This window comes from Streptomyces sp. NPDC104309 (assembly GCF_055584025.1).
Window position 1 is genome coordinate 55799 of sequence record NZ_JBVJMV010000006.1, and the last position, 334334, is coordinate 390132.

At 70.9% G+C, this 334334-nt stretch carries 285 protein-coding genes, 4 pseudogenes and 1 riboswitch (1 of these 290 cut by a window edge); of the genes and pseudogenes, 129 read left to right on the forward strand and 160 right to left on the reverse strand.

Annotated elements, in window-relative coordinates; translation table 11 throughout:
* A protein-coding gene (locus ACZ68L_RS10770; RefSeq protein WP_469575985.1) for a chitosanase crosses the window boundary here: on the forward strand, positions 1 to 816 show its 3' portion. Its footprint begins 63 nt before the window's first position; 816 of the gene's 879 nt are visible here — the last part of the coding sequence; the start codon falls outside the window, past its left edge; it ends in the stop codon at positions 814 to 816.
* Positions 817 to 906: 90 nt separating this feature from the next.
* Here the strand turns inward: ACZ68L_RS10770 and ACZ68L_RS10775 are convergent, their stop codons facing one another.
* The 9 genes from ACZ68L_RS10775 to ACZ68L_RS10815 form a co-directional block, all read right to left on the reverse strand.
* Positions 907 to 2361 (reverse strand): nucleobase:cation symporter-2 family protein, encoded by a 1455-nt coding sequence (locus ACZ68L_RS10775; protein WP_469575988.1) that lies wholly within the window; start codon positions 2359 to 2361, stop codon positions 907 to 909.
* A gap of 247 nt (positions 2362 to 2608) precedes the next feature.
* A complete protein-coding gene (locus ACZ68L_RS10780; protein WP_469575990.1) occupies positions 2609 to 4006 on the reverse strand; it encodes an 8-oxoguanine deaminase in 1398 nt (465 codons plus the stop codon).
* A 42-nt stretch (positions 4007 to 4048) separates the two neighbouring features.
* Positions 4049 to 5446, reverse strand: coding sequence for a nucleobase:cation symporter-2 family protein (locus ACZ68L_RS10785; RefSeq protein WP_469575992.1), 1398 nt, complete (start codon positions 5444 to 5446; stop codon positions 4049 to 4051).
* A 68-nt stretch (positions 5447 to 5514) separates the two neighbouring features.
* Complete coding sequence (gene pucL, locus ACZ68L_RS10790) at positions 5515 to 6438, reverse strand: factor-independent urate hydroxylase (RefSeq protein ID WP_469575993.1); 924 nt, start codon at positions 6436 to 6438, stop codon at positions 5515 to 5517.
* Positions 6439 to 6443: 5 nt separating this feature from the next.
* Positions 6444 to 6833, reverse strand: coding sequence for a hydroxyisourate hydrolase (gene uraH / locus ACZ68L_RS10795; RefSeq protein ID WP_361452178.1), 390 nt, complete (start codon positions 6831 to 6833; stop codon positions 6444 to 6446).
* Positions 6833 to 7345 carry a 2-oxo-4-hydroxy-4-carboxy-5-ureidoimidazoline decarboxylase gene (uraD, locus tag ACZ68L_RS10800; protein WP_469575995.1) on the reverse strand — a complete coding sequence of 171 codons (513 nt, stop codon included), beginning with the start codon at positions 7343 to 7345 and terminating at the stop codon, positions 6833 to 6835. Before uraD ends, uraH begins: the two co-directional genes overlap by 1 nt.
* Before the next feature lie 189 nt (positions 7346 to 7534).
* Entirely contained in the window at positions 7535 to 7912 is a 378-nt protein-coding gene (locus tag ACZ68L_RS10805) for a helix-turn-helix domain-containing protein (RefSeq protein ID WP_469575997.1), read from the reverse strand.
* Entirely contained in the window at positions 7909 to 8148 is a 240-nt protein-coding gene (locus ACZ68L_RS10810; RefSeq protein ID WP_469576408.1) for a YkoF family thiamine-binding protein, read from the reverse strand. The genes ACZ68L_RS10805 and ACZ68L_RS10810 overlap by 4 nt, the downstream gene beginning before the upstream one ends.
* A 119-nt stretch (positions 8149 to 8267) precedes the next feature.
* Positions 8268 to 9473: a lactonase family protein gene (locus tag ACZ68L_RS10815; protein ID WP_469575998.1), complete on the reverse strand. Its 1206-nt coding sequence runs from the start codon at positions 9471 to 9473 to the stop codon at positions 8268 to 8270.
* A 228-nt stretch (positions 9474 to 9701) separates the two neighbouring features.
* Here ACZ68L_RS10815 and ACZ68L_RS10820 point away from each other — a divergent pair, with 228 nt between their 5' ends.
* The 3 genes from ACZ68L_RS10820 (at position 9702) to ACZ68L_RS10830 (ending at position 13167) form a co-directional block, all read left to right on the forward strand.
* Positions 9702 to 10541, forward strand: coding sequence for a TIM barrel protein (locus ACZ68L_RS10820; RefSeq protein ID WP_469576000.1), 840 nt, complete (start codon positions 9702 to 9704; stop codon positions 10539 to 10541).
* Between the two features lie 47 nt (positions 10542 to 10588).
* Positions 10589 to 11488 carry a 2-hydroxy-3-oxopropionate reductase gene (locus tag ACZ68L_RS10825; RefSeq protein WP_469576001.1) on the forward strand — a complete coding sequence of 300 codons (900 nt, stop codon included), beginning with the start codon at positions 10589 to 10591 and terminating at the stop codon, positions 11486 to 11488.
* Positions 11489 to 11709: 221 nt separating this feature from the next.
* Positions 11710 to 13167: a catalase gene (locus ACZ68L_RS10830; RefSeq protein WP_469576003.1), complete on the forward strand. Its 1458-nt coding sequence runs from the start codon at positions 11710 to 11712 to the stop codon at positions 13165 to 13167.
* A 421-nt stretch (positions 13168 to 13588) separates the two neighbouring features.
* Here ACZ68L_RS10830 and gcl read toward each other — a convergent pair whose 3' ends face one another.
* Entirely contained in the window at positions 13589 to 15373 is a 1785-nt protein-coding gene (gene gcl / locus ACZ68L_RS10835; RefSeq protein WP_469576005.1) for a glyoxylate carboligase, read from the reverse strand.
* Between the two features lie 317 nt (positions 15374 to 15690).
* Between gcl and ACZ68L_RS10840 the strand changes: the two genes are divergently transcribed.
* The 3 genes from ACZ68L_RS10840 (at position 15691) to ACZ68L_RS10850 (ending at position 17343) form a co-directional block, all read left to right on the forward strand.
* Complete coding sequence (locus ACZ68L_RS10840; RefSeq protein WP_469576410.1) at positions 15691 to 16416, forward strand: hypothetical protein; 726 nt, start codon at positions 15691 to 15693, stop codon at positions 16414 to 16416.
* A 74-nt stretch (positions 16417 to 16490) separates the two neighbouring features.
* The gene (locus ACZ68L_RS10845) at positions 16491 to 17045 is read left to right on the forward strand and encodes a GNAT family N-acetyltransferase (protein WP_469576006.1); all 555 of its coding nucleotides are present in this window, start codon (positions 16491 to 16493) and stop codon (positions 17043 to 17045) included.
* A 76-nt stretch (positions 17046 to 17121) separates the two neighbouring features.
* Complete coding sequence (locus ACZ68L_RS10850; protein ID WP_469576008.1) at positions 17122 to 17343, forward strand: hypothetical protein; 222 nt, start codon at positions 17122 to 17124, stop codon at positions 17341 to 17343.
* A 56-nt stretch (positions 17344 to 17399) separates the two neighbouring features.
* On the opposite strand, the gene ACZ68L_RS10855 is transcribed toward ACZ68L_RS10850, so the two are convergent.
* Entirely contained in the window at positions 17400 to 19061 is a 1662-nt protein-coding gene (locus ACZ68L_RS10855; protein WP_469576009.1) for an AMP-binding protein, read from the reverse strand.
* Positions 19058 to 20734, reverse strand: a complete 1677-nt coding sequence (locus tag ACZ68L_RS10860; RefSeq protein WP_469576011.1) for an AMP-binding protein — start codon at positions 20732 to 20734, stop codon at positions 19058 to 19060. Before ACZ68L_RS10860 ends, ACZ68L_RS10855 begins: the two co-directional genes overlap by 4 nt.
* A 180-nt stretch (positions 20735 to 20914) precedes the next feature.
* On the opposite strand from ACZ68L_RS10860, the gene ACZ68L_RS10865 reads away from it, so the two are divergent.
* Positions 20915 to 21757 carry a helix-turn-helix transcriptional regulator gene (locus ACZ68L_RS10865; RefSeq protein WP_469576012.1) on the forward strand — a complete coding sequence of 281 codons (843 nt, stop codon included), beginning with the start codon at positions 20915 to 20917 and terminating at the stop codon, positions 21755 to 21757.
* Between the two features lie 61 nt (positions 21758 to 21818).
* On the opposite strand, the gene ACZ68L_RS10870 is transcribed toward ACZ68L_RS10865, so the two are convergent.
* The gene (locus ACZ68L_RS10870) at positions 21819 to 22994 is read right to left on the reverse strand and encodes a winged helix DNA-binding domain-containing protein (RefSeq protein ID WP_469576014.1); all 1176 of its coding nucleotides are present in this window, start codon (positions 22992 to 22994) and stop codon (positions 21819 to 21821) included.
* A gap of 130 nt (positions 22995 to 23124) precedes the next feature.
* Between ACZ68L_RS10870 and ACZ68L_RS10875 the strand changes: the two genes are divergently transcribed.
* Complete coding sequence (locus ACZ68L_RS10875; RefSeq protein WP_469576016.1) at positions 23125 to 24000, forward strand: DMT family transporter; 876 nt, start codon at positions 23125 to 23127, stop codon at positions 23998 to 24000.
* A 112-nt stretch (positions 24001 to 24112) separates the two neighbouring features.
* Positions 24113 to 24538 (forward strand): cold-shock protein, encoded by a 426-nt coding sequence (locus tag ACZ68L_RS10880; RefSeq protein ID WP_469576017.1) that lies wholly within the window; start codon positions 24113 to 24115, stop codon positions 24536 to 24538.
* Between the two features lie 21 nt (positions 24539 to 24559).
* Here ACZ68L_RS10880 and ACZ68L_RS10885 read toward each other — a convergent pair whose 3' ends face one another.
* Complete coding sequence (locus ACZ68L_RS10885; protein ID WP_404249755.1) at positions 24560 to 24790, reverse strand: DUF6296 family protein; 231 nt, start codon at positions 24788 to 24790, stop codon at positions 24560 to 24562.
* Positions 24791 to 25051: 261 nt separating this feature from the next.
* On the opposite strand from ACZ68L_RS10885, the gene ACZ68L_RS10890 reads away from it, so the two are divergent.
* Entirely contained in the window at positions 25052 to 25504 is a 453-nt protein-coding gene (locus ACZ68L_RS10890) for a DUF5709 domain-containing protein (protein ID WP_469576018.1), read from the forward strand.
* A 323-nt stretch (positions 25505 to 25827) separates the two neighbouring features.
* Positions 25828 to 26196: a nuclear transport factor 2 family protein gene (locus tag ACZ68L_RS10895; RefSeq protein ID WP_361452235.1), complete on the forward strand. Its 369-nt coding sequence runs from the start codon at positions 25828 to 25830 to the stop codon at positions 26194 to 26196.
* 264 nt (positions 26197 to 26460) lie between these two features.
* On the opposite strand, the gene ACZ68L_RS10900 is transcribed toward ACZ68L_RS10895, so the two are convergent.
* On the reverse strand, positions 26461 to 27267 hold the full coding sequence (locus ACZ68L_RS10900) for an ArsR/SmtB family transcription factor (protein ID WP_469576411.1): 807 nt from the start codon (positions 27265 to 27267) through the stop codon (positions 26461 to 26463).
* Between the two features lie 305 nt (positions 27268 to 27572).
* Between ACZ68L_RS10900 and ACZ68L_RS10905 the strand changes: the two genes are divergently transcribed.
* Positions 27573 to 29990, forward strand: a complete 2418-nt coding sequence (locus ACZ68L_RS10905; RefSeq protein ID WP_469576019.1) for an endonuclease/exonuclease/phosphatase family protein — start codon at positions 27573 to 27575, stop codon at positions 29988 to 29990.
* Between the two features lie 169 nt (positions 29991 to 30159).
* Here the strand turns inward: ACZ68L_RS10905 and ACZ68L_RS10910 are convergent, their stop codons facing one another.
* From ACZ68L_RS10910 to ACZ68L_RS10920, 3 genes are read right to left on the reverse strand one after another with little or no spacing between them, the layout of a single operon-like run.
* Positions 30160 to 31059 (reverse strand): alpha/beta fold hydrolase, encoded by a 900-nt coding sequence (locus tag ACZ68L_RS10910; RefSeq protein WP_469576021.1) that lies wholly within the window; start codon positions 31057 to 31059, stop codon positions 30160 to 30162.
* Between the two features lie 19 nt (positions 31060 to 31078).
* Positions 31079 to 32329 carry a beta-ketoacyl-[acyl-carrier-protein] synthase family protein gene (locus ACZ68L_RS10915; protein WP_469576022.1) on the reverse strand — a complete coding sequence of 417 codons (1251 nt, stop codon included), beginning with the start codon at positions 32327 to 32329 and terminating at the stop codon, positions 31079 to 31081.
* Positions 32326 to 32559: an acyl carrier protein gene (locus tag ACZ68L_RS10920; protein WP_469576024.1), complete on the reverse strand. Its 234-nt coding sequence runs from the start codon at positions 32557 to 32559 to the stop codon at positions 32326 to 32328. Before ACZ68L_RS10920 ends, ACZ68L_RS10915 begins: the two co-directional genes overlap by 4 nt.
* Positions 32560 to 32837: 278 nt before the next feature.
* On the opposite strand from ACZ68L_RS10920, the gene ACZ68L_RS10925 reads away from it, so the two are divergent.
* The 11 genes from ACZ68L_RS10925 to ACZ68L_RS10975 all read left to right on the forward strand — a co-directional run bounded on the left by ACZ68L_RS10925 (position 32838) and on the right by ACZ68L_RS10975 (position 45051).
* Positions 32838 to 33566 (forward strand): nitroreductase family protein, encoded by a 729-nt coding sequence (locus ACZ68L_RS10925; protein ID WP_469576026.1) that lies wholly within the window; start codon positions 32838 to 32840, stop codon positions 33564 to 33566.
* Between the two features lie 93 nt (positions 33567 to 33659).
* On the forward strand, positions 33660 to 34187 hold the full coding sequence (locus tag ACZ68L_RS10930; protein ID WP_469576027.1) for a hypothetical protein: 528 nt from the start codon (positions 33660 to 33662) through the stop codon (positions 34185 to 34187).
* Complete coding sequence (locus ACZ68L_RS10935; protein WP_469576413.1) at positions 34085 to 34648, forward strand: hypothetical protein; 564 nt, start codon at positions 34085 to 34087, stop codon at positions 34646 to 34648. Before ACZ68L_RS10930 ends, ACZ68L_RS10935 begins: the two co-directional genes overlap by 103 nt.
* Positions 34548 to 36029, forward strand: coding sequence for a peptidoglycan recognition protein family protein (locus ACZ68L_RS10940; protein ID WP_469576415.1), 1482 nt, complete (start codon positions 34548 to 34550; stop codon positions 36027 to 36029). The genes ACZ68L_RS10935 and ACZ68L_RS10940 overlap by 101 nt, the downstream gene beginning before the upstream one ends.
* A 467-nt stretch (positions 36030 to 36496) precedes the next feature.
* Entirely contained in the window at positions 36497 to 37936 is a 1440-nt protein-coding gene (locus tag ACZ68L_RS10945) for an MFS transporter (protein WP_469576029.1), read from the forward strand.
* Positions 37937 to 38028: 92 nt separating this feature from the next.
* Positions 38029 to 39600 (forward strand): FGGY family carbohydrate kinase, encoded by a 1572-nt coding sequence (locus ACZ68L_RS10950; protein ID WP_469576031.1) that lies wholly within the window; start codon positions 38029 to 38031, stop codon positions 39598 to 39600.
* Positions 39601 to 39676: 76 nt separating this feature from the next.
* Positions 39677 to 41350 (forward strand): glycerol-3-phosphate dehydrogenase/oxidase, encoded by a 1674-nt coding sequence (locus ACZ68L_RS10955; RefSeq protein ID WP_469576033.1) that lies wholly within the window; start codon positions 39677 to 39679, stop codon positions 41348 to 41350.
* The gene (locus tag ACZ68L_RS10960) at positions 41347 to 42900 is read left to right on the forward strand and encodes an FAD-binding oxidoreductase (protein WP_469576034.1); all 1554 of its coding nucleotides are present in this window, start codon (positions 41347 to 41349) and stop codon (positions 42898 to 42900) included. The genes ACZ68L_RS10955 and ACZ68L_RS10960 overlap by 4 nt, the downstream gene beginning before the upstream one ends.
* 43 nt (positions 42901 to 42943) lie before the next feature.
* Positions 42944 to 43606 (forward strand): glycerol-3-phosphate responsive antiterminator, encoded by a 663-nt coding sequence (locus tag ACZ68L_RS10965; protein WP_469576036.1) that lies wholly within the window; start codon positions 42944 to 42946, stop codon positions 43604 to 43606.
* Between the two features lie 6 nt (positions 43607 to 43612).
* Entirely contained in the window at positions 43613 to 43915 is a 303-nt protein-coding gene (locus tag ACZ68L_RS10970; protein WP_469576037.1) for a putative quinol monooxygenase, read from the forward strand.
* Positions 43912 to 45051: a zinc-binding dehydrogenase gene (locus ACZ68L_RS10975; RefSeq protein WP_469576039.1), complete on the forward strand. Its 1140-nt coding sequence runs from the start codon at positions 43912 to 43914 to the stop codon at positions 45049 to 45051. The genes ACZ68L_RS10970 and ACZ68L_RS10975 overlap by 4 nt, the downstream gene beginning before the upstream one ends.
* 156 nt (positions 45052 to 45207) lie before the next feature.
* On the opposite strand, the gene ACZ68L_RS10980 is transcribed toward ACZ68L_RS10975, so the two are convergent.
* From ACZ68L_RS10980 to ACZ68L_RS10990, 3 genes are all read right to left on the reverse strand, one after another.
* Positions 45208 to 45624: a nuclear transport factor 2 family protein gene (locus ACZ68L_RS10980; RefSeq protein WP_469576040.1), complete on the reverse strand. Its 417-nt coding sequence runs from the start codon at positions 45622 to 45624 to the stop codon at positions 45208 to 45210.
* A gap of 128 nt (positions 45625 to 45752) precedes the next feature.
* On the reverse strand, positions 45753 to 46331 hold the full coding sequence (locus ACZ68L_RS10985) for a dihydrofolate reductase family protein (RefSeq protein ID WP_469576042.1): 579 nt from the start codon (positions 46329 to 46331) through the stop codon (positions 45753 to 45755).
* 57 nt (positions 46332 to 46388) lie between these two features.
* Entirely contained in the window at positions 46389 to 47057 is a 669-nt protein-coding gene (locus ACZ68L_RS10990; protein ID WP_469576044.1) for a class I SAM-dependent methyltransferase, read from the reverse strand.
* A 394-nt stretch (positions 47058 to 47451) separates the two neighbouring features.
* Between ACZ68L_RS10990 and ACZ68L_RS10995 the strand changes: the two genes are divergently transcribed.
* On the forward strand, positions 47452 to 48699 hold the full coding sequence (locus ACZ68L_RS10995; RefSeq protein ID WP_469576045.1) for an MFS transporter: 1248 nt from the start codon (positions 47452 to 47454) through the stop codon (positions 48697 to 48699).
* On the opposite strand, the gene ACZ68L_RS11000 is transcribed toward ACZ68L_RS10995, so the two are convergent.
* From ACZ68L_RS11000 to ACZ68L_RS11060, 13 genes are all read right to left on the reverse strand, one after another.
* Positions 48686 to 49414 carry a DUF4097 family beta strand repeat-containing protein gene (locus ACZ68L_RS11000; protein ID WP_469576047.1) on the reverse strand — a complete coding sequence of 243 codons (729 nt, stop codon included), beginning with the start codon at positions 49412 to 49414 and terminating at the stop codon, positions 48686 to 48688. The genes ACZ68L_RS10995 and ACZ68L_RS11000 overlap by 14 nt on opposite strands.
* A gap of 154 nt (positions 49415 to 49568) precedes the next feature.
* A complete protein-coding gene (locus tag ACZ68L_RS11005; protein ID WP_469576049.1) occupies positions 49569 to 50336 on the reverse strand; it encodes an urease accessory protein UreD in 768 nt (255 codons plus the stop codon).
* Positions 50333 to 51064 (reverse strand): urease accessory protein UreG, encoded by a 732-nt coding sequence (gene ureG / locus ACZ68L_RS11010; protein ID WP_469576051.1) that lies wholly within the window; start codon positions 51062 to 51064, stop codon positions 50333 to 50335. Before ureG ends, ACZ68L_RS11005 begins: the two co-directional genes overlap by 4 nt.
* Positions 51057 to 51722 (reverse strand): urease accessory protein UreF, encoded by a 666-nt coding sequence (locus ACZ68L_RS11015; protein WP_469576053.1) that lies wholly within the window; start codon positions 51720 to 51722, stop codon positions 51057 to 51059. Before ACZ68L_RS11015 ends, ureG begins: the two co-directional genes overlap by 8 nt.
* Complete coding sequence (locus tag ACZ68L_RS11020) at positions 51722 to 53425, reverse strand: urease subunit alpha (RefSeq protein ID WP_469576055.1); 1704 nt, start codon at positions 53423 to 53425, stop codon at positions 51722 to 51724. The genes ACZ68L_RS11015 and ACZ68L_RS11020 overlap by 1 nt, the downstream gene beginning before the upstream one ends.
* A gap of 1 nt (position 53426) precedes the next feature.
* Positions 53427 to 53747, reverse strand: coding sequence for an urease subunit beta (gene ureB, locus ACZ68L_RS11025; protein WP_469576057.1), 321 nt, complete (start codon positions 53745 to 53747; stop codon positions 53427 to 53429).
* Positions 53744 to 54046, reverse strand: a complete 303-nt coding sequence (locus ACZ68L_RS11030) for an urease subunit gamma (protein WP_469576058.1) — start codon at positions 54044 to 54046, stop codon at positions 53744 to 53746. The genes ureB and ACZ68L_RS11030 overlap by 4 nt, the downstream gene beginning before the upstream one ends.
* Positions 54047 to 54288: 242 nt before the next feature.
* A complete protein-coding gene (locus ACZ68L_RS11035) occupies positions 54289 to 58071 on the reverse strand; it encodes a S8 family peptidase (RefSeq protein WP_469576060.1) in 3783 nt (1260 codons plus the stop codon).
* 105 nt (positions 58072 to 58176) lie between these two features.
* Positions 58177 to 59328, reverse strand: a complete 1152-nt coding sequence (locus ACZ68L_RS11040; protein WP_469576062.1) for an XdhC family protein — start codon at positions 59326 to 59328, stop codon at positions 58177 to 58179.
* A gap of 44 nt (positions 59329 to 59372) precedes the next feature.
* Entirely contained in the window at positions 59373 to 60830 is a 1458-nt protein-coding gene (locus ACZ68L_RS11045; protein ID WP_469576063.1) for an NCS2 family permease, read from the reverse strand.
* A 267-nt stretch (positions 60831 to 61097) separates the two neighbouring features.
* Positions 61098 to 63482, reverse strand: a complete 2385-nt coding sequence (pucD, locus tag ACZ68L_RS11050; RefSeq protein WP_469576065.1) for a xanthine dehydrogenase subunit D — start codon at positions 63480 to 63482, stop codon at positions 61098 to 61100.
* A gap of 2 nt (positions 63483 to 63484) precedes the next feature.
* Entirely contained in the window at positions 63485 to 64078 is a 594-nt protein-coding gene (locus tag ACZ68L_RS11055; protein ID WP_469576066.1) for a (2Fe-2S)-binding protein, read from the reverse strand.
* A 2-nt stretch (positions 64079 to 64080) separates the two neighbouring features.
* Positions 64081 to 64971, reverse strand: coding sequence for an FAD binding domain-containing protein (locus ACZ68L_RS11060; RefSeq protein ID WP_469576068.1), 891 nt, complete (start codon positions 64969 to 64971; stop codon positions 64081 to 64083).
* Positions 64972 to 65229: 258 nt separating this feature from the next.
* Here ACZ68L_RS11060 and ACZ68L_RS11065 point away from each other — a divergent pair, with 258 nt between their 5' ends.
* Together ACZ68L_RS11065 and ACZ68L_RS11070 are read left to right on the forward strand one after the other, a co-directional pair.
* Entirely contained in the window at positions 65230 to 66981 is a 1752-nt protein-coding gene (locus tag ACZ68L_RS11065) for a PucR family transcriptional regulator (protein WP_469576070.1), read from the forward strand.
* 163 nt (positions 66982 to 67144) lie between these two features.
* A complete protein-coding gene (locus ACZ68L_RS11070) occupies positions 67145 to 67930 on the forward strand; it encodes a hypothetical protein (RefSeq protein ID WP_469576072.1) in 786 nt (261 codons plus the stop codon).
* A gap of 72 nt (positions 67931 to 68002) precedes the next feature.
* Here the strand turns inward: ACZ68L_RS11070 and ACZ68L_RS11075 are convergent, their stop codons facing one another.
* Both ACZ68L_RS11075 and ACZ68L_RS11080 read right to left on the reverse strand, forming a co-directional pair.
* Complete coding sequence (locus tag ACZ68L_RS11075) at positions 68003 to 68467, reverse strand: hypothetical protein (protein WP_469576073.1); 465 nt, start codon at positions 68465 to 68467, stop codon at positions 68003 to 68005.
* Between the two features lie 88 nt (positions 68468 to 68555).
* Complete coding sequence (locus ACZ68L_RS11080; protein ID WP_469576074.1) at positions 68556 to 69332, reverse strand: GntR family transcriptional regulator; 777 nt, start codon at positions 69330 to 69332, stop codon at positions 68556 to 68558.
* A gap of 146 nt (positions 69333 to 69478) precedes the next feature.
* Here ACZ68L_RS11080 and ACZ68L_RS11085 point away from each other — a divergent pair, with 146 nt between their 5' ends.
* Together ACZ68L_RS11085 and ACZ68L_RS11090 are read left to right on the forward strand one after the other, a co-directional pair.
* Positions 69479 to 70327 (forward strand): (2Fe-2S)-binding protein, encoded by an 849-nt coding sequence (locus ACZ68L_RS11085; protein WP_469576075.1) that lies wholly within the window; start codon positions 69479 to 69481, stop codon positions 70325 to 70327.
* Positions 70328 to 70519: 192 nt separating this feature from the next.
* The gene (locus ACZ68L_RS11090) at positions 70520 to 71596 is read left to right on the forward strand and encodes a DUF2637 domain-containing protein (protein ID WP_469576078.1); all 1077 of its coding nucleotides are present in this window, start codon (positions 70520 to 70522) and stop codon (positions 71594 to 71596) included.
* A gap of 45 nt (positions 71597 to 71641) precedes the next feature.
* Here ACZ68L_RS11090 and ACZ68L_RS11095 read toward each other — a convergent pair whose 3' ends face one another.
* The gene (locus ACZ68L_RS11095; protein ID WP_469576416.1) at positions 71642 to 72082 is read right to left on the reverse strand and encodes an ATP-binding protein; all 441 of its coding nucleotides are present in this window, start codon (positions 72080 to 72082) and stop codon (positions 71642 to 71644) included.
* A 402-nt stretch (positions 72083 to 72484) separates the two neighbouring features.
* Here ACZ68L_RS11095 and ACZ68L_RS11100 point away from each other — a divergent pair, with 402 nt between their 5' ends.
* Positions 72485 to 72877 carry a guanyl-specific ribonuclease gene (locus ACZ68L_RS11100; protein WP_469576080.1) on the forward strand — a complete coding sequence of 131 codons (393 nt, stop codon included), beginning with the start codon at positions 72485 to 72487 and terminating at the stop codon, positions 72875 to 72877.
* 94 nt (positions 72878 to 72971) lie between these two features.
* Positions 72972 to 73361: a barstar family protein gene (locus ACZ68L_RS11105; RefSeq protein ID WP_469576082.1), complete on the forward strand. Its 390-nt coding sequence runs from the start codon at positions 72972 to 72974 to the stop codon at positions 73359 to 73361.
* 96 nt (positions 73362 to 73457) lie between these two features.
* On the opposite strand, the gene ACZ68L_RS11110 is transcribed toward ACZ68L_RS11105, so the two are convergent.
* Complete coding sequence (locus ACZ68L_RS11110) at positions 73458 to 75845, reverse strand: M9 family metallopeptidase (RefSeq protein ID WP_469576084.1); 2388 nt, start codon at positions 75843 to 75845, stop codon at positions 73458 to 73460.
* A gap of 358 nt (positions 75846 to 76203) precedes the next feature.
* On the opposite strand from ACZ68L_RS11110, the gene ACZ68L_RS11115 reads away from it, so the two are divergent.
* Positions 76204 to 77670, forward strand: a complete 1467-nt coding sequence (locus ACZ68L_RS11115; protein WP_469576085.1) for an aminopeptidase P family protein — start codon at positions 76204 to 76206, stop codon at positions 77668 to 77670.
* Between the two features lie 89 nt (positions 77671 to 77759).
* Here ACZ68L_RS11115 and ACZ68L_RS11120 read toward each other — a convergent pair whose 3' ends face one another.
* The 7 genes from ACZ68L_RS11120 to ACZ68L_RS11150 all read right to left on the reverse strand — a co-directional run bounded on the left by ACZ68L_RS11120 (position 77760) and on the right by ACZ68L_RS11150 (position 84850).
* The gene (locus ACZ68L_RS11120) at positions 77760 to 78488 is read right to left on the reverse strand and encodes a GntR family transcriptional regulator (protein WP_469576086.1); all 729 of its coding nucleotides are present in this window, start codon (positions 78486 to 78488) and stop codon (positions 77760 to 77762) included.
* Positions 78489 to 78576: 88 nt separating this feature from the next.
* Positions 78577 to 79521 carry an ornithine cyclodeaminase family protein gene (locus ACZ68L_RS11125; protein ID WP_469576087.1) on the reverse strand — a complete coding sequence of 315 codons (945 nt, stop codon included), beginning with the start codon at positions 79519 to 79521 and terminating at the stop codon, positions 78577 to 78579.
* The gene (locus ACZ68L_RS11130) at positions 79518 to 80519 is read right to left on the reverse strand and encodes a proline racemase family protein (protein ID WP_469576089.1); all 1002 of its coding nucleotides are present in this window, start codon (positions 80517 to 80519) and stop codon (positions 79518 to 79520) included. Before ACZ68L_RS11130 ends, ACZ68L_RS11125 begins: the two co-directional genes overlap by 4 nt.
* Before the next feature lie 158 nt (positions 80520 to 80677).
* Positions 80678 to 81586, reverse strand: coding sequence for a dihydrodipicolinate synthase family protein (locus tag ACZ68L_RS11135; RefSeq protein WP_469576090.1), 909 nt, complete (start codon positions 81584 to 81586; stop codon positions 80678 to 80680).
* A 127-nt stretch (positions 81587 to 81713) separates the two neighbouring features.
* Positions 81714 to 83192 carry an FAD/NAD(P)-dependent oxidoreductase gene (locus ACZ68L_RS11140; protein WP_469576092.1) on the reverse strand — a complete coding sequence of 493 codons (1479 nt, stop codon included), beginning with the start codon at positions 83190 to 83192 and terminating at the stop codon, positions 81714 to 81716.
* The gene (locus ACZ68L_RS11145) at positions 83173 to 83499 is read right to left on the reverse strand and encodes a (2Fe-2S)-binding protein (protein ID WP_469576094.1); all 327 of its coding nucleotides are present in this window, start codon (positions 83497 to 83499) and stop codon (positions 83173 to 83175) included. Before ACZ68L_RS11145 ends, ACZ68L_RS11140 begins: the two co-directional genes overlap by 20 nt.
* A gap of 190 nt (positions 83500 to 83689) precedes the next feature.
* On the reverse strand, positions 83690 to 84850 hold the full coding sequence (locus ACZ68L_RS11150) for an NAD(P)/FAD-dependent oxidoreductase (RefSeq protein WP_469576095.1): 1161 nt from the start codon (positions 84848 to 84850) through the stop codon (positions 83690 to 83692).
* 162 nt (positions 84851 to 85012) lie between these two features.
* On the opposite strand from ACZ68L_RS11150, the gene ACZ68L_RS11155 reads away from it, so the two are divergent.
* The gene (locus ACZ68L_RS11155; RefSeq protein ID WP_469576097.1) at positions 85013 to 88273 is read left to right on the forward strand and encodes an alpha-mannosidase; all 3261 of its coding nucleotides are present in this window, start codon (positions 85013 to 85015) and stop codon (positions 88271 to 88273) included.
* 48 nt (positions 88274 to 88321) lie between these two features.
* Here the strand turns inward: ACZ68L_RS11155 and ACZ68L_RS11160 are convergent, their stop codons facing one another.
* From ACZ68L_RS11160 to ACZ68L_RS11170, 3 genes are all read right to left on the reverse strand, one after another.
* Positions 88322 to 90064 (reverse strand): pyruvate dehydrogenase, encoded by a 1743-nt coding sequence (locus ACZ68L_RS11160; RefSeq protein WP_469576098.1) that lies wholly within the window; start codon positions 90062 to 90064, stop codon positions 88322 to 88324.
* Positions 90065 to 90129: 65 nt separating this feature from the next.
* The gene (locus tag ACZ68L_RS11165) at positions 90130 to 91896 is read right to left on the reverse strand and encodes a protein phosphatase 2C domain-containing protein (protein WP_469576099.1); all 1767 of its coding nucleotides are present in this window, start codon (positions 91894 to 91896) and stop codon (positions 90130 to 90132) included.
* 126 nt (positions 91897 to 92022) lie between these two features.
* Positions 92023 to 95787 carry a S8 family peptidase gene (locus tag ACZ68L_RS11170; RefSeq protein ID WP_469576100.1) on the reverse strand — a complete coding sequence of 1255 codons (3765 nt, stop codon included), beginning with the start codon at positions 95785 to 95787 and terminating at the stop codon, positions 92023 to 92025.
* A 209-nt stretch (positions 95788 to 95996) separates the two neighbouring features.
* Here ACZ68L_RS11170 and ACZ68L_RS11175 point away from each other — a divergent pair, with 209 nt between their 5' ends.
* The 3 genes from ACZ68L_RS11175 to ACZ68L_RS11185 all read left to right on the forward strand — a co-directional run bounded on the left by ACZ68L_RS11175 (position 95997) and on the right by ACZ68L_RS11185 (position 100152).
* A complete protein-coding gene (locus ACZ68L_RS11175; protein ID WP_469576101.1) occupies positions 95997 to 96986 on the forward strand; it encodes a helix-turn-helix domain-containing protein in 990 nt (329 codons plus the stop codon).
* 130 nt (positions 96987 to 97116) lie between these two features.
* Complete coding sequence (locus ACZ68L_RS11180) at positions 97117 to 97599, forward strand: DUF456 domain-containing protein (protein ID WP_469576103.1); 483 nt, start codon at positions 97117 to 97119, stop codon at positions 97597 to 97599.
* A 165-nt stretch (positions 97600 to 97764) separates the two neighbouring features.
* Positions 97765 to 100152 (forward strand): glycosyl hydrolase family 95 catalytic domain-containing protein, encoded by a 2388-nt coding sequence (locus ACZ68L_RS11185; protein ID WP_469576105.1) that lies wholly within the window; start codon positions 97765 to 97767, stop codon positions 100150 to 100152.
* A 117-nt stretch (positions 100153 to 100269) separates the two neighbouring features.
* Here ACZ68L_RS11185 and ACZ68L_RS11190 read toward each other — a convergent pair whose 3' ends face one another.
* Complete coding sequence (locus ACZ68L_RS11190; protein WP_469576417.1) at positions 100270 to 101616, reverse strand: DNA-3-methyladenine glycosylase 2 family protein; 1347 nt, start codon at positions 101614 to 101616, stop codon at positions 100270 to 100272.
* A 72-nt stretch (positions 101617 to 101688) separates the two neighbouring features.
* Positions 101689 to 102873 carry a ribosome small subunit-dependent GTPase A gene (gene rsgA / locus ACZ68L_RS11195; protein WP_469576107.1) on the reverse strand — a complete coding sequence of 395 codons (1185 nt, stop codon included), beginning with the start codon at positions 102871 to 102873 and terminating at the stop codon, positions 101689 to 101691.
* A 378-nt stretch (positions 102874 to 103251) separates the two neighbouring features.
* Here rsgA and ACZ68L_RS11200 point away from each other — a divergent pair, with 378 nt between their 5' ends.
* Positions 103252 to 103752, forward strand: a complete 501-nt coding sequence (locus ACZ68L_RS11200; RefSeq protein ID WP_469576108.1) for a DUF5949 family protein — start codon at positions 103252 to 103254, stop codon at positions 103750 to 103752.
* A gap of 166 nt (positions 103753 to 103918) precedes the next feature.
* Here the strand turns inward: ACZ68L_RS11200 and ACZ68L_RS11205 are convergent, their stop codons facing one another.
* The 6 genes from ACZ68L_RS11205 to ACZ68L_RS11230 form a co-directional block, all read right to left on the reverse strand.
* Positions 103919 to 104329, reverse strand: a complete 411-nt coding sequence (locus ACZ68L_RS11205; protein ID WP_469576110.1) for a rodlin — start codon at positions 104327 to 104329, stop codon at positions 103919 to 103921.
* Between the two features lie 118 nt (positions 104330 to 104447).
* Positions 104448 to 104648 carry a hypothetical protein gene (locus ACZ68L_RS11210; RefSeq protein WP_469576112.1) on the reverse strand — a complete coding sequence of 67 codons (201 nt, stop codon included), beginning with the start codon at positions 104646 to 104648 and terminating at the stop codon, positions 104448 to 104450.
* Positions 104649 to 104913: 265 nt separating this feature from the next.
* Positions 104914 to 105324, reverse strand: a complete 411-nt coding sequence (locus ACZ68L_RS11215; RefSeq protein WP_469576113.1) for a rodlin — start codon at positions 105322 to 105324, stop codon at positions 104914 to 104916.
* A gap of 185 nt (positions 105325 to 105509) precedes the next feature.
* A complete protein-coding gene (locus ACZ68L_RS11220) occupies positions 105510 to 105800 on the reverse strand; it encodes a hypothetical protein (RefSeq protein ID WP_469576115.1) in 291 nt (96 codons plus the stop codon).
* A 244-nt stretch (positions 105801 to 106044) separates the two neighbouring features.
* Positions 106045 to 106278: a chaplin gene (locus tag ACZ68L_RS11225; protein WP_469576117.1), complete on the reverse strand. Its 234-nt coding sequence runs from the start codon at positions 106276 to 106278 to the stop codon at positions 106045 to 106047.
* 294 nt (positions 106279 to 106572) lie between these two features.
* On the reverse strand, positions 106573 to 106974 hold the full coding sequence (locus tag ACZ68L_RS11230) for a rodlin (RefSeq protein ID WP_469576118.1): 402 nt from the start codon (positions 106972 to 106974) through the stop codon (positions 106573 to 106575).
* Between the two features lie 419 nt (positions 106975 to 107393).
* On the opposite strand from ACZ68L_RS11230, the gene ACZ68L_RS11235 reads away from it, so the two are divergent.
* Complete coding sequence (locus ACZ68L_RS11235) at positions 107394 to 108230, forward strand: chaplin (protein WP_469576120.1); 837 nt, start codon at positions 107394 to 107396, stop codon at positions 108228 to 108230.
* Positions 108231 to 108377: 147 nt separating this feature from the next.
* Here the strand turns inward: ACZ68L_RS11235 and ACZ68L_RS11240 are convergent, their stop codons facing one another.
* From ACZ68L_RS11240 to ACZ68L_RS11260, 5 genes are all read right to left on the reverse strand, one after another.
* Positions 108378 to 109313 (reverse strand): dihydrodipicolinate synthase family protein, encoded by a 936-nt coding sequence (locus ACZ68L_RS11240; RefSeq protein WP_469576122.1) that lies wholly within the window; start codon positions 109311 to 109313, stop codon positions 108378 to 108380.
* Complete coding sequence (locus tag ACZ68L_RS11245; protein ID WP_469576123.1) at positions 109310 to 110317, reverse strand: oligopeptide/dipeptide ABC transporter ATP-binding protein; 1008 nt, start codon at positions 110315 to 110317, stop codon at positions 109310 to 109312. Before ACZ68L_RS11245 ends, ACZ68L_RS11240 begins: the two co-directional genes overlap by 4 nt.
* The gene (locus ACZ68L_RS11250; protein ID WP_469576124.1) at positions 110314 to 112281 is read right to left on the reverse strand and encodes a dipeptide/oligopeptide/nickel ABC transporter permease/ATP-binding protein; all 1968 of its coding nucleotides are present in this window, start codon (positions 112279 to 112281) and stop codon (positions 110314 to 110316) included. Before ACZ68L_RS11250 ends, ACZ68L_RS11245 begins: the two co-directional genes overlap by 4 nt.
* Position 112282: 1 nt before the next feature.
* A complete protein-coding gene (locus ACZ68L_RS11255; protein WP_469576125.1) occupies positions 112283 to 113233 on the reverse strand; it encodes an ABC transporter permease in 951 nt (316 codons plus the stop codon).
* Positions 113234 to 113344: 111 nt separating this feature from the next.
* Entirely contained in the window at positions 113345 to 114940 is a 1596-nt protein-coding gene (locus tag ACZ68L_RS11260) for an ABC transporter substrate-binding protein (RefSeq protein ID WP_469576127.1), read from the reverse strand.
* 163 nt (positions 114941 to 115103) lie between these two features.
* Between ACZ68L_RS11260 and ACZ68L_RS11265 the strand changes: the two genes are divergently transcribed.
* The 4 genes from ACZ68L_RS11265 to ACZ68L_RS11280 all read left to right on the forward strand — a co-directional run bounded on the left by ACZ68L_RS11265 (position 115104) and on the right by ACZ68L_RS11280 (position 120015).
* The gene (locus tag ACZ68L_RS11265; protein WP_469576129.1) at positions 115104 to 115835 is read left to right on the forward strand and encodes a FadR/GntR family transcriptional regulator; all 732 of its coding nucleotides are present in this window, start codon (positions 115104 to 115106) and stop codon (positions 115833 to 115835) included.
* A 186-nt stretch (positions 115836 to 116021) separates the two neighbouring features.
* A complete protein-coding gene (locus ACZ68L_RS11270) occupies positions 116022 to 117038 on the forward strand; it encodes an acetylxylan esterase (RefSeq protein WP_469576130.1) in 1017 nt (338 codons plus the stop codon).
* A gap of 234 nt (positions 117039 to 117272) precedes the next feature.
* Entirely contained in the window at positions 117273 to 118715 is a 1443-nt protein-coding gene (locus ACZ68L_RS11275) for a sialidase family protein (protein ID WP_469576131.1), read from the forward strand.
* A 115-nt stretch (positions 118716 to 118830) separates the two neighbouring features.
* Positions 118831 to 120015: an FAD-dependent monooxygenase gene (locus ACZ68L_RS11280; RefSeq protein ID WP_469576132.1), complete on the forward strand. Its 1185-nt coding sequence runs from the start codon at positions 118831 to 118833 to the stop codon at positions 120013 to 120015.
* Between the two features lie 114 nt (positions 120016 to 120129).
* Here the strand turns inward: ACZ68L_RS11280 and ACZ68L_RS11285 are convergent, their stop codons facing one another.
* Complete coding sequence (locus tag ACZ68L_RS11285; RefSeq protein WP_469576134.1) at positions 120130 to 120822, reverse strand: ABC transporter ATP-binding protein; 693 nt, start codon at positions 120820 to 120822, stop codon at positions 120130 to 120132.
* Positions 120819 to 121940, reverse strand: a complete 1122-nt coding sequence (locus ACZ68L_RS11290; RefSeq protein ID WP_469576135.1) for an ABC transporter permease — start codon at positions 121938 to 121940, stop codon at positions 120819 to 120821. The genes ACZ68L_RS11285 and ACZ68L_RS11290 overlap by 4 nt, the downstream gene beginning before the upstream one ends.
* A 115-nt stretch (positions 121941 to 122055) precedes the next feature.
* On the opposite strand from ACZ68L_RS11290, the gene ACZ68L_RS11295 reads away from it, so the two are divergent.
* Entirely contained in the window at positions 122056 to 122646 is a 591-nt protein-coding gene (locus ACZ68L_RS11295) for a TetR/AcrR family transcriptional regulator (RefSeq protein ID WP_469576137.1), read from the forward strand.
* A 104-nt stretch (positions 122647 to 122750) separates the two neighbouring features.
* Here the strand turns inward: ACZ68L_RS11295 and ACZ68L_RS11300 are convergent, their stop codons facing one another.
* The gene (locus ACZ68L_RS11300; RefSeq protein WP_469576138.1) at positions 122751 to 123449 is read right to left on the reverse strand and encodes a FadR/GntR family transcriptional regulator; all 699 of its coding nucleotides are present in this window, start codon (positions 123447 to 123449) and stop codon (positions 122751 to 122753) included.
* A 154-nt stretch (positions 123450 to 123603) separates the two neighbouring features.
* Between ACZ68L_RS11300 and ACZ68L_RS11305 the strand changes: the two genes are divergently transcribed.
* The 4 genes from ACZ68L_RS11305 to ACZ68L_RS11320 all read left to right on the forward strand — a co-directional run bounded on the left by ACZ68L_RS11305 (position 123604) and on the right by ACZ68L_RS11320 (position 127912).
* Positions 123604 to 124563: a dihydrodipicolinate synthase family protein gene (locus ACZ68L_RS11305; RefSeq protein WP_469576140.1), complete on the forward strand. Its 960-nt coding sequence runs from the start codon at positions 123604 to 123606 to the stop codon at positions 124561 to 124563.
* The gene (locus tag ACZ68L_RS11310) at positions 124560 to 125705 is read left to right on the forward strand and encodes an ROK family protein (RefSeq protein WP_469576141.1); all 1146 of its coding nucleotides are present in this window, start codon (positions 124560 to 124562) and stop codon (positions 125703 to 125705) included. Before ACZ68L_RS11305 ends, ACZ68L_RS11310 begins: the two co-directional genes overlap by 4 nt.
* The gene (locus ACZ68L_RS11315) at positions 125702 to 126382 is read left to right on the forward strand and encodes an N-acetylmannosamine-6-phosphate 2-epimerase (RefSeq protein WP_469576143.1); all 681 of its coding nucleotides are present in this window, start codon (positions 125702 to 125704) and stop codon (positions 126380 to 126382) included. Before ACZ68L_RS11310 ends, ACZ68L_RS11315 begins: the two co-directional genes overlap by 4 nt.
* Before the next feature lie 63 nt (positions 126383 to 126445).
* Complete coding sequence (locus ACZ68L_RS11320; RefSeq protein ID WP_469576144.1) at positions 126446 to 127912, forward strand: sialate:H+ symport family MFS transporter; 1467 nt, start codon at positions 126446 to 126448, stop codon at positions 127910 to 127912.
* 51 nt (positions 127913 to 127963) lie between these two features.
* Here ACZ68L_RS11320 and ACZ68L_RS11325 read toward each other — a convergent pair.
* From ACZ68L_RS11325 to ACZ68L_RS11335, 3 genes and pseudogenes are all read right to left on the reverse strand, one after another.
* Positions 127964 to 128178, reverse strand: a pseudogene (locus ACZ68L_RS11325) (hotdog family protein); the annotation flags it as partial.
* Between the two features lie 169 nt (positions 128179 to 128347).
* A complete protein-coding gene (locus ACZ68L_RS11330) occupies positions 128348 to 129577 on the reverse strand; it encodes an acetyl-CoA C-acetyltransferase (RefSeq protein ID WP_469576145.1) in 1230 nt (409 codons plus the stop codon).
* A gap of 132 nt (positions 129578 to 129709) precedes the next feature.
* Positions 129710 to 130675: a LysR family transcriptional regulator gene (locus tag ACZ68L_RS11335; protein WP_469576146.1), complete on the reverse strand. Its 966-nt coding sequence runs from the start codon at positions 130673 to 130675 to the stop codon at positions 129710 to 129712.
* Between the two features lie 250 nt (positions 130676 to 130925).
* On the opposite strand from ACZ68L_RS11335, the gene ACZ68L_RS11340 reads away from it, so the two are divergent.
* The 4 genes from ACZ68L_RS11340 to ACZ68L_RS11355 all read left to right on the forward strand — a co-directional run bounded on the left by ACZ68L_RS11340 (position 130926) and on the right by ACZ68L_RS11355 (position 134907).
* Entirely contained in the window at positions 130926 to 131843 is a 918-nt protein-coding gene (locus tag ACZ68L_RS11340; protein ID WP_469576418.1) for a CoA transferase subunit A, read from the forward strand.
* Between the two features lie 50 nt (positions 131844 to 131893).
* Complete coding sequence (locus tag ACZ68L_RS11345; protein WP_469576147.1) at positions 131894 to 132670, forward strand: CoA-transferase subunit beta; 777 nt, start codon at positions 131894 to 131896, stop codon at positions 132668 to 132670.
* Between the two features lie 40 nt (positions 132671 to 132710).
* Positions 132711 to 134270: a 3-hydroxyacyl-CoA dehydrogenase gene (locus ACZ68L_RS11350; RefSeq protein WP_469576150.1), complete on the forward strand. Its 1560-nt coding sequence runs from the start codon at positions 132711 to 132713 to the stop codon at positions 134268 to 134270.
* Positions 134271 to 134514: 244 nt separating this feature from the next.
* Complete coding sequence (locus ACZ68L_RS11355) at positions 134515 to 134907, forward strand: VOC family protein (protein WP_469576152.1); 393 nt, start codon at positions 134515 to 134517, stop codon at positions 134905 to 134907.
* Between the two features lie 22 nt (positions 134908 to 134929).
* On the opposite strand, the gene ACZ68L_RS11360 is transcribed toward ACZ68L_RS11355, so the two are convergent.
* Positions 134930 to 135628: a DUF6597 domain-containing transcriptional factor gene (locus ACZ68L_RS11360; RefSeq protein ID WP_469576153.1), complete on the reverse strand. Its 699-nt coding sequence runs from the start codon at positions 135626 to 135628 to the stop codon at positions 134930 to 134932.
* Positions 135629 to 135678: 50 nt separating this feature from the next.
* Here ACZ68L_RS11360 and ACZ68L_RS11365 point away from each other — a divergent pair, with 50 nt between their 5' ends.
* Both ACZ68L_RS11365 and ACZ68L_RS11370 read left to right on the forward strand, forming a co-directional pair.
* Positions 135679 to 136134 carry a CU044_2847 family protein gene (locus ACZ68L_RS11365; protein ID WP_469576155.1) on the forward strand — a complete coding sequence of 152 codons (456 nt, stop codon included), beginning with the start codon at positions 135679 to 135681 and terminating at the stop codon, positions 136132 to 136134.
* A gap of 110 nt (positions 136135 to 136244) precedes the next feature.
* Positions 136245 to 136559 carry a hypothetical protein gene (locus ACZ68L_RS11370; protein ID WP_469576156.1) on the forward strand — a complete coding sequence of 105 codons (315 nt, stop codon included), beginning with the start codon at positions 136245 to 136247 and terminating at the stop codon, positions 136557 to 136559.
* A gap of 47 nt (positions 136560 to 136606) precedes the next feature.
* Here the strand turns inward: ACZ68L_RS11370 and ACZ68L_RS11375 are convergent, their stop codons facing one another.
* Positions 136607 to 137698, reverse strand: coding sequence for a YihY/virulence factor BrkB family protein (locus ACZ68L_RS11375; protein WP_469576419.1), 1092 nt, complete (start codon positions 137696 to 137698; stop codon positions 136607 to 136609).
* 104 nt (positions 137699 to 137802) lie between these two features.
* On the opposite strand from ACZ68L_RS11375, the gene ACZ68L_RS11380 reads away from it, so the two are divergent.
* The 14 genes from ACZ68L_RS11380 to ACZ68L_RS11445 all read left to right on the forward strand — a co-directional run bounded on the left by ACZ68L_RS11380 (position 137803) and on the right by ACZ68L_RS11445 (position 151373).
* Positions 137803 to 139440 (forward strand): acyl-CoA dehydrogenase family protein, encoded by a 1638-nt coding sequence (locus ACZ68L_RS11380; protein WP_469576158.1) that lies wholly within the window; start codon positions 137803 to 137805, stop codon positions 139438 to 139440.
* Positions 139441 to 139774: 334 nt separating this feature from the next.
* Positions 139775 to 141061 (forward strand): helix-turn-helix domain-containing protein, encoded by a 1287-nt coding sequence (locus ACZ68L_RS11385; protein WP_469576159.1) that lies wholly within the window; start codon positions 139775 to 139777, stop codon positions 141059 to 141061.
* Between the two features lie 82 nt (positions 141062 to 141143).
* On the forward strand, positions 141144 to 141737 hold the full coding sequence (locus ACZ68L_RS11390; protein WP_469576160.1) for a GNAT family N-acetyltransferase: 594 nt from the start codon (positions 141144 to 141146) through the stop codon (positions 141735 to 141737).
* Positions 141738 to 141905: 168 nt separating this feature from the next.
* A complete protein-coding gene (locus tag ACZ68L_RS11395; protein ID WP_388671963.1) occupies positions 141906 to 141989 on the forward strand; it encodes a putative leader peptide in 84 nt (27 codons plus the stop codon).
* Between the two features lie 114 nt (positions 141990 to 142103).
* Entirely contained in the window at positions 142104 to 143801 is a 1698-nt protein-coding gene (locus tag ACZ68L_RS11400) for a nitrite/sulfite reductase (RefSeq protein ID WP_469576162.1), read from the forward strand.
* Positions 143798 to 143977: a hypothetical protein gene (locus ACZ68L_RS11405; protein WP_469576163.1), complete on the forward strand. Its 180-nt coding sequence runs from the start codon at positions 143798 to 143800 to the stop codon at positions 143975 to 143977. Before ACZ68L_RS11400 ends, ACZ68L_RS11405 begins: the two co-directional genes overlap by 4 nt.
* On the forward strand, positions 143974 to 144687 hold the full coding sequence (locus tag ACZ68L_RS11410) for a phosphoadenylyl-sulfate reductase (protein ID WP_469576164.1): 714 nt from the start codon (positions 143974 to 143976) through the stop codon (positions 144685 to 144687). Before ACZ68L_RS11405 ends, ACZ68L_RS11410 begins: the two co-directional genes overlap by 4 nt.
* Before the next feature lie 23 nt (positions 144688 to 144710).
* A complete protein-coding gene (cysC, locus tag ACZ68L_RS11415) occupies positions 144711 to 145256 on the forward strand; it encodes an adenylyl-sulfate kinase (protein ID WP_229845811.1) in 546 nt (181 codons plus the stop codon).
* Positions 145253 to 146188: a sulfate adenylyltransferase subunit CysD gene (cysD, locus tag ACZ68L_RS11420; RefSeq protein ID WP_469576165.1), complete on the forward strand. Its 936-nt coding sequence runs from the start codon at positions 145253 to 145255 to the stop codon at positions 146186 to 146188. Before cysC ends, cysD begins: the two co-directional genes overlap by 4 nt.
* Positions 146189 to 147562 carry a sulfate adenylyltransferase subunit 1 gene (locus ACZ68L_RS11425; RefSeq protein WP_469576167.1) on the forward strand — a complete coding sequence of 458 codons (1374 nt, stop codon included), beginning with the start codon at positions 146189 to 146191 and terminating at the stop codon, positions 147560 to 147562. It begins immediately after the preceding gene.
* A gap of 244 nt (positions 147563 to 147806) precedes the next feature.
* Positions 147807 to 148922, forward strand: a complete 1116-nt coding sequence (locus tag ACZ68L_RS11430; protein ID WP_469576168.1) for an aliphatic sulfonate ABC transporter substrate-binding protein — start codon at positions 147807 to 147809, stop codon at positions 148920 to 148922.
* 36 nt (positions 148923 to 148958) lie between these two features.
* Positions 148959 to 149747 carry an ABC transporter ATP-binding protein gene (locus tag ACZ68L_RS11435; RefSeq protein WP_469576170.1) on the forward strand — a complete coding sequence of 263 codons (789 nt, stop codon included), beginning with the start codon at positions 148959 to 148961 and terminating at the stop codon, positions 149745 to 149747.
* Positions 149734 to 150612, forward strand: a complete 879-nt coding sequence (locus ACZ68L_RS11440; protein WP_469576172.1) for an ABC transporter permease — start codon at positions 149734 to 149736, stop codon at positions 150610 to 150612. Before ACZ68L_RS11435 ends, ACZ68L_RS11440 begins: the two co-directional genes overlap by 14 nt.
* A gap of 8 nt (positions 150613 to 150620) precedes the next feature.
* On the forward strand, positions 150621 to 151373 hold the full coding sequence (locus ACZ68L_RS11445) for a sirohydrochlorin chelatase (RefSeq protein ID WP_469576174.1): 753 nt from the start codon (positions 150621 to 150623) through the stop codon (positions 151371 to 151373).
* Between the two features lie 38 nt (positions 151374 to 151411).
* Here the strand turns inward: ACZ68L_RS11445 and ACZ68L_RS11450 are convergent, their stop codons facing one another.
* From ACZ68L_RS11450 to ACZ68L_RS11460, 3 genes and pseudogenes are all read right to left on the reverse strand, one after another.
* Entirely contained in the window at positions 151412 to 152044 is a 633-nt protein-coding gene (locus ACZ68L_RS11450) for a DsbA family protein (RefSeq protein ID WP_469576175.1), read from the reverse strand.
* Between the two features lie 68 nt (positions 152045 to 152112).
* Positions 152113 to 152697: a TIGR03086 family metal-binding protein gene (locus ACZ68L_RS11455; RefSeq protein ID WP_469576176.1), complete on the reverse strand. Its 585-nt coding sequence runs from the start codon at positions 152695 to 152697 to the stop codon at positions 152113 to 152115.
* Positions 152698 to 152768: 71 nt separating this feature from the next.
* Positions 152769 to 153048: pseudogene (locus ACZ68L_RS11460) on the reverse strand (ketopantoate reductase family protein); the annotation flags it as partial.
* Between the two features lie 94 nt (positions 153049 to 153142).
* Here ACZ68L_RS11460 and ACZ68L_RS11465 point away from each other — a divergent pair.
* Both ACZ68L_RS11465 and ACZ68L_RS11470 read left to right on the forward strand, forming a co-directional pair.
* Positions 153143 to 154012 carry an aldo/keto reductase gene (locus ACZ68L_RS11465; protein ID WP_469576177.1) on the forward strand — a complete coding sequence of 290 codons (870 nt, stop codon included), beginning with the start codon at positions 153143 to 153145 and terminating at the stop codon, positions 154010 to 154012.
* A gap of 14 nt (positions 154013 to 154026) precedes the next feature.
* A complete protein-coding gene (locus ACZ68L_RS11470) occupies positions 154027 to 154881 on the forward strand; it encodes an ABC transporter ATP-binding protein (protein ID WP_469576179.1) in 855 nt (284 codons plus the stop codon).
* A 410-nt stretch (positions 154882 to 155291) separates the two neighbouring features.
* On the opposite strand, the gene ACZ68L_RS11475 is transcribed toward ACZ68L_RS11470, so the two are convergent.
* The 6 genes from ACZ68L_RS11475 to ACZ68L_RS11500 all read right to left on the reverse strand — a co-directional run bounded on the left by ACZ68L_RS11475 (position 155292) and on the right by ACZ68L_RS11500 (position 161120).
* Positions 155292 to 155678, reverse strand: a complete 387-nt coding sequence (locus ACZ68L_RS11475) for a nuclear transport factor 2 family protein (protein ID WP_469576180.1) — start codon at positions 155676 to 155678, stop codon at positions 155292 to 155294.
* Positions 155675 to 156250, reverse strand: a complete 576-nt coding sequence (locus ACZ68L_RS11480) for a DUF1697 domain-containing protein (protein ID WP_469576182.1) — start codon at positions 156248 to 156250, stop codon at positions 155675 to 155677. Before ACZ68L_RS11480 ends, ACZ68L_RS11475 begins: the two co-directional genes overlap by 4 nt.
* Before the next feature lie 122 nt (positions 156251 to 156372).
* Complete coding sequence (locus ACZ68L_RS11485) at positions 156373 to 157575, reverse strand: S8 family peptidase (RefSeq protein ID WP_469576184.1); 1203 nt, start codon at positions 157573 to 157575, stop codon at positions 156373 to 156375.
* A 442-nt stretch (positions 157576 to 158017) separates the two neighbouring features.
* Complete coding sequence (locus ACZ68L_RS11490; RefSeq protein WP_469576186.1) at positions 158018 to 159313, reverse strand: ABC transporter substrate-binding protein; 1296 nt, start codon at positions 159311 to 159313, stop codon at positions 158018 to 158020.
* Positions 159313 to 160152 (reverse strand): carbohydrate ABC transporter permease, encoded by an 840-nt coding sequence (locus ACZ68L_RS11495; protein WP_469576187.1) that lies wholly within the window; start codon positions 160150 to 160152, stop codon positions 159313 to 159315. Before ACZ68L_RS11495 ends, ACZ68L_RS11490 begins: the two co-directional genes overlap by 1 nt.
* Entirely contained in the window at positions 160149 to 161120 is a 972-nt protein-coding gene (locus tag ACZ68L_RS11500) for a carbohydrate ABC transporter permease (protein ID WP_469576190.1), read from the reverse strand. Before ACZ68L_RS11500 ends, ACZ68L_RS11495 begins: the two co-directional genes overlap by 4 nt.
* Positions 161121 to 161224: 104 nt before the next feature.
* Between ACZ68L_RS11500 and ACZ68L_RS11505 the strand changes: the two genes are divergently transcribed.
* Positions 161225 to 162091 (forward strand): phosphotransferase enzyme family protein, encoded by an 867-nt coding sequence (locus ACZ68L_RS11505; RefSeq protein WP_469576192.1) that lies wholly within the window; start codon positions 161225 to 161227, stop codon positions 162089 to 162091.
* An 88-nt stretch (positions 162092 to 162179) separates the two neighbouring features.
* On the opposite strand, the gene ACZ68L_RS11510 is transcribed toward ACZ68L_RS11505, so the two are convergent.
* Positions 162180 to 162908 (reverse strand): exonuclease domain-containing protein, encoded by a 729-nt coding sequence (locus tag ACZ68L_RS11510; RefSeq protein WP_469576193.1) that lies wholly within the window; start codon positions 162906 to 162908, stop codon positions 162180 to 162182.
* A 78-nt stretch (positions 162909 to 162986) separates the two neighbouring features.
* Positions 162987 to 164219, reverse strand: a complete 1233-nt coding sequence (locus tag ACZ68L_RS11515; RefSeq protein ID WP_469576194.1) for an SAV2148 family HEPN domain-containing protein — start codon at positions 164217 to 164219, stop codon at positions 162987 to 162989.
* A 427-nt stretch (positions 164220 to 164646) separates the two neighbouring features.
* Here ACZ68L_RS11515 and glgX point away from each other — a divergent pair, with 427 nt between their 5' ends.
* Together glgX and treY are read left to right on the forward strand one after the other, a co-directional pair.
* Complete coding sequence (gene glgX / locus ACZ68L_RS11520; protein ID WP_469576197.1) at positions 164647 to 166812, forward strand: glycogen debranching protein GlgX; 2166 nt, start codon at positions 164647 to 164649, stop codon at positions 166810 to 166812.
* A 157-nt stretch (positions 166813 to 166969) separates the two neighbouring features.
* The gene (gene treY, locus ACZ68L_RS11525; RefSeq protein WP_469576198.1) at positions 166970 to 169366 is read left to right on the forward strand and encodes a malto-oligosyltrehalose synthase; all 2397 of its coding nucleotides are present in this window, start codon (positions 166970 to 166972) and stop codon (positions 169364 to 169366) included.
* Here the strand turns inward: treY and ACZ68L_RS11530 are convergent.
* A complete protein-coding gene (locus ACZ68L_RS11530) occupies positions 169326 to 170471 on the reverse strand; it encodes a cytochrome P450 (protein WP_469576200.1) in 1146 nt (381 codons plus the stop codon). The genes treY and ACZ68L_RS11530 overlap by 41 nt on opposite strands.
* A gap of 127 nt (positions 170472 to 170598) precedes the next feature.
* Positions 170599 to 171501, reverse strand: a complete 903-nt coding sequence (locus tag ACZ68L_RS11535) for a LysR family transcriptional regulator (protein WP_469576201.1) — start codon at positions 171499 to 171501, stop codon at positions 170599 to 170601.
* 147 nt (positions 171502 to 171648) lie between these two features.
* Here ACZ68L_RS11535 and lpdA point away from each other — a divergent pair, with 147 nt between their 5' ends.
* Positions 171649 to 173052 carry a dihydrolipoyl dehydrogenase gene (lpdA, locus tag ACZ68L_RS11540; RefSeq protein ID WP_469576422.1) on the forward strand — a complete coding sequence of 468 codons (1404 nt, stop codon included), beginning with the start codon at positions 171649 to 171651 and terminating at the stop codon, positions 173050 to 173052.
* 28 nt (positions 173053 to 173080) lie between these two features.
* Here the strand turns inward: lpdA and ACZ68L_RS11545 are convergent, their stop codons facing one another.
* Positions 173081 to 173647 (reverse strand): FHA domain-containing protein, encoded by a 567-nt coding sequence (locus ACZ68L_RS11545; protein WP_469576203.1) that lies wholly within the window; start codon positions 173645 to 173647, stop codon positions 173081 to 173083.
* 180 nt (positions 173648 to 173827) lie between these two features.
* Here ACZ68L_RS11545 and ACZ68L_RS11550 point away from each other — a divergent pair, with 180 nt between their 5' ends.
* A complete protein-coding gene (locus tag ACZ68L_RS11550; RefSeq protein ID WP_469576205.1) occupies positions 173828 to 174781 on the forward strand; it encodes a GNAT family N-acetyltransferase in 954 nt (317 codons plus the stop codon).
* Between the two features lie 50 nt (positions 174782 to 174831).
* On the opposite strand, the gene ACZ68L_RS11555 is transcribed toward ACZ68L_RS11550, so the two are convergent.
* Positions 174832 to 175962 (reverse strand): alpha-L-fucosidase, encoded by a 1131-nt coding sequence (locus ACZ68L_RS11555; RefSeq protein WP_469576206.1) that lies wholly within the window; start codon positions 175960 to 175962, stop codon positions 174832 to 174834.
* Positions 175963 to 176058: 96 nt separating this feature from the next.
* Between ACZ68L_RS11555 and ACZ68L_RS11560 the strand changes: the two genes are divergently transcribed.
* The gene (locus tag ACZ68L_RS11560) at positions 176059 to 177288 is read left to right on the forward strand and encodes an MFS transporter (protein ID WP_469576207.1); all 1230 of its coding nucleotides are present in this window, start codon (positions 176059 to 176061) and stop codon (positions 177286 to 177288) included.
* Here the strand turns inward: ACZ68L_RS11560 and ACZ68L_RS11565 are convergent.
* A complete protein-coding gene (locus ACZ68L_RS11565; RefSeq protein WP_469576209.1) occupies positions 177277 to 178674 on the reverse strand; it encodes a GH1 family beta-glucosidase in 1398 nt (465 codons plus the stop codon). The genes ACZ68L_RS11560 and ACZ68L_RS11565 overlap by 12 nt on opposite strands.
* Positions 178675 to 178843: 169 nt before the next feature.
* Here ACZ68L_RS11565 and treZ point away from each other — a divergent pair, with 169 nt between their 5' ends.
* A complete protein-coding gene (gene treZ / locus ACZ68L_RS11570) occupies positions 178844 to 180625 on the forward strand; it encodes a malto-oligosyltrehalose trehalohydrolase (RefSeq protein WP_469576211.1) in 1782 nt (593 codons plus the stop codon).
* Between the two features lie 72 nt (positions 180626 to 180697).
* Here the strand turns inward: treZ and ACZ68L_RS11575 are convergent, their stop codons facing one another.
* Positions 180698 to 181825 carry a M24 family metallopeptidase gene (locus ACZ68L_RS11575; RefSeq protein WP_469576212.1) on the reverse strand — a complete coding sequence of 376 codons (1128 nt, stop codon included), beginning with the start codon at positions 181823 to 181825 and terminating at the stop codon, positions 180698 to 180700.
* A 71-nt stretch (positions 181826 to 181896) separates the two neighbouring features.
* Positions 181897 to 182532: a nucleoside/nucleotide kinase family protein gene (locus ACZ68L_RS11580; protein WP_469576213.1), complete on the reverse strand. Its 636-nt coding sequence runs from the start codon at positions 182530 to 182532 to the stop codon at positions 181897 to 181899.
* A 165-nt stretch (positions 182533 to 182697) separates the two neighbouring features.
* On the opposite strand from ACZ68L_RS11580, the gene ACZ68L_RS11585 reads away from it, so the two are divergent.
* Positions 182698 to 183084: a VOC family protein gene (locus tag ACZ68L_RS11585; protein WP_361447874.1), complete on the forward strand. Its 387-nt coding sequence runs from the start codon at positions 182698 to 182700 to the stop codon at positions 183082 to 183084.
* Between the two features lie 19 nt (positions 183085 to 183103).
* Here ACZ68L_RS11585 and ACZ68L_RS11590 read toward each other — a convergent pair whose 3' ends face one another.
* The gene (locus ACZ68L_RS11590; RefSeq protein WP_469576216.1) at positions 183104 to 183760 is read right to left on the reverse strand and encodes a LuxR C-terminal-related transcriptional regulator; all 657 of its coding nucleotides are present in this window, start codon (positions 183758 to 183760) and stop codon (positions 183104 to 183106) included.
* Positions 183748 to 184977: a sensor histidine kinase gene (locus ACZ68L_RS11595; protein WP_469576217.1), complete on the reverse strand. Its 1230-nt coding sequence runs from the start codon at positions 184975 to 184977 to the stop codon at positions 183748 to 183750. Before ACZ68L_RS11595 ends, ACZ68L_RS11590 begins: the two co-directional genes overlap by 13 nt.
* Before the next feature lie 164 nt (positions 184978 to 185141).
* Here ACZ68L_RS11595 and ACZ68L_RS11600 point away from each other — a divergent pair, with 164 nt between their 5' ends.
* Both ACZ68L_RS11600 and ACZ68L_RS11605 read left to right on the forward strand, forming a co-directional pair.
* Positions 185142 to 185864: an ABC transporter ATP-binding protein gene (locus ACZ68L_RS11600; RefSeq protein WP_469576218.1), complete on the forward strand. Its 723-nt coding sequence runs from the start codon at positions 185142 to 185144 to the stop codon at positions 185862 to 185864.
* Complete coding sequence (locus ACZ68L_RS11605; RefSeq protein ID WP_469576219.1) at positions 185861 to 188521, forward strand: ABC transporter permease; 2661 nt, start codon at positions 185861 to 185863, stop codon at positions 188519 to 188521. Before ACZ68L_RS11600 ends, ACZ68L_RS11605 begins: the two co-directional genes overlap by 4 nt.
* Before the next feature lie 180 nt (positions 188522 to 188701).
* On the opposite strand, the gene ACZ68L_RS11610 is transcribed toward ACZ68L_RS11605, so the two are convergent.
* From ACZ68L_RS11610 to tdh, 3 genes are all read right to left on the reverse strand, one after another.
* The gene (locus ACZ68L_RS11610) at positions 188702 to 189634 is read right to left on the reverse strand and encodes a LysR family transcriptional regulator (protein WP_469576221.1); all 933 of its coding nucleotides are present in this window, start codon (positions 189632 to 189634) and stop codon (positions 188702 to 188704) included.
* A gap of 146 nt (positions 189635 to 189780) precedes the next feature.
* Positions 189781 to 190974, reverse strand: coding sequence for a glycine C-acetyltransferase (locus ACZ68L_RS11615; RefSeq protein ID WP_469576223.1), 1194 nt, complete (start codon positions 190972 to 190974; stop codon positions 189781 to 189783).
* 38 nt (positions 190975 to 191012) lie between these two features.
* Positions 191013 to 192041: an L-threonine 3-dehydrogenase gene (tdh, locus tag ACZ68L_RS11620; protein WP_469576224.1), complete on the reverse strand. Its 1029-nt coding sequence runs from the start codon at positions 192039 to 192041 to the stop codon at positions 191013 to 191015.
* Between the two features lie 417 nt (positions 192042 to 192458).
* Here tdh and ACZ68L_RS11625 point away from each other — a divergent pair, with 417 nt between their 5' ends.
* Together ACZ68L_RS11625 and ACZ68L_RS11630 are read left to right on the forward strand one after the other, a co-directional pair.
* Entirely contained in the window at positions 192459 to 193451 is a 993-nt protein-coding gene (locus ACZ68L_RS11625; protein ID WP_469576226.1) for a GlxA family transcriptional regulator, read from the forward strand.
* A 264-nt stretch (positions 193452 to 193715) separates the two neighbouring features.
* Entirely contained in the window at positions 193716 to 193889 is a 174-nt protein-coding gene (locus ACZ68L_RS11630) for a hypothetical protein (RefSeq protein ID WP_469576228.1), read from the forward strand.
* 332 nt (positions 193890 to 194221) lie between these two features.
* Here ACZ68L_RS11630 and ACZ68L_RS11635 read toward each other — a convergent pair whose 3' ends face one another.
* The 3 genes from ACZ68L_RS11635 to ACZ68L_RS11645 form a co-directional block, all read right to left on the reverse strand.
* A complete protein-coding gene (locus tag ACZ68L_RS11635; protein ID WP_469576230.1) occupies positions 194222 to 194650 on the reverse strand; it encodes a TIGR03668 family PPOX class F420-dependent oxidoreductase in 429 nt (142 codons plus the stop codon).
* 141 nt (positions 194651 to 194791) lie between these two features.
* Positions 194792 to 195616 (reverse strand): LLM class F420-dependent oxidoreductase, encoded by an 825-nt coding sequence (locus ACZ68L_RS11640; RefSeq protein ID WP_469576231.1) that lies wholly within the window; start codon positions 195614 to 195616, stop codon positions 194792 to 194794.
* A gap of 336 nt (positions 195617 to 195952) precedes the next feature.
* The gene (locus tag ACZ68L_RS11645; RefSeq protein WP_469576232.1) at positions 195953 to 196612 is read right to left on the reverse strand and encodes a double zinc ribbon domain-containing protein; all 660 of its coding nucleotides are present in this window, start codon (positions 196610 to 196612) and stop codon (positions 195953 to 195955) included.
* A gap of 245 nt (positions 196613 to 196857) precedes the next feature.
* Between ACZ68L_RS11645 and ACZ68L_RS11650 the strand changes: the two genes are divergently transcribed.
* The gene (locus ACZ68L_RS11650) at positions 196858 to 197064 is read left to right on the forward strand and encodes a DUF5988 family protein (RefSeq protein ID WP_361447922.1); all 207 of its coding nucleotides are present in this window, start codon (positions 196858 to 196860) and stop codon (positions 197062 to 197064) included.
* A 341-nt stretch (positions 197065 to 197405) separates the two neighbouring features.
* On the opposite strand, the gene ACZ68L_RS11655 is transcribed toward ACZ68L_RS11650, so the two are convergent.
* Positions 197406 to 198290 (reverse strand): peptidase S1, encoded by an 885-nt coding sequence (locus ACZ68L_RS11655; protein WP_469576233.1) that lies wholly within the window; start codon positions 198288 to 198290, stop codon positions 197406 to 197408.
* A 594-nt stretch (positions 198291 to 198884) separates the two neighbouring features.
* On the opposite strand from ACZ68L_RS11655, the gene ACZ68L_RS11660 reads away from it, so the two are divergent.
* Together ACZ68L_RS11660 and ACZ68L_RS11665 are read left to right on the forward strand one after the other, a co-directional pair.
* Positions 198885 to 201323: a GTPase-associated protein 1-related protein gene (locus tag ACZ68L_RS11660; protein ID WP_469576236.1), complete on the forward strand. Its 2439-nt coding sequence runs from the start codon at positions 198885 to 198887 to the stop codon at positions 201321 to 201323.
* A gap of 126 nt (positions 201324 to 201449) precedes the next feature.
* A complete protein-coding gene (locus tag ACZ68L_RS11665; protein ID WP_469576238.1) occupies positions 201450 to 201926 on the forward strand; it encodes a hypothetical protein in 477 nt (158 codons plus the stop codon).
* A gap of 186 nt (positions 201927 to 202112) precedes the next feature.
* Here ACZ68L_RS11665 and msrB read toward each other — a convergent pair whose 3' ends face one another.
* From msrB to ACZ68L_RS11685, 4 genes are all read right to left on the reverse strand, one after another.
* On the reverse strand, positions 202113 to 202520 hold the full coding sequence (msrB, locus tag ACZ68L_RS11670) for a peptide-methionine (R)-S-oxide reductase MsrB (RefSeq protein ID WP_391740499.1): 408 nt from the start codon (positions 202518 to 202520) through the stop codon (positions 202113 to 202115).
* A 9-nt stretch (positions 202521 to 202529) separates the two neighbouring features.
* Positions 202530 to 203924, reverse strand: a complete 1395-nt coding sequence (gene murC / locus ACZ68L_RS11675; RefSeq protein ID WP_469576240.1) for a UDP-N-acetylmuramate--L-alanine ligase — start codon at positions 203922 to 203924, stop codon at positions 202530 to 202532.
* Between the two features lie 40 nt (positions 203925 to 203964).
* On the reverse strand, positions 203965 to 204417 hold the full coding sequence (locus ACZ68L_RS11680; RefSeq protein ID WP_093899314.1) for an indole-3-glycerol phosphate synthase: 453 nt from the start codon (positions 204415 to 204417) through the stop codon (positions 203965 to 203967).
* Positions 204418 to 204566: 149 nt separating this feature from the next.
* Complete coding sequence (locus ACZ68L_RS11685; protein ID WP_469576242.1) at positions 204567 to 205331, reverse strand: pyrimidine reductase family protein; 765 nt, start codon at positions 205329 to 205331, stop codon at positions 204567 to 204569.
* Between the two features lie 37 nt (positions 205332 to 205368).
* Here ACZ68L_RS11685 and zapE point away from each other — a divergent pair, with 37 nt between their 5' ends.
* From zapE to ACZ68L_RS11700, 3 genes are all read left to right on the forward strand, one after another.
* On the forward strand, positions 205369 to 206508 hold the full coding sequence (zapE, locus tag ACZ68L_RS11690) for a cell division protein ZapE (RefSeq protein WP_469576243.1): 1140 nt from the start codon (positions 205369 to 205371) through the stop codon (positions 206506 to 206508).
* Between the two features lie 101 nt (positions 206509 to 206609).
* Complete coding sequence (locus tag ACZ68L_RS11695) at positions 206610 to 207035, forward strand: OsmC family protein (protein ID WP_469576245.1); 426 nt, start codon at positions 206610 to 206612, stop codon at positions 207033 to 207035.
* A 124-nt stretch (positions 207036 to 207159) separates the two neighbouring features.
* Positions 207160 to 208539 carry an alkaline phosphatase PhoX gene (locus ACZ68L_RS11700; RefSeq protein ID WP_469576246.1) on the forward strand — a complete coding sequence of 460 codons (1380 nt, stop codon included), beginning with the start codon at positions 207160 to 207162 and terminating at the stop codon, positions 208537 to 208539.
* A 233-nt stretch (positions 208540 to 208772) separates the two neighbouring features.
* Here ACZ68L_RS11700 and ACZ68L_RS11705 read toward each other — a convergent pair whose 3' ends face one another.
* The gene (locus ACZ68L_RS11705; protein ID WP_469576248.1) at positions 208773 to 209915 is read right to left on the reverse strand and encodes a mandelate racemase/muconate lactonizing enzyme family protein; all 1143 of its coding nucleotides are present in this window, start codon (positions 209913 to 209915) and stop codon (positions 208773 to 208775) included.
* A 190-nt stretch (positions 209916 to 210105) separates the two neighbouring features.
* On the opposite strand from ACZ68L_RS11705, the gene ACZ68L_RS11710 reads away from it, so the two are divergent.
* The 8 genes from ACZ68L_RS11710 to ACZ68L_RS11745 all read left to right on the forward strand — a co-directional run bounded on the left by ACZ68L_RS11710 (position 210106) and on the right by ACZ68L_RS11745 (position 220783).
* Positions 210106 to 211089 (forward strand): LacI family DNA-binding transcriptional regulator, encoded by a 984-nt coding sequence (locus ACZ68L_RS11710; RefSeq protein WP_469576249.1) that lies wholly within the window; start codon positions 210106 to 210108, stop codon positions 211087 to 211089.
* A gap of 81 nt (positions 211090 to 211170) precedes the next feature.
* On the forward strand, positions 211171 to 212550 hold the full coding sequence (locus ACZ68L_RS11715) for an ABC transporter substrate-binding protein (RefSeq protein ID WP_469576251.1): 1380 nt from the start codon (positions 211171 to 211173) through the stop codon (positions 212548 to 212550).
* Between the two features lie 6 nt (positions 212551 to 212556).
* Positions 212557 to 213513, forward strand: coding sequence for a carbohydrate ABC transporter permease (locus ACZ68L_RS11720; RefSeq protein WP_469576253.1), 957 nt, complete (start codon positions 212557 to 212559; stop codon positions 213511 to 213513).
* Positions 213510 to 214388, forward strand: a complete 879-nt coding sequence (locus ACZ68L_RS11725; protein WP_469576254.1) for a carbohydrate ABC transporter permease — start codon at positions 213510 to 213512, stop codon at positions 214386 to 214388. Before ACZ68L_RS11720 ends, ACZ68L_RS11725 begins: the two co-directional genes overlap by 4 nt.
* 53 nt (positions 214389 to 214441) lie before the next feature.
* Positions 214442 to 216733: a hypothetical protein gene (locus ACZ68L_RS11730; protein ID WP_469576255.1), complete on the forward strand. Its 2292-nt coding sequence runs from the start codon at positions 214442 to 214444 to the stop codon at positions 216731 to 216733.
* A 3-nt stretch (positions 216734 to 216736) separates the two neighbouring features.
* On the forward strand, positions 216737 to 218959 hold the full coding sequence (locus ACZ68L_RS11735; protein ID WP_469576257.1) for an FAD-dependent oxidoreductase: 2223 nt from the start codon (positions 216737 to 216739) through the stop codon (positions 218957 to 218959).
* A 10-nt stretch (positions 218960 to 218969) separates the two neighbouring features.
* Positions 218970 to 219878: an NAD-dependent epimerase/dehydratase family protein gene (locus tag ACZ68L_RS11740; protein ID WP_469576259.1), complete on the forward strand. Its 909-nt coding sequence runs from the start codon at positions 218970 to 218972 to the stop codon at positions 219876 to 219878.
* 17 nt (positions 219879 to 219895) lie between these two features.
* Positions 219896 to 220783, forward strand: a complete 888-nt coding sequence (locus ACZ68L_RS11745; RefSeq protein WP_469576260.1) for a polysaccharide deacetylase family protein — start codon at positions 219896 to 219898, stop codon at positions 220781 to 220783.
* A gap of 10 nt (positions 220784 to 220793) precedes the next feature.
* Here ACZ68L_RS11745 and ACZ68L_RS11750 read toward each other — a convergent pair whose 3' ends face one another.
* The 3 genes and pseudogenes from ACZ68L_RS11750 to ACZ68L_RS11760 all read right to left on the reverse strand — a co-directional run bounded on the left by ACZ68L_RS11750 (position 220794) and on the right by ACZ68L_RS11760 (position 221723).
* On the reverse strand, positions 220794 to 220997 hold the full coding sequence (locus ACZ68L_RS11750) for a hypothetical protein (RefSeq protein ID WP_469576262.1): 204 nt from the start codon (positions 220995 to 220997) through the stop codon (positions 220794 to 220796).
* Between the two features lie 14 nt (positions 220998 to 221011).
* Positions 221012 to 221194, reverse strand: a complete 183-nt coding sequence (locus tag ACZ68L_RS11755; RefSeq protein WP_469576264.1) for a hypothetical protein — start codon at positions 221192 to 221194, stop codon at positions 221012 to 221014.
* Between the two features lie 44 nt (positions 221195 to 221238).
* Positions 221239 to 221723, reverse strand: a pseudogene (locus ACZ68L_RS11760) (AIM24 family protein).
* Positions 221724 to 221795: 72 nt separating this feature from the next.
* On the opposite strand from ACZ68L_RS11760, the gene ACZ68L_RS11765 reads away from it, so the two are divergent.
* The 4 genes from ACZ68L_RS11765 (at position 221796) to ACZ68L_RS11780 (ending at position 226196) form a co-directional block, all read left to right on the forward strand.
* The gene (locus tag ACZ68L_RS11765; protein WP_469576265.1) at positions 221796 to 222566 is read left to right on the forward strand and encodes a peptidyl-tRNA hydrolase; all 771 of its coding nucleotides are present in this window, start codon (positions 221796 to 221798) and stop codon (positions 222564 to 222566) included.
* A gap of 168 nt (positions 222567 to 222734) precedes the next feature.
* Positions 222735 to 224222 (forward strand): MbnB/TglH/ChrH family RiPP precursor modification enzyme, encoded by a 1488-nt coding sequence (locus ACZ68L_RS11770; RefSeq protein WP_469576267.1) that lies wholly within the window; start codon positions 222735 to 222737, stop codon positions 224220 to 224222.
* Between the two features lie 7 nt (positions 224223 to 224229).
* Positions 224230 to 225303 (forward strand): TIGR04222 domain-containing membrane protein, encoded by a 1074-nt coding sequence (locus tag ACZ68L_RS11775; RefSeq protein WP_469576269.1) that lies wholly within the window; start codon positions 224230 to 224232, stop codon positions 225301 to 225303.
* Between the two features lie 98 nt (positions 225304 to 225401).
* Positions 225402 to 226196: a TIGR04222 domain-containing membrane protein gene (locus tag ACZ68L_RS11780; protein ID WP_469576271.1), complete on the forward strand. Its 795-nt coding sequence runs from the start codon at positions 225402 to 225404 to the stop codon at positions 226194 to 226196.
* 249 nt (positions 226197 to 226445) lie between these two features.
* Here the strand turns inward: ACZ68L_RS11780 and hemQ are convergent, their stop codons facing one another.
* The gene (hemQ, locus tag ACZ68L_RS11785; protein WP_469576272.1) at positions 226446 to 227159 is read right to left on the reverse strand and encodes a hydrogen peroxide-dependent heme synthase; all 714 of its coding nucleotides are present in this window, start codon (positions 227157 to 227159) and stop codon (positions 226446 to 226448) included.
* Positions 227160 to 227163: 4 nt separating this feature from the next.
* Positions 227164 to 228651 carry a protoporphyrinogen oxidase gene (hemG, locus tag ACZ68L_RS11790; protein WP_469576273.1) on the reverse strand — a complete coding sequence of 496 codons (1488 nt, stop codon included), beginning with the start codon at positions 228649 to 228651 and terminating at the stop codon, positions 227164 to 227166.
* A gap of 127 nt (positions 228652 to 228778) precedes the next feature.
* Here hemG and ACZ68L_RS11795 point away from each other — a divergent pair, with 127 nt between their 5' ends.
* Positions 228779 to 229750, forward strand: a complete 972-nt coding sequence (locus ACZ68L_RS11795; RefSeq protein ID WP_469576275.1) for a DUF4349 domain-containing protein — start codon at positions 228779 to 228781, stop codon at positions 229748 to 229750.
* 80 nt (positions 229751 to 229830) lie between these two features.
* The gene (locus tag ACZ68L_RS11800; protein WP_469576276.1) at positions 229831 to 231216 is read left to right on the forward strand and encodes an FAD-dependent oxidoreductase; all 1386 of its coding nucleotides are present in this window, start codon (positions 229831 to 229833) and stop codon (positions 231214 to 231216) included.
* Positions 231217 to 231243: 27 nt separating this feature from the next.
* Here ACZ68L_RS11800 and hemE read toward each other — a convergent pair whose 3' ends face one another.
* Positions 231244 to 232317, reverse strand: a complete 1074-nt coding sequence (hemE, locus tag ACZ68L_RS11805; RefSeq protein WP_469576278.1) for a uroporphyrinogen decarboxylase — start codon at positions 232315 to 232317, stop codon at positions 231244 to 231246.
* A gap of 91 nt (positions 232318 to 232408) precedes the next feature.
* On the opposite strand from hemE, the gene ACZ68L_RS11810 reads away from it, so the two are divergent.
* From ACZ68L_RS11810 to ACZ68L_RS11850, 9 genes are all read left to right on the forward strand, one after another.
* Positions 232409 to 233068, forward strand: coding sequence for a DUF3000 domain-containing protein (locus tag ACZ68L_RS11810; protein WP_469576279.1), 660 nt, complete (start codon positions 232409 to 232411; stop codon positions 233066 to 233068).
* A gap of 229 nt (positions 233069 to 233297) precedes the next feature.
* Positions 233298 to 233960 carry a helix-turn-helix transcriptional regulator gene (locus tag ACZ68L_RS11815; RefSeq protein WP_024488613.1) on the forward strand — a complete coding sequence of 221 codons (663 nt, stop codon included), beginning with the start codon at positions 233298 to 233300 and terminating at the stop codon, positions 233958 to 233960.
* A 117-nt stretch (positions 233961 to 234077) separates the two neighbouring features.
* Complete coding sequence (locus ACZ68L_RS11820) at positions 234078 to 235352, forward strand: ribonuclease D (RefSeq protein ID WP_469576280.1); 1275 nt, start codon at positions 234078 to 234080, stop codon at positions 235350 to 235352.
* A 350-nt stretch (positions 235353 to 235702) separates the two neighbouring features.
* The gene (locus ACZ68L_RS11825) at positions 235703 to 236932 is read left to right on the forward strand and encodes a thiolase family protein (protein ID WP_469576281.1); all 1230 of its coding nucleotides are present in this window, start codon (positions 235703 to 235705) and stop codon (positions 236930 to 236932) included.
* A complete protein-coding gene (locus ACZ68L_RS11830; protein WP_469576283.1) occupies positions 236929 to 239058 on the forward strand; it encodes a 3-hydroxyacyl-CoA dehydrogenase NAD-binding domain-containing protein in 2130 nt (709 codons plus the stop codon). Before ACZ68L_RS11825 ends, ACZ68L_RS11830 begins: the two co-directional genes overlap by 4 nt.
* A 166-nt stretch (positions 239059 to 239224) precedes the next feature.
* Complete coding sequence (locus tag ACZ68L_RS11835) at positions 239225 to 240259, forward strand: phage baseplate protein (RefSeq protein WP_469576285.1); 1035 nt, start codon at positions 239225 to 239227, stop codon at positions 240257 to 240259.
* Positions 240260 to 240583: 324 nt separating this feature from the next.
* On the forward strand, positions 240584 to 242599 hold the full coding sequence (locus ACZ68L_RS11840; protein ID WP_469576286.1) for a hypothetical protein: 2016 nt from the start codon (positions 240584 to 240586) through the stop codon (positions 242597 to 242599).
* Positions 242600 to 242655: 56 nt separating this feature from the next.
* A complete protein-coding gene (locus ACZ68L_RS11845; protein ID WP_469576424.1) occupies positions 242656 to 244191 on the forward strand; it encodes an SDR family oxidoreductase in 1536 nt (511 codons plus the stop codon).
* Positions 244192 to 244224: 33 nt separating this feature from the next.
* Positions 244225 to 246231, forward strand: a complete 2007-nt coding sequence (locus ACZ68L_RS11850) for a glycosyltransferase (protein ID WP_469576287.1) — start codon at positions 244225 to 244227, stop codon at positions 246229 to 246231.
* 75 nt (positions 246232 to 246306) lie between these two features.
* Here ACZ68L_RS11850 and ACZ68L_RS11855 read toward each other — a convergent pair whose 3' ends face one another.
* Positions 246307 to 247428, reverse strand: a complete 1122-nt coding sequence (locus ACZ68L_RS11855; RefSeq protein WP_469576288.1) for a DUF8189 domain-containing protein — start codon at positions 247426 to 247428, stop codon at positions 246307 to 246309.
* A 337-nt stretch (positions 247429 to 247765) separates the two neighbouring features.
* Between ACZ68L_RS11855 and ACZ68L_RS11860 the strand changes: the two genes are divergently transcribed.
* Positions 247766 to 248878, forward strand: a complete 1113-nt coding sequence (locus tag ACZ68L_RS11860; protein WP_469576289.1) for an LCP family protein — start codon at positions 247766 to 247768, stop codon at positions 248876 to 248878.
* Positions 248879 to 248915: 37 nt separating this feature from the next.
* Positions 248916 to 249314: an NTP pyrophosphohydrolase gene (locus ACZ68L_RS11865; protein WP_469576290.1), complete on the forward strand. Its 399-nt coding sequence runs from the start codon at positions 248916 to 248918 to the stop codon at positions 249312 to 249314.
* Here the strand turns inward: ACZ68L_RS11865 and ACZ68L_RS11870 are convergent.
* From ACZ68L_RS11870 to ngcE, 9 genes are all read right to left on the reverse strand, one after another.
* Positions 249311 to 250822, reverse strand: a complete 1512-nt coding sequence (locus tag ACZ68L_RS11870) for an amino acid permease (RefSeq protein ID WP_469576292.1) — start codon at positions 250820 to 250822, stop codon at positions 249311 to 249313. The genes ACZ68L_RS11865 and ACZ68L_RS11870 overlap by 4 nt on opposite strands.
* 173 nt (positions 250823 to 250995) lie before the next feature.
* Positions 250996 to 252924, reverse strand: coding sequence for a 1-deoxy-D-xylulose-5-phosphate synthase (gene dxs / locus ACZ68L_RS11875; RefSeq protein WP_469576293.1), 1929 nt, complete (start codon positions 252922 to 252924; stop codon positions 250996 to 250998).
* Positions 252925 to 253115: 191 nt separating this feature from the next.
* The gene (locus ACZ68L_RS11880) at positions 253116 to 254429 is read right to left on the reverse strand and encodes a sugar ABC transporter permease (RefSeq protein ID WP_469576295.1); all 1314 of its coding nucleotides are present in this window, start codon (positions 254427 to 254429) and stop codon (positions 253116 to 253118) included.
* Entirely contained in the window at positions 254426 to 255220 is a 795-nt protein-coding gene (locus tag ACZ68L_RS11885) for an ATP-binding cassette domain-containing protein (protein ID WP_361448045.1), read from the reverse strand. The genes ACZ68L_RS11880 and ACZ68L_RS11885 overlap by 4 nt, the downstream gene beginning before the upstream one ends.
* A 144-nt stretch (positions 255221 to 255364) precedes the next feature.
* Positions 255365 to 256462: a sugar ABC transporter substrate-binding protein gene (locus ACZ68L_RS11890; protein WP_469576297.1), complete on the reverse strand. Its 1098-nt coding sequence runs from the start codon at positions 256460 to 256462 to the stop codon at positions 255365 to 255367.
* Positions 256463 to 256583: 121 nt separating this feature from the next.
* A complete protein-coding gene (locus ACZ68L_RS11895; protein ID WP_469576299.1) occupies positions 256584 to 257783 on the reverse strand; it encodes an ROK family transcriptional regulator in 1200 nt (399 codons plus the stop codon).
* A gap of 198 nt (positions 257784 to 257981) precedes the next feature.
* Complete coding sequence (locus ACZ68L_RS11900; protein ID WP_469576301.1) at positions 257982 to 258899, reverse strand: carbohydrate ABC transporter permease; 918 nt, start codon at positions 258897 to 258899, stop codon at positions 257982 to 257984.
* Between the two features lie 100 nt (positions 258900 to 258999).
* On the reverse strand, positions 259000 to 259923 hold the full coding sequence (locus tag ACZ68L_RS11905) for a carbohydrate ABC transporter permease (RefSeq protein ID WP_351074964.1): 924 nt from the start codon (positions 259921 to 259923) through the stop codon (positions 259000 to 259002).
* 50 nt (positions 259924 to 259973) lie between these two features.
* Positions 259974 to 261422 carry an N-acetylglucosamine/diacetylchitobiose ABC transporter substrate-binding protein gene (gene ngcE / locus ACZ68L_RS11910; RefSeq protein WP_469576304.1) on the reverse strand — a complete coding sequence of 483 codons (1449 nt, stop codon included), beginning with the start codon at positions 261420 to 261422 and terminating at the stop codon, positions 259974 to 259976.
* 501 nt (positions 261423 to 261923) lie between these two features.
* On the opposite strand from ngcE, the gene ACZ68L_RS11915 reads away from it, so the two are divergent.
* Positions 261924 to 265769, forward strand: a complete 3846-nt coding sequence (locus ACZ68L_RS11915; RefSeq protein WP_469576306.1) for a GH92 family glycosyl hydrolase — start codon at positions 261924 to 261926, stop codon at positions 265767 to 265769.
* A 111-nt stretch (positions 265770 to 265880) separates the two neighbouring features.
* Here the strand turns inward: ACZ68L_RS11915 and ACZ68L_RS11920 are convergent, their stop codons facing one another.
* Positions 265881 to 266525: a histidine phosphatase family protein gene (locus tag ACZ68L_RS11920; protein ID WP_469576308.1), complete on the reverse strand. Its 645-nt coding sequence runs from the start codon at positions 266523 to 266525 to the stop codon at positions 265881 to 265883.
* 158 nt (positions 266526 to 266683) lie between these two features.
* Here ACZ68L_RS11920 and ACZ68L_RS11925 point away from each other — a divergent pair, with 158 nt between their 5' ends.
* A complete protein-coding gene (locus tag ACZ68L_RS11925; RefSeq protein ID WP_469576310.1) occupies positions 266684 to 266854 on the forward strand; it encodes a hypothetical protein in 171 nt (56 codons plus the stop codon).
* A 3-nt stretch (positions 266855 to 266857) separates the two neighbouring features.
* Here ACZ68L_RS11925 and acnA read toward each other — a convergent pair whose 3' ends face one another.
* A complete protein-coding gene (gene acnA, locus ACZ68L_RS11930; protein ID WP_469576312.1) occupies positions 266858 to 269572 on the reverse strand; it encodes an aconitate hydratase AcnA in 2715 nt (904 codons plus the stop codon).
* A 421-nt stretch (positions 269573 to 269993) separates the two neighbouring features.
* Here acnA and ACZ68L_RS11935 point away from each other — a divergent pair, with 421 nt between their 5' ends.
* Complete coding sequence (locus tag ACZ68L_RS11935) at positions 269994 to 270149, forward strand: nuclear transport factor 2-like protein (protein WP_469576314.1); 156 nt, start codon at positions 269994 to 269996, stop codon at positions 270147 to 270149.
* A gap of 343 nt (positions 270150 to 270492) precedes the next feature.
* On the opposite strand, the gene ACZ68L_RS11940 is transcribed toward ACZ68L_RS11935, so the two are convergent.
* On the reverse strand, positions 270493 to 271215 hold the full coding sequence (locus tag ACZ68L_RS11940; protein ID WP_469576316.1) for a dienelactone hydrolase family protein: 723 nt from the start codon (positions 271213 to 271215) through the stop codon (positions 270493 to 270495).
* A gap of 478 nt (positions 271216 to 271693) precedes the next feature.
* Here ACZ68L_RS11940 and ACZ68L_RS11945 point away from each other — a divergent pair, with 478 nt between their 5' ends.
* Both ACZ68L_RS11945 and ACZ68L_RS11950 read left to right on the forward strand, forming a co-directional pair.
* Positions 271694 to 272317: an RraA family protein gene (locus ACZ68L_RS11945; protein WP_469576318.1), complete on the forward strand. Its 624-nt coding sequence runs from the start codon at positions 271694 to 271696 to the stop codon at positions 272315 to 272317.
* 203 nt (positions 272318 to 272520) lie between these two features.
* Positions 272521 to 274050, forward strand: coding sequence for a helix-turn-helix domain-containing protein (locus ACZ68L_RS11950; RefSeq protein ID WP_469576320.1), 1530 nt, complete (start codon positions 272521 to 272523; stop codon positions 274048 to 274050).
* Between the two features lie 147 nt (positions 274051 to 274197).
* On the opposite strand, the gene ACZ68L_RS11955 is transcribed toward ACZ68L_RS11950, so the two are convergent.
* The 4 genes from ACZ68L_RS11955 to ACZ68L_RS11970 form a co-directional block, all read right to left on the reverse strand.
* Complete coding sequence (locus tag ACZ68L_RS11955) at positions 274198 to 274644, reverse strand: hypothetical protein (protein ID WP_469576322.1); 447 nt, start codon at positions 274642 to 274644, stop codon at positions 274198 to 274200.
* Positions 274645 to 274833: 189 nt separating this feature from the next.
* Positions 274834 to 275622, reverse strand: a complete 789-nt coding sequence (locus tag ACZ68L_RS11960; RefSeq protein ID WP_469576324.1) for an ABC transporter ATP-binding protein — start codon at positions 275620 to 275622, stop codon at positions 274834 to 274836.
* A complete protein-coding gene (locus tag ACZ68L_RS11965; protein ID WP_469576326.1) occupies positions 275619 to 276674 on the reverse strand; it encodes a FecCD family ABC transporter permease in 1056 nt (351 codons plus the stop codon). Before ACZ68L_RS11965 ends, ACZ68L_RS11960 begins: the two co-directional genes overlap by 4 nt.
* Positions 276671 to 277657, reverse strand: a complete 987-nt coding sequence (locus ACZ68L_RS11970; protein ID WP_469576329.1) for an ABC transporter substrate-binding protein — start codon at positions 277655 to 277657, stop codon at positions 276671 to 276673. Before ACZ68L_RS11970 ends, ACZ68L_RS11965 begins: the two co-directional genes overlap by 4 nt.
* A 39-nt stretch (positions 277658 to 277696) precedes the next feature.
* Positions 277697 to 277848: riboswitch (cobalamin riboswitch) on the reverse strand.
* 162 nt (positions 277849 to 278010) lie between these two features.
* Between ACZ68L_RS11970 and ACZ68L_RS11975 the strand changes: the two genes are divergently transcribed.
* Both ACZ68L_RS11975 and ACZ68L_RS11980 read left to right on the forward strand, forming a co-directional pair.
* Complete coding sequence (locus ACZ68L_RS11975) at positions 278011 to 278544, forward strand: hypothetical protein (protein ID WP_469576331.1); 534 nt, start codon at positions 278011 to 278013, stop codon at positions 278542 to 278544.
* A 118-nt stretch (positions 278545 to 278662) separates the two neighbouring features.
* Entirely contained in the window at positions 278663 to 283306 is a 4644-nt protein-coding gene (locus tag ACZ68L_RS11980; protein WP_469576332.1) for an HAD-IC family P-type ATPase, read from the forward strand.
* Between the two features lie 192 nt (positions 283307 to 283498).
* Here the strand turns inward: ACZ68L_RS11980 and ACZ68L_RS11985 are convergent, their stop codons facing one another.
* The 9 genes from ACZ68L_RS11985 to ACZ68L_RS12025 form a co-directional block, all read right to left on the reverse strand.
* Complete coding sequence (locus ACZ68L_RS11985) at positions 283499 to 284215, reverse strand: hypothetical protein (protein ID WP_469576333.1); 717 nt, start codon at positions 284213 to 284215, stop codon at positions 283499 to 283501.
* A 361-nt stretch (positions 284216 to 284576) separates the two neighbouring features.
* Complete coding sequence (locus ACZ68L_RS11990; protein ID WP_469576335.1) at positions 284577 to 285449, reverse strand: hypothetical protein; 873 nt, start codon at positions 285447 to 285449, stop codon at positions 284577 to 284579.
* 228 nt (positions 285450 to 285677) lie between these two features.
* On the reverse strand, positions 285678 to 286031 hold the full coding sequence (gene mnhG / locus ACZ68L_RS11995) for a monovalent cation/H(+) antiporter subunit G (RefSeq protein WP_361457737.1): 354 nt from the start codon (positions 286029 to 286031) through the stop codon (positions 285678 to 285680).
* A complete protein-coding gene (locus ACZ68L_RS12000) occupies positions 286028 to 286381 on the reverse strand; it encodes an MrpF/PhaF family protein (RefSeq protein WP_469576338.1) in 354 nt (117 codons plus the stop codon). Before ACZ68L_RS12000 ends, mnhG begins: the two co-directional genes overlap by 4 nt.
* Positions 286378 to 287001 (reverse strand): Na+/H+ antiporter subunit E, encoded by a 624-nt coding sequence (locus tag ACZ68L_RS12005; RefSeq protein WP_469576341.1) that lies wholly within the window; start codon positions 286999 to 287001, stop codon positions 286378 to 286380. The genes ACZ68L_RS12000 and ACZ68L_RS12005 overlap by 4 nt, the downstream gene beginning before the upstream one ends.
* Entirely contained in the window at positions 286998 to 288650 is a 1653-nt protein-coding gene (locus ACZ68L_RS12010) for a Na+/H+ antiporter subunit D (protein ID WP_469576343.1), read from the reverse strand. Before ACZ68L_RS12010 ends, ACZ68L_RS12005 begins: the two co-directional genes overlap by 4 nt.
* On the reverse strand, positions 288647 to 289249 hold the full coding sequence (locus ACZ68L_RS12015) for a Na(+)/H(+) antiporter subunit C (protein WP_469576345.1): 603 nt from the start codon (positions 289247 to 289249) through the stop codon (positions 288647 to 288649). The genes ACZ68L_RS12010 and ACZ68L_RS12015 overlap by 4 nt, the downstream gene beginning before the upstream one ends.
* The gene (locus ACZ68L_RS12020) at positions 289246 to 292161 is read right to left on the reverse strand and encodes a Na+/H+ antiporter subunit A (protein ID WP_469576347.1); all 2916 of its coding nucleotides are present in this window, start codon (positions 292159 to 292161) and stop codon (positions 289246 to 289248) included. Before ACZ68L_RS12020 ends, ACZ68L_RS12015 begins: the two co-directional genes overlap by 4 nt.
* A 248-nt stretch (positions 292162 to 292409) precedes the next feature.
* Positions 292410 to 292583, reverse strand: coding sequence for a hypothetical protein (locus ACZ68L_RS12025; RefSeq protein ID WP_469576349.1), 174 nt, complete (start codon positions 292581 to 292583; stop codon positions 292410 to 292412).
* A 191-nt stretch (positions 292584 to 292774) separates the two neighbouring features.
* On the opposite strand from ACZ68L_RS12025, the gene ACZ68L_RS12030 reads away from it, so the two are divergent.
* Genes ACZ68L_RS12030 through ACZ68L_RS12050 form a run of 5 tightly spaced genes read left to right on the forward strand, consistent with a single transcriptional unit; the run spans position 292775 to position 298251 of the window.
* A complete protein-coding gene (locus ACZ68L_RS12030; protein WP_469576351.1) occupies positions 292775 to 295663 on the forward strand; it encodes a sensor histidine kinase in 2889 nt (962 codons plus the stop codon).
* Positions 295660 to 296097, forward strand: coding sequence for a roadblock/LC7 domain-containing protein (locus ACZ68L_RS12035; RefSeq protein ID WP_469576353.1), 438 nt, complete (start codon positions 295660 to 295662; stop codon positions 296095 to 296097). The genes ACZ68L_RS12030 and ACZ68L_RS12035 overlap by 4 nt, the downstream gene beginning before the upstream one ends.
* Positions 296094 to 296498 (forward strand): DUF742 domain-containing protein, encoded by a 405-nt coding sequence (locus ACZ68L_RS12040; RefSeq protein WP_469576356.1) that lies wholly within the window; start codon positions 296094 to 296096, stop codon positions 296496 to 296498. The genes ACZ68L_RS12035 and ACZ68L_RS12040 overlap by 4 nt, the downstream gene beginning before the upstream one ends.
* 6 nt (positions 296499 to 296504) lie before the next feature.
* Positions 296505 to 297074 carry a GTP-binding protein gene (locus ACZ68L_RS12045; protein WP_469576358.1) on the forward strand — a complete coding sequence of 190 codons (570 nt, stop codon included), beginning with the start codon at positions 296505 to 296507 and terminating at the stop codon, positions 297072 to 297074.
* 43 nt (positions 297075 to 297117) lie between these two features.
* Positions 297118 to 298251, forward strand: a complete 1134-nt coding sequence (locus ACZ68L_RS12050; RefSeq protein WP_469576360.1) for an FAD-dependent monooxygenase — start codon at positions 297118 to 297120, stop codon at positions 298249 to 298251.
* A 49-nt stretch (positions 298252 to 298300) separates the two neighbouring features.
* On the opposite strand, the gene ACZ68L_RS12055 is transcribed toward ACZ68L_RS12050, so the two are convergent.
* Both ACZ68L_RS12055 and ACZ68L_RS12060 read right to left on the reverse strand, forming a co-directional pair.
* Positions 298301 to 298702, reverse strand: coding sequence for a RidA family protein (locus tag ACZ68L_RS12055; RefSeq protein WP_469576362.1), 402 nt, complete (start codon positions 298700 to 298702; stop codon positions 298301 to 298303).
* Positions 298699 to 299826, reverse strand: a complete 1128-nt coding sequence (locus ACZ68L_RS12060) for an acyl-CoA dehydrogenase family protein (protein WP_469576363.1) — start codon at positions 299824 to 299826, stop codon at positions 298699 to 298701. The genes ACZ68L_RS12055 and ACZ68L_RS12060 overlap by 4 nt, the downstream gene beginning before the upstream one ends.
* A gap of 127 nt (positions 299827 to 299953) precedes the next feature.
* On the opposite strand from ACZ68L_RS12060, the gene ACZ68L_RS12065 reads away from it, so the two are divergent.
* Together ACZ68L_RS12065 and ACZ68L_RS12070 are read left to right on the forward strand one after the other, a co-directional pair.
* Positions 299954 to 301555, forward strand: coding sequence for an AMP-binding protein (locus tag ACZ68L_RS12065; protein WP_469576365.1), 1602 nt, complete (start codon positions 299954 to 299956; stop codon positions 301553 to 301555).
* A 47-nt stretch (positions 301556 to 301602) separates the two neighbouring features.
* Entirely contained in the window at positions 301603 to 302427 is an 825-nt protein-coding gene (locus ACZ68L_RS12070; RefSeq protein ID WP_469576366.1) for a GNAT family N-acetyltransferase, read from the forward strand.
* A 123-nt stretch (positions 302428 to 302550) separates the two neighbouring features.
* On the opposite strand, the gene ACZ68L_RS12075 is transcribed toward ACZ68L_RS12070, so the two are convergent.
* Together ACZ68L_RS12075 and ACZ68L_RS12080 are read right to left on the reverse strand one after the other, a co-directional pair.
* Positions 302551 to 304899 carry a bifunctional salicylyl-CoA 5-hydroxylase/oxidoreductase gene (locus ACZ68L_RS12075; RefSeq protein WP_469576426.1) on the reverse strand — a complete coding sequence of 783 codons (2349 nt, stop codon included), beginning with the start codon at positions 304897 to 304899 and terminating at the stop codon, positions 302551 to 302553.
* 166 nt (positions 304900 to 305065) lie between these two features.
* Positions 305066 to 305893, reverse strand: coding sequence for an enoyl-CoA hydratase family protein (locus ACZ68L_RS12080; protein WP_361453428.1), 828 nt, complete (start codon positions 305891 to 305893; stop codon positions 305066 to 305068).
* A 226-nt stretch (positions 305894 to 306119) separates the two neighbouring features.
* Between ACZ68L_RS12080 and ACZ68L_RS12085 the strand changes: the two genes are divergently transcribed.
* On the forward strand, positions 306120 to 306551 hold the full coding sequence (locus tag ACZ68L_RS12085; protein WP_469576367.1) for an ATP-binding protein: 432 nt from the start codon (positions 306120 to 306122) through the stop codon (positions 306549 to 306551).
* On the opposite strand, the gene ACZ68L_RS12090 is transcribed toward ACZ68L_RS12085, so the two are convergent.
* The 19 genes from ACZ68L_RS12090 to ACZ68L_RS12180 form a co-directional block, all read right to left on the reverse strand.
* On the reverse strand, positions 306542 to 308002 hold the full coding sequence (locus ACZ68L_RS12090) for an amino acid permease (protein ID WP_469576369.1): 1461 nt from the start codon (positions 308000 to 308002) through the stop codon (positions 306542 to 306544). The two genes, ACZ68L_RS12085 and ACZ68L_RS12090, sit on opposite strands and share 10 nt — an antisense overlap.
* 377 nt (positions 308003 to 308379) lie before the next feature.
* A complete protein-coding gene (gene argF / locus ACZ68L_RS12095; RefSeq protein ID WP_469576371.1) occupies positions 308380 to 309396 on the reverse strand; it encodes an ornithine carbamoyltransferase in 1017 nt (338 codons plus the stop codon).
* A gap of 111 nt (positions 309397 to 309507) precedes the next feature.
* Positions 309508 to 310743: an arginine deiminase gene (locus ACZ68L_RS12100; RefSeq protein ID WP_469576373.1), complete on the reverse strand. Its 1236-nt coding sequence runs from the start codon at positions 310741 to 310743 to the stop codon at positions 309508 to 309510.
* 93 nt (positions 310744 to 310836) lie between these two features.
* A complete protein-coding gene (locus ACZ68L_RS12105; protein ID WP_469576375.1) occupies positions 310837 to 313410 on the reverse strand; it encodes a polynucleotide kinase-phosphatase in 2574 nt (857 codons plus the stop codon).
* Positions 313407 to 314954 (reverse strand): 3' terminal RNA ribose 2'-O-methyltransferase Hen1, encoded by a 1548-nt coding sequence (locus tag ACZ68L_RS12110; RefSeq protein WP_469576377.1) that lies wholly within the window; start codon positions 314952 to 314954, stop codon positions 313407 to 313409. The genes ACZ68L_RS12105 and ACZ68L_RS12110 overlap by 4 nt, the downstream gene beginning before the upstream one ends.
* 52 nt (positions 314955 to 315006) lie before the next feature.
* Entirely contained in the window at positions 315007 to 315957 is a 951-nt protein-coding gene (gene mmuM, locus ACZ68L_RS12115) for a homocysteine S-methyltransferase (protein WP_469576427.1), read from the reverse strand.
* Between the two features lie 424 nt (positions 315958 to 316381).
* A complete protein-coding gene (locus ACZ68L_RS12120) occupies positions 316382 to 317305 on the reverse strand; it encodes an LLM class F420-dependent oxidoreductase (protein ID WP_469576379.1) in 924 nt (307 codons plus the stop codon).
* Between the two features lie 166 nt (positions 317306 to 317471).
* Positions 317472 to 318017 (reverse strand): DUF6099 family protein, encoded by a 546-nt coding sequence (locus ACZ68L_RS12125; RefSeq protein ID WP_469576380.1) that lies wholly within the window; start codon positions 318015 to 318017, stop codon positions 317472 to 317474.
* 124 nt (positions 318018 to 318141) lie between these two features.
* Entirely contained in the window at positions 318142 to 318510 is a 369-nt protein-coding gene (locus ACZ68L_RS12130) for a nucleotide pyrophosphohydrolase (protein WP_469576382.1), read from the reverse strand.
* Positions 318507 to 319877, reverse strand: a complete 1371-nt coding sequence (locus ACZ68L_RS12135) for an AAA family ATPase (protein ID WP_469576384.1) — start codon at positions 319875 to 319877, stop codon at positions 318507 to 318509. The genes ACZ68L_RS12130 and ACZ68L_RS12135 overlap by 4 nt, the downstream gene beginning before the upstream one ends.
* A gap of 194 nt (positions 319878 to 320071) precedes the next feature.
* Entirely contained in the window at positions 320072 to 320470 is a 399-nt protein-coding gene (locus ACZ68L_RS12140) for a cell division protein SepF (protein WP_469576386.1), read from the reverse strand.
* 104 nt (positions 320471 to 320574) lie between these two features.
* Positions 320575 to 321849: a cytochrome P450 family protein gene (locus ACZ68L_RS12145; protein ID WP_469576387.1), complete on the reverse strand. Its 1275-nt coding sequence runs from the start codon at positions 321847 to 321849 to the stop codon at positions 320575 to 320577.
* Complete coding sequence (locus ACZ68L_RS12150; protein ID WP_469576388.1) at positions 321846 to 322460, reverse strand: GTP-binding protein; 615 nt, start codon at positions 322458 to 322460, stop codon at positions 321846 to 321848. The genes ACZ68L_RS12145 and ACZ68L_RS12150 overlap by 4 nt, the downstream gene beginning before the upstream one ends.
* Positions 322438 to 322791 (reverse strand): DUF742 domain-containing protein, encoded by a 354-nt coding sequence (locus tag ACZ68L_RS12155; protein WP_469576389.1) that lies wholly within the window; start codon positions 322789 to 322791, stop codon positions 322438 to 322440. The genes ACZ68L_RS12150 and ACZ68L_RS12155 overlap by 23 nt, the downstream gene beginning before the upstream one ends.
* Complete coding sequence (locus ACZ68L_RS12160; protein WP_391743351.1) at positions 322788 to 323213, reverse strand: roadblock/LC7 domain-containing protein; 426 nt, start codon at positions 323211 to 323213, stop codon at positions 322788 to 322790. Before ACZ68L_RS12160 ends, ACZ68L_RS12155 begins: the two co-directional genes overlap by 4 nt.
* Entirely contained in the window at positions 323210 to 324565 is a 1356-nt protein-coding gene (locus ACZ68L_RS12165) for an ATP-binding protein (RefSeq protein WP_469576390.1), read from the reverse strand. Before ACZ68L_RS12165 ends, ACZ68L_RS12160 begins: the two co-directional genes overlap by 4 nt.
* 62 nt (positions 324566 to 324627) lie before the next feature.
* Positions 324628 to 325629 (reverse strand): MBL fold metallo-hydrolase, encoded by a 1002-nt coding sequence (locus ACZ68L_RS12170; protein WP_469576391.1) that lies wholly within the window; start codon positions 325627 to 325629, stop codon positions 324628 to 324630.
* A 337-nt stretch (positions 325630 to 325966) separates the two neighbouring features.
* A complete protein-coding gene (locus ACZ68L_RS12175; protein ID WP_469576393.1) occupies positions 325967 to 327139 on the reverse strand; it encodes a Gfo/Idh/MocA family protein in 1173 nt (390 codons plus the stop codon).
* A 799-nt stretch (positions 327140 to 327938) separates the two neighbouring features.
* Positions 327939 to 328739, reverse strand: a complete 801-nt coding sequence (locus tag ACZ68L_RS12180) for a DeoR/GlpR family DNA-binding transcription regulator (protein WP_469576395.1) — start codon at positions 328737 to 328739, stop codon at positions 327939 to 327941.
* 186 nt (positions 328740 to 328925) lie between these two features.
* On the opposite strand from ACZ68L_RS12180, the gene ACZ68L_RS12185 reads away from it, so the two are divergent.
* Together ACZ68L_RS12185 and ACZ68L_RS12190 are read left to right on the forward strand one after the other, a co-directional pair.
* Positions 328926 to 329810 carry an SIS domain-containing protein gene (locus tag ACZ68L_RS12185; RefSeq protein WP_469576396.1) on the forward strand — a complete coding sequence of 295 codons (885 nt, stop codon included), beginning with the start codon at positions 328926 to 328928 and terminating at the stop codon, positions 329808 to 329810.
* A 476-nt stretch (positions 329811 to 330286) separates the two neighbouring features.
* Positions 330287 to 330763 carry an acyl-CoA thioester hydrolase/BAAT C-terminal domain-containing protein gene (locus ACZ68L_RS12190; RefSeq protein WP_469576397.1) on the forward strand — a complete coding sequence of 159 codons (477 nt, stop codon included), beginning with the start codon at positions 330287 to 330289 and terminating at the stop codon, positions 330761 to 330763.
* A 115-nt stretch (positions 330764 to 330878) separates the two neighbouring features.
* Here the strand turns inward: ACZ68L_RS12190 and ACZ68L_RS12195 are convergent, their stop codons facing one another.
* From ACZ68L_RS12195 to ACZ68L_RS12210, 4 genes and pseudogenes are all read right to left on the reverse strand, one after another.
* Positions 330879 to 331448 (reverse strand): hypothetical protein, encoded by a 570-nt coding sequence (locus tag ACZ68L_RS12195; RefSeq protein WP_469576398.1) that lies wholly within the window; start codon positions 331446 to 331448, stop codon positions 330879 to 330881.
* 171 nt (positions 331449 to 331619) lie between these two features.
* Complete coding sequence (locus ACZ68L_RS12200; protein ID WP_469576430.1) at positions 331620 to 332741, reverse strand: DmpA family aminopeptidase; 1122 nt, start codon at positions 332739 to 332741, stop codon at positions 331620 to 331622.
* A 212-nt stretch (positions 332742 to 332953) separates the two neighbouring features.
* Positions 332954 to 333643: a 4'-phosphopantetheinyl transferase family protein gene (locus tag ACZ68L_RS12205; protein ID WP_469576399.1), complete on the reverse strand. Its 690-nt coding sequence runs from the start codon at positions 333641 to 333643 to the stop codon at positions 332954 to 332956.
* A gap of 197 nt (positions 333644 to 333840) precedes the next feature.
* A pseudogene (locus ACZ68L_RS12210) lies at positions 333841 to 334259 on the reverse strand (MFS transporter); the annotation flags it as partial.
* Between the last annotated feature and the right edge of the window lie 75 nt (positions 334260 to 334334).

The window sequence follows — 334334 nt, forward strand, 5'->3', positions numbered from 1 at the left end:
ACGGTCGGACTGGCCCTCACGGCGATACCCGTCAGCGCCCACGCCGGTGCCCCCTCGCACCAGGCGGTACCCCAGCGGACGGCGGTCGCCCGGCAGGCCGCCGCCGCGACCGGGCTCGACGATCCGGCGAAGAAGGAGATCGCCATGCAGTTGGTCTCCAGCGCCGAGAACTCCTCGCTCAACTGGAAGGCCCAGTACAAGTACATCGAGGACATCGACGACGGCCGCGGCTACACCGCGGGCATCATCGGCTTCTGCTCCGGCACCGGCGACATGCTCGACCTCGTCGAGCTGTACACCCAGCGCAAGCCGGGCAACGTCCTCGCGAAGTACCTCCCCGCGCTGCGGAAGGTCAACGGCACCGACTCGCACAGCGGTCTCGACCCGAACTTCAAGAAGGACTGGGCGACCGCCGCGTCCGACTCGGCGTTCAAGCAGGCCCAGAACGACGAGCGGGACCGGGTGTACTTCAACCCGGCCGTCAAGCAGGGCAAGGCGGACGGCATCGGCACGCTGGGCCAGTTCGCGTACTACGACGCCATCGTGATGCACGGTGACGGCGGCGACAGCACCAGCTTCGGCTCCATCCGCAAGCGGGCCCTCGCCAAGGCGAAGCCGCCGGCCCAGGGCGGCAACGAGGTGACGTACCTCAACGCCTTCCTGGACGCCAGGGTCTGGGCGATGCAGCAGGAGGAGGCCCACTCGGACACCAGCCGGGTGGACACCGCCCAGCGGGTCTTCCTGAAGAAGGGCAATCTCGCCCTGGACCCGCCGCTCGACTGGAAGGTGTACGGCGACAGCTACCACATCGGCTGACGCACCCCGGTCACGGCCGTGGCGCGTACGGCAGCACCCATGAGGGTCGCCGTACGCGCCACGGCGCCGTACCGGACAGGGCTCTTCTCGTCAGTGTGCGGCCACCGGGGCCGGGGCCGCCGGGCTCGTCTCCTGCTCCGACGGTTCCGGATCCGGCTTCCTGCCGAGGTGGTTGAAGGCCAGGTTGAGCACGATCGCCACGACGCAACCGGTGGAGATCCCGGAGTCCAGCACGACGAGCAGATCCTTCGGGAACGCGTGGTAGAAGTCCGGCGCGGCGATCGGGATCAGCCCGACGCCCACGGCCGCCCCCACGATCAGCGCGTTCTCGCCCTTCTCCAGCGCGGCGGCCGCCAGCGTCTGGATGCCGCTCGCGGCGACCGAACCGAAGAGCACGATGCCCGCGCCCCCGAGGACGGGCAGCGGGACGAGCGCGATGACGGACGCGGCGACGGGGACCAGCCCGAGCACGATCAGGATGCCACCGCCCGCGGCCACCACGAAGCGGCTGCGGACCTTGGTCATCGCGACCAGTCCGATGTTCTGGGCGAAGGCGCTGCACATGAAGCCGTTGAAGAGCGGGCTGATGGCACTGCCCAGAGTGTCGGCGCGCAGACCGCCCTCGATGGTCCGCTCGTCCGCCGGACGGCCCACGATCCGGCCGAGAGCCAGCATGTCCGCGGTGGACTCGGTCATGCAGACCAGCATCACGATGCACATGGAGACGATCGCGGCGGCCTCGAACTGCGGCGCCCCGAAGTGGAACGGTGTCGGGAAGCCGACCAGGTCGGCCTCCTTGATGGCACCGAAGTCGGTGATGCCCACCGGTATCGCGATCAGCGTGCCGGCGACCAGTCCGAGCAGGATGGCGATCTGCTGGAGGAAGCCGCGCAGCAGTTTGCGCAGGGCGAGCACGATCACCAGCGTGACCGCCGCCATGATGATGTTGGTCGTCGAACCGTAGTCGGCGGCCCTGGCGTTGCCGCCCTGCGACCAGTTGAAGGCGACCGGCAGCAGCGAGACGCCGATCAGGGTGATCACGGTGCCGGTGACGACGGGCGGGAAGAAGCGGACCAGCTTGCAGAAGTACGGGGCGAGCAGGAAGCCGAGCAGCCCGGCGACGATGATCGCGCCGAAGATGACGGCGATGCCGTCGTGTCCGCGATCCTTTCCGATCGCCACCATCGGGGTGACTCCGGCGAAGGAGACCCCGTTGACGAACGGCAGCCGGGCGCCGATGCGCCAGATGCCGAGCGTCTGGAGCAGGGTGGCCAGTCCGGCGGTGAAGAGGCTCGCCCCCATCAGGAAGGCGGTCTCCTTGGGGCTGAGTCCCACGGCGGGGCCCACGATCATCGGCGGGGCCACCACGCCCGCGTACATCGCGGCCACGTGCTGGAGACCGCTGGTGAACATCTTCAGAGGGGGGAGCGTTTCGTCGACCGGGTGTTTCCGGTCTGCCGATGCCGGTTCGGTGACGGGGTCCAGCGGGGGGTCGGCGTCGGGTCCTGCGACTGCGTCATTGCGAAACCTGGGCGTAGCTGCCACGGCGGTTCCTCCGGTCGGGTACACGTCTGCGGTGACGTGGGTGTCAGGGAGGTGGTGCAAGTGGTGCGTTGGTGCAGGTGGGGCAGGTCGTGCAGCTGGTGCGGGCAGCTTTCTTCACCGGTACGGGGGGCGCGTACATACGAGTACGCGCCCCCTGCACCGGCTGCCGTGGACCCCGCTCGGGTCCACGGCGGCCGGCCGAGGGCCGTCCCCCTCGGCCGACCGGTATCGGGGGTGCCCCGGAGGATCAGGCTCCGGCGGCGATCTGCGCGAGGCGGCGGGCCTCGTCGCGGGTGGCACGGGCGATGGCGTCCTCGTCCGCGGTGATGAGGTGGTTGTCCTCGACGACCGGCTTGCCGTTGACGAGGGACAGGGTGACGGGGGCCGCGGCGCCGAAGACGAGTGCGGTCACCGGGTCGGCGATGGAGGCGTGGGCGAGGGTGTCCAGCTTCCAGAGCACCAGGTCGGCGAGTTTGCCGGGCTCCAGGGAGCCGATCTGGTCGGCGCGGCCCAGCACCTGGGCGCCGCCGTACGTTCCCAGGCGCAGGGCCTGACGGGCGTTCAGTGCCTTTTCGCGGTGGGCGCCGAGGCGGTTGATGAGGAGGGCGTTGCGCAGTTCGGTGTGGAGTTCGCCGGACTCGTTGGAGGCGGTGCCGTCGACGCCCAGGCCGACCGGGACACCCGCGGCGAGCATGTCGGGCACCCGGGCGATGCCCGCGGCGAGCCGGGCGTTGGACGAGGGGCAGTGCGCGACGCCGGTTCCGGTGCGGGCGAAGGCGGCGATGTCGGAGTCGTTCATATGGACGCAGTGCGCCATCCAGACGTCCTCGCCGAGCCAGCCGGTCGACTCGAAGTAGTCGGTCGGGCCCATCCCGAACAGCTCGTGGCAGAACTTCTCCTCCTCCACGGTCTCCGAACCGTGGGTGTGCATGCGCACTCCCTTGCGGCGGGCCAACTCGGCTCCCTGCCGCAGGAGTTCGGTGGAGATGGAGAACGGTGAGCAGGGCGCGGCGGCGACCTGGGTCATCGAGTCGAAGGAGGCGTCGTGGTGTGCGTCGATGGTCGCCTCGGTGCCGGCGAGCGCACCGTCGAGCGTCTCGACGGCGAAGTCCGGCGGCAGCCCGCCGTCCTTCACGCTGCGGTCCATGGAGCCCCGGGCGAGGGTGAACCGTACGCCCATGTCGCGGGCGGCTCCGATGATGGCGCCGGACAGATCGCCGGAGCCCTGCGGGAAGACGTAGTGGTGGTCCATGGCGGTGGTGACACCGCCGCGGGCCATCATGGCGAGCGAGCCCTGCGCGGCGGCGCGGACCATCGGCTCGTCGATGCGCGCCCACGTCGGGTACAGCGCGACCAGCCAGTCGAACAGATTGTGGTCGGTGGCCAGACCGCGGGTGATCCACTGGTAGAAGTGGTGGTGGGTGTTGATCAGGCCCGGCGTGACCAGATGTCCGGTGCCGTCGATGCGGCGTACGACGTTCTCCAGGCCCTCGGGCGCCCGGCCCGCACCGATGGACTCGATGCGGTTGCCCGCGACGACGACATGGCCCGAGGCGTACTCGGTGTCGTCGGCGTCGACGGTCGCGATCGAACAGTTCTCGATGACGATGCGTTCCACGTACTCATGAGCTGCCGATGCTGCCATGGTGCTTCCTTCTCTTTCCGGCGATGTGGGCACGGCAGGACCCTAGGAGGATTTGAGTGCCACGGCCTGGCGGCCGTGGGTGCCGAGATGGTGGAAGAACAGGTTGAGCAGGACCGCGACGAGCGCTCCGGCGCTGATTCCGGAGCCCAGCACGGTCTGTGCCCAGGACGGGAATCCCGTGTAGAAGCCCGGTGCGGCGAGCGGGATGATGCCCGCGCCGAGCGCCACGGCGACCAGGATGATGTTGGAGCTGTCGTCGAGGCCGGCCTCGGAGAGCGTACGGATGCCGCTCACCGCGATCGAGCCGAACAGGACGATACCGGCGCCGCCGAGCACGGGCATCGGCACGAGGGAGACGACCGCGCCGAGCACCGGGAAGGCGCCCAGGACCAGCAGCGCTCCGCCCGCCGCCGCGACGACGTAGCGGCTGCGCACCTTCGTCAGGGACACCACGCCGACGTTCTGCGCGAAGGCGCTGGTCGGGAAGCCGCCGAAGACCGGGCCGAGCAGGGTGGCGATGCCGTCGGTGCGCAGTCCGCGGGTGATGGTCCGGCCGTCGGTGCGCCGGTCGCAGATCTCGCCGAGGGCCAGCATCCCGGCGGACGACTCGGTCATCAGGACGAGCATGACGATGCAGAGCGAGAGGATCGCGGCGGGCCGGAACTCCGGGGCACCGAACGCGAAGGGGGTGGGCAGCGCGGCGACCGGTGCGGACCTCAGCGCGGAGAAGTCGGCCAGTCCGAAGGGGATCGCGGCCAGGGTACCGATCAACAGGCCCATCAGCAGAGCGACTTGCTTGAGGAAGCCGCGTCCGAACCGCTGGATCAGCAGAATGACCACGAGAGTGAAGGCGGCCAGCGCGAGGTACTTCATCGCACCGAAGTCGGCGGCGTTCTTGTCGCCGCCCTGGGCCCAGGACACCGGGACGGGCATCAGGGTGACACCGATGAGGGTGATGACGACGCCGGTGACCAGCGGCGGGAAGAAGCGCAGCAGCCGGCCGAAGAACGGTCCGACGGCCAGGCAGAAGACTCCCGCGACGAGCACCGCCCCGTAGATCGCGGGGAGTTGATGGCCCGGCGCGCTGGTCTCGGCGATGGCGAGCATCGGGGCGATTCCGGCGGAGGACGCGGCGTTGACGAACGGCAGCCGGTTGCCGGCGAAGCCGCCGATGCCGAGGGTCTGCAGGATGGTGGCACATCCGGCGATCAGCAGGCTCGCCGCGATCAGCCGGGTCATGCCCGCCGTGTCGAGGCCGACGGCCTGGCCGATGATGAGCGGAGGGGTGACGACGCCCGCGTACATGGCGGCGATGTGCTGGAGCGCGGCGGGGACCAGCCGCGAGGGGCGGAGCTTTTCGTCCACCGGATGGACCGAGGTCTCCGGTGAGGTAAGACACGGGCCTTCTGCTTCTGCCGGCCCGAGTGCAGGCTGTGCCATGGAAGTTCCCTCCGGTCCGGCCGGTCCCCGCCCGGCTGTGTGCGGGCGGGGACCGGCTCAGCGCCGCGTCAGAGGTTGGTCATGTCGACCGGGATCTGCGGCTCGATGCCGTCTCGCAGCACGGTGGCCTCGATCAGGCCGTACGGGCGGTCCGCCGCGAAGTAGACCTCGTTGTCGTTCTTGAGCCCGAACGGCTCCAGATCCACGAGGAAGTGGTGGTTGTTCGGCAGTGAGAAACGGATCTCGTCGATCTCGCTGCGGCTGTTGATGACGCGCGAACCCATCTGGTAGAGGGTCTGCTGCAGCGAGAGGGAGTACGTCTCGGCGAAGGCCTGCAGGATGTGCTTCTTGGCCTGCTCGTACGACTTCTCCCAGTTGGGCATCCGGTCGGCGTCGCTGGTCCAGTTGTAGCGCCAGACGGTGGAGACGTCGGTGCACAGGATGCGGTCGTACGCCTCCTTGAGCGTCGTGTACTTGTCCTTGACGTAGCCCCAGAACTCCGAGTTGGTGGAGTTCATGACCGTGAGGTCCTTGAGCCCGGAGATGACCTGCCACTTCTCACCGTCGAAGGTGATCTGCGTGGTGCGCAGTTCCTGACCCTTGCGGGCGAAGGAGTGGTTGACCTCGTCCGAGCCGATGAACCTGGAGTTGTTGTCCGAGGTCGCGATGCGCTCCCAGGAGTACTCCTGGATCCGGATGCGCGCGACCTTGATCGGCTCCTGCGACGTCACGAAGTGACGGGCGAGGTGGATGCCGAACTGCTCGGCGGACTCGATGCCGTGCTCCTTGGCGAACGCGAACACCGTGTTCTTGGTGGTGTCCGTCGGCAGGACGTTGGCGTTGGAGCCGGAGTAGTGCACGTCCTCCATGTCGCCGGAGAGGGCGACCGAGACGTTCAGGTCCTTGATGTGGTGGGTGTCGCCGTCCCGCGTGATCCTGACGACGCGGTTCTCTGCTTTGCCGTACTGGTTCTGGCCGAGAATCGTGGGCATGTCTGCTAGCTCCCTCGGTAAACGGAGTAGCCGAACGGGTTGAGCAGCAGCGGTACGTGATAGTGCTCGCCCGGCTCGACGGCGAAAGTGATCGCCACCTCCGGGAAGAACGCACCGCTGTCCCTTACGCGGGGGGCGTCCTGCTGCGCCTCGGCTTGCTTCTTGGAGAAGTACGTCTCGACCTCGAAGTCGAGCCGTACGTGGGTAGTGCCTTCCGGCAGGGCCGGCAGGTCCTTGCAACGCCCGTCCGCATCGGTCGCGGAGCCACCGAGCGCCACCCACTCGGCTTCGCGGCCCGAGCGGGCCGCGAGCGTGATGGCGACGCCCTCGGCGGGGCGTCCGACGCTGGTGTCCAGGATGTGCGTGGACACCGATGCGGTGGTTTCGGTACTCATCAGTCCTTGTCCTCTTCCACAAGACGGGTCAGCCGGATTCGGTTGATCTTCCCGAGTTCGGTGCGCACGTGTCCGCGCTCCTGCTCGGGCGAGTTCCCGATCCGGGACTTCACCGCGTCGCGCATCTGCTCACCGGTGGCTCCGGTGGCACAGATCAGGAAGACGTGTCCGAACCGTTCCTGGTAGGCCAGGTTCAGTTCGAGCATCTCGGCCTTGAGTTCCTCGGTGGCGCCGGCCATCCCCCGCTGTTCACGGGAGGAGGTCGGGTCTCCGGGCTTCGGGCGGCCGATCGGCGGGTGGCCGGCCATCGCGTCGGACAGATCCTCCGGGGTCAGTGCGGCCGTGGCAGCGTCACTGGCCGAAAGAAGAGCTTCCGCGGTGGCGTACGGGCGCCGGGAGAGGATCACTCTCCCCCACGCCGCACTGGCACACACCTCGTGCAGAGCGGTGGTGGCCTCGTCGTCCGCCAGGGTATTGAACCGGGCGAGGCCCGGTGTGGAGCTCGAAGTCACGGGAACCTCCGTGGCTGTTTTCGCTGTGCGTACTTCGCGTCGCGTCGGTCGGGCTGCGGATAGCTAACGCCCTCCACAACACCACGTCAACACTTTGTTGAAATTACGCGAATGTAAAAAGCCGTCGTCCGGTGATCCGGACGACGGCTTCGGCGAGCCTCCACGGCCTTCGCTCAGCTACGGCCTCAACTACTCGCCTTTGGCCGCATTTTCCCTGTTGAGGTAGTTGTAGACGGTGAAGCGGCTGACCCCCAGCGCACCCGCCACGGTCTCCACACCGTGCCGTACGGAGAAGGCACCGCGTGCCTCCAGGGTCCGCACCACCGACTGTTTGGCCTTGCGGTCGAGCTCGGCGAGCGGCATGCCGAGGCGGCGTTCCATGGCGGCCAGGATGTGGTCGAGTGACTCCGAGAGCTGGGGCAGCCGGACGGCTATGACGTCCTCGCCCTCCCAAACCAGCACGATGTCGTCGGCCTGCGCCTGCTCGGGTCCCAGCAGCTCGGCGCCCATGGCGTCGACGAGCGGCTTGACCGCGGTGACGAGGGGGTGGTCCGCCGGTTCGGTCACTTCGAGTCCTCCCCGATGACGTTGACCTGGAGCGACACCCGGGTGGCACCCGATGCCAGGGCGCTGCGCAGCAGCGAGTCCACCGCGGTGAGCACCTGGTCCGCACCGCCCTCCGCCGTGTTGCCGAAGGGGCCGACGTCCACGGCGTCCAGATCGGCCGACTGAATGACCTCGCGGGCCACGACCGCGTGGGCGGGCGCCTCGTCGAGATCGAAGGGCTCGGTGGTGAACTCCACCCTCAAGCGCACTATGTCTCCCTCATGCTCTCGCCGCGCCTTCGTGAGGCCACGACTCGGCCCCCGACCCTAACGGACGGGGGCCGGGTGCGTCTGGTGACGATGCGCCCCGGAGCCTCTCAACCGCGGGACGAGCCGGTTCCCTGGTACGGCAGCACGCAGACGGCCACCGGGGCCGAGAAGGCACCACCGGTGCGGGTCAGCGTCCCGTCCTTCGCGCCGACCCGGAAGACCGTCACCGTGCTCGACTTCTGGTTGGCCGCGAAGAGCAGCGCTCCGTCCGGCGAGAAGGCGATCTGCCGGGGGAAGTCGCCGCCCACCGGCACGGTGTCGAGCAGTCTCAGCGCGGCCCCGTCGTCCTCGACGGCGTAGCGGGTCAGACTGTTGTGCCCCCGGTTGGCCAGGTAGGCGAACCGGCCGTCGCCGGTGACCAGGAACTGTGCCGGAAAGCTGGTACCGGCGCCGGTCCCGGTGGACTGCGGGGCGCCCGGGGACAGGGTGCCGGTGGCCGGGTCGTAGCCACAGACGACGGCGGTGTTGTCGACCTCGCAGGCCAGGTAGGCGTAGCGGCCACCCGGGTGAAACGTGAGGTGCCGCGGCCCGGCCCCGGGACGCAGGGCCGCGTACGAGACCTCGGCGAGGGTGCCGCGCTCCTCGTCCAGCCGGTACGTGTACACGGCGTCGTTGCCGAGGTCCACGGCGAGGATGTGGCCGCCGTCGGGGGTGGTGACGATCTGGTGGGCGTGCGGCCCGTCCTGGCCGGGGCCGGGCGGTGGCGCCGCGTGGGCGACCAGGTCCGTGCGCTCCCCCAGTGAGCCGTCGTCCCCGATGGGGTGCACCGCGACGCTGCCGGAGGTGTAGTTCGCGGTGAGCAGCCACCTTCCCGTGGGGTGGACGGAGAGATGGGTGGGGCCCGCGCCGCCCGTGCCGCGGGTTCCGAGCACCCGATGGGCGCCGTCCGGCGACAGGGCGACGGCCGTCACCCCGCCCCGGTTCTGCTCGTCGACCGCGTAGACGGTGGCTTCCGAGGGATGCATCGCCAGGAAGGAGGGGTTGTCGACGCCGGTGATCACGGGGCCGACGGAGATCGCCCCGGTGGTGGCGTCGTACGAGGCCGTGCCGATTCCCCTGCCCCCGCCCCCGGCCGAGGTGTACGTGCCGAGCAGCAGCTGCCGGGCGGGGCGTGAGCGCGAACCGACCGCGGGCGCGGGGTCCGGCGCGGCCCCCGGGGGCCGGGAGGAGCCGGGCGGGGCGGGGGCCACGGACAGGGCGGCACCGGCGATCAGGGCTCCGAGGACGGTGCGCCGGCTGGTGGCGTGGTTCATGCGAGGTACCTCGTGTGGGGGGAGTCGGCTGCATCGGATGCACCAGCCACCCTGGCCCGCCCCGGACCCCGTCGGCAACCGGCGCAATTCCGGCCTCACCTCGCACAACCCGCACGAAGTCACCCGGCCCGAATTCCGGGCACCCCCTTGACAGCTCCCCCAACGCCAGGCAATCTTCCGTTACGTAGAAACTAACTTCCGCAATACGGAAGGAGCGCCGAAACCCTCATGGGCTACCCGGACCAGCGCTTCGATGTGAACCTTTCGATCCTCTTCACGGAACTCCCGCTCCTGGAGCGCCCCGCGGCCGCCGCCGCGGCGGGCTTCACGGCGGTCGAGCTGTGGTGGCCCTGGATCGAGACCCCCACTCCGCCGCAGGCCGAGCTCGACGCCCTCAAGAAGGCGCTCGACGACGCGGGCACGCAGTTGGTGGGGCTGAACTTCTATGCCGGGCAGCTGCCCGGCCCCGACCGCGGCGCGCTCTCCGTGCCCGGCACGGAGTCGGACCGCTTCCGCGCCAACATCGAGGTGGCGGCCGACTTCGCCGCCTCGGTCGGCTGCAAGGCGCTCAACGCGCTCTACGGCAACCGCGTCGACGGCGTGGACCCGGCTGCGCAGGACGAACTCGCTCTGGAGAATCTGGTCGTCGCCGCCCGCGCGGCCGACCGGATCGGGGCGATCCTGCTGATCGAGACCCTCAACAAGCCGGAATCGCCGCGCTACCCCCTGGTCAGCGCGCCCGCCGGCATCGAGGTCGTCGACAAGGTCAACGCGGCGACAGGACTCGGGAACGCGAAGTTCCTGCTCGACCTGTACCACCTGTCGATGAACGGCGAGGACCTCGGCCAGGTCATCACGGCGTACGCCGACAAGACCGGCCACGTCCAGATCGCCGACAATCCGGGGCGCGGCGCGCCCGGCACCGGCTCGCTCCCGCTGGAGCAGCTCCTCGACGAGCTGACGAAGGCCGGATACGACGGCTGGGTCGGCCTGGAGTACAAGCCGGGCGACCGGCCGAGCGCCGAGGCCTTCGAGTGGCTCCCGGCCACCGCGCGGGCCGCCCGCTGAGGGCGGCGAACTCCCCCTCGTACACACGTTTATCGGAAGGCACCCTCATGAGCAACAACCTCCCCAAGGTTGCGTGGATCGGACTCGGCATCATGGGCTCCCCCATGTCCGAGAACCTGATCAAGGCCGGGTACGACGTCACCGGTCACACCCTGGAGCAGGACAAGATCGACCGGCTGGTCGCGGCCGGCGGCACGGGCGCGGGCTCGATCGCCGACGCGGTCCGGGACGCCGATGTCGTCATCACGATGGTGCCCGCCTCCCCGCAGGTCGAGGCCATCGCCTACGGCCCCGGCGGCATCCTGGAGAACGCGAAGCGCGGGGCGCTGCTGATCGACATGTCGTCGATCACGCCGCAGACCTCCGTGGACCTGGCGAAGAACGCGAAGGACAAGGGCATCCGAGTGCTGGACGCCCCGGTCTCCGGCGGTGAGGCCGGTGCGATCGAGGCCGTACTGTCGATCATGGTCGGCGGCGAGCAGGCCGACTTCGACGCGGCGCAGCCGATCCTCCAGGCGCTCGGCAAGACCATCGTGCTGTGCGGTCCGCACGGCTCCGGTCAGACGGTGAAGGCCGCCAACCAGCTGATCGTCGCGGTCAACATCCAGGCGTGCGCCGAGGCGGTCGTCTTCCTGGAGAAGTCCGGGGTCGACCTCGCCGCCGCGCTGGACGTCCTCAACGGCGGACTGGCCGGCTCGACGGTCCTGACCCGCAAGAAGGACAATTTCCTGAAGCGGGACTTCGCCCCGGGCTTCCGGATCGACCTGCACCACAAGGACATGGGCATCGTCACGGACGCCGCCCGCAACGTCGGCGCCGCGCTGCCCGTCGGCGCCGTCGTCGCCCAGCTCGTCGCCTCGCTGCGCGCCCAGGGCGACGGCGGCCTGGACCACTCGGCACTGCTGCGCTCGGTCGAGCGCCTGTCGGGTCAGCCGGTCCAGGCCTGACCGGCCGGGCCCGGCCGGGCCCGGCAACCAGAGACTTCCGGATGGCGTCGGCGCTGACACCTGTCCTGTCGCGCCCAGGCGTCGGCGCCATCCGGAACACCAGACTTCTATTTTCAACAAACTGTTGACGTCGGGTTCGGGGCGTATCTACGCTCCTGGAGCCCCGAACCGTCGCAGTTCAGCAGCTCAGCAGCTCCCGTACGGAAGGTCGCCCCGACACCATGACGCAGCGCGTGCTTACGACCGAGTCAGGCGCCCCGGTCGCCGACAACCAGAACTCCGCCACCGCCGGCGTCGGTGGCCCGATCCTCCTCCAGGACCAGCACCTCCTGGAGAAGCTGGCGCGCTTCAACCGGGAGCGCATTCCGGAGCGCGTGGTCCACGCCCGCGGTTCCGGCGCGTACGGCTACTTCGAAGTGACCGACGACATCACGGCCTTCACCCGCGCCGACTTCCTCTCCGAGGTCGGCAAGCGCACGGAGACGTTCATCCGCTTCTCGACCGTCGCCGACTCGCTGGGCGGCGCGGACGCGGTGCGCGACCCGCGCGGCTTCGCCCTCAAGTTCTACACGGACGAGGGCAATTACGACCTCGTCGGCAACAACACCCCGGTGTTCTTCATCAAGGACCCGATCAAGTTCCCCGACTTCATCCACTCGCAGAAGCGCGACCCGTTCACGGGCCGTCAGGAGCCGGACAACGTCTGGGACTTCTGGGCTCACGCTCCCGAGGCCACGCACCAGGTCACCTGGCTGATGGGTGACCGCGGCATCCCCGCCTCGTACCGTCACATGAACGGCTACGGCTCGCACACGTACCAGTGGACGAACGCCGAGGGCGAGGCCTTCTTCGTCAAGTACCACTTCAAGACGAACCAGGGGGTGCGCTCCCTCTCCAGCGAGCAGGCCGCCGAACTCGCGGGCAAGGACGGCAACTCGCACCAGACGGACCTGCTGCAGGCCATCGAGCGCGGGGTGAACCCGTCCTGGACCCTGTACGTGCAGGTCATGCCGGCTGCCGAGGCCGCGGACTACCGCTTCAACCCGTTCGACCTCACCAAGGTGTGGCCGCACGCGGACTACCCGCTGCAGCGGGTGGGCCGGCTGGTCCTCGACCGCAACCCGGACAACGTCTTCGCCGAGGTCGAGCAGGCCGCGTTCTCCCCGAACAACTTCGTGCCCGGCATCGGTCCGTCCCCGGACAAGATGCTCCAGGGCCGGCTGTTCGCCTACGCGGACGCGCACCGCTACCGGCTGGGCGTCAACCACACCCAGCTCCCGGTGAACGCGCCGCGCACCGCGGTCGTCGACAACTACGGCCGGGACGGGCTGCACGCCACGCGCAGCGGCTCGCGCCACGACAAGAACTACGAGCCCAACTCGTACGCGGGCCCCTCCCAGACCGACGCGGCGCTCTCCGCCCCGCTCGCGATCCACGGCTGGACCGGCACCCACGCGGCGCCCGCCCACACCAAGGACGACGACTTCTTCCAGGCCGGTGAGCTGTACCGGCTGATGTCCGAGGACGAGAAGGGCCGACTGGTCGCCAACATCGCCGGGGGACTGTCCCAGGTGACCCGCGACGACGTGATCGAGAAGAACCTCGCCCACTTCCACGCCGCCGACGCTGACTACGGCAAGCGCGTGGAGGAGGCCGTCCGCGCCCTGCGCGAGGACTGAGCCTCCCACTGAGCCCTGCCCGCGCCGCGTACCTGGATGAGGGGTCTCGTACGGCGCGGGCAGGACGAGGTCGCGGCGGCTGTGCGATGCCAGTGCGGTGGTGAGGGCACCCCTGTTCTTTCGCTTCACCACCCGTGCCAGGGCGCGGAGTACGGATACGGTCCCGTACTCCGCGCCCTTCTTCGTGTTCCGGTCCGCCGGCTCCGCGCCGCTCTCCACGTCCCGGTCCCGGACCGCGCACGCTCGTTCATGTCCCGGTCCCGAACTCCGCACGCCGGTTCATATCCCCGCTTCCCCGGCCCGCCGTTCCCCGCCCGCAGCGGGCTCCGTTCTCGCACGTCGGCCGGCGAGCCGGGTTTCATGCCTGTGGCCCCCGTCCCCGAGTCCCGGGGACGGGGGCCACAGGCGGACCGGCGTGCGGTCAGGAAGCCGCGAGCGGGCGGATCGCCGTCGGGGCGTGGGACGGCTCCGTCGCGATGTCCTCGAACTCGTTGACGGACGCGATGTCCGTACCGCTCATCGCGATGTTCGTCACGCGCTCCAGGATCGCCTCGACCACGACCGGCACCCGGAACTCCGCGGCCAGCTTCTTCGCCTCCTCGAAGGCCGGGAGCAGCTGGTCCGGCTCGGTGACGCGGATGGCCTTGCAGCCCAGCCCCTCGACGACCTTGACGTGGTCGACGCCGTAGACGCCGAGCTCCGGCGAATTGAGGTTCTCGAACTCCAGGTTGACCTGGAAGTCGATGTCGAAGTTGCGCTGCGCCTGGCGGATCAGCCCCAGGTAGGAGTTGTTCACCAGGACATGGACGTACGGGATCCGGTGCTGCGCGCCGACGGCCAGCTCCTCCAGCATGAACTGGAAGTCGTAGTCGCCGGAGAGCGCGACGACGGAACCGTCCGGGTCGGCGGTGGCGACGCCCAGCGCGGCCGGGATGGTCCAGCCGAGCGGGCCCGCCTGGCCGCAGTTGATCCAGTGGCGCGGCCGGTAGACGTGCAGCATCTGCGCACCGGCGATCTGGGAGAGGCCGATCGTGGTGACGTACCGGGTCTCGGGACCGAAGGCCCGGTTCATCTCCTCGTACACCCGCTGCGGCTTCAGCGGGACGTTGTCGAAGTGCGTGCGGCGCTGCAGCGCGGCCCGGCGCTCCTGGGTGGACGCGGCCCACTCCGAGCGGTCCTTGAGCTTTCCGGCCGCCTTCAGCTCACGCGCCACCTCGACGAACAGCTCCAGCGCGGCCTTGGCGTCGGAGGCGATGCCGAGGTCGGGGGCGAAGATCTTGCCGAGCTGGGTGGGCTCGATGTCCACGTGGACGAAGGTGCGGCCCCGGGTGTAGACGTCGAGCTTGCCGGTGTGGCGGTTGGCCCAGCGGTTGCCGATACCGAGGACGAAGTCGGACTCCAGGAAGTTCGCGTTGCCGTAGCGGTGCGAGGTCTGCAGGCCGACCATGCCCGCGTTCAGTTCGTGATCGTCGGCGATGATGCCCCAGCCCATCAGGGTCGGGACGACCGGGACTCCGGTCAACTCGGCGAATTCCACGAGGAGTTCGGACGCATCGGCGTTGATGATGCCGCCGCCCGCGACGAGCAGCGGACGCTCGGAGGCGTTCAGCATCTCCACGGCGCGCTCGATCTGCTTGCGGGTCGCGGCGGGCTTGTGCACCGGCAGCGGCTCGTACAGATCGGGGTCGAACTCGATCTCGGTGAGCTGGACGTCGATGGGCAGGTCGATGAGGACCGGGCCGGGACGGCCGGTGCGCATCAGGTGGAAGGCCTGCTGGAAGACGCCCGGGACCTGGGCGGCTTCGAGCACGGTCGTGGCGGCCTTGGTGACGGGCGCCGCGATCGAGGTGATGTCGACCGCCTGGAAGTCCTCCTTGTGGAGCACGGCGGTCGGGGCCTGGCCGGTGATGCAGAGGATCGGGATGGAGTCGGCGATGGCGGAGTAGAGGCCGGTGATCATGTCGGTGCCGGCCGGTCCCGACGTGCCGATGCAGACGCCGATGTTGCCCGCGCGTGCCCGGGTGTAGCCCTCCGCCATGTGGGAGGCGCCCTCGACGTGGCGGGCGAGCGTGTGATGAACCCCGCCGGAGGCCTTGAGGGCCGCGTAGAAGGGGTTGATCGCCGCGCCCGGCACACCGAACGCGTTGCTGACGCCTTCGCGCTTGAGGATCTCAACTGCCGCTCGGGCAGCGGTCATTCGAGGCATTGAGTGCTCCTGCTCGGACCTGGTGGATTCGGGCTCTGTCGCGCCACCTGAGAGCGCCAATTCCGCATTACGGAAACTTGATTCTGTTATACGGAAGTAAATCTAAAGCGCGGCCGGGCGACCGTCAAGAGAGTCCGGTCGGCGGGACCGATGCGCGCGGGTCCGCGAAGTCGGCCAAGTGGCTCCCCGGGACCTCGCTCTTGGTGGACCATGGGGGATACGGAGCGCAGTCGGCCCGTATCGGTCGCCGCCGGCGTGCTCCGGTGTGCCGAGCGAGGTGCCCCGACGCCGGACGCGCGGACCGGAGGGAGATCATGGTGGAGTCGGTGCCGGTACGCTGCCCGGCCTGCCGCCGCGACCACACGTACAGCCCGCAGGCCTACCCCTGCCCGTGCGGGGCGCCGACCTCCCCGCCCGTGCTGCGCGGCGCCCCGGTCGCACCGATCACGCACCGCACCTGGATCGACGACTGGGTGACGGTGCGCTGTCGCACCTGCGGGCGCCACGACCAGTGGCCGCAGCCGGAGCTGTGCTGCCCGTGCGGGGCGGTGCTGCGGATACCGGTGCGGCCGGCGGCCGAGGGCGACGGCGCCGCCCCTGCCGACCGGTCCCGGCCCGACCGTCCCGCACACATTCCGCTGCCGCGTACGGCACCGCCGCCCCGGCCGGCGTTCCGGTCCCTGCCGATCCGCACGGCGCACGACGCGATCGAAAGCGCTGCCCGGTATCTGGAGTGGCTGGGCTATGACGATGTGCTGCGGTCGGCGGGCCGTTCCCCGGTACGGATCGATCTGCGGGCCACCGGGCTGATCGTGCAGGTCGACACCAGCCCCCGCCCGACCGCCCTGCGCGACGTCGAGTGCCTCTGGCTGAACGCGCTCACCGCGTCCGTCACCAGCGTCTTCTTCTCACTCGCGGGCTACGCGCGGGACGTCGGGGCGCGCGCGGACGACCTCGGCATGCCGCTCTTCGTACTGGACCCCACGGGAACGCCGCGGCCGGTCAACAGCCCCGCGGACGAACTGATCAGCACCGGCGCCTGAGACCGGCCGACACCCGGGACACCGCCCCATGCGCCGGTCGGTCCGCGCCCCTTCCGGAGCGCCATACTGGCCGTATGCGTATCCGTACCGCCCGCCGCTCCGATCTTCCGCTGCTGCAGGACATCGAGCGCGCCGCCGGTGAACCGTTCCGCGCGCTCGGCATGTCCGCCATCGCGGACGACGACCCTCCGGCACTCGACCTGCTGGACGACTACCGCCGGGCCGGCCGCGCCTGGGTGGCCGTGGACGCCGGTGACCGCCCGGTCGGCTATCTGATCGCCGACCCGGTCGAGGGCGCGGCCCACATCGAGCAGGTGTCCGTCCATCCCTCCGCCGCACGACGCGGTCTGGGCAGCACACTCATCGACCACCTCGCCGGGTGGGCCGCCGCCCGGCGCATGGACGCGCTCACACTCACGACCTTCTCCCACGTCCCGTGGAACGCCCCGTACTACACCCGTCTCGGCTTCCGCGTGCTCGGGGAAGCCGAACTCACCGACGGTCTGCGGAAGATCAGGGCGGAGGAGGCCGAACACGGCCTGGACCGCTGGCCGAGGGTCTGCATGCGGCGCGATATCCCGCGCGCCGCGCACGGGCCGCTCCCCAGCGGAACCGACCGGCAACAGTGAGTGCAATCGGTCACGTTCGGGCCCGGGGCCACACATGTTCGGTCGGTTGTCAGTGGCGGGCCTTAAGGTAGGGAACATGGCTTTAACTCCACGGCACATGCCACCCACCGACCCGTCGCGCACCATCCGACCGGTGTCCCCGTCCGCCGCCCAGGCGAACGAGGCGATACGGGCGTTGGTCGACGCGCGAGCCGGCCAGGACTGGTCCTCCGTGGAGTCCGCCGCCTACGAGGTACTGCTGATCGAATGGGCGGCCGCGACCCGGGGTGTCGCCGGCGACATCATCGAGGCCGCCTGACGACGCCGCGAGGGATCGCCGTGCGAATCCCCCGGTCCCGGAGCTTCTCGTTCGGGTCAGGCCGGGCTCGCGTGCCCCTCGCCGACCCGCCCTGATCCGGACGGTGGACCCTGGCGGCCGTGGGCCTCCCGCAGTTCGATCTTCCGGACCTTCCCGCTGACCGTCATCGGGAAGGTCTCCAGGATCTGCAGCCGGCGCGGGATCTTGTAGTGCGCCAACTGTCCGCGGCAGTGGTCCCTCACCTCCTCCAGGGTCGGCGGGTCCGCCGGGTCCCTCGGGATGACGCAGGCCAGGACCTCCTCGCCGTACGTGTCGTCCGGTACGCCCACCACCTGCACATCCGCGACCTTCGGATGCCCGTGGAGGAACTCCTCGACCTCCCTCGGGTACACGTTCTCGCCACCGCGGATGATCATGTCCTTGATCCGGCCGACGATCTGTACGTAGCCGTCCTCCCGCATCACGGCGAGATCCCCGGTGTGCATCCAGCGGGCCGCGTCGATCGCCTCCGCGGTGCGCTCGGGCTGCTCCCAGTATCCGAGCATCACGCTGTAGCCGCGGGTGCAGAGTTCGCCCGCCGCGCCGCGCTCCACGGTCACGCCGGTCACCGGGTCGACGACCTTGACCTCAAGGTGCGGCATGACCCGGCCGACGGTGCCGGTGCGGCGCTCCAGGTCGTCGTCACGACGGGTCTGGGTGGAGACCGGCGAGGTCTCCGTCATGCCGTAACAGATGGAGACCTCGTCCATATGCATCTCGGCGACGACCCGCTTCATCACCTCGACCGGGCACGGCGATCCGGCCATGATGCCGGTGCGCAGCGAGGACAGGTCGTAGGAGGCGAAGTCGGGCAGGTTCAGCTCCGCGATGAACATAGTGGGGACGCCGTACAGCGAGGTGCAGCGCTCCTGCTGAACGGCTTCGAGCACGGCCGCGGCCTCGAACGCCGGAGCCGGGATCACGATGCAGGCACCGTGCGAAGTGACACCGAGGTTGCCCATGACCATGCCGAAGCAGTGATAGAAGGGGACGGGCAGGCAGACCCGGTCCTGTTCGGTGTAGGAGATCAGCTCCCCCACGAAGTAGCCGTTGTTGAGGATGTTGTGGTGGGAGAGGGTGGCGCCCTTCGGGAAGCCGGTGGTGCCGGAGGTGTACTGGATGTTGATCGGGTCGTCGCAGGACAACTCCGCTTCCCTGGCGGCGAGTTGCGCGCCCGTCACTGATCCGGCCGTGGCCAGCAGCTCGTCCCAGCTCGGGTCGCCGATGTAGTGCACGGCGCGCAGGGCGGGGCAGTCGGCACGCACCTGCCCGACCAGGGCGCGGTAGTCACTGGTGCGGTGCGAGAGCGAGGCGACCAGGATCGAGATCCCGGCCTGCTTCAGGACGTACCCCAGCTCGTGCGCCCGGTAGGCCGGGTTGACGTTGACCATGACGGCTCCGACGCGGGCGGTGGCGTACTGCACCAGCACCCACTCGGGGCAGTTGATCGCCCAGATGCCGACCCGGTCCCCCTTGGCCACCCCCGACGCCATCAGCGCACGGGCCAGCTCGTCGACCGCCGCGCCGAATTCGGCGTACGTCCAACGCCGGCCGGACGCGACGTCGACGAGCGCCTCACGCTCGCCGAACGCCGCGACGGCGCGATCGAGATTGCGTCCCACGGTGTCGTCGAGCAGCGCCGTGGTCCCGGTGCCGTGCGCGTAGGACAGCTCGCTCATCGCAGATCCCCCTCGTCGTACTCGGTGCCGGTGCCGCGGGCCGTGCGCTCGCGCAGCTCGATGCGGCGGATCTTGCCGGAGACGGTCTTGGGCAGCTCGGCGAACTCCAGCCGACGGATCCGCTTGTACGGGGCGAGGACCGCGCGGGAGTGCTCGAAGAGCACCTTCGCCGTGTCGGGTCCGGGCTCCCAGCCCTCCGCGAGCACGACGTACGCCTTCGGCACCGCGAGCCGTACCGGATCGGGGGCCGGGACCACCGCGGCCTCGGCCACCGCGTCGTGCTCCAGCAGGGCGCTCTCCAGCTCGAACGGCGAGATCTTGTAGTCGGAGGCCTTGAAGACGTCGTCGGCCCGGCCGACGTAGGTGATGTAGCCGTCCTCGTCGCGGGAGCCGATGTCACCGGTGCGGTAGTAGCCGCCCGCCATGGCCTCGGCGGTCCGGTCCGGGTCACCGTGGTACCCGGTCATCAGACCCACCGGACGCACGGACAGGTCGAGGGAGATCTCGCCCTCGACCGCGCCCGGCTCACCGGTGACCGGATCGAGGAGCTCGACCTTGAAACCAGGGCTGGGCCGTCCCATCGAACCGGCCTTCAGCAGCTGACCGGGGGTGTTGGCGACCTGGACCGCGGTCTCGGTCTGGCCGAAACCGTCCCGGATGGTAACGCCCCAGGTGCGCCGCACCGTCTCGATGACCTCCGGGTTCAGCGGCTCCCCTGCCGCGACGACCTCGCGCGGCGGGGTCTTCAGCTGGGAGAGGTCGGCCTGGATCAGCATCCGCCAGACGGTGGGCGGGGCGCAGAAACTGGTGACGCCCGAGCGGTCCATCTCGCCCATCAGCCGGCCCGCGTCGAAGCGGGTGTAGTTGAAGATGAAGACGGTCGCCTCGGCGCTCCAGGGCGCGAAGAGGTTGGACCAGGCGTGCTTGGCCCAGCCGGGCGAGGAGATGTTGAGGTGGACGTCCCCGGGCTTGAGGCCGATCCAGTACATCGTCGACAAGTGGCCCACGGGGTAGGAGACATGGGTGTGCTCGACGAGTTTGGGGCTGGCGGTCGTACCGGAGGTGAAGTACAGCATCAGCGGCTCGTCGGCGTCCGTCTCACGGTCCGCCTCGAAGGTCTCCGGCCGCTCGTCGGCACCGGTGTACGACAGCCAGCCGGGCACGTCCGCGCCGACGGCGATCCGGGTGTAGTCGCCGGGCACTTCCGTGAACTTGGCGGTGTCGGTGTCCCGTGCCAGAACGTGCCGGACCCGGCCGCGTTCGACCCGGTCGCGCAGATCGACCGGGCCGAGGAGGGGGGTGGCGGGGATGACGACGGCGCGCAGCTTCATCGCGGCGAGGGCGGTCTCCCACAGCTCGACCTGGTTGCCGAGCATGACGAGGATCCGGTCCCCGGCCCGTACTCCCTGGGCGCGCAGCCAGTTCGCGGCCTGGTTGGAGCGGGCGGACATCCGCGCGAAGGACACCTCGGTACGGCCGCCGTCCTCCTCCACGATGTGCAGGGCGGTGCGGTCGTTGTTCTCGGCGATGGCGTCGAACCAGTCGAGCGCCCAGTTGAAGTGGTCCGTCCGCGGCCAGCAAAAGCCCTCGTAGGCGGCGTGGTAGTCCTCGCGGTGCCGCAGCAGAAAGTCCCGGGCGGCCCGGAACGTCTCCGTCGCGCTGGTTGCCGACATGTGCCCTCCTCATTGCGGACCGGACCGGTCGCTTAACATCATGTAAACAGTGACCGAGGTCTCACCACCCCCGAACGGGGGTGCAGCCGAAAAGGTGCTGAGGATCCCGGCCCGGCCGAGGTCCTCAGGGCGTGCCCGGGAGGCTGCCGGGCCTCGGGAGCCGGGCAGAAAGGCGTCAGCGTGCCGGAATCCGTCGATGCGGTGGAGATGCAAGCGGCGCTGTTGCGGCTGCGCCGGACCAGCGGGGTGCCCGTGGCCTTCGGCGGGCTGCTCTCGGACGCCCGCCATGCCCGGATCGCCGAGCTGAACGGGGCGCAGACCGGCGCCCTGCGTGGACTCGTCATCTCGGCGGGCAGTGGGCTCGGCGGCAAGTCGATCGCCCTGTCCCGGCCGTGCGCGGTGACCGACTACCGCTCCTCGCGCCACATCAGCCACGAGTACGACATGGCGGTCGCGGCGGAGGGTCTGCGCTCGGTGGTGGCGGTGCCCGTCGTCGTGCGGCGCAGGGTGCGCGGCGTGCTGTACGGGGCGCTGCGCGAGCCGGTCACGCTCGGGGACCGGACGTTCGACGCGGCGGTCGCCGCCGCCCGTGATGTGGAGCAGGCCCTGGTCGTACGCGACGAGGTGCAGCAGCTTCTGGCCGTGACGCGGGAGCAGGTCACGGACCCGAGGGCCGCGCCGGGGGCCTGGGAGGACGTCCGCGAGGCCCATCGCGAACTGCGCGCGCTGGTCCCGAAGGTCGTCGACCCGGCCTTGCGCGACGAGTTGCTCGCGGTGTGCGGGCGGCTCGCCACAGCGGCCGGGGCCCGTGTGCCCAAACCCTGCGCCGTGCACCTGGCACCGCGCGAGGTGGACGTGCTGGCGTGCGTGGCGGCGGGGACGACGAACGCGGTGGCGGCGGAGCGGCTGGGGCTGCGGCCCGAGACCGTGAAGGGGTATCTGCGTTCGGCGATGCGCAAATTGGGGGCGCACACCCGTCTGGAAGCGGTGGTGGCGGCGCGACGCGCGGGGCTGCTGCCGTAGGGGGCGGGTACGCGGGACCGGACGGCGGCCGTCGCTCCACGGGTCGCGCACCGGACGCCGCTCACGGCCCGAAGTCGATGAACGTCGCGAACCGGATGTCGTATCCGGTCGCTTCGGTGACCGCGTCCGTCCCGGCCCTCGTCACGGTGGAGAGCATCCGTACGGCCTCCTCGGTGACGGCGTCGCGATCGGCCCGACTCAGCCTGCCGAGCGGCTGCACGGTGAGGGCCGCCGCCCGGCCGGAACCGGAACGGGACCCGGACCCGTCACCGAGCCGCCAGATCGCCGCGAGGAATCCGTCGACCAGCACCGTGCCGTACGCCTGGTTGCCGTTCCCGTTGCGCCCCCGGTACCGCGGCGGGATCACGCGTGAACGGTCCGCGTGGCCGAGCAGCACATTGTCGAACTCGGGCAGGAAGCGCGGCGGGGCGGGGATGTCCTCGTCGGGGCGCGGGGCGTCCGGCAGGTCGAAGAGCTCGACGCCGTTCTCGTCCCGGAAGGTGATGAGCCGCGACCGCAGCCGTTCGAAGACCTCGCGCATCCGGGTCAGTCCGGACCACGCCTGCATGTCCCGGACGGAGGCGGGCCCGAAGGCGCCGAGGTAGCGCAGCACGGTGGCATCGGGTGCGGGCACCGGCCCGGACGGGCTGCCGAGCCAGTGTTCGGCGGTGGTCAGCGCAACCCCTCCGCTCCTGCCCCACACCCCGCGCGGGGTGACCTGGACCAGCGGCAGCAGACAGCGGGCGGCCACGCCCAGGGACTGCGGGTCGGCGTCGGGCCACTCGGCGAGCAGTGCCTCGCGGATCTCCTGGGGGGTACGGGGCCGCTCCTCGACGAGCTTCCTGACGATCGTGCCGAGCCGGTCCGGGTCCACTCCGACGAGCCCCTTGCGGAACGCCCTGAGCTCCCGGTCGCGCGCCGCCTGGACGAGCGGGCGCAGGGTGAGCGCGTCGGCGGCGGTGTGCAGGTGGATGGTGGAGCGCAGGGTGACGATGCGCACCACCTCACGGGACTCCATCAGCCCGGCGAGCTCGGCCGGGTCGAATCCGTCGAGGCGGGCCAGGAGCTGATAATAGGGCGGCTTGGTGTTCTGCGCCTGGAGACCGACGAGCTGCTCGACGGCGCCCTTCGCGGACATCGTGGTCCGGCGCAGCAGCAGCTGGCGTTCCAGCGTGGCGCGGCCCAGCACGCGCGGGGAGAGCACGGTGGGCGCGGCGGGGTCCTTCTTCGCTGACATGAACGGCACGCTACGTGGAGTCGCGGACACCTTCGGTCCGCATGGCGGCCCGGACCCGAGCAGTGCGCCCCGCCATGCCGCCGGACGGCAGGACCCCGGATCGCGGGTCCACCGCCCGCATCATGGGTGGGTGATCAGTGTCCTGTTCGCCGTCCTGACCGCGTTCAGCAACGGCGCGGCCTCCGTCCTCCAGCGCCGCGCCGCCCGCACCGTCCCCGACAGCGAGGCGATGCGTCTGGCGCTGATCGGGCATCTGCTGCGGCGGCGGGTGTGGCTCGCCGGGATCGGCCTGGTGATCGTCGCGGCCGTCTGCCAGGCCGTGGCGCTGGCCACCGGTCCGATCGCCGTGGTCCAGCCGATCTTCGTGATCGAACTGCCGGCCACGCTGCTGATGGCCGGGTTCGTTATGCGGGTCCGGCTGCCCCGGTCGCTCTGGTACGCGGTGGTGGCGGTGACCCTGGGGCTGGCCCTGGGCATGGCCTCGGCGGCACCGGGCGGCGGCGCCACGTCCGTGCACGGCGCGGTCTGGGTGCCCGCACTCATCCTGACCGGCATCTTCGAGGCCGTGCTGATCGGAGCGGCCCTGAGCACGCGCGGCAACCCCCGGGGCGCACTGCTCGGCCTCGCGGCGGCATGCGGGTACGCGCTCACGGCCGCGCTCATGAAGGACGCCATGGCGCGGCTCGAAGGCGGCGGCGGAGCGGCGGCGCTCTTCACGTCCTGGCAGCTGTACGCCACCGCGGCGGCCGGAGTGGGCTCGCTGTTCCTCCTCCAGAACGCGCTCCAGGCCGGCATGCTGGTCGCCGTCCAGCCGCCGCTGACCCTCGGCGACGCGCTGATCAGCGTCGTGTACGGGGTGACGCTCTTCGGCGAGGAGCTGCGTACCGGGTGGTGGGTGCTGCCCGAACTGGTCGCGGTCGCCCTGATCACGGTGGGCTGCGTCGAGCTGGCCCGCTCCCCGCTGGCGTCCGGGACCGCGCCGCCGGCCGCCCGCAGGCTCAGGTGAACTCGCCGCGATTACCGGGATCCGGTCGCGCGGTCCGACCCCACGGGGCTATTCTCCGATCGAGCCATGTGTGGCGAGGGGCGAGGGGCCCGGTTCTTCCTTGGGGGTTGGTGTGGTTTCCGGTCGTGTGGTGCGGTTCGACGGCGCACGGGGATATGGCTTCATCGCACCCGATCACGGTGGTGAGGATGTGTTCCTCCATGTCAACGACATGCTGATCCCCGAGTCCTATGTGCACACGGGCACGGCGGTCGAGTTCGAGATCGAGGACGGTGACCGGGGGCTGAAGGCGTCGTCCGTCCGGCTCGCCGAGGGCCCCGACGGGAAGCCGCTGACTCCCCCGCGGCCCGCCGCGGTCGGCATCGCCGGATCCGCGGACGACGACACGCTGTGCGATGTGCTCAGCGCGGCCGAGTACACCAAGGAGGTCACCGACGTCCTGCTGGAGTCGGCACCCTCACTGACGGGCGCTCAGATCCTGCAGATCCGGGGCGGGTTGCTGCAGTTCGCCAAGAACCACGGCTGGACCGAGGGCTGACGGCACGCCCCGCACAAGCGTTCAGGCGGTCGGCTCCCGCACCACCAGCGGGGTGCCCAGCACCTGGTGTCCGCCGCTGGCGATCATGCGCACCTCGCCCCGGTCACTGATCTCCGCGCGCACGATTCCGGTCTCGTCCTCGTAGATCGGATACCCGCCCGCGCCCGACTGTTCCGTACGCCGGACGGTCACCGTGTCGTCCTCCACGGCCGACGCCTGAAATACCAATTGGTAGCTCTCCGGGTAATCCATGGCGGTTCTCCCGATACGGACGGCGCGGGACAAGGTCCGTCCGCGCCTTCCCTCGTTCTCCTGCTTCCATCGTCCCTCGGTCCGGCCCGTCGTGCCCGGCCGACGGGCCACGGCTGCGGGCTCGTGCCCGGTCCACTTATCCTGAAGCCATACGGGCGGTTCGCCAGCAATCGGGCACACAGCACAGATACGCCCCCTTTCCCCCGGTTTCGCGTGCGCGGCATGCGTGACCGGGACCCCGGAGCCGGGAAGGGACACACCATGAAGGATGCCGACATGGGAGACGATGTCTACCAGCCCCAACAGCCGGAAGCCTCCGACCCCGCCGAGCAGCTCGACATCGAGGACACCCTGGACAACCGGGGCCTGACCGATCTGCTCGACGAGGGCTACTCCCCGCCCGAGCGGCCGTGGGCGGTGGAGGACCAGGGCACCACGGCCGCCGAACAGCGCAGCGGCGAGCCGCTGGAGAGCCGCCTGGCCCGGGAGCTGCCCGAGATCACCGAGATCACCGGCGACGGCCTGGGTGATCTCTCCGGCGGTGACGGCGAACTGTGGGACGGGGAGGTCGGTACGGTACGCGCCGGCCGGCTCACCCGGCAGTTGGACATCAACGAGCCGGACACCCTGGCGGCCGAGGACGTCGGGATCGACGGAGCGGCGGCATCGGCCGAGGAAGCGGCCATGCACGTGGTTCCGGACAGCCAGGGCTGAGAAGGCACTCCCTGCGCCCGCCCCGCCTCCCCACACGACACGCCCTCGCGTCGACGGAGTTGCACACCGGCACTCCCTCGCACACCGCCACTCCTGCACACGCCGGCACTCCTCGCACACCGGCACTCCTGCACATCGGCACCCTTGCACACCACACCCGCGAGTCTTTACTTCCGCTTTACTGCGCTGTGACACCTCACCTCCGAGGTCCGGACCATGACCTCGGAGGTAATCGACGCTTTCCGCGCCATCGGACATCGTGTTCCTCACCAGCACACGGGAGCCCGGCCCCAGGGACCGGGACGCGAGGAGAGGACAGCACGATGACCGCATACGAGGACGCCGTTCAGCGCTACTTCGTCGCCTGGAACGCGGCCACCCCCGAGGACCTGGAGAAGGCCGTGGCGGCTGCCTTCACGGAGAGCGCCACCTACACCGACCCGCTGGCGGACGTGCGCGGTCACGAGGAGCTCACGGCCACGATCAACGGGGCCCACCAGCAGTTCCCCGGCTTCGAGTTCCGGCTGACCGGCACCCCTGACGGGCACCACGACATCGTGCGCTTCAGCTGGGAACTGGTCTCCTCCGCCGACGGCTCGGCACCCGTCGCCGGGTCGGACGTGCTGGCCCTCGCCGAGGACGGACGCATCGCCTCGGTCAGCGGCTTCCTCGACCGCGTGCCCGGAGCCTGATCCGCCGACAGGACAGACCGGTCGGCGCCGAGCGCACCGGCCGTCCGACGAGCCGCCCGTCCCATGGACGGCTCCTCAGCCGCCCGCGCACGGCGAGTTCCGCGACGCGGGCGCGGCGGCTGATCGCCCCCCTCGGTCCCGTCCTCGGCAGGGACGCCTTCGGGCGGTTCCCAGTCGAGGCCGGGCCCGTCGGGGGCGCTCCTCGTTTCCGGCGGCCCCGTGGCGGACTCGCCACGCCGGGGCCGACGCCGGACCGGCGCGACGTCAGGCCGGCTCATCGAGGAACTTCCCGCCCTCCAGAAGGGTTTTGAGCGAGGAGAGGATCGCGATCCAGCCGTCGCTGATGCCCTCCAGCATCCTGCTCTCCGGGCTGTCGAACCCGTCGTGGGTGACCGTCAGTTTGATGCCCAGCTCGGGCTCGTCGGCGGGCTCGATGGCGAAGGCGACCTTCGACCGCTCCCGGACGGCCTTCTCCCACTCCTCGTCCGAGGCGAAGTCGAACATCTGACGGTGCATGGGCTGCAGAGTGTGCCAGGTGTACGAGAGCCGCTCACCGGGCTCCGCCTCCAGGACACGCTGGCCGACCTCCTCGAACTCACCGTCCGGGTCCATCTTCCACCGCACCGGCGCGCCGACCTCCCAGGTCGACTCGGGGCCGTAACCACCCATGTAGATCTTGATGAACTCGGGGTCGGTCAGCGCCCGATACAGCTTCTCGGCGGTGGTCTGGATGTAGAGGGCGTAGACGAACTCGGGCTTGTCCATGACCGTTCCTTCCGCGGTCTGCTCAAGGTGGGACAGCGTGGCCGGGCGGCGCCCGTACCGGCCGATCCAGCGGTCGGCGAGCTCCTGGATGGGCACCGGGTCGAGGCAGTACAGCTTCTCCCGCCCCCGGCGCACGGCGGTGACCAGCAGCGCCGATTCCAGCACCGCCAGATGTTTGCTCACCGCCTGCCGGCTCATGCCCAGCCCCTCGCCCAACTCGCGCAGGGTCTGGCCGCCCCGCGCGTCGAGCCGGTCGAGGAGCTCCCGGCGGCTCGGATCGGCGAGCGCCTTGAATATCGGGTCCAACGCCGCCATCGGGACCACCCTCACCAGTTCGTTCCCCCGCCTCCCTCTCCACCATAGGCAACCCTTCGGTTGCACGGCGAGCCGGAGCCGCGGGGCCCACCACGAGCCGGGCCGCCGATGGGCGGCCTCCATCGGCCGAGGCTGCCGGAAGACACCCACCGCGCCTTCGCACCTCCCACCCCCACTGCTCGCCCGCACACCTCCCGGCCGCCTGAGCGATTTCTGGAATTAGCTTCTGATGTCTTGTCACAGCCGGTTCTACGCGCATAGCTTTTGCCCTCACCACACTTCGGGAGCAGCTCACCGTGCACATATCCAGACCCCGTACCGTCCTCCTGGCCGGCGCCGTCGCCGTCACGCTCTCGGCCACCGCGCTGCCCGCCGCATTCGCGACTCCGTCCTCGACCGCCGTGATCTCCGAGGTGTACGGCGGTGGGGGCAACTCGGGTGCCACACTCAGCCGCGACTTCATCGAACTGGCCAACGCCGGTTCCGCCGGTTACGACCTGTCCGGTTTCAGCGTCCAGTACCTGCCCGCCGCCCCGTCCGCCGGATCGCTGTGGCAGGTCTCCGCACTGAGCGGTTCCATCGCCCCCGGTGGCCGCTATCTCGTCGCCCAGGCCGCGGGCACCGGCGGCACCGTCGCGCTGCCGACGCCGGACACCACCGGCACGGTCGCGATGGCAGCCGGTGGCGGCACCGTCGCGCTCGTCTCCGGCACGACCCCGCTGACCTGCAAGACGGCTGCCGACTGCGCGGCCGACACCCGGATCGTGGACCGCGTGGGCTACGGCTCCGCGGTCGTACGGGAGGGCAGCGGCCCGGCCGCGGGAGCGTCGAACACCTTCTCGGTGGCGCGCGGTGCGTCCCTCGCCGACACCGATGACAACGCCGCCGACTTCACCGCCGGCGACCCGACACCGGTCAACTCGGCCGGTGAGACGTCCGGCGGCTCCGGCCCGGTGGACCCCGGCGGCCCGACCGAGCCCGGCACCGTCCGGATCCACGACATCCAGGGCACCACCCGGGTGTCGCCGCTCAAGGGCCGGTCGGTGACCGGGGTGCCCGGCATCGTCACCGGCGTACGTACCACCGGTTCGCGCGGCTTCTGGATCCAGGACCCCGCGCCGGACGCGGACCCCCGTACCAGCGAGGGCGTGTTCGTGTTCACCGGCTCCACCGCTCCGGAGGTCGCCGTGGGCGACTCGGTGCTGGTCAGCGGCAAGGTGGACGAGTACTACCCCTCGTCGACCACCCAGTCGATCACCGAGATCACCGCCCCGAAGACGACCGTGCTGTCCTCGGGCAACGCGCTGCCGGCCCCGGTCGTGCTCGACGCGGCCTCGGTACCGGACGCCTACGCCCCTTCGGCGGACGGCGGTTCGATCGATTCGCTGGCCCTCGCCCCCTCGGCGTACGCCCTCGACCTCTACGAGTCGCTCGAAGGCACCCGCGTCCGCATCTCCGACACACGGGTGACGGGTGCGACGACCGCGTACGACGAGGTGTGGGTGACCGTCAAGCCGGACGAGAACCGGACCCGGCGGGGCGGCACGCTGTACTCCTCCTACAACGACCAGAACACCGGCCGCATCAAGGTGATGTCCCTCGACCCGGCCGCCCCGGTCCCCGTCGCCGACGTGGGCGATGTGCTGTCCGGCGCCACCACCGGTGTCATGGACTACGCGTCGTTCGGCGGTTACAACCTCCAGGCCACCGAACTCGGCACGCTCACCGACAACCATCTCCGGCGGGAAGTCACCCGGAAGCAGAAGGGCAACGAGCTCGCCGTCGCCACGTACAACGTGGAGAACCTGGACGCCCTGGACGAGCAGGCCAAGTTCGACACCCTCGCCGAGGGCATCGCGACCAACCTCTCCTCCCCGGACATCGTGTCGCTGGAGGAGATCCAGGACGACAACGGCGCGGTGAACGACGGCACGGTCGGCGCCGAGGCGACGTTGAAGCGCTTCACCGACGCGATCGTCGCCGCGGGCGGTCCCCGGTACGCGTGGCGGTACATCTCCCCCGAGAACAACAAGGACGGCGGCGAACCGGGCGGCAACATCCGCAACGTCTTCCTCTTCAATCCCAAGAGGGTCGACTTCGTGGACCGCGCGGGCGGCGACGCGACCACCGCCGTGACCGCCGTGCGGACGAAGAAGGGGGTGACGCTCTCGGCGTCGCCCGGCCGGATCACCCCGACCAGCGACGCGTGGGCGGACAGCCGCAAGCCGCTCGTCGGAGAGTTCCGCTTCCACGGCAAGCCGGTCTTCGTCATCGGCAACCACTTCACGTCCAAGGGCGGCGACCAGCCCCTGCACGGCCGGTACCAGGCGCCGAAGCGCAGCTCCGAGACGAAGCGCGTGAAGCAGGCGACGGAGGTGAACACCTTCGTCAAGTCGCTGCTGGCCGCCGACGATTCGGCCCGGATCATCACGCTCGGCGACCTCAACGACTTCGCCTTCTCCCCGACGATGGACGCGCTGACCAACGGCAAGGTGCTCAAGCCGCTGATCACCACGCTGCCCGCGAGCGAGCAGTACAGCTATGTGTACGAGGGCAACTCGCAGACGCTGGACCACATCCTGACCAGCCCCGGCGTCCGTCGCTTCGACTACGACGTGGTCCACATCAACGCGGAGTTCGCCGACCAGGCGAGCGACCACGACCCGCAGGTCGTGCGGGTGGACGTCAACGCCCCGAGCCCCAACGGGCACTGACCTCCGGGCCCGCGCGAACGCCGCGGGCCACGAGGGTGGGGCCGACCGGCCACCGGTCGGCCCCACCCTCGCGTCGTTCCAAGTGCTGTCCCGTCATCCCACGCCCGCTCGGGATTACGGGACAGCCCTTGGGGCGGACCACCGCCCGCGCCGATGCCCGGTCCGGCTCTCAGGCCCTCGGCACCGGCCGCACGCCCGTCGACTGACGCGGCAGGGCGGCCAGGCCCGGCGCGGGCTCCAGCGGACGGTCGGTGAAGAAGCGGGCGACCAGGTCCGCGACATCGTCCGGGCGCTCCAGGACGACCCAGTGGTCGGACTCGTCGATCGTGACGAACCTGCTGCCCTCGATGGTGGCGGCGAAGGCACGCTGCCGTTCGGGCGAGGTCACGGTGTCGTGCTCCCCCGCGAAGAGGAGGGCCGGTACGCCGGTCAGTCCGCCGGAGAAGTCCGGCCGGTGTCCCAGCGCCCGGTGCAGCGACCGCGCGGCGTGCGGCGAATGGGTGAGGGCGTACAGGAACGAACGCCGGACGTAGCGTTGCGCCAACTCCCGCCGGTGGACCTTGCGTTCCGGGTCCAGGCACATCAGCGCCGCGGCGGCCAGGGTGGCGAGCCCCTCCATGTCGCCGGACTCCAGCCGGTCGACGGCCCGGCCCCACTGGGCCCGCTGGCCGTCACCGATATGGGCCGGCACACCACCGAGGACCAGTCGGGCGATGCGGCCGGGGTGCCGCTGCGCGCAGCCGAAGGCGATCGAGGTGCCGTAGGAGAAGCCGAACAGATTGACCTTCGGCACGTTCAGGTCCTCGATGATTCCGGCGACGGCGGCGTACAGCACGTCGTCGCCCGCACCGGGCGGGAGCGGGTCCGCGCCGCCCATACCGGGCAGGTCGGCGGTGACCACGGAGGCGAGCGGCCCCAGGTGGTCGTCCATCTGGGGCCAGCCGTACATTCCCTGGAGCGCCCCGCCGAGAACGACGACCGGCTCGGTCCGGGGCGAGAGCTGCGGGAGGACCCGGTAGCCGTAGCGCAGCCCGTGCACCGACAGGGTCCGGATGATCTCCTCGGCCATGGTGGTCCTCGCTTCCGGGTCAGGCCCTGGTGAGAACGAGTGCGGCGTTGTGGCCGCCGAAGCCGAGCGAGGTCTTCACGGCCGCGTCGAACACTCCTCGCCGGGCCTCCTTGCGCACCACTTCGAGGGGGATCCCGGGGTCGGGAGCGTCGAGATTCACGGTGGGCGGCACGAGTTGGTGTTCGAGCGCCAGCACGGTCAGGACGGTCTCGATGCCGCCCGCGGCGCCGAGGGTGTGCCCGGTCATCGCCTTCGTCGAGGTGACCAGGGGGTGCTCGCCGAGGACCCGGCGCAGCATCGTCGCCTCGATGAGGTCGTTGGAGACGGTCGAGGTGCCATGGGCGTTGACATGGCCGATGTCCGGGGCGCCGACTCCGGCGTCCGCGAGCGCGGTGCGCAGCGCCCGCTCGATGCCCAGTCCCTCGGGGTCCGGGGCGACTGCGGAGTGGGCGTCGCTGGAGGCCCCGTATCCGGCGAGGTGCGCGCGGACGGTGGCGCCCCGGGCTCGGGCGTGTTCCGGCCGTTCCAGTACGAGGAGTCCGGCGCCCTCGCCGACGACGAAGCCGTCCCGGTGGGTGTCGAAGGGGCGGCAGGCCGCCGCGGGGTCGTCACGCCGGGTGGAGACGGCCTTCAGCTGGCAGGCGCTGGCGATCAGCAGCCGGGAGCAGGTCGATTCGGCGCCGCCCGCGACGGCGATGTCGCAGGCTCCGGTCCGGAGCATCTGGTGGGCGGTGCCGATGGCGACGGTGCCGGAGGAGCAGGCGGTGGAGACGGCCTGGCTCGGGCCGTGGGCGCCGAGGTCGGTGGCGACGCTGCTGGCCGCGCCGTTGACGACGGTGAGCGGGGCGAGCTTGGGGGAGACACGGCGCGCGCCGCGCCCGGCGAGGACAGCGTGCTGTTCGTCGTAGAAGGGCAGTCCGCCGTGGGCGGAGCCGATGACGACGGCGACCCGCCCGCTGTCCCAGACCGAGGGGTCGAGTCCGGCGTCGGCGACGGCCTCGCGCGCGGCGAGGACGGCGAGTTGCGAGAAGCGGTCCATCAGCCGCGCGGCGGCCACCCCGAGCAGGGCCCTCGTGTCGAGGCCGGTGATGGTGTACATGAAGTCGCAGGGCAGGCCCTGGAGTTCGGTGCGCCGCAGCACCGAGGGGGCGGTGGCGGCCTCGGAGACCGTGCGCCAGGTGGCCTCGGCCCCCGTACCCGCCGCGGTGACCAGGCCGATCCCGGTGACGGCGGCGGCGAACGGCGCGAGGCGGTACGGGCGGGCCGTCATGCGGCGGCCTTGCCGTGCACGGCGGCCACGAGCCTTTCGACGGTGTCCCGCGAGGTCAGCTCGACATCGTCCAGATCGACGCCCATCCGGTCCTCGATGAGGAGTCGCAGTTCCTCCAGGGCCAGTGAGTCCAGCCTGAGTTGACGGAGTGACACCTCGGGCCGGATGGCGAGGGGGTCGGTTCCGAAGTTCGCCACCAGCAAGGTGTTGATCTCTTCTGCCGTGCTCATGCGGCACTCCTGCGCGCTTGTACGCGGTGACGCCCTGCCGCGTGAGGAGGTGAGTGCCATTCGGGGGACGCCGGCCGGTCCGGAGGAACCATATATACGCCTTCGCGAAGGTGGTTCCGGTCCGCGTTCCCCCGTGCGGAGGGGGGTCGTGCAGGTGTACGAATCCATCGGTCCGCACCGTGCCGACGCGGGCGGCGGGAGCAGGCCCGGCGAGCCCCGTCCGAGGGCCGGCCGGCACGGCTCCCCGTCGCGGGGCCTCGCCCGTAGACTCCGCGATCATGACGACAGATATGCCGATAGCCGGGGCCGGAACCACTGAACCCGCGCTCTTCGCGACGATGTCCACCATGCGGGCCATGCGCCGCCTCAAGCCGGAACCGGTGCCCGACGAGACGCTGGAGCAGCTCGTACAGGCCGCCGTCTGGGGTCCCAGTGGCGGCAACATGCAGTGCTACGAGTACGTGGTCGTGACCGACCGCGAGGTGATGGCGCGCCTCGCGCCGCTGTGGAAGCGGTGCGTGGACGCCTATCTGGCGACGACCGGGAAGTACGCGCCCAAGGGCATGGACGACACGGCGTACGGCCGGATGGTCGCCGCGATCGAGTACCAGCGGGACCACTTCGCCGATACGCCCGCGCTGATCGTGCCGTGCTACCGGTTCCCGGAGCCGCGTCTGGACGAGGAGGGGCTGCTGGCCTCCGCGCAGGCGCTCGGTCCGGCCGGGACCGAGCACATGGTGAACACCCAGACACGCTTCCAGGCTCTCGCCGAGGGCTCCTGCGTCTACCCGGGCGTGCAGAACATCCTGCTCGCCGCCCGCGCTCTGGGGCTCGCGGCGAACATCACCATCTGGCACCTGATGCTGGAGCAGGAATGGAAGGCGGCCCTCGGCATTCCCGAGGACATGCACACCTTCGCCGCCATTCCGGTCGGGTGGCCGAAGGGCAACTTCGGTCCGGTCAGCCGCCGTCCGGTGGCGGACGTCATCCACCGCGACCGCTGGTAGCACGGCGTACCGGCCCGGCCCCCGGCGGTTCGGCGGGAGCCGGGCCGTCGGGTGCCGGCGGCCCGGCGTTCGGCCGCGATCAGCAGGAGGTCGGTGGCGGGCGCCTCGGTCCGCCCGTTCGCGAGCGGGCCGGGGACCTCGACGACCGGCTGCGCACGCTCTCGCGGGCCGCCGCCGACGACCCGTCCGCCGAGCGGGTGCGGGCCCGGGGGCGACGACGCCGGGGTCGGCATCCATGCCCATCAGGACCTGGCGCTCGGGGTCGCCAACTCCCTGGCCGCGTACGAGGCGGGAGCCCGGCAGATCGAGGGCACCCTGTGCGCGCCGGGCGCGGGGGCGGGCAACTCGCCCACCGAGATCCTGGTGCCGGTGCTGGAGCAGATGGGCGTACCCACGGGGGTGGACACCCAGCAGGTGCCGGCCGCGGCCGAGGAGTTCGCCCGGCCGTTCATCCGGAGGCTGCCGACACCGACCGGGCCGCCATCACCCAGGGGAATGCGGGCGGGTACTCCAGCTCCCTGCGCCATGCGGAGCGGGCCGGTGAGCGGTACGGCGTCCCGGCGCACGAGATCCCGCGGAGGGTGGGCGAGGCGGGATACACCGGCGGTCAGGAGGACATGATCACCGATGTGGCGCTGCGGCTCGTCGCCGAGCGGGATCGGGGTGTGGTGCGCGTCTGGCGCCGGACACTCCCCGACCCCTGCCCGGTGTCCGCCGCAGCGGTCGTCGGGCGGCGCCCCGCCCGCCCTTCCGGCCTGCGGTCCAACCGCGTCCGGGTGAAAGGAAGTTCGACACACCGACAGGTGATTGTCATGCCCTGGACACGTAGATACCCTGTGCGGGCTTCGGCCCCTCGGCCCGTCCCGCACGGGCCCGGGGGCCGTTCTTCTCCCCCACAGAGCAGGAGCAGGTATGCCCAGACGAGCCGCCGTCCACACGAGGGCCCGCGCATCCGTCCTAGCGGCCCTCACCGTCACGGCGCTGGCCGCGGCCGGTACCCCGGCCTTCGCCGCTCAGTCCGACGACCACCCCATGAACCGGGCGTTCGCACGCGCGGCCGCGAAGTTCGACGTACCGCGTGATCTGCTCGCCGCCGTCGGATACGGCGAGACCCGTCTCGACGGCCACTCCGGGCGCCCCAGCCAGGCGAACGGCTACGGGGTGATGCATCTGGTGAGCAACCCCCTGAACCGGACGCTGGAGCGGGCCGCCGCTCTCACCGGCGAGCCCCTGGCCGACCTCCGCGGCGACACCGCGGCCAACATCCTGGGCGGCGCCGCGGTGCTGCGCGGCTACGCGGACACGTTGGGCCTCGACGCCGGGGAGCGCGACGACATCAACGCCTGGTACCCGGCCGTCGCCCGGTACAGCGGCACGCGGGGGCCGGCCGCGGCCCTCTACGCGGACACCGTCTACACCCTGCTGGCCGACGGGCTGAACGCCGTCGTCCCCGGCGGCGAGCGGATCTCGGTGACGGGCCGCCCCGTCTCGCCCCAGAAGGGTTCGCTCACCGCCACCGAGGTGCGCACCCAGAGCCCCGACTATCCGTCGGCGCTGTGGGTGCCGGCCAACGCGAACAACTTCGCCGTCGGCCGCTCGGCGAAGATCGACAAGGTGATCATCCATGTCACGCAGGGCTCGTACGCGGGCTCGATCAGCTGGTTCCAGGACCCGGTGGCGGAGGTCAGCGCGCACTACGTGGTGCGCTCCTCCGACGGTCAGATCACGCAGATGGTGCGTGACAGCGACACCGCGTACCACGCGCGGAGCGCGAACGCCTCGGCGCTCGGCATCGAGCACGAGGGGTTCATCGACGACCCGTCCTGGTTCACGGACACGATGTACCGCTCGTCGGCGGCCCTGACCACGTACCTGTGCGACCGGTACGGGATCCCGAAGGACCGGGCGCACATCATCGGGCACAGTGAAGCGCCGGGCAACGACCACACCGACCCCGGGCCTTACTGGGACTGGACGCGCTACATGGAACTGGTCGGCGGGAACACCGGCGGCGGCAGCAGGGACGGGCTGAGCTTCACCGCGTACGCGACCCAGCGCAGCGGCTCGACGGGCGCCCAGGTCAAGGCCGTTCAGCAGCTGCTGGGCGAGCAGGGACACCCGGCGGGCTCGGTGGACGGCAGCTTCGGCCCCGCCACGCAGAGCGCGGTGACCGCGTATCAGGCGGTCCACGGGCTGGACGCCGACGGCGTCGTCGGAGCCAGGACCTGGACCGCGCTGCTGTCGGCCGGCGCGGCGACGACACTCCAGCAGGGCGACTCGGGCGAGGCGGTGACACGGCTCCAGCGCTCACTGACCGCGGCGCTCGGCTCGACGGTGGACATCGACGGGAGCTTCGGACCGGCGACGGCGACGGCGCTGCGCGGCTACCAGACGAGCCGGGGACTCACGGCCGACGGCATCGCGGGGCCGGCCACCTGGGCGGCGCTGCAGGCGGGCCGCTGACGGACATCGTCGCGGCGGGGTGGTGCGGATCGCGCACCACCCCGCCTTTTCGCGTGCCGCCGTTCCCCTGAGCCATGGACGCTCTCCCGGGTGCCGGCCGCGGGGTCCGCCGTGCACCATCTGTGCCGCCCATCCCGCGGCGGCGCCGCCCCGACGGCGATGGAGCACGCACCGGCACATCGCCGGGGCCTCGCCGCGAGCTTCGCGAGCGTCGGCGGGCCCGCCGGGGCATCATCCGTAGCGCCGAGCCCCGCATCACGTTTAGGTAACCGGCCGGAAACCCTTGACGTTTCTCCTGACTCGTTCTTAACCTCACTGCGTAGTTCGCATTCTTTGCAGTTCACGTGCTGCGGCGCTTTCCGCAGTGTTTTGACAGGCACAGACATAGACCACCTGTCGGTGGTTTCGTCATGCCTGTTTTTTTGTGCTCCCCGTGCCGCCGATGGGTCTTCCTCGAAGGCGGATTCATGGCACAACGTCCGAGCGTCAAAGGCGTCTCCGACGTCGTTGCGCTCATCGATGGGCTGGGAAAGATCACCGGCCGGGCGCAAATCATCTGGTTTCTCGTGTTCGGCGGGCTGTTTCTCGACGCCTATTCGAATGCCGCGCTGAGCGCCGGTCTGGGGCCGATGACGTCCCAGATGGAGCTGACCAGCACTCAGGTCTCGATCCTCACGGCCACCGCTCCGGCCCTGGCGATCATCTTCAATCCGGTCGGCGGCTGGCTCGCCACCCGGATCGGCCGCGTTCCCCCGCTGCTCATCGCGAAGGTGTTCGCCATCGCGGGCGCCCTGCTCGCCGCCTTCGCCGGTGACTTCACCGTCGTCTGGCTCGGCCGGGTCCTGGTGGGTGTCGCGTACGGCATCGACTTCGCGGTCGCCATGGCGCTGCTCGCCGAGTACACGCCCGCGAGGCTGGGCGGCCGGCTGAACCTGTGGCAGGCCGTCTGGTACGTCGCCACCACCAGCAACCTCGCCCTCGCCCTGGTCTTCTTCAATCTGGACGTCGGCGCGGACATCTGGCGCTGGTCCGTCGGCTCCGCCGCGGTCGTGGCCGCCGCGCTGCTCCTGGGCCAGTGGCTGATGCTCCGGGAGAGCCCCACCTGGCTGGCCAGCAAGGGGCGGCTGGACGAGGCCGTCGTCAACCTGGACAAGATCTACCGGATCGAGGCCGTCGCCGGTAAGCCCGACGAGGCGACCCGCGCCGCCACCGAGGCACCCGCCATCGGCTTCCGCCAGGCCGGGCTGCTCTTCAAGGGCGAGTACCTGCCGCGCACGATCCTCTCCTCGGCGATCTCGCTCGGACAGTCGATGCAGTACTTCGCGGTCGGCTGGTACCTCCCGCTGATCAGCCTGACGATCTTCGGCGAGAGCTTCGAGAAGGCCACCATCGGCTCGATGGTCTTCAACGCCTTCGGTATCGCGGGCGGCCTGCTGTCCGCGTACTTCGGCCGCCGGCTCGGGCTGCGGCTCAGCTCCGCCGCCGGTTTCGCCGGGGTCTTCGTCGCGCTGCTCGCGATGGGGCTGACCTTCGAGAAGGTGCCCACGGCCGTGGCGTTCCTGCTGCCGGTCCTGTTCATCCTCTGCCACTCGGCGGGCCCCGGCGCCAACGGCAAGTCCATCGCCGCGCTCTCGTACAGCAGTGACGTCCGCGCGCTGGGCACCGGGATCACCGGGATGGTCGGCAGCTTCGGCAGTGTCGTCGGGCTTTATGTCTTCCCGCAGATCAAGGACTCGCTCGGACTCGCCGACACCTTCCTGGTGCTCTCCGTCGTACCACTGCTCGGACTGATCACCTGTCTGGCGATCAAGTGGGACCCGACGAAGGCCGCGTCCCCCGACGAGGCCGTCGGGCAGGACCGTGACGCCACCGCGACGCGATCCGACCGTTCCGCGACCGCGCGCTGACCCGCCGCCGGACCTGTCGCACCACACGATGGTCCCCTCCCCCTGTCGTATCCCTCCGCACAGCTCGCGATGCTCGCGATGAAAGGGCTGCAATGACGCAGACGTTCCCCGGCGCCGCCCCACGGCGCGGCGTGCTGGCCATCGACGAGGGCACCACGGGCACCAGGGCCGGAGTCGTTCTCGACTCGGGCGCCGCGCACGAGGTGTTCTACCGGTCGATCAAGGTCAGCCATCCGGACGACCTCTCGGTCGAGCAGGACCCGATGGAGATCTGGACCGCCACCGTCGAGGTGGCGCGCCGGGCCGTCGGCCGGGCTCGCGAGGAAGGCATCGAGATCACCGCGGTGGCGCTCTCCACCCAGCGGGCCACCGCGATGCTGTGGGACCGGGTCACCGGGCGGCCGCTGCTGCCCGCGGTGGTGTGGCAGGACCGGCGGTACGCGCACGAACTCACCTCGTACGAGGCGGAGTGGGACGCCGCGCTGTTGGCCCGCCAGGGCCGGCCGGTCGGCGCCCGCGCCCCGTTCCTCTGGGCCGCCCGGCAGATCGCCGGACACCCCGAGGTGGCCGCCGCGCACCGCGACGGCCGGCTGCTCTTCGGCACCGTCGACACCTGGCTGATCTGGCGTCTCACCGGCGGCGGCGTGCACGCCACCACCCCGACCAACGCCGCTTCCACCGGCGGCTATCTGCTGGAGCGGCACGCCTGGGACGAGGAGTGGATCGGCCATCTCGGCTTCCCCCTCGACCTGCTGCCGGAGCTCCGCTCCGACGACGCCGGATTCGGTACGACCGACCCGGCCGCCCTCGGCATCGCCGTCCCGCTGGCCGCCTCCATGGGCGACCAGCACGCCGCACTCGTCGCGCTCGGCGGCCTCGCCGCCGGGCAGGGCATGTGCGTGTACGGAACCGGCGCCTTCGTCGACGCGGCGACCGGCACCACACCCGCCCTGCCCCGGCCGGACATCTCCGGGGTGCTCGCCCAGCCCGGCCGGCGGCAGGGCGACATCAGCCACTACAGCCTGGAGGCCTATACCTCCACGGCGGGTTCGGCGCTGCGCTGGCTCTGTGACGACCTGGGGCTGTTCGCATCGCCGAAGGAGCTCGGTGAGGAAGCGGGCCGGGTCCCCACCCGGCCGGGCCGCACCCCGCGTTTCGTCCCGGCGCTCGCCGGGGTCCGTACGCCGGTCTGGCACCCGGAGGCCACCGCGTCCCTCACCGGGCTCACCCTCGCCACCACCCGCGCCGACCTCGCGCGCGCCGTACTGGAGGGCATCGCGCACTCGGTGTGCGACCTGATCGACGGGGTCGCCGACACCATGGGCACGCCGTACACCCGGCTCCGGGTCGGCGGCGGGGTCTCCGGCAGCGACCCCCTCATGCGGATCCAGGCCGATCTGACCGGTCTGCCGCTGGAGCGGGTCTCCGACTCCGCGACCGCCAGCCTGCGCGGCACCGCCTATCTGGCGGGCGTCGCCCAGGGGTTGTGGTCCTCGCTCGAAGAGGTGGTCGAGGCCCAGCCGCACGGCCGGATCTTCGAGCCCTCGATCACGGCGGCCGAGCGCGCCGGACAGCGCGCCGCCTGGCGCGACGTGCTGATCGCCCACCTGGACGACCCCGCGCTGCTCCCCCTGAACAACCCCGATCCCCACACCCCCCACTGACGGCCCCCCGACCGTCGCACCGGTGGCCCGTACCCGACCACGCGGCCACCGCACCGAAACACCAGGAGTTGATGTTGTGATCACCATGCCCGCCCGCAAACCGCGGCGCAGCGCCGCGGCGACCCGCCGAACGCCCCTGCTGCTCGACCGGGCGGCCCTCAAGCGCCGGCTGGCCGACGACACGTACGACGTGCTCGTCATCGGCGGCGGCATCACCGGGGCGTACGCCGTGCTCGACGCGGCCTCGCGCGGGCTGCGCGCGGCGCTGATCGAGAAGGACGACTTCGCCTCCGGCACGTCGTCGAAGTCCTCGAAGATGGTGCACGGCGGCCTGCGCTACATCGAGCAGGGCAACGTCAACCTGGTCCGCCACTCGCTCCTGGAGCGCCACCGCTTCCGCAAGAACGCCCCGCATCTGGTGCACCGGCTGCCGTTCCTCTTCCCGATCCTGGAGAAGGAGGGCATCTTCGACGCCCGCCTCGCCAAGGGTTTCGAGGGCCTGCTGTGGACGTACGACCTGGTCGGCGGCTGGCGGATCGGCAAGCTCCATCAGCGGCTCACCGTGCCCGAGGTCCTCGCGCAGGCGCCGACGCTGCGCGCGGAGAACCTCAAGGGCGGGCTGATGTACTTCGACGCCCGCACCGATGACGCCCGGCTCGTCCTCACCATCGTCCGGACCGCCGCCGCGCTCGGCGCGACGGTGCTCAACGGTGCCAGGGCCGAGGGCCTGCTGATGCAGACGGGCAAGGTGTCCGGCGCCCGGGTCACGGCGGACGGCGACACCCTCGACATCCGCGCGCGGGCCGTCGTCAACGCGACCGGGGTGTGGACCGACGAGCTCGACGCGAAGGCGGACGACGGTCACAAGCCGCAGGTCAGGCCCGCCAAGGGCGTCCACATCGTGGTGCCGTGGGACAAGGTCCGGATCAACTGCACGGTCACCGTGCCGATCCCCGGCCGGGCCCGCCGCGCGACCTGCACCCGCTGGGGCAACAGCGTCGTGCTGGGCACCACCGACGAGGACTACCAGGGCTCCCCCGACGATGTGCACTGCACCCGCGAGGAGATGGACTTCCTGCTGGAGGGAGCCAACACCGCCTTCGAGGGGAAGCTCACCCCGGACGACGTGGTCGGCTCCATCGGCGGCCTGCGTCCGCTGGTCGGCGGCAAGGAGGGCGCCACGCTCGACATGCGCCGCGACCACCACATCACCGTCGGCCGCACCGGCATGGTGACGGTGACCGGCGGCAAGCTCACCACCAGCCGGCACATGGGCGAGCTCGTCATCGACAAGGTGATGACGGTCCTCGGCTGCAAGGGGAAGAGCCGCACCGCCGACCTTCCGCTGCTCGGCGGCGCCGGTTACGACGCCGAGGCCGTCGCCGCGTCCGGTGGCATCGCCGCGCACCTCGGCGAGCGCTTCGGCACCGAGGCCCGCTTCGTCGGCGACCTCATCCAGGACGACCCGACGCTGGCCGAACCGGTCGTCGCGGGACTCCCGTACACCAGGGCCGAGGTCGTCTACGCGGCCCGCGCCGAACTGGCCCGCTCCGTCGACGACGTGCTCTCCCGCCGGACGCGGGCCCGGCTGTTCGCCCGGGACGCGTCCGTCGACGCCGCCGAGGCCGTCGGCGCGATCCTCGGCCGGGAACTGAACCTCACGGAGGCGGAGGTCGAGCGCTCGGTCGCCGAGTACCTCGCAGCCGTCCGTCACGAAAAGTCCGTACTCCTCGAAGGGGCAGCAGCATGATCAGCCGTCAGACCATCACCCACCCGTTCAACCGGGGCAACTACACGATCGGCGCTCCCAGCTTCGCCAAGTGGGCGCAGAACACCCCGATCGGGGACGGCGAGGCCGCCCTCCAGGTGAACCCGGTCGAGGTCCCCGAGACCGTGATCGAGGCGCTGCGCGAGGCCGCGCACGCCGTGCACACCTCCCGCGAAGAGGTCGTCACCCGGACCCGCGACTGGTGGGCCGGCTCGATGATCGGCGAGACCGAGGGCCGTCCGGCGACCCCGGACGCCGTGATCGTCGAGGCGGCCGACGCCGACCAGGTCGCGGCCGTGCTGCGGATCTGCCACGAGGCCGGCATCCCGGTCACCCCGTCCGCGGGACGTTCCAACGTCACGGGCGCGGCGCTCCCCGTCTTCGGCGGCGTTGTCCTGGACGTCTGCGGGCTGAACCGGATCACCGGCTTCGACGCCGAGTCGAACGTCGTGGACGTCCAGGCCGGCATGTTCGGTGACCTCTTCGAGAAGCAGCTCCAGGAGGAGTACGGCGTCACCACGGGCCACTGGCCGTCCGCCTTCGCCGTGTCCACGGTCGGCGGCTGGATCGCCTGCCGCGGTGCCGGTCAGCTCTCCACGCGCTACGGCAAGATCGAGGACATGGTCGTCGGCGTCGACGTCGTGCACGCGGACGGTACGCGCGCCACGTACGGCGACTACGCCCGAGCCGCGGTCGGTCCGGACCTGCGCCAGCTGTTCGTCGGCTCCGAGGGCACGCTCGGTGTGATCGTCTCGGCGCGGCTGCGCGTCCACCCGCTGCCCGAATACGCGAACGCCGTCGCGTTCGGCTTCAAGACCTTCGCCGAGGGCCTGGAAGCCTGCCGCAGGATCATGCAGCGCGGCGCCACCCCGGCCGTCCTTCGGCTGTACGACGCCCTGGAGTCGGGCACCCACTTCGGCCGCCCGGAGACCAACCTCCTCCTCATCGCCGACGAAGGCGACCCGGCCCTCGTCGACGCCTCGATCAAGGTCGCGAAGGAGGTCTGCGAGGCGTACGGCCCCGAGCTGGACAGCGAGGCCGTCTTCGAGCGCTGGCTGGACGAGCGGATGCTGGTCGGCAAGTCCGCCGACGGCTTCAAGCCCGGTCCGGGCTTCGTCGCCGACACCCTGGAGATGGCCGCGTCCTGGACCGATCTCCCGGTGATCTACGACGAGGTGGTCGCCGCGATCCAGTCGGTGCACGGCACCCTGGCCGCCTCGGCCCACCAGTCCCACGCGTACACCGACGGCGCCTGCGTCTACTTCTCGCTCCGTGGGAACGTCGCCCCCGAGTCGCGCCGCGACTGGTACCGCGCGGTGTGGGACGCGGCCAACGCCGTGCTCATCAAGCACGCGGCGGCGCTCAGCCACCACCACGGCTGCGGTCTGCTGCGCGGCCCCTACCTGGAGGAATCCCTCGGGGCGGGCTTCGCGACCTTCGTCGCGGTGAAGAACGCCCTGGACCCGGCGGGCATTCTCAACCCTGGCAAACTGGGCCTTCCCAGCCGATTCGGTACGTCCCCGCTGAACTGACCTCAGCAGCCGCGAACCCTCCTTCCCCAGGCAGGTCCTTGCCATGACCCCTTCCCCTTCCCGGTCCGGTGCCGTACTCGACCCCCGGCTCGCCTCGGCCTTCGCCGAGGTGCCGGTCGTCGCGTCGGTCGTCGGCACGCAGCCGCTGCGGCAGTTCCTGACCGCACCGGCGAAGGTGTGCATCGTCGCCTCGCTCGCGGTGGGGCAGCTGCCCCAGGTCGTGCCGGCGCTGGGCCGGGCGGGGAAGACCGTGTTCGTGAACGTGGACAGCAGCCCCGGTCTGGCTCAGGACCGGGGCGCGCTGGAGTTCATCAAGAACATGGGCGCGCACGGCGTGGTCAGCACCCGGCTCTCCCTCATAGAGAAGGGCCGCCCGCTCGGCCTGCTGACGATGATGAAGGTGTTCGTCACCGACCGGTCCAATCTGCGCCGCTCCACGGACGCGATCGCGCGCGGGGCGCCGGACCTGGTCGAGATCATGCCCGCCCCGATCATCGCCCGGATGAGCGCGCAGGCACAGCGCGCGATGTCCCCGTCGGTCGCCGCGGGTTTCGTGGAGACCCCCGCGGACGTGGCGCTCGCGCTGGCCCTCGGATCGGCCGCCGCCGCCACGTCCGACCCCCGCCTCTGGCATCTGCGCCGGGACCAGCTGCCGCCGGTCCCGCCCGCCGCCCTGAAGAGGCCCGCCGCACCACCCCAGGAGTAAGCCCCCATGACATACGTCGTCGTCGCCCGCTACCGCACCAAGGAGGGCGAGGAGAACACCGTCCTCCCCCTGCTCGACACGATGGCCGCCGCCTCCCGCCAGGAGCCGGGCAACCTCGCCTACCGGGTCCACCAGGGCACCGAGGACCCGCGGGCGATCGTGCTGTACGAGGAGTACTCCTCCGAGGCCGACTTCACCGCGCACTGCGCCACCCCGCACTTCCAGGAGATCGTGCTCGGCAAGGTCGTCCCGCTGCTGGAGAGCCGCGATGTGCTGCGCTGCGCCCCGCGTCCGCAGGTGCGGGCATGAAGACCCGAGCGGTGGTGCTGCGTGGGACATCGACGGCCCGCCCCTACTCCGAGACCCGCCCGGTCGAGGTGGAGGAGCTGGAGCTGGGCGCCCCGCGCGAGGGCGAGGTGCTGGTCCGTATCGCGGCCGCCTCGCTGTGCCACTCGGACCTGTCGGTGGTCAACGGCGACCGGGTACGCCCGCTGCCGATGGCCCTGGGCCACGAGGCGGTGGGTGTCGTCCAGGAGACCGGGCCGGGCGTCGGCCGGGTCTCCCCCGGTGACCATGTGGCCCTGGTCTTCGTGCCGAGCTGCGGCTTCTGCGCCGACTGCGCCGCGGGCCGGCCGGCCCTGTGCGCTCAGGCGGCGGCGGCGAACGGATCCGGTGCGCTGCTGCACGGCCCTTCGCTGCTGACCGACGCCTCCGGCGCCCCGGTCCACCACCAGCTGGGCGTCTCCGCGTTCTCCGAACACGCGGTGCTGGCCCAGGAGTCGGTGGTGGTGATCCCCAAGGACATGCCGTTCACGGTGGCGTCGATGTTCGGCTGCGCGGTCCTGACGGGCGCGGGTGCCGTCATCAACACGGCGGCCCTGCGTCCCGGCCAGTCGACGGTGGTCTACGGCCTGGGCGGCGTGGGCCTGTCCGCGGTCCTGGGCGCCCGTGCCGCGGGGGCGTATCCGATCATCGCGGTCGACCCGGTCCAGGAGAAGCGCGAGCTGGCCGTCCGGCTGGGTGCGACGCATGCGTACGCCCCCGGCGAGGCGATCGAGGCGATCCGCGAACTCACCTCCGGTGGCGCCGAGTTGGCGGTGGAGGCGGTTGGCAGCCCCAAGGTCATGGCCGAGTGCCTGACGGCCGTGGCCCGGGGCGGCAAGGTCGTCTCGGTGGGCCTGCCCGCCCCCGACCGGGTACTGGAGGTCCCGGCCCTGGCATTCGCGGGCGAAGGAAAGTCCCTGCTGGGCTCGTACATGGGTGACGCCGTCCCGCGCCGTGACATTCCCAGGTTCCTGGACCTGTGGCGGGCCGGTCTGATGCCGGTGGAGCGGATGCACACGGGCACGCTGCCGCTGACCGGCATCAACGCGGCGATGGAGGAACTGGCCTCCGGCCGGGCGATCCGTCAGGTCATCGACACGTCGGGGATGCTGAACGCCTGACGCGGCCCGACGCGCCGCCACCGGACCCGGTCGACGGCGCACCCTCCGGCCGACGGCGCCCCTTCCGATCAGGGGAGGGGCGCCGTCGGCGTCTGCGTCGGCCCGCGCTGTTCGGGCTCATGTCACATGTGCCCGGTGCCGGGCACATGTGACATGTCACGCGGGCCGCTGGTCCCCGTCGGACGGCGTACGGCGTACGGCGACCTTGCGACGGCTGATGCGCCACCCCTTCGCACCGCGCACGATCAGGTCCGCGTACGTCACGCTTCCGCAGATGCCGTCCGCCCTGATCCCGATCCCCTTGGACCGGGCGCGCACCTGATCGTCACTCACCTCGGTGAGGACGATGTTGGTGACGTGGTGACCCACGGGGCCGTGCTCCCCCATCGCCCGCGCCGCGTCCCGGACGGCCGCCGGGCCGTACAGGGCCCCGTGCCCCAGATCGGTGGCGTCGTAGACGACATCGTCGGTGAACAGCTCTTCCAGTCGGTCGAGTTCACCGTCATCGACCAGGTGCCCGTGCAGGCCGATCAGTTCTGTGATGGCCATGCGGTCCTCGACACCGAGTGTCATCGCCAGTCCTTTCGCCGCTTCTTCGGTTCTTCGGTTCGTCAGCTCTCCCGACGGTGCGGCAGTTATACGGCGAGAACTCCCCTCAAGACGTGGCGGAGCTACGAGGACGCCACCGGGAACCGTGGAGTTCATTCCGGTGGAGCAGCCGCGGGGCGCTCGTAGCGCAGGAGCACGACCCCGTTGCCGAAGGTCCGGCTCTCGGCCAGGCGGAGGTGGGTCCGGGCATCCGCTGCCGCGAAGAGAGGCTTGCCCCGTCCGATGAGGACGGGATGGACGTAGAGACGGTACTCGTCGATCAGGTCGTGCCGCATGAACGACGCGGCGAGACCGGCACCGCCGACGACCAGGTCTCCGCCGGGCTGCGCCTTGAGGGCCAGGATCTCGTCCACGTCGACGTTCCGCATGATGGTGGTGTTCCAGTCGGCCCGCTCCAGGGTCCGGGAGAACACGATCTTGGGCATGTCCCGCCAGATGCCGGCGAACTCCGCGACGGGTCCCGCATGTGCGGGATCGGCGTCGGCGGTCGGCCAGAACTCCGCCATGAGCTCATAGGTCACCCGGCCGTCCAGGAAGCCGCCCATGACCTTGAGCTGCTGATTGAAGTGGCGGTGCAATTCGTCGTCGACCAGGTGCCAGTCGATCTCACGGTCCGGTCCCTCGATGAAGCCGTCGAGGGACACCGACATCATCAGGACGATCTTCCTCATCGCAGTCCGATCCCTCTCCTCGTCACGATGCGGCCCGGCTTACGGCTGTCGTCGCGCTCAGCGCTCGCCGGAGCCTTCGCGCCATACGAGCGTGTAGCGCCAGAACAGCCTGCGCCTCAGCCGGGCACCGGGCAACACCTGACGCGCCTCGCGAACGATGTCGGCGAAGGTCATCTCCGCCGGCCGGGTCACGGCGGTCATCGAGTCGGGGCGGGACACCTTGCGCCCCTTGTTCTTGATCAGGGCCATGGCCGCGTTCAGCGGCAGGGAAGCGAGAGCCAGCAGGTGGTCACCGGGGGTCGACTCCCGGGAGAGGCCGACCACCACCAGGGTTCCGCCGGGTGCCAGATGCCCGCGGAAGCGGGTGAGCGCCTCGGTGAACGGCAGATGGTGGACCGTGGCGACGCAGGTGATGATGTCGTACGGGCCGGGTGGTATCCCGCCCGGCGCGTCCGCGACAATGAAGGCGACCGGGGCGTCCGGGGCGGTCAGTTCACGCGCCCGTGCCACGATGCCCGGGTCCGAGTCGATTCCGTGCACCGCCTTCGCGCGCTTCGCCAGGAGCCGGGCCAGTTCTCCGCTGCCTGAGCCGACGTCGAGGGCCCTGTCGCAGCCTCTGGGCAACTGCCGCAGAATCCACCGGTGGTAGTGCGCGTTGTGGTCCCAGGTGCGGGCGGCGTGGAAGCGATCCAGTGCCTGCAGGACTCGGTGCGGCGGCTTTGTCATGCCATGATTCCATCAGACCCGCATTCCGGACGGTCGGCCCTGCCGAGCGGCGCTGGGTGGATCGCTCGCGCCGGGGCGCGGAGCGCCGCTCCGGAGCCGCCTCGCCGCTTTCGATGCCTCGGTACCGTGCCAGGAACGGGTGACGGCCGGGCCGTTCTCTTCGGCGAGGACCTCACCGCCGGGGCGCGGCCGACCGCCATCGGCGGAATCCGGCAACCCTCCCCCAGAAACCCCTCGCCGGCGCCCAACTCGCCCTGGTACGTTGACCGGCATGTTCCTCTCCCGTGTGTAGGACTCCGCACTGACCGCACCTCGTTCCACCGGGTGCGGCCCTTCGGTGTCCCCATATGCCCGCAGCACCGTGCACCGCGCTGCCCTCCCGAGGAATGTCCCCATGCTTTCTCCCGCGCCCGCGCCCTCGCGCGCGCCTTCGTACGCCGCCGTCCTGCGTACCCGTCATGCCTCCCGTACCTTCGGTTCCGCACTGCTGGGGCGGCTCTCGTACGGGATGGTCTCCCTCTCCCTGATGCTGGCGGTGAACGACACCACCGGCTCCTACTCCGTCGCGGGCGCGGTCATGGCCCTGTTCGGGGCGACCAGCGTCTTCCTGTCCCCCGCCCGTGCCGCGCTGATCGACCGGTACGGGCCGCGCCGGGCCCTGCCGCCGATGGCCGGTGTCTACGCGGCACTGCTCGCCGCCCTGGCCTACGCCACCTGGCGGCCGGGGGCCTCCTCGCTCCTGCTGGGGGTGCTCGCCGTGACGGCGGGCGGCTGCACACCGCCGCTGGGACCGGTGATGCGGACCCTGTGGAGCGACCTCGTACCGGAACGGGAACTCTTGCAGCGCGCGTACAGCCTGGACGGCGTCGCGGAGGAACTGCTCTTCGTCACCGGGCCGTTGATGGTCGGCCTGGTGATGAGGTTCTCCGTTCCCGCTGCGGGTGTCGCGATCAGTGCAGCGCTCGTGCTGGTGGGCGCGCTGGCGCTGGTGTCCTCGCCCGCGGTGCGCGGTATCGGCGCGACACCGTCGACGGAGGAGCCCGCCGGGTCGCGGGAGACGCCCCGCAAGCAACGGCTGCTCGGCATCGTCGGGCTGCGGCACGCCGCGATGGTGGCGGCCGCCGTGGGGCTGTGTCTGGGGGCCCTGGATCTGCTGGTGGTGGCGTTCACCGAGCAGCACCGCCAGGGCGCGGCGGTGGCGTGGGTGCTGGCCGCGCTCTCCGCCGGGAGCGCGGTCGGCGGGCTCGCCTACGGTGCCGTCTCCTGGCGTGCGTCGAACCGGGTACGGCTGCCGGTACCGGCCGTCGGCCTCGGGCTGACGATGGCCGTGGCCGGGCTGTCGCCCGATGTGTACGTGCTGGTCGCAGTCGTCGCGGCCGCCGGCGCGTTCGTCGCACCGGCCCTGACCACGGCGTATCTCGTCGCGGACGAGTCCGTGGGCGAGGGCAGTCGCACTCAGGCGGGTGCGTGGGTCAACACCGCGGTCAACGCGGGGTCCTCGGTGGGCACCGCGGCGGTGGGTCTGCTGGTGGACCGCCTGCCGCCGGCCGTCTGTTTCGCGGTCGCGGCGGTCCCCGCGCTGTTGTGTGCGTCCGTGGTGGCCCGCGGCGTGTTCAACCGCCGCCGGATCAGCCGTTCCTGACCGTGATCGAACCGTTGGCCGTGGCCAGGTCGATCCTGTGTTCGCCCGCCGGGTCGTTGGCGATGCCGATGTCCTTGTGACCATGGTGCGTGCTGGCGGTGACCACGTACCGGCCCGTCGGCGCGGTGACGACGATGGCCCCGTTGGATGTCCTGGCCCGGACGTCCTGCGGGTTCACCGGGGTCAGTTCGATCCGGCCGTTGGAGGTCCTGGCCCGGACCGGACCGGCCAGGCCGCGGCCCTCGATCCGGCCGTTGGATGTGTGCACATCGGCCGGGCCGGTCACTCCGTCCAGCTCGATCCGTCCGGAGTGCGTGGTCACGTTCACCGGACCGACCCGGGCCAGGGCGACGGAGCCCGACGAGGTCCCGCCGGAGACCGGGAGCCCCTCGGGTACCTCGACGGTGTAGGAGACCGAGCACCGGCGCCCGCAGCCACTCAGCACCAGGACGCCGTTCTCGACCCGGTGCGACGCGCCTTCGGGCTTGTCCCCCCAGTAACGGACCGAGCGGTGCAGGGACACCTCGGCGGCTTTCGCCACGCCCCGCAGATTCACCCGGCCCGAGCCGAGATCCAGCCGGACGGAGGTGATCCGCTGCGACACATGGGCGTCGTCCTCGAAGGTGTTCCGGTCGATCAGGCCGCAGGCGCCGAGCCCGATCAGACCGCTCCCCACCATCGTTGTCGCCGTGAAAACCCTCAGCCGGTGGCGCATGAATCTCCCCCTGGATCCGAATCAGCCTGGTCTCCGGCCCGCTCGGGGCCGGAGACCAGCGCAGGCTATCCAGGCGCGCGACGGCGCGACCATGGGGCAGACCCCCGTCCCCGAAGGGGGAATACCCGCCGCCCCGAACATGGCTGACTGTCAGTCAGCTCTCCCGAGGGGCGCCTCGGGTCGCGAGCCAGCCCTCCCAGACCTCGGCCAGCTCCGCCTCGATCGCAGGCGCCACCGTGTCCAGGAGCCGCACCTGCGCTCCCGGGCCCGCCAGTTCCATGCGGTACGGGTGGGGCGGGCCCGCCGGCCCGGCGCCGAGCGCGGTCACCGAGCCGATGACGCGGTTCGGGCCCAGGATGCCGGGGAGTTCGCGCAGCTCCGGGTCCGTCAGGTCCAGGTCCTCGACCAGCAGGTCCTGGCCGTCGTACGTGGCACGGGTCGTCGCGCGTACGCTGCCTCCCCGCTCGCCGGAGCGCCCTAGGACCAGGGTGTCGCGCCACAGCATCCGCGCCCCGGCCGCCAGCGCGACGTCCATCGCGCGCTCGACCCCGGCACCCGCCGAGATCACGAACGGCCGTGCTTCCCACAGCAGTTGGCCATCTTCCGCGATCTCGACCCGGGCTCGCCACCGCGATCTGCCGCCGCGGTGGTCGTACGCGACCAGTCCGGACGGCTCGACCAGCTCCAGGCGGGCCCCGGGGCCGACCATGATGTGCAGCAGCAGATCGTCGCCCGCGAGCAGTCCGGCCCGGGTGCCGACCAAGGCGATCCGCAGCCGGTCGGGGGACGGGAGCAGGAGGCGGGGGGCGAGGAAGGCGCCGGGGCGCAGTTCGCGGGCGACATGGCGGCCCGTGCTGTCGCGCTCCACGGAGACGACCGTGGGGTCGGCCGGCTCGTCGGTGGCGACCGTCCGCCCGGTCACGACGCGTCGTGGCCGTGGGTGTGGGGTGCCATCGGGCCGGGGTCGGTGGGGATGTGGGTGCCGTTGCGGTGGCGTACGAGCACCGACCGCACCCAGTCGGCGAGGCGGGCGATCGATGCCGGGTCGTTCTTCGAGAGGGCGAGGACCGGCAGGCCGTCACGGGCGTTGCCGGCGTCCGCGACCATCGCGTCCACGTCCACCTCGACATACGGAGCCAGGTCGGTCTTGTTGATGATCAGGAGGTCGGCGCCGGTGATGCCCGGTCCGCCCTTGCGGGCGACGTCGCCGCCGCCCGCGACGTCGATGCAGAAGAGCTGGGCGTCGGCGAGGGCCGGGCTGAAGGTGGCGGTGAGGTTGTCGCCGCCGCTCTCGATGAGCACCAGGTCGAGCGGTCCGTACGCCTCTTCCAGGTCCTCGACGGCGTCGAGGTTGGCGCTGACGTCGTCGCGGATCGCGGTGTGCGGGCAGGCGCCGGTCTCGACGGCGCGGATGCGCTCGGTGGGCAGGACTCCGGCCGAGCGCAGGAAGTGGGCGTCCTCGTCGGTGTAGATGTCGTTGGTGACCACGGCCATGGCGAGCTCACCGGCCAGTTCGCGACAGAGGGTGGCGAGGATCGAGCTCTTGCCGGTCCCGACCGGGCCCGCGACGCCGAGGCGCAGGGCGCGCGGCCGGTGGTGGTGCTGGTGGGGGCCCAGGGCGGGGCGTGTGTCTCGCTGCTGGTCAGGCAAGGAAGAGTCTCCGTTCTCGTGGTGCGTGTTCGAGTGCCCACTGTTCGGTGAGCGGGGGCGTACGGGCGGGCAGTTCGGCCGGGGTCCGTACGGCGAGGGCCTCGGTCACCGCGGCGGTGGCGTCCGGTTCCGCGGCAAGGATCCAGGCGACGGTGTCGAGAGGGTCGCCGGGCAGCAGTTTGAGCGCGGCGGCGGCGATGGTCTGCAGTTCGTCGTAGACGACGCCGTACGCCAGTTCCTCCTCCGACACCTTCATGACGGCCCCGAGCGCGCCGAGCGTGACGGGTCGCAGCGGGCGCGGGCGGACGGCGGACAGCGCGGTGACCGCGGGATGGTCCGGGGCCAGCCGTCGCACCAGGCGGTGCACGCCGCGGCCGAGCGTCGCCGATGCCTCGCGCAGGGGTGCGGCCGGGGTGCGGGCGGCGAGGGCCTGTTGTACGGGGCCGTAGTCCACCGGATCCTGCCGGGCTGCCCGCAGGGCGAGCACCGCGGCCGCTGCCTCGGTGACGGCCGCGGTGTGCAGCCGGGCCCGCAGCAGTGCGGGGACACGGTCGCGGGTGAGGCCCGCCGCGACGGCCGGTTCGAGTCCGGCGCTGTAGGTGTACGCGCCGACCGGGAGCCGGCCGTCGCCGAGCAGGAGGGGTGCGAGGCCCGCCATCAGAACATGGAGTACCGCTGGGCCAGCGGCAGTTCGGTGGCGGGGGTGGGCTCGACGAGCTCGCCGTCGATACGGATGGCGAAGGTCTCCGGGTCGACGTCGATGTCCGGGAGCGCCGTGTTGTTCGGCAGATCCGCCTTGGTGAGATGGCGGGTGGGCCGGACGGCGACCAGCTCCCGTACGAGGCCGAGCCGTTCGGCGAGTCCGTCCTCCAGGGCCGCCGGGGCGACGAAGCTCACCGAGAGATGCGGGGCCGCGGCGGCCGCGGCGGTGGGGCGCAGCAGGACGGGCTGGGTGGTGGGGATCGCGGCGTTGGCGTCGCCGAGGGGCGCGTACACCACCATGCCTCCCTTGATCACGGCGGCGGGGCGGATGCCGAAGAAGGCGGGGTCCCACAGCACCAGGTCGGCGAGCTTGCCGGGTTCCACGGAGCCGACGACGTGGTCGATGCCATGGGCGACGGCGGGGCAGATGGTGTACTTGGCGACGTAGCGGCGGGCGCGTTCGTTGTCGGCGGGCAGTTCGCCGCCGCGGTCGCCGAAGCGCTGCTTCATGGTGTGGGCGACCTGCCAGGTGCGGCAGACGACCTCGCCGATGCGGCCCATGGCCTGGGCGTCGGAGGAGGTGATCGACAGGGCGCCGATGTCGTGCAGGACGTCTTCGGCGGCGATCGTGGTGGCGCGGATGCGGGACTCCGCGAAGGCGAGGTCCTCGGGGACGCGCGGGTTGAGGTGGTGGCAGACCATCAGCATGTCGAGGTGTTCGGCCACGGTGTTGACGGTGTGCGGGAGCGTCGGATTGGTGGACGCCGGAAGGATGTTGGGGTGGGAGGCGACGGTGATGATGTCGGGCGCGTGACCGCCGCCCGCGCCTTCCGCGTGGAAGACGTGGATGCCTCGTCCGGCGATGGCGTCGAGGGTTCCCTCGACGTAGCCGACCTCGTTGAGGCTGTCGGCGTGCAGGGCGACCTGGAGACCGTACGCGTCGGCCGCCTTCAGCGCGGCGTCGATGGCGGCGGGGGTGGCGCCCCAGTCCTCATGGACCTTGTAGCCGCCGGCGCCGCCGAGCGCCGCCTCGCGCAGGGCGTCCTCGCCGACGGTTGAACCCTTACCGAACAGCATGATGTTGAGTGGGACGCCGTCCAGGGACCGGTGCATCATCGCGAGGTTCCAGGCGCCGGGGGTGACCGTGGTGGCCTTGGATCCCTCGGTGGCGCCGGTGCCGCCGCCGATGACGGTGGTGGTGCCGGTGGCGAGGGCCTCGTGCAGGGTCTCCGGCATCAGGAAGTGGACGTGGGTGTCGATGGCTCCGGCGGTGAGAATGCGTCCCTCGCCGGAGACCACATCGGTGCCGGGGCCGATCACCAGGTCGGGGTGGACACCGTCGCCGATGTCGGGGTTGCCGGAGCGGCCGAGGGCGACGATCCTTCCGGCCCGGACGCCGACATCGGTCTTGACGATGCCCCAGTGGTCGAGGACGACGACATTGGTGATGACGAGGTCGAGGGCGCCGTCGGCGCGCGAGGTGGTGGCCTGGCCCATGGATTCACGGATGGACTTGCCGCCGCCGAACACGGATTCGTCACCGCCGAAGCAGCGGTCCTCCTCGACCTCGATCCAGAGATCGGTGTCGGCGAGGCGGACGCGGTCGCCGGTGGTGGGGCCGTAGAGCGACGCGTAGGCGGCGCGGGTCAGTTGTGCCATGTCACATGTCGTCCGTTCGTCCGGTCCGGGTGCCGGGCACGACGATGCCGGGCACCTTCCGACGGCCTCCCAGTTCGACGAGGGCGACCTCGATACCGACTCCGGGCTCGAAGCGCAGGGACGTACCGGAGGGAATATCGAGCCGGAATCCCTCGGTCAGGGTCCGGTCGAAAGAAAGCGCGGGATTCGCGTCGGAGAAATGCAGATGCGATCCGATCTGAATGGGGCGATCGCCATCATTCACCACGGTCACATTCAATTGAGTACGGGTGTCATTGATTTTCAGCACGCCGGATGCGGTCCGGACCTCACCGGGGATCACGGGATCGGCGAGGTGATCGTGACGAGCTTGCGCCCGTCCGGGAAGGTCGCCTCCACCTGCACGTCATGAAGCATCTCGGGGACGCCTTCCAGCACGTCGGCGCGGGTGAGGACCGTCCGCCCGGCAGCCATCAGGTCACTGACACGGGCACCCTCGCGGGCGCGTTCCACGGCCCAGCAGGCAAGCAGCGCGACGGCCTCGGGATAGTTGAGCCGTACCCCGCGTTCCCGTCGGTCACGAGCGACCATTCCGGCTACGCTCAGCAGCAATTTCTCCGTGTCGGACGGAGTAAGAAACATGGAAAACCTCCGTGGCGGCAGTCCCCGGAATTCCCGGAATCGCTTTAGCCACGCTCCTCTTATAAGCCTCTCGATGCCGCCGTGGCAACTTGCACCGCACCGCGATAAGTCCCTTTCTATCCTTATCGCCCGCCATATACGGGCAAAGCAGACAAATTTTGGTCATGAAGGGAGCATAAAAAGAGGCGGCCACGCACCCCGGTCAGGGGAGTGCGGCCGCCTCAAGAGCGAACCTCAGCAGATCACTTCAGGCCGAATGCCCGGATGATCTCCTGGTCGACGCCGAGCCCGTCGGCCGCCTCGGCGTGCGCCTTGAGCGAGACGAACGAGCTGCCCTTCTTCGGCGTCTTGAACCGGGCGGTCCAGGAACCGGCCGAGTCCTTCCGCAACTGCGCCGCGCTCCAGGTCTCCCCGTCGTCGTAGCTGACCGACAGCGAGGCCCTGGTGGCCTTCACCGCACCGTCCAGCCACTCCTGCGCACCGGAGGAGAGACCGATCTCGGTCCACTTGCCGGCCTCGACGTCACCGGCGAGGTCGGTGGCGACCTTGTAGTCCAGCTGGAGCAGCGGGATGTCGGCCTGGTACGGACCGTTCTCGTCCATGGCACCCGAGACGAAGTTCCACTCGGTGTGCGTGCGGGTGGACGTCTTCCACACGTCGCCGTCCCGGGCGGAGTCGAGCACGAAGCGGTACGGCAGCTTCTCGGGCGAGACGTCCCAGGCGAAGCCGGCCCGGCCCGCGACCTTCTTGATCAGGGTGTCGCCCTGGTAGAAGGCGGTGGAGGTGGTGTCGTACTCGTCCTCCGGCATGGCGCCCGAGTGGCCCGCGCCCGAGTCCGTCCACGGTGTGAAGTTGAACTGGATGTCGTTGTGGACGGACCGGAACGGACCCCAGTAGCCGGTGCCCAGACGCGGGCGGGTGACCGGCGCGAACCACTCGGCCGGGTAGGTGCGGCCCGCCGTGTAGTCCAGGTCGCCGCTGCGCATCTCCTGCGCGAAGCCCGTCTCGTCCGCGTTGAAGACCGAGTGGTTCTCGTACCAGAAGGAGGCGCCCGGAAGCGGGGTGACCCACTCCTCGCGGGTACCGGGGAACTTCTCGTACTCCTCGAAGCCGATACCCGGGCCGTAGTCCGGGATGTCGTAGCGGTATCCGCCACCGAGGACACCCTTGTGGCCGTAGAAGGTGTTCTCCACCTTCGCCAGCTGACGGGCGGACGGGGCGAACTCCAGCGAGCGGTCCGGGACGACGCCGTCGTGCCGGTCGACCAGGTCGTACATGTAGCGGGCGAACCTGTGCTGCTCGACCGTCAGCTTCTTGCCGCTCCGCGCGGCCTTTATCAGGTCCTCGCCCGCCAGGCGCTGGACCGAGGCGACCGGGATGGCGCCGGTGGTTCCGTACGGGGTGTAGCTCTCCATCAGGACGCCGTCGCCGTCATTGACGACGAAGAGCGCCTCGGCGCCCGCGGCCACGGCGTTGGCGAGCCGGTCGGCGGGAGCGACCGCGTCGCTGCGGCGGATCACAACGGCCTTGCCCTTGACGTCCAGGCCCTTGTAGTCGGCCGCGGCGCCGTTGCCCGCGAAGGTACCGGTCAGCTTCTTCCCGCTGTTCTCGGCGACGGGCGAGCCGCCCTGCACGGCGACCGGCACATCCCGGCCGTCGGCCGTGAGGTCGATGAGCTTCTCGCCCTGCCGCCAGCGGGTCAGGAAGGAGAAACTGCCCTGGGTGACCTTCTTGGTGGGGCTCGCCCACAGCTGGTCGTACGTCAGCGGGATCTGGTACGCGTCGCGCTGGACGGTGCCGTCCGGTGCGGTACGTGCCATGTCATATCGCAGCTGCCGGGTCTCGGTCTCCTTGGGCGTCCGCACGCTCACCTTGCGGGCCTTGGAGGCATCGAGGGTGACCGTGGTCGCCTTGTCGAGGATGGTCTCCGGGGCCGCGAGGAACGCCACGGCCTTCGAGTCGGCGCGGTCACCGGCGATGTCGGCGGACGTCCACGCGGTGTAGTTGCCCGGCGGCAGCCGCAGCGTGGTCTCTCCGGACACCTGGACGAGGCCCAGGTTCGGGTCGCCGAGCTCGGCGAGGACGACCAGCCCGTCCATCGGCTTGCCCGCGCGGTCACGGAGCCGGAGCGTCAGGTCGTACAGCTCCTGCTCCTTGTACAGGGCGAAACCGGTGTGCGCGACGGTGGTGCCCGCCTCGTCCGCGGCGATGACCTGACCGGAGAACCGGGTGTCGTTCGCGACCTTCGACGGGTCCAGCGAGAGCACGGCCTCTGCGGTGGAACCGGCCGGGACGGTCAGCCGCTTCGTCGACAGGGTGTAGGCCTCGGCGTCCGTGTCCGTGGCCAGGTCGAGCGTGACGTCCTTCGCCCCGGTGTTGCGGTAGGTGATGGTCCGCCGGGCGACCGGGTCGGACGCGGAGTGCGGCCACTGGTAAGAGGCGACCTCGACGGAGCCGGTGGCCTCGATCGTCGTGTCGACCGCCGCCTTCACGTCGAGCCGGCCGGTTCCCTGCTCGTAGGGGGTGTAGGCGTCGAGCCTCTTCGACGAGCTCATCAGCGCGTCCTTGATCCGCTCACCGGACCAGTCGGGGTGACGCTGCTTCAGAATGGCTGCGGCGCCCGCGACATGCGGGGTCGCCATCGACGTACCGGACATCGACTGGTACATCCCGTTCATGCCCGGGACCGACTGCGAGGCCGCGGCGTTGATGTCCACACCCGGTGCGGACAGGTCGGGCTTCAGACCGTAGGACCTGACGAGCGGGCCCATCGAGGAGAAGTCCGCGCGCTTGTCCTTCTTGTCGACGGCGGCGACGGTCAGGGCCTTCTGCGCCGAGCCGGGCGAGCCGATGGTGCCCGCGCCGTAGGAGTTGCCCGCGGCGATCACGAAGAGCGGCCCGCCGTCGCCGGAGAGTGCGTCGACGGCCTGGGACATCGGGTCGGAGCCGTCGTCCGGGATGCTGGAACCGAGGCTCATGGAAACGACGTCGGCGCCTTCGGCCTTCGCCCACTCCATCGCCTCGATGATGCCGGAGTCCTCGCCGGATCCGGCGTCGCTGAGCACCTTGCCGATGATCAGCCCGGCGCCCGGCGCCACGCCCTTGTTGACCCCCGCCGACGCGGCGCCCGAGCCCGCGATCGTGGAGGCGACATGCGTGCCGTGGCCGTTCTTGTCGACGACCTCCTCGCCCGGCACGAAGCTCTTGGTTTCGAGGATGCGGTCCTTGACATCCGGGTGGGTGGCGTCGATACCGGTGTCCAGGACGGCGACCTTGGAGCCCTTGCCGTCATAGCCCTCGGCCCATGCCTGGGGGGCGTTGACCTGCGGGACGGAGTCCTTGAGCGCGGCCTCCACCCGGCCGTCGAGCCAGAGCCTGTCGATGCCGTTGTCCAGCGAACGGGCCGTGGAGGTGCGGGCGATGTCGTTCCAGAAGGCCCGGACGGTGTCCTTCTGCGCCTTCAGCGCGGCACCGTGGACGCTGGCCAGGGTACGGATCCGCTTGGCGCCACGAGGGGTGGCGGGCAGCGCACGGCCCCGGCTCGCCGGATAGGTGGCGATCAGTGGGATGCCGCCCGACCTCTTGTCGTCGTACCCCATCTTGGCGAGGGCGGAGACGTTGAACAGCCGGCGGTCCAGCTTCCCCGCCGCGAGGAGGGAGCCGGCCTCGTCGGGCAGGACGTAGAGATCGTCACCGGCCTGCTGGACGTGCACGCCGCCGACCGCTCCGTCGGGGCGGTCCACGGTGACGGTGTCCTGCTTGCCGACGCCGTCCGTGTAGTGCACGACATCGCCCGTGAGCAGGGTGATGTCGTACTCCTTGACGGGGTCCTCGCGGGGTGCGGCGGCCTGGCGGCCGAGGGACCCGGGCCGGTCCGCGGGGGCGGGGACCGAGGCGGAGGCGGAACCCGCTGCGGGAAGCAGCGCGCCGCTCACCAGAGCGACCGAAGTCGCTATCAGCAGAGCCCGACGGCCCGCACGAGCGGGTCTCGCCCGGCCGGAAACGGAGGAGGGTGTGAATGTCATGCAGCTGATCTACCGGCAAAAGCACGGCTACGGATGAGTTCACACCTGGCGTGAAGCCGCCGTGGCGGCAACCCGCCCACGATCATTCGTGGTTCGTGGCACGGTTCAGGCCACGGACGTGATCACTCCGTGGGGCGGTCGGCCGCCTTCGTGGTGGATCGGGGTGTGCGCCCCCTTGAGCGGCACGCCGCTGCCGCCGCGCCGGTCGGCGACGATTTCGGCGGCGATCGACAGCGCGGTCTCCTCGGGAGTACGGGCGCCGAGGTCGAGGCCGATCGGCGAGCGCAGCCTGGCCAGTTCCAGCTCTGTGACGCCGATGTCGCGCAGCCGGTCGTTGCGCTCCAGGTGGGTACGGCGCGAGCCCATCGCGCCGACGTACGCCACCGGCAGTCTCAACGCCAGTTCCAGCAGCGGGACATCGAACTTGACGTCATGGGTGAGGACGCACAGGACAGTGCGCGCGTCGACGTCGGTGGCCGCGAGATAGCGGTGCGGCCAGTCGACGACCAGTTCGTCGGCCTCGGGGAAGCGGGCCTTCGTGGCGAAGACGGGGCGGGCGTCGCACAATGTGACGTGGTACCCGAGGAACTTTCCCGCCCGGACCAACGCCGAGGCGAAGTCGATGGCCCCGAAGACGATCATCCGGGGCGGTGGGACGCTCGATTCGACGAGCAGGGTGAGCGGTTCTCCGCAGCGCGAACCGTCGGCGCCGATGGTGACGGAACCGGTGCGGCCCGCGTCCAGCATCGCGTGGGCATCGGCCGCCGCGGTGCGGTCCAGCTCCGGATGCCCGCCGAGCCCTCCCTCGTACGACCCGTCGGGGCGGACGAGGAGAGGGCGGCCGAGGAGTTCCGCGGGCCCCTCGGTGATCCTGGCCACCGCCGCCGCCTCCCCCCGTGCGGCGGTGGCGAGGGCGGCGGCGAACACGGCCCGTGCGGGGTCGTCCGCACGGACCGGCGTCACCAGGATGTCGATGATGCCGCCGCAGGTCAGACCGACCGCGAAGGCGTCCTCGTCGCTGTAGCCGAACTGCTCCCGGACGGTGTTGCCGTCGTCGAGGGCCTGCTCGCACAGCTCGTACACCGCGCCCTCCACACACCCGCCGGATACCGATCCGATCGCCGTGCCGTCGCGGTCGACGGCGAGGGCGGCTCCAGGCTGCCGGGGCGCGCTCCCGCCGACCGCCACGACGGTGGCCACGGCGAAGTCTCGTCCCTGCTCGACCCACCGGTTGAGCTCTACGGCGATGTCCAGCATCTGTCGGTCTCCTCAGCGGTTGTGTGAAGGGCTGGTGGGGTGCGTCAGTGGACGCCCAGCCATGCCTCGATCGGATGCAGCGCGAAGTACACGACGAAGATCACCGTCAGGCCCCACATGAAGGCCCCGATCTCCCGGGCCTTGCCCTGGGCGATCTTGATGGCGACCCAGGAGATGACGCCCGCGGCGACACCGGTGGTGATGGTGTAGGTGAAGGGCATCAGGACCACGGTCAGGAAGACCGGGATCGCGGTGGCGCGGTCCGCCCAGTCGACGTGCCGGGCGTTCATCATCATCATCGCTCCGATGACGACGAGCGCGGCGGACGCGACCTCCTGCGGGACGATCGCGGTGACCGGCGTGAAGAACAGGCAGGCCGCGAAGAACAGCCCGGTGACGGACGAGGCGAGGCCGGTACGGGCGCCCTCGCCGACGCCGGTGGCCGACTCGACGAACACGGTCTGGCCGGAGCCGCCCGCGATGCCGCCGATGGCTCCGCCGGCGCCGTCGATGAACAGGGCCTTGGACAGGCCCGGCATGCGGCCCTTGTCGTCGGCGAGCTTCGCCTCGGTGCCGACGCCGATGATGGTGGCCATCGCGTCGAAGAACCCGGCGAGGACGAGCGTGAAGACGATCATGCCGACCGTCATCGCGCCGACCGAACCCCAGCCGCCGAACTCGACATGTCCGAAGAGCGAGAAGTCGGGCGTCGAGACCGCGCTGCCGTGCAGTGCGGGGGCGCCGTTGGCCCACTGCTTGGGGTCGATCACGTCGAGCGCGTTCAGGATCATCGCGACGATCGTGCCGCCGATGATGCCGATCAGGATCGCGCCGGGGGTGTTGCGCGCCTGCAGCATGAAGATGAGGAGCAGGGTGCCCGCGAAGAGCAGGACCGGCCAGCCGGCGAGTTCACCGGTGGGGCCCAGGGCGAGCGGCGTGGCCTTGCCGGTGTGCACGAAGCCGGACTTGTAGAGGCCGATCAGGGCGATGAAGAGACCGATGCCCATCGTGATGCCGTGCTTGAGTGCGAGCGGGATCGCGTTCATGATCATCTCACGGAGGCCCGTGACGACCAGGAGCATGATCACTACGCCGTACATCACACACATGCCCATGGCCTGCGGCCATGTCATCGCCGGGGCGACCTGCGAGGAGATCACACCGGAGACCGACAGGCCCGCGGCGAGGGCCAGTGGCACCTTGCCCACGAAGCCCATCAGGAGCGTGGTGAGCGCGGCGGCGAACGCGGTGGCGGTGATCAGGCCCTTCTGGCCGAGTGTGTCGCCCGCGACGTCCTTGCCGGACAGGATCAGCGGGTTGAGCAGAAGGATGTACGCCATGGCCATGAAGGTCGTGACGCCACCGCGCACTTCGCGCGCGACGGTGGATCCTCGTTCGGATATGTGAAAGTACCGGTCGAGCCAAGATCTTCCGGCGGGGACGCGCGAGCCGTGGCCCGCTTCCTCCGCGGTGGTCTCGGACTCCACTGACTGCTGGGTCATGATGCCTGACTCCCAAGGTTCACAGGGGCACCCGCGATGGAGAATCGAAATGCGGGATTTGGGATCACTGCGTTGGCGGCACGACCCGGGGGACGGCCCGAGACGAACTGTTCATGCAGAGTGGAATGTGCTGGTACTGCGGTACTGCTCGGTGGAACAACGGCCGCGAGCGGTGCGGCACTGGGGTTCTCCGGGCGATGCGGGCGACGGAAGTGTGACGTTCCTGGGAGGCACGCACCGCCCGGAGAGTTCAGGTGGAGCTGTGACTCAGGTGCCCGTGAGATGCTCGGGTCGTACCGGTGTCCTGTTGAGCTCCAGGCCCGTCGCGTTCCGGATCGCCGCGAGGACGGCCGGGGTGGACGACAGGGTGGGGGCCTCGCCGATGCCGCGGAGCCCGTACGGGGCGTGTTCGTCGGCGAGTTCGAGCACATCGACCGGGATGGTCGGGGTGTCGAGGATGGTGGGCAGCAGGTAGTCCGTGAAGGACGGGTTGCGTACCTTCGCGGTCTTCGGGTCGACGATGATCTCCTCCATGACAGCGACGCCCATGCCCTGGAGGGTGCCGCCCTGGATCTGGCCGAGGACCGACAGCGGGTTGAGCGCCTTGCCGACGTCCTGGGCGCAGGCCAGTTCGATGACCTTGACCAGGCCGAGCTCGGTGTCGACCTCGACGACCGCGCGGTGCGCGGCGAAGGAGTACTGGACGTGGCCGTTGCCCTGGCCGGTCCGCAGGTCGAAGGCCTCGGTGGGCCGGTGGCGCCACTCCAGCTCGATGTCGACCGACTCGTCCTCCAGCACATCGACGAGGTCGGCGAGTACCTCGCCGCCGTCGGTGACGACCTTGCCGCCCTCCAGGAGGAGTTCGGCGGTGGCCCAGGCGGGGTGGTACGTACCGAACTTGCGGCGGCCGATCTCCAGGACCTTCTCGCGGACAGCCTCGCAGGAGTTCTTCACGGCGCCGCCGGTGACGTACGTCTGCCGGGAGGCGGAGGTCGATCCGGCCGATCCGACCCGGGTGTCGGCCGGGTGGATGGTGACCTGGGCGACGCCGAGTTCGGTACGGGCGATCTGGGCGTGCACGGTGACGCCGCCCTGCCCGACCTCCGCCATGGCGGTGTGCACGGTCGCAACCGGTTCGCCGCCGATGACCTCCATGCGCACCCGGGCGGTGGAGTAGTCGTCGAAGCCCTCGGAGAAGCCGACGTTCTTCAGGCCGACCGCATAGCCGACGCCTCGCACGACGCCTTCGCCGTGGGTGGTGTTGGACAGTCCGCCGGGCAGTGCGCGGACGTCGGCGTGCTCGCCGGCACTCTCCCACTGACGCTCGGGCGGCAGCGGCCTGGCCTTGACCCGGCGCAGCAGTTCGGCGACCGGTGCGGGCGAGTCGACCTGCTGGCCGGTCGGCAGCAGGGTGCCCTGCTCCATGGCGTTGAGCTGCCGGAACTCGACCGGGTCCATGCCGAGTTCGGCGGCGACCTTGTCCATCTGCGCCTCGTAGGCGAAGCACGCCTGGACCGCGCCGAAGCCGCGCATCGCGCCGCACGGCGGGTTGTTGGTGTAGAGCGCGATCGCCTCGATGTCGACGTCGTCGATGACGTACGGGCCGACGGCGAGCGAGGAGGCGTTGCCGACGACGGCCGGGGAGGCCGAGGCGTAGGCGCCGCCGTCCAGCACGATGCGGCACTTCATGTGGGTGAGCTTGCCGTCACGGGTGGCGCCGTGCTCGTACCAGAGCTTGGCGGGGTGGCGGTGGACGTGCCCGAAGAAGGACTCGAAACGGTTGTAGACGATCTTCACCGGCTTGCCGGTGCGCAGCGCCAGCAGGCAGGCGTGGATCTGCATCGACAGGTCCTCGCGGCCGCCGAAGGCGCCGCCGACGCCGGAGAGCGTCATGCGAACCTTGTCCTCGGGCAGGCCGAGGACGGGGGCGATCTGGCGGAGGTCGGAGTGCAGCCACTGGGTGGCGACGTACAGGTCGACGCCACCGTCCTCGGCGGGTACGGCCAGGCCCGACTCGGGGCCGAGGAAGGCCTGGTCCTGCATGCCGAAGACGTACTCACCGCTGACCACGACATCGGCGCGGGCCTTGGCCGCCTCCGCGTCGCCGCGGACGATCGGCTGGCGGTGGACGATGTTGGGGTGCGGTACGTGCCCGATGTGGTGGTCGTCGCGGCCCTCGTGGATGAGGGGCGCGTCGGGCGCGGTCGCGGAGGCCTCGTCGGTGACGACCGGCAGCTCGCGATAGTCGATTCTGATCTTCGCGGCGGCGCGGCGGGCCGTCTCCGGGTGGTCGGCGGCGACGAGCGCCACCGGCTCGCCGTGGTGGCGGACCCTGCCGTGGGCGAGGACCGGGGTGTCCTGGATCTCCAGCCCGTAGTTCTTCACCGAGGTCGGCAGGTCGTCGTAGGTGAGCACGGCGTAGACGCCGGACATGGCGAGCGCTTCCGAGGTGTCGATGGAGACGATCTCGGCGTGCGCGACCGTGGAGCGCAGCGTGTGGCCCCAGAGCATGTCCTCGTGCCACATGTCGGAGGAGTACGCGAACTCTCCGGTGACCTTGAGGATGCCGTCGGGGCGCAGCGTGGACTCGCCGATGCCGCCCTTGGTGCGAGTGCCCTGGTTGATGCTGGTGGGGTTGCCGGTAACGCCCATCGTCAGACCGCTTCTTCCGCGCGGGCGGCCGCGAGGCGGACCGCGTCGAGGATCTTCTCGTAGCCGGTGCAGCGGCAGAGGTTGCCGGAGAGCGCCTCGCGGATGTCCGCGTCGGACGGCTCCGGGTTGCGTTCGAGCAGCTCGTCGGCGGCGACCAGCAGGCCGGGGGTGCAGAAGCCGCACTGGACGGCTCCGGCGTCGATGAACGCCTGCTGGATCGGCGAGAGTTCACCGGTGTCCCGGCTCTCCTCGCCGGCCGGCTTGGCCTCCCACCGCCGTGCCTTGTCGAGTGCGGTGCCACAGGCGCCGGAGGCGCAGCCACTGCCGGGGTGTTCCTGGGAACGGTGGGCTGCGAAGTCGGCGAGGCCCTCTACGGTGACGACCTCGCGGCCCTCCACCTGCCCCGCGGCGACCAGACAGGAGCAGACCGGGACACCGTCCAGACGGACCGTGCACGATCCGCACTCGCCCTGCTCGCAGGCGTTCTTCGAGCCGGGCAGGCCCATCCGCTCACGCAGCACGTAGAGGAGGGACTCGCCCTCCCAGACGTCGTCCGCCTCGTGCCTGCGGCCGTTGACCGTGAAATTGACGCGCATGATCAGGCAGCTCCTTCGGTGCTGCGGCCGTTGCCGCGGTACGACTCCCAGGTCCAGCCGAGGGTGCGGCGGGCCATGATCCCTACCGCGTGCCGGCGATAGCTCGCGGTGCCGCGCACATCGTCGATCGGGTTGCAGGCACCGGCGGCGAGCGCGGCGAACTGCGAGGCGATGGACGGGGTGATGATCGTGCGGCTGTCCCAGAAACCGCCCTCTTCGAGCGCGGCGTTCAGGAATTCCTCGGCCTCCTTCGCCCGTACGGGCGTGGGGGCGGCCGAGCCGATGCCGGTGCGCACCGTGCGGGTCTCGGGGTGCAGGGCCAGGCCGAAGGCGCAGACGGCGATGACCATCGCGTTGCGGGTGCCGACCTTGGAGTACTGCTGCGGCCCGTCGGCCTTCTTGATGTGCACGGCCCGGATCAGCTCGTCCGGGGCGAGGGCGTTGCGCTTGACGCCGGTGTAGAAGGCGTCGATCGGGATCATCCTCGTCCCGCGTACGGATTCGGCCTCGACCTCGGCGCCCGCGGCGAGCAGCGCCGGATGGGCGTCACCGGCGGGCGACGCGGTTCCCAGGTTGCCGCCGACGCCGCCGCGGTTGCGGATCTGGGGCGAGGCGACGGTGTGCGCGGCGAGCGCCAGTCCGGGCAGCTCGGCGCGCAGGTGCTCCATGATCTGGCTGTACGGTACGGAGGCGCCGAGCCGTACGCTCTCCTGGCCCACCTCCCATTCGGACAGCTCTCCGATGCGGTTCAGGTCCAGAAGGTACTCGGGCCGCCGGTGGTCGAAGTTGATCTCGACCATCACATCGGTGCCACCCGCAATGGGCACAGCCGTGGGGTGCTCGGCCTTGGCGGCGAGCGCCTCCTCCCAGCTGGCGGGGCGAAGGAAGTCCATGAGTGGCTCTCTTCTTCTCAATCGGTCGATCGCTGGGGCTGGGGACGGCCGGCCCTCGACTGGTCGTTCATGTGTTGTTAACGCGGTGTGGGGCCAAGTACACAAGCCGTGCTCCACCCGGTGCAGTCACCGAAACCATGAAGGAGTTGGCTGGCCGCTCTCTCCGTCTTGTAGATTCGAACGAATGGCGGGGATCAGTAACCTCACCGCAATACCCAGTTTTCACCCGCTCCAACGAAAGAGATCGGCGGCGACGAGATGCGGCTGCGCGCACTGCTGGAGACCGACGCGCTGGGCCTGCGGCTGCTCGGTGGCGAGGACGAGCTGGACCGGTCCGTCCGTGGCGTGATGACCACTGACCTGCGGGATCCCAGCCGCTACCTGTCGGGCGGCGAGCTGGTCCTGACGGGGCTGGCCTGGCGCCGGGACGCGACGGATTCGGAGCCGTTCGTACGCATCCTGGCGGGCGCCGGGGTCGCCGGGCTGGCGGCCGGCGAGGCGGAGCTCGGCGATATCCCCGGCGATCTGGTGGAGGCCTGTGAGCGGCACCGGCTGCCGCTCTTCGCCGTCCACGAGACCGTCGCGTTCGCAACGATCACCGAGCATGTGGTGCGCCAGGTGTCGGGCGAGCGTGCGGGCGATCTCGCCGCGGTCGTGGACCGTCACCGCAGGCTCATGACCTCGGGCCCGGCGGGCGGCGGCCCCGAGGTGGTGCTGGATCTGCTCGGCTCCGATCTCGACCTGCACGCCTGGGTGCTCTCCCCCACCGGGCGGCAGATCGCGGGCGCCGGGAACGCGCCGCTGGCCGGGCCGGTCGGCGCGGCGCTCGCCGGTCACCATCTGGCCGCCACCCGCAGCGGCCGCCGGGCCCCGCACCGCACCACGGTCGACGGCATCACGTATTCACTCTTCCCGATCCGGAACACCGGGCGGGGCGCGGTGCCGACCTCCCGGGATGTGCGCGCGTCGGTGCTCTCCGACTGGCTGCTCGCGGTCGAGGCGGACGCGAGCGACTGGCCACCCGCCCGGCTGGACCTGCTCCAGGGCGTCACCCAGCTGATCGCGGTCGAACGGGACCGGCGCGACGCGGCCCGGACGGTACGCCGCAGGCTGGCCCAGGAAGTCCTGGAGCTGGTCCAGACGGGCGCCCCGCCGGCCGAGATCGCCGCCAGGCTGCGGGTTGCCGCTCCGGTGCTGCTCCCCGGGCTCGGGGCGGCGCCGCACTGGCAGGTCGTGGTGGCGCGCGTCGAATGGGGTGACGCGGAGGGCTCCACCGCCACGGGCGGCCAGGCCGTCTCCGGCCCCGCCGTCGCGGGCGGCCCGGTGGCCCAGGCGTTGCTGGAGGAGATCCTGGTCGACCCCGCGGTCACCGGACCCGACTTCGCGGACCGGATCGCGGTCGCCCACACGGGCGACGAGGCCGTGGCACTCGTACCCCTGCCCGCCGTCACCGTGCCCGCGCCGGGCGGTGAGCCCGACGCGGCGCCGTCCGGGGCGGTCGCCGAGGCCGACCCCGCGCTGCACGCCGGCGTGCTGCTCGCCGCCGTCCGCGAACCGCTCTCCGCGGGCCTCGCCGACGACGGGCGGCTGACACTGGGTGTCAGCGCGGCCGTGCATTCACCCGAAGGACTGCGCGGCGCCCTGGAGGAGGCCCGGCACGCACGCCGCGTCGCGGCGGCACGCCCCGGCCGGGTCTGCGCGGCCGGGCACCACGAGCTGGCCTCGCACGTGCTGCTGCTGCCGTTCGTCCCCGACGACGTGCGCCGCGCGTTCACCGCACGGCTGCTCGACCCGCTGCGCGACTACGACCGGCGTCACCGCGCGGAGCTGATTCCGACGCTGGAGGCGTTCCTGGACTGCGACGGTTCCTGGACGCGCTGCGCCGCCCGGCTCCATCTGCACGTCAACACTTTGCGCTACCGGGTCGGGCGAATCGAGCAGTTGACGGGGCGTGACCTCTCACGCCTGGAGGACAAGCTCGATTTCTTCCTCGCGCTGCGTATGAGCTGACGTCCGGGCGCCACCACCCCGGCGGGCGGGACCATTCGTTTGTGAAATCTTTCACCTGACATTGACCCGACCCCTTGGCCCGGCGTGCCATTCCGTGCTGAGATGCGGCCAGACTCAACAGCTCAATGGCGCGCTCGGGGAGGGCAATGTGGCGCATACCGCCATGTCTGGTTCCGGAACGACAGCCGATGACGATCCGCCGCTCCAGACAGCGGTATGGCGGCTGCGGTCACGCGCCTGCTGGACGGACGCCGCCGCGTTGCTCGAACACGACGCCGCCACCGATCCGGCGGCGGCACTCCAGCGGACCGCCCTGCTCACCGAACGGTGCCTGTACGCCGGACAGGGATGGACCGACGCCGAGGACGCTCTGCGCACCGCCGAGGCACTGGCCCATGACGACGCCGAACGCGGCGCGGCGGCCTGCGAACGCGGCCATCTGGCGTACGCGTCCACACTTCTGGGCGTACGGGACCGGGCCGACGAAGCCAGTGTCGCCCTGAGCCGCGCCGCCGCGCTGCTCGCCCCGTCCGCGCCGGGCCGCCCGCTGCTGGACTTCCGCCGGGGTCTGATCGCGCAGAACATCGCCGACTCGCCGCAGGCCGCGCGGGCCGCCTACCGCAGGGCCCACGCCGGTGCCACCGCCCAGGGGGACGCGCTGCTGCTCTCCTCGACCTGGCGCCATCTCGCCCTGCTCGCCCTGCGCGAGGGCGAACTGGCGGAGGCGCGTCACGGCTTCGCGGAGTGCCTGCGGATAAGGGAGGAGCTGGGCTATCTGATCGGCACGGCTCCGGCCCTCATCGCCCTCGCGGACTCCGAACCCGAGCCCGAGGCGGCGGCCCGGCTGCGTGCCGAGGCGGGCCGGCTCTTCCGATTGCTCGGGGGCGTACCGACCTGGCTGGCTCCGCACCTGGACCCGCCGCCCCCGGAGACGGCCGAGGCGAACTGAACCCCGTGGCACCGTCCGGGAGAGGGGCGGGAGCGGTCCCGGACTGACCGCCGTACGTCACGTCAGGCCAGGTCAGGTCAGGTCCACGACCGGATCACCGGGCTTCCAGCCCGCGTCGCTCCACTCCGGAGTCGGCGACGGACGGTCCGGGGCGGGCGGCGGATGGGGACCCCGGTTGGGGTTCTGCGGTAGGGCGGGAAGCTTGTCCCGCGATCCGCCGCTGTCCCGTCGCGGAGGCGGGACGGGGGATTTGGGCGGCGCGGCCTTGTGCGGCGGCACCACGACGACGACGGTGTGCGAGGCGTCCGGGGCCGGCCCGGACGACTTCACGGCAGGCACGCGCGTCGGTGTCGCCGCGGGGCTGGCCGTGGGCATCCGCGACGGCGTCACGGACGGCTGTGCAGTCGTGGCCGCCGGGCTCTCGCCCGCCGGGACGGACGCACCGGGGCCGGCCTCCTGCGAACAGCCGGCCGCGCCCAGCGCCACCGCCGCCATCAGCAGCCCGGACACCGGTCTCGACGCCCGGCTTCCCGCCATTTTCGCCCCCAAGAATGATCATGTGATCAGAGGCGTAGCGTAACCCGTTCCGGGGGTGGCGCCGGCGGATCCCGCGGCACCGTCCGGTTCAGCTCTCGGCGCCGGTGAAGTGTTCGCGTACGAGCGACTGCACGACGGCCAGGTCCTGGGCGATGAGCGCGTCGAGCAGTGCGGTGTGCTCGGCGGCGTCGGCGAGCAGGTCGGCGCGACGGGCGGCGGGGTTGTTCCCCAGCGGCCACTGGGAGCGGCGGTGCAGATCGTCGGCGACCATCACCAACTGCTCGTTGCCGCACAGCGCGAGGACGGCGCCGTGGAAGGCCCGGTCGGACTCGGCGTAGCTCGCCCGGTCGCCCACGGCGGCGGCCGCCACGGTGGCGTCGGCCAGCGGGCGCAGGGCGCACCAGCGGGCCGGCGGCACGGTGCGGGCCAGCCGCAGCATGACGGGTACCTCGATCAGGGCCCGCACCTCCGCCAGCTCGGCCAGCTCGCGCGGGCCCCGCTGGGAGACGCGGAAACCGCGGTTCGGTACGACCTCGACGGCGCCCTCGATGGCCAGCTGCTGCATCGCCTCGCGCACCGGCGTCGCGGAGACCCCGAAGCGGGCGCCCAGAGCCGGGGCGGAGTAGACCTGTCCCGGGACCAGCTGACCATCCACCAGCGCGGCGCGCAGGGCGTCCAAGACCTGGCCGCGTACGGAGTGCCGCTGCACCACCGGCCGCGGGGCGGACGGCTCGCCGTGCGTGTGTTCGCCGCGTGCCTGCTCGGGCACCCGCACATCGGGCACCTGTACGGACGAAGGGGTGGTCGCGGGCGCGGCGGACGTGCACGACGGCCGTGCCTGCTCACGCGCTCTGCCCTGCTCCACTCGGACCTCCTCGGCCTGTCGTGGGCGCGGCTCGCGTGCGCCATGCCCCTTGTGCACGATAGGCGGAGCAGGCCGCAGTTCAAACATCGATCCGTTCGGGTAAGGTAAGGCTTACCTGCAAACGATCGCGATTCGGTGGTCCCTGCATGACACTCCCCGCCCTTCTTCCCGGCACCACCGCGTCCGCCGTGACGGGTGCGTACGCGCGCCTGACCGAGGTGTTCCCCGGCCTGCGCGCAGAGGTGCTGACGGACGACGAGGCCGCTCCCCGCGGGGCCGGCTGGGTGGGTGCGGACGAGCTCGCGGCGGGCGGCGCCGCGCTGGACGCCTTTCTCGCCCGGGACCACGCGCAGGTGCTGCGGGACTACGGGCAGCAGCCCCGCCCCGACGTGGTCGCCGGCTTCGGACTGCACCGGTACGCCTGGCCCGCCTGTCTGCTGGTGACGGTGCCGTGGTTCCTGCACCGGCGGGTTCCCCGCATCCCCGTCGAGGGTGTGGCGTTCCAGCGGGCGCTGGGCCATCTCACGGTGCGCCTGAGGGAGTTCGCCTGCCTTCCCGACGATCCGGCGGCCGGGCTGCCGGGCGCCCGGGTCGTTCCCGACGAGGCGGCGCTGCGGGCCGAGGTGCTGGCGTCGGTGGCCGAGCACATCGGTCCGGTACTGGACGGCTTCGGTCCGCGGATGCGGCGCGGCAGGAGGGCGCTGTGGGGGATGGCGACGGACGAGGTCGTCGAGGGCCTGTGGTACATCGCCCATCTGCTCGGGGAGGAGCGACAGGCGATGGCCGAGCTGGAGAAGCTCCTGCCCGGCACCACCAAGCCGTACGTCGGCTCGGCGGGCTTCCGTGAACTGAGCGGTCCGAACGGCGCATCGCTGCCCACCCGCGACCGGACGAGCTGTTGCCTCTTCTACACGCTGCGCCCCGAGGACACCTGCGTCACCTGCCCCCGCACCTGTGATGCGGACCGGGTAAGGAAACTGACGCCCGCTCACTGATCCACCCCCGCTCGTACGGGTAGTAGTATTCGAACGCAGATCACTGGCCGTGTACGGATATTCGATCAGATCCCGGCTATCCGTATGCCCTGCCAACCCAATGGCGTTCTCTTGCCCCGAAACCCCCTGAGCCTGACGGGGTTTCGGCAATCATGGCGCCCGAAATGCCCTACGCGACGCAAGGGACCGCGCATGAGACTGACCGACATATCGCTGAATTGGCTGCTTCCGGGCGCCGTGCTGCTCGTGGGGGTCCTGGCGGCGGTGGCGGTGGTCGCACGCGGCAAGCGCGCTGCTGACAACTCCGCTGCCGACGACAGCTGGGAACGCAGCGAGGAGCGTCGCAGACGCAAGGAGGCGCTGTACGCCACCGCCTCGTACGTCCTGCTGTTCTGCTGCGCGGCGGTCGCCGCCGCACTCTCCTTCCACGGGCTCGTCGGTTTCGGCGAGCAGAACCTCGGCCTCACCGGTGGCTGGGAATACCTTGTTCCGTTCGGCCTGGACGGGGCCGCCATGTTCTGTTCCGTGCTCGCGGTGCGCGAGGCCAGTCACGGTGACGCGGCGCTCGGTTCACGACTCCTGGTGTGGCTGTTCGCCGGTGCGGCAGCCTGGTTCAACTGGGTGCACGCGCCTCGCGGCATCGACCACGCCGGCGCACCGCAGTTCTTCGCTGGAATGTCGCTCTCGGCCGCCGTGCTCTTCGACCGGGCACTGAAGCAGACCCGCCGGGCCGCGCTGCGCGAGCAGGGCCTGGTGCCCCGTCCACTGCCGCAGATCCGGATCGTACGGTGGCTGCGTGCCCCCCGGGAGACCTTCGGCGCCTGGTCGCTGATGCTGCTGGAGGGCGTACGCACTCTGGACGAAGCGGTCGAAGAGGTACGTGAGGACCGGCGGGAGAAGGAGCAGAACCGTCTTCGCAGGAAGGACCAGGTGAAGCTGGACCGGGCCCACATCAAGGCACTGAACCGGCAGAACCGGGCCTGGCGCCGGGTCGGCCGGGGTGGGACCCAGGTGGACGTCCAGGCCATCGCCCCCGCGGCGGGCCCCACGCAGTCCGTCGTGGAGCCCGCCATATCCGAGCCGGGACAACTGCCGCTGCGCGCCCGGCCATCCCTGCAGGCCGTGACCGGTCCGAGCTCCAGCACCTCGGACCGCAACCCGAATGATCCGATCACCGTCGACCTCACCGCCGAGGACGACACCCAGGCACTGCCCCGGCTCGACTCGCTGGAGCGGAAACTGAAGGATCTGGAGCAGCAGTTCGGCTGACCCGTCCGTCGCACAAGGCCCTGACGGCCCGGTCCTCCCGGGCTCTCAGGGCCTTTCGTCGTCCAGCCTTTCGTCGTCCAGTTCGAACCAGACGACCTTGCCCAGCGCCTGTGCGCCCACCCCCCAGGCATCCGCGAGACCTCGCACCAGGACCAGTCCTCGGCCGTGCGTACCGTCGTCGGCGTTAGGTACATACGACGAGGACAGACCGGATACGAAGTCACGCACCTCCACCCGTAGCCTGGCGGGCGTCACGCTCACCGTGACGACCGCGCCATGACGCGTGTGGATCAGGGCATTGGTCACCAGCTCGCTCAGCAGCAGTTCCGCCACCTCGGCCGACTCCGACCGCCATCGGTAGCGCAGGAACTCCCGCAACGCGCCGCGCACTTCGCTCACGCCCGCCAGATCGGTGTGGGCCAGTCTGCGATGCAGCCGGACCGGCTGCCACCCCTGCTCCCCCGGCTCGCGCGCCGACCCGCCCATCACGGAATCGGCCTTGCCCCGACGCTCCATCGTTTCCCCCGCACGCACAGTGAATCCCCCTGCTCGCCGTCTCGTGTCCCCGAGCCCTTGTCGTGTCCTGTTGCCGTGTCCTGTCGTCGCGTCCTGTTGTCGTCTCGCGGCTTCCCGTGTTCCGCTCGCGCCTTCCCGCCCCCTCTCGATCCTTCTCGCCGAACGGCTGCGCGGAACACCTCCACGGGGATGCATGCCCCACAGACCGGCCGCCACGCTTGTCGACTCATCAATAAATGAACGCCGCACCCGAGTGCCCCGCGAGCAGTCGGACACATCGGCGTCACATTTCCTCCTCTCCGGTTAACTCCCAAAAAATTCACAACGGTTGGCGTTGACGCGACCATGTCTACGCGCGTCATCATGGTGGCTATGCGAATCCCCCCACGGATCACCACGCTCGGTGGCTCTGCCGCCCTTCTGTCCGTTCTCCTCGTCGGCGGCCCGGTCGCCTCCCCGGCCACGGCCGCCACCACCTCGGTCGGCAGCATCTGTTACTCGGCGCTGCCGGCCCAGGCCCACGACACCCTCGACCTGATCGACGTCGGCGGGCCCTTCCCGTACTCGCAGGACGGTGCCGTCTTCCAGAACCGTGAAGGTGTCCTGCCCAGTCGGAGCACCGGCTATTACCACGAGTACACGGTCATCACCCCCGGCTCCCCGACCCGCGGCGCCCGTCGGATCGTCACGGGCGAAATGGTGCGGGAGGACTACTACACCAGTGACCACTACGCCACATTCGACCTGATCAACCAGAGCTGCTGAAGGCTCAACCCTCCGGACCGATCCGCGCCGTAGCCCCCCACCTGCGGCGCGGATCACGGACCGGCCGAAGCAGCCGGGCTTGTACCCTCCACCCATGACCGTGACCTATGTGATCGACGGCTCCCGGGTCACCGGCCTGGAGCAGTTCTGGAAAGTGATCGGCGAGGCGGTGAACGGCCCCGGTGGTTACTTCGGCCGCAACTTCGACGCCCTCGCCGACTGCCTCGGTGGCGGGATGGGCACTCCGGACGACGGCGACTTCGTCTTCGAATGGCGGGACCACGCCCTCTCCGCACAGGCCCTGGCACACGAGGAGACAGCGCGCTATCTGCGAGACAGCCTGAGCAGCGTGCACCCCACCAACAGGCCCTCGGTCCAGAAGCGACTGGACGATGCCCTGGCCGGACGGGGGCCGACGCTGTTCGACCTGCTCGTGGAGATCCTGACGGACGAAACGGCACCCGGCACGCTGCGGCTGTCGTGAGCCCCGGGCCGGGGCCGGCGGACGCGCCCCGGGACGGTACCGGCCGGCCGAGCGGGAACATCACTCGGCCGGCCGGTACCGTGGGGGTCGTGGGGATCAGAACTCGGTGGTGACCTTGACGCCGTCGAACTTCTCGTTGCCGTAGAGGCTGATGAAGTGGTAGCCCGGCGCCGGGTTGTTGACGGTCAGGGTGTGCTCGTTGCCCGCCCCGACGGACTTGTCGGAGTTGACCTGGGTGGTCGCCCAGTCCACCGAGCTGTAGTAGAGGTCGGCGTCACCCGTGCCGCCGGACGCGGTGATCTTCAGCTGGGTGATGCCGGCCGGGATGACTACGGCCAGGTAGGCGTAGTCGCCCTTGACGGCCTTCAGCTCGCTGCGCATGCAGTTCCGGCCCAGCAGCCTGGTGTCGGCGTCCTTGCACTCAGTGATCTCACCGGGCGGGTTGGTGGACCCGCTGCCGCAGGCGCCGGCCGCGCAGGCGGTCAGCCAGGTGTTCCAGTCGGTGTCGTAACGGCTGCCGATGGTCGACGTGAGCAGGGTGCGGGCGCCGTCCCAGTCACCCTTGCGGTAGAGACCGAGCAGGGTGTCGACGTCCGAGCGGTGGGATTCGAGCATGTAACGGACGGCCAGGTAGCCCCAGTTGTACACGCGGGTCTGGTCGGCGTTGTCGTAGGTGGTGTCGAACAGGGTGCGCAGGGTGTAGGTGTGGTTCGCGGCCTGGGCGATGGCGGCCTCGTAGGCGAGCTTGCGGTACGAGTAGGAGACGAACTCCGCGAAGCCCTCGACCCACCAGACGGTCGGCGTGGTCATTCCGGCCTCGAAGTCGCCGTACATGTTGAAGCGGCCGTCGAGGTAGTGCGTGTACTCGTGGTTGAGGTTCCAGATCTGGAAGTCGGGGCGGGCCCACTCGGCCTCGTAGGCGATGAACCGGGGCTGGTTGCCCTCGGCCTTGGGGTCGCCCTCCAGGTACATGCCGCCGTTGTTGGTGTCGATGCCGAAGATCACTCCGGCGTAGGTCTGATAGTCGGCGCTGGAGTCGAAGACCACGACCTCGATGGTCTTGTTGTTGTCGTCGGCGACCGCACCGTTGTCCCGGGCCACCTCGTGGAAGTAGGCGTCCTGGTTGCGCAGGCTGGTGCAGCTGGCCTCGAGCTCCTCCGCGGCCATGTCCTGCGCCCGGATGGTGATGCTGTCGCTACAGGTGTGCTTCACCGGCAGGACGGCCTTCTCGAGACGCTCCGCGAGATTGCAGGCGCCGTATTCCGCGCAGTTGTCCTTGTCGTAGGCGTCGACCATCTTGGCCAGATTGACCCAGAGCGGGGCGGTGGGGCCGTCGATGGAGCTCTTGCTCATCAGGTCGGCCGCGAGCGGGCTCGCCTTGGCGCGCAGCGAGTCCTCCTTGAGGAAGCGGCCGAGCTCGAGTCCCGCGTTGGAGGCCAGGAACGACTGCTTGGTGCCCAGCAGGTCGAGGTGGTTCGCGGCGAAGTCGTGCAGGGAGTTCAGCACGCTGGAATCGGCCTCGATGGCGCTGATGAACTCGGGCACCTGGTGACCGCGGAACATGATCGTGTACACGCTGTTCACGGCGTTGAGCATGTACCAGGAGCTGTTGTACGACTCGTCGTAGTCGGCCAGCATCCGCTTGACGATGTTCAGGTAGCGGGCGTTCTCCCCGGCGCTGTCGACCAGGATGATCGCCTCGGACAGGCTCTCGCCGTTGGCGTCGGTGACGTCGAAGGCGTGCGAGGAGCCGAAGAAGCCGTCGAGCGCACCCTGGATGGCCGTGCGCAGGCGCGGCCCGTACTCTCCGACGGTGTCGGGGTCGTAGTACTGCACGTAGTAGCCGGCCCGGAGGAAGAGGATCAGCTGAGGCACGCCGGTGGTGCCGTCACCGGGGTAGGAGGCCGACGCGTCGCGCATGGCGTCGGCGATGGTGACCATCTGGTCCTCGCGGAAGGCGTGGTAGCCGTCCTGGCCCTGGAGACGGAACAGCGTGTTGACGCAGTCGGTGGTCGCCGCCTTGACCTTCTCGACCAGGGCGCCTCCGGTGTTGTTGGTGAAGTCGGTGACGTTGCACTCGGCCGCGGCCTTGCTTGACTTCTTGGCGCGGGCCTGCTTCTCGGCCTTCATCGAAGGTGCCAGGTGGCTCGGAAGCGCGGTGGCCGGGTCGTCGTAGTCCCGCTTGAGCGCGTCCTTGGACGCGGACAGCGGCGGCCGGTCGGCGGCCTTGAGCGACTTGCGTTCGACGTGAGCGGCATCGTCGGCGGGTGCCGTCAGCGCCTCGGCGGTGGGGCCGCCGGGGTCCTCGGTCTGGGGTTCCGCCCGTTTCTGAGCGGCGTCCGAGGAGTGGGAGGTCGCGGCCGATGCGACGGGGCGTTGCTCGACGGCTTGGCTCGGTGCCGTGAGCAGGCCCACGCTCAGGCACGCAGCCAGAACCGCAGTGGACAATCCAGTTATCTTCTGTCGAACCCTCAGGTTCTTCACTTGCCGCCTCCCAGCGGAGTGGTGACCGCGCAACATCGCGCGGCTGTGGGGGAATGCGCGGGGGCGGGTCCGGGTCGAGTCCTGGTGCGCGCTATGGCATGGACACGACCTCATCCCCTCTGCGCGCTGTACAATGGCACATGTCACATGTCCTTCGGAAGCCCTCTTGCGCAGATTCATCTCCGCGACAACTCACCGCCACAGCAATCGGGTTCAGCCCCGGCCCGCGTGCACGACGGCCGCCCCCGCCGGACCACTGAGCGCGCACCTGCTGTCCGGACCGGGACCGACGTCCCGAGCATGAGCCCGAGCCCGTTCCCGTGCCCGAGTCCCGACAGAGCCCTGAGGAGCAATGCCCGTGTCCCATTCGCTCTCCGCGCCCCACGCCGGCAGCCACGACCTGCCGGTGTCGCCCGCGCTGGACGCCTTCATGAGTACGGCGTGGGCGGACACCCCGCTGCCCGCCGACATCCGCGTCCCCTCGTACGACGTCACACCTGCCCGCCGCGCCCGGCTCGCCGCCCGCTTCCCCGGCGAACGCCTGGTCGTCCCGGCGGGCACGCTCGCGGTCCGCTCCAACGACACCGACCACCGCTTCCGTCCGCACACCGGCTACGCCTGGCTCACCGGTCTCACCGGCGATGACCAGGCCGGCCATGTCCTCGTCCTGGAACCCGACGGCGACGAGCGCCACGAAGCGGTGCTGTATCTGCGGCCGAGGTCACCGCGCACCGGGCAGGAGTTCTACCGTGACCGCAGGTACGGGGAGTTCTGGGTCGGACGCAGACCCGACCTGGCGGAGGCCACCCGGATGACCGGCATCCGCTGCGGGCACCTCGATGCCTGGGAGAAGCTGCTGACCGGCCCGCAGCCACCGGTAAGGGTGCTGGGCGGGGTGGACCGGTCCATCGACGAACTCCTGCGTTCTCGCGGCTCGTTCCCGGCGGGACGGACGGCTCCGGCTGGACTGGAGGCGGTACTCAGCGAGCTCCGCCTCGTCAAGGATCCATGGGAGATCGGCCAGTTGCAGCATGCCGTCGATGCGACATTGACCGGCTTCGAGGATGTGGTGCGGAGCCTTCCACAGGCGCTGCGACACCCGAGAGGGGAACGCTGGATCGAGGGCGTCTTCGATCTGCGGGCCCGGCTGGAGGGGAACGGTCCGGGCTACTCCACGATCGCCGCGGCCGGAGCGCACGCCTGCGTCCTGCACTGGATCCGCAATGACGGGCCGCTGCACCGCGACCGGTTGCTTCTCCTGGACGCCGGAGTGGAGACCGATTCGCTCTACACGGCCGACATCACCCGTACCCTGCCGCTGTCCGGCCGCTTCTCCCCCGTGCAGCGCAGCGTCTACGAACTGGTGCTGGCCGCTCAGGAAGCCGGCATCGCGGCCCTGCGCCCCGGGGCACGATTCCGTGACTTCCACCTGGCCGCCATGCGGGTCATCGCCGAAGGGCTGCACGAGTGGGGCGTGCTGCCGATGTCCGCCGACGAGGCACTCGACGCCGACAACGGCCTCTACCGCCGGTACACGCTCTGCAGCAGCGGCCACATGCTCGGCATGGACCTTCATGACTGCGCCCAGGCACGGGCCGGCAGCTATCTGGACGGACGCCTGGAAGCCGGCCAGGTACTGACCGTGGAGCCCGGGCTCTATCTCCAGCCCGACGACGAGACCCTGCCCCCGTCGCTTCGCGGAATCGGGGTGCGGATCGAGGACGACCTCGTGATGACGGCCGATGGCGCCCGGCTCATGTCGTCCGCGCTCCCGCGCACCGCCGACGGAATCGAGGAGTGGATGGGCGCCCTGCTCGACGGTTGAGCCGGACGCCTCCCTATCATCGGCCGCCCCTGCCATGGGGCGGCCGATGGAGGGCGGCGAGACCCGGGGCCCGGAGCCGGACCAGCGGTTCAGGCGTCGGCGACCGGCAGCGACACCCTAGTGATCCGGATACCGCCCGCGCCCGTATCGCCTTCCTCCTCCTCGGCCCAGAGCGATCTGACATGTGACATATGGGTCAGCATGCAGGTCTCGGCTCGCCGGGCGTCGCCGGCGATCATGAGGTCGAGCAGTTGGACGTGCTCCTCGGCCGATACGGTCAACTGCCCCGTCGCGGCAAGCCGGTTCAGCCCGAAGAGGCGCGATCGCTTGCGCAGGCTGCTGACTTCCTCCACCAGCCTGCGGTTACCGGCCAATCCGAGCAGTTCGAGATGGAAGCGACGGTCCGCCTCCAGGTAGCCGATGATGTCGTGGTCGGCGGCCGCGTCGACGATCGCCAGGGCAAGCGGCCGTAGCGCCTTCAGCTCCCTGGTCTTGCCCATCCTGGCGATGCGGCCGACGGTGGGTGGCTCGATCATGGCGCGGAGTTCGGTGAAATCGTCCAGGTCCTGTTCGGTCAACTCGGTGATCCGAAAGCCCTTGTTACGGACGGCTTCGACCAGGCCCTCACGTGCCAGGTCGAGCATGGCTTCGCGCACCGGGGTGGCGGACACTCCGAACTCGGCGGCGAGCGCGGGAGCGGAGTAGATCATGCCCGGACGGAGGTCCCCGGCGATCAGGGCCGCCCTGAGGGCGTTCGCCACTCTGTCGCGCAAGTGCTCTTGCGCCGAGATGGCGTTGAGCGTCGTCAGGCGGGCCATATGTGTTCCTCCAGCGCCGTACGGGCACTCAGAATACAATGTCACGTTTCCGCTCGGGCCCGTCGTTCCCCGCCTGTGGACAACTCGGTCAGGACGCCATCCTTCTGTGCACCGCAGCGGCGACCGCGAGGTCTTCCCAGCCCATGCCGACGCTCTTGAAGAACCGGGGGCCCGCGAACCCGGCCGGTCGTCCGCCGAGGCCGCCCCCGGTCACCAGCTCGGCGAGGTCGGCGGCGATGTCTTCGGCGCTGAAGGCTCCTTCCGCCATCGGGATCAGCAGGTCCCCCGCCTCCGACAGGGCTGCGGCCCTCGATTCGACGATCACGGCGGAGCGTGACACCAGAGCGGTGTCGACCTCCCTGGCATCCGGGGTGTGCGAGCCGACCGCGACGACCGTCGCCCCGTCCGGCACGAGGGTGCCGTCGAACAGCGGGGTTGCGGACGTGGTGCAGCAGAGCACCAGATCGGCCGTGGTCACCTCCTGAGCCCCCTGCGCCTCGCCCGCGCGGGCGTCCACGCCGAGTCGGCGGGCATGCTCGACCAGTGCGGCGACCCGTTGCGGGGTACGGCCGATCACGGAGACCCGTTCGACCTGCCGTTCGGCGAGCAAAGCGGCAAGGTGTCCGTACGCCTGGGGTCCGGTTCCGAAAAGCACCGCGTGACGCAGCACGGGCCCAGTGAGGTGCCGGATCGCGAGCGCGGAGACGGCCGGTGTGCGCAACGTGGTGAGCGCGGCCCCGTCGAGCAGGGCGATCGGCATCAGGGTGGGACCGTCGAGCAGCAGATAGCTTCCGGTGATCCGGGGCAGGTCGCGTGCCGGGTTGCCGGGAGCGACTCCGGCGATCTTCACCCCGGTCATCTGCTGGGTGGCGGCAGGCATGATCAGCAGTTCACCGCCTGGCACGGTGACATGGTGCCGGGCCGGGGACGTCTCCGGATCGAGTCCCCCGCTCAGCGCCGCCTCCAGGGCGTTCACGGCTCCGGTCGGTCCCAGGGCCTCGATGTCGTCGGCGCCGAGCAGGGGCAGTTTCACAGCAGGAATCCCTCAGGGAACGGATCGGACGGGTTCAGGAAGAATTGTGCGGTACCGGTGATCCAGGCGCGGCCCGTGACAGTCGGGACGACGGCCGGCAGACCGCCCACGGTGGTCTGCTCGACCAGACGCCCGGTGAACGAGGTTCCGATGAACGACTCGTTCACGAAGTCGCGGTCCAGGGGAAGTTCGCCGCGCGCGTGCAGCTGTGCCATGCGTGCCGATGTTCCCGTTCCGCAGGGCGACCGGTCGAACCAGCCGGGGTGGATCGCCATCGCATGCCGGGAGTGGCGTGCGCCGGAACCGGGTGCGATGAACTGCACGTGCTTGAGGCCGTGAATCCCGGGGTCCTCCGGGTGGACGGGCCGTTCAGCGGCGTTGACCGCGTCCATCAGGGCGAGTCCGGCCGACAGGATGTCGTCCTTGCGCGCCCGGTCGAAAGGCAACCCGAGGTCGGAGAGTTGCACCATCGCGTAGAAGTTGCCGCCGTAGGCGAGGTCGTACCGCACCGTTCCGTGGCCGGGTACGTCCACCGTCCGGTCGAGACCGACGCTGAACGCGGGGACGTTGGTCAGGGTGACAGCCGTCGCCGCGCCGTCCCGCACGTGCACGTCGACGCTGACGAGTCCGGCCGGGGTGTCCAGCCGCACGGTCGTGACGGGTTCGGTGACCTCGACCATGCCGGTCTCCACCAGAACGGTCGCGACCCCTATGGTTCCGTGCCCACACATCGGCAGAAAACCGGAGACCTCTATATACAGGACGCCGAAGTCCGCGTCGGGCCGGGTGGGCGGCTGAAGGATCGCGCCGCTCATGGCTGCGTGACCGCGCGGTTCGTACATGAGCAGGGTGCGCACGGCGTCCCGGTGCTCCTGGAAGTACCTGCGTCGTTCGGCCATCGTGGCGCCGGGAATGGTGCCGATGCCACCGGTGATGACGCGGGTGGGCATGCCCTCGGTGTGTGAGTCGACCGCATGGAAAATGTGACGTGTCTGCAAGGCTCCCCCTGGTTCGTCACGATGAACAAGAAGTACGCGGAGTACGCGGAGATCGGAGAGAACGGGGCCGGGTCGAGCCGCGGCCCGACGTAGGCATACGGAACGGGGCCGGGTCGAGCGCAGGCCCCACGTACGCGTACGGAGCGGCGGTCAGGCGGTCAGCCGAGGCCTGCGGCCAGCGCCTTCTCCGTCGCGGCACGTACGGCGGCCGCGTCGTCGTCGGGCAGGGGAAGACGCGGCGGACGGGTGCGCCCACCATGTCGTCCGGCGACATCCATGGATGCCTTGATGGCCTGGACGAATTCCGGCTTCGAATCCCACCGCAGCAGGGAGTGCAGTTCCCGGTACAGCGGCAGCGCGGTTGCCATGTCACCCGTCACAGCGGCTCGGTACAGCTCGACGCAGCAGGACGGCAGCATGTTCGGGCAGCCCGCGATCCAGCCGACGGCCCCGGCGAGTGCCAGTTCCAGCAGGACGTCGTCGGCACCCACGAGCAGATCGAGACCGGGCGCCTGTTCGGCGATCTCGTAGGCCCGCCGGACGTCACCGCTGAACTCCTTGACCGCCACGATGCTGCCGTCCTGGTGGAGCGCGGCGAGCAGGCCGGGGGTCAGATCCACCTTGGTGTCGTAGGGGTTGTTGTACGCCACGACCGGAACCCCGACTCGGGCGACCTCCGTGTAGTGGGCGCGGACCGCCGCGTCCTCGCAGCGGTAGCCGTTGGGCGGCAGGAGCAGCACGGAACCGGCGCCCGCCTCCGCGGCCTGTTCCGTCCAGCGCCGTGACTCCGCGCTGCCGTACGCGGAGACGCCCGGCATGACGCGGCTGCCGTCGCCTGCCGCTTCGACGGCTACCCGGACCACCTGCTCGCGCTCGCCGTCGGTCAGGGTCTGGTACTCCCCCAGTGACCCGTTGGGCACCACCCCGTCGCAACCCGCCGCGATGAGCTGTTGGACGTGCTCGGCATAGGCGTCGTAGTCGATCGTGCAGTCGTCGCGCAGGGTGAGCGGGGTGGCGACCATGACGCCGTGCCAGGGTCGGGTGCGCGGGTGGGCGTTCGTCTGCATCGTGGCTCCTTGAAAGGTGTGACATGTCACGGTGTGATGGATGAGTGGGCATCGGTCGGCGGCGCGCGGTGCCGAGGAGCGGCAGGGGCGTGTCGGCGGCGCCGGGGGAATCGGGGTGGCTGCGGGCCTATCCGGGGTCCGCCAGGTCGGCGAGTGCGGACAGCTTCACGGGGCAGGCCAGCGGGCGCCGGTCGGGGCCATCCGGCCCTGCTCCGGCGCCGGGTCCCGTGCCGTGCGCACCGGCGAGTTCTCGGACGGCGAATCCGCAGGTCCGGCCCTGACACCACCCCATCCCGGCACGGGTGAACAGCTTGACGGTCCTGGCGTCACCGGCCCCGAGCTCCTCGCACGCGGTACGGATCCGGCCCGCCGTGACCTCTTCGCAACGGCAGACTTCCGTGTCGTCGGCCAGCCACTCGCTCCACCCCTCCCCCGGCCGGTGCACGGCACCCATCAACGCGGCGAAGGCCCGCAGACGACTCCGGGACCGGCGCAGAGCGATCGCCCTGCGCGCCGCTTCCCTCCGCACCCCACCCCGTACTTCCCGAACGACCGACAGCGCCGCCAGCTCCCCTTCGCACAGGGCGAGTTCCACGCCGCCGACGCCGCCGGTCTCGCCGGCCGCCCAGACCCCCGGCACGGTGGTCCTGAGCTGTTCGTCGAGAGCGACCGCATGCGTACCGTCGGCACAGACGCGCGTACCACACCCTGCCGCCACGGCGAGTTCCAGCTGAGGAACGAGCCCGTGTCCCACGGCGAGCACGTCGCAGGGGATCTCGTGTCCGGTTCCCGGCACGGGACGCCAGCGGCGGTCCACCCGGCTGACGGTCACCGCCTCCACCCGTGTGTCGCCGTGCACTTCGGTGACCGCCCGGTGCGTCAGGACTCGGACTCCGGCACGGGCCAGCGCCGCGCCGTACCGGACCCCTTCCGCCGCCTTGCCTGGATTGGCGGCCAGTACGCGCGGAGCGCGTGCGTAGGCCCCGTAACCGGACGCCTCGATCAGTGCAGGAACACTCGCACCGGCACGCGTCAGCGACAGCGCGACGGCCTGCAGGAGCGGCCCGCTCCCCGCGACCACGATCCGGCGGCCCGGCAGCGCCAGGCCGGATTTGAGCATGGCCTGGGCGCCGGCCGCACTGACGACCCCCGGAAGTGTCCAGCGGGGTAAGGGGAGTTGGCGTTCATGGGCGCCCGTCGCGAGCAGCAGTCGACGTCCCCGGACGGCATTGCGGCGCTCCCCCTCGGCTCCGGTGACCGCGTGCAGGATCCAGTCGCCGTCACGCGCTCGTTCGACCGACCACACCTGGTGGCCGGCAAGATGCCTGATCGCGCCCGATTCGCTGTGCGCCGCGAGCCGCGCGGAGAGTCCGGCGAAGACGGACCAGCCGTGGTGCAGGGCTTCGGGTCGAGTGGCGCCGAGCCCGTCCGCCGGACTGCGGTAGTACTGACCGCCGGGCATGACGGCCGCGTCCAGCAGAACCACGTCCATGCCGTGGTCGGCCGCCGTGACGGCCGCGGCCAGGCCGGCCGGTCCCGCGCCCACCACGGCGAGTTCGGCTCGGTCCGCGTCCCGTGGCCGGCGTTCATCCGTCGATCGAGGCATGGCCGTCGCCCTCCTGCGTGGTGATGGCGTCGCCGGGGCGGGCGGGAAGCAGGCATGCGCGCTGGTTGGGTCTGCCGTTGACGGTGGCCAGACAGTCGTAGCAGGCGCCGATGCCGCAGAAGGCGCCCCTCGGCCGACCGTGGACCCGGGTGGTACGCCAGGCCAGGATGCCCGCCGACCACAGTGCGGCCGCGATGCTCTGACCCGGCAGTCCCCGGATCGGGCGCCCGTCGAAGGTCAGCTGGAATTCCGGTTCGGGCTCGGCCCCGACGAGTTCGGCCGGGGTACGCGCTCGGGTGCGTCTCACAGGGTCCTCTCCTGGGGCACAACGCCTCTTTTCCTTGGGCACACGAGAATTCCGGTTCTCCTTCGGCACACGGGGATTCCTGCGGCACACAACGGGCTTCCCCGTGCACCGGGGACCTTTCCTCGCGCCACACGGGTGCTCGCGCAGGACACGGGGCTCCCCTCCCGGAGCGCTCGCACCCGCTCCGTCGTCATGTGACCTTGCGTGCGGTGTCGAACCGGTCGGGCGCGAACGGACCAAGATCGAGTACGGGCTGCCGCCCGTGGATCGCGTCGGCGATCAGCCGACCGGTCGCGGGGGCCAGCCCGATCCCGGCTCCTTCGTGGCCGCAGGCGTGGAAGAGGCCGGGCACCCTGGGATCCGGGCCGATCGCGGGCAGGTGATCGGGCAGATAGGGGCGGAACCCGTGGTAGGCGCGCAACACCCGAACGTCCGCGAGTACCGGGAACAGGGCGGCGGCTTGCGCGGCCAGCCGGGCCACCACCGGCACGGACAGCGTCCGGTCGAAGCCGACCCGCTCGCGGCTGGCGCCGATCAGGACCGGCCCCGAGGGCGTCCCCTCCACCACGGGCGAGGTCTGCAGCGCAGCGGAGCCGCTCGACACATCGGCCACGTACTCCGCCGCATAGACCTTGTGCCGGATCAGCCGGGGCAACGGCTCGGTGACGAGCACGAACCCCCTGCGCGGCAGGACCGGCAGGTCCACCCCGGCCAGTGCGGCGAGCTCACCGCCCCAGGTGCCCGCCGCGTTGACGACGACGGGGGCGATCAGTTCGCTCTGTGCGGTGCGCACCCCCCGTACCGCCCCGTCCCGGCCCCTGAGTATCCCGACGACCTCCTGCCCCGGGCACGCGCGCGCCCCGGACCGGCTGGCCGCCCGCAACAACTCGGCTGTCGCCAGAGCGGGTTGGACCTGTGCGTCCTGCGGGTAGTGGCAGCCTCCGGCAAGTTGCGGTGTGAGGTGGGGTTCGACATCGCGGAGCCGATCGGATGTGACGTGGTACGCCTCGACCCCCGCCTCCCGTTGGCCGGCGGCCGTCGCGGACAGGGTGGTCAGGGACTCCTCGGAGGCCGCCACGACCAGGCCGCCCTTGAGTTCGTACTCGATGTGCGGCGGCAGGTCCTCTGCGAGTTGTCCCCACAACGCGGCGGAGAGCAGGGCAAGTTCGAGTTCGGGACCCGGCACTTTGTCGGAGACCAGGAGGTTGCCCTCCCCGGCTCCGGTGGTGCCTCCGGCGACCGGACCGCGGTCGACGACGGCTACGGACAGTCCGGACCGGGAGGCGTAGTAGGCGCAAGCAGCACCGACCACTCCGGCCCCGACGATGACGACATCCAGGGGCTGTCTCATGAACACGGCAGTAATATGTCACATTGCTTGTGAGGCGCCAAGGGTGTGTGCGGCAGCAGTTGATCAGCCGTCACCCCGTCGCGCTCCTCGCAGGGGTGCCGGCTCGGCCGCCGGGGAAGTGGAGCCATGGACACCCCAAGGCGCCGACCCCGAGGAGCCGTGATGCACGACGACCGCCCGCAGGTGGAGGACCGGCTCGAACGGGCCCTGCACCAGTTCATCCGCCCCGCCCAGTACCCGGCCCGGACGCAGCTCGCGCTCTCCGTTCGGCACATCCCCGGCGAGCCCGTACGGGTGGATCAGGCACTGGCGGGATCGTTCGAAGCGTTCAGCACGGGCACGGAGTGGGGAAAGCCGTGGTCCACCAGCTGGTTCCGGCTGGAGGGAACCGTGCCCCGGGAATGGGCGGGGCAGCGGGTCGAGGTGGTCGTCGACCCGGGCTTCTCCGGCCAGGGGCCCGGATTCCAGGCCGAGGGCATGCTCTACGACGCGGCGGGTGTCCCGCTCAAGGGCGTCCATCCGCGCAATCGGCATCTGACGGTCACCTCCCCGGCAGTGGGCGGTGAACCGGTCTCGCTGCTGCTGGAGGCCGCGGCCAACCCGTCGGTGCTGGAGCACGGCTTCGTGCCGACGCCGCTGGGGGACGTGACGACGGCGGGTGACCGACCCCTGTACCGGTTCGCCTCCGCGGACCTCGCCGTGCTGGACGAGGAGGTCTGGCATCTCGTGCTGGACATCGAGGTGCTCACCGAGCTGATGCGGGAACTTCCCGTGGACCGTTCCCGTCGGCACGAGATCCTGCGGGCCCTCGAACGCATGCTTGATGCGCTGGATCTGCACGACGTGACGGGCACGGCAGCGGCCGGCCGTGCGGAACTGGCCGAGACGCTGTCCCGTCCGGCGGCGGCGAGCGCGCACCGGATCTCGGCCATCGGTCATGCGCACATCGACTCGGCCTGGCTGTGGCCGCTGCGCGAGACGGTACGCAAGGCATCGCGCACCTTCGCCAATGTCACCGCGTTGGCCCAGGACTATCCGGAGCTCGTCTTCGCCGCGTCGCAGGCCCAGCAGTACGCATGGGTGAAGGACCATCAGCCGCACATCTGGGAGCGCATCAAGCAGGCCGTGGCGGACGGTCAGTGGGTGCCCGTGGGATCGATGTGGGTGGAATCCGACGCGAACATGCCGGGCGGCGAGGCACTGGCCCGGCAGCTCGTGCACGGCAAGCGGTTCTTCGAACAGGAGCTGGGGGTGGATACCGAGGGGATCTGGCTGCCGGACTCGTTCGGCTATACCGGCGCGTTCCCCCAGCTGGCACGACTGGCGGGGGTGAAGTGGTTCCTGACGCAGAAGCTGTCCTGGAACCAGAGCAATAAAATGCCACATCACACCTTCTGGTGGGAGGGCATCGACGGGACCAGGGTCTTCACCCACTTCCCGCCCGTGGACACCTACAACGCACAGCTCCACGGCCACGAACTCGCCCACGCCGAAAAGAACTTCAGGGAAAAGGGCCTCGCAACCCGCTCCCTCGTGCCGTTCGGCTGGGGCGACGGCGGGGGCGGTCCCACGCGCGAGATGCTGGAGAAGGCGCGCAGGCTCAGGGATCTGGAGGGTTCGCCCCGGGTCGGGATCGAGCGCCCGTCGGCATTCTTCGCGGCGGCCGAGGCCGAGTACGGAGCGCACGCGCCGGTCTGGTCGGGCGAGCTGTATCTGGAGCTGCACCGGGCCACGTACACCAGCCAGGCCAAGACCAAACAGGGCAATCGCCGCAGTGAACACCTCCTGCGCGAGGCCGAGTTGTGGGCCACAGCGGCGACGCTGCGTTCTGCGGGCCACGCCTATCCGTACGAGACGCTGGACCGGCTGTGGAAGACGGTACTGCTCCATCAGTTCCATGACATCCTGCCCGGCTCGTCGATCGCCTGGGTGCACCGCGAGGCGCGTGAGACCTATGAAATGGTGCGAAGGGAACTCGCCGATGTGGTGGCGGACGCGGTGGCGGCACTGGGCGGGGCAAGGGGCCTGGTAGCGCTCAACTCCTCTCCGTATCACCGAAGTCAGGTGATGGAGCTGGACGCGGAGGCGAGTGCGGTGCTCCCCTCGGGCGCGCATACGCAGCCACTGGGCGACGGACGCACAGCGGTGCTGGTGCAGGCCCCCGGCCTGGGCGCGGGCCTGCTGGACGGCTCGGCGGTCCCTGAACACACAGTCACCGCGACCCGGCACACGGGCGGGCCTGCGACGGAGCGGGCGGACGAGCCCGCGAAAACCGGGTCCGAGAACGAGCCGACGACCGAGACGGCGCAGAATCCGGCGAACAGGCCGGTGGATGGGGCTACGGACGGGCCGGCGGATGGGGCGACGGACAGGCCGACGGGCGGGGGCTTCGTGCTCGACAACGGACTGCTCCGTGTCGTCGTCGACGGCGACGGGCTGATCGCCGCCGTGCGCGATCTCGGCGCGGGGCGGGACGTACTCGCACCCGGCCATCGGGCCAACCTCCTCCAACTGCACCCGGATCACCCCAATCACTGGGACGCCTGGGACATCGACCGGCATTACCGCCGCACTCGCACCGATCTCACCGGGGCCGACTCCGTCGAACTGGTCGAGGAGGGGCCGCTGCGGGCCGCCGTCCGCGTGGTGCGGTCGTTCGGGGCGTCGCACCTCGTGCAGGAGATCCGGCTGACCGCGGGCAGCCGGCGGATCGACATCGACACGGAGGTGGACTGGCAGGAGTCGGAGAAGGTCCTCAAGGCGTCGTTCCCACTCGATGTGCACGCCGAACGGTCCACGGCCGAGATCCAGTTCGGGCACATCCACCGGCCCACACACGACAACACCAGCTGGGACGCGGCCCGTTTCGAGATCTGCGCCCATCGCTGGCTCCGGGTCGCCGAGCCCGGGTACGGCATCGCCCTGCTCAACAACTCGACATACGGGCACGAGGTGACCCGGACCCCGCACGCTTCGGGCCTCGGCACGACCGTGCGGCTGACGCTGCTCCGCGCCCCGCACAGTCCGGACCCGGAGACCGACCTCGGCAGGCACCGGTTCGGATACGCGCTGGCCCCGGGCAGCGAGGTCACGGATGCGGTACAGGAGGGGCTGGCGCTCAATCTGCCCCTGCGAGCGGCGGTGGCACCGGCCCTGCCGTCATTGATCAGCACCGGGCATCCGGCGGTCACGGTGGAGTCGGTGAAGCTCGCCGAGGACCGCAGCGGCGACGTCGTCGTGCGACTGTACGAGTCGGCGGGCGGGCGCGCCGACACGACGATGCGGGTCGGATTCCCCGTCGCACGGGCCCGGATCACCGACCTGCTGGAGCGGCCGCTGCACGAGGCGGTCACCGACGAGCACGGTCTCGTACTGTCGCTGCGGCCGTTCCAGATCCTGACGGTGCGGCTGACCCCTGCATGAGGTGTGAGATCCCGGACCGTCCCGCCCCCTCCCGGCCCGCGGGTTCACTCAGAGGCGGGGCACGTTCCGCAGGTTGGAGCGGGCCATCTGGACCATCCGGCCCACTCCCCCGTCCAGCACGATCTTGCTTGCGGAGAGCGCGAAGCCGGTCACCATCTCCGCGCTGATCTTCGGCGGGATGGAGAGCGCGTTGGGGTCGGTGACGACATCGACGAGTGCCGGCCCCCTGTGCTTGAAGGCGTCCTTGAGGGCGCCTTCGAGCTGCTTGGGCTTCTCCACCCGTACGCCGTACGCCCCGGCGGCTCGGGCGATCGCCGCGAAGTCCGGGTTCTTGTTGGTCGTACCGAACGAGGGCAGGCCGGCGACCAGCATCTCCAACTCGACCATGCTCAGCGAGGAGTTGTTGAACAGCACGACCTTCACCGGGAGGTCGTACTGCACCAGGGTGAGGAAGTCCCCCATCAGCATGGTGAATCCACCGTCGCCGGACATCGACACCACCTGCCGGTTCCGGTCGATGAACTGGGCGCCGATGGCCTGCGGCAGGGCGTTGGCCATCGAGCCATGACTGAACGAACCGATGACGCGGCGCTTGCCGTTGGGTGAGAGATAGCGCGCGGCCCACACGTTGCACATGCCGGTGTCGACGGTGAACACGGCGTCGTCGTCGGCCAGATCGTCCAGCACCGAGGCGACGTACTCCGGATGGATCGGGATGTGCTTCTCGACCTTGCGGGTGTACGCCTTGACGACGCCCTCCAGCGCGTCGGCGTGTTTCTTCAGCATCCGGTCGAGGAATTTGCGGTCGCTCTTGGCCTGTACCCGCGGGGTCAGACAGCGCAGGGTTTCGCGGACATCGCCCCAGACCGCCAGATCCAGCTTGGAACGGCGGCCGAGGTGCTCGGGGCGCACATCGACCTGGACGATCTTCACATCGGTGGGAAGGAAGGCGTTGTAAGGGAAGTCGGTGCCGAGCAGGATGAGGAGATCGCACTCGTTCGTCGCCTCGTAGGCGGCGCCGTAGCCGAGCAGTCCGCTCATTCCGACGTCGTACGGGTTGTCGTACTGGATCCACTCCTTGCCGCGCAGCGCGTGCCCGACCGGAGCCTTCACCCGCTCGGCGAATTCCATCACCTCGGCGTGGGCGCCCGCCGTGCCACTGCCGCAGAACAATGTCACACGTTTCGCCTCGTCGACCATCCGGCAGAGCTTCTCGATCTCTTCGTCGCCGGGCCGTACCGTCGGCCGCGAGGTGACCAGAGCGTGCTCGATCGACTTCTCCGGGGCCGGCTGCGATGCGATGTCACCCGGCATGGTGACGACGCTGACCCCGCCTCGTCCGATCGCGTGCTGAATGGCGGTCTGGAGCAGCCGGGGCATCTGCTGCGGGTTGGAGATCATCTCGTTGTAGTGACTGCACTCCCGGAAGAGCAGCTCCGGGTGGGTCTCCTGGAAGTAGCCGAGACCGATCTCGCTCGAAGGGATGTGCGAGGCGAGGGCGAGCACCGGTGCCATGGAGCGGTGGGCGTCGTAGAGGCCGTTGATGAGGTGCAGATTTCCGGGGCCGCAGGATCCGGCGCAGGCCGCCAGGGAGCCGGTGATCTGGGCCTCGGCCCCGGCGGCGAACGCGGCGGTCTCCTCGTGCCTGACCTGGATCCAGTCGATGGCCGAGTTGCGACGGATGGCGTCGACGACCGGGTTGAGGCTGTCGCCGACGACGCCGTACATACGCTTGACGCCCGCCCGGACGAGGATGTCGACGAACTGCTCCGACACGTTCTGCTTGGCCATGGGTGCATACCCTTTCCGCGCTTCGGCTTCCGGACTCCGCATCCATCAACCCATGACGCGGGCGGTTACGCCTCCCAGACGCCGACGCTCGTACGGTCGTCGGAGTACCCCTTCACCCTGAGCTGGGTGTCCGTGAGGAAGGTCGCGAGCCCGGGTACCCGGTCGTCGCTCCAGCGTTCAGCGAGCTCCCGGGCCAGTGCGGGCTCGCCGCGCAGCGGCTCGGCGAGCCCGGTGCTGCACAGCAACAGAGTGTCGCCCGGCCGGGCCACCGAGGCCCGGAACCGGAACGGCTCCACGGGCGACGGGAGCGGGCTCCCGTCGTACGAGGACGGGGGTGCGGTGATCCCCGGATCCATGGTGAAGCCGTCACCGCCGGAGTCACCACCGGAGTCACGGCCGGGGACGCCCCGGGGGCCGCTCTCGGGACGGCTCTCAGAACCGCTCCGAGGGCCGCTCACGGAGGGCGGGGATCCGAATCCGGCCGTGGCTTCGCCGACGACGCCTCCGGCACCACCGGTGTTCGGAACCTCCGGTTCGAGGTCCTGCCAGACGCCGTCACGCAGCCGGAAGAGCCCGCCGGGGCCGACTCCGAAGAAGATCCTGGTACGACAGTCGGGATCGGCCGAGAGCAGGAGGCAGCGCAGGTCCGCCGTGTACTCGCGCGGTTCGAGCCCGAGCTCGGCGGCGCGGGCGCGCAGCTTCCCGTAACCGCGGTCGGTGAGACGGTGCAGGCCGGACTTGAGGTCATCGCGGCGGCCCGCCCTTATGTCCTCGGAGAGCCTCGAATGGCTACGGCCCACCGCGCCGCCGATCCAGCGGCAGGCATCGGCCGCCGCCCGGTGCGCCCGCCCGGTGGCGCGGGCCCCGGTGGCGACGGCGACCAGGACAAGCGCGTTCCTGTCCGTGCCGAAGCGCACGGTGAGCAGTGCGTCGCGGCGGAGGTCGCCCCGGAACCGCGCGGAGTCCCCGCGCACGGAGGCGGCGCGCAGGGTGTACGTCCCGTACCGGGCGCCGTCGAGCACGGTGTCGGCGACGAGACCGTCCAGTTCCTGGGGGACGGTGGCCGGCAGCGCGGTGGGCTCGGCGTCGTAGGTCGGCGGCCGGTCACCCACATGGCCGACCACGGGGCGTGGGGCGGGCGCCGGTTCGCGGTCGGGCTCGGACTCGGGCCCGCGAGGCGGCAAAGGTGCCCGCACCTGTGGCGGTGCGGTGACGGTGGGAGCGATGCGGACCTGAGGGACGACGGAGGTTTGAGGGGCGACCGGGCCTTGAGGGACGACGGAGCCTTGAGGAACGTCAGTGGTTCGGGGAGTGACGGGGCTCTCGACGACCGGCCGCCTGGGCGGAGACGGCACCGTCGCGGAAGCCCCCTCGGCAGCGGAAGCCCGCTCGGAGGCGGACGTCCCGGGTGGTGTGTCCGAGGACGGCGGCAGGTCCGAGGACGGTGCCGGCTCGCGGGACGCGTCCCGCTCCGGGGGCACCGGCGGCTCCGACGACGACGGCGGCTCCGACGGCGACTGCCGCTCCGGAAGCAGGGGCAGATCCGGCGCCGGTGACCGATCGGCGTCGGTCGGGCCCGGAGGATCGACGAGAGCGGGCGGGGCGGCGGACGCACGCGGCTGCGGCAGTGCGGCCGGGGGCGCCTCCGGCTTCCCGGCCGCCGCGCCGTTCCCCCCGTGCCCGCCCGGACCCACCGCGTCCGACGCCGAGTCGAAGCGGTCGTCGAGGCTGTCGCCCGCGTCGCTCGCCCCTGCATCCCGGGCGGTCTCGTCGTACAACCTGCGCCACCAGTCGTCCTCATGGGCGGCGGGCGTCTCCCCCTGCTGACTCATGCCCTTATTGTCCACCGCACGGCCCGTACGAAAACGGGGCATCCGGAAAATCCGGCCATGCGAAAGGTCCGCCGGGCGGCCCCACCCCCCACGGGAAGGACGCCCGGCGGACCGGTCAGGACGTGATCAACGCACGGCGTAGGCGTCGTTCACGGTCTGGACGACGGAGTTGCCGTTGGCGTCCGTCAGTTCGGTCTTCAGGGTGACCGGCTTGCCGGCCGCGCCCGCGTGGTTCACGGTCGCGGTCCAGTGGCCGTTCCGCTCAGCGGTGGTGGCCTCGGTCCAGGTCCCGCCGCCGTCGTACGAGTACGAGACCTTGGCCGCCACCAGCTTGCCGGGCGTGTAGCCGGCGTGCCCGGTGACACTCAGGCCGATCGTCTGACCGTCCTTCGCCGCAAGGGTCTTGAGCCCGTCGGTCTCCAGGTCGTAGCCCGGGAAGAGCAGGGGAATGCCCTGGGAGTAGACGTTCTCGTCCCGCTTCGAGCGGAACTTCCAGGTGGTCTCGGTCTGGGTGGACCGCTTCCACACGGCAGCGGGCTGGCCGAACTTCGCGGTAGTCATGGTGAGTTCGTACGCGGCGTCCCCGGCCGGGACGGTGAACACCCCGGACGGCCAGCCGGAATCGCCCAACACTTCACCGCCGCTGGTCAGCCGCATGTTGCCGATGTCTCCGAAGGAGCCCTGGAGGCCCTCGTGCTCGGTGTCGCTCCAGAAGCCGGGGGCGACACCGATCAGGTTGTCCTGCCGTTCGCCGGCGAGCACGGCCTTGCCCTGGGCGTCACGCGGAGCGGTCGGGGCCGGGATGCCCCGGTACCAGTTCTCCGTACGCGTGGAGCCTGCCGTGTATGTACGGGGCTGGTCGACCATGTACTCGCCCCAGGGGAAGCTGGAGGAGAGGTACCGCTGCCAGGCGGTGTCGCCGGCCGAGTAGTACTCGGTGCGCTTGCCGGGGACGGCGACGGTGTCGAAGCCGCCGGAGTAGCTTCCGCCGTAGGGCCGGGTGAAGATCATCGTGTCGATGTAGTCGGCCGCGACGCCCATCGCCTCGTATTGGGCGGTGGACTTGCCGAGCTTGCTGTCACGGACCTTGTAGGTGCGGTCCGAGGTGACCGGGCCGGTCTCGGGGAAGGCGAGGTTGTAGACGAACGGGCTGGCGGCGGTGGCCTTCCAGCTCAGCTTCACCGTGCCCCGGGCCAGGGCGGCCTTCAGGGCGTCGGCCTCGCCCGCCTCGATGCCGAGCGTGGGCACCGGCGCGGAGCCGTAGCCGACGGACGGCTGCCACGGGCCCGCGGACGGACGGTGGGCGATGATCGCCTTTGCGCCCGCGGCCTTGGCGTTCCGTGCCGGGGTCAGCAGGGAGCCGTCGTCGGCGACCGCGACCAGGGCGATCTTGCCCTGGACATCGGCGGCCTTCAGCTCGTCGGGGGTGCCGGTACCCGCGTCGACGAGTGCGGCCTCACCCGTGCCGTCGAGACCGACGGAGCCGGTGCCGGCCACCACCGGGTGCAGTTCGGTGCCGCCGACGACCGACAGCTTCTCGATCTGGGGGGCGTACGCGCGCCAGAAGCTGGCGAACTCGAAGTCGCCGTCGCTCGCCCTGCCCTGCACGTCGGCCAGGTAGTTCTTGACGACGGGTCCGCCGGTGACGGAGCCGGAGTGCAGCCAGACGCCGTCCCAGCTGCGGCCGAAGGAGAGCGTCGTGGAGCGGTTCTCGGACGCGCGGTCCTCCGTCTTCACCTGCAGGCGATGGGCCTTGCGGGCGTCGAGCACCAGGGTGGTGTCCTTGGTGACGTTCAGCTGCGGCCTGGCGAGGTAGCCGACGGACTCGGCCATCCTGCCGGTGGCGTCCTCGGTGTCCGGCGAGATGACGAAGCTGGAGACGAAGTACGCGCCGGGGCGCACCTGGTAGACCTGATCGGTGGCGCCGTCGTTGAAGCGGCGCTCGCCGCCGGCGGTGTCGGTGCCGATGACGTCCAGCGAGGAGGAACCCGCGGCGGGCTTGCCGGTGCGGTCGATCAGCTTGACGCGCAGGGTGACCGTCTCGGCGCCGACGTACAGCGAGAACGGGGTGGATACCTTGACGCCGTCGGCGCCGGTGGCCAGTACACGCCCGGTGACGTCACCGTACTGGGCGGCCTTCAGCTTCGCGGTCGGGTCGATCTCCAGCGGGACCTCGACGGTGGCTCCGGCCGGAACGGTGACGGTGCTCGCGTCGAGCTTCGCGACCGGGGAGCGGACGGCCGAGCCGTCGTTGCCGGTGACGCCCTGGACCTTCAGCGACAACTTCACCGGCTTGGCACCGGAGTTGGTGTACGGGACCTCGACCGTGGTGCGGTCGCTCTTGTCCTGCGGCCAGTTGAACGTACCGCCCTGGACGGCGGGGGCGCCGACGACGGTGGTGTCGATGGCGGCCTTCACATCGAGGCGGCCACCACCGGTCTCGCGTACGTCGCCGGGGATGTCGCTCTTCGCGGACGACACGAGGGCCGCCTTGATCTGCTGGGCCGTCCAGTCGGGGTGACGCTGCTTCACGATGGCGGCGGCGCCCGCGACATGCGGGGTGGCCATCGACGTGCCGGACATCGTCCGGTAGGCGTAGACCCCGCGGCCGCCCGCCGCGGCGGCCGAGATGGCGACGCCGGGGGCGGCGATCTCCGGCTTGAGGGTGTGGGCTCCGATCGCGGGTCCGCGGCTGGAGAACTGGGCCGTGGTGTCGTCGCGGTCGACGGCGCCGACGGTCAGCACGCCGGGTGCGCAGCCGGGCGAGGAGACGGTGTTCAGCGCCGGGCCGGAGTTTCCGGCCGCGATCACGAACAAGGTGTCCTTGCTCCGGGCGAGTTCTTCGGCGGCCACGCTCATCGGGTCGGTGCAGTCGGTCGGAGTCTGGCTGCCGAGACTCATGGAGACGACGTCGGCCTTCTGGTCGACGGCCCACTGCATGCCCGCGATGATCCAGGACTCGGCGCCGGAGCCACTGTCGTTGAGGACCTTGCCCGCGAGCAGGTCGGCGCCGGGGGCGACGCCCTTCTTCTTGCCGTCACTGGCCGCGCCGGAGCCGCCCACGGTGGAGATGGTGTGGGTGCCGTGGCCCTGCCGGTCGTCGGTGGTGTCGGAGTCGGTGAAGTTCTCCGAGGCGGCGATCCGGCCCTTGAGGTCAGGGTGTTCGGCGTCGACGCCGGTGTCGAGGACGGCGACCTTGGTGCCCTTGCCGTCGTATCCGGCGGCCCAGGCGAGGTCGGCGCCGATCTGCTTGGTGGACCGGTCGAGGGTGGCCTGGACCTTGCGGTCGAGCCAGAGCTTCTTCAGTCCGGAGGCGGAGCGTGAACGGGTGTTGGTGACGTCCGACCAGAAGTCGGCGGCCTGCGCCTTGTCCGCCTTGAGCGCGACGCCGTCGATGGCGTCGAGTGCGAGTTGACGCTTGGCGCCGCGCGGGGTGGCGGGCGCGGAGCGGGCCAGGTCCTTGCCGTAGACGGCGATCAGCGGCAGCGACTTCGTGCTCGCGTCGTCGTAGCCCTGCCGGATGAGCCCGGTGACGTTGAAGAGTTCCTCGTCGACCGTGCCGGCGGCCAGCGCGTCTACGGCCGTGTCGGGGTAGACGTAGAGATCCTTGCCGGCCTGCCTGGTCTGTACGAGGGGGACGGTGCCGTCCTCGCGCGGCAGTGCGGTGACCGAAGCGGCTCCCGAACTGTCCTTGCTCACCAGGACCTTGTCGCCGGTGACGAGGGTGACGGTGACCGGCTTGCCCTCCCTGGCGCCGGCGGCCGCGCTGCCGGTCAGTGGTCTCTTCGCGGTCGTGTCGTCCTGCGGCGCTGCCGCGGACGGTGCGATCGCGGTGACGGCCAGGACGGCGGCGGTGGCCGCTCCCAGTGCCGTACGCGATATCGGACGCATCGCTCTCCCCAAGTGAATCCGGAACCAAGGTGCGCAAACCGCAATCTTCCGGAGGTTGTTGGTATTGCGGTGGCGCCACATTGGCAGAGCGACGGGCGGTAAAGGGATGATGTACACGGCGGGTTTACGCCGTGGCCGCTTTCCGCCACGACCGGGCGCCCGACAACGGCGACACGGTGCGGAATCAGCGCGTCCGGGAGGAGTTCGGGATGTTGGGAGCCATAGGTCTCGACGAGATACAGGAGTCGGCGTACCGCGCGCTCGTCGCGGTGGGAGCCGCGGAGGTCTCCGATCTCGCGCACCGGCTGGCCCTTCCCGAAGCGGACACCGAACGGGCTCTGCGCCGACTGGAACAGCACGGGCTGGCCGCCCAGTCCTCGTCCCGCACGGGCCGTTGGGTGGCGGCGCCGCCGGGGGTGGCGCTGGGGGCGCTGCTCACCCAGCAGCGTCACGAGCTGGAGCAGGCGGAGCTGGCGGCGGCGCTGCTCGCCGAGGAGTACCGGGCCGAGGCCACCGAGCCGGCGGTGCACGATCTGGTCGAGGTGGTCACGGGCGCGAGCGCGGTGGCGCACCGCTTCCACCAGTTGCAGCTGGGCGCGACGAGCGAGGTGTGCGCCCTGGTCACCGGGAAGCCGATCGCGGTGAGCGGGATGGAGAACGAGTCCGAGGAGCAGGCCGCCACGCGCGGGGTGTCGTTCCGGGTGGTGGTCGAGCGCGAAGTCCTCTCGCTCCCGTCCGGGATCCTGGAGCTGTCGGCCGCGCTGAGCCGCGACGAGCAGTGCCGGGTCGTCGACCGGGTTCCGACCAAGCTGGTGATCGCCGACGCCGCCCTGGCGATGGTGCCGCTGACCGGGCGGGGCGCCGAGCCCGCGGCCCTGGTGGTGCACGCCTCCGGGTTGCTGGAGTCGCTGATGGGGCTCTTCGAGGCGGTGTGGCGCGAGGCCATGCCGCTCAGGCTCGGCGAGGGCGGACGGCTGGAGGAGGAGTCCAACGGGCCCGATCCGACGGATCTGGAGATTCTGTCGCTGCTGCTGGCCGGGCTGACGGACGCGAGCGTGGCGAAGCAACTGGACCTGGGGCTGCGGACCGTACAGCGGCGGGTGAAGGGTCTGATGGAGCTGACCGGGGTGTCGACCCGGCTGCAGCTGGGCTGGCACGCGTACGAACGGGGCTGGGTGTCCCGGACGCCGCGCGCCTGAGCCGAGGTCCCGCCGGATGCCCCGGCGCGGTGCTCCTGTCGCGCTGGTACGGCTCTGAGCTGCGTCGACGTTTCCCGCCCGGAGCACGCGCTGACGGGCGGGACCGGCCGGACTCCGGCAGGCTGGTGAGATGGGTGTGTGGCAACTCCTCGCCGTCGGCCTCGTCATGTTTCTGGGCCTGGTCGGCGTGCTGGTGCCGGGGGTGCCGGGGCAGGCGATCGTCTGGGCCGCCGTGCTGTGGTGGGCGCTGACCGATGTGACTCCGGTGGCCTGGGGCGTGCTGATCGGCGCCACCGCCCTGCTGCTGCTGAACCAGGCACTGAAGCCCTTGCTGCCGCCGCGCCGCCCGCATGAGTCGGGGGCGCCGCGCAAGACGCTGATGCTCGGCGGGATAGGCGCGATCGTGGGCTTCTTCGTGGTGCCGGTGGTGGGCGGGATCGCCGGATACGTGGGGGTGATCTACGGGACGGAGCGGCTGCGGCTCGGCAGCCACGGGGCGGGATGGGCGTCGGTCCGCTCGGTGATGCGGACGACCGGCTGGTCCGTGCTCGTCGAGCTCTTCGCGTGCCTGCTGGTGACGGGGGCCTGGCTGGGCGCGGTGATCTGGGGCTGACCCTCCCCGCCCCTCATGGACATCCAGGTGGATGCTGTCCAGATAGAAGGAAACACATCGGATCTCTCACGTGCTATTGACGCATGGATGCCTCGTGCCTACTTTCCCTGAAAGGAATAGCTCGGATGAATTGATGCGCCTGCGTACGAGTCGCCAGGAGACGCCTTGCCCACAGCACCGGACCCTTCCCGCCCGTCCCGGAACGAAGCCCCCTCCCCCTCCCGAAGAAGTGTTCTCGCCACCGGCACCGCGATCGGCGGCGCGCTCGTGGTGGGCGGCGCGGCAGCCGTCCCCGCCCAGGCAGCCGCCCGGGCCACCCCGGCCGGCACCGCCCCGGCCCCTGCCACCGTGCACTCCCCCGACGACGCCTGGCGCACGGTCCTGGACGACGCCGACCTGCTCTGGCAGAAGCTGCCGAAGACCTGGTACGAGGGCCCGTACCTGGGCAACGGCCGTCTCGGCTCCGGCATCTACGCCGAGCCCGGCGCCACGACCACGGCCATCCGCTTCAACGTCCAGCACTCCGAGGTCCAGGACCACCGCCCCGAGTTCGGCTCCCTCTTCGGCCTCGCCCGCCTCCCGATCGGCCACTTCACGCTGGAACCGGCCGGCACCATCACGGGCGTCGAGTGGTGGATGCGGCTGCGCACCGCCGAACTCGAAGGCACGATCACCACGACCGCGGGCACCCTGAAGCTCCGGGCCTTCGTCCACTCCACCAGCGATCTGCTCGCCGTGGAGGTATCCCCGAGCGCGGGCGAGCGGGACTTCCGCTGGGTGTTCCACCCGGCCGACGCGATCAGCCCGCGTGCCGCTTTCAAGCCCCTCCCGGACGGTTACACCGGCAACCCGCCCGCGGCGACCGAGCAGCACGGCGCGATCACCGCGGCCGTCCAGCCGCTGCTCGCGGGCGGCCAGCACGTCACCGCGTGGCGGGAACGCACCCGGGGCACGAGCCGCACCCTCTACGTCACGGTCACGCACTCCCACCCGAGGGCGACGGCCCGAGACCGGGCGCTGCGTACCGTCAAGACCGCCGCGGCGCTCCCGTACGATCAGCTGGCCACGCCCCATCGCACCTGGTGGGACCGGTTCTACCGGAAGAGCTTCCTGTCCCTGCCCGATGCCCGGCTGCAACGCTTCTACTGGATCCAGCTGTACAAGACGGCGTCGGCGGCCCGCAGGGACGCGCCCGTGATGGCCACCTCCGGCCCCTGGCTGGAGCCCACGCCCTGGCCGAACACCTGGTGGAACCTCAACGTCCAGCTGGAGTACTGGCTGATCCACGGCTCCAACCACCTGGAGCTGGACGCCGTCACCCGCGCCCTCAGCGAGTTCCGGGACCAGCTCTCCCGAGAGGTCGCCGCCCCCTACCGGGCCGACTCGGCCGGCATCCCCCGGACCACCGACCCCCAGCTGGTCAACGGCGCGTCGGTCAGCGACGGCGGCTACGGCGTCGGCATTCCCGGCCAGGACCCGCCCACCCCCGAGGTCGGCAATCTGACCTGGGCGCTGCACAACGTGTGGCTCTCCTACCGCCACACCATGGACGAGTCGATCCTGCGCGACACGCTCTTCCCGCTGCTGCGCAAGGCCGTCAACTACTACCTGCACTTCCTGACGCCCGGCCCGGACGGCAGACTGCATCTCCCGGCGACGTTCTCCCCCGAGTACGGAGTCAACGCCCCCGACTGCAACTACGACCTGATGCTGCTGCGCTGGGGCTGCCGCACCCTGCTCGACTCGGCGGAGCGACTGGGCGTCCACGACCCGCTGACAGCCCGCTGGCAGGAGGTGCTGGCCAGGCTCGCGCCGTATCCCGTCGACGCCAACGGTTTCATGATCGGCGCGGGGGTTCCGTTCGCCAAGTCGCACCGCCACTACTCGCACATGCTCGCGGTGTACCCGCTGTACGAGCTGACGGGCGCGACGCCCGACGAACGCGCGCTGATCGAGAAGTCCCTCGCCCACTGGGTGGGCTTCGAAGGCGCCCTGCAGGGCTACACCTTCACCGGGGCCGCGTCGATGTCCGCACTGCTCGGCAAGGGCGAGGACGCGCTGAAGTATCTCGGTCAGCTGATGAGCCGCTTCATCCAGGCGAACACCATGTACAAGGAGTCCGGCCCGGTCATCGAGACCCCGCTCTCGGCGGCCCAGTCGCTGCACGACATGGTCTGCCAGTCATGGGGCGGCACGATCAGGGTCTTCCCGGCCCTGCCCGCCGCCTGGCGGAACATGACCGTCCATGACTTCCGTACCCAGGGCGCGTTCCTGCTCAGTGCGGTACGCGAGGAGGGCCGGACCCGCTGGGTGCGGCTGACCAGCGAGGCGGGCGCGCCCTGCGTCGTGCGTCATGGCATCGAGGGCCCGATCGAGATCCGGGACCGGCACGGACGCCCGCTGCGTCACGAGGAGCCGGCCGACGGAGCGGTACGCATCCACCTACGCAAGGGCGACTCCGCGCTGCTCACGGCCCGGGGCGACCGCCCGGACCTGACCATCCGCCCGGTCACGGCGAACGAGCCCGCGCCGCGCTGGGGCCTGCCGGCCTGAGCCCCGGCCCGGGAGCCCGGCGCTTCCCCGGGCTCCCAGCCTCACGCGCACGGAAACGACCCGTCCCCGCCGTATGTCATGCCCTTCGGGCGTACGGCGGGGTTTCGCGGGCAGATCTCAGAGGCTCAGGTGGCGTACGGCGTACGAGCGCCAGGGCCGCCACCGCTCCGACTCCGGCCTCCCGTCCGGATCCACGTCGGGGTCACCGAGCGCCCGCATCCTGATGAGCGCCGCGTCGACCGGGCCGATCCCCAGTCGCAGCAGCGCCTGCTCGGCCTCCTCGCGGTCCGCGCCGGCGTCGAGCCGTACCTCCCCGTCGGCGAGCGCGGCCGCCAGTGCCCGCAGCACCGGCTCGTCCACCGCGCCGGCCAGCGCCCCCGGCTCGGGGAACACATGCGTGAGCCCGCCGCAGGGGACGTCGAGGACCTTCCCGTACACCTCGACCAGCCGCTCCGCCCCGGCCCTGCCCACCAGCGTCCGTACCGCGAACTCCTCGGGGTCCGCGGCTCCCGGCGAGCGCAGCCCGGGGCGGGCGGCGACGCCCGGTGCGAGCGCCGGATCGGCGACGAGCCGCTCGTCGACGGCGTAGGGGTCGGCGTCCAGGTCGAAGAGTCGCCGCAGCCGCTGCACGGCCGTCGTCAGGTCGCGCAGGTCCGTGAGGTGGATCCGGGCGTCCAGCCAGGAACCGGCGGACCGCTCGTCCACGGCCACGATGCCGGTGCCGTACGGCAGCCGCAGGGTGCGCCGGTAGGTGCGGGCCCCGGGCTCCCCGCTGACCTCCTCGATCCGGGCGAGCGCCTCACCGGCCAGGAGATCGAAGGCCTCGCGGGCGGCGTACGGCCCCCGGTGGGCGAGCCGCAGCGGGATCCCGGTGGTACGCGCCTCCCGTACCCCGGCCCCCAGCCCCGTCCCGGCCTCGGTCCGCAGTGCGCTCGGCGTACGGGCGTAGATCTGCCGGATCGTGTCGTTGAACTGGCGCACACTGGCGAAGCCGGACGCGAAGGCGATCTCGGTCACGGGCAGCCCGGTCGTCTGGAGCAGCACCCGCGCGGTGTGGGCCCGCTGAGCGCGGGCGAGCGCGACGGGTCCGGCGCCCAGCTCCGCGTTGAGCTGCCGCTGCACCTGGCGTGAGCTGTAACCGAGCCGGTGGGCGAGACCGGGCACCCCCTCCCGGTCGACCACGCCGTCGCCGATCATCCGCATGGCGCGGCCGACGACATCGGCCCGGACGTTCCAGTCGGCCGAGCCGGGCACGGCGTCCGGTCGGCAGCGCCTGCACGCCCGGAAGCCGTTGCCCTGGGCGGCGGCCGCGGTCGGGTAGAAGCGGACGTTCTTCCGCTTGGGGGTGACGGCGGGGCAGCTCGGCCGGCAGTAGATGCCGGTCGTTTCGACGGCGAAGAAGAACTCCCCGTCGAAACGGGCGTCGCGGCTGCTCACCGCCTCGTACCTGGTCCGTTCGTCCATCACACCGTCCAGTGTGCGGCACCTCCGCAGGGCTCACTGGCGGTTTCCGGACATCGACCGCACGACTGCGCCCTACCGGATCCGGCCCCGCTTCGCCTCCATGGCCGCCCGGCCCTCGGCCCCCTTGCGCTTCCAGTCCCGCAGCATTTCGGACCGCACCCGGGCATCGGTCTTGGCGACGATGCGCCGGTTCTCGCGGAGCAGCTTGCGGAAGCTGTCGAGGCGCCGCTCGGTCAGCGAACCGTCCTCGATCGCGGCGAGCACCGCGCAGCCGGGCTCCGACACGTGGCCGCAGTCGTGGAACCGGCACCGCTCGGCCAGCTCCTCGATCTCGGAGAAGACCTGGCCGACGCCGGTCTCCGCGTCCCAGAGGCCGACCCCGCGCAGACCGGGGGTGTCGATCAGCACGCCTCCGGACGGCAGCACCAGCAGATTGCGGGTCGTGGTGGTGTGCCGGCCCTTGCCGTCGACGTCACGGGCGGCCTGCACCTCCATCACGTCGCGGCCGAGCAGGGTGTTGGCGAGGGTCGACTTGCCCGCGCCGGACACCCCGAGCAGCACACTCGTACCGCCCGAGACGAGGGCGGCGAACACATCGACCCCCTCCCCCGTGGCGGAGCTGACGGGCAGCACCTGCACCCCGGGGGCGATGGCCTCGACGTCCTGGACGAGGTACGACAGCGTGGCGGTGTCCGGCACCAGATCGGCTTTGGTCAGCACCACGATCGGCTGGGCGGCGCCGTCGGTGGCGGGCGTCCCGTCCCGCAGCAGCGCGTCGCCGCCGGCACTGGACATGGCGAGAGCGAGGAAGCGCTCCACCCGCCCCAGGTCCAGTTCCACGGCGAGTGAGACGCAGATGGCGATGTGGTCGACATTGGTGGCGAGCACCTGCCCCTCGGAGCGCTGCGACGAGGTCGAGCGGACGAAGGCCGTACGCCGCGGCAGCAGCGTCCGTACGAACTGCGGATCACCGTCGGGATCGACGGCGACCCAGTCGCCCGTGCACACGATCCGCATCGGATCACGCGGAACGACGAACGCGGTGTCGGCCCGGAGCGTGCCGTGCGGGGTGACGACATCGCACTGACCGCGGTCCACCCGCACCACGCGTCCGGGCAGCAGCCCCTGTTCGGCGTACGGAGCGAATGCGGCGGCCCAGTCGTCGTCCCAGCCGTACGGGGACAGCGGATGCGACGCGGAGAGGCCCTGAAGAGAGGAGGAGAGGGACGGAGAGGACCAGGAGGTCGGGAAAGACAAGGGAAACCCTTCGAAGGGTGGCCCCGGCAACGCGCGCTCGGGCGCGGAAAGTTGTGTGAAGGTCAGCCGGCGACCACAGGGGTGGGAACGATGCTCTTCTGGTTGTGGGCAGCGCCCATCGCAACGACAGTCATCAATGTCCTCACCTCCTGGTTCAAGCACGGGTCGACACCGGCCGACGGCTCCTGTCCGCCGTCCGGAACGCGTCACACCATAGCCTCCGGCCCTCGGATGACGTCAACACATTTGATTCACGGCGCCCTCGGACTCGGAAGGGAGGAGTGCCTCGACCGTATTTCTCCGAGATATCACCAGACCTCCCTCGATCAGGTGATACGCGTGCACAATGACCGATCGCAGGCCGTTAGGGTGCCTGGCATGACCTCACCCCAGACCGCCACCGGCACGTTCACACAAGCCCAGTTGGGCACGATCACACTGATCGGGTGGAGCGGCGGACACCCCGATGGCGGCCCCGATGTCGCCTTCCTTCTCGTCTACTCGCTGGGCGACGGGACGGACGGCCCGGCCGCCGGTGAGGCGGCCATGCGCGTCGCCCTGGACCGCAGCGGACTGCCGGTCGGCGCCGGACCGGTGTACGCGGCCGAGACCCCTGGCCTTCCGGTGAAGCTGCTCGTCCAGGCCGGCCAGGCGGTCCTGACGCTGCCCCACTTCACCGCCCAGTACCCCGCGCCGCCCGAGTGGCTGGCCGCTGCCGAGGAACGGGGCGAGGTGAACGCGATGTTCGCCACCCGTCCGTGGGCACAGGGCACGCCGGGCCAACCGGTCAGTGAGGAACTGCTGCGGTCGTTCGCGGCCGACGAAGAGGTCATCATGACCTCCGCGCACTGCGTTCTTCCGGTACGCGGCCTGGGCTGAGCCGCCGCCGCACATGACGATGCCCACCACCCCCCGTGGAGTGGTGGGCATCGTCATGTGCGGGCCCTGGGCGCTGTGCCCCGGACCCCGCTCGGCCGTGCCGTACACCGGAGCACGGGCGATCACGGAGGCCGGCCGCCCACGATCAGCCGCATTCGACCGGATGTCAGTTGTTGCCGATTCCGTTGCCCGAGAGCACCGGGATGCCGCTGACGAGGTGCGACAGCGCCTCGTCGCCCTTGGCCTGGGTGGAGTTGTCGGCGCACTGCTGGTTCTGCGGCGAGTGCAGGACGTTGAGGTCCTGCACCGCGACCGGCACGAGCAGACCGACGAGCGAACCGGCGTTGGCCTTGAGCGGAACACCGACGCAGGCCTTGTTCAGCGTGCCCTGGACGAGCTGGACCTGCGGGCTGCCGTCGCCCCGGGTCACACTGTTGCCGAACGAGTCCACGGCGCCGTTGCCGTTGACCGACGTGGTGCCCTCGTCATTACCGACCGCCATGGCCGCGGGGGCCGCGGCGGCGGACAGACCGACCAGTGACACGGCCACTGCTGCGCCGGCCGTCATCTTCTTCATCACGCTTCACCTTTCGGGGCGTCCCGTTGTGGAACGCGCTGATCAACCCGCCACCGAAGCGTGGGTTCCGCAGTACCACCCAAATGGGTACGGTCCTGCGTGAGTTCGACGCCCCCTCTCACCCGTCGACGGTTTCGTCGGAGGTACGGGCGGCGGGAACACGGCTCCCCGCACAGGGGAGGTCCGACCGTGCGGACGGGCCCTGCTCCGGGCCGCCGTGGGCCGCCTGCCATTCGGCGAGCAGCCGGTCGTAGATGGGTGTGACGTCCTGTGCGTGCCGTTGCCGGTCGCGGGGCCGCTGGCTGTCGTACTGGTCCATGCATGGCCCCTACCCGGTGCGACGGGTGACGCCCGCCGTCACTACGGCAACCGGCCCAGTCCGCCCGCCCCTTCGAGGGGCCGACGGCACCCCGGACGCACGACATGGGGCCGGCGCATCCGGGCCGCCGAACAACGGCTGCCTCGTAGATGTGCCGACCCCACGCATGTATCACTCGCTGCGGGCAGACGGGCTCGAAGTCGCGCGCCGCGCCGTCCTTTGCCAGGTCGAGCAATCGGCGTCGAGCGACCGGAACCTTACGGTCCTAGCTGTTGCCGGTGCCGTTGCCGGACAGGATCGGAATGCCGCTCAGGACGTGCGACAGGGCCTCGTCGCCCTTGGCCTGGGTGGAGTTCTCCGTGCACTGCTGGTTCTGCGGCGAGGCCAGGACGTTGATGTCCTGGACCGAGACCGGAACGACACCGAGGACCGAACCGACGTTGGCCTTGGCCGGCAGGGCGACGCAGGGCTTGTTGAGCGAGCCCTGGATGAGCGCGAACTGCGGGCTCCAGTCACCGTGGGTGGCGGAGTTGCCGTACGACTGGACGGTGTCGTTGCCGTTGAACGACGTCGTACCACCGTCGTTGCCGACGGCCATGGCCTGCGGGGCGATCGCGGCGGAGACACCGACGATCGAAACAGCGACGGCTGCCGAGGCCATAATCTTCTTGATCACGAAATAGCCCTTCTGGTTCTTCTTTTGCTCGTCTGTCCGGAGCGCACTGATCAACTCGCGGCGACGGGAATGGTTGTGCCGATTCACTCGAACGATTCTTCTGCCGACAGATGGTTCGCCGAATGTCCGGCGCCGGAGGAATGCGAATGCCTCGGATGAGCCGGGAACCGCTGGGACGCGACGGATCAACCGCCGAGCGGCAGGCCGCCCATCAGTGGAGCCGCGCCCTTGGCCGCACCGGTGGCCTGGCCGGCCAGCTTGGTGACGGTGCCGTTCTTCTGCATCGCGTCGGCGGCGCCGCCGACCGTGTCGACGACCGGGTCGACAGCCTGCGGCGTGCTCTCGACCACCTGGTTGATGCCGCCGTTGAGGCTGAAGCCGGGGGCCGTGGCGGCGGTAACGGCGAAGGCGGGAGCAGCCGTTCCGAGAGCGACCACGGAACCGGCAACGAACGCAGCGGACTTCGCGTACTTCACTTTCAGGTTCCCTTCTGCAGCGGCATCCGTTTCGGTCGTGCACCCACGCCGCACCAGCCTTCTTTAGCTGTGACTTCTGCCGCTTTCATCTTGCGTAACGACGCGGTTGCGACACGGCAACTGGACGGGATCGCATTTTCTCGGTGCCCACTTGAAACGATTACCGGAAACGGGGAAGGCCCCGGATCGCATCGGATGCGTTCCGGGGCCTTCCGGTGGAGCGTTCGGCGCGGCCGACCAGAGGTCAGCTGTTGGCGCAGGTGTTGCCGAAAGCGGGGTTGAGCAGGCCGATGACGTCGACCGTGTTGCCGCAGACGTTCACCGGAATGTGGATCGGGACCTGGACGCTGTTTCCGGACAGGACGCCCGGGGAGTAGGCGGCGCCGCCCTCGGCACCGGAGTCGGCGAACGCGGGCGCGGCGGCACCCATCGCCATCAGGGTTCCGGCGGCGATGGCGGCAACCTTGGTGTACTTCACTTTGATCCCTTTCTTTGACGGAGTCCGGAACGGCCACGTCTTTCGTGCCGCACGAGCGCGGTCCTGATCACTCGTAACTCCGCCGCTGCAATTCGTAACGATTTAAGACCGTAGGCGAAACTCTTCGAGAAGAAAATTCCCGGAAAATCGCCCGAATGACGCAGTGCCGATCGCTCGTCGTCATGGACGGGATCATCGGAGAATCCGATGCGTCGACAACAGGGAACGACAGCAGCGGGCCCGGGCCGCGCGGAGGAGGAACGCCGACGACCCGGGCCTGTCACTGCGGCTGGATCAGCTGTTGCCGGCACCGTTGCCGGAGAGCACCGGGATGCCGCTCAGGATGTGCGAGAGCGGCTCGTCACCCTTGGCCTGGGTGGAGTTCTCGGTGCACTGCTGGTTCTGCGGCGAGGACAGCACGTTGGCGTCCTGGACCGCTACCGGGACCAGGCCGACGAGCGAGCCGGCGTTGACCTTGGCCGGCAGGCCGACGCAGGGCTTGTTCAGGCTGCCCTGGACCAGGCCGAACTGCGGACTGCCGTCACCGTGGGTCTCGGCGTTGCCGAAGGACTGCGAGGCTCCGTTGCCGTTGACCGAGGTCGTGCCGCCGTCGTCGCCGATCGCCATGGCCTGCGTCGCGCCCAGCCCGAGGATGGAGGCGGCCACAGCACCCGTAGCCAGAACCTTCTTGATCACGATTAACCCTTCTCGTACTGGATGCCCCATACCGGAGCCCCCTGCCCAACTCATGGCCGGGCGTTTGGTTCTCTCCTTTCACTCGAATGCCGAGAGCGCGCGGACAACAGTACGAATGGGCTTCACGGTTGCCGCGCGAGCATGTGCGCGCGGAGAAATTGATGCGAGCATCAACAGCCCGCTCGACATGTCGAAATACGGCACCCGCGTCGGAGTGGACACACGTGCGTAATCCGTCCGAGTGATCACAAGACTTCCACGAATTACGCGTTTCTTCGACACCTTCGCCTCGTTATGGGTGACACCGGGCATATGGCTTCGGAGCCCTCCGGGGTGCCGTCCCCGGCAGAAGCCCCACCGCCCTGTGAATGAACCGCGAGCGATGCGCTCGCACGAGGTGTCCTAAGAAAGGGCAGTCAATGCGAAAAGCCTTGAGTAAGAGCGTGCTGGTGATGGCCGCGGCGTCAGGCATCCTGACCACGGCCGGCGGATACGCGTTCGCGGACGCCTCCGCCGATGGCGCCGCCGTCGGTTCGCCAGGCGTCGGCTCGGGCAACGCCGTGCAGGTGCCGGTGCACGTTCCGGTCAATCTCTGCGGCAACACGGTGAATGTGATCGGGCTGCTCAACCCCGCGTTCGGCAACGAGTGCGAGAACCAGTCCGGTCAGGGGAGCGGCGGCCAGAGCCAGGGGGCGAGCGCCGAGGGCGTCGCGACCGACTCTCCCGGTGTGCTGTCCGGCAACCTCGTCCAGGTTCCCGTGGATGTACCGGTCAATGCGTGCGGCAACTCCGTCGATGTCGTCGGGCTGCTGAACCCTGCCTTCGGCAACAAGTGCGGGAACGTGAGCGGGCCGGGCACCGAGCCGCCGGTGGTCGAGCCTCCCGTGGAGCCCCCGGTGGTCACGCCCCCGGTGGTCACGCCCCCGGTGGTCACGCCTCCGGTGACTCCCCCGGTCACGCCCCCCGTCGTCACGCCTCCGGTGACTCCCCCGGTGGTCACGCCTCCGGTCACGCCCCCGGTGGTCACGCCTCCGATCACTCCCCCCGTGGTGACGCCTCCGGTCACGCCCGTCACCGATGAAGTGCGGACCGGCAATGACCCCACGGCCACCTCCGGGGGCGCGGTCACCACCGCGCAGCTGGCGCACACGGGTGCCGACACCAACCTGGGCCTGGCCGGCGGGGCGAGCGCCGCGATGGTGCTCGGTGGAGCCCTGCTGATGCGCCGTACCCGCGCCCGCGCCAGGCAGAACTGAGCGACACGACCGCCGGGGTCTTTCGACCGGGGCACGTGAGCCCGGCGTGATCCACACAAGAGGCCCTGAGTAACGGGCTGAATAAGACAGGTGCGTGGGTACAGCCGGGGCTGTACCCACGCACCCTTGTGCGTTCTTCGGATCGCGTCAGGCCCGGGAGAGCCCCGCGCGGTCCAGGCAGGCAGCGATCGTGGCGGTCTCGGCCGCGTCCAGCCGGCGCATCGGCGGGCTCATCACCTGCGTGGCGATGATTCCGCGCAGCATGAGAGCCGTCTTGAACGCGCCGAGGCCCGCGGCGGTGGCGGAGACCGTGCCGGGACGGGCCGCGCGGACGATGTCGAAGAGCGCGACAAGGCGGTCCTGCTCCGCAGCGGCGGTGGTCCAGTCGCCCCGTACCGCCGCCTCGTGGAGACGTACGTATCCGTGCGGGTCCACATTGCCGAGCCCGGGGACGGAGCCGTCGGCCCCGGCGAGCATCATGGCGTCCACGACCAGTTCGTGCCCGGTGAGCACGGAGAACTCCGGCAGCTCGCGGGCGCCGATGGTCAGGCGGCGGAACGAGGCGTCGTCGCCGCTGGAGTCCTTCACCCCGGCCAGCACACCGTCCGCGGCGAGTGGCAGCAGCAGTTCCGGGTCGAGTTTGCTGTGGACGCAGACCGGCACGTCGTACGCGAGGAGCGGCACGTCGAGCGCGGCGGCGACGTCCCGGAAGTGACGGTCGACCTCGGTGTGGTGCGTGCGCGTGTAGAAAGGGGCGGTGACGACGACGGCGTCGGCACCGAGCGCCTCGGCGGCGCGGGCCCGCTCGATCGCCCGGTCGGTGGTGGTCTCGATCGCCCCGACGAGGACCGGAACCCGACCGGCGCAGGCGGCCGTGATGACCTCGATGACCTCGTCCTGCCGACCGGGCGTCAGATAAGCGGTCTCGCCGGAGCTGCCGAGGGCGAACAGACCGCTGACTCCTCCGTCGAGCAGATGCTCCACGACCCTCTCCAGGGAGGGCCGGTCGATCTCGCCGTCCGCGGTGAGCGGGGTCACGACGGGCGGGATCACTCCGGAGTAGCGGGGTGTGCGGGCGGTCATGCGGTGCTCCTTGCGGACGGTACGGGCGGCCTGTCCCCGGTGGGGCCGGCCTGGTTACGGGGGTGGACGCAGTGCCAGCGGTGTTCCCCCGGTCCGAAGGTCTCCGCGGGGAAGGCCGTGGCGCAGGCGTCGTCCGCCTTCCAGCAGCGGGTGCGGAACGGGCAGCCGGACGGCGGGTTGGTGGCCGAAGGGACCGGGCCGGTGAGCACGATCCGTTCGGTGGTCTCCAGCAGGCTGGGGGTGGCCGAGAGCAGTGCCTCGGTGTACGGGTGCACGGGGGCTCCCGCGACGTCGGACGCCCGCCCCTCCTCGACGATCCGGCCGAGGTAGAGCACGGCGAGGCGGTCGGCGAGGTATCGCACGGTCTGGATGTCGTGCGAGATGAACACCATGCCGAGGCCGAGGCGTTCACGGAGGTCGACGAGGAGGTTGAGGACCTGGGCACGGACGGAGACGTCGAGGGCGGACGTCGGTTCGTCGGCGACGATCAGTTCCGGTTCCAGGGCCAGCGCGCGGGCGATGGCGACGCGCTGGCGCTGGCCGCCGGAGAGCTGTCCGGGCAGTGCGGCGAGGGTGTGGCCGGGCAGGCCGACCAGATCGAGGAGTTCCTCGACGCGCGCCTCGCGGGCGTCCCGGCTGCCCCGTCCGTGCACGTCGAGGGGGTCGCGGAGGATCTGGCGGACCGTGAGCCGGGGGTTGAGGGCGGTGGACGGGTCCTGGAAGACGACACCGACGGCGGAGCCGAATTCGTCGCGGCGCTGTGCGGCGGACATCTCCCACAGGTCGCGGCCGTGAAAGCGGACCTCGCCCTCGGTGGGCTTCTGGAGGCCGGTCAGTACCCGGGCGAGAGTGGACTTGCCGCAGCCGGACTCGCCGACGAGGCCGACGATCTCGCCGCGCTTGACCTCCAGTGTGGCGTCGGTGAGGGCGTGCACCGCGTCACGGCGGAAGACTCCGCCGCTGCGTGCCTTGTGGCGTACGTGGACGCCGTCGAGCCTGATCACAGGGCGCTCCCTTCCAGCTGTGCGGCCTTCGCCGGGTGGTGGCAGGCGAAGCCGATGTCGTTCGCGGCGCCGCGTGCGGTGAGTTCGGGTGCGGTGGTGCGGCACAGTTCGGTGGCCGCGGCACAGCGCGAGGCGAACCGGCAGCCGGTACCGAAGCCCTGCGGTGCGGGGACGATGCCGCAGATCTGGTGCAGCCGTTCGGCGCCCGCCTCCAGGGAGACAACCGAGCCGAGCAGGCCCCGGCTGTAGTGGTGGGTGGGGTCGGTGAGTACGGCACGGGTGGCGCCGATCTCGGCGAGACGGCCGGCGTACATCACGGCGACGCGGTGCGAGAGGTCGCCGACGAGGGCGAGATCGTGCGAGACGAGGACCATGGCGAAGCCGAGTTCGTCGCGCAGTTCGACGAGGAGTTCCACGACCTGGGCCTGGACGGTGACGTCGAGGGCGGTGGTCGGTTCGTCCGCGATGAGCAGGCGGGGGTTGCGGGAGAGCGCCATGGCGATCAGAACGCGCTGGCGCTGCCCGCCGGAGAGCTCGTGCGGGTAGCTGCGCAGGGTGCGTTCGGGTGCCAGACCGACGAGTTCGAGGAGTTCGGCGGGGGTCTTCGTACCGCCGCGCGAGGTGAGCTGCCGCAGCTGGGCGCCGACGAGGACCGAAGGGTTGAGGGAGGAGAGCGCGTCCTGGTAGACCATCGCGATCTCCGGGCCCAGCAGGGCGCGGCGTTCCTTCGGGGAGAGTTTCAGCAGGTCCCGGCCCCGGTACAGGATCTCGCCGCTGACCTCGGCGTTGCGGGCGAGCAGGCCCATGACGGCGAGGCTGGTGATGGACTTGCCGCAGCCGGACTCGCCGACCAGGCCGAGGGTTTCGCCCTCGTGGACGGTGAAGTTCAGCGAGTCGACGACGGGGACCGGGCCGTAGCGGTCGGGGAAACGGATCGCCAGGTCCCGTACGACGAGCAGCTCGGCGGCGTCCTTCCGCACCGGGGTGATGGAGGGCTCGGTGGCGTTGACGCGGTCCGCGAGCCTGGTGAGGGCGGCGTCGATGTCCGCGGTGGAGGTGGCCTCGACCGGGCCGGGTGCGGTGTCCGTGGTGGGGTCGACGGCGGCCCTGGCGCTCCTGGGCGCCGCGGAGGCATCGGTGAGGCCCTCGGAGAGGATGTTGAGCGCCAGCACGGTGATCAGCAGAGCGAGACCGGGGAAGAAGGTGGCCCACCAGCCGCCGGCGAGGAGGATCTGCCGGCCGTAGGCGAGGACGCTGCCCCAGCTCGGGTCGGGGTCCTGCACTCCGGCACCGATGAAGGAGAGGCTGGCCTCGAAGATGATCGCCTCGGCGACCATGACGGTCGCGAACACCATGACCGGGGCCATGCAGTTGACGGCGACGTGGCGGAGCACGATGTAGCCGCGTCGGGCCCCGATGACCTTCTCGGCGGCGACGTAGTCCTCGCCGTACTGGGACAGCACATTGGCGCGGACCACGCGGGCCAGCGAGGGGGTGTAGACGAAGGCGATGGTGAAGATGATCACCGGGATGCTGGTGCCGAAGACCGCGACGAGGACGGCTGCCAGCGCGATCGGCGGGAACGACATCACCACGTCGAGCGTGCGCATCACGGACTCGTCGCCGAATCTGCGCGAGGTGGCGGCGATCGAGCCGAGCAGGGCACCGGCGACCAGGGCGCAGGCGGTCGCGCCGAGGCCGATGATCAGCGAGTAGCGCGAGCCGTGCACGACCCGGGCGAAGACGTCCCGGCCGGCCCGGTCGGTGCCGAACCAGTGGGCACCGCTGGGGGCCTGGACCGGGGTGCCGGTGGTCAGTGGGTTCTGGGTGAACAGCGGGGCGAGGACGGCGCCGAGGACGACGACGATCAGAACACCGAGGGCGATGCGGGAGGTGACCGGGAGGGCGCGGAACGCGATGCCCGGTCGGGACAGTTTGTTGGCCAGACGGCCGGTGGCGAACATGTCACACCGTCCTGATGCGCGGGTTGACCAGCAGATAGAGCAGGTCGACGATGACGTTGACCACCAGGAAGGCGATGGCGATGGTCAGTACGGTGCCCTGGACCAGGGCGACGTCGCCGCCGGTGACGCCTTCGAGGATGAGTTTGCCCATGCCGGGCAGGTCGAAGATCGCTTCGATGACGACCGCGCCGCTGAGCATGTATCCGACCTTGATGCCGAGCACGGTCAGCGGGGTGACGAGCGCGTTGCGCAGCACCGAGCGGATCACCAGCAGCGGCGGGAGGCCGTTGCCGCGGGCGGTACGGACGTAGTCGCGGTCGAGTTCGGCGACCATCGAGGTCCGTACGAGACGGGCGAGGGAGGCGGAGACCGGGAGCGCCAGCGAGATCGCGGGCAGCGCCATGGTGGTGAGCCAGCCGCTGACCGAGTCGGCGGGGTTGGTGTAGCCGCCGGTCGGGAAGATCCGGGTGTTCAGTGCGAACTGCTGGATGAGCAGCACGCCGAGCCAGAAGGACGGGATGGCGACCCCGGCCATGGAGAGCACCCGGAACAGCTGGTCGGGCCAGCGGTCCCGGTACATGGCGCCGACCACACCGAACAGGGCGGCCAGGACCACCGCGAGGATCAGCCCGAGGAAGGTCAGCTGGAGAGTGAGTGGAAAGGCGGCCGTGATCCGGTCGAGTACGGGCTGGCTCGGCGGGACGGTCGTCCCGAGGTCGAAGTGGAGCAGCTGACCGAGGAAGTGGAAGTAACGGACCGGGAGCGGGTCGTTGAGACCGTTGGCCTCGGCGAACGCCGCACGGGCCTGGGGGGTGGCGCTCTCCCCGAGCGCGTTGAAGGCCGGGTCGACCGGCGAGAACTGCAGCACCACGAAGACGAGCAGCGCGATGCCGAGGATCATCACCGGCATCATCGCGACGCGGCGCAGCGCGAGCCGGAGAAAAGCAACCATCGTCGGGTTCCTTGCGGTTGGGCGGGCTGACGGTCCGGGACACCTGGGTCGAGGAGGTGTCCCGGACCGGACGATCGGGCGCCGGAGGGCGGGGGCCGGGGCCGCGGCCGGTCAGGCTCGGCTGACGTCCAGGAAGGACAGACCCGTGGTGGGCAGCGGCTTGAAGCCCGGGAGTGCCTTGTCGTTCCAGGCCGTGGGCAGCTTGCGGTGCAGGATCGGGTAGAGGGCGGCCTCGTCGGCGACAAGGTCGGTGACCTCGCCCCACAGCTCCTTGCGCTTGGCGTCGTCGGCGGCCTGGGCTGCCTTGTCGAGGGTCTGCCTGACCTTCGTGTACGCGGCGGACTTGCCCCAGCCGTATCGGCTCTCGGGCCAGAAGCCGTAGTAGAACCAGCGCAGCAGGAGGTCGGCGTCGTTGCCGAAGACGGACGGGTCGCCGGGGGCGACCAACACGTCGAAGGCGCCCTTGTCGACCTTGGCGTACTGGGCCGGGGACTGCGCGATGTCGAGGGTGACCTCGACGCCGGCCGCCTCCCAGCTCTCCTTCAGCAGCGGGGCGATGTCCTTGACCCATCCGGTGTCGGTGGTGAGGACGGTGAAGGAGAGGTTCTTGGCGCCCGCGTCGGCGAGCAGTTGCTTCGCCTTAGCCACGTCGTGCGTGTAGACCGTGGCGGCCTTGTGGTAGTCGGGATGAGTGGCGGGGACGTATCCGGTGGCCGGGGCGGCGTTGCCGACCATGGCGGTGGAGATGATCTTCTCGGTGTCCAGGGCGTAGTGCAGCGCCTGGCGCACGCGCTTGTCGGCGAACCGCTTGTCGGCGGTGTTGAACATCAGGAAGAGCAGGCCGAAGGACTGCACGGACGCGGTCTTCGAGGAGCCGGCGAGGCGCTTGACGTCGATGTAGGGGACGTCCTCGATGGCCTGGACCCGGCCGGACTCCATCGCGCTGACCCGCGCCGACTGGTCCGACATCAGGCGCCAGATCATCTTCTTGGCCTTGGCCGGGTGGGCGCCGTTGTACTTGTCGTACGCCTCGAAGACGATCTTGTCCTCCCGGGTCGCCTCGACGAACCTGTACGGCCCCGAGCCGACCGGCTTGGCGTCGAAGGCCTTGGGGTCGGGCTCGACGATCTTCTTCGGCACGATCCGGGCCACGGCTATGCGGGACGGGAAGAGCGCGAAAGGGTACGTGAGCTTGAACTCGACCGTGCCGGCGTCGACGGCCTTCACCGTGTCGATGAAGGGCACGAACTGCGCCATCAGCGAGGCGTTCTTCGGGTCCAGGATGCGTTCGAAGCTGAACACCACGTCGTCGGCGGTGACGGCCGACCCGTCATGGAAGGTCGCGCCCTCGCGGAGCGTGGCCCGGTAGGTGGTGGCGTTGATCTTCTGCGGCATCCCGGTGGCGAGCGCGGGGCGGGCCACGAGCGTTGCGGGATCGAGATCCACGAGGCCTTCGAAGATGTGCATATTGGCGGCGTACGGAGTCGCGCCCGAGGTGATCATCGGGTCGAAGCCGGTCGACAGGGGGTACGAGAGACCGGCCTCGATGAGGCCGTTGCCACTGCCCTTGCCCGCCGCGCCGTCGGCGGTCGATGACGGTCCGCCACAGGCGGAAAGGCTCGCCGTGATGGCGGCCGCCGCACCGACGGCACTGGTGTAACGCAGGAAGGTGCGGCGCTCGACACCGGCTGGTCTCAGCTCGGGCACGGGTCCTCCAGGGACGTGGAACGTAGGGGTGGGAACAGGCGTGGGAACGCGGGGATCACGAGGATCAGGAAGCCAAGCCATCAGACGTCAGATGTCTGATGCCTTGATAGCGTGGGAACGTAGCTTGACAATCGAGAGGGGTCAAGAGGTGGGGAGTTCACATATGTCCGGTACGAGGCCCGGCCGGCAGCTGCTTCGGCAGGAAGTCGTCGAGGGCATCAAGCGCTACATCCTCGAGAAGCGGCTCCGCCCCGGAGATCCGCTGCCCACCGAGCCGGCCCTGTGCGAGGCCCTCGGCGCCAGCCGTTCCAGCGTCCGCGAGGCGGTCAAGATCCTCAACGCGCTGGACATCGTGGAGGTGCGGCACGGGCACGGCACCTACGTGGGCAGGTTGAGCCTGTCCGCACTGGTGGAGAGCCTGACCTTCCGCGGCCTGCTCTCACCCGACGACGACTTCCAGGTGATGGCCGATCTCGTCGACGTACGCGAGCTCTTCGAGCGCGGGATGGCCGACCGGATCGTCTCGCTGCTCAGCCCGGAGCAGCTCGACGCGCTGGACGGACTGGTCGCCACCATGCGCGAGACCGGCGCGCAGGACGGGCACGGGTTCGTGGCGGCGGACCGAGCCTTCCACGCCCTGCTCGTCGCCCCGCTCGGCAATGACCTCATCGGCCAGCTCTCGATGGCGTTCTGGGACGTGTACACGATCGTCGCGCCCCATCTCGACGGATTCACGCACGCCGACGAGATGGCGACGATCGCCGCGCATCAGAACATCGTGGACGCCGCGCGGGCCGGGGACACCGGCGGCTTCCTCAAGGCGCTGGGCGAGCACTACGCCCCGGTCAGGCGCCGGATCTCGGAAGCCCGCGCCCGCGACAACGCCTCCGGCTGACCCGCCTGCCACCCCTCCTGGAGCGATGCAGTCCCTGGGCCCCACCGGGGTGGATCCTGGCGGGGTGGGGCCCTTGACGGCCACCGCGAGGGCTGCCTAGGGTCCGTGTGCCGACAGGACGTCTGACGTCTTCTGTCTCGATGTCCAGTGTTCAGCACCGCGGTTCCACCCCAGGAGGGCACCTCCATGCCGTTGACGGACCTCTCACTCGCCGACTGCCTCGACTACCGGCCCGAACTGGCTGTTCCCGCCGGTTTCGACGCCTTCTGGTCGAGCACCCTGGGCGCGGCACCCGCTGCCGAGGGACCCGGTCCGGCGGAGAAGCCGCTGTTCACACCCGTCGATACCGGGCTCGCCCGGATCCGTACGTACGATGTGACATTGCCCGGTTTCGCCGGGCGACCGGTCCATGGCTGGCTGCACCTGCCCGCCGGGGCCACCGGACCGCTCGGCTGCGTCGTCGAGTTCCTCGGCTACGGCCGCGGACGCGGCTTCGCCCACGAGAACCTGCTCTGGGTGTCCGCCGGGTACGCGCATCTGATCATGGACACCCGCGGTCAGGGCTGGTCGGCCGCGTCCGGCTCGACCGCCGATACGGACGCCGGCGCGGCCGGCACCGTACCCGGCTTCGTCACCCGCGGCATCGAGAGCCCCGAAACGTACTACTACCGGCGGGTGTTCACCGACGCGGTGCGCTGCGTCGAGGCGATGCGCGCCCACCCCGAGGTCGATCCCGGCCGGATCGTCGTCACCGGGGTCAGCCAGGGCGGCGGCATCGCGCTGGCCGTGTCGGGTCTCGTGCCGGGGCTGGCCGGGGTGATGCCGGATGTGCCGTTCCTCTGCAACTTCCGGCGGGCCGCGGAGATTTCGAGCCGGCCGCCGTACACCGAGATCGCCGAGTATCTGAAGCTCCACCGCGACCGCGCCGGGACGGTGTTCACGACGCTGTCGCATTTCGATGCCGCACTGCTCGCCACCCGCGCCACCGCTCCCGCGCTGTTCTCGATCGCGATGATGGACGAGATCTGCCCGCCTTCCACCTGCTTCACCGCCTACCACCACTACGCGGGGCCGAAGGACGTCCGGGTCTACGAGTTCAACGGGCACGAGGGCGGCGCGGCACATCACCAGCGGGAGCAACTGACCTGGGTGCGCTCCCTGTTCGCGGGCCCGCCGTCGGGGCGGGAAGCCGGCCGTTCCTGACCGCAGGCACCTTCCGTGCGCGGACGATCCATGATCAAGGATCCGAGGCTCTCCGACGCCACCGGCCGAATCCGCTCGTTGCGCATCCCGTCACCGACCGCACGCGGATCCCCGCGGCCTCGCGTCCCGCTCACCAGGCCCCTCGCGGGAGCCCTGCCGGGTCCTCGCCGGGTCCTGTCCCACAGTCTCCACCCTTCCGAGAAGCGCTACCCCTTCCGAGAAGAGAGATCGTCCATGCAGCGAAAAGTCTCTGTCGCCCTGCTCAGCGCCGCCATGCTGGTGGTCACTGCGACCGGAACCGCCCACGCCGCCTCCCCCACCGCCGCCGGTCAGCTGACATCCCAGGACCTGACCGTCGACGGAGTGGGCTCGCCCCACTACCGCATCCCGGCGCTCACCACCTCGGTCAAGGGCACGGTGCTCGCGGCCTACGACGCCCGCCCCACCCTCGGCGACCTGCCCGGCAACATCTCCGTCGTGCTGCGCCGCAGCACCGACGGAGGTGTGACATGGAAGCCGCAGCAGGTGGTACGCGAGGACGCCGCTCCCCAGGGCTACGGCGACCCGAGCCTGCTCGTCGACCGCACCACCGGCCGGATCTTCCTGTTCTACGCGGCCTCGGTGAACCAGGGATTCTTCGGCTCCGGCACCGGCAACGACGAGACCGACCCGGACATCATCCAGGCCGACTACAGCTACTCCGACGACGACGGGCTGACATGGACCCATCGTCGTATCACCAAGCAGATCAAGAACCCCGCCTGGGCGGGCATGTTCGCGGCCTCCGGCGAGGGCATCCAGCTGCGCCGGGGCCCGTACAAGGGCCGGCTGATCCAGCAGTACGCCGTCCGCATCAACGGTGCCAACCATGCGGCCAGCGCCTACAGCGACGACCACGGCGAGACCTGGAAGATGGGCAATCCGGTCGGTCCCGGCGGTGACGAGAACAAGACCGTCGAGCTGTCCGACGGCAGGATCATGCTCAACAACCGTTCGAAGCCGTACCGGACCATCGCGTACTCCACCGACGGCGGCGTCAACTACAGCCCGTTCACCCAGGACACCCAGCTCACCGACCCGGCGAACAACGCCTCGGTGATGCGCTACAACGCCGATGCCCCGCCGTCCGACCCGCAGTCGTCGTGGCTGCTGTTCAGCAACACGGAGGACGCCTCGGCACGGCGCACCCTCACGGTGAAGATGTCCTGCGACAACGGGCGGACCTGGCCGATCAGGAAGGTCGTCGACCCGGGAGCCGCGGCGTACTCGACCCTGACCAGGCTGCCCGACGGCCGCCTCGGACTGCTCTACGAGCGGGCCGACTACCAGCACATCACCTACTCGTCCTTCGATCTGAAGTGGCTCGGCGGCACCTGCGCGGACATCACGATCACTCCGCCCCCGACCCTGAAAGCGGGCGCGGGCGCCGAGGTGACCGTGCGCGTGGTCAACCGGATGGACGTGCGGCGCCAGCAGGGCACGGTGGATCTGACCGTGCCCGCGGGCTGGACGGCGAAGCAGGTCCGGATCCCCACGCTGGACCCGGGCCAGGGCGCGAACGTCAAGGTTCCGGTCGCCGTCGCGGCCGGGGCGTCCGGTGACGCCGCGCTCACCGCCACGTACCGGACGGCCGGGCTGCAGGCGTCCGGCGGCCGGACGGTGACCGTGACCCCGTAGCGGACCGGACCTCCGGGAGGTGCCGCGCGTCCTCGTTCCGCCCTCGTGCGGGTGCGACGATGGAGGCGTTCGGCACCTCCCGGAGCATCCGAGCAGGAGAACAGGTGGTCGTGCGGTGACAGTGACAGGCTTACGCATCGGGGTGGTCGGCGGCAGCATCGCCGGCTGCGCCCTGGCGATCGCGGGGGCACGGGCCGGGGCGGACGTCACCGTCCACGAGCGCAGCGACGGTGCGTTGCAGGACCGGGGGTTCGGCATCGTCATCCCGCCGTCGCTGCATCAGGAGCTGGTCGCGAGCGGCTATCTGGGCGCGGACATGCCGACGACACCGGTCGCCACCCGCGTCTGGCTGGCGCGGACGCCGGGGCGGCGGTCGACGCGCGAGCTGGCACGGCAGGCGTCCCCGGTGACGCCCTGCAACTGGGGTCTGCTGTGGCGGGCGTTGCGTGCGAACACCGGACAGAGCCGGTACCACCGCGGGTCGCCCGTCGTCTCCGTCGGCCGGACCTCCTCCGGTCGCGCCCTGATCCGTACCGCGAGCGGGGAGCAGGAGTACGACATCGTCGTCGGGGCCGACGGGCACCGGTCGGTCACCCGCGGGCTGATCGCACCGGAGGTTCGGCCGGCTCCCGCCGGATATCTGGTGTGGCGGGGCACGATTCCCCTGAGCTCGCTCAACGATCATCCGAAGCTGCTCGAACTCCTGCGGACCTCCTGGATCACCCTGGGATTTCCGGGCGGGCACGGTGTCTTCTATGTGATTCCGGGGGCCGTTGCGGGCTCGCTGCTGCTGGCCTACGCGATCTACGGCTTTCCCCCGGAGACGGAGCAGGAGACGCCGGTCGGTGCCGCGTACGTGCGGAGCATCGCGGAGGAGCACTTCCCGGCGGAGTGGGCCGATGTCGTCGCCCGGACGGAGCACACCTCCCAGGCGCTCCATCCGGTCGCCGACTTCGTCGTGCCCCGGGCCGCGGAGCCCCCGTTCCTGCTGGCGGGCGACGCGGCGAGTGTCACCCGACCGCACACCGCCAGCGGTGCGGTCAAGGCACTCCAGGACGCGCTGTGTCTGGAGCGGGCGCTGCGCGAATCCCCGTCGGTGGCAGCGGCGTTGCAACGGTACGCGGACGAGCGCACCGCCGAGGGGGCCCGCCTGGTCGAGCTGGGCCGCAGGCTGGGGCGTGAACTGGTCGAGAACACGCCCGACTGGCCGGCGATGGGGCCCGCCGACGTGGACGCGTGGAGCCGCGCCGCGTTGAACGGCGCCAGAAGCTACCTGTACGGCAGTGTCCGGCGCCGGTGACGGAACCCCGCCACCGGGCGGGTCGGCTCGACGGGTCGGCTCGGCGGGTCGGTTCGGCGAGTCCACCCGGCGGACCCGTCCGGTGGGTGCACGGGACGGGTCCGGCCGGCGGGTTCAGCGAGCGGGCAGCGTGGCCGACGCCGCGGCGGCGGTCAGCTCGGCCATGTCCACGACCCGTTCGGCGGCGTCCGCCACGGCCGGGTCGTGCGTGGCCACGACCGTGACGCAGTGATCCTGCCGGGTGCGTTCGGCGAGCAGTTCGGCCAGTTCGCCGGCGTGCGAGCGGTCGACAGCCGCGGTCGGTTCGTCGACCAGCAGCAGTTTCGGGGAGAGGAAGAGCGCACGGGCCAGTGCGACGCGCTGGCGTTCGCCGCCGGAGAGCTGTTCGGGACGGTGGCGCAGTCGATGGCCGAGGCCCACCACGGTCAGTGCCTCTTCGGCGCGGGAACGGTGTGCCCGGGGCCGTTCGCCGCTGATGTACGCGGCGGCCAGGAGCTGTTCGACGGCGGCCAGACCGGAGAGCAGATTGCCGCTCTGGAACATGTAGCCGATGCGTTCCCTGCGCACCTTGGCCCGCTGGGCGTCGGAGAGCGGCGCGAGGTCCTCACCGTCCAGCAGGACCTGCCCTGCGGTGGGCCGCAGCAGGGCGCCCGCGACGGCGAGCAGCGTGGACTTGCCGGAGCCCGACGGCCCGACAAGGGCGGTCATCCGGCCCGGTTCGAAAGTGACATCGAGTCCGTCGAAGACGGTGGTACGGGCATCGGCGCGGCCGAACGCGACGGTGACGCTGCTCAGTTCGAGGCTCATCGGTTGGCTCCCAGCATGGTCAACGGGTCGGCTCTGGTGACCCGCCGCAGGGTCAGGGCGGTGCCCGCGAGGCCGACGGCCGCGACGGTGCACATGGTGACGGCGAGGGTGGCGGCGGGCAGGCTGAACGGCACCTGTTCACCGACCAGCAGCCCGACCGCTCCGGCCAGGACGGCGCCCGCGGCGGTGCCGAGGACGACGACGAGGGCGGCCTGGAGCACGGTGTGGGCGAGCAGCCGCCGGCGCGAGGCGCCCAGCGCACGCAGCAGGGCGAGTTCGGGCTGACGCTGCACGGTCCATACGGCGAAGAAGGCGCCGACCACCAGAGGGGCGATCAGGTAGAGGAAGACCTGGATCGAGTTCATGGTGACGCGTTCACCGGTGTAGCCGGGCGCAGCCTCGTACGCCTTCTCCTTGGTGAGGGTGGTGGTGGAGTGCCGCGCGTCGAGGTCGGAGGTCGAGGCCTTGGCCGGGGTGCGCAGGGCCAGGGCGCTGAACTGGTCGGGGATCGCGGCGGCGGACGAGGCCGGCGCGCCCGGAGTGCTGAAGCGGATGCGCTGCCAGGTCTTCAACGGCACGTAGGCGGCGGCCACATGGCCGTAGCTGGAGCGTTCGGTCGCTCCGACGACGTGCAACCTGATGCCGAGCCGGTCGATGACCAGGGTGTCTCCGACCCGTACGCCCTCGTCGGCGAGCTTGGCGGACATCACGACGCTGTCCGCCCCCGCGTGCGCGAGGCCGTGGCCCTGGGTGACGGAGGGGCTGAGGAAGGAGTCGGGCTCGACTCCGAAGGCGGCGAGATCGACCTCGGTGCCCCGGTTCGTCGTACCGCGAGTGATGGAGACGCCCAGCGGGGCCGTTTCGGTGTTCGCGTCCTTGCGCCAGGCGTCAGCCGTCTTTTCGTCGAGGAGGCTGCGGGCGAACTGGTCGGACCGCGCGTCGGAGGAGAACACCAGCTGCGAGGCCGGCAGCCGGCGCAGCGCGGAGATGGTGTCGTCGCCGAGGCCGGTGGTGAAGCCGGAGACGATGCCGACGAGTGCGGCGACCAGCACCACGACGGAACCCATGAGCAGGAAGCGCCCTCGGGCGGCGCGCAGCTCCAGCAGAGCGAGGAACACGGCGGTTCCCTTCGATGGATGAATGTTAGGGACGGTGTGTCGCCAACATAGACGATGGGGACGCGGCGTCGCCAAGTGGGGGTCGAAAGAGCGCCGGGGCTTCTAGACTGTGCGCGTGCCCAGGATCAGAGCCGCCACGGTCGTCGAGCACCACGCCCAGCAGCGGCTGGCCCTGGTGCGGGCGGCGCGCGAACTGCTGGAGGGCGGCGACGCCGAGGACGTGACCTTCACGGCGGTCGCCAGGGCCACCGGCCTGGCGCGCAACAGCCTGTACAAGTACTTCCCGGGCCGCCCCGAGCTGCTCGCCGCCGTCGTCGAGGACGCGATGCCGCGCTGGACGGACGCCATCCGGGCCGGCATGTCGGCGGCCGGTACGCCCGAGGAGAAGATTGCCGCGTATGTGTCGTCCCAGCTGGAGCTCGTGCGCAGCGGTGAACACCGGATCGCCCAGGCGCTGGCCGGGGTCCGGGACGCGACAGTGGTGCGGGAGAGCGCGGTGCGGGCCCACCGGGAGCTGCTCACCCCGTTGATCGACGCGCTCAACGAGCTGGGCGAGGAGGATCCACGGCGCACGGCACTGCTGTTGCAGGGGATCGTCAACGCCGCCACGACGGCGATCGAGTCGGGCGACGACCACACGGCGGTGGCGGAGCGGGCGGTACGGATGGCGGTCACCGCGATCACGGGGGTCACCGCGGGGCGGTGACGGCGGCGGACTCAGGCCGCCCTCTCCCCCGGCCCCGGGCCTTCGCCGGTCCTGGGCGCCCGGCAACCGGGACCAGCGACCGGCGACCGGCGACCGGTTGCCTGTTACCGGCCCGCCGCCGGTTCCAGACGGGAGCGGATGCCGTCGAAGTGGGTGCGCATGGCGCGCACCGCGCGTTCTCCGTCGGCCGCCGCGACCGCCGCGACGATCTCGCGGTGCTGGACACAGATGGCGGCGGGGTCCTGATGGCCGTCGTCGAGGTCTTCGCGGACCCGGTCCATGGCCGCCCAGAAGGCGTCCAGCACCTCACTGAGCAGATGGTTGTCGAGCGAGGCGTAGAGCGCGAGATGGAAGGCGCGGTCGGTGTCGCGCGCCACCCGGCCGCCGTCGCGGGCCTCCTCCTCCATCCGCGCGACCAGGCCACGCAGCACTTCGAGGTCCTCGTCGGGGATACCGGCCGAGACGGACCCGACCAGGCCCGCCTCCAGGGCTTCGCGCACCTTCATCAGCTCGTAGAGGCCCGGTTCGCCCTGCCGGTGACGCACGGCGGCACGGAAGGCGAGCCCCTCGGCGAAGGGTGACAGGGAGAGCGAGCCGACGAAGGTGCCGGAGCCCCGGCGGATCTCCACGACATTGACGGCCTGGAGCGCCTTGAGGGCTTCGCGCACCGACACCCGGCCGACACCGAAGAGCTCCATCAGCTCCGCCTCGGTGGGCAGGGCGTCGCCGGGGGCGAGCCTGCGCTCCAGGATCAGCTCCTTGAGCCGGCGCTCTATGTCCTGAGCCATGGTGGGGCGGACCACAACGTCCTCCTGAGATGCGATTGCCCCTTGACCGGTCACAGGAGCATCTGTTTAAGGTGAGGCCAGACATAGGACATCTTACGTCTCATGTCTCGATCCGTGTAGCCGCTCCGGGCCACGGATCGGCGTTCCGACCGAGCTGGAGAGCCCTCACATGTCCCTGACCGCACCGCTGCACGGCGTCGTCCCGCCGGTCTGCACCCCGCTCGACTCCCAGGGGGAGGTCGACGCCGCGTCCCTCGCGCGGCTCGTCGAGCACCTCGTCGCCGGTGGTGTGCACGGGCTGTTCGCGCTCGGCTCCACCAGCGAGGTCGCCTACCTCACCGACGAACAGCGCGCCACGGCGCTGGAGACCGTGGTCAACGTGGCCGACGGCAGGGTTCCGGTGCTCGCCGGTGTCATCGACACCACCACCGCGCGCGTCGTCGAGCACGCCAGGTCCGCCGCGGAACTGGGCGCGGACGCCCTGGTCGCGACCGCGCCGTTCTACACCCGTACCCATGGCAAGGAGATCGCCCAGCACTTCCGGCGGCTGCGCGCGGCGGTCGATCTGCCGCTGTTCGCGTACGACATCCCGGTCGCCGTGCACAGCAAGCTCTCCGCCGCACTCGTGCGCGAGCTCGCCGAGGACGGCACGCTGGCCGGTCTGAAGGACAGCAGCGGCGACGAGGGCGGACTGCGCCGGCTGCTCGTCGAACTGGGCGGACGGGACGGCCGCAAGGAGGGCCCGGCACCGCGATTCAGCGTGCTCACCGGCTCCGAACTCACCGTGGACGCCGCCCTGCTGGCCGGCGTCGACGGTGTCGTACCGGGCATCGGCAACGTCGATCCGGCCGGCTATGTGCGGCTGTACGACGCCGCGCGGGCCGGGAACTGGGCACTGGCCGCCAAGGAGCAGGAGCGGCTCGTCGAGCTGTTCGGCATGGTCGACGTCGGGCCGGAGGCGGACATGGGCCGCAGCTCCTCGGCGCTCGGCTCCTTCAAGGCGGCGCTCCACCTGCTCGGCATCATCGAGTGCGGCGACACCGCCTTCCCGCAGATCCGGCTGGGCGCCGAGTCGGTCGGACTGGTCGCCCAGCGCCTGCGCGCCGCCGGTCTGCCGCCGGTCCGATGAGTTCCGCCACCTTGTCCGGCGGCACCGGCGCCCTCGTGATCGGCCTCGATCTGGGCGGCACGAAGATCGCCGCCGCGCTCTTCGACGCGGACGGTGCGGTGCTGGCCCGGCACACCCGGCCCACCCCGGCCCTGGAGGGCGCGGCCGCCGTGCTGGACGCACTCGCCGGGGCCGCCGCCGCCGTCGACCCGGGGCGGCGGGCAACCGCGCTCGGGATCGCGGCGGCCGGGGTCGTCGATCCCCGTACCGGCGTGGTCACCAGCGCCACCGATTCCATCCGCGGCTGGGCGGGCACCGCATTGGGCGCCGGTCTCGCGGACCGTACCGGGCTCCCGGTGGCCTGCGACAACGACGTACGCGCCACGGCCGGACCGGAACTCGCGGCACTGCGGGCGCACCGGACGGGCCATGGGCCGTCGTCGGGCGCGGCCGGACCGGACGGGCCCGACCATGCGGCGTCGGACACGCCCGGAGCGGGCGGACCGGACCATGCGGAGCCCCTCGCGCCCGAAGCGGGCCGCAGGTCTCCCGGAGCGGGCGGACCGGACCGCCTGGCACCTGGCGCGCACGGTCCGGGCCGGGGGTCGCTGCTCTTCGTGGCGGTCGGTACGGGCGTGGGCGGTGCGATCGCCGTCGACGGGTGGATGCTGCACGGCGCCGCCGGGATCGCCGGGCACCTCGGCCATCTGCCCAGCCCCGAGGCGGCCGGGCTGCCCTGCACCTGCGGCGCCACCGGGCATCTGGAGGTCATCGCCTCCGGGCCCGGCATCGTCGCCCACTACGAGCGGCTGGCCGGTTCTCCGGTGGACCGGCTCGAAACCGTCGCCGCCCGTGCCGCGCGGTCGGACGCCGCCGCCGTCCGCGCCATCACCGTCGGCGCGGCCGCCACCGGTCATGTGCTCGGCGGACTCGCCAACGCGCTGGGGCCCGACCGGGTCGTCGTCGGCGGCGGTGTGCCGCGGATCGGCCCGCTGTACGGGGACGCCCTGACCGCCGCCTTCGCCGCGGAGCTGATGCCGCCGCTGCGCGGACTCGTACCCGAGGCGCCGCTGTTCGGCGCCGACGCGGCCGTGCTCGGCGCCGCCGCCCTGACCACCACTCTTCCCCTCCACCACCCAGGACACCCAGGAGCCGCTCGATGACAGCACAGGAACTGGCCACTTCCCTCCAGGGCAGGCTGATCGTGTCCTGTCAGGCGCCCCCCGGCGACCCGATGCGGGAGACCGGCACCCTCGTCCGACTCGCCCGGTCGGCCGTCGCGGGCGGCGGTGCGGCGATCCGCGCCAACGAACCGGCCGTCGTCGCCGCGATCGTCGAGGCCGTCGATCTGCCGGTCATCGGTCTGTGGAAGGACGGTGACGTGGGCGTCTACATCACCCCGACCGTCCGGCACGCCCTGGCGATCGTCGAGGCGGGCGCCGCCGTCGTCGCCGCGGACGCCACCGACCGGCCGCGCCCCGACGGCTCCTCCTTCGCCGAGCTGGTCGCGGCGGTCCACGGGGCCGGCGCCCTGGTCATGGCCGATGTCTCCACGCTCACCGAGGGCATCGCGGCAGCCGGGCAGGGCGCGGACTTCGTCTCCACCACGCTCTCCGGCTACGTCCCCGGCACACCGGAACAGACCGGCCCCGACCTCGAACTGGTCGCCGCGCTCTCCGCCGCGATCGACGTCCCCGTCGTCGCCGAAGGCCGTATCAACACGCCCGACGACGCCGCCGCAGCCCTGGCCCGCGGCGCCCACAGCGTCGTCGTCGGCACCGCCATCACCGCCCCCACCGCCCTGACCGCCCGCTTCGTCGCGGGCATCGCCCGGCGCTGACCTGTCCCCACCACGCGGGCCGGCCGCTCAACGGCGAGCGCCGTCCCGCATCCTGGAGTCACCGTGCAGACCACATCATCTCCATCGCTCCCCTGGTACCGCGAAGTGAGCGGCACCCAGTGGAAGTCGTTCTTCGCCGCCTGGATCGGCTACGTCCTCGACGGCTTCGACTTCGTGCTGATCACGCTCGTGCTCACCGAGATCAGTGACGACTTCGGCCTGAGCACGGTGCAGGCCGCGAGCCTGATCTCCGGTGCGTTCATCACCCGCTGGCTGGGCGGTGCGGTGCTCGGCGCCATCGGCGACCGGTACGGCCGCAAGCTCTCCATGGTCCTGAGCATCCTGCTGTACTCGCTCGGCACCTTCGCCTGCGGATTCGCCTGGAACTACCAGAGTCTGTTCGCGGCCCGGCTCGCCATCGGCATGGGCATGGCCGGTGAGTACAGTGCCAGCGCCACGTACGTCATGGAGAGCTGGCCCGCGCGGCTCCGCAGCCGGGCCAGCGGTTTTCTGATCTCCGGTTTCTCGGTCGGCTCGGTGCTCGCCGCACAGGTCTACACGTGGGTGGTGCCGTCGCTCGGCTGGCGGTGGATGTTCTATCTGGGCCTGATACCGATCGCCATCGCGCTGTGGATGCGGCGCGCGCTGCCGGAGGCCGAGGAGTGGACGGCGACCGTGGCGGAGAAGGGGGCCAGGCCCAACCCGTTCCGGCCGCTGTTCGTGACCCGTGTCCGGGCCGCCGTCAACACGGTTCTGATCGTCCTCGCCACCGTCTCGCTCTTTCTGGTCTTCACCCCGGGCGGTGCCGGAATGGTTCCGGTGCTCTCGGTGGTCGCCGGACTCGCGCTCGCCGCGTTCGCCGTACAGCTCGGCGGGAAGCGGAGCTGGGTGCTGTATCTGTCGATGATCGTGACGCTGTTCTTCGCGTTCCTGTACTCGTGGCCGATCCAGGCGCTGCTGCCCACGTATCTGAAGACCGAACTCGGCTACACCACCGGCCAGGTCACCGATGTCCTGTACTTCGCGGGCTTCGGCACCATGGCCGGCTGCTGGACCGCGGGCTTCCTCGGCGACCGGATCGGGGCGAAGAAGGCGTACGCGCTGACGCTGCTGGCCTCGCTGGCCTTCGTCTATCCGGTCTTCGCCGTGCACGACAATCTGCTGCTGCTCGGCATCCTGCTCTTCCTGCTCCAGGCGACCAGTTTCGGCATCTCCGGACTGCTTCCCCGGTACATCGGCGGGCACTTCCCGACCGAGAGCCGGGGCGCGGCGCTCGGCTTCACGTACAACGTGGGCGCGCTGGGCGGTGCCGTGGCCCCGGTCCTGGGCGCGCATCTGGCGTCCGGGATGGATCTGGGACAGGCGCTGGCCGTGCTCACGTTCGCCGGCACGGTGATCGTGGTGCTGCTGGTCGGGTTCGATGTGCCGGCCCGGCTCAACCGGCTGACCGACCCGGAGGCGGAGTGGGACCACCTCGCGGCACCGCCGGAAGCGGAGCGGGGCGCGAGCGCCCGGACCGTCGTCGGGTGAGGCGCGCCGTCCCCCTCGCCACCGGCGCCCGACGCGCCCTCGCCCCGCCCCTCAGGGACAGGAGTGCGTCAACGACTCCGCCACGCACGCCGGCTTCGCGGGCCCTTCGAGTTCGAAGGTGGACGACCGGGTCATCTCGACGCCGCCACGCGCGCGACCTCCCTCACCCCGGCGATCGAGGCGTGCAGCCGGACCCCGCTGCCGACCGGCACCGGCGCCGGGTGGCGGACCCGGTCGACCCCGTGGTCGAGGGCGCGCCCCACGCCCTGGCGGCTACGGTGCCGGCCGGGGCCTGGGGCCTCTCGTTCGGATCAGGCCGGGCCCGCGTGCCCGGCTCGCTGATCCGGCCCGATCCGAACGAAAGACCCTGGAACGGTCCCCTGGTGAACTGCGGCTGCGGTGGGAAGCCGTGCGTCTCACCGCCGACGGCCCACCTCAGGCGGTGACGCGTTCGAAGATCGCGGCAAGGCCCTGTCCGCCGCCGATGCACATGGTCTCCAGGCCGTACCGGGCCTCGCGGCGGTGCAGTTCGCGGGTGAGCGTGGCGAGGATGCGGGCGCCGGTGGCGCCGACCGGATGGCCGAGGGAGACGCCGGAGCCGTTGACGTTGATGCGTTGCTCGTGGTCGGCGCAGCCGAGGCCCAACTCGCGTGTACAGGCGATCACTTGGGCGGCGAATGCCTCGTTGAGCTCGATCAGGTCGAGGTCGGCGAGGGTGAGTCCGGCACGGTCGAGGGCGGTCCGGGTCGCGGGGACGGGGCCGATGCCCATGGTCGCGGCGGGCACCCCGGCGCGGGCGAAGGAGACCAGCCGGACCAGCGGGTCGAGGCCGAGCCGTTCGGCGGTGGCCGCGCTGGTCACCAGGCAGGCGGCGGCCGCGTCGTTCTGCCCGCTGGCGTTGCCCGCGGTGACGGTCGCCCCGGGGTCGGACTTCGCCATGACCGGGCGCAGCGCGGCGAGTTGTTCGGCGGTGGTGTCGGGGCGCGGGTGCTCGTCGGTGGTCACGACCGTCTCGCCCTTGCGGGTCCGTACGGTGACGGGAACGGTCTCCGCGTCGTACCGCCCCTCCGCGGCGGCCCGGCCGGCGCGCTGTTGCGAGCGCAGCGCGAGGGCGTCCTGGTCGGCGCGGCTGATGCCGTAGGCGCGGCGCAGGTTCTCGGCGGTCTCGATCATCCCGCCGGGCACCGGGTGGTTGACGCCGCCCGCGGTCACCCGGCCCCTGGCCAGCGCGTCGTGGAACTGGAGGCCGGGGCCCTTGATGCCCCAGCGTCCTTCGTGCGTGTAGTACGGGGCCGCGCTCATCACGTCGACGCCGCCCGCGATGACGACATCGCTGAAGCCCGCCCGGATCTGCATCGCCGCGTCGAGGACGGCCTGGAGGCCGGAGCCGCAACGACGGTCGATCTGGGAGCCGGTGACGGTCTCGGGCAGCCCGGCGTCGAGGGCGGCGACCCGGCCGATGGCGGGGGCCTCGGCGGACGGGTAGGCGTGCCCGAGGATGACCTCGTCCACCGCGGCCGGGTCGATCCCGGTGCGGGCGACGACCTCGGCGATGACGCGAGCCGCAAGCGCGGCCGGAGTCTGCTGGGCGAACACTCCGCCGAAACGGCCGATGGGGGTGCGCAGCGGTTCGCAGATGACGACATCGAGCTGCTGGTCGGGCACGGCGTGACCTTTCGGTGGCGAGGGGCGCTTCTCCGCCCTTTCGGCGACGAGGGGCGTGTGTCGCCGACCCTCGCACCCGACGACTGAGTCGGTCCAATATCCAGTTCACCCTGGTTCAAGACGTGACGCGTCTCAATGGCGGCTCGCGGCGGTTCGGTCCCCGGCCGGGCCCACTCGATCCACCGCGTCCGTCGCGTCCACCGGACCCGCCGGCGTGGGCAGTGCCTCCTGGGCCACCGCCAGCACCGCCCGCAGTGCGGCGGAGGGGTTGTCGGACCGCCAGGCCAGCGCCGCCTGGAGCCGGATGGGGGGTCCGGAGAGGGGGCGGTAGACGAGGCCGTTCTGCTGGATGTGCTGGACGGAGGTGACGGTGAGCGTCACGCCGACGCCTGCGGCGACCAGCGCCAGGATGGTGTACGAGTCGGGTGCCTCCTGCACCACGCGCGGGTTGAACCCGGCGGACTCGCAGGCCCCGACCATCGCATCGCGCACGGTGGAACCGGTGTTGGCGGGGAAGGAGACGAAGGGCTCCTCGGCCAGGACGGCGATCGGGACGCTCTCCAGCCGGGCGAGCCGATGGTCGAAGGGCAGCGCGCACACCAGCTCCTCCTCGGCGATCACCCGGTACGCCACCCCCGGCCGGGTCACCGGCAGCCGGACGAACCCCAGGTCGAGCGAGCCGTCCGCGACCCGGTCGAGCGCGACGTTGGCGTACGTCTGCCCCTTCATGACCAGCTCAAGGGCGGGGTGGGCGGCGCGTACGGCCCGGGTGAGGAGCGGCAGGGTCTCGTGACTGGAGGCGCCCGCGAAGCCGATGGTGACCCGCCCGTACTCGCCCCGGCCCGCCGCTTTCGCCGCCCGCACCGCGGTGTCGAGGTCGTCGAGGACGGTCCGCACCGGCTGGAGGAAGGACTCCCCCGCGCTCGTCAGCCGCACCGACCGGGTGTTGCGTTCGAAGAGCTGCACGCCCAGCTCCTTCTCCAGCTGCCTGATCTGCTGGCTCAGCGGCGGCTGGGCCATCTGCAGCCGTTTGGCGGCCCGCCCGAAGTGCAGCTCCTCCGCCACGGCGACGAACGCGGACAGGTGACGCAATTCCATGTCCGCTCCTCGGACCACCGGTCCCCACGGACCCGATTCATTAATCAGACGTCTTACTGGGACCTTAATTTGATATTGGACAGCAATCAATAGTCGCTGACACGGTGGGGCGACGCGCATACATCAGGACGCGCACGGCCGGAGGAGCACCGTGGCCACGACGGACCGGATAGACGCGACGGACGCGACGGACCGGGGAGACAGGACGGAAACGGACCGGAAGGACAGGGCGGGCCGGAAGGACAAGACGATGTCGATGAGGGCGGCGATCGCCGCCTTCGTCCACGACGGTGGCACCGTCTGCCTCGAAGGCTTCACCCACCTCGTCCCCACCGCCGCGGGCCACGAGATCATCCGGCAGGGCCGCCGCGACCTGACCGTCGTCCGGATGACCGCGGACATCGTGGTGGACCAGATGATCGCCGCGGGCTGTGTCTCGCGGCTGGTCTCCTCCTTCGTCGGCAATTCCTCCGCCGGATCGCTCGGCGAGCTGCGCCGCCGCGTCGAGAGCGGCGAACCGGCGCCGCTCGCCTTCGAGGAGTACAGCCACTACGGAATGATCTGCCGCTATCTCGCCGGTGCCCAGCGGCTGCCATTCTACCCGCTGCGCAGCTACGGGGGCAGTGATCTGCCGTCCGTCAACAGCGATCTGCGCAAGGTCACGTCGCCCTACCCCGGCCCGGACGGCGAGGCCGAGCAGATCTATGTCGTACCGCCCGTCAATCCCGATGTGACGATCATCCACGCCCAGCGCGCCGACCGCAGCGGCAACACCCAGATGTGGGGGCTGACCGGCATCCAGGCCGAGGCGGTGTACGCGGCGGACAAGGCGGTCGTCGTCGTGGAGGAGATCGTCGACGACGAGGTGATCCGCTCGGACCCGAACCGTACGCTCGTCCCCGCTCACGCCGTCGATGCCGTCGTGGTCTGTCCGCGCGGCGCCCACCCCTCCTTCGCCCAGGGGTACTACGACCGGGACAACGCCTTCTACCGGGCCTGGTCGCACATCAGCAAGGACCCGCGGCGGCTGCGGCAGTGGCTGGACGAATGGGTGCGCGGGACGGCCGACCACGCCGAGTACGTCGACAGGCTCGGCGAGGAGTTCTGGTCGCGCCTGGCGGTCGGCGAGGCGCTCAGCCGACCGGTGAACTACGGGCGGCGGCTGTGAGCGCGGAAACAGGACAGCGGACGCGAACGCGACGCGAGAGGGAACGGGTCATGACCACCACCGCACCGGACACCCTCACCTCGTCGGAGCTGCTCTCCGTCGTCGCCTCCCGCGAACTGGCCGCGCGTCGCACCGTGTTCGCGGGGATCGGCCTGCCGACGCTCGCCACCGAGCTGGCCCATCTGACGATCGCCCCGCAGATCGAGGTCGTGTACGAGTCCGGGGTCTGCGGCGCCCATCCCTCGCATCTGCCGGAGACCATCGCCGACGCGGTTCTGATCACCGGTGCCGAGGCGGTGCTGTCGATGCCCGCGCTCTTCGGCTGCGTCCTCCAGGGCGGCCACATCGACGTGGGGTTCCTCGGCGCCGCCCAGATCGACCGGTGGGGCAGTCTCAACACGTCCGTGATCGGCGACTGGCACAGCCCCTCGGTCCGGCTGCCCGGCTCCGGCGGCGGCATCGAGGTGATGGCCAACTCCCGCGAGGTCTTCGTGGTGATGCGCCGCCACAATCCGCGCTCCTTCACGGAGAACCTGGACTTCTGCACCACGCCCGGCCCGGACCGTGCCCTGGCCGAGGGCATCCGGCCGCTGGGCGCCGGTGTCACCCGGGTCATCACCGAACTGGGCATCCTGGCCCGCGCGGGAATAGGCGAGGAGCTGCGGCTGGTCGCCGTCCACCCGGGCGTCACCGTCGACCAGGTGCGGGCGGCCACCGGCTGGGACCTGCGGATCGCCGACACGGTCGGGACCGTACCCCCGCCGACCGCGGCCGAACTGCGGCTGCTGCGCGAGGACGTGGACCCGGACCGCGTCTATCTTCGCTGAGACGGATCACATGTCACACCCCGAGAGGACCGCAACCGCCATGCGTATCAGGATCGTCGGCGCCGGGGCCATGGGCCGCGGCATCGCCCAGTGGGCGGCGACCGCCGGACACACTGTCGAGCTGTGCGACGTACGGACGGAGGCGGTGACGGCCGCCGTGGACTTCGTACGGTCCATGCTCGAACGGGCCGTGCACAAGGGCCGGATGTCCACCGAGGACTCCGCAGCCGCCCTGGAGCGGCTGATCCCGCTGGACGACCCGTGGGCGGCGGGCCCGGACGTGGAACTGGTCATCGAGGCCGTGCGGGAGGACCTCGGCACCAAGACGGAGGTCTTCGGCCGGCTGGAGCAGGCCCTGCCCGCGACGGCCGTCTTCGCGACCAACACCTCCTCCCTTTCGGTCACCCGGATCGCCGCGGCGCTGAAGGACCCGACGCGCCTGGCCGGGCTGCACTTCTTCAATCCGGTGCCGCTGATGAGGATCGTGGAGGTGGTACCCGGCGCGGCCACCCGTCCGGAGATCCCGCCCGCCCTCACCGCACTCGTCGAGAGCTGTGGACACCGTGCGGTCACGGTCGCCGACACCCCCGGCTTCCTGGTCAATCACGCGGGCCGCGGCCTGGTGACCGAGGCGCTCGCACTCCTGGAGGAGACGGTCGCCGACCCTGCGGGCATCGACCGGATCGCCCGCGAGGTGCTCGGGCTGCGGATGGGCCCGTTCGAGCTGATGGACCTCACGGGTCTGGATGTGACGGCCACGGTGATCGATTCGATCTGGACGGGGTTCCGGTACGCGGACCGGCTCCGCCCCTCCTACCTCACCCCGAACCGGGTGGCCGCCGGGCTGCACGGCCGCAAGACCGGGCGCGGCTGGTTCGAGCACGGCCCCGAGGCACCCGGCCCGGCCCCGGAACCGCCCGTCACGGGCAACGCGGACCGCCCCGTGTTCGTCCACGGCGCCGCACCGCGGGACCAGGACGCGACCGCCCTGCGTGCGGCGCTGACCACGGCGGGCGCCGTCGTCGAGACCGGCACGGAGCCCTCCGCCGACGCCCTCGTACTCGTTCCGGTCTGGGGCACCACGGTGGCCTCCGCGGTCGCCGCGCACCGGCTGCCCGCGGGGCGCACCTTCGGCGTGGACCCGCTGCCCACGGCCGGCCGGCGCCGGGTGCTGGCCGTGACCCCGGCAGCGGACCCGTCCGCCGCGCGTGACGCCCGCGCCGTGCTGGCCCGCGCCGAGGACGGCGAGGCCGGGTACGCGGTCTCGGTGGTGCGGGACACGGCGGGCTCGGTCGCCCAGCGGCTGCTCGCCTCGATCGTCTCGGTCGCGGCATCGATCGCGGAGCGCTCCATCGCCGCCCCCGCCGACATCGACCTGGCCGTGACGGCCGGGCTCGGCTACCCCGTCGGCCCGCTGGCCTGGGGCGACCGGATCGGCGCCGAGCGGATGCTGGAGCTGCACCGGGCACTGCACGTCACGACGGGCGACCCGCGTCACCGCCCGAGCCGCTGGGTGACCGAACGCGCCCAGCTCGGTCTGGCGCTGACCGACCCGGGAACATCACCCGCCGACTGCACGGCGGGCACCCCGTCGCCGTGACAGCGGGTCGATGCTGCTCGCCATGACGGCGGGGCGGGGTGAGAGGCGGGGCGGGAGGCGGGACAGGGCGGGAGGCGGGACGGGCGGGAGGCGCCAGGAGCCCCGGCAGGCCCGTCCCGCCCGCCGCCCACGCCGACGCAGGCCCCGCAGGCCCCGCAGCCCCGAACGTCCCGCGGCCCCGCGGTTCACCGCCCATGTCCGTTTCGTACAAGACCCGTGACGGTGTCCGTCCTACGGTCGGAGCATGACTCCACGCATGGACGCGATCGGCATCATCACCGCGGATCTGGCCGCATCGCTCACCTTCTACCGCCGGCTCGGTCTCGACATCCCCGCCGACGCGGAATCCGCACCCCATGTCGAAGTGACACTCCCGGGCGGGCAGCGCCTGCTGTGGGACACCGAGGAGGTCACCCGCTCGTTCGATCCCGAATGGGCCCCGCCGCACGGCGGGGAACGCCTCGGGCTCGCCTTTCTCTGCGACAGCCCGGCGGAGGTGGACGCGGTGTACGACGACCTGACCAGCGCCGGGTACCGGGGAAATCTGAAGCCGTGGGACGCGGTGTGGGGGCAGCGCTACGCGACGGTCCTCGACCCGGACGGCTGCGCGGTGTCGCTGTTCGCCGCCAACGGCTGAGCCCATGACCCGTCCGGCCGCCTCACGAGGGCGCCAGATGGGCGGTCAGAGTGGTCCCGGCCAGGTCGCGCACCTCCCGTGCGAGATGGGCCTGGTCGGTGCAGCCCGCCGCGACCGCCGCCTCGGCGTAGGGCGCTCCGGACCGGGCGAGGGCGAGCGCGCGCTGCAGCCGCAGGATCCGGCCGAGCGTCTTGGGCCCGTAGCCGAAGGCCGCGAGTGACCGGCGGTGCAGCTGACGGGTGCCGACGCCCACCGTCCGCGCGATGTCGGCGACGGACCGGCCGTCACCGAGCTGCACGGCGACGGACCGCATCAGCGGGTCCGGCGGAGCCGTGCCGACCGCTCGTCGCAGCGCGATGGTCTCCAGCGCGGCGGTGGGGTCGGGGGCCTCCACGAGGCGCTCGGTGAGCTCCCGGACCAGCGCTCCCGGCCACAGGTCCGCGAGATCGACCCGGCGGTCGCGCAGTTCGTGCGCCGGCGCACCGAGCAGTGCGGGGGCCGTGCCGGGCGCGAAGCGGATGCCGGTGTACCGCCCGCCGGCCTCGACGGCCGTCGTCGCGGCACGGGTGTCGGGTCCCGCGACGAGCAGCCGTCCGTCGATCCAGAGCAGGTCCATGCAGCCGTCCGGCAGCACCGCATGGGCCGATCCGTCCGGCACACTCAGCGTCCACAGGGTCGCGCCGTCGAACCTCGACGCCCACTCTTCGTACCTGTCGCCCATGCCTCACACGCTAATCTCGTGCGGACGGAATCAGCTTCCCGGGGGCGGTCATGACGGCACTGATGGAGTTCACCACCGACAGCGGCGCGGCGGTCACGGTCGAGGTCGACCGCCATACGCCGGGCGCGCATCTCGTCGCACTGGGCGACGACAACACCCTGGCCAGAGCCGGGCGTACGTTCGACAGCGCACTCACCGGCATCCGCTCGGCAGCCGAATCCGCGCTCGCGGTGTTCCGGGACGGTGCCCTGAAACCGGACGGTGTGGAGCTGGAATTCGGAGTGAAGATCACGGCCGAGGCCGGCGCCGTGATCGCCAAGAGCGCGGTCGAGGGCCATTTGCTGGTCAAGCTGTCCTGGTCTCCCGGCGCGGCGGCGACGGCACCGACCGCTCCCACGACTCCGGCGATTCCCACCGCGCCCACGCCCGCGCCCCCGGCGATCCCGGCGCCCACGACCCCGGCCGCGACCCCCTCGCCGACCGCACCCCGCGCATCCGCCGACTAGGACCTGTCCGGCCGATCACGGGGGTTGCGGGGAAGCGCGTGGACGCGCAGCGCGGCGGGTGTCATGATCACGCGGGCGTCCGGCGCGGCTCCGGTGCGCGGGAAGGGGCCATGAAGCTCTACGTCGCCATACCTGTTGTTCTGCTGGCGTTGCTCGGCGCCGCCTCCGGCGTAGCGGGGGTTACGCGTGGCTGGGTGCTCCCCACGAACCGGCGGCCGGTCCACCGCCCTCGCCTGTACGGCTGGGGCCAGTTGGTGGCTGCCTTCGCCCTGTGCTGGCAGCAGGTCTTCTTCTGGGTACTCAGCGACCCCGACACCCGCCAGTGGGGGTCGCTGAGCGGCAGCGCGCTGTTGCTGACCGGCCTCATCCTGATGATGGTGAGCTATCGCAGGAGCGGCAATCGGCAGGGCAGTGGCACGCCCTGAGGGAGGTGTCCCGTTGGAGCTTGACACGTCCTGGTCGGTGGTCGTCCTCACCCGTCGGACGGGGTGTCCGGCCTGTCCGGCCTGTCCGGCTCCTTGTCGCGGCTCGGCTGCAGCCTGGACTTCACGTCGTCCGGCGGCAGGAACCTCGACCAGCGTTCCGGGAACTCGGACGGCATGTAGGGGCTGCCGCCGTCCTCGTCGTCCCCGTCGTCGTCCAGGTCGCCGTCCTGGTTCTCCGCCTGCGTCCGGGCCACGAACTCCGCGGCCTGGGCCGCCCGTACCCGGTCGTTGGCCGCGCGCGCGGCGGCCGTCGCCAGCGAGGGCCACACCCGGTCGATGGCGGCATTGACCGCCGCCCCCACCAGCACCGCGAACGCGGAGATACCGATCCACAGCAGGACGGCGATCGGCGCGGCCAACGAGCCGTAGATCGTGGGCCCCTCGACCGTACTGGTGAGATAGATCCGCAGCAGGAAACTACCGAGCACCCACATCGCGAGCGCCACCAGCGCCCCCGGCACGTCCTCGATCCACGGCGAACGGACCGGCACGGACACGTGGTAGAGCGTCGTCAGGAACGCGATCGACAGCAGTATCACCAGCGGCCAGTACAGCACGCTTATGAGCTCGGTCCCCCACGGGATGAACTCCACCACCCTGTCCGGGCCGACCACGAGCAGCGGCAGCACGACGGCGCCGAGCAGCAGCGCGACGACGTACAGCAGGAAGGAGAGCAGCCGCGTCTTGACGATGCCGCGCTGGCCGTCGAGGCCGTACATCACCGTGATCGTGTCGATGAAGACGTTGACGGCGCGGGAGCCGGACCAGAGCGCGATCGCGAAGCCGATGGAGATGACATCGGGCCGCGCGCCGGTGGTGACGTCCGCGAGGAGCGGTTTGGCGAAGTCGTTCACGCCCCGCTCGCTGAGCACCGTCTGCGCGGCGTTGAGGATGTTCCGCTCGATGGAGGCGACCGTGGTGGTGTTGGTCCACTCGTCGACATAACCGAGCAGCCCGATCAGGCCGAGCAGCAGCGGAGGCAGGGACAGCAGGGTGAAGAACGCGGCCTCGGCGGCGAGTCCCAGAATGCGGTACTCCATGCACGAGTTGATGGTGTCCTTGAGCAACTGCCAGACCATCTGCCGCTTGGATACGTTGCGGTAGAGGACTCGGGCGCGGTGGAGCCGCCCCGCCGGCCGCTCGGGTGTTTCATTTGCTGCCTGCACGTCCTTACCGTATCGGCATGGCAGCCACCACCCACACAGTGTCCAACCAGGTACCGCCGCTGAACGGCTACGACGTCTTCGCCGCCGACCTCGCGCTCACCGAGGCCGTGCAACGTCACATGCCACCCGAACTCCTGGCCACGGCGCGGGTCGAGCTCGGCGAGCTGGGCAGGGCCGCGGGCTCCGCGCAGGCGCAGGAGTGGGGGGCGCAGGCGAACGGGAATCCGCCGGTACTGCGCACCCACGACCGGTACGGGAACCGCATCGACGAGGTGGAGTTCCATCCGGCCTGGCACCGGCTGCTGGGCCATGCGGTCTCCGCGGGTCTGACCGACGCCTGGGGCAGGCCGGCCGGTCATGTACGGCGGGCGGCCGGCTTCCTGGTGTGGACGCAGGCGGAGGCGGGACACGGCTGTCCGCTGTCGATGACGCACGCGGCGGTGCCCGCGCTGCGGACCGATCCGGCGCTGGCCGCCGAGTGGGAACCGCTGCTGACGTCGACGGTGTACGAGCAGGGGTTGCGGCCCGCCGCGCAGAAGGCCGGAGTGCTCTTCGGCATGGGCATGACGGAGAAGCAGGGCGGCACGGACGTACGGTCCAACACGACGCGGGCCGAGCCGCTGGCGGCCCAGGGCGAATACCTGCTCACCGGGCACAAGTGGTTCTGTTCGGCGCCGATGTCCGACGGCTTCCTGGTGCTCGCGCAGGCACCGGGGGGTCTGACGTGTTTCCTGCTGCCCCGGGTGCTGCCCGACAGCACCCGCAACACGTTCGCGATCCAGCGGCTGAAGGACAAGCTGGGCAACCGGTCCAACGCGTCGAGCGAGGTCGAGTTCGACGGGACCTGGGCGCGCCGGGTCGGCGACGAGGGGCAAGGGGTGCGCACCATCATCGAGATGGTGGCGGCGACCCGGCTGGACTGTGTGGTCGGTTCGGCGGCGCTGATGCGGCAGGCGGTGGCACAGGCGATCCACCACTGCACGTACCGCAGCGCCTTCGGCGGGGTGCTGATCGACAAGCCGCTGATGCGCAATGTGCTGGCCGATCTGGCGCTGGAGTCGGAGGCGGCGACGGTGCTGGCGCTGCGGCTGGCGGCCGCGTACGACGCCGGTTCGGAGAACGAGCGGGCCTTCCTGCGGATCGCGGTGCCCGCCGCGAAGTACTGGGTGACGAAGCGGTGCACACCGATGGTGGCCGAGGCGCTGGAGTGTCTCGGCGGCAACGGATACGTCGAGGAGTCCGGTATGCCCCGGCTGCTGCGCGAGGCGCCGCTCAACTCGATCTGGGAGGGCTCGGGGAACGTGCAGGCACTGGATGTGCTGCGGGCACTGCAGCGCGAGCCGTCGGCGCTGAACGCGTTCCTCCAGGAGGTCGGCAGGGCGCGAGGCGCTGATCACCGGCTGGACGGGGCGATCAAGGACATGCTGACGGAGCTGGCCGATCTGAACGGGATCGAGGCGCGGGCCCGTCGGCTGGTCGAGCGGATGGCTCTCGTCCTGCAGGGCTCGCTGCTGGTGCGCTGGGCGCCACCGGAGGTGGCCGACGCGTTCTGCGCGTCACGGCTGGGCGGGGATCGGGGCGCGGCGTTCGGGACGTTGCCGCACAGTCTCGATCTGGCCTCGGTCGTGGAACGGGCCCGGCCCGTCGAGCGATAGGGCCGTCCGTTCGGTTCGCAACGGCTCCCGGGGAGCAGGGCGCGCGCCCGGTCCGAGTCGAACGAGCGCCCCTGTCGAACTGGCGTCCCTGAGGCGGACGTACAGCAACGGAAGGTGGTGCTGCGCCGACACGGCACCACCCTCCATGCTGAGCACACCGAACAGGGGACACAGGCCCCGTCGTACGGTGTTCCGCCACTCTCGTACGGACCCGCACCCGCTCGCCAGAGTTGCAAAGGGTTGCAACCATGGTGCGGAGTGCGCAGTATCGGTCCCCTCGCAGCAGGCAGGATGGGCCCGCGGGCCGTCGAGCCGGCCCTGGCATCTGGGGGGAATGAGCGTGGAGACAAGCCCTGCCGAGGTGACGCGATCGGTCGTGCCGCAGTCCGTCGAGGCCCTGCGCCTGATCCACCGGGTCAGGGAGGCCAGACTCTCCGGCGGGCGTTCACCGGCCGCCCCGAGGGCGGAGATCGGTGCCTCGTGGGACCGGGCGCTGCGCAGCGGTGTCGATCCGGACCAGTCCACCGACAGCGTGCTGCTGGAGATGGACGAGATCGAGCGCCGGCGCCGGACGTCGGCGCTGGGCGAGGTGATGCCGCTGCTGAGCGAGAATCTGGTCTCCCTCGCGGACACCGCCCAGCAGATCGTGGTGGTCACCGATGTGGACGGCCGGGTGCTGTGGCGCCAGGGCAATACGGGGGTGCTGCGCCGGGCGGACGGCATCTGTCTGGCGGAGGGCGCGGCCTGGGCCGAGGCGAGCACGGGGACGAACGCGATCGGTACGGCGCTCGTCTCGCGCGCACCGGTCCGGGTCCACTCGTCGGAGCACTTCGTGCGGAGTCTGCGCAACTGGACGTGTGCGGCGTCCCCGGTGCGTGATCCGCGGGACAACCGGCTGATCGGCATCGTCGACCTCAGCGGTCCGGCGTCCACCTTCCATCCGGCCTCGCTCGCGCTGGTCGGTTCGGTCGCCCGGCTCGCCGAGAGCGAGATCAAGAACCGTCATCTGCAGGCGATCGACCGGCTGCGTTCGGTGGCGGCGCCGCTGCTGTGCCGGCTGGGCGGCCGGGCCCTGGCGGTGGACACCCATGGCTGGCTCGCCGGGGTGACCGGGATGCCGCCGGTCGACCGGCTGCCGCTGCCCAAGTCGTTGCAGCCGGGCCGGGTGTGGCTGCCGTCGCTCGGCATGTGCCGGGTCGAGCCGTTGTCCGGCGGCTGGCTGGTTCAGGTCACGGACGGGCCCGCGGACGAGTCGCGGCGTCGGGTGGTGCTGGATCTGAGCCGGCCGCGCGGTCTCACGGTCCATGTGGCGAGTGCGGTCAGCACCTGGATGCAGCAGCTCTCGCCGCGCCACGCGGAGCTGCTGTACGCCCTGGCGCTGCACCGCGAGGGGCGTACGGCGTCGGAGCTGGCGCAGGACATCTTCGGCGACGCGACCCGGACGGTGACGGTGCGGGCGGAGATCTCACGGATCAGGCGTCATCTCGCGGAGGTGCTGGCGCACCGTCCGTACCGCTTCGGCGAGGGGGTCGAGGTGGAGGTGATCCGCCCGGAGCACCCGGCCGATCTGCTGCCGCGCTCGACCGCTCCGGTGGTGGTCAGGGCGCGTACGGCCGGATAGGCCCGGTGCCCAAGGCGCCCGGCCGTCCCGAGCGGCGGGACCGGCTTGGGCTTGGACCGCGCGGCATGGTTCCCTGGCAGCCATGAACAACCCCGCGGGCACCGCTGCCACCACCGCCGAGGTGACCATCTGGTCCCTGGAACAGACCTCTCCCGACGATCTGCGCCCTGCCGCGGTCCCGGAGGGCGACGTGCGGATCGTGCGCTCGGAGGTACCACTGCCCGAGTTCAGCCGGTTCCTCTACACGGCGGTCGGCGGCGACATCCAGTGGACGGACCGGCTCTCGATGACGTACGCGCAGTGGCAGGAGGCCCTGGAGCGGCCCGGGGCGGAGACCTGGGTGGCGTACGTCAACGGCACCCCGGCCGGATACATCGAACTGGACCCGCAGGACGACGGGGTGGTCGAGATCATGTACTTCGGGCTGATACCGGCCTTCCGGGGGCGCCGGATCGGCGGCCATCTGCTCTCGTGCGGGGTCGCCCGCGCCTGGGACCTGGCCGAGCGCCGACCGGAGCGGACGCCGACCAAGCGGGTCTGGCTGCACACCTGTTCAAAGGACGGCCCGCACGCGATGGACAACTACCTGCGGCGCGGCTTCCGGCTCTTCGACACGAAGGTGGAGCTGGAACCCGAGGTGGCGACACCGGGGCCGTGGCCGGGGTCGGGGCGATAGCGCCAGAAGGGCGGCTCCGGCGTCGGCTGGGGTGAATGCGGCCATTCCGGGCGGCCCGGACCGCGCGGATGGGGTGATGGGCGCCACACGTCTCGCATGACGGGACACTCTCGTCCACATCATGGATAGTGGTGGACTGCTCCGAGATGCGCGTGACACGCTTCCGTCATGTCTGGAACTGGAATTGCCTTGGTGAGTCGACGCCACGTCGACCTCGGCCGCGTATCCAGCGCCATCTGTCCGGTGAGCTGAGAGTCCCAGCACCGCCGCGTTCCCCTTTTCTCTGCGAACCCTGCGCACCGCCGCGCCTCAGCGCGAGTGTGCAGTTCAGAGCCGCCCTCCTGCAGTCCCGAAGGACGTACTGTCATGGCCGCTACCCCGGAACAGCCTGCGACCACCACACCTCGCCGCAAGGCCGGACGCCACCGTGGCGAAGGCCAGTGGGCCGTGGGGCACCACACTCCGCTCAACGGCAATGAGCAGTTCAAGAAGGACGACGACGGTCTCAATGTGCGGACACGCATTGAGACGATCTACTCCAAGCGCGGATTCGACTCGATCGACCCCAACGACCTCCGCGGGCGCATGCGCTGGTGGGGTCTGTACACCCAGCGCAAGCCCGGGATCGACGGCGGCAAGACCGCGATCCTGGAGCCGGAGGAGCTGGACGACACGTACTTCATGCTGCGGGTACGGATCGACGGCGGCCGGCTGACCACCGCGCAGCTGCGGGTCATCGGCGAGATCTCGCAGGAGTACGCGCGCGGCACCGCGGACATCACCGACCGGCAGAACATCCAGCTGCACTGGATCCGCATCGAGGACGTCCCGGCCATCTGGGAAAAGCTGGAGGCCGTCGGTCTCTCCACCACCGAGGCGTGCGGCGACTGCCCCCGCGTGATCATCGGCTCCCCCGTGGCGGGTATCGCCGCCGACGAGATCATCGACGGCACGCCCGCCGTCGACGAGATCCACGACCGCTACATCGGCAACAAGGAATTCTCCAACCTGCCGCGCAAGTTCAAGACCGCGATCTCCGGTTCACCCGTGCAGGACGTGGTGCACGAGATCAATGACATCGCGTTCGTCGGCGTGGTCCACCCCGAGCACGGTCCGGGCTTCGACGTCTGGGTCGGTGGCGGACTCTCCACCAACCCGAGGCTGGCCGAGCGGCTGGGCGCCTGGGTGCCGCTCGACGAGGTTCCGGACGTCTGGGCCGGAGTCGTCGGCATCTTCCGCGACTACGGATACCGGCGACTGCGCACCCGCGCCCGTCTGAAGTTCCTGATGGCCGACTGGGGCCCCGCGAAGTTCCGCCAGGTGCTGGAGGACGAATATCTGAAGCGTCCGCTGACCGACGGACCCGCGCCCGAGCAGCCCAGCAGCCGCTGGCGCGACCACGTGGGTGTGCACCAGCAGCAGGACGGCCGCTTCTACGTCGGCTTCGCACCCAGGGTCGGCCGCGTGGACGGGTCCACCCTCGCCAAGATCGCCGACCTCGCCGCGGCGCACGGGTCGGACCGGCTGCGGACCACCGTCGAGCAGAAGATGCTCATCCTCGACGTGGCACAGGACCAGGTGGACTCCCTGGTCGCCGGACTGGAGGCGCTCGACTTCCAGGTGAACCCCTCTCCGTTCCGGCGCGGCACGATGGCCTGCACCGGCATCGAGTTCTGCAAGCTGGCGATCGTCGAGACGAAGGCACGCGGTGCCTCACTGATCGACGAACTGGAGCGGCGCCTGCCGGACTTCGACGAGCCGCTCACCATCAACATCAACGGCTGCCCCAATGCCTGCGCCCGCATCCAGACCGCCGACATCGGCCTCAAGGGCCAGCTCGTCCTGGACGCCGACGGCAATCAGGTCGAGGGCTATCAGGTGCACCTGGGCGGCGCCCTGGGCCTGGAGGCCGGCTTCGGCCGCAAGGTCCGTGGCCTGAAGGTCACTTCGGCCGAGTTGCCCGACTACGTCGAGCGGGTCCTGGGCCGCTACCAGGAGGAGCGCGAGGACGGCGAGCGGTTCGCCACCTGGGCGGCGCGGGCCGGTGCGGAGTCTCTGTCATGAGCGAACGTGCCGCGCCGTTCTACTGCCCCTACTGCGGCGACGAGGACCTGCGCCCGCACGAGACCGGGCACGGAGCCTGGGAATGCGCCTCCTGCAACCGCGCGTTCCAGCTGAAGTTCCTGGGGCTGCTGAGCCGTGGGCTGCGGCACAACGAGGGGGAAAGGGAAGGGATATGACGGACACTCGGACAGCGGAGCACACCGCGGGGGAGCTCAAGGAGCTGGCCGGGCGGGCGGCCCGGGAGCTGGAGCACGCCTCCGCACCGGAGATCCTGCGGTGGGCCGCCGACACCTTCGGCAAGCGGTTCTGCGTCACCTCCTCCATGGAGGACGCGGTCGTCGCGCACCTCGCCTCGCGTGCCCTCCCGGGCGTCGACGTGGTCTTCCTCGACACCGGCTACCACTTCCCCGAGACGATCGGCACCCGCGACGCGGTGGCGGCGGTGATGGACGTCAACGTCATCACGCTGGCCCCGCGGCAGTCCGTGGCCGAGCAGGACGCCGAGCACGGACCGAAGCTGCACGACCGCGACCCCGATCTGTGCTGCACGCTGCGGAAGGTCAAGCCCCTTGAAGACGGCCTGCGTTCGTACACGGCCTGGGCGACCGGGCTGCGCCGCGACGAGTCCCCCACCCGGGCGAACACTCCGGTCGTCGGCTGGGACGAGAAGCGGCAGAAGGTCAAGATCTCACCGATCGCCCGCTGGACACAGGACGACGTCGACGCGTACGTGGCGGAGCACGGTGTCCTCACCAATCCACTGCTGATGGACGGCTACGCCTCGGTGGGCTGCGCACCCTGCACCCGCCGGGTGCTGGAGGGCGAGGACGCCCGTGCCGGACGCTGGGCCGGCCGGGGCAAGACCGAGTGCGGGCTGCACGACTGATGACGACTGATCAGGAGACTTCGATGAGCGTGACGGAGACGGGAGCCACCATCTGGCTGACCGGTCTGCCGAGCGCGGGCAAGACCACCATCGCGTACGAACTCGCCGGGCGGCTGCGCGGCGAGGGCCACCGCGTGGAGGTGCTCGACGGCGACGAGATACGGGAGTTCCTCTCCGCGGGTCTCGGCTTCTCCCGCGAGGATCGCCACACCAACGTCCAGCGGATCGGCTTCGTCGCCGAGCTGCTGGCGGCCAACGGCGTGAAGGTGCTGGTCCCGGTCATCGCCCCGTACGCGGACAGCCGGGACGCGGTACGCAAGCGGCACCAGGCCGAGGGGACCGCGTATCTGGAGGTGCATGTCGCGACCCCGGTCGAGGTGTGCTCCGTACGTGATGTGAAGGGCCTCTACGCCAAGCAGGCGGCGGGCGAGATCAGCGGGCTCACCGGGGTCGACGACCCTTACGAGGCGCCCGAGTCGCCGGATCTGCGGATCGAGTCGCACCGTCAGACCGTGCAGGAGTCCGCGGCGGAGCTGTACGCGCTGCTGAGCGAGAGGGGGGCGGCGTGACGACCGTCGCGACCGCGTCGGAAGGCACCGACAATCCGTACGCACTCAGCCACCTGGACTCCCTGGAGTCCGAGGCCGTGCACATCTTCCGCGAGGTGGCGGGCGAGTTCGAGCGGCCGGTGATCCTCTTCTCCGGCGGCAAGGACTCCATCGTGATGCTGCACCTGGCGCTCAAGGCCTTCGCGCCCGCGCCCGTGCCGTTCACGCTGCTGCACGTCGACACCGGGCACAACTTCCCCGAGGTGCTGGAGTACCGCGACCGTACGGTGGCGCGCCACAGGCTGCGGCTGCACGTCGCCTCCGTGCAGGAGTACATCGACGCCGGGAAGCTCCGCGAGCGCCCGGACGGCACCCGTAACCCGTTGCAGACCGTGCCGCTGACCGAGGCCATCCAGCAGCACCGCTTCGACGCCGTGTTCGGCGGCGGACGCCGTGACGAGGAGAAGGCACGCGCCAAGGAGCGGGTCTTCTCGCTGCGCGACGAGTTCTCCCAGTGGGATCCGCGCCGCCAGCGCCCCGAGCTGTGGCAGCTCTACAACGGCCGGCACGCGCCGGGCGAGCACGTCCGGGTCTTCCCGATCTCCAACTGGACCGAGCTGGACGTCTGGCAGTACATCGCGCGCGAGGGCATCGAGCTCCCGGAGATCTACTTCGCCCATGAGCGCGAGGTCTTCGGCCGCTCCGGCATGTGGCTGACCGCGGGCGACTGGGGCGGCCCCAAGGAGGGCGAGCGGGTCGAGACCCGGCAGGTCCGCTACCGCACGGTGGGCGACATGTCGTGCACCGGCGCCGTCGACTCGGACGCGACGACGCTGGACGCCGTGATCGACGAGATCGCCGCCTCCCGGCTCACCGAGCGGGGCGCGACGCGTGCCGACGACAAGATGTCCGAGGCCGCGATGGAAGACCGCAAGCGCGAGGGGTACTTCTAAATGACCACCACAGCCGAGCAGTTGTCGGCCACCACTCTGCTGCGGTTCGCCACCGCGGGGTCCGTCGACGACGGCAAGTCCACCCTCGTGGGACGTCTGCTGCACGACTCCAAGTCGGTCCTCGCCGACCAGTTGGAGGCCGTCGAACACGCCTCGCGCAGCCGGGGCCAGGAGGCGCCCGACCTGGCGCTGCTGACCGACGGCCTGCGGGCCGAGCGCGAGCAGGGCATCACCATCGACGTCGCCTACCGCTACTTCGCGACCCCGCGCCGCCGGTTCATCCTGGCCGACACCCCTGGGCACGTGCAGTACACCCGGAACATGGTGACCGGGGCCTCGACCGCCGAGCTGGCCGTCGTCCTGGTCGACGCCCGCAACGGAGTCGTCGAGCAGACCCGCCGCCATGCCGCGGTCGCCGCGCTGCTGCGGGTGCCGCATGTGGTGCTGGCCGTCAACAAGATGGACCTGGTCGACTACGCGGAGCCCGTCTTCGCCGCCATCGCCAAGGAGTTCACCGCGTACGCGGCGTCCCTGGGCGTCCCCGGCTGGGGGTCTGGGGGGGACCCCCAGGAAAACTGGTGTACCGCGATCCCGATCTCCGCACTGGCCGGTGACAACGTCGTGGAGCCGTCCGCCAACATGGACTGGTACGGCGGCCCGACCGTCCTGGAACACCTGGAGACGGTGCCGGTCAGCCATGACCTCACCGCCTGCCACGCCCGCTTCCCGGTCCAGTACGTCATCCGCCCGCAGACCGCCGAGCATCCGGACTACCGGGGCTACGCGGGGCAGATCGCGGCGGGTGCGTTCCGTGTCGGCGAGGCCGTCACCGTGCTGCCCTCGGGCCGTACGACGACGGTCACCGCGATCGACGCGCTCGGCGAGAGCGTGGACATCGCCTGGGCGCCCCAGTCGGTGACGATCCGCCTGGCCGACGACATCGACATCTCGCGCGGTGACCTGATCGCGCCGGCCGGCGACGCGCCCGCGGTCACGCAGGATGTCGAGGCGACCGTCTGCCATGTCGCCGACCAACCGCTCACCGTCGGCCAGCGGGTGCTGCTCAAGCACACCACCCGCACCGTCAAGGCGATCGTCAAGGACATCCCCTCGCGCCTCACGCTGGACGACCTCTCCCAGCACCCGTCGCCCGGCCGGCTCGTCGCCAATGACATCGGCCGGATCGTCGTCCGCACCGCGGAGCCGCTCGCCCTCGACGCGTACGCGGACTCCCGGCGCACCGGTTCCTTCCTGCTGATCGACCCGGCGGACGGCACCACGCTGACGGCCGGCATGGCAGGTGCCTCGTTCGCCGCCGCGGCCGGCCCCCAGGCCACAGTCACGGCCGCCGACGACGCCGAATGGGACTTCTGATGAATATCGACATCTACTCCACGTTCGCCAAGGAGGGCGGTCGCGTCGGCAGCGGCGCCCTCGGCAGCGGCCAGGGCGGGGTCGCGCGATGTGCGCGATGACGTACGCGCACTGCCTGCGCGCCCACTCGCACCAACCGCACCACCAGCACGGCCAGTTCAGACGAAGACCTGCCGACTTCCCGGCCGCGCCCCCGTAGATTCCGAGGGATGCGAGCACCGGGCCAACGAGAGGAAAGCCTCCCGTGTCTGCCCCCCGTACCACGCTGCGCCGCAGTCTCTCCGCTGCCGCCGCCCTGCCGCTGCTCGCCGTCGCGCTCACCGCCTGCGGCTACGGCTCCGAGGCGAAGAACGACGAATCCAAGAAGTCGGACGTCGCCGCCGACGCGAAGAAGCTCTCCGCGGACACCGTGCGGATCGGCTACTTCCCCAACCTGACGCACGCCACCGCACTGGTCGGCGACCAGGAGGGGATCTTCCAGAAGGAACTCGGCGGCACCCGGCTCAAGACCTCCCAGTTCAACGCCGGCCCTTCCGAGATCGAGGCGCTCAACGCCAAGTCGATCGACATCGGTTTCATCGGCCCGTCGCCCTCGATCAACGGATTCACCAAGTCCAAGGGCAAGAACCTGCGGATCATCGGCGGTTCCGCCTCCGGCGGGGTGAAGCTGGTCGTCGACCCGAAGAAGATCAAGACCCTGGACGACCTCAAGGGCAAGAAGATCGCCACCCCGCAGCTGGGCAACACACAGGACGTGGCCTTCCTCAACTGGATCTCCGAGAAGGGCTGGAAGGTCGACGCCCAGAGCGGCAAGGGCGACGTCTCCGTCATCCGTACGGACAACAAGGTGACCCCGGACGCCTACAAGTCCGGTTCCATCGACGGCGCCTGGGTCCCTGAGCCCACCGCGTCCAAGCTGGTCGCCGAGGGCGCCAAGGAACTGCTCGACGAGTCGGCCCTGTGGCCCGACAACAAGTTCGTGATCACGAACATCATCGTGTCGCAGCAGTTCCTGAGCGAGCACCCCGACGTCGTCGAGGCGGTGCTGCGCGGTTCGGTGAAGACCAACGCGTGGATCAACGCCAACCCGGACAAGGCCAAGGCCTCCGCCAACGCCGCGCTCAAGGAGCTGACCGGCAAGGCGCTGCCCCCCGAGGTCCTCGACCCGGCGTGGAAGTCGATCCAGATCACCGATGACCCGCTGGCCGCCACGCTGGACGTGGAGGCCGCGCACGCGGTGAAGGCCGGACTGCTGGAGAAGCCGGACCTCAACGACATCTACGACCTGAAGCCGCTGAACAAGGTCCTGAAGGCCGCGGGCAGGCCCGAGGTCGCCGACGCCGGTCTCGGCGTGAAGTAAGCCACCCGACCCCAGGATTCCCAGGAGGCGACGACCATGGCGACCACCCTCACCAAGGCCGAGGACCGTACGGCGGTCGGGCACGCCGCCCGCATCACGCACGTCTCCAAGGCCTTCGGCGGGCCGGAGGGGCAGCAGCTCGTCCTCGACGACATCACGCTCGATGTCGCACCGGGCGAGTTCGTCACCCTCCTGGGGGCCTCCGGGTGCGGAAAGTCGACGCTGCTCAACCTGGTGGCCGGACTCGACCGCCCGACCGCGGGGTCCATCGAGACCCCCGGCGGGCGGCCGGCCCTGATGTTCCAGGAGCACGCCCTGTTCCCGTGGCTGACCGCGGGCAAGAACATCGAACTCGCGCTGCGGCTGCGCGGCATGGCCAAGTCGGAGCGCCGCACGGAGGCGGAGCGGCTGCTCGAACTCGTACGGCTGGGCGGGGCGTACGGGAAGCGTGTGCACGAGCTGTCGGGCGGGATGCGACAGCGGGTGGCCCTGGCACGGGCCCTCGCCCAGGACAGCCAGCTGCTGCTGATGGACGAGCCGTTCGCGGCGCTCGACGCCATCACCCGGGATGTGCTGCACGGCGAGCTGACCCGGATCTGGCGCGAGACGAAGCTCTCGGTCCTCTTCGTCACCCACAACGTGCGCGAGGCGGTGCGGCTCGCCGAACGGGTCGTCCTGCTGTCGTCCCGCCCCGGCAGGATCGCCCGTGAATGGACGGTCGACATCGAGCAGCCGCGCCGTATCGAGGACAACGCCGTCGCGGAACTGTCCGTCGAGATCACCGAACAACTGCGTGGGGAGATCCGCCGTCATGGCCAGCACTGACACGAAGCCCGACGACCTGGCCGGTCTGGAGGCCGGACTCGACGCGCTGGACGCCGTGCAGGTGCGCCGTACCCCGGTGCGCGAGGTGCTGCTGCGCAAGGTGCTTCCGCCGGTGCTCGCGGTGGCGCTGGTGGTCATCGTCTGGCAACTGCTGGTCGAGGCCCAGGTCACCGACGACTACAAGCTGCCCTCACCGGCCGCGGTGTGGCACAGCGCGTCCGACATGTGGCTCCAGGGGACGCTCCTGGAGGTCGTGTGGACCAGCATCTCGCGTGGTCTGCTCGGCTTCCTGATGGCGGTGGCCATCGGCACGCCCCTGGGTCTGCTGGTCGCCCGGGTGAGGTTCGTACGGGCCGCGATCGGCCCGATCCTGTCCGGGCTGCAGTCCCTGCCCTCGGTCGCCTGGGTGGCGCCGGCCGTGATCTGGCTCGGGCTGAACGACAGGATGATGTACGCGGTGATCCTGCTGGGCGCCGTCCCGTCGGTCGCCAACGGGCTGGTCTCCGGCGTCGACCAGGTGCCCCCGCTGTTCCTCAGGGCGGGCCGCACGCTCGGCGCGACCGGGCTGCGCGGGACCTGGCACATCGTGCTGCCGGCCGCGCTGCCCGGCTATCTCGCGGGGCTCAAGCAGGGCTGGGCGTTCTCCTGGCGTTCGCTGATGGCCGCCGAGATCATCGCGTCCTCCCCCGACCTCGGGCTGGGGCTGGGCCAGCTGCTGGAGAACGGCCGCAACAACGCGGACATGCCCGGCATCTTCCTCGCCATCATCCTGATTCTGTTCGTCGGCATCGCGATCGATCTGCTGATCTTCAGTCCGCTGGAGCGGTGGGTGCTGCGCAGCCGCGGTCTCCTCGTCAAGAACTGAGCCACGCCATGCCCGCCCCGGTCCTCCTCGTCATCGCCCACGGCAGCCGCGCCCCGCGGCACGCGGCGACCGTGCACGCGCTCACCGCGCGGGTGCGGTCGCTGCGGCCGGGGCTGCGCGTGGAGACCGGCTTCCTGGACTTCAACGCGCCTTCGGTACCCAGGGTGCTGGAGCGGCTGGCCGCACAGGGAGCCGGAGACGTCATCGCGCTTCCCCTGCTCCTCACACGGGCCTTCCACGCCAAGTCCGACATCCCCACGGTGCTGCACGAGGCCCGGACCCGCCTGCACCGGCTGCGCATCGTGCAGGCCGAGGTGCTCGGTCCGTCGCCGTTGCTGAACTCGGCGCTGGAACGACGGCTGTCCGAAGCCGGGATCCGTCCCGGTGAACGGCGCTCGACCGGGCTCGTCCTGGCCTCGGCGGGCTCCACAGACCCGGAGGCGATCGCAGTGATCGCTGAAATCGCGCGGGAGCTGCGGCACACCGGTTGGTGTTCCGTGCGGCCTGCGTTCGCCTCCGCATCCCTTCCGCGAACCGAGGACGCGGTACGAGCCCTGCGGGCCGAGGGCGTGCGGCGGGTGGCGGTGGCCCCGTACGTCATCGCACCCGGCCGGCTCCCGGACCGTATCGCCGCGGGCGCCGCCGGTGCGGACGTGCTGGCCGATGTGCTGGGCGCGTCAACGGAGTTGGCCCGGCTGCTGCTGACCCGGTACGACGAGGCGCGCGTCCCGCTCGCGCCGCCCGCCTCACTCAGTGCCTGAGGCCTCTCGCTCGGATCATGCCGGACCGGTGCCGCGCCTCAGCCCACGTCGAGGCTGCCGGTGCGGGTGCGCTTGAGCTCGAAGAGATCCGGATTCCCGGCAAGCACCCGGAAGCTGTCGAAGAGGCGTGCGGCCTCCTCGCCGCGCGGCACGGCCCGCAGGACCGGCCCGAACCAGACCGAGCCGTCGACATGGATCGTGGGCGTACCGACGTAGGCGTCCGCCTCCGGATCCTTGCCGGCGTCGTGGCTGCGCCGCAGCGCATCGTCGTACGTCCCCGAGTGCGCGGCAGCTGCCAGCGCGGCGGGCAGACCGAGCTGCGCGAGGGATTGCGCGATCACCTCGTCGAAGTCCTCGTTCTTCTGCTGGTGGATGCGGCTGCCCATGGCGGTGTAGAGATCGCCGAGCACCACGTCGCCGTGGTCGGCCGCCGCCGCGACAGCGACCCGTACCGGGCCGATCGACCTGTCGACCAGTTCCCGGTACCAGTCGGGGAGTTCATTGCCGATGTTGTGCAGATAGAGGCTCATGACATGGAAGCGGAGCTCGATGTCCCGCTGCTGCTCCACCTCCAGCATCCAGCGGGAGGTGATCCAGGCGAACGGGCAGGCCGGGTCGAAGTAGAAGTCGACGACGGTCCTGCCCGTGTCCGGAGTGCGGTGAGTAGTCATGCGTGGAGCCTAGCCAGGTATTGGCACACCGCTCCGGGCCATTCACCACCCGATATGCTGGGCCATTTTCAGCCCCGGCTCCAGTGCGGGTCGCGTCCGCTGCGGGCCAGTGCCCGATCGAGCACCGAAGCCGATCCGGGCGCCGTCACCTCGTCGGCGAAGCCGCCGTACTGCCGGTAGAGCGCGGCGGAACCGTCGACGACTTCGAGGAGGTAGGCCGCCGCCGCGTCGGACAGCCGGAACTCCTGCCCGGTGGCCCGTGCCACGTCCCAGGTGTGCAGGGCCGTCTCCTCGATGAGCATCGCGGCGATCTCGGGGGCCGGGGTCGTCGAACTCCCCAGGTCGATCTCGCCCTCCCAGACCGCCGGGTCCGACCATGCGGCAACGGCGCGGTCCAGCTGGGCCGCGTACGTCTGCGCCCAGTCGGCGTCGGTGGTGAAGTCACGGTTGACGAGGTCGTCGGGGAGGTCCTTGCGCAGGGCGCGGTGCTCCAGGCCGTACGAGGTGTAGAGCACCCAGTGGTTGATGAGTCCGCGCAGGTCCCACTCGCCGCAGGGGGTGGTGGGCGCGTCGAGCTGTTCGGCGCTGATGGAGCGGGCGATCCGGGCCGCCTCGGCAGCGCATTCGGTCATGTGAGCGTGCTCGTTCTTCATGCGCTCCAGGCTAGGACCGACCACTGACAACGGTCTTGAAGAAAGGCGACGCAGGCCGCGGAGCCGCGGTTTCAGGAAGCGGCGTCGACGAGAGCGACGAGCTCGGTCACGGACATCGAACCGGGTTCCCGGCGCTCGCTCGCGAAGGTGTTCGCGATGCGCCGCAGTGTGTCGTTGACCGGTGCGGGTACGCCGTGGAGCCGGCCGAGCAGCACGCTCTCGCCGTCGAGACGGTCCGCCTCGATCGTGCCCGTACCCCGGCTGGCTCTGCCAGGACGAGCCGGCGCCGCGCGGGGAGCCGTCGAACGGCTCGAAGCGGATCCGGCCGGACCAGGCCTCGGCCTGCTCCTCCTGGCGGTCAGAACCCGGCGCCCGGAGCCGGCGACACCTCGGCCCAGGTCGAGAAGTTGTGGCACCGATCGGGCACAGCACTACTGTTCCCATCATGTCTTCCATGGCACAGCCCCTCGACGATGTGTTCCTGCTCGGCGGCGAGCTGCCCGTACGCCGTCTCGGCTACGGCACCGCCCAGCTGACCGGCCCCGGATACTGGGGGCCGAGCGGTGACCGGCGGGACGCCGTGGCCGTGCTGCGGGCGGCCGTCGAACGGGGCGTCACGCTCATCGACACCGCCGACAACTACGGCCCCGCGCTGGCCGAGGAACTGGTCGCCGAGGCCCTCCACCCGTACCGCGGGGAGCTGGTGATCGCGACCAAGGGCGGGGTGGTGCGCACCAGCGACAGCGCCTGGCACGTCGCGGGCCGGCCCGAGCGGCTCAGGGCGATGTGCGAGGCCAGTCTGCGGCGGCTGAGGACGGACCGGATCGACCTCTACCAGCTGCACCGGCTGGACCCGGACGTACCCATGGCCGACCAGCTGGGCACCCTCGACGAGCTGAGGCAGGAGGGTAAGATCCGGTACATCGGTCTGGACACCCTCACCGCCGACCAGCTGGAGCAGGCTCTCTCCCTGATCGGGATCGCCTCGGTGCAGAACCGCTTCAACCTCCTCGACCGTTCGTCGGACGCGGTACTGAAGGTGTGCGAGACCCACGGCCTCGCCTTTCTGCCCTGGTTCCCACTGGCCAACGGCGCTCTGACCGGCGAGGCGGCCACGGCGCTCGCCGATGTCGCCGAGCGTCACGATGCCACCCGCGGGCAGATCGCCCTCGCCTGGCTGCTGCACCGCTCCCCCGTGCTGTGCCCGACCCCGGGCACCGGTTCGCCCGCCCATCTGGCGGAGAACCTGGGAGCCCGTGAGATCAGTCTGTCGGCCGAGGACATGAGCCGCCTGGAGGCGCTCGCACCCGCATGAAGGAGTTCCCGCACATGACCGCACACACCACGGCCGCTGTGCCCGGCCCCGCCGGCGCCCCCGGTTCGCCCGCCGCCGTCCCGGTGATCCGGGCCGACGGCGTCTCGCTCGTGCGGGACGGCGCCGTCCTGCTCGACTCGGTCTCCCTGACCGTGCGCAGCGGCGAGCACTGGGCCCTGCTGGGTGCGAACGGGGCGGGAAAGAGCACGCTGCTGGGGCTGCTCGGCGCGGTCAACCATCCCACCAGGGGCTCGGTCGAGGTGCTGGGGCGCACGCTGGGGCGGGTCGATCTGCGGGAGCTGCGGTCGATGCTCGGGCATGTCAATCCGCGCCATCCGCTGCGTTCCCCGCTGTCGGTGCGCGAGGTCGTGCTGACCGGCCTGACCAACTCGGTCGAGCCGGTGCCGCGCTGGTCCGCGAGCACGGAGCAGCGGGCCCAGGCGGAGCGGCTGCTGAAGATGCTCGGCATGGGCGGCAAGACCGGATCGCGCTGGCCCGCGCTCTCGCAGGGCGAACGGGGACGTACGCTCATCGCCCGCGCCCTGATGCCACGCCCTCGGCTGCTGCTGCTCGACGAGCCGGCCACGGGGCTCGATCTCGCCGCCCGTGAGCAGTTGCTCGACAGCCTGGACACACTGCGCGAGGAGCATCCCGAGCTGGCGACGGTCCTGGTCACGCACCACCTGGAGGAGCTGCCCGCCTCCACCACGCACGCGATGCTCTTGCGGGGCGGACAGTGCGTGGCGTCGGGCCCGGCCGACGAGGTGCTGACCACCGATCAGGTCAGCGACTGCTTCGGACATCCGGTGCGGATCTCCCGTACGGACGGCCGGTGGACGGCGCGGGCGCAGCGCGTCACCCGTCGCTGAGCGGGCCGGGGCCTCTCGTTCGGATCCTGCCGGGCTCGCATGCCCCGGCACCGCGCCTCGCCGCGTTGCCGTCGGCCGCCGTGGCGGCTTGCTCAAGCTCTCGGCTCCGCTCGAAGTGCAGGGGAGGCCCCATCCGGCTCTCTCCCCCGCCTTGCGATCCACGGCACCGGGCCCGCTCGCTGATCCGGTTTGATCCGGACGAAAGAGCCTAAGGGCTGTCCCGTAATCCGTGGTGGATCAGCGCGCGGCGTCGGATGCGGTGCATCGCAAGGCGGAGGGACGTCCGCATACTGGATGTATTCGGACGTTCCGACAACGCGGCGAGGATGGGGCCTCCCCTGTTCGAGCGCAGCCGAGAGCTTGGGGAAGTAGCTGGCGTCGCGCGCCCGCCAGGGATGACGGGACAGCCCTTAGTCGTCGATGCCGTTCGCGGCTACGGCGAACGGCGTGGCCTGGTGGAAGTAGAGCACCCAGCCCGCGCCGGTCAGCCGCCACAGCGAGCTGCGGTGGGCGAGGTGCCCTTTCGTCTCGGTGTCGTAGGTGAGATGGACCAGTTCGGCGTCCAGCTGGAGGCCGCGCATCCGGGACGCGGTGAGCGGCCCGGGACGCGGGGCGTCCTCGCCGGTGAGCGAGGCGATCAGCGCGTCGCGGTCCCAGACCCGGCCGGCGGAGTCGATCTCGCGGTACTCGGGGTGCAGTACCTGGGTGAGGAGTGCGGCGGAGGCACGTACCACCGGGTCCAGGAGGCTGAGCTCGCCCTCCACCGCCGCGGCCACGCCGGGGGACGGTTCGGTCATGCGCGGGCTCCGTCGTGTGCGGTCCCGGCCGACGCGGTCATCTCCACGAGCTTGACGACGGTGTTCCAGTTGCGTGAAGTGGCGATGACGCCCTTGTTGAGGGCGGGACGGAGAAGGACTTCGGCGAGTTTGGAACGGCCCAGCCCGTCGGGCGTGTAGAGGTAGAGCGCGCGGTCGCCGAGCCGGAACTCCTCGGGGAGGAAGGCCGATGCGTCGATCCCGGCGAAGCGTTCGGCGTCGACCGGCTGCCCGTAGTAGGTGATGTGCAGTTGCCTGCCTTCGAGTTCGGCGGCCGGGAACGGGCAGGCCGCGGCAACTGCCGCGAGGTAGCCGCCGTCCCGGACCAGGCAGGGGACCGGGAAGCCGAATCGCTTCTCGATGGCCTGCTCCAGCTCGGCGGCGAGTGCGTTCTCGTCGTCCGACGCGCTGCTGAAGACGGCGTTGCCGCTCTGCAGATGGGTACGGACGTCTCCGTGGCCAAGTTCGGTGAGCAGTGTGCGCAGTTCGGCCATCGGAACCTTCTTGTGGCCGCTCACATTGATCCCGCGCAACAGCGCCGCGTACATCGTCATGGGCACACCATAGGACGAGCCGTCCACGCCGCGCGGCCGCCGCGCCCCGTGGGGGCGGGCGCGGCGGCCGCCGATTCCGTCGCGCCGGACGTCTGCCGCCCGGTCGCGACCGCGGAGGTCGGTTACTCGACGATCTTCAGCAGCTTGTTCGGCGTGCCCTCGGTCGCGTCGGAGATCGCGTCGGGGGTGGCTCCGTCGGTCAGCGCCGTGGCGACCTCCGCCGGGGTGGCGTCCGGGTGTCCGGAGAGGTAGACGGCGGCGGCACCGACGACGTGCGGAGTCGCCATGGACGTACCGGAGATGGTGTTGGAGCCGTCGTCGCTGTCGTTCCAGGACGAGGTGATGTCCGATCCCGGGGCGTAGATGTCCACGATCGAGCCGTAGTTGGAGAACGAGGACTGCTCGTCGTCCACGGTGGACGAGGCGACGGTGATGGCCTCCGGGACGCGGGCCGGGGAGGTCTCGCTCGCGTCGGAGGAATCGTTTCCGGCGGCCACCGCGAAGGTGACCCCGGAGGCGATGGCCTTCTGGACCGCCGAGTCGAGCGCCTCGTCCGCGCCGCCGCCGAGGCTCATGTTGGCGACGGAGGGGCCCTCGTGGTGGGCGGTGACCCAGTCGATGCCCGCGACGACCTGCTCGGTGGTGCCCGAGCCGGAGTCGTCGAGGACCCGCACGGCGACGATCTTCGCCTTCTTGGCGACGCCGTACGTCGCACCGGCGATGGTGCCTGCCACATGGGTGCCGTGGCCGTTGCCGTCATCGGCGCTGTCGTCGTCGTCCACCGCGTCGTAGCCCGAGCCGGCCCGGCCCTCGAACTCGTTGTGCGTGGTGCGGACACCGGTGTCGATGACGTACGCGGTGACGCCCTCGCCCGCGCTGTCCGGGTAGGTGTACGCGTTGTCGCCGGCCGTCTCGGTCTGGTCGATCCGGTCGAGCCCCCAGGACGGCGGGTCGTCCTGGGTGGCGTCGATGTGGAATTTCTTGTTCTGGACCACCTTGGAGACGGCCGGGTCGGCCGCCAGGCGCTTGGCCTCGGTCAGTGACAGACCGCTGGCGGAGAAGCCGTTGACGGCTGAGCTGTAGTTCCGCCGGAGCTTGCCGCCGTACTGCTTGGCGAGCTTCGCCTTGTCGGCCTTGTGGTCCAGCATCACGATGTAGCTGCCCGAGACGGCGGTCGCCGCGTCCGCGCCGTAGACGGTGCCCATCGCGGGAGCGGGTGCGGCTCCGGCGACGGGGCTGCCCAGCAGGGTGACTCCGGCCGCCGCGGCCACCGCGGTTATGGCGGCGGTCAGCTTGATCCGACGTGCGCGCTTGTGAATTGCCATGAAGAGGGGTCTCCTCGTCATTCTTTGTGGGGGGATTGACCCCCGGCCGGAAGATCTCCGGGGGTTGGCTCGAAACCCTCACTCATTGACGCGCTCAGATCAAGGACTTCATCCGGCTGTGACTTACGCAACAAGGTTTCGTAATAAGAAACCGGCCAGCCGTGTTCAAGTCGGGCCCCGCCTCCGCGGCCTCCGCCGCGCGGGCGGGGCCCGCCGCTCCCGCAACGACGACCGGCGCTCTTCGCAAGAGGGAAGGCGGACCCCGTCGGCGCACCCGGACGGACGAGGAGTCGACCTGATTGCGCCCCCGCCCGTCGGTCGGCGGATATCGGGAGGATCGGTCATGCCTCACCGGCGGGACGTCTCGGCCACCGGGGTCATTCGTTCACAGCACGCGAGCCCGGCATGATCCGAACGAGAGACCCTGGCCGCACCTGACGTGTCAGCGCTGATAGCGGGCCAGCACCCGGTTTCCGTCGTCCACCAGACGTTTCCTCAGCTCCTCGGTACCGATCGCCCCGCTGTAGTACTCCTGGAGGGCCGGCGTGGCGACCTTGTCCTTCCATTCCGGGTAACCGCGGACCGACTGCGCGGGTGCCGGGCTGAGCTTCTTCGCGACCGCGACACCGGTCGCCCAGCCGTCCTTGTCGGTGTGCAGGGCCGGGTCCGCGAGGGCATCGGTACCGGTCGGGAGCATCCAGTCCCCCTTGGCCAGTCGCACCATGTTCCGCGGTCGCAGCAGGAAGTCGATGAACCGCGCGGCCTCCTTCTTGTGCGGGCTGGCCTGCGAGACGGAAAGGGTCTGCGGGCTCACCCCCTGGGCAAGGCCCTCGCTGCCCGCGGGGGCGGGCAGGACCGTCCACTCGAAGCCCTCGGGGGCCTGTTCGACGACCTGTTGGCGGTACGAGAAGCCGAGCGGGACCATCGCGTACTTGCCGCCGAAGAATCCGGGAAGCGTGTCGGAGCCGCCCATGCCGAGCGCGGTGCGGGCGGCGCTTCGGTCGGTTTCGACCTGGTCGCGAATGGTTCCGGGGACGACCTGATCACCCTGGTCCGAACGGATGGTGACCTTGCCGTCGGCTCCGCGGTGGAAGAGCCGGCCGCCGGCGGAGCGCCCGAGGTTGAGGGTGACGGAGACCGGCTCCTTCAGCGGCCAGGCGACGCCGTACCTCCCGTCGCTCGTCAGTTCCTTGGTGACCTGACGGAACTCGGTCCAGTTCCAGGGGCTGTCGGGGGTGGGGATGCGGACGCCCGACTCCTTGAGGATCCGGGTGTTGGCGATCAGGACGCGGGGCTCCTGGAGGAACGGCACTCCGTAGACGCCGTCCCCGAAGGTGGTGGTCTGCCAGCTCTGTTGCGGGATGTCGGCGGTCAGCCGGTCCGGGAGGAGCGTGCGCAGATCGGCGAGGTAGCCGCCGTAGGCGAAGTCGGCGAGGTCGTCGGAGGCGTCATGGATGACGTCCGGCGCCTCATCGCCCTCGAAGGAGGTCAGCAGCTGGTCGTGGACGGTGTCCCAGCTGCCCTGGACGTAGGTGACATGGATGTCGGGGTGGGTTTCGTTCCACTCCCTCACCAGTTGCTTGTTGGCGTCGACGGATTCCTTCTGCCAGGCCAGCGACTGGAAGCTGAGCTCGCTCCGTCCGCTGCCGTCCTCGCCGTCGCCCGTCCCCGCGCAGCCCGTGAGCAGCAGGGCCAGCGCGGTGGCGACGGCGGCCACCGTCCGTAGGCGAGCGCTCATCAGCTCTTCACCGCCCCGGCCAGCAGGGAGCCCGTGATCCGCCGCTGAATGATCGCGAAGACGACCAGTGAGGGCAGGGTGGCAAGGAACGCGGCGGCGGCGAGCGGCCCGAGATCGGCCGCGCCCTCCGCCCCGATGAAGTGGGTCAGCACGACCGGCAAGGTCTGTTTCTCCGGTGTCTTGAGCAGGACGAGTGCGAAGAAGAACTCGTTCCATGCGGTGATGAACGCGAAGAGTGCGGTGGCGACGATGCCGGGGGCCAGCAGCGGGGCGGTGACCGAGACGAGCGTCCGCAGCCGGCCCGCGCCGTCGACGGAGGCGGCCTCTTCGAGCTCTGCGGGCACGGCCCGTACGTAGCCGGTCAGCATCCACAGCGCGAAGGGCAGCGCCCAGACGACGTACACCATGACCAGACCCCACAGGGAGTTGATCAGATGGAGATGCTTCAGGACCAGGAAAAGCGGAATGATCAGCAGGACGAACGGGAACGCCTGGCTGACCACGACCCATCCGGTGGTGACCGTCGAGAGCCTGGAGCGGTGGCGGGCCATGACATAGGCCATGGGCGTGGCGATGAGCACCGCGACGATGGCGGCGCAGAGCGCGGCGATCAGTGAATTGGCGGCGGCCTGGAGCAGTGGCTGTTCGTCGAACGCCTTGCGGAAGTTGTCCAGCGTCGGGTGTTCGGGGATCCAGGTCGGATGCAGGGAGCCCAGTTCCCGCGCCGGTTTGAAGGCGGTGGAGATCAGCCACAGGAACGGGAACGCCAGAAAGACGAGATAGCCGAGCAGCGCGACGTACTGTCCGGCCCGCGCGGATCCGCTGGTACGCATGCTCACCGGTCCTCGCCTCCTCCGAGCCGGCCGACGAGATGCACCGCGAGGATCACGGAGATCACCGCGACCATCACACAGCCCATCGCCGCGGCGTAGCCGAACTGTCCGTAGCGGAAGGCCTCTTCGTACGCGAAGAGCATCGGCAGCCGGGTCCGGCCCCCGGGTCCTCCGTTGGTCAGCACGTAGACCAGGGCGAAGGAATTGAAGTTCCAGATGAAGTTGAGCGCGGTGATGGAGAGTGCGACCGGTCTGAGCACGGGCCAGGTGACGGTGCGGAAGCGGCGCCAGGCGCCCGCCCCGTCCAGTGCGGCCGCCTCATGGAGTTCGTGCGGGGTGTTCTGCAGTCCGGCCAGCAGGGCGACGGTGGTCTGCGGCATGCCGGCCCAGATACCCACCACGATCACGGCGGGCAGGGCGGTGGCGAGCCCGGTGAGCCAGTCCCGGCCGTCGCCGAGGCCCAGATCACGGATCGTCTCGTTGAGGACACCCGCGTCCGGGTGGTAGACGAGCCGCCACATGATGCCGACGACCACCTCCGGCATCGCCCACGGAATGATCGCCAGTGCCCGCGCCAGCCAGCGCATGCGCAGATTCTGGTTGAGCAGCAGGGCGAGGCCGAGCGCCAGTACGAACTGCGGGACGGTGACGCCGACCGCCCACAGCAGGCCGATGCGGAACGAGTCCCAGAACAGGGCGTCGTGCAGCAGGTCCTGGAAGTTCAGCCCGCCGACCCACTGGGTGGAGCGGGTGCGGCCGGACTGGGCATCGGTGAAGGCCAGCGCGATGCCGTAGAGGAGCGGGCCGACGCTGAGGATCAGGATCGGGATCAGCGTGGGCAGCACCAGGAACCAGGTGCCCGCGCTCCGGCCGGTCGTCCGGATCCGCTTGCCGTGCGGGCCACCGGTCGGGCCGCGCCGCCCGGTTCGTACGGTTGCAGTCGCTAATGTCACGGATTCGCCCCCTTGCGTCATTCGATCGGTTTCATACCGTTCTGGCCGCTCAGGTGGCCCTCGTCATCGTGCTGACGGTCCGTCGGTTCGTCAAGCGGGCCTGCACGGATGCGAAAATCGGAGACATGAACGAGATGTGTGCGCGCGAGGTGCTGACCGCTGCCGGACTGCCCGGCGGTGCGGAGTTGCTCGCGCTGGGTGAGAACGCGGTGTTCGCCGTGGACGACCTGGTGGTCAAGGTCGGCCGGGACGCCGTGCGGAACCCGGAACTGCGGGACCGGGCCGAGCGCGAGGTGGCCGTCGCTCAGTGGCTGGCCGCCTCCGGTGTCCCCGCCGTACGGGTCGCGGAGCCCGGGGCGCGGCTGGTGGAGGGCCACCCGGTGACCCTCTGGCACCGGCTGCCCGACGCGGTACGCCCGGCCGAGCCGCGCGATCTCGCCCCGCTGCTCACCCAGGTGCATGCGCTGCCCGCCCCGGACGGCTTCACGCTGCCGCGCCGTGAGCTGCTCGGCGGCGTCGAGCGCTGGCTTCGGCTCGCGGGCGACGCGATCGATCCGGCCGACGCCGACTATCTGCGCGAGCGCCGCGACGGCTTCGCCGCGGCCGCGGCCGCGCTGGTCCCCCATCTGCCGCCCGGCCCGATCCATGGCGACGCGCTCCCCAGGAATGTCCACGTCGGCCCGGACGGGCCGGTGCTGGTCGATCTGGAGACCTTCTCCACGGATCTGCGCGAGCACGATCTGGTGGTGCTCGCCCTGTCCCGGGACCGCTACGGGCTGGCGGCCGAGGCGTACGACGCCTTCACGGCCGCTTACGGCTGGGACGTCCGCGCATGGGACGGCTGCGCGGTGCTGCGCGGGGCACGGGAGACGGCCAGCTGCGCGTGGGTGTCCCAGCACGCGCCGACCAACCCGAAGGCCCTCGCGGAGTTCCGCCGCCGGGTGGCGTCGCTGCGCGGCGGCGACACCGCGGTGCGGTGGTATCCGTTCTGACGCTGTGACCGGGACCGTCCGGCGGCCGTGGCGCCCCCGGCCACCGGACGGGCCCGGAAGAGGCCCCGGGCCGGATGGGCCTGGAGCCTCAGCCCGTCACCCGGGCCGGCTCCCTCAGGGGCCAGTGACCGTCGACCACCGCGTCCGCCGTGCCCTTGCGGCGCAGGAACTGCTGGAAGTCGGCCGCCCATTGCGCGTACCACTCCACCTGGCGTTCATGCAGCTCGGCGGCGGTCAGCCCGGCCACCGAGGCGTGCCGCTCGGCTATCGCGTACGCCACCCGGACCGCGGCCAGCGCATCCGCCCCCGCGTCATGGGCGCCGCCGTGCACCACTCCGTACTCGATGCAGACCGCTTCGAGGGTGCGCTTGCCCTTGCGGTAGCGGTCGACGGCCCGGTCGATGGTGTACGGGTCGATGACGGGTCCGATCCCCGCCCCGTCGAGCCGGTCGCTCAGCGACGGCAGCCCGTGCCGGCGGAGCTCCGCCGTCAGCAGCGTCAGGTCGAAGGCCGCGTTGTACGCGACGACCGGGACGCCCTGGCGCCAGTAGCCGGTGAGCGTCTCGGCGATCTCGTCGGCCACCTCGCGCACCGGCCGGCCCTCCGCCGCCGCCCGCTCGCTGCTGATGCCGTGGATCGCCGAGGCCTGTGCGGGAATCCGGACGCCCGGATCCGCCAGCCAGCTGCGCTGCCGCACCGGCTCCCCGTCCCGGCCCGCGACGCCGACGACCGCGGCCGTCACGATCCGGGCCTCCAGCGGTTCCGTACCCGTCGTCTCCAGGTCGAAGCCGACCAGCGCCTCCCGGTGCCAGCTCATCCCGTACCTCCTTCGTGGTGCTCTCCCCCAGGTGACGACCACCCTCGCACGCACCACTGACAACGGAGCGACAGCCCCTCAGGAGACGGGCCTGGAGTCCGTCCACACGGACTCGAATTCCTCGCGGTACGTCTCGAACAGCCCGTGCTCGTTGTCCTGCCCCGCCCGGACCACCGCACGCCCGCCGCCCCGCAGCACCAGCACGGGCGCCTCCATGCCGCGTGCGCGCCGCAGATACGGCTGGACGACCCCGACCGCGTCCGTCCCGTCGCCGTCGACCAGATAGGCCGTGAAGCGCGGCGTCTCGTCGAAGACATGGATCTCGAAGGCACCCGGGTCACGGAGCTTGGAGCGGACCCGGCGCATGTGGAGGATGTTCATCTCCACCGACCGGCTCAGCTCGCCCTTCTTGAGACCCAGCTCCCGTTCCCGGCGCTTGACCGCGCTGCTCGCCGGATTGATGAAGAGCAGCCGGACCCGGCAGCCCGACTCGGCCAGCCGGATCAGTCTGCGGCCGGAGAAGTTCTGCACGAGCAGGTTGAGCCCTATGCCGATCGCGTCGAGACGGCGCGAACCGCCGAAGAGGTCCTCGGCGGGCAGCTGGCGCTGGAGCCGCACCCGGTCGGAGTGGACGGAGACCACGTCCGCGTACCGGTCGCCGACCAGCTCCTCGACGGCGTCGACCGGCAGCCGGTCGGACGACGGGACCGCGGCGCCGTTGCCCAGGATCTCCAGGAGCCGGGCGGAGGCGCGCTCGGCCTGGGCGAGAACCGCCTCGTTCAGGGCGCGGTTGCGGGAGACCACATTGCGGGCGACCTCCAGTTCGTCGAGCGCCAGCTCGACCTCGCGCCGGTCGTCGAAGTACGGCTCGAAGCACGGCCAGTGCTGGACCATCAGCTCGCGCAGCTGCGGCAGCGTGAGGAAGCTGAGAACGTTGTCGTCGGCCGGGTCCAGCAGATAGCCCTTGCGGCGGGAGACCTCGCGCACGGCGACGGCGCGCTGCACCCACTCCTGCCCGGCGGGTCCGGCGGCGGCCACCACCCAGTCCTCGCCGTGGACGGGCTCGTAGATGGGCCGGAGCACCGCGGCGACCACGGCGCGCAGCCGCTGCTCCACGAGATTCAGCCAGATGTAGGCCCGCCCGGCCCGCTGGGCACGCGTGCGCACCTCTTTCCAGGCGTCCGCTCCCCAGTCCAGCTCCGCACCGATCTCCATGGGCCGCACAAGCGACACCGCCCCGGGCGGAGCATCGGTGGAGTCCCCCTCGTGACCCGGGTCACCTGGGGGCAGCTCGAACCCTCCCGAGCTCAACCGCGCACCGCCTTCCACTCCCCCACCAACGATCAAGGAAGGGTACTCCGCGAGCGGGAGCCGGTGCAGCCGGATGCGCAGGCTGCTTCCTCAACTCCCCTGTGACGTAAGCATGTTCCTGGGGGCAAGATCTGCCGTAGTGAGCGGATTCATAGTGATTGAGCACCTCACCCGGGGCCCGGTACGGGGCCTGCGGCCGATTCGGGGCCCCGGATTCCGGTTTCGGGCGACACGGAGAGGCCCGATGTTGACCGGACCGCGCGACGTCCTAGGTAGCCGCACCTCTTTCGGGGAAGATCTGGCTGAGACCGACCGGCACATGGGGGGTGGGAGAAGGAGCCCCGCGGCGCCGCCCCCCATGCGCCGGTCGGTCTGAAGCAGCCCGCAAGCCCCAGACACCCGGATCAGAAGTGGAAGAGTCGAACCTATGCAGGTCTGGCCGGGACAGGCGTATCCGCTCGGCGCCACGTACGACGGCGCCGGGACCAACTTCGCGGTCTTCTCCGAGGCCGCCGGCCGGATCGAGTTGTGCCTGCTGCACGACGACGGTTCCGAGACGGCGGTGGAGCTCAGGGAGACCGATGCCTTCGTCCGCCATGCCTACCTTCCCGGGGTGATGCCCGGTCAGCGGTACGGATTCAGGGTCCACGGACCGTACGAACCGGAGCGCGGCGCCCGCTGCAACTCGGCGAAACTGCTGCTCGACCCCTATGCCAGGGCGGTCGCCGGGCAGATCCGGTGGGGCGAGGCGGTGTACGGCTATCCCTTCGGCCGGCCCGACGCGCGCAACGATCTCGACTCGGCGCCGCACACCATGACCTCGGTCGTGGTCAATCCGTACTTCGACTGGGGCGACGACCGGCGCCCCCGTACCGACTACCACCGCACGGTGATCTACGAGGCCCATGTGAAGGGCCTGACGATGCTCCATCCGGGGCTGCCGAAGGAACTGCGCGGCACCTACGCGGGACTGGCCCATCCCGAGGTGATCGCCCATCTGACGGAACTGGGGGTCACGGCGATCGAGCTGATGCCGGTGCACCAGTTCGTCCAGGACCACCGGCTGTCGGACGCGGGGCTGGCCAATTACTGGGGTTACAACACCATCGGATTCTTCGCCCCGCACAACGCGTACGCCTCCTGGGGCGACCGCGGCGAGCAGGTACTGGAGTTCAAGCAGGCCGTGAGGGCGCTGCACCAGGCCGGCATCGAGGTGATCCTCGACGTGGTCTACAACCACACCGCGGAGGGCAACCACCTGGGTCCGACGCTCTCCTTCCGGGGCCTGGACAACGCCTCGTACTACCGGCTCGCGGACGACCAGCGGTACTACATGGACACCACGGGGACCGGGAACTCCCTGCTGATGCGGTCGCCGCACGTACTCCAGCTGATCATGGACTCCCTGCGGTACTGGGTCACGGAGATGCATGTGGACGGCTTCCGCTTCGACCTGGCGGCCACCTTGGCCCGGCAGTTCCACGAGGTGGACCGACTGTCGTCGTTCTTCGACCTGGTGCAGCAGGACCCGGTGGTCAGCCAGGTGAAGCTGATCGCCGAGCCGTGGGACGTGGGCGAGGGCGGCTACCAGGTGGGGAACTTCCCGCCGCTGTGGACCGAGTGGAACGGCAAGTACCGGGACACCGTGCGGGACCTGTGGCGGGGCGAGCCGAGGACCCTCGCCGAATTCGCCGGACGGCTGACGGGCTCGTCGGACCTGTACCAGGACGACGGACGGCGGCCGCTCGCCTCGATCAACTTCACCACCTGCCACGACGGATTCACGCTGCACGACCTGGTCTCGTACAACGAGAAGCACAACGAGGCGAACGGCGAGGGCAACCGGGACGGCGAGAGCCACAACCGGTCCTGGAACTGCGGCGCGGAGGGCGGGACGGGCCAGCCGGAGGTGCTGGAGCTGCGGATGCGGCAGATGCGGAACTTCATCGCCACGCTGATGGTGTCGCAGGGCGTGCCGATGCTGAGCCACGGCGACGAGTTCGCGCGTACGCAGCGGGGCAACAACAACGCGTACTGCCAGGACAGCGAGTTGTCGTGGGTGCACTGGCCCGAGCCGGCCGAAGCCGCGGGAAGCGACGCGGACGAGGACGCTCCGGACGAGGCGGACGGTCTCGGGAGCAGCCTGCTGGAGTTCACCCGGGCGATGGTCTGGCTCCGCCGCGACCATCCGGTCTTCCGGCGCCGCCGGTTCTTCCACGGGCGTCCGGTCGAGGGCACGCACGACGAGCTCTCGGACATCGCCTGGTTCACGCCCGAGGGCGGCGAGATGACGCAGCGGGACTGGCAGGCCGCGCACGCCAAGGCGCTGACGGTCTTTCTCAACGGTCACGCGATCTCGGAGCCTGGGCCGCGCGGCGAGCGGATCTCCGACGACTCGTTCCTGCTGATGTTCAACGCGAGCGCCGACACGCTGGACTTCTCCGTTCCGGTGAATCACGGCCGGCAGTGGATGGTGGTGGTCGACACGGCACGCCCGGCCGGGGTGCTTCCCCGCTCGGGACCGAAGGTGTCGGCGGGCGAACGGGTGACGCTGGTCGGGCGGAGCATGGCGGTGTTGCAGCGCCCCGCGTAGGGCCGGGGACGGCGGCCCGCGGTCGGCCGGGGCCCGGCGGCCCCCTCGGTGCCGGCTCGGGGACCGACGGTCCGTCCGGTGTTCGGCCACACCGCCGGTCGAGCCCTTTGCGGCGTTCCGTGACACAGAAGTCCGCGGGCTGGGTACGTAACGGCGCATGACGCCCACCGCCACCTACCGGCTCCAGCTCCAGCCGGACTTCCCGTTCTCGGCCGCCGCTCACGCCGTGCCGTATCTCGCCGCGCTCGGCGTCTCCCATCTGCATCTCTCCCCCGTGCTCGAAGCCGTGCCCGGCTCCAGACACGGATACGACGTCGTCGACCACACCCGGGTACGCGCCGAACTCGGCGGTGAGGAGGGGCTGCGGGAGCTGGCCCGTACGGCGCGCGCGCACGGTCTCGGGCTGGTGGTGGACATCGTGCCGAACCACATGGCGGCTGTTCCGCGCCACAACCGAGCCCTGTGGGAGGTGTTGCGCGAAGGTCCAGGGTCCCCGTACGCCCGCTGGTTCGACATCGACTGGGCGGCGGGGGGCGGCAAGGTGCTGCTGCCGGTGCTCGCCGGGCGGATCGGCGACGAGCTCGACAGGCTCCGGGTCGACGGCGAGGTGCTGCGCCACGGCGAGCAGGAGTTCCCGCTCCGGGCCGGCACCGCCCGCCTGCCGCTGCCCGAGCTGCTGGATGCCCAGCACTACCGGCTCGGCTGGTGGCGGCTGGCCCGTACCGAGCTGAACTACCGGCGGTTCTTCACCATCTCCGACCTCATCGGGGTGCGGGTGGAGGACCCGGAGGTCTTCGCCGCCACCCACGACAAGATCCTCCAACTGCTGCGGGACGGGGTCGTCGACGGGCTGCGCATCGACCACCCCGACGGACTCGCCGAGCCCGCGGCCTATCTGGAGCGGCTCTCGGCGGCGACCGGCGGGCGGTGGACGGTGGTGGAGAAGATCCTCACCGGCGCCGAACCGCTGCCCGCGGACTGGGCGGTCGCGGGGACCACCGGGTACGACGCGCTGCACCGTGTCGACGGGGTCTTCGTCGACCCGATGGGCGCCGCTGAGCTGGTCGGCCACTACCGCGCGTACGCGCGCCCCGCCGAGGGGCGCGGCGGTGACTGGGCGGCGACGGTCCGCCGGGCCGCGTACCGGGTGGTGACGCACGAGCTGGCCGCCGAGACCGCGCTGCTGACCCGGCTCGCCGTGCGCGTCTGCGCCGAGGACCCCGCCCTGCGCGACCACGCCCCGTGGACGCTGCACACCGCCGTGCGCGAACTGCTCGTACGGGTGCCCGTCTACCGCCCGTACACGACGGCCGGGGGTCCCCGCACCGAGACGGCCGAGGCGGCGCTCCCGGATTCGGCCGTGCGGGACGCCAAGGCGGTGTTCTCCGTTCCGGAGGAGGCGTCGGCCGTCGACGTCGTAAGGGAGCTGGCGCTGGGGCGGCTGGGCGCGGGGGCCGACCGGGCCGCCTTCTGTGCCCGGTTCGCCCAGACCGCGTCCGCGTTGCGCGCCAAGTCGGTCGAGGACATGGCGTTCTACCGGTACGTACCGCTGATCTCGGCGAACGAGGTGGGGGGCGACCCCGGGCGGCCGGCGGTGACGCCGGAGGAGTTCCACGCGTTCTGTGCCCGGCAGGCGCGCGACCTGTGGGCCACGGGCACCGCTCTGACCACCCATGACACCAAACGGAGCGCCGACGTACGGGCCCGGATCGCGGTGCTGACCCAGTGTCCGGAGCAGTGGGCCGCGCTGCTGGTGGAGCTGGGGCGGCTGACTCCCGCGACCGCGCCCGACGCGCAGCTCGCCTGGCAGGCCTGGCAGACCGCCTTCGGATGCGCGACGGTGCCGGTCCGGGAGATCGCGGGACGGCTGGAGCCCAGCCTGCTCAAGGCGGTCCGCGAGGCGGGACTCTTCACCAACTGGACAGAGTCGGATCCGGTGTACGAGCGGGCGGTGACGGACTTCGTCGCGGCGGGACCGGCCGCGGACACCGGTCCGGCGCGCGAGGCGCTGGAGCGGTTCGCGGGCGCGCTCGATCCGCACGTCCGGGCCAATGTGCTCGGCGCCGCGCTGGTCCAGCTGACGATGCCGGGGGTGCCGGACCTGTATCAGGGCACGGAGCGGGAGTACGTGGCGCTGGTCGACCCGGACAACCGGCGGCCGTTCACCCACCCGTCCGAGGAGTGGTCCCTCGGTGAGAAGGGCGACCTCACCGCGGCCGCGCTGCGGCTGCGGCGCGAACGGCCCGAGGTGTTCGGCGAGTCGGGTACGTACGCCCCGCTGAGTGCCCGTGGACCGGCGGCCGCGCACTGTCTGGCCTTCTGCCGCTCGGGCGACGTGGTCACCGCGGTGACCAGGCTCTCGTTGCGGCTGGCGGAGTCGGGCGGCTGGCGCGGGACGGAGCTGACGCTGCCGGACGCCGGGCCGTGGACCGATCTGCTGGCACCCGGCCGGAAGTTCACCGGGGCCGCGGTCGCGGCGGCCGAGCTCTTCGCCGACCGTCCGGTGGCGCTGCTCAGCCGGGCCGGACGAGAAGGGCCCGCGGACCGCGCGTGAGCAGTCCGGTGCCGGCCGGGCGGAACCCCTCCGCCCAGCGGAGCCGGGGCATCGCGTCGAGCAGGGCGCCCAGGCCCTGCCGCGCCTCCAGCCGGCCGAGCACGACGGCCGGGCAGCCGGCGGGTCCGGTGAGGGAATTGCCCTGGTCGTGGCGGAAGGGGTCGTAGAGGTCGGGGGCGGAGAACCGTTCCGGATCGCGGCCCGCCGAGCCGATCAGACAGGCGACGGGGGCCCCGGCGGGCAGCGTGCCGCCGCTGAGGGTGACCTCGGTGACGGTGCGGCGCAGCACGATCTGCACGGGCGGGTCGCGGCGCAGCGACTCGGTCCAGGCCCGGTCGGCCAGGGCCGGTTCGATGCGCAGGGCGGCCAGGAGATCGGGGGCGTCCAGGAGGTTGGCCAGGAACGAGGCGAGCGCCGTCTCCCGGAGTCCGGTGTCCCGGAGGCATGGGGTGGCGGTACTCCCGGTGCCGGTACGGGGCAGCCGGGTGACGTACGTGCGGGAGGGCGCTCCGGCGGTGGATCCGACGGGCAGCCAGCGGCAGAAGTCCTCGACGAGGTCGGCCTGCCGACGGCCCGCGATGCGGCGCGCCAGTACGTAGGCGGTGCGCTCGATCCGCTCCGCCATGTGACGTGGCACCGGTTCGGAGTCCGCCATGTGACGTGGCACCGATCCCGGAGCCGCTATGTCACGTCGCACCGCTCCTGGGCCCGCCATGTGACGTGGTACCGGTCCGGAATCCGTCGTGCCACGTGGCCCCGGTCCGGTCGTGGTCCCGTGTTGTTCGTGCGGCGTGCACAGGTGGCTGCCGTGGCAGAGCCCGAGGGGCGCGGGGCCGCCGCGCGGGGCACCGTCGTGCGGGAATCCGGTGAACCGGGGGTCGCCGAGGGCCTTGGTCACATCCGCGTACCGGCTGACCAGCCAGGCGCCCAGGGGCGCGTCGTAGCTGAGCGGGTATTCCTCGCGCAGGACACGGTAGAGCCGGTACGGGTCGTGCGCGGCTCCGGGGGCGAGCAGGCTGGGACCGGTGCCGGGGCGGGATCCACGCGCCGTCCGGCCGGTCCGGCGGCCGGGTGCCGGTATGCCTTCGGGCGCGTCGGCCTGCATCCGTACCCCCGGGGCGTCAGGGCGCCGGTGTCCGGCGCGGTTCCTCACAAGGGGATCACCGACGGGGGCGTCACGCAGTCGGCGTACGGCCGTTCGGGTGACGGCGCGGTACCCGGACGGCCGGGCCTCAGTCCGTGGGCGACCGGCGGCCGAACGGCCGGGAGGCCCTGAGCAGCTCCGTGAACGCGGCGGCGGCCCCGGTGAGCTCGACGCGGGAGAAGACCGCCAGCCGACGCCGCCACGGCGGGTCGACGGTGAGGACCGCACAGTCCTCGCCGACCGCTCCTCGGACCATGTGCGCGGGGGCCGTGGCCACTCCGACCCCGGCCGCGGCCATCCGTACCGCCGTCGACGTGTGTTCGGTGCGGACCGCCGTACGAGGGGTGAAGCCCGCCTCGCCGCAGGCCCGGTCGAGGAACGCCTGTCCCTGGACGACGGGTTCCATCGCGCAGCGCACCCAGGGCCGGTCGGCCAGTTCCTGGAGACGGACCGAGGCGCGTCCGGCGAGCGGGTCGTCGAACGGGACCACCAGGACGATGTCCTCCGCGCCGACCGGGACGACGGGTCCGGTCCAGTCGGCCGGCGCCGGGCCGACGGCGAGGTCGGCGGCGCCGCGTTCGACCTGTTCCTCCAGGGCCTCCGTGGTGGCGTACTCGTGGAGGACGAGCCCGACCCCGGGATGCGCGCGGCGCCACTGGGCGAAGACCTCCGGCAGGATGCCGACGGCCACCGCGTGCACCGTCGCGATGTGCAGTTCGCCACCCTCCGCGCCCGCCGCGGCACGGGCCGCGCGCCTCGCCTGGGCGGCGCTGCGCACGGACCGCTCCGCGTGCGGCAGGAAGGCGCGGCCCATCGGGGTCAGTCGCACGCCGCGCGGCAGCCGTTCGAGCAGGGCGCCGCCGACGGTCTTCTCCAGGGCCTTGATCTGGTGGGACAGCGCGGGCTGGGTGACGTGGAGGAGTTCGGCGGCCCGGGTGAACGACGACTCCTCGACGGCCGTGACGAAGTACTCCATCTGCCGCAGGCTCATCGCGTTCTCCTCGTGGCCCGTACCCATGAAGGCAACCCATAAATTCTGTGCATCGGATCCACAGAAACATTGCCTTGGACTCATGGCAAGGACGGAGCGGAGGCTGGGGCCATGACCGGGACGACGGCAAGGAACGAGGACGCCCACATGAACGAGACCGATGTGCTGGTGATCGGCGGTGGCACGGGCGGGTACTCCACGGCGCTGCGGGCGGCGGCCCTCGGTCTGGAGGTGGTGCTCGCCGAACGCGACAAGGTCGGCGGCACGTGTCTGCACCGAGGCTGCATCCCCAGCAAGGCGATGCTGCACGCCGCCGAACTCGTGGACGGCGTCGCGGAGGCGCGGGATCGGTGGGGTGTGAAGACGACGCTGGAGGCCGTCGACTGGTCGGCGCTGGTCGCCACCCGGGACGACATCGTGGCGCGCAACCACCGGGGCGTGTCGGGGCGGCTCGCGCACGCGGGGGTCGAAGTGGTGTGCGGGAGCGCCGAGTTGACCGGTCCTCGCACCGTCCGCATCACGGGGCGCGGGGAGGTCGTCGCACGCCGCGGCATCGTCCTCGCGACCGGGTCGCGACCACGCATGCTGCCGGGCCCGACCGCCGACGGGCAGCGCGTGGTCACCAGTGACGACGCGCTGTTCGCGCCGGGGCTGCCGCGGTCCGTCCTGGTGCTGGGCGGCGGGGCGATCGGGGTCGAGTACGCCTCGTTCCACCGGTCGATGGGCGCGGACGTCACCCTGGTCGAGGCCGCCGACCGGCTCGTGCCGCTGGAGGACGTCGATGTGTCGCGTCATCTGACCCGCGGTCTGAAGAAGCGCGGCATCGATGTGCTGACGGGGGCCCGGCTGTCGGACGTGGTCGTACTGGACGACGGGGTACGGGGGACCGTGCGCACCGCGCGCGGGGAGACCCGCACGGTACGGGCCGAGCGGCTGCTCGTCGCGGTGGGGCGGACCCCGGTCACCGACGGCCTCGGGCTCGCGGCGGCCGGTCTGGTCACCGACGACCGCGGCCACGTGGCGCCCGCCGACTGGTCCCGTCTCGAAACGTCCGTGCCGGGCATCCACGTGGTGGGCGATCTGCTGCCGCCGCCGTCCCCGGGCCTGGCCCACGCCTCTTTCGCCGAGGGCCTGGCGGTCGCCGAGACCCTGGCCGGTCTCCACTCACCGGCGGTGGACTACGCGGCGGTCCCGCGGGTCACCTACTCGTCCCCACAGACCGCCGCGGTGGGCCTGACCGAGGCGCAGGCCCGTGACGCCGGACACGATGTCCTGGTCAACACCATGCCCCTGACGGCCGTGGCCAAGGGCATGGTGCACGGACAGGGCGGCATGGTGAAGGTCGTCTCCGAGCGGGGCGGCCGGGTGCTCGGGGTGCACCTCGTCGGTCCGCACGTCTCCGAGATGATCGCCGCGAGCCAGCTGATCGTCGGGTGGGACGCCGAACCGGCCGATGTGGCCCGTCACATCCACGCGCATCCGACGCTCTCCGAGGCGGTCGGCGAAGCGTTCCTCACTCTCGCCGGACGTGGTCTGCACCAGCAGTCCTGATCCGACGGCCGCCGGGGCCTCGGAGGGTTCAGGCAGGGGGGCCGAGGACGGGTGCGGAGAGCCGGAAGCTCATCCGGCCGAAGCTCACCTGGTCCCCCTCGCGGACCGGGACCGTACCGATGACCCGCTGTCCGTTGACACAGGTGCCGTTGGTCGAGCCGAGGTCACGCAGCAGCCAGTGTCCGCCCTGCGCGGTGAGTTCGGCGTGGAGCCGGGAGACGGTCTCGTGGCTGAGCCGCAGCCCGTTGCCCGGATCGCGGCCTATCCGCAGCGGGTGCGGGCTGGGAGCGGGGAGCAGGAGCTTCGGGAGCCGTTCGGTCTGCCAGACCCGGCGCACCCGGCCGGGGAAGCCGGACACCCCGCTCACGACCCGGAGTATCCGCCGCGACCAGCGGCCCCTGCTCTCCAGGTCGGCGGTGAGCGCTTCCAGCTCCTCCGGGTGCCGGGCGACGAGCGCCAGTTCCATGCGTCGCATGAAGGTGTCGTGGGACAGCATGCCCTGGGCCGCGCCGTCTCTGAGTACGCCGAGCACACGGTCGCGCTGGGCGTCGGACAGCCGCACGGGATACGTGTGGGACTCGAAGGAGGACGTCACGGCACCAATTGTCGGGGCGACCGCCCCGGAGTGTCCAGAACGGGCCCGCTTTCCGCGCTCCCGACCTGCGTGGAGCGCCTGGCCCGCAATTCCGGGGCAGCGCGGGAAGGACGTTGCTACTGTCTCCCGCCGGCGGCCCGGCACAGGCGGAACGCCCATCGCGCACTTCGAGGAGACCGCATGCCCCCCGCACCACGGGAACTGACCGTACGTCCGCTCGGCGGCCCGCAGGAGCTGGGGCTCTTCCGCCGGTTGTCGTACGTCCTCGACGACGAGCTCGCCGAGGACCTGGAGAGCGGGCGTCGCCGTCCCGAGTGGATGTGGGTGGCGTTGCGCGGCGAGCGCGTGGTGGCGCGGATCGCGTGGTGGAGCCGGGACGGCGCGGTACCCCTGCTGCTGGACTTCTTCGACCTCGACGACACCCTGCCCGAGCCCGAACGCGGCGAGGCGGGGCTGCGGCTGCTGGAGGAGGCGACGGCCGCGGTCGTGCCCGTCGGTGCCGCGCGGCCCGAGTACGGACGGTTCGTGCCGCCCGACTGGCGCGAGGACCCGGTCGCCCGCGAGGTCGTGGAGGCCCGGATCCGGGTCATGGAGCGCTCCGGCGCGCGGATGCTGGTCGAGCGGCTGCGCCTGGAGTGGCGCGCCGGTACGCCGGTCCCCGCGGACAGCGGGCGGCTGCGCTTCCGCCCGGTCGACGGGCGGGACGATCTCCTCGCGCTGATGACGCCGGTGATGGAGGGCACCCTCGACGCCCACGGCCGGGCGGACCTGGCCTCCGGGCTGAGCGCCCGCGAGGCGGCCGAGAAGCACTACGACGAGGAGCTGGCGGGGTACACGACACCGCGGGAATGGTGGCGCGTCGCGGAACTTCCCGGTGGCGAGCCGGTCGGGTTCGTGATCCCGGCGCGCAACAGCTACAACCCGGTCATCGCCTACATCGGCGTACTGCCCGCCCGGCGCGGCCGGGGCTACATCGACGACCTCCTCGCCGAGGGCACCCGCGTGCTGGCCGCGCAGGACGGTGTGGAACGGATCCGGGCCGCCACCGACCTCGGCAACGTGCCGATGGCGAAGTCCTTCGAACGTCTCGGGTATGTGAACTTCGAGCGCGCCTTCGACATGGTCTGGGACTGAATCCGGGCACCGCGCGAGGGCGGCCGCGTTCGCACGGGCCGGCCATCGCGTCAGCCGGGAACGTGTGCGTCCGGTGGGGGTTCCGGGGTGAGTTCCGCCAGCCAGTCCAGGCGGAGCCGCTGCTCGGCGGGGATCGTCGCGTCCTCGCCGCGCGGCCCCACGTTGAGCAGCAGGTTGCCGCCCGCCGCCGCTGTCCCCCGCACCAGCGAGTCCAGCGCGTCCCGGCCGAGATACGCCTCCGGTGGGGAGTTGCGGTTGTAGCCGAAGCTGTGGTCGATGCCGCGGGTGATTTCGTACGGGTCGGGTCCGGTGTAGCGGGCGAATTCCGGGGTGCGGAAGTCGTAGTAGGGGGGTTTGCGCGGGACGAAGCCCTCTCCCTGGGCGATGGTGCGGCGTTCCCAGCGGTCGTACAGGGCCTTGGCGCCGGGCAGTTGCAGCGCGCGCCACATCGGGGCATACGGGAACAGCCGGTCGTTGACGACTCCGTGCGGAACGGTGAAGCGGTAGTAGGCGACGAGCCGTTGCACCTCGGTGCGGGAGGCGGGCCAGGCGATGTCGTTCCAGAGGATGTCGGGGCGGTAGCGGCGGATCAGCTCGCGCATCTGGGCGTTCGCGTACGCGGGGTAGCTGCCGCGCGGGACCGCGGACACGGTGTCCGCGCCGGTGCCTATGGGGCGGTCGTCGAAGGTCCAGTCGAGTCCGCCGGAGTAGTACACGCCGAAGCGGAGCCCCTCGGCCCGTACGGCTTCGGCGAATTCACCGACCACGTCGCGCGTGGTGTGCCAGCCGGTGCGGTGCGGGTTCTCCACCTCGGAGGGCCACAGGCAGAACCCGTCGTGGTGTTTGGTGACGAGGACGGCGTAGCGGGCGCCCGCGGCGCGGAAGCCGCGGGCCCAGGCGGCGGGGTCCCAGCTGTCCAGGGCGTCGTTGAAGTCGCCCCCGAAGGCGGTGTACGGGCGGGTGCCGTACGTCGCGCGGTGATGGGCGAAGACGGGGCTGCCGGGGAAGCGGAGCGCGTTCTCGTACCACTCGGCGTACGACGTCCAGCCGAGCGGCGAGCGGCGGCCCGCCAGGGGCAGTTCGTCCGCCGGAACGTAGGGCGGGGCCCAGCCCGGAACGGAGGCGGGCGTCCAGTGCACAAAGATCCCCAGTCGGGCCCGGGACCACCATGAAGCAACCATGGCGCGAAGTATTGATCACACAGGGGGCCGTTCGTAAGATCCGGGCACCTCCGGGGGCACGGTGCCGGACCCTTACGAGCTGATGGCGAGCGCCCGATGATCCTGGACGATCCCCGTACGGAACCGCGGCAACGCGTCGGTGGTGGCTGGATCGGTGGTCTGGTGCTGGCCAACCTGGGCCTGTACATGGCTTTCCTCACCCCGATCCAGGTGCTGCTCGCGCAGCAGATCGATGCCCTGTCCTCGTCCGGCAAGGAGGTCGCGCTGGGCTGGGCGACCGGGGCGGGGGCGCTGGTCGCGGTGATCGCCAACCCGGTCGCGGGGGCGCTGTCGGACCGTACGGCCGGACGGTTCGGCCGCAGGCATCCGTGGATCCTGGGCGGTGCGCTGGTCGGCGCGGCAGGTCTGGTGGTGACGGCGGCGCAGACCACGGTGATCGGGGTGGCGCTCGGCTGGTGTCTGGCGCAGCTGGGGCTGAACGCGATGCTGGCCGGCACCAACGCGGTGGTTCCCGACCAGGTGCCGGTGCGGCAGCGGGCGGCGGTGTCGGGGTTCATCGGGATACCGCAGACGCTGGGGCTGGTCTTCGGGGTGCTGCTGGTGTCGGTGGCGGTGACCGGAACCGCTCCGGGCTATCTGGTGCTGGCGGGGCTCGTGGTGCTGTGCGCGCTGCCGTTCGTCCTGCTGACACGCGACCCGGCCGTGCCCGGTCGGGTGCGGGGGCCGGCGGTCCGGCCGAGGGACTTCTGGGTGAGTCCGCGGCTGCATCCCGATTTCGGGTGGGCGTGGCTGACCCGTTTCCTGGTGCAGTTGGGAAATGCGATCGGCACGCTCTATCTGCTGTATTTCCTCAAGGACGCAGTGCGCTATCCGGATCCGGACCTGGGCGTCCTGTACCTGACGCTGCTCTACACCGGTGGTGTGGTGGTGACGGCGGTGGCGGGCGGGGTCGTCTCGGACCGGCTGGGCAAGCGGAAGATGATGGTCAGCGTCTGTTCGATGGTGATGGCGGCGGGTTCGCTGCTGCTGACGTTCCGGCACACCTGGTCCGCGGCGATGGTGGCCGCGGTGGTGCTCGGGCTCGGCTACGGCATCTACGTGGCGGTCGACCAGGCGTTGATCACCCAGGTCCTTCCGACGGCCGTCGACCGGGCGAAGGACCTGGGGGTCATCAACATCGCCAACTCCGCGCCGCAGGTGCTGGGTCCGGCACTGGCCGCGCCGATCGTGGCGTACGCGGGCGGCTATGCCGGGCTGTATCTGGCGTCGACCGTGGTGACGGTGGTGGGCGGGGTTCTGGTGTGGCGCATCAGGTCAGTGGACTGAGCCGCCGGTGCCGGATTTCTGCGCTCGGATCAGATCGCGGTACCAGGCGTACGAGTCCTTCGGGGTCCGGCGCAGCGTCTCGTAGTCGATGTGGACCAGGCCGAACCGTTTGGCGGCCCCTTCGATCCATTCGACGTTGTCGGTGAGCGACCAGGTGAAGTAGCCGCGGACGTCGACGCCCGCGTCGATGGCCGTGCGCAGGGCCTTCAGATGTCCTTCGAGGTAGGCGATGCGTCGGGTGTCCCGGGCGGGTTCGTCGACGGCGCAGCCGTTCTCGGTGATGTAGAGCGGCGGGAGCCGGTCGCCGAAGCGGTCGCGGAGCTGGACAAGGGTTTCACGCAGGCCGTCGGGGACGACGGGCCAGCCGAAGTCGGTCTTCTCGTAGCCCTCTATCTCACGGATGCCGAAGGGGAGTTCGGCGGGAATCGCGAAGCCGGAGAAGGAGCCCAGGGCCTTTGCGTCGGGAGCGCCGACGAGGGTGGGGTTGTAGTAGTTGACCCCGTACCAGTCGAGCGGGGTGGAGATGGTCGACAGGTCGTCCTCGACCGGGCCGGGCATCAGCGCGGCGAAGTTCTCGTCGGGGTAGCGCCCGGTGAGGATCGGATCGGCGAACAGCCAGTTGGTGATCGTGTCGTACAGCTCCGCGCCGAAGCGGTCCTCGTCGGTGTCCCCGGCGGTCCAGACGGGGGTGTGCGAGACGGCGATACCGATGTTGTCCGCGCCCGCGCCGCGCAGGGCGCGGACCGCCAGGCCGTGGGCGAGGAGCTGATGATGAGCGGCGGGGAGGGCGTCGAAGAGGAGGGTGCGGCCCGGCGCGTGCTCGCCCAGGGCGTAGCCGAGCATCGTCACTTCGGCCGGTTCGTTGAGGGTGATCCACATCGGTACGCGGTCGGCGAGGCGCTCGGCGACGATGCCCGCGTACTCGGCGAAGCGGTAGGCCGTGTCCCGGTTGAGCCAGCCGCCCGCCTCGTCCAGCGGCAGCGGGGTGTCCCAGTGGTAGAGGGTGGGGGCCGGGGTGATGCCGTGGGCGCAGAGTTCGTCGACGAGCCGGTCGTAGAAGTCCAGCCCCCGTGGGTTGACCGGTCCGCTGCCGCCGGGCACCACCCGCGGCCAGCTGATGGAGAACCGGAAGGCGTCGGCGCCGAGGCCGGCCAGGAGGGCGACGTCCTCGCGGTAGCGCTGGTGGAAGCCGGTCCCCCGGGTGGTGTCGGTACCGTCCTTGATCCGTCCGGGCTGTGCGGCGAAGGCGTCCCAGCCCGAGGGGCCCTTGCCGTCGGTGTCGGACGCCCCTTCGGTCTGGAACGCGGAGGCGGACGCTCCCCAGAGGAATCCGGGCGGGAACGACGGCACCTCCCACGACGGCACATTCGACGACGGCACATTCATCTCGGCCTCCACAGCCGTAAGAGGGAGTGCGTATTGAGCAGAACCTGGCGGGGCAATGATCAGAACCAGACCTTAATCGCCAGTAACGGGCTCGATCCAGTGTCGTGAGTCAGCCGTCGCGGCTACTGCCGACCATGGGGCACGGGGGCGATGAGACGAGGAGCGTTGCATGCTGTTCGAGGTATGGGCACCGGATGCGGACTCGGTCGGACTGCGGCTGGGGGGTGAGCCGCGGGCGATGGGGCGCGATCCCCTGCGGGACGGCTGGTGGACGGTGGAGGCGGAGGCGTCGGACGGGGACCGCTACGGCTTCGTCCTGAACGCGGGCGGGAACGGCGCGAGCGGCGGGCCCGTGCTGCCCGATCCGCGGTCGCGCCGCCAGCCGGACGGGCCGGACGGCGAGAGCGCCGTCGTCGACCACTCGGTGTACGACTGGCGCAACGACTGGGCGGGCCGGGGGCTGCCCGGCGCCGTCCTGTACGAGCTGCACATCGGTACGTACACCGACGAGGGCACCTTCGACGCCGCGGCGGCCCGACTCGGCCACCTCGCCGAACTGGGCATCACCCATGTGTCACTGATGCCGGTCTGCCCCTTTCCCGGCACGCACGGCTGGGGGTACGAGGGGGTGTCGCCCTGGGCCGTGCACGAACCGTACGGCGGACCGGAAGGGCTCAAGCGCTTCGTCGACACGGCGCACGGTCTCGGGCTCGCGGTCCTCCTGGACGTGGTCCACAATCACCTCGGCCCGTCCGGCAATCACCTCCCGGCCTTCGGGCCGTACTTCACCGAGACGCATCACACCCCGTGGGGCGCGGCGGTCAATCTCGACGCCCGCGGTTCGGACGAGGTGCGGGCGTATCTGCTGGGCAGCGCGCTCGCCTGGCTGCGGGACTACCGGCTCGACGGGCTGCGGCTGGACGCCGTCCACGCCCTGGCCGACACCCGGGCGCTGACCTTCCTGGAGGAACTGGCCGCGGCGACCGACGCGCTCGCGGCCGGACTCGGCCGTCCGCTGTCGCTGATCGCCGAGTCCGACCTCTGCGACCCGCGGACGACCACACCGCGCGCATCGGGTGGCATCGGACTGCACGCCCAGTGGAACGACGACTTCCATCACGCCCTGCACACCGCGCTGACGGGAGAGTCGCAGGGCTATTACGCGGACTTCGCCGCCGCGCCGCTGGCCGCCGTCGCCAAGACCGTGACGAGCGCGTTCTTCCACAACGGTACGTACTCCAGCTTCCGCGGCCGTACCCACGGCCGTCCGGTCGACATCGCCCGCACCCCGGCCCACCGCTTCGTCGGCTATGCCCAGACCCATGACCAGATCGGCAACCGGGCGCAGGGCGACCGGCTCTCGGCCACGCTCTCCCCCGGCCTGCTGGCCTGCGCCGCGGCCCTCGTACTGACCGGGCCGTTCACCCCGATGCTGTTCATGGGCGAGGAGTGGGGCGCCCGGACCCCCTGGCAGTTCTTCACCGACCACACCGATCCGGCGCTCGCCGAGGCGGTCCGCACCGGCAGGCGGCGTGAGTTCGCCGCACACGGCTGGGCGGTGGACGACATCCCGGACCCGCAGGACCCGGCCACCCGCAACCGCTCCTGCCTGGACTGGAGCGAACCGGCGCGGGAGCCGCACGCCCGGCTGCACGCCTGGTACCGCGAGCTGATCGCCCTGCGCCGTATGCTGCCCGACCTCTCCGACCCGGATCTGGCATCGGTGCGCACCGCCCACGACGAGCAGGCGCGCTGGCTGGCGTACCGCAGGGGCGATCTGCGGATCGCGGTCAACCTCGACGAGAAGCCGGCCGTGATCGCGCTGGGTGGCGGCCGGCGCCGGGGCGCCGGAGGCAGGGTGGTGGCCGCGTGGGAGCCGGTGGAGGCGCCGGACGGCGACGGGCTGCTGCATCTGCCGCCGGAGTCGTGTGTGGTGCTGGCCGACGACTGAGGTACCGGGGGCCGGGGGCCCGCGCCGACCGGCAGGGACGGGGGCCCACCCATTCGGCGCGCTCCCGTCCCGCTACTCGACGATCGCCATGTCGCGTGCGGTGCTGTTGAGGCGTCGGCCGCCGTCCTCGGTCACGGTCACGATGTCCTCGATCCGGACACCGAACCGGCCCGGCAGATAGATCCCCGGCTCCACGGAGAAGCACATGCCGGGCACCAACGGCTGTTCCTCGCCCTCGATCATGTACGGCGGCTCGTGGGTGGTGACGCCGATGCCGTGACCCGTGCGGTGGATGAAGCGCTCGCCGTAGCCGAATTCGGTGATGACCGCGCGGGCCGCCCGGTCGATCTCCTGGCAGGCGATGCCGGGCCGGACCGCGTCGCAGCCCGCCTCCTGGGCCTCCCGCACGATGTCGTGGACCCGCTGCTCCTCCGCGGTGGGTTCGCCGACGTGGACCGTACGGGAGGTGTCGGAGCCGTAGCCATGCTTGAGGCCGCCGAAGTCGAGCACCACCATGTCGCCCCGCTCGATGGTGCGGTCGCCCGCCTCGTGGTGCGGATTGGCGCCGTTCGGGCCGGAGCCGACGACCGTGAAGTCGACCTGGGAGTGCCCGAACCGCCTGAGCAGGGCGGCCAGTTCGGCGGCGATGTCGGTCTCCTTGCGACCGGCGAAGCGCACCTTGAGGATCTCGCCGTACGTGGCGTCGGCGGCGGCCCCGGCGGCCGCGAGCCGCTCCAGCTCGGCGGCGTCCTTCACCGCGCGCAGCATCGGCAGGGCGTCGGTGAGGGAGACGTACGAGGTGTCCGGGAGCGTCCGCTGCAGTCCGAGCAGATGCATCGCCCAGGCGTTGTCGCTGACCGCGAACCGGCCCCGGCCGTCGAGCAGCGGGGCGGTGACGGCGTACGGGTCCTTGCCGTCGGTCCAGTCCCGGAAGGTGAGGGCGGGTGCGCCGACGGCCTTCTCGGCGTCCGGGGCCTCCAGGGTCGGGACGACGAGGACGGGGTCCTGGCCGGCCCTGAGGACGAGGACGGTGAGACGTTCGGTGTTCACGGGCTGGTAGCCGGTGAGATGGACGAGGTCGGGCCCTGGGGCGACCAGCACTCCCGCGAGCCCGGCCTCGGCGGCGCTCTCGGCGGCACGCGCCATCCGGGCCCGGTAGTCGTCGGCGGTGAACGGTACGGGCTGGTGCGGGGTGGACATGCGAAACCTCCTGGCGGCGCGACACGGCACACAGCATCCTGCCCGTGCGCGCCGCTCCACGCGAGCGGGAATCAGGTTTCCGGCCGCGGCCGTACCACGAGGTCGGCGCGCAAACGCCCCCGCTCGACCAGGCGCGCGTTCGGCTCGTCGGACTCGGCCACCCAGCGCTCCGCGCGGGGCCGCGGCTTGCCGAACCGCACATGCCGGTCGACGAGCCGGCGTACCCGCAGGGCCGGTTCGAGTTCCAGGAACCACGCCTCGTCCAGCAGCCCGCGCACGGACGCCCACGCTCCCTCGTCGTGCAGGAGGTAGTTGCCCTCGGTGACGACGAGCGGGATGTCCGGGGCCACGGGTACGGCCCCGGCGATCGGCTCCTCCAGCGCCCGGTCGAAGGCGGGGGCGTACACGACGGTGTCCGGGTCCGGGCGGCGCAGGCGTCGCAGCAGGGCGGTGTACCCGGCGGCGTCGAAGGTGTCGGGCGCACCCTTGCGCCCGGCTCGGCCGAGCCGTTCCAGCTCGGCCCCGGCGAGGTGGAAGCCGTCCATGGGGACGAGGACGGCGAGACCGCCGAGCGCCTCGACGAGCCGTGCGGCCAGGGTGGACTTCCCGGCCCCGGGCGGTCCCGCGATACCGAGGATGCGGCGGTGGCCGGGGACGGCGAGGCGCCGGGCGCGGGCCGTCGGCCCGGTGAGGTCGCTGATGTCCATGCGGGGCATTGTCCTGCCACCCGCCCGACGGATGTCATGGCGGGTCACCGCGGGTCATGCCGGGTGTCATCGCGGTGCGGTCGACGCGGCTTCCCCGGAGGCAGGTAGTGTTACGTATAACCAATTGACTCACCACACCATCACGCAGCCCGTCCGAGGAGTCTCATGCCGCACATCGCCCTGGTCACCCTGGTCGTCCGCGACTACGACGAGGCCATCTCCTTCTACACGGACGCCCTCGGCCTCGAACTGGTGGAGGACACCGACCGGGGCGACGGCTCGCGCTGGGTGGTCGTGCGGCCGCGCGGCACGGAGGGAACGGGGCTGCTCCTGGCCCGCGCCAAGGACGAGGCGCAGCGGGCGAGCATCGGTGCGCAGGCGGGCGGCCGGGTCGGCTTCTTCCTGCACACCGAGGACTTCGCGGGCGACCACGCCCGGATGCTGGCCGCCGGGGTGCGGTTCCTGGAGGAGCCGCGGCACGAGGCGTACGGCTCGGTGGCGGTCTTCGAGGACCTGTACGGCAACCGCTGGGATCTGCTCCAGCCCGAGTGAGGAAGCGGCCCCGGCGCGCTCAGCGCGTGCTGCCCTCCAGGTACGCCAGTACCGCGAGCACCCGCCGGTGCACCGCGCCGTCGTCCGGATCCAGGCCGAGCTTGGCGAAGATCGAGCCGATGTGCTTGCTCACGGCCCGTTCCGTCACCACGAGTTCGCCGGCGATGGTGCCGTTCGCCTTGCCCTGCGCCATCAGTTCCAGGACTTCGCGCTCGCGCGGAGTGAGGCTCTGCAGGGGTTCGGCCGACGACTTGCGGGTCAGCAGCTGGGTCACGACCTCGGGGTCGAGTGCCGTGCCGCCGCCCGCCACCCGGTCGAGCGCCTGGAGGAACTGGTCGACCCGGCCCACCCGGTCCTTCAGCAGGTAGCCGATGCCCCGGGCGCCCCGGGCGAGCAGCTCGGCGGCGTACGTCTCCTCGACGTACTGCGAGAGGACCAGGATCGGCAGCTCGGGCAGCTCCGCGCGGGCGGCGATCGCGGCGCGCAGCCCCTCGTCGCGGAAGGTGGGCGGGAGCCGTACGTCGAGCACGGCGGCGTCCGGGCGGTGTTCCAGCAGGGCCGGCAGGATCTCGGGCCCGGTCGCGGCGTCGGCCACCACTTCATGGCCCGAGCTGGTGAGAAGCAGGATCAGACCCTCCCGCAACAACGCGTTGTCCTCGGCGATCACGATCCGCACGGCAGCTCCACTTCGATCTTCGTCGGCCCCCCGGTGGGGCTGCTGATGCGGGTGGTGCCGTCGAGGGCGGCGATCCGCCGCCTGATACCGACCAGCCCGCTGCCGGCGCGTTCGTCCGCGCCGCCGTGACCATCGTCGCCGATGACCACCCGCAGGGAGGCGGGGGTCCGGTCGATCCGCACGGTGGCAGCCGTGGCGCCGCTGTGCTTGCTGATGTTGGTGAGGGCCTCGGCGATCACGAAGTAGGCGGCGGCCTCGATCGCGGCCGGGAGCCGCCGCCCGCCCTCGACACCGTCGAGTTGCGCGGTGACGGGCACGCTGACATCGGCGGCCAACGCCCTTACCGCCCCGGCCAGTCCACGGTCCGTCAGTACGGGCGGGTGAATGCCGCGCACCACGTGTCGCAGCTCCGCGAGGGCCTCCTCCGCGCCGTCCTGTGCCTCGTCGAGGCGGACGCGGGCGGCGGACGGATCGCGGTCGAGGAGCTGTTTGGCGAGGCCGATGCGCATCGACAGGGCGACGATCCTGGCCTGGGCGCCGTCGTGCAGATCCCGCTCGATGCGGCGCAGTTCGGCACCGTGGGCCTCGACCGCCCCGGCCCGGCTCTCGGTCAGCTGGGCGACCCGGTCGGCGAGGGCGGCGGACGGCGACCCGGTGAGCAGGGACCGGGTCCAGGTCGCCGACAGATCGGCGAGTACGGCGTGCCAGCGCAGCACCCACCCCCGGCGCACGGGCGGCGGCGTGCCGTACTCGTCGGCGGCCCGCCGGTCCAGCAGGTGTGCCACCGGCAGCGCGGCTCCGTCCACGAGCAGCCCGACCGGCCACAGCACCATGGCGAGGTAGCCGAGGATGTTGCCCATGAGCGCCTGGACCGGCAGCCAGAGCGCGTCGCGCCAGACCGTCGGGTCGGTGAGGACGCACCGGACCCGTTCGGAGAGCTCACCGCCGTCCAAGGGGAGGTACGGCGTCGGCGTGAACGGAACACCGAGCCGCGCCGCCGCCCTGCGGCGCTCGAACTCCGCGAACCGGCGCAGCACCTTGGCGGCCTCGGGCAGAGCCGGCAGCCCGATGAGCACGGCGGCGAACAGCAGGACCGCCACCACCAGGAACGTGCCCACGTACGCGAGCAGCGCGATCGGAACTCCGATGAACAGATAGCGCGACGCATCCCACGAACGCCGGATGGCGACCGTCAGCGGGGCGGGAGGGGTGCTCATGACACTTCACGTTACGGGGGTTCGCCCGTGTCGGAAGTGGCGCCCTCTCCCGAGCTGCGGTGGAGCTGGCTGTACCCCTGGTCCGGGAGCGCGCACCCTCGCCCCGAACCCGCCATGATCCTACTGTTTATGCAGGTCAGAAGGCACAGGGTAGAGAAGGAACGGTGGGATCGACGGTGGAGACGATCACGGGGGCGCGGGCGGCCGCGCTGAGTCTGGAGTCGGTCAGCCGACGTTACGGGCGGCGCGGTGGCGGCCGGGAGGCGGTCGCGCTCGACACGGTGAGCTGCGAGGTCGCGGCCGGGAGCTTCACCGCGGTGGTGGGCCCGTCGGGATCGGGGAAGAGCACGTTCCTGCAGTGCGCGGCGGGCCTGGACCGTCCCACCGCGGGGACGGTACGCATCGGGGGCACCGATCTCGGTTCGCTGTCCGAGGCCGCGCTGACCCGGCTGCGCCGGGACCGGATCGGTTTCGTCTTCCAGTCGCACGCCCTGAATCTGGTGCCTTCGCTGAGCATCGAGGAGAACGTCGTGCTGCCGCTGGTGCTGGCGGGCTCCGACCCGTCGGACGAGCGGGTACTGAGCCGCGGCCGGGATCTGCTGGCCCGGGTCGGCCTGGCGGGTCGCGGGGCGCAGGGCCCCGCGACGCTCTCGGGCGGCCAGCAGCAGCGGGTCGCGGTGGCGCGGGCTCTGGTGACCGAGCCCGATGTGATCTTCGCGGACGAACCGACGGCGTCCCTGGACCCGGAGTCGGCGTCGCTGGTGCTCGGTCTGCTGCGGGACGCGGTACGGATCGACGGCCGCACGGTCGTCATGGTCACCCATGATCCGGCCGCGGCGAGCTGGGCCGACACCGTGCTGACGATGGACGGCGGTCGGCTGCGATGAGCACGGATACGAGCACGGCCCCGGACACGGGCACGGACGCGCACAAGTCCCGGGCGAGTGTGCGGCCCGGAGTGCGGCGGGCGTCGGCGTTCCTCGCCCGGCGTTCGCTGAAGGCCCATCGCCGGGCCTGGGCCGCGGTGTTCGCGGCGACGACGGCCGCGGCCGCGCTGATCGGCGCGTTCGCCCTCGTCCTCGGTTCGCTGCTGCTGGCGCAGCCGCCGGTGGAGCGCCGTGCCGGGGCCGACGCGGTGGTGGCGGCCGATCAGCAGGTGACGTACACGGCGAAGCCGTGGGGCAGCGAGCCGAAGACCGCGAGGACGTATCTGCCGGAACGGGTCCGTCTGGACCGCTCCGCGGTGGCGAAGGCGGCTGGAGCCGACGGGGTCGCGAAGGCCGTCGCGGACGATTCGGTCCCGGTGGCCGTGGGCGGCGGGGCCGGCGGCGGGCCGGGGGGCGGCACGGCTTCGGCCGACGGCCGTTCCTGGGATTCCGCCGTGCTCACTCCGTACCGGCTGACGGCCGGGCACGCTCCGAGGTCGTCCGCCGAGGTGGTCCTCGACGGCGCGCTGGCGGCCGCCGTCGGGAGCGGCCCCGGCGGCCATGTGACCGTGCAGGTCGACGGGGCACCCCGCCCGTACACCGTCAGCGGTGTCGCGGACACCGCTCGTCGCGGCGCCGCCCCGGCTGTCTTCTTCACGGAGCGGCGGCTGACCGCCCTGGCCGGGCACCCGGGCACGGTCGACGCCATCGGCATCGTCGCCGAGAAGGGCGTCTCGGTCGACGTGCTGCGGGCCTCGCTGGACGCCGCGCTGCCCGACCACGTGCGCGGCGACCGCGAGGTCCGGGTCCTCACCGGTGCGGAGCGCGGGCAGGCCGAGTACGTCGACGCGCTCGGCGCCCGGGGCGATCTCCTGTCGCTGCTGGCCTCCATCGCGGGAACGGTCCTCATGGTCGCGCTCCTGGTGATCGCCACCACCCTCTCCCAGGCGGTCCACCAGCGCTCCGGCGAACTGGCGCTGCTGCGCGCGGTCGGGGCGACGCCCCGGCAGCTCCGGTCGGCCGTCGGCCGTGAGGTGAGCCGGGTGGCCGGCGCCGCCGCGGTGCTGGGCGCGATCGGGGCCGTGCCGCTGGGGCTGCTGATGCGGTCCCTGCTGACCACGGACCCGCTGCCGCTGCCCGTGCCGGTGTGGCTGCCGTTCGTCGCGGGTGCCACGGGCGCGCTGCTCGTCGCGCCGGCGGCCCGTCCGGTGTCGATGCTCGCGGCCCGGTCGATCACCCGGCTGCGGCCCGCCGCGGCGCTGGGAGCGGCCCGCGCGCCCGAGCCGAGCGAACCGGGCCGGCTGCGTACGGTCTGCGGAGCGGTGCTGGCCCTCGCGGGCGTCGGTTCGGCGGGCGCGGCGACGGCGCAGGGCGGGCAGGCCGCCGCGGTGGCCGCCTCGGGTGCGGCGACCTCGCTGATCATCGCGGTGGCGCTGCTCGGTCCGTGGATCGCCCAGGCTGCCATGCGGGTGCTCGGTGCACCGCTACGGCGTGTGGGCCGGGTCTCCGGGTTCCTCGCCGCCAAGTCCGCCGCCGCGCACCATCGGCGGCTCGGCGCGGCGATCACCCCGATCGTGCTGGTCGTGGCGTTCGTCTGCGTGCAGCTGACGGCCGGCTCGACGCTGGAGCGGGCCGCCGACCGGCAGGCCGTCGCCGCGCTCCGGGCCGACCTGGTGGTGACGGGCCCGGCCGCCGGGCTGCCGGCCGACGCCGCGCAGGCGGTGCGCGAGGCTCCCGGGGTCGCGGCGGCGACCGGTGTGCTGCGCTCCGGCGTCGTCCTCGCGCATCGTGAGATGGGCGATCCGAAGCTCGACCGGTTCCCGGTGCTGGGGGTGACGGCGGACCAGCTGTCCGGCACGCTCGATCCGCACGTCACCGCCGGTGATCTGGCGGACCTCACCGGCCGGGGCACGGTCGCGGTCGGCAAGGACCGGGCCGCCGACCTCGACCTCGGCACCGGCGACACGGTGAAGCTCCGTCTCGGCGACGGTACGGAGGTACGGCTCCGCGTGGTGGCGCTCTACGAACGGGCCCTGGGACTGGGCGAGTTCATGCTGCCGCGTGAGGCCCTGGCCGGGCATGTCCCGACGTCGAACGACCAGCGGATCCTGATCCGCTCGGCTAAGGGCGCGGCGGCGTCGGCCTCGGCGGTACGGCACGCGCTCGCCCCGTACACGGGTGTGCGGGTCCGCCCCGCCACGGCCGACGACATACGGATCGCCCCGTCGACGTCGGACGCGGACAACGCCATGATCATCATCGGTGTGGGGGTGATCGGCGGCTTCGCGCTGCTCGCGGTGATCAGCACGCTGTCCCTGATCACGGTGGGCCGCCGCCCGGAGTTCCACCTGCTGCGGATGGTCGGTGCGGGCCGCCGCCAGGTGAGGCGGATGCTGGTCCTGGAGACGGGGCTGGTGGCGGTGACGGGCCTGGTGATCGGCACGCTGGTGGCGGCGGTCCCTCTGGTGGCGTTCGCGGTCTCGACAGCAGGTACGGCGCCGTATCTGCCGCCGGAGCGGTACGGCGCGCTGGTGCTGGCCGTGACGGTGGCGGCGGGCGCGGGGGCGCTGTGGCCGGGCTCTTCCGGCGGCCGGTTCGTCCTCAAGCGCCGGGGCTGAGGCCGTACCGCACGGGGCACGACCGGCGGGGACCGTATCCGCTGAAGCCGTACGGCACGGGCGGGCACGGCCGGCGCGGACCGTATCCGTCAGGTGGTCGTCGAGAACGCCGGGCGACGGTACGCGTCACAGCGGGTCGGACGACGCGCGCGTCCCGGGGAACGGATCCCCGGGCGCGCGTCACGTCGGGGTCGGCAGGAGCAGGGCTCCCTCCCGTACCGCCGCCGCGGCCAACGCGTCCAGCACCGGCGCGATCAGCGGATGGCCCTCCGCCCCGTGCCGCACCGCGGCGAAGACCCGGCGGGTGGGGGCGCTGCCCTCCACCGGGCGCACCACCACCCCGGTCAGCTGCATCCCCTGCAACGCCGACCGCGGCACGAGTGCCACCCCGGCACCCGCGCCGGCCAGCGCGACCACCGCGCGGAAGTCGTCCGAGGAGTGCTCCAGCCTCGGCTGGAACCCGGCGAACTCGCAGGCCAGGACCACCACGTCATGGCACGGATTGCCGGGGTACGGACCGATCCACGGGTCCTTGCCCAGATCGGCGATCGCCACCTGTTCCCGCTCGGCCAGGCGGTGCCCCACCGGCAGCACCGCGTCGAACGGTTCCGAGTACAGCGGCACCCGGGTCAGCCGCCGGTCGTCCTCGCCCGGCGCGCCCCGGTATTCGACGGCGACCGCGACATCAACCTGCCGGTCCAGCACCATCGGCACGCTCGCATCGCCCTCGGCGTCCTGGACACGGACCCGGATGCCGGGTGCCGTGAGGGTCAGTTCGGCGATCGCGGGGGCGAGGACCAGGCCGATGCCGGTGGCGAACGCGGCGACCGTGACCGTACCGGCGTCCCCCGCGCTGTACGCGGCGAGCTCCGCCTCGGCGCGTTCCAGCTGGGCCAGCACCGCGTTGGTGTGGTTCAGCAGGATCTCCCCGGCGGGCGTGAGGCGGGCGCCGCGCGCGTTGCGTTCGACCAGCCGGTGCCCGGTCTCCTGCTCCAGCGCCGCGAGCTGCTGGGAGACCGCGGAGGGCGTGAGATACAGCGCGGCGGCTGCGGCGGTCACCGTGCGGTGGTCGGCCACCGCACGGAGAATGCGCAGCCGCCGTGCATCGATCATGTGCCCCATTGTCCCAGGTCACGGAGGGAACCCGGCCGCCCGGGTGAGGCTCCCGGACAAGGGCGAGGACGAGGGCGAGGGCGAGGACCGACGACAAGGACGAGGACACGGGCGGGGCCCCGTACGGCGCCCCGCCCTCGGCACCGCTACTCCCCCAGCGCGGCCCGCGCGTCGACGAACGCGTCCACGGCCCGGTTCACATCCGCCGTGGAATGCGCGGCGGAGAGCTGGACGCGGATACGGGCCGCGCCCTGGGGGACGACCGGGTACGAGAACCCGATCACGTACACACCGCGCTCCAGGAGCAGCTCCGCCATCCGGCCTGCCTTCGCCGCGTCCCCGATCATGACGGGGGCGATGGCGTGGTCGCCGGGCAGGATGTCGAAGCCCTCCTCGGTCATCCGGGTACGGAAGAGCGCGGTGTTGGCATTGAGCTGCTCGCGCAGGTCGCCCGCGGCCTCCAGCAGGTCCAGGACCTTGAGCGAGGCCGCCGCGATGACCGGGGCGAGGGAATTGGAGAAGAGGTACGGGCGGGAGCGCTGGCGCAGCAGCGCGACGATCTCGGCGCGGGCCGCCACGTAGCCGCCGGACGCGCCGCCGAGCGCCTTGCCGAGGGTGCCGGTGATGATGTCGACGCGGTCCATCACGTCGTGCAGCTCGGGCGTGCCGCGTCCGCCGGGGCCGACGAAGCCGACCGCGTGCGAGTCGTCGACCATGACCATGGCGTCGTAGCGTTCGGCCAGGTCGCAGATCTCGCGCAGCGGGGCGACGTAGCCGTCCATGGAGAAGACGCCGTCGGTGACGACGAGCCGGCGCCGGGCCCCGGACGCCTCCTTGAGCTGCGTCTCCAGGTCGGCCATGTCGCGGTTGGCGTAGCGGAAGCGCTTGGCCTTGGAGAGGCGGATGCCGTCGATGATGGAGGCGTGGTTGAGGGCGTCGGAGATGACCGCGTCCTCGGGGCCGAGGACGGTCTCGAAGACACCGCCGTTGGCGTCGAAGCAGGAGGAGTAGAGGATCGTGTCCTCCTGGCCGAGGAACGTGGAGAGCCGCTGCTCCAGCTCCTTGTGGACCTCCTGGGTGCCGCAGATGAAACGGACCGAGGCCATGCCGTAGCCCCAGCGGTCCAGGGCCTCGTGGGCGGCGGTGATCACCTCGGGGTGGTCGGCGAGGCCCAGGTAGTTGTTGGCGCAGAAGTTGAGCACCTCGCCGGGCCGGCCGCCCGCGGTGACGGCGACGCTCGCGGACTGCGGGGTGCCGATCACACGCTCGGGCTTGTGGAGTCCGGCGGCCTGGATCTCGTCGAGGGTGGTGCGCATGTCGTCGCGTACGGATTCGAACATGTGGGTGTCTCCCAGCTGAGTACGGAGGCGGTCGGAGGTCAGACGGTCCAGTCGAGGATGACCTTGCCGCCGCGGCCGCTCGCCGCGTCGTCGAAGGCCGCTTCGAAGTCGCGGTAGCCGTACCGGCCGGTGATCACGGGGGCGAGGTCGAGGCCGCCCTCCAGCAGGACCGACATGGCGTACCAGGTCTCGTACATCTCGCGTCCGTAGATGCCCTTGATGGTGATCATCGAGGTGACGATGCGGGACCAGTCGACGGGGAATTCCTCGGACGGCAGTCCGAGCATGGCGATCCGGCCGCCGTGCGTCATGTTCTCGATCATGTGGCGCATCGCCTCGGGCCGCCCGGACATCTCCAGGCCGACGTCGAAGCCCTCGCGCAGTCCGAGGCGCTTCTGCCCTTCGAAGATGGTCTCCTCGCTGACGTTGAGCGCGAGGCTGACGCCGACCTTCCTGGCCAGTTGCAGCCGGGCCTCGCTGACGTCGGTGATGACGACGTGACGGGCGCCCGCGTGCCGGGCGACGGCGGCGGCCATGATGCCGATCGGTCCGGCGCCGGTGATCAGTACGTCCTCGCCGACCAGCGGGAACGACAGCGCGGTGTGCACGGCGTTGCCGAACGGGTCGAAGATCGCCGCGATGTCGAGGTCGACGGGGACCCGGTGGACCCACACGTTGGACGCGGGCAGGGCGACGTACTCGGCGAACGCCCCGTCCCGGCCGACGCCGAGCCCGAGCGTGGAGCGGCACAGGTGGCGGCGTCCGGCCAGGCAGTTGCGGCACTTCCCGCAGACCAGGTGTCCCTCGCCGCTCACCAGGTCGCCGACGTTGATGTCGACGACATCGGCGCCGGTCTCCGCGACCTCGCCGACGAACTCGTGCCCGAGGACGAGCGGGGTGCGTACCGCCTGCCGGGCCCAGCCGTCGTAGTTCCGGATGTGCAGATCGGTGCCGCAGATGCCGGTGCGGAGCACCTTGATCAGTACGTCCGAGGGGCCGATCTCCGGCTCTGGCACGTCCATCAGCCAGAGTCCCGGCTCGGCCTTCTGCTTCACGAGTGCCTTCACGGCTGCGGCTCCCTGCGCTGTACGGCGTGGTGTACCCCGGGCCGGGGGCAGGCTTGGGGAAGCCTGCGGCCCGGGGAGGAATGAGAGGGACGGCATGGCAGCGCGCGTCGGTCGGCTGCCGCACACCATCCTCTGCCGTCACCGAGAAATCTGCCGCACCCCGCGCCACAGGTCCATCGAGGTTTTCTTAAGCGCGCCCGCAGCTGTGCTTCATGCCCCGTTCCCCTCCGTACGGCAGGGCCGGTGGCGGATCGCGATTGCGGCGCAGGCCGGGCAGGCCCTCGAACGCGAAAGGGCCGAGCGCTCCTCGGCCCGGTCGCAGCAACCGGCGCGACGGAGGAGCCGGTTGACCGGCGTGTCCGCATGCGACAGGGAGTCGTCATTGCGGCCATGTGGCGCACCGGCCAGCATGGACGCATGCCAATGTCGCACCGGGTCGTCATCGCGGTCTTCCCCGATGTCGATCTCCTCGATGTCACCGGCCCGGCCGAGGTCTTCGCACTGGCCAACCGGGAGACCACGGGCCGCGCCGGCTACCGGGTCAGCCTCGCCGGGCCGGTCGCCGGTGCCGTCCGCACGTCGGCGGGTGTGCGGCTGCTCACCGACGTGGCCTTCGACGACGTCGGCGGGCAGGTGGACACCCTGCTGGTGCCGGGCGCGGTCGACATGACCGACGGCGGCCCCGTCGCCCGGATCGACAGCGATGTCGTGGCGTGGGTGAAGGAGACCGCCCCGCACGCCCGCAGGGTCGCCTCGGTGTGTGTGGGCGCGCATGTGCTCGCCGCGGCCGGGCTCCTGGACGGGAAGACGGCGACCACCCACTGGTCGACGGCCGCCCAACTCGCCGCCGACCACCCGGACGTCACGGTCGACCCCGACCCGATCTTCGTCCGTACCGATCGCGGCCGGCTGTGGACCGGGGCGGGGATCAGCGCCTGCCTGGATCTCGCCCTGGCCCTGGTGGCGGAGGACCTCGGCGAGCAGACCGCGCTGGCGGTGGCCCGGCAGCTGGTGATGTATCTCAAGCGGCAGAGCGGGCAGAGCCAGTTCTCCGTGCCGCTCAGCCGCCCCGCCGCCGATCGCCGGGACATCGACGAACTGCGGCTGTGGATCGCCGACCACCTCGACGCGGACCTGTCCGCGCGCACCCTGGCCGCCCGGATGTGCCTCAGCGAACGGCACTTCGCCCGCGTCTTCAAACAGGAGACCGGCACCGGTCCGGGCGCCTACGTCGAAGCGGCCCGCATCGAGGTGGCCCGGCGCCTGCTGGAGACCACCGACTGCCCGCTCGACCAGGTCGCGGCAGCCGCCGGGCTCGGCTCGGTGGAGACCCTGCACCGGGCGTTCAGGAGGCAGCTCGCCACCACCCCGGCGGCCTACCGCCGCCGCTTCCGCACACAGGCCGCCTGACCTGTCCCACCCACCCGTATCCCCGGCAGGTCCCCGAGGCGGAGCACCTCGCCATGCCCACCGCCTTCGACGGGGGCCCGGCGACGACTCGTCGCCGCCGATTCCTCGGGCTCGCCCCCGGCCAGCGGTGGAGCGGGCTGCACCCCGGATCCGGGAGGCAGCACCGCTGTGCGCGGCCGGGGCCGCGCGGAGACTTGATCACGTAAGCGAGGCCGCCCCGCACCGGGGCGGCCGGTCACTTCTCAGCACAGGAGACGCCCCCCGATGAAGGCCATGCTCTGGACCCTGCTCGTCGCCGCTCTCGCCGCAGCCGTCTACTTCACCAACTTCGGCGATCTCACCAACGCCGCTTCGGTCCTGGCCCGGGTGGGCAGCGCCGTCGTCGCGGTCGGATCCGGCGTCGCCCTGTGGCTGACGCGGAGCGGCGACCCCGCCTGAGAGCCTGTCGGATGACCTCCGACCGGGCGGTCACGCCCTGGCACGCACGCTTCCCGCGTTGTCGTCGGTCGCCGACGCTCCGCGTCGACTCCCTCCTCCGCCTTGGAATCGCACGCACCAGACCGCGTCCGCCATCCGATCCGAGGTCACCCGACAGGCTCTGAGACGGCCCCGAGCAGGTCGTCACGCGTCCGGCACGACGACGAACCGGGAACGGCGAGGCCGCCGCCGGTCGCGGCCCCGACGCGATGCGCGACCCCCTGGTGGAGCCACGGGACGAACCCGGTCGCAAAACAGCCGCCGGACACAGGTGAACGTGCGGCCGTAAGGCGTCAGGACGCACGCCAGCCGCTCCACCGCAGGGCCGAGACCTCGACCACCGGTCCGCCGGGCGGCCGGTCGGCGTACTGGTGGTACTTCGCTACGAGCAGGCCGATGCGGCGGGCTGCCTGCGGGGACCGGTCCGGCGGCGGGAGTACGCGGGCCCTGCCGTCGACCCGGACCCACCACAGGCGGCCCCAGTCCTCCTCGTAGTGGTCGGCGAGCAGGCAGACCGAGGGGTTGGCGGCCATGTTGGCCAGGCGTTTCAGTCGTGTCGTCCGCTTCGGTTTGTGGTCCACGGCCAGCACCACCGTGTCGCCGTCCACGGCGAACACCACCGGCACCAGGTGCGGGCGGGCCGCCGTGTCGGCCGTCGCCAGGCGGGCGATGCGCGCTTCGGCGAACCGCTCCCGCGCCTGAGCACTCGTCAGTTCGGGCATCGCAGCCCCTGTCGACGGGCCTCACGACGCTCAGGCCCTTGCCGACGGGCCTCACGGCGGACGCGACGAACACGGGCGACGCCGCGGGCACACGTCTCCGGGTCGGTCCCACGGTTGCGGGACGCGGCGGCTTCCGGCACCTCAGCGGTACCGGGCGGCGACGGCGGCCAGTCCGTCCAGGTACTCCAGCGTCTCCCGTTCGGGCAGCGTCGGTACGTAGAACAGCACCCGCTCCACCCCCAGCGCGAGATAGCCGTCGATCTGCCCGGGATCGTCCGGCGCCGCGTACACCGTCACCGGCACCTCCCGGTCGGCCACGGCGCGCAGCCGCTCGATCTGGGGACCGAGCTCCTGCGGCGACATGCTGTTGGCCAGCCACGCGTCTCCGAGCCGCGCCACCCGGGGGAACGCGCCCTCGCCACCGCCGACGTAGATCGGCGGATGGGGGCGCTGCACGGGCTTGGGCCAGGCGAAGACCGGATCGAAGTCCACGAACTCGCCGTGGAACTCGGCCTTCTCGGCCGTCCACAGCTCCCGCATGGCACGCAGCCGCTCATCGGTGAGCCGACCCCGGGTGGCGGGATCGGTGCCGTGGTTCCGCATCTCCTCACGGTTCCAGCCGACACCGACGCCGAGGATCACGCGGCCGCCGGAGACCAGGTCGAGCGAGGCCACCTCCTTCGCCGTGATGATCGGGTCGCGCTGCGGGATCAGCGCGATGCCGGTGCCCAGCAGCAGTCGATCGGTCACGACACCGGCCGCGGTCAGGGCGACGAAGGGATCAAGGGTGCGGTAGTACATCTCCGGCAGTTCGCCACCGCCCGGGTAGGGCGTCTGACGGCTCGCCGGGACATGGCTGTGCTCGGCGATGAACAACGAGTCGAATGCGCGTTCCTCAAGGGCGGTCCCTAGCGCGGCCGGCCCGATGCCCTGGTCGGTAAGGAAGGTCGAGACCCCGAATTTCACGGCGGCTCCTCAAAGGGTCGGATGCGGGATACGGAGGGATGGCACAGACCTTCTGCCTACCCGCCCCGAACACGTCCGCCCCGATGACCACCCGGGTGAACCATCACGGTGCACGGTCCCGGGTCCCGGTCCGCGTCCGCGCCGGCCGGCACGGCCCGGACCCCGGCCCCTGTCATCGCATGGCCGGCCGGCACCGCGACCGGCGAAAAGTACGGCCGGGATGAGCCGAGTTGTCTCCTCGTCGTCGACCGGAGACCCGACCGGAGGGAAAGCGGACACGGAACCGGCCGGACCGGGCTCCGCACCTCCCCGGTGCGGCACCCGGTGGCGCAGCTCCTACTGCCTCGAACCGCACCCCGGGCAGAACGCGGCTCCTTGCGGAACGGTCGCGCTGCAGGAACCGCACTGCGGGCTCTGGGCGAGGTGGTGGCCGCACCCCGGGCAGAACGCACCGCCATGGGTCTCCGTACGGCACTGTGGGCAGACCAGCTGCCGGGGTGCGCTCACGTCGTAACCCTGCCCGGCGGTCTGCCCGGCGGCATAGGCCCGGTCCGCCACGAAGTCGTTCATCCCGCGCCGACGGGCCGCCTCCGCCTCGGCGGCGGTGTCGGGGGCGCACTGCAGGCAGAGACCCTGCTCGATGTTCCAGCACCGCCCGCAGACGTACGAGGTGCAGCGGGGGCAGCGGTTGAAGTGTCCCTGCGCGTTGTCGATCGCACGCTGGAACGCGGTGTCCCTGGCACCGCCCCAGGTGGCACCCGCCAGCCCGTCGGCCGCGTTGCCGATGGTGCCGGCGCTGCCGCCCAGCAGGCTCCAGGCGGCATTGGCCCCCTTGCCTATCCAACTGGCCGCCTGCCCCGATCTGAACGGCTCGAACGGCGAGCGCCAGGTGTCCGAACACCGCGAGCACCTGAACTCGAACTGGAAACCCGCACCGGTGCCGTGCTGCTGCGACAGGTCGCTGTAGTTGTTGCTGAAATAGATTTCGTCACCCACGTCTGAACCTCGCGTCATTCGATCAGCTTTTGCCACTCGTATGATGACAACGATCGGTCGCACCGGTACGGGCGGTCCGGTCACTGTTTGGTAATACCTCCGCAGGTCAGGCCCGGGTCTCCACGGTCGCCGGAGCCGCGGGCGACTGCCACCGCCCGTTCGCCCCTCGCGGGTGCGTCAACGGCGGGCACGGCCTTGCGGCGCGGCACAAAGAAGCCGGACCACCGTCCGGGGAGACTTCCACCATGACCAACGCGATGAAAGCAGTCCTCGAAGGCGGGCCCGACGATCTTCCTGAGCGGATCGTCTCCCTCACCACAGCGGGGGCCGATCTCAAGATCCCGTTCCGTGGCGGATACGAGCACTTCAGGGCGACGACACGCCACCAGGAATCCGCCGAGGGTCAATTGCCCGTCTACGAATGGTGGGAGCGGACCGAAGTGCCGGGGTGAATTCCATTTCCGGACGCCGGGCCGGGCAGAGCTCCGGGCCGGGACGGCCGGCGGGCCGGTACAGCGGACCCGGTGCCGTGTGGACGGTCCTCCCCAGCGATAGGCGGCCCGGCGCCGTCCCGGCCGCTGCCCCATCTCCGGCATGAGCGCGTAGGTGCGGCCATCTGCCCCCGCCACCGTCCACGTCCGGACTCCAGGGCAGGGCAGGGGGTCCGGCTCGCCCGCCGCCGGGACCGGCCCCTCGTCGCGCACGCGTGCACGACCGACCGGACGCACACGGCACCGCGCCGCGCATCGGATCAACTCCGTTGCGCGGCGCGGCGGGTGTGAGGCGTCAGGCGTCAGGACAGCGCGAGCTCGGTGACGTTGTTGGCCTCCAGGACCCAGGTCGCGCTCAGGCCGCCTTCCTTGACCCGCGCGTCCCCGTCACCCTTGAGGACACCGATGCGGTTGCCCGACAGGGCGATCTGGATGGCGTGGTCGTACTCGTGCACCCAGGTCGCGCTGAGGCCGCCCTCCTTCACGTACGCGTCACCGTTGTCCTTCAGAACACCGATGCGGTTGCCCGACAGTTCGAGCTGGATGACGTCGTCGGACTCGCGGACCCAGGTCGCGCTGAGACCGCCCTCCTTCACCCAGGCGACACCGTTGCCCGTGAGGACGCCGATGCGGTTGCCCGACAGGACGATGCCGATGACGTTGTCGGACTCCTTGACCCAGATCGCGCTCAGGCCGCCCTCCTTCACGTACGCGTCACCGTTGCCCTTGACGACGCCGATGCGGTTGCCCGACAGCTCCAGTTCCTTGATGTGGTCGGACTCCTTGACCCAGGTCGCACTGAGGCCACCCTCCTTCACATAGGCGTCACCGTTGTCCTTCAGAACACCGATGCGCTTGCCCGACAGGGCGATCTGCTTGACGTCGTCGGACTCGCGGACCCAGGTCGCGCTGAGACCGCCCTCCTTCACCCAGGCGACACCGTTGCCCGTGAGGACGCCGATGCGGTTGCCCGACAGGACGACCTGCTTGACGCCGTCGTGCTCCTTGACCCAAGTGGCGCTGAGGCCGCCCTCCTTCACGTACGCGTCACCGTTGGCACGCAGGGTGCCGATGCGGTTGCCGCCGTCACCGGAGACCGTGCCGGGCACCGCGTTGGCCGTGGACGCGCCGGCGAGACCGGCCAGCGCCAGAACGGCGGCGACCGCGGAGAGAGTCTTGAGATTCATCCGAGTAACTCCTGTAAGCAGAGCAACCCTTGGGCCCGGAGTGCGGCGCCCACGGGGGGATTCTTCAATCCGAAGACGATCAACGACCGACCGGGCCGACGGTGTGTAGGCCATTGGGGTGACGAAGGAGCATTGAAGAGGTCCTTGCCGCGCGCCGGAGCCGGGTCGGCCGCGGTCGCACCGTCGCCGGCCGACCGTTGGCGCCGCCGACCCGGGCGAGCAGACGACCGCCCCGCACAAGCAGCGTTGCGCCGCGTACCGTCCGATGGCCCGCACGCCGGTGGGCGTGGACTCCGCGGCACACCCCCCGCGGACAAGGGCCGCCTGCACGCCGGAACAGCGACCGCTCCGGGCGTACCGGCGCCGCGTACAGTCCCGTTGGACCCAGCGCCCCTACAAGGGTTGCCCGGACGACCTTTCGGCGGGGTGCGTGCGGGAGCGGCGTGCTTGATAGCGTCGCTCCCGCGATTGCGGACCGCTCCCCGCCGGGGTCGTCGCTGCGCCCAGTCGGCCCTGCCCTCGACGGACGGCCGACGGAAGCGGGCGTGCTGACGGCACGGGGACGTTCGCGGCAAGGACGAAGAGGGCCGACGCATGAGCCTCGCGCAGTTGCACTACACCTCTGCCTCTGCGGGCGACGACGGGGGCGGCGCACGGTTCACGGCGGTCAGCGCCGGGCTGCCCACGCCCGTGCTGGCCGAGGCCGAGCAACTCCTCGGATACGAACCGCCGGCCGGCGCCCCGTACCACCCCACTGCCGACGAACTCCGTTCGTTCCCGGAGGCGTTGAGCTTCAGCGCACTGTCCGACGGCAGTCACCTGCTGGGGCGCGCGGTGGCGCTCGGCGGTCCCGGCACCGGTCGCTTCCACGCACACGCGGTACACCTTCCGGCCGGCACCCGGCTGCCGGGGGACACGCTGCCGATCACGGCCTGGCGGTCGCCGAACTGGGCCTCCACCGCGCCGGACGGCGGCGCGCCCGCCCGAATATCCTCTCTGCCCGCCTCCGCCGCCTTCGGACCGGAGGCGCTGAACGACTTCGCGGTCTCCCGAAGTCCCTGGCTGGCGGCGGTCTTCGCCGATCTGCGACGGGTGAGCGAGGAGCCGTCCGCGACGCGGGTGGTTCTCGTGGAGCGGCAGAGTGCCGACGTGGCCCGGTGGATCGCCCTGGCCACAGCCGTACTCCCGCCGGAGCACGCGCAGCGGCTGACCTTCACGACGTACACCCGCCATCCGGAGCGGTCCCCGCACCAAGTCGTCGGGGTGCTGCCCCAGGACGCACCGGAGCCGGCCGGCTCCGACGGCGCGCTGCGGGTGCACACCTGCGCCGGGGCGCGCCCGGAAGGGCCGGTGGACGACGCCTGGGCCGAGACCTGTGCCCGGATCTGGCGGAGCCGGGCCCCGGAGCTGTTCCGGGCGGCGGCGGAACTGCCCGGCGAGCCCTTCGCGGCCGGACCGCTCGCCGTCACCGCGCTGTGCGCGGGCATCGCTCTCGGCCCCGGCGAGCGTGCCGCGGCGGCCGACTGGGCCGCCGAGCGGCCGTACGCGCTGGACGAGGAGCGGACGCGGCTGCTGACGGACGCGCTGACGGCTCCGGGAATCGACCGTACGAACGCCGAACTGTCCTGTGTGGCACACCTGTTGACCGCCCTCGATGGGCGCTCCCCGGCCGCCACGACGGCTTCGCTCGCCGCTCTTCTGGTGACGGAGGCGGTGCGCGGCGGTGATATCGCGCTCGAACCGCCCGCGCGCTCGGCCTTCGCCGGACCGGCCGGGGAGCGTGCCGTCGCCGCACTCGTCACGGCCCTGGGCGACGACCTCCGTAGCGAACTGACCACCGGTGCGCCCGCCACGGCCACCGCACCCGGCCGGGCCGTGGCGCGCGCGGTGCAGCTGCTGCGGATCGCGCGGCTGCTCGATGTGGACTGCGCGGATCTGCTCCCCGATGTCGTGCGCCGGATCGCCCGGTCCCTGCTGGCCGAAGGGGCCGCCGACTGCGGACCGGTGCTGCTCGACCTGCTGGACGAACAGTTCGACGTCCGTACGGCGCTGCTGGGCGAGCTGGACCGGGTCGCCCCGCACGATCCGGCGGCGACGGAGCGGCTGCTGACCGGGGTCTGCCTGCCCTTCACCGGAACCCAGGCGCTGCCGCACCTGCGCATGTGCGCGGCGGCGCCGGACGCCAGGGCGAGCGGCGGCGACCGGGTGAAGACGGTGCACATGGTGCTGCGCGCCGGTGGTATGTCACCTTTCACCGAACCTCTGGTCCTGCGGACCGCGGTGGGCCTGGTGTGGGGCGAGGACACACCCACGGCGGGCGAGGCCCGGCTGCTGCTGAGCGGTACCACCTCCGACGCGCACCGCACGGCCGGTACATGGTCCGCGCTCGTCGCGGCGGCGCTCGGCGCCCCGGCCGACGACGAGGAGGCCCCGGAACTCGCCCATGACCTGCTGCGCGGCTTCCCCCGGGAGATCGACGCGCGGGTGCGTGGCGCCCTGCTGCTGCTGGAGTTCGCGCGGGACGTGCGCTCGGGTGCGGCGGAGCCCGGCTGGGCGGACCGGGCCCGGAAGCTGTGCGCCGGGGCCGAGCCGGTGGAACCGGGGGTGCGCGACCAGGCGTTCGGCGCCCTTGCGGGCCGGCTGCTCGCTCCGGACCGGCCCGAGGCGGAGCTGTACGCGTTCGTCCACAGCGATGACGCGGACCTCATCGCGGCCTACGGAACGGCCGCCCGCCATGACCCGGTCCTTGCCCGGCTGCGTTCCGAACCGGCCTATGTGGCCGACTGCTTCACCGTCTGGAGCTCCCACCCGCACGCGGGCTACGCCTGGAGCGAGACGCGGGCGGCGCTGTTGGCACAGGTGCTGCGACCGGTGGTGCGCGGCCTGTCCGCCGGTGAGGTGGCGGCGGTGGAGGAGGCCGTCGAGCGCACGGGCAGCAGCCGCACGGTGGAGGCGTTCCGGGCGTGGAACCGGCCGGGCGGATTCGGCAGACGGCTCGGCAGCAGGCTGACGGCACGCGTGCGCCGGTCGTAGGGCGGCGGCTGCCCGGCCGGGACCCTGGGCGTCGTGGGCCGTCCGGCGTGACCGGTACCGTGTGACATGTCTGTCTCGTGTGCTCCTGGCGGGCTGCGTGACCCCCTAGGAACGGATGAGGAACAGATGACGACGAACCGTGGACGCAAGGACGTCATCCGGGACCGGATGGCCGCGACCGGCGAGTCGTACAACGTCGCCGCCCGCAATCTGAAGGCGATGAAGGACATGGGCGCCACGCGTGAGGCGGTCCTCGCCCAGCGCTGGCGTCCCGCCGAGACGCTCGATGTGCCGTGCCCCTGCGGCGGAACGTGCGAGCCCGGCGAGAGGTGCGAGCGCTGCCACGCGTTCCACCGGCACATGGCGCGCTACCCCGGCAGCGTCACGGACGTGGAGACCTGGGCGGACCGCTACGACTGCATGGGCTGCTCGTCCTCGTACATCCTGACCGTGGTGCTGCCCGGTCGGCCGTGGGGCGTCGTCGAGACGGCGGTCCGGGGCGGCTCGGCGGAGCCCGTCGTACGGGCCCGGGTCTTTCCGGGGGTCGTCCATCCGCTGCTGCGACCGGAGAGCGCCGAGGACGGGGACGAGGACAAGGGCTGACGCCGGGCGTCGGCCCCGTTCCGGCCGGTGAACCTTTCCGGTCACGCACCGGCCGTGGTCGTCGGTCGTCGGTCCTCCTCGTTCCGGCGTCCGCCTGCTGCCCGGCGGCCGGCCGCCGGTCGACGGGTTCGCCCTGCCGCCGAGCGCCCGGCCGCCCTCGGCCGTCGTGCCCCGGCCGTTTCGCCGTCAGCCCTCGTCGGGCGTCAGGCGCAGTGAGATCGAGTTGATGCAGTACCGCTGGTCCGTCGGGGTCGGGTAGCCCTCGCCCTCGAAGACATGGCCGAGGTGCGATCCGCAGCGGGCGCAGCGGACCTCGGTGCGGACCATGCCGTGGCTGCGGTCCTGGATCAGTTCGACGGCATCGGAGTCCTTGGGGTCGTAGAAGGACGGCCAGCCGCAGTGCGACTCGAATTTGGTGTCGGAGCGGAACAGCTCCGCGTCGCAGGCGCGGCAGGAGTAGACGCCCGTGGTCTTGGTGTCGGTGTATTCGCCGACGAAGGCGGGTTCGGTGCCGGCCTGGCGCAGGACCGCGTACTCGGCGGGGGTCAGCTCCGCCCGCCACTGCTCGTCCGGCTTCTCGATGTCGTACGACACGTCGCTCCCTCAGCTCGACAGGTGGTCCAGGATCTGCGGGCCGAGGTCCGTGACGTCGCCCGCCCCCATGGTGAGAACGAGGTCGCCGGGCTTCGCCATTCCCGCGACGATCTCGGGGACCGCCGCCTTTTCATGGGCGGCGGCGACATCGGCCCCCGCGCTCCTCGCCGCGTCGATGATCAGGGCGCTGGTGATACCGGGGATCGGGTCCTCACGGGCCGGGTAGATGTCCAGGACCACGGAGGCGTCCGCCAGTGCGAGTGCCTGCCCCATCTCGGTGCCGAGTTCCTGGGTGCGGGAGAAGAGGTGGGGCTGGAAAACGACCAGGAGACGGGCGTCGGACGCGGCGCCGCGCATCGCTTCGAGGTCGGCGGTCATCTCGGTGGGGTGGTGCGCGTACGAGTCGATGACCTGCACGCCCGCCGCCTCGCCCTTGAGCTGGAGGCGGCGCTTGACGCCGGTGTACTTGCCGAGGGCCGAGGCCAGGTTGTGGGCCGGGATGCCGAGGGCCACACCGGCGGCGAGGGCCGCGACCGCGTTGAGGGCGTAGTGGCGGCCGGGCACGGAGACCGTGAACGTGAGGTACTTCCCGTTCAGGACGACCGTGACCTCGCTGGTCAGACCGCGCGGGGTGACCTTGTGGACGCGTACGTCGGCGGTCTCGGACGCGCCGTAGGTGACGACCTTCACCGAGGAGAGGTCACGCACCCGCTTCGTCAGTTCGACGGCGCCGGCCTGGTCGGCGGAGATCACCAGGGTGCCGCCGGCAACGATCTTGCCGGCGAACGTCTCGAAGGACTCGTAGATCTCGTCCATCGAGGCGTAGTTCGCGTGGTGGTCCAGCTCGACATTGAGGACGATCGCGACCTCGGGGTCGTACTTCTGGAAGCTGCGGTCGCTTTCGTCCGCCTCCGCGACGAAGATCTCGCCCTCGCCGTGCGCGGCGTTGGTGCCGGGGCCCGCGAGGTCGCCGCCGATGGCGTACGAGGGGTCGAGGTTCAGTTCGGACAGGGCGACGGCCAGCATCGACGTGGTGGTCGTCTTGCCGTGCGTACCGGCCACCGCGATCGCGCGCAGGCCGCCCATCAGGGAGGCCAGCGCGTCGGAGCGGTGCACGACGGGGATCGACAGCTCGGCGGCGCGCACCAGCTCCGGATTGTCGGGGCGGATGGCGCTGGAGACGACCACGCACGAGGCGTCGTCCGCCAGATGTGCGGCGGCGTGCCCGATGTGGACGGTCGCCCCCAGCGCCCGCAGTGCCTCGGCCGTGCCCGACTCCTTGGCGTCACTGCCCGCGACCTTCGCGCCGCGCTGGGTGAGGATCTTCGCGATGCCCGACATTCCGGCGCCGCCGATGCCGATGAAGTGCGGCCGTTCCATGGCGGCAGGAATACCGGGTGCCATGCGTATGTCTCCCCAAATGTCGATGCGAGTGGCCCACAGCCTATTCGCTGTGCGCGAAGAGCTTGAGCACCGGTACGCCGACCTTGTGCCGGGCCCTGGACGCCCAGTCCCGGTGGAAGAACTCCTCCACGTAGTGCGGCGCGGTGAGCACGATGACCTCGTCCGCCTCGGCGTCGTCGACCACGGACTTCAGCTTGTCCAGCGGGTGCTCCTCGATCACCTGTCCGACCGCTTCCGAGCCTGCCTGCCGCAGCGCTTCGAGTGATACTTCGAGTGCCAGTTCGGCGGACTGCCTGGCATTCTTGCCCTCCGGCTCCTCACCCTCGCGGGCGGCCTCCTTCAGCTCCCCCATCGCCAGGTCGTCGATGGCCCGCAACAGCACATCGGCCTGGTCACCGCGCGGCTGCATGAGCACGACGAAGGAGGTCTGCTCCTCCCCGTGCAGGGTGGTGACGAACTCGACGTCCTCGGAAGTGAGGGGCTTCTCGATCATCAAAACGCTGGTGAACACCACGGGCGCCCTTCTGCTTCAGTGACCGTCGCCGGTCTCTGCTGAAACCATCCTTCCCCGTGCCGACACGGGGTCTGCGAGAGTAATTGTGCCCACCGGAAGCTAAGCGGAACGGTAAATTCCGCCGATGGTCAGATCCGACGGTATCGGGTGAAGAGGAACCCGGCCTCTTCCAGCATCGATGCCAGGGCGAATCGTTCCGGCACGGCCACCGAGGGGCCACCGGCGATCCGCTGCGCGTCTCCGGCGGTCAGCATCGGCGAGAGGGTCAGACAGAGCTCGTCCAGCACCCCGGCCGCCACGAACTGACCCAGCATCCTGGGCCCGCCCTCGGTCAGCAGCCGCTTGAGTCCCCGGTCCGCCAGCTCCCGTACGGCCCTGGCGGGGTCCACCCGGGCCCCCTCCCCCGCGATCACCACCTCGGCGCCCGCCCTCCGGGCCTCCTCGATCCGGCCCTCAGGGGCTCCGGCGCCGGTCAGCACGAGGGTCGGAACGAGCGGCGAGACGAAGAGCGGCAGCGAGAAGTCCAGGTCGAGGCTGCCGCTCACCACGGCGATCGCGGGTGCGGGCCCCTGCCCGGCCGCGGCCCGGCGGGCGGCGAAGGCCTCGCGGGCCCTGGCCGGCCGGTAGCCCTCCAGCCGCACCGTCTCCGCCCCCGCCACCACCACATCGGCGAGACCGCGCAACGTGCCGAAGATCCGCATGTCGCTCTCGCACGAGATCGGCTGCGAGCGCCCGTCGTGCTGGGCGGCGCCGTCGAGCGTCGAAACCATGTTGGCGCGCAGCCAGGGGGCGTCCTGCTCGGGGTACGCGTAGGCGTCGGCCAGATCGTCCAGACTCCACTCCCCCTCGTCGTCGGCCGGTGTCGGGTCGGTCACAGGGAAGAGGCGTCGCATGCCCCGCAGTCTGGCACGGCCCTTAAGCTTGACGGTTGTGTCGTCCTCCACCGCCGTGCCGGGGCAGAGCCCCATAGCCGAAACGGCCCCGCTGTCCCTGTGCGCGCTTGAGCCGCACGTTCCCGCCGACCGGCTGGTCGCCGAGATGGTGCCGCCGCCGCGCTTCGACTCCGTGCGCTTCGATACGTACGTCCCGGACCCGGGCCGGCCGAGCCAGACCGAGGCGGTCGAGGTCCTGAGCGGCTTCGCGGCCGGGCTCGGCGGGGCGCATGCCACCGGCTCCGGCAAGAACAAGAGAGCGCGAAGCGCGTCCTCGGAGGGGTGGTGGCGGGCGACGGGTGGGCGGTTCAGCAGGAAGCCGGCGGCGCCCGCCGCCCCTCTCGGGGTCTATCTCGACGGCGGCTACGGCGTCGGCAAGACCCATCTGCTGGCCTCCCTCTGGCACGCCACGCCCGCCGCGCCCTCGCTGAAGGCGTTCGGCACGTTCGTCGAGCTGACGAACCTGGTCGGCGCGCTGGGCTTCCAGCAGACCGTGCGCACGCTCAGCGAGCACCGGCTGCTGTGCATCGACGAATTCGAGCTGGACGACCCGGGCGACACCGTCCTGGTGTCGTCGCTGCTCAGCAGGCTCGTCGAGGCGGGGGTCGCGCTCGCCGCCACCTCCAACACGCTGCCCGGCAAGCTCGGCGAGGGCCGGTTCGCCGCCGCCGACTTCCTGCGGGAGATCCAGGGGCTGTCCGCGCACTTCCGTCCGCTGCGGATCGACGGCGAGGACTACCGCCACCGCGGGCTGCCCGAGGCCCCCGCGCCGTACTCCGACGAGCAGGTCACCCGGGCCGCGTACGCCACCGAGGGCGCCAGCCTGGACGACTTCCCCTCGCTCCTCGACCATCTCGCCCGGGTCCATCCGAGCCGCTACGGCGCGCTGACGGACGACCTGCGGGCGGTCTGCCTGACCGAGGTCCAGCCGGTGCCGGACCAGTCGACCGCGCTGCGGCTCGTCGTCCTCGCCGACCGGCTGTACGACCGTGAGGTCCCGGTGCTCGCCTCCGGGGTCCCGTTCGACAGGCTGTTCAGCGAGGAGATGCTGAACGGCGGGTACCGGAAGAAGTACTTCCGGGCGATCTCCCGGCTGACGGCGCTGGCGCGCGACGCGAAGGGGCTGGTGGCGCAGTAGGTTCGGGGGCGTACCACCCTTCGGGGCCGTACCACCCGAGGTGCCCCGGGGCGCCTCGTTCCTCCCGTAGCAACCACGCACACCGTTTGAAGGGATCCAGCATGGCTACCACGCGTCAGGCGCACACGGTCTGGGAAGGCAACCTGATCGAGGGCAAGGGCGTCGTCACCTTCGACTCCTCCGGCATCGGTGACTACGACGTCTCCTGGCCGTCCCGCGCGGAGAAGGCGAACGGGAAGACCAGTCCCGAGGAGCTCATCGCGGCGGCCCACTCCAGCTGCTTCTCGATGGCGCTGTCCAACGGTCTGGCCACGGCAGGCACCCCGCCGACCCGGCTGAACACCCGGGCCGAGGTGACCTTCCAGCCCGGTACCGGCATCACCGGTATCCACCTCACCGTCCAGGGCGAGGTGCCGGGACTCGACGAGGCGGGCTTCGTCAAGGCCGCCGAGGACGCCAAGGCGAACTGCCCGGTCAGCCAGGCACTCACGGGTACGACGATCACGCTCACCGCGTCCCTGGCCTGACCCCACGGGCCCCGTGGGCCCGTGACACGCACGAGGCACGGTGACCCGCATGGTTTCCGCGCGACGAAACGCGTGGTACACACATGCGGGTCACTTCTCCTGTCCGCCAGCAGGGAGTTGCCTCATGTCATCAACAGCAGCACGACACCTCGCAACCCGACGACAGGTCCTGGCCGGCAGCGGCGCGGCCGTTGCCTCGATCGCCTTCGCCGGGGCGTTCTCCGAACTCTTCGCGGGCACCGCCGCCGCCCGGGGACACGGCGGCTACGGCCCGCTGGTGCCCGACCCCGACGGGCTGCTCGACCTCCCGAAGGGCTTCCGCTACCGGGTCCTGTCCCGGGAGGGCGACCCGCTCCGCTCCGGCGAGGGCCAGGTCCCCGGCAACCACGACGGGATGGCCGCCTTCGCGGGCCGGCACGGTCACGTCCGCCTCGTGCGCAACCACGAGAACCGCGTCACCGCCAAGATCCCGGTCCCGGTCGTCGAGGGCCTCACCTACGACCCGATGGGCAAGGGCGGCTGCACCGCCCTGGAGCTGGACGGCCGCAACAACGTCCTGGGCGAACGCGTGGCCATCGCCGGGACCGCGGTGAACTGCGCGGGCGGCCGCACCCCTTGGAACACCTGGCTGACCTGCGAGGAGACCGAGGACCGGGCCGGTACCAACGGCTACACCAAGGACCACGGCTTCGTCTTCGAGGTGGACGGCGCCGATCCGCGCCGCACCGGCGCCGTGCCGCTCACCGCGATGGGCCGCTTCCAGCACGAGGCGATCGCGATCGATCCGAAGAGCGGGATCGTGTACGAGACGGAGGACGCGTTCGACAAGCCGTTCGGGCTCTTCTACCGCTTCCTGCCGAACAAGCCGCTCGGCGGGACGGGCTCGCTGCGGGCGGGCGGTCGTCTGGAGGCCATGCGGGTGCCGGGCGTCCCCGACCTCTCCGTGGTCCAGCAGACCGGCGCGAGCTTCGAGGGCGTCGAGTGGGTGCCCGTACCGGATCCGCAGGCGGCCGTGACCCCGATCCGGTTCCAGGACTTCGGCCCGAAGGGCATCACGCACGCGCAGAAGCTGGAGGGCTGCTACTGGGGCGGGTCCGCGGTCTACTTCGTCTCCAGTTTCGCGCACAGCTCGCAGGGTTCGGCGGCCGACCACTACGGCCAGGTGTGGCGGTACGAACCGAAGCGGCGCCGCCTCACGCTGGTGATCGTCTTCGGTCCCGGTACGGACGTCCAACTGCCCGGCGAATCACCGGACAACATCTGCCTGGCCTCCGACGGCGGGCTGATGGTGTGCGAGGACGGCGACGGCGCGCAGCATGTGTTCGGCGTGACGCGGAGCGGCGAGGTGTACGCGATGGCGCGGGGCCGCCAGAACATCGGGACGCCCGAGGAGCCCGCGTGGGGCGAGTTCGCCGGGGTCACGTTCGCTCCGGACGGCGCGACGATGTTCGTCAACTGCTACACGCCGGGGACGACGTTCGCGGTGACGGGGCCGTGGCGCTGACGCGTTGACGCGCGCGTGGGGGCGGGCCGTTGTCGCCCGTCCCCCGCGCGCTGCCCGGGGTCAGTGCTGTGACCGGAAGGGTTGACCGGCTCGCGACGTCCGGCACGGCGCCTCGCCGCGCTGCCGCATCGCCCGAGTGCGTCCGGCACGAGGGCGATCCTCCGCCTCGCGACGCACCGCACCGGATGCCGCGAGCCTCCCGGCCAGCCTTTCCGGCCACAGCCCTGGATCTCCTACCAGTTGGTGAACGCCCCGTCCGCCGTGCGCAGATGAGGCCGTTCGGCGGCAGTGGCCTGGTACTTACGGGCCTCTTCGCGGTCGATGACGACACCGATGCCGGGCAGGTCGCTGCGCTCGACGCGCCCGGGAAGGACCGTGGGCCGTTCGATGAAGAGGCCGGCGATGGCCGGCTCGGGGTCGGTCTGGTGCTCCTGTATCGCCACATTGGGGCAGGCGAGATTGAGCTGGAGCGACGACGCGGCGGTGACCGGGCCGAGGGGATTGTGCGTGGCGAGCTTGATGTGGTGGGCCTCCGCCATCGCGGCGATCTTCTTCGCCTCGGTGAGACCGGCGGCGACGCCGATGTCCACCCGGGCGTAGTCGACGAGCTCCTCCTCGATGAGGCTCCTGAACTCCCATTTGGAACCGTACTGTTCGCCGGCTGCCAGCGGCACGCCCGTGCGCGCCCGCAGCATGCGGTAGCTGTCCGGGTTCTCGCAGCGCAGCGGGTCCTCCACGAAGTACGGGCGTGCCGCCTCGATCTCCCGGCACAGGGTCAGCGCCTCGGGCGGATCCAGTCGCGTGTGCACATCGAGCACGAGCTCCACCTCGTCGCCCACGGCGTCCCGTACCTGGTGGAAGAGATCGACGGTGTCGCGCAGACAACGACGGGCGTCCAGCACGCCGTCGGCGTCGTGCGGTGCGGCGAAGCGGAGGTGTCGCCAGCCCGTCGAGACGAGGTCGCGGCAGCGGTCGAGGAACCACTCCCGGTCGTGGTAGCCGTCGCCGACGTGCACATAGGCGGGTACGTGATCACGCACCCGGCCGCCGAGGAGTTCGTGCACGGGGACGCCGAGCGCCTTGCCGCGGATGTCCCACAGCGCCACGTCCACGGCGGCGACGGCGGCGCCGAGGATGCGGTCGGCGGGGAAGAAGCCACGACGGAACATCACCTGCCAGAGATGCTCGATCCGCCGCGGGTCCTCGCCGATGATCAGCTCGGCCAGGTGCTCCAGCCCGCCCGCAACCGCCTTCTGCCGGGACCTGATTCCGACTTCGCCCAAGCCGTGGATGCCCTCGTCGGTGTCGACCACGACCAGCATCATGCTGTCGCCGTGGTCGGGGAGAGTCAGCACTTCCAGGCCGGTGATCTTCATGCCACTCCTCTATGAAAACGTTCCCGCAATTGCAGGGCAGTTGCTGAGAACGCATCATCGGCAATAAGTGGGGCCCAGCGCAATCCCCTTGTGCACAGCGAATTTTCCTCGTGAAAACACTCTTGACACGTCCGGGAACGTTCGCAAGGATCCACCGCATCCAGCAGAGGTCCAGACGAGGAGGCCGGTCGTGGCAGTCACAATCCGGGAGGTGGCGAGCGCCGCGGGGGTCTCGGTGTCGACGGTGTCCCGCGCGTTCACCGCACCCGATCAGGTCCAGCCGAAGACCCGGCAGCGCATCCTCGACGCCGCGGCCAAGCTCGGCTACTCCCCCAACCCGGCGGCACGCAGCCTGCGCGGCGGCGGCACCGGAACCCTCGGGCTGATCGTCCCGGACATCGCCAACCCGTTCTTCCCGCCGATCGTCAAGGCGATGCAGGCCCGTGCCCGGCGTCTGGGCTACACGATCCTGGTCGCCGACAGCGACGAGCGCGAGGCCGACGAATTGGAGACGATCGCCGCATTCTCCAAGCGGGTCGACGGTCTGGTCCTGTGGGCCTCCACGCTCACCGAGGACCGACTGCGCGAACTCGCCGCCCAGATGCCGGTGGTGGTCGTGAACCGCCATGTGCCGGGCATCCCCGAGGTACGGATCTCGCTGTCGGCCGGTATCACCCAGACCGTCGAGCACCTGCGCGCGTACGGCCACCGGCGCTGTGTGTTCATCAACGCCTCACGGGCCGAGCTCAGCCGCGGCAAGTCCATTCAGGAGTCCTTCGAGGCGCTGGACCTCTCCCTCGTCGAACTCGGCCCGTACGAACCGCGGTTCGAGACCGGCGTGCACGCGGCGACGCTGGTCGCCGCGCACGGGGCCACGGCGGTCATCGCCCACAACGACCTGGTCGCCCTCGGCGTGCTGCACCAGATGGCGGGCCTCGGCGTCAGCGTCCCCGGCGACATCAGTGTCGTCGGCATCGACGACACGTTGCTGGCCTCGGTCTCCACCCCCAATCTGACCACCATCAGGATCGACCCCGAGGAGATCGCCACCCGGGCCAGCGATCTGCTCATCGAAACGATCAACGGCCGGACGAAGGGCGACGCGGCCCCGTGCGTGGAGATCGGCTCCCGTCTGATCCCGCGCGCTTCCACGGGTCCCGCCCCCGCGAACTGAGCAGCACCCCTCACCGCCAGACCTCCTGAAAACCCCGCACCGGGCCCTCCCCTGCTTTCCCCTGCCCTTCTTGGAGTCGAAATGTCCAGAACATTCCACCGTGCAGCCGTACTGGGGTGCATAGCCGTGACCGTGGCCCTCACGGGCTGCTCCGCCGTCACCCCGAGCGGGGCCGGCTCGGGAGGAGACCTCGTACTCCGCGTCCAGGGCATGCCACCGGCCACCGACAAGCCGGCGCTGGCCCTGTTCAAGAAGCAGGTCGCCGACTTCGAGAAGGCCAATCCGGGCATCCGGGTCAAGGGCTCCACGACGGTCTACGACCCGCTGACGTTCTCCGCCAAGCTGTCCGGCGGCAATGTCGAGGACGTCATCAGGGTGCCGCTCACCGAACCGCAGCGGCTCATCCAGCAGAAGCAGGTCCAGCCGATCACCGGGCGGCTCAGCGAGTGGGACCACTTCAAGGAGTTCAACCCGCAGGTGCTCAAGCCCGTCAGCGACAGCGCCGGCCAGGTCTACGGCGTACCGCAGAACCCGTACGCCCAGGGCCTGGTCTACAACCGCGAGCTGTTCCGGAAGGCCGGTCTCGACCCCGACAAGCCGCCGACGACATGGGAGGAGGTCCGGACCGCCGCGAAGAGGATCAGCGAGAGGACCGGCAAGGCCGGCTTCGTCCACGAGTCGAAGGACAACCAGGGCGGCTGGCAGCTCACGATGCTCTCGTACGCCTTCGGCGGCGAGCTGGAGAAGCGGGAGAGCGGCACATACACCGCCACGCTGACCGGCGCGGAGACGAAGAAGGCGCTCGGCCTGCTCAAGGACATGCGCTGGAAGGACGACTCGCTGGGCAGGAATCTGCTCAACAACCAGAACGACGTCATCAAGCAGTTCGCGGCCGGACAGGTCGGGATGTTCATGGGCAGCCCCGGCACCTACCGGCTCGCCACCATGCAGTTCGGCATGAAGAACACCGATGCCTTCGGGGTCGGTCCGATGCCGCAGTCGGGCGGCGACGCCACGCTGACCGGCGGTGACATCTACATGGTCCCGAAGTCGGTGAACAGCAAGCGCGCCGCGGCCGCGGTCAAGTGGCTGACCTTCGCCTATGCCGAGCCGCAGTACAGCACGGACATCGCCGCCCAGCAGGCCGAGGCCCTCTCCGCCGATCCCAAGTCCGCGGTGGGCGTGCCGACCCTGCCGGTGTTCGACGCGAAGCGGCAGGACGAGATCAACGCGGCGATCAAGCCGTACGTCAATGTCGAGCAGGCGAACTTCCGGCCGTACACCGACGGTCTGACGAAGCTCGCCCTCAAGCCGGAGCCGCCGTACCAGGCGCAGCAGCTCTACACGGCGCTCGACCCGGTCGTCCAGTCGGTCCTCACCGAACGGGGCGCCGACATCGACGCCCTGCTGGCCGCGGCCGAGAAGGACGTCAACGCCAAGTTCTCCGCCGACCAGAAGTAGCCCGTCATGAGTCTGCTCACCTCTTCCCGGCGGCCCGCAACCGCGCTCGAGCAGCCGCTGCCGCGGCCCGCGGGCCGACGACCCGGTCCGCGCGGCGCGAGCGCCCGCAAGCAGTTCACGGCGTGGCTCTTCCTGGTCCCGGCGCTCCTGGTCTTCGGGCTCTTCGCCTGGTGGCCGATCGTGCGCAGCCTGCTGCTCAGCTTCCAGCGGACCAACCTCGTCGACCCGGTCGCCTGGGTGGGCCTCGACAACTTCCGCGCCGTCTTCGACGATCCGCTGCTGGGGACCGCGGTACAGAACACGCTGCTCTTCGTCGGCCTGGGCATCCTGATCGGCTTCCCCGCCCCACTCGTGCTGGCCGCCGTCATGTCCACGGTGCGGCGTGGCGCGGGGGTGTACCGCTTCCTCGTCTACCTGCCCGTGGTGATCCCGCCGGTGGTCGCGATCCTGCTGTGGAAGTGGTTCTACGACCCGGGCAGCGGGCTCTTCAACAACGCTCTCGGGACGGTCGGGATCGGCCCGTTCTCCTGGCTCGAATCCTCCGACAGCGCGATGCTGTCGCTGGTCCTGGAGGCGACGTGGGCCGGCATGGGCGGCGCCGTGCTGATCTACCTCGCCGCGATGGTCGGCATCCCGGGCGAGCTGTACGAGGCCGCCGAGGTCGACGGCGCCGGGATCGGGCGGCGGATCTGGCACATCATGCTCCCCCAGCTGAGGCCGGTCATCGGCCTGTTGCTGCTGGTGCAGCTCATCAACACCGTCCAGGTCTTCACCGAGCCGTACGTCTTCACCGGGGGCGGCCCGCAGAACTCCACCCTCACCGTGCTGCTGCTGATCTTCCGCTACGCCTTCCAGGACGGCGCGTACGGCCAGGCAGCCGCGCTCTCCTTCCTGATGGTGCTCGCGCTCGCCCTGCTCTCCGCGATCTATCTGCGGGCCACCCGCAGCTGGAGCACGTCATGACCTCTCCCACCACATTCGTCTCCGTCAACGACCGGCAGCGGCCGGGTGTCCGGGCGGCCGTACGCTCCGTTCAGCTGCTCACCCTCGTTCTGCTGCTGCTCATCGGCATCGGGCCGCTCTACTGGATGGTCAAGGGCGCGGTCTCACCGCCGACCGAGCTCACCACGCAGCCGCTCGCCCTGTGGCCGGACCGGCCGGTGATGAGCAACTTCGCCACCGCGTACACCGATCTGAGTGTCGGGCGCTATCTGATGAACACCTTCCTGGTCGTCGGCGGCTCGTGGTTCGTCCAGTTGTTCGTCTCGGCCACCGCGGGTTTCGCGCTGTCCGTCCTCAGGCCGCGATTCGGCAAGGTCGTCTACGGGGCGATCCTGGCGACGATGTTCGTGCCGTACACGGTGAACATGGTCAGCCTCTTCATGACCGTGATCGACGTTCCGTTCCTGCATCTGAACCTCGGTGACACCTACTGGGCGATCTGGCTGCCGGCCGGTACCAACGCCTTCACGGTGCTGCTCGCCAAGCAGTTCTTCGACGCGCTGCCCAAGGAGCTGTTCGACGCCGCGCGCGTCGACGGCGCGAGCACCCGCCAGCTGCTGACGAGGATCGTGCTGCCGATGAGCCGGCCGGTGCTGGCCGTGATCAGTCTGCTGGCGGTCATGCACAGCTGGAAGGACTTCATCTGGCCGCTGGTCGCGATCACGGACCCCGAGAAGCAGCCGATCAGCGTCGCTCTCGCCCAGCTCGCCACCCAGGCTCCGCAGGACCAGCTCATCGCCGCGATGGTCCTCGCGGTCGCCCCGCCCGTCCTCGTCTTCGCCGTCTGCCAGAAGTACATCGTCGCCGGGCTCGGCTTCACCGGCGTCAAGGGCTGAACCGCAACCCGACCCATGCTCCTTCCTCTTCGGGACAAGAGAAAGGCATCTCCATGCCAGTTCACCGCCGCGGATTCCTCCAAGGAACGGCCGTCGCCACGGGTGCCGCACTGCTTCCGACGGGCACCGCGCACGCCGCGGACCCGGTCACCGTCTCCGCCGAGGGCATCACGCTCATCGGCCGGAGCGACGGCAGCGTGCTCGTCCAGGGCAGCGCGGCGACCGACCGCGTCCTGCTCACCCACTTCATGATCAAGGACAGTGTGCTGGGCCAGCAGCGCACCTTCGGCGGCACGCCGCAGCAGATCACCCTGCCCGACGGGAGGCCCGCCCTCCGGGTCACGTACACCATGGGCAGCGGCGCTCCCGGCGTCACCGTGCGGGGCACCTTCGATGTCACCGCGCACAAGGCGCACCTGAAGTGGGAGGTCGGCGGCTCGGGCACGCTGACGCCCACGGGCTTCATGTTCGGGCGCACCCTGTACGGGACGAGCGCGGCGGAGTCGTACGAGGCACTGACCGTCTGGGAGCGGGACGCCCGCGGCGGCATTCCGTACGAGACGAACGCGGGAGGGGCGTACGTCGAGACCTGGCCGGACACCCAGGGCTTCTTCTGCCTGCCCTCCACCAACCCCGCCTACACCAACGCCACATGGGTCCACTCCCCCGGTACGGCGACCGGCACGGCCACCGCCGTCACCGAGGCGGACCTCGTGCTCGGTGCTCTGCGGCCGCGCGCCGCGGGGGCGATCGCGGCCGCCCGGCCGCTCGGCGTGGAGGTGTGGACCGACCAGCCGTTCAATCTGTACAAGGCCGCCGGACAGACCATGACGCTCAAGGCGCAGGTCGTCAACGGCGGATCCGCGCCGAGGCCGGTGACCCTGAACTGGTGGGCACGCGACTACGCGGGCACGGTGATCGCCGATGGCGCGGTCTCCAGGACGCTGGATCCGGGCACGGCGTGGGACGCCTCCTTCACCCTCGCCTCGCCGTCCCAGGGCATCGTCTTCACCGAGGTGGAGGCGGTCGGGGGCGGCGACCGGGCACTTGCCCGCACCAACCTCGCCGTGCTGCCGGACTTCTCCTACCAGGCGGGGCCGGAGTCCATGTTCGGCATCGCCAACTACCCCTGGCTGCTCAAGCCGGGCAAGGACGCCGTACTCGGACTGCTGAAGACGATCGGCGTCAAGTGGATCCGGATCGCCTACGCGGGCGCGCCCGGCATCGACATCGCGACCCTGGACGCGCACGGCATCGCGCACAACGTCGAACTCAGCGGCATCCCGATCGGCGGCAGCGCCGAGCAGATCGCCGGCTGGGCCGACACCAACGTCGCCAGGGCGATCGCGGCAAAGGCCCAGTACTTCGAGGTGAGCAACGAGGTCAACAACCCCTGGATGCAGGGGAGGGGCGTCGAGGCGTACATCAGCGACGGGCTGCGCCAGGTCACGGACCGGCTGGCCGCCGCCGGATCGACCATGAAGGTCATGAACGCGGGCCTCGGCGGCATGGACTACGTCTGGACCGAGAGATTCAAGGCCGCCGGCGGCTGGGATCTCATCGACGCCTTCGCCTTCCACCCCGGCCGCGGCAATTTCACCCCTGACTACGCCCCCCCGCCGCAGGAGTGGACACAGGGCGCGGCGGGCACGTACTGGAACTTCCTCGGCGCCCTTCGCAAGGCCAAGCAGGTCATCGCGGAGTACGGCGGGAACAAGGAGCTCTGGCTGACCGAGGCGTACGCGTCCACCCGGCCCAACGCCTGGTGGACCGACACCTACCGGCACGCCGCCGAGAACGTACTGCTGACCCTCGCCCTCGCCAAGTCCGAAGGCGTACGCGGCGTCAACTGGTACCAGCTGCACGACTCGACCGTTCTGCACGCCCAGGAGGCCAACCCCGCCGACATCGAGTACCACTTCGGCCTGATGAACCGCGACACGAGTGCCAAGCCCTCGCTGCTCGCCTACGCCACCGCCGCCCGCGTCCTCGACCGCGCCTCCTTCGTCCGCCCGCTCGTCTTCGCCGCCCCGGACGTCAAGGGCCTGCTCTTCACCACGCCGGACGGCCCGGTCTCGATCCTGTGGAGCCGCAAGGACGGCTACATCCTCAACTCCGACCACGGAGACGATCCCTGGTATGCCTCGCCGGAGCCCTGGGTCGACACCTGGACGACGAACACGGTGGTCGTGGCGCACTCCGCCGCCGTGAACGGCACGGTGAGGGAGCTGAATTGCATCGGTCAGGAACGCACCCTCACGGCGGCCGACGGCAAGGTCTCGTTGCGTCTCGACGGTGCGCCGCGCATCTACTACGGCCTCGCGGCCAACCCCGATTGGAAGTAAGCGATGAGGAACGAAACCGCACGGCATGACATCACCGTCGTCGGCGGCGGGCTGGCCGGAGTCTGCGCGGCGATCGCCGCCGCCCGGCTGGGCCGTTCGGTAGCACTGATCAACAACCGGCCGGTGCTGGGCGGCAATTCCAGCAGCGAGGTGCGGGTCTGGGTCTGCGGCGCCACCGGGCACGGGAAGAACCACCACGCCCGCGAGGGCGGCATCATGGGTGAGCTGTTCGTCGAGAACCAGTTCCGCAACCCGGACGGCAACCCCTACTACTGGGACACCGTCGTCCTGGACGCCGTCCGGGCCGAGCCCGGCATCACGCTCTACCTCAACACCGATGTGCGCGAAGTGGACGCGGACGGGCCCGAGGACGCCCGGCACATCACCGCCGTCACCGGCTGGATGATGGGCTCGGAGCGTCGCGTCCGCTTCGAGAGCGAGGTGTTCCTGGACTGTTCGGGAGACGGCCTCATCGGTGCTCTGGCGGGCGCCCGCCACCGCATCGGCCGGGAGTCGCGGGCGGAGTACCTCGAACCGTGGGCACCCGAGACGGCCGATCGCATCACGCTGGGGTCGACCCTGCTCTTCTACACCAAGGACGCGGGACGCCCGGTCAAGTACGTGCCGCCGGACTTCGCCAGGAACATCGCCGAGACGTCCATCCCGCAGCGCCGCGTCATCAAGTCCGGCGACAACGGCTGTGCGTACTGGTGGATCGAGTTCGGCGGAGAGCTCGACACGGTGCACGACAACGAGCGCATCCGTGACGAGTTGTGGGCGGTCATCCACGGCATCTGGGACCACATCAAGAACTCCGGAGAGTTCGACGCCGAGAACATGACACTGGAGTGGGTGGGTTCGGTGCCCGGCAAGCGCGAGTACCGGCGCTTCCTCGGCGACCACGTGCTCCACCAGGGGGACATACTCGACCAGACCGAGTTCGCCGACCGGGTCGCGTTCGGCGGCTGGTCCATCGATCTGCATCCGCCGAAGGGCATGTACGCCGGTGAGGACGGGGCCAAGCAGCGCTATGCGGACGGCATTTACCACATTCCCTACCGAAGTCTGTACTCGGTGAACACCACGAACCTGCTCTTCGCCGGACGCAACATCTCCGCCAGCCATGTCGCCTTCGGCTCCACCCGGGTCATGGCGACCTGCGCCACGATCGGCCAGGCGGCGGGCACCGCCGCCGCGCTGTGTGTCGCGGAAGGAGTCACTCCACGCGCACTGGACGTGCCGGCGCTGCAACGCACCCTGCTGCGCGAGGACGCCTCCGTCGTCGGTCTGGCCTCGGCCGACCCGGACGACCTGGCCCTGCGCGCCACCGTCACGGCCTCGTCCAGTCTGACCGCTCTCACGCTCGCGACACCGCTGGAGCGGTGGCCGCTGACCGCCGACGCGGGGCTGGTACTGCCCGTCGATCCCGAGCTGACCGGCCTCGAACTGCTCGTCGACGCCGAGCGGGACACGGAACTCGTCGTCGAGCTCCACGACCCGGAGCTCGGCCAGAACTACGTCCCCCGCCGCCTCCTCGCCTCCGTCACCGTCCCGGTCGCGGCCGGGGCGAAACAGTGGGTCGCGACAGGACTGCGGTGGTCGCCCGAGAGCGCCCGCAACGCCTTCGTCGTCGTGCGCGCCAACGAGGATCTCGCCCTGTACAGCACCGACGGGCCGGCCCCGGGCGTCCTGAGCCTCACCCGCATTCCGTTGAGACCCCAGGACGAGTCGCCGCAGCCGCTGCGCGAGTGGACCGACACCGGCCTGCAGCGACGCGCCTTCTGTTTCCGGGCGGGGGAAACCTCCGCGTACGCCCCCGCCAAGGCGGTGGACGGCTACGCCCGCCCGTACGCCGGCCCGCACATGTGGGTCTCCGCTCCGCTCCAGGAGGGCGTCGGAGCCTGGCTGGAGCTGGCCTGGCCGCAGCCGGTCACGCTCAGCCGGATCGACGTCCTCGCCGACGACGACGTCAACGAGGACCTGATCAACCTGCACCACCACAGGACCCCGTTCGACACACTGCCCACCCTGCTGCGGGACTACCGTGTCGAGGCGCTCGGCCCGGACGGTGTCTGGCGGACCGTCTCCCGCACGAGGGACAACCGGCGCCGCCGCCAGGTCCACGCCCTGGACGAGCCGGTCACCGCGGCAGCGGTGAGGATCGTCGTCGAGGCAACCAACGGAGCCGCGTCGGCGCACATCGTCGCCGTTCGCGCGTACGCGTAGGAGCATGAGCATGGTCACCAGGGTTCTGGTCACAGGCGCTGCCGGGCGGATCGGCCGGGCGGTGCTGGCCCTGCTCGCCGAGCGCGACATCGCCGCGAACGCCCTCGTCCTGGAGGACCCGGGTGACCTGCCCGCGCGGCTGGTCGTGACGGGCGACGCCGCCGACACGGACACCGTGCGGGCGGCGCTGGACGGGGCCGACGCGGTGATCCATCTGGCCGCCATCCCCACACCGCAGCGCAACACCCCGCAGGAGGTCTTCGCCACCAACACCCTGACCACGTTCACGGTCCTGGAGGAGGCGGGACGAGCCGGTGTGCGGCATGCGGCGGTCGCGAGCTCCTGGGGGGTCACCGGCCTCCCCTGGTCGGGCGATCCGGCCCCGCACCCCTCGTACGTCCCGGTCGACGAGGCCATGACGCCCCAGGTGGAGGACGCGTACGGGCTGTCCAAGCAGGTCGACGAGACGACGGCCACGATGATGGCACGGCGGCACTCGATGAGCGTGATCTGCCTGCGCTACCCGTTCGTCGGCGGCTTCGACGAGCGGCTGCGCGCGCACGCGGCACGTCTCACCGCAGAACCGGCCGCCGGTGCCCGGGATCTGTGGACCTATCTGGAGGTCCGGGACGCCGCACGGGCCGCCCTGCTGGCCCTCGACGTACCCGGCCCGGGTGCGCACGCGGTACATCTGTGCGCTCCCGAGACGCTCGTGCCGTTCCCGACGGAGGAACTCCTGCGCCGCTATCACCCGACCGCCCGGCTGCTGCGCCCGCTGCCCGGACGTACCGCGCCGGTGGACACCACGGCCGCGCGACGACTCCTCGGCTTCACCGCGGAGCATCTGCTGGACGGCCCGAGTGAATCCGGGAGCGACTTCGATGCGCAGGAGCGCCGCATGCACCCCTTCATCGGATAGTCAGATACTTTCCGCGAGTGATCAACTCTGCACGAAAGCTTACGGCTCTGGCTGTTCTGGGTACGGTGCTCGGCAGTCTCGCCGGCTGTGGGAGCGGCAGTACGTCCTCCACCGACCACCCCTCGGCCGGAGGGCGTACCCCCGCTGCCGTCCATGCCCCCTCGGCATCGCCGTCCGTGGGCGCGACCCCCACCGCGACGAAGCAGCCGCCCACCCTCGCTCCGGCCCCGGGCGGGCTGACGCCGGTCTTCGCACACGGGGCACGGACGGGCGAGAAGGTGGTGGCGCTGACCTTCGACGCCGACATGACGGCCGACGAGGGCCCGCGCGCGGCTGCGGGCGAGCACTTCGACAACCCCGAACTGATCGCGCTGCTGCGCCGGTTGAAGGTGCCCGCGACGGTGTTCATGACGGGGCGGTGGGCCGATGAGTACCCGGCGCAGGCCCGGTCCATCGGCGCCGATCCGCTCTTCGAGGTCGCCAACCACTCGTACAGCCACTACGCCTTCACGTCCCCCTGCTACGGGCTGCCGACCGTGGCGAAGCGCGACATGCGCGGCGATGTGGAACGGGCCTTCGCCGCGTTCCGGAAGGCCGGTGTGCGCGATGTGGTGCCGTACTTCCGCTTCCCCGGCGGCTGCTACGACGACGCGGTGCGGCGCGCGCTCGCGCCCGAGAGGGTGACGGCGGTGCAGTGGGACGTGGTCAGCGGCGACGCGTTCGCGACGAACGCGGACGCGGTGGCGCAGCAGGTGCTGGACGGGGTGCGTCCCGGCTCCCTGGTCGTCATGCACTGCACCCGCAGCGCGGCACCGGTCACGGACCAGGCGGTGGGCCGGGTGGTCCCGGAGCTGCGCAGGCGCGGGTACCGCTTCGTGAAGGTCTCCGACCTGATGCGCGGCTGACCGGGCGGAGTCAGCCCGAGCACGCCGTGCGCTGGGCCTCCTGCCATTCGCAGACCGGGCAGAGCGTGCTGCCCTTGACCGACTCGGGGTACTCGGTCGGTTTCCGGCACAGGACGCACTCGGCGTACGGAGGTCCCGCGGCGGGCTCCGCCCCGGCGGGTGCGGGGGCGACGGCGGGCGTCCCACGGTATGACTCGTCCTGGCGCTCGTCCATGCGTACGAGCCTACTCAGCCGCGCAACGAGCTGAGTCCGCAGGTGAACGCGACCGCCGCAGCCGCGAGGGCGGTGGCCGCGAGCAGCGGCAGGACCGGCAGGTGCACCGTGCCGGTCCGCGAGCCGGTGACCAGCCCCGTCACGGCGTGATGCGCGGGCGAACCGCTGGTCACCAGGGCCAGCGGTGCGGCAAGCACCCATGGACCGCCCAGGCCGTACCGGCGGCCGACCCCACTCGGTCTCAGTTTGCCGATGCCTTCTCCTGCTTGAGCTCGCTGGGCCGTACGATCACGAAGCCCTCACCGTCCAGCCGCAGTTGGACGGCCTCTCCCGACCCACCGCGCATCATCGAGCCGAAGCTCTGCGAGCGGTGCAGCGACGTGGTCAGACTGGCGCTCCATCCGACCACCGCGTGGTGAGGACGTCGCCCTGTTCCATCTCCACGATGAAACAGTTCGCGGCCTCGTGCGCGAACCATGCCTCGCCCTGGCCACGGACCGCCATCAGCGCCAGCCCCTCGCCGGTGACGGCGCGCTTGAGCAGCCCGCCGATGCCCTGCCCCTTGCGCTCGAACTGCAGATCGCCACGGAACGCGATCATCGATCCCTGGCGGGCGTGCATCTCGCCGTTGACGGCGTACTTGATGGATTTGGCGTTCTGCAGGGTCATCCCGGGAGCTGTTGCCTGCTGCGCCAGGTTCTCGCTGGAAAAGAGATCGCTCTTCATGCGCTGCATCCTCACCCGGAGCGATTCATTCCGACAAGAAGCGTTTCTTCGGCGGCTGGCAGACTGGACCGGGTGAGCGACAACGACACCCCCGTACTCCCGTCCGAATCCCCGGCCACGCCTCGGCCTCAGTCCCGCACCACTGCGGCGGACAGCCCGTTCAGGTCCGAGCGGACGAGCCGCGACGAGGCCCCGCAGTACGTCCTGCCGCTGGTCGTGCACATCGAGAAGACGGCTCCCCCGGCGCGCGACGACGCGCTGCGGACCGCCGCCCGCGCGGTGCTCGTGATGCTCTGCGACGAGCGGTCGGCCGGCGAGGGCGAGTGGGCGCGGGCGATGCGGGACTGGCAGGACGCCCGGATCCGCAAGGTGGTGCGTCGGGCGCGCGGCGCGGAGTGGCGCAAGGCGTCCGCGCTGCCCGGCCTCACGGTGACGGGCGAGAGCGCCGAGGTCCGGGTCTTCCCGCCGGTGCCCCTCGACGGCTGGCCGAAGGAGCTGGCGAAGCTCCAGGTGTCGGGGACGGATCTGGACGACCCCGAACCACCGGCCGCGCCCGACCCCGCGGGCCCGGTGCTCTGGCTCAATCCGGGGCTGGAGATGTCGGCCGGCAAGGCGATGGCACAGGCCGGGCACGGTGCGCAGCTCGCCTGGTGGGAGCTGTCGGAGACGGAACGCAAGGCGTGGCGCGAGGCGGGCTTCCCGCTGTCCGTCGCCACCCCGGAGGCGGGCCGCTGGCGGGAGCTCACGGTGAGCGGGCTCCCGGTCGTGCGGGACGCCGGTTTCACCGAGATCGCGCCCGGGTCGTGCACGGTGGTCGCCGACCATCCCGCGCTGCGGGGCTGAGCGGGGGCAGTGCGGGGCCGGTCATCCGCCTCGCGCGCCTCCACCGGGCCGCCGCCCCGCTCTCCCCGGACCCGGAACCTCAAATGAACCTCTGAACGTCCCCCTGTTCGGATTGGCCACTGCTCGCCGGGGCCATCAGCCCTGCACGGAGTGGCGGAGGGGGACGGCATGAAGCTGGGAATCGGTATCGGCTGGCGGCCGGAGATCGCGGACGCGGTCGAGGCACTGCCGGGGATCGACTGGGTGGAGACGGTCGCGGAGAACATCTGCACCGGCCATCTGCCCGACTCGCTGGTACGGCTCAGGGAGCGCGGTGTCACCGTCGTCCCGCACGGCGTCGCGCTGGGCCTCGGCGGGGCCGAGCGCCCCGACGCCGGCCGGCTCGCGGATCTCGCGGCCCGCGCCGAGCTGCTGGGCACTCCGCTGGTCACCGAGCACATCGCGTTCGTACGGGCCGGGGGGCCGCGTACCGCTTCACCGGGGCTGGAAGCGGGCCATCTGCTCCCCGTCCCCCGGACCTGGGACGCGCTGGACGTGCTGTGCGAGAACGTACGGATCGCACAGGACTCGCTGCCGGTACCGCTGGCGCTGGAGAACATCGCGGCGCTGATCTCCTGGCCCGACGAGGAGCTGACGGAGGGGCAGTTCCTGGCGGAGCTGGTCGAGCGCACCGGCGTCCGGCTCTTGATCGATGTCGCCAATCTGCACACCAACCACGTCAACCGCGGGGAGGACCCGGCCACCGCGCTCGACGAGCTGCCGGTGGAGGCCATCGCGTACGTGCATGTGGCGGGAGGCGTCGAGAAGGACGGCGTCTGGCACGACACCCACGCCCACGCGGTCACCCGGCCCGTCCTCGACGTCCTCGCCGAACTCCGCTCCCGGGTCGACCCGCCCGGCGTGCTGCTGGAGCGGGACGACGACTTCCCGCCCGCCGCGGAACTGGCGCACGAACTCACCACGATCCGCGCCACGCTGGACCGGGCGGCCGCTCCGGGGGTCCGTCGTCCGGACGAGCCCGGCGTGATCCGGACGACAGGATCTGGGGTCGCCGCGCCGACGCGCACGGACGGATCCACGTGTGCCGGTGCGTCCGCGCAGGCCGGGAAGTCCGTATCGCGGGACGTCCCGGCCCCGGGTCCGTCCGCGCCCGCCGCGGAGGAGGCCCTCCTCAGCACCCCGGACCCCACCGCTGGACGGGTCGCTTCCCGGCCCGCCCCGGGCGCCGAGGGGACCGCGTATCCCGACTCGGTGCGCGACCGGGTCGCGGTCGCCCAGACCGCTCTGCTCTCCGCCCTCGTCGCGGGCACCCCCGCCCCGCAGGGCTTCGACCACCACCGTCTCGGGATCCAGAGCCGTGCCCTGGCGGCCAAGCGGGCCGGGGTCGTCGCCAAGGTGGCCCCCGAACTGCCGGAGATCCTGGGCGCCGGCTACCGGGACGCCTTCCTCGCCTACGCCAGGACCCGTCCCATGTCCGCCGGATACCGGCGCGACGCACTGGACTTCGCCGAGGGACTGCTGATCGCCGGCCGGCCCGCCGACGACGCGGCACGCCGCCGGCTGACGCACTGGTGGCAGGACCGCGCCGGCGCGCGACCGCCGCGCCGCACCACCCGGCTGGTACGAGCGGCCCGCGCGGCCCTGGTCGGAAGGTGACCGGGAGATGACCGACACGAACACGCTCGCACTGCTGGTGGACCTCGCCATAGCGGTCTCCTCCGTCCTCCTGGTCGTGGGACTCGCCCGCGCCCGACGGGGGTCCGGCGGCTCCGGCGGCTCCGTCCACGATCTCCTCGAAGTCGCCTTCCTGAACGGGGGGCCGGGCAGGGTCGTGGACACCACGCTCACCGCGATGCACACGGACGGACGACTCACCATCGGCGGCCCCGGCATCGTCGCCCTCCAGCGGGTGGACGCCCGTGACCCGGTCGAGCGCGCGGTGCGACAGACACATGCCACGGCTCCGAGCGGCGCCCTGCACACCCTGCGCGACGCGGTGATGCGGCACCCCGCGGTGCAGGAGATCGGCGACGGCCTCGCGGCCCGCGGTCTGCTGGCTTCGCCCACGACGACCCGCGTGTGGCGCCGCTGGGGCGTCGTGCAGGGACTGGTCTGTCTGCTGGCCATCCCCGTCACCGCCGTGGTGACGGCCATGCAGTACATGGCCGACGACTCGTCCGAGGTGGACTTCTCCGTACCCTTCATCTTCAAGGTCCTCCCGGCCCTGATCATCGGCTTCCCGATCGGCTTCCTCTGCGCGGGCGTCTCCCGGGGGCGCGTCACCAAGCCGGGGCGGCGGGCGGCCGAGGCGTACCGCGCCACCCACGCGTACAACCCGCAGCCGGCCCACCTGGTGGCCACGCTCGGACTGCGCGCCCTCCCCGACCCCGTACTGCGACCGCAGTTGGTCGCGGCGGCCGGGATGCGCCCGGCCGGACGACCCCTGCTCGCGGGCCCGGGTTCGGGCTCGCACGCGTCGTCGGACTCCTCGAACCTGTTCGTCGCACCGGCGGTGTGGTGCGCCGGTACCGGCCCCGGCCACGGCAGTTGCGGGAGCTCCAGCGGCGGAGGTGGCGGCGGGTGCGGTTCGGGGTCGAGCTGCGGCTCGGGGTCCAGTTGCGGCTCGGGGTCCAGTTGCGGCTCGGGGTCCGGCTGCGGCGGATCGAGCGGCTCCAGTTGTTCCAGCAGCAGCGGTTCCAGCTGCGGCGGCAGTTCCAGTTGCGGCAGCAGTTCCTGAAGGCCCGCGGTGTCCCGCGCCTTCACCCGCGGCGCCACGCCGTCCGCATGATGAACCGGCCATGGCGCTGCGCCGCCCGCCCCGCGTAGAAAGCCGCCATGCTCTGGATTCTGCTTCTGCTGGTCGCATGGGGTGCGGCGGCGATCTCGTGTGTCCGGCTCTGTCTCGTCTCCGTGCGCACGGGGCTGCTGCCGGACACGTTCTCGGATGCCGTGCGAACGGGGGCGGACGGTCATGAACTGACCCTGTACGAGACCGCGTTCCTGGCCGGTGGCCCGCATCGGGTGGTGGACCTGGCGCTGGTCACCATGCATCTGCGGCGTCGCCTGCTGCTCGCCCACACCGGCTGGGCGACGGTCGTCGACCCCGAGGGCCGGGACGAGATGGAACGCACGGTGATCCGCGCGATAGGGCCCCTGGGCCAGTCCCCCGTCCCGCCGATACGGAAGGCCGTCGCCGCCACCGACACCGTGCGTGTCCTGGCCGACCGGCTCGCCGCCGCGGGGCTGGCCGTCCCCGGCGGCGTCGGGACCGATGTCGCGGCCGCGGTCCGCGCGGTGCGGGGAGCGGCATTGCTGGTGGTCTCGATGGGCGCCGCCGCGCTGTTGATACCCGGTCAGGAGGAGCGCCCCGGCGGCCCGGTGGTGTCCATGCTCGTCTGGTTCGGGCTGCCGCTCGCGCTGACCCTGGGCTGTCTGGCCATCGCCCGGATGGAGGTCCATCCGTACAGCTCCTGGGCCTCGCCCGCCGGCCGGCGGTTACTCGCCGCGAACGAGACCTCGGTGTCGGACGCGGACCACGACGTCCTGGCGACGATGGCCGTACGGGGCGTCCGCGCCGTGCGCGATCCGGCACTGCGTGCCGCGCTCGGCCACCGGCGTCACTCCATCTGATCGCCCCCGGCCGTCCGGCCTCTGCCCGGCCCTTGTTCGCGCCCGGACCGTGCGCAGGAGCAGCCGCCTTCGCGCTGTGCCTCAGCGGGCATCGGCGCTCGACGGCCGCTGTGGGTTCCGGGGTCGCCGCAGGCCGGTGCCTGCGGCGAACCCGGAGCCGAACCCGGTGTCGCTGGAACGACGGGCAGCGCGGAACGCGCCGGCGCCCGCCGTCTGATCTTCCGGGCCGGGGTGGTCGAAGCCCGCTCGCTACGCGAGCCCGGCCACCAGGTCTGCGACCGACTTCCTGCGCCCCGTGTAGAACGGAACCTCCTCGCGGACGTGCATCCGCGCCTCGGAGGCCCGCAGGTGGCGCATCAGGTCGACGATGCGGTACAGCTCGTCGGCCTCGAAGGCGAGGATCCACTCGTAGTCGCCGAGCGAGAAGGAGGCGACGGTGTTGGCCCGGACGTCGGGGTAGCCGCGGGCCATCTTGCCGTGGTCCGCGAGCATGCGACGGCGGTCCTCGTCGGGCAGCAGGTACCAGTCGTAGGAGCGCACGAAGGGGTAGACGCTGATGTAGTTGCGCGGCGTCTCGTCGGCCAGGAACGCCGGGACGTGCGACTTGTTGAACTCGGCGGGACGGTGCAGCGCCATGTTCGACCAGACCGGCTCCAGCGCCAGGCCCAGCTTGGTGCGCCGGAAGAGGTTGTACGCCTCCTGCAGCTCGTCCGCGGTCTCGGCGTGCCACCAGATCATGACGTCGGCGTCGGCACGCAGACCGGAGACGTCGTAGGTGCCTCGGACGGTGATGTCCTTCGCGGCGAGCTGGTCGAACAGCTCCTGGACCTCGTCGGCGTAACCGGCACGGTCCACGGGCAGGACGTCGCGGAGCTTGAAGACGGACCACAGCGTGTAGCGGATGACCTCGTTGAGGTCCTTGGCCTTCTTACCGGCGTTGGGGATCTTCTCGGGCGCACTCATACGGCTATTGTCCCGCCTCGCTCCGAGTGCCCTGAACCAGGGTCGGCGTGGCGATGATCTCTTCCCCGGAACCGCCCGAGATGTCGCGGACGATCTCGTCGGCGGCGCGGTGGGCGCTGGCGATGCACGCCGGGATGCCGACGCCGTCGTAGACCGCTCCGCAGACCCGCAGCGCGGGCAGCTTGGCGACCTCGTCGCGGATCCGGGCGACCCGGGAGAGGTGGCCCACGGGGTACTGGGGCAGTCCGCCTATCCACCGGGTGACCTCGGTGTCCACCGGCTTCGCGGTCAGTCCGGTCGCCGTCGCGAGATCGCGCAGCGACACGTCGACCAGTTCGCCGTCCTCGCGGTGCAGGTGGTCCTCCTCGCCGTACCGGCCGACGGAGGTGCGCAGGACGAACAGGTCGGGGGCGCTGTCGGCGACCCAGTTCCACTTGTGCGTGGAGAAGGTGGAGGCCTTGATGGTGCGACCGTCCACCGGGGGCACGAGGAAACCGGAGCGCCCGTCGAGTGCGTCGGTGGCGGCCACGTCGGAGCGGCGGAACGCCATGGTGACCAGTGCCATCGACGCGTACTCGACTCCGGCGAGCTCGGCGGAGGCGACCGGGGACTCGGCGGCGAGCAGGGTGGAGGCGGACCAGGCGGGCGCGGCCAGCACGATGCCGTCGGCGGTGATCACCCGGGCGTCCGTGCGGACGTCCCAGCCGTCGGCGGTACGGGTCAGGCCGAGGACGGGGGTGGCGGTCAGGATCTCCCCGCCCGCCGCGCGCACGGCGTCGGCGACCGCGTACGGCAGGGTACCGATGCCGCCGTCGATGCCCTGGAACACCGGCCCGGTCTGCTGCCGTGCGGCGGCCCGCTCCTGGACGCGCCGGACACCGTCGAGCAGTGAACCGCCCTCCCGTGCCACCTCGAAGAGCTGGGGTACGGCGGCGCGCATCGAGATCCGGTAGGCGTCGCCCGCGTACACCCCGCCGAGCAGCGGCTCCACGAGCCGGTCGACGACCTCGCGGCCCAGCCGGTCGGCGACGTACGCGCCGACCGCGACATCGTCGCCGACGGGGGTCGGGGTGAGGTCGCGCTCCTGCGCGATGCGGGCGAGGCCCTCCGGGGAGAGCACCGCGCCGAGCGCCGCCGGGTCGCTCGGTACGCCCATCACATGGCCCTTGGGCATGGGCCGCAGGGCGTCGCGCGTCCAGACCGACGCGGTGGCGGTGGCGGGTGGCTGGAGGCGGTCGCCGAGCCCGACGGCGCGTGCCAGGGCGACCGCTTCCGGGCGCCGGGCGAGCATCGACTCGGCACCCAGGTCGACCCGGGTCCCCGCGATCTCACCGGTCATGAGCTTGCCGCCGAGCCGGTCGGTGGCCTCCAGGAGGGTGACCCGCAGCCCGGCCCCGAGGAGCCGGTGAGCGGCGGCGAGACCGGCGATTCCGCCGCCGATGACGACGACATGACCCGTACCTGTGTCCGCGCGGTTGTGTGAACGCTGCATGCCCCCACTCTCTCAAACCTCATCCGAGTCCTGAACGTGACCGCTTCGAAACCGGTATCGGGCAACCCGCACCCCGGCCCCGGACGTCGAACCGGCACCATCAACCACCTGTCCCGGGAGAGCAGTTATGCAGACAGACCGGCATTCCGGCCGTTCACCCGTCCGTCGTTCACGCACGGTCCTGGCCGCCGGACTCCTGGCCGGCCTCCTCGCGCTGAGCGGCTGCAGCGCCGTCGGCGGTGCGAGCGATTCGGGTTCCGGCGACAGCAAGAAGGCCTTCTCCGCGGGCGAGCGGGGCGCCGCGGACGGGAAGGCGGCGCAGGGCCCTCAGGAGGCGGGCGGTTCGCCGGCGGAGCGGAAGAAGCCCGATGCCCTGCCCGTCGGCACCCATGTCATCCGTACCGCCTCGCTCTCGGTGGAGGTGAGGAGCGTGCCGAAGGCCGCGGCGGCCGCCCGCGCGGTCGCGGAGAGTGCGGGTGGTCTGGTGGCGAGCGAGGAGACCGAGCGGGTCGACGACACGCGTGAGATGTCACATATCGTGCTGCGCGTTCCGCAGGGTGGGTACGATGCGGCGCTGCGGGATCTCGCGGGTGCCGGGAAGCTGCTCTCGCGCACGTCGTCCGCGAAGGACGTCACCGACCAGGTGGTCGACGTGGAGAGCCGGATCGCCACCCAGCGGGCGAGCGTGGCACGGGTGCGCAAGCTGATGGACCGGGCCGAGAAGCTCACCGATGTGGTCACGCTGGAAGGGGAACTGAGCAGCCGCCAGGCGTCCTTGGAGTCGCTGCTCGCCCAGCAGGCGTCGTTGAAGGACCGCACCACGCTGGCCACGATCACCCTCGACCTGTCCGAGCCGGAGACGGCGGCGAAGGGCGGTGACGACGACCCCGGCTTCCTGGACGCGCTCGGCGGCGGTTGGCACGCGTTCGTGACGATGCTGCGGTGGCTCGCGATGGCGATCGGTGCCGCGGCCCCGTTCCTGGCCGCGGTCGCCGTGCTCCTGCTGCTGTGGCGGCTGCTGCGGAACCGGTCGGCCGCACGCCGCGCGCCCCGTGCGGCCGAGCCTTCGGAGCCCTCGTCCGCACCCCCGGCGTCGTAGCGTGGTCCCTCCGGAGCCCTCGTCCGCACCCCCGGCGTCGTAGCGTGGTCCCTCCGGACGCCGGATCGGAGGGACCAGGTATGACTGCGGAGCGACTGGTGGTCATCGGTGGTGACGCGGCGGGCATGTCCGCCGCGTCCCAGGCCCGCAGGCTCAAGGGCCCCGACGAGCTGAGCATCGTCGTCTTCGAGCGCGGCCACTTCACCTCGTACTCCGCCTGCGGCATCCCGTACTGGGTCGGCGGCGATGTCGCGGAGCGGGACGCCCTCATCGCCCGTACCCCGCAGGAGCACCGGGCCCGCGACATCGACCTGCGGATGCGCACCGAGGTCACCGAGATCGATGTCGCCGGGCAGCGGGTGCGGGCCCTGGACCGGGAGACCGGTGAGACGTACTGGACGGCCTTCGACAAGCTGGTGATCGCGACCGGCGCCCGGCCGGTGCGTCCGGCGCTGCCCGGCATGGACGCGCCCGGGGTGCACGGAGTGCAGACGCTGGACGACGGGCAGGCGCTGCTGGAGTCGCTGGACCGGGCGCCGGGGCGCAGACGGGCGGTCGTCGTCGGAGCGGGCTACATCGGCGTCGAGATGGCGGAGGCGATGCTGAAACGCGGCTTCGAGGTGACCGTGCTCAACCGCGGCGAGCAGCCGATGGCGACGCTCGACCCCGACATGGGGCGGCTAGTCCACGAGGCGATGGACGGCCTGGGCATCACCACGGTCAACGGGGCCGAGGTCACCGCGATCCGCACCGGACCGGACGGCCGGGTCAGCGCGGTCGCCACCGGCGACGCCTCCTGCCCGGCGGACGTGGTGGTGCTCGGCATCGGTGTGGAGCCGGAGACGACACTGGCGCGCGCCGTCGGCCTCCCGCTGGGCCCGCACGGTGGTCTGCTCACCGATCTGTCGATGCGGGTGGTCGGGCACGACAACATCTGGGCGGGCGGCGACTGCGTCGAGGTGCTCGACCTGGTGGCGGGCCGCACCCGTCATATCGCGCTGGGCACCCATGCCAACAAGCACGGCCAGATCATCGGGGCCAATGTGGGCGGCGGGTACGGGACGTTCCCGGGCGTGGTGGGCACCGCGGTGAGCAAGGTGTGCGATCTGGAGATCGCCCGCACCGGGCTGCGCGAGAAGGACGCCCGCGCGGTCGGGCTGCGGTTCGTCACGGCGACGATCGAGTCGACGGGCCGGGCGGGCTACTACCCGGGGGCGCGGCCCATGACGGTGAAGATGCTCGCCGAGTACCGCACGGGACGGCTGCTCGGTGTGCAGATCGTGGGCCGGGAAGGGGCGGCCAAGCGCGTGGACATCGCGGCCGTGGCGCTCACGGCCGGGATGACGGTGGACCGGATGACCGCCCTGGATCTGGGCTATGCCCCGCCGTTCTCGCCGGTCTGGGACCCGATCCTGGTGGCGGCCCGCAAGGCGGTGACAGCGGTGCGGCGGGCGGGCACCGCCTGAGTCGCGGTGCCCGGTTCCCCCCGTCGCTCAGCGCGCGGTCCGCTCGTGCACGTACGCCACGAGCCGCGTCAGGGCGTCGGGGTCCATCGACGGCATCACGCCGTGGCCCAGGTTGAAGACGTGCCCCTCCAGGCCGGCGGCCGCGTCCAGCACCTCCTGGGCCTTCTCCTCCACCGTCGCCGTCGGCGCGAACAGCACGGCGGGGTCGAGGTTGCCCTGGAGCGCCTTGCCGGGGCCGACCCGGCGCGCGGCCTCGTCCAGCGGAACCCGCCAGTCGACGCCGACGACATCCGCGCCCGCCTCGCCCATGAGGCCGAGGAGTTCGCCGGTGCCGACACCGAAGTGGATGCGCGGGACCTCGTACGGGGCGACGGCCTCGAAGACCTTCGCCGAGGCGGGCAGCACCGAGCGCCGGTAGTCGGCGGGGGACAGCGCGCCCACCCAGGAGTCGAAGAGCTGGACGGCCGAGGCGCCTGCCTCGATCTGCACCTTGAGGAAGGTGCCGGTGATCTCGGCGAGCCGGTCGAGCAGATCGGCCCAGAGCAGCGGGTCGCCGTACATCAGGGCCTTGGTGTGCTCGTGGTTGCGGGACGGGCCGCCCTCCACGAGGTAGCTCGCGAGGGTGAAGGGCGCGCCCGCGAAGCCGATCAGGGGGGTGGAGCCCAGTTCCGCGGTGAGCAGGCCGATGGCCTCGGTGACGTAGCCGACGTCCTCGGGGGTGAGGTCGCGCAGTCGGGCCAGATCGGCGCGGGTGCGGATCGGGTCGGCGATGACCGGACCGACACCGGGCTTGATGTCGAGGTCGATACCGATGGCCTTGAGCGGTACGACGATGTCGCTGAAGTAGACCGCGGCGTCGACCTTGTGGCGGCGCACGGGCTGCATCGTGATCTCCGCGACGAGCTCCGGCATCATGCAGGAGTCGAGCATCGGGATGCCCTCGCGGACCTTGAGGTACTCCGGCAGCGAACGTCCGGCCTGGCGCATGAACCAGACCGGTGTGTGCGGCACCGGCTCGCGGCGGCACGCCTTCAGGAACGCCGACTCATGGGTGGTGGATGTCTTCGTCTGCTGGCCCATGGGGCGATCGTTGGCACTCACACCCAGAATCTTCGCACGAAGCCGTAAGCCGCCGGGCCCGCCAGGGTGTCTCTCCCTGCGCGAGGCTCCGGTTCCGCCTACTCTTCCCCGCATGGCTCCGGCTCAGGGACAGTTCTCCGATCAATCCGATGGCGCTGACAGCAAGGACAGCGCGGAGGGTGGTTCCGTCCCGCCCGCGTTCCGGTCAGCGGTGGACGCGCTGCACTCGGCGCGGCTCCGTCCCGAGCTGGAGGTGGAGTCGACACGGCCGCCCAAGCGGCTCGCTCCGTACGCGTACGCCCTGGAGGCCGCGGTCGTCGAGGGCGAGAACGATCTCGCGGACGGCCGTCTCGTGCTGCTCCATGACCCGGCCGGGCACGAGGCCTGGCAGGGGACCTTCCGCCTGGTGACTCTCGTGCGGGCCGAGCTGGAGCCGGAGATGGCTTCCGATCCGCTGTTGCCGGAGGTGTGCTGGTCGTGGCTGACCGGCGCGCTGGAGGCGCGCGGCCTGTCGTACGGGGAGGCCGGCGGCACGGTGACGCGGGCGGGGTCGCACTACTTCGGCGCGCTGGCCGCGAGACGCCCGGCGACGCAGATCGAGATCCGGGCGTCGTGGACACCGCGCGAGGGCCGCGGCGGGGTGCCGGACACGGCGGCGCATCTGATGGCATGGGGCGATCTGCTCTGCCAGATCGCCGGGCTGCCTCCGTCGGGCCCCGCCGACGCGGCGGTGGTGACGCTCCCCCAGCGGCGCGGCCCCCAGGTTTCCTGAAACCTCTCCCTCAAGCCGGTAACACTGCGTGACATAAAACGCGGCGCTACCGGCGTTTTTTCGTACAATCGATCGCGCGTCCGATTTGCCCTAATTGTTACTCAGCAAATCGTGATCTTCCCCTAAAGGAGGACGGGTCTGCTGCCGAAGAGGTCAATGACCCTTCAAGCACGGTTCGCCCCGGCTTCATCCCCGAGCCGGCCCGTCCCGCCACTCCCCAGGAGGCCTGGTGTCCGTTCTCCTAGAGCAGCCCGCAAGCCTGGTCGCCTACCGCCCGAACAAGCCGACGGCCATGGTCGTCGTGGCCGACCCGCGCGTCCGTTCCACCGTCACCCGCCATCTGTGGGCACTCGGAGTACGTGACGTCATCGAGGCGTCGTCCATCGCGGAGGCCCGTCCCCGCGTCGGCAATCCACGCGACATCTGCGTAGCCGACGTCCACCTGCCCGACGGTTCCGGGCTGACCCTGTTGTCCGAGACCCGAGCCGCCGGCTGGCCGAACGGCCTCGCCCTTTCCGCCGCCGATGACATCGGTGCCGTACGCAACGCCCTCGCGGGCGGCGTGAAGGGCTACGTCGTCACCGGCACCCGAACCAACATCGGCCACCCCACCCGTCCCGGCGTCGCCCCCATCGGCGCCAATGCCGCCCGTATGCACCGCCGGCCCCCCGGCACCCCGAGCCACCCGGGCGGCTATCGCGAACTGTCCGGCCGCGAGGTCGAAGTCCTCCGGCTGGTCGCCGAGGGCCAGTCCAACAAGGCCATCGGCGTCTCCATGGGCCTGTCCGCCCTGACCGTCAAGAGCCACCTCGCCCGAATCGCCCGCAAGCTCGGCACCGGAGACCGTGCCGGAATGGTCGCCGTCGCCCTGCGAACGGGCATCATCCACTGACCCCCGCCCCCAGGCAGGTCCGCGCGGCCTTGCGGACCGGCTGGTTTACATGCATCGGCGCCCGTCGACGGAACGTTCCGTCGACGGGCGCCGTGCTTACACCGATACCCTTGACACGTGACCGACGCCCAAGAGACCGCAGCAGACACTTCACTGCGAACCACCGGGGGCGCTCCCCCGGACGACGTCGCCCCGGCGCCGATCCCCTTGCTCGAACCGCGCGAGGGCATTCCCCCGGTGGTGGCCTCCGACGACGCCCTCGCCCGGGTGATCGCCGCCTTCGCCACGGGCTCCGGCCCGGTGGCCGTCGATGCCGAACGCGCCTCCGGCTACCGCTACGGCCAGCGCGCCTACCTCGTCCAGCTGCGCCGCGACGGCGCGGGCAGCGCGCTGATCGACCCGGTCGGCTGTCCCGACCTGTCGGGGCTCGGAGAGGCCCTGCGCGGCAGCGAGTGGATCCTGCACGCCGCCACCCAGGACCTGCCCTGTCTGCGCGAAATAGGGATGACCCCCACCGGACTCTTCGACACGGAGCTGGCCGGGCGCCTCGCCGGCTTCCCGCGGGTCGGCCTCGGGGCCATGGTCGAGAGCGTGCTCGGCTACTCCCTGGAGAAGGGCCACTCCGCCGTCGACTGGTCCACCCGCCCGCTGCCCGACCCGTGGCTGCGCTACGCGGCACTCGACGTCGAGCTGCTGATCGACCTGCGCAACGCCCTGGAGGACGAGCTCGACCGGCAGGGCAAGCTGGAGTGGGCGCGGGAGGAGTTCGACGCGATCGCCTCGGCACCGCCCGCTCCCCCGCGCAAGGACCCGTGGCGCCGCACCTCCGGCATGCACAAGGTCCGCCGCCGCCGCCAGATGGCGGTGGTACGGGAGCTGTGGACCGCCCGCGACGAGATCGCCCGGCGCCGGGACGTCTCCCCCGGCAAGGTCCTGGGCGATGCCGCGATCGTCGAGGCCGCACTCGCGCTCCCGCCGAACATCCATGCGCTGACCGCCCTGCCCGGGTTCGGCCACCGCATGGGACGCCGGCAGCTGGAGCAGTGGCAGGCCGCCGTCGACCGGGCCAAGGCGCTGCCGGACTCGGAACTCCCACAGCCCGGCCAGACCATCGCCGGTCCGCCGCCGCCCCGCGCCTGGGCCGACAAGGACCCGGCGGCCGCGGCCCGGCTCTCGGCCGCCCGCACCGCGGTGTCGGAGCTCGCCGAGCGGCTGCACATGCCGCAGGAGAACCTCATCACCCCGGACACGGTGCGCCGGGTCTGCTGGGAGCCGCCCAAGAATCCGACCCCCGACGCCGTCGAGACAGCGCTCACCGGATACGGGGCGCGGCGCTGGCAGATCGAACACGTGACCCCACTCCTGGTCCGCGCACTGATGTCGGCGGCCTGAAGACTCGCCGACGAGGGTCGTATTCACGCCAGGTTGCGCGACCTCCGGCCGCATCGCGTCCTTGATCGCCGGACGGGCTGTTCCTCCGCCCCGTCCGGCGATCGCTGTTGGTACCACCGGCGACCGGTCCCGCGGCCCGTCCCCGTGCCCTCGGCACTGGCCGGGCGCCTCCGGCCCGTCCGGCTTTTGGGGCGAAACGGCCGACGCACCCACCCCGTCCGCATGTGACCTTCGCCGCTCCCGTCGCAAGGGGTGGGCAGTGTGGTTACCCGCAAGTAGCATGAGGGAAGCGGCACGCCCCCGGGCGTGCCCCGCAGCAGTGCCATCCCGCACCCTGGAGGAGAGCCACCGTGCCTCGTACCATCCGGGACGTCGTCTTCGTCGACGGCGTCCGCACCCCGTTCGGCAAAGCGGGCCCGAAGGGCATCTACCACGAGACCCGCGCCGACGATCTCGTCGTGAAGGCCATCCGGGAGCTGCTGCGCCGCAACCCGGACCTGGACCCCGCACGGATCGACGAGGTCGCCATCGCCGCGACCACGCAGATCGGTGACCAGGGTCTGACGCTGGGCCGCACCGCCGGAATCCTGGCCGGTCTGCCGCAGTCCGTCCCCGGTTACTCCATCGACCGCATGTGTGCGGGCGCCCTGACCGCCGTCACCTCGACGGCCGGCTCCATCGCCTTCGGCGCGTACGACGTCGTCGTCGCCGGTGGTGTCGAGCACATGGGCCGCCACCCCATGGGCGAGGGCGTGGACCCGAACCCGCGCTTCGTGTCGGAGAAGCTGGTCGACGAGTCCGCCCTGTTCATGGGCATGACCGCGGAGAACCTGCACGACCGCTACCCGCGGATCACCAAGCTCCGCGCCGACGAGTACGCGGTCCGCTCGCAGGAGAAGGCCGCCAAGGCGTATGCCAACGGCAAGATCCAGCAGGACCTGGTGCCGATCTCCGTGCGCCGCACGAACGCCGAGGCCGGTGAGACCGGCTGGGGCCTGGTCACCGCCGACGAGCCGATGCGGCCGGGCACGACTCTGGAGTCCCTCGCGGGTCTGAAGACCCCGTTCCGCGCCCACGGCCGGGTCACCGCCGGTAACGCCGCGGGGCTCAACGACGGCGCCACCGCCTCGCTGCTCGCCGCCGAGGACGTCGCCCGCGAGCTGGGCCTCCCGGTCAAGATGCGCCTCGTCTCCTACGCCTTCGCGGGTGTCGAGCCGGAGGTCATGGGTTACGGCCCGATCCCGTCGACCGAGAAGGCCCTCGCCAAGGCCGGGCTGACCATCGACGACATCGGTCTGTTCGAGATCAACGAGGCGTTCGCCGTCCAGGTCCTCGCCTTCCTCGACCACTACGGCATCGCCGACGACGACGCGCGCGTCAACCAGTACGGCGGAGCCATCGCCTACGGTCACCCGCTGGCCTCCTCGGGTGTGCGTCTGATGACGCAGCTGGCCCGCCAGTTCGAGGAGCAGCCGGAGGTCCGCTACGGCCTGACCACCATGTGCGTCGGCTTCGGCATGGGCGCCACGGTCATCTGGGAGAACCCGAACTTCGACACGGCAGACGGAGGCAACAAGTGAGTTCCACCACTGAGCTTCTGAAGGGGGCGGCCGAGCTGTTCCCCGGCGAGGTCGTCACGCAGGCGCACGTACGCCACCTCGACCTGCCGGCCGGTGCGGGCCGCTTCGCCCTCATCACGCTGGACAACGGCCTGGACCACACCAAGCCGACCACCTTCGGACCGCAGTCGCTGGCGAACCTGAACGCCGCCGTCGACCAGGTCGAGAAGGAGGCGGCCGAGGGGGCGATCGTCGGTGCCGGCATCACCGGCAAGCCGTTCATCTTCGCGGTCGGCGCCGACCTCAAGGGCGTCGAGCTGCTGACGAGCCACGACGATGCGCTGGCCATCGGCAAGGGCGGCCACGACGTCTTCCGTCGCCTCTCCGGCCTCGCGGTCCCGACGTTCGCGTACTACAACGGCGCGGCGATGGGCGGCGGCGTCGAGGTCGGTCTGCACTGCACCTACCGCACCGTCTCCAAGGCACTGCCCGCGTTCTCGCTGCCCGAGGTCTTCCTCGGTCTGGTCCCCGGCTGGGGCGGCTGCGCACTGCTGCCGAACCTGATCGGCGCCGACCGCGCGGTCTCGGTGATCATCGAGAACTCGCTGAACCAGAACCGCCAGCTCAAAGGCAAGCAGGTCTTCGAGCTCGGGATCGCCGACGCCCTCTTCGAGGGTGCGGACTTCCTGGAGCGGTCGCTGATCTGGACCGCGAACGTGCTGAACGGCACGGTCACCGTGGAGCGCCCCGAGGTCGACCGCGGTGACGCGTGGGACCGGGCCGTCGCCCGCGGCAAGGCCATCGCCGACTCCAAGGTGCACGGCGCGGCCCCGGCCGCGTACCGCGCGCTGGAGATCATCGCCGCGGCGAAGAACGGCGACCTGGGCGCCGGCTTCGACGCCGAGGACCAGGCCCTCGCGGACCTGATCATGGGTGGCGAGCTGCGCTCGGGGATCTACTCCTTCAACCTGGTCCAGAAGCGCGCCAAGCACCCGGCCGGCGCTCCGGACAAGTCCCTGGCCCGCCCGGTCACCAAGGTCGGCGTCGTCGGTGCCGGCCTGATGGCCTCGCAGCTGGCGCTGCTGTTCCTGCGCCGTCTGGAGGTGCCGGTCGTGCTGACCGACATCGACCAGGAACGCGTCGACAAGGGTGTGGGCTATGTCCACGCCGAGATCGAGAAGCTGCTCGGCAAGGGCCGCATCAACCAGGACAAGGCCAACCGTCTCAAGGCCCTGGTCTCCGGTGTGCTGGACAAGGCGGAGGGCTTCTCCGACGCCGACTTCATCATCGAGGCCGTCTTCGAGGAGATCGGCGTCAAGCAGCAGGTGTTCGCGGAGGTCGAGGCGGTCGCGCCGGCGCACGCCATCCTCGCCACCAACACCTCGTCCCTCTCGGTCACCGAGATGGCGTCCAAGCTGCGGCACCCGGAGCGGGTCGTCGGCTTCCACTTCTTCAACCCGGTCGCGATCCTGCCGCTGCTGGAGATCGTCCGCGGCGAGCAGACCGACGACGCCTCGCTGGCCACGGCGTTCGGTGTGGCGCGGAAGCTGAAGAAGACCGCGGTGCTGGTGAAGGACGCCCCGGCGTTCGTCGTCAACCGCATCCTCACCCGCTTCATGGGCGAGATCCAGAACATCATCGACGAGGGCACCTCGGTCGAGGTCGCCGAGAAGGCCATCGAGCCGCTCGGTCTGCCGATGTCCCCACTGGTGCTGCTGGAGCTGGTCGGCCCGGCCATCGGTCTGCATGTCTCCGAGACCCTGAACCGCGCCTTCCCGGACCGGTTCACCGTCTCCGAGAACCTGGCGGCGGTCGTCAAGGCCGGCAAGCGCGGCTTCTACGTCTACGACTCCGGTAGGCCGGAGCTGGACCCGGAGGTGGCCGCGCTTCTCAAGCAGGGCGATGTCGTCCTGTCCGAGGAGCAGGTCCGCGACCGTGTCCTGGACGCGGTCGCGCAGGAGATCGGTCTGATGCTGGACGAGGGCGTCGTCGCCGAGGCCCAGGACATCGACCTCTGTCTGATCACCGGCGCGGGCTGGCCCTTCCATCTGGGCGGCATCACGCCGTACCTGGACCGTGAGGGCGTCTCGGAGCGGGTGAACGGAAGGAAGTTCCTGGCGCAGGGCGTGGCGAGCGTTCCGGCGTAACACCGCGAGCTCGACGACGGAGGGTACGGCCCAGAGGACGGGCCGTACCCTCCGTCCGTGTTGCCCGGGTCGTCCGGGCTCGACGAGGCGATGACAGAATGTCCGACCTCACCCCAGAGGTGGACGACGTTCCCTCCCCGAGCAGAGACGGCGGTCACGGTCAGGCATGGCGGGCACCAGCAGCCACATCAGTCGCAGAGCGCTACTCCTGGCGGGCGGTGGGACCGCGGTGGCGGCGGCCGGCGTCCTGCTGGGCGGATCCCTGGGTGACGGTGCGGGCGACGACGTGCCGCCCGCCGGATCCGTCGGACTGTTCGACATCGGCACGGCGTCGAAGCTGCTGCCGCCGAGCCCGCTGCACCATGTCTCGGGCCCGCAGTCGATCTCGTACGGCAGTGCGGCCGGCGAGATGTACGCGCTGCAGGTCGTACCGGCCTCCGTCCGGCTTCCCGACGAGAAGCGGCCCCTCGGCGGCCGGGCCCGGCGGCTGGCGGGTGACATGTGCGTGACGGCGCTCTCCCCCTCGGGGGAGGAGACCGGACACATGCACTTGCGGGGGTTCGGTCACGGGATCTCGTTCGGGGTGGAGTCCTCGGGCGGGAACATGTTGCTGTGGGTGGAGTCCGACGTGGACACCCGGACGGGGTACGGGCGTGCCGTCGCCCGGGTTCCGTTCCACGACGGTGCGGTGCTCGACAGCGCGTCGCCCCGGATACGGCACCATCGCCCGCTGCCCGGCAGCCGCAAGGTCCATCCGACCCTGGATGCGACAGGCCGCCGCGTCCTGGTCAGCCACTGGATCGGCCGGACCCATCATTGCGCGGTCTACCGCGTGGAGGACTTCCTCGCGGGACGGTACGCGCCACTGCACCGTGTGGCGGACATCGCGCTGCGGAACGGCGAAACGTTCCAGGGCTGCGCCCTGTACGGGGATCACATCTACCAGCTGACCGGGAAGCCCTATACGGACTCGGCGGGCGACAATCCGCCCTCTTCCGGGGGCAACACCTATGTTTCGGCGATCGACGTACGCAGCGGGCGGGCGGCGGGGCGCCGCAAGGTGACCGTCGCACCGGGGCTGGACTTCCGTGAACCGGAGGGGATCGCCGTACGGCCGGGTCCGGAGCCCCGGCTCTGCGTGGGCTTCTCGGTCAAGACTCCGGGGCGCCGGAAGCTGACGGTCTACGCGTGTCAGCCCTGACCGCGAACCCTGACCGCGAACCCTGATCGACGAACACGGTCACCGAACACGCGAGCGAATGTAACGAAGATCACAAAACACTGCGTTCGTTCATAACTGTTCGGTATCCAGACGTCGAATGTTCGACTTTTTAGCCTATGAAAGTTCACCAAAAGCATCACGGGTGTCTAAGGTTCGGTCGGATGCTTCACAAGTTCCTTACGCACCGTCCGCACCCATGTTCGACCGCGGCTCGGCCCCCACTGTGACGTGCGGCAGTCCCTGTCCGCGCTGGCAACGCAGCCATGCGCCGCACCCAGGCACAGATGGAGGATTCGGCCGCTCATGGGCAAAGCACGACGTCAGGCCGCGTTGGGTTTCCTGATCACCGCGGCCCTGGTGCTCAGCTTCGTCGCCATGCTGGCGGCGGTGGTGATGGCCTCCTTGCCCGTCTTCGCCTACGCCGTGGCGGTCAGCTACGCGGCCGACCTGCTCCTGCACACCTCCGAGTCCTCGACCCTCGACCGGCTCCGGGACTCGCGCTTCGGCCTCACCATCCGGTTCCTGATCCGGCAGTTCCTGCTGCTGGCGCTCTGCGGCTCCATCAACAACCTCGACTCGTTCGTCGTCCAGATGACGTCCGTGGGACTGCTGCTGCTCTTCGTCCTGCAGCTCGCCTACGGCGCCCTGCTCAAGCGGGTCAAGTCCGAACGCGCCGCGCTGCCCTTCACCACGCGCGGACTCGACCTGGACGCGCTGGGGATCCGGCGGCTGCCGCACCCGTTCCTGATGAGCAAGCACGTGCGCAAGATGCTGCACCTGGACATCCCGCTGGTCGGCGGCGCGATCGGCACGATCGCCACCGACCGGTGGGAGTACGTGACGTACGGCGGGATCGCCTCGGTCTGGTTCGCCTTCGTCGCCTTCCTGGTCCTGGTGCCCGGGGCTCGGAACGCGCTCGTCCTGCCCACCGCCGACGACGCCATCGACGAGCTGAACTGGCAGCTGCGGCAGTACCGGCCGCAGGTCGCGCTCTACTTCACCTTCGCCGCCGTATCCAGGGACTTCATGTACCAGGTGAACATGTGGCTGGAGTCACTGGAGTCACTGGGTCTGCGTCCCATCATCGTGCTGCGCGAACGGGCCACCCTGAGGTTCCTGGACGCCACCTCCGTACCGGTCGTCTGTGTCCCGAAGGCCGAGTACCTGGCCCGCGTGGAGATGCCCGAACTGCGGGTGACGCTCTACCCGGGCAACGCCGGCAAGAACGTGCACATGCTCCAGCGGCACGAGGTCAAGCACGTCTTCATCGGCCACGGCGACAGCGACAAGCTCGCCAGCAGCAACCGCGTCAGCAAGGTCTTCGACGAGATCTGGGTGGCCGGACGGGCCGGACGGGACCGCTACGAGCGCATCAAGCACGCGGTCACCGCCCGCCAGATCGTCGAGGTCGGCCGGCCCCAGCTGATGCCGCTGCACCGCTGGACCGGCTCCGTCGGCCAGGAGACCCCGACCGTCATCTACGCCCCCACCTGGGAGGGCTGGACCGACGACGCCTGCTACACCTCGGTCATCCCGGCAGGCGAGCACCTCATCCGGACCCTGCTCACGCACGAGCGGCAGCTGCGGATCATCTACAAGCCGCACCCGCTGACCGGCACCCGCTCCCCCGCCGCCGCGGCCGCGCACCGGCGCATCATCGCGCTGCTGCAGGACGACAACGCCCGCCGGTTCGGCCGGAAGATCCTGGACTCGAAGACCGCGGCCCGCCGGCTGGCCCGTATCGACAAGCGGCTCGCCGCACTCCAGGAGCGTGGCGTCCGCTCGAAATACCCGGACCTGACCGAGGAGGAGCGGACCACCCGGATCCGCAAGTTCCGCGACCAGGCGGGCACCCTCTACTGGGACTCGCTGCCCACCGACGCGCACCACGTCGTGACGGACAGGGTGCCCACGCTGTACGACTGCTTCAACCACTCGGACCTGCTGATCGGCGACATGTCGAGCGTGGTCTCGGACTTCGTGGCCACCCGGAAGCCGTACGCCATCTTCAACCTGGAGGGGCTGCCGGACGCGGAGTTCCGCAACGAGCAGCGCACGGCGTACGCCTCGTACCTGCTCGACTCCGAGTGCAACGGCCTGGAGACGGCGCTCACCGCGATGTTCTCCCGGGACCAGGACGTCATGGCCCCCTACCGGGAACAGCTCAAGGACTATCTGCTCGGGCCGGACAATCCGCCGTCGACCGTGCGCTTCGCCGACGCCGCGAACGATCTCTATCTGCGCGGCCTGCGGGATTTCCCCATCGAGTACCCGGAGCAGCCGGGATTCCCTGAGCCTCAGCCGCACCAGCCGGTCTGATCCCGGCCGCCGCACGCTCGTCACCTCGCCCCGCCCACAGGAAGCAGCAGACCTTGATCATCAGCGCCTCCCGTCGCCGTACCGTCGCCGTCGTCCTCGCCGGTGGCACCGGGCAGCGCATCGGGCTCGCCACCCCGAAGCAGCTGCTGAAGATCGCCGGGAAGTCGATGCTCGAACACACCCTGCACATCTTCGAGAACGCCCCGGACATCGACGAGGTGCTGGTCCTGATGACGCCGGACCATGTCGCCGATGCCGAGAAGATCGTCGCGAAGGCCGGTCTGCGCAAGGTGTCCCGGGTGCTCGCGGGCGGCAGCACCCGGAGCGGAACCACGCACATCGCGATCGAGGCGGTGGCCGCCGGGCTCGGCGGTGACGAGGACTGCGACCTGCTGTTCCACGACGCGGTGCGTCCGCTGCTGTCGCCACGCGTGGTCGAGGAGTGCGTACGGGCGCTGGAGCGCCACCGGGCCGTCGATGTGGCCATCCCCTCGTCCGACACCGTCATCGTGACCCGGACGCACGGCGACGACGGCGAGTTCATCACCGAGGTACCCGACCGCGGGCGGCTCCGCCGCGGCCAGACGCCCCAGGGCTTCCGGCTCTCCACGATCCGCCGGGCGTACGAACTCGCGGCGGCCGACCCGCTGTTCCGGGCCACCGACGACTGCTCGGTCGTCGTGAAGTACCTGCCCGACGTACCCGTTCACGTGGTCATGGGCGACGAGCACAACGTGAAGGTCACCCAGCCCGTCGACGTCTTCATCGCCGACAAGCTGTTCCAGCTGGCCTCGACGACCGCTCCGGCGCACGGCTCCGAGGCGTTCTACCGGGAGCGGCTGGCCGGGCGGACCTTCCTGGTGTTCGGTGACTCGTCCGGGCTCGGCGGCGACATCGCGCGCCTGGCCGAGGAGTACGGAGCCCGGGTGTACGCCCTCGGCCACTCCGCCACCGGCACCCACGCGGAGAACCCCGAGGAGGTGGAAGCGGCCTTCGCCGGGGCGTACGCGGAGACCGGCCGGATCGACCACGTCGTCAGCACCGCGGGGGTGCTCCCGATCGGCCGACTCGACGAGACCGGCGGCGACACGATCCGCGAGGCGCTCCGGGTCGGCTACCTCGCCCCGGTGAACATCGCGCGCACCGCGTACAAGTACCTCGCCGAGACCGCGGGACAGCTGCTGCTCTTCACCTCCGGCAGCTACACCCGCGGGCGCGCCGAGTACAGCCTCCATTCCTCGGTCAAGGCGGCGATGGTGAACCTCACCCAGGCGCTGGCGGAGGAGTGGACCGAGGACGGCATCCGGGTCAACTGCATGAATCCGGAGCGGACCGTGACGCCGGCGCGGACCGGGGCGTTCGGGCAGGAGCCCACCGGCTCGCTGCCCGCCTCGCGGGAGGTCGCGCGCAGCTCACTCGACGTCCTGCTCTCCGGCATGACCGGCCAGGTGATCGACGTGCGCCGGCCGGGCCCCGCCCCGGTGCCCGGCTCGGCGTTCGAGAACGCCCTGTCGCAGGTGCTCGACGACTCCGGGAGCCGGCCCGTCCGAACCTCCGTCCCGGAGGCCGGCGCCCACGGAACGCGGAGCTGAAGCCGCCACGGCCACGGATCCAGGAGGACCCGCGTGAAGATCGCTTTTCTGATGTACAGCGCCTACGGGCAGGCTGGTACGTCCGTCGCCACCCAGACGCTCGCCCATGCGCTCGCGGCCCGGCAGCACGAGGTCGAGCTGGTGAGCGTGTTCCGGTATCACGACGTTCCGCCGCTCCGCTTCGGGCCGGGCGTCACCCTGCGCACGCTCGTGGACACCCGCAGCGGCTCACCGGACCTGGAGAACCCACTGCACGCGACGGCGTCCCAGCACTGCACGGGTTTCAAGGCCGACGACAAGAACCGTTACAGCCGACTGATGGACGAACGGGCCGCCGCCTATCTCCAGAGCTGCGACGCCGATGTCGTCATCGCCACCGCCCCCAACACGGTGTCCCTGCTGACCGCTCTGGGGACCGGGCAGTACATCACGCTGGGTCAGGCGCACACGCACTACCACCACCGGACCGCGGCCTCGCAGAAGATGCTGGACGCCGCGATTCCGCGGCTGGACGGGTTCGTCACCGTGACGGCGAGGGACGCCCAGACGCACCGGGACGCGTACGGCGCGGTCGGGACGGCGTTCCAGGCCATTCCCAACGCCGTCCCCGGCACCTTCCTGCGGGCCGACGTGCATGGCTCGCGCATCGTCACGGCGTCGGGACGACTGGTCGACTGGAAGCGGTTCGACCTGCTCGTGAACGCCTTCGCGCAGCTCGGCGGGAAGCACCCGGACTGGACCCTGCGGATCTACGGGAGCGGCGACGAGAAGGCGAAACTGCGCAAGCTCATCGACGATCTCGGGGCGAACGAGCGCATCCTCCTCATGGGGCACACGAGACAGCTGCGTGAGGAGCTGGCCAAGGCGGCGCTGCACACCTCGACCTCGACGGACGAGACGTTCGGCCTGACCATCGTGGAGGCCATGAGCTGCGGTGTGCCGGTACTCAGCACGGCCGGTCCGCACGGCCCGTCCGAGATCATCTCCGACGGGGTGGACGGCGCGCTCTCGCCCGTGGGCGATGTGGACGCGTTCGCCGAGCACCTGGACCGGCTGCTGAGCGACGCCGAACTGCGCGTACGGCTGGGATCGAACGCGGTGGAGAAGTCCCGGCACTACAGCAACGAGTCGCAGGCGCAGGCGTACGAGTCGTACCTCTCGCGTCTGCTCACGGCGCGCGCCTACCGGCCCGAGGCGCTGTGCCGGGCCACCCCCGCGGGGGACCTGGAGTTCGCGGTCGATCCGGCGCGGGCGCCGGGCAGCCGGTTCACCGTGCTGTGCGTCAACGCGGCGGACGGGCGGCAGGCGTTGCTGGCCGCGCAGGCCGAGCAGACGGCCGACGGGCGCCTCTACGCCTGCGTACCGGCACAGCTGCGGCTGGCCTCCGGAACGTGGAACGTGCTGCTGCGCCGCGAGGACGACGGTGTCATGCGCCGGGTGAAGGTCGACGAACTCCAGCAGTCGGCGAATGCGCTGATCTCCTCCCCGGCCCAGGCCGGCCCGGTGCGGTTCCGCACGTTCAGTCGTTCCGAGGACGGGGGCTTCCTCCAGATCGTCTCGCGCGAGTTCCCCGCTCATGCGGAGGTGCTGTCGGTGGAGACGAACGGCTCGCATCTCAGCGTCCGGTGCTACGTTCTGGGGGTCCCCCCGGTGCCTGGCGGTCCGCAGGTCGACCTCGCCGGTCACGGCGCGCAGGTGATCGCGCAGAGCCGGAAGAACGCGGACTCCTACATCACCGTCCCGTGCGCGTTCTCGGACGGCGGGGCCGTCTTCACCCTCGATCTCCACCAGTACGCGGACCGGATGATCGACATCGACACCATCTGGGACCTGTCGCTCGGCATTCCGGGGAATCTGACGGTGACGGGCGAGGCGCACCGGCTACGGCTGGGGCGGTTCGGCGACGAGATCACGCAGCGCAAGCACATCCACGTCTATCCGAAGCGGACCGTCACCACCGCGGAGGGCCGCTCGGTGACCTTCAACCCGTACTACACGGACGGCAATTACCTGTCGCTCGGGCTGAAGTCCGCCTCCTGAGCCATGAACCCGCCCGCAGAGGTGAACGGGGCACTCACCGCGGTGGGTGCCCCCGGTCCGTGCGGTCCTCGCGGCTCAGACCCGCACCGAACGTTCCAGCGCCAGACCCGGCTCACGGTTCTGCCGGGCGACGTGCAGAGCGCCGTCCTCACCGATCAGCGCGAGCACCACGCGGCCGTACGCGTCGTAGGCGAGCGCCGGGCCGCCCGTACAGCGCTCGCCCGTCGCCGACCACCACACGCCCGCCCCCTCGTTCTCCGTACCGCAGGCGGTGAGCATGATCTGGCCCTCGGGGTCGCGATGGGCCAGTACGGTGCAGTCGTAGCCGTCCAGCATGGCGCGCAGCACCGCCACGGGACCGTTCGCCGCCGAGCTGTTGAGCGGGATCGCCCAGGTGCCGGGGCGGTGCGCGACGACACCGCCGGTGGCCTCGTCGGCCCAGTAGTACGTCACCCTGTCCGGTGCGGTCTCCAGGGCCGAGGCGCTGCCCGGGACCTGGGCGAACGGGATGTCCTGGTCCTGCGTGAAGGCGCCGTCGGACTCGTTCTGGCTCCAGCGCATCGCCCGCCCCTCTCCCGGGACGAGCACCTCGACGCGTCCGGAGGCGGTGGCGGCCACGGCCGCCCCGTCCCGGAGCCGGCCGCCCTTGAGGTCCTGCCAGCCCTCCCACTTGCCGCCCGACTTCTCACGCCGCAGCGCGAGCCTGCCGTCGGCGTTGCGGACGAAGACGTGCAGCAGCCCCGCTGCGTTGACGGTGGCCGTCGGCGTCCCGAGCCGGGCCGCCTTCTCGCGGTCCTTGTGCGGATTGCCGAGGGAGTGCCACGCGGTGACGGGGCGTCCGGACTGGAACTGGGTGGCGTGCACGAGGTCGACGACCGGTCCCGCGTCCTTGCGCACCGTGCGACGCCCGGTGAAGTGCACGAAGCCGTCGAGGCCCTGAGTCACCGACAGCCGGGTCAGGCCGGCCGCCGGGAAGAGATCCGGGCCCTTCCAGTCGGGGCCGCCCGGACGGGTCTCCGTCCAGCGGAGCAGTCCCTCGTCGCAGAGCGCGTAGGCGGTGAGCCTGCCGTCCTTGCCGAGCACGAGCCAGCGGCCGTCGGCGGTCGCCCGCGCCGCTCGCTCCCTGCCCGCGTCCTGGACGTCGGCGCCCGGAATCGGGGCCCTTCCCCGGGCAGTGCGCCTGGATCTGACCGGCATGACGTGAAGTCGTCCTTCCCCATGGTTCCTCGGCCCCGGCATCGGAGGCCGTTTCGGCTCTCCGGCACGCAAGGGGCCGAACCCACCCATCATAGATTCCCGGTTCGCCCCGGGGACCAGCGCTCCCCCCGGCATCGAGGGGTGCTCGCCGGACAACCGCCCTACCACGGAAGGAATAACAATTCGATTCCGGAGTTGAAGATCGCGCGAAGGATTACACAAAATTCGAAAACCTGTCTATAGTGCACGCTCAGCCCCCCACATGCGTGGACCGGCCCCACCCGAGTCCCCAGCCCCAACGGCCCTTCCGCGGCCACGAGATCAAGGGACTCGCAGGATGAGCCATGACGTCGTTCCCCCCGGCCCGCCCCCCTCACGGCGGGCCGATTCCCGTAAGAAGGGGCGCAGGAAGGACGCCGGGGGCGGACGCCCACGGCGCCGTACCGGCCGCATTGTGCTGATCAGCCTGCTCGTTCTGGTGCTCGCCGCCGGCGGCACCCTCTACTGGCTGTACAGCCGCCTCGACGGGAACATCAAGGGCGTCGACATCAACAAGGCGCTCGGCGACGACCGGCCCGAGAAGCTGCCGACCAGTGGTCAGAACCTGCTGGTTCTCGGCTCGGACTCGCGGGCCGGCGCCGAGAACAAGGAACTGGGCGGCGGCGGCGACGTCAGCGGTGCCCGGTCCGACACCGCGATGGTGGTGCACATACCCGAGGGCCGCACCCAGGCCGTCGCCGTGTCCATACCCCGTGACACCCTGGTGACCAGGCCCGAGTGCACGAAGGCCGACGGCTCGGCGGTGCCGTCCGCGAACCGCGTGATGTTCAACTCCGTCTACTCCCAGGTCGGTCCGGCCTGTGTGGTCAAGACCGTCGAGAAGATGTCCAAGGTCCGGATCGACCACTACCTGGAGATCAACTTCGCCGGGTTCAAGGATCTGGTCGACGCGATAGGCGGCGTCACCATCGACGTACCGCAGGACATCGACGACAAGTCCTCCGGTCTCCACCTCACCAAGGGGACGCACAAGCTCGACGGCACCCAGTCGCTGGCGTACGTCCGGACCCGGCACGGCATCGGGGACGGCAGCGACCTCGGCCGGATCGGTCTGCAGCAGCAGTTCCTGCTGGCCCTGCTGAGCGAGGTCAAGTCGCAGAACCTGCTGGGCAGTCCGACCAAGTCGTACAAGATCGCCAACTCCGCCACCAAGTCGCTGACCACCGACTCCGGGCTCGCCTCGTTGACGTCCCTCGCGGATTTCGGCCGGTCGATGAACGGCGTGAACCCGGACACCATGGAAACGATCATGCTTCCGGTGGCGTACGACAAGCAGGACCGGAACCGCGTGGTGGCGGCCCAGCCGCAGGCCGGTGAGTTGTGGAAGGCCATCCGCAACGACGGCACGATCCCGGAGTCGGCGAAGAAGTCCCCCGCCACCGGCGGCTGACGGAGCGGCGGCGGCCGGTGCGTGGCACGCTTCCGGCATGCTGACCGAACGGACCCTGGTGATCGTGGACGCGGCCAATGTGGTCGGGTCCGTGCCCGACGGCTGGTGGCGGGACCGGCGTGGGGCGGCCGAACGGCTGCGGGACTCGCTGGTCCCGTTCGCCGCGGCCGGTCTGCCGGGGCACCCCGGCCCCGTCGAGCTGGTGCTGGTCGTCGAGGGCGCGGCTCGCGGCATCGAATCGGTGCCCGAGGTGCGGGTGGAATCGGCGTCCGGGAGCGGCGACGACCTGATCGTGGAGCTGACCGGGGCTCAGGGGGAACGCGCCTGTGTCGTCGTCACCGCCGACCGTGAACTGCGGCGGCGGGTGGCGCGGTACGGGGCGCGGTGCGTGGGCCCCCGTGCGGTGCGGCCGCTGCCGCCGTCGCGTACGGCCTAGTCCCGGCCGACCGGGGCGTTGATCCGGCTGTGTCCGCGCCCGTACGCGAAGTAGATGATGATGCCGATGATCATCCAGAGGGCGAACCGCAGCCAGGTCTCGGCCGGCAGATTCAGCATCAGCCAGGCCGAGGCCGCCACCGAGAGGATCGGGAGCAGTGGCACCCACGGGGTGCGGAACGCGCGGTGCAGATCGGGGCGGGTCCGGCGCAGCACGATGACGCCCAGGGCGACGACGACGAAGGCGAAGAGCGTGCCGATGTTCACGAGCGTCGCCAGTTCGTTGATGCTCGTGAAGCCCGCGACGATCGCGATGACCACGCCGAGCAGGATGGTCGGGCGGTACGGGGTGCGGAAGCGCGGGTGGGTCACGGAGAAGAACCGCGGGAGCAGTCCGTCGCGGCTCATCGCGAAGAACACCCGGGTCTGGCCCAGCAGCAGGATCAGACAGACCGTGGTGAGGCCGATGGCGGCGCCGAAGCTGATGAACCCGGCGTAGACGGGGTGGCCGACAGCCTTGAAGGCATCGGCCAGCGGAGCCTCGACCGACAGGTCGCTGTAGTGCTCCATACCCGTGACCACCAGCGACACGGCCACGTAGAGCACGGTGCAGATGAAGAGCGAGGCGAGGATGCCACGTGGCATGTCACGTTGCGGAACCTTCGTCTCCTCGGCGGCGGTGGCCACCACGTCGAAGCCGATGAAGGCGAAGAAGACGACGGAGGCGGCGGTGAAGATGCCCATGACGCCGAAGTTCGTCGGGGCGTAGCCGAACATCAGCTGGATCAGCGGCGCGGTGAGGCCGGAACCGGAGGGCTGCGGCTGCGCCTCGGGGATGAAGGGCGAGTAGTTCGCGGCCTTGACGAAGAAGAGGCCGGCGATGATGACGATCAGGACCACGGCGATCTTGATGGCGACCACGATCGTCGTGACCCGGGCGGAGAGCTTCATGCCGAGCACCAGCACGACGGTCAGCACGAGCACCAGCACGAAGGCCAGGATGTCGAAGCCGAATCCTTTCGCCACATCCGTTCCGGAGAGCACTCCGGGCATGGTCCAGCCGAAGTTGTCCATCAGCGAGCGGACGTAGCCGGACCAGCCGACCGCCACGACCGCCGTGCCGAGGGCGAACTCCAGCACCAGGTCCCAGCCGATGATCCAGGCGACGAGTTCGCCGAGTGAGGCATACGAGAAGGTATAGGCGGAGCCGGCGACGGGGACGGTGGAGGCGAACTCGGCGTAACAGAGCGCGGCCAGGGCGCAGACGATGGCCGCGACCACGAAGGCGAGGGCGGTGGCGGGGCCCGCGGTCTCCTTGGCCACCTTGCCGGTGAGTACGAAGATGCCGGTGCCGATGATGACGCCCACTCCGAAGACCGTGAGGTCCAGCGCGGAGAGGGACTTCTTGAGTGCGTGCTCCGGCTCCTCGGTGTCGCGGATGGACTGCTCGACCGTCTTGGTCCGGAACAGTCCGTCGCTGCTGGGTGGTGTGTCCTGCTGGGCAGTCACCGGCGTACCTCCACGCACTCGTCGTGAACGCCATGATTGGGAACGCCCCAGCGACGAAGAGCCACGTATCGAGCGATTTCACGCGAATGGGCCGGTCGGACCACCCGTACAGGGTGGCCGACCGGCCCATCGGCCGTAACGCTGGTCGCTCGTAAGGACCCGTGCTCCGCGGGTCAGTCGCGGACGGGTTCGATCATGGCCGCACTGTCCGCGCCCGTCTCGTAGCGGCCGTCCAGCTTGGCGACGAGGCCGGTGACCTGGCGGGCGATGTCCGGCGCGGTCAGCCCGATCTCGGCCAGGACCTCCTTGCGGGAGGCGTGGTCGAGGAAGCGCGGCGGGATGCCGAAATCACGCAGCGGTACGTCGACCCCGGCGTCGCGCAGCGCCTGGGCGACGGCGGAGCCCACGCCCCCGGCCCTGCTGTTGTCCTCGACCGTGACGACGACCCGGTGCTGCTCGGCGAGCGGGGCCATGGCCTCGTCGACCGGCTTGACCCAGCGCGGGTCGACGACGGTCGTCGAGATGCCCTGGGCATCCAGCAGATCGGCGATCTCCAGGCACATCGGGGCCAGCGCGCCGACGGAGACCAGAAGGACGTCCGGCCGGACGGTGCCGGGCTCGCGCAGGACGTCCATGCCACCGACCCGGCCGACGGCCTTGACGGCCGGGCCGACCGCTCCCTTGGAGAAGCGCACCACGGTCGGTGCGTCGTCGACCTCGACGGCCTCGCGCAGCTGGGCGCGGACCTGGTCGGCGTCGCGCGGCGCGGCGATCCGGAGCGTGGGCACGCACTGCAGGATCGACATGTCCCACATGCCGTTGTGCGAGGCGCCGTCGGTGCCGGTGACACCGGCCCGGTCCAGGACGAAGGTCACACCGCACTTGTGCAGCGCGACATCCATCAGGACCTGGTCGAAGGCGCGGTTGAGGAAGGTGGCGTACACCGCGAAGACGGGGTGCAGTCCGCCGGTGGCCAGGCCTGCCGCGGAGACCGCGCCGTGCTGTTCGGCGATGCCGACGTCGTAGATCCGGTCCGGGAACTCCTTCTCGAACTTGGTCAGGCCGACCGGCTGGAGCATGGCCGCGGTGATCGCGACGATGTCCTTGCGCTCCTTGCCGAGCTTGACCATCTCCTCGCCGAAGACGGAGGTCCAGTCGAGGCCCGAGGTGGCGACCGGGAGGCCGGTGTCGGGGTGGATCTTGCCGACGGCGTGGAAGCGGTCGGCCTCGTCGAGCAGCGCGGGGGTGTAGCCGCGGCCCTTCTCCGTGAGGCAGTGCACGATGACGGGCCCGCCGAAGCGCTTGGCGCGCTGGAGCGCGGACTCCAGGGCCTCGATGTCGTGGCCGTCGATGGGGCCGACGTACTTCAGGCCGAGGTCCTCGAACATGCCCTGCGGGGCGATGAAGTCCTTCAGCCCCTTCTTGGCGCCGTGCAGCGTCTCGTACAGCGGCCTCCCGACGACGGGGGTGCGCTCCAGGAGATCCTTGCCGCGGGCCAGGAAGCGCTCGTAGCCGTCGGTGGTGCGCAGCGTCGCGAGGTGGTTGGCGAGGCCGCCGATGGTCGGGGCGTAGGAGCGCTCGTTGTCGTTGACGACGATGACGAGCGGGCGGTCCTTGGCTGCGGCGATGTTGTTCAGCGCCTCCCAGGCCATACCGCCGGTGAGCGCGCCGTCACCGATGACCGCGACGACGTGGTCGTCCTTGCCCAGCACCTCGTTGGCCTTGGCCAGGCCGTCGGCCCAGCCGAGCACGGTGGAGGCGTGCGAGTTCTCGATGACGTCGTGCTCGGACTCCGCGCGGGAGGGGTAGCCGGAGAGGCCGCCCTTGCTCTTGAGCTTGGAGAAGTCCTGGCGACCGGTGAGGAGCTTGTGCACATAGCTCTGGTGACCGGTGTCGAACAGCACCTTGTCCTTCGGAGAGTCGAAGACCCGGTGCAGGGCGATGGTCAGCTCGACCACACCCAGGTTGGGGCCGAGGTGGCCGCCGGTCTTCGAAACAGCTTCGACGAGGAAGGTCCGGATCTCTTCGGCGAGCTGGTCCAGCTGCTCGGGAGTGAGCCGGTCCAGGTCGCGCGGTCCACCGATGCGGGTCAGCAGAGCCACCCGTTCCTCCTTGCGTTGAGCTGGTCGAGCATGCCGATCCGATGAGTCTAATGTTCCGTTCGCGCGCGAGGTCGGCGGGCGGGGCGTTAGGGACGCACTCGGTACATGGCCGAGGCTCCGTGCGTACACACGGTCCCGGCTGTGCCCGGCACCGCGAGGGGTGCCGGGCACGGGACCGGGCGGCCGTGATCTTACGCGCGACCTGCGGTCTTCTGGGTGCGGCGGGAGACCGAGTCGATGACCACGGCGGCCAGCAGCACCGCGCCGGTGATCATGTACTGGATGGCGTTGGCCATACCGATCATGTTCAGACCCTGCTGGATCGACTGGATCACGATCATGCCGAGCAGCGCGGACCAGACCTTGCCCCGGCCCCCGAAGAGGCTGGTGCCACCGATGACGGCGGCGGCGATGACCAGCATCAGTGTGTTGCCGCCGCCGACGCTCTTCGTGGCGCCGCCGGAGAGGCTGGCGATGAAGAGGCCGCCGAAGGCGCCCAGCGTGCCGGACAGGGCGAAAACGGTGATCCGGACCCGGTCCACGTTGATACCGGCACGGCGTGCGGCTTCCGGGTTGCCGCCGACCGCGAAGACCTGACGGCCGAAGCTCGTGCGCCGGGCGACGAAGTCCGCGACGACCAGGACGGCGAGGAAGAGCACCAGGGCGAGCGGCAGGCCACGGGCGCCCGCGGGCTCGTTCAGGACGTACGCGACGACGAAGCACAGGATCGCGACGAGCGCGGTGCGCAGCACGACCTCGCCGGTCGGTCGGGCGGGCAGACCCGCCGCCTTGCGGCGCCTGCTGTCCACCAGGAGCGAGGCGCCGTACGCGAGGACGGCGACCAGGGCGAGTCCGTAGCCGGCGGCCTTGTCCTCGAAGAAGTAGTTGGTCAGGTTCTCGACGACACTGCCGGACGGCGTGTTGATCGAGCCTTCCCCGCCCATCATCCAGTCCTGCAGACCGCTCCAGCCGAGGAAACCCGCCAGGGTGACGACGAACGCCGGTACGCCGATCTTGGCGAAGAAGAAGCCGTGCAGCGCGCCGAGAGCCATTCCGGAGAGAACGGCGACGATGATCGCGAGCCACTCGTTCCAGCCGTTGTTGACGTTGAGTACGGCCCAGACCGCCGCGCCGACCCCCGCGACGGAGCCGACCGAGAGGTCGATCTCGCCGAGCAGCAGCACGAACACGATGCCGACCGCCATGATGCCGATGCCGGAACTGTAGACGGCGATGTTGGCGACGGAGCTCGCGGAGAGGAAGTTGCTGTTCTGGAACTGGAAGACGATCGCGATGACGATCAGGCCGACGAAGACGGGCAGCGAGCCGAGCTCACCGCCGCGCACCTTGCGGGTGAACTCCGACCAGTAGCCCTTGAAGCCCTCCTCGCGGATGAGCAGACGCGGGTCGACGGCGGGTACGGGGGCTGCCGACTGCTCGGCGGCCGGTGGTTGCGGGGCGGGCTTCTCGGTGGAGGTCCCGGGGGTCTTGGCGAGGTCGCTCACTTCGCGTCCTCCTTCGTGGCCGTGCGTGCTTGGCGACGCGTGACGGCATTGTCCGTGGCGCCGGTGATCGCGGCGATGATCTCTTCGTGGGAGGTGCCGGCCACATCGAAGACACCGTTGTTGCGGCCCAGGCGGAGTACCGCCACCCGGTCCGCGACGGCGCGCACGTCGGCCATGTTGTGGCTGATGAGGATGACGCCGTGGCCCCGCTCGCGCAGCCGCTCGACCAGGTCGAGGACCTGGGCGGTCTGCTCGACGCCGAGTGCCGCGGTCGGTTCGTCCAGGATGACGATCTTGGGGTCACCGATCAACGCGCGTGCGATGGCCACGACTTGACGCTGACCGCCCGAGAGGGCAGCGACCGGGATGCGGACGCTGGGGATCCGGATGGAGAGGGTGTCCAGCAATTCCTTGGCGCGCTTCTCCATCGCGATCTCGTCGAGGACGGAGGCCTTGCGCAGTTCGCTGCCGAGGAAGAGGTTGGCGACGACATCGAGGTTGTCGCAGAGCGCCAAGTCCTGGTAGACGGTGGCGATTCCGAGATCCTGGGCGTTGTTCGGCCGGTTGATCCGGACCGCCTCGCCCTCCCACTCGATGACGCCTTCATCGATCGGGTGGACACCCGAAATGGTCTTGACGAGGGTCGACTTGCCGGCGCCGTTGTCGCCGACCAGGGCGACGACCTCGCCGGGGTGAATCTCCAGGTCCACATCGGTGAGCGCCTGGACGGCGCCGAACCGCTTGGAGATTCCGCGCAACGCCAGCACGGGCGTAGCGGACACGTGAATCATCTCCTTCGCCGCCTGACCGGCGGGGATGGTGGTGCTGAGCGCAGGGGTGTGCGAGAGGGATCCGGCGCCCGCCCCCGCCTGCGGGGCGTTGACGGAGCGGGCGCCGGACCGGCAAGGGGGCCCGGAGGCCATGGCCCGAGGGCGCTACTTGATACCGGCTGCTTCGCAAGCCGCCTTGTACTCGGGCGTGCAGATCTCCGAGGCCTTGTAGACCTTGTCGGCGATGATCGTGCCGGCGACGTTCTCCTTGGTCACGACCTGCGCGTCGTACAGCTTGGCCGGGATGCCCTTGACCGCGCCGGAGACACTGTCGACCTTGGTCGGGGTCAGGTCGTCGAACTTCTCGCCCTTGAGGAGCCTGACCGCGATCTCGGCGGTGGTCTCCGCCTCCGGCTTGATCTGCTTGTAGATCGTGAAGGCCTGGTCGCCCTTGAGGATGCGCTGCAGCCCGGCGAGCTCGGAGTCCTGACCGCCGACCGGGACCTTGATGCCCTGCTTGTTCAGGGCCGTGATGATGCCGCCGGCCATGCCGTCGTTGGCGGAGTAGACGCCCTGGAAGCCGTCCTTGCCCAGGGAGTCGATGGCCGCACCCATCTTCTTGTTGGCCTCGTCAGGCGACCAGTCCGGGATGTCCTGCTCGTAGACGACCTTCTTGACCTGGGTGTCCAGGACGCTGTGCGCACCCTTCTTGAAGAACGGGGCGTTCGGGTCGAGCGGCGAGCCGTTGATCATGACAACGTTGCTCTCCTTGGCCTTGGCGCCGAGCGCCTTGACCATGGCCTCCCCCTGAAGGCGGCCGATCTTCTCGTTGTCGTACGACACGTACGCGGAGACCGGGCCCTCGGCCAGGCGGTCGTACGCGACGACCTTGACGCCCTTCTTGGCCGCCTGCTCCACCCAGGACTTGGTGGCCTCGTAGTTGACGGAGTCCACGATGATGACCTTCACACCCTGGGTGATGAGCGCGTCGAACTGCTTCTTCTGGGTGTCGCTCTCCCCCGCCGCGTTGCTGTACTTGACCTTGCAGTCGCCGCACAGCTGCGTGATCTTCGCCTCGATGATGGGGCGGTCGAAGGTCTCGTAACGGGTGGTCTTGTTCTCCGGCAGCAGCAGGCCGATGGCCTTGCTGTCGCCACCGCCGCCGGCCTTGTCGTCACCGCCCGCCTTGCCGCAGGCGGCGAGGGAGACGGCCATGGAGACTGCGGCCGTGCCTATGACGATGCGTCGCGTCGTTGCGTTCATGCGGGTTGCCTCCCTGACGAGGCCGCGACGTCGCGGCCGAGGTGGCTGGAAGTCAACTCGGCCGCACCGTCAGCGTCAAGGAGTAAATCCTTAACGAGATGACAACGGTGCCATCCGTTTTCTAAGTGAAGACAGGGGTGGCCGTCGACAGGGTGCTTTCCAAAAGGGTTGAATCCCCCATCTCGCTCAGCACCAGCGCCAGCGCGCCCAGCACTTCGGCCCGGCCGCCGAGCGCTCCGGGCAGCACCGAGAGCTGCCGGGCGGCGCTCGGAATGGCGTAGCGGGAGACCGAGTCGCGGATCGGCGCGAGCACCAACTCGCCCGCCTCGGCGAGCGAACCGCCGAGCACCACCCGGCTGGGGTTGAGCAGATTGCAGAGATTGGCCACCCCGCTGCCGATGTGCCGTCCGACGTCCCCGATCACCCGACGGCAGCCGGGGTCGCCCTCACGGGCCAGCTGGACCACTCGTTCCATGGTGAGGTCGGGCCCGTGACTGGGCTGGAGCAGCGGCAGGACGTAGCGCGCGGCCGTGAAGGTCTCCAGGCATCCCCGGTTGCCGCAGCGGCACACCGGGCCCGATTCGTCGAGCGTGATGTGCCCGATCTCACCGGCCGTGCCGCCCGGCCCCCGGTAGATGTGCCCGTCGATCACCAGACCGGCCCCGACCCCGCTGGCGACCTTGATGTAGGCGAGGTCCCTGACCCCCCGGCCGCTCCCCCACACCAGTTCGCCGAGCGCCCCGAGGTTGGCGTCGTTGTCGACGTACACCGGCACTCCGAGCCGGCCCGCGAGCTCCTCGCTGGGGTTGATGCCCGTCCAGCCCGGCAGGATCGACGTGGAGCCCAGCGTGCCGGACTCGACGTCGATCGGGCCGGGAACTCCGAGGCCCACCCCGATCACCTTCTCCGGGCTGATCCCGGTCGCCTCGATGAGCCGTTTGACCAGCCGCTCGGCCCGGCCGAACCCCTCCGCCGCCGAGGCGTCGACATCCATCGGCTCGGACTCCTCGGCGAGCACCTGGTGGGCGAGATTGCCGACCGCCACCCTCAGATGCGTATGACCGAAGTCGACGCCGACCACGATGCCGGCGTCACCGCTGAGCGAGACGCTGCGGGCCCGGCGGCCGCCCGCCGAGGTGGGGGTCACCTCGACCGTGCCGCCGTCCTTCAGTTCGCGAACGATGTTGGAGACGGTGGCCGCTGACAGGCCGGTGCTCCGTGCGATCTCCGCCTGCGTGAGCGAACCGGCCATGCGCACCGCGCGCACGACCCGCTCAAGGTTGGCGCGATGCAGAGATGTCTGCGACCCCGGAGTCTCCATCGACTCTCTCACTCCTACCGTTTTCTCCAACATGTGAACTCTAAGCTGAGCGTTTTGGGGTACTCCCCGTCAAGACCTTGAGCATGCGAAGCCTCGGATGAGCACCCGGCCCTCACCTGGGCGGTCCCCCTCACGCGACGAACCGCCCGTCGGCGCGTGGCCGGCGGGCGGTTCGGGTCCGTACGAAGGTGAGGGGCGCTACTTCACCGCACCCGCGGTGAGCCCAGCCACGACCTGCCGCTGGAAGATGATGTAGGCCGCGAGGACCGGCAGCATCGCCATCACCAGACCGGCGAAGAGACCCGACCAGTCACCCTTGTATCCCTGGCTGTTGGCCAGTTCGACCAGCCCCTGGGAGAGCACCCGGTGGTCCGGATCGGTGTTCAGCACGGTCGGCAGCATGTACTGGTTCCACTGCCCGAGGAAGTTGAAGATACCGACGCTGATCAGGCCGGGCTTCGCCATCGGCAGCATCACCTGGAAGAACGTCCGGGTGTGCGAGGCCCCGTCGAGCATCGCCGCCTCCGCCACCGAGGTCGGCAGGGTCCGGAAGAACGAGGTGAGGAAGAAGACGGTGAACGGCAGCGAGTACGCGATGTAGACCATGATCAGTCCGTGCCGCGTGTTCAGCAGTGCCATGTTGTTCATGACGAAGAACAGCGGGACCAGCGCCAGGATGATCGGGAAGCTCATCCCGCCGATGAACAGGTAGTAGAGGAAGCGGTTCCCGGGGAAGTCGAACCGCGCCAGTACGTACGCCGCCATCGACCCGAGCAGCAGGGTGCCGACGAGCGAACAGCCCACCACCACGATGGTGTTGAAGAAGTAGTCGCTCATGTGCGCCTGGCCCCAGGCGCGCGACCAGTTGTCGAAGTGCAGCTTGTCGGGGAGCGCCAACGGCGTCGACAGGATCGAGTCGTCGGACTTGAACGACGACATGACCGCCCAGAGCAGCGGCATGACGACCAGGATCGCCCAGATGATCAGCACACCGTGCGAGAAGACGTTGAGGACCTGGCCCTCGCCGCTCTTCTCCTTGCCGACGGGGGCGGGCGCCTTGGACACGGGGGCCGGGTCCGCCGCCGGAGCGGGGGGAGCGGTGTCAGTGGTCTTCACGTGTACTCACCTCGTACTGTCGAGCCGGACACGGAGGCCGACCTGTGGTGCTTGTGGTGCCTGCTGGGGGTCCGGGCGCCGTCTCCCGTCAGTCGCGGCATCAGAACTCCAGCCGCTCACGCCGGCCCAGTCGCATCACGATGGCGGCGAAGGCCATGGTGACGATGAGCAGTCCGACACCGATCGTCGTCGCGTATCCGGCCTGTCCGTCGCGGAAGGCGGTCTGGTAGACGTACAGCGGCAGGACCGTGGTGGAGTAGTCGGGGCCGCCGGGGCCCACGGTCATGACCTGTACGGCGGTGAACGCCTCCACGCCGAGGGCCAGAATGCCCATGTAGACCCAGCCCGACTGCACCGTGTCCCAGAGCAGCGGGAGGGTGATCCGGAAGAACGTGGTGAAGCGGTTGGCGCCGTCGAGGAGCGCCGCCTCGTAGAAGTCCTTCGGGATGGACGCCATGCCGGCGGAGAAGAGGACGACGAAGAACCCGACCGTCGACCAGACCAGGACCGACATGACGCAGATGAGCGCGAGGTTCGGATCGCCCAGCCAGTCCGGCTGGATGGATCCCAGACCGATCGCCTTCAGTGTCGAATTCAGCACCCCGCTGGTGGGGTTGAAGCCGAACTGGAACAGCAGGGCGACGATGACGATCGACAGCACCTGCGGGAAGAAGTAGGCGATCTTGTAGAAACTCGACCCGCGCACGCCGGAGACCGCGGCGTTCTTGCGCCGCCGGCCCCCGACATTGAGCATGAAGGCGAAGAAGAGCGCCAGGCCCAGCGTCACCAGCGGCAGCAGCAGCACGAGCAACACGCTGTGCTGCAACGACTTCCAGAAGATGTCGTCCTTCAGCATCCTCGTGTAGTTGTCGAACCCGACCATCTTGAAGTCCGGGCTCAGGCCGGTCCAGTCCGTGAACGAGTAGTAGATGGACTGGATGAACGGCCAGATGACGAAGACCGCGTACAACGCCAGTGGGACTACCAAGAACCCCACAATGAAACGGTACTTGCCGTGCTGCATCGTTTACCGACCCCGATCTTTCCGCGGGTGCCGCCGCTGGTGACGGTTGCTCACTGGTGCTTGTAGTGCTTGATGGACTGGTCCTTGGCCGCCGCGTCGGCGAAGGCCTGGATCTTCTTGATGGCTTCCGCAGGGGTCGCGCGGCCGGCCATCATCTCGCCGATACCGGCGACACCGATCTGCTCCTTCTGGAGCTTCACGTACCAGTCCTGCAGACGCGGGTTCACCACGTTGTCGCCGGCCTTCTTCAGCGAGTCGACACCGGACTGCATGGCGGTCGACAGGGTCAGACCGTCGGTTCCGCCGTTGAAGGCGCTGAGCGACTTGACCTGCTTGGTGAAGTTCTTCGAGGACTCCTCGGAGAGCATGATGCGCAGCTGCTCCATGCCGCCCTCGGGGTTCTTCGCGTTGGCCGGGACGACGAAGGGCTCGCCGCCGGAGGCCCAGATGGTGCCGAACGGCATCTTGTCGGACGAGTCCAGGCTGGACGGCGGCGCGACCATCATCTTGAAGTCCTTGGGCGTGGTCGGCGCCGCCTCGTTCTCCACCCACGAACCGTTCGGGATGAAGAGCGCCTTGCCCTTGGTCCACTCGGTCTGCGACTGGATATGGGTCAGGCCCGGGGTGCCCTTGAGGATGTACCCCTTCTGGTACAGCTCGTAGTACGCCTCGAACGCCGCCTTGACCGCGGGGTCCTTCCAGGCGTTCGGCTCCAGGTTGTCGATCTTGTCGAGAACCTCCCGGCCACCGATCTTGGCGATGAACGGGTAGAGCGAGAACGGCAGGTAGTACGGGTACTTACCGGCGTACGTCCAGCCGGCGATGCCCTTCTTCTTCGCCTTCGCGCAGAGGGCGAGCATGTCGTCCCAGTTCTCGGGGTACTGCGCGTCGAGGTTGTCGAGCGCGGTCTGCGAGTACCAGACGCCGTACACGGTGTACGCGTAGTACATGATCCAGACCGGGTCGCCGTCGAACTGACCCATCTCCAGGACACCCGGGCGCAGCGTGTCGCGGACCTTCTTGGCCGGGTCGTCGATGGACGGAGCGTCCATCAGCGGCGTCAGGTCCGCCAGTTGCTTCTTGCCGACCAGGACACCCATGTCCATCTGCTCGGCACCGGAGTTGTCGATCAGGTCCGGCGGGGTGCCGCCGTTGAAACGCGGCTGCAGCTGCGACTGGATCTTCTGGGTCGCGACGTGCTTGACCTTCGGGGCCTTCGGGAACGCCGCGTTGTACTTCTTCTCCGCGTCGATCGCGTACTGCTGACCGAAGCCACCGTCGAAGATGACCACCTCAAGAGGGGCCGTCTCGTTGACGCCGAGCGGGTTCGTCTTGCTGATCTTGCCCTTCTCGACCTTCTTGTCGCCGCCGCCGTCGCTGCTCGCGCACGACGACAGGAAACCCATCGTCGGAACGGTGAGCAGGCCGAGTGCGGCAGATCGCTTGATCACATCGCGACGGCCGAGGCCCTCATTCTTGTGGGCGGAGGTGGATCCCATGCTCAAGTCCTCGCCTTCTCCAGGACTCAGGCGGTGTGTACCGGTCGCCCGTCGATATTCGCCTCAGGCGAAGGGCCCCGCCACCGCGGTCAGTTGCGCTTGGGTAGTGCTGATTTCAGGCTAGCCATATGCAGTGGGGGGCTTCGGGAGATCGGGCAGCGGATGCACTTGTTGTGCCCTCCGTGACCGTTCCCCCGTGTCCCCCGTGTCCGCGGCACCGAAAACGGCTGTGCAGACGCCGACAGGTATAGTCCACTTGCGGTCGACTGAGCAAGATCGAATGCAAGGTTGAGCAGCAGTCTTTCCCGAGTTGAGACCTCGCGGATACCTGAGCCCCGTGCACCCCGGTCCGGGTGCAACGATTTCCGCATTACGGTCGATTCGACTGGCGGTTCACGCCCAACACCCTTGACACACCACGCCTCTTGGCTCCCTACTGGACCTTGCGCATCTCCCTGACAACGTTGTCCTAGTGCACTTACTCGGGAGGAATGGCTCCGCATGCAGCCCCGACATGGTTCTCGCAGGAGACAAAGCCGTACGGCCGCACTGGTCGCGGCTTCACTGGTTCTGGTCGTGACAGCCCCCACCGCGGCCGCCGCACAGTCGGCCGGGACGGGCGAAAGGCGCCAAAGCGCCTTGGGGGAACGGACATTCAGCTCGTCCTTCGAAGCGGACGAAAAGCAACCGGACTGGCGCAACACTGTCGAAGAAGGCCTTGACGGAAAGAAGCGGTCATCGGGTGTCGACGGCGGATTCTCCACTGGAATTCCGGGCAATGTCACCGACAAGGTGACAGACGTCCGTGCCAGTGACGAGAACACCGGCGGCGGGGAGGTGAAGGAGAACCTGATCGACGGGGAGTCCGGCACCAAGTGGCTGACCTTCGCACCCACCGGCTGGGTCGAGTTCGATCTCGTCGAACCGGTCAAGGTCGTGACCTACGCGCTGACCTCGGCCAACGATCACGACGAGCGCGACCCGAAGGACTGGACCCTGCAGGGCTCCACGGACGGCAAGGACTGGAAGGACCTCGACTCCCGGACCGGTCAGAGCTTCACCGAGCGGTTCCAGACGAAGTCGTACGATGTCACATCGGACGCGGCCTACCAGCACTTCCGTCTGCGGATCACGAAGAACAACGGCGCCTCCGACGCGACCCAGCTCGCCGACGTCCAGTTCTCCGACGGCGACACCTCGGCCCCGGCGCCGGAATCGATGCGCAGCCAGATCGACCGCGGCCCGTCCGGCTCCCCCACCGCCAAGTCGGGTGCGGGCTTCACCGGCAGGAAGGCCCTGCGGTACGCCGGCACGCACAAGGCGGACGGCCGGGCCTACTCGTACAACAAGATCTTCGATGTCAACACGACTGTCACCCGTGACACCTCACTCTCCTATCTGGTCTATCCCCAGATGGGCGAGACGGATCTCTCCTATCCGGCGACGCATGTCTCGGTGGACCTGGCGTTCACGGACGGCACGTACCTGAGCGACCTGCGGGCCACCGACAGCAACGGCGGCCTGCTGACCCCGCAGGGCCAGGCCGATGCGAAGCGGCTCTACGTCAACCAGTGGAACAAGGTCGACTCGGCTATCGGGACGGTCGCCGCGGGCAGGACCGTGGACCGGATTCTGGTGGCGTACGACTCCCCCAAGGGCCCGTCGAAGTTCCAGGGCTGGATCGACGACATCAAGATCGCCCCGAAGGCGCCCGAGAAGCGCCGCCCGCACCTCTCCGACTACGCGTCGACGGTCCGCGGCACCAACTCCAGCGGTGGTTTCTCGCGCGGCAACAACTTCCCCGCCACCGCCGTCCCGAACGGCTTCAACTTCTGGACGCCGGTCACCAACGCCGGATCGACCAGTTGGCTCTACGACTACGCGCGCGGCAACAACGACGACAACCTGCCCACCCTCCAGGCCTTCAGCGCCAGCCATGAGCCGAGTCCGTGGATGGGCGACCGGCAGACCTTCCAGCTGATGCCGTCGGCGGTCTCCGGCACCCCGGACGCCTCCCGCAAGGCGCGTGCGCTGCCGTTCCACCACGAGAACGAGACGGCGAAGCCGCACTACTACGGTGTGACATTCGACAACGGCCTCAAGGCCGAGATGACACCGTCCGACCACGCGGCCCGGATGCGCTTCACCTTCCCGGGTGACGACGCGAGCGTCGTCTTCGACAACGTCTCCAACGACGGCGGGCTCACCCTCGACCCGGGGACCAGTTCCTTCACCGGCTTCTCCGATGTGAAAAGCGGCGGCTCGACCGGCGCCACCCGCCTCTTCGTCCACGGCGTCTTCGACGCGCCGGTCACCGCGAGCGGCAAGCTGTCCGGTGGCGGGGGCGACGACGTCACGGGCTACCTCCGCTTCGACGCCGGCAAGGACCGCACGGTCGAGCTGCGCCTGGCGACCTCGCTGATCAGCGTCGACCAGGCGAAGCGGAACCTCGCCGCCGAGATCCCCGCCTCCCGCTCCTTCGAACGGGTCGAGGACCGGGCGCAGCGGGCCTGGGACGACATCCTGGGCAAGGTGGAGGTCGAGGGCGCCACGGCCGACCAGCTGACCACCCTCTACTCCAGCCTGTACCGGCTCTACCTGTACCCGAACTCGGGCTTCGAGCAGGTCGACGGCAAGGACAAGTACGCCAGCCCCTTCTCCCCGCAGGTCGGCTCCGACACCCCGACCCACACGGGCGCGAAGATCGTCGACGGCAAGGTGTACGTCAACAACGGCTTCTGGGACACCTACCGCACGACGTGGCCCGCGTACTCCCTCCTCACGCCGGACAAGGCCGGCGAGATGGTGGACGGTTTCGTCCAGCAGTACAAGGACGGCGGCTGGATCTCCCGCTGGTCGTCCCCCGGCTACTCCGACCTGATGACCGGCACCTCCTCGGACGTCGCGTTCGCGGACGCCTACGTCAAGGGCGTGAAGTTCGACGCCGAGGCGGCGTACGAGGCGGCGCTGAAGAACGCCACCGTAGTCCCGCCGTCCTCGGGCGTCGGCCGCAAGGGCATGCGGACGTCCCCGTTCGTCGGCTACGCCGACACCTCCACGCACGAGGGTCTGTCCTGGTCGCTGGAGGGCTACCTCAACGACTACGGCATCGCGCAGATGGGCCGGGCGCTCTACAAGAAGACGAAGAAGGAGCGGTACAAGGAGGAGTCCGAGTACTTCCTGAACCGCGCCCGCAACTACGTCGGTCTCTTCGACAGCAAGGTGGGCTTCTTCCAGGGCAAGGACGCCAAGGGCGACTGGCGGCTCCCGGCGGACACCTACGACCCTCGGGTCTGGGGCTACGACTACACGGAGACGAACGGCTGGGGCTACGCCTTCACGGCCCCGCAGGACAGCCGGGGCCTGGCGAACCTCTACGGCGGGCGCGCCGGCCTGGCGAAGAAGCTCGACACCTACTTCACCACTCCGGAGACGGCGGGCCCCGAGTTCGTCGGCTCGTACGGCGGTGTCATCCACGAGATGACGGAGGCGCGTGACGTACGGATGGGGCAGTACGGCCACAGCAACCAGGTCGCACACCATGTGACCTACATGTACGACGCGGCCTCGCAGCCCTGGAAGGCCCAGGAGAAGATCCGTGAGGTACTGGGCCGCCTCTACACGGGCAGCGAGATCGGGCAGGGCTACCACGGTGACGAGGACAACGGCGAGCAGTCGGCCTGGTACCTCTTCTCCTCGCTCGGCTTCTATCCGCTCGTGATGGGCAGCGGCGAGTACGCGATCGGCTCGCCGCTCTTCACGAAGGCCACCGTCCACCTGGAGAACGGCCGCGATCTGGTCGTCAGGGCTCCGAAGAACAGCGCGAAGAACATCTACGTGCAGGGCCTGAGGGTCAACGGCAAGAAGTGGACGTCGACTTCACTGCCGCACGACCTGCTGGCCAAGGGCGGCGTCCTGGACTTCGACATGGGTGCGAAGCCTTCGTCGTGGGGCACGGGCAAGGACGCCGCACCGGTCTCGATCACCACGGACGACAACGTGGCGACGCCGAAGGCGGACGTGCTGAAGGGCGCGGGCGCCCTGTTCGACGACACCTCGGCCACCTCGGCGACGGTCGGCTCGGTGGACCTGCCGGTGCCCTCGGCCACGAACGCGGCCCAGTACACGCTGACTTCGAGCGCGGCGGCCAAGGCCCCGACCGGCTGGGGCCTCCAGGGCTCGTCGGACGGCACGACGTGGAAGGACCTCGACAAGCGGTCGTCCCAGTCGTTCGCCTGGGACAGGCAGACAAGGGTGTTCTCGGTGCGTGCTCCGGGCTCGTACGCGCACTACCGCCTGGTGTTCGCGGGTGAAGGGAGCCTCGCGGAGGTGGAGTTGCTCTCCTGATCCCCCGGCCCGCTCCGGGCCCCGCCGTCGGCCGGTGTCTCGCTCCGGGGCACCGGCCGTTCGCGTGCCGGGCGGCCGGTGATGTGTGCAGCGGCGGAGCCCGCCGTTCGGTCAGTCCCGCTCCGGGGCGTCCGGAACGGCCCGGGGCAACAGGCTCTCGGGCCATGTCACATTCCACGCCGTGATCACCGGATTGCCGTGCTCGGTGCCGAGCCGCGAGACCGCTCCCGTGGCGAGCTGGAAGAGCGTGCCCTCGGCCGGGGTCAGGCCGAGGTAGCGGGCGGTGAGTACGCGCAGGAAGTGGGAGTGGGCGACGAGCGCGATGTCCCCGTCCGGGTCGCGGTTCGCCGCCTCCGCGACGTCGGCCAGCACCCGGTCGGCTCGGGCACCGACCTCCGCGGGTGTCTCGCCGGGGTGCGCCTCGGGGCCGGGAGCGACCCCGTCCGTCCACAGATTCCAGTCGGGGCGGGTGCGGCGGATCTCTTCGGTGGTCACCCCTTCGTAGCCGCCGTAGTCCCATTCGCGCAGTTCGGGGGTGACACGGGGTGCGACGAGCCCGGCGAGCTCCGCGGTGCGCCGGGCGCGTACCGCGGGGCTGACCAGGGTGAGCGCGATCCGCCGGTCGGCGAGCAGCGGGGCCAGCGCGCGGGCCTGCCGTTCACCGAGAGGGGTCAGGGGCAGATCGGTGTGGCTCGTGTGCTGCCCGGACCGCGACCACTCGGTCTCGCCGTGCCGGATCAGGATCAACTCGCCCATGGGTGTCATCCGCTCTCTGTGCTGTTCGTGCTGCGTGACTGGCAAACCGCCTGGTCCACGATCGCATTCCGCGCGCCCGGCACGGAGCGGCCGATACGTCGTTTCCGGGTACGGCGGCCCCGTGTCCCCTCGCCGACAGCGTCCCCGGCTTCGTCCCCGTGCGCGGCACCGAGCAGACCGACGGCCCGGTCCTGCCCTTCCTGGCACCGGCCTGGGCGGCCTGCGCGCCGAGCGTCGAGCGGTGGAGCGACAGCTGCCCCGCACACAAGGCGAAGGGCCGCACCCCGGGATACCCGGAGTGCGGCCCTTCGGCCCCGCTGACTGCCTGACGCCTACTTGCGGATCAGGTTGCGGAGCACGTACTGCATGATGCCGCCGTTGCGGTAGTAGTCCGCCTCACCGGGGGTGTCGATGCGGACGACCGCGTCGAACTCCACACCGGTGTCGGTGGAGACCTTCACCGTGCGCGGCGTGGTGCCGTTGTTCAGCTCGGTCACGCCGGTGAAGGAGAAGGTCTCCTCGCCGGTCAGGCCGAGGGACTCGGCGGTCGCGCCCTCCGGGAACTGGAGCGGGAGGACGCCCATGCCGATGAGGTTCGAGCGGTGGATGCGCTCGTAGGACTCGGCGATGACGGCCTTGACGCCGAGGAGCGCGGTGCCCTTGGCAGCCCAGTCGCGGGACGAGCCGGAGCCGTACTCCTTGCCCGCCAGGATGGCCAGCGGGGTGCCCGCGGCCTGGTAGTTCTGCGAGGCGTCGTAGATGAACGACACCGGCGCGCCGTCCTGGGTGAAGTCGCGGGTGAAGCCACCCTCGGTGCCCGGGGCGATCTGGTTGCGCAGGCGGATGTTCGCGAAGGTGCCGCGAATCATGACCTCGTGGTTGCCGCGGCGCGAGCCGTAGGAGTTGAAGTCGCGGCGCTCGACGCCGTGCTCCGTGAGGTACTTGCCGGCCGGGGTGTCGGCCTTGATCGCGCCGGCCGGGGAGATGTGGTCGGTGGTGACCGAGTCGCCGAGCTTGGCGAGCACCCGGGCGCCGGTGATGTCCTCGACCGGGGTCGTCTCCATCGTCATGCCCTCGAAGTACGGGGGCTTGCGCACGTAGGTGGACTGCGGGTCCCACTCGAAGGTGTTGCCGGTCGGGATGGCCAGCGCCTGCCACTGGGCGTCGCCCGCGAAGACGTCCTGGTAGGACTTGTTGAACATGTCCTCGCCGATGGCGTTGGCGACGACGTCGTTCACCTCGGCCTCGGACGGCCAGATGTCGGCGAGGTAGACCGGCTTGCCGTCCTGGTCGATGCCCAGGGCGTCCTTGGTGATGTCCACCTTCATCGAACCGGCGAGGGCGTACGCGACGACCAGCGGCGGGGACGCCAGGTAGTTCATCTTGACGTCGGGGTTGATCCGGCCCTCGAAGTTGCGGTTGCCGGAGAGCACCGAGGTCACGGCCAGGTCGTGCTCGTTGACCGCCTTGGAGACCTCCTCCGGCAGCGGGCCGGAGTTGCCGATGCAGGTGGTGCAGCCGTAGCCGACGAGGTTGAAGCCGACCTTGTCGAGGTACGGGGTCAGGCCCGCCTTGTCGAAGTAGTCGGTGACGACCTTCGAGCCCGGGGCGAGGGTGGTCTTGACCCACGGCTTGCGGGTCAGGCCCTTCTCGACCGCCTTCTTCGCCACGAGCGCCGCGGCGACCATGACGTACGGGTTCGAGGTGTTGGTGCAGGAGGTGATCGCGGCGACGGTGACGGCGCCGTGGTCGATCTCGTACGACGTGCCGTCGGGGGCCGTGACCGTGGTCGGACGCGACGGGACGCCGTTGGTGGAGGCCGGGGCGTCGGAGGCCGGGAAGGACTCCTTGCCCGATTCCTCGTCGTCGGAGACGTAGTTGCGCACGTCCTGGGCGAACTGCTGCTTGGCGTTCGCGAGGATGATGCGGTCCTGCGGGCGCTTCGGACCGGCGATCGACGGAACGACCGTCGACAGGTCCAGCTCCAGCTTCTCGGAGAAGTCCGGCTCGGCGGCCGGGTCCAGCCAGAGGCCCTGCTCCTTGGCGTACGCCTCGACGAGCGCGACCTGCTGCTCGCTGCGGCCGGTCAGCTTCAGGTAGTTCAGGGTCTCGCCGTCGATCGGGAAGATCGCCGCGGTGGAGCCGAACTCCGGCGACATGTTGCCGATGGTGGCGCGGTTCGCGAGGGAGGTGGCGGCGACGCCCTCGCCGTAGAACTCGACGAACTTGCCGACGACACCGTGCTTGCGGAGCATCTCGGTGATGGTCAGCACGAGGTCGGTGGCGGTGGTGCCGGCCGGGAGCTCGCCGGTCAGCTTGAAGCCGACGACGCGCGGGATGAGCATGGAGACCGGCTGGCCGAGCATCGCGGCCTCGGCCTCGATGCCGCCGACGCCCCAGCCCAGCACGCCGAGGCCGTTGACCATGGTGGTGTGCGAGTCGGTGCCGACGAGGGTGTCGGGGTACGCCTGGCCGTTCCGGACCATGACCGTACGGGCCAGGTGCTCGATGTTGACCTGGTGGACGATGCCGGTGCCCGGGGGGACGACCTTGAACTCGTCGAAGGCTGTCTGGCCCCAGCGCAGGAACTGGTAGCGCTCCTTGTTACGGCCGTACTCCAGCTCGACGTTCTGCGCGAACGCGTCGTTGGTGCCGAACTTGTCGGCGATGACCGAGTGGTCGATGACCAGCTCGGCCGGGGCGAGTGGGTTGATCTTGGCCGGGTCGCCGCCCAGCTCCTTGACGGCCTCACGCATGGTGGCGAGGTCCACGACGCACGGCACGCCGGTGAAGTCCTGCATGATCACGCGGGCCGGGGTGAACTGGATCTCCTGGCTGGGCTGTGCCTGGGAGTCCCAGCCGCCGAGCGCCCGGATGTGGTCGGCGGTGATGTTCGCGCCGTCCTCGGTGCGGAGCAGGTTCTCCAGCAGCACCTTCAGGCTGTAAGGGAGGCGCGCGGAGCCCTCGACCTTGTCCAGCCTGAAGATCTCGTACGACTCGTCGCCCACGCGCAGCGTGCTGCGGGCGTCGAAGCTGTTCGCCGACACGACAGTCTCCTTCATCAATGTGCGCGTACTCCGCGCCGCGCCTCATTACGGCGGGCGCCGCGTGGTGCCGCCTACGGCCCCTCGACCATCCGCTAAAGTAAGGCTTAGTTAGGTAACCCTTACCGAGCGGCGGACTGCGGTGCGCCTTCGGCATATATCTCGATGTCGAGATAACTCTAGTACATCACTGCCGAACGGTCATGCGCGGGCGGGGCTGTCCCGTCTCACTCCATCGAATCGTTTTCTCAACGAACCGAGTAGTTCGGGCCTCTGTCTCAGCGAACCCGGTCGCGCGACTGAGTGCGCTGGGGTGCTGGATGGCTGTACCGGCCGGGGTGGAGAGACGGGGCCGTGCGTCGAGTCGTCTTACGCTTCCCGGGCTGGTGCTGGGATCGCGGCCTACGAGACCGCCGATCCGGAAGTGATCATCGCCGAGCATGTCGTGGTGGGAACACCGACGACCAAGGCCACCAAGTTCACCGTCCCCGGTCTCTTGATACTCCACGTCCGCAACGGACTGATCACGCGAGTCCGCGACTACATGGACGGCTTGGGAGTCGCCGGCGCCAGAGCATGAAGGCCAGACCAGTACAGCGGTAACCCAACTTGAGCCGGGACAGCACTCAGCCCATTCCGGCCCCGACCCCGAGATCTCTCTCGACGAACCGGGTCCCTGCGTCTCACCCAATCCGGTCCACGCAGGTCAGCGCGGGCGCGAACGACCAACTTCGTTGAGACAGGAGTGTCCACGCCCTGGCGCCGCCCCGACCGGCTGGTACCGCCGATGGCCGGTACCGCCGCGATCGGGGCGGTTGTGCATCCGCCGGCCGCCGCCATCGAGGAGGGCGGGGGCCCGTCCTCGATGAGCGGCGTCCCGGCCGACAGCGCCTACCGGCTGCGGCCGGCCTGGCGGCCCGGCCTCACTTCAGGTGCCGGCCGAAGAACCGGTCCCCGTCCTCCACCTCGAACCACGGGGTGCCGACGTGCCCGCCCAGATTGGCGTGCATCGTCTTCTCCTTGGTGCCGAAGGCGTCGAACAGGTCCAGGGCCCGCTGGCGGGGGTTCCCTTCGTCGTCCCACTGCAGCAGGAACAGCAGCGGGATGGTGACCTGCCGGGCCTCCTCGCGCTGGGCGCGGGGCACGTAACCTCCGGCGAAGAATCCGGCGGCCGCGATGCGTGGCTCGAGGACCGCCAGCCGAATGCCGACGGCGGTCCACCCCGAGTACCCGACCGGGCCGCCGATCTCGGGCAGCGAAAGGAGGGCGTCCAGGGTGGTCCGCCATTCCGGGACCGCCTTTTCGACCAGCGGGCCGATGAAGGACTCGAAGATCTCATCGACCGGCTCGCCGGCCTGCATCGCCCGGCGGAGGTCGGCGCGGGCCTGCTCGTCGGCGGCGGAACGGGGCCGGTCACCGCACCCGGTGGCGTCGATGGTGGCCACCGCGTAGCCGTACGCCGCGGATTGCCGGGCCCGGGCCACCAGCCGGGCTTCCCCCTTGGGCAGGCCGTTGTTGTGGGCCATCAGGATCAGCGGGGCCGGTGCGGCGGATCCGGGCGTCCACAGGGTGCCGGGGATCTCGCCGAGGGTGAATTCGCGTTCGAGGACGCCGTCGTCGAGGCGCTGTTCGGAAGTGAATTGCATGGTCGTGCCTTTCGGGAGTGCTCTTGAACGGCGCTCCCGGACGACCTATCGCCCGACCGTGACCCCGGAGGGGAGCACCCATGTCGATACTGCGTTCACGGGTACCACCTCCTCGTTCTTTCGCACGGCCTCCGGGAAAATAGCAGTGGTCGCCGTGTTCCGCCAAACGGGTTTTTGCGGAGGCTCTGTGGCCGGATGCCACGCAGTCACTCGCCCAAGGGCCAAGGCCGTGTGGTCAAGGGCTTCGCGCCTGTACGGTCACGGTGTGGCGCATGCCGGGACGTAGGAAGCGGAGCCCGCTCAGGGACCGTTTGGCCCGTGCCGGGTACAACTGCGACGATGCCGCCGCCATGAGCCTCCGTGGTGGGCCGGGCGCGCCCCGCCGTTCGGTAGTCTCGCCGCCGCACTCCACCCGTCCGGTCCTGCGGTGAACGTATCGGCGCGCGGAGCGGGACGGGTGGCCGGACGAAGGAGGAACATGAACGACGGCATCGAGTTCAAGGACATCTCTCCGACCACCCTCGCCGATCTCCTCGGGCGAGAACAGGTCATGGACCTCGGCATCCGCCCGCTGTGGCCCTCGATGCCGCGCGTCGCCGGCCCGGCGTTCACCGTGCGGTGCCCCCCGGGCGACAACCTGATGCTTCACGCGGCCATCCACCGCGCGGAGCCCGGCTCGGTCGTCGTCGTCGAAGCGGGGGACGTGGGCTACGCACTCGCCGGAGGAAACGTCTGCGCCGTCGCGCAGCGGCGGGGGATCGCGGCGTTCGTGACCGACGGGGTGATCCGTGACCTCGCCGAGGTGCGCGACATGGGCTTTCCCGTCTTCGCCAGGGGAGTCGTCCCCATCCCCGGAGTCAAGAAGGCCGTCGGGCCGCTCAACGGTCCGGTGCGGTGCGGCGGTGTGGACATCGACGCCGGCGACATCGTGGTGGCCGACGAGGAGGGCGTCGTGGTCACCCCCCGCGCCCGCCGGGCGCAGGTACTCCTCGATGCCCGGCAGAAGTCGGCGAAGGAAGCCGGTGAATCCCTCGACGACTGGGAGAAGGCGCATCGCGCCCGTATCGACAGGATCCTGGCCGAAGGCGGCTTCGAGGACTGACTCCCTCGCCTTCCATTCCCCGGACGGACGTACACCGTTCGCCGTCACGCATGTCCGGGTGAACCATGGAACGCACGGTGCGCCGGTCGCCGCACTCTTCACACGCGACCGGCCGCGCAACTTCCGTGCCTCCACGCCCTGCCGTCACCCGAATGCCACACCCCACCACAGGTCTCATCTCATATCTGAGATAACCTTTCGCCATGTCAGACGATTACCTCGTACGCATCGGCAAGCTCATACGTGACGCCCGTCAGCACCGGGGCTGGACACAGAGTCAGCTCGCCGAGGCGCTCGCCACCAGCCAGAGCGCCGTGAACCGCATCGAGCGCGGCAACCAGAACATCAGCCTTGAGATGATCGCGCGCATCGGTGAGGCACTCGACAGCGAGATCGTGTCGCTCGGCTACGCCGGGCCCATGCACCTGCGAGTGGTCGGCGGTCGCCGGCTCTCGGGTTCCATCGACGTCAAGACGAGCAAGAACGCGTGCGTGGCCCTGCTCTGCGCCACACTGCTCAACAAGGGCCGCACGGTGTTGCGCCGGGTGGCCCGTATCGAGGAGGTCTACCGCCTCCTGGAGGTGCTGAACTCCATCGGCGTGCGGACCCGGTGGATCAACGACGGGACCGATCTGGAGATCGTTCCGCCCGCCCGGCTCGACCTGTCCGCCATCGACGCGGACGCCGCCCGCCGGACCCGTTCCATCATCATGTTCCTCGGCCCGCTGCTGCACCGGATGGACTCGTTCAAGCTCCCGTACGCGGGCGGCTGCGACCTCGGTACGCGGACCATCGAGCCGCACATGATCGCGCTGCGCCGGTTCGGCCTGGAGATCGCCGCGACCGAGGGGCTTTACCACGCCCAGATAGACCACTCGGTCACCCCCGACCGTCCCATCGTGCTGACCGAGCGCGGGGACACCGTGACCGAGAACGCACTGCTGGCCGCCGCCCGGCACGACGGCACGACCGTCATCCGCAACGCATCCTCCAACTACATGGTCCAGGACCTGTGCTTCTTCCTGGAGGCGCTGGGCATACGCGTCGACGGCATCGGCACCACCACCCTGACCGTGCACGGCTCCCCGCACATAGACGTGGACGTCGACTACTCCCCCTCCGAGGACCCGGTCGAGGCGATGAGCCTGCTGGCCGCCGCCGTGGTGACGGAGTCCCAGCTGACGATCCGCCGGGTACCGATCGAGTTCCTGGAGATCGAGCTCGCGGTGCTGGAGGAAATGGGTGTCGACTGCGACCGCACGACGGAGTACACCGCCGACAACGGCCGTACCCGGCTGGTCGACCTCACGGTCCGGCCCTCCAAGCTGGAGGCGCCGATCGACAAGATCCACCCCATGCCGTTCCCCGGGCTCAACATCGACAACGTGCCCTTCTTCGCGGCCATCGCCGCCTCGGCCCAGGGCCAGACCCTCATCCATGACTGGGTCTACGACAACCGGGCCATCTACCTCACTGACCTGAACCGCCTGGGTGGCAGGCTGCAACTCCTGGACCCGCACCGGGTGTTGGTCGAGGGCCCGACCCGGTGGCGCGCCGCCGAGATGATGTGCCCGCCCGCACTGCGGCCCGCCGTGGTGGTGCTGCTCGCCATGATGGCGGCGGAGGGCACGTCCGTACTGCGCAATGTGTATGTGATCAACCGCGGTTACGAGGAGCTCGCAGAGCGCCTCAACTCCGTGGGCGCGCAGATCGAGATCTTCCGGGACATCTGACCGGCAAAGGCCGCCGCCCCCTCTCTGGCCAGGCTGAACGCTGGTTCGGAAGGGGGCGGCGGCATCCGTGGGACTTCTCTGGGACTTTGCGCCCGAGCGGGGACTGCACCGAGCTGCGGCCCGGCCCCGGCGCGGTCCGGGCCGAGGCTACGTGAAGTCCGCCAGGGCTCGGAAGTCGGTCAGCAGCTGCTCGGGGCCGCGTTCGGGGCAGCCGAGGGCTGTCAGTTCGGCGGTACGCCCGACGGATGCCGGCTGGATGCGCGCGGCGGCTTGCGGCGGACGGCCGTGTGCCGCCGGTCCGCCGTCCGGGATTTCTTCCGTGAGCAGCCAGTTCTCGCCGGATCCGGCGATCACCACACCGTGCTCCGGTGCGGCCGCCGCGGCCCGTCGGGCGATGCGGCCTTCGTGCGCGAACGTCGACGGTCCGGACTCGAACCACACCGGACCCCGGGGACTTCTCCGGGACCTGCGGCCGAGCGGGCTGCCGCGGTCCGCGGCCACAGCCGGGACCTGCTGGTCCCGCACCATGCCAAGGCCGAGCCCGAAGCGATCGATGAAGACACCCACGGGGACCGGCTCAAGCAGTGCTTCCACGACGAGGGACTGCCCCTGGACGTGCGAGCGGCAGGCGCCCTGCTCCTGCTGGGAAGCCGGAGCAGGCAGGGAACCCTGTTCTCCCCCTTGCCGTCGACGGTGGGTATCGCGCCGCGGACGGTTCGCCTTCGGTGATCTGCCGGCGTGGCCCGTGCGGCAGGGGCGTCCAGGCAGGGGACGTGTTGTCGCTCATGACAGCGGGAGGTAGACGACGTTGGGGGAGCCGGTGACCGGGTGGGCATCGATCCGGGACCGCACCCCGTAGACCTCCGCCAGCAGTTCCTCCGTCAGCACCGCGTGCGGGGAGCCGGACGCCACCACCCGTCCGGCGCTGAGGACGAACAGCCGGTCGCAGTAGGAAGCGGCCAGGTTGAGGTCGTGCAGCACCAGCAGATTGGTGGTGCCCAGCGTCCTCACCAGGCTGAGGATCTCCAGCTGGTAGCGGATGTCCAGATGGTTGGTGGGCTCGTCGAGCGCCAGCAGTCCCGGGTCCTGGACCAGGGCGCGGGCGATCAGGGCCCGTTGCCGTTCCCCGCCGGACAGTTCCTCGAACCGCCGGTCGGCCAGGGCCACTGCGCCGACACGCCGCAGCGCCCGGTCGATGCGGTGGGCGTCGTCGGCGTCGTCCTGCTCCCAGAACCGTTTGTGCGGGCTGCGGCCCATCGCCACCACTTCGCGCACGGTCAGGCCGAAGGCGCCGGGGCTGTCCTGCGGTACGACGGCGACACGCCGCGCCCGTTCCTTCACACCGAGGGCCGCGGCGTCCGCCCCGTCCAGCAGGACCCGCCCCGCTGCGGGGCGCAGGGCGCCGTACACACAGCGCAGAAAGGTGGTCTTGCCGCTGCCGTTCGGCCCGACCAGGCCGACCGTCTCGCCGGGGGCGGCGTCCAGCGCGACCCCGTCGAGCAGGGTGCGGCCGGCCACCTCGTAGCTGATCCCGTCGGCGGCGAGCGCCGCCGGGGACGGCGCCGGGCTCATCCGGTGATCCCTTCGGTACGGCTGGAACGGCGCAGCAGCCAGAGGAAGAACGGGCCGCCCACCAGTGCGGTGACCACCCCGGCGGGAATCTCCTCGGGGGCCGCCACAGTCCGCGCCAGCAGATCGGCCAGCAGCAGGAAGACCGCCCCGCCGAGCGCGGTCACCGGCAGCAGTCTGCGGTGGGACGCGCCGACGATCAGCCGGGCGGCGTGCGGGATCATCAGGCCGACGAAGCCGATCGCCCCGCTGTAGGCGACCAGTACGCCGACGATCAGCGACACCAGCACGAAGACCCCGCCCCGGAAACGTCCGGGGTCCAGGCCGAGGCTGCGGGCCCCCTCCTCCCCGGTCAGCAGCAGATCCAGCGGACGGGCCAGGCTGATCAGGAGTACGGCCCCGACGCCCAATACCACGGCGGGCAGGGCCAGTTCGTCCCAGCGGGCGCCGCCCAGGCCGCCCAGGGTCCAGAACAGGATCGCCCGCACCTGCTCGGCCCGGGAGGACAGCACCAGAATCAGGCTGGTGAACGCGGACAGCACATACTGGATCGCCACCCCGGCCAGAATCAGCCGACCGGTCGTCATGGTGCCGCCGCGCCGGGCCATCGCGTAGACGGCGACCAGTGCGGCCATGGACCCGGCGAACGCGGCGGCGGGCAGCGCCACATCGGCGGCGGCACCGGCGCCGACCCCCAGCACGATGACCACGACGGCGCCCGCCGACGCCCCGGAGGAGGCGCCCAGCAGAAACGGATCGGCCAGCGGGTTGCGCACCAGCGCCTGGAGCACCGCGCCCGACAGGGCCAGCCCGGCGCCGACGACGACCCCGAGCAGCACCCTGGGCAGCCGTACCTCCCACACGATCGTCTGGTACGCGCCGGTGCGTTCGCCGCCCAGCACCGTACGCACCACCTCGCCCGGCGGAATCCGTACCGGGCCGAGCGCCAGGCCGGCCACCGCCGCCGCGAGCAGCAGCACCGTGAGGACGCCGATCACGACGGGTGTCGAGCGGAGGACGGCCTTCAGGCGGGGGCGGGCGGACTCCGCGCTCACGGGGTACCGGGGTGCAGCTGCCCGGCCAGGTCCTGCACGGCGTCGGCGACCCGGACGCCGAGCACGGCCGAGGACAGCGGGAGTACCGCGAACCTCTTGTTCCTGATCGCCGGTACGTCCGCGAGCGCCGGGTCGTTCAGCAGCCGCTTCTTCTTGGCCGCGACCGTGGTGCCGCCGTAGTCGTAGATCACGACCACCTCGGGCCTGCGCTTGATGACCTGCTCCCAGGACACGTCGCCGAAGGTGCCATCGAGGTCCGCGAAGACGTTCCTGCCCCCGGCGAGCCGGACGATCTCGTTGCCGATGCCGTTGCCGCCCGCCGTGAACGCGGAGCTGTCGCCGGAGTCGTACACGAACACCGAGGGATGTGAGGAGCCCTTGAGCTCTGTCTCGACCGCCCTGATCTTCTGCCGCTCCTCGGCGATCAGCTTCCTGCCGCGCTCCGGTACGCCGAAGGTCCTGGCGACCTGGGTGATCTCGGTGGCGAGCTGATCGATACCGACCTTGCCCTTGGTGCAGTACTCGATGTTCAGCCGGGTGTTGATGCCGCTCTTCCGGAGCCCCGCCCGGTCCTGGCCCCTGGCCTTGTCGAAGGCGCTGCTGTAACCGCCGTAGACGAAGTCGGGGTTGGCACCGAGCAGCACCTCCTTGGAGGGGTACTCCTTCGCGAGCACCTTGGTTGTGGCGTATGCGGACCGGTACTTCGGCAGGATGCTGTCGTCCAGGTAGGCCGTCCCGGCCAGCCGGTCCTGGAGCCCGAGGGCCAGCATGATCTCGGTGGCGTGCTGGTTCATGGTGACAGCCCGCTTCGGCGGGGCGTCGAAGGTCGTCCTCGTACCGCAGTTGGTGACCGTGTAGGGGAAACCGTCGGCGGCCGGTGCGGCCTCTGTCCTGCCCTCGCCGCCCGTGCCGGAGCCACAGCCGGTGAGCGGCAGCAGAAGCAGCGGTATGAGCGCGAGTGGTACATGGCGGATCCGGAGCATGACCGAGCCTTTCCGGGGGATGTCCTCGTCCCCTGGCTGTACGGAGAAGGCGGCGCGGCCAGTGTCTGGCTTCCGGGCTGCTGCAGCCCGGTCACAGTGGCGGGACCGTACCGGATTCACACCGGTTTCCTGACGCGCGTCGCCTGAGATTTCGGGGCCCAGTCTGTCAGACCGCGGAATCAGCGAGCCCGTCAGTACAACGAGCCTGTCCGTACACCGCGCGTTTACGCTGCGTACCCATTCGGCTCCATCAGCGTTGCCGGGTATGCGGACGTTTGACACGATAGGTCGGAAGGTGAGGGATACGGCAGCGCGCCGCTGTCCGCCTCGCCAGCCTTTCGGAAGGAGCGATCATGGCTGTGAAGGCCGCTGGACGACGCTCCGGCGATACGAAGCCGGCGACGCATCCCGTCCAGGACGTTTTGGCACACCCCATGGAGACCATGACGACGGTCGTGGACAGAGTCCCGGGTGTCGAGGTGGTCAAGGGTGTCTTCGACGGCGTACTGGACTCCGTCGGAGTCGTCTCGCCGCACGCCCGGCGGGTCACGGCGTACGCCGGAGCCGGTCTGCTCGGTGCGGTGGGGTTGATCGAGTGGCCGGTGGCGGTCGCAGGCGCCGCGGTGGTGTGGCTGACCCAGCCGCGCCGTGAGGACGTGACCGAGGAGTCGGCAGGTGCCGGTCACGGGCTGCGGGCCAAGCAGGCGGCCCGGTCGGCCAAGGCGTCGACCGCTTCGACGGCTTCGCGGAAGCCCAAGTCGCCGGCGAAGGCTTCGGCCAAGACGTCGACGAAGGCGACCGGCGCGAAAGGGAAGGCGAAGGCCGGCCCGTCCGGGCAGCGCGGCAGCGCGCGAAAGCCTGCGGCAGCCGGGCGGAAGAAGAGCTGAACACCCTCAGCGTGCTTGATCGCCCGCTGCCCGTCGCCGGGTGGCAGGTTCGCTCACTCTCGGGCTCGAAGGCCCGGTCCCGCACAACGGCCTGACGACGAGCCCGTGAAGGTGAGAGATGCTGTCGCGTTTGCTGCCCCTGTTGCCCGTTGCAGAGCTGAGCAGCGCTCTTGCCACTGCCCCGGTCCGGGCCACTCGCCGTATGACACCATCGGCGTCGGCGGCGGGGCACGTGGCTACCGAGATCGTCAGCGCCGGTGTGCGGAGTGCGGTAGGTGGCGCGGCGGCCGTGTCGAGGGCGGGGCTGCTGTTCGGCAGGGCTGCCCGAAATGCCATGGCTCCTCAGGTCGGGTACTGGCACGCCGCATCGCGTATGCACCTCGCCCTGCACCACTCCCCGGACGCTCCGCTGAAGTCTGTGGCGCGTCTTGAGGACGCGGCCGCGAAGGTTGCTTCCGAGCTGTGCGAGCACCCCGACGTGGTGAGCGCCTATTGGGACGGGGGGCTGATGCGGCTCGTCGTACAGCTTGCCGAGGACGGGGCCGATGAGGATGTGGCGGACGCGGCGGCCGAATTGGCCGCCGGGCACGGTCTGGAGCAGGTCGGTGAGCCAACGCTGGCCCATGCACATCCGGGCGCTGCCGGCGGTGTGCGCGCGAGCTTGGTCGGCCTGGCGTGCGACGCCGTTGGGGTCGCCGCCGCGCTGACCGCGCGGAGCGCGCGCGTGCAGCAGGCGCCCCAGGCGGTATCGGCCGTGGCGACGCTGCTGCGGGAGGACTCGCGGGTGCGGGCCCTACTGCGCCGCTCGCTGGGCACCGACGGTACCGATCTGCTGCTCGCCGCGGCGTATGCGGCGGCCAACGGCGTCGGTCAGTCGCCCACACCGCTGCTGCTCGACGCGGCACTGCGGACCACCCAACTGGTGGCGGCCCTGGCTCGGCTCGCCGCGTTCGACGCGGTGCACGACGCGCTGTGCGAACCCAGTCGGCTGACAGTTGCCGGGAACGACATCGAGCGGCCGCCCCTGCGGGCCTGCCCGGGGGAGGAGTACGCCGACGCCGCGGTCAACGGCATGTTGGCCGGGGCGGCGACGACGCTGTTGTTCACCCGTGACCTGGGCAAAGCTGCCGAGGCCGTACTTGCCGGGACCCCCAAGGCGGCGAGGTACGGCCCGGCCGGCTTCACCGCGGCGCTGAGCACCCTGCTGGCCCGCGAGGACGCCCTGGTCCGCGACGCCGAGCGGCTGCGTCGGCTCGAACTCGTGGACACCGTGGTGCTGCACCCGGAAGCGCTGCACCGCTACCGGCTGTGTGTGCTGGAGGTCCACCCGAGCACCGACGACTGGGACCATCACCAGCTCTGGCAGGCCGCCACCAGGGCTCTCCAGGGGACCTCGTGGGATGTCTCGTGGGGGAACGGCGAGGCAGCCGGTACGGCGGAGGAGGCGTACCTCGGCCTGCGCCCGGTACCCGGCGGTCCGCCGGCGGAGACGGGCATGATGATCGCCTCACTGGGCGACCAGGACGTCGGCACCGTGCTGGTCGGCTGGGAGACCGACCCGATGGCCGAGGCCGCGCTGGACGCGGCGCGGCGCGCGGGCCTGCACGTCGTGGTCGTCGAGAACGATTCGCTGGACGAGTTCGGGGTACTGGCCGATGAACTCGCCCCCGCCGACCGGCCGTTCGCCGATGTGGTGCGCGCCCTGCAGGACGAGGGGCGGACGGTGTTGACGGTGGCGCGCGTCCCGCACGAATACTCCTCGGACCGCCCCTTGTCGTCGGGGCCGGGCAGACAGCGGTTGTCCGCCCGCGGCCGGGACGTGACCGAAGGGCTCCTCGCCGGCGACATCGCCGTCGCGATCACCGACAAGCGCAGCGCCGTCGTCTGGGGTGCGGACGTGATGTGCGTGCGCGGGCTGGCGGGTGTGTGGCGGCTGCTGTGCGCGGTCCCGGCGGCACGGACGGTCGGCAACCATGCCCAGTTCTTCACCGAGGCCGGCGCAGCACTGTCCGCACTCCTGGTGCTCAGCAGAGGAACGCGCACCGGTCAGCCGCCCTTTCCTCTCAAAGTGCGGCTCAGTCCGGTCAACATCGCCGTCGCCGCGGCGCTGGTCTGGGGCTGGTGGGCCGCGCTGGGCGCTGCCGTGCACGCCACTCCGCATCCCAGGCCGCGGGTGCCCTGGCACGCGCTGGAGCCGAGAGAGGTGCTGGCCCGGCTGGCCAGGGCGCCGCGCTCCGCACCCACCGCCCTGATGACGCTGCGCACCGACGCGAGCCGGTTCGCGCGTGCCGCCGCGGCGTATCCGTACGTCGCCCCGTTCATCTCGCCGGTTCGCTGGGGATTCCGTCTGCTGATCGCCACATGGGCCGAACTCGACGACCCGCTGACGCCGGTCCTGATGGTCGGTGCCACCGCATCGGCCCTGCTGGGTTCCGGGGTGGACGCGTTCCTGGTCACCAGTGCCGTGACGGTCAACGCCCTGGTCGGCGGTTTTCAGCGGCTGCGCGCGGAACGTGCCCTGTCGGCCCTCGTCACCAGCCAGCGGCACACGGCCAGACGCTTGGCCGGGCCGGACGACGAGCAACCGTCCGTCGTGGAGGCGGAGCGCCTGGTGCCGGGCGAGGTGATCGAGCTGCACACCAACGACGTGGTGCCGGCCGACGCCCGGCTACTGAAGGTCGACGGTCTGGAGGTGGACGAGTCCGCGCTCACCGGCGAGTCCCTGCCGACCCGCAAGCAGGTGGCGGCGAAGCCGCAGGCAGCCGTTGCCGACCGCAGCTGCATGGTCTTCCAGAGCACCACCGTCGTAGCCGGCCGGGCCAGGGCGGTCGTGGTGGCTACCGGCTCCCAGACCGAGGCCGGCCGCGCCGCCGCACTCGCCGCCCGCGTCCCCACCTCGGCCGGGGCCCAGGCACGGCTGCACGAACTGACCCGCAAGGTGCTGCCCCTCACTCTCGTCGGCGGTGCCGCCGTGGCCGGACTGTCCCTGCTGCGCGGGCGTCCGATGCGCACCGCCCTCCGAGGCGGACTGGCGGTCGCCGTCGCCGCCGTTCCCGAGGGTATGCCGCTGGTGGCGACGGTGGCGCAGTTGGCGGCAGCGCGGCGGCTGAGCAGACTCGGCATCCTCGTACGCACCCCGCGCAGTCTGGAAGCGCTGGGGCGTATGGACACCCTCTGCTTCGACAAGACCGGCACACTGACCGAGAACAGCCTGAAGGTCGTCCAGCTCGCCACCGCCTCGGGAACCGAGCACCAGCCGTCCGCCCCCGAGGCGGCTTTGATCCTGCGTCTCGCTGCGCGTGCCTGCCCCCGCCCCGCCAGGGAGAGCGGCGCACACGCCCACGCCACCGACGCGGCCGTCCTGGCCGCGGCCCCGCACGACACGGGCTGGACCGCCCTCGCGGGACGGCCCTTCGAGGCCAGTCGCGGCTACGCCGCAGCCGTGGGCAGCGACCCCGACGGCACCCACCTGCTGGTCGTCAAAGGGGCCCCGGAAGTCGTGCTGTCCAGTTGCCCCGACGCCGGTCCGGAGGCCCTCGATACGGCACTCCGGCTCGCTGCACGAGGCCTGCGGCTCCTGGCCGTCGCCCAGCGCCGGCTGTCCGCGGACGACGTGACGGACGAGTCGCTGGACAAGCCCCTCGAACTCCTGGAGTTCATGGGGTTCGTGGCGCTGGCCGACACACCCCGCCCCAGCTCCGCACCGCTGGTCGCGGGGCTGCACGACATCGGCGTACGGCCCGTCATGCTCACCGGCGACCATCCCCGGACCGCCCAGGCGGTGGCCCTCGCCCTGGGATGGCCGGCGGACGTCACGGTCGTCACCGGCGACGAACTCGCCACGCTCGACCGGGCCGGACAGATCAGGCTCCTGAAGGACTGCAGCGTGGTCGCCAGAGTCGCACCGGAGCAGAAACTGCAGGTCATCGAGGCGCTACGCAAGGCGGGTCGCGTCGTCGGCATGGTCGGCGACGGCGCGAACGACGCCGCCGCCATCCGCGCCGCCGACATCGGCGTCGGCATCGCCGCCCGGGGATCCGCGGCCGCCCGCAACGCGGCGGACCTGGTGATCACCACCGACGAACTCTCCGTCCTCATCGACGCCATCGGCGAGGGCCGGGCCCTGTGGCACAGCGTCGCCGACGCGATCAGCATCCTGCTCGGCGGCAACGCCGGAGAGGTCGGCTTCTCCGTCCTCGGCACTCTGTTCGCCGGCGCCTCGCCCCTGTCCACCCGCCAACTGCTCCTGGTCAACCTGCTCACCGACATGTTCCCCGCGATGGCCGTGGCCGTGACCCCCCAGGACTCGCGACCAGGCAGCCACTCCGTGGGCCTGGCCGCCCTTCAGTCCCCCCTGAACCGTCAGATCCGGCAACGCGGCGTGGTCACCGGCATCGGCGCCACCTGCGCCTGGCTGATCGGCCGCCTCACACCGGGTACGGCCCGGCGCACCAGCACGATGGCCCTGTGCGGCGTGGTGGGCGCCCAGCTCACGCAGATCCTCCTCGGCCGCAAGCGCAGCCCGCTGATCCTGGCCACCGTCCTCGGCACCGCCGCATTCCTCATCGCGCTCGTCCAGACCCCCGTGGTCAGCCACTTCTTCGATTGCACCCCGCTGGGCCCGCTCGCCTGGACGGGAGTCGCTCTCGCGGTGGCCATCGCGGCCCTCTCCCCCCGCGTGCTGCCGCACACCGAGCGTCTGTTGACGGAACTCGGCGCGCGGCTGGGCCCGTTGAAGCGTTTCATCCCCGTGCCGAGCTGACGCCGGGAGCGCGCCGCGCCGGAGCAGCCGGCCAAGGGCTGCTCCATTACGGTGAGGCAGGAGGGCCTCCTCATCGTTCGGTGGCGATGTCGCACTCCACCCCGAACCCGCAAGGCCCTCACCCGTTCAGGACGCTTCAGCCGAGACCCGCATCCCCTGTCCGCGGCCTTCCGGGACAGGCCACCTGGTCCGTCACGAGTGGTACAGCACCCGCACGACCATCGTGTCGCCGGGCAGGCCGTCCAGGCAGGCGTTGAACATCCGCTCGTAGTCGAGGCCGCCGCCCTCCACCCACCGCCCGTCGAGGGTGAGCAGGGCGGGGGTGGACAGCACGGCGGCCACATGGCGGGCCACGTAGGTCTCCAGGTCCTCGTCGAAGTGGAGGACGGGGTCGGAGGTGAACCGTTCCTCCAGTTCGGGGTCGGCCTCGATGGCCTGGATCAGGGGCTGTTCACGGAAGGCGGCCACGGCCGCCTCCCTGGCGTGTTCGGGCTCCGGAACGCCGGCCCGCTCGGCGAAGTAGTGGAAGCGCAGCGCGGGCGGGTAGCGGTCGGCGAAGGCGTGGTACGCCGTCCAGGTGCCGGCCGCCCGGCGGGCCTCGGCGGCGCGGGGCGTGTCGAGGTCGAGGATGGAGCGCGGGCCGCCGTGACAGCGGGAGGGAGGCAGGTCCTCGGGGGGTTCGCTCCAGTCGTCGTACCGCACGAGGCGGGGGTCGTCCTCGTGGCCGGGCAGCACGTCGAAGAGACAGCCCGCCCCGGAGACGAACCAGTAGTCCCACTCCCCCACCCAGTCAGGGTGGGGGCGGTCCTCACGGTCGTACCAGAAGGGGGCCATGGCCTGCCCGACCGCCTGCTTCAGCCCGTCGGGGCCGACGGGCGGCAGACAGACGGTGATGCGCTGTTTGCCCATGGTGTCCCCTCCTGTGATGCGGTGCGCGTGGTGCGGTGCACGGCCCACCTCGGCAGGCCGCGCCGGTCAGCCGGTCCGCACGCGGCAGGGATCCGAAAGGGTCGCCGTCGCCGCTGGGAGTGCCCTGGGACTTTGCGGCTGAGCGGACACCCGCCGGACTTCTGTCAGGTACCGGCGCCCCAGAAGATACGCCGGCTCGGGCGGGAGCCGGCCCCGGTGTGCCACTTCAACGTCCGGCGCCTGGAGCCGTACGCGTGGATCTGCGGCGACGTGGGCGCCGGCTTCACCCGGATTCCTCGGCGCCCGTTCCACGTATCCGCGCGAGCACTGGCACTACCGCTCGGCAGCCCGTCGCGCCTGTTCACCGGGGTGTGGGACGTTCCGGGCGGCGCTGGCCACCGACATCGCGGACGAGGTCCAGGCCGAGGACGCGGTCGAGATGGGCGAAGGTCTCGAACTTGGCACCGGCCGGCACCTCGGCCCGTCCCGCCACATCGGCCAGCAGATCCAGGACGGCGGCGACGTCGAGGTCGTCGGCGAGCGCCGCGTGCGACTCCCGCAGCAGATCGGCGGGGATCGGCCTGGACGGCTCCTGTGCCCAGTCCGCCACCTGTCGGCGCCACCGCCACAGGGTCTGCCGGGCGTCGGCCAGCGCTTCTCCGGTGACCGTCACCGGCGCGTCGTAGGGGCGGCCGAGCAACAGCAGACGTACCGCCAGTGGATCGGCGGCCTCCGGCGCGGGTACGTCCGGGAGTTCCGGGGCGAGGAGGCGATCGGGGTCAAAAGCGCCCCGGAGACGATCGGGGTCGGATGCACCCTCGTCCGGGAGGACCGTGCCGACCTCCCCCACCTCCATCCGGACCCCGCCCGTGACGTCGTCGGTGTCGGCGCCCCGGGCGGTCACGTGCACGTCGGCGGGGCCGCCGAGTGCCGCGTCGGGACGGTGGGCCCCGACGACGACCGGCGGATGGATGCCGAGCACCGCCATCACGCGTTCGAGCGCCTGATTCTGATCATGCGTCAGCTCCGGTGTGGTGAGGACCGTGACGACCTGCAGACCGTTCAGCTCCGCGGTGCGCGCCAGTACGTCACCGATCAGCGGGACCCGCAGATGCACCGGACCGATCCCGGTATCGACGGCGGCCGGCAGATGGACGCGGCTGCGCAGCAGGCGGCGAGGTGCGGCGGGGATCTCCACGAGATGACCGGTGCGGGTGTCGGCGATACGCAACATGATGCGGAGGCTAGTCGCGGGCACCACCCACAGGGGCGATGACATCGCCGGTCTTGGACAGCACACTCGCAAGAAGGTCGACTTCGCTCATGGCCGCAGTCTGGACAGGGCCCGGGGACGCGGTCTTGAAGAATCCCGGCACCGCCGCCTCGTCGACGTGGTTCCGTCGGCCGGGAGATCCCTGACCAGGGTCGGTGATCACGCCGGGCGGCTGGGACAGGAAGGGTCTCAGCTCTCCTCGGTCAGCTGCTCGTCCAGTTCGTCGAAGAGCAGTTCGCCGTGGTCGATCTGCCCGGTCCGGTAGGCGGATCGCGCCACCAGGTGGGCGGCGACCGGTCCGGTCATCATCTGGAAGAAGCCGATCAGCGCGAGGGTGGCGAGATCCATGCCGCTGCGCAGCCGCAGGGCCACCCCGCCGAGGACGAGGAGCATGCCGAGAGTCTGCGGTTTGGTGGCGGCGTGGCTGCGGGACAGCACGTCCGGCAGCCGCAGCATCCCGATCACCCCGAGCAGACAGATGGCCGCGCCGACGAGGACCAGTACCGCACCGGCCGTGTCGAGGATCTGGAGCCAGGGCTTCACCGTGCTTCTCCCCCGGTGCCGTCGCGTCCGTCGTCTCTCCCGGTCGCCTCCGCGCCGTGCCTCGGCGCCGGCCGGTCGCGTACGGCGATGAAACGCGCGATGCCGACCGACCCCGTGAAGCCGAGGAAGGCCAGCACCAGCATGATCGGGAAGTAGAACGGGTCGCGGGCGAAGGCGGACTTGGCGCCGAGGCCCGCGATGATGAGGGCGGCGCAGACATCCAGTGAGATGGCCCGGTCCAGCATGGAGGGGCCCCACCAGATCCGGGCGAGGAGCCCCGCTCCGGCGACGACGATCACCACGACGGCCGCGGTGAGCAGCACCCGGTCGATGGTCTCCGGCACGCTCATGCCTGCTCTCCCCTCTCGTGCCTGAGCGGTGGTGGTGGTTCGGCGACGCGGGCGATCTCGTCGGGGGTGCCGAAGGCTCGGACGGTCAGCCGTTCGAGCCGCCAGACGGAGCGCCGCGCAGCGTCGAGTGCGACGGGTCTGTCCGCGTCGAGGACGTGCAGGAAGAGGGTGGCCGTGGCGCGGCGTACCTCGACGATCGATCCGCCGGGCACGTTCGACACGGCGACGGCGGTGGCCGCGAGCATCAGGTCGGAGCGGCAGCGCAGCGGTACGGCGATGACCGCGGCCCGGTGCGGATGGTCGACGAAGATCTGCCGGGTGACCCGTACGCCCGAGGTGTACATGTCGTAGAGCAGATAGCCGGCGAGCAGCAGGATGCCCCAGGGGTGCAGGCGGAGCCCGAGGTCGACCCGGGGCAGCGGGAAGGCCAGGCAGACGGCCACCGCGACGACCGCGCCGGTCAGTACGTTGGCCAGGTGGAAGCCGGACCAGAGCAGTACCCAGATGAACGTGAGCCAGGCGATCAGCGGGAGGTCCAGGACACGTCGTCGCCGACCGAACTCACAGCTGAAGGGCGGCAGGTCCTTGTTCCGGAAGGACAGCGTGATGCGGCGTTTCACCGGCCGAGCACCGCCTCGACATAGGGGGTACGTGCGATGAGTTCGGCGGCCGCGCGGTCGGTGTAGGAGGTCAGCGGTCCGCCGAGCACGGTGAAGGCGAGTCCGAGCAGGACGGTCGCCGCGGTGGCCGCGGTCATCAGCCGCGGGAGCTGCGTCGTGGTGGTGACGGCGTGTCCGTGCAGGGTGGCCGCCACCACGCGCCCGGCGGGCTGGTGGCGGGGGCGGACCCCTTCGTCGCCGCTTCCGGGGATGTGGTCGGGGCCCTCGTCGACGTCGTCGTCCTCGTCGGAGTCGGTCTCCAGGACGGTGCCGGCCGCGGTCTGTCCGGGCGGGGCGGCCCGCCAGAACGCCAGGTTCCAGACCTTGGCCGTCACGTACAGGGTGAGGAGGCTGGTCACGGCCGATCCGATGACGAGGATCCACGCCCAGACGCTGCCGTCGGCGACACCGGCCCGCATCAGCCCGAGCTTGCCGATGAAGCCGGACAGCGGCGGGATGCCGGCCAGGTTCATGGCGGGCACGAAGAAGAGGACGGCGAGCAGCGGGGCGGCCTTGGCCAGTCCGCCGATCCGGGTGAGTTCGGTGGTGCCGCCCCGGCGCTCGATCAGCCCGGCCACCAGGAAGAGCGTGGTCTGGACGGTGATGTGGTGGGCGACGTACACGATCGCGCCCCCGTACGCGTCCCGGGTGGCGAGGCCGATGCCGAAGACCATGTAGCCGATGTGGCTGATGAGGGTGAAGGAGAGCAGCCGCTTCAGGTCGGTCTGGGCGACGGCTCCGAGGATGCCGACGACCATCGAGGCGAGCGCGGCGGCCATCAGCAGGTCGCCGAGCCGGTTTCCGGGGAAGAGCAGGGTCTCCGTGCGCAGCATGCAGTAGACACCGACCTTGGTGAGCAGGCCGGCGAAGACCGCGGTGACGGGGGCGGGGGCGGTCGGATAGGAGTCGGGGAGCCAGGCGGCGAGCGGGAAGACGGCGGCCTTGATGGCGAAGACGGTGAGCAGCATCGCCTGGATCAGTGTCTGTACCCCGAGCGGGAGTGCGGGGAGCCGGCCGGCCAGCTGGGCGAAGTTGGCGGTGCCGGTCGCCGCGTACGTCATGGCGATGGCGGTGAGGAACAGCATGGACGAGAACAGCGAGATGATCACGTAGGTGGAGCCCGCGCGGACGCGGGGGCCGGTGCCGCCGAGGGTGAGCAGGACGAAGCTGGCGACCAGCATGATCTCGAAGCCGACATAGAGGTTGACGAGGTCACCGGCGAGGAAGGTGCAGGAGACCCCGGCGACCAGGATCAGGTACGCGGGGTGGAAGACCGCCACGGGTGTCTCCTCGTCCCGGTCCGCCATGCCCTGGCCGAGGGAGTAGATCAGCACGCAGAGCGTGACGGCCGAGGAGACGGACAGCATCAGCCCGGACAGCCGGTCGGCGACCAGTGTGATGCCGAGCGGCGGGGCGAAGTCGCCGAGGTGGACGGTGAGCGGGCCGTGGGTGTCGGCGACGACCATCAGCGTGAGGGAGAGGCCGAGCACGGCCGTGAGCACGGCGACGCTGACGAAGCGCTGGACCTGCTTGAGCCGGGTGCCGACGGCGAGGCTCAGGCCGGTGGCGCAGAGCGGCAGCAGGACCGGCAGGGGGACGAGTGCGTTCATCCGGTGGCTCCCGGGTCGGCGTCGGCATGGGTCTGCTTCTGTGCGTAGTCCTCGGGGTCCGCGCCCAGTACGTCGTGCCATAGGTCCCCGGTGGCGTCCCGGCCGCGGGCCTGGAGGGCGCGGTCGGCGCGCAGCCTGGCCCGCAGGCGGCGGCGCTCCTCGCGGTAGCGGGCACGGTCCTCCGCGGTGACGTCGGAGGCGGCCCGGTAGCGCTCACGCAGTTCGTCCCGCTCCCCCAGCACCTCGGAGCGCAGTGCGATGCGGCGGTCCTCGTCGTCGTCGTGGACCTCGTCGGTGCCGGTGATCTGGTCACTGCGGTAGGCCATGGCGAGGAGGAACGCCGTGGTGGCGAGGGTGATGACGATCGCGGTGAGCGCGATGGCCTGCGGCAGGGGGTCGGTGACCCGGCCCAGCGGGACGCCGTAGAGCAGCGGTTCCCGGCCGGCCGATCCGGTCGCAGCGAGGACGAGCAGATTGATGCCGTTGCTCGCGATCACCGCGCCGAGCAGGATGCGAGTGAGGGGACGGGTGAGCATGAGGATGCCGCCGACCGCGCACAGCACCGCGGCGGTTGCCAGGAGCGAGGCGCTGACCCTCATCCGGGAGAGCCCCCCGTCCCGGGTGGGGTGCGGGTGCTCGTCGCGGCGGCCTTCTCGAACGCCGCTCGCTCGATCTGCCGGTCGATCTTGGCGCCGAGCGCGCGCACGATGTCCAGCACCACGCCCAGGACCAGGAGATAGACCCCGAAGTCGAAGAGGACCGGGGTGCCCAGGTGGTAGTCGCCGATCAGCGGCAGCCGGCCGTGGTGGGTCCAGGCGTGCAGGACCGTTCCCCCGGCGAGGCCGAGCAGGGCGACGCCGGTGGAGATGAACAGTCCGAGTCCGGTGAAGAGTCCAGGCTGCAGGGGTGCGGCCTCGGCGAGTTCGAAACGACCGCCCGCGAGGTAGCGGGTGATCAGGGCCAGCCCGGCGACGAGCCCGCCGACGAAGCCGCCGCCCGGCATGTTCTCGGCGCAGAACAGCAGATACACCGAGAGCACCAGGACCGGGTGGAACAGCAGCCGGGCCACGACCTCGAAGACGATCGAGCGGTGCTCGGGCGCCAGCGTCGAGCCGGCCGCGAGCCAGCTGCGCTCCGGCGCCCCTTCGTCACCGCGCGGCAGTCCCGTCATCTCGGGCCCCGCCAACGACCACGCGGTACGTCCCCGCACCTCTTCGCGCAGCGACTCCCCCTCGGTACGGCGGTGCAGATAGATCAGGCTCGTCACGCCGATCGCCGCGGCGGCGAGCACGGCGGACTCGCCCATCGTGTCCCAGGCGCGCAGATCGACCAGGATGGTCGCCACCACGTCCTTGAGGCCGTGGTGGGCGACCTCCTCGACCATGGCCGCGCCGGCCGACGGTGCCGTACGGGCGGCCGCCGCGACCCACACCACCACGCCGAGCGTCGCCGCCGCGGCCAGCGCCACCGGGACACGTACGGCACGCCGCCAGGTGCTGACCGACTCCTGGAAGTGCACCGGCATGCGCCGCAGCACCAGCACGAACACGATCATCGACACGGTCTCGACGCAGAACTGGGTGAGCGCCAGGTCCGGTCCGCCCTGGACGACGAAGAGCAGCGCGGCCCCGTATCCGGTCAGGCCGGCCAGGACCACGGCCTTCATCCGGCGGCTGACGGTGAGGCAGAGGAGGGCGGCCGCGCAGGTCAGCAGGGCGACTGCGCCCTGGAGCGGGACGTCCCAGGCTCTCGGGACGACCGCACCGCGCCAGGGCTGGTCGATCCCCAGAACGGTGAGCTGGCCGACGAGCATGACGAGGAGGGTGGTGGCGAGGTAGACGGAGAGCGAGCCGCGCTGGACGAAGCCGGTGAGCTGGAGGGAGAGCCGCTCCAGGCCGAGCAGCAGGTGTCCGAAGACTCTGTCGGCCGTCGGCCACGCGATCCGCCGGGAGAGCCGGGTCACGGTGGCGCGCCCGGCGAAGAGCACCACACCGCCCGCCACGGCGACGGCCGACAGCAGCAGGGCGGTACCGAATCCGTGCCAGAGCGACAGGTGGTACGGATGCGCGGTCGGAGGGAACGTGTCGGCGTACGCGCCGAGCAGCCGGTCGGCCCATCCGACGCCCGGTCCGAGCACCAGCCCGCAGAGCGCGAGCAGGGCGGGCGGCGCGAGGAACGCCGCGCCGACCCGGTGCACGGGGGTGTCCTCGACCCCGGGTTTGCGGGCGAAGGCGCCCCAGACGAACCGTACGGTGTACGCGACGGTCAGCGCGGACCCGGCGACCGTGACGCCCAGTGCCCAGCGGTCCGCGGCGTCGCCGTTCAGCAGCGCCTCGAACGCGGCCTCCTTGGCGGCGAATCCGAGCAGCGGGGGCAGGGCGGCCATGGACGCCGCGGCGAGTACCGCGACCGTGCAGACGTACGGCAGTGCTCGGCCGACGCCGGAGAGTCTGCGCAGGTCCCGGGTGCCGGCCGCGTGGTCGACGATGCCGGTGACGAGGAACAACGGTGCCTTGAACAGGGCGTGAGAGAGGATCATGGCCGCGGCTGCCAGTGCCGTGTCCCGATTGCCGACCCCGGCGAGCAGGGTGAGGAAGCCGAGTTGGCTGACGGTGCCGTAGGCGAGGACCAGCTTGAGGTCGTTGAGGCGCAGCGCCCGCCAGCCGCCGAGCAACATGGTCGCGGCGCCGAGGACGATCACGACGGGCCGCCAGACCGGCACGTCGGCGAAACCCGGGGCGAGCCGGGCGACCAGATAGACACCGGCCTTGACCATCGCGGCAGCGTGCAGATAGGCGCTGACGGGGGTGGGCGCGGCCATGGCGTTCGGCAGCCAGAGGCTGAACGGCCAGATCGCCGACTTCGACAGGGCGCCGCACAGGATCAGCACCACCGCGACCGAGACGGCGAAGCTCGGCGCGGGCGGGTCGGCGAGGATGGCGGAGATCCGGTACGTGCCCGTCGACTGACCGATCATCAGGAAACCGATGAACATCGCCAGGCCACCGAGGGTGGTCACGGTGAGTGCCTGGAGCGCGGAGCGGCGGCTGTGCTTCCGCTCGCTGTCGTACCCGATCAGCAGGTACGAGAAGACCGTGGTCAGCTCCCAGAACACATAGAGCGAGATCAGGTCGTCGGCGAGGACCAGGGCCAGCATGGCGCCCGCGAACGCGAGGAGGTTCCCGGCGAAGCCGCCCAGTTGCGGGGTTCCGTCGGTGAAGTACGAGGCGCAGTAGAGCAGGACCAGCGTGCCGATTCCGGCCGCGAGCAGCACCATCAGCTCGGCGAGGGCGTCGAGCCGCAGATCGACGGTGACGTCGTACGCCGGCATCCACTGCCACACCCAGGTGACGGAGCCGCCGGACGCGGCGGTGTTCCACTGGGTGGCCGCCCACACGGTGGCGGCGGCGGGTGGCAGCGCGAGCACGACGAAGGCGCGTCTGCCCAGAGCCCGTACCAGCGGGCGCGCGCAGGCGGCCAGGACGAAATGGCAGACGATGAGCGCGGTCATACGGCCCCGGGGAGCGTCCCGCGCCTGCCCCGGGAGGGCGTCGGGGGCCTGGATGATGCATCACGGGCAAAGGGCACTAAATACAGATATATCCCAAGACGCTCTTCACCCGTACGGCGCGCCGCGCCCGGCCCGGCGCGGTGGGATCACTCGCGCCCGCCGCGGACCCCTGGACGGGTCTCCCGCGCTCGCGGCGGACACTGTGGCGCGTTCAGCGGCGCTCGCCCACGGACGGCGCCACGGGACGTTCACCCGTGCTCGCCGCAGACCCCACTGTGGTCGCAGTACGGCGCGTTCCCGGTGCGCCCGCGGCCGCACAGCATCACCCGGGTCTCCTGGCGCGGCCCCTGAGGGGTGACCACTTCGGGGTCGCCGCGCAGACGGAGTACACCGTCGGCGTGCAGCGAGACAGGCGTCGGCACCTCCGGCTCCTCGTCGGGGGCACCGTCGGTGCGGCGTTACTGCGGCGCGCCGCTCGGGCAGCGGTGGATGACGTCGGCGCCTCCGGGCCTCGGTGGTGGAGATGTGTGTGATCAGTGATGCACTTGTGAGCCCGCTTACTTTTCATTTTTGCAGTGTGCCTAATATCTATGTGTCGAAGTTCTCAACGGATTTGACCAGTCGTGAGGCTGGCATCATCGTCAAGGAGCACGCCCTGCGCACGCGCGCCTCACGGCGGACCAAATCGACCACCATGTCGCTGCGGACGGCCCTGCTCGTACTGGCCGTCGTTCCCGGCGTCGCTCTGGCCGCGCTCTGGGCCGTCACGAGTGGTCAGACGCTGCTGGATTTCCAACGCCAGGCCGCCCAGGGGCAGTTGGCCCAGAAGGCGGGCCAGCCGTCCAACATCGTGTACTACAACCTGCAGGCGGAGCGGCAGCTCAGCGCCGAGGCACTCGCCCGGCACAAGGGCGCCACCGACGCGCTGCAGCGGCAGCGCAGGCTGACCGACGACGCGATCAGGAGTTTCCAGTCGCTCTCCGACGTGGCGACCGACGACGCCCCCGGCGAGGTCCGCGACGCGGTCCGCAAGGCGCGCGAGGCGATCAACCAGCTGCCCGCCCAGCGCGCCCTCGTCGACGACGGCGGCAATGACCGGCAGAAGGCCGTGTACGGCTACTACACCGACCTGATCGCGGTCGACCTCGAACTCTTCACGGCACTCAGCCATGTCGACAACGGCAGGATCACCACGCTCTCGCAGCCGCTCGTCGACCTGTTCTGGACCAAGGAGATGATCTCCCGCGCCGACGCGTTGCTGACCCGTGGCTGGTCCAAGGGGAAGCTGAGCACCGAGGACCTGCGGCAGGTCCGGGAGGCGGTTTCCGGCCAGTCGCTCCAGTACTCCACCAAGGTCGTTCCCTATCTGCCGTCGGACGAGAAGGCCATGTGGGAGGAGATCACCCACAGCCCGGCCTGGAAGACCAAGACGCGGGTGGAGAACGAGGTACTGCGTCCGGCCGATGCCGACGCCGCCGGCTTCGTCCGTGTCGGCGCCGAGGAGAACACCTGGCGCGGCGCGATGGACGAACTCGATCCGCAGATCGAGAAGCTGCTGGAGCACCGCACCGCCCTCGTGGTCGAGGAGGGCAAGGGCAGCGTGATGTCGCTGCTGTTCAAGATGGTGCTGACCACGGTGGTCGGCCTGGTCGCCGTGATCGCGGTCATCTGGACGACCTGGCGCCTGACCCGCAATCTCCGCCGCCGGATCGGCAGCCTGCAGGAGCGCGCCGAGGAGCTGGAGAAGGCCCTGCCCGATGTCGTCGAACGGCTGGGCCAGGGGGAGCGCATCGATGTCGAGGCCGAGGCCCGCGCCATCGAGCACGACAACGGGGACGGCGGGTCCGACGAGCTGAGCCGGCTCGGCAACGCGCTCAATCTGGCACGCACCAGTGCCCTGGCGGCGGCCGTCAGACAGGCCGACCAGCACCGGGGCTTCGAGCGGCTGCTCCAGCGCATCGCCCGCCGCACCCAGCAGTTGATCGGCCAGCAGCTGAAGAAGCTGGACGAGCTGGAGCGCAAGCACGAGGACCCCGAGGTGCTGGACGGCCTCTTCGACCTCGACCACCTCACCGCCCGACTGCGGCGGTACGAGGAGAACCTGGTGATCCTCGCGGGCGGTTCCCCGCACCGGCGCTGGCGCAAGCCGGTCCCACTGCTGGACGTGATGCGTTCCGCCCAGGGCGAGGTGCAGGACTACCGGCGTGTGGTGCTCGATCTCGACGGCAGCCCCTGGCTGTCGGAGCGGGCCGTCGGCCCGGTCTCCCATGTGCTCGCCGAACTCATCGAGAACGCGCTCAGCTTCTCCCGCCCGCCGAGCCCGGTCGAGGTCAGGGCGGCCGGGGTGAGCCGTGGTCTGGCCATCGAGGTCGAGGACCGGGGCCTGGGAATGGAGGAGGACCAGCTGGCCGCGGCCAACGAGCTGATGCTCCGGCCGCCCCGCATGGACGTGCTCGCCCACTCCGACGACATCCGGCTCGGCCTGTACGTCATCGCACGGCTCGCGAACCAGCACGACCTGCGGGTGGAGTTCCGTTCCTCGGCGTACGGCGGCACCCGGGTGGTCGTGCTCGTCCCCGACGAACTCACCGTTCCCGAACCGCACTCGGGTCCGGTCGGCGTACCGTCCCCGGCACCCGCCGTCCCCGCGGCCGCGCCCGCCGCCCCGACACCCGCCGGTGAGCCGCTGCCCACCCGCGTCCAGGGGCAGGCACTGGCCGGGGTCACCGCGCTCAACACGGCGGGCGTTCCCCACGCCACCACCGAACAGCCGTACACCGTGGCCCAGCAGCCGTACCCGCCGGCGAAGAACGCGTTCACCGGCGGCCGGGAACAGCCCGGCCCGGCACCGGAGAACACCGTCCCGGCGCAGGACGAGCCGCACGGGACGCCCACGAGCCCGTACGGCGCACCGGCCGCGCCGTACGGCACACACGAGGCCCCCTACGGCACGACGGAGCAGCCGTACATGACGGCCGCCGGCCAGTACCCCGTGGACCGGCCGGCGTACACGGCGCCCGAGGAGCCGTACACCGCTCCGCCGCAGGAGCCGTACGCCGCTGCGTACCCCTCCTTCGGGGCCGAGGCGGGCGGTCCCGGTCTCCCGATCCCGGGGCCGCGGCGGTCCGACAGCGCGCGCCCCGCGATGCTGCCGGTCTCCGTGCCCGACCACCCGGCGCCGCCGGAGCCGGAAGCCATCCGCCAGGAGAACGGGTCCGGGCTGCCCGCCCTGCCCGCGCCCGGAGCGGAACCCCCGCTGCCACGCCGGGTACGGCAGGCCAGCCTGGTGGACGAACTGCGGGTCGCCCCGCCCGCCAGGACCGCCGCGCCCGGTCCGCGGAGCCCGGACGAGAACGCGCAGCTGCGACCGGCCCCGCGCCGGGCCGGAGCCGCGATCGGAGCGTTCCAGCGCCGGTCCCGCGCCGCCCGGGCGACCGACGAGACACCCACGCGGCCGGCACCGTCCGCCACCCCCCTCCCCACGAGAGAAGAACGGTCATGACACGCACAACCGCCACCCACCAGGATCTCGACTGGCTGCTCGACGGCCTGGTCGACTCGGTGGCCGAGACCCTGAACGCCGTGCTGCTCTCCGACGACGGTCTGGTGGTGAGCCACTCGCGCACCATCGACCGTGCCGACGCCGAGCGGCTGGCCGCCATCTGCACCGGTCAGCAGAGCCTCGCCCGTGGTGTCGGGCAGCTCTTCAACGGCGGCGGCGTGCACCAGGTGATCGTCGAGCTGGCGGACCTCTGGCTGTTCATCATCTCGGCCGGCCGGGGCACCCACCTGGCCGTGATCGCCTCCCAGGAGGTGGACGCCGAGATCATGTCGCTCGCCATGCACAACCTCGTGCAGCAGGTCGGCCAGAAGCTCGGCACGCCGGCCCGCGACGACTTCGACGCCTTCGGTACCGGGGACGGGCAGCGCGCGTGACCCCGTACTGGGAGGAGGAGGCCGAGGAGGACGGGGCGGGCACGATGGTGCGCCCGTACACCATCACCCGAGGCCGGACCGCTCCCGAGCGGGACGACTTCAGCCTCATCACCGTGCTGACGACCGCACAGGATCCGCGGGACGAGCACGGCGCGCCGATCCGGCCGGGGCGGCTCCAGCCGGAGCACCGGCTGATCCTGGAGCGCTGCCGCCGCCCGTCCGCGGTCGCCGAGGTCGCCTCCGACCTCGGGCTCCCGGTGTCGGTGACCAAGATCCTGCTGGCCGACCTCGTCGCCCAGGGCCTGCTGCTGGCCCGTGCCCCGCTCTCGGTGGCGCGGGCGGCCGGCGGGGCCGACATGGGCGTGCTGGCCGCCGTTCGTGACGGACTCCGGAGACTCTGAATCAAGATGACAAGCAGTCAGGCGGCTCCCGCCGCCGTCAAGATCCTCATCGCCGGAGGTTTCGGCGTCGGCAAGACCACCCTGGTGGGCGCGGTCAGCGAGGTCACCCCGCTGCGCACCGAGGAGTATCTGACCCAGGCCAGCATCGGTGTCGACGACCTGGCCGGTGTCGACCGGAAGGACACGACCACCGTGGCCCTGGACTTCGGCCGGATCACGGTCAGTCCCGAGCTGGTGGTCTACCTCTTCGGCACCCCCGGCCAGGAACGCTTCTGGTTCATGTGGAACGACCTCGTCAACGGGGCGCTCGGCGGCGTCGTGATCGCCGACACCCGCAGGCTGGAGACGAGCTTCGCCTCGATCGACTTCTACGAGAGCCGGGACATCCCGTTCGTGGTCGCGATCAACTGCTTCCACGGCCACAACACCCGTACACCGGAAGAGATCAGGGCCGCTCTCGACCTCGATCCCCATGTGCCGCTGCTGATCGGCGACGTCCGCGAGCGGCCGTTCGGCCGGGACGTGCTGCTGGCCCTGGTGGACCACCTGATGAGCCTGCCCGTAGCGGCCGGCTGACCCCTCGTACCCCCTTACTTTTCTCGCTCTGGAGAGATCTGAGATGGCATCACCTCTGCGCGTCCTGATTCACGGCGGCGGCATCGGCGGGCTCACGCTCGCCACGGCGCTGGCCCGGCGCGGCCACACCGTCGAGGTCGCCGAGCTCCGCGACGAGCTGGAGGCGCTCGGCGTCGGCATCATCCAGCCCTCCAACGCCCTCCACGTCATGCGGGAGATCGGGGTCCTCGACGACTGCCTCAAGGCGGGCTTCGAGTGGGAGATCCTGACCATCGCCGACCCGGCCGGCACCACGCTCGCCGAGATACCGCAGCCCCGCATGGGCGACGCCCCGTCCAACAACGGCATCCCGCGCCCCGCCCTGGCCCAGTTGCTGAACGACGCCGCCGTCGCCGCCGGGGCCGTGATCCGCTTCGGGACCACCATCACCGAGCTGGCCGACGACGGCTCCGGTGCGGACGTCACCCTCTCCGACGGCTCCACCGGCCGCTGGGACCTGGTGGTCGGCTTCGACGGCATCGGTTCGCCGCTGCGCACCCGGCTGTACGGGGACCGTTACACCCCCGAGTACACCGGCTTCGCCAACTGGCGGGTGACGGTGCCCCGGCAGTCCCGGGTGCGGGGAGTCGTGATGGGCACGGCGGGCAAGGAGGCCAAGGCGCTGCTCACCCCGATCACCGAGGAACTGATGTACCTGGGCGCGGTGTTCGCGGAGCAGGAGGACTTCCGGCCGGACCCGGAGCGGGCCCATGAGCAGCTCACAGAGCGGCTGGGGATGTTCTCCGGGCCGGTCGCCGAGGCACTCGCCGCCGTCACCGACCCGGCCGCGGTGGTCTACTCGCGGATCTCCCAGGTGACGGTCGAGGAGCCGTGGCACGTGGGCCGGGTCGTGCTGGCCGGTGACGCGGCGCACGCCTCCACCCCGCACATCGCGCAGGGGGCGGCGATGGCCGTCGAGGACGCGCTGGTGCTCGCCGAGTCGCTGGACGCCGAGGCGGACGTGGCCGCGGCCCTCGAAGCATGGGAGGCCCGCCGCCGCCCCCGGGCCATGTGGGTGCAGGCCATGTCGCGTGCGGTGCTCAAGCAGGAGACGGGCATCGAGACCACGCCCGAGGAGGACGAACTGCTGAAGGTCGGCATTCCGGGCGCGGCGCATGTCCTGGTGAAGCCCTACTGATCCGCGCGAGGCCGGGCCGGGCACGGTGTGCCCGGCCCGTCCGGCGCGTTCACGGCAGTACCGCCACCCCGTCGATCTCGACCAGGGCCTGCTCGTCCCAGAGCCTCGCCACCCCGATGACCGCCATCGCCGGATAGTCGCGGCCCGCCAGCCGCCGCCAGATCCGGCCCAGTTCGCCGGCCCGGGTCCGGTAGTCGGCCACATCGGTGGCGTACACGGTGACCCGGACCAGGTCCGCCGGGACGCCGCCCGCCGCGCGCAAAGCGGTGATCAGATTGGTGAGCGCCGTCGCGAACTGCTCGGGCAGTCCTTCGCCGACGACCTTGCCGTCCGGGTCGAGGGCGGTCTGTCCGGCCAGGAAGACCAGTTGGCCGCCGGTGGCCGTGACGGCGTGGGAGAAGCCCGTGGGCGGTGAGAGTTCGGCGGGGTTGATCCGGTGGACCGGACTCATGCGGACGCCTCCCGGTTCGCGTACAGCTCCTTGGCGATGATCGTGCGCTGGACCTCGCTGGCGCCCTCGTAGATCCGTGGGGCGCGGACTTCCCGGTAGAGGTGCTCCAGGAGGTGGCCGCGGCGCAGGGCACGGGCGCCGTGCAGTTGGACGGCGGTGTCGACGACGTACTGGGCGGTCTCGGTGGCGTACAGCTTCGCCATGGCCGCGCGGCGCGGTACGCCGGACTCGCCCGCGTCGTAGGCCGCGGCGGCCGCGTACACCAGCAGCCGGGCGGCCTCGGTGCGGGTGGCCATCTCGGCGACCTGGTGGGAGACGGCCTGAAGGTCCTTCAGCGGGCCGCCGAACGCGTGGCGTCCGGCGGTGTGTGCCACGGTGGCGTCGAGGGCGGCGCGGGCCATGCCGACGGCGAAGGCGCCGACGCTGGGGCGGAAGAGGTTGAGGGTGTCCATGGCGACCCGGAAGCCCCGGTCCGGTTCGCCGAGCACATCGTCGGGCGTGACCGGAACGCCGTCGAACTCCAGGGTCCCGATGGGGTGCGGCGAGAGCATGTCGAGGGCGGTGCCGGTCAGCCCGGGGCGGTCGGCGGGGACCAGGAACGCGGTGACGCCGCGGGAGCCGGCGCCCTGGGTCGTACGGGCGAAGACGGTGTAGAAGTCGGCCTCCGGCGCGTTGGAGATCCAGCACTTGTCGCCGGTCAGCCGCCAGCCGTCGGGGGCGGTTTCGGCGTTCAGGGCGAGGGCCGCCGCGTCGGAGCCGGCGCCCGGTTCGCTGAGCGCGAAGGCGGCGACGGCGCGGCCGGCCCGCACCTCGGGGAGCCAGCGTTCGCGGTGGGCCGGGGTGCCCGCGCGGACCACGGGATGGGTGCCGAGGCCCTGGAGGGCGAGCGCGGTCTCGGCCTCCGTGCAGCCGCGGGCCAGGGACTCGCGGAGCAGACAGAGGTCGAGGGCGCCGGAGTTCAGCATCCGGTCGAGGAGGCCCGACTCGCCGAGGGCGGCGATCAGGGGGCGGTTGACATGGCCCGGGTCGCCTTTGTCGGCGAGGGGGCGCAGTTGCCGCTCGGCAAGGTCTCTCAACTCCTCACACCAGGCCGTCTGTGCCGGATCGAGCGAGAATGCCGTCATACCGGCGCCTCTCTTGTCGGTGTTCGAGGCACCCGCGCGGCGCGCCTCGCCCTCTCGTCCTATCGCGGACCGTTGACTACCGTCACCCAAACGATACGCTCCAGAGGCGACAAGGGGGCGATCCGTCATGGACCCGAAGACCTCAGCGCACCTCGACACCTTCGCCAGGGAGCATCTGCCACCCCCGGAGCAGTGGCCGGAACTGCTCTTCGACCTTCCCGAACTGCGCTACCCGGACCGCCTGAACTGCGCGGCGGAACTGCTGGACCGTACGGTCGACCGCCTCGGCCCCGACCGCCCCGCCTTCCGCACCCTCGGCGGCGGAGTCTGGAGCTACGGGGAGCTGCGGGACCGGGTGGACCGGATCGCCCATGTCCTCACCGACGACCTGGGCGTCGTCCCGGGCAACCGCGTCCTGCTGCGCGGCCCCACCACACCCCGGCTGGCCGCCTGCTGGCTCGCGGTGCTGAAGGCGGGCGCCATCGCCGTCACGGTGCTGGACCGGCAGCGGTCCGCCGAGCTCGCCACCATCTGCTCGATCGCCCGGGTGAGCCACGCGCTGTGCGACGTCCGGTCGGTGGACGACCTGGTGAAGGCGGAGGTGCCGGGGCTGCGGATCACAGCGTACGGAGGTGACGCGCCGGAGGATCTGCTGCGTCTGGCGCAGGCCAGGCCGGGGCCGTACCGCGCCGTGGACACGGCGGCGGACGATGTCGCGCTGATCGCGTTCACCTCGGGCACCACCGGGCGCCCCAAGGGCTGCATGCACTTCCACCGGGATGTGCTCGCCATCGCCGACACGTTCTCGCGCCATGTGCTGCGCCCCACGCCCGACGACGTGTTCGCGGGCAGTCCACCGCTCGGCTTCACCTTCGGGCTCGGCGGTCTGGTGGTCTTCCCGCTGCGTGCCGGCGCCAGCGCCCTGCTGCTCGAACAGTCCGGCCCGACGCAGCTGCTGCCCGCGCTCGCCGCCCACCGTGTCTCGGTGCTGTTCACCGCGCCGACCGCCTACCGCGTGATGCTCGACGACATCGACGCGCACGATCTGACGGCGCTGCGGCGCTGTGTCTCGGCCGGCGAGAACCTCCCGGTCGCCACCTGGCGGTCCTGGTACGAGCGGACGGGGCTGCGCATCATCAACGGCATCGGCGCCACCGAACTGCTGCACATCTTCATCTCCGCCGCCGACGACGCGATCCGCCCCGGCACCACCGGGATCCCCGTGCCCGGCTGGCAGGCCCGGGTGCTGGACCACGAGGGCAGGCAGGTGCCGGACGGAGAACCCGGACTCCTCGCCGTACGCGGACCGGTCGGCTGCCGCTATCTCGCCGACGAGCGCCAGCGTGACTACGTGGCGCACGGCTGGAATCTCACCGGCGACACCTATGTGCGGGACGCGGACGGCTATTTCCGTTATGTCGCCCGCGCCGACGACATGATCATCTCCTCCGGCTACAACATCGCGGGCCCCGAGGTCGAGGACGCCCTGCTGCACCACCCCTCGGTGGCCGAGGCCGCGGTGGTGGGCCGGGCGGACGAGCTGCGCGGGCAGATCGTGGCGGCGTACGTGGTGCTGCGCGAGGGCGCGGTGCTGTCGGCCGACGAGCTGCGCACGTACATGAAGACCCAGCTGGCCCCCCACAAGTGCCCGCGCGTCATCGAGTTCCTGCCCTCGCTCCCCCGGACCGCCACCGGCAAACTGCAGCGCTTCCGGCTGCGGGACGGCTGACCGGAAAAGCGGGTGCCGTGCTCCCCGCGCACCCGACAGGATGAAGTATGACCTGGACCTTCACCGAGGACGTCGATGTCTTTCTCGACGCGGCCGGCGCCTCGCTGGCCGCCCGGCCCGTCGAGAACAACCTGGTACTGACCGTCACCGCGACCCTGCGTCGCAACGGCCCGCACGCCTATGGTGACCGCGCGCCGCTGCTGGGCTGGTGGCGCGGTGCGGACGGCGAGGTCGCGGGGACGCTGGTGCGGACCCCGCCGTATCCACCGCTGCTGGGAACCGTCGCCCCGGAGGCGGTCGCCCCGCTGGCCGCCGCGCTCCCCCTGCCCGGGATCAACGCGGACCGGGCCACCGCCGAGGCACTGGCCGCCACCTGGCCCGGCCACCGGATCGACCAGGAACAGCGTCTCTACCGGCTGGGGACACTGATCCCGCCGACCCCGGCGCCGCCGGGCCGGCCCAGGGCCGCCACCGCCGCCGACCGGGAGCTGCTGGTGCGCTGGCACCGGGTGTTCGCCGATGAGGTCGGCCAGCCCGCCACCCATGCCGAACGGCTGGTGGACGAGCGGACGGCGTCCGGCGGGCTGACGCTCTGGGAGGCGGACGGCGTCCCGGTGTCGATGGCGGGCGTCTCTCCGCGCATCGCGGGCACGGTGCGGATCGCGACGGTCTACACACCGGCCGGGCACCGCGGCCATGGGTACGCGGCCGCGGTGACGGCGGAGGCCGGCCGGGCGGCGCGGGCGGCGGGCGCGCGGGAGGTGCTGCTCTTCACCGACCTCGCCAATCCGACGAGCAACGGCGTGTACCGGCGCATCGGTTTCCGCGCGGTCTCGGACCGGCTGCTGATCAGTGCGGAGCGGGAGCGGTGAGCGGGCCGCCGGACCCCACGGGCCCGCCCCGGCCCGTGCGGGGGCCCGCACCCCGACCCCTGACTCTGCCATGAGTGCCTGACCGTCACCCCAGGGTGAGCCGTGGCTTCGAGCGCCTGCCGGTCACCCCAGGGTGAGCCGGGGCTTCGGTGCGTCCGTGCGGCCCGTCGGCGGGATGCGGCTGCCCGCGCGGTAGGGGGGCGGCCAGGGCGCGCCGGGTCCGCTGTAGCCCTGTTCGGCCGCCGCGTGCAGCGTCCAGTGCGGGTCGTAGAGATGCGGGCGGGCCAGGGCGCAGAGGTCGGCCCGGCCCGCCAGCAGCAGTGAATTGACGTCGTCCCAGGAGGAGATCGCCCCGACGGCGACGACGGGCACGCACAACGTGTTGCGGATGCGGTCCGCGTACGGGGTCTGGTAGGAGCGGCCGTACTCGGGGCGCTCGTCGGGGACGACCTGACCGGTGGAGACGTCGATGGCATCGGCCCCGTGGGCGACGAAGGCGCGGGCGATCTCGACGGCGTCCTCGGCCGTGGTACCGCCCTCGGCCCAGTCCGTGGCGGAGATGCGGACAGTCATGGGGCGGTCGTCGGGCCAGTCGGCGCGGACCGCGTCGAAGACTTCCAGGGGGAAGCGGAGCCGGTTGCCCGACGACCCGCCGTACTCGTCGGTGCGGTGGTTGGTGAGGGGCGAGAGGAAGCCGGACAGCAGATAGCCGTGGGCGCAGTGGAGTTCCAGCAGGTCGAAGCCGCAGCGGTCGGCGCGCCGGGCCGCCGCCGCGAACTGTTCGCGTACGGCGTCGAGTCCGGCCCGGTCCAGGGCGTGCGGGACCTGGTTGACGCCGTCGGCGTACGGGATCGGGGAGGCGGCGGTGAGCGGCCAGTTGCCGTGGTCGAGGGGCTGGTCGATGCCCTCCCACATGAGTTTCGTGGAGCCCTTGCGTCCGGAGTGGCCGAGCTGGACGCCGATGGCCGTACCGGGGGCGCTCGCATGGACGAAATCGGTGATCCGGGTCCAGGCGGCGGCCTGTTCGGGGGTGTAGAGCCCGGTACAGCCGGGGGTGATGCGGCCCTCGGCGCTGACGCAGACCATTTCCGTCATGACGAGCCCTGCGCCGCCGAGTGCGCGTGCCCCCAGGTGGACGAGGTGGAAGTCGCCGGGGACGCCGTCGACGGCCGAGTACATGTCCATGGCCGAGACGACGACGCGGTTGCGGAGTTCGAGGCCGCGCAGCCGCAGCGGGGTGAACATCGGCGGGGTGCCGGGGGCACAGCCGAACTCCTCCTCGACGGCGGCGGTGAAGGAGGCGTCGCGCAGCCGCAGATTCTCATGGGTGACGCGGCGGCTGCGGGTGAGGAGGTTGAAGGCGAACTGGCGGGGCGGCTGGTCGACGTAGGTGCCGAGCTCCTCGAACCAGCGCAGGCTGGCCGCGGCGGCCCGCTGGGTCGATTCGACGACGGGCCGTCGCTCGGTCTCGTACGCGGACAGTGCGCTGGGCAGGTCGGGCTGCTCCTCGACGCAGGCGGCGAGTGCGAGGGCGTCCTCGACGGCGAGCTTGGTGCCGGAGCCGATGGAGAAGTGCGCGGTGTGGGCGGCGTCGCCGATGAGGACCGTGTTGCCGTGCGACCAGCGGGCGTTGACGACGGTACGGAAGGTGAGCCAGGAGGAGTTGTTGGAGCGCAGCGGGCGGCCGCCGAGCGCCTCGGTGAAGATCTTGGCGCAGCGCAGCGTCGAGTGCTCCACGTCGCAGGTGTCGAATCCGGCGGCGCGCCAGACCTCCTCCCGCATCTCGACGATGACGGTGGAGGCGTCGGCCGAGAAGGGGTAGGCGTGGAGCTGCATCACTCCGTACGCGGTCTCGGCGATCTCGAAGCGGAAGGCGTCGAGGGCGAAGTCGACGGCGAGCCAGATGTAACGGCAGCGGTGGGTGGTGAGACGGGGTCCGAAGGTCTCGGCGTGAGCGGCGCGGGTGAGGCTGTGCACTCCGTCGGCGGCGATCACCAGGTCGTACGCTGCGGCCAGTTCCGCGGCCGGCGGGGCCTCGGTGCGGAAGCGGAGCCGTACGCCGAGGGACTCGCAGCGTTCGTGCAGGATCTCCAGGAGCCGGCGCCTGCCGAGGGCCGCGAAGCCGTGGCCGCCGGAGGTCTGGGTCACGCCGCGGTGGACGATGTCGATGTCGTCCCACCGTACGAACTCGTCCTGGAGGGCGCGGTGGACCACGGGGTCGGCGTGCTCGATGCCGCCCAGGGTCTCGTCGGAGAGGACGACGCCGAAGCCGAAGGTGTCGTCGGGGGCGTTGCGCTCCCAGACGGTGATGTCGCGTTCCGGATCGAGCCGCTTGAGCAGGGCGGCGGCGTAGAGCCCGCCGGGCCCGCCACCGATGACCGCGATCCGCCGTACGCCGGACCGCGTCGCGCCCGACGGCCCGGTGCCGGACCGCGTCACGCCGGGCGGGGACGGGGGCGCGCCGGGCGGCATCGGGCCTGCCGGAACCGCGCCGGGCGGCACCACACCCTTGGGCCCGTCGGAAGCCGTCGCGGCGGGCCGGTCCGCACCCGGTCGCCGCGCGCCGCCCCGACGCGCGACGGGTGCTTTCGCGGCGGACGGCCCGGTTCCGGGTGCGCTGGTGTCGGGCGGCATCGCGCTACCGGCCTTGCCACTTCGGTGGCCGCTTCTCGGTGAAGGCGGCATGGAATTCGGCGTAGTCGTCGCCGTGCATCAGCAGGGCCTGGGTCGCGGCGTCCATTTCGACCGCGGCGGCGAGCGGCATGTCGAGTTCGGCGGTGAGCAGCGCCTTGGTCTGGGCGAGGGCGAGGGCCGGTCCGTCGGCCAGGCGGCGGGCGAGCGCTGCCGCGCGTACATCGGCCTGACCTTCCTCGGTCAGCTCGCTGATCAGACCGATCCGTTCCGCTTCGGGGGCGCGGACCGGTTCGCCGAGCATCAGCAGCCGGGTGGCATGGCCGAGGCCGACGACCCGTGGCAGCAGGTAGGCGGCGCCCATGTCGCCGCCGGAGAGGCCGACCTTGGTGAAGAGGAAGGCGAAGCGGGCGGACGGATCGGCGATCCGGAAGTCGGCGGCCAGTGCGAGAACCGCACCCGCACCCGCGGCCACGCCGTGTACGGCGGCGATGACGGGGAAGGGGGTTTCACGAAGGGCCCGAACCACCTGCCCGGTCATGCGGTTGAAATCGAGGAGCTGGGCGGTGTCCATGGCGAGTGTCGCGCCGATGATGTCGTCGACATCTCCGCCGGAGCAGAATCCGCGGCCCTGCCCCGCGAGCACCAGCGCGCGCACGGAGCGTTCGCGGGACAGTTCGGCAAGCAGGTCGCGCAGGTCGGCGTAGGCGCCGAAGGTGAGCGCGTTGAGTTTCTCCGGCCGGGCGAGGGTGACGGTGGCGACTCCGTCGTCCGTCGTCAGCCGCAGGTGACGCCAGTCATCCGTATGGGGGGCGGAGCTGGGAAACGGGCTCATGGAGGGGACTCCCCTTCAGCCGTCGGGCTGCTACCTGCAGCCGAACTTATCACTCGTACGTGACTTCCGTCACGAGGACGCAATAGGTGGAGCGTGAGAGCGTATGCCGAACGTCCCCTTCGTACCGGTCGACAGACCCTTGTCTCTGTTGTTGCACTTCGTAAGGTTGAATCCAGGAAGTACTGCCTTCCAGAAAGCCCGCGATCTCCGGAACGGAAACCATGCTGTGCCCACCGATGTCCCCCTTCCCGCCTCCTGGCGCATCGCGCTACCGCATTCGACGGCGGCCGTACCGGTGGCCCGCGCCCTGATCCGTACGGCGCTGGCGGACATCGAAGCACCCGCCGACTCGGACACCGCCGAGCTCCTCACCGCCGAACTGGTCGCCAACGCCGTGGAGCACACCCGCAGCGACGAACCCATCGAGCTGGTGGTGGAGCTGCTGCCGACCGGTTGCCAGGTGGAGGTGCACGACCGCGACCCCGCCCCGCCGGGTGACCTCTCCCATCCGCGGCCCGGCAGCGAGCCGGACCCGTGGCAGGAGCACGGCCGGGGGCTGCTGCTGATCCGTACGCTCAGCTCGTCCTGCGGTCACCGCACGACGGAGCAGGGCAAGGCGGTCTGGTTCACCCTGCCGTCCCGCGCGCCTCAGAGCTGACCGGCCCCGTCCCGGCCCGTCCCCGCGGCGGCCAGCCGGGAGCGGCTGCGGCCGTAACAGGCGTACACCGCGGCGCCGACGATCAGGAAGACGGCGAACTGCACCCAGGTCGTCCAGCCCGTCCCGTACATCAGGTAGAGGCAGAAGCCGACGCCCAGGAGCGGGCTCAGCGGATACACCGGCACCCGGAACGAGCCCCTGACCTCCGGGTTGCGGCGGCGCAGCACGATCACCGCGATGTTCACCGCGACCATGGTGGCGAGCGTGCCGATGGTCGTCAGGTTCACCACCACGTCGAGCGACGAGAAGGCCGCCGGGACCGCGAAGACGACCGCCACGATCCAGGTGTTGGCGACGGGGGTCGCCGTCCGCGGCGAGACCCGCTCGAAGACCCGCGGGATCAGACCATCGCGGGACATCGACATCAGGATGCGGGTCTGGCCGTACATCACCGCGAGCACGACGGACGCGATCGCCGCGACCGCTCCGAAGGCGACGACCCCGCCGCCGATGGCCGAGCCGGTCACCTGGTTGACGACGATGGAGAGCGCGGCCGGCTTGTCGGCGACGGCCGCCGGGCCGAGGGCGCCGATGGCCGCGAGCGCGACGGCGCAGTAGAGCAGGGTGACCAGGCCGATGCAGACCATGATCGCGATCGGAACGTTCCGTCGCGGGTTCTTGACCTCCTCGCCCGCGGTGGTGATAGCGTCGAAGCCGATGTACGAGAAGAACGCCAGCGACGCGCCGGCGGTGACCCCACCCGCGCCGTGGGCGAAGAACGGCGTGAGATTCCCGTGCTCGAAGGCGGTGAAGGCGATGCCGCAGAAGACCATCAAAATGGTGATCTTGAGAACCGCCATCGCGGCGGTGGCCCCCGCGCTCTCCCGGACGCCGCGCACCAGCAGGGTCGCGGCCATCATGACCACCACGACGGCGGGCAGGTTGATCACCCCGCCGTCGCCGGGGCCGGACGAGAGGGCGACGGGCAGCTGGAATCCGAAGAGACTGTTCAGCAACTCGTTGACGTACTGGCTCCAGCCGACGGCGACCGCGGAGACCGAGACGCCGTACTCCAGCAGCAGACACCAGCCGACGAGGAACGCGACGCGCTCACCGAGCGTAGCGTAGGCGAAGGAGTACGAGCTGCCGGACACCGGGATCGCGCTGCCCAGCTCGGCGAAGGAGAACGCGGTGAAGATGCAGGTGACCGCGGCGAGCACGAAGGACAGCACGACGGCGGGGCCCGCCTCGGCGACGCTGTCGGAGAGGCCGACGAAGATGCCGGTGCCGACGACGGCGCCGACACCGAAGCACACCAGCTGGAAGAGACCCATGGTGCGCTTGAGGCCATGCCCCTCCAGGTCCGCACCGGACTCGGCGATCAGCTGGTGGGGGTTCTTGATGCGTGGGCCGGACGGGTGCGCGGGGCTCGATGGGCGTAGCGGACTCACGGGGACGGTCTCTTCTCTGGTGGAGCATGTGGGGGGCGCGCCCAGGGCCTGTGGGGGACTCCGGGCGCTGGTGACGCACACGAAAATGGGGTTCGAGCGTGCGCGCTCGAACCCCACCGAGAGGCAACATGTTAGACCGGCCGGCACATGGAGGGTGGGAGAAGGAGCGGGGCTGGGTGCGTGCAGCTGCCAGGCGGAGGAGGGAGGCAACGCGAAGGGGCGCCCCTCCCCTGCCTTTCGGGCCATGGGGGAGTTGTCGACCGACGACAACGCCGCAGATGCGCGTGCCCGGCCCCGCGACGCCGCCCCCCATGTGCCGGTCGGTCCACGTCACCTCAGCGCATGTTCACCCCATCAGGCGCATGATCATGCAGCGATCAGCCCGTGGTCGCCGGAGCGGCCATGGTTGCCACCAGAACGGCCTTGATCGTGTGCATCCGGTTCTCCGCCTCGTCGAAGACGACCGAGTGCGCGGACTCGAAGACCTCGTCGGTGACTTCCAGCTCCGTCAGCCCGTACGCGGCCTCGATCTCCCGCCCGACCTTGGTGCCGAGGTCGTGGAAGGCCGGGAGGCAGTGCAGGAACTTCACGTCGTCGTTGCCGGTGGCGCGCAGGACATCCATGGTCACGGCGTACGGCGCGAGGGCCTCGATGCGCTCGCCCCAGACCTCCTTGGGTTCTCCCATGGAGACCCAGACGTCGGTGGCGACGAAGTCCGCGCCCCGCACGCCCTCGGCGATGTCCTCGGTGAGCGTGACGGTCGCTCCGCTCGTCCCGGCCAGCCGGCGGGCCTCGGTGACGATCTCCTCGGTCGGCCAGTACGACTTCGGCGCGACGATCCGCACGTCCATACCCAGCAGCGCGCCTGTGACCAGGTAGGAGTTGCCCATGTTGAAGCGGGCGTCGCCGAGGTAGGCGAAGGCGATCCGCTCCAGCGGCTTCTCGCTGTGTTCGGTCATGGTGAGGACATCGGCGAGCATCTGGGTCGGGTGCCAGTCGTCGGTGAGCCCGTTGAAGACCGGGACGCCGCCGTAGACCGCCAGTTCCTCGACGGCCGCCTGGCTGTCGCCGCGGTACTCGATACCGTCGAACATCCGACCGAGGACACGGGCGGTGTCCTTCACCGACTCCTTGTGGCCCATCTGCGAGCCGGAGGGGTCGAGGTAGGTCGTGGAGGCACCCTGGTCGGCGGCGGCCACCTCGAAGGCGCAGCGGGTGCGGGTCGAGGTCTTCTCGAAGATCAGCGCGATGTTCCTGCCGCGCAGCCGCTGCACTTCGGTCCCCGACCTCTTGGCGGCCTTGAGTTCGGCCGCGAGGTCGATCAGGCCGCGGAACTCCTCGGCCGTGAAGTCCAGCTCCTTGAGGAAGTGGCGGCCTGCGAGGTCTATGGCCATGGGACTGCTCCTGGGTAGGGCGAGGATCGCGCGTACAGTAACTCTGGAAGTCTATACGACACTCTGCATCGCTATACGAAGCGTTCCCATGCGCGGGCTCACGCGCCCCGGTCACCGGACCGGGTCGCGCACCACGGGGCAGCTCATGCAGCGGGGGCCGCCCCGGCCACGGCCGAGTTCGCTGCCGCGGATCTCGATGACCTCGATGCCCTCCTTGCGCAGATGGGTGTTGGTGGTGGCGTTGCGCTCGTAGGCGACGACGACACCGGGCTCGACCGCCAGCACATTGCAGCCGTCGTCCCACTGCTCGCGCTGGGCGGAGTGCACGTCCTGAGTGGCGGTGAGGACCCGGATCGAGTCCAGTCCCAGGGCGTGCGCGATCGCGTGGTGCATGTGCTCGGGCGGATGGTCGGTGACCTTCAGGTCCCTCGGCCCGTCACCGGGTTCAATGGTGTACGAGCGGAGCATGCCCAGGCCCGCGTACTGGGTGAAGGTGTCGCCGTCGATCATGGTCATGACCGTGTCGAGATGCATGAACGCCCGGCGCTTGGGCATGTCGAGCGCCACGATCGTGTGCGCCGAGCCGGCGTCGAACAGTCCGCGGGCCAGCATCTCCACCGCCTGCGGGGTGGTGCGCTCGCTCATCCCGATGAGTACCGCGCCCCGGCCGATGACCAGGACGTCGCCGCCCTCGATGGTGGAGGGGTAGTCGTCCTGCCCCTCCGACCAGTGGTGGAAGGCACCCGCGTCGGGACCGGTGAAGAGGGGGTGGTGGCGGTAGATCGCCTCGAAGTGGACGGTCTCGCGCTGGCGGGCCGGCCAGCGCATCGCGTTGATGGACACCCCGTCGTATATCCAGGCCGAGGTGTCCCGGGTGAAGAGATGGTTCGGCAGCGGACCCAGCAGGAAGTCGTCCAGGTCCATGACATGGAAGCGGACGGAGGTCGGCTCACTGTGCCGTTCCAGGAACTCCCGCTTGGTCATCCCGCCGACCAGCACCTCGGCCAGTTCCGCGCTGGGCAACTCCTCGAAGGCGGCCCGCAGATGCTCCGTGGCGAGCGGGCCGTACTCCTTCTCCTCGAAGACCCGGTCCAGGACGAGCCGCCTGGCCACGGGGATCTCCAGCGACTCGCGGAGCAGATCACCGAAGAGATGCACCTCCACGCCCCGGTCGCGCAGCACGTCCGCGAAGCCGTCGTGCTCCTGGCGGGCGCGGCGCACCCAGAGCACGTCGTCGAACAGGAGCGCGTCCTTGTTGCCGGGGGTGAGCCGCTTCAGTTCCAGATCGGGGCGGTGCAGGATGACGCGGCGCAGCCGCCCGGCCTCGGAGTCGACATGGAATCCCATGCCTCCATCCTCACCGTGCGGAGCGCCGTTCACCCGGCGAATCGCCAGCGGGTTTTCCGTTGATCGCACCGGAACCCCCGCCGACGACCCGTCCTACAACCGCGGGTCGACCGGCTCCGACTCCAGGGCCAGCACTGCGAACACCGCCTCGTGGACCCGCCACAGCGGCTCCCCGTCGGCCAGCCGCTCCAGGGCTTCGAGCCCCAGCGCGTACTCCCGGAGCGCCAACGACCGCTTGTGGCCGAGGAACCGGCCGCGCAGCCGCTCCAGATTCTCCGGGCGGGTGTACTCGGGACCGTAGATGATCCGGAGGTACTCCCGGCCGCGCACCTTGATGCCCGGCTGGACCAGCCTGCCCCTGTCGTCCCGTACGAGCGCGGCGAGCGGCTTGACCACCATGCCTTCGCCGCCGCGTCCGGTCATCTCCAGCCACCAGTCGATACCGGAACGCACCGATGCCTCGTCACCGGTGTCGACGACGAGCCGACGGGTGACCTGGAGCAGCCCGGTCGGATCGTGCTCGACCAGCCGGTCGAGCCAGGCCAACTGCTCGTCGTGCGGCACAGCGGCCAGCGAGCGGCCTCGCACGGCGAGGATCTGGAACGGCGCGAGTCGCACCCCGTCGAGGCCCTGGGTGCTCCAGCAGTAGCGGCGGTAGGCCTCGGTGAACGCTGCCGCGTCCTCGGCCCGGCCCCGCTGGCGCTGCGCGAGATCGCCCACGTCCACGCCGCGGGCCGCCGCTGCCGCCAGGGCCGCGCCGGCTGCCGGGAAGACGGCTCCGGATGCCGCGCCGACCGCGGCGTACTGCGAGCGCAGCAGCCCGGCCGCCTTGAGGGACCACGGCATCAGCTCGGCGTCGAGCAGCACCCAGTCGGTGTCCCACTCCTCCCAGAGTCCGGCGGCGGTGACGGCGGTGCGCAGCCTGCCGAGGATCACCTCGGTGAGTGCGACATCGTCGAGGAACGGCCGGCCGGTGCGGGTGTAGAGCGCCCCGGTCGGGCTGCCCGCGCCCCCGGAGGCGTCGGTGGTGTCCCCCACCCCGAACCGCTCACGGGCGGCGTCCGCGTCCCGGCAGACCAGCGCCACCGCGCGCGAGCCCATGTGCTTCTCCTCGCACACGACCTGGCTCACGCCGTCCGTCCGGTACTGGGCGAAGGCCTCGGCCGGGTGCTCCAGATAGCCGTCCTCGTGCGAGGTCGCGGTGGGCGCCATGGTCGGCGGGAGGTAGCCCAGCAGCCGCGGGTCGACGGCGAACCGGCTCATGACTTCGAGCGCCGCCGCGGCGTTCTCCTCACGGACCGAGACCCGGCCCATGTGCCGGGTCTCCACGATCCGGCGTCCGTGCACGTCCGCGAGGTCCAGCGGCCGGCCCTCCCGGCCACCGGGCGCCTCCTGGTGGAGCGGCTTGACCGGCTCGTACCAGACCCGCTCGGCGGGTACGTCGACGAGCTCGCGCTCCGGCCAGCGCAGCGCCGTCATCCTGCCGCCGAAGACCGCACCGGTGTCCAGACAGATGGTGTTGTTGAGCCAGGAGGTGCTGGGCACCGGGGTGTGGCCGTAGACCACGGCGGCACGGCCGCGGTACTCCTCCGCCCACGGGTAGCGCACGGGCAGGCCGAACTCGTCGGTCTCGCCGGTGGTGTCCCCGTACAGCGCGTGCGAACGGACCCGCCCGGAGGTGCGCCCGTGGTACTTCTCGGGCAGTCCGGCGTGGCAGACGACGAGTCCGCCCCCGTCGAGCACGTAGTGGCTGACGAGCCCGTCGATGAACTCCCGCACCCGCTCGCGGAAGGCGGGGTCCTTCTCGTCCTCCCGGTCCAACTGCTCGATCGTCTCGGCGAGTCCATGGGTGTGCTGGACCTTGCGGCCCTTGAGGTAGCGCCCGAGCTTGTTCTCGTGGTTGCCCGGTACGCACAGGGCGTTGTCCGACGACACCATGGACATGACGCGGCGCAGTACCCCGGGGCTGTCGGGGCCGCGGTCCACGAGGTCGCCGACGAAGACCGCCGTACGCCCTTCGGGGTGCGCGCCGTCGACGTAGCCGAGCTTGCCGAGCAGGGCCTCCAGCTCGGAGCTGCAGCCGTGGATGTCGCCGATGATGTCGAACGGGCCGGTGAGGTGGCGCAGGTCGTTGTAGCGGCGCTCCAGCACCACTTCGGCGTGCTCCACCTCCTCCTCGCTGCGCAGGATGTGCACCTTGCGGAAGCCCTCGCGCTCCAGGCCGCGCAGCGAGCGGCGCAGTTCGCGGCGGTGGCGCTGGATGACGTGGCGCGGCATGTCGGCGCGGTCGGGGCGGGTCGCGTTGCGCGCGACACAGACCTCTTCGGGCAGGTCGAGGACGATCGCGATCGGCAGCACGTCGTGGCTCCGGGCCAGCTGGACGAGCTGCCTGCGGCTCTCGGACTGGACGCTGGTGGCGTCCACGACGGTCAGCCGCCCGGCGGCGAGCCGCTTGCCGGCGATGTAGTGCAGGACGTCGAAGGCGTCACGGCTGGCGCCCTGGTCGTTCTCGTCGTCGGCGACGAGGCCGCGGCAGAAGTCCGAGGAGATGATCTCCGTCGGCTTGAAGTGCGCACGGGCGAAGGTGGACTTGCCGGAGCCGCTGGCTCCGATGAGGACCACGAGGGAGAGGTCGGTCACCGGCAGCTTGCGCGAAGTACTGGTCATGCGGCTTTCGCCTCCTTCCCGGTCTCGTTCATGGATTCGTTGGCGGTCGGGCTCCCGGACTCGTCCCCGGCCCCGTCCCCGCTGTGGGTCCGGGACTCGTCCGCTGCGGTCATCGTGAACACGGCCATCTGTGTGGGCGGCCCCACCTCGGGGTCGTCGGGCCCCACGGGGACGAATTCGACCCCGTATCCATGCCGCTGTGCCACCTCCCGGGCCCAGGCACGGAACTCGGCCCTGGTCCACTCGAACCGATGGTCGCCGTGGCGCACGTGCCCGGCCGGAAGGGTCTCCCAGCGCACGTTGTACTCGACGTTCGGCGTCGTCACGAGCACGGTCCGCGGCCGGGCCGAACCGAACACGGCGTACTCCAGCGCGGGCAGCCTCGGCAGGTCGAGATGTTCGATGACCTCACTGAGCACGGCCGCGTCATAACCCTTGAGCCGCTTGTCGGTGTAGGTGAGCGAGCCCTGCCGAAGCGTGACCCGTCCGGCCTGCCGCTCCCCCATCCGGTCCAGCTTCAGCCGCCGCGAGGCGATGGTGAGGGCGCGCATGGAGACATCGACGCCCACGATCTCCGTGAAGCCCACGTCCTTGAGCAGTGCCTGCACCAACTGGCCCTGGCCGCAGCCCAGGTCGAGGACCCGGTTCGCTCCGGCGGCGCGCAGCGCGTCGAGGATCGCGGTGCGGCGCTGCTCGGCGAGCGGCAGTGGCTTCTCCTCGGTGTCGGTCGTCTCGTCCACCGCGTTGTCGATGCTCTCGACGTCGAGGTCGTCCGACTCGGCGAGCCGCACCAGTTCGAGCCGCTGCATCGCCTGCCGGGTCAGCCCCCAGCGCCGGGACAGATAGCGGCTGGTGATCAGCTTCTGCTCGGGGTGGGCGGCCAGCCAGCCCTCACCGGCCCGCAGCAGTTTGTCCACCTCGTCCGGGGCGACCCAGTAGTGCTTGGCGTCGTCGAGCACCGGCAGCAGGACGTACAGCTGCCGCAACGCGTCCGCCAGTCGCAACTCGCCTTCCAGAACCAGCCGTACGTACCGAGAGTCCCCCCACTCCGGGAACCGCTCGTCCAGCGGTACGGCCACGGCGTCCACGCTCGTCCAGCCGAGCGGCCCGAAGAGCTTGCGCACCAGTTCCGCTCCGCCGCGCGCCGGCAGTGCGGGCACCTCGATCCGCAGCGCAAGCGGCGCCTGCGCACGTTCGGGCCGTGCGCGGCACACACCGTTCAACGCGGACTTGAAGACCGCGCTCATCGCCACGGAAAGCAGCGAGGAGGCCGCGTACGGGCGATCGTTGACGTACTGCGCGAGTGCCGCGTCGGGGGCGCCGCCCCGGCCCTTGCCCTTGCCGCGCCGCACCAGCGCCACGGGATCCACCTCCAGCAGGAGCGCCGCGGTGCAGCGCTCGGCGGATGCCTCGGGATAGAAGACATGCGCGGTGCCGTGGGAGGTGGAGAACGTCTGTGCCTTCTCGGGGTGCTTGTGCAGCAGAAAGCCGAGGTCGGTCGCGGGACGCTCAGGATGGCCGGTGGTACTGATCGTCAGGAACACACGTCCGATTATGGTCCGGTTCACTCGCCCCCCACCAGGTATTTTCGCGTGTCTACGGCATGGTTGCCCCTCCCTTCGCGTCGCCCGCCGCCGGTCCGCCGAGCAGCCGGGCCAGCTCCGCGACGGTCTCCGGGCCGACCCGGCAGCAGCCGCCCACCAGCCGGGCGCCGGCGTGCTGCCAGGCCCGAACCCTCCCGGGATCGAACGTGGGGTCGCCGACCCACCTCCGGCCCCCGGCATCCCACCGTTCACCGCTGTTCGGATAGACGACGACCGGTTTCCCGGCCGCCTCCGCCGCCTGCCGCACCGCCCGGTCCGCATCCGCCGGGTCGCAGCAGTTCACCCCGACGGCCAGCACCCGGTCGTGTCCCGAGGCGAGGGCGAAAGCCGTCTCCAGCGGCTGCCCCGCCCTGGTCCGGTCCCCCGACACGCTGTACGAGAGCCAGACGGGCAGCCCGCACCCTTCGACGGCCCGCAGCAACGCCTCGGCCTCGTCGATGTCCGGCACCGTCTCCAGCGCCAGCACATCGGGTCCGGCGGCGGCCAACGCCTTGACCCGGGGCCGGTGGAACCGCTCCAGCTCCCGGACGGAGAGCCCGTAGCGGCCCCGGTATTCGCTGCCGTCCGCCAGCACCGCCCCGTACGGACCCACCGAGGCGGCGACCCAGACCTCCCGCTCCGCCCCGGCTGCGGCCCGCCGCGCCAGCCGCACACTGCGGGCGAACAGTTCCGCGGCTCCGGCACGCCCGATCCCCCTCCGCTCGAATCCCTCGAAGCTCGCCTGGTAACTGGCCGTGATGAGCACCTGTGCGCCCGCCCGCACGTAGGCCCTGTGCGCCGCCTCGATCTGCTCCGGACCGTCGGCCAGCAGCCGGGCCGACCACAGGACGTCGGACAGATCGCAGCCCTGCGCCTCCAACTGATGGGAGAGACCGCCGTCGAGCAGCACCACTCCCTCGGAGAGGGCACGGTCCAGCGCACGGGCAGGCGGGCCATCGGCCAGCGGGCCATCGGCCAGCGGGCCATCGGCCAGCGGGCCATCGGCCAGCGGGACAGGCTGCACGGGGACTCCCTCCTGAGCCGGGCCTTGCGCCGGCTCGGGTGTGCGGCGAGCGGTGGCCGGTCTCCCGGCCATCTGCTCGGGTGAGCTGGGACCGGCCCCCCGGCCCGGAAGAACCGGAACCGTTCCGGATTCGGGAGAACCGGCGCCGATCCCCGTTCGGGTGAGCCGGGGCGGTTCCCGGCTCAGGTACGCCGGGGCGGTTCCCGGCTCAGATACGCCGGGGCGGTTCCCGACTCAGATACGCCGGGGCGGTTCCCGACTCAGATACGCCGGGGCGGTTCCCGACTCAGATACGCCGGGGCGGTCCCCGGCTCAGGTACGCCGGGGCGGTTCCCGGCTCAGGTGAGCCGACGCCTCTTCCGGCTCAGGTGAGCTGGGACTGGACCTGCGAGGAGATCAGCTCCAGGTGTTCCAGGTCGTCCAGGTCCAGGACCTGGAGGTAGATCCGGGACGACCCGATCGCGCCGTAGCGGCCGATCTTGTCGACCACCTCGGCGGGCGAACCCGCGAGCCCGTTCGCCTTCAGTTCCGCCACTTCACGGCCGATGACGGAGGCCCGGCGCGCCACCTCGGCGTCGTTCCTGCCCACGCAGACCACCAGGGCATTGGAGTACACCAGGTCGTCCGGTCCACGACCGGCCGCCTTGGCCGCCTCCCTGACCCGGCCGAACTGCTTCTCACTGTCCTCCAGCGACGCGAACGGGATGTTGAACTCGTCCGCGTACTGGGCCGCCAGCCGCGGTGTACGCGTCGCACCGTGGCCGCCGATCAGGACCGGCACCTTGGCCTGCGCCGGCTTGGGCAGCGCGGGTGAATCGGTCAGCTGGTAGTACGTGCCGTCGAAGCTGAACGTCTTGCCGATCTCGGTCGCCCACAGCCCGGTGATGATTTCCAGCTGCTCCTCCAGCCTGCCGAACTTCTCCTTGGGGAACGGAATGCCGTAGGCCTTGTGCTCCTCCTCGAACCAGCCCGCGCCGAGGCCGAGCTCGACACGTCCGCCGGACATCCGGTCGACCTGCGCGACCTGGATGGCGAGCACGCCGGGGAGCCGGAAGGTCCCCGCGGTCATCAGCGTGCCGAGCCGGATCCGCTTGGTCTCGCGCGCCAGCCCGGCCAGAGTGATCCAGGCATCGGTCGGGCCCGGCAGCCCGTCCCCTGGTCCCATGCGGAGGTAGTGGTCGGACCGGTAGAAGGCGTCGAAGCCGAGGTCCTCGGCCGCCTTGGCGACGGTGAGCAGGGTGTCGTAGTCGGCCCCTTGCTGGGGCTCGGTGAAGATTCGAAGATCCATGCATCCATCCTGCACCTCCGAACGCCGGTCACTCCTCCCCTCCTCTCCCCTCGCCGTCCGCTCTCCCTCTCTCCCTCATCGTCGACGTCCCGCGCGGGCACGTCCCTGAGGCCCGAGACGTCCCGCCCCGCGCCCCGGCCGCCGTCGCTTCCGGAGTCCCCCGCCGTCACGGCTGCCCCGCCGCCGAGCCCGCCGGTCCACGGACCGCGCCGTACGGGGCATACGGGCCGTCACGCCCCCGGCCGCGCTCCAGATCCTGCTGCCGTTCCCGGTCCTGCTCGTCGAGCCGACGGAGCATTCCGTGCACCCGGTCCATGGATTCGTCGGCCGCGTCGATCGCCTCCATGCACTGCCAGTAGAGCCCCTGCTCATCGGTCTCGCAGGCCACCCCGACCAGGGCCATCCCCACCTCCCCGAGCAAGGCGCCCAGCCCCGTCAGCGTCGCCCGTGGTTCGACGAGCTCGGAGAGCTGCGCGGCCCGCGCCACCCCGGCCCGCGCCGCCGGGTGGTCCAGCGCACCGCCGCACCTCCCGCCGATCTCGCTGAGTCCGCGCGCCTCGCCCCGTAACTCCTTGGGCCCGTCGGCCGCCAGTCGGCTGCCGATCGCCTGAGCGAGCGCCTGGGCCTGCCATGCCTCGGCGATGATGTCCGGCGTGCCCCGGCTCTGCGCCAGAGCGCGCCTACTGACCCCTACAAGCCGCTCCGCTTCCATGCGTTACCCCCGTCCGTACGAAAAGCCGCTCAACTCATCCATTACCCACAGTGAGGGTGTCGGCACCGAAAAGCTAGGGGAATTCGGAAATCTGTGGACACGAAGCCGACTGTGAATAAGTTGATCACTCCGAAGAGTGACGATCCCCGGCTTCAGGAGGCTCTGGACGCTCCGAAACCGGGAATCTGGTCTCATTCCGGTCGATCTTCTCCGACAGCACCGCCAGCGCGTCGATCCCCAACACCTCGCAGAACTGCAGCAGATACGCGAGGACATCCGCGACCTCATCCGCCACCCGGTGTGCCGTCTCGGGCCTCTCCATCACCCTCGCGGACTGCTCGGGCGTCAACCACTGGAAGATTTCGACCAGTTCGGACGCCTCGACGCTCAGCGCCGCCGCCAGGTTCTTCGGAGTGTGGTACTGCCCCCAGTCCCGTGCGGCCGCGAACGCGGCGAGCCGCTGCTGCAGGGCCCGTACATCAAGTTCTGTCACGGTTCCAGGTCTACCACCGTCACCCCGGGCGTCTCCCGGGCCCGTACCGCGCCCGGTTCCGAGACCGTCCCCACCAGCCTGAGGTGCCCACCCGCCCCGATCGGTACCGCCAGAGCCAGCAGTTCGCACAACTGCCGTCCGTCCAGGTCACGATCAAGTCCGTCGGCCAGCACGGTGAGGGTCTGCATGGCCGCCGGCACCTCGCCCGCCGCGTCCACCGCCAACACCCCGGGGCCATGGAGCAGCACCAGGGCCAGTGCGAGATATCGCAGCTCGCTGTCGCCGAGCCGGCCGACCGGCGTGACGCCTCCATCGCCGCGCCCCACCGTCGCGCGCAGCGATCCGTCGGTGAGCCGCTCGACGCCCAGTGCGGTGACCGGCCCCGCGCATCCGGCGTGAGCAGCAGCGACCAGCCGGGCATGGCGTTGGCCGCACCGCGGGTACGTACGCTCCAGCACCGCCGCGAGGTTGTCGCAGCTCCGACGCAGCCGGCCGTCGCCCGGCGGGACCGAAGCCCGCATCCTCAGCGGCTGCGGTTCACAGGCGAAGACCGACCGCAGGGCCACGACCATCTGTTCAGCGGCGGCCAGGACCTGTAATTGTCCCTCGGTCCGGCCCGCCACCCGCAGCGGGAGCAGAGCCGTTCCGAGGCGGTCGTCCGGCAGCGGTGCGCGTGTCACCGGGACCGCCCCCGCGGTGTGCCAGGCCGCCTGGACCGTCGAGCGCCCCGGATCGCGCAAGGCGGTCGACAGCAGGGTCTCGCCGCCGCCGGTGAGCCGCTCGCCGACGATTCGGAGCGTGGGCTCCGCCTGGACGGCGACATCGAGCCGCACCGGGCCCGCCGGGCCGTCCGTCGTGCAGCCGATCCGGAATCCGCGACGGCCCTGCGCATCGGCTGTGGCCCCTTCCGGCACACACCCCACGGGGTCGGGGAAGACCTCGTCGAGCGGGTCCCCGGCGCCCAGCCGGGCCAGCGCCTCGTACGCCCGCAGCACATTCGACTTGCCGCTGCCGCCAGGCCCGGCGAAGAGTGTGACCGGGCCGATGGGGAAGGTGGCACCCCGGTGCGAGGCGTAGGCGGACAATCGCAGTTCCGTGACGACGGGGCCGGCGGAACGGACAGGTCCGCCGGCCCGCGACGCGGCCCGCGGCCCGGCCGGCGGACCGGAAATCGGGGACGCGGGTCCGGGCACGGACGAGCCGTCGGTGATCACGGCGGGAGCCGGGCCGGGCACGGACAAGCGGTCGGTGATCACGGCGGGAGCCGGGCCGGGCGTGGGGGTGCTGCCCGCAATCACGGGAGCGGGACCGGGCACGGTCGTACCGGTGGGCGGCGACGGGGTGGTCCCCGGGCGGAGTGCACTCATGGGCGGACCGTAAGCAGGCCGTGGACAGGAGAACCGTTCCGCCTGAACGACCTTCCTACGATCGGGCTACGCCGAAGCGGCAACTCCGCCCGAACCGCGTTCCCACGTTCGGGGGGCATCCATGGCAAGGCCCCACCCGGTCCTCATCCGTCCTGACCGACCGGTCGCCATCGCCACCCGCACGACGGCCCCTCCTACGGACCGGGTACGCCCGCCGCCGTGACCCCCTCGACCTCCATGCCGACCGGTGACAGCAGGAAGACGTTCCGGTCGACCCGGTGCATCCCGCTGCCGAGTCCGAAGACGACCCCACTGGTGAAGTCCAGGATGCGCTTGGCCACATCCGTCTCCGCGCCGGTCAGATCGAGCAGCACCGGGACCTGTGCGACCAGGTACTCCGCCACCTCCCGTGCGTCCGCGAAGACCTGGACCCGCAGCACGACCAGGCGCCGCTGTTCGGCTTCCGCCCGCTCGTCGGGGACCGTACGGTGATCGACCCTGGACGGCCACTCGTTGCGGCTGCGCAGAGGTACGACCTGGGCAAGCCCCTCCCACTGCTCGTCCGTGACGTCGTACCTGTCGTACCTGCTCACCGGACCACCCCGTCTGTGCTTCGGTCGGCGTTGCGCCGGCTGCGCTCGCTGTTCATCGGGCAATTCTCTCGTCCCTCACCCGTTCGGCGTACCACCGACACGGTTCACGGGCTGATCGACACGGCTGACGGCCCGTCCGACGTGCCGTCCGCGGCTTCGCGCCGGTCCGTATCCGCCGTCATGTCGACGGGGGTGAAACGTACCGGAAGCCGGACCAGTGCACGGTGGAACGGTCCCGGCCGCCACTTCAGTCCACTGACCGGAACGTCCAGTTCCACATCGCACAGCTGACTGGTGAGCTGTTCGATCGCGGTCATGGCGATGAGCAGTGCCGGCTGCTTGGCCGGGCACCGGTGCGGCCCGGCCGACCAGGCCAGATGAGCGCTGGCCCCGGAGCCGACCCCAGGGTCCGAAAGGCCGGGCGGTGACTGGCTGTTGGCCGCGGCGTAGGAGACCAGGAGCAGTTGGCCGGCGCGCAGGCGGACGCCGTGGAACTCCGTGTCCCGGCGCGGGTAGTGGGCCGCCAGATTGGCCAGCGGCGGGTCCTGCCAGAGGACCTCGTCGATCGCCTCGTGCGCCGTCATCGCGCCGCCGTGCAGCGAGCCGGTGGCACGCGTGTCGGTGAGCATGTGCAACAGCGCGTTGCCGATCAGATTGGTCGTCGGATCGTGGCCCGCGCTCATGATCAGAGTGATCTGACGCACGGTCTCGTCATTGTCCAGATCGGCCGGGTGCGCGAGGAGGTACGAGGTGAGGTCGCGGCGCGGACGGGCACGCCGGTCGGCGACGAGGTCGGTGACGACGTCGACGAGATCGGCGTACGCAGTGGCGGCGTCCTCGGCGGAGTTGAACATGCCGCCGATGCCGTTGACGATCCGTTCGCCGTCGCCGGGCGGTACGCCGAACCAGGTGACGAAGACGTGCAACGGAAGCCGCCGGGCGTACTGGGCGATCAGGTCGCCGCTTCCGGTGGCGGCGAATGCGCGGATGAGCCGCCGGGCGACCCGGGCGACCTCCGCCCGCAGGATGTGCGGCTCGATCAGGGCGAGGCTGTCGTTGATGGCCGCGCGGTAGCGGGCGTGCACATCGCCGTCGCTGAAGAGCGCGGTGGGCCGGTGGCCGAGCATGGGCAGGACCGGCGAGTCGTCGGGGACGGTGGCCTGCCAGGCGCGCGGGTCCTTGGTGAAGGTGTGGGTGTCGCGCAGCAGGTCGACGGCGGCCTGGTAGTCGGTGACCAGGAGGGCGTCGATGCCGGGGGCGAGCCGGACGGGGGCGAGAGGGCCGTGCGCGCGCAGGCGCCGGTAATGGCTCTGCGGGTCGGCGGCGAAGTCCGGGCCGTACAGCGCGAGGGGCTGCGGCGGCTGTACGGGCGATGTCATGACGGTTCCTCTGGCCTGGGCAATCGGGTCAGCACGTGCTCGGCCAGCGCGATCAGCGCGTCGATGCTGCCGCGGCGTTCGCGGGCGTCGCACTGCACGAGCGGGGTCTCGGGGGCGAGGTCGAGATGCTTGCGCAGGACCTCGTCGGTGTGGGCGGGTGCGTCGGGGAAGCGGTTGACGGCGACGGCGTACGGCAGGCCCTGCTCCTCGACCATGTCCATGACCGCGAAGGAGTCGGCGAGCCTGCGGGTGTCGACGAGGACGAGGGCGCCGAGCGCACCGCGCGCGATGTCCTCCCAGAGCGGGAGGAACCGCTGCTGGCCGGGGGTGCCGAACATGTAGAGCACCAGGTCGTCGAGGACGGTGAGGCGGCCGAAGTCGATGGCGACGGTGGTCGTGGTCTTGTCCGGCAGCCCCGCGGTGTCGTCGAACCGGGTGCTGGACTGGGTCATCGCCTCTTCGGTGTGGAGCGTGGCGATCTCCGACAACGTGCGGATCAGGGTGGTCTTGCCCACGCCGAACGGACCCGTGACGACGAGCTTCATCAGGGTCCGGGCGGCAGGCGGCAGATAGCCGATGCCGGCGCGGTCAGTGGAGGGAGCGGAGTCCAACGAGCAGCCTCTCGACGAGCGACCGGTCGATCTCCCCGGCGCTGGGGATGGGCGGTCGGGTGTGCAGATGTCCGGCGGCCGCGAGGTCCGTGGCCAGGAAGACGGTGGCGCTGACCGGCAGGTCCAGGTGGGCCGCGCACTCGACGACGGTGAGCGCGCCCGGTTCGAGCAGCTCGCACAGCCTGCGCTGGTCCGAGCCGGTGTCCGGGGGCAGATCCGTGCCGGTGCGTACGAGTACGGCGAGCCGGTCGAGGGCGGGACCGGCGGGCCGGGTCCGGCCGCCGGTGACCAGATAGGCGGGGATCAGACGGCGTCCGGGGCCGGGGGTCATGGCCGGGCGGTGGTGTCCGGTTGGCGGGCGGGTGCGTTCATGGCCCGGGTCAGGGCGGTGACCTGCACCTGCATCTGGTAGGCGATGTCGCCGAGCTTCGCTCCGGGTTCCGCGAACAGGGCGAGCGTGGTGTTGTTCCCGGCCGGTACGACGATGGCGAAGCCCTGGTCGGACTCGACGACCGTCTGGGCCGGGCGCGGTGCCTCGACGCCGGTGAAGGCCGTGGTGAACGCGCGGGCCGCGGCGTGCAGCGTGGCGGTCATGGCAGCGACCCGTTCGCCGGACGCCCGGTCCAGGCCGGGCGACGCGCCCTCGACGAGGCCGTCGCCGGTGGCGACCACCGCGTGCTGGACTCCGGGCAGCTCCAGCAGGGGGGTCAGCACCCAGGCGAGGTCACCGGTGGTGGGGGTGGGGGCGCTCACGTCTCGTCGTCTCCTTGGTCGTCGTGGTCGTCCGGATGGTGGTCGTCCGCTGCCGGTGCGGTTGGCCGGCCGGCGACGCTCCTGCCGTTGAGGGTGCCCTGTTGGAGTGCCGCCCAGGAAGCCTCGGCCTGTTCGGGTGTACGGGACACCCTTTCCCGGTCCCCGGTGGCGGCGGGCGCGGACCCGGCCGGGGTCGGCCGGGGTGACCGTCGGCGTCGGCTGGGCAGTTCGACGGGGTGCGGTACGGGGGCGGGGGCCGGCTCGGCGGGGGCGGGGACGGAGGCAGGCTGGGAGGCCTGAGCCTGCACCGGCTTCGGGGCGAGGGCGGAGAGGCCGTGGTCGTCCTCCAGCACGGTCAGCAGATGGGCGGGGACGCGCAGGAGCGTCCGCATTCCGCCGAACGGCGACCCCTCGATGTGGCAGTGGAAGCCGTACTGCACGACGAGTCGGCCGACGACGGCGAAACCGGTCTGCGGTGGGTCGCCCAGCTCGGTCAGGAGCACTTCGGACGGACCGGCCAGCAGGGCGCGGGCCCGGTCGAGCGCGTCGTCGTCCATGCCGATGCCCGCGTCGTCGACGACCAGGAACGCGCCCCGGCCACCGCTCTGCTGGACGGTCACCTGTACATCGGTGTCGGGGTGCGAGTACGCGGTGGCGTTGGCCAGCAGTTCGGCGAGCGCGATCGCGAGGGGTTCCGCGGCACGGGCGACGAGCGCGAGCCGTTCGTCGCGCAAGTGATTGGCGACCTTGATCCGCTCGTAGCCCGCGACCCGCGACTGGGCGCCGAGCACGACCTCCACCAGCGGCGAGTTCTGGCGGGCGAGGCCCGGCCAGGCGTCGCAGAGCACGGCGGTGGACTGAGTGCGGCGCAGCGCCAGTTCGTTACGGAAGTCCAGCTGCAGGATCCGTGGGTCGTCGTACTCGTGCTGGAGCTCGTGCAACAGCTGCTGGGACTGGTTGAGCAGGGACTGGATCTTGGCGGAGGTGCCGCGCATCGCCGCGCGCGCGGCCGCGTCGACGCGGCCGCGCTCCTCGACGACCGCTGCGCGGGCCGCCTGCACGGCCTCGGTGAGCAGCCGGGCGGAATCGCCGTCGACCCCGGCCGCCTCCCGCAGTCCCGGAACCGGGGCGGAGGGGTGGGAGAGGGCGAGCGCGGCGGCCGGTATTCGCTTGTGAGCCAGCTGCCGGATCTCCTCGGTGAGGGCGGCGGTACGTGCCTCGGCGGACTTCGACTGCCGTTCGGCCAGCTCGGCGCGGGCCACGGCCAGACGCTCCGAGCGCGCCGCGTTCTGCGCCCGGACCGCTGCCGCCACGGCCGCAGCGACGGCGATCACCGCCACGATCCATCCCATGCCGTCACCGCGTTTCTGTCGTCGGATCGGTCTTCCGGCCCAAGCGGCGGCGGAAGCTCCGCTTACTGCTCCGCCGGACCGGCCGGCTCACGGGACTGTTCCATTTCCTGGGCGAGCACGGCGACATCGGTCATCACCTGGAGCACTCCGGGCAGTTCCGTGCCGTCGAGCTGCCGGTACTCGCTGCCGATGGTCACCACCAGCCGTTCGGGGAGCCCGAGCTCCGGATGGCGTCCCTCGCCGATGATCCGGCGGGCCGCCTCCAGCGCGGGGACCCCGGCTGCGTGGAAGGCGTGGGCGCGCTCACGCACGTACTCCAGATACACGATGTGATCGCGCACCCCGGCCGGGTCGAGGACGGGGCCGTGTCCCGGGACGATGATCTCGGCGCCGGTGGCCAGGATCCGTTCGCAGGCCGCGATCACATTGCTCAACGGCCCCGCCCAGTGCACGGGGTGGTCGCCGGGCTGGGCGGGCGTGGAGGAGAAAATGACGTCCCCACTGAACACGGCGCACTGAGCGGGCAGATGGACCATCAGGTCGCCGGTGGTGTGCGCGGACGGCAGGGCGGAGAGCTGGACCGGGTACTCCCCCAGGGTCAGTTCGAGCTCCCCGGTGAAGTAGGTGGTCGGCTGCACCGGCTCGGTCCGCGACCAGTCGAAGGGGCCGAAGTGGCGTCCGAGGTAGGCCCCGAGCGCGGTGGCCCGGTCACCGGTGGCGACGAGGGCGTGCTGCTGCTTCGGGGTGGGCTCGTAGTGGATGTGTTCCCGGGCCTCGCGGGTCGCGATGATCTCAGCGTCGGGGAGCACGCCCGCACCCCAGAAGTGGTCACCGTTCGCGTGCGTGACGATCACCCGGTCGATGGAGACGCCGTCGGGCAGCCGCTTCACGGATTCGGCCAGGAACTGGCCGGCCAGCACGGTGTCGTACGGGGTGTCGATCCAGAGGGCGCCGCGGGGCGAGACGAGCAGACCGCAGTTGGCCAGCCCCCAGCCCCGTTTCGGCGGGAGCCACGCGTACAGGCCCCGCCCCAGGTCAACGACGTCTCCACCGGTGATCGACATGGACGCGATTATGCCGACCGCGATCCGGCCACGCGTTCGAACTCGGCCACCATGAGGTCCCATTGGCGTGAAATCGCCGCTCGCACCGCCCGACATCGGCGACTCGGTGACCCTGCGAGACCAGCACCGCGCACCCATACAGGGCACCTTCCGGGCAATTGCTCCCAATTCACCCCGAGGCATCACTCGCCGCCCCGGCCACCTTCCGGGCTCCCGCCAAACAGGAATGCGCCGATTACCCACCGAGCATGGCCGAAAACAATCGCATCAACCCCTCCGGCGATAGCGCCCGACAGCGCTGTCGCCGGAGGTCCCGAAACGTCTCCTGCCGTTCCAGTCAGCGGACCTGGCCGCGTTCGAAGTAGGCGATCAGCTCCGGGTCGAGGGCCGGCACGTCGTACGGCGCACCGCCCTCGCGCAGGGAACGCGTCGCGAGCACACCGGCGGCGACGCTCATCCGGGCGGCGACCGGCGAGGTGTCGGTGATGCCCCCCTCACGCACGAACCGGCAGAACTCCTCCATGATCCGGGTGTCCCCGCCGCCGTGCGAACCACCGGCGTCCGGCACCCGGTAGGTGATGTCGGCGTCGCCTCGGTATCCGCTGGGTCCGGTGTTCCAGACCTTGACCTCGTCACCGGGGCCGTCACCGAAGTTCTCCAGCCGGCCCCCGGTGCCGATGACGGTGTAGTTCCGCCAGTAGTCCGGGGTGAAGTGGCACTGCTGGTAGGCGGCCACGACGCCGTTGTCGAGCTGCATGTTCATCACCGAGACGTCCTCGACGTCCACGATGTGGTGCAGGTCCTTACGGGCCGTCGGCGGCCAGTCGAACTCGCGCAGCCAGTTCGCCGGGCGCGGGGTGTCGGGCTCGCGGCGCGGCAGGTCGCCGTACACCAGGAGGTCGCCGAGCGCGTTGACGCGGCGGGTGTAGCCGCCTGCCAGCCAGTGCAGGACGTCGATGTCGTGGGCGGCCTTCTGGAGCAGCAGGCCGGTGGTGCGGGTCCGGTCGGCGTGCCAGTCCTTGAAGTAGTAGTCACCGCCGTAGCCGACGAAGTGCCGCACCCACACGGCCTTGGGCTCGCCGATGTCGCCTCGGGCGATGATGTCGCGCATCAGCCGTACGACGCCCATGTGGCGCATGTTGTGCCCGACGTACAACCGGGTTCCGGTCTCGTACGCGGCGCGCAGGACGTTGTCACAGCTCTCGACGGTGATGCCGAGCGGCTTCTCGACGAAGACCGCCTTGCCCGCCCGGAGGGCGTCGACGGCGATCGTCTCGTGGGTGTCGTCCGGCGTGGCGACAATGACCGCGTCGAGGTCGTCCCGGTCGAGGAGCTCCTTGTAGTCCTCGACCGCGACATCGGTGCCGAAGCGCTCGGCCTCACGCTGCCGCACCTCGGGGTCGAGGTCGCAGACGGCGGTGATCGCCGAACCCTCTGAGGGGTGGTGGGCGGACATCGCGATGGAACGGCGCAGGCCGAGCCCGATGACGCCGAGTCGCAGGTCTGACACGGTGGTCCCTTCTGTCTGTACTGGTGGTGCGGGCGTGTGCGCGGTGCTGGAGCGGGCGGCCGTACCGATGGGCGCGGCCCCGTCCGCGGTGGTACCGGCCGGGACTATTTACCGGCGAGCGACGCTTCGTACTCGGCGCGCACCTCGTCACCGCCGCGGGAGCGCCGGCGAACTCGGCTCCGCCGACCGGCTTCCGGAAGTCCTGGCGAAGTACAGCGCACCCGGCAGGCGGCAGAGCAGCAGCGCCCCGTCCCCCTTGAGACGGTGCCGGAGCGGCTGCCGTATTCGTATGCCTTGGCACTTCTTCCCGACGGGGTGATCCGCGTCGTCGCGGTCATGGGGCCGCGGCACAGGCGACCGCACGGCATGACCGGCACATCTGCCATCGTCACAGGCACCTCCAGGGCTGATGGAGCAAGGAAGCGTCCCGCGCATCCACGGAGGCGGCCCGCACCATCGTGGGTGTGGCCTGCGCTCCTTCGCGGCAACAGGCACATAGTTCACGACAGTGCACCCGGATGGCAAGACTTGTCCATTTCGCAGAGTTAACGAACATCTATTGGCATAGAAGTGCAGCGAACAGCCCATCAGGAGCCCTGGCCGACCAGAGCGGTTGCGACCACGCGGTGATCCTGGGTGCTCGATCACGCACTGAAGATCATCGCTACCGACATTCTCAAGCAGGTGCAGTCGGCACGGGTTCGCCCCTCTCGCCGCCTTCGCCCGACTTCGGTCACGCGCACACGAAAACGGCGGGCCGCCACCCGCGTGGTGACGGCCCGCCGTTCGGACGAGCGGTTCAGACGGCGATGACGGTGACGCCGGCCTCCGTGAAGCGGGCGGTCGCCTCGGGCGTGATCCCCTTGTCGGTGACCAGGAAGTCGACCTGCCCGAGATCGCAGACCCTGGCGAAGGCCCGCTTGCCGATCTTCGAGGAGTCGGCCGCCACTACCACCCGTTGCGCCTGCTCGGCGAGCAGTCGGTTGATACTGGCCTCACCCTCGTGGTGGACGTACGCGCCGCGCTCGGTGTCGATCGCGTTGACGCCCAGCACGGCGACGTCCAGCGTGATCTCGCCCAGCACCCCACTGGCCAGCGGACCCGTCAGCTCGTACGACTGCGGCCTGGCCACTCCGCCGGTCACCACGATCTTGATCTGCGGCCGGATCACCAGCTCGTTGGCGATGTTGAGGGCGTTGGTGACCACGGTCAGGGCCGGCTGACCACCCATCCCCGCCGCGGTGTCGCCGACGACATCGGAGCGCACCGCCAGCGAACGGGCGACCTCCGTCAGTGTCGTACCACCGGTCAGCCCCACCACCTCGCCCACGGCCACCAGCTCGGAGACGGCGCGGCCGATGGCCTGCTTCTCCGGGGCGTGACGGCCGGTCTTGTAGCGCAGGGCCAGTTCGTAACTGACACCGTGCGCGACCGCGCCCCCACGGGTACGCGTGAGCAACTGCTGTTCGGCGAGCTGGTCCAGGTCGCGGCGGATGGTCGCGGCCGAGACATCCAGCGTGGCGGCGGCGTCCTCGACGTCCACCCGGCCGTTCTTACCGACAAGTTCCAGCAGCGCGTTCCACCGGGTATCCCTGGACAAGAGAACTCTCCTCACGAACCCGGGCTTCAGGCACCCATCCCCTTGGGTACGGTCACCGGACACGCGCAAGCGTCGCACAAGGCTCCGCCCAGTCAAGCATCCTGCAAGCAGAATGCTTGATAATGCTCGTACACCGCGTATAGCGTGCGTAAACGAGCATCCCACTACCGGATACGGAGTGCAAAAGTGTCATTTGTCGAGATCGAGACGGCCAGTCAGCCGGAGTGCTGGCGCCGCGCCGCCGAGTTGGCCCAGACCCAGGCGGCCGTGCTGCCCGCCACCGGTGAGCGCATCGCGGTCGTCGGCTGCGGCACCTCGTTCTACATGGCCCAGGCCTACGCCGCGCTCCGCGAGCAGTCCGGTCAGGGCGAGTCCGATGCCTTCGCCGCCTCGGAGTTCCCCTTCGGACGCGGCTACGACCGCGTCGTCGCCCTCACCCGCTCGGGCACCACCACCGAGGTACTGGAACTGCTCGACCGGCTCCGTGGTGTCACCCCCACCGTGGCCATCACCGCCGATCCGAACACCCCGGTCATGACGTCCGCCGACGATGTCGTCGTGCTCGATTTCGCCGACGAGCGGTCCGTCGTGCAGACCCGGTTCGCCACCACCCTGCTCACCCTGCTCCGCGCCCACCTCGGTCTGCACACGGACGCCGTGGTCCGCGACGCGGAGACCGCGCTGGCCGAGCCGCTGCCCGAAGGCCTGCTGGACTGCACCCAGTTCACCTTCCTCGGTCGCGGCTGGACGGCGGGGCTCGCCAACGAGGCCGCGCTCAAGATGAAGGAGGCGTCGCTGTCCTGGACGGAGGCGTACCCCGCGATGGAGTACCGCCACGGCCCCATCAGCATCGCCACCACCTCCACCGCGACCTGGATGTTCGGCTCCGCCCCCGAGGGCCTCGCCGAGCAGGTCCTCGCGACCGGTGCCCGCTGGGTGGAGAGCGACCTGGACCCGCTGGCCGAACTGGTGCGCGTCCAGCGTCTGGCGATCGCCCGCGCCGCCGCCCGTGGACTGGACCCGGACAACCCCCGTCACCTGACCCGCTCGGTGGTGCTCGCGGACGCCTGACCGCCCGATGGACATCGTCGAGCGCACATTCAGCGATCCGGGCGGGAGCGCTCGCGGGAGTGCCCACGAAACCCCTCACGAAGCCCCTCACCCGGGCGTTCGCGAGGGGTTTCTCGCCATGCCCGCGCACGGCCCGGTCCGGAACGGCGGGGTCGGGGTGCTCGTCCTCTCCGGGTCCAGCGGGCGCATCGAGGACGAGCGGTGCCGCATCCTGGCCCGGGAGGGCATGACGGCCCTGTCGATCCGCTGGTTCGGCGGGCTCGGGCAGCCGCCCGGCATCTGTGAAGTCCCGCTGGAGACCTTCGCGCCCGCCATCGAGCTGCTCCGCGCGGGTGGCGCCCGACGGATCGGTGTCCTGGGCACGTCCAAGGGAGCCGAAGCCGCCCTGCACCTGTCCGTGCTGCTGCCCGGCATCGACGCCGTGGTGGCGCTCTCTCCCACGTCGGTGACCTGGGCGAACGTCGGCCCCGGCCGGGATGGCCGGAGCCGCCCGCACCGGTCTTCCTGGACCTGGCGGGGCGAGCCGCTGCCGTTCGTCCCTCTCGACGACTCCTGGGCGCGCGCCCGCGCGGCCGGCCGGCGTTCCGGTCGCCGTCCGGGGCTGGTACGAGCGCAGTCGGCAGACGTTCGCCGACCGCGTCGACGCGGCGACGATCGCGGTGGAGAAGGCCACCGCGGAACTCGTCCTTGTCGCAGGCGGCGACGATGCGATGTGGCCCTCGCTGCCCTGCGCCGAGGAACTGGCCGCCCGTCGCCGGACGGCCGGCCTGCCGGTACGGATGATCAGCGGCCCCGACGCGGGCCACCGCCCACGGTTTCCGGGCGAGAGTGCGGCTCCCGCCTCCACGTCGTTCCTGTACGGAGGTTCACCCGCGGCGGACACGGCGCTCGGGACGGAAGCCTGGCCCCATGTACTCGACGCGCTGCGCGGCGGTCGCCGGAGCGGAGCCTGACGCGCGTGCCGCCGCGGGGCGGACATGGGACGGGGCGTCAGGGCGGGGGACGCGGACGTGCGGGGGCCGGCGGGCATCCCGGCCCCCGGCCCCCGCACCAACGGCGCCGGTCCGGTCAGGACTCCTCGAAGTAGACGTCCAGGACCGCGTCGAGTTCCTCCTCCCACCGCTTGAGGTCGCTCCTGACCGGTGCCTCGACCTCGGCGTTGAACCATCGACGGGTCGACATGTGGACCGTGACGGTGAACCGGCGGCCGAACCGGGGTGTCTTCACCTCGACCGCGCCGATCTCGTCCCAGCCGAACTCGGCCTCCTGGTCGTCCAGCCGGAACGTGACGCCACCACGGTCCGCGGTGATCGATCCCCGACGATCGCTCACCTCGAATGCGGGGCCCTCTTCCGCCTCCTTGTCGTCGGCCGCGGCTTCGACAGCGGCCACCCCGGCGGCTGCCGCGTCCTCGGGCACGCTCTCCGCGACGGCATCGTCGGGGGCGACGGCACCGGGGGTCGGCTCCCCCGTCCGTTCCTGGTCTGTCTGCTCCTCGTCCGTGTGTTCCCGGCTTGTCTCCGGTTCGCTCGTATCAGGCTTTCCGGCAGTGACGGGGGCCGTGAGACCAGGGATGTACGCCGGGTCTGTCCCTGCGGCGTACCCGGGCTGAGTGTTCGGATCTATGCGCTGCTCCACGGCGGGCAGTATGGCCGACGAACCTGTACGAGACCAGTGACCACCGCGCCGTGCGCCCGTCTCGCCCCGCGGGAACCTCCGAACGCACCCTTGAACGCGCCCGATCACGCCGCCGGAAGTGTCTGGGCACGCACCTCGGAACGCGCCTTCCGCCACGGCTTCGGAAGCCCGTCACCGTCCCCGCGCGGCCAGAAGTTCCGTCACCTGGTCCAGCGGAAGCGCGGGAACGTGATGACCGGCCCGGCCCGTCATCGAGTGAGCGCCGGTGAGCACGTTGAGCACCGCCTCCTCGACCGACTCGACCACCGCACCGTAGAAGGGATCCATCCGGCCCCAGGGGACGAAGCGCATCGACTCGTACGGCGCGCTGCCGTCGTTCTCGGGAAACGTGCTGGTCAGCGCGGACGGATTGGCCGTGGAGAAGGCCAGGAAGAGGTCACCGGAGAAATGACTGCCGGTGGTGCCGGTGCGGGCGAGGCCCAGCGTCACCCGACGGGCCAGTGCCTTGCACTGCCCCGGCAGCAACGGCGCGTCGGTCGCCACCACCACGATCACCGAGCCCGCGCCGGGCGGCACCGGGCGCTCCCCACCGGGCGCCGGTTCGGCCGCGGGTGCCTCGACCGGATCGAAGAGCGTGCGGCCGACCGGCACGCCGGCCACGACCAGTTCGCTCCGCGCGCCGAAATTGGCCTGCACGAAGGCGCCGACGGTGTACCGGTCCTCGCCGTACTCCACCACCCGCGAAGCGGTCCCCGAGCCGCCCTTGAAGCCGTAGCAGCGCATGCCCGTTCCGCCGCCGACGCACCCCTCCTCGACCGGGCCGGAGGCCGCGGCGTCGATCGCGGACGCCGCGTGGCGGGGCTCCACGGCCGAGCCGTGGATGTCGTTGAGGTGGCCGTCCCAGGTCTCCGTGACCACCGGCAGCAGCCACTCCGGCGCCATGCCGCCGCAGTTGGCGCGCACCCAGTCGACCACGCCCCGGTGCACCGGTCCGACCGCGTACGTGTTGGTGATGACCACAGGAACGGCGAGCGAGCCGCTCTCCTCGATCCAGGTGGTCCCGGTCATCTCGCCGTTGCCGTTGAAGGAATGCCAGCCGGCCGCGCAGGGCGTGCCCACACCGTCGCGACCGCGCGGCAGCAGCGCCGTCACCCCGGTGCGTACGTCGTCGCCCTCGACGAGGGTGACGTACCCGACCTCGACTCCGGGTACGTCCGTGATCGCGTTCCACGGCCCCGGCTCCCCGGTCAGCGGGATGCCCAACTCACGTGCGCGCTTGCGGTCTTGGCCCATGCCTTGTCGGCTCATGCGGTCTTGGCTCATGCGGTCAGAGATTACGGGCACGGCCACGCGTCCGACGAGGCACGGGCCGACGCCTCCCGCCGACCGCGCCCCGGACGACCTGCTGGGTGACCGGCAACCGTTCTCGCGGCGTCCGCACGCATCACCCCGGAGTGTGCGCGCCGCGTCCTGTACGGCAGCGGTGAAGGGCGTCCGCCGCTCGACTACCCGGTGGGTGCGTCCGGCTCGTTCGCCACGGCGATCGCGGTGGCCACGAGGCCGTCCGCGACCAGCCAGCGGCCACGGAAGGCCGTAGGGGCCGCCGCTGCCCCCGTGGCCGGGTCCGGCGCCGTGGCGGAGACCAGCAGTTCGGCGGTGAAGGTGCCGTCCGTGCGCAGCACTATGTCGGCCTGTTCGAAGCCGAGCCAGCGGTGGGTGAGTGGGAACCACGCCTTGTAGACGCTCTCCTTCGCGCTGAACAACAGCCGGTCCCAGCGGATCTCGGGGGACGTCTCGCGCAGCCGGCGTTCCCGCTGCCGCTCCGTCGCGAGGGCGATGGTCTCAAACACCCCGGCGGGCAACGGGTCATGCGGTTCGGCGTCTATACCGACGGAGAGAACATCCGCCCGGCGGGCGACCACGGCACCCCGGTAGCCGGCGCAGTGGGTCATGCTCCCGACCACGCCTCGCGGCCATATCGGCGCCCCGCGTTCGCCCTTGAGAATGGGGACGGGTGCGAGACCGAGCTCACCGAGCGCGCGGCGGGCGCACCATCGTGCGGTGGTGAACTCCTTGCGCCGGGACTCCACCGCATTGCGGATCAGCTCTTCCTCGCCGGGGAAGAGAGCGGCGTCGGGCGGGTCCGAGAGCGCCTCGGCCACGGTCACCTGTGACGGCAGAATCTTCTCGATCATGTTCTCCCTCGCACCGTCGGCCGGTCCATCCCCCTGCATCGTCCCTGAAGCCTGCCCAAAGACTGCGGGGTTCTTGACGGTTCAGCGGTGCTTGGCCGATGTTCTCCCGTCGGGAATCCGTCCGCACCTGCCCAACTCATGACGAACCGGACCGATGGTCCTTCGACGTGCCGCTCGATGCGATGCCGCCTGGTGGTGGCGCTGAACGTCGCGTACAGCTTGGCCATGGCGGACCGCCGGTACGTGACTTCGAGAGCGGCTCCTTGCGCGTTCATCGCGATATTCAGGCCGCCGACAGCGATGCCGTCGCAACAAATGATCGCGAGAGCGGCCGGATAGTTCGGCGCCACGGCCAGTGCGAGCAGGAGCAGGCGCAGGCAGACGGCCGACAGGAAGGAGAGACGCCGGGATCCCAGCCGTCTCATGAGTATCGCCACGAGGGGAACGACGCCGCCGCGCCCGCACCGCAGGCCATCAGCAACAGGCCGAGTTCCGCTTCTGTCAGGTCGAGCCGCGCCGTGAGCGCGGGGGGCCGCGATGCCCAAGTGGCGTACTGGAAACCGAGAAAACAGAACAACGCTGCGATGGCCGGCTGTGCTAAGGGCTGTCCCGCAATCCGTGGTGGATCAGCGCGCGGCGTCAGATGCGGTGCATCGCAAGGCGGAGGGACGTCCGCATACTGGATGTATGC

Bases quoted from the DNA above. Each gene is read 5' to 3' on its own strand.
- ACZ68L_RS10780 (WP_469575990.1), bottom strand. From the start codon at position 4,006: ATGGCAGCATCGGCAGCTCATGAGTACGTGGAACGCATCGTCATCGAG.
- ACZ68L_RS10785 (WP_469575992.1), bottom strand. From the start codon at position 5,446: ATGGCACAGCCTGCACTCGGGCCGGCAGAAGCAGAAGGCCCGTGTCTT.
- pucL (WP_469575993.1), bottom strand. From the start codon at position 6,438: ATGCCCACGATTCTCGGCCAGAACCAGTACGGCAAAGCAGAGAACCGC.
- uraH (WP_361452178.1), bottom strand. From the start codon at position 6,833: ATGAGTACCGAAACCACCGCATCGGTGTCCACGCACATCCTGGACACC.
- ACZ68L_RS10815 (WP_469575998.1), bottom strand. From the start codon at position 9,473: ATGAACCACGCCACCAGCCGGCGCACCGTCCTCGGAGCCCTGATCGCC.
- ACZ68L_RS10820 (WP_469576000.1), top strand. From the start codon at position 9,702: ATGGGCTACCCGGACCAGCGCTTCGATGTGAACCTTTCGATCCTCTTC.
- ACZ68L_RS10825 (WP_469576001.1), top strand. From the start codon at position 10,589: ATGAGCAACAACCTCCCCAAGGTTGCGTGGATCGGACTCGGCATCATG.
- ACZ68L_RS10830 (WP_469576003.1), top strand. From the start codon at position 11,710: ATGACGCAGCGCGTGCTTACGACCGAGTCAGGCGCCCCGGTCGCCGAC.
- gcl (WP_469576005.1), bottom strand. From the start codon at position 15,373: ATGCCTCGAATGACCGCTGCCCGAGCGGCAGTTGAGATCCTCAAGCGC.
- ACZ68L_RS10845 (WP_469576006.1), top strand. From the start codon at position 16,491: ATGCGTATCCGTACCGCCCGCCGCTCCGATCTTCCGCTGCTGCAGGAC.
- ACZ68L_RS10850 (WP_469576008.1), top strand. From the start codon at position 17,122: ATGGCTTTAACTCCACGGCACATGCCACCCACCGACCCGTCGCGCACC.
- ACZ68L_RS10855 (WP_469576009.1), bottom strand. From the start codon at position 19,061: ATGAGCGAGCTGTCCTACGCGCACGGCACCGGGACCACGGCGCTGCTC.
- ACZ68L_RS10860 (WP_469576011.1), bottom strand. From the start codon at position 20,734: ATGTCGGCAACCAGCGCGACGGAGACGTTCCGGGCCGCCCGGGACTTT.
- ACZ68L_RS10870 (WP_469576014.1), bottom strand. From the start codon at position 22,994: ATGTCAGCGAAGAAGGACCCCGCCGCGCCCACCGTGCTCTCCCCGCGC.
- ACZ68L_RS10885 (WP_404249755.1), bottom strand. From the start codon at position 24,790: ATGGATTACCCGGAGAGCTACCAATTGGTATTTCAGGCGTCGGCCGTG.
- ACZ68L_RS10890 (WP_469576018.1), top strand. From the start codon at position 25,052: ATGAAGGATGCCGACATGGGAGACGATGTCTACCAGCCCCAACAGCCG.
- ACZ68L_RS10895 (WP_361452235.1), top strand. From the start codon at position 25,828: ATGACCGCATACGAGGACGCCGTTCAGCGCTACTTCGTCGCCTGGAAC.
- ACZ68L_RS10910 (WP_469576021.1), bottom strand. From the start codon at position 31,059: ATGGCCGAGGAGATCATCCGGACCCTGTCGGTGCACGGGCTGCGCTAC.
- ACZ68L_RS10915 (WP_469576022.1), bottom strand. From the start codon at position 32,329: ATGACGGCCCGCCCGTACCGCCTCGCGCCGTTCGCCGCCGCCGTCACC.
- ACZ68L_RS10920 (WP_469576024.1), bottom strand. From the start codon at position 32,559: ATGAGCACGGCAGAAGAGATCAACACCTTGCTGGTGGCGAACTTCGGA.
- ACZ68L_RS10925 (WP_469576026.1), top strand. From the start codon at position 32,838: ATGACGACAGATATGCCGATAGCCGGGGCCGGAACCACTGAACCCGCG.
- ACZ68L_RS10945 (WP_469576029.1), top strand. From the start codon at position 36,497: ATGGCACAACGTCCGAGCGTCAAAGGCGTCTCCGACGTCGTTGCGCTC.
- ACZ68L_RS10950 (WP_469576031.1), top strand. From the start codon at position 38,029: ATGACGCAGACGTTCCCCGGCGCCGCCCCACGGCGCGGCGTGCTGGCC.
- ACZ68L_RS10960 (WP_469576034.1), top strand. From the start codon at position 41,347: ATGATCAGCCGTCAGACCATCACCCACCCGTTCAACCGGGGCAACTAC.
- ACZ68L_RS10965 (WP_469576036.1), top strand. From the start codon at position 42,944: ATGACCCCTTCCCCTTCCCGGTCCGGTGCCGTACTCGACCCCCGGCTC.
- ACZ68L_RS10970 (WP_469576037.1), top strand. From the start codon at position 43,613: ATGACATACGTCGTCGTCGCCCGCTACCGCACCAAGGAGGGCGAGGAG.
- ACZ68L_RS10975 (WP_469576039.1), top strand. From the start codon at position 43,912: ATGAAGACCCGAGCGGTGGTGCTGCGTGGGACATCGACGGCCCGCCCC.
- ACZ68L_RS10980 (WP_469576040.1), bottom strand. From the start codon at position 45,624: ATGACACTCGGTGTCGAGGACCGCATGGCCATCACAGAACTGATCGGC.
- ACZ68L_RS10985 (WP_469576042.1), bottom strand. From the start codon at position 46,331: ATGAGGAAGATCGTCCTGATGATGTCGGTGTCCCTCGACGGCTTCATC.
- ACZ68L_RS10990 (WP_469576044.1), bottom strand. From the start codon at position 47,057: ATGACAAAGCCGCCGCACCGAGTCCTGCAGGCACTGGATCGCTTCCAC.
- ACZ68L_RS10995 (WP_469576045.1), top strand. From the start codon at position 47,452: ATGCTTTCTCCCGCGCCCGCGCCCTCGCGCGCGCCTTCGTACGCCGCC.
- ACZ68L_RS11000 (WP_469576047.1), bottom strand. From the start codon at position 49,414: ATGCGCCACCGGCTGAGGGTTTTCACGGCGACAACGATGGTGGGGAGC.
- ACZ68L_RS11015 (WP_469576053.1), bottom strand. From the start codon at position 51,722: ATGGCGGGCCTCGCACCCCTCCTGCTCGGCGACGGCCGGCTCCCGGTC.
- ACZ68L_RS11020 (WP_469576055.1), bottom strand. From the start codon at position 53,425: ATGGCACAACTGACCCGCGCCGCCTACGCGTCGCTCTACGGCCCCACC.
- ACZ68L_RS11030 (WP_469576058.1), bottom strand. From the start codon at position 54,046: ATGTTTCTTACTCCGTCCGACACGGAGAAATTGCTGCTGAGCGTAGCC.
- ACZ68L_RS11035 (WP_469576060.1), bottom strand. From the start codon at position 58,071: ATGACATTCACACCCTCCTCCGTTTCCGGCCGGGCGAGACCCGCTCGT.
- ACZ68L_RS11040 (WP_469576062.1), bottom strand. From the start codon at position 59,328: ATGCTGGACATCGCCGTAGAGCTCAACCGGTGGGTCGAGCAGGGACGA.
- ACZ68L_RS11045 (WP_469576063.1), bottom strand. From the start codon at position 60,830: ATGACCCAGCAGTCAGTGGAGTCCGAGACCACCGCGGAGGAAGCGGGC.
- pucD (WP_469576065.1), bottom strand. From the start codon at position 63,482: ATGGGCGTTACCGGCAACCCCACCAGCATCAACCAGGGCACTCGCACC.
- ACZ68L_RS11055 (WP_469576066.1), bottom strand. From the start codon at position 64,078: ATGCGCGTCAATTTCACGGTCAACGGCCGCAGGCACGAGGCGGACGAC.
- ACZ68L_RS11060 (WP_469576068.1), bottom strand. From the start codon at position 64,971: ATGGACTTCCTTCGCCCCGCCAGCTGGGAGGAGGCGCTCGCCGCCAAG.
- ACZ68L_RS11065 (WP_469576070.1), top strand. From the start codon at position 65,230: ATGCGGCTGCGCGCACTGCTGGAGACCGACGCGCTGGGCCTGCGGCTG.
- ACZ68L_RS11070 (WP_469576072.1), top strand. From the start codon at position 67,145: ATGTCTGGTTCCGGAACGACAGCCGATGACGATCCGCCGCTCCAGACA.
- ACZ68L_RS11075 (WP_469576073.1), bottom strand. From the start codon at position 68,467: ATGGCGGGAAGCCGGGCGTCGAGACCGGTGTCCGGGCTGCTGATGGCG.
- ACZ68L_RS11085 (WP_469576075.1), top strand. From the start codon at position 69,479: ATGACACTCCCCGCCCTTCTTCCCGGCACCACCGCGTCCGCCGTGACG.
- ACZ68L_RS11090 (WP_469576078.1), top strand. From the start codon at position 70,520: ATGAGACTGACCGACATATCGCTGAATTGGCTGCTTCCGGGCGCCGTG.
- ACZ68L_RS11095 (WP_469576416.1), bottom strand. From the start codon at position 72,082: ATGGGCGGGTCGGCGCGCGAGCCGGGGGAGCAGGGGTGGCAGCCGGTC.
- ACZ68L_RS11100 (WP_469576080.1), top strand. From the start codon at position 72,485: ATGCGAATCCCCCCACGGATCACCACGCTCGGTGGCTCTGCCGCCCTT.
- ACZ68L_RS11105 (WP_469576082.1), top strand. From the start codon at position 72,972: ATGACCGTGACCTATGTGATCGACGGCTCCCGGGTCACCGGCCTGGAG.
- ACZ68L_RS11120 (WP_469576086.1), bottom strand. From the start codon at position 78,488: ATGGCCCGCCTGACGACGCTCAACGCCATCTCGGCGCAAGAGCACTTG.
- ACZ68L_RS11135 (WP_469576090.1), bottom strand. From the start codon at position 81,586: ATGCAGACGAACGCCCACCCGCGCACCCGACCCTGGCACGGCGTCATG.
- ACZ68L_RS11140 (WP_469576092.1), bottom strand. From the start codon at position 83,192: ATGCCTCGATCGACGGATGAACGCCGGCCACGGGACGCGGACCGAGCC.
- ACZ68L_RS11150 (WP_469576095.1), bottom strand. From the start codon at position 84,850: ATGAGACAGCCCCTGGATGTCGTCATCGTCGGGGCCGGAGTGGTCGGT.
- ACZ68L_RS11155 (WP_469576097.1), top strand. From the start codon at position 85,013: ATGCACGACGACCGCCCGCAGGTGGAGGACCGGCTCGAACGGGCCCTG.
- ACZ68L_RS11160 (WP_469576098.1), bottom strand. From the start codon at position 90,064: ATGGCCAAGCAGAACGTGTCGGAGCAGTTCGTCGACATCCTCGTCCGG.
- ACZ68L_RS11165 (WP_469576099.1), bottom strand. From the start codon at position 91,896: ATGAGTCAGCAGGGGGAGACGCCCGCCGCCCATGAGGACGACTGGTGG.
- ACZ68L_RS11170 (WP_469576100.1), bottom strand. From the start codon at position 95,787: ATGCGTCCGATATCGCGTACGGCACTGGGAGCGGCCACCGCCGCCGTC.
- ACZ68L_RS11175 (WP_469576101.1), top strand. From the start codon at position 95,997: ATGTTGGGAGCCATAGGTCTCGACGAGATACAGGAGTCGGCGTACCGC.
- ACZ68L_RS11180 (WP_469576103.1), top strand. From the start codon at position 97,117: ATGGGTGTGTGGCAACTCCTCGCCGTCGGCCTCGTCATGTTTCTGGGC.
- ACZ68L_RS11190 (WP_469576417.1), bottom strand. From the start codon at position 101,616: ATGGACGAACGGACCAGGTACGAGGCGGTGAGCAGCCGCGACGCCCGT.
- ACZ68L_RS11200 (WP_469576108.1), top strand. From the start codon at position 103,252: ATGACCTCACCCCAGACCGCCACCGGCACGTTCACACAAGCCCAGTTG.
- ACZ68L_RS11205 (WP_469576110.1), bottom strand. From the start codon at position 104,329: ATGAAGAAGATGACGGCCGGCGCAGCAGTGGCCGTGTCACTGGTCGGT.
- ACZ68L_RS11210 (WP_469576112.1), bottom strand. From the start codon at position 104,648: ATGGACCAGTACGACAGCCAGCGGCCCCGCGACCGGCAACGGCACGCA.
- ACZ68L_RS11235 (WP_469576120.1), top strand. From the start codon at position 107,394: ATGCGAAAAGCCTTGAGTAAGAGCGTGCTGGTGATGGCCGCGGCGTCA.
- ACZ68L_RS11240 (WP_469576122.1), bottom strand. From the start codon at position 109,313: ATGACCGCCCGCACACCCCGCTACTCCGGAGTGATCCCGCCCGTCGTG.
- ACZ68L_RS11250 (WP_469576124.1), bottom strand. From the start codon at position 112,281: ATGTTCGCCACCGGCCGTCTGGCCAACAAACTGTCCCGACCGGGCATC.
- ACZ68L_RS11255 (WP_469576125.1), bottom strand. From the start codon at position 113,233: ATGGTTGCTTTTCTCCGGCTCGCGCTGCGCCGCGTCGCGATGATGCCG.
- ACZ68L_RS11265 (WP_469576129.1), top strand. From the start codon at position 115,104: ATGTCCGGTACGAGGCCCGGCCGGCAGCTGCTTCGGCAGGAAGTCGTC.
- ACZ68L_RS11270 (WP_469576130.1), top strand. From the start codon at position 116,022: ATGCCGTTGACGGACCTCTCACTCGCCGACTGCCTCGACTACCGGCCC.
- ACZ68L_RS11275 (WP_469576131.1), top strand. From the start codon at position 117,273: ATGCAGCGAAAAGTCTCTGTCGCCCTGCTCAGCGCCGCCATGCTGGTG.
- ACZ68L_RS11285 (WP_469576134.1), bottom strand. From the start codon at position 120,822: ATGAGCCTCGAACTGAGCAGCGTCACCGTCGCGTTCGGCCGCGCCGAT.
- ACZ68L_RS11305 (WP_469576140.1), top strand. From the start codon at position 123,604: ATGTCCCTGACCGCACCGCTGCACGGCGTCGTCCCGCCGGTCTGCACC.
- ACZ68L_RS11310 (WP_469576141.1), top strand. From the start codon at position 124,560: ATGAGTTCCGCCACCTTGTCCGGCGGCACCGGCGCCCTCGTGATCGGC.
- ACZ68L_RS11315 (WP_469576143.1), top strand. From the start codon at position 125,702: ATGACAGCACAGGAACTGGCCACTTCCCTCCAGGGCAGGCTGATCGTG.
- ACZ68L_RS11335 (WP_469576146.1), bottom strand. From the start codon at position 130,675: ATGGAATTGCGTCACCTGTCCGCGTTCGTCGCCGTGGCGGAGGAGCTG.
- ACZ68L_RS11340 (WP_469576418.1), top strand. From the start codon at position 130,926: ATGTCGATGAGGGCGGCGATCGCCGCCTTCGTCCACGACGGTGGCACC.
- ACZ68L_RS11345 (WP_469576147.1), top strand. From the start codon at position 131,894: ATGACCACCACCGCACCGGACACCCTCACCTCGTCGGAGCTGCTCTCC.
- ACZ68L_RS11350 (WP_469576150.1), top strand. From the start codon at position 132,711: ATGCGTATCAGGATCGTCGGCGCCGGGGCCATGGGCCGCGGCATCGCC.
- ACZ68L_RS11355 (WP_469576152.1), top strand. From the start codon at position 134,515: ATGACTCCACGCATGGACGCGATCGGCATCATCACCGCGGATCTGGCC.
- ACZ68L_RS11360 (WP_469576153.1), bottom strand. From the start codon at position 135,628: ATGGGCGACAGGTACGAAGAGTGGGCGTCGAGGTTCGACGGCGCGACC.
- ACZ68L_RS11365 (WP_469576155.1), top strand. From the start codon at position 135,679: ATGACGGCACTGATGGAGTTCACCACCGACAGCGGCGCGGCGGTCACG.
- ACZ68L_RS11370 (WP_469576156.1), top strand. From the start codon at position 136,245: ATGAAGCTCTACGTCGCCATACCTGTTGTTCTGCTGGCGTTGCTCGGC.
- ACZ68L_RS11375 (WP_469576419.1), bottom strand. From the start codon at position 137,698: ATGGTCTGGCAGTTGCTCAAGGACACCATCAACTCGTGCATGGAGTAC.
- ACZ68L_RS11380 (WP_469576158.1), top strand. From the start codon at position 137,803: ATGGCAGCCACCACCCACACAGTGTCCAACCAGGTACCGCCGCTGAAC.
- ACZ68L_RS11385 (WP_469576159.1), top strand. From the start codon at position 139,775: ATGAGCGTGGAGACAAGCCCTGCCGAGGTGACGCGATCGGTCGTGCCG.
- ACZ68L_RS11390 (WP_469576160.1), top strand. From the start codon at position 141,144: ATGAACAACCCCGCGGGCACCGCTGCCACCACCGCCGAGGTGACCATC.
- ACZ68L_RS11395 (WP_388671963.1), top strand. From the start codon at position 141,906: ATGTCTGGAACTGGAATTGCCTTGGTGAGTCGACGCCACGTCGACCTC.
- ACZ68L_RS11400 (WP_469576162.1), top strand. From the start codon at position 142,104: ATGGCCGCTACCCCGGAACAGCCTGCGACCACCACACCTCGCCGCAAG.
- ACZ68L_RS11405 (WP_469576163.1), top strand. From the start codon at position 143,798: ATGAGCGAACGTGCCGCGCCGTTCTACTGCCCCTACTGCGGCGACGAG.
- ACZ68L_RS11410 (WP_469576164.1), top strand. From the start codon at position 143,974: ATGACGGACACTCGGACAGCGGAGCACACCGCGGGGGAGCTCAAGGAG.
- cysC (WP_229845811.1), top strand. From the start codon at position 144,711: ATGAGCGTGACGGAGACGGGAGCCACCATCTGGCTGACCGGTCTGCCG.
- ACZ68L_RS11425 (WP_469576167.1), top strand. From the start codon at position 146,189: ATGACCACCACAGCCGAGCAGTTGTCGGCCACCACTCTGCTGCGGTTC.
- ACZ68L_RS11435 (WP_469576170.1), top strand. From the start codon at position 148,959: ATGGCGACCACCCTCACCAAGGCCGAGGACCGTACGGCGGTCGGGCAC.
- ACZ68L_RS11440 (WP_469576172.1), top strand. From the start codon at position 149,734: ATGGCCAGCACTGACACGAAGCCCGACGACCTGGCCGGTCTGGAGGCC.
- ACZ68L_RS11445 (WP_469576174.1), top strand. From the start codon at position 150,621: ATGCCCGCCCCGGTCCTCCTCGTCATCGCCCACGGCAGCCGCGCCCCG.
- ACZ68L_RS11450 (WP_469576175.1), bottom strand. From the start codon at position 152,044: ATGACTACTCACCGCACTCCGGACACGGGCAGGACCGTCGTCGACTTC.
- ACZ68L_RS11455 (WP_469576176.1), bottom strand. From the start codon at position 152,697: ATGAAGAACGAGCACGCTCACATGACCGAATGCGCTGCCGAGGCGGCC.
- ACZ68L_RS11465 (WP_469576177.1), top strand. From the start codon at position 153,143: ATGTCTTCCATGGCACAGCCCCTCGACGATGTGTTCCTGCTCGGCGGC.
- ACZ68L_RS11470 (WP_469576179.1), top strand. From the start codon at position 154,027: ATGACCGCACACACCACGGCCGCTGTGCCCGGCCCCGCCGGCGCCCCC.
- ACZ68L_RS11475 (WP_469576180.1), bottom strand. From the start codon at position 155,678: ATGACCGAACCGTCCCCCGGCGTGGCCGCGGCGGTGGAGGGCGAGCTC.
- ACZ68L_RS11480 (WP_469576182.1), bottom strand. From the start codon at position 156,250: ATGACGATGTACGCGGCGCTGTTGCGCGGGATCAATGTGAGCGGCCAC.
- ACZ68L_RS11485 (WP_469576184.1), bottom strand. From the start codon at position 157,575: ATGGCAATTCACAAGCGCGCACGTCGGATCAAGCTGACCGCCGCCATA.
- ACZ68L_RS11490 (WP_469576186.1), bottom strand. From the start codon at position 159,313: ATGAGCGCTCGCCTACGGACGGTGGCCGCCGTCGCCACCGCGCTGGCC.
- ACZ68L_RS11500 (WP_469576190.1), bottom strand. From the start codon at position 161,120: ATGACGCAAGGGGGCGAATCCGTGACATTAGCGACTGCAACCGTACGA.
- ACZ68L_RS11505 (WP_469576192.1), top strand. From the start codon at position 161,225: ATGAACGAGATGTGTGCGCGCGAGGTGCTGACCGCTGCCGGACTGCCC.
- ACZ68L_RS11510 (WP_469576193.1), bottom strand. From the start codon at position 162,908: ATGAGCTGGCACCGGGAGGCGCTGGTCGGCTTCGACCTGGAGACGACG.
- glgX (WP_469576197.1), top strand. From the start codon at position 164,647: ATGCAGGTCTGGCCGGGACAGGCGTATCCGCTCGGCGCCACGTACGAC.
- treY (WP_469576198.1), top strand. From the start codon at position 166,970: ATGACGCCCACCGCCACCTACCGGCTCCAGCTCCAGCCGGACTTCCCG.
- ACZ68L_RS11530 (WP_469576200.1), bottom strand. From the start codon at position 170,471: ATGCAGGCCGACGCGCCCGAAGGCATACCGGCACCCGGCCGCCGGACC.
- ACZ68L_RS11535 (WP_469576201.1), bottom strand. From the start codon at position 171,501: ATGAGCCTGCGGCAGATGGAGTACTTCGTCACGGCCGTCGAGGAGTCG.
- lpdA (WP_469576422.1), top strand. From the start codon at position 171,649: ATGAACGAGACCGATGTGCTGGTGATCGGCGGTGGCACGGGCGGGTAC.
- ACZ68L_RS11550 (WP_469576205.1), top strand. From the start codon at position 173,828: ATGCCCCCCGCACCACGGGAACTGACCGTACGTCCGCTCGGCGGCCCG.
- ACZ68L_RS11555 (WP_469576206.1), bottom strand. From the start codon at position 175,962: ATGGTTGCTTCATGGTGGTCCCGGGCCCGACTGGGGATCTTTGTGCAC.
- ACZ68L_RS11560 (WP_469576207.1), top strand. From the start codon at position 176,059: ATGATCCTGGACGATCCCCGTACGGAACCGCGGCAACGCGTCGGTGGT.
- ACZ68L_RS11565 (WP_469576209.1), bottom strand. From the start codon at position 178,674: ATGAATGTGCCGTCGTCGAATGTGCCGTCGTGGGAGGTGCCGTCGTTC.
- treZ (WP_469576211.1), top strand. From the start codon at position 178,844: ATGCTGTTCGAGGTATGGGCACCGGATGCGGACTCGGTCGGACTGCGG.
- ACZ68L_RS11575 (WP_469576212.1), bottom strand. From the start codon at position 181,825: ATGTCCACCCCGCACCAGCCCGTACCGTTCACCGCCGACGACTACCGG.
- ACZ68L_RS11580 (WP_469576213.1), bottom strand. From the start codon at position 182,532: ATGGACATCAGCGACCTCACCGGGCCGACGGCCCGCGCCCGGCGCCTC.
- ACZ68L_RS11585 (WP_361447874.1), top strand. From the start codon at position 182,698: ATGCCGCACATCGCCCTGGTCACCCTGGTCGTCCGCGACTACGACGAG.
- ACZ68L_RS11595 (WP_469576217.1), bottom strand. From the start codon at position 184,977: ATGAGCACCCCTCCCGCCCCGCTGACGGTCGCCATCCGGCGTTCGTGG.
- ACZ68L_RS11605 (WP_469576219.1), top strand. From the start codon at position 185,861: ATGAGCACGGATACGAGCACGGCCCCGGACACGGGCACGGACGCGCAC.
- ACZ68L_RS11610 (WP_469576221.1), bottom strand. From the start codon at position 189,634: ATGATCGATGCACGGCGGCTGCGCATTCTCCGTGCGGTGGCCGACCAC.
- ACZ68L_RS11615 (WP_469576223.1), bottom strand. From the start codon at position 190,974: ATGTTCGAATCCGTACGCGACGACATGCGCACCACCCTCGACGAGATC.
- ACZ68L_RS11625 (WP_469576226.1), top strand. From the start codon at position 192,459: ATGCCAATGTCGCACCGGGTCGTCATCGCGGTCTTCCCCGATGTCGAT.
- ACZ68L_RS11630 (WP_469576228.1), top strand. From the start codon at position 193,716: ATGAAGGCCATGCTCTGGACCCTGCTCGTCGCCGCTCTCGCCGCAGCC.
- ACZ68L_RS11635 (WP_469576230.1), bottom strand. From the start codon at position 194,650: ATGCCCGAACTGACGAGTGCTCAGGCGCGGGAGCGGTTCGCCGAAGCG.
- ACZ68L_RS11650 (WP_361447922.1), top strand. From the start codon at position 196,858: ATGACCAACGCGATGAAAGCAGTCCTCGAAGGCGGGCCCGACGATCTT.
- ACZ68L_RS11655 (WP_469576233.1), bottom strand. From the start codon at position 198,290: ATGAATCTCAAGACTCTCTCCGCGGTCGCCGCCGTTCTGGCGCTGGCC.
- ACZ68L_RS11660 (WP_469576236.1), top strand. From the start codon at position 198,885: ATGAGCCTCGCGCAGTTGCACTACACCTCTGCCTCTGCGGGCGACGAC.
- ACZ68L_RS11665 (WP_469576238.1), top strand. From the start codon at position 201,450: ATGACGACGAACCGTGGACGCAAGGACGTCATCCGGGACCGGATGGCC.
- murC (WP_469576240.1), bottom strand. From the start codon at position 203,924: ATGGCACCCGGTATTCCTGCCGCCATGGAACGGCCGCACTTCATCGGC.
- ACZ68L_RS11680 (WP_093899314.1), bottom strand. From the start codon at position 204,417: ATGATCGAGAAGCCCCTCACTTCCGAGGACGTCGAGTTCGTCACCACC.
- ACZ68L_RS11685 (WP_469576242.1), bottom strand. From the start codon at position 205,331: ATGCGACGCCTCTTCCCTGTGACCGACCCGACACCGGCCGACGACGAG.
- ACZ68L_RS11695 (WP_469576245.1), top strand. From the start codon at position 206,610: ATGGCTACCACGCGTCAGGCGCACACGGTCTGGGAAGGCAACCTGATC.
- ACZ68L_RS11700 (WP_469576246.1), top strand. From the start codon at position 207,160: ATGTCATCAACAGCAGCACGACACCTCGCAACCCGACGACAGGTCCTG.
- ACZ68L_RS11705 (WP_469576248.1), bottom strand. From the start codon at position 209,915: ATGAAGATCACCGGCCTGGAAGTGCTGACTCTCCCCGACCACGGCGAC.
- ACZ68L_RS11715 (WP_469576251.1), top strand. From the start codon at position 211,171: ATGTCCAGAACATTCCACCGTGCAGCCGTACTGGGGTGCATAGCCGTG.
- ACZ68L_RS11720 (WP_469576253.1), top strand. From the start codon at position 212,557: ATGAGTCTGCTCACCTCTTCCCGGCGGCCCGCAACCGCGCTCGAGCAG.
- ACZ68L_RS11725 (WP_469576254.1), top strand. From the start codon at position 213,510: ATGACCTCTCCCACCACATTCGTCTCCGTCAACGACCGGCAGCGGCCG.
- ACZ68L_RS11730 (WP_469576255.1), top strand. From the start codon at position 214,442: ATGCCAGTTCACCGCCGCGGATTCCTCCAAGGAACGGCCGTCGCCACG.
- ACZ68L_RS11735 (WP_469576257.1), top strand. From the start codon at position 216,737: ATGAGGAACGAAACCGCACGGCATGACATCACCGTCGTCGGCGGCGGG.
- ACZ68L_RS11740 (WP_469576259.1), top strand. From the start codon at position 218,970: ATGGTCACCAGGGTTCTGGTCACAGGCGCTGCCGGGCGGATCGGCCGG.
- ACZ68L_RS11750 (WP_469576262.1), bottom strand. From the start codon at position 220,997: ATGGACGAGCGCCAGGACGAGTCATACCGTGGGACGCCCGCCGTCGCC.
- ACZ68L_RS11770 (WP_469576267.1), top strand. From the start codon at position 222,735: ATGAAGCTGGGAATCGGTATCGGCTGGCGGCCGGAGATCGCGGACGCG.
- ACZ68L_RS11775 (WP_469576269.1), top strand. From the start codon at position 224,230: ATGACCGACACGAACACGCTCGCACTGCTGGTGGACCTCGCCATAGCG.
- ACZ68L_RS11780 (WP_469576271.1), top strand. From the start codon at position 225,402: ATGCTCTGGATTCTGCTTCTGCTGGTCGCATGGGGTGCGGCGGCGATC.
- hemQ (WP_469576272.1), bottom strand. From the start codon at position 227,159: ATGAGTGCGCCCGAGAAGATCCCCAACGCCGGTAAGAAGGCCAAGGAC.
- hemG (WP_469576273.1), bottom strand. From the start codon at position 228,651: ATGCAGCGTTCACACAACCGCGCGGACACAGGTACGGGTCATGTCGTC.
- ACZ68L_RS11795 (WP_469576275.1), top strand. From the start codon at position 228,779: ATGCAGACAGACCGGCATTCCGGCCGTTCACCCGTCCGTCGTTCACGC.
- ACZ68L_RS11800 (WP_469576276.1), top strand. From the start codon at position 229,831: ATGACTGCGGAGCGACTGGTGGTCATCGGTGGTGACGCGGCGGGCATG.
- ACZ68L_RS11810 (WP_469576279.1), top strand. From the start codon at position 232,409: ATGGCTCCGGCTCAGGGACAGTTCTCCGATCAATCCGATGGCGCTGAC.
- ACZ68L_RS11835 (WP_469576285.1), top strand. From the start codon at position 239,225: ATGGCGGGCACCAGCAGCCACATCAGTCGCAGAGCGCTACTCCTGGCG.
- ACZ68L_RS11840 (WP_469576286.1), top strand. From the start codon at position 240,584: ATGGGCAAAGCACGACGTCAGGCCGCGTTGGGTTTCCTGATCACCGCG.
- ACZ68L_RS11855 (WP_469576288.1), bottom strand. From the start codon at position 247,428: ATGCCGGTCAGATCCAGGCGCACTGCCCGGGGAAGGGCCCCGATTCCG.
- ACZ68L_RS11860 (WP_469576289.1), top strand. From the start codon at position 247,766: ATGAGCCATGACGTCGTTCCCCCCGGCCCGCCCCCCTCACGGCGGGCC.
- ACZ68L_RS11865 (WP_469576290.1), top strand. From the start codon at position 248,916: ATGCTGACCGAACGGACCCTGGTGATCGTGGACGCGGCCAATGTGGTC.
- ACZ68L_RS11885 (WP_361448045.1), bottom strand. From the start codon at position 255,220: ATGATTCACGTGTCCGCTACGCCCGTGCTGGCGTTGCGCGGAATCTCC.
- ACZ68L_RS11890 (WP_469576297.1), bottom strand. From the start codon at position 256,462: ATGAACGCAACGACGCGACGCATCGTCATAGGCACGGCCGCAGTCTCC.
- ACZ68L_RS11895 (WP_469576299.1), bottom strand. From the start codon at position 257,783: ATGGAGACTCCGGGGTCGCAGACATCTCTGCATCGCGCCAACCTTGAG.
- ACZ68L_RS11905 (WP_351074964.1), bottom strand. From the start codon at position 259,923: ATGCAGCACGGCAAGTACCGTTTCATTGTGGGGTTCTTGGTAGTCCCA.
- ngcE (WP_469576304.1), bottom strand. From the start codon at position 261,422: ATGGGATCCACCTCCGCCCACAAGAATGAGGGCCTCGGCCGTCGCGAT.
- ACZ68L_RS11915 (WP_469576306.1), top strand. From the start codon at position 261,924: ATGCAGCCCCGACATGGTTCTCGCAGGAGACAAAGCCGTACGGCCGCA.
- ACZ68L_RS11920 (WP_469576308.1), bottom strand. From the start codon at position 266,525: ATGGGCGAGTTGATCCTGATCCGGCACGGCGAGACCGAGTGGTCGCGG.
- ACZ68L_RS11940 (WP_469576316.1), bottom strand. From the start codon at position 271,215: ATGCAATTCACTTCCGAACAGCGCCTCGACGACGGCGTCCTCGAACGC.
- ACZ68L_RS11945 (WP_469576318.1), top strand. From the start codon at position 271,694: ATGAACGACGGCATCGAGTTCAAGGACATCTCTCCGACCACCCTCGCC.
- ACZ68L_RS11950 (WP_469576320.1), top strand. From the start codon at position 272,521: ATGTCAGACGATTACCTCGTACGCATCGGCAAGCTCATACGTGACGCC.
- ACZ68L_RS11960 (WP_469576324.1), bottom strand. From the start codon at position 275,622: ATGAGCCCGGCGCCGTCCCCGGCGGCGCTCGCCGCCGACGGGATCAGC.
- ACZ68L_RS11970 (WP_469576329.1), bottom strand. From the start codon at position 277,657: ATGCTCCGGATCCGCCATGTACCACTCGCGCTCATACCGCTGCTTCTG.
- ACZ68L_RS11975 (WP_469576331.1), top strand. From the start codon at position 278,011: ATGGCTGTGAAGGCCGCTGGACGACGCTCCGGCGATACGAAGCCGGCG.
- ACZ68L_RS11980 (WP_469576332.1), top strand. From the start codon at position 278,663: ATGCTGTCGCGTTTGCTGCCCCTGTTGCCCGTTGCAGAGCTGAGCAGC.
- ACZ68L_RS11985 (WP_469576333.1), bottom strand. From the start codon at position 284,215: ATGGGCAAACAGCGCATCACCGTCTGTCTGCCGCCCGTCGGCCCCGAC.
- ACZ68L_RS11990 (WP_469576335.1), bottom strand. From the start codon at position 285,449: ATGTTGCGTATCGCCGACACCCGCACCGGTCATCTCGTGGAGATCCCC.
- ACZ68L_RS12000 (WP_469576338.1), bottom strand. From the start codon at position 286,381: ATGAGCGTGCCGGAGACCATCGACCGGGTGCTGCTCACCGCGGCCGTC.
- ACZ68L_RS12010 (WP_469576343.1), bottom strand. From the start codon at position 288,650: ATGAACGCACTCGTCCCCCTGCCGGTCCTGCTGCCGCTCTGCGCCACC.
- ACZ68L_RS12015 (WP_469576345.1), bottom strand. From the start codon at position 289,249: ATGAGGGTCAGCGCCTCGCTCCTGGCAACCGCCGCGGTGCTGTGCGCG.
- ACZ68L_RS12020 (WP_469576347.1), bottom strand. From the start codon at position 292,161: ATGACCGCGCTCATCGTCTGCCATTTCGTCCTGGCCGCCTGCGCGCGC.
- ACZ68L_RS12035 (WP_469576353.1), top strand. From the start codon at position 295,660: ATGACACGCACAACCGCCACCCACCAGGATCTCGACTGGCTGCTCGAC.
- ACZ68L_RS12045 (WP_469576358.1), top strand. From the start codon at position 296,505: ATGACAAGCAGTCAGGCGGCTCCCGCCGCCGTCAAGATCCTCATCGCC.
- ACZ68L_RS12050 (WP_469576360.1), top strand. From the start codon at position 297,118: ATGGCATCACCTCTGCGCGTCCTGATTCACGGCGGCGGCATCGGCGGG.
- ACZ68L_RS12055 (WP_469576362.1), bottom strand. From the start codon at position 298,702: ATGAGTCCGGTCCACCGGATCAACCCCGCCGAACTCTCACCGCCCACG.
- ACZ68L_RS12060 (WP_469576363.1), bottom strand. From the start codon at position 299,826: ATGACGGCATTCTCGCTCGATCCGGCACAGACGGCCTGGTGTGAGGAG.
- ACZ68L_RS12065 (WP_469576365.1), top strand. From the start codon at position 299,954: ATGGACCCGAAGACCTCAGCGCACCTCGACACCTTCGCCAGGGAGCAT.
- ACZ68L_RS12070 (WP_469576366.1), top strand. From the start codon at position 301,603: ATGACCTGGACCTTCACCGAGGACGTCGATGTCTTTCTCGACGCGGCC.
- ACZ68L_RS12075 (WP_469576426.1), bottom strand. From the start codon at position 304,899: ATGCCGCCCGGCGCGCCCCCGTCCCCGCCCGGCGTGACGCGGTCCGGC.
- ACZ68L_RS12080 (WP_361453428.1), bottom strand. From the start codon at position 305,893: ATGAGCCCGTTTCCCAGCTCCGCCCCCCATACGGATGACTGGCGTCAC.
- argF (WP_469576371.1), bottom strand. From the start codon at position 309,396: ATGGCCATAGACCTCGCAGGCCGCCACTTCCTCAAGGAGCTGGACTTC.
- ACZ68L_RS12100 (WP_469576373.1), bottom strand. From the start codon at position 310,743: ATGGGATTCCATGTCGACTCCGAGGCCGGGCGGCTGCGCCGCGTCATC.
- ACZ68L_RS12105 (WP_469576375.1), bottom strand. From the start codon at position 313,410: ATGACCAGTACTTCGCGCAAGCTGCCGGTGACCGACCTCTCCCTCGTG.
- ACZ68L_RS12120 (WP_469576379.1), bottom strand. From the start codon at position 317,305: ATGGATCTTCGAATCTTCACCGAGCCCCAGCAAGGGGCCGACTACGAC.
- ACZ68L_RS12125 (WP_469576380.1), bottom strand. From the start codon at position 318,017: ATGGAAGCGGAGCGGCTTGTAGGGGTCAGTAGGCGCGCTCTGGCGCAG.
- ACZ68L_RS12135 (WP_469576384.1), bottom strand. From the start codon at position 319,877: ATGAGTGCACTCCGCCCGGGGACCACCCCGTCGCCGCCCACCGGTACG.
- ACZ68L_RS12145 (WP_469576387.1), bottom strand. From the start codon at position 321,849: ATGACATCGCCCGTACAGCCGCCGCAGCCCCTCGCGCTGTACGGCCCG.
- ACZ68L_RS12155 (WP_469576389.1), bottom strand. From the start codon at position 322,791: ATGACCCCCGGCCCCGGACGCCGTCTGATCCCCGCCTATCTGGTCACC.
- ACZ68L_RS12165 (WP_469576390.1), bottom strand. From the start codon at position 324,565: ATGGGATGGATCGTGGCGGTGATCGCCGTCGCTGCGGCCGTGGCGGCA.
- ACZ68L_RS12170 (WP_469576391.1), bottom strand. From the start codon at position 325,629: ATGTCGATCACCGGTGGAGACGTCGTTGACCTGGGGCGGGGCCTGTAC.
- ACZ68L_RS12190 (WP_469576397.1), top strand. From the start codon at position 330,287: ATGGCCGGAGCCGCCCGCACCGGTCTTCCTGGACCTGGCGGGGCGAGC.
- ACZ68L_RS12200 (WP_469576430.1), bottom strand. From the start codon at position 332,741: ATGGGCCAAGACCGCAAGCGCGCACGTGAGTTGGGCATCCCGCTGACC.
- ACZ68L_RS12205 (WP_469576399.1), bottom strand. From the start codon at position 333,643: ATGATCGAGAAGATTCTGCCGTCACAGGTGACCGTGGCCGAGGCGCTC.